Origin of the sequence: Streptomyces sp. NPDC015139 (assembly GCF_043079785.1) — a bacterium.
GTDB lineage: Bacteria > Actinomycetota > Actinomycetes > Streptomycetales > Streptomycetaceae > Streptomyces > Streptomyces albidocamelliae.
This window is the reverse complement of sequence record NZ_JBIBUW010000002.1, coordinates 57108-458158: the sequence shown is the minus strand read 5'-3', so window position 1 is coordinate 458158 and position 401051 is coordinate 57108. Positions and strand designations below refer to the sequence as shown.

At 72.6% G+C, this 401051-nt stretch carries 374 protein-coding genes, 3 tRNA genes, 1 pseudogene and 1 riboswitch (1 of these 379 only partly in view); of the genes and pseudogenes, 225 read left to right on the top strand and 153 right to left on the bottom strand.

Annotated features, from left to right (window positions below; translation table 11 throughout):
* Nucleotides 1-174 precede the first annotated feature (174 nt).
* The gene (locus tag ACF08B_RS06615) at nucleotides 175-2514 is read right to left on the bottom strand and encodes a transglycosylase domain-containing protein (RefSeq protein ID WP_392316376.1); all 2340 of its coding nucleotides are present in this window, start codon (nucleotides 2512-2514) and stop codon (nucleotides 175-177) included.
* Between the two features lie 541 nt (nucleotides 2515-3055).
* Between ACF08B_RS06615 and wblA the strand changes: the two genes are divergently transcribed.
* Nucleotides 3056-3394, top strand: coding sequence for a transcriptional regulator WblA (gene wblA, locus ACF08B_RS06610; protein WP_392316375.1), 339 nt, complete (start codon nucleotides 3056-3058; stop codon nucleotides 3392-3394).
* Between the two features lie 454 nt (nucleotides 3395-3848).
* Here wblA and ACF08B_RS06605 read toward each other — a convergent pair whose 3' ends face one another.
* Nucleotides 3849-5216 (bottom strand): ArsA family ATPase, encoded by a 1368-nt coding sequence (locus tag ACF08B_RS06605; protein ID WP_392316374.1) that lies wholly within the window; start codon nucleotides 5214-5216, stop codon nucleotides 3849-3851.
* The gene (locus ACF08B_RS06600) at nucleotides 5213-6190 is read right to left on the bottom strand and encodes an ArsA family ATPase (RefSeq protein ID WP_392316373.1); all 978 of its coding nucleotides are present in this window, start codon (nucleotides 6188-6190) and stop codon (nucleotides 5213-5215) included. The genes ACF08B_RS06605 and ACF08B_RS06600 overlap by 4 nt, the downstream gene beginning before the upstream one ends.
* A gap of 601 nt (nucleotides 6191-6791) precedes the next feature.
* On the opposite strand from ACF08B_RS06600, the gene ACF08B_RS06595 reads away from it, so the two are divergent.
* From ACF08B_RS06595 to ACF08B_RS06575, 5 genes are all read left to right on the top strand, one after another.
* A complete protein-coding gene (locus tag ACF08B_RS06595; protein WP_392316372.1) occupies nucleotides 6792-8021 on the top strand; it encodes an IS110 family transposase in 1230 nt (409 codons plus the stop codon).
* A 264-nt stretch (nucleotides 8022-8285) separates the two neighbouring features.
* Nucleotides 8286-8444: a DUF4177 domain-containing protein gene (locus ACF08B_RS06590; RefSeq protein ID WP_009189813.1), complete on the top strand. Its 159-nt coding sequence runs from the start codon at nucleotides 8286-8288 to the stop codon at nucleotides 8442-8444.
* Complete coding sequence (locus tag ACF08B_RS06585) at nucleotides 8441-8905, top strand: RidA family protein (protein WP_093475967.1); 465 nt, start codon at nucleotides 8441-8443, stop codon at nucleotides 8903-8905. Before ACF08B_RS06590 ends, ACF08B_RS06585 begins: the two co-directional genes overlap by 4 nt.
* Nucleotides 8906-8971: 66 nt before the next feature.
* Nucleotides 8972-9901 carry an NUDIX hydrolase gene (locus ACF08B_RS06580; RefSeq protein ID WP_093475965.1) on the top strand — a complete coding sequence of 310 codons (930 nt, stop codon included), beginning with the start codon at nucleotides 8972-8974 and terminating at the stop codon, nucleotides 9899-9901.
* Complete coding sequence (locus ACF08B_RS06575; protein WP_093475964.1) at nucleotides 9898-10728, top strand: MBL fold metallo-hydrolase; 831 nt, start codon at nucleotides 9898-9900, stop codon at nucleotides 10726-10728. Before ACF08B_RS06580 ends, ACF08B_RS06575 begins: the two co-directional genes overlap by 4 nt.
* 34 nt (nucleotides 10729-10762) lie before the next feature.
* Here the strand turns inward: ACF08B_RS06575 and ACF08B_RS06570 are convergent, their stop codons facing one another.
* From ACF08B_RS06570 to ACF08B_RS06560, 3 genes are all read right to left on the bottom strand, one after another.
* Entirely contained in the window at nucleotides 10763-11584 is an 822-nt protein-coding gene (locus tag ACF08B_RS06570; RefSeq protein ID WP_392316371.1) for a nucleotidyltransferase, read from the bottom strand.
* A gap of 180 nt (nucleotides 11585-11764) precedes the next feature.
* Nucleotides 11765-12439 (bottom strand): Crp/Fnr family transcriptional regulator, encoded by a 675-nt coding sequence (locus tag ACF08B_RS06565; RefSeq protein WP_073887802.1) that lies wholly within the window; start codon nucleotides 12437-12439, stop codon nucleotides 11765-11767.
* 364 nt (nucleotides 12440-12803) lie between these two features.
* Entirely contained in the window at nucleotides 12804-13673 is an 870-nt protein-coding gene (locus tag ACF08B_RS06560) for an NmrA/HSCARG family protein (RefSeq protein WP_392316370.1), read from the bottom strand.
* A gap of 104 nt (nucleotides 13674-13777) precedes the next feature.
* Between ACF08B_RS06560 and ACF08B_RS06555 the strand changes: the two genes are divergently transcribed.
* The gene (locus ACF08B_RS06555) at nucleotides 13778-14257 is read left to right on the top strand and encodes a MarR family winged helix-turn-helix transcriptional regulator (RefSeq protein WP_263278421.1); all 480 of its coding nucleotides are present in this window, start codon (nucleotides 13778-13780) and stop codon (nucleotides 14255-14257) included.
* A gap of 6 nt (nucleotides 14258-14263) precedes the next feature.
* On the opposite strand, the gene ACF08B_RS06550 is transcribed toward ACF08B_RS06555, so the two are convergent.
* From ACF08B_RS06550 to ACF08B_RS06525, 6 genes are all read right to left on the bottom strand, one after another.
* The gene (locus ACF08B_RS06550) at nucleotides 14264-15796 is read right to left on the bottom strand and encodes an ATP-binding protein (protein WP_392316369.1); all 1533 of its coding nucleotides are present in this window, start codon (nucleotides 15794-15796) and stop codon (nucleotides 14264-14266) included.
* Nucleotides 15793-16527 carry a response regulator transcription factor gene (locus tag ACF08B_RS06545; RefSeq protein WP_073887834.1) on the bottom strand — a complete coding sequence of 245 codons (735 nt, stop codon included), beginning with the start codon at nucleotides 16525-16527 and terminating at the stop codon, nucleotides 15793-15795. Before ACF08B_RS06545 ends, ACF08B_RS06550 begins: the two co-directional genes overlap by 4 nt.
* 90 nt (nucleotides 16528-16617) lie before the next feature.
* Entirely contained in the window at nucleotides 16618-16860 is a 243-nt protein-coding gene (locus ACF08B_RS06540) for a hypothetical protein (protein WP_073887836.1), read from the bottom strand.
* A gap of 16 nt (nucleotides 16861-16876) precedes the next feature.
* On the bottom strand, nucleotides 16877-17962 hold the full coding sequence (locus ACF08B_RS06535) for a S1C family serine protease (protein ID WP_392316368.1): 1086 nt from the start codon (nucleotides 17960-17962) through the stop codon (nucleotides 16877-16879).
* Nucleotides 17963-18082: 120 nt separating this feature from the next.
* Nucleotides 18083-19108, bottom strand: a complete 1026-nt coding sequence (locus ACF08B_RS06530; protein WP_073887838.1) for a LacI family DNA-binding transcriptional regulator — start codon at nucleotides 19106-19108, stop codon at nucleotides 18083-18085.
* Between the two features lie 106 nt (nucleotides 19109-19214).
* Nucleotides 19215-19994 (bottom strand): winged-helix domain-containing protein, encoded by a 780-nt coding sequence (locus tag ACF08B_RS06525; protein WP_392316367.1) that lies wholly within the window; start codon nucleotides 19992-19994, stop codon nucleotides 19215-19217.
* A 180-nt stretch (nucleotides 19995-20174) separates the two neighbouring features.
* Between ACF08B_RS06525 and ACF08B_RS06520 the strand changes: the two genes are divergently transcribed.
* The 3 genes from ACF08B_RS06520 to ACF08B_RS06510 are packed head-to-tail and all read left to right on the top strand — an operon-like array spanning nucleotide 20175 to nucleotide 22533.
* The gene (locus tag ACF08B_RS06520) at nucleotides 20175-21026 is read left to right on the top strand and encodes an alpha/beta hydrolase (protein WP_392316366.1); all 852 of its coding nucleotides are present in this window, start codon (nucleotides 20175-20177) and stop codon (nucleotides 21024-21026) included.
* Between the two features lie 51 nt (nucleotides 21027-21077).
* Complete coding sequence (locus ACF08B_RS06515) at nucleotides 21078-21332, top strand: MoaD/ThiS family protein (RefSeq protein ID WP_093475950.1); 255 nt, start codon at nucleotides 21078-21080, stop codon at nucleotides 21330-21332.
* Nucleotides 21333-21336: 4 nt separating this feature from the next.
* Nucleotides 21337-22533: a hypothetical protein gene (locus tag ACF08B_RS06510; protein ID WP_392316365.1), complete on the top strand. Its 1197-nt coding sequence runs from the start codon at nucleotides 21337-21339 to the stop codon at nucleotides 22531-22533.
* 88 nt (nucleotides 22534-22621) lie between these two features.
* Here ACF08B_RS06510 and ACF08B_RS06505 read toward each other — a convergent pair whose 3' ends face one another.
* The 4 genes from ACF08B_RS06505 to ACF08B_RS06490 all read right to left on the bottom strand — a co-directional run bounded on the left by ACF08B_RS06505 (nucleotide 22622) and on the right by ACF08B_RS06490 (nucleotide 24961).
* Nucleotides 22622-22909, bottom strand: a complete 288-nt coding sequence (locus ACF08B_RS06505) for a DUF1416 domain-containing protein (protein ID WP_073887848.1) — start codon at nucleotides 22907-22909, stop codon at nucleotides 22622-22624.
* A gap of 55 nt (nucleotides 22910-22964) precedes the next feature.
* Complete coding sequence (locus ACF08B_RS06500; RefSeq protein WP_392316364.1) at nucleotides 22965-23810, bottom strand: sulfurtransferase; 846 nt, start codon at nucleotides 23808-23810, stop codon at nucleotides 22965-22967.
* 126 nt (nucleotides 23811-23936) lie between these two features.
* Nucleotides 23937-24017 carry an Ms5788A family Cys-rich leader peptide gene (locus tag ACF08B_RS06495; RefSeq protein WP_350751515.1) on the bottom strand — a complete coding sequence of 27 codons (81 nt, stop codon included), beginning with the start codon at nucleotides 24015-24017 and terminating at the stop codon, nucleotides 23937-23939.
* Nucleotides 24018-24214: 197 nt separating this feature from the next.
* On the bottom strand, nucleotides 24215-24961 hold the full coding sequence (locus ACF08B_RS06490; protein WP_392316363.1) for a DUF2993 domain-containing protein: 747 nt from the start codon (nucleotides 24959-24961) through the stop codon (nucleotides 24215-24217).
* A 132-nt stretch (nucleotides 24962-25093) separates the two neighbouring features.
* On the opposite strand from ACF08B_RS06490, the gene ACF08B_RS06485 reads away from it, so the two are divergent.
* Complete coding sequence (locus tag ACF08B_RS06485) at nucleotides 25094-25357, top strand: DUF3099 domain-containing protein (RefSeq protein WP_073887854.1); 264 nt, start codon at nucleotides 25094-25096, stop codon at nucleotides 25355-25357.
* Nucleotides 25358-25373: 16 nt separating this feature from the next.
* On the opposite strand, the gene ACF08B_RS06480 is transcribed toward ACF08B_RS06485, so the two are convergent.
* Nucleotides 25374-25736 carry a DsrE family protein gene (locus tag ACF08B_RS06480; protein ID WP_093475943.1) on the bottom strand — a complete coding sequence of 121 codons (363 nt, stop codon included), beginning with the start codon at nucleotides 25734-25736 and terminating at the stop codon, nucleotides 25374-25376.
* 280 nt (nucleotides 25737-26016) lie between these two features.
* Between ACF08B_RS06480 and ACF08B_RS06475 the strand changes: the two genes are divergently transcribed.
* From ACF08B_RS06475 to ACF08B_RS06465, 3 genes are read left to right on the top strand one after another with little or no spacing between them, the layout of a single operon-like run.
* Nucleotides 26017-26592, top strand: a complete 576-nt coding sequence (locus ACF08B_RS06475; RefSeq protein ID WP_073887858.1) for an FABP family protein — start codon at nucleotides 26017-26019, stop codon at nucleotides 26590-26592.
* A gap of 15 nt (nucleotides 26593-26607) precedes the next feature.
* Nucleotides 26608-27045: a Fur family transcriptional regulator gene (locus tag ACF08B_RS06470; protein ID WP_073887860.1), complete on the top strand. Its 438-nt coding sequence runs from the start codon at nucleotides 26608-26610 to the stop codon at nucleotides 27043-27045.
* Between the two features lie 9 nt (nucleotides 27046-27054).
* Nucleotides 27055-28020 carry a YgfZ/GcvT domain-containing protein gene (locus ACF08B_RS06465; protein ID WP_392316362.1) on the top strand — a complete coding sequence of 322 codons (966 nt, stop codon included), beginning with the start codon at nucleotides 27055-27057 and terminating at the stop codon, nucleotides 28018-28020.
* A 69-nt stretch (nucleotides 28021-28089) separates the two neighbouring features.
* On the opposite strand, the gene dtd is transcribed toward ACF08B_RS06465, so the two are convergent.
* Nucleotides 28090-28515: a D-aminoacyl-tRNA deacylase gene (gene dtd / locus ACF08B_RS06460; RefSeq protein WP_392316361.1), complete on the bottom strand. Its 426-nt coding sequence runs from the start codon at nucleotides 28513-28515 to the stop codon at nucleotides 28090-28092.
* A 160-nt stretch (nucleotides 28516-28675) separates the two neighbouring features.
* On the opposite strand from dtd, the gene ACF08B_RS06455 reads away from it, so the two are divergent.
* The 3 genes from ACF08B_RS06455 to ACF08B_RS06445 all read left to right on the top strand — a co-directional run bounded on the left by ACF08B_RS06455 (nucleotide 28676) and on the right by ACF08B_RS06445 (nucleotide 31830).
* Entirely contained in the window at nucleotides 28676-29278 is a 603-nt protein-coding gene (locus tag ACF08B_RS06455; RefSeq protein WP_392316360.1) for an aerial mycelium formation protein, read from the top strand.
* A gap of 62 nt (nucleotides 29279-29340) precedes the next feature.
* Complete coding sequence (locus ACF08B_RS06450) at nucleotides 29341-30573, top strand: GNAT family N-acetyltransferase (RefSeq protein ID WP_392316359.1); 1233 nt, start codon at nucleotides 29341-29343, stop codon at nucleotides 30571-30573.
* 342 nt (nucleotides 30574-30915) lie between these two features.
* The gene (locus ACF08B_RS06445) at nucleotides 30916-31830 is read left to right on the top strand and encodes a winged helix-turn-helix domain-containing protein (RefSeq protein WP_392316358.1); all 915 of its coding nucleotides are present in this window, start codon (nucleotides 30916-30918) and stop codon (nucleotides 31828-31830) included.
* On the opposite strand, the gene ACF08B_RS06440 is transcribed toward ACF08B_RS06445, so the two are convergent.
* Nucleotides 31825-32013 carry a hypothetical protein gene (locus tag ACF08B_RS06440; RefSeq protein ID WP_093475936.1) on the bottom strand — a complete coding sequence of 63 codons (189 nt, stop codon included), beginning with the start codon at nucleotides 32011-32013 and terminating at the stop codon, nucleotides 31825-31827. The two genes, ACF08B_RS06445 and ACF08B_RS06440, sit on opposite strands and share 6 nt — an antisense overlap.
* 160 nt (nucleotides 32014-32173) lie before the next feature.
* On the opposite strand from ACF08B_RS06440, the gene ACF08B_RS06435 reads away from it, so the two are divergent.
* The 6 genes from ACF08B_RS06435 to ACF08B_RS06410 all read left to right on the top strand — a co-directional run bounded on the left by ACF08B_RS06435 (nucleotide 32174) and on the right by ACF08B_RS06410 (nucleotide 39510).
* On the top strand, nucleotides 32174-33052 hold the full coding sequence (locus ACF08B_RS06435; protein ID WP_176985641.1) for a FadR/GntR family transcriptional regulator: 879 nt from the start codon (nucleotides 32174-32176) through the stop codon (nucleotides 33050-33052).
* A gap of 83 nt (nucleotides 33053-33135) precedes the next feature.
* A complete protein-coding gene (locus ACF08B_RS06430) occupies nucleotides 33136-33801 on the top strand; it encodes an HAD family hydrolase (RefSeq protein WP_392316357.1) in 666 nt (221 codons plus the stop codon).
* A gap of 221 nt (nucleotides 33802-34022) precedes the next feature.
* Nucleotides 34023-36254 (top strand): phosphotransferase family protein, encoded by a 2232-nt coding sequence (locus tag ACF08B_RS06425; RefSeq protein ID WP_392316690.1) that lies wholly within the window; start codon nucleotides 34023-34025, stop codon nucleotides 36252-36254.
* A 10-nt stretch (nucleotides 36255-36264) separates the two neighbouring features.
* Entirely contained in the window at nucleotides 36265-36888 is a 624-nt protein-coding gene (locus ACF08B_RS06420) for a TetR family transcriptional regulator (protein ID WP_392316356.1), read from the top strand.
* A 59-nt stretch (nucleotides 36889-36947) separates the two neighbouring features.
* Complete coding sequence (locus ACF08B_RS06415; protein WP_392316355.1) at nucleotides 36948-38978, top strand: HelD family protein; 2031 nt, start codon at nucleotides 36948-36950, stop codon at nucleotides 38976-38978.
* A 46-nt stretch (nucleotides 38979-39024) separates the two neighbouring features.
* Nucleotides 39025-39510, top strand: coding sequence for an HAD domain-containing protein (locus ACF08B_RS06410; protein ID WP_392316354.1), 486 nt, complete (start codon nucleotides 39025-39027; stop codon nucleotides 39508-39510).
* 25 nt (nucleotides 39511-39535) lie between these two features.
* Here the strand turns inward: ACF08B_RS06410 and ACF08B_RS06405 are convergent, their stop codons facing one another.
* A complete protein-coding gene (locus ACF08B_RS06405; RefSeq protein WP_392316353.1) occupies nucleotides 39536-41935 on the bottom strand; it encodes an ATP-binding cassette domain-containing protein in 2400 nt (799 codons plus the stop codon).
* Nucleotides 41936-42095: 160 nt separating this feature from the next.
* On the opposite strand from ACF08B_RS06405, the gene ACF08B_RS06400 reads away from it, so the two are divergent.
* From ACF08B_RS06400 to ACF08B_RS06390, 3 genes are all read left to right on the top strand, one after another.
* Entirely contained in the window at nucleotides 42096-42581 is a 486-nt protein-coding gene (locus ACF08B_RS06400) for a helix-turn-helix domain-containing protein (protein WP_093475929.1), read from the top strand.
* Nucleotides 42582-42655: 74 nt separating this feature from the next.
* Complete coding sequence (locus tag ACF08B_RS06395; protein ID WP_392316352.1) at nucleotides 42656-43258, top strand: hypothetical protein; 603 nt, start codon at nucleotides 42656-42658, stop codon at nucleotides 43256-43258.
* 108 nt (nucleotides 43259-43366) lie between these two features.
* On the top strand, nucleotides 43367-43705 hold the full coding sequence (locus ACF08B_RS06390) for a DUF2516 family protein (RefSeq protein WP_371127860.1): 339 nt from the start codon (nucleotides 43367-43369) through the stop codon (nucleotides 43703-43705).
* A gap of 88 nt (nucleotides 43706-43793) precedes the next feature.
* Here the strand turns inward: ACF08B_RS06390 and ACF08B_RS06385 are convergent, their stop codons facing one another.
* The 3 genes from ACF08B_RS06385 to ACF08B_RS06375 form a co-directional block, all read right to left on the bottom strand.
* Nucleotides 43794-45095, bottom strand: coding sequence for a PP2C family protein-serine/threonine phosphatase (locus ACF08B_RS06385; protein ID WP_392316351.1), 1302 nt, complete (start codon nucleotides 45093-45095; stop codon nucleotides 43794-43796).
* 304 nt (nucleotides 45096-45399) lie between these two features.
* A complete protein-coding gene (locus ACF08B_RS06380; protein WP_392316350.1) occupies nucleotides 45400-46494 on the bottom strand; it encodes an NlpC/P60 family protein in 1095 nt (364 codons plus the stop codon).
* A gap of 225 nt (nucleotides 46495-46719) precedes the next feature.
* A complete protein-coding gene (locus tag ACF08B_RS06375; protein WP_392316349.1) occupies nucleotides 46720-47568 on the bottom strand; it encodes a class I SAM-dependent methyltransferase in 849 nt (282 codons plus the stop codon).
* 213 nt (nucleotides 47569-47781) lie between these two features.
* Between ACF08B_RS06375 and mshA the strand changes: the two genes are divergently transcribed.
* From mshA to ACF08B_RS06360, 3 genes are all read left to right on the top strand, one after another.
* Nucleotides 47782-49119, top strand: coding sequence for a D-inositol-3-phosphate glycosyltransferase (gene mshA / locus ACF08B_RS06370; protein WP_392316348.1), 1338 nt, complete (start codon nucleotides 47782-47784; stop codon nucleotides 49117-49119).
* The gene (locus ACF08B_RS06365; protein ID WP_392316347.1) at nucleotides 49112-49612 is read left to right on the top strand and encodes a YbjN domain-containing protein; all 501 of its coding nucleotides are present in this window, start codon (nucleotides 49112-49114) and stop codon (nucleotides 49610-49612) included. The genes mshA and ACF08B_RS06365 overlap by 8 nt, the downstream gene beginning before the upstream one ends.
* 128 nt (nucleotides 49613-49740) lie before the next feature.
* Entirely contained in the window at nucleotides 49741-51387 is a 1647-nt protein-coding gene (locus ACF08B_RS06360; protein WP_392316346.1) for a glycosyl hydrolase family 28-related protein, read from the top strand.
* On the opposite strand, the gene ACF08B_RS06355 is transcribed toward ACF08B_RS06360, so the two are convergent.
* A complete protein-coding gene (locus ACF08B_RS06355) occupies nucleotides 51369-52163 on the bottom strand; it encodes an AraC family transcriptional regulator (RefSeq protein ID WP_392316345.1) in 795 nt (264 codons plus the stop codon). The two genes, ACF08B_RS06360 and ACF08B_RS06355, sit on opposite strands and share 19 nt — an antisense overlap.
* A 49-nt stretch (nucleotides 52164-52212) precedes the next feature.
* Between ACF08B_RS06355 and ACF08B_RS06350 the strand changes: the two genes are divergently transcribed.
* Nucleotides 52213-52638: a DUF2000 family protein gene (locus ACF08B_RS06350; protein ID WP_392316344.1), complete on the top strand. Its 426-nt coding sequence runs from the start codon at nucleotides 52213-52215 to the stop codon at nucleotides 52636-52638.
* A gap of 27 nt (nucleotides 52639-52665) precedes the next feature.
* Here ACF08B_RS06350 and ACF08B_RS06345 read toward each other — a convergent pair whose 3' ends face one another.
* The 4 genes from ACF08B_RS06345 to ACF08B_RS06330 form a co-directional block, all read right to left on the bottom strand.
* The gene (locus ACF08B_RS06345) at nucleotides 52666-53139 is read right to left on the bottom strand and encodes a carboxymuconolactone decarboxylase family protein (protein WP_073887899.1); all 474 of its coding nucleotides are present in this window, start codon (nucleotides 53137-53139) and stop codon (nucleotides 52666-52668) included.
* An 85-nt stretch (nucleotides 53140-53224) separates the two neighbouring features.
* Nucleotides 53225-54481, bottom strand: coding sequence for an MDR family MFS transporter (locus ACF08B_RS06340; protein WP_392316343.1), 1257 nt, complete (start codon nucleotides 54479-54481; stop codon nucleotides 53225-53227).
* A gap of 90 nt (nucleotides 54482-54571) precedes the next feature.
* Nucleotides 54572-56428: a stealth conserved region 3 domain-containing protein gene (locus ACF08B_RS06335; RefSeq protein WP_392316342.1), complete on the bottom strand. Its 1857-nt coding sequence runs from the start codon at nucleotides 56426-56428 to the stop codon at nucleotides 54572-54574.
* Nucleotides 56429-56441: 13 nt separating this feature from the next.
* Nucleotides 56442-58166, bottom strand: a complete 1725-nt coding sequence (locus tag ACF08B_RS06330; RefSeq protein ID WP_392316341.1) for a stealth family protein — start codon at nucleotides 58164-58166, stop codon at nucleotides 56442-56444.
* 202 nt (nucleotides 58167-58368) lie between these two features.
* On the opposite strand from ACF08B_RS06330, the gene ACF08B_RS06325 reads away from it, so the two are divergent.
* Nucleotides 58369-59130 carry a phosphoglyceromutase gene (locus tag ACF08B_RS06325; RefSeq protein ID WP_093475909.1) on the top strand — a complete coding sequence of 254 codons (762 nt, stop codon included), beginning with the start codon at nucleotides 58369-58371 and terminating at the stop codon, nucleotides 59128-59130.
* A 132-nt stretch (nucleotides 59131-59262) separates the two neighbouring features.
* Here the strand turns inward: ACF08B_RS06325 and ACF08B_RS06320 are convergent, their stop codons facing one another.
* Nucleotides 59263-59478 (bottom strand): hypothetical protein, encoded by a 216-nt coding sequence (locus ACF08B_RS06320; protein WP_392316340.1) that lies wholly within the window; start codon nucleotides 59476-59478, stop codon nucleotides 59263-59265.
* A 448-nt stretch (nucleotides 59479-59926) separates the two neighbouring features.
* On the opposite strand from ACF08B_RS06320, the gene ACF08B_RS06315 reads away from it, so the two are divergent.
* The 3 genes from ACF08B_RS06315 to ACF08B_RS06305 are packed head-to-tail and all read left to right on the top strand — an operon-like array spanning nucleotide 59927 to nucleotide 61676.
* The gene (locus tag ACF08B_RS06315) at nucleotides 59927-60454 is read left to right on the top strand and encodes an HAD family hydrolase (RefSeq protein WP_392316339.1); all 528 of its coding nucleotides are present in this window, start codon (nucleotides 59927-59929) and stop codon (nucleotides 60452-60454) included.
* Nucleotides 60455-60456: 2 nt separating this feature from the next.
* Entirely contained in the window at nucleotides 60457-61062 is a 606-nt protein-coding gene (locus tag ACF08B_RS06310) for a hypothetical protein (RefSeq protein WP_392316338.1), read from the top strand.
* Nucleotides 61059-61676, top strand: a complete 618-nt coding sequence (locus ACF08B_RS06305; protein ID WP_392316337.1) for a class I SAM-dependent methyltransferase — start codon at nucleotides 61059-61061, stop codon at nucleotides 61674-61676. Before ACF08B_RS06310 ends, ACF08B_RS06305 begins: the two co-directional genes overlap by 4 nt.
* 18 nt (nucleotides 61677-61694) lie before the next feature.
* Here the strand turns inward: ACF08B_RS06305 and ACF08B_RS06300 are convergent, their stop codons facing one another.
* Entirely contained in the window at nucleotides 61695-62498 is an 804-nt protein-coding gene (locus ACF08B_RS06300; RefSeq protein WP_392316336.1) for a metallophosphoesterase, read from the bottom strand.
* A 132-nt stretch (nucleotides 62499-62630) separates the two neighbouring features.
* A complete protein-coding gene (locus ACF08B_RS06295; RefSeq protein ID WP_392316335.1) occupies nucleotides 62631-63347 on the bottom strand; it encodes an FG-GAP repeat domain-containing protein in 717 nt (238 codons plus the stop codon).
* A 228-nt stretch (nucleotides 63348-63575) separates the two neighbouring features.
* Here ACF08B_RS06295 and ACF08B_RS06290 point away from each other — a divergent pair, with 228 nt between their 5' ends.
* The 4 genes from ACF08B_RS06290 (at nucleotide 63576) to ACF08B_RS06275 (ending at nucleotide 67036) form a co-directional block, all read left to right on the top strand.
* The gene (locus ACF08B_RS06290) at nucleotides 63576-64583 is read left to right on the top strand and encodes a GAF and ANTAR domain-containing protein (protein WP_392316334.1); all 1008 of its coding nucleotides are present in this window, start codon (nucleotides 63576-63578) and stop codon (nucleotides 64581-64583) included.
* Nucleotides 64583-65320, top strand: a complete 738-nt coding sequence (locus tag ACF08B_RS06285; RefSeq protein WP_392316333.1) for a GAF domain-containing protein — start codon at nucleotides 64583-64585, stop codon at nucleotides 65318-65320. The genes ACF08B_RS06290 and ACF08B_RS06285 overlap by 1 nt, the downstream gene beginning before the upstream one ends.
* 153 nt (nucleotides 65321-65473) lie before the next feature.
* Entirely contained in the window at nucleotides 65474-66673 is a 1200-nt protein-coding gene (locus ACF08B_RS06280) for an STAS domain-containing protein (RefSeq protein WP_392316332.1), read from the top strand.
* A gap of 207 nt (nucleotides 66674-66880) precedes the next feature.
* Nucleotides 66881-67036 carry a hypothetical protein gene (locus ACF08B_RS06275; RefSeq protein WP_392316331.1) on the top strand — a complete coding sequence of 52 codons (156 nt, stop codon included), beginning with the start codon at nucleotides 66881-66883 and terminating at the stop codon, nucleotides 67034-67036.
* 107 nt (nucleotides 67037-67143) lie between these two features.
* On the opposite strand, the gene phoU is transcribed toward ACF08B_RS06275, so the two are convergent.
* Nucleotides 67144-67833, bottom strand: a complete 690-nt coding sequence (phoU, locus tag ACF08B_RS06270) for a phosphate signaling complex protein PhoU (protein ID WP_392165630.1) — start codon at nucleotides 67831-67833, stop codon at nucleotides 67144-67146.
* Between the two features lie 242 nt (nucleotides 67834-68075).
* Between phoU and ACF08B_RS06265 the strand changes: the two genes are divergently transcribed.
* Nucleotides 68076-69326: a cell wall metabolism sensor histidine kinase WalK gene (locus ACF08B_RS06265; RefSeq protein WP_093475884.1), complete on the top strand. Its 1251-nt coding sequence runs from the start codon at nucleotides 68076-68078 to the stop codon at nucleotides 69324-69326.
* A complete protein-coding gene (locus ACF08B_RS06260) occupies nucleotides 69323-70003 on the top strand; it encodes a response regulator transcription factor (protein WP_030342036.1) in 681 nt (226 codons plus the stop codon). The genes ACF08B_RS06265 and ACF08B_RS06260 overlap by 4 nt, the downstream gene beginning before the upstream one ends.
* A gap of 103 nt (nucleotides 70004-70106) precedes the next feature.
* Here the strand turns inward: ACF08B_RS06260 and ACF08B_RS06255 are convergent, their stop codons facing one another.
* The gene (locus ACF08B_RS06255; RefSeq protein WP_392316330.1) at nucleotides 70107-70772 is read right to left on the bottom strand and encodes a DUF461 domain-containing protein; all 666 of its coding nucleotides are present in this window, start codon (nucleotides 70770-70772) and stop codon (nucleotides 70107-70109) included.
* A gap of 638 nt (nucleotides 70773-71410) precedes the next feature.
* Between ACF08B_RS06255 and ACF08B_RS06250 the strand changes: the two genes are divergently transcribed.
* From ACF08B_RS06250 to ACF08B_RS06220, 7 genes are all read left to right on the top strand, one after another.
* Complete coding sequence (locus ACF08B_RS06250; protein WP_003953493.1) at nucleotides 71411-71893, top strand: CarD family transcriptional regulator; 483 nt, start codon at nucleotides 71411-71413, stop codon at nucleotides 71891-71893.
* A 321-nt stretch (nucleotides 71894-72214) separates the two neighbouring features.
* A complete protein-coding gene (gene ispD / locus ACF08B_RS06245; protein ID WP_073887941.1) occupies nucleotides 72215-72967 on the top strand; it encodes a 2-C-methyl-D-erythritol 4-phosphate cytidylyltransferase in 753 nt (250 codons plus the stop codon).
* Nucleotides 72957-73451, top strand: coding sequence for a 2-C-methyl-D-erythritol 2,4-cyclodiphosphate synthase (gene ispF, locus ACF08B_RS06240; protein WP_392165622.1), 495 nt, complete (start codon nucleotides 72957-72959; stop codon nucleotides 73449-73451). The genes ispD and ispF overlap by 11 nt, the downstream gene beginning before the upstream one ends.
* Nucleotides 73452-73570: 119 nt before the next feature.
* The gene (locus ACF08B_RS06235; protein WP_392316329.1) at nucleotides 73571-73975 is read left to right on the top strand and encodes a PPOX class F420-dependent oxidoreductase; all 405 of its coding nucleotides are present in this window, start codon (nucleotides 73571-73573) and stop codon (nucleotides 73973-73975) included.
* A 60-nt stretch (nucleotides 73976-74035) separates the two neighbouring features.
* A complete protein-coding gene (gene cysS, locus ACF08B_RS06230; RefSeq protein ID WP_392316328.1) occupies nucleotides 74036-75436 on the top strand; it encodes a cysteine--tRNA ligase in 1401 nt (466 codons plus the stop codon).
* Between the two features lie 99 nt (nucleotides 75437-75535).
* Entirely contained in the window at nucleotides 75536-76477 is a 942-nt protein-coding gene (gene rlmB, locus ACF08B_RS06225; protein ID WP_392316327.1) for a 23S rRNA (guanosine(2251)-2'-O)-methyltransferase RlmB, read from the top strand.
* A gap of 128 nt (nucleotides 76478-76605) precedes the next feature.
* Nucleotides 76606-78345, top strand: coding sequence for a DoxX family protein (locus ACF08B_RS06220; RefSeq protein ID WP_392316326.1), 1740 nt, complete (start codon nucleotides 76606-76608; stop codon nucleotides 78343-78345).
* A 76-nt stretch (nucleotides 78346-78421) separates the two neighbouring features.
* Here ACF08B_RS06220 and ACF08B_RS06215 read toward each other — a convergent pair whose 3' ends face one another.
* From ACF08B_RS06215 to ACF08B_RS06205, 3 genes are all read right to left on the bottom strand, one after another.
* Entirely contained in the window at nucleotides 78422-79153 is a 732-nt protein-coding gene (locus tag ACF08B_RS06215; protein ID WP_073887951.1) for a nucleotidyltransferase family protein, read from the bottom strand.
* A gap of 119 nt (nucleotides 79154-79272) precedes the next feature.
* Nucleotides 79273-79731 (bottom strand): hypothetical protein, encoded by a 459-nt coding sequence (locus ACF08B_RS06210; protein ID WP_093475872.1) that lies wholly within the window; start codon nucleotides 79729-79731, stop codon nucleotides 79273-79275.
* Nucleotides 79732-79937: 206 nt separating this feature from the next.
* Nucleotides 79938-81074 (bottom strand): ABC transporter ATP-binding protein, encoded by a 1137-nt coding sequence (locus tag ACF08B_RS06205; RefSeq protein WP_392316325.1) that lies wholly within the window; start codon nucleotides 81072-81074, stop codon nucleotides 79938-79940.
* A gap of 218 nt (nucleotides 81075-81292) precedes the next feature.
* On the opposite strand from ACF08B_RS06205, the gene ACF08B_RS06200 reads away from it, so the two are divergent.
* The 3 genes from ACF08B_RS06200 (at nucleotide 81293) to ACF08B_RS06190 (ending at nucleotide 83555) form a co-directional block, all read left to right on the top strand.
* Nucleotides 81293-81369: transfer RNA gene (locus ACF08B_RS06200), tRNA-Thr, on the top strand.
* A gap of 115 nt (nucleotides 81370-81484) precedes the next feature.
* Nucleotides 81485-82138 carry a rhomboid-like protein gene (locus ACF08B_RS06195; protein WP_392316324.1) on the top strand — a complete coding sequence of 218 codons (654 nt, stop codon included), beginning with the start codon at nucleotides 81485-81487 and terminating at the stop codon, nucleotides 82136-82138.
* A 10-nt stretch (nucleotides 82139-82148) separates the two neighbouring features.
* Nucleotides 82149-83555: an NAD(P)/FAD-dependent oxidoreductase gene (locus tag ACF08B_RS06190; RefSeq protein WP_392316323.1), complete on the top strand. Its 1407-nt coding sequence runs from the start codon at nucleotides 82149-82151 to the stop codon at nucleotides 83553-83555.
* A gap of 40 nt (nucleotides 83556-83595) precedes the next feature.
* Here the strand turns inward: ACF08B_RS06190 and ACF08B_RS06185 are convergent, their stop codons facing one another.
* Together ACF08B_RS06185 and ACF08B_RS06180 are read right to left on the bottom strand one after the other, a co-directional pair.
* Nucleotides 83596-85113, bottom strand: a complete 1518-nt coding sequence (locus tag ACF08B_RS06185) for an MFS transporter (protein WP_392316322.1) — start codon at nucleotides 85111-85113, stop codon at nucleotides 83596-83598.
* Between the two features lie 83 nt (nucleotides 85114-85196).
* Nucleotides 85197-86168, bottom strand: coding sequence for a zinc-binding dehydrogenase (locus tag ACF08B_RS06180; RefSeq protein WP_392316321.1), 972 nt, complete (start codon nucleotides 86166-86168; stop codon nucleotides 85197-85199).
* Nucleotides 86169-86279: 111 nt separating this feature from the next.
* Between ACF08B_RS06180 and ACF08B_RS06175 the strand changes: the two genes are divergently transcribed.
* A complete protein-coding gene (locus tag ACF08B_RS06175; RefSeq protein ID WP_093475858.1) occupies nucleotides 86280-86969 on the top strand; it encodes a pentapeptide repeat-containing protein in 690 nt (229 codons plus the stop codon).
* 14 nt (nucleotides 86970-86983) lie between these two features.
* Here the strand turns inward: ACF08B_RS06175 and ACF08B_RS06170 are convergent, their stop codons facing one another.
* On the bottom strand, nucleotides 86984-87484 hold the full coding sequence (locus tag ACF08B_RS06170) for a hypothetical protein (RefSeq protein WP_392316320.1): 501 nt from the start codon (nucleotides 87482-87484) through the stop codon (nucleotides 86984-86986).
* A gap of 70 nt (nucleotides 87485-87554) precedes the next feature.
* On the opposite strand from ACF08B_RS06170, the gene ACF08B_RS06165 reads away from it, so the two are divergent.
* Nucleotides 87555-88946: a M1 family metallopeptidase gene (locus tag ACF08B_RS06165; RefSeq protein ID WP_392316319.1), complete on the top strand. Its 1392-nt coding sequence runs from the start codon at nucleotides 87555-87557 to the stop codon at nucleotides 88944-88946.
* Between the two features lie 39 nt (nucleotides 88947-88985).
* On the opposite strand, the gene ACF08B_RS06160 is transcribed toward ACF08B_RS06165, so the two are convergent.
* The 3 genes from ACF08B_RS06160 to ACF08B_RS06150 all read right to left on the bottom strand — a co-directional run bounded on the left by ACF08B_RS06160 (nucleotide 88986) and on the right by ACF08B_RS06150 (nucleotide 92554).
* Entirely contained in the window at nucleotides 88986-90545 is a 1560-nt protein-coding gene (locus ACF08B_RS06160) for a M4 family metallopeptidase (RefSeq protein WP_392316689.1), read from the bottom strand.
* A 332-nt stretch (nucleotides 90546-90877) separates the two neighbouring features.
* On the bottom strand, nucleotides 90878-91822 hold the full coding sequence (locus tag ACF08B_RS06155; RefSeq protein WP_392316318.1) for a GNAT family N-acetyltransferase: 945 nt from the start codon (nucleotides 91820-91822) through the stop codon (nucleotides 90878-90880).
* A 156-nt stretch (nucleotides 91823-91978) separates the two neighbouring features.
* Nucleotides 91979-92554: a TerD family protein gene (locus tag ACF08B_RS06150; RefSeq protein ID WP_392316317.1), complete on the bottom strand. Its 576-nt coding sequence runs from the start codon at nucleotides 92552-92554 to the stop codon at nucleotides 91979-91981.
* Nucleotides 92555-92714: 160 nt separating this feature from the next.
* On the opposite strand from ACF08B_RS06150, the gene arfB reads away from it, so the two are divergent.
* On the top strand, nucleotides 92715-93152 hold the full coding sequence (arfB, locus tag ACF08B_RS06145) for an alternative ribosome rescue aminoacyl-tRNA hydrolase ArfB (protein WP_093475853.1): 438 nt from the start codon (nucleotides 92715-92717) through the stop codon (nucleotides 93150-93152).
* 109 nt (nucleotides 93153-93261) lie between these two features.
* Nucleotides 93262-94155 (top strand): sigma-70 family RNA polymerase sigma factor, encoded by an 894-nt coding sequence (locus ACF08B_RS06140; protein ID WP_392316316.1) that lies wholly within the window; start codon nucleotides 93262-93264, stop codon nucleotides 94153-94155.
* A gap of 426 nt (nucleotides 94156-94581) precedes the next feature.
* Here the strand turns inward: ACF08B_RS06140 and ACF08B_RS06135 are convergent, their stop codons facing one another.
* Nucleotides 94582-95049, bottom strand: coding sequence for a GNAT family N-acetyltransferase (locus ACF08B_RS06135; protein WP_392316315.1), 468 nt, complete (start codon nucleotides 95047-95049; stop codon nucleotides 94582-94584).
* A 48-nt stretch (nucleotides 95050-95097) separates the two neighbouring features.
* Nucleotides 95098-95670, bottom strand: a complete 573-nt coding sequence (locus ACF08B_RS06130; protein WP_392316314.1) for a flavin reductase family protein — start codon at nucleotides 95668-95670, stop codon at nucleotides 95098-95100.
* A 338-nt stretch (nucleotides 95671-96008) separates the two neighbouring features.
* On the opposite strand from ACF08B_RS06130, the gene cdgB reads away from it, so the two are divergent.
* A complete protein-coding gene (gene cdgB, locus ACF08B_RS06125; RefSeq protein WP_392316313.1) occupies nucleotides 96009-97670 on the top strand; it encodes a diguanylate cyclase CdgB in 1662 nt (553 codons plus the stop codon).
* A gap of 118 nt (nucleotides 97671-97788) precedes the next feature.
* On the top strand, nucleotides 97789-98697 hold the full coding sequence (locus ACF08B_RS06120) for a carbohydrate-binding protein (RefSeq protein WP_392316312.1): 909 nt from the start codon (nucleotides 97789-97791) through the stop codon (nucleotides 98695-98697).
* Between the two features lie 57 nt (nucleotides 98698-98754).
* On the opposite strand, the gene ACF08B_RS06115 is transcribed toward ACF08B_RS06120, so the two are convergent.
* The 4 genes from ACF08B_RS06115 to ACF08B_RS06100 form a co-directional block, all read right to left on the bottom strand.
* Nucleotides 98755-99111 carry a peptidase inhibitor family I36 protein gene (locus ACF08B_RS06115; RefSeq protein WP_392316311.1) on the bottom strand — a complete coding sequence of 119 codons (357 nt, stop codon included), beginning with the start codon at nucleotides 99109-99111 and terminating at the stop codon, nucleotides 98755-98757.
* Between the two features lie 106 nt (nucleotides 99112-99217).
* On the bottom strand, nucleotides 99218-100135 hold the full coding sequence (locus tag ACF08B_RS06110) for a 1-phosphofructokinase family hexose kinase (protein ID WP_392316310.1): 918 nt from the start codon (nucleotides 100133-100135) through the stop codon (nucleotides 99218-99220).
* 122 nt (nucleotides 100136-100257) lie between these two features.
* Complete coding sequence (gene nagA, locus ACF08B_RS06105; RefSeq protein ID WP_392316309.1) at nucleotides 100258-101490, bottom strand: N-acetylglucosamine-6-phosphate deacetylase; 1233 nt, start codon at nucleotides 101488-101490, stop codon at nucleotides 100258-100260.
* A complete protein-coding gene (locus ACF08B_RS06100; RefSeq protein WP_392316688.1) occupies nucleotides 101490-102431 on the bottom strand; it encodes an ROK family protein in 942 nt (313 codons plus the stop codon). Before ACF08B_RS06100 ends, nagA begins: the two co-directional genes overlap by 1 nt.
* A gap of 160 nt (nucleotides 102432-102591) precedes the next feature.
* Here ACF08B_RS06100 and ACF08B_RS06095 point away from each other — a divergent pair, with 160 nt between their 5' ends.
* The 3 genes from ACF08B_RS06095 to otsB are packed head-to-tail and all read left to right on the top strand — an operon-like array spanning nucleotide 102592 to nucleotide 104999.
* On the top strand, nucleotides 102592-103827 hold the full coding sequence (locus ACF08B_RS06095; protein WP_392316308.1) for an extracellular solute-binding protein: 1236 nt from the start codon (nucleotides 102592-102594) through the stop codon (nucleotides 103825-103827).
* Between the two features lie 35 nt (nucleotides 103828-103862).
* Entirely contained in the window at nucleotides 103863-104087 is a 225-nt protein-coding gene (locus ACF08B_RS06090; protein WP_093480756.1) for a DUF3263 domain-containing protein, read from the top strand.
* Between the two features lie 36 nt (nucleotides 104088-104123).
* On the top strand, nucleotides 104124-104999 hold the full coding sequence (gene otsB, locus ACF08B_RS06085; RefSeq protein ID WP_392316307.1) for a trehalose-phosphatase: 876 nt from the start codon (nucleotides 104124-104126) through the stop codon (nucleotides 104997-104999).
* On the opposite strand, the gene ACF08B_RS06080 is transcribed toward otsB, so the two are convergent.
* Nucleotides 104987-106420 (bottom strand): trehalose-6-phosphate synthase, encoded by a 1434-nt coding sequence (locus ACF08B_RS06080; protein ID WP_392316306.1) that lies wholly within the window; start codon nucleotides 106418-106420, stop codon nucleotides 104987-104989. The two genes, otsB and ACF08B_RS06080, sit on opposite strands and share 13 nt — an antisense overlap.
* A 104-nt stretch (nucleotides 106421-106524) precedes the next feature.
* Nucleotides 106525-107469 (bottom strand): glucosyl-3-phosphoglycerate synthase, encoded by a 945-nt coding sequence (locus tag ACF08B_RS06075; RefSeq protein WP_392316305.1) that lies wholly within the window; start codon nucleotides 107467-107469, stop codon nucleotides 106525-106527.
* A 129-nt stretch (nucleotides 107470-107598) separates the two neighbouring features.
* A riboswitch (SAM riboswitch) is annotated at nucleotides 107599-107755 on the top strand.
* 17 nt (nucleotides 107756-107772) lie between these two features.
* Here ACF08B_RS06075 and thrC point away from each other — a divergent pair.
* The 5 genes from thrC (at nucleotide 107773) to ACF08B_RS06050 (ending at nucleotide 113234) form a co-directional block, all read left to right on the top strand.
* Nucleotides 107773-109056 (top strand): threonine synthase, encoded by a 1284-nt coding sequence (gene thrC, locus ACF08B_RS06070; protein WP_093475835.1) that lies wholly within the window; start codon nucleotides 107773-107775, stop codon nucleotides 109054-109056.
* Nucleotides 109053-109331, top strand: a complete 279-nt coding sequence (locus tag ACF08B_RS06065) for a MoaD/ThiS family protein (protein ID WP_392316304.1) — start codon at nucleotides 109053-109055, stop codon at nucleotides 109329-109331. Before thrC ends, ACF08B_RS06065 begins: the two co-directional genes overlap by 4 nt.
* A gap of 442 nt (nucleotides 109332-109773) precedes the next feature.
* Complete coding sequence (locus tag ACF08B_RS06060; RefSeq protein WP_004929928.1) at nucleotides 109774-109977, top strand: cold-shock protein; 204 nt, start codon at nucleotides 109774-109776, stop codon at nucleotides 109975-109977.
* A 299-nt stretch (nucleotides 109978-110276) separates the two neighbouring features.
* Nucleotides 110277-111899, top strand: coding sequence for a chaperonin GroEL (groL, locus tag ACF08B_RS06055; RefSeq protein WP_392316303.1), 1623 nt, complete (start codon nucleotides 110277-110279; stop codon nucleotides 111897-111899).
* Nucleotides 111900-112109: 210 nt separating this feature from the next.
* Nucleotides 112110-113234: an NADH:flavin oxidoreductase gene (locus ACF08B_RS06050; protein WP_392316302.1), complete on the top strand. Its 1125-nt coding sequence runs from the start codon at nucleotides 112110-112112 to the stop codon at nucleotides 113232-113234.
* Nucleotides 113235-113255: 21 nt separating this feature from the next.
* Here ACF08B_RS06050 and ACF08B_RS06045 read toward each other — a convergent pair whose 3' ends face one another.
* The 4 genes from ACF08B_RS06045 to ACF08B_RS06030 all read right to left on the bottom strand — a co-directional run bounded on the left by ACF08B_RS06045 (nucleotide 113256) and on the right by ACF08B_RS06030 (nucleotide 117290).
* Nucleotides 113256-113825, bottom strand: coding sequence for a hypothetical protein (locus ACF08B_RS06045; RefSeq protein WP_392316301.1), 570 nt, complete (start codon nucleotides 113823-113825; stop codon nucleotides 113256-113258).
* Nucleotide 113826: 1 nt separating this feature from the next.
* On the bottom strand, nucleotides 113827-115311 hold the full coding sequence (locus ACF08B_RS06040; RefSeq protein WP_392316300.1) for a PTS transporter subunit EIIC: 1485 nt from the start codon (nucleotides 115309-115311) through the stop codon (nucleotides 113827-113829).
* Between the two features lie 16 nt (nucleotides 115312-115327).
* Nucleotides 115328-116251 (bottom strand): N-acetylmuramic acid 6-phosphate etherase, encoded by a 924-nt coding sequence (gene murQ / locus ACF08B_RS06035; protein ID WP_093475827.1) that lies wholly within the window; start codon nucleotides 116249-116251, stop codon nucleotides 115328-115330.
* 133 nt (nucleotides 116252-116384) lie between these two features.
* The gene (locus ACF08B_RS06030; protein WP_392316299.1) at nucleotides 116385-117290 is read right to left on the bottom strand and encodes a MurR/RpiR family transcriptional regulator; all 906 of its coding nucleotides are present in this window, start codon (nucleotides 117288-117290) and stop codon (nucleotides 116385-116387) included.
* A gap of 56 nt (nucleotides 117291-117346) precedes the next feature.
* On the opposite strand from ACF08B_RS06030, the gene ACF08B_RS06025 reads away from it, so the two are divergent.
* Both ACF08B_RS06025 and ACF08B_RS06020 read left to right on the top strand, forming a co-directional pair.
* On the top strand, nucleotides 117347-117730 hold the full coding sequence (locus tag ACF08B_RS06025; protein ID WP_392316298.1) for a hypothetical protein: 384 nt from the start codon (nucleotides 117347-117349) through the stop codon (nucleotides 117728-117730).
* Between the two features lie 7 nt (nucleotides 117731-117737).
* Nucleotides 117738-118013, top strand: coding sequence for a DUF4031 domain-containing protein (locus ACF08B_RS06020; RefSeq protein WP_392316297.1), 276 nt, complete (start codon nucleotides 117738-117740; stop codon nucleotides 118011-118013).
* Here the strand turns inward: ACF08B_RS06020 and ACF08B_RS06015 are convergent.
* Nucleotides 117995-119074, bottom strand: coding sequence for a GNAT family N-acetyltransferase (locus ACF08B_RS06015; RefSeq protein WP_392316296.1), 1080 nt, complete (start codon nucleotides 119072-119074; stop codon nucleotides 117995-117997). The two genes, ACF08B_RS06020 and ACF08B_RS06015, sit on opposite strands and share 19 nt — an antisense overlap.
* Before the next feature lie 50 nt (nucleotides 119075-119124).
* Nucleotides 119125-119769: a hypothetical protein gene (locus ACF08B_RS06010; protein ID WP_392316295.1), complete on the bottom strand. Its 645-nt coding sequence runs from the start codon at nucleotides 119767-119769 to the stop codon at nucleotides 119125-119127.
* A 189-nt stretch (nucleotides 119770-119958) separates the two neighbouring features.
* Here ACF08B_RS06010 and ACF08B_RS06005 point away from each other — a divergent pair, with 189 nt between their 5' ends.
* Nucleotides 119959-120663 carry a copper homeostasis protein CutC gene (locus ACF08B_RS06005; RefSeq protein WP_392316294.1) on the top strand — a complete coding sequence of 235 codons (705 nt, stop codon included), beginning with the start codon at nucleotides 119959-119961 and terminating at the stop codon, nucleotides 120661-120663.
* Between the two features lie 29 nt (nucleotides 120664-120692).
* Here ACF08B_RS06005 and ACF08B_RS06000 read toward each other — a convergent pair whose 3' ends face one another.
* The gene (locus tag ACF08B_RS06000; protein ID WP_392316293.1) at nucleotides 120693-122765 is read right to left on the bottom strand and encodes a HelD family protein; all 2073 of its coding nucleotides are present in this window, start codon (nucleotides 122763-122765) and stop codon (nucleotides 120693-120695) included.
* Between the two features lie 277 nt (nucleotides 122766-123042).
* On the opposite strand from ACF08B_RS06000, the gene ACF08B_RS05995 reads away from it, so the two are divergent.
* The 3 genes from ACF08B_RS05995 to ACF08B_RS05985 are packed head-to-tail and all read left to right on the top strand — an operon-like array spanning nucleotide 123043 to nucleotide 124712.
* Nucleotides 123043-123225: a hypothetical protein gene (locus ACF08B_RS05995; RefSeq protein ID WP_073888062.1), complete on the top strand. Its 183-nt coding sequence runs from the start codon at nucleotides 123043-123045 to the stop codon at nucleotides 123223-123225.
* 18 nt (nucleotides 123226-123243) lie between these two features.
* Nucleotides 123244-124413 carry a glycosyltransferase 87 family protein gene (locus ACF08B_RS05990; RefSeq protein WP_392316292.1) on the top strand — a complete coding sequence of 390 codons (1170 nt, stop codon included), beginning with the start codon at nucleotides 123244-123246 and terminating at the stop codon, nucleotides 124411-124413.
* A complete protein-coding gene (locus tag ACF08B_RS05985; protein WP_392165568.1) occupies nucleotides 124377-124712 on the top strand; it encodes a hypothetical protein in 336 nt (111 codons plus the stop codon). Before ACF08B_RS05990 ends, ACF08B_RS05985 begins: the two co-directional genes overlap by 37 nt.
* Nucleotides 124713-124764: 52 nt before the next feature.
* Here ACF08B_RS05985 and ACF08B_RS05980 read toward each other — a convergent pair whose 3' ends face one another.
* Nucleotides 124765-126408 carry a DNA repair helicase XPB gene (locus ACF08B_RS05980; protein WP_392316291.1) on the bottom strand — a complete coding sequence of 548 codons (1644 nt, stop codon included), beginning with the start codon at nucleotides 126406-126408 and terminating at the stop codon, nucleotides 124765-124767.
* Between the two features lie 151 nt (nucleotides 126409-126559).
* Between ACF08B_RS05980 and ACF08B_RS05975 the strand changes: the two genes are divergently transcribed.
* Complete coding sequence (locus ACF08B_RS05975) at nucleotides 126560-127093, top strand: hypothetical protein (RefSeq protein WP_392316290.1); 534 nt, start codon at nucleotides 126560-126562, stop codon at nucleotides 127091-127093.
* A 7-nt stretch (nucleotides 127094-127100) separates the two neighbouring features.
* On the opposite strand, the gene ACF08B_RS05970 is transcribed toward ACF08B_RS05975, so the two are convergent.
* Nucleotides 127101-129659: a helicase-associated domain-containing protein gene (locus tag ACF08B_RS05970; RefSeq protein ID WP_392316289.1), complete on the bottom strand. Its 2559-nt coding sequence runs from the start codon at nucleotides 129657-129659 to the stop codon at nucleotides 127101-127103.
* A gap of 142 nt (nucleotides 129660-129801) precedes the next feature.
* On the opposite strand from ACF08B_RS05970, the gene ACF08B_RS05965 reads away from it, so the two are divergent.
* Both ACF08B_RS05965 and ACF08B_RS05960 read left to right on the top strand, forming a co-directional pair.
* Complete coding sequence (locus ACF08B_RS05965) at nucleotides 129802-130857, top strand: hypothetical protein (protein ID WP_392316288.1); 1056 nt, start codon at nucleotides 129802-129804, stop codon at nucleotides 130855-130857.
* A 229-nt stretch (nucleotides 130858-131086) separates the two neighbouring features.
* Entirely contained in the window at nucleotides 131087-131713 is a 627-nt protein-coding gene (locus ACF08B_RS05960) for an HAD family hydrolase (protein ID WP_392316287.1), read from the top strand.
* Here ACF08B_RS05960 and ACF08B_RS05955 read toward each other — a convergent pair.
* On the bottom strand, nucleotides 131689-131940 hold the full coding sequence (locus ACF08B_RS05955) for a hypothetical protein (protein WP_392316286.1): 252 nt from the start codon (nucleotides 131938-131940) through the stop codon (nucleotides 131689-131691). The two genes, ACF08B_RS05960 and ACF08B_RS05955, sit on opposite strands and share 25 nt — an antisense overlap.
* A 175-nt stretch (nucleotides 131941-132115) precedes the next feature.
* Here ACF08B_RS05955 and ACF08B_RS05950 point away from each other — a divergent pair, with 175 nt between their 5' ends.
* On the top strand, nucleotides 132116-132499 hold the full coding sequence (locus ACF08B_RS05950) for a cold-shock protein (protein WP_067009872.1): 384 nt from the start codon (nucleotides 132116-132118) through the stop codon (nucleotides 132497-132499).
* Nucleotides 132500-132579: 80 nt separating this feature from the next.
* Here ACF08B_RS05950 and ACF08B_RS05945 read toward each other — a convergent pair whose 3' ends face one another.
* From ACF08B_RS05945 to ACF08B_RS05930, 4 genes are all read right to left on the bottom strand, one after another.
* The gene (locus ACF08B_RS05945; protein WP_392316285.1) at nucleotides 132580-133437 is read right to left on the bottom strand and encodes a 1,4-dihydroxy-6-naphthoate synthase; all 858 of its coding nucleotides are present in this window, start codon (nucleotides 133435-133437) and stop codon (nucleotides 132580-132582) included.
* Nucleotides 133424-134128, bottom strand: a complete 705-nt coding sequence (locus ACF08B_RS05940) for a futalosine hydrolase (protein WP_093475807.1) — start codon at nucleotides 134126-134128, stop codon at nucleotides 133424-133426. Before ACF08B_RS05940 ends, ACF08B_RS05945 begins: the two co-directional genes overlap by 14 nt.
* Before the next feature lie 17 nt (nucleotides 134129-134145).
* Entirely contained in the window at nucleotides 134146-134610 is a 465-nt protein-coding gene (locus ACF08B_RS05935; protein WP_392316284.1) for a DUF2771 domain-containing protein, read from the bottom strand.
* Nucleotides 134611-134715: 105 nt separating this feature from the next.
* Nucleotides 134716-136116, bottom strand: a complete 1401-nt coding sequence (locus ACF08B_RS05930; RefSeq protein WP_392316283.1) for an MFS transporter — start codon at nucleotides 136114-136116, stop codon at nucleotides 134716-134718.
* Nucleotides 136117-136461: 345 nt separating this feature from the next.
* On the opposite strand from ACF08B_RS05930, the gene ACF08B_RS05925 reads away from it, so the two are divergent.
* The gene (locus tag ACF08B_RS05925; RefSeq protein ID WP_392316282.1) at nucleotides 136462-137388 is read left to right on the top strand and encodes a DUF3027 domain-containing protein; all 927 of its coding nucleotides are present in this window, start codon (nucleotides 136462-136464) and stop codon (nucleotides 137386-137388) included.
* 9 nt (nucleotides 137389-137397) lie between these two features.
* Here ACF08B_RS05925 and ACF08B_RS05920 read toward each other — a convergent pair whose 3' ends face one another.
* On the bottom strand, nucleotides 137398-137829 hold the full coding sequence (locus ACF08B_RS05920) for an ATP-binding protein (RefSeq protein ID WP_392316281.1): 432 nt from the start codon (nucleotides 137827-137829) through the stop codon (nucleotides 137398-137400).
* A gap of 111 nt (nucleotides 137830-137940) precedes the next feature.
* On the opposite strand from ACF08B_RS05920, the gene ACF08B_RS05915 reads away from it, so the two are divergent.
* The 5 genes from ACF08B_RS05915 (at nucleotide 137941) to ACF08B_RS05895 (ending at nucleotide 144052) form a co-directional block, all read left to right on the top strand.
* Complete coding sequence (locus tag ACF08B_RS05915) at nucleotides 137941-138786, top strand: helix-turn-helix transcriptional regulator (RefSeq protein ID WP_392316280.1); 846 nt, start codon at nucleotides 137941-137943, stop codon at nucleotides 138784-138786.
* Complete coding sequence (locus ACF08B_RS05910) at nucleotides 138783-138974, top strand: DUF397 domain-containing protein (protein WP_392316279.1); 192 nt, start codon at nucleotides 138783-138785, stop codon at nucleotides 138972-138974. Before ACF08B_RS05915 ends, ACF08B_RS05910 begins: the two co-directional genes overlap by 4 nt.
* A gap of 49 nt (nucleotides 138975-139023) precedes the next feature.
* Nucleotides 139024-142170, top strand: a complete 3147-nt coding sequence (locus ACF08B_RS05905) for a sacsin N-terminal ATP-binding-like domain-containing protein (protein WP_392316278.1) — start codon at nucleotides 139024-139026, stop codon at nucleotides 142168-142170.
* A 122-nt stretch (nucleotides 142171-142292) separates the two neighbouring features.
* Nucleotides 142293-143051: a calcium-binding protein gene (locus ACF08B_RS05900; protein ID WP_392316277.1), complete on the top strand. Its 759-nt coding sequence runs from the start codon at nucleotides 142293-142295 to the stop codon at nucleotides 143049-143051.
* 218 nt (nucleotides 143052-143269) lie between these two features.
* Nucleotides 143270-144052: a hypothetical protein gene (locus ACF08B_RS05895; protein WP_392316276.1), complete on the top strand. Its 783-nt coding sequence runs from the start codon at nucleotides 143270-143272 to the stop codon at nucleotides 144050-144052.
* Between the two features lie 19 nt (nucleotides 144053-144071).
* Here ACF08B_RS05895 and ACF08B_RS05890 read toward each other — a convergent pair whose 3' ends face one another.
* On the bottom strand, nucleotides 144072-146468 hold the full coding sequence (locus ACF08B_RS05890) for an HAD-IC family P-type ATPase (RefSeq protein WP_392316275.1): 2397 nt from the start codon (nucleotides 146466-146468) through the stop codon (nucleotides 144072-144074).
* A 53-nt stretch (nucleotides 146469-146521) separates the two neighbouring features.
* Nucleotides 146522-146788 (bottom strand): DUF2530 domain-containing protein, encoded by a 267-nt coding sequence (locus tag ACF08B_RS05885; RefSeq protein ID WP_392316274.1) that lies wholly within the window; start codon nucleotides 146786-146788, stop codon nucleotides 146522-146524.
* A gap of 150 nt (nucleotides 146789-146938) precedes the next feature.
* On the opposite strand from ACF08B_RS05885, the gene ACF08B_RS05880 reads away from it, so the two are divergent.
* Nucleotides 146939-148390: an NCS2 family permease gene (locus tag ACF08B_RS05880; protein ID WP_392316273.1), complete on the top strand. Its 1452-nt coding sequence runs from the start codon at nucleotides 146939-146941 to the stop codon at nucleotides 148388-148390.
* A 16-nt stretch (nucleotides 148391-148406) separates the two neighbouring features.
* On the opposite strand, the gene ACF08B_RS05875 is transcribed toward ACF08B_RS05880, so the two are convergent.
* On the bottom strand, nucleotides 148407-148589 hold the full coding sequence (locus tag ACF08B_RS05875; protein WP_093480751.1) for a ribbon-helix-helix protein, CopG family: 183 nt from the start codon (nucleotides 148587-148589) through the stop codon (nucleotides 148407-148409).
* 154 nt (nucleotides 148590-148743) lie between these two features.
* Here ACF08B_RS05875 and ACF08B_RS05870 point away from each other — a divergent pair, with 154 nt between their 5' ends.
* Entirely contained in the window at nucleotides 148744-149181 is a 438-nt protein-coding gene (locus tag ACF08B_RS05870; RefSeq protein WP_392316272.1) for a MarR family winged helix-turn-helix transcriptional regulator, read from the top strand.
* 101 nt (nucleotides 149182-149282) lie between these two features.
* Nucleotides 149283-150554, top strand: coding sequence for an MFS transporter (locus ACF08B_RS05865; protein ID WP_392316271.1), 1272 nt, complete (start codon nucleotides 149283-149285; stop codon nucleotides 150552-150554).
* 28 nt (nucleotides 150555-150582) lie between these two features.
* Here ACF08B_RS05865 and ACF08B_RS05860 read toward each other — a convergent pair whose 3' ends face one another.
* Nucleotides 150583-151098, bottom strand: a complete 516-nt coding sequence (locus ACF08B_RS05860) for a GNAT family N-acetyltransferase (RefSeq protein ID WP_392316270.1) — start codon at nucleotides 151096-151098, stop codon at nucleotides 150583-150585.
* A 39-nt stretch (nucleotides 151099-151137) separates the two neighbouring features.
* On the opposite strand from ACF08B_RS05860, the gene thpR reads away from it, so the two are divergent.
* Together thpR and ACF08B_RS05850 are read left to right on the top strand one after the other, a co-directional pair.
* On the top strand, nucleotides 151138-151710 hold the full coding sequence (thpR, locus tag ACF08B_RS05855) for an RNA 2',3'-cyclic phosphodiesterase (protein ID WP_392316269.1): 573 nt from the start codon (nucleotides 151138-151140) through the stop codon (nucleotides 151708-151710).
* A gap of 173 nt (nucleotides 151711-151883) precedes the next feature.
* Entirely contained in the window at nucleotides 151884-152870 is a 987-nt protein-coding gene (locus ACF08B_RS05850; protein WP_392316268.1) for an aldo/keto reductase, read from the top strand.
* A gap of 74 nt (nucleotides 152871-152944) precedes the next feature.
* Here the strand turns inward: ACF08B_RS05850 and ACF08B_RS05845 are convergent, their stop codons facing one another.
* Complete coding sequence (locus ACF08B_RS05845; RefSeq protein ID WP_392316267.1) at nucleotides 152945-153658, bottom strand: SGNH/GDSL hydrolase family protein; 714 nt, start codon at nucleotides 153656-153658, stop codon at nucleotides 152945-152947.
* A gap of 89 nt (nucleotides 153659-153747) precedes the next feature.
* Between ACF08B_RS05845 and ACF08B_RS05840 the strand changes: the two genes are divergently transcribed.
* Nucleotides 153748-154725, top strand: coding sequence for a WD40 repeat domain-containing protein (locus ACF08B_RS05840; RefSeq protein WP_392316266.1), 978 nt, complete (start codon nucleotides 153748-153750; stop codon nucleotides 154723-154725).
* A 56-nt stretch (nucleotides 154726-154781) separates the two neighbouring features.
* On the opposite strand, the gene serC is transcribed toward ACF08B_RS05840, so the two are convergent.
* Nucleotides 154782-155900: a phosphoserine transaminase gene (gene serC / locus ACF08B_RS05835; RefSeq protein ID WP_093475782.1), complete on the bottom strand. Its 1119-nt coding sequence runs from the start codon at nucleotides 155898-155900 to the stop codon at nucleotides 154782-154784.
* Nucleotides 155901-156056: 156 nt separating this feature from the next.
* Between serC and ACF08B_RS05830 the strand changes: the two genes are divergently transcribed.
* The 4 genes from ACF08B_RS05830 (at nucleotide 156057) to ACF08B_RS05815 (ending at nucleotide 161997) form a co-directional block, all read left to right on the top strand.
* On the top strand, nucleotides 156057-158963 hold the full coding sequence (locus ACF08B_RS05830) for an FAD-binding and (Fe-S)-binding domain-containing protein (RefSeq protein ID WP_392316265.1): 2907 nt from the start codon (nucleotides 156057-156059) through the stop codon (nucleotides 158961-158963).
* Nucleotides 158960-159727, top strand: coding sequence for a metallophosphoesterase family protein (locus ACF08B_RS05825; protein WP_392316264.1), 768 nt, complete (start codon nucleotides 158960-158962; stop codon nucleotides 159725-159727). The genes ACF08B_RS05830 and ACF08B_RS05825 overlap by 4 nt, the downstream gene beginning before the upstream one ends.
* A gap of 54 nt (nucleotides 159728-159781) precedes the next feature.
* Nucleotides 159782-160903, top strand: a complete 1122-nt coding sequence (locus tag ACF08B_RS05820) for a lipid II:glycine glycyltransferase FemX (protein WP_392316263.1) — start codon at nucleotides 159782-159784, stop codon at nucleotides 160901-160903.
* Between the two features lie 152 nt (nucleotides 160904-161055).
* A complete protein-coding gene (locus ACF08B_RS05815) occupies nucleotides 161056-161997 on the top strand; it encodes a DMT family transporter (protein ID WP_392316262.1) in 942 nt (313 codons plus the stop codon).
* Between the two features lie 21 nt (nucleotides 161998-162018).
* Here the strand turns inward: ACF08B_RS05815 and ACF08B_RS05810 are convergent, their stop codons facing one another.
* The 3 genes from ACF08B_RS05810 to ACF08B_RS05800 all read right to left on the bottom strand — a co-directional run bounded on the left by ACF08B_RS05810 (nucleotide 162019) and on the right by ACF08B_RS05800 (nucleotide 163823).
* Nucleotides 162019-162762: a class I SAM-dependent methyltransferase gene (locus ACF08B_RS05810; protein ID WP_392316261.1), complete on the bottom strand. Its 744-nt coding sequence runs from the start codon at nucleotides 162760-162762 to the stop codon at nucleotides 162019-162021.
* A gap of 64 nt (nucleotides 162763-162826) precedes the next feature.
* The gene (locus ACF08B_RS05805) at nucleotides 162827-163018 is read right to left on the bottom strand and encodes a DUF397 domain-containing protein (protein ID WP_392316260.1); all 192 of its coding nucleotides are present in this window, start codon (nucleotides 163016-163018) and stop codon (nucleotides 162827-162829) included.
* Nucleotides 162978-163823, bottom strand: coding sequence for a Scr1 family TA system antitoxin-like transcriptional regulator (locus tag ACF08B_RS05800; RefSeq protein WP_392316259.1), 846 nt, complete (start codon nucleotides 163821-163823; stop codon nucleotides 162978-162980). The genes ACF08B_RS05805 and ACF08B_RS05800 overlap by 41 nt, the downstream gene beginning before the upstream one ends.
* A gap of 132 nt (nucleotides 163824-163955) precedes the next feature.
* Between ACF08B_RS05800 and ACF08B_RS05795 the strand changes: the two genes are divergently transcribed.
* The 10 genes from ACF08B_RS05795 to ACF08B_RS05750 all read left to right on the top strand — a co-directional run bounded on the left by ACF08B_RS05795 (nucleotide 163956) and on the right by ACF08B_RS05750 (nucleotide 177093).
* The gene (locus ACF08B_RS05795) at nucleotides 163956-165665 is read left to right on the top strand and encodes an NAD-dependent malic enzyme (RefSeq protein ID WP_392316258.1); all 1710 of its coding nucleotides are present in this window, start codon (nucleotides 163956-163958) and stop codon (nucleotides 165663-165665) included.
* A 114-nt stretch (nucleotides 165666-165779) separates the two neighbouring features.
* Complete coding sequence (locus tag ACF08B_RS05790; protein WP_392316257.1) at nucleotides 165780-166574, top strand: TIGR03084 family metal-binding protein; 795 nt, start codon at nucleotides 165780-165782, stop codon at nucleotides 166572-166574.
* Nucleotides 166571-168247: an acyclic terpene utilization AtuA family protein gene (locus tag ACF08B_RS05785; RefSeq protein ID WP_392316256.1), complete on the top strand. Its 1677-nt coding sequence runs from the start codon at nucleotides 166571-166573 to the stop codon at nucleotides 168245-168247. The genes ACF08B_RS05790 and ACF08B_RS05785 overlap by 4 nt, the downstream gene beginning before the upstream one ends.
* Nucleotides 168244-169842, top strand: coding sequence for an acyl-CoA carboxylase subunit beta (locus ACF08B_RS05780; protein ID WP_392316255.1), 1599 nt, complete (start codon nucleotides 168244-168246; stop codon nucleotides 169840-169842). The genes ACF08B_RS05785 and ACF08B_RS05780 overlap by 4 nt, the downstream gene beginning before the upstream one ends.
* Before the next feature lie 8 nt (nucleotides 169843-169850).
* Nucleotides 169851-171704: an acetyl/propionyl/methylcrotonyl-CoA carboxylase subunit alpha gene (locus ACF08B_RS05775; RefSeq protein WP_392316254.1), complete on the top strand. Its 1854-nt coding sequence runs from the start codon at nucleotides 169851-169853 to the stop codon at nucleotides 171702-171704.
* 7 nt (nucleotides 171705-171711) lie between these two features.
* Nucleotides 171712-172872, top strand: a complete 1161-nt coding sequence (locus ACF08B_RS05770) for an acyl-CoA dehydrogenase family protein (protein ID WP_392316253.1) — start codon at nucleotides 171712-171714, stop codon at nucleotides 172870-172872.
* A gap of 24 nt (nucleotides 172873-172896) precedes the next feature.
* Complete coding sequence (locus tag ACF08B_RS05765) at nucleotides 172897-174465, top strand: 4-coumarate--CoA ligase family protein (RefSeq protein WP_392316252.1); 1569 nt, start codon at nucleotides 172897-172899, stop codon at nucleotides 174463-174465.
* A complete protein-coding gene (locus ACF08B_RS05760; protein ID WP_093697103.1) occupies nucleotides 174462-175199 on the top strand; it encodes an enoyl-CoA hydratase family protein in 738 nt (245 codons plus the stop codon). Before ACF08B_RS05765 ends, ACF08B_RS05760 begins: the two co-directional genes overlap by 4 nt.
* Nucleotides 175200-175203: 4 nt before the next feature.
* Nucleotides 175204-175839: a TetR/AcrR family transcriptional regulator gene (locus tag ACF08B_RS05755; protein WP_392316251.1), complete on the top strand. Its 636-nt coding sequence runs from the start codon at nucleotides 175204-175206 to the stop codon at nucleotides 175837-175839.
* Between the two features lie 222 nt (nucleotides 175840-176061).
* Complete coding sequence (locus ACF08B_RS05750) at nucleotides 176062-177093, top strand: isopenicillin N synthase family dioxygenase (RefSeq protein ID WP_392316250.1); 1032 nt, start codon at nucleotides 176062-176064, stop codon at nucleotides 177091-177093.
* Nucleotides 177094-177148: 55 nt separating this feature from the next.
* Here ACF08B_RS05750 and ACF08B_RS05745 read toward each other — a convergent pair whose 3' ends face one another.
* Nucleotides 177149-178249, bottom strand: coding sequence for a citrate synthase 2 (locus ACF08B_RS05745; protein WP_392316249.1), 1101 nt, complete (start codon nucleotides 178247-178249; stop codon nucleotides 177149-177151).
* Nucleotides 178250-178425: 176 nt separating this feature from the next.
* On the opposite strand from ACF08B_RS05745, the gene pdxH reads away from it, so the two are divergent.
* The 3 genes from pdxH (at nucleotide 178426) to ACF08B_RS05730 (ending at nucleotide 181370) form a co-directional block, all read left to right on the top strand.
* Nucleotides 178426-179112 carry a pyridoxamine 5'-phosphate oxidase gene (gene pdxH / locus ACF08B_RS05740; RefSeq protein ID WP_392316248.1) on the top strand — a complete coding sequence of 229 codons (687 nt, stop codon included), beginning with the start codon at nucleotides 178426-178428 and terminating at the stop codon, nucleotides 179110-179112.
* A gap of 275 nt (nucleotides 179113-179387) precedes the next feature.
* On the top strand, nucleotides 179388-179840 hold the full coding sequence (locus ACF08B_RS05735; RefSeq protein WP_392316247.1) for a GNAT family N-acetyltransferase: 453 nt from the start codon (nucleotides 179388-179390) through the stop codon (nucleotides 179838-179840).
* 111 nt (nucleotides 179841-179951) lie between these two features.
* Complete coding sequence (locus ACF08B_RS05730; protein ID WP_392316687.1) at nucleotides 179952-181370, top strand: PAS domain-containing protein; 1419 nt, start codon at nucleotides 179952-179954, stop codon at nucleotides 181368-181370.
* Between the two features lie 49 nt (nucleotides 181371-181419).
* On the opposite strand, the gene ACF08B_RS05725 is transcribed toward ACF08B_RS05730, so the two are convergent.
* Nucleotides 181420-182175, bottom strand: coding sequence for an SIS domain-containing protein (locus ACF08B_RS05725; RefSeq protein ID WP_093475754.1), 756 nt, complete (start codon nucleotides 182173-182175; stop codon nucleotides 181420-181422).
* A gap of 286 nt (nucleotides 182176-182461) precedes the next feature.
* Here ACF08B_RS05725 and ACF08B_RS05720 point away from each other — a divergent pair, with 286 nt between their 5' ends.
* Together ACF08B_RS05720 and ACF08B_RS05715 are read left to right on the top strand one after the other, a co-directional pair.
* Entirely contained in the window at nucleotides 182462-183154 is a 693-nt protein-coding gene (locus tag ACF08B_RS05720; RefSeq protein WP_093475752.1) for a metal-dependent transcriptional regulator, read from the top strand.
* Between the two features lie 287 nt (nucleotides 183155-183441).
* Nucleotides 183442-184332: an alpha/beta fold hydrolase gene (locus ACF08B_RS05715; RefSeq protein WP_392316246.1), complete on the top strand. Its 891-nt coding sequence runs from the start codon at nucleotides 183442-183444 to the stop codon at nucleotides 184330-184332.
* 61 nt (nucleotides 184333-184393) lie between these two features.
* Here ACF08B_RS05715 and ACF08B_RS05710 read toward each other — a convergent pair whose 3' ends face one another.
* Genes ACF08B_RS05710 through ACF08B_RS05700 form a run of 3 tightly spaced genes read right to left on the bottom strand, consistent with a single transcriptional unit; the run spans nucleotide 184394 to nucleotide 187480 of the window.
* A complete protein-coding gene (locus tag ACF08B_RS05710; RefSeq protein WP_392316245.1) occupies nucleotides 184394-185983 on the bottom strand; it encodes a transporter in 1590 nt (529 codons plus the stop codon).
* The gene (locus tag ACF08B_RS05705; protein ID WP_333763985.1) at nucleotides 185980-186756 is read right to left on the bottom strand and encodes an ABC transporter ATP-binding protein; all 777 of its coding nucleotides are present in this window, start codon (nucleotides 186754-186756) and stop codon (nucleotides 185980-185982) included. The genes ACF08B_RS05710 and ACF08B_RS05705 overlap by 4 nt, the downstream gene beginning before the upstream one ends.
* 58 nt (nucleotides 186757-186814) lie before the next feature.
* Entirely contained in the window at nucleotides 186815-187480 is a 666-nt protein-coding gene (locus ACF08B_RS05700; protein WP_392316244.1) for a bifunctional DNA primase/polymerase, read from the bottom strand.
* Between the two features lie 258 nt (nucleotides 187481-187738).
* Between ACF08B_RS05700 and ACF08B_RS05695 the strand changes: the two genes are divergently transcribed.
* Together ACF08B_RS05695 and ACF08B_RS05690 are read left to right on the top strand one after the other, a co-directional pair.
* Entirely contained in the window at nucleotides 187739-189124 is a 1386-nt protein-coding gene (locus ACF08B_RS05695; protein ID WP_093697110.1) for a transcriptional regulator, read from the top strand.
* Nucleotides 189125-189326: 202 nt separating this feature from the next.
* A complete protein-coding gene (locus ACF08B_RS05690; protein ID WP_392316243.1) occupies nucleotides 189327-191006 on the top strand; it encodes a hypothetical protein in 1680 nt (559 codons plus the stop codon).
* 57 nt (nucleotides 191007-191063) lie between these two features.
* Here ACF08B_RS05690 and ACF08B_RS05685 read toward each other — a convergent pair whose 3' ends face one another.
* The gene (locus tag ACF08B_RS05685) at nucleotides 191064-192389 is read right to left on the bottom strand and encodes an ABC transporter substrate-binding protein (protein ID WP_392316686.1); all 1326 of its coding nucleotides are present in this window, start codon (nucleotides 192387-192389) and stop codon (nucleotides 191064-191066) included.
* Nucleotides 192390-192506: 117 nt separating this feature from the next.
* Between ACF08B_RS05685 and ACF08B_RS05680 the strand changes: the two genes are divergently transcribed.
* The 3 genes from ACF08B_RS05680 to ACF08B_RS05670 all read left to right on the top strand — a co-directional run bounded on the left by ACF08B_RS05680 (nucleotide 192507) and on the right by ACF08B_RS05670 (nucleotide 194606).
* Complete coding sequence (locus ACF08B_RS05680) at nucleotides 192507-193007, top strand: hypothetical protein (RefSeq protein ID WP_392316242.1); 501 nt, start codon at nucleotides 192507-192509, stop codon at nucleotides 193005-193007.
* A 66-nt stretch (nucleotides 193008-193073) separates the two neighbouring features.
* On the top strand, nucleotides 193074-193952 hold the full coding sequence (purU, locus tag ACF08B_RS05675) for a formyltetrahydrofolate deformylase (protein WP_392316241.1): 879 nt from the start codon (nucleotides 193074-193076) through the stop codon (nucleotides 193950-193952).
* A 210-nt stretch (nucleotides 193953-194162) separates the two neighbouring features.
* On the top strand, nucleotides 194163-194606 hold the full coding sequence (locus tag ACF08B_RS05670) for a VOC family protein (protein WP_392316240.1): 444 nt from the start codon (nucleotides 194163-194165) through the stop codon (nucleotides 194604-194606).
* Between the two features lie 27 nt (nucleotides 194607-194633).
* Here the strand turns inward: ACF08B_RS05670 and ACF08B_RS05665 are convergent, their stop codons facing one another.
* A complete protein-coding gene (locus ACF08B_RS05665) occupies nucleotides 194634-196070 on the bottom strand; it encodes a maleylpyruvate isomerase N-terminal domain-containing protein (RefSeq protein ID WP_392316239.1) in 1437 nt (478 codons plus the stop codon).
* Complete coding sequence (locus tag ACF08B_RS05660; RefSeq protein ID WP_392316238.1) at nucleotides 196067-196639, bottom strand: RNA polymerase sigma factor; 573 nt, start codon at nucleotides 196637-196639, stop codon at nucleotides 196067-196069. Before ACF08B_RS05660 ends, ACF08B_RS05665 begins: the two co-directional genes overlap by 4 nt.
* 337 nt (nucleotides 196640-196976) lie before the next feature.
* Here ACF08B_RS05660 and ACF08B_RS05655 point away from each other — a divergent pair, with 337 nt between their 5' ends.
* Nucleotides 196977-197357, top strand: a complete 381-nt coding sequence (locus ACF08B_RS05655; protein ID WP_392316685.1) for an STAS domain-containing protein — start codon at nucleotides 196977-196979, stop codon at nucleotides 197355-197357.
* 183 nt (nucleotides 197358-197540) lie between these two features.
* Nucleotides 197541-198053 (top strand): EF-hand domain-containing protein, encoded by a 513-nt coding sequence (locus tag ACF08B_RS05650; RefSeq protein WP_392316237.1) that lies wholly within the window; start codon nucleotides 197541-197543, stop codon nucleotides 198051-198053.
* Here the strand turns inward: ACF08B_RS05650 and ACF08B_RS05645 are convergent.
* Nucleotides 198032-199579, bottom strand: a complete 1548-nt coding sequence (locus tag ACF08B_RS05645) for a class I adenylate-forming enzyme family protein (RefSeq protein ID WP_392316236.1) — start codon at nucleotides 199577-199579, stop codon at nucleotides 198032-198034. The two genes, ACF08B_RS05650 and ACF08B_RS05645, sit on opposite strands and share 22 nt — an antisense overlap.
* A gap of 47 nt (nucleotides 199580-199626) precedes the next feature.
* Here ACF08B_RS05645 and ACF08B_RS05640 point away from each other — a divergent pair, with 47 nt between their 5' ends.
* From ACF08B_RS05640 to ACF08B_RS05625, 4 genes are all read left to right on the top strand, one after another.
* Complete coding sequence (locus ACF08B_RS05640) at nucleotides 199627-200823, top strand: amidohydrolase family protein (RefSeq protein WP_123437112.1); 1197 nt, start codon at nucleotides 199627-199629, stop codon at nucleotides 200821-200823.
* Nucleotides 200823-201956: an acyl-CoA dehydrogenase family protein gene (locus tag ACF08B_RS05635; RefSeq protein ID WP_392316235.1), complete on the top strand. Its 1134-nt coding sequence runs from the start codon at nucleotides 200823-200825 to the stop codon at nucleotides 201954-201956. Before ACF08B_RS05640 ends, ACF08B_RS05635 begins: the two co-directional genes overlap by 1 nt.
* 2 nt (nucleotides 201957-201958) lie before the next feature.
* A complete protein-coding gene (locus tag ACF08B_RS05630) occupies nucleotides 201959-202846 on the top strand; it encodes an acyl-CoA dehydrogenase family protein (RefSeq protein WP_392316234.1) in 888 nt (295 codons plus the stop codon).
* A gap of 554 nt (nucleotides 202847-203400) precedes the next feature.
* The gene (locus ACF08B_RS05625) at nucleotides 203401-203874 is read left to right on the top strand and encodes an ATP-binding protein (RefSeq protein WP_392316684.1); all 474 of its coding nucleotides are present in this window, start codon (nucleotides 203401-203403) and stop codon (nucleotides 203872-203874) included.
* Nucleotides 203875-204175: 301 nt separating this feature from the next.
* Here ACF08B_RS05625 and ACF08B_RS05620 read toward each other — a convergent pair whose 3' ends face one another.
* Nucleotides 204176-205102 carry a cyclase family protein gene (locus ACF08B_RS05620; protein WP_392316233.1) on the bottom strand — a complete coding sequence of 309 codons (927 nt, stop codon included), beginning with the start codon at nucleotides 205100-205102 and terminating at the stop codon, nucleotides 204176-204178.
* Nucleotides 205103-205188: 86 nt separating this feature from the next.
* On the opposite strand from ACF08B_RS05620, the gene ACF08B_RS05615 reads away from it, so the two are divergent.
* The 3 genes from ACF08B_RS05615 to ACF08B_RS05605 all read left to right on the top strand — a co-directional run bounded on the left by ACF08B_RS05615 (nucleotide 205189) and on the right by ACF08B_RS05605 (nucleotide 208405).
* Nucleotides 205189-206100 (top strand): SDR family NAD(P)-dependent oxidoreductase, encoded by a 912-nt coding sequence (locus ACF08B_RS05615; RefSeq protein ID WP_392316232.1) that lies wholly within the window; start codon nucleotides 205189-205191, stop codon nucleotides 206098-206100.
* Between the two features lie 107 nt (nucleotides 206101-206207).
* On the top strand, nucleotides 206208-207356 hold the full coding sequence (locus ACF08B_RS05610) for an acyl-CoA dehydrogenase family protein (protein ID WP_392316231.1): 1149 nt from the start codon (nucleotides 206208-206210) through the stop codon (nucleotides 207354-207356).
* A complete protein-coding gene (locus ACF08B_RS05605) occupies nucleotides 207356-208405 on the top strand; it encodes a Zn-dependent alcohol dehydrogenase (RefSeq protein WP_392316230.1) in 1050 nt (349 codons plus the stop codon). The genes ACF08B_RS05610 and ACF08B_RS05605 overlap by 1 nt, the downstream gene beginning before the upstream one ends.
* A gap of 19 nt (nucleotides 208406-208424) precedes the next feature.
* Here ACF08B_RS05605 and ACF08B_RS05600 read toward each other — a convergent pair whose 3' ends face one another.
* Nucleotides 208425-209423 (bottom strand): GlxA family transcriptional regulator, encoded by a 999-nt coding sequence (locus ACF08B_RS05600; protein ID WP_392316229.1) that lies wholly within the window; start codon nucleotides 209421-209423, stop codon nucleotides 208425-208427.
* A gap of 71 nt (nucleotides 209424-209494) precedes the next feature.
* Here ACF08B_RS05600 and ACF08B_RS05595 point away from each other — a divergent pair, with 71 nt between their 5' ends.
* A complete protein-coding gene (locus ACF08B_RS05595; RefSeq protein ID WP_392316228.1) occupies nucleotides 209495-210802 on the top strand; it encodes an MFS transporter in 1308 nt (435 codons plus the stop codon).
* Nucleotides 210803-210816: 14 nt separating this feature from the next.
* Here ACF08B_RS05595 and ACF08B_RS05590 read toward each other — a convergent pair whose 3' ends face one another.
* The 4 genes from ACF08B_RS05590 to ACF08B_RS05575 all read right to left on the bottom strand — a co-directional run bounded on the left by ACF08B_RS05590 (nucleotide 210817) and on the right by ACF08B_RS05575 (nucleotide 215775).
* A complete protein-coding gene (locus ACF08B_RS05590) occupies nucleotides 210817-211413 on the bottom strand; it encodes a flavin reductase family protein (RefSeq protein ID WP_392316683.1) in 597 nt (198 codons plus the stop codon).
* Nucleotides 211414-211477: 64 nt separating this feature from the next.
* On the bottom strand, nucleotides 211478-212272 hold the full coding sequence (locus ACF08B_RS05585) for an enoyl-CoA hydratase/isomerase family protein (RefSeq protein WP_392316227.1): 795 nt from the start codon (nucleotides 212270-212272) through the stop codon (nucleotides 211478-211480).
* Nucleotides 212263-214491, bottom strand: a complete 2229-nt coding sequence (locus ACF08B_RS05580; RefSeq protein WP_392316226.1) for an acetate--CoA ligase family protein — start codon at nucleotides 214489-214491, stop codon at nucleotides 212263-212265. The genes ACF08B_RS05585 and ACF08B_RS05580 overlap by 10 nt, the downstream gene beginning before the upstream one ends.
* 105 nt (nucleotides 214492-214596) lie before the next feature.
* Complete coding sequence (locus tag ACF08B_RS05575; protein WP_392316225.1) at nucleotides 214597-215775, bottom strand: flavin-containing monooxygenase; 1179 nt, start codon at nucleotides 215773-215775, stop codon at nucleotides 214597-214599.
* A gap of 166 nt (nucleotides 215776-215941) precedes the next feature.
* Between ACF08B_RS05575 and ACF08B_RS05570 the strand changes: the two genes are divergently transcribed.
* The 4 genes from ACF08B_RS05570 to ACF08B_RS05555 all read left to right on the top strand — a co-directional run bounded on the left by ACF08B_RS05570 (nucleotide 215942) and on the right by ACF08B_RS05555 (nucleotide 218203).
* Nucleotides 215942-216391: a DoxX family protein gene (locus ACF08B_RS05570; protein ID WP_392316224.1), complete on the top strand. Its 450-nt coding sequence runs from the start codon at nucleotides 215942-215944 to the stop codon at nucleotides 216389-216391.
* Entirely contained in the window at nucleotides 216391-216798 is a 408-nt protein-coding gene (locus ACF08B_RS05565; protein ID WP_392316223.1) for a Zn-ribbon domain-containing OB-fold protein, read from the top strand. The genes ACF08B_RS05570 and ACF08B_RS05565 overlap by 1 nt, the downstream gene beginning before the upstream one ends.
* 4 nt (nucleotides 216799-216802) lie before the next feature.
* Nucleotides 216803-217660 (top strand): GNAT family N-acetyltransferase, encoded by an 858-nt coding sequence (locus tag ACF08B_RS05560; protein WP_392316222.1) that lies wholly within the window; start codon nucleotides 216803-216805, stop codon nucleotides 217658-217660.
* 81 nt (nucleotides 217661-217741) lie between these two features.
* Nucleotides 217742-218203: an NUDIX hydrolase gene (locus ACF08B_RS05555; protein ID WP_392316221.1), complete on the top strand. Its 462-nt coding sequence runs from the start codon at nucleotides 217742-217744 to the stop codon at nucleotides 218201-218203.
* 25 nt (nucleotides 218204-218228) lie between these two features.
* Here the strand turns inward: ACF08B_RS05555 and ACF08B_RS05550 are convergent, their stop codons facing one another.
* Nucleotides 218229-218897 carry a pyridoxal 5'-phosphate synthase gene (locus ACF08B_RS05550; protein WP_392316220.1) on the bottom strand — a complete coding sequence of 223 codons (669 nt, stop codon included), beginning with the start codon at nucleotides 218895-218897 and terminating at the stop codon, nucleotides 218229-218231.
* Between the two features lie 120 nt (nucleotides 218898-219017).
* Complete coding sequence (locus ACF08B_RS05545) at nucleotides 219018-220190, bottom strand: acetyl-CoA acetyltransferase (RefSeq protein WP_392316219.1); 1173 nt, start codon at nucleotides 220188-220190, stop codon at nucleotides 219018-219020.
* Nucleotides 220191-220303: 113 nt separating this feature from the next.
* Here ACF08B_RS05545 and ACF08B_RS05540 point away from each other — a divergent pair, with 113 nt between their 5' ends.
* Entirely contained in the window at nucleotides 220304-221488 is a 1185-nt protein-coding gene (locus tag ACF08B_RS05540) for an acyl-CoA dehydrogenase family protein (protein WP_392316218.1), read from the top strand.
* Nucleotides 221488-221970, top strand: coding sequence for a nitroreductase family deazaflavin-dependent oxidoreductase (locus ACF08B_RS05535; protein ID WP_392316217.1), 483 nt, complete (start codon nucleotides 221488-221490; stop codon nucleotides 221968-221970). Before ACF08B_RS05540 ends, ACF08B_RS05535 begins: the two co-directional genes overlap by 1 nt.
* 33 nt (nucleotides 221971-222003) lie before the next feature.
* On the opposite strand, the gene ACF08B_RS05530 is transcribed toward ACF08B_RS05535, so the two are convergent.
* Nucleotides 222004-222621 carry a LysE family translocator gene (locus tag ACF08B_RS05530; RefSeq protein WP_392316216.1) on the bottom strand — a complete coding sequence of 206 codons (618 nt, stop codon included), beginning with the start codon at nucleotides 222619-222621 and terminating at the stop codon, nucleotides 222004-222006.
* Nucleotides 222622-222703: 82 nt separating this feature from the next.
* Between ACF08B_RS05530 and ACF08B_RS05525 the strand changes: the two genes are divergently transcribed.
* Nucleotides 222704-223156: an Lrp/AsnC family transcriptional regulator gene (locus ACF08B_RS05525; RefSeq protein WP_073888324.1), complete on the top strand. Its 453-nt coding sequence runs from the start codon at nucleotides 222704-222706 to the stop codon at nucleotides 223154-223156.
* 90 nt (nucleotides 223157-223246) lie between these two features.
* Here the strand turns inward: ACF08B_RS05525 and ACF08B_RS05520 are convergent, their stop codons facing one another.
* Entirely contained in the window at nucleotides 223247-223882 is a 636-nt protein-coding gene (locus ACF08B_RS05520; RefSeq protein WP_073888325.1) for a TetR family transcriptional regulator, read from the bottom strand.
* Nucleotides 223883-224016: 134 nt separating this feature from the next.
* Between ACF08B_RS05520 and ACF08B_RS05515 the strand changes: the two genes are divergently transcribed.
* The 3 genes from ACF08B_RS05515 to ACF08B_RS05505 all read left to right on the top strand — a co-directional run bounded on the left by ACF08B_RS05515 (nucleotide 224017) and on the right by ACF08B_RS05505 (nucleotide 228018).
* Complete coding sequence (locus tag ACF08B_RS05515) at nucleotides 224017-224751, top strand: VOC family protein (protein WP_392316215.1); 735 nt, start codon at nucleotides 224017-224019, stop codon at nucleotides 224749-224751.
* Between the two features lie 169 nt (nucleotides 224752-224920).
* A complete protein-coding gene (locus ACF08B_RS05510) occupies nucleotides 224921-227266 on the top strand; it encodes a PQQ-binding-like beta-propeller repeat protein (protein ID WP_392316214.1) in 2346 nt (781 codons plus the stop codon).
* 134 nt (nucleotides 227267-227400) lie between these two features.
* On the top strand, nucleotides 227401-228018 hold the full coding sequence (locus tag ACF08B_RS05505) for a hypothetical protein (RefSeq protein WP_392316213.1): 618 nt from the start codon (nucleotides 227401-227403) through the stop codon (nucleotides 228016-228018).
* On the opposite strand, the gene ACF08B_RS05500 is transcribed toward ACF08B_RS05505, so the two are convergent.
* From ACF08B_RS05500 to ACF08B_RS05490, 3 genes are read right to left on the bottom strand one after another with little or no spacing between them, the layout of a single operon-like run.
* Nucleotides 228015-228788 (bottom strand): enoyl-CoA hydratase/isomerase family protein, encoded by a 774-nt coding sequence (locus ACF08B_RS05500; protein ID WP_392316212.1) that lies wholly within the window; start codon nucleotides 228786-228788, stop codon nucleotides 228015-228017. The genes ACF08B_RS05505 and ACF08B_RS05500 overlap by 4 nt on opposite strands.
* Nucleotides 228785-229192, bottom strand: coding sequence for a Zn-ribbon domain-containing OB-fold protein (locus ACF08B_RS05495; RefSeq protein WP_392316211.1), 408 nt, complete (start codon nucleotides 229190-229192; stop codon nucleotides 228785-228787). The genes ACF08B_RS05500 and ACF08B_RS05495 overlap by 4 nt, the downstream gene beginning before the upstream one ends.
* 6 nt (nucleotides 229193-229198) lie before the next feature.
* The gene (locus ACF08B_RS05490; RefSeq protein ID WP_392316210.1) at nucleotides 229199-230353 is read right to left on the bottom strand and encodes a lipid-transfer protein; all 1155 of its coding nucleotides are present in this window, start codon (nucleotides 230351-230353) and stop codon (nucleotides 229199-229201) included.
* 84 nt (nucleotides 230354-230437) lie between these two features.
* On the opposite strand from ACF08B_RS05490, the gene ACF08B_RS05485 reads away from it, so the two are divergent.
* Nucleotides 230438-232048: a FadD3 family acyl-CoA ligase gene (locus ACF08B_RS05485; RefSeq protein WP_392316209.1), complete on the top strand. Its 1611-nt coding sequence runs from the start codon at nucleotides 230438-230440 to the stop codon at nucleotides 232046-232048.
* A gap of 99 nt (nucleotides 232049-232147) precedes the next feature.
* Here the strand turns inward: ACF08B_RS05485 and ACF08B_RS05480 are convergent, their stop codons facing one another.
* Both ACF08B_RS05480 and ACF08B_RS05475 read right to left on the bottom strand, forming a co-directional pair.
* Nucleotides 232148-232333: a hypothetical protein gene (locus ACF08B_RS05480; protein ID WP_392316208.1), complete on the bottom strand. Its 186-nt coding sequence runs from the start codon at nucleotides 232331-232333 to the stop codon at nucleotides 232148-232150.
* Between the two features lie 207 nt (nucleotides 232334-232540).
* A complete protein-coding gene (locus ACF08B_RS05475; RefSeq protein WP_392316207.1) occupies nucleotides 232541-235522 on the bottom strand; it encodes a BTAD domain-containing putative transcriptional regulator in 2982 nt (993 codons plus the stop codon).
* A 189-nt stretch (nucleotides 235523-235711) separates the two neighbouring features.
* Here ACF08B_RS05475 and ACF08B_RS05470 point away from each other — a divergent pair, with 189 nt between their 5' ends.
* From ACF08B_RS05470 to ACF08B_RS05445, 6 genes are all read left to right on the top strand, one after another.
* Nucleotides 235712-236944, top strand: a complete 1233-nt coding sequence (locus ACF08B_RS05470) for an amidohydrolase family protein (protein ID WP_392316206.1) — start codon at nucleotides 235712-235714, stop codon at nucleotides 236942-236944.
* Complete coding sequence (locus ACF08B_RS05465) at nucleotides 236941-237864, top strand: LLM class F420-dependent oxidoreductase (protein ID WP_392316205.1); 924 nt, start codon at nucleotides 236941-236943, stop codon at nucleotides 237862-237864. Before ACF08B_RS05470 ends, ACF08B_RS05465 begins: the two co-directional genes overlap by 4 nt.
* A 15-nt stretch (nucleotides 237865-237879) precedes the next feature.
* Nucleotides 237880-238650, top strand: coding sequence for an SDR family NAD(P)-dependent oxidoreductase (locus ACF08B_RS05460; RefSeq protein ID WP_093475688.1), 771 nt, complete (start codon nucleotides 237880-237882; stop codon nucleotides 238648-238650).
* Between the two features lie 98 nt (nucleotides 238651-238748).
* On the top strand, nucleotides 238749-239867 hold the full coding sequence (locus ACF08B_RS05455) for an LLM class flavin-dependent oxidoreductase (protein WP_392316204.1): 1119 nt from the start codon (nucleotides 238749-238751) through the stop codon (nucleotides 239865-239867).
* A gap of 32 nt (nucleotides 239868-239899) precedes the next feature.
* Nucleotides 239900-241630 (top strand): amidohydrolase family protein, encoded by a 1731-nt coding sequence (locus ACF08B_RS05450; protein ID WP_392316203.1) that lies wholly within the window; start codon nucleotides 239900-239902, stop codon nucleotides 241628-241630.
* Nucleotides 241627-243078 (top strand): aldehyde dehydrogenase family protein, encoded by a 1452-nt coding sequence (locus ACF08B_RS05445; protein ID WP_392316202.1) that lies wholly within the window; start codon nucleotides 241627-241629, stop codon nucleotides 243076-243078. Before ACF08B_RS05450 ends, ACF08B_RS05445 begins: the two co-directional genes overlap by 4 nt.
* Nucleotides 243079-243081: 3 nt before the next feature.
* Here ACF08B_RS05445 and ACF08B_RS05440 read toward each other — a convergent pair whose 3' ends face one another.
* A complete protein-coding gene (locus tag ACF08B_RS05440; RefSeq protein WP_392316201.1) occupies nucleotides 243082-243477 on the bottom strand; it encodes a nitroreductase/quinone reductase family protein in 396 nt (131 codons plus the stop codon).
* A 136-nt stretch (nucleotides 243478-243613) separates the two neighbouring features.
* Between ACF08B_RS05440 and ACF08B_RS05435 the strand changes: the two genes are divergently transcribed.
* The 4 genes from ACF08B_RS05435 to ACF08B_RS05420 all read left to right on the top strand — a co-directional run bounded on the left by ACF08B_RS05435 (nucleotide 243614) and on the right by ACF08B_RS05420 (nucleotide 246713).
* Nucleotides 243614-244021, top strand: coding sequence for a hypothetical protein (locus ACF08B_RS05435; protein WP_392316200.1), 408 nt, complete (start codon nucleotides 243614-243616; stop codon nucleotides 244019-244021).
* Nucleotides 244022-244031: 10 nt separating this feature from the next.
* Nucleotides 244032-245648: a peptidoglycan-binding protein gene (locus ACF08B_RS05430; protein WP_392316199.1), complete on the top strand. Its 1617-nt coding sequence runs from the start codon at nucleotides 244032-244034 to the stop codon at nucleotides 245646-245648.
* Nucleotides 245649-245715: 67 nt separating this feature from the next.
* Nucleotides 245716-246294, top strand: coding sequence for a hypothetical protein (locus ACF08B_RS05425; protein WP_392316198.1), 579 nt, complete (start codon nucleotides 245716-245718; stop codon nucleotides 246292-246294).
* Nucleotides 246295-246317: 23 nt separating this feature from the next.
* Nucleotides 246318-246713: a hypothetical protein gene (locus ACF08B_RS05420; RefSeq protein WP_392316197.1), complete on the top strand. Its 396-nt coding sequence runs from the start codon at nucleotides 246318-246320 to the stop codon at nucleotides 246711-246713.
* Here the strand turns inward: ACF08B_RS05420 and ACF08B_RS05415 are convergent.
* Nucleotides 246710-248023 carry a carotenoid oxygenase family protein gene (locus ACF08B_RS05415; protein ID WP_392316196.1) on the bottom strand — a complete coding sequence of 438 codons (1314 nt, stop codon included), beginning with the start codon at nucleotides 248021-248023 and terminating at the stop codon, nucleotides 246710-246712. The genes ACF08B_RS05420 and ACF08B_RS05415 overlap by 4 nt on opposite strands.
* Nucleotides 248020-248589 (bottom strand): hypothetical protein, encoded by a 570-nt coding sequence (locus ACF08B_RS05410; protein ID WP_392316195.1) that lies wholly within the window; start codon nucleotides 248587-248589, stop codon nucleotides 248020-248022. Before ACF08B_RS05410 ends, ACF08B_RS05415 begins: the two co-directional genes overlap by 4 nt.
* Nucleotides 248590-248715: 126 nt before the next feature.
* Here ACF08B_RS05410 and ACF08B_RS05405 point away from each other — a divergent pair, with 126 nt between their 5' ends.
* Entirely contained in the window at nucleotides 248716-249234 is a 519-nt protein-coding gene (locus ACF08B_RS05405) for a PadR family transcriptional regulator (protein ID WP_392316194.1), read from the top strand.
* On the opposite strand, the pseudogene ACF08B_RS05400 reads toward ACF08B_RS05405, so the two are convergent.
* A pseudogene (locus ACF08B_RS05400) lies at nucleotides 249221-250715 on the bottom strand (CehA/McbA family metallohydrolase). The gene ACF08B_RS05405 and the pseudogene ACF08B_RS05400 overlap by 14 nt on opposite strands.
* Here ACF08B_RS05400 and ACF08B_RS05395 point away from each other — a divergent pair.
* The 3 genes from ACF08B_RS05395 to ACF08B_RS05385 all read left to right on the top strand — a co-directional run bounded on the left by ACF08B_RS05395 (nucleotide 250714) and on the right by ACF08B_RS05385 (nucleotide 254877).
* Entirely contained in the window at nucleotides 250714-251559 is an 846-nt protein-coding gene (locus ACF08B_RS05395; protein ID WP_392316193.1) for an LLM class F420-dependent oxidoreductase, read from the top strand. The pseudogene ACF08B_RS05400 and the gene ACF08B_RS05395 overlap by 2 nt on opposite strands.
* Before the next feature lie 106 nt (nucleotides 251560-251665).
* Nucleotides 251666-254251 carry a bifunctional FO biosynthesis protein CofGH gene (locus tag ACF08B_RS05390; protein WP_392316192.1) on the top strand — a complete coding sequence of 862 codons (2586 nt, stop codon included), beginning with the start codon at nucleotides 251666-251668 and terminating at the stop codon, nucleotides 254249-254251.
* A gap of 59 nt (nucleotides 254252-254310) precedes the next feature.
* A complete protein-coding gene (locus ACF08B_RS05385; RefSeq protein WP_093475666.1) occupies nucleotides 254311-254877 on the top strand; it encodes a hypothetical protein in 567 nt (188 codons plus the stop codon).
* Here ACF08B_RS05385 and ACF08B_RS05380 read toward each other — a convergent pair.
* The gene (locus tag ACF08B_RS05380) at nucleotides 254870-255406 is read right to left on the bottom strand and encodes a DUF2165 domain-containing protein (protein ID WP_392316191.1); all 537 of its coding nucleotides are present in this window, start codon (nucleotides 255404-255406) and stop codon (nucleotides 254870-254872) included. The two genes, ACF08B_RS05385 and ACF08B_RS05380, sit on opposite strands and share 8 nt — an antisense overlap.
* Nucleotides 255407-255613: 207 nt before the next feature.
* On the opposite strand from ACF08B_RS05380, the gene ACF08B_RS05375 reads away from it, so the two are divergent.
* Nucleotides 255614-256729 carry an ADP-ribosylglycohydrolase family protein gene (locus tag ACF08B_RS05375; RefSeq protein ID WP_093475663.1) on the top strand — a complete coding sequence of 372 codons (1116 nt, stop codon included), beginning with the start codon at nucleotides 255614-255616 and terminating at the stop codon, nucleotides 256727-256729.
* Between the two features lie 514 nt (nucleotides 256730-257243).
* Here ACF08B_RS05375 and ACF08B_RS05370 read toward each other — a convergent pair.
* Both ACF08B_RS05370 and ACF08B_RS05365 read right to left on the bottom strand, forming a co-directional pair.
* Complete coding sequence (locus tag ACF08B_RS05370; RefSeq protein ID WP_392316190.1) at nucleotides 257244-258797, bottom strand: sodium:solute symporter family protein; 1554 nt, start codon at nucleotides 258795-258797, stop codon at nucleotides 257244-257246.
* A gap of 160 nt (nucleotides 258798-258957) precedes the next feature.
* Nucleotides 258958-259746: an SDR family oxidoreductase gene (locus tag ACF08B_RS05365; protein ID WP_392316189.1), complete on the bottom strand. Its 789-nt coding sequence runs from the start codon at nucleotides 259744-259746 to the stop codon at nucleotides 258958-258960.
* Nucleotides 259747-259826: 80 nt separating this feature from the next.
* Here ACF08B_RS05365 and ACF08B_RS05360 point away from each other — a divergent pair, with 80 nt between their 5' ends.
* Nucleotides 259827-260675, top strand: a complete 849-nt coding sequence (locus ACF08B_RS05360; RefSeq protein ID WP_392316188.1) for a hypothetical protein — start codon at nucleotides 259827-259829, stop codon at nucleotides 260673-260675.
* Here ACF08B_RS05360 and ACF08B_RS05355 read toward each other — a convergent pair whose 3' ends face one another.
* Both ACF08B_RS05355 and ACF08B_RS05350 read right to left on the bottom strand, forming a co-directional pair.
* Nucleotides 260676-262562 carry an MFS transporter gene (locus ACF08B_RS05355; RefSeq protein ID WP_392316187.1) on the bottom strand — a complete coding sequence of 629 codons (1887 nt, stop codon included), beginning with the start codon at nucleotides 262560-262562 and terminating at the stop codon, nucleotides 260676-260678. It abuts the gene before it with no gap.
* Between the two features lie 193 nt (nucleotides 262563-262755).
* Nucleotides 262756-265503, bottom strand: coding sequence for a D-alanyl-D-alanine carboxypeptidase (locus ACF08B_RS05350; RefSeq protein ID WP_392316186.1), 2748 nt, complete (start codon nucleotides 265501-265503; stop codon nucleotides 262756-262758).
* A gap of 181 nt (nucleotides 265504-265684) precedes the next feature.
* Between ACF08B_RS05350 and ACF08B_RS05345 the strand changes: the two genes are divergently transcribed.
* The 3 genes from ACF08B_RS05345 (at nucleotide 265685) to ACF08B_RS05335 (ending at nucleotide 267929) form a co-directional block, all read left to right on the top strand.
* A complete protein-coding gene (locus ACF08B_RS05345) occupies nucleotides 265685-266437 on the top strand; it encodes a GPP34 family phosphoprotein (RefSeq protein ID WP_392316185.1) in 753 nt (250 codons plus the stop codon).
* A gap of 253 nt (nucleotides 266438-266690) precedes the next feature.
* The gene (locus ACF08B_RS05340; RefSeq protein WP_093475655.1) at nucleotides 266691-267548 is read left to right on the top strand and encodes a helix-turn-helix transcriptional regulator; all 858 of its coding nucleotides are present in this window, start codon (nucleotides 266691-266693) and stop codon (nucleotides 267546-267548) included.
* A 189-nt stretch (nucleotides 267549-267737) separates the two neighbouring features.
* Nucleotides 267738-267929, top strand: coding sequence for a DUF397 domain-containing protein (locus tag ACF08B_RS05335; protein WP_392316184.1), 192 nt, complete (start codon nucleotides 267738-267740; stop codon nucleotides 267927-267929).
* A gap of 145 nt (nucleotides 267930-268074) precedes the next feature.
* Here the strand turns inward: ACF08B_RS05335 and ACF08B_RS05330 are convergent, their stop codons facing one another.
* From ACF08B_RS05330 to ACF08B_RS05320, 3 genes are all read right to left on the bottom strand, one after another.
* Nucleotides 268075-268944: a MerR family transcriptional regulator gene (locus ACF08B_RS05330; RefSeq protein ID WP_392316183.1), complete on the bottom strand. Its 870-nt coding sequence runs from the start codon at nucleotides 268942-268944 to the stop codon at nucleotides 268075-268077.
* Between the two features lie 120 nt (nucleotides 268945-269064).
* Nucleotides 269065-269571 carry a glutathione peroxidase gene (locus ACF08B_RS05325; protein ID WP_392316182.1) on the bottom strand — a complete coding sequence of 169 codons (507 nt, stop codon included), beginning with the start codon at nucleotides 269569-269571 and terminating at the stop codon, nucleotides 269065-269067.
* Between the two features lie 10 nt (nucleotides 269572-269581).
* On the bottom strand, nucleotides 269582-270607 hold the full coding sequence (locus ACF08B_RS05320; RefSeq protein ID WP_392316181.1) for an ArsR family transcriptional regulator: 1026 nt from the start codon (nucleotides 270605-270607) through the stop codon (nucleotides 269582-269584).
* A gap of 86 nt (nucleotides 270608-270693) precedes the next feature.
* Here ACF08B_RS05320 and ACF08B_RS05315 point away from each other — a divergent pair, with 86 nt between their 5' ends.
* Nucleotides 270694-271926: an MFS transporter gene (locus ACF08B_RS05315; protein WP_392316180.1), complete on the top strand. Its 1233-nt coding sequence runs from the start codon at nucleotides 270694-270696 to the stop codon at nucleotides 271924-271926.
* Here the strand turns inward: ACF08B_RS05315 and ACF08B_RS05310 are convergent.
* The 4 genes from ACF08B_RS05310 to ACF08B_RS05295 form a co-directional block, all read right to left on the bottom strand.
* A complete protein-coding gene (locus ACF08B_RS05310) occupies nucleotides 271829-272695 on the bottom strand; it encodes a slipin family protein (protein WP_392316179.1) in 867 nt (288 codons plus the stop codon). The two genes, ACF08B_RS05315 and ACF08B_RS05310, sit on opposite strands and share 98 nt — an antisense overlap.
* Nucleotides 272696-272856: 161 nt before the next feature.
* Nucleotides 272857-273057, bottom strand: a complete 201-nt coding sequence (locus tag ACF08B_RS05305) for a hypothetical protein (RefSeq protein WP_392316178.1) — start codon at nucleotides 273055-273057, stop codon at nucleotides 272857-272859.
* An 82-nt stretch (nucleotides 273058-273139) separates the two neighbouring features.
* On the bottom strand, nucleotides 273140-273577 hold the full coding sequence (locus tag ACF08B_RS05300; RefSeq protein ID WP_392316177.1) for a DUF6233 domain-containing protein: 438 nt from the start codon (nucleotides 273575-273577) through the stop codon (nucleotides 273140-273142).
* A 51-nt stretch (nucleotides 273578-273628) separates the two neighbouring features.
* Entirely contained in the window at nucleotides 273629-273835 is a 207-nt protein-coding gene (locus tag ACF08B_RS05295; protein ID WP_392316176.1) for a hypothetical protein, read from the bottom strand.
* A gap of 231 nt (nucleotides 273836-274066) precedes the next feature.
* On the opposite strand from ACF08B_RS05295, the gene ACF08B_RS05290 reads away from it, so the two are divergent.
* The 3 genes from ACF08B_RS05290 to ACF08B_RS05280 all read left to right on the top strand — a co-directional run bounded on the left by ACF08B_RS05290 (nucleotide 274067) and on the right by ACF08B_RS05280 (nucleotide 276439).
* Entirely contained in the window at nucleotides 274067-275524 is a 1458-nt protein-coding gene (locus ACF08B_RS05290; protein ID WP_392316682.1) for a protein kinase, read from the top strand.
* Nucleotides 275525-275570: 46 nt separating this feature from the next.
* Nucleotides 275571-275981 carry a hypothetical protein gene (locus ACF08B_RS05285; protein WP_392316175.1) on the top strand — a complete coding sequence of 137 codons (411 nt, stop codon included), beginning with the start codon at nucleotides 275571-275573 and terminating at the stop codon, nucleotides 275979-275981.
* A gap of 113 nt (nucleotides 275982-276094) precedes the next feature.
* The gene (locus tag ACF08B_RS05280) at nucleotides 276095-276439 is read left to right on the top strand and encodes an ANTAR domain-containing protein (protein ID WP_392316174.1); all 345 of its coding nucleotides are present in this window, start codon (nucleotides 276095-276097) and stop codon (nucleotides 276437-276439) included.
* On the opposite strand, the gene ACF08B_RS05275 is transcribed toward ACF08B_RS05280, so the two are convergent.
* On the bottom strand, nucleotides 276436-276759 hold the full coding sequence (locus ACF08B_RS05275) for an STAS domain-containing protein (protein WP_392316173.1): 324 nt from the start codon (nucleotides 276757-276759) through the stop codon (nucleotides 276436-276438). The genes ACF08B_RS05280 and ACF08B_RS05275 overlap by 4 nt on opposite strands.
* A 376-nt stretch (nucleotides 276760-277135) precedes the next feature.
* On the opposite strand from ACF08B_RS05275, the gene ACF08B_RS05270 reads away from it, so the two are divergent.
* Nucleotides 277136-277510 carry a hypothetical protein gene (locus ACF08B_RS05270; protein ID WP_392316172.1) on the top strand — a complete coding sequence of 125 codons (375 nt, stop codon included), beginning with the start codon at nucleotides 277136-277138 and terminating at the stop codon, nucleotides 277508-277510.
* Between the two features lie 94 nt (nucleotides 277511-277604).
* On the opposite strand, the gene ACF08B_RS05265 is transcribed toward ACF08B_RS05270, so the two are convergent.
* The 3 genes from ACF08B_RS05265 to ACF08B_RS05255 all read right to left on the bottom strand — a co-directional run bounded on the left by ACF08B_RS05265 (nucleotide 277605) and on the right by ACF08B_RS05255 (nucleotide 280670).
* A complete protein-coding gene (locus ACF08B_RS05265; RefSeq protein WP_392316171.1) occupies nucleotides 277605-278789 on the bottom strand; it encodes a flotillin family protein in 1185 nt (394 codons plus the stop codon).
* Between the two features lie 11 nt (nucleotides 278790-278800).
* Nucleotides 278801-279052, bottom strand: coding sequence for a hypothetical protein (locus ACF08B_RS05260; RefSeq protein WP_093475638.1), 252 nt, complete (start codon nucleotides 279050-279052; stop codon nucleotides 278801-278803).
* A gap of 118 nt (nucleotides 279053-279170) precedes the next feature.
* Nucleotides 279171-280670: a helix-turn-helix domain-containing protein gene (locus ACF08B_RS05255; protein ID WP_392316170.1), complete on the bottom strand. Its 1500-nt coding sequence runs from the start codon at nucleotides 280668-280670 to the stop codon at nucleotides 279171-279173.
* Nucleotides 280671-280844: 174 nt separating this feature from the next.
* Between ACF08B_RS05255 and ACF08B_RS05250 the strand changes: the two genes are divergently transcribed.
* The 7 genes from ACF08B_RS05250 (at nucleotide 280845) to ACF08B_RS05220 (ending at nucleotide 285246) form a co-directional block, all read left to right on the top strand.
* On the top strand, nucleotides 280845-281468 hold the full coding sequence (locus tag ACF08B_RS05250; protein ID WP_392316169.1) for a hypothetical protein: 624 nt from the start codon (nucleotides 280845-280847) through the stop codon (nucleotides 281466-281468).
* Nucleotides 281469-281577: 109 nt separating this feature from the next.
* On the top strand, nucleotides 281578-282039 hold the full coding sequence (locus ACF08B_RS05245) for a hypothetical protein (protein WP_392316168.1): 462 nt from the start codon (nucleotides 281578-281580) through the stop codon (nucleotides 282037-282039).
* A gap of 218 nt (nucleotides 282040-282257) precedes the next feature.
* Nucleotides 282258-282536 (top strand): hypothetical protein, encoded by a 279-nt coding sequence (locus ACF08B_RS05240; protein ID WP_392316167.1) that lies wholly within the window; start codon nucleotides 282258-282260, stop codon nucleotides 282534-282536.
* Nucleotides 282537-282670: 134 nt separating this feature from the next.
* On the top strand, nucleotides 282671-282991 hold the full coding sequence (locus tag ACF08B_RS05235; protein ID WP_392316166.1) for a putative quinol monooxygenase: 321 nt from the start codon (nucleotides 282671-282673) through the stop codon (nucleotides 282989-282991).
* A 296-nt stretch (nucleotides 282992-283287) separates the two neighbouring features.
* A complete protein-coding gene (locus ACF08B_RS05230; RefSeq protein ID WP_392316165.1) occupies nucleotides 283288-283791 on the top strand; it encodes a lactococcin 972 family bacteriocin in 504 nt (167 codons plus the stop codon).
* A 400-nt stretch (nucleotides 283792-284191) separates the two neighbouring features.
* Nucleotides 284192-284434: a hypothetical protein gene (locus ACF08B_RS05225; protein ID WP_392316164.1), complete on the top strand. Its 243-nt coding sequence runs from the start codon at nucleotides 284192-284194 to the stop codon at nucleotides 284432-284434.
* Between the two features lie 275 nt (nucleotides 284435-284709).
* Nucleotides 284710-285246: a hypothetical protein gene (locus tag ACF08B_RS05220; RefSeq protein ID WP_392316163.1), complete on the top strand. Its 537-nt coding sequence runs from the start codon at nucleotides 284710-284712 to the stop codon at nucleotides 285244-285246.
* A gap of 492 nt (nucleotides 285247-285738) precedes the next feature.
* On the opposite strand, the gene ACF08B_RS05215 is transcribed toward ACF08B_RS05220, so the two are convergent.
* The 6 genes from ACF08B_RS05215 to ACF08B_RS05190 all read right to left on the bottom strand — a co-directional run bounded on the left by ACF08B_RS05215 (nucleotide 285739) and on the right by ACF08B_RS05190 (nucleotide 291273).
* Nucleotides 285739-285924 (bottom strand): hypothetical protein, encoded by a 186-nt coding sequence (locus ACF08B_RS05215; protein ID WP_392316162.1) that lies wholly within the window; start codon nucleotides 285922-285924, stop codon nucleotides 285739-285741.
* A gap of 1020 nt (nucleotides 285925-286944) precedes the next feature.
* Nucleotides 286945-287017: transfer RNA gene (locus ACF08B_RS05210), tRNA-Arg, on the bottom strand.
* Between the two features lie 420 nt (nucleotides 287018-287437).
* Nucleotides 287438-288718, bottom strand: a complete 1281-nt coding sequence (locus tag ACF08B_RS05205) for a cation:proton antiporter (RefSeq protein ID WP_392316161.1) — start codon at nucleotides 288716-288718, stop codon at nucleotides 287438-287440.
* Between the two features lie 92 nt (nucleotides 288719-288810).
* Complete coding sequence (locus ACF08B_RS05200; RefSeq protein WP_176985619.1) at nucleotides 288811-288996, bottom strand: hypothetical protein; 186 nt, start codon at nucleotides 288994-288996, stop codon at nucleotides 288811-288813.
* Between the two features lie 37 nt (nucleotides 288997-289033).
* Nucleotides 289034-289933, bottom strand: coding sequence for a methyltransferase domain-containing protein (locus tag ACF08B_RS05195; protein WP_392316160.1), 900 nt, complete (start codon nucleotides 289931-289933; stop codon nucleotides 289034-289036).
* Nucleotides 289930-291273, bottom strand: a complete 1344-nt coding sequence (locus ACF08B_RS05190) for a cytochrome P450 (protein ID WP_392316159.1) — start codon at nucleotides 291271-291273, stop codon at nucleotides 289930-289932. The genes ACF08B_RS05195 and ACF08B_RS05190 overlap by 4 nt, the downstream gene beginning before the upstream one ends.
* Nucleotides 291274-291687: 414 nt before the next feature.
* On the opposite strand from ACF08B_RS05190, the gene ACF08B_RS05185 reads away from it, so the two are divergent.
* The 9 genes from ACF08B_RS05185 (at nucleotide 291688) to ACF08B_RS05145 (ending at nucleotide 301826) form a co-directional block, all read left to right on the top strand.
* Nucleotides 291688-292056, top strand: coding sequence for a hypothetical protein (locus ACF08B_RS05185; RefSeq protein WP_392316158.1), 369 nt, complete (start codon nucleotides 291688-291690; stop codon nucleotides 292054-292056).
* A gap of 42 nt (nucleotides 292057-292098) precedes the next feature.
* On the top strand, nucleotides 292099-293043 hold the full coding sequence (locus ACF08B_RS05180) for an ABC transporter ATP-binding protein (protein WP_392316157.1): 945 nt from the start codon (nucleotides 292099-292101) through the stop codon (nucleotides 293041-293043).
* The gene (locus ACF08B_RS05175; RefSeq protein WP_392316156.1) at nucleotides 293034-293900 is read left to right on the top strand and encodes an ABC transporter permease; all 867 of its coding nucleotides are present in this window, start codon (nucleotides 293034-293036) and stop codon (nucleotides 293898-293900) included. The genes ACF08B_RS05180 and ACF08B_RS05175 overlap by 10 nt, the downstream gene beginning before the upstream one ends.
* A gap of 173 nt (nucleotides 293901-294073) precedes the next feature.
* Nucleotides 294074-295381, top strand: coding sequence for a cytochrome P450 (locus ACF08B_RS05170; protein WP_392316155.1), 1308 nt, complete (start codon nucleotides 294074-294076; stop codon nucleotides 295379-295381).
* Nucleotides 295374-296642 carry a flavin monoamine oxidase family protein gene (locus tag ACF08B_RS05165; RefSeq protein ID WP_392316154.1) on the top strand — a complete coding sequence of 423 codons (1269 nt, stop codon included), beginning with the start codon at nucleotides 295374-295376 and terminating at the stop codon, nucleotides 296640-296642. Before ACF08B_RS05170 ends, ACF08B_RS05165 begins: the two co-directional genes overlap by 8 nt.
* Nucleotides 296639-297583 carry a Rieske 2Fe-2S domain-containing protein gene (locus ACF08B_RS05160; protein WP_392316153.1) on the top strand — a complete coding sequence of 315 codons (945 nt, stop codon included), beginning with the start codon at nucleotides 296639-296641 and terminating at the stop codon, nucleotides 297581-297583. The genes ACF08B_RS05165 and ACF08B_RS05160 overlap by 4 nt, the downstream gene beginning before the upstream one ends.
* A complete protein-coding gene (locus tag ACF08B_RS05155; RefSeq protein ID WP_392316152.1) occupies nucleotides 297580-298494 on the top strand; it encodes an alpha/beta fold hydrolase in 915 nt (304 codons plus the stop codon). Before ACF08B_RS05160 ends, ACF08B_RS05155 begins: the two co-directional genes overlap by 4 nt.
* A gap of 872 nt (nucleotides 298495-299366) precedes the next feature.
* Nucleotides 299367-300182, top strand: a complete 816-nt coding sequence (locus ACF08B_RS05150; protein WP_392316151.1) for a VOC family protein — start codon at nucleotides 299367-299369, stop codon at nucleotides 300180-300182.
* 237 nt (nucleotides 300183-300419) lie between these two features.
* Nucleotides 300420-301826: an NAD(P)/FAD-dependent oxidoreductase gene (locus ACF08B_RS05145; protein WP_392316150.1), complete on the top strand. Its 1407-nt coding sequence runs from the start codon at nucleotides 300420-300422 to the stop codon at nucleotides 301824-301826.
* Nucleotides 301827-302003: 177 nt separating this feature from the next.
* Here the strand turns inward: ACF08B_RS05145 and ACF08B_RS05140 are convergent, their stop codons facing one another.
* Complete coding sequence (locus ACF08B_RS05140) at nucleotides 302004-304586, bottom strand: AAA family ATPase (protein WP_392316149.1); 2583 nt, start codon at nucleotides 304584-304586, stop codon at nucleotides 302004-302006.
* A 254-nt stretch (nucleotides 304587-304840) separates the two neighbouring features.
* On the opposite strand from ACF08B_RS05140, the gene ACF08B_RS05135 reads away from it, so the two are divergent.
* The 6 genes from ACF08B_RS05135 (at nucleotide 304841) to ACF08B_RS05110 (ending at nucleotide 315090) form a co-directional block, all read left to right on the top strand.
* The gene (locus ACF08B_RS05135; protein WP_392316148.1) at nucleotides 304841-307093 is read left to right on the top strand and encodes a TOMM precursor leader peptide-binding protein; all 2253 of its coding nucleotides are present in this window, start codon (nucleotides 304841-304843) and stop codon (nucleotides 307091-307093) included.
* A gap of 62 nt (nucleotides 307094-307155) precedes the next feature.
* Entirely contained in the window at nucleotides 307156-308577 is a 1422-nt protein-coding gene (locus ACF08B_RS05130) for a SagB family peptide dehydrogenase (RefSeq protein ID WP_392316147.1), read from the top strand.
* A gap of 22 nt (nucleotides 308578-308599) precedes the next feature.
* On the top strand, nucleotides 308600-309412 hold the full coding sequence (locus ACF08B_RS05125; protein WP_392316146.1) for an HlyD family efflux transporter periplasmic adaptor subunit: 813 nt from the start codon (nucleotides 308600-308602) through the stop codon (nucleotides 309410-309412).
* An 85-nt stretch (nucleotides 309413-309497) separates the two neighbouring features.
* The gene (locus ACF08B_RS05120) at nucleotides 309498-311795 is read left to right on the top strand and encodes an NHLP family bacteriocin export ABC transporter peptidase/permease/ATPase subunit (protein WP_392316145.1); all 2298 of its coding nucleotides are present in this window, start codon (nucleotides 309498-309500) and stop codon (nucleotides 311793-311795) included.
* On the top strand, nucleotides 311792-314767 hold the full coding sequence (locus ACF08B_RS05115) for an NHLP bacteriocin export ABC transporter permease/ATPase subunit (protein ID WP_392316144.1): 2976 nt from the start codon (nucleotides 311792-311794) through the stop codon (nucleotides 314765-314767). Before ACF08B_RS05120 ends, ACF08B_RS05115 begins: the two co-directional genes overlap by 4 nt.
* Nucleotides 314768-314907: 140 nt before the next feature.
* Nucleotides 314908-315090 carry a hypothetical protein gene (locus ACF08B_RS05110; protein WP_392316143.1) on the top strand — a complete coding sequence of 61 codons (183 nt, stop codon included), beginning with the start codon at nucleotides 314908-314910 and terminating at the stop codon, nucleotides 315088-315090.
* Between the two features lie 30 nt (nucleotides 315091-315120).
* Here the strand turns inward: ACF08B_RS05110 and ACF08B_RS05105 are convergent, their stop codons facing one another.
* Entirely contained in the window at nucleotides 315121-316797 is a 1677-nt protein-coding gene (locus ACF08B_RS05105; RefSeq protein ID WP_392316142.1) for an IclR family transcriptional regulator C-terminal domain-containing protein, read from the bottom strand.
* Between the two features lie 107 nt (nucleotides 316798-316904).
* Nucleotides 316905-318182, bottom strand: a complete 1278-nt coding sequence (locus ACF08B_RS05100; RefSeq protein ID WP_392316141.1) for a M6 family metalloprotease domain-containing protein — start codon at nucleotides 318180-318182, stop codon at nucleotides 316905-316907.
* A 323-nt stretch (nucleotides 318183-318505) separates the two neighbouring features.
* On the opposite strand from ACF08B_RS05100, the gene ACF08B_RS05095 reads away from it, so the two are divergent.
* Together ACF08B_RS05095 and ACF08B_RS05090 are read left to right on the top strand one after the other, a co-directional pair.
* Nucleotides 318506-319156 (top strand): TetR/AcrR family transcriptional regulator, encoded by a 651-nt coding sequence (locus ACF08B_RS05095; protein ID WP_392316140.1) that lies wholly within the window; start codon nucleotides 318506-318508, stop codon nucleotides 319154-319156.
* Between the two features lie 197 nt (nucleotides 319157-319353).
* Nucleotides 319354-320892, top strand: a complete 1539-nt coding sequence (locus ACF08B_RS05090; protein WP_392316139.1) for an MFS transporter — start codon at nucleotides 319354-319356, stop codon at nucleotides 320890-320892.
* Between the two features lie 10 nt (nucleotides 320893-320902).
* Here ACF08B_RS05090 and ACF08B_RS05085 read toward each other — a convergent pair whose 3' ends face one another.
* Nucleotides 320903-321412 carry a MarR family winged helix-turn-helix transcriptional regulator gene (locus ACF08B_RS05085; protein ID WP_392316138.1) on the bottom strand — a complete coding sequence of 170 codons (510 nt, stop codon included), beginning with the start codon at nucleotides 321410-321412 and terminating at the stop codon, nucleotides 320903-320905.
* Between the two features lie 102 nt (nucleotides 321413-321514).
* Here ACF08B_RS05085 and ACF08B_RS05080 point away from each other — a divergent pair, with 102 nt between their 5' ends.
* The 3 genes from ACF08B_RS05080 (at nucleotide 321515) to ACF08B_RS05070 (ending at nucleotide 325142) form a co-directional block, all read left to right on the top strand.
* Nucleotides 321515-322303, top strand: a complete 789-nt coding sequence (locus ACF08B_RS05080) for a dioxygenase (protein WP_392316137.1) — start codon at nucleotides 321515-321517, stop codon at nucleotides 322301-322303.
* A 428-nt stretch (nucleotides 322304-322731) separates the two neighbouring features.
* Nucleotides 322732-323730 (top strand): RNA polymerase sigma factor RpoD/SigA, encoded by a 999-nt coding sequence (locus ACF08B_RS05075; protein WP_392316136.1) that lies wholly within the window; start codon nucleotides 322732-322734, stop codon nucleotides 323728-323730.
* Nucleotides 323731-324470: 740 nt separating this feature from the next.
* Nucleotides 324471-325142, top strand: a complete 672-nt coding sequence (locus tag ACF08B_RS05070; RefSeq protein WP_392316681.1) for a TetR/AcrR family transcriptional regulator — start codon at nucleotides 324471-324473, stop codon at nucleotides 325140-325142.
* Between the two features lie 405 nt (nucleotides 325143-325547).
* Here the strand turns inward: ACF08B_RS05070 and ACF08B_RS05065 are convergent, their stop codons facing one another.
* Nucleotides 325548-326510, bottom strand: a complete 963-nt coding sequence (locus tag ACF08B_RS05065; RefSeq protein ID WP_392316135.1) for a helix-turn-helix transcriptional regulator — start codon at nucleotides 326508-326510, stop codon at nucleotides 325548-325550.
* Between the two features lie 62 nt (nucleotides 326511-326572).
* Here ACF08B_RS05065 and ACF08B_RS05060 point away from each other — a divergent pair, with 62 nt between their 5' ends.
* From ACF08B_RS05060 to ACF08B_RS05040, 5 genes are all read left to right on the top strand, one after another.
* A complete protein-coding gene (locus tag ACF08B_RS05060; protein ID WP_392316134.1) occupies nucleotides 326573-328159 on the top strand; it encodes an MFS transporter in 1587 nt (528 codons plus the stop codon).
* Nucleotides 328160-328399: 240 nt separating this feature from the next.
* Entirely contained in the window at nucleotides 328400-329161 is a 762-nt protein-coding gene (locus tag ACF08B_RS05055; RefSeq protein WP_392316133.1) for a DeoR/GlpR family DNA-binding transcription regulator, read from the top strand.
* Nucleotides 329158-330105, top strand: coding sequence for a 1-phosphofructokinase (pfkB, locus tag ACF08B_RS05050; RefSeq protein ID WP_392316132.1), 948 nt, complete (start codon nucleotides 329158-329160; stop codon nucleotides 330103-330105). Before ACF08B_RS05055 ends, pfkB begins: the two co-directional genes overlap by 4 nt.
* A 229-nt stretch (nucleotides 330106-330334) precedes the next feature.
* On the top strand, nucleotides 330335-332491 hold the full coding sequence (locus ACF08B_RS05045) for a fructose-specific PTS transporter subunit EIIC (protein WP_392316131.1): 2157 nt from the start codon (nucleotides 330335-330337) through the stop codon (nucleotides 332489-332491).
* Between the two features lie 109 nt (nucleotides 332492-332600).
* Nucleotides 332601-332852 carry a hypothetical protein gene (locus ACF08B_RS05040; protein WP_093475581.1) on the top strand — a complete coding sequence of 84 codons (252 nt, stop codon included), beginning with the start codon at nucleotides 332601-332603 and terminating at the stop codon, nucleotides 332850-332852.
* A 33-nt stretch (nucleotides 332853-332885) separates the two neighbouring features.
* On the opposite strand, the gene ACF08B_RS05035 is transcribed toward ACF08B_RS05040, so the two are convergent.
* From ACF08B_RS05035 to ACF08B_RS05025, 3 genes are all read right to left on the bottom strand, one after another.
* Nucleotides 332886-333632, bottom strand: coding sequence for a DUF6227 family protein (locus tag ACF08B_RS05035; RefSeq protein WP_392316130.1), 747 nt, complete (start codon nucleotides 333630-333632; stop codon nucleotides 332886-332888).
* A 157-nt stretch (nucleotides 333633-333789) separates the two neighbouring features.
* On the bottom strand, nucleotides 333790-335010 hold the full coding sequence (locus ACF08B_RS05030; RefSeq protein ID WP_392316129.1) for an Ig-like domain-containing protein: 1221 nt from the start codon (nucleotides 335008-335010) through the stop codon (nucleotides 333790-333792).
* Between the two features lie 171 nt (nucleotides 335011-335181).
* On the bottom strand, nucleotides 335182-336207 hold the full coding sequence (locus ACF08B_RS05025; protein WP_392316128.1) for a P1 family peptidase: 1026 nt from the start codon (nucleotides 336205-336207) through the stop codon (nucleotides 335182-335184).
* Nucleotides 336208-336311: 104 nt separating this feature from the next.
* Here ACF08B_RS05025 and ACF08B_RS05020 point away from each other — a divergent pair, with 104 nt between their 5' ends.
* Nucleotides 336312-336488, top strand: a complete 177-nt coding sequence (locus ACF08B_RS05020; RefSeq protein WP_392316127.1) for a hypothetical protein — start codon at nucleotides 336312-336314, stop codon at nucleotides 336486-336488.
* Between the two features lie 41 nt (nucleotides 336489-336529).
* Here ACF08B_RS05020 and mscL read toward each other — a convergent pair whose 3' ends face one another.
* From mscL to ACF08B_RS04990, 6 genes are all read right to left on the bottom strand, one after another.
* Nucleotides 336530-337006, bottom strand: a complete 477-nt coding sequence (gene mscL / locus ACF08B_RS05015; RefSeq protein WP_392316126.1) for a large conductance mechanosensitive channel protein MscL — start codon at nucleotides 337004-337006, stop codon at nucleotides 336530-336532.
* Nucleotides 337007-337144: 138 nt separating this feature from the next.
* A complete protein-coding gene (locus tag ACF08B_RS05010; RefSeq protein WP_392316125.1) occupies nucleotides 337145-337762 on the bottom strand; it encodes a hypothetical protein in 618 nt (205 codons plus the stop codon).
* A gap of 160 nt (nucleotides 337763-337922) precedes the next feature.
* Entirely contained in the window at nucleotides 337923-338756 is an 834-nt protein-coding gene (locus tag ACF08B_RS05005; protein ID WP_392316124.1) for an S-methyl-5'-thioadenosine phosphorylase, read from the bottom strand.
* A gap of 97 nt (nucleotides 338757-338853) precedes the next feature.
* A complete protein-coding gene (locus tag ACF08B_RS05000) occupies nucleotides 338854-339171 on the bottom strand; it encodes an FmdB family zinc ribbon protein (protein WP_392316123.1) in 318 nt (105 codons plus the stop codon).
* A gap of 67 nt (nucleotides 339172-339238) precedes the next feature.
* Nucleotides 339239-340534, bottom strand: a complete 1296-nt coding sequence (locus tag ACF08B_RS04995) for an MFS transporter (protein WP_392316122.1) — start codon at nucleotides 340532-340534, stop codon at nucleotides 339239-339241.
* A gap of 343 nt (nucleotides 340535-340877) precedes the next feature.
* The gene (locus tag ACF08B_RS04990; RefSeq protein ID WP_392316680.1) at nucleotides 340878-342383 is read right to left on the bottom strand and encodes a potassium/proton antiporter; all 1506 of its coding nucleotides are present in this window, start codon (nucleotides 342381-342383) and stop codon (nucleotides 340878-340880) included.
* A gap of 269 nt (nucleotides 342384-342652) precedes the next feature.
* On the opposite strand from ACF08B_RS04990, the gene ACF08B_RS04985 reads away from it, so the two are divergent.
* A complete protein-coding gene (locus tag ACF08B_RS04985; protein ID WP_392316121.1) occupies nucleotides 342653-345457 on the top strand; it encodes a penicillin acylase family protein in 2805 nt (934 codons plus the stop codon).
* 83 nt (nucleotides 345458-345540) lie between these two features.
* On the opposite strand, the gene ACF08B_RS04980 is transcribed toward ACF08B_RS04985, so the two are convergent.
* Complete coding sequence (locus ACF08B_RS04980; protein WP_392316120.1) at nucleotides 345541-346194, bottom strand: 5-formyltetrahydrofolate cyclo-ligase; 654 nt, start codon at nucleotides 346192-346194, stop codon at nucleotides 345541-345543.
* Between the two features lie 62 nt (nucleotides 346195-346256).
* Here ACF08B_RS04980 and galU point away from each other — a divergent pair, with 62 nt between their 5' ends.
* The 7 genes from galU (at nucleotide 346257) to ACF08B_RS04945 (ending at nucleotide 351893) form a co-directional block, all read left to right on the top strand.
* Nucleotides 346257-347168 (top strand): UTP--glucose-1-phosphate uridylyltransferase GalU, encoded by a 912-nt coding sequence (gene galU / locus ACF08B_RS04975; RefSeq protein ID WP_392316119.1) that lies wholly within the window; start codon nucleotides 346257-346259, stop codon nucleotides 347166-347168.
* Complete coding sequence (gene glp, locus ACF08B_RS04970) at nucleotides 347165-348487, top strand: gephyrin-like molybdotransferase Glp (RefSeq protein ID WP_392316118.1); 1323 nt, start codon at nucleotides 347165-347167, stop codon at nucleotides 348485-348487. The genes galU and glp overlap by 4 nt, the downstream gene beginning before the upstream one ends.
* Before the next feature lie 123 nt (nucleotides 348488-348610).
* Nucleotides 348611-349090 (top strand): cyclic pyranopterin monophosphate synthase MoaC, encoded by a 480-nt coding sequence (gene moaC, locus ACF08B_RS04965; RefSeq protein WP_073888465.1) that lies wholly within the window; start codon nucleotides 348611-348613, stop codon nucleotides 349088-349090.
* Nucleotides 349087-349587, top strand: coding sequence for a molybdenum cofactor biosynthesis protein B (locus ACF08B_RS04960; protein WP_392316117.1), 501 nt, complete (start codon nucleotides 349087-349089; stop codon nucleotides 349585-349587). The genes moaC and ACF08B_RS04960 overlap by 4 nt, the downstream gene beginning before the upstream one ends.
* A gap of 20 nt (nucleotides 349588-349607) precedes the next feature.
* Nucleotides 349608-350288 (top strand): GNAT family N-acetyltransferase, encoded by a 681-nt coding sequence (locus ACF08B_RS04955; protein ID WP_392316116.1) that lies wholly within the window; start codon nucleotides 349608-349610, stop codon nucleotides 350286-350288.
* 207 nt (nucleotides 350289-350495) lie between these two features.
* A complete protein-coding gene (glpR, locus tag ACF08B_RS04950) occupies nucleotides 350496-351734 on the top strand; it encodes a gephyrin-like molybdotransferase receptor GlpR (RefSeq protein WP_392316115.1) in 1239 nt (412 codons plus the stop codon).
* A gap of 85 nt (nucleotides 351735-351819) precedes the next feature.
* Nucleotides 351820-351893: transfer RNA gene (locus ACF08B_RS04945), tRNA-Ala, on the top strand.
* A 144-nt stretch (nucleotides 351894-352037) separates the two neighbouring features.
* Here ACF08B_RS04945 and ACF08B_RS04940 read toward each other — a convergent pair.
* Nucleotides 352038-352514, bottom strand: a complete 477-nt coding sequence (locus ACF08B_RS04940) for a GNAT family N-acetyltransferase (protein ID WP_392316114.1) — start codon at nucleotides 352512-352514, stop codon at nucleotides 352038-352040.
* A gap of 81 nt (nucleotides 352515-352595) precedes the next feature.
* Here ACF08B_RS04940 and ACF08B_RS04935 point away from each other — a divergent pair, with 81 nt between their 5' ends.
* A complete protein-coding gene (locus tag ACF08B_RS04935) occupies nucleotides 352596-353399 on the top strand; it encodes an exodeoxyribonuclease III (protein WP_392316113.1) in 804 nt (267 codons plus the stop codon).
* A 15-nt stretch (nucleotides 353400-353414) separates the two neighbouring features.
* Here ACF08B_RS04935 and ACF08B_RS04930 read toward each other — a convergent pair whose 3' ends face one another.
* Nucleotides 353415-354047, bottom strand: a complete 633-nt coding sequence (locus ACF08B_RS04930) for a MerR family transcriptional regulator (protein WP_392316679.1) — start codon at nucleotides 354045-354047, stop codon at nucleotides 353415-353417.
* A gap of 189 nt (nucleotides 354048-354236) precedes the next feature.
* Here ACF08B_RS04930 and ACF08B_RS04925 point away from each other — a divergent pair, with 189 nt between their 5' ends.
* From ACF08B_RS04925 to ACF08B_RS04910, 4 genes are all read left to right on the top strand, one after another.
* A complete protein-coding gene (locus ACF08B_RS04925; RefSeq protein ID WP_392316112.1) occupies nucleotides 354237-355814 on the top strand; it encodes a flavin-containing monooxygenase in 1578 nt (525 codons plus the stop codon).
* Nucleotides 355811-356764: an alpha/beta fold hydrolase gene (locus tag ACF08B_RS04920; RefSeq protein ID WP_392316111.1), complete on the top strand. Its 954-nt coding sequence runs from the start codon at nucleotides 355811-355813 to the stop codon at nucleotides 356762-356764. Before ACF08B_RS04925 ends, ACF08B_RS04920 begins: the two co-directional genes overlap by 4 nt.
* Nucleotides 356761-357645: an SDR family oxidoreductase gene (locus tag ACF08B_RS04915; protein WP_392316110.1), complete on the top strand. Its 885-nt coding sequence runs from the start codon at nucleotides 356761-356763 to the stop codon at nucleotides 357643-357645. Before ACF08B_RS04920 ends, ACF08B_RS04915 begins: the two co-directional genes overlap by 4 nt.
* A gap of 94 nt (nucleotides 357646-357739) precedes the next feature.
* A complete protein-coding gene (locus ACF08B_RS04910; RefSeq protein WP_392316109.1) occupies nucleotides 357740-358012 on the top strand; it encodes a hypothetical protein in 273 nt (90 codons plus the stop codon).
* Nucleotides 358013-358139: 127 nt separating this feature from the next.
* On the opposite strand, the gene ACF08B_RS04905 is transcribed toward ACF08B_RS04910, so the two are convergent.
* Nucleotides 358140-361436 (bottom strand): S41 family peptidase, encoded by a 3297-nt coding sequence (locus ACF08B_RS04905; RefSeq protein ID WP_392316108.1) that lies wholly within the window; start codon nucleotides 361434-361436, stop codon nucleotides 358140-358142.
* A gap of 204 nt (nucleotides 361437-361640) precedes the next feature.
* Here ACF08B_RS04905 and ACF08B_RS04900 point away from each other — a divergent pair, with 204 nt between their 5' ends.
* From ACF08B_RS04900 to ACF08B_RS04875, 6 genes are all read left to right on the top strand, one after another.
* On the top strand, nucleotides 361641-362246 hold the full coding sequence (locus ACF08B_RS04900; protein WP_392316107.1) for a TetR/AcrR family transcriptional regulator: 606 nt from the start codon (nucleotides 361641-361643) through the stop codon (nucleotides 362244-362246).
* Nucleotides 362247-362409: 163 nt separating this feature from the next.
* On the top strand, nucleotides 362410-364623 hold the full coding sequence (locus ACF08B_RS04895; RefSeq protein WP_392316106.1) for an MMPL family transporter: 2214 nt from the start codon (nucleotides 362410-362412) through the stop codon (nucleotides 364621-364623).
* A gap of 148 nt (nucleotides 364624-364771) precedes the next feature.
* A complete protein-coding gene (locus ACF08B_RS04890) occupies nucleotides 364772-365287 on the top strand; it encodes a YbaK/EbsC family protein (RefSeq protein ID WP_093475547.1) in 516 nt (171 codons plus the stop codon).
* On the top strand, nucleotides 365284-366129 hold the full coding sequence (locus ACF08B_RS04885) for an EamA family transporter (protein ID WP_093697193.1): 846 nt from the start codon (nucleotides 365284-365286) through the stop codon (nucleotides 366127-366129). Before ACF08B_RS04890 ends, ACF08B_RS04885 begins: the two co-directional genes overlap by 4 nt.
* A 162-nt stretch (nucleotides 366130-366291) precedes the next feature.
* Entirely contained in the window at nucleotides 366292-367182 is an 891-nt protein-coding gene (locus tag ACF08B_RS04880; protein ID WP_392316105.1) for an NAD(P)-dependent oxidoreductase, read from the top strand.
* 100 nt (nucleotides 367183-367282) lie between these two features.
* Complete coding sequence (locus ACF08B_RS04875; RefSeq protein ID WP_392316104.1) at nucleotides 367283-367558, top strand: DUF1876 domain-containing protein; 276 nt, start codon at nucleotides 367283-367285, stop codon at nucleotides 367556-367558.
* A gap of 30 nt (nucleotides 367559-367588) precedes the next feature.
* On the opposite strand, the gene ACF08B_RS04870 is transcribed toward ACF08B_RS04875, so the two are convergent.
* The 6 genes from ACF08B_RS04870 to ACF08B_RS04845 form a co-directional block, all read right to left on the bottom strand.
* Complete coding sequence (locus ACF08B_RS04870; protein ID WP_392316103.1) at nucleotides 367589-368749, bottom strand: serine hydrolase domain-containing protein; 1161 nt, start codon at nucleotides 368747-368749, stop codon at nucleotides 367589-367591.
* Between the two features lie 119 nt (nucleotides 368750-368868).
* The gene (locus ACF08B_RS04865) at nucleotides 368869-369315 is read right to left on the bottom strand and encodes an organic hydroperoxide resistance protein (protein WP_392316102.1); all 447 of its coding nucleotides are present in this window, start codon (nucleotides 369313-369315) and stop codon (nucleotides 368869-368871) included.
* 122 nt (nucleotides 369316-369437) lie between these two features.
* Nucleotides 369438-369911: a MarR family winged helix-turn-helix transcriptional regulator gene (locus ACF08B_RS04860; RefSeq protein ID WP_392316678.1), complete on the bottom strand. Its 474-nt coding sequence runs from the start codon at nucleotides 369909-369911 to the stop codon at nucleotides 369438-369440.
* A 67-nt stretch (nucleotides 369912-369978) separates the two neighbouring features.
* Complete coding sequence (locus ACF08B_RS04855) at nucleotides 369979-370746, bottom strand: energy-coupling factor ABC transporter ATP-binding protein (RefSeq protein WP_392316101.1); 768 nt, start codon at nucleotides 370744-370746, stop codon at nucleotides 369979-369981.
* Nucleotides 370734-371495 (bottom strand): cobalt ECF transporter T component CbiQ, encoded by a 762-nt coding sequence (gene cbiQ / locus ACF08B_RS04850; protein WP_392316100.1) that lies wholly within the window; start codon nucleotides 371493-371495, stop codon nucleotides 370734-370736. Before cbiQ ends, ACF08B_RS04855 begins: the two co-directional genes overlap by 13 nt.
* A gap of 1 nt (nucleotide 371496) precedes the next feature.
* A complete protein-coding gene (locus ACF08B_RS04845) occupies nucleotides 371497-372549 on the bottom strand; it encodes an energy-coupling factor ABC transporter permease (protein ID WP_392316099.1) in 1053 nt (350 codons plus the stop codon).
* A gap of 183 nt (nucleotides 372550-372732) precedes the next feature.
* On the opposite strand from ACF08B_RS04845, the gene ACF08B_RS04840 reads away from it, so the two are divergent.
* The gene (locus tag ACF08B_RS04840) at nucleotides 372733-373071 is read left to right on the top strand and encodes an SsgA family sporulation/cell division regulator (RefSeq protein WP_392170082.1); all 339 of its coding nucleotides are present in this window, start codon (nucleotides 372733-372735) and stop codon (nucleotides 373069-373071) included.
* 48 nt (nucleotides 373072-373119) lie between these two features.
* On the opposite strand, the gene ACF08B_RS04835 is transcribed toward ACF08B_RS04840, so the two are convergent.
* The 3 genes from ACF08B_RS04835 to ACF08B_RS04825 form a co-directional block, all read right to left on the bottom strand.
* Nucleotides 373120-374787, bottom strand: coding sequence for a penicillin-binding transpeptidase domain-containing protein (locus ACF08B_RS04835; RefSeq protein WP_392316098.1), 1668 nt, complete (start codon nucleotides 374785-374787; stop codon nucleotides 373120-373122).
* A 96-nt stretch (nucleotides 374788-374883) separates the two neighbouring features.
* Nucleotides 374884-376518: a penicillin-binding transpeptidase domain-containing protein gene (locus ACF08B_RS04830; RefSeq protein WP_392316097.1), complete on the bottom strand. Its 1635-nt coding sequence runs from the start codon at nucleotides 376516-376518 to the stop codon at nucleotides 374884-374886.
* A 207-nt stretch (nucleotides 376519-376725) separates the two neighbouring features.
* Nucleotides 376726-378483 carry a dolichyl-phosphate-mannose--protein mannosyltransferase gene (locus ACF08B_RS04825; RefSeq protein WP_392316096.1) on the bottom strand — a complete coding sequence of 586 codons (1758 nt, stop codon included), beginning with the start codon at nucleotides 378481-378483 and terminating at the stop codon, nucleotides 376726-376728.
* 138 nt (nucleotides 378484-378621) lie between these two features.
* Here ACF08B_RS04825 and rsmI point away from each other — a divergent pair, with 138 nt between their 5' ends.
* From rsmI to ACF08B_RS04775, 10 genes are all read left to right on the top strand, one after another.
* Nucleotides 378622-379470: a 16S rRNA (cytidine(1402)-2'-O)-methyltransferase gene (rsmI, locus tag ACF08B_RS04820; RefSeq protein WP_093475527.1), complete on the top strand. Its 849-nt coding sequence runs from the start codon at nucleotides 378622-378624 to the stop codon at nucleotides 379468-379470.
* A 349-nt stretch (nucleotides 379471-379819) separates the two neighbouring features.
* On the top strand, nucleotides 379820-380242 hold the full coding sequence (locus tag ACF08B_RS04815) for a hypothetical protein (protein ID WP_392316095.1): 423 nt from the start codon (nucleotides 379820-379822) through the stop codon (nucleotides 380240-380242).
* Nucleotides 380243-380289: 47 nt separating this feature from the next.
* Nucleotides 380290-381186 (top strand): TatD family hydrolase, encoded by an 897-nt coding sequence (locus ACF08B_RS04810; protein ID WP_392316094.1) that lies wholly within the window; start codon nucleotides 380290-380292, stop codon nucleotides 381184-381186.
* 157 nt (nucleotides 381187-381343) lie between these two features.
* Nucleotides 381344-382813 carry a ubiquitin-like domain-containing protein gene (locus ACF08B_RS04805; RefSeq protein WP_392316093.1) on the top strand — a complete coding sequence of 490 codons (1470 nt, stop codon included), beginning with the start codon at nucleotides 381344-381346 and terminating at the stop codon, nucleotides 382811-382813.
* 120 nt (nucleotides 382814-382933) lie between these two features.
* The gene (gene rsmA, locus ACF08B_RS04800) at nucleotides 382934-383803 is read left to right on the top strand and encodes a 16S rRNA (adenine(1518)-N(6)/adenine(1519)-N(6))-dimethyltransferase RsmA (RefSeq protein WP_073888528.1); all 870 of its coding nucleotides are present in this window, start codon (nucleotides 382934-382936) and stop codon (nucleotides 383801-383803) included.
* 99 nt (nucleotides 383804-383902) lie between these two features.
* Nucleotides 383903-384796, top strand: a complete 894-nt coding sequence (locus ACF08B_RS04795; RefSeq protein WP_392316092.1) for a 4-(cytidine 5'-diphospho)-2-C-methyl-D-erythritol kinase — start codon at nucleotides 383903-383905, stop codon at nucleotides 384794-384796.
* A gap of 142 nt (nucleotides 384797-384938) precedes the next feature.
* Nucleotides 384939-386747, top strand: a complete 1809-nt coding sequence (locus ACF08B_RS04790) for an ABC-F family ATP-binding cassette domain-containing protein (RefSeq protein WP_392316091.1) — start codon at nucleotides 384939-384941, stop codon at nucleotides 386745-386747.
* 234 nt (nucleotides 386748-386981) lie between these two features.
* Nucleotides 386982-388796 carry a PQQ-binding-like beta-propeller repeat protein gene (locus ACF08B_RS04785; RefSeq protein WP_392316090.1) on the top strand — a complete coding sequence of 605 codons (1815 nt, stop codon included), beginning with the start codon at nucleotides 386982-386984 and terminating at the stop codon, nucleotides 388794-388796.
* Between the two features lie 82 nt (nucleotides 388797-388878).
* Nucleotides 388879-390735, top strand: a complete 1857-nt coding sequence (locus tag ACF08B_RS04780) for a PQQ-binding-like beta-propeller repeat protein (RefSeq protein ID WP_392316089.1) — start codon at nucleotides 388879-388881, stop codon at nucleotides 390733-390735.
* Between the two features lie 237 nt (nucleotides 390736-390972).
* Nucleotides 390973-391659, top strand: a complete 687-nt coding sequence (locus ACF08B_RS04775; RefSeq protein WP_073888536.1) for a LuxR C-terminal-related transcriptional regulator — start codon at nucleotides 390973-390975, stop codon at nucleotides 391657-391659.
* 76 nt (nucleotides 391660-391735) lie between these two features.
* Here ACF08B_RS04775 and ACF08B_RS04770 read toward each other — a convergent pair whose 3' ends face one another.
* Both ACF08B_RS04770 and ACF08B_RS04765 read right to left on the bottom strand, forming a co-directional pair.
* Nucleotides 391736-392080 (bottom strand): hypothetical protein, encoded by a 345-nt coding sequence (locus ACF08B_RS04770; RefSeq protein WP_392316088.1) that lies wholly within the window; start codon nucleotides 392078-392080, stop codon nucleotides 391736-391738.
* 21 nt (nucleotides 392081-392101) lie between these two features.
* A complete protein-coding gene (locus ACF08B_RS04765; protein WP_392316087.1) occupies nucleotides 392102-393793 on the bottom strand; it encodes a sodium:solute symporter family protein in 1692 nt (563 codons plus the stop codon).
* 209 nt (nucleotides 393794-394002) lie between these two features.
* Between ACF08B_RS04765 and galT the strand changes: the two genes are divergently transcribed.
* The 7 genes from galT to ACF08B_RS04730 all read left to right on the top strand — a co-directional run.
* Nucleotides 394003-395064 (top strand): galactose-1-phosphate uridylyltransferase, encoded by a 1062-nt coding sequence (galT, locus tag ACF08B_RS04760; RefSeq protein WP_392316086.1) that lies wholly within the window; start codon nucleotides 394003-394005, stop codon nucleotides 395062-395064.
* Nucleotides 395061-396023 (top strand): UDP-glucose 4-epimerase GalE, encoded by a 963-nt coding sequence (gene galE / locus ACF08B_RS04755; protein WP_392316085.1) that lies wholly within the window; start codon nucleotides 395061-395063, stop codon nucleotides 396021-396023. The genes galT and galE overlap by 4 nt, the downstream gene beginning before the upstream one ends.
* Entirely contained in the window at nucleotides 396023-397177 is a 1155-nt protein-coding gene (gene galK / locus ACF08B_RS04750; RefSeq protein WP_392316084.1) for a galactokinase, read from the top strand. The genes galE and galK overlap by 1 nt, the downstream gene beginning before the upstream one ends.
* A gap of 216 nt (nucleotides 397178-397393) precedes the next feature.
* A complete protein-coding gene (locus tag ACF08B_RS04745) occupies nucleotides 397394-397840 on the top strand; it encodes a hypothetical protein (protein ID WP_352062805.1) in 447 nt (148 codons plus the stop codon).
* A 6-nt stretch (nucleotides 397841-397846) separates the two neighbouring features.
* Nucleotides 397847-400027, top strand: a complete 2181-nt coding sequence (locus ACF08B_RS04740; protein ID WP_392316083.1) for a hypothetical protein — start codon at nucleotides 397847-397849, stop codon at nucleotides 400025-400027.
* Between the two features lie 61 nt (nucleotides 400028-400088).
* A complete protein-coding gene (locus ACF08B_RS04735) occupies nucleotides 400089-400679 on the top strand; it encodes a hypothetical protein (protein WP_392316082.1) in 591 nt (196 codons plus the stop codon).
* Nucleotides 400679-401051: the 5' portion of a hypothetical protein gene (locus ACF08B_RS04730; RefSeq protein ID WP_392316081.1), read on the top strand. It continues 98 nt past the right edge of the window; 373 of the gene's 471 nt are visible here — the first part of the coding sequence; it begins with the start codon at nucleotides 400679-400681; the stop codon falls past the right edge of the window. Before ACF08B_RS04735 ends, ACF08B_RS04730 begins: the two co-directional genes overlap by 1 nt.

The window sequence follows — 401051 nt, the reverse complement described above, 5'->3', positions numbered from 1 at the left end:
GGGCGGGGGGGGCGCCCCGCCCCGGCGGGCGCACCCCCCCGGGCGCGGGGAGGGCGCAGGGGGGGGGCCCCCCCCCCCCCCCCCCCCCCCCCCGGGGGGGGGGCCCCCCCCCGGGGGGGGGGGGGCCCCCCCCCGCCGCCGTACGCACGGATTCACCCGGCGTGCCCCGCGGAGCTACCCGCGCCGGCCGCCGTTGCCGTTCCCACGGACGCCCCCGTTGGTCTGGCCCTCGATGAAGTTGTCCGGGAAGGAGAACGTCGGCTTCGGGAGCGGCCCGCCGGTCGTGCCGGCGTTGGCGTCGCCGCCGGTGGTGCCGCCGTCAGTGGCGCCCCCGGTTGTCAGTCCGCCGATCAGTCCGCCGATCACCTGTCCCGCCGTGTTGTTCCCGTTGTTTCCCCCGTCCTCCCCCCTGTCGCCTTTTCCCTGGCCGTCCTCGTCGGTGGCATCGGGGATGTCCACCAGGTTGAAGTCGGGAGCGGGCTTGCCCTCCAGGGCGCCGGCCATCATGTCGCGCCAGATCGGTCCGGGGACCTCACCACCGAAGACCTTGTCGTGCGGGATGCCGCCGATGGTGATGTTGATCATGCGCCGCTTGTGGGTCGGGTCGCCGACCCAGACCGCGCCCGCCATGTTCGGGGTGTAGCCGACGAACCAGGCGGCGAAGCGCTCGTCCGTCGTACCGGTCTTGCCCGCGCTCGCGCGGTCGCCCAGACCGGCCTCCTGGCCGGTACCGTCCTCGACCACGCCCTTCAGCAGCGTGCTCACGGTGTCGGCGGTCTTCTCCGACATCGCGCGCGAGCAGGTCGACTTCGGCACGCTCATGGACTTCTGCTCGCTGCCGATCTTCCGGGTGATCGACTCGATGGCGACCGGCGTGCAGTACATCCCGCGCGAGGCGAAGGTGGCGTACGCGCTCGCCATCGTCAGCGGCGACATCTCCTGGGTGCCGAGCGCGATGGACGGGGCCTGGTCGATCTTGCGGCCGTCGGCGCGCGCCACGCCCATCTTCTTGGCCATGTCGACGACCGGGCAGATGCCGATGTCGCTGATCAGCTGCACGTAGTAGGTGTTGACCGACTTGGCGGTCGCTTCCTTCATGCCGTACGGGCCGTGTTCCGACTCGTTCTCGTTCTGCAGTTTGGCCGGCTTGCGCGGGTCGTTGCGCCAGGTCTTGCCGTCGCACGCGGACACCGAGGTCGGGTACGGCATCTGGTACGGCGACGAGTACTCCTGCGTCGCGGACTTGCCGCCCTCGATGGCGGCCGCGGCCACGATCGGCTTGAACGTCGAACCGGGCTGGTAGCCCGCGCCGCCGCCCATGCCCTGGTTGACGGACAGGTTGATCTGCGTCTCGTTCTTGCCGAAGCCGTACGGCCGGGACTGGCCCATGGCCAGGATCCTGCCGGTGCCGGGCTCGACGATGCTCGCGGCCGTCGCGACACCGTCGCTCTTGTAGACGTGCTCCTTGATGGACTTCTGCATGGACTGCTGCGACTGCGGGTCGAGGGTCGTACGGATCGTCAGACCGCCCTGGTTCCACAGCTTCGCCCGGACCTCCTTGGACTTGCCGAAGGCCGGGTCGGTCAGGAAGACCTCGCGCACGTAGTCGCAGAAGAAGCCGGCGCCCTGGACTGCGGTGATGCAGCCGTTCTTCGGCTGGCTCGGGTGGAGCCCGAGCGGCTTCTCCTTGGCCTCGTCGGCCTCCTTCTGGGAGATGTCGCCCAGTTCGGCCATGCGCTGGAGCACGACGTTGCGCCGCTTGGTGGCCTCGGCCTCGTCGTTGACGGGGTCGTAGCGGCTCGGGGACTGCACGATGCCGGCCAGCAGCGCGGACTCCTGCACGTTCAGGTTCTTGGCGTGCTTGGAGAAGTAGCGCTGGGCGGCGGCCTCGACACCGTAGGCCTGCTCACCGAAGAAGGTGATGTTGAGGTAGTTCTCGAGGATCTTCTTCTTGCCGAGCTTGTCCTCGATCTGGATCGCGTACTTCAGCTCGCGGATCTTGCGGCCGAGGGTCTGCTGGGTGGCCTGGGCGACCTTCGTCGGGTCGTCACCGGCCTCCTCGATGAAGTAGTTCTTCACCAGCTGCTGGGTGAGCGTGGAGGCGCCCTGGGCGACACCGCCTTCCTGCGCGTTCTTGTTCACCGCGCGCAGCACGCCCTTGAGGTCGATGGCGCCGTGCTTGTAGAAGCGCGAGTCCTCGATCGCGACGATCGACTTCTGCATGTACGGCGAGATGTCCTTCAGGTCGACCACCGTGCGGTCGCGCGAGTACACCGCGGCGATCTGGTGGCCCTGGTTGTCCAGGATCGTCGTGCGCTGACTCAGCTGGGGACTCTTGAGGTTGGCCGGGATCTCGTCGAAGCTCTTGACCGAGCCCTTGGCCGCGAGGCCCAGCGCGCCGGCCGCGGGCAGCGCGATGCCCGCCATCACGGCTCCCGCGAGCACACTGACACCGAGGAACTTCGCGGCCTGCTGCGTTGCCGACAGACCACCGCCCGAGCGCTTCTTTGGCATGGGGGCAGCCTAATCCCCACCTCTGAGCGTTCCGAGGGACCGGCTCCCTGTCGGGATGTTCGGGTGCCGGATCGTGACGTACCGGCGCGGAGCGGCGGGCGCCGGTGACCCGCGTCACGGCGCGGCACGGCAAAGCCGGGCGCCTACCTTCTCATTTCCCGGACACGCGCGCAGGCCTTGGCCTAAGCTGCTCTCAACTGTCACAGCACCGCGGCCACGTATCAATACGTCCGGCGACCCCGAATCGTTCTGGACGTGCCCCGGATTTCTGAGGGGAACGTGTCCGAATCCGCCTCGTGTGTCACCTGGCGCCCGGTGTGACGCACCACAGCTGTCCCGGTTTGCCGGGATGGTCGCGCATGTCGCCAGCTCACTCCCGCGGGTGATCTGCCGCTTACCCATAGTCCGTTCGGGCCATTCAAGATTGGGCCCGAAGGGGGTGTTGCGCTGTGCCCACCTTCCGTAACGTCCTCAACTGGCGGCGGTGAATATGCCGCTGCCGCCGTGGGGGAGCCTCGATTCGGGAGAGGACGGCGCCGGTATGGGCTGGGTTACCGACTGGAGTGCGCAGGCCGCCTGCCGCACTACCGATCCGGATGAACTGTTCGTGCAGGGAGCAGCGCAGAACAGGGCCAAGGCGGTGTGCACCGGATGCCCGGTACGCACCGAGTGCCTGGCCGACGCGCTGGACAACCGCGTCGAATTCGGCGTGTGGGGAGGAATGACGGAGAGGGAGCGCCGCGCACTGCTGCGCCGCCGGCCCACCGTGACCTCCTGGCGCAGGCTGCTGGAGACGGCCCGCTCGGAGTACGAGCGCGGCATGGGCATCGTGCCCCTCGACAGCGACGAGGTGTACGAGCACTACGCGGCGGTGAGCTGAGGGCAGCCTCCTCCGGCACATCCCCGGGGCATGTGCTCCGGCCCGCGTGCGCCACGTGAAGCGGCATCAGGCGTACGCCGGGACGTACGGGCCGAGCACCCGCGCGGTAAGACGCCGTACGGGCGCACGTCCTCGAACTCACCGGCCGGCCGTACCTCGCCGGCCGGGCACGCCTTACAGGGATCGCCGGCACCTGCCACCGGGCCTGGGAAGCGCCAGGGGGCAGGGCGCGCCTCGGACCGGGACACGGCCGAAGCGCTCGGACGGCGGACGCGTGCCCTGTGCGCCGTGGACGCGCGTCCTGTCGCGGACGCCCGCGCGCGGCGACGCCTTGCGCGCGGAGACCGCCGATCCCGCCCGTGCCCTGGCGGACGCGGTCGGAGCCGGCCGCGCCGGTGCACGCCATGTGCCCGTGCCGGCAACTGTGCGGGTTCTCACAGTCGCCGGACGGGTGTTACGACGGCTGCGCCGGCTCTTCCGTGCCCGCGGCCAGCCGGATGCCGATCTCCCGCAGTCCTGTGAGGTCGTGGACGTCGCCGGGCAGTGCGGGCACGTCGACCACCGCCACCTCCGGGTGGCGCGCGGTGAACCGGTCGCGTGTGCGCCGCTCGCGCGAGAGCAGCTGCATGCGCTCGGCGTGCAGCCTCAGCAGGCCCGCGGTGAGCCGGTCGACGGGGCGCTCCGTTTCGGCGGGGGAGCCTTCCTCGGAAGCAGTGTCACCGGCTGCGGTCCCGGGTGCGGAAGTGTGTGAACTGCCGTACGTGTCGGGAGAGTTACGAAGTCCAGCTTTCCCGTCCCCCTGATCGACAATGCGGGGCTCCTCAAGATTTTCCGCGGCGGCCAGCGCCCGCTCGGCCGACAGCCGGACGGCATCGCTGCCGTGGACCCGGTTCAGCACCAGCCCGACCAGCGGCATGTCCTCCGCGGCCAGCCGCTGCACGAAGTAAGCGGCCTCGCGCAGCGCGTCCCGCTCCGGGGCCGCCACCACCAGGAAGGCCGTACCGGGTGCCTGGAGCAGCTTGTACGTGGCGTCCGCGCGGGTGCGGAAACCGCCGAAGGTGGTGTCCATCGCGGACACGAACGTCTGGACGTCCTTCAGCAGCTGACCGCCCAGCAGCTTGCCCAGCGTGCCGGTCATCATCGACATGCCGACGTTGAGGAAGGCCATCCCGGCCCGGCCGCCCAGTTTGGCGGGCGCGGTCAGGAGGCGGATCAGACGGCCGTCCAGGAAGGAGCCGAGCCGCTTGGGCGCGTCCAGGAAGTCCAGCGCCGACCGGGACGGGGGCGTGTCGACGACGATCAGGTCCCACTCGTCCTTGGCCCGCAGCTGGCCCAGCTTCTCCATCGCCATGTACTCCTGGGTGCCGGCGAAGCCCGCGGAGAGCGACTGGTAGAAGGGGTTCGACAGGATCACGGCCGCCCGGTCGGGGTCCGCGTGCGCCTCCACGACCTCGTCGAAGGTGCGCTTCATGTCGAGCATCATGGCGTGCAGCTCGCCGTCGCCGTCGGTGCCCTTCACCCGGCGCGGCACGTTGTCCAGGGAGTCGATGCCCATCGACTGGGCCAGCCGCCTGGCCGGGTCGATGGTGAGCACGACCACCTTGCGGCCCCGCTCGGCCGCCCGGAGTCCGAGGGCGGCGGCGGTCGTCGTCTTGCCGACGCCGCCCGAGCCGCAGCACACCACGATCCTGGTCCCCGGGTCGTCCAGCAGCCGGTCGATGTCGAGCGCGCGCGTGGGGGACAGACGCCGGGCGGTCTCCTGCGCCTCGGCCGTCTTCCGCCCCGCGGCGGCCTTCTTCGCCTCGGCCGGGTCCGGACTCATGACAACCCCTGCTTCCGCAGCTCGGTGGCGAGTTCGTACAGGCCCGCGAGGTCCATGCCCTCGACGAGCAGCGGCAGTTCGTGCAACGGCAGGTCCAGCTCGCCGAGGACCGCGCGCTGGTCCTGCTCCAGCGCGTACCGCTCGGCGTACTCGGACGCCTGGTCCAGCAGCGGGTCCACCAGCTTCTCGGCGTTCCCACCCCGCCGGGCGCCGCCGAGCCCCGCGGACGAGAGCGCCTGTGCCACCGAGGAACGCTCCACGGTCCGTACGAGTTCCAGGTCCTCGGCGTCCAACACCTGCGGGCGGACCATGTTCACGATGACCCGGCCCACCGGCAGATTCGCCGCGCGGAGTTCGGCGATGCCGTCGGCGGTCTCCTGGACGGGCATCTCCTCCAGCAGCGTGACCAGGTGCACCGCCGTCTCCGGCGACTTCAGCACCCGCATCACCGCCTGCGCCTGATTGTGTATCGGGCCGATCTTCGCGAGACCCGCCACCTCGTCGTTGACGTTCAGGAAGCGGGTGATGCGGCCCGTCGGCGGGGCGTCCATGACGACGTAGTCGTACACGAACCGTCCGCGCTTGTCCTTGCGCCGCACCGCCTCGCACGCCTTGCCGGTCAGCAGGACGTCCCGGATGCCGGGGGCGACGGTGGTGGCGAAGTCGATCGCTCCGAGCTTCTTCAGGGCCCGGCCAGCGCCGCCCAGCTTGTAGAACATCTGGAGGTAGTCCAGAAGGGCCAGTTCGGCGTCTATGGCCAGGGCGTACACCTCCCCGCCGCCCGGTGCCACCGCGATTTTGCGCTCCTCGTACGGCAACGCGTCCGTCTCGAAGAGCTGTGCGATGCCCTGCCGACCCTCGACCTCCACGAGAAGCGTCCGCTTCCCCTCGGTGGCGAGGGCCAGCGCGAGGGCGGCGGCGACCGTCGTCTTTCCGGTCCCGCCCTTGCCGCTGACGACCTGGAGCCTGCTCACGTCTTCGAGCCTAATTCCTTTCCAACGGCTCCGGTGGGTCGGGTCGAGTCACCGGGGTGTTCGAGTGGTGAGGGTCGTTACGCCTACTTCGAGCTGGGCTTGTGAAGCCTCTGGTTAGAGCGTGCGGACGGTCTTCCTGCTCGTGGTCGTGGCGGTTGTGTAGGCGCCGAGCGGATGTCTTCATGCGACTTGGTCGACGAGAGGCCTACCCAGAGAGCGGCGACGTTCGACGTCTTCACGGCAGCCACGACCGATGCGGTGGGTGTTGACGCCCCATGGGCGCCGAGCGGACGTCTTCGCTGGACCTGGCCTCGATGCCTCTAGCCAGAGCGACGACGCTCGGCGCTCGCGAAGCGTCAACACCCACTCGCTTGATCACTCGTTGGAGTTGGTGGTGCGAGCCCTCCGCACGGTGACCTCTTGATACACCCGAGCCAGTTCGAGCTCCCGAGTAGACCGAGGCCCGCGCAGTGCGCTGGTGCCACGAACACGGCTAATGAGGTGTCGGACCAGCCCCGGCGGCTGAGTCCTGGAATTAGGTCGCTGCGTGGCCCGCATGCGCTCGTGACCAGCGCAAACACCAGCACATCGGGAGGGAACCTTGATCTACTGCGGAATCGACTGGGCGGAACGGCACCACGACGTCGCCCTGGTCGACGACACCGGCGAGTTACTCGCCAAGCGCCGCATCACCGACGACGCGACCGGCTACCGACTCCTGCTCGACCTCCTCGCCGAGTACGGCGACACGGAAAACGCCCCGATCCCGGTCGCCATCGAGACCTCCCGAGGCCTGCTGGTCGCCGTGCTGCGCACCGGCAAGCGACAGGTCTTCGCCATCAACCCAATGGCCGCCGCCCGCTACCGCGACCGCCACAGCGTCTCCCGCAAAAAGTCCGACCCGGGCGACGCCCTGGTCCTGGCCAACATCCTGCGCACCGACATGCACGCCCATCGGCCCCTGCCGCAGGACACCGACCTGGCCCGCGCCATCGCCGTCCTGGCCAGGGCCCAGCAGGACGCCACCTGGAATCGGCAGCAGACCTCCAACCAGCTCCGCTCGCTCCTGCGCGAGTATTACCCCTCCGCCCTGGATGCCTTCGCACCCTGGCAGAACGGCCTGTGCCGTCCCGAGGCCCGCGAGCTGCTCAAGCTCGCGCCCACACCGGCCAGGGCCGCGAGGCTGAGCCGCACGCAGATCCAGGCAGCGCTCAAACGCGCCGGCCGCAAGCGGGGCATCGAAGCCGAGGCCGACCGCATCCGTGACGTCTTCCGCGCTGACTGGGCCCACCAGCCAGCACTCGTGGAGGACGCACTCGGCAAGCAGATGCTCGCCCTCCTCATCCAGCTGGAGGCCGCCTGCACCGCGGCCGACGACCTCGCCGGGGCGGTGGGGGAGGCTTTCCCTCAGCACCCGGACGCTGAGATCCTCCTCAGCTTCCCCGGCCTCGGCGTCCAGCTCGGCGCCCGGGTGCTGGCCGAGATCGGGGACGACCGCGGCAGGTTCGCCGACGCCCGCGGAATGAAGGCATACGCCGGCTCCTCACCCATCACCCGGGCCTCCGGCAAGAAGTCGAGCATCACCCGGCGGCGGGTGAAGAACGACCGTCTCAACCACGCGGGCTATCTGTGGGCCTTCGCAGCCCCGAACGGGTCTCCAGGGGCCAAGTCCCACTACCGCCGTCGACGCGACAAGCACGGAGACTGGCACGCGGCCGCCCTGCGGCATCTCTTCAACCGGATGCTCGGCCAGCTCTACCGCTGTCTACGGGAGCGCGAGTTGTTCGACGAGGGGACAGCGTTCCCTGCCCCGATGACCGCTGCAGCTTGACTCTTAGCTTCATGAGGTGTCTAACCAGTCCGGCCGACGGTCACGCGTGAGGCTGTGGATAACGGTGGTCACAGTCGGCCGGCTGTTCGGACACCGCCGAGGTCCGGGCGGGGTCCGGGTCCGGTCCGGGCAGGACTCCGAGGGCCGGTCCGGGAAGCGGTCGAGGGCGGCACGCGGGCGGTCCGGGGACGATCGGCGGGCGGTCCGCGGCAGGGCGGGTGGTCGGCCGCCGGCCGTCGCGGCCGCAGCGGCTACAGTCGGCCCATGACCAAGTGGGAATACGCAACCGTGCCGCTGCTCGTCCATGCCACGAAGCAGATTCTGGACACCTGGGGCGAGGACGGCTGGGAGCTCGTCCAGGTCGTGCCCGGGCCCAACCCCGAACAGCTCGTGGCCTACCTGAAGCGGGAGAAGCAGGCGTGAGCGCGGTCGAGGCCAAGCTGGCCGAACTGGGTCTGACCCTGCCGGCGGTCGTACCGCCGCTGGCCGCGTACCAGCCGGCCGTGCGGTCCGGCGTGTACGTCTACACCGCCGGCCAGCTGCCGATGGTCGAGGGCAAGCTGCCGGTCACCGGCAAGGTGGGCGCCGAGGTCACGCCGGAGGAGGCCAAGGAGCTGGCCCGCACCTGCGCGCTGAACGCGCTGGCCGCCGTGAAGTCCGTCGCGGGCGACCTGGACCGCGTCGCGCGCGTGGTGAAGGTGGTCGGCTTCGTCGCCTCGGCGCCCGACTTCACCGGGCAGCCCGGTGTCCTCAACGGCGCCAGCGAACTGCTCGGCGAGGTCCTCGGCGACAAGGGCGTGCACGCCCGCAGCGCCGTCGGTGTCGCGGTGCTGCCGCTGGACGCGCCGGTCGAGGTCGAGATCCAGGTCGAGCTCGTCCCGTAGTCCCTCCCACCCCGCTGACCTCGGGCACCTCTCGAACATTCGCCCTATACGGGATAGCCTCCGGCCATGGCGAACGGTCAGTGGTACCCCCCGGAGTGGCCCGACCGGATCCGCGCGCTCGCGGACGGCACCCTCACCCCGGTGACCCCCAGACGCGCGGCGACGGTGCTGCTGCTGAAGGACACCCCGGACGGCCCGGCCGTCCACATGCTGCGCAGACGCGCCTCCATGGCCTTCGCCGGAGGCGCGTACGCGTATCCCGGCGGCGGCGTCGACCCGCGGGACGACGACCGTCACGTCCGCTGGGCGGGCCCCGCGCGCGCGTGGTGGGCCGAGCGGCTGGGGACGGACGAGAGCGGTGCCCAGGCGATCGTCTGCGCGGCCGTACGGGAGACGTACGAGGAGGCGGGCGTGCTGCTCGCCGGGCCCGACGCGGAGTCCGTGGTCGGTGACACCACCGGCGACGACTGGGAGGCCGACCGGGCCGCCCTGGTCGCGCGCGAGCTGTCCTTCGCCGAGTTCCTCGACCGGCGCGGCCTGGTGCTGCGCTCGGACCTGCTGGGCGCCTGGACCCGCTGGATCACCCCCGAGTTCGAGGCGCGCCGCTACGACACCTGGTTCTTCGTGGCCGCCCTCCCGGCCGGGCAGCGCACCCGGAACGCCTCCACGGAGGCCGACCGCACGGTGTGGATCCGCCCCGGGGAGGCCGCCGCCGGCTACGACAGGGGCGAGCTGCTGATGATGCCGCCCACCATCGCCACACTGCGCCAGCTGCTTCCGTACGCCACCGCCGCCGAGGCGCTGGCGGGCGCCCCCGCGCGGGACATGACGCCGGTGCTGGCGAGCGCCCGCCTCAGCGACGGGGAGATCGTCCTGTCCTGGCCGGGACACGACGAGTTCACCAAGCACGTCCCGACGTCGGGGATCCCCGCCGGCGGGGCACCCGGTACGGCACGACCGACGTCCGCCCCGAGCGCCGGAGGAGGCTCCGTATGACCGACCCAGCAGCCCTGCCGGGCCGGCCCCGGGGCGGAGTCCTCTCGGGACCCGCCACCGACCGGGCCGTCAACGTCCTCGCGCCGAACGCCTCCGCGATGACCCTGGACGGCACCAACACCTGGATCGTCGCCGAGCCCGACTCCGACCTGGCCGTGGTGATCGACCCGGGCCCGCTCGACGACGGCCATCTGCGTACCGTCGTGGACACCGCGGAGAAGGCCGGCAAGCGCATAGCCCTGACCCTGCTGACCCACGGCCACCCCGACCACGCCGAGGGCGCCGGCCGGTTCGCCGAGCTGACCGGCACGCGCGTGCGAGCCCTCGATCCGGCGCTGCGCCTCGGTGAGGAGGGCCTGGCCGCCGGGGACGTGATCGGCGTCGGCGGCCTGGAGCTGAGGGTCGTGCCGACACCCGGGCACACCGCGGACTCGCTGTGCTTCCATCTCCCGGCCGACCGGGCGGTGCTGACCGGCGACACGGTCCTCGGGCGGGGCACGACGGTCGTGGCGCACCCCGACGGGCGTCTCGGCGACTACCTGGACTCGCTGCGGCGGCTGCGGTCCCTCACGGTGGACGACGGCGTGCACACCGTCCTGCCGGGCCACGGGCCGGTCCTGGAGGACGCCCAGGGCGTCGTCGAGTTCTACCTGGCTCACCGCGCCCACCGACTGGCCCAGGTGGAGACGGCGGTCGAGGACGGCTACCGCACGCCGGCCGAGGTCGTCGCCCATGTGTACGCCGACGTGGACCGCTCGCTGTGGCCGGCCGCGGAACTCTCGGTGCGCGCCCAGATGGAGTACCTGACCGGGCACGGGCTGATCTAGCCCGACGCCCGACGCCCGACGCCCGGATCCCGTCCTAGTCCGGGCGGGGGGTCTTCACGCCGTGCACGCGCGCGTACTCCCCGGCGAGCCAGGGGCCGAGGTCGTCGGTGTACGACCGCAGGATGCGCGGGTCGCCGACGGGTTCGAGGCCGTGCTGCGCCGCCGTACGCAGTTCACCGGCCCGCTCGGGGTGGTACGCGGCGAACACCTCGGCCATCTCCCGCAGGTCGCTCGTCCAGCCCTGCCAGCGGGGCATGACGAGCGTGAAGCCGGTGCGGACCAGATGCCGGGACATGAAGCGCACGAGCGGCCGCCGGGCCTCCTCGGTGTCCGCCGCGCCCTCGATCCGCTCCCGCCAGCGCGGCAGCAGCAGGGCGAGGTCGCCGTTGGTCTCGCGGGCGAGCAGGGAGTCGGGGCGGTAGCGGGGCAGGTACTCGGCGAGGTCGTCACCGAGCAGCGGGGTGCACAGGCAGGCGACGAACCAGCCCAGGTCGTACCGCTCCAGGTCGCTCAGCAGCCGGTCGCGGCCGTACAGCAGCGTGCCGACGCCGTCGATCTGCTCGAACTCCTTGTCGACCGCCTCGCCGAGGGCCCGGGCCGTCTCGTGGTCGGCCTCTGCCGGCGTCGCGGTGAGTGCCACGAACAGGTCCAGGTCGCTGCGGCCCACGCGCGCGGTGCCGCGCGGCACCGAGCCGTAGAGGTAGGCGCTGTGCAGGCGGGCGCCGAAGGCGTCCAGGAGCCGGTCGCGGGCCGAGGCCACGACCGGGCGGAACGCGTCGGGCACGCGCGCGAGGGAGCCTTCGCGGGCGATGCACCCCAGGGCGTCGAGACCTTTGGGGACGGGTGGTTCGGCCATGGGGCCACTGTGCCGCGCGCCCGTCCCCCGGGCAGCCGATTATCGGCGCGAGGCGGCGAGAGGCGCCCGTACGGCGCTCGGGACGCGGTGCCGCCCACCGGAGCGGGTCCGGGGCCGGTCACGGCTGTGGGGCCCGGCTTCCGGGAAGCCGGGCCCCACAGCCGTACGGGCGGGAGAGCGTCAGCGGGACCGCTTGGCCAGACGCTCGACGTCGAGCAGGATCACGGCCCGCGCCTCAAGGCGCAGCCAGCCGCGCTGGGCGAAGTCCGCGAGGGCCTTGTTCACGGTCTCGCGGGAGGCGCCGACCAGCTGGGCCAGCTCCTCCTGGGTGAGGTCGTGGACGACGTGGATGCCCTCCTCGGACTGCACGCCGAAGCGGCGGGAGAGGTCCAGGAGCGCGCGCGCCACACGGCCGGGGACGTCCGAGAAGACCAGGTCGGACATGGCGTCGTTGGTCTTGCGCAGCCGGCGGGCGACGGCGCGCAGCAGGGCGCCGGCCACCTCGGGCCGCACGTTCAGCCAGGGCTGGAGGTCGCCGTGGCCCAGGCCGAGCATCTTGACCTCGGTCAGCGCGCTGGCAGTCGCCGTACGCGGGCCCGGGTCGAACAGCGACAGCTCGCCGATCAGCTCGCCGGGTCCGACGACGGCGAGCATGTTCTCGCGGCCGTCGGGGGAGGTGCGGTGCAGCTTGACCTTGCCCTCCGTGACGACGTACAGCCGGTCGCCGGGGTCCCCCTCATGGAAGAGTGAGTCGCCGCGTGCGAGGGTCACCTCACTCATGGAGGCGCGAAGCTCCGCGGCCTGCTCGTCGTCGAGAGCCGCGAAGAGCGGGTTGCGCCGCAGAACGTCGTCCACGAGTTCTCTCCTTGTCGACCTGCTCAGGGGATCTTGCCCCACGTGCCAGGGGACCGTGTTCCCCGTTTTGCCGGACGGTCCAAACAGTGTGATCTGTCACAAGGATGCCGCACAGGTGTCCGGAGGTAAGCGGCAGGGGTCCAATCGGGGGCCGCCCGGTCGCGTCCGGAGCACCGCGTGGGGCGTGGACGGTGGCCGTCCGAAGGTCCAAATCGCCGGTGGGAGCGGCGCAGTGGCGGCCTGTCCGGGGTGGCCCGGGAGGCGGTGCCGGCTGATTCCGCTGTGGGCGAACAGCAACCCGAATATGTGATGAATCGGGCAAGTCGGGCTAGCGCATCCCGGTGTCCCCCGGCCCCGGCGGTCCTCAGGCGGGGTTCAGCAGGGACTCCCAGTTCTGGGCGGCGGCCCAGTCGGTGAAGGTGTGCCAGCCGACCTCGGGGTACGCGCGGCGCAGTCCCGCGACGTCGACGTCGAGGCCGGTGGTGCCGAAGTACGCGAACATGGCCGCGAGGTCGGCGGACCGGGTGCGCACCTGGTCGAGCGGCACCTCGTGATGGGTGACCGGGCGGCCGGTGGCCGCGGCGAGGACGGCCGCCATGTGTGCCGGGGTGCACGCGTCGGAGGCGATGTCGACGCGGCGGCCGGCGAACTCCCCGCGGCGCTCCAGCGCGAGCGCGGCGAACGCGCCGATGTCGGCGGCCGGGACGAGGGTGAGGGGCCGGTCGGCCGGCATGGGCCAGGCGAAGGCGCCGTCGCGCAGCCCCTCCAGGGTCCAGCCGGAGGTGTAGTTCTCCATGAAGGCCGCCGGGGCGATCACCGTCCAGGTGAGGCCGGACGCGCGCAGGTGCCGCTCGACCGCGTGCTTGCTCTCGTAGTGCGGGATTCCGGTGCCGCGGTCGGCGTGGGCGGCGGAGGTGAGCACGACATGGCCGAGCCGGGCGGCCGCCGCCGCGTCCACGAGGGCCGCGCCCTGCCGGGTCTCGGTACCTGTGTCGGTGCCGAACGGGGTGGTGACGGCGAAGAGCGCGTCGGCGCCGGCGAGGGCCGTGTCCAGGGAGGCGCGGTCGTCGAAGTCGGCGTACCGGACCTCGGCGCCGAGGTCCAGCAGGGTGCGGGCGGGTGGTGCGTCGGGGCGGCGGGTCAGGGCGCGGACGCGGTGGCCCGCGGTGAGCAGGGCACGGGCGGTGGCTCCGCCCTGGGCGCCGGTGGCACCGGTGATGGCGACGGTGAGCATGGTTCTCCCCCGGTCGGTAGAATTGCTGTGTGACGCAATGGCTGCGCCACGCAGGAGAATAGCGCCCATCGCTGCGCCGCGCAGTGAATTTCGAGAGGAGTCACGTGACCGACCCGCGCCGTGCCCGGCTGTACGAGGAGCTGTCGGCGGAGTCCCGCCGCTACCTGGCGGCCTACGTCCTCTTCAATCAGGCCGTCGCCGACCACCTGGGCCTGCACCCGACCGATGTGCAGTGCCTGAGTCTGCTGACCGCCGAGCCGGACCCGCTCACCGTCCGGCAGATCGCCGACATGACGGGGCTCACCACGGGCTCGGCCACCCGCCTGGTGGACCGGCTCGAACGGGGCGGCTACGTGGCCCGCACGCCCGACCCGACGGACCGCCGCCGGGTGCTGGTCACCCCCGTCCCCGAGCGCGTCGCCCGCGTCACCGCGCTCTGGGACGACCTCGGCCGGACCTGGCGGACGATCCTCGACGACCACAGCGAGGACGAGCTGGAGGCGATCATCCGGCACATGCGCCGGGGCAACGAGCTCAGCCACAGCCAGATCGAGCGCCTGCGCTCCCTGCGCAAGCCGGACTGAGTCCGGTCAGCCTGCCGCCGTCGGCGCGGACTCGGACTCGGACTCCCGGTTCTCCGGCGGCCCGGGTGTCTCGGGCGTCCCCGGAGCGCTGGGCGTGTCGGTCGCGTCCGGCGGAGGCGTCGGCGCACCCGGCAGCCGTACGGTCGCCACCGTGCCGCCGCCCTTGGCCGGGGCCAGGGACACCTCGCCGCCCGCCTGCTGGACCGTCCGCGCCACGATGGACAGGCCGAGGCCCGAACCGGGCAGCGCGCGGGCGCTCGGGGAGCGCCAGAAGCGGTCGAAGACGTGCGGGAGTTCGTCCTCGGGAATGCCGGGGCCGTGATCCCGCACCGTCAGCACACCGCCGGTCAGCCGGACCTCCACCGTGCCGCCCTCCGGGCTGAACTTCACCGCGTTGTCCAGGACGTTGACGATCGCCCGTTCCAGGGCGGAGGGCTCCGCCCGCACGAACCAGGGCTCCACGTCCGCCGTGACGGTCAGCTCCGGCCCGCGCAGCCGGGCCCGGCTCAGGGCCGCCTCGACCGTGTCCTGGAGGGAGACGACCTGGACGCGCTCGCCACGCTGCCCCTCCGAACGCGACAGCTCCTGGAGGTCGCCGATCAGGGAGGCGAGTTCGGTCATCTGCGCCTTCACGGACGCGAGCAGCGCCTTGCGGTCCTCCGGGGGGATCGGGCGGCCCGTCTCCTCGCTGCGGGTGAGCAGTTCGATGTTCGTCCGCAGGGAGGTGAGGGGCGTGCGCAGCTCGTGGCCGGCGTCCGCGATCAGCTGCTGCTGGAGGTCGCGGGAGCTGGCCAGGGAGGCGGTCATCGAGTTGAAGGACCGGGAGAGACGGGCCACCTCGTCGTCGCTGTCGTCCTCCACCGGGATGCGGATGGTCAGGTCCTCGGTGCGGGCCACGTGCTCCACGGCGTCGGTGAGCTTGTCGACGGGGCGCAGGCCCGCGCGGGCCACCGCGAGACCCGCGGCGCCCGCTCCGACGACTCCGACGCCGGAGACCAGGAGGAGGATGAGGGCGAGCTGGTCGAGGATGTTCTCGGTGCTCTTCAGGGGGACGGCCACGATCAGCCCGACGTTCGGCCCCGGCTGCCCGGCGTCGGTGGTCGTCGCGCCCAGGGGGCGCGTCAGGACGCGCACCTCGTTGCCCTCGTTGTCGGTGCCGTTGCGGAAGTAGATCTTCTGCAGGTCCGCGTCCTTGATCTCGTCCTTGTCGGCCGAGGTGACCTTGACGGTGCCCACCGAGTTGTCGAAGACGCACGTCTTGCCGCTCTCCGTGACCACCTGGGAGTAGTTGCGGAAGAGGCCCTCGCGCTGCGGGGTCACGGAGCACGTGTGCAGGGCGGTGTTGATCATGTCCATCTGCGCGGAGCCGCGCAGGGCCTTCTTCAGGTCCTCGTCCACCTGCGAGTAGAGCCGCTGCTGGACGATGAACCAGCACGTCACCGAGACCGCCGCGACCGCGAAGGCCACCGCCGCTGCCACCAGCATGGCGAGGCGGGCCCGGATCGGCAGTGCCCGGTACCGGCGTGCCAGCTTCTTCACTCGGCGCCGCCCTGCCGCAGGACGTACCCCACGCCCCGCACCGTGTGGACGAGGCGCGGCTCGCCGCCGGCCTCGGTCTTGCGGCGCAGGTACATGACGTAGACGTCGAGGGAGTTGGACGAGGGCTCGAAGTCGAAGCCCCACACCGCCTTGAGGATCTGCTCCCGGGTGAGCACCTGACGCGGATGGGCCATGAACATCTCCAGCAGGGTGAACTCCGTGCGGGTCAGTTCGACCTGGCGGCCGGCGCGCGTGACCTCCCTGGTGGCGAGGTCCATGCGCAGGTCTCCGAAGGTCAGCGCCTCGTCCTCCTGGGCCTCGGCCGACACGGCGACCGCGTACGAGCTGCGCCGCAGCAGCGCGCGGATACGGGCGAACAGCTCGTCCAGCTCGAAGGGCTTGACCAGGTAGTCGTCGGCGCCGGCGTCCAGCCCGGTCACCCGGTCTCCGACCGTGTCCCGGGCCGTCAGCATCAGGATGGGGGTCGTCTCGCCCGCACCGCGGATGCGCCGGGCCGCCGTCAGGCCGTCCATGCGGGGCATCTGGATGTCCAGGACGACCAGGTCCGGCCGGTAGGCCGTCGCCTTGTCCAGGGCGTCCGCCCCGTCGACGGCCACCTCCGTGTCGTACCCCTCGAAGGCGAGGCTGCGCTGCAGGGCCTCGCGTACGGCCGGCTCGTCGTCGACGATCAGGATGCGCTGGGGGTCACGGTCGCCTTCGGCGGGGCTCATCGGTCGCGGTTCCTCGGGGTGCGGGGTCGTGTGGTCGGGGTCCTCTTCAGCCTCGCACGTTCCCGGGCCGGGAGGCGGGGAGGCGGGGAGTCAGACCCCGAGCGCGGTCAGGCTGCGCATGGTGCTCAGGCGGTTCAGCGGCACCTTCCTGCGGTGCGGACGGGCGGCGGAGGTGCGCAGGCCCATCATCTCGGGGACGGGGGTCGGGGCCACCTCAGGCGCGCGGGGTGTCGTGGTGGGAGCGGACGCGTGCAGCTCGTGGGCGACCGCGAGGGCGAGGGTGAGGCCGGCGGGTCCCCGCTCGGCGTTGCGGTGGGAAACCATCTTGATCATGACGTGCTCCCTGCTGCTAGCTGTTCGAGCCCGCCCGGAGCTTGGCCAGGTCGGACTTGACGGTGTTGACGGGGATGGCGAAGCCGAGGCCGATGCTGCCCGCGTCCGAGGACGAGGAGGCCTGCGAACTCGAGGAGTACATCGCGGAGTTGATCCCGATGACGTTGCCGCTCGCGTCGATGAGCGCGCCGCCGGAGTTGCCCGGGTTGAGGGACGCGTCCGTCTGTATCGCCTTGTACGTGGTGGTCGACGAACCGGTGTCGCCGTTGAACTCGCGGCCGCCGAACTGGAACGGCCACTGTCCGTCGCCGCCCTGGCCCTGTCCCTGGCTCTCCTCGGTGGGGACGGTGACGTCCCGGTCGAGGGCGGAGACGATGCCGCTGGTGACCGTGCCGGTCAGCCCCTCGGGGGAGCCGATCGCGACGACCGTGTCACCGACCTGGACGCCGTCGGAGTCGCCGAGGCCCGCCGCCTTCAGGCCCGAGGCGCCCTCGGCCTTGAGCAGTGCGAGGTCCTTGGAGCTGTCGGTGCCGACGACCTCGGCGGAGTAGCTCTTGCCGTCGCTGGTGCGCACCTTGACCGAGGTGGCGCCGGAGACGACGTGGTTGTTGGTGACGATCTCGCCGCCGGACGTGACGACCACGCCGGAGCCGGTGGAGGAGCCGTTGCCCAGGGTGGCGTTCACCTCGACCACGCTCGGGCTGACCGCGGCGGCGATCGCGGCGACGTCGCCCTTCTTGCCCGTGGGCACCACGTTGGTGGTCGTGCCCGCGGAGGCGGCCGCGTCCTCGCCGGTGAGCGCCTGGAAGCCGTAGGCCGTGCCGCCGCCGACCGCCGCCGCGACGATCGCCACCGCCGCGAGAAGCGGGACCGGGCCCCGGGCGCGCTTCCCGCGCGGTGCGGGGACCACCGCCTCGGGGGCCGCCGCGGTGACCGGCGCCGTCGGGGGCTCGTACGGCGGGGGCGGCCACTCGGGGTTCACGGGAGCGGAGTAGGGGTGCTGCCGGCCGTACGCGTCCTGCTGTGCGTAGGGGGCCGGGTGGGCGTCGTCCTGCGGGGTTCCGTACTCGCTTTCGCCGCTGCGGCGGATGCTCTCGGTCATGACGAAAGAGTCCCCCGCGACGATGAGAGCTTCCTGAGTGCTCCCTGAGAAGCCCGGCAGAACCTCGTTCGCCCGATATAAGGGCCCCGGACGGGAACGCGGGGGACCCGGTCCGGACGGTCAGTCCAGGCAGCCGCAGGAGGCGCGGACCACCAGCCGGGACGGGAACGTCTTCAGCCGCTCCCGCCGGGATCCGGCGATCCGCAGCCCGTCGTCCAGGACGAGGTCCACCGCCGCCCGGGCCATCGCCGAGCGGTCGGAGGCGACCGTGGTCAGCGGCGGGTCGGCGAGCGCGGCTTCCTTGATGTCGTCGAAACCGGCCACCGCCAGCTGGCCGGGCACGTCGATGCGCAGTTCCCGGGCGGCTCGCAGCAGGCCGATCGCCTGGTCGTCGGTGGAGCAGAAGACCGCGGGCGGCCGGTTCGGGCCGGCGAGCACCTCCAGGGCCACGCGGTAGGCGTCGTAGCGGTTGTACGGCGCCTCGAAGAGCCGGCCCTCGGTGGACAGGCCCGCCTCGGCCATGGCCCGCTTCCAGCCCTCGACGTGGTCGGAGACCGGGTCGCCGACGGCCGGGGTGTCCGCCGTACCGCCCATGCAGGCGACGTACTCGTAGCCGTGCTCCAGCAGGTGGCGCACGGCGAGCTGGGCGCCACCGAGGTCGTCCGTGACCACGGCGACGTCGTCGATGGCCTCGGGGCGCTCGTGCAGCAGCACCACCCGGGCGTCCCAGGCGTCGATCTCGGCGGCGGCGAGGTCGTTGAGGGCGTGGCTGACGAGGATCAGTCCGGAGACCCGCATGCCGAGGAAGGCGCGCAGGTAGTGGACCTCGCGTTCGCCGATGTAGTCGGTGTTGCCGACGAGGACCATCTTTCCGCGCTCGGATGCGGCCTGCTCGACCGCGTGCGCCATCTCCCCGAAGAAGGGCTGGCGGGCGTCCGGGATGATCAGCCCTATGAGGTCGGTCCGGCGGGACGCCATGGCCTGGGCGACCCGGTCCGGGCGGTACCCCAGTTCCTTGATCGCGGCGAGGACACGCTCGCGCGTGGCCGGGGCGACCGGCCGGGGTCCGTTGTTGATGACATAACTGACGACGGCGGTGGAGGTCCCAGCCAGCCGTGCCACATCATCCCGAGTCACCTTGGCCACGCGCGGAGTCTACGCGGATTGACCCGCTCCGGGCAGGGCGTATCACCGCTTGGATGGGCGCGCGCGACGGCCGGCGCGAGCGTCCGTCACGCCCGCGCCGGACGATCTACGCGTCCGCGTGGAGTTCGGCCGTGTCCAGGGCGGCGGAGGTGTCCTTCTCGTCCGCTTTCGCCCGGCCCGCCTTGGCCTTGGCCTCCTCGGCCGCCCGGTCGCCCTTCTCGGGCGTAACGAATCGATAACCGACGTTCCGGACGGTTCCGATCAGGGACTCGTGCTCGGGACCGAGCTTGGCGCGCAGCCGCCGTACGTGCACGTCCACGGTGCGGGTGCCGCCGAAGTAGTCGTAGCCCCACACCTCCTGCAGCAGTTGCGCGCGGGTGAAGACCCGGCCCGGGTGCTGGGCGAGGTACTTGAGCAGCTCGAACTCCTTGAAGGTGAGGTCGAGGACCCGGCCCTTGAGCTTCGCGCTGTACGTGGCCTCGTCCACCGAGAGATCGCCGTTGCGGATCTCCATCGGGGAGTCGTCGTTCACGATCTGCTGCCGGCCCATGGCGAGCCGCAGCCGTGCCTCGACCTCCGCGGGGCCGGCGGTGTCGAGCAGGACGTCGTCAATGCCCCAGTCGGCGGTCACGGCGGCGAGGCCGCCCTCGGTGACGACGAGGAGGAGCGGACAGCCGGGGCCGGTGGAGCGCAGCAGCTGGCAGAGGCTGCGCACCTGCGGCAGGTCGCGGCGGCCGTCGACGAGGATGACGTCGGCGCCGGGGGTGTCGACGAGGGCGGGCCCCTCGGCCGGGGCCACCCGCACGTTGTGCAGCAGCAGGCCGAGGGCGGGCAGCACCTCCGTCGACGGCTGGAGGGCGTTGGTCAGGAGCAGCAGAGAACTCATACGTCTGGTTCCTCCTCGGTCCCTGCGAGGACTGTGCGGACGGGCCATGCTCTGCGATCCCGAAGGCCCCGTACACCCGCGGTCACCTTGGGTTTCCCGCTGTGTATACAACGCTTCCGAAAGCACAAAAGGACCCGGGGGCTACGCTGCCCGAGTCCTCTGCCCAGCAGAATAGCCCACATGAGCAACGGTCCGGCAGGTCATGTGGCACGTTCCACCGTTCGTCCGAATTCCGAGACAAGCAGACGCGCCCCTATCCGGACGTTTCTGCACAGCGCAGACGGAATTCCGATCGATTCCGTATACGATCCGGGCGCCGTTGTATACGAATCCCTTCCGGACACCTTCCGGACGGCCTCACGCGACCTGGTGTTCGTGATCGCCCACGGATTCACCGGCGAGGTCGACCGGCCGCATGTCCGAAGGGTGGCGCGCGTGCTGCGCCGCCACGGCGCGGTCGTCACCTTCTCCTTCCGCGGCCACGGCCGCTCCGGCGGACGGTCCACGGTCGGCGACAAGGAGGTGCTGGACCTCGCCGCCGCCGTGGCGTGGGCCCGCGGGTTCGGCCACGCGCGCGTGGTGACCGTCGGTTTCTCCATGGGCGGCTCGGTGGTCCTGCGGCATGCGGCCCTGTACCCGCGCACGGCCGACGCGGTGGTCTCGGTCAGCGCGCCGGCCCGCTGGTACTACCGGGGCACGGCTCCCATGCGCCGCCTGCACTGGCTGGTCACCCGCCCGGCGGGCCGCCTGGTCGGCCGCTACGGCCTGCGCACCCGCATCCACCACCGTGAGTGGGACCCGGTGCCGCTCTCCCCGGCCGAGGCGGTCCCGGGGATCGCCCCGGTCCCGCTGCTGATCGTGCACGGCGACCGCGACGGCTACTTCCCCCTCGACCACCCCCGCATGCTGGCCGAGGCGGCCGGTGAGCACGGAGAACTCTGGATCGAGCCGGGCATGGGCCACGCCGAGAACGCGGCGGACGGCGCCCTGCTGGCGCGGATCGGGGACTGGGCCGCGACCGCGGCGGGCTAGCCTGAGACCATCTGTCTTCGAATCTTTTCCTGCCGTCGACAAAGGAACCAGATGCCCAAGGTCACGGTCCGCTACTGGGCCGCCGCCAAGGCCGCGGCCCAGGTCGCCGAGGAGCCGTACGACGCGGACACGCTCGCCGAAGCGCTGTCCGCCGTGCGCGAGCGGCACCCCGGCGAACTCACGCGTGTGCTGCTGCGGTGCTCCTTCCTCGTCGACGGCGACCCCGTCGGGACCCGCGCGCATGAGACGGTACGGCTGGCCGACGGCGGCACGGTCGAGGTGCTCCCGCCGTTCGCAGGAGGGTGAGGCGATGAGCGACCAGCCGTACCAGGGCGGCCCCTACGAGGGGCACGACCCGTACCAGCAGCATCCCGAGCAGCAGCAGCAGCCCGCCCCGCAGGCGTGGCCCGGTCACGAGCAGTACGGCCGCCAGGCCGGCTACGACCCCCAGTCGACGCAGCAGTGGCAGGGGCAGACCTGGGAGACGCAGACCCACGCGCCGGTGCAGTCGGCGGAGACGGCGTACCTGCCGCCGCTCCAGGAGCAGCAGCAGCCGTACCAGCAGCCCCAGCAGGCGCAGCCGTACGCCGAGCCGTACGCGGAGTCCTACGGGCCGCAGGCACAGCAGCAGCACTACGCCCCTGCCGCCCCCGCTGCGCAGCCCGCTCCGGCACCCGAGGCGGCGGCACCGGAGTCCGCGGCGGCGTCCGGGCCGGCCTACGGGCCCGCCACGCTCGGCGGGAACGCCCGGATCACGGACGCCCAGCGGGCGCGCCTGGAGGGCCGCTCCCCGATCATCGACCCGGGCATGCAGCCGGCGGCGCTCACCGCGCTGCTCGGCCTGCTGCTGGCGGTCGCGGCCCCCGCCGGGTCCTGGGCCCTGCTGGTTCCGCTGGTGCTGCTCCAGGCCGTCACGGCGGCGGGCTGGTTCCGGCTGAACGGCATGTGGCCGGCCCGCCAGGGCATCGCCCTGGCCTTCGCGGGCGGCCTCGCGGCCGACGCCGCGGTCCTGGTCGCCGGCCGCGAGCACGCCCCGGCGGCGATCCTCGGCCCGCTCGGCATCTGGGTCCTGCTCTCGCTGGTCATGCAGCTGCGCTCGCACGCCTCGCCGGACGAGCGGATGTACGGCCTGATGGCGACGGTCACCTCGGCGGCCCTGGCCATCCTCGCCACCGGCTACCTGGGTGCCGACCCGGACGCGGTGTCCGTGGGCGCCGCGGCGGTCGCGGTGGCCGTCCTCGCCCGTGCGCTGCCCCTGCCGACCCTGGCGTCGGTCGTGGTCGCGCTGCTGGCCGCCGCCGGCGCCGGTATCGCCGTGGGCGGCATGACCGGTCTCGGCACGAAGGGCGCCGTCCTGGGGGCCGCGGCGGGCGTCTGCGCGCTGATCGGCCACCGGGTCGCCGCCTACGACTACCCGTCCCGGTTCGTGCACTTCACCGCGGGCGTGGCGCTGCCGCTGTCGGCGGCGGCTCCCGTCGTCTGGATCCTGGGCCGCACGCTGGGCTAGGCACCCCCGTCACGGCACACCGAAGGGCCGTACTCCCACTGGCGTCCAACCCAGGGAGTACGGCCCTTCGGTCCGTCACGGAACCCGATCAGACCGCGATGGCCACCTCGGCCAGACCGCCGTGCTGAGCCACCACCGTGCGGTCGGCCGTGCCGCCGGGCACCAGCGCGCGCACCGTCCACGTGCCCTCGGCCGCGTAGAAACGGAACTGACCCGTGGCGGAGGTGGGCACCTCGGCGGTGAACTCGCCGGTCGAGTCCAGCAGACGGACGTAGCCCGTCACCGGCTCGCCGTCGCGGGTCACCTGACCCTGGATCGTGGTCTCACCGGGCTTGATCGTCGAGGCGTCCGGGCCGCCGGCCTTCGCTCCACACATGCTGTTTCTCCAGAGGGGTCTGACCGGGAGGTCGGTCGGGTGGGTTGGTGAGGGCTTACTTGTTGGCGCCGAGCTCGATCGGCACGCCGACGAGGGAGCCGTACTCGGTCCAGGAGCCGTCGTAGTTCTTGACGTTCTGCACGCCGAGCAGCTCGTGCAGGACGAACCAGGTCAGGGCCGAGCGCTCACCGATGCGGCAGTAGGCGATCGTGTCCTTGGCGAGGTCGACGCTCTCCGCGGCGTAGAGCTCCTTGAGCTCGTCGTCCGACTTGAAGGTGCCGTCGTCGTTGGCGTTCTTCGACCACGGGATGTTCCGGGCGCTCGGGACGTGGCCCGGGCGCTGCGACTGCTCCTGCGGCAGGTGCGCCGGGGCGAGCAGCTTGCCGGAGAACTCGTCGGGCGAGCGGACGTCGACCAGGTTCTGCGCGCCGATCGCGGCGACCACGTCGTCGCGGAAGGCGCGGATCGAGGTGTTCTGCGGCTTGGCCTTGTAGTCCGTCGTGGCGCGCTCGGGCACCTCGGAGCCGTCGACCAGCTCGCGGGCGTCCAGCTCCCACTTCTTGCGGCCGCCGTCGAGGAGCTTGACGTTCTCGTGGCCGTACAGCTTGAAGTACCAGTACGCGTAGGACGCGAACCAGTTGTTGTTGCCGCCGTAGAGGATCACGAGGGTGTCGTTCGCGATGCCCTTCTTCGACAGGAGCTTCTCGAAGCCCTCCTGGTCGATGAAGTCACGACGGACCGGGTCCTGCAGGTCCTTGGTCCAGTCGATGCGGATCGCGTTCTTGATGTGGTTCTTCTCGTAGGCGGACGTGTCCTCGTCCACCTCGACGATCGCGATGTCGGTGTCGTCCAGGTGGTCCTGGACCCAGTCGGCGTCGACGAGGACGTCGCTGCGGCTCATGCTCTTTCTCCTCCGGGGCAGTTACGGCGAGGCGTGCGAGTGCGAGGGGGCGCGCCGGCATGCGGGCGGCGCACGGGTGCCCTACCAGCAGGGCGAGGGTGAGACGCGGAAGTCGGGGACTTTCGCTCAGAAGGGGCGACAGAGCATGGCGGCAACGCGGCACAGGTCGACTGCCCGCCGCTTCGTGAGGTCCGCCTGTCGCTTCATGCGGTCGATCGTAGGGACGTCCGGGCGGGCATGTCACCGGCGTGTCATATCCCGAGACGCGATCGTCCGAATAGTGGGACAGTGAAGCCGTCGAGGCGTACGGCGGACGGCGTCCGGGTGCTCGCGGGCGTCACGCGGCTACGGTACGGACGCGGGCGTCTCGCCAGTCGGACGTCCGGTGTCCACCGGCGGACTTCCTACCCCGCCAGCCTGACGTCCGAACCCCTCACGGTGATCTCCACCCCGTCCGGCGCGGCCTGGACCTTGTCCAGCTCGATGCCGCCGGGCAGCCGGTCCACCGCCTGCCGGAAGTCGGTGATCGAGCGGACGCGGCTCTCGGCGAGCGCCAGGCCGCCGATCACGGGCAGGGAGTCCGCGTGGACCTGCACCCGGTTGTGTTCGACGGTCACCGAGCTGCGCACCGAGACGGTCTTGTCGATGTGCACGGCCCCCGCGATCGCGCCCTGGATCCGGACGGCGACCTTGATCTTGCCGTCGCCGCCGTCGGAGAGGCCCACGAGCTGGGCCTTGACGCCGAGACCGACGTCGGTCGGCGCGGCCTTGGCGGCCCTGAGCAGCTCGGCGTAGGCGATCGTGGCGGTGCCGGTGGCGCTGTCCGCCGTGGCGGAGCTGTAGTCGCCGGAGAACTCGACGCCCTTCATGTCGGCCTTCAGCCGGTCGATGCGGATGGTCCGGCCGGCCTCGCCGGTGGCCGCCTCGTAGTCGTCGATGCCGACCTGGACGTCGTCCAGGGAGCCGCCCGCGAGCTGGGTGAGGAACGGGAAGCCCTTGATGTCCACGTCCGGGGTGGCGGACAGGTTCTCCGTCGCTCTGATCCTGTCCGCCGCCTCGCCCTCGGCGAAGTACACGGCGACCCGGTCCACGACCACGAAGAGCACGCCCAGGATCACGACGAGGATCAGCAGTATTCGCAGGCCGCGCATGTGGTGTCCCCCCGGGTCGGTGACAGGGTGCGGAAATCCGGTACGACCACGCCACCGTAACCCCGCCCGCGGGCACCGGGGCCCGATTGTCGATCACCTGTGACAGCGGGCGGTCGGACCTACTCTGGAACCATGTACGCGCGCCGGCGCCACATCTACTTCGCCATGATGGGGACGTGCATCGGGCTCTTCGTCCTGGCCTGGGGAGTCGTGCGCATCTGGTCGGTGCCCGCGGCCGTCGGCATGTGCGTCGTGGCCATGGTCATCCCGCCGGTCGCCGCGATGATCGCCAACCGGCGGGGCCCCGACGACCGCTGGTGGGACGACCCGTCCGGCGACCCCAAGTCCGACGAGTGGTGGGACGAACTCGACGGCAAGAAGCGCCCGCGCCCCTGAGGCGCGGCCGGCGGCCTCAGTACACGAGCGCCTGGGTGCCGTCCGCCAGGGCCTCCTGCACGAAGACCTGCGCGCCCGCGATCCGGACCCCGTCGAGGACGTCCTTCTCGGAGATCTCCCGGCGGGCGGCGCACTGGGTGCACAGCGTGACGCGGCCGGCCGCGAGGATCGAGTCGATCAGGTCGGGCAGCGGAGCGGCGTGCGGCAGCTCGAACTCGGCGGCCCGGCCCGGCAGCGCGAACCAGGACGACTCCCCGGTCAGCCACAGCGAGACGTCGACCCCACTGGCCACGGCCACCGCCGCCACCGTGAAGGCCTGCGAGCAGCGCTCGGGGGCGTCGGCCCCGGCCGTCACCTTGATCACAAGCTTCTTCGCCATGCCCGCATCGTAGTTCGGCCGCCCGGGGCTCCCCGCGCACTCCGGTCCTCGCGGCGCCCGCGGCCGCGAGCCGCGCACCTCGTCAGGAGGGCCGGAGCCCGGCCGCGTAAGCTGGGCCCCGGCTCTGTCGTACGCCCACCCTCGCTCAAGGAGCACCCGTGGAGATCTTCTTCGAAACCCTGCTGGTCCTGGTCTGCGTCGGCGTTCTCGCCTTCGCCGGTCTGACCGTGAAGAAGCTGTACCAGGGCCAGCGCTGATCCACCCCTAGGAAAGCATCCTCATGATCGAGATCCCGTCCGACCTCCACAAGGACCTGGTCCCGCTCGCCTTCCTGCTCGGCAACTGGGCCGGCGCGGGCGTGCACGACTTCCCCGGCTCGGAGAAGTGCAACTTCGGGCAGGAGGTCAGCTTCACCCACGACGGCCGGGACTTCCTGGAGTACCACTCCCACACCTGGGTCCTGGACAACGACGGCAACAAGGTCCGTCCCCTGGAGTCGGAGTCCGGCTACTGGCGGATCGACGCGAGCCGCAAGGTCGAGGTCACCATGACCCGCGACGACGGCACGGTGGAGATCTGGTACGGCGAGATGGCCGACAAGAAGCCGCAGATCGACCTGGTCACGGACGCCGTCGCGCGCACCGCCGCGGCCCAGCCCTACTCCGGTGGCAAGCGGCTGTACGGCTACGTCAAGAGCGACCTGATGTGGGTCGGCGAGAAGCAGACCCCCGAGGTCGAGCTGCGCCCCTACATGTCGGCGCACCTGAAGAAGGTCGTCACCCCCGAGGACGTCGAGCGCTGGGCGAAGGCCCTGCCGGACGACATGCCCGACGACGGCATCGCCTTTTTCAAGTAGTCCTACACTTTCGGTGTGGTGAGCACCGACTGGAAGAGCGACCTCAGGCAGCGCGGCTACCGGCTGACGCCGCAGCGACAGCTTGTCCTCGAAGCCGTGGACACCCTTGAGCACGCGACCCCCGACGCCATCCTCGTGGAAGTGAGGAAGACGGCGTCGGGGGTCAACATTTCCACCGTCTACCGGACGCTGGAGCTGCTGGAGGAGCTGGGCCTGGTCAGCCACGCCCACCTCGGGCACGGCGCGCCCACCTATCACCTCGCCGACCGCCACCACCATCTGCACCTGGTGTGCCGGGACTGCGAGAACGTCATCGAGGCGGACGTCGAGGTGGCGGCCGACTTCACGGCCAAACTGCGCGCGCAGTTCGGGTTCGACACGGACATGAAGCACTTCGCGATCTTCGGCCGCTGCCGGGACTGTTCGCTGAAGAGTTCAACTACCACATCGTAGGCTTGCCGTATGAAGAGCCCTCTGCTGTCCCTGCCCGGCGCCGTCCCCGCCGAAGGAGCCGACGAAGGCGTCGCCGCCCACTACGGCGACCTGTTCCGCGAGCAGCGCACCCTGGCCGACGGCACCGGTTTCGTCGACCTCTCGCACCGCGGTGTCGTCGCCGTCACCGGCGGGGACCGGCTGAGCTGGCTGCACCTGCTGCTCACCCAGCACGTCAGCGAGCTGCCGGCGGGCGAGGCGACCGAGGCGCTGATCCTCTCCGCGCACGGTCACATCGAGCACGCGCTGTACCTGGTGGACGACGGCACGACGGTCTGGGCGCACGTGGAGCCCGGCACCCAGGAGGCGCTGATCGCGTACCTGGAGTCGATGAAGTTCTTCTACCGGGTCGAGGTCGCCGACCGGACCGAGGACTTCGCGGTCGTCCACCTGCCGGCCGGCTCCATCGCGGAGGTCCCCGAGGACGTCGTCGTACGCGAGACGGCCTACGGACGCGATCTCTTCCTGCCGCGTGCCGGGCTGGAGGAGTTCGCCGCCGCGTACGGCCCGGCCGCCGGGCTCCTCGCCTACGAGGCCCTGCGCGTCGAGCACCACCGGCCGCGCCTCGGCTTCGAGACCGACCACCGCACGATCCCGCACGAGCTGGGCTGGATCGGCACGGCGGTGCACCTGCAGAAGGGCTGCTACCGGGGCCAGGAGACGGTCGCCCGCGTGCAGAACCTGGGCAAGCCGCCCCGCCGGCTGGTCTTCCTGCACCTGGACGGCAGCGAGGTCCACCTGCCCGCGGCCGGCACCGAGCTCCGCCTCGCGGACGAGGGCCCCGACGGCCGCAAGATCGGTTTCGTGACGACCTCGGTGCGCCACTACGAGCTGGGCCCGGTGGCCCTGGCCCTGGTGAAGCGGAACGTGCCCGTCGACGCGCGGCTCCTGGCCGGCGACACGGCGGCCGCGCAGGAGACCGTGGTCGAGCCGTAGCCGGCCCGGGCCGCGGGCCCCCGCCCGCGGCCTGGATCTCCGCCCGCGGCCTGGATCTCCGCCCGCGGCCTAGATCTCCAGCAGCACCGTGAACGGGCCGTCGTTCGTCAGCGACACCCGCATCTGCGCGCCGAATCGGCCCGTCGCCACCGTCGCGCCCAGCCCCCGCAGCCGGGCCACCACCTCGTCCACCAGCGGCTCGGCGACCTCGCCCGGCGCCGCCGCGTTCCAGGTGGGCCGGCGGCCCTTGCGGGCGTCGCCGTAGAGCGTGAACTGGCTGATCACGAGCAGGGGTGCGGCGATGTCGCTGCACGACTTCTCGTCCTGGAGCATCCGGATCGACCACAGCTTGCGGGCCAGCTGGGCGGCCTTCTCCTTGGTGTCCTCATGGGTCACCCCGACGAGGACGCACAGCCCCTCGCCCTCGATCGCGCCCACCGTCTCGCCGTCCACGACGACGCTCGCGCCGTCCACCCTCTGCACCACCGCACGCATGCGGACCATCATGCCGGGTCTCCCGCCGAGCGCCGCGGGGGGCCCATTATGGATCTCTTACCGCCCATCTGGGGCTGTTTCGGGGGCACTCGGTCACATTGTGGCCACTTGGGGTGGCACCATGCTTCCACACGGCGGTCGAGGGGACGGTCAGAAGCACATGAGCACACCGAGCACCAGTGGGCGGCTGGGAACGCAGGGGGCGTACCGACCGCCCGCACAGCGTGGCGACGGCGCCACGGGCCCGGCCCTGCCCGCCGAGCCGCCCGAGCCCGATCTGGCCCTGCCGACCCTGCCCGAACTGCGCGCCCTGCGCCGGGACGCCCAGCGCGACGAGGCGGACCTCAGCTATGTGCGGCGGCTGCTGCAGGGCCGGATCGACATCCTGCGCGCGGAGCTGTGCCGGCGCGGCCGGGCGTCCGTGCCGGCGCCCGCGGACGGCTCCGTGGTCGACCGGCTCCCGGAGATCCTCAAGGACGCCCCGGCCCGGCACCGTTCCTCCGCCCGCCACGTGACGCTGGGCACCCCGCACAACGAGGAGTACCGGCAGCTGGCGGCCGAGATGCTCGGCGAGGTGGAGCTGTCCGACCTCGGCGCGCGCACGGACCTGGAGCTGACCAGCGCCATGGGCCGTCTGGTCCGTTACGAGCAGGAGGTGTCCCGGCGCCGCCAGCGGCTCCAGCGCACGGCCGACGACTGCAGCGGGGAGATCGCGCGCCGGTACCGGATGGGCGAGGCGCAGGTGGACGACCTGCTGACCTGAGCGGGGCGCGAGGCGAGAAGAATTGCGGCGACACCCCGGGGGCGTCCGCCTACCGTGGCCCCATGACCGACGTCCGCACCGTCTCCGACGCCGCATTCGAGGACTGGCAGCGCGCCCTGAGCACGGGGTTCCTGCGGCCGCCGGTCCTGACCCCGGAGCAGGTGGCGGCCCGGCGCCTGCTGCCGGGCCGCAGGCTGGGCGCCTTCGACGGCGACCGGTGCGTGGCCACCTTCCGCTCCTTCGACCAGGAACTGACCGCGGTCGGCGGCGCACCGGTGCCCGCGGACGCGATCTCCAACGTCACCGTCAGCCCGACGCACCGACGCCGTGGCCTGCTGTCCCGGATGATGCGCGCGGACCTCGCGGCGGCGCGGGACCGCGGCGACGTCGTGGCCACCCTGATCTCCGCCGAGTACCCGATCTACGGCCGGTACGGCTTCGGGCCGGCGACCTCGACGACCGAGTGGACCGTCGACGTGCCCCGGGCCGGCCTCGACCCGCGCTGGTCCGGCCCCGCGGACGGCGGCCGGATCGACCTGGTGGACGCCGAGGACGTGCGCAAACTCGGTCCCGAACTGCACGAGCGGTTCCGGCGGGCCCAGCCGGGCGCGGTCGGCCGGCACGAGCTGTGGTGGCAGACGAACACCGGTGCGCTGCGCCTCGACGGCGACTGGACCGAGCCGTTCTTCGCCGTCTACCGGTCGGCCGGCGGCGACGTCGAGGGCCTGGTGAGCTACGAGTCCGACGACAAGTGGCACGGCAAGCAGCCACAGAACACCGCCGACGTCAACTGGCTGCTCACCACCACCCCGGCGGCCGAGCGCGCCCTGTGGCGGTATCTGTGCTCGATCGACTGGATCACGAAGGTCAGGTCCGGCTGGCGCGGGCCCGACGACCTGCTGCCCCTGCACCTGCCCGATCCGCGGGCCGCCCGGGTCACCGAGCACGCGGACTGGCTGTGGGTGCGGATCCTGGACGTCGTACGGGCCCTGGAGGCGCGGACGTACGACCGTGAGGGCGTGCTGGTGCTGGAGGTCGTCGACGAGGGCGGGTTCGGCGGGGGCCGGTTCCGGCTGACGGCCTCTGCCGAGGGGGCGTCGTGCACCCCGGCGGCCGCGGAGGGAGCCGATCTGACGCTGGCGATCGGCGAGTTGGCGCGCCTGTGGCTCGGTGACGAGTCGGCGCTGCGGCTCGCCGCCCTCGGCCTGGTCCAGGAAGAACGAGAGGGCGCCGCCCGGAAGGCCGACGCCCTGTTCCGCTCGCCCGGGCGTCCCTGGTGCCCGGACCTCTTCTGAGGCTCCCTTCTCCCGGCGACACACCGACTGTTCATCCGTAGCGAGCTGTTCGGTTGTGACTGTGCCCTGACGATGTTCGGTTGTGGCTGCGCGTTCAGTTGTGACTGTGCGAGATCTTCAGTTGTGGCTGTGCGGGTCGTGCGCTGTGGCTTGCGCTCCGGTGGCCGCCCCCTGCCCGGGCTCCCGGCTCCCCTCCGGAAGGGAGCCCGTTCGGCCAACCACTGGGAAGCTCGACCATGTTGGGCGAGTTGGCTGCCAACTTCACTGTACTTATCTCCGCTGAGAACCGTCTCATAACCAGCAGTCGACGAACTGCCCCAAGATGGCAAGAAGTTGTAGTGTTTGTTCGTGGACCCGGAGCACGTCTCCGCCAGTGGACGGACGAGGTCACAGCGGCCCCGCCCGTCACACCGCGAGATCGCCGACGAGCTGCGCGGCCGGATCAGGTCCGGCGAGCTGCGGCCGGGCGAGCGCATGCCCACCCAGGCGAGGCTGGCCGACGAGTTCGGTGTCGAACGCGGGGTCGTGCGGCAGGCGCTGCGCGTCCTGGAGGCGGAGCAGCTGCTCACCAACGTTTCCCAGGGCAGACCGGCCACGGTGGCCGCGGTGCCGGGGGCGGGCCGGTCCCCGGCGGGTCCCGGGGCGCCCCCGCAGCCGACGATGGTGGGGCTCGTCCCGCGCGTGGCGGCGGCTTTCGCCGCGCCGCACGTGCGGATCGACGCGCTCTGCCTGACCTCCGTCTCGTTGACCCTGGCCATCGGTGAGCCGCTGCGGCAGATCCACGCCGGCCATGCGAAACCGGCCAAGATCGACGTCCGCGTCCTGCTGCCGAGCCGGGACATCGAGCTGGCCTTCCCGGCGCCGGTGGACGCCGCGGACGGCGGTCTGCTGCACCGGCGCTGGCTGGCCCAGCGCAACGCCCAGGGCATGGTGCTGCGGCAGAACCTGCTGGCCCTGCGCACCACGCACGGCATCGACGTCGAGGTCTGCTTCCGCGCCCTGCCGTTCACCCCGCCGGTCAAGCTGTATCTGCTCAACGGCGCCGAGGCGCTCTTCGCGTACTACACGCTGGGGCGCCGTGAGCGGGAGATCGAGCACGAGCACGTGGAGCTGTACGACGCCGACGGCACCCGGTCGATGCTGTTCGCCTTCGAGCGGCGGGCCGGGCAGCGGGACGCGGCGTTCGTGGAGCAGTCGCGGAAATGGTTCGACGCGCTGTGGGAGACGATCAGTTCGGACCTGGTGCTGGCGTCATAGCGCGGGGCCGGCGAGCAGCAGCGCGAGCAGGACCGCGCCGGCGGAGCTGACCGCGGGGCTCTTGGCCTTGATGCCGACGGAGAGCAGCAGCATGCCGACGATGCCGGCGGCACCGTACTTCCACTGGACGAGTTGTTCGAAGCCGACGATGAACAGGGCGGAGAGGAAGGCGAGGGCAGGCACGGTGATTCCCCCTTCGGGCTGCCGGTGGGACGTACGGGAAGCAAAAGCTCCGCCAACTTGGAAAAGTTGGCAACCAACTTCACTTAAGTTGTCCCCACTTGGTCCATGTGTATAAACAACTTTCCGGCAACTCCCCTTAGATGGATCAAAGTTGTAGCGTTTGGTCGTGACCCAGGAGAACGTGGCAGTGAACGGCAACAGAAGGCTCACGCCCCAGGAGATCGCCGACACCCTGCGCGAACGCATCCGCAGCGGTGTCCTCCGGTCGGGCGAGCGGCTGCCCACGCAGGCCGAACTCGCCGAGGAGTTCGGGGTGGAGCGCGGAGCCGTGCGCCAGGCCCTGCGGACACTGCAACTGGCCGGACTGCTCAGCAACGTCAGCAAGGGCAGCCCGCCGAGGGTCGCCGAGCCGCCGCCGGCCCGCGAGGAGCCCCAGCCGACCATGGTGGCCCTCGCCCCCCGGCTGACGGCGGCCTTCGAGGCGCCGCACGTGCGCATCGACGCGGTCTGCCTGACCGCGCAGAGCCTGATCCCGGCCCTCGGGGAGCCGCTGCGCCTGATCCACGAGGGCCGCATCCGCCCCGAGCGGATCGACGCCCGCGTCCTGCTCCCGTCCCGGCACATCGACCTCGCCTTCCCGGTCTCGGTCGACGCCGGCCGCGACGACGACGCCGTCCACCGGCGCTGGCTGGCGATGCGCAACGCCCAGGGGCAGGTGCTCCAGTACAACCTCCAGGCCCTGCGCGGCACCCACGACATCGACGTCCACGTCACCTTCCGCGCGCTGCCGTTCACCCCGCCGGCGAAGCTGTACCTGCTCAACGGGGTGGAGGCGCTCTACGCGTACTACATGGTCACGCGCCGCGCGGAGCCCACCGAGAGCGGGATGCTGGAGATGTACGACACCCTCGGCTCCGAATCCCTCCTGTTCTCCTTCGAGCAGCGGTCGGGGCAGCGGGACGCGGCGTTCGTGGAGCAATCGCAGAAGTGGTTCGACGCCCTCTGGGAAACCATCACCACGGACCTGACACTCTCCTAGTGACTTCTGATGCGACTTCTGATGCCACGCCTGGTGCGAATGAGATCGGGAAGCTACGGGAACTGATCACATCCGCCCGGGTCGTGCTGTGGGACTTCGACGGGCCCATCTGCCGCCTCTTCGCCGGGCACAAGGCGGAACGGGTGGCCGCGGACCTGGTGGAATGGCTGGCGCGGCAGGGCCTGCACGGCCTGCTCACGGACACCGAACGGGAGACGCTGGACCCGCAGGTGGTGCTGCGCGCCGTGGGCCGCCGGCACCCGGGCAGCGATCTCGTCGCCGCCCTGGAGGAGCGGCTCACCCAGGAGGAGGAGCGGGCCGCCGGCTCCGCGCTGCCGACCGCGTACGCCGACCCGCTGATCCGCACCTGGACCGCCGTCGGCGCCCGGCTCGCCGTCACCACCAACAACTCGCCCCGGGCGGCCCGCACCTACCTCGAGAGCCGCGGCCTCACCGGCTGCTTCACGCCTCACCTGTACGGCCGCACGCAGGCGCTCCAGCATCTCAAGCCGCATCCGCACTGCCTCAACCGCGCCCTGAGCGCGACGGGCGCCGCCCCCGCGGACGCGCTGATGATCGGCGACTCCGCCTCAGACCTGGACGCGGCCCGCGAGGCCGGTGTGCCGTTCCTCGGCTACGCGGGCGGCGAGGACAAGGAGAAACGCCTGCGGGCGGCGGGCGCCGAACACGTCGTACGGTCGCTCGAACCGTTGCTGCATCTGCTCCGGAGCGGGCACGCCGTGCGCTAGCATGCGCCAATCCGGGCCACCGCCCGGACGTGTGCGTGGGGAAGGGCAACGAGCCGGTCCTCGGCCGTCGGCCCGGCACGGTGAGTGGCGGACCACCCGTCGGGCTGCTCGACTGGGCCGGGAGCCGTGACGGCCACCACCTGGGAACAGCGTTCTCCCGGCCGTGTCCGCCGACGCTGTTCCGCCCCTTCCTTTTCGGCGCGATCTACCCGGAGCGGCCCGTGGGCGCACCGCCTGTTCCCCGTGCTGCGGCCGGGGGGCACGCCGGCAGAGTTCGTCGGGACGCCGTCGTCCGGGCCTTCGTGGCCCGTGCGGTCGCGGCCGGGCCGGCGACGGACGGCTTCCACCACCGCAACCACGTCCTGCCGCTCACCGACCCCCTCGCCGGACTGCTGGGCCTGGCCCCCGGCACACCGGTGACCGTCCGGGTGCCGCGGCCGGACGTGGTGCCCGTGGTCGTGCGCACCTGGCCGAGCGAGCCGGAGATCCTGCACGCCCTGCGCGGTGTGCTGCCCGTCCCGCGGTGCCTGGCCGCGGGGGAGGGGTACGCCGTCCACAGCTATGTGGCCGGAGACGTCCTCGCGGACGTCTGCGGCCCGGGCAAACCGGTGTCGGGGCCGCTGCTGACGGACCTCGCGGAGCTGTTCGCCGCGATCGTCCAGGTGCGCGGTCCGGCCCTGCCGCCGCTGCCGGCCGACCGGCCCCGCAACCACACCGACTCCCAGGGGTTCCTGCGCACCCTGGCCCAGCTCGCCGACCGCCAGATCCGGCGGCCCAACTGGCGCCGGTACGGCGGGCTGTTCGTCGCCCTCGGTGTGCCCGAGGACGCCCTGCTCCGGTTCGCCGACCGGGTGCCGGCGCTGACCCGGCGGCCCTACGGCCTGCTCCACGGCGACCTGCACCGCGGCAATCTGGTGCTGCCGTCCGCGGGTGACCCGCCGCTGCACTGCCTGGACTGGGAACTGGCGGGCTTCGGCGACCCGTTGCACGACCTCGCCGTGCACCTGGTGCGGATGCGCTACCCGGACCACCAGTGGCAGGAGGCCGTCGACGCCTGGGCGGGGGCCGTGCACCGGGTGCGGCCCGCCGCGGTGGCCGGCCTCTCCCGGGACCTGCCCCACTACGTCGCCTTCGAGCGGGCCCAGTCGCTGTACGCCGACGTCGTGCGGGCCGTGCGGTCGCTGGAGGACTCCTTCGGCCCGCGGCGGCTGGAGGAGGCCACGGCCGTCGCGCACGGCGCGCTGCAGGCCGCCGCCGAGCCGCTGCGGCTCGGCCGGGTGCCGGGGGAGGGCGAGATCGAGCGGGTGCTGTTCCGCCGCGGCGCGTCCGCCGGTGGCGCGCGGCCGCGCGTCCGGGGCATCGGCTGGACGCCGGACCGGCGCGTCCCGGAGCACCCCGGCTTCCCGCACTCCGCGGTCGCCGACGCGCTGTTCCTGGAGGGCGCGGCCCCCGCCGACCGGGTCTTCAAGGGCGCCGCGCACCTCAACACGGTGCTCCGGGTGCCCGGTACCGGCTTCCCCGTGGTCGTCCGCCGGGAGGCGGGCGTCGTGCTGCGGCGCGAACGCAGCTTCCTCAGCGAGCACGCCGTGCTCGGCGCCATCGCCCGCTCCGGGGTGCCCGTGGCCGCGCCCCGGGTGCTGGCGCTGGGCACGAGCCACGCCACGGACCCCGAGCACCGCTACGGCGGGGACCGCTTCGCCGTCCACACCTACGAGGGCGCCGACGACCTCGGCCGGAGCCCGGAGCACCCCGTGCACGGGCTGCGCCCGCACGAGGCCGACTGCCTGGTCGACCAGCTCGCCGCGCTGACCGCGGTCGACTGCGCCCCGATCGACCCGCTCGCCGGCCGGCCCCGCTTCTACGACTGGCTCAGCGACCAGCTCGTGGCGCTGGTCGCCGGGCTCCCCCGGAAGTCCCAGCAGGTCGCCCGCCTCCTCGGGCTGCCCGACGCCCCCCGGCTGCGCGAGATTCTCGCCCGGCACCGTGTCACCGAGCGCGACAGCGCCCTGCTGCACGGCGATCTGAACCCCTGGAACCTGGTGCGCCGCGAGGACCGCCCCGCGCTCACCCTCATCGACTGGGAGATGGCCCTGGTCGGGGACCCGCTGTACGAACTGGTCCGGCACATGCACCTCACCCCGACCCGGCCGGAGATCCGCGACCGCATGTTCCGCCGCTGGGACGCCGGGCTCGCCGTGCGGTTCACCGAGGGCTGGCAGGAGGACTGGCGGGTCTACCGCTGGATCGAGATCGTCCGCTCCGCCTACGTCGACCTCGACCGTCTGGTCACCGGCACGAGCCTGGACGCCCCCAACGTCCGCCGGGCGCTGGACTCGTACGCCATGACCCTCGCCGCGGCCACGGCCTCGCTGGGCCTGTCGGCGCGCCCGCGCGGCGGCCCCCGGCTCACCCCCGGCCTGGCCTGGCCGACCGGTCCGGGCGGCGCTGCGTAGGCTCCCCCTCATGGAAGAGATGGGCCTGCGCGAGCGCAAGAAGCAGCGGATGTACCAGGACGTGTCGGACACCGCCGTACGGCTGTTCCTGGAGCGGGGCTTCGACGCGGTGTCGGTCGCGGAGGTCGCCGCCGCGGCCGGGATCTCCAAGCCGACCCTCTTCCGGTACTTCCCGGCCAAGGAGGACCTGGTCCTGCACCGGATCGCGGACCACGAGACGGAGGCGGCGCGGGTGGTCGCCGGGTCGGCCGATCCGGTGGACGCGCTGCGCCGGAACTTCCTCGCCGGGCTGGAGCGGCGCGACCCGGTCACGGGGCTGAACGACCATCCCCAGGTGCTCGCCTTCCACACGCTGCTGTACGGCACCCCGTCCCTGGTGGCGCGGGCCCACGGACATCAGGAGCGGTCGGAGGCGGCGCTCGCCGCGGCCCTGGGCGGCGGGCTGGACGCCCGGCTGGCGGCGGGGCAGATCATCGCCGTCCAGCGGATCCTCGCGCAGGACAACTGGCGGCGGATCGCGGCGGGGGAGAGCGTCGAGCGGGTGGCGCCGGAGGCGGTGCGGGCCGCCGAACGGGCCTTCGGGCGGCTGGCGGCCGGGCTGCCGGGGGTGTCCGGGCGGACCCCCGCCGGGTGAGCGTTCTGAGACCAGGTTAAAAACTTAACTCAGTTACATTTTTCTCGTACGCTGGCGCCATGACGTCACTCCACCCCGCCCTCGCCGACACCCTCCATGCCGAGCGCGCCCACCACGACATCTGCCGGGCCGCCCTCGCCGCGATGGTCGAGGGCGCGGCCGAGCAGGTCGTCGTGGGCGAGGACGTGTCCGCCTCCGGCGCCGACGCCGAAGTCCTCGGGTACCGCCTGCGCAGCCGCGCCGCGGAGATGCGCGCACTGCCGCCCGGCCCGCTGTTCTTCGGCCGCCTGGACTTCGCCGACGACGCCCCCGGGCACGGCGGGCAGAGCTACCACGTCGGCCGGCTCCGGATCACCGAGGACCCGGCCGCCCCGCCCCTGGTCGTGGACTGGCGGGCCCCCGTGTCCCGCGCCTTCTACCAGGCGAGCGCCCGCGATCCGCAGGGCGTCGGCACCCGGCGCCGGTTCGGCTGGGCGCCCGGCAGCCGGGGGGACTCCGCCGACCTCACCGGGCTGGAGGACGAGCGCCTGTACCGGGGCGAGTCGCGGGCCGGCGACATCGTCGCCCGCGAGATCGCGCGGCCCCGCGTCGGTCCCATGCGGGACATCGCCGCCACCATCCAGCCCGAACAGGACGACCTCGTACGGGCCGGCCTCGCCGACTCCGTGTGCGTGCAGGGCGCCCCCGGCACCGGCAAGACCGCCGTCGGGCTGCACCGCGCCGCCTACCTGCTCTACACCCACCCCAAGCGGCTCCAGCGCTCCGGCCTGCTCATCCTCGGCCCGAACCGCACCTTCCTCGGCTACATCGCGGAGGTGCTGCCCGCCCTCGGCGAGACGGGCGTACGCCAGTCCACCCTCCTGGAGGAGATCGCCCGCCACCCCGTCACCGGCACCGACCCCGTCGCCACGGCCACCGTCAAGCACGATCCCCGCATGGCCGAGGTGCTGCGCCGGGCGCTCTACGCGCACGTGAGCGTGGAGGGGGTCACCGACCTCGCCGTACCGGACGGCTCGCACCGCTGGCGGGTGCCCGCCGCCGAACTGGCCGCCGTGGTCGAGCAGGTACGGGCCGAGGAGCCGCCGTACTCCGTCGGCCGGGAGCGGGTCCGCACCCGGCTGGTCCGGCGGCTGCGGGAGCAGGCCGAGCGTCGCTCCGGCGTGCTGCCCGCCTCCTGGGTCCGGCGGATCGAGCGGTCCCGGCCGCTCACCGCCCACCTCGACGCCGTCTGGCCCCGCGTCCGCCCCGAAGAGGTCCTCACCGCCCTTCTCACCGACGGCGCGGTGCTGGCCCGCGCCGCCGACGGGCTGCTGGACCCGGAAGAGCGGGCGGCGCTGCTGTGGCCGCGCCCGCCGCGCTCCTGGAAGTCCGCCCGCTGGTCGGCCGCCGACCTCGTCCTCCTCGACGAGCTGTCCGGACTCGCCGAACACCCCGAGGGCTACGGCCATCTCGTCGTCGACGAGGCGCAGGACCTCTCGCCGATGGAGTGCCGGGCGATCGCCCGCCGGGCCGTCTTCGGCTCGCTCACCGTCCTCGGCGACCTCGCCCAGGGCACCACCCCGTGGGCCGCCCGCGACTGGTCCGCGCAGATGCGGCACCTCGGCCGGCCGGACGCCGCCGTGGTGCCGCTCACCACCGGGTTCCGGGTGCCCGCCGCGGTCGTCGAGCTGGCCAACCGGCTGCTCGGCCGGCTCGACGTGGCCGTCCCCGCCGCCCGGTCCCTGCGGGCCGACGGCGAGCTGACCGTGCGCCCGACCGACGACGTCCCCGGCACGACCGTGACCGCCGTACGGGAGGCGCTCGCCCGGGAGGGCTCGGTCGGGGTCGTCGCGGCGGACGCGGACCTGGCCGGCGTACGGGAGGCGCTCGCCGCCGCCGGGATCGCGGCGGCGGGCCCCGGGACCCTCGGCGCCCGGGTGACCCTCGTACCGGCGAGCCTGGTCAAGGGACTGGAGTACGACCACGTCGTCGCGGTGGAACCGGCCGCCGTCGCCGAGGCGGAGGAGCGCGGCGCCCACCGGCTGTACGTCGTGCTGACCCGGGCGGTCTCCCGGCTGGACGTGGTGCACGCCAGGCCCCTGCCGTTCTGAGCCCGGGCCGGGGCGGGTCGGGACACCGCGGGTCCATCCTTGGACCGTGACCCTGCTCTTCCTCGACGTCGACGGTCCGCTCGTCCCGTTCGGGGCGGCGGACCGCCCCTACCCGTCGTACCCGGGGCCGCGGATGCCGGGCCCGGAGTACCCGCTGCTCACCCGCGTCGATCCGGCCCTCGGACCCCGGCTCCTCGCGCTGGGCTGCGAACTGGTGTGGGCCACGACCTGGATGGACGACGCCAACTCCGGCCTCGCGCCCTGGCTGGGCCTGCCCGCGCTGCCGGTCGTGCGGTGGCCGGACGAGGACGAGCCGCCCGGCCTGCTGCACTGGAAGACCCGGCCGCTGGTCGCCTGGGCGGCGGGCCGCTCCTTCATCTGGGTGGACGACGAGATCACCGAGGCCGACCGCGCCTGGGCCGCCGTCCACCACCCCGGCCCGGCACTCCTCCACCGGATCGACCACCGCTACGGCCTGACGGAGGCGGACTTCACCACGCTGGAGGAGTGGCTGGCGGCCGTGCGCCGCTGAGCCGGGGACGGGCCGTCGCGGTGGATCAGGTGCCGACGTAGTCCGCGAGGTGTTCGCCCGTCAGGGTGGAACGGGCGGCGACGAGTTCGGCGGGGGTGCCCTCGAAGACGACACGGCCGCCGTCGTGGCCGGCGCCGGGACCCAGGTCGATGATCCAGTCGGCGTGGGCCATGACCGCCTGGTGGTGCTCGATGACGATCACCGACTTGCCCGCGTCGACCAGCCGGTCCAGCAGGCCGAGCAGCTGCTCCACGTCGGCGAGGTGGAGACCGGTCGTCGGCTCGTCCAGGACGTAGACCCCGCCCTTGTCGGACATGTGCGTGGCCAGCTTCAGCCGCTGCCGCTCGCCGCCGGACAGCGTGGTGAGCGGCTGGCCGAGGGTGAGGTAGCCGAGGCCCACGTCGGCCATGTGCGTGAGGATCCGGTGCGCGGCGGGGGTGCGGGCCTCACCGGCGCCGAAGAACTCCCCGGCCTCGGTCACCGACATCGCCAGCACCTCGCTGATGTCCCGGCCGCCGAGGTGGTACTCCAGCACCGAGGCCTCGAACCGCTTGCCCTCGCACTCCTCGCAGGTGGTGGCGACGCCGGCCATCATCGCGAGGTCGGTGTAGACGACACCCGCGCCGTTGCAGTTCGGGCAGGCGCCCTCGGAGTTGGCGCTGAACAACGCCGGCTTCACGCCGTTGGCCCTGGCGAACGCCTTGCGGATCGGCTCCAGCAGCCCGGTGTACGTCGCCGGGTTGCTGCGGCGCGAGCCGCGGATCGGGGTCTGGTCGATGGAGACCACGTTCTCGCCGGCCGGGATCGAGCCGTGCACGAGGGAGCTCTTGCCGGAGCCGGCGACACCGGTGACGACGGTCAGCACGCCCAGCGGGATGTCCACGTCGACCTCTCGCAGGTTGTGCGTCGAGGCGCCGCGGATCTCCAGGGCGCCGGCCGGCTTGCGCACCGTCTCCTTGAGCCTGGCCCGGTCGTCCAGGTGCCGGCCGGTGAGGGTGCCGCTCGCCCGCAGCTGCTCGACGGTGCCCTCGAAGCAGACCGTCCCGCCCGCCGTACCGGCGCCGGGGCCGAGGTCGACCACGTGGTCGGCGATCGCGATCGCCTCCGGCTTGTGCTCCACGACCAGCACGGTGTTGCCCTTGTCGCGCAGGCGCAGCAGCAGGTCGTTCATCCGCCGGATGTCGTGCGGGTGCAGGCCGATGGTGGGCTCGTCGAAGACGTAGGTGACGTCGGTGAGGGAGGAGCCGAGGTGGCGGATCATCTTCACGCGCTGCGCCTCGCCGCCCGACAGCGTGCCCGCCGGCCGGTCGAGCGAGAGGTAGCCGAGGCCGATCTCCACGAACGAGTCGAGGGTGTCGCCGAGCGCGGTGAGCAGCGGCCCCACCGACGGCTCCGCCAGCCCCCGCACCCACGCGGCGAGGTCGCTGATCTGCATCGCGCAGGCGTCGGCGATGCTGATCCCCCCGATCTTCGAGGACCGGGCCGCCTCGCTCAGCCGGGTGCCCGCGCAGTCGGGACAGGTGGTGAAGGTGACCGCCCGGTCCACGAACTCCCGGATGTGCGGCTGCATCGCCTCCCGGTCCTTGGCGAGCATCGACTTCTGGATCCGCGGGACGAGGCCTTCGTACGTCATGTTGATGCCCGCGATCTTCATCCTGGTGGGCTCGCGGTACAGGAAGTCCTGAAGCTGCCTCTTGGTGAACGCGCGGATCGGGGTGTCCGGGTCGTACAGACCGGACTCGGTGTAGAGGCGGTGGTTCCAGCCGCCGGCCTTGTACCCGGGGACCGTGAGCGCGCCCTCGGAGAGGGACTTGGACTCGTCGAAGAGCTGGGTGAGGTCGATGTCGGTGACCGAGCCCCGGCCCTCGCAGCGCGGGCACATGCCGCCCGTGATGCTGAACTCGCGCCGCTCCTTCACGGTCTGCCCGGCGCGCTGCACGGTGACCGCGCCGGCCCCGCTGATCGAGGCCACGTTGAAGGAGTACGCCTTGGGTGAGCCGATGTGCGGCTCGCCGAGCCGGCTGAAGAGGATGCGCAGCATCGCGTTGGCGTCGGTGGCGGTGCCGACGGTGGAGCGGGGGTCGGCGCCCATGCGCTGCTGGTCGACGATGATCGCGGTGGTCAGCCCGTCCAGGACGTCGACGTCGGGACGCGCCAGCGTCGGCATGAAGCCCTGTACGAAGGCGCTGTAGGTCTCGTTGATCAGCCGCTGCGACTCGGCGGCGACGGTGTCGAACACGAGCGAGCTCTTGCCCGAGCCGGAGACACCGGTGAACACGGTCAGCCGGCGCTTGGGGATCTCGACGCTGACGTCCTTGAGGTTGTTCTCCCGCGCGCCGTGCACCCGGATCAGATCGTGACTGTCGGCGAGGTGCGGCGCGGACGCCGTCGCGTCCGCCGCGTCCGTCATCGGGGGCGTGGTCATCGTGTCTCCGTCCGTCGGGGCCGCCGCCGACACGCTAGCCGCAGCCCGCCCGTCCCGGCTTCTCGATTCCTGACCGACGGACGCCGGCGTGCGACACGCGGGGCGCACTATTGCAAGCGGGTGCTTGCAATTGTTAGCGACGTTGGGGCAAGGTGGAGGCATGGCATCGCTCAACGTCGGCAATCTCGGTGACTACCTGCGCGAGCAGCGGCGCAACGCACAACTGTCGCTGCGGCAGCTCGCCGATGCCGCCGGGGTGTCCAATCCGTACCTGAGCCAGATCGAGCGCGGGCTGCGCAAGCCCAGCGCGGAGGTGCTCCAGCAGGTCGCCAAGGCCCTGCGCATCTCCGCCGAGACGCTGTACGTCCGCGCCGGGATCCTCGACGCGGAGAGGGACCGGGACGAGGTGGAGACGCGCGCCGTCATCCTCGCCGATCCCTCGCTCAACGAGCGGCAGAAGCAGGTGCTGCTCCAGATCTACGAGTCCTTCCGCAAGGAGAACGGATTCGGGATCGCCGAGCCCGCGGTGGTCGAGGACGACGAGGACGGCGCGGGGGTCACGGACCAGGACACCGGCGACACCGCCGTGCGCGGCACCCGCACGGCCGGCGCAGACGATGCGGGCCCGCGGCGGACGGCCGGGTAACCGGACCAGGGCACCGGCTGCCACCGCGGACCACACCAACCTCAGCCGAACGCGAATCCGGGAGGACCCTCACCATGGCGATCAGCGACGACCTGCGCAAGACCCTCAGCGACCCGAAGCCGCTCTACTTCGCCGCCGGCACCGCCGACCTGGCGTTCCAGCAGGCCAAGAAGGTGCCCGGCCTGGTCGAGCAGCTGCGCGCCGAGGCCCCGGCCCGCATCGAGGCCGTCCGCAACACCGACCCGAAGGCCGTGCAGGAGAAGGCGGCCGCCCGGGCCAAGGAGGCGCAGGAGACCCTGCAGACCAGGGTCAACGAGCTGCTGGGCACCATCGACGTCGACCTGAAGAAGCTCGGTGAGACCGCCCAGGACCTCGCCCTGCGCGGGGTCGGCGTCGCCGCCGAGTACGCCGTCAAGGCCCGTGAGGCCTACGAGAAGGTGGCCGAGCACGGCGAGGCGACCGTGAAGACCTGGCGCGGCGAGGCCGCCGAGGAGATCGAGGACCTGGCCATCGCCGTCGAGGGCAAGCCCGAGCCGGTCGACGTCAAGGACGAGCCGAAGCCGGCCGAGGCGCCGGCCGGGGTGGCCGCGGAGCGGAAGCCCGTGGCGAAGAAGGCCCCGGCGCCGCGCAAGAGCACCCCGACCGCCACGAAGAAGACGCCCCCGCCGGCCAAGTGACACCACGGCCGGGACGGGATCGGGCCGGGCACCTTCGCGGTGTCCGGCCCGTTGTATGGGTACGGTGGCTGTACTGACGACTCGACCGGGGTGGTGGGCTCTGTGCTGATGACGGCATTCGGCGGCTTCATGTGGCTGCTCTTCACCGCCATGCTGGCGATGGCGGTGGTGGCCCTGGTGATGGCCGCGTTGTTCCGGGACGACGCCTACCGCGCGGCCGACAAGCAGAACAAGGGCTTCTGGCTGATCATCCTGGGCGTCGTGGTCGCGGTGAACCTCTTCGTCCCGATGCTGTTCCTGCAGCTCGCGGGCCTGGTGGCGACGATCGTCTTCTTCGTGGACGTCCGCCCGGCCCTCGTGCAGGTCTCCGGCGGCCGGGGCTTCGGCCGCCGCCGCGGGGGCAGCAGCAGCGACGGCCCGTACGGGCCGTACAACGGCGGCCGCTAGCGGCATCCCACGGATCCCCGCGCCCCAGGGGCGCGGGGATCCGTGCGTGCGGCCACGGACCACCGGCACCCGCGCCGACGGGCGACGCCTACGGCGCCCGGTCCAGCAGCACCACGGCGACGTCGTCCGTCAGCTCGCCGCCGTTGAGGTCGCGCACCTCGCTCACCGCGGCCCGCAGCAGCTCCTCGCCCCGCAGCCCCTCGGAGAGCTGGCGGCGGATCATCCGCACCATGCCGTCCTGGCCGAGCCGCTCCCCGTCCGCGCCGACCCGGCCCTCGATCAGGCCGTCGGTGTAGAGCATCAGGCTCCATTCGGCGCCCAGCTCCACCTGCATGCGCGGCCAGCGGGCGCCGGGCAGCAGACCGAGGGCGGGGCCGTTGTTGTCGTACGGCAGCAGACGCGCGGACCGGCCGGGGCGGGCGATCAGCGGTGCCGGGTGGCCGGCCAGGCACAGGCCGGCGCGGCGCCCGTCGGGGGCTATGTCCACCGTGCACAGCGTCGCGAAGATCTCCTCGTCCGCGCGCTCGTGCTCCAGTACCTCCTGGAGCGTGCCCAGCAGCTCGTCCCCGCACAGCCCGGCCAGGGTCAGCGCCCGCCAGGCGATGCGCAGCTCCACGCCGAGCGCGGCCTCGTCCGGACCGTGGCCGCAGACGTCACCGATCATGGCGTGCACCGTGCCGTCGGGGGTGCGCACGGCGTCGTAGAAGTCACCGCCGAGCAGGGCCCGGGACCGGCCGGGGCGGTAGCGGGCGGCGAACCGCAGCGAGGAGCCCTCCAGCAGCGGGGTGGGGAGCAGGCCGCGCTCCAGGCGGCGGTTCTCCTGAGCGCGCAGCCTGCCCTCGGCCAGCCGGCGCTCGGCGGTGTCGGACCGCTTGCGCTCCACCGCGTACCGGATGGCGCGGCTGAGCAGACGCCCGTCCAGCTCGTCCCGGAAGAGGTAGTCCTGGGCGCCCACGCGCACGGCCTCCGTGCCGCGCTCGGCGTCGCCGGAGGCGGTCAGCGCGAGCACGGCGTGCCGGGGCGCGAGCTGGAGGACGTGCCTGAGCACGGCCAGCTCGTCGTCCGCGCCGGAGCCTCCCGGGGCCGGGAGCGCGAGGTCCAGCAGGATGCAGTGGACGTCGTCGGTGAGCAGCCGCTCCGCCTCGGTGAGGTTGCGGGCGGTGCGGACGCGCATCGGCTTTCCGGCCGGGTCCAGCAGATCGGGCACGATCGGCGAACCCGCCGGGTCGTCCTCGATCAGCAGCAGGGTGAGAGTGGCGCCGTTGCTGTGCACGGGCGTGGCGTCGCGGTGGGCCTCTTCCTTGAGGGGGCCGCCGATTGCGGAGGCGGCCGGCGCCTGACCACTCTCCACGGCCGGGATCGCTCTCTGCCGCGGTACGGGTACGGGCATCGTCTGGGTTCCTTCCCTCCCCCCGAGGGCACGGTGGCGCCGAGGGGTCTCGGCCCACCGACGGGTGACCATAGCGGCATTGCCCACCCCGATGGAATGGTGTGAGCCGGGTCGCTCCCGTGCAGGCCGCTGTCATATGCCGCGATACGTACCGCAGTTGGACAGGCCGCCGTCCGGGCGGGGATGACGAAGCTCACTCCGGGGCCGAGTTTGGGCGGTGAACGGCCGTGCGGTGGGTCACATGACGTGCGTCACCGCGGACATGGCAGCGGGCCCGTCCGGCCGGTCCGGCCCGTGGTGCGCCTCACGCGTCGGGGCGCACGACGCCCAGGATGGGCATGGAGCCGGCGCCCGCGACCGTCACCGTGCGCCCCGGGCGCGGGGCGTGGATGATCGCGCCGTCGCCGATGTACATCGCGACGTGGCTGGCGTCGTCGAAGTAGATGACGAGGTCGCCGGGGCGCATGTCCTTGACGTCGACGTGCTCGAGCTGCTTCCACTGCTCCTGCGAGGTGCGCGGGACGGGGTGGCCGGCCGCCGCCCAGGCCTGAGAGGTCAGGCCCGAGCAGTCGAAGGAGTCCGGTCCCTCGGCGCCCCACACGTACGGCTTGCCGAGCTGGGCGGTGGCGAACGCGACGGCCTTCTTGCCCCGCGCGGAGGCCTTGCCGTCGACCTCCTTGAGGACGCCGGTGTCCAGCCAGGCGGTCTGGGCCTTGAGGGCGGCCGCCTCCTCCAGCTTGGCGAGCCGCTCCTTCTCCTTCTTCTCCAGCTGCGACTCGAGCTTCTCGGCGGCGTCGATCTGCCGCTCGATCCTCTTCTTCGCGGCGGCCTTGGCCTTGCGGCCCGCCTCCAGCTTCTTCCACTGCGCGGAGGCGTCGTCGGCGTACTCCCGCAACTCCTTCTGGGTGCGGGTGACTTCGCCGAGGAGCTTCTTCGTCGCCGACTGTCCCTGCAGGACCAGTCCGGCGCCGTCCAGGAACTGGCCCGGGTCGTCGCTGAGCAGGAACTGGGCGGTGGGGGGCAGGCCGCCGGTGCGGTACTGGGAGCGGGCGGCCGCGCCCGCCTGGTTCTTGAGCCCCTTCAGCCGCCGCTGTCCCTCGACGATCTTCTTGGCCAGCGCGACGATCTCGGCGGACTGCTTCTCCGCCTTCTCCTCGGCCGCGTTGTAGGCGTCGGTGGCGACGGCCGCATCGTGGTAGAGCCCGTCGAGCTTCTGGCGGACCCGCTCGAGGTCCTTGTCGGGCGGGGGAGTCGGGGCGGTGGGGGAACCGCTCGCCGTGGGGGTGGGCGCGGGTGTCGGGGTGGGAGCCGCGAAGGCCGTGCCGGGTGCCGCGAGGACGGTCACCGCGCAGAGCACGGTCAGGGCGGCCGTGAGCAGACCGCGCTTGCCCGGACCCATACCTGTTCCCCCAAACTGATTTACCGTCAGTAACTTACGGTCGCCTGAGGGATCGTGCCACGGCCGCGTGCAAAGCGACAGAGGTCGTCGGAAGTCGGATTTCCCCCGTCGACCGCCGCGTACGACGATCTCCCCGCCGGTGTGACGTACGACGCCTGCGGTGGGTTCCCGGGGCGGCCGGGGCTCAGTTCGTCCGGTGTGCAGGGTTCCGTCGGCGGGGTGTTGTCAGCCCCGCGGGGCCAACGCCTCCCAGGCCACCGTCACTTCGCCCTGGCGCCAGCGGGCGGGGCGGTCCGTCACCGGCCAGTCGGCCGTCAGGTCCCCCACCGCGCGCAGCCAGCGCTGGCGGGCGCCGTAGGAGGCGTAGGGCGCGGCGGCGGCCCAGGCGCGGTCGAAGTCGCGGAGGAAGGCGTGCACGGGCTCACCGGGGACGTTGCGGTGGATCAGCGCCTTGGGCAGGCGCTCGGCGAGGTCGGAGGGGCGGTCCAGGGAGCCCAGCCGGGTGGCGAAGGTGACCGTGCGGGGGCCCTCGGGGCCGAGCGCCACCCAGACGTGCCGCCGGCCGATCTCGTCGCACGTCCCCTCGACCAGCAGTCCGCCGCGCGAGCCGGCGCCCGCCGGGGCGAGCCGGGCGCACAGCCGCTCCCACACGGCGGCGACCTGGGCCTCGTCGTACTGCCGCAGCACGTTGGCGGCGCGGATGAGCGCCGGCCGACCGGCCACCGGCACCTCGAAGCCGCCGTGCCGGAAGGCCAGGCCCTCCCGCTCGTACGGCCGGGCCGCCGCCACCCGGTCCGGTTCGATCTCGACGCCGACCACACGGGTGCGGGGCGCCGCCGCGCGGAGCCGGGCCAGCAGTTCCACGGCGGTCCAGGGCGCGGCTCCGTAGCCGAGGTCGACGGCGACCGGAGCGCTCGCGCGGCGCAGTTCGGCGCCGTGCACGGCTGCGATCCAGCGGTCCATGCGGCGCAGCCGGTTGGGGTTGGTCGTCCCGCGCGTCACCGTTCCCACGACGGGAGCGCCCCCGCTCGGACGGAGCCGAGAGCGGGGGTGGGCGGCTGCGCGGGCTGTCATACCCACAGGGTAAGTGGGCGCGGCGGGGCGGCGGCGCCGTGCCGCCGCCCGCACGAGACGCCATCGACGTTCGAACGGTTGAACGAGTCAGGGTAATGATTGGGCAAAGCCAGGTGATCGGGAAATGGCGGGGCACCCGTCGGCTGTTGGACCCAGTCGGAGGGCGGGGTCCGCCCCGGTGACCGGCATGCCCACAGCCAGGAGGAACGCCACGTGAGCCAGTACGTCAGCAGGCTCGGGCGACGCTCCCCGGCCGCCGCCTCCCGGCTCCGGCTGTCCCGCAGGCCACGCCGGGTCGCCATGCTCTCGGTGCACACCTCCCCGCTCCACCAGCCCGGCACCGGCGACGCCGGCGGCATGAACGTCTACATCGTGGAGCTGGCCCAGCGGCTGGCCGCGATCAACATCGAGGTCGAGATCTTCACCCGGGCCACGGCCGGCGGCCTCGACCCCACGGTCGAGCTGGCGCCCGGAGTCCTCGTCCGGCACGTGGACGCGGGCCCCTACGAGGGCCTGGCCAAGGAGGACCTCCCGGCCCAGCTGTGCGCCTTCACCCACGGGGTGATGCAGGCCTGGGCCGGCCACCGCCCCGGCCACTACGACCTCGTGCACTCCCACTACTGGCTCTCCGGCCACGTCGGCTGGCTCGCCGCACAGCGCTGGGGCGTCCCCCTGGTGCACGCCATGCACACCATGGCCAAGGTCAAGAACGCCAACCTGGCCGACGGCGACACCCCCGAGCCCGCCGCCCGGGTCATCGGCGAGACGCAGATCGTGGCCGCCTCCGACCGGCTCATCGCCAACACGACGGAGGAGGCCGGCGAACTGGTCCGGCACTACGCGGCCGACCCCGCGGCGGTCGCCGTCGTCCACCCCGGGGTGAACCTCGACCGCTTCCGCCCCGCCGACGGCCGCGCCGCGGCCCGCGCCCGCCTCGGCCTCCCGCAGGACGCGCTGATCCCGCTGTTCGCGGGCCGCATCCAGCCCCTGAAGGCGCCGGACGTCCTGCTGCGGGCGGTGGCCGTCCTGCTCGACGAGCGTCCGGAGCTGCGCTCCCGCATCGTCGTCCCGGTCGTCGGCGGCCCCAGCGGCAGCGGGCTCGCGAAGCCGGAGGGGCTCCAGAAGCTCGCCGCGCGGCTCGGCATCGCGGACGTCGTACGGTTCCATCCGCCGGTCGGCCAGGAGCAGCTCGCCGACTGGTTCCGGGCGGCGTCGCTGCTCGTCATGCCCTCCTACAGCGAGTCCTTCGGCCTGGTGGCCATAGAGGCGCAGGCGGCCGGCACCCCGGTCCTCGCGGCGGCGGTCGGCGGTCTGCCGGTGGCCGTGCGCGACGGCGGCACCGGCTTCCTCGTGGGCGGCCACGACCCGGCCGAATACGCCCGCGTGCTGCGCCGTTTCGCCGACCACCCCACGCTCTGCACCACCATGGGCGAGGCCGCCGCCCGGCACGCCGAGTCCTTCGGCTGGGACACGGCGGCCGCCGCCACCGCCGACGTCTACACGGCCGCGACCCAGTCCCACCGCCGTCGCGTACGCTCCCACCATGGGTGATGTCGAGAAGACCGGACAGGTCCTGGAGGCGTTCTGGAAGGACGCCGAACTGGAGTGGGAGAGCCCCGAGCCCGGCACCTACGTGGTCAGACTGCCCGGCACGCGCAAGCTCTCCACCACGGTCTCCTTCCTCGTCGGCAGGCACTCCCTCTCCCTCAACGCCTTCGTCGTCCGCCACCCCGACGAGAACGAGGCCGGCGTCCACCGCTGGCTCCTGGAGCGCAACCTCAAGCTGTACGGCGTGAGTTACGCCGTCGACCGGCTCGGCGACGTCTACGTCACCGCCCGCCTGCCGCTCGCCTCGGTCACCCCGGAGGAGATCGACCGCCTCCTCGGCCAGATCCTGGAGGCGGCCGACGGCGCCTTCAACACCCTTCTGGAGATGGGCTTCGCCTCCTCCATCCGCAAGGAGTACGCCTGGCGCGTCTCCCGCGGCGAATCGACCCGGAACCTGGACGCGTTCAAGCATCTGATCGAGCGCTCGACCGACTGACGGTCCTTCCCCTTCCGCGCCTTTCTTCCGTACGCCCCCTATCCCGCCCGGCGGGTCCGGTGGCATGCTCACCGCCGACGCATTCCTGAACATCGTTCACATCGATGAATATGAAGGGGCGGGTGGACATGAGCAACGCGCACCTCACCAGACGGACTCTCCTCGCGGGCGCGACGGCGGTGACCCTCGGAGCCGCTACCGGCACCGCCCGGGCGGCCGAAGTGGCCTCGATCTGGGAGGAGTTCCGGCGCACCCCGTTCACCCACCCGCAGATCCCGTACGTGGGCCGGGCCGGGTACCGCGCCGGGACCCGCCGCTTCCCCCGCCCCCGTGTCGTCGCGGACGTCACCGACTTCGGCGCCGTCGCCGACGGCAGCACCGAGTGCGCCCCCGCGATCAACCGTGCCCTCGCCGCCGCCGGAAGGGCCGGCGGGGGCACGGTCACCATCCCGCCCGGCACCTTCCGCATCGACGACGTCATCCGCGTCGGCGCCTCGAACGTCGTCCTGCGCGGCGCCGGCAGCGGCCGTACGACCCTGTACGCCACGAAGAACCTCACCGAACTGATCGGCGCCTACGGCTCACGCTACGGCGGCGACAAGTCCTCCTGGTCCTGGGCGGGAGGCCTCATCTGGCTCGCCCCGAGCGCCCGTTGGGACTCCCTGGTCGCCGCCATCAGGTCCCGCGCCTGGCCCTTCGAGGGCTGGACCGGCAACCGGCGGGACGAGTGGACGACCCTCACCGCCGTCGAACCGGCCCGGCGGGGCGAGTGGACGATCACGGTCGCCGACCCGGCCCCGCTGCGCCCCGGCCGGCTCGTCCTGCTCCGCCTGGCCGACGACCCCGCCCACACCCTGCTCCAGCACATGGCGGGCGGCGGCCCCGGCCCGGCCGCCTACTCCTGGGACGACAAGACGAAACTGACCTCCTACGTCCCCTACGAGTGGCCCGTCCGCGTCACCCGCGTCCACGGCCGCCGCGTCACCCTCGAACGCCCGCTCCCGCTCGACGTGCGCCCGGAGTGGGACCCCCGGCTGACCACCCACGTGACCGAGCTGACCGGCTCCGGCGTCGAGGGCCTGACCCTCCGGGCGGTCGAGACCCCGCAGTCCCCGCACCTCCTCGACAAGGGCCACAACGGTGTCGTCCTGCAGTGCGCCTACGACTGCTGGGTGGACGACGTCACCGTGCGCGACGTCGACAACGGGTTCGGCCTGGTCGCCGCCTCCGCCTGCACCCTGCGCCGCACCCGGGTCGCCGGACGCGGCTCGCACCACCCCTACTTCTGCCGCGAGGGCTCCCACGACAACCTGGTCGAGGACTTCACCGTCGAGGAGCGCACCGTCCCCGCGCCCGCCAACACCCAGCTGCACGGCATCAACGTGGAGGGCCTGTCCTCCCACAACGTCTGGTCGCGCGGCGACATGCGGATGGGCACCTTCGACAGCCACCGCGGACTGCCCTTCGCGAACGTCCGCACCGACATCACCGTGGACAACGACGGCCGCCACGGCGGGGACGCCAGTGCCGGACCGCTCTTCGGCGCCCGCTTCGCGCACTGGAACATCCGGGTCACCAACGGCCGCGCGGGCCTGATGAGGATCGACGGCCTGGCACCGTACTCGGCGACGGTGGGCATCAACGAGGTCACCGAGTTCGACCAGAGAGACGTCCCCGACTTCACCGGCGATCTGAACTCCCGCCTGGAGCTGTACGGCACCACGGACGCCGTGCGCCCGCGCAACCTGTACGAGGCTCAGCGCACGCTTCGGTAGCGCCCCGGCGTCACCCCGACCAGCTTCTTGAAGTGCCGGGTGAGGTGGGCCTGGTCGTAGAAGCCGGCCGCCGGCGCCACCTCGCCCGGCGGCAGCCCGTCCAGCAGCAGCCGCCGGGCCCGGCCGACCCGGCGGGACATCAGGTACCGGTGCGGGGCGATCCCGTACGCGGCGCTGAACGCCCGTACCAGATGCGCGGGATGGGCGTGCAGCAGCAGCGCCGCCTCCGCCAGCGCGACGCCCTCGACGACGCGTGCGTCGAGCAGCTCCCGCAGCCCACGGGCCAGGACCGGGTCCGGGTGCGCGGACGGCCGCTCCGCCCGGCGCCGCAGATGGTCCCGCAGCCGCTCCCCGACGAGGGTCAGCCGGCTCTCCGCCTCCAGCTCGTCGCCGGGGCGGGCGAGCGCGGCGTGCAACTGGCCCACCCGCCGCCGCAGTACCGGATCCCGCAGGTCGGGCCCGTCCACCGCCGCACCGATCAGTTCCTCGCCCAGCCGGCTGCTGTCCAGGTACACCACGCGCTTGCGGAAGCCGTCCGGGGTGGCGGGGGCGCCGTTGTGCGGCACGTGCGGCGGCAGCAGCGTCACGGTGTCGAGCGGGGTGCCGTGCTCGTGCCGGTCGAGGTCGTAGCGGACGGCGCCGTCGTCGACGATGAGCAGCGTCCAGGCGTCGTGGACGTGCATCGGATAGGCGTACTCGGTGAAGTGGGCGTGGAAGACCTCCGTGACACCCGGTACACGGGGGCGCCACGCGGTGACTTCCTGCCGGGCGGCCATGCAAAGAAGGTACAAGACCGGGGCGTACGGCGGTCGGCAGTCTCATTCCATGAGCACTGAACCCATCCGTTTCGACACGAAGATCGCCGTGCTGCTGCGCGAGGACCTGGAGCCCTGGCAGCGCCTGAACGTGACCGCGTTCCTGGTCAGCGGCCTGGCCGCGACGATCCCCGAGGTGGTCGGGGAGCCGTACGAGGACGCGGACGCGGTGGCCTACCTGCCGATGTTCCGGCAGCCGGTGCTGGTCTTCGAGGGCACCAAGGAGACCCTGAAGGCGGCGCACGAGCGGGCCCTGAGCCGCGCGCTGCCCCGCGCCGTCTTCACCGCCGACCTGTTCGCCACGGGCAACGACCGCGACAACCGCGCGGCGGTCCGCGCCGTCACCACGGCAGATCTGGACCTGGTGGGGCTCGCCGTGTACGGCCCGCGCAACGGGGTGGACAAGGTGCTGAAGGGGGCGCGGATGCATCCCTGACGCCCCCCTCGGCCCACCCGGTGCCGCTCAGCCGAACATGCCCGGCACGTAGTCGCCGGCGGGCTGCCGGACGATGACGTTCGCCCGGTTGTAGGCGTTGATCACGGCGATGAGGGCCACCAGGGCGGCCAGCTGCTCCTCGTCGTAGTGCAGGGCGGCGTTCGCCCAGGCCTCGTCGGTGACCCCGCCCGCCGCGTCGGCGATCCGGGTGCCCTGCTCGGTCAGCTCCAGTGCGGCCCGCTCGGCCTCGGTGAACACCGTGGCCTCCCGCCAGGCGGCGACCAGGTGGAGGCGCGTGGCCGTCTCCCCGGCCGCGGTGGCGTCCTTGGTGTGCATGTCGGTGCAGAACGCGCACCCGTTGATCTGGCTGGCGCGGATCTTCACCAGCTCCTGCACGGCCGCCGGCAGGGACGAGTCGGCGACCGCCCGGCCCGCCGCGTTGAAGTGCTTGAAGACCTTGCCGGCCAGCGGGTCGGTGAGAAGGTTCAGTCGAGCGTCCATGGTCTGCTCCCGTGTGGTTGCCGCTGCTTGCACCTCTCTGACGCGGCGGCCCACCGGGATGTGACAGGCCCGGCCGTGAGGCACGTCACACGGCGGGGGCCTCGGCCACCGTGTCCGCCGGGACCGCGGCCGGCACCGGCCGTTCCGGGGGCAGGCGGCGCATGAGCATCCCGTACCCGACGCCGGCCGCCGTGCCCACCGCCGCGCACATCGCCCACAGCCACTCGGCGCCGAACCGGTCGATGACCGCGCCGGACATCAGCGGCGCGATCAGCGCGGCCACGGACCAGGACAGGGTGTACATGCCCTGGTAGCGGCCGCGACCGTGCACCGGGGACAGGCGGACGACCAGTCCGGTCTGGGTCGGGGCGTTGACGATCTCGGCGAGGGTCCACACGCACACCGTGAGCATGAAGACGCCGACCGACCCGGCGAAGGCGGTCAGCCCGAAGCCGTAGCCGGCCAGGACCGAGGAGACGATCAGCAGGGTGCGCGGGTCGCGGTGTTCGATGAGCCGGGTGACCGGGATCTGCAGGGCGACGATCAGGACGCCGTTGACGGCGATGGCGAGGCCGTAGTCGGCGGCCGAGAAACCGGCCCGGCCCATGGCCACCGGCAGGCCCACCGAGCCCTGCTGGAAGACCAGGGCGACGAGGAAGGAGAGGCCGACGACGGCCATGTACCGCCCGTCCCGCAGCACCGTGCCGAGCCGGACGCCGTCCTGCGCCTCCTTGGCGCCCCCGGCGGCCGGCCGGGACTCGGGCACCTTGAGGAAGACGACGAGCGCGCAGGCCAGGGTCATGCCCGCCTCGATCAGGAACCCGGCGAGGTAGCTGAACTCGGCGATGAACCCGGCGGCCGCGGAGGAGACGGCGAACCCGAGGTTGATGGCCCAGTAGTTCAGGGAGAAGGCGCGGACGCGGTCCTCCGGGCGGACGATGTCGGCCATCATCGCCTGCACCGCCGGCCGGGAGGCGTTGGAGGCCATGCCGACGAGGAAGGCGACCCCGGCGATGGCGGCCGGGTCGGTCATGAACCCGAGCAGCGCGACCGAGGCGGCCGTGGCGGTCTGCGCGACGAGGAGGGTCGGCCGCCGGCCCAGCCGGTCCGCCATGACCCCGCCGCCGAGCGCCGAGACGACACCGCCGAGACCGTGCAGCGAGGCCACGAGACCGGCGTACGACGCCGAGTACCCGCGGTCGAGGGTGAGGTAGAGGGCCATGAACGTGGCCACGAACGCGCCGAGCCGGTTGACGAGGGTGCTGGTCCACAGCCACCAGAACTCGCGGGGCAGCCCGGAGACGGTCTCCCGGGCGGCGCGTCTCAGGGTGGCTGGCGACATCGTTTCCCCCCAGGGGTGGTAAGTGGCTCCGGCGGCAGGCACAAGTTACCGACGAAGGTCACCGGAGCACCACTCGATTAGCGGGAAGCGTCAATCGACGCGCCGGGCGTCCTCCAGCGCCGCCTGCCGCCGCGGCCGTACGGCGCGCCGCGGCAGCCCCCGGCCGGCCGGGGCGTGCCGGCCCGTGTGCGCGGCGATCAGGTGCGAGGCGGCACCGGGCACCCGCTCGAAGCGGCTGGGGAAGGGGAACTTGCGCTCCAGGAAGGCGCGCAGGGCGGCCTGCGCCGCGGCCCGGTCCGCCGGGGCGGTGTCCACGTCGTTGAGGCAGAAGAAGTCGACGTCCTCACCGGCCGCGAGGCGCGCCAGCCGCCGCCGCATGTCCGGGGTGCCCAGCTGCACGTAGCGGAAGAGGTAGTCCGCCGGAACGGCCCGGCCCGTCGCGATCGCCCAGTGGTGGTGGAGCGTGGAGGCGGGGGCGACGTCCGAGGTCGAGCGGAAGCGCGAGTACGACGTCCGCTCCAGCTCGTCGATCTCCAGTCGCTCCATCTCCCGCATCACCGACAGCAGTTGGGGGTGCGGGGTGTGCAGCGACTTGTGGGTGATCTGCCGGCCGTGGAAGCGCCGGATCACCTCGCGGGTGTTCTTGCCCGCGGAGTTCGGCGCCGGCTCCAGCGGGTGCGGGTCCCCGACGCCGAGCTTCAGCGGGGACAGCGGGATCCGGGCGATGCCGTTGCCGTGGAAGAAGTGCTCGGCCCGCACCGGGCGGTTGATGAACACGTCGTCGTTGAAGTAGAGGTAGTGCTCCGACAGCCCCGGGATGTGGTGCAGCCGGCTCTCTATCGCGTGCGAGTTGAACACGGGCAGCGCGTCGGCCGGGAGGATGTCCCGGTGGTCCACCACGGTCAGACCCTCCGCCTCCGGGTCCAGCCAGGACGGGACCTGCGAGTCGGTCACCAGGTAGACGTGCCGCACGAACCCGGCGTACATCTCCAGCGACCGCAGCGCGTACCGCAGTTCGTCATGACTGGTGTAGCGGGAGGCGCCGGTCTCGCGCGGGGCGATGGCGCCCGCCGAACGCTCCTGGTGGGCGCGGCGCTTCTCGGCCAGCGCCGGATCGTCCCCGTCGACCCAGGTGTACACGGCGTCGACGGGGAACAGCACCTCGTCGATGCCCACCGCGGCGAACGGGGCGAACGTCGGCACCTTCCGGCCGCTGCCCGCCGCCGTCGCCGGCTGCCGTGCCGACACCGGGAGCACCTCCGCCACCGGGTTGCCGCGCGGGGCGACGAGCGCGCCGGCGAAGACGTCCGGCAGCCGGGTGCCGGGCACGGTCAGCCAGGAGGGGTCCGGGCCCGCGGTGCCGAGGTCCCGGCCGCGGTGCCAGAACTCGATGTCGCAGCCCGCCTCCAGACCGCCGAGCACCTGCCCCGACGGGCCGAGGCGCACCACGCCGGTGCGCAGCACGTCGGCCCGCCGCAGCGCCCGCGGCAGCCTGCCGTCGGCCCACAGCGCCGCGTGGGTCACCGCGCCGTCCGCGCCCACCGCGCCGACGTACCGGGCGGTGCGGGCGAACCGCTGCGCGGCCCGGGCGAGCACCACCTCGCGGTACGTCGCCTCGACACCGATCACCTGCCGCGGCGCGGCGGACCCCTGCTCGGCGGGGACCAGGAAGTACGGCACGCCCGCTGTCTGCAGCAGGGTGCACATCAGCTCCAGGTCCGCGGCGCCCGCGCCCGCCGCCGTGTACCAGGCGACCGTACGGCCGTACAGCCGCAGCGGCCCGGCGGAGATCCGGCGCACCCCGGGGACGGCGGCTCTCAGGCGCCGCCGGGCGGGGGCGGCCCGCAGGGCCCACAGCCGGGCCGACAGCCAGAGCCGCAGGCGCACCACCAGGTCCCGGACGGCCCGCATGCCCGGGGCCGGCGCGAAGCGGTGACGGAGGTCCATGGCCGCGGCCCCGTCAGCTCTGCTTCTCGGCGGGGTTCGCGGACGGCGCGGGCTTCTCGTAGGGGCTCGGGAACGGGAAGTAGTCCTCCAGGAAGTCGTGCATCCGGAAGCTGACCTGCTCCCGCTCCTCCGGCGGCACGTCGACGTCGTTGAGGCAGAAGAAGTCGAAACGGCGGTTGCGGCGCAGGTCGGTCAGGCGCCGCTCGGCGTCCGGGCGGCTGATGTTGACGTAGCGGAAGCTGAACCTGCCCGCCACACCGCTGCCGGTCATCAGCGCGTACTGGTACAGCAGCGGGGCCGTCATGGCGATGTCCGACGGCGAGCGGAACCGGGACGCCGTGGTCCGGCCGATCTCCTCGGCGAACAGCTCCTCCAGCGTCCGCAGCGTCTCGCGCTGCTGCGGCAGCGGGGTGTGCATGAAGTTGTTCGTCGTCATCCGCCCGAACTTCTCCAGCAGCAGCCGCCGTACGTTCTTGCTGGCGGAGTTGGTGGCCGTCTCCTCGGCGTGCGGCTTGCCGACGCCGATCTTCAGCGGGGACACCGGGATCTTCATCAGGCCGCTGCCGTGGAAGAAGTGCTCCGGGGTGATGCGGCGGCCGACGAACACGTCGTCGTTGAAGTACAGGTAGTGGTCCGACAGGCCCGGGATGTGGTGCAGCCGGGTCTCGATCGCGTGCGAGTTGAACACCGGCAGCACGTCCGCCGGGAAGATGTCGCGGTGGTCGACGACCGTGATCCCGGGGGCGGTGTCGTCGAGCCAGTGCGGCTTCTGGCCGTCGGTCACGATGTAGATGTGCCGGACGAAGTCGGCGTACATGGCCAGCGAGCGCAGGGAGTACTTCAGCTCGTCGTGGCTGGTGTAGCGGGAGGCGTTGGTCTCCTTGTCCAGGATCTCCGCCGTGCCGCGCTCCTGGTACCCGGCCCGCTTGGCGCGCATCGCGGGCTCCTCGCCGTCGACCCAGGTGTAGACGACGTCCACGGGGAACGTCACCTGGTTCACCGTCGGCAGGGTGAGCGGGGCGAAGGCCGGCAGCTCCCGCTCGCCCACCCGCACGGTCACCGGCTTCTGCTCGGCCGCGGGCAGCACGTCCGTGACGCCGTTGTTGCGCGGGGCGATCAGGGACTCGGCGAAGACGTCGGCGGACGCCTGCGGCTGCACCTTGGCCAGGCGCCGCGGGCCGTCGGCGGACTCCAGCAGCTGCCCGCCGTCCTCCCAGAACTCCACGTCGCAGGCGAGCTCCGGCCCGGCGAGCAGCTGGCCCGCCGGCCCGAGGTGGTTCTCGCCGATCCGCAGCACGGGGGCGGTGCGCAGCGGGGCCGGCAGCACGCCGTCCAGGAACATCGCCGGGTGCTTGAGCTGTCCGCCGGGCAGCGGCCTGCCGATGAACACCGCCTTCCCCGCGTTCTGCGCCTCCAGGGCGTCGAGGAAGCGCTCCCGGTCGACGACGTTCACGCCGAGGACGTGGCGGGTGCGGGAGGCGACGAGGAAGTACGGCACGCCCTCCTGCTCCAGCGCGGCCACGACCAGGTCGAGGTTGGCGGCGGCGGCCTCCGCGGCGCTGAACCGGTCCACCACCCGCCCGTACAGCTCCTGGCCGCGTACCCGCACCGGGCGCAGCACCGGATCCGTGACCGCGGCCCGGCGACGGCGGCGCATGGTGCGCAGCTGCCAGACCCGCTCGGCGGCCTTCCGCTCTACCCTCGGCCGCATGCGGCGGGCAAAAGAACGCACGGTCACGCTCTGTGCTCCTCTTCCTGAACCCCTCAACCAACCTGGCGATATGCAGACAGATGGTTGTGGCGAAAGGTTGTACGAGAGTTAACCCGGCCGTTGGAAAGTGAGGGGCGCCACAGTCCTCGCCGTGCCTCCTCGCCGTGCCCGGTGTCCACGGAGTGACGGCGAAACACGGCCCCGAAACACCTTGGGTAGGCTCGACGGCATGGCCGACGCACCGTACAAGCTGATCCTCCTCCGCCACGGCGAGAGCGAGTGGAACGCGAAGAACCTGTTCACCGGCTGGGTGGACGTCAACCTGAACGAGAAGGGCGAGAAGGAGGCGGTCCGCGGCGGTGAGCTGCTCAAGGACGCCGGCCTGCTCCCCGACGTGGTCCACACGTCCCTCCAGAAGCGCGCGATCCGCACCGCCCAGCTCGCGCTGGAGGCCGCCGACCGCCACTGGATCCCGGTCCACCGCAGCTGGCGCCTGAACGAGCGCCACTACGGCGCCCTCCAGGGCAAGGACAAGGCGGCGACGCTGGCCGAGTTCGGCGAGGAGCAGTTCATGCTCTGGCGCCGCTCGTACGACACCCCGCCCCCGCCGCTGCCGGACGACTCGGAGTTCTCCCAGTTCGACGACGCGCGCTACGCCACGCTCCCGCCGGAGCTGCGCCCGCGGACGGAGTGCCTCAAGGACGTCGTCATCCGGATGCTCCCGTACTGGTACGACTCGATCGTCCCCGACCTGCTGACCGGCCGCACGGTCCTGGTCGCGGCCCACGGCAACAGCCTGCGCGCACTGGTCAAGCACCTCGACGGCATCTCCGACGCCGACATCGCGGGCCTGAACATCCCGACGGGCATCCCCCTCGCCTACGACCTCGACGCCGACTTCCGCCCGGTCACCCCGGGCGGCAAGTACCTCGACCCGGAGGCGGCCGCGGCAGCGATCGAGGCGGTCAAGAACCAGGGCAAGAAGAAGTAGCTTTCGTGATCATGCCCCCGTTCTGCGCCCTCGGCGCGGATCGGGGGCATTTTCATGAGTCCTCGGGGCCCGCTTCCGGCTGCTCGCGCGGGAGCGCCCCGCGGCGCGTGGCTGCGGGGCGCCTCGTGTGGTTCAGTCGACCTGCTCCCCGTTGTGTGTTCCGCCCTTGCAGTAGTTGCCCATCTCGTTGATCGCGGGCGTTCCGCCGCCGTCTCTGCACTGAGAAGGGGTGACGTAGGACGGAGCACCCTGTGCGGTGGCTGCGGTTGCGGTGGCGGCGCCGGTGAGGCCGAGTCCGGCGAGGGCCGCCGTGGCGAAGACGGCGGCGAGCATTCGTCGCATGACCATGTGGTTCCCCTTTCACGGATTGCCTCGGTGGGGGCACTAGACAGTTTGATCTTCACCCATGTGGGTGGCACTTCATGGTGGGCCATTCGGGTGAATTGCGGTCGGGTGGGGAGTCGCTGACGCGACCCGTCCCCCACGGACGCTTCGGCGCCTGCCGTAGGAACGAAACCCGCGAGCCGACAAGCGCCAAGACAAGACGGGCGTCGAGCCACCGACTGAGGCGTCCCGACAGCGCGTCGGAGCCCAAGCGCCGTCAGGCCGAGCACTCCCACCACACGAATGTCTACGTTCCACATGGGTTACGCCCGACCGTAATGCGCATCAAGATCGTGCGCGACGAGGTTGCCTGAAACGCTAAATGATCAGTTGCGCCTCTGGTACTTTCCCTGCATTGGCGGCCGCCAACAAGAATGGGGACTTGTCTCCGGCCGACTAAGGGGGATGATCGGTGCGCTTTCTTGAACCGGAACTGCCCGTAATCGCGCTGTTCGATCTGGACGATACGCTCGCGTCCACCGGTATATTGTCCAAGCATCGACACAATAAAGTCGCGCTCGATCTGGAGGAAGTTTTCCGCGTCGAGCATCTGTCGGCATACAGCGGCATGGGTGACGCACTCACGTCGCTCGAGCAGTGCATGACTCTGGGGATTGTAACGAATTCGGCCCGCTGGTATGCGGAGCAGTTGCTCAAGAATCTCTTCCCGTACATCGCGTTCGATCCCATCGTGACCTACGACGATGTCAATCACTTGAAACCGGACCCGGAATCCCTGAGCTTGGCCATGCGGCTAGCGAACTGCAGGCCGGAGGGCGCTGTCTTCATCGGCAACTCGCTGTGCGATCACCAGGCTGCCGGCGCAGCCGGAGTGCGCTTCCTTGGTGCAGGTTGGTCGGACGACAGGAGCTACCCCGCGGTCGAAGGGGTCGAAGTGGATACTCCCGCGGCGTTGGTGCATATTTTGGGAGCGTCGTAGGTTTGCTAATCGAGTATGTCGCATATCACGGGACGGTTCCCAGTCGTGTAGAATCCATCCTGGCTTCGGGACTGTGGCCGAGTGTCAACCCGGATGACTGGCTGGGTAAGGGCGCCTATTTCTTCATCGATGGTTTGCGCGATCCCAAGGAGAGCGCAATCGACTGGGTGGCATGCTCCGTCTGGGACAACAAAACTCGGACCTTTCGGGAAGACAAGGTGGCGGTCATCAAGGCCATCATCAGGGTGCCGGCCGATAAGAATTTCGATTTGCGGGAGGCAGCGAAGATAAGAGCCTTCCATCAGTTCAGAAGAGAGTGGATCAAAGGTAGGCACGGTGGTGAACTCCGCGTATCCGGACGTCCGGAGGTTCGCACCTATGACGCCGAGTTGTTCGACGCGATCAAACTTTCTCAGGGTGAATGCGTGATCGTCAGTAACTTTCACATCCAACTGTCGGTCCGAGAGAGATTTCTTCGACTTGATTCACGCATACCCAACGTCGTCGTGCTCTGCATGATCACGGATCCCGATTCTTCGATCGGCTTCGAAATTACAGGAGTGGAAATGTTCGACCTTCCGGAATGGACGTGTGAGGGTAACGGATGACCGAGCATCCAGGCGGTGGCGTGGAGGAAATGCCGTCGGCATTCTACGATCAGCAGTACTCGCGCTCGGCAATGTACTTGAGCCATGCGCGATTCATCAGGGAACACATTCGGGGCAGGCGCGGTGAAGGGCTCAAGCTGATTGAGTTCGGAGGAAGCAACGGATTCATCCGCGACCTCTGTGATGAGCCCGGATACGAGGTCGCTCCTAACGCCCCCGGCGTCGACCTGCACGACTTGAGCCGATACGCAGCCGAATCCTTCGATTTCGTCATACTTGACGAGATCCTTGAACACGTCGAGCGTCCCTGGGAGGCGGTCGACGAAGTACACAGAATTCTCAAGAAGGGTGGCTGCTTCATCACAAGCTCCCCCTTCATGATTGCCGAGCACAAGGTCCCGAATGACTATTGGCGCTTCACCAAAGATGGCCTTCGGGTCCTCCTTCATGAATTCGCCGAGGTTGAAACGCACTCCTGGGGCAACGCTCCATCGGTGACGTACCTGATGAAAGGGATGATGGTGTCCGTGCGGCAGGCGATCGAGGACGGGGTGTTCGACCTGGACAATGTCGAGAAGTATGCGATATCGGTCTGGGCGTACGCCTGGAAATGACGGTCCGTTCGCTCTCGGTCAGTCGGTCGGGGATGGAAGAGTGTTGGTGTCCAATACGTAGGGGGCCTCGGTGCGCTGGAAGTGACCCACGTTGATGCACCGGGTGCGCCCGTACCACAGTCGGCCTGATTCGGGTTGGTGGATGTGCCCGAAGAGCGACATTGCCGGCTTGTGCAGCTCTATTGATTCGAGCAGTCCAGGACCGTACATCTCGAAGCGCTTCGGGACCGTGTCAAATCGGAGTGCGTCGATCTTGGGGGGCACGTGGCTGCACAGGACATCAACGGGACCTACGAGTTCTACCGCATCCCGATAAGCTGTCGGGGTCCTCACGAAAGGCCGCCAGGGAGAGTGCGTCGGGACTTCCTTGTTCGAGCCGCCGGCAACGAAACCGAATTTCCGGCCGTCGATCATCACGGTCTCGCCGTCCAGGCATCGCAGAGGCTCGGGAGCAACGGCGGCCCAGATCTCCTGCATGTCCACATTTCCCAGCGTGACCATTGCTCTGTCACCCAGCAGGCGGATGACTTGTTCGTAACGGCTGGCCACAATCTCGGTGATGGTGCCTACCGGATCCGCAATTTCGGACCACAGTTCGCGGTCGTACTCGTGCATTTCATCGAAGGCTCCCGCTGTGCGCAGGGCGATGAACTTCGCGACTTGGTCGGGACCGAAGACTTCGCCTAACACTCCGCCGGACGAGTCATAATAGTCGACGTAGTCCAGGAAATCGCCCAGAGCGATCACCAGGTCTGCCCCGTCCCCAGCCCGTCCAAGAGCCGACATGTTGCCGTGAATGTCGCTGATTACGTGGATTCGCATACATGGAGACTATGGCTGTACGGCGCTGCGTGGGCGGAAAACGGATGAAAGGCCGCCGGAGAACGCTGTCGTCCTATCGAAAATCGCGGGACGGCCAGTCGGGGCAGGCCGTCACGGTCATGGTCGCCCGTGTCACCCCTCGTCCGTGCTGCCCGTGCTCCCCGTGCAGGTCGGGTAGAAGGTTTTCAGGTCGGCCTTGGGCATGAAGGCGGGGGTTTGCTGGTCGGTCTGGTCGGCTTCCTTCAGGTACTTCCTGGTGGTGTCGTCCGACTTCCGGTCGAGGCCCTGCGCGCTGCCCAGGCGGGCCGTCGTCGCGTAGACGCCGTCGCCCGCGTGGCCGTAGGCCGCGAGGTCCGGGTAGCGGTCGTGGTCGTAGTCGGCTACGGCGGCCGCGCGCGGCTCGGTCAGGTCGACGTGGTGATCGCTCTGCCCCCTCCCGCGTGCCGAGAACGGTCCGAGCCGCAGCTCCGAGACGGAGGGCTCGATCGGGCTGTCGCCGCTGAAGGCGCCCGTGGCGGCGACGAAGAGGTCGTTCCAGCCGTCCTGGTCGAAGTCGGCCACGACCGCCACCACGTCCTCCGCGCCCTCGCCGCGGTCCCCGACCAGGTCCCGGGGCCCTGCCTCGGTGCCCCGCCCGCCCCCGGCGCCGAAGGTGATGGTCAGGTCGGCGCCCGTATAGGAGGAGGAGACGCGGTCGGCCGTGCCGTCCCCGTCCAGGTCGGCCACCAGGATCCCGGACCTGGTCACGCAGCTCTCGATCTCCTGCCCGGCCTTCGGACGCGCGGGCGGATCGCCCCGGCCGTCGCCGCAGCCGGCCAGCAGGGCCAGCGACACGGCGAGTGCCGGCACCCGGCAGGTCCGCCCCGCGGTTCGTCCCGCACCACGCACGATGTGCCCGCCTTTCCCCGGAGCCGGAAGCGAGCAGATCCTATGGGCCGCGTCGACCGTGTACGACGGCGGAACCGCACTGTTAATTTCCGTGGGCTGGGAACTCGGTGTGGGGACGGCCCCGGAACCGGTGGGCCCGACGGGATACTGGTGGATCATGTCTGCTGATCGTGAGCCGCGACGGGGGTGATGACCGTGCCGCCCGAGGAGCCCTTCTCGGCCGGGGGTGGTCTGCCGCCCGAGACGGAGGCCTGGCTCCGGGTCAGCGAGACGCTGGGCGCCGCCGCCCGCGGCGCCGACGACGCCGGGCGGGTGCCGGGCGCCCTGTGCCAGGCGTGCGTCCGGCTGTTGCCGATCACCGGTTCGTCGGTGTCGATCTCCGGCGGCAAGGGCGTACGCATCACCTGGTGTGCCAGTGACCGGGTGGCCGCCCGCCTGGCCGAGCTCCAGTACACCGTGGGCGACGGCCCCTGCCAGACCGCCCTCGAACAGGGCGCCCCGGTCGTCGCGGCCGACCTCACCCAGGGCCCCGACGCCCGCCGCTGGCCGATCTTCGCGCACGAGGCAGTGGGCCTCGGTGTCCGCGCCGTGTTCTCCCTGCCGCTCGGCGTCAGCGGCGCCGCGGTCGGCACACTCGACCTGTACAGCGACCGCGCGGGCGGACTGGTGGAGCAGGATCTGCGGACCGCGCTGTGGGTGCGGGACGCGGTCACCTACGCGCTGATGAGCCTGCAGGCCGCGACGCACGCCGAGGCCGAGGGCGAGGCGGAGGACGAGGTAGCGTCGTGGGTGGCGGCCTCCGAGGCCGACCACACCGAGGTCTACCAGGCGGTCGGCATGGTGATGGTGCAGCTCGACGTGGACCCCGAGCAGGCGCTGGACCGGTTGCGGGCCCGTGCCTTCGCCGACGGACGTACGGTCAGCCAGCTGGCCCGCGAAGTCCTCGCCCGCAAGCTCCGCTTCCGCCCGGAGCCGGACGGCCCGGGCCCGAGCGGGGACGGCGCCGGCGCGCATGGACGGGAGACCGGTTACGGCGGGTGGTACGCCGGTGAGCCGCACCCCGGTGAGGAGAGGCGCGCGGCCGGCGACGGCGGACCGTACGCCGGTGACGAAGGCCGGGAGACCGGCGGTGGCGGGCCGCACGGCGGTGGGAGCGGGCGTGACGGCGAGGACGAGAGAAGGGACGGTGAACGGTGATGGGCCGTGAACAACAGCTCGCGGAGGCGCTCGTAGGACTGGCCGACTCCCTCGCCGACGACATCGACCCGGTGGTGCTCGTCGAGCGCCTCGCATGGAGCTGCGTCGGTCTCACCGGCGCGGACGCGGCCGGCGTCATGGTGGTCTCCGCACGGGGCGACCTGCGACCGTTGGCGGTCACCGAGGACCAGGCCGCCTTCCTGGAGTTCTTCCAGCTCCAGGCCGACGAGGGGCCGTGCGTGGACGCCTTCCGCGAGGGCCGCCGCATCGACGTCCCGGACCTGGAGGACCGCCACGACCGATGGCCGCAGGTCGCCCCGTACGCCGTCCGGCAGGGTTACCGGTCCGTGCACGGGCTGCCCCTGCGCGTCCACCGGCAGACCGTCGGCGCCGTCAACCTCCTGCTCCGCCGGCCCGGCGGGCTGCCCCGGCTCGACCTGGAGGTGGCCCAGGCGCTCGCCGACGTCACGGCCTTCGCCCTGGTCAACTGGAGCGCGGAGCCGCTGCGGCCCTCCGACGTGAGCAACCGCGTCCAGGCCGCTCTCGCCGCGAAGGCGGCCGTCGACATGGCCACCGGCATGCTCGCCGAGTCCGGTGACCTCTCCATGGCCGAGGCGCGCGCCGCGCTGCGCGGCTACGCCGACCGCTACCACCGGCGCCTCGTCGACACCGCGCACTCCGTGGTCCGGCGCGCGCTCCCCGCCGCGGACATCCTGGCCGTCGCCCGCGAGAAGTGACGGCACCGGCCGGGTCCTCCCGGCCCGGGGGGTGGGCCGGACGGCCCGCTCCGAACCCGCCCACCGGGACTACGCTGAGAAGCGCCGGGACGCTGTGCCCGGCCCACCGAGACCCGCCGGATCACGTGGCCTCCCGACGCGGGGAGAGCGGCCATGCAGCACTTCACCTGTGACACCGTGGCCGACCTCGCCGTCCCCGGACTCGCCGGTGGCCGGCTGACGGTCCTGGCGCTCAGCGGCTTCGTGGACGCCGCCTCCCGTGACGGACTCGCCGCCGCGCTCGCCGCCACGGGCCCCGCCCAGCTCGTCGTCGACCTCAGCGGACTGCGTCTGCTGTCGTCCGCCGGTGCCGAGGTCCTCTGCGCTGTCGCGCGGACGGGCGCCGCGCACGGTCGCGCCCTGCGCCTCGCCGGGTGTCCGCCGCAGGCCGCCGCCGTACTCGCCCGCACCGCCGCGGACCGGGCGGCGCCGGAGCAGTACGCGTCGGTGGCCGCGGCACTCGCCGCCGTGATCGCCGCCGCGGTCGCCGCACCCGTCGTGACCGACCCCGACCTCTCCGACCGGTATTTGCGCACCGACGCCCTGAGGCTGCGGCACGCCGTACTCGGCAGGGCCCTGGACGCCCGGGCCGAGGGCGTGCTGACGGAGCGTTACGGCCTGCGGGGCCCCACCCGTGCCCGCGCGCTGCTGCGGTCCGTCGCCCGGGAGCACGGGCTGGCCACCGTCGAACTCGCGGCCGCCCTCACGCACACGCCACCGCCGCGACCCGGCGAGGAGTGGTTCCCCGGCGACGGCCCCGCCGCCCCGCCCGCCGTCCGCTTCGTCAGCGGGCCACGGGACCGGCCGCTGTCGCTGCCCGCGTTCCTCGACGCACTGCGGGACGCGGTCTGCGGGATCACGCACACCGACATGGCCAACGTGCAGTTGCTCGATGTCGACGACCACACCCTGCGGATGGAGTCGCACTGCGGATACTCCGCCGAGTTCGTGCGCTTCTTCGCGGTGATCGACGACACCAGCACCGCCTGCGGTCAGGCGGCCCGCAAGAGCGCGCGGGTGGTGGTGGACGACGTGGCGACCACCTCAGTTTTCGACGAGCCCTCACGCGCCGCTGTGCTCGCCGTCCACAGCCGTTCCGTGCAGTGCACGCCCATCCCGGGCGCCGCCGGCCGTCCGCAGGGTGTGGTGTCCACCCACCACACCCTCCCGGGCCACACCCACACCCCGGGCGAACTCGCCGCGCTGGACGGAGTCGCGCGGGAGGCGGGGGAGTGGCTGGACTGGTACCGCAGGAGCAGCCTGGAGAACGCGCTGGAGGATCTGCACCGGCGTGCGCAGTCGCCGCCGGCCTGACCCGTCGGCCTGACCCGCCGGCCCGACCGCGCCGTCGGTGCCTTCGCCGGCCTCGTCGCCCACCGGGGCGGTCACGGGTGCCGGAGCGTTCGGCGGTGGGGGCTCGAAGGGGAGGGGCGTGGGCGCCTCCGTGCGCCGTTGATGCGCCCAGGGGAGCGGGCATGGAATGAGCGAGGGCATCCCTGCCCCAGCGTCTAGGAGGGACCCATGGCCGAATCCCCCAGCACGAACCCGGACCCCACGCAGGAGCGCGAGACCGAGCAGCCCGCCGAGATCAGGAGCCTGCCGCTGTTCGGCGCGTGCGGCTGCGGCTCGGGTTGCGGCTGCGGGTGCCAGTCGGGCAACCCGTGCCAGTGCGGCTGACCCGAGCGACCGGTACGACCGTCGTCGAGGGGCCGGTGCGAACGTGTTTCGCGCCGGCCCCTCGTCGTGCCCCGTACGGGAGGAGACTCGCCCCGGCTCCCGGAGGGCTAGGCGCCCTCGACGCCCGTCGCCGGCTGGATGTCCGCCTGGAGCTCGTCCGCGTGCTCGCCCGTGACCAGGTAGACGACGCGCTTGGCGACGGCCACGGCGTGGTCGGCGTACCGCTCGTAGTAGCGGCCGAGCAGGGTGACGTCCACGGCCGTCTCGATGCCGTGCTTCCAGCGGTCGTCGATCAGGTGCTGGAAGAGGGTGCGGTGCAGGAGGTCCATCTCGTCGTCGTCCTGCTCCAGCTGGAGCGCGAGGTCGACGTCCTTCGTGATGATCACCTCGGCGGCCTTGGCCATCAGGCGCTGCGCGAGCTGGCCCATCTCCAGGATGGTGGCGTGCAGGTCCTGCGGCACGGCCCGGGCGGGGAAGCGCAGCCGGGCCAGCTTCGCCACGTGCTGGGCGAGGTCGCCGGAGCGCTCCAGGTCGGCGGACATGCGCAGCGACGTGACGACGATACGGAGGTCCGTCGCCACCGGCTGCTGGCGGGCGAGCAGGGCTATCGCCCGCGCCTCCAGGTCGTGGTGGAGTTCGTCGACCTTCTGGTCCGCCTCGATGACGCTCTCGGCGAGCTTGAGGTCGGCGTCGAGGATGGCGGTCGTGGCGCGCCCGATCGCCGACCCGACCAGCCGGGCCATCTCCACCAGTCCGTCGCCGATCGAGTCCAGTTCCTCGTGGTACGCGTCCCGCATCAGGGTTCCCTCTCGTACGTGTGTTCCGGGGTGCCGGGGCCGTGGCACCTCGCGCGCCCGTGCTGAGACCGGCGGTGCGAACCCCCACGATCCCCACGCTCCCACGTTCTGCCCCGGACGCGTCCGTTTCTGCCACCACAAATGAACCGGTACTGGCTCCAAGGTGAACTCTGGGCGACGAGTGTTCGAGGTCGCACTCCCATGGCTGTGGCCATGTCGTACGGCATGCCTAACCTTGAGGCATGGACGTGAACGCGGCGGTCGCCGCAGCGGCAGCGATCGCCGGGGTGCTCACCGGTGTCATCGCCGTGCTGGCGTTCCGCTGGAGCGAACGCGACCAGAAGCGACCCACCAGGACTTCCTTGCACACCGATCCCGTACTCCCGCCCGGCGTGGACACCGTACTGTCCGTGCTCCGCTCCTCGGCCGTCGTCCTCGACGAGGCCGACGCCGTAGTCAAAGCCAGCTCCGCCGCCTACGCCCTCGGGCTGGTCCGCGGCGGCAAGCTCGCCGTGGAGCCCATGCTCCAGATGGCCCGGGACACCAGGCGGGACGGTGAGATACGCCAGGTCGAGCTGGACCTGCCCCGCAGGGGCACCGGCCGCGGCGAGGCCCTCGCCGTCTCCGCCCGCGTGGCCCCGCTCGGCTCCCGCCTGGTCCTGCTGCTGGTCGAGGACCTGACGGAGGCCCGCCGCATCGAGGCGGTACGACGCGACTTCGTCGCGAACGTCAGCCACGAGCTCAAGACCCCGGTCGGCGCCCTCTCCCTGCTCTCCGAGGCCGTCATGGACGCCTCCGACGACCCCGAGGCCGTCCAGCGCTTCGCCGGCCGCATGCAGATCGAGGCGACCCGGCTGACCAACCTGGTCCAGGAGCTCATCGATCTGTCGCGGGTCCAGAACGACGACCCCCTCGAGGACGCCGAGCCCGTCCGCGTGGACGAACTGGTCGCCGAGGCCATCGACCGCTGCCGCCACCAGGCGGGCACCAAGCAGATCACCATGGCCGCCGGGGGCACGGCCGACCTGCATGTCTGGGGGAACCGGGGCCAGCTGGCCGCGGCCCTCGGCAACCTGGTCGAGAACGCCGTGAACTACTCCCCGGCCCGCACCCGCGTCGGCATAGCGGCCCGCCGGGTCACCGCCCGCGGCGGCGACATGATCGAGCTCGCGGTCACCGACCAGGGCATCGGCATCTCCGAGAAGGACAAGGAGCGCGTCTTCGAGCGCTTCTACCGCGTGGACCCGGCCCGCTCCCGGGCCACCGGCGGCACCGGTCTGGGTCTCGCGATCGTCAAGCACGTGGTCGCCTCGCACGGCGGGGAGGTCACGGTCTGGAGCGCCGAGGGCCAGGGCTCCACCTTCACCCTCAAGCTGCCGGAGGCGGGTGCCGCCCGCGACCGTGCTCAGCAGCATCCCGACCTCGACGACGAGGCCGGCACCACCGAGTCATCCCCGTACGAACCGCTTCCCGCCCCGGAGGTCCTTCCGTGACCCGAGTGCTCGTCGTCGAGGACGAGGAGTCCTTCTCCGACGCCCTGTCGTACATGCTCCGCAAGGAGGGCTTCGAGGTCGCCGTCGCGGCCACGGGCCCCGACGGACTCGACGAGTTCGAGCGCAACGGCGCCGACCTCGTCCTCCTCGACCTGATGCTGCCGGGTCTGCCCGGCACCGAGGTGTGCCGTCAGCTGCGCGGCCGCTCCAACGTCCCCGTGATCATGGTGACCGCGAAGGACAGCGAGATCGACAAGGTGGTCGGTCTCGAAATAGGAGCCGACGACTACGTCACCAAGCCCTTCTCCTCCCGCGAGCTGGTCGCCCGCATCCGCGCGGTGCTGCGCCGCCGGGGCGAGCCGGAGGAGGTCACCCCGGCCGCCCTGGAGGCGGGCCCGGTCCGTATGGACGTCGACCGGCACGTGGTGACGGTCGCCGGTTCCAAGGTCGACCTGCCCCTCAAGGAGTTCGACCTGCTGGAGATGCTGCTGCGCAACGCGGGCCGCGTCCTCACCCGCATGCAGCTCATCGACCGGGTCTGGGGCGCCGACTACGTGGGCGACACCAAGACCCTCGACGTCCACGTCAAGCGCCTGCGGGCCAAGATCGAGCCGGACCCGGGTGCCCCGCGCTACCTGGTCACGGTCCGCGGCCTGGGCTACAAGTTCGAGCCGTAGGCCGAGGGCAGGCGCCGGCGCTCCTGAGCCCGCGCGCACGGCCGTACGACGGAGGGCGGCACCCCGGCCGGGGTGCCGCCCTCCGTCGTACGTGTACGGCCGCTCAGTTGCCGGCGGACGACTGGGACGCCGAGTCGCTCGGGGTGACGGCGGTGCCGGTGGCGGAGGACGACGGGGTCGCCTTCCCGCCCTTGCCGGGCTTGCCGCTGCCGGACGCGGTCGCGCCCGGGGCGCCGGCGGTCGCCGAGGCGGACGGGATCTCGCTCGGGCCCCACTTGTCGAAGTAGCTGGTGGCCGGGACCACGAAGGCCTCCAGGCCGACCTCGCCGGTCTTGCTGAGGGTGAAGGTCACCTTCTGGGCGTTGCCGTCCTGCACGGCCTCACGGCCGCTGGGGAGCAGCGCGGAGGCGTTGTCCTTGCCGCCGAGGACCAGCGAGCCGCCGGCCGGGACGGTCAGGCTCTGCCCCTTGGCCGGGGTCAGCTTCACGGTCTCGTTGGAGCCCGGGATCGCGATCGACTCGAGGGTCTGGCTGGTGCTGCCCGAGTTGAACACGGTCGCCGAGATCACGGCCGGACCCGTCGACTTCAGGTCGGGCTGCGTGATGATCGTGGCGTTCTGGATCTTGATGTCGCCGACGCTGGTCGCCGCGTTGTCCGGCTTGATCTCCAGAGTCTGGGCGTCGTTGCCGGCACCGCAGGCGGCGAGCGAGGCGATCGAGAAGACGATGGCGGAGGCGGCGAGGGCGCCGCGTCGAAGGCTGCTGCTCACGGCGGCGGCAACTCCTTGAACGCGCGGGCGGCTTCCTGATAAAGCCACCCTAAGTGTCTGTCAGCGGGCCTTAGGTTACCGAGCCGTTCCGGAGCGACGGCACCCGACCCTCCCCCAAGCACGGGCCTTCCCTCCGGGTGGGGGTACCCCGGACGCCACAACTGACTCTCCAGTCACATTGCGGGCCGCTCGTCCTTCATTCACATAACGCGACGGCGATCTCTCACAAAGGCCCCGCGAGTCGGCTTCCGATCCGGCGCGCAAAAACCGCCGGTGAAGGAATGCGCGACCGCCCCGGAATTGATCACGCGCCACCCGGCCGGCAGCCGTTGATCAATTCTGGATTCGTCTCACATCCACCTCCCGTCACCGAACGGAGTAGCGGAAGTCGCACGCCTGGAACCGGACAAAACGGGATGTTCGGCCACTTGGAGTCGGCTCCCGACGTGTGTAACGTACGCGTTTCGCCCCGCCCGGAGAGCCCCTCCGACCTGCGAATACCCGCTTCCGCAAGGCCCTCGCAGCACGTTCCGGTTGCTGTTGTCAAGCCCCGAGATATGCCCTGACCTGCGAAAACGCCATTCAGAAGACGCCGTATCCGTGTTACCCTGGATAGCCACGGAAGGGGTACCTGTCACATGACGTTCAAGGTTGGCGACACCGTGGTCTATCCCCATCACGGGGCCGCGCTGATCGAGGCCATCGAAACTCGCCAGATCAAAGGCGTGGACAAGACCTACTTGGTGCTGAAGGTCGCCCAGGGTGACCTGACGGTACGTGTGCCAGCGGACAATGCGGAGTTCGTCGGCGTGCGTGATGTGGTCGGTCAGGACGGGCTGGACCGGGTCTTCGAGGTGCTGCGCGCACCGTACGCCGAGGAGCCCACGAACTGGTCCCGTCGCTACAAGGCAAACCTGGAGAAGCTCGCCTCCGGCGATGTCATCAAGGTCGCGGAAGTCGTGCGTGACCTGTGGCGTCGCGAGCGCGAGCGCGGACTCTCCGCCGGTGAGAAGCGCATGCTCGCCAAGGCCCGCCAGATCCTGGTGAGCGAGCTGGCCCTCGCGGAGAACACCAACGAGGACAAGGCCGAGGCCCTGCTCGACGAGGTGCTCGCCTCCTGACGCGCGGCGTCGGCGATCCGTCGCCGGCAGCACGCTCAGCACAGTGAAATGCCGCGGTGCCCGATGACACGGAAATGTCGCCGGGCGCTGCGGCATGTTCGTACCCGGCGCACCGCCTCCCCACCGGGTCCGGCCGGGCACGCCGCACATCCGTGCACCGAGCCGCCGTACACCTCGGGGGAAGTCCCCCGATACTTGACGTGCCGGGCCCGGGCGGACGGCTCGACCAGAGTCACGGAAAGGGTCCGGTCAAGGCCTGGCGCCCGGCACTCCTCCAGGCCATACCCACCTGGGTCGAGCACACAAACCTGACAGGAACCGATGTCTGACGAATCGCGCCCTTCACCCGCGCAGACCGCCGTCGCCGCCGTGATTCCCGCCGCAGGCCGGGGCGTACGCCTCGGTCCGGGCGCCCCCAAGGCGCTGCGTGCCCTGAACGGCACGCCCATGCTCATCCACGCGGTTCGCGCGCTCGCGGCGTCCCGCCACGTCTCCCTGGTGATCGTCGTCGCCCCGCCGGACGGCGCCGCCGAGGTCAAGTCCCTGCTCGACGCGCACGCCCTGCCCGAGCGGACGGACTTCCTGGTCGTCCCCGGCGGGGAGTCCCGCCAGGAGTCGGTCCGGCTCGGCCTGGACGCCCTGCCGCCCGAGTACGGCGTCGTCCTCGTCCACGACGCGGCCCGCCCGCTCGTCCCCGTCGACACCGTCGACGCGGTCGTCGAGGCCGTCCGCGCCGGCGCTCCCGCCGTGGTCCCCGCGCTGCCGCTCGCCGACACCGTGAAGGAGGTGGCGCCCGCGGCCACGGCCGGCGACCCGGAACCCGTGGTCGCGACCCCCGAGCGGGCCCGGCTGCGCGCGGTGCAGACGCCCCAGGGCTTCGACCGGGCGACGCTGCTGCGCGCCCACGAGACCGTCACCGAGGACGTCACCGACGACGCGAGCATGGTGGAGCAGCTCGGGCTGACGGTCGTGGCCGTCCCCGGCCACGAGGAGGCCTTCAAGGTCACCCGCCCGCTCGACCTGGTCCTCGCCGAGGCGGTCCTCGCCCGCAGGAGGCTCAACGATGGCTTCTGACCGGCCGCTCCTGCCGCAGGTCGGCATCGGTACCGACATCCACGCCTTCGAGGAGGGCCGCGAGCTGTGGTGCGCGGGCCTGAAGTGGGAGGGCGAGGGACCGGGGCTGGCCGGCCACTCCGACGCGGACGTCGTCGCCCACGCCGCCTGCAACGCCCTCTTCTCCGCCGCCGGGCTCGGCGACCTGGGACAGCACTTCGGCACCGGCCGCCCCGAGTGGTCCGGCGCGTCGGGGACCACCCTGCTCACCGAGGCGGCTCGGATCGTCCGCGCGGCGGGCTTCACCATCGGCAACGTCGCCGTCCAGGTCGTCGGGCCCCGCCCGAAGATCGGCAGGCGGCGCGACGAGGCGCAGAAGATCCTTTCCGAGGCGGCGGGCGCCCCGGTGTCGGTGTCCGGCGCCACCACGGACGGTCTCGGCTTCCCCGGCCGCGACGAGGGCCTGATGGCGGTGGCGACCGCACTGGTGGTCCGCACCGGCTGACGGCGTCCGGAAGGGGGCGGCCGGCCGGTGCCGGTGGTGCGGGTGAGCCGGGAGCGTGCGAGGGTACCCGGAGAGTCACCGACGAGTCACCGATGACCCGAGGCTTACCGGAGGTACCCATGTCCGCCGCCCTCTCCGACCGGCTCAAGTCCCTGCTCGACGAAAAGGTGTTCATCGTCGTCGGCACCCTCCAGCCCGACGGCAGCCCGCAGATGTCCCCGGTCTGGGTCAAGCGCGACGGTGACGCCCTCCTGTTCTCCACCACGGTCGACCGCCGCAAGAAGAAGAACCTCGACCGCGACCCCCGGGTGACGGTCGTCGTCATGAACCCCGAGCAGCCCTACGAGTACGCCGAGATCCGGGGCACCGCCGAGATGACGACCGAGGGCGGCCAGGCGCTCATCGACGAGCTGAGCCAGAAGTACACGGGCCAGAAGTACGCGGACTTCAATCCGGCGTCGGCCGACGACGCCGAACGCGTGGTCGTCCGCATCACCCCGCGCAAGGTCGTCGGCATGATGTGAGGCGCGGCATTCCGCGGTAGTGGGCACATGGCACGGCCCCGCGCCCACTACCCTGGAGTGGTGACCATTCGCCTGTACGACACCAACGCCCGGCAGATCCGTGACTTCACCCCGCTCAAGCCGGGTTGCGTCTCGATCTACCTCTGTGGTGCCACCGTGCAGGCGGCACCCCACATCGGGCACATCCGCTCGGGCCTCAACTTCGACATCATGCGCCGCTGGTTCGCCCACCGCGGCTACGACGTGACGTTCGTCCGCAACGTCACCGACATCGACGACAAGATCATCAAGAAGGCCCAGGAGCAGAACCGGCCCTGGTGGTCGATCGGCTACGAGAACGAACGCGCCTTCAACGACGGCTACTCCGCCCTCGGCTGCCTCCCGCCCACCTACGAGCCCCGCGCGACCGGCCACATCACCGAGATGACCGAGATGATGCAGGGCCTCATCGAGCGCGGCCACGCCTACGCGGCGGACGGCAACGTCTACTTCGACGTGCGCTCCTTCCCGCGGTACCTGGAGCTGTCCCGGCAGGAACTGGACAACCTGCTCCAGCCGTCCGGCGAGGGCGAGACCGGCAAGCGCGACCCCCGCGACTTCGCCATGTGGAAGTCCGCCAAGCCCGGCGAGCCGACCTGGCCCACCCCGTGGGGTCCCGGCCGCCCCGGCTGGCACCTGGAGTGCTCGGCGATGGCGCACAAGTACCTGGGCAGCGCCTTCGACATCCACGGCGGCGGCCTCGACCTGATCTTCCCGCACCACGAGAACGAGATCGCCCAGGCCAAGGCCTACGGCGACGAGTTCGCGCAGTACTGGGTGCACAACGCGTGGGTCACCATGGCCGGCGACAAGATGTCCAAGTCGCTCGGCAACAGCGTGCTGGTCAGCGAGATGGTCAAGCAGTGGCGCCCCATCGTGCTGCGCTACTACCTCGGCACCCCGCACTACCGCTCGATGATCGAGTACAGCGAGGAGTCGCTGCGCGAGGCCGAGTCGGCGTTCGCGCGCATCGAGGGCTTCGTGCAGCGCGTGGTGGAGAAGGCCGGCGGCGTCGTCGAACCCGCCGCCGAGGTCCCGCCCGCCTTCGCCGAGGCGATGGACGACGACCTGGGCGTCCCGCAGGCGCTCGCCATCGTGCACACCACCGTCCGGCAGGGCAACAGCGCGCTGGCCGCGGACGACAAGGACGCCGCAGTGGCCCGGCTCGCCGAGGTGCGGGCCATGCTCGGCGTCCTCGGACTCGACCCGCTCGACCCGCACTGGGCCGGCGAGGCCGACCGGGGCGAGGACCTGCACGGCGTGGTCGACAGCCTCGTACGCCTCGTCCTCGACCAGCGCGAGTCCGCCCGCGCCCGCAAGGACTGGGCCACCGCCGACGCCATCCGCGACCAGCTCAACCAGTCGGGACTGGTCATCGAGGACGGTCCTCAGGGCCCGCGCTGGAGCCTCGGGCCGCGCTGAGACCGTCGTCGATCCGGTGATCGATTGTGCCGCCCGGACCTCCGGGCGGCACACTGCATAGACGTACACATCCGCACGCACCACAGAGACAGGTAGATCATGGCCGCGAACAACCGTCGCATGTCCGGCAAGAAGGGCGCGCAGGTCGGCAGTGGCGGCCAGCGGCGCAAGGGCCTGGAGGGCAAGGGCCCCACCCCGCCCGCCGAGATGCGCAAGGGACACAAGAAGAACCGCATCGCCAACGCCAAGGCGAAGCAGACCACGCGCCGCCCCGTGGTGCGCGGCCGGGGCGGCAGGTCCGCCTCCGAGCTGGTCGTCGGCCGCAACCCGGTGGTCGAGGCGCTGCGCGAGGGCGTGCCCGCCTCGACGCTCTACGTCCAGCAGTTCATCGACAACGACGAGCGTGTCCGCGAGGCCCTCCAGCTCGCCGCCGAGCGCGGCGGCATCAACCTCATGGAGGCCCCGCGCCCCGAGCTGGACCGCATGACGAACAACCTGAACCACCAGGGCCTGGTCCTGCAGGTCCCGCCGTACGAGTACGCGCACCCCGAGGACCTCGTCGCGGCCGCCTACGACGAGGGCGCCGACCCGCTCGTCGTCGCCCTCGACGGCGTCACCGACCCGCGCAACCTCGGCGCCGTCGTCCGGTCCGTCTCCGCCTTCGGCGGCCACGGCGTCGTCGTCCCCGAGCGCCGCTCGGCCGGCATGACCGCCGGAGCCTGGAAGACCTCCGCGGGTGCGGCCGCCCGTACGCCGGTCGCCCGCGCCACCAACCTCACCCGGGCCCTGGAGGCGTACAAGAAGGCCGGCATCACCGTCGTCGGCCTGGCCGCGGACGGCGAGGTCGAGCTCGGCGACCTCCAGGCCCTGGACGGCCCCGTCGTCATCGTCGTCGGCAGCGAGGGCAAGGGCCTGTCCCGTCTGGTCGGCGAGACCTGCGACCACCGGGTGCGCATCGCGATGCCGGGCGGCGCCGAGTCGCTCAACGCCGGTGTGGCCGCGGGCATCGTGCTGTACGAGGCGGCGCGCAGGCGGAGCTGAACACCCGTCCGGAAGTTCACCTGTGCGGGGTGATTCCGGTGCCCCTGTGGCGTTCGGGACAGCTTTGACGGGGTCCGGACACATCCGGCCGGTCAAAGCAGTGTCCTATCTCCACGTCACTCGGTTAGATGAGTGTGGACACCAGAACACCCCGCACACCCACGGGGGACCGCTCGTCGGGATACGACGACGCTCCCGCGCTGAGCATGGTGAAGGTGCCGAGCGATCCGGCGCAGGTCATCGTCAATCACGCCAGCTTCCGCGTACAGCTGGGCGCATCGGCGAGGCGCAGCCAATCCCCGCGGATCGCCCGGCAACTGAGCGCCACCCAGGACTCCGCCCGGATGCCCGCCATGGGCACGGCGGTCCGGCCCGGCGCCGCCGCCGGCCGCCGCCGCGCCGTCGTGTGGAGCGGCAAGTCCGCCCCCGACGACACCGGCGCCCACCGGCTCCTCCAGGCCGTGCGAGGCAGCAGCGTCCGACACGCCGAGGAACCGGAAGCCGGCGCCACCCAGGTCATCCCGCGCCTCGGAACCGGCTACGCCGACGCCTACGACACCCTCGACCAGACCGTCGAGACGCCCGTCGTCGGCCATCAGCGCACCGCCCCCGACGCCGACGGCACCCGCCTCCTGCCGCACATGCGCACGGTCGGCGGCGCCTACGACCAACCCGCCTACCCGACCGACGACTTCGGGCCCTACGACGGCTACGAGGGCTACGACGACCACGACGGCTACGAGGGGCACGAGCGGTACGAGGGGCACGAGCGGTACGAGGGGTACGACGGCGGGACCGCCTCCTCCGACACCGACACCCCGGCCACCACCAGGCGCCACGGGGACGACCCGGCCCGGCACGCCTACTACCCCGGCCGCCGGCTCAACCTCGGCGTCGTCCTGCTCCCGCTGCGCATCTTCCTCGGCTTCATCTCCATCTACGCCGGCATGGGCAAGCTGTGCGACCCCGTCTACTTCGACGGCGGCAAGCGCGGCTCCATGGTCACCTGGCTCAACACCCTGCATCCCTGGGACGTCGCCGAGCCGCTGCGCCAGTTCGCCCTGCACCACCCGGTCGGCTCCGGGCTGGTGATCGCCTTCCTCCAGGTCGTGGTCGGCGTCCTCACCATCTTCGGCTGCTGGCAGCGCGTGGCCGCGGTGCTCGGCGTCCTGCTCTCCGCCGCCCTGATCGTCACCGTCAGCTGGAAGACGGTCCCGGCGTACGACGCCCCCGACATCATCTACCTCGCCGCCTGGTCGCCGCTGATCATCGCCGGCGCCCCCGTCTACTCCGTGGACGGCCGCCTCGCGGGCAGCGCCTGGCGACGCCTCGGGCCCCGCGCCGACATCTGGGACCTGCGCCGCTTCGTCCTGCGGCGCGGCGCGCTGATCACGGCCGTCACCGTCGGACTCACCCTGCTCCTCGGCTCCCTGCTCGGCGGCGCGGTCCGCGACTCCAGCCGCGTCGTCGTCCCCGGCCCCGGCGAGGCCCCGCGCAACAACCTGCCCGGCTCCACGCTCCCCGAGGAACCCGGCAAGGGGCACAGCAAGGCGCCGTCCGCGTCCAGCTCGCCCACCGGCGGCGCGACGGCCGGTGCCAGCCCCTCGGGCGCGGCGACGACCCCGGGCGCCACCAAGGCCGCCGGCGGCACGACGGCCGCCCCGAGCCAGACCCAGGGCACCACGGGCCAGACCCCGCCGCGCCCCACCTCCCCCACGGGAGGCGTCCCGAGCACCACGGCCGGCCCGACCAGCACCGGCGGCACCAGCACCTCCGGCGGTACCTCCTCGACCGGTGGCGGTACCGGCACCTCCGGCGGCAGCTCCTCCACCGGCCAGCCGGGCCTGGTGGGCGGCCTGCTGGGCTGACCCACCGGAACACGGCGAAGGGCCCCGTACCGGGCAGGTACGGGGCCCTCTTCGACCGCTCTCGGCCCGACCGCTCTCAGCGACCCAGCGCCGCCAGCTCCTTGGCCGCCTCCGTCAGATCCTTCGCCGTGTCGATGGCCCGCCAGTAGGCCCCCTGCGGAAGGGGGAACCCGGCCAGCCGCTGCTCCCGGGCCAGCCGGGGGAACGTCGTCCGCTCGTGATCCCCCCGCTCCGGGAGCAGGGAGGCGAACTCGGGCGAGAACACGTAGACACCGGCGTTGATCTCGAACGTCGACGGCGGTGCCTCGATGAAGTCGGTGATGTGCCCGAACCCGTCGGTCTTCACCGCACCCCAGGGCAGGCGCGGACGGGCCAGCGCCAGGGTGGCCACGGCGTCCCGCTCGGTGTGGAAGTCGGCCATGTCCCGCAGGGAGAAGCGGGTCCAGATGTCGCCGTTGGTGGCGTACCAGGGCCGGTCCGGGTGGGGGAGATGCGCGGCGGCGTACTTGAGGCCGCCGCCGCGGCCGAGGGGCTCGCTCTCCACGACGGTGGTGACGGAGACCGGCAGGTCGGCCGAGTCCAGCCACTTCTGCAGGACCTCGGCGAGGTGGCCGCAGGAGACCACCACGTCCGTCACGCCTTCCTCGGCGAGCCAGGACAGCTGATGGCCGATGATCGGAGTCCCCGTACCGGGGATCTCGACCATCGGCTTGGGCCGGTCGTCGGTGTACGGACGCAGCCGGGAGCCCTGGCCACCGGCCAGGACCACGGCTTGAGTGGGGCGCGACGCGGCGTTCGGATGGGTCATGACCGCACTGTACGTGGCGCCCCACCGCCGTACGCCGGTGGTGACCCGCTCCTCCGGGAGCCGTTACCGACTTCCTACCGGCGCGGGCCCCGAACGGGCGGGCGACGCGGAGCCGGGGCTCAGCTGTGCGCGGTCAGCACACCCGAGGCGAAGGCCGTGTCGCACACCGGGCGGGCGTACGACTGGGCGCGTGAGGCGCCGTAGATGCGCACCGCGGCCTGGCCCAGCGCACGGGCGATGGAGGAGCAGTGCCGGGCGAGGGAGGGGTGTCCGTTGACCGCCTGCTGGAGGTGGGTGAGGACCACCCCCGGGTTCTTGTCCTGGAGTTCGGACATCAGCCGGTCGCGGAGCACGTCCTGCGGGGCGTGGGAGACGGCCTTGACGGGCGCCGCCGCGGAGACGTCCGAGGCGGCCAGCACCGAGCCGGAGGGGCTCCCCGACCAGTTGACCCGGGTGACCGCGAGGGTTCCGGAGAGCACCATGAAGACGGGCAGGACGAGGGCGAGAGTGCGGCCGATCCGGCGGGCAGGGCCGCCCCGGTGGCCGCGTCGCGTCTGAGGGGTGGTGGAGTGCTTCACGCGTGTGAGGGTAGCGCGGGGTAATGATTTGGCGACATTTAGTCACCCCTTCGGGGGATGAGAAGGCGCTTATTTCCGGGTAGGGGGTTGACGCGGCCCGCCCGAAATGATTGCTGCGCCGGGGTTTGTCGCGACCGCGAAGGGGCCCCGCGGTGATCCGCGGGGCCCCTTCGGCCGGTCCCGGCGCCGACGCGCCGCCCGGAGGGTCAGTCGGAGAGGCGCTCGCCCGTGGAGGTCGAGAACACGTGGATCTCGCCCGGCCGCGGCACGACGTGCAGCGTGGAGCCCTTCTCCGGCACCTGACGGCCGTTGACGCGGACGACCAGGTCCTTGACCTCGCCGCCGACCTCGGCGGTGCCGTACACGTAGCCGTCGGCGCCCAGCTCCTCGACGACGTTCACGGAGACGGCGAGACCCGCCGGGGCGTCCGCGGTGTCCTTGGAGAGGGAGGCCGCGACCGCGCCGCCCAGCTCGACCACGTCGAAGTGCTCGGGACGGACGCCGACGGTGACCGTACGGTCGCCCTTGTCGGCGGCGGCCGTCAGCGCCTCGCGGTTCACCGGGACCACGCTGTTGCCGAACTTCACGCCGCCGTCGGTGATCGGGACCTCGACCAGGTTCATGGCCGGGGAGCCGATGAAGCCGGCGACGAACAGGTTCGCGGGCCGGTCGTACATGTTGCGCGGCGAGTCGACCTGCTGGAGCAGACCGTCCTTGAGGACCGCCACGCGGTCGCCCATCGTCATGGCCTCGACCTGGTCGTGGGTGACGTAGACGGTGGTGATGCCGAGCCGGCGCTGGAGCGACGCGATCTGCGTGCGGGTGGAGACACGGAGCTTGGCGTCCAGGTTGGACAGCGGCTCGTCCATGAGGAAGACCTGCGGCTCACGGACGATCGCGCGGCCCATCGCGACACGCTGGCGCTGACCGCCGGAGAGCGCCTTCGGCTTGCGGTCCAGGTACTCGGTGAGGTCGAGGATCTTCGCGGCCTCCTCGACCTTCTGCCGGATCTCCGCCTTGTTGACGCCGGCGATCTTCAGCGCGAAGCCCATGTTGTCCGCGACCGACATGTGCGGGTAGAGCGCGTAGTTCTGGAACACCATGGCGATGTCCCGGTCCTTGGGCGGCAGGTGCGTGACGTCGCGGTCACCGATGCGGATGGCTCCGCCGTTGACGTCCTCGAGCCCCGCGAGCATCCGGAGCGAGGTGGACTTGCCGCAGCCCGACGGGCCGACCAGGACGAGGAACTCGCCGTCCTCGATCGCGATGTCGAGACCGTCGACGGCGGGCTTGGTGGAACCCGGGTAGATCCGGGTCGCCTTGTCGAACGTGACAGTGGCCATGGTGAATGGGCCCCCTTCTACCGGCAGGAACGTGCCGGACGATCCGTTGTAGGAAGGTGGTTGGTGTAGTCCACACGCGTGAACTGGGTCAGGACGGTACCTGCCGCCCACCAGGTCTGTCAGCACCCGCACCCCTGTGAACTTCACGGAAATTTTCCGCCGGGGCCGCGGCGGGACGTGGGTACACTGCACAGGCACGGCCGCTCAGGCGCGTGCGGGCCTCCTTAGCTCAGCTGGTCAGAGCACCGCTCTTGTAAAGCGAAGGTCGTCGGTTCGAATCCGACAGGGGGCTCCAGTGGTCCAGGTGGGACGGGGTCCCACCTGGGCTTTTTTATGGCCGGTGGTGGCCCGCTGGGGCGCCGGGGATGTCAATGACGAGCCGGGCGACACCGGCGTGCGTGAATCGGCTCATGCGAATTCACCGGGGTATGAGCGGGGTGTGGGCCTACGTCCGCAGTGCTCCCGGCACGTACGTGTGGCTGGGGGTCCTGTTCATCACGACGGTCGCGCTGCACCACATGTCGCCGGAGTTCGAGGAGCATTTCCTGCGGCAGCGGTCGACCAACATCCACGAGCTGTCGCGCACCCCCGTGCGGGTGCTGGTGGCGAGCGCGATGTGGATCGACAGCGGGCACTGGATCCCGTACGCGGTGCTGTACACGGTGTTCCACGCGCCGGCCGAACGCTGGCTGGGCACGCCCCGGTGGCTGGCGGTGTGCGCGCTGGCGCACGTGCTGGCGACGCTGATCAGCGAAGGAGTGCTGCTGATGGCGATCCGGGACGGCGTGGCTCCGCGCTCGGCCGTCAACACGCTGGACATCGGGGTGAGTTACGCGCTGGCGGGGGTGATCGCGGTACTCACGTACCGGATTCCCGTGCCCTGGCGGTACGCGTATCTGGCGGCGGTCCTGGTGTTCTTCGGGCTGCCGCTGGCCGCGGAGCCGAGTTTCACGGACTTCGGTCACTTCGTCGCGGTGCTGATCGGGCTGAGCTGCTTTCCGCTGGTCCGGGGGCGGCGGAAAGCACGGAATCCGAAGGAGACACCGGTCGGTCCGACGGGTTAGCGTCCCGGGCATGAGCAGCTCGGCAAGCGGTGTCGTCAACGGCGGGGTCTCCTTCTGGTACGCGGACGACGGTCTTCCGGCGGTGCGGGAGCCGCTGTCCGGGGACGCGTCGGCGGACGTGGTCGTCGTGGGCGGCGGGTACACGGGCCTGTGGACCGCGTACTACCTGAAGAAGGCGGCCCCCTTCCTGCGGATCACGGTGCTGGAGCAGAAGTTCTGCGGGTACGGCGCCTCGGGCCGCAACGGCGGGTGGCTGTACAACGGCATCGCGGGCCGTGACCGGTACGCGCGGCTGCACGGCCGGGACGCGGCCGTGCGGTTGCAGAGGGCGATGAACGACACGGTCGGCGAGGTGGTCGCGGTCGCCGCCGCGGAGGGTGTCGAGGCGGACGTGCACCGGGGTGGTGTGCTCGAAGTGGCCACGACGCCGGCCCAGTTGGCGCGGCTGAAGGAGTTCCACGAGCACGAGCTGTCGTACGGCGAGAAGGACCGGGAGCTGTTCGGCGCGCGGGAGACGGCGGCACGGATCAGGGTGGCGGACGCGGTCGGCTCGTCGTGGACGCCGCACGGTGCGCGGCTGCATCCGGTGAAGCTGGTGAAGGGGCTCGCGTCCGTCGTGGAGGGGCTCGGGGTGACGATCCACGAGTCGACGCCGGTGACCGAGATCCGCCCGCGGCACGCCGTCACCCCGTACGGCACGGTGCGGGCCGCGTACGTGCTGCGCTGCACGGAGGGCTTCACCGCGTCGCTGAAGGGACAGCGGCGGACGTGGCTGCCGATGAACTCGTCGATGATCGCGACCGAGCCGCTGTCCGAGGAGCAGTGGGCGGGGATCGGCTGGGACGGGCGGGAGACGCTGGGGGACATGGCGCACGCCTACATGTACGCCCAGCGCACGGCCGACGGGCGGATCGCGCTCGGTGGGCGCGGGGTGCCGTACCGGTTCGGTTCGCGGACGGACAACGACGGGCGTACGCAGACGGCGACGGTCGAGGCGCTGCGGGAGATCCTGACCCGTTTCTTCCCGTCGCTGGTGGGGGCGCGGGTCGAGCACGCCTGGTCGGGGGTGCTGGGTGTGCCGCGGGACTGGTGCGCCACGGTGACCCTGGACCGCTCGACGGGTCTGGGCTGGGCGGGCGGGTACGTCGGTTCGGGCGTCGCCACGGCGAACCTGGCGGCCCGTACCCTGCGCGACCTGGTGCAGCAGGACTCCGGGCAGGGTGGCCGTACGGAGCTGACGGAGCTGCCGTGGGTGAACCACAAGGTGCGCCGGTGGGAGCCGGAGCCGTTCCGCTGGCTCGGGGTGCACGGCATGTACGCCACGTACCGCACCGCCGACCGGCGGGAGCGGCTGCATCCGGCGGTGGAGTCGTCGCGGCTCGCGAGGGTCGCGGACCGGGTGGCGGGTCGCGGCTGACGGCGCGGCCCCGGAGCGGCGTGTCGGGGCGGCCGGCGGGTCAGGTCACCGATTCGGGGACGGGCGCCTTGGCCGGTGCGCCGTGTCCGGGGGCCCTGGCGGTGACCATCAGGCCCGCGATCAGTCCGGCGAGGAGCATCACGCCGGCCGCCCACCAGATGGCGACGGTGTAGCCGTGCACCACGCCCTCGGGGACGACGGCGGCCCGGTGGGCCGGGTCGTGCAGGTGGGCGGTGATGTAGGCGGCGCTGCTGGTGGTGGCGACGGTGTTCAGCAGGGCGGTGCCGATGGAGCCGCCGACCTGCTGGGAGGTGTTGACGGTCGCGGAGGTGACTCCGGCGTCGCGCGGGGCGACGCCGGCGGTGGCCGTGGCGAAGACCGGCATGAAGGTCAGGCCCATGCCGAGGCCGAGCAGGACGAGGGCGGGGAGGATCTCGCCGGCGTAGGACGAGTGGACGGTCATCCGGGTCAGGAGCAGCAGGCCGGAGGCGGCGAGGAGCTGGCCGGGGACCATCAGCACGCGCGGGGCCACGTGGTTGAGCAGGCGTGCGGAGATCTGGGTGGATCCGGTGATGATGGCGGCCGTGAGCGGCAGGAACGCCAGGCCGGCCTTGACGGGGGAGTAGCCGAGGATGACCTGGAGGTAGTAGGTCATGAACAGGAACAGCCCGAACATGCCGATCACGGCGAGCATCATCGTCAGGAAGCAGCCGGCGCGGTTGCGGTCGCGGATGATGTGCAGCGGCAGGAGGGGGTGGGGGGCCCGTTTCTGCCACCCGACGAAGGCGGCGAGCAGGACGGCGCCGGCCGCGAACAGGGTGAGGACGAGGGGGTCGGTCCAGCCGCGCGGTTCGGCCTCGCTGAAGCCGTAGACGATCGCGACGAGGCCGCCGCAGCCGAGGATCGCGCCGGGTATGTCGAGGCGGGCGTCGGTGTGGCGGGGGCGGTCGTGGAGCATGGCGGAGGCGCCGAGGACGGCGGCGACGGCGATGGGCACGTTGACGTAGAGGCACCAGCGCCAGTTGAGGTATTCGGTGAGCAGGCCGCCGACGATGAAGCCGATCGCCGAGCCGCTGCCGGCGAGGGCGCCGTAGATGCCGAAGGCCTTGCCGCGTTCGCGGGGGTCGGTGAAGGTCGTGGTCAGCAGGCTGAGCGCGGAGGGGGCGAGAACGGCGGCGAAGGCGCCCTGGAGGGCGCGGGCGCCGAAGAGCATGCCGGAGCCGGTGGCGGCGCCGCCGAGTGCGGAGGCGGCGGCGAAGCCGATGAGCCCGATGACGAAGGTGCGTTTGCGTCCGGCGAGGTCGGCGATGCGGCCGCCGAGGAGGAGCAGGCCGCCGAAGGCCAGGGTGTAGGCGGTGATGACCCATTGCCGGTTGCCGTCGGACATGTGCAGGGCGCGCTGGGCGGAGGGGAGTGCGATGTTCACGATCGTCGCGTCGAGGACCACCATCAGCTGGGCGAGGGCGATGACGACGAGGCCCCACCACCGGTGCGGATCGGTTCCGCTCGCCGTGGTCGCGGAGGGGTCTCCGGTCTCACCCGTTCGGCCGATACTCATCCGGCCAGAAGACCACGAATCGGGGCGTATCGCATCCGGGTGGGGGTCGTGGTCCGCGGGGGTGCCGGGTGGGGGTCGGTGCCTCATGGTTCCAGCACCACCTTTCCCGTCGTACGGCGGTTCTCCAGCGCCCGGTGCGCGGCGGCGGCCTCGGCGAGCGGGAACCGGGTGACGGCCGGGCGGAGCCGGCCGCGGGCGGCCTCGTCGAGGGCGCGCAGTTCGAGCGCGCGCAGGCCGCCCGCCCGCTGGAGCATGCGCGGGCCGAGGACGCTCTCGGTCAGGCCGTCGACGACATGGCCCCGGCCGGTACCGACGCCTTCCGCGGACCAGCCGAAGACGAGGTGCCGGCCGTCGGGGCCGAGCAGGGCGACGGCCTCTTCCGCGACGGTGCCGCCGACGCCGTCGTAGACGATGGTGGCCGGCCGCCCGGCGAGGCGGGCGCGGACCTCGGCGGGCCAGCCGGGGGCGGTGTAGTCCACGGCGAGGTCGGCGCCGTTCGCGCGGACGCGGGCGGTCTTCCGTGCCCCGCCCGCGAGGCCGACGACCGTCGCCCCGGCGTTCTTGGCGTGCTGCACCAGCAGCGTGCCGATGCCGCCCGCCGCGGCCGGTACGACCACCACGTCGTCCGGTCCGGGTTCCGCGAACCCCGTGATCCCCAGGGCCGTACGCCCGGTGCCGATCATGGCCACGGCGGCGGCGGGGTCCAGGCCCGCCGGGATCTCGTGGAGGCGGTCGGCCCCGGTGACGGCGAGTTCCGCGTAGCCCCCGGGGACGGTGCCCAGGTGGGCCACCACCCGCCGGCCCAGCCAGGTGGCGTCGGTGCCGTCGCCGAGCGCGTCCACGGTGCCCGCGACCTCGCGGCCGGGCACGGTCGGCAGGACGGGCGGCGCGGGCAGCGGACCCGGGCGGCCCTCCCGCAGGGCCGCGTCCAGCAGGTGCACTCCGGCCGCGGCGACCGCGACGCGTACCTGCCCGGGGCCGGGGACGGGGTCCGCGACCTCTTCGTAGGTCAGGTTCTCGGCCGGGCCGAAGGCGTGGAGACGGACGGCGTGCATGGGGACCCCCGTGAGGTGGCTGCGTTTCCACCGGCCACCCTCCGACCTCAAGCGCGCTTGAGGTCAAGGGCGGGCCCGGGCGTTGTCAGTGGCGGGGTGCAGCATGGGGGCATGGCGAGGAGAGCGACGGGTGGCGGGCCGGCGGCCCGGGCAGGGGTGAAGGGTGCGCGGCGGCCGGAGCTGAGGCTGCCGCCCCTTCGGCCGTGGGCGGGGGGCGGGCTGGAGCCCGACGGTGACTACGACGGGCTGGAGTTCCGTGAGGCGGACCTGGCCGGGCACGACGGGGTGGGCGCGCGGTTCATGGACTGCGCGCTGACCGGGTGCGTGGTGGACGAGACGGCGCTGGGCCGGGCCCGGGTGCTGGACTCGGTGCTGACCGGGCTGCGGGGGGTCGGTACGCATCTCGCCGAGTCCACGTTCCGTGATGTCGAGCTGGTCGACGCGCGTCTCGGCGGGACGCAGTTGCACGGGGCGGTGCTGGAGCGGGTCGTGGTCCGGGGCGGCAAGCTGGACTACCTCAACCTGCGCGAGGCCCGTCTGCGGGACGTCGTCTTCGACTCCTGCGTGCTGGTCGAGCCGGACTTCGCGGGCGCGAGCCTGGAGCGGGTGGAGTTCGTCGACTGCGCCCTGAAGGGGGCCGACTTCGGTGGCGCGGCGCTGACGGACGTGGATCTGCGCGGGGCCGTCCCGCTGGAGATCGTGCGCGGTCTGGACCGGCTGTCCGGGGCGGTGATCAGTACCGGGCAGCTGCTCGACCTGGCTCCGTTCCTGGCGGCCGAGCTGGGGATCCGGGTGGAGTGATGGACGGGCCGCGCTCACTTCACCCGGGGGAAGCGGGCCTGGAGGGTCCAGATCGCCGGGTTCTCCGCGAGGTCGTCGTGGAGGTCGGTGAGGTCCGCGACGAGGTCCTGGAGGAAGTCGCGTGCCTCACGGCGGAGTTCGGTGTGGGCGAAGGACAGGGGGGACTCCTCGGCCGGACTCCAGTCGGAGGTGATGTCGACCCAGCCGAAGCGGCGCTCGAAGAGCATGCGGTCGCTGGACTCGGTGAAGTCCAGCTCCGCCCGTTGCGGCCGGGCGGCGCGGGAGCCCATCGGGTCCCGGTCCAGCTGCTCCGCGATGTCGCACAGCGCCCACGCGAAGTCGAGCACCGGCACCCATCCCCAGGCTGTGGACAGCTCCCGGTCGGTCTTGGTGTCCGCGAGGTAGACGTCTCCGCAGAACAGGTCGTGCCGCAGCGCGTGGACGTCCGCGCGGCGGTAGTCGGTCTGCGGCGGGTCGGGGAACCGGTTGGAGAGGGCGTAGCCGATGTCGAGCACGACAGAGATGGTGTCACGCCCGCCACCGCAGCCTCCGGTCCGGTGCACGCGGGTCTATAGGATCACTGACATGTCCAGATCCTTACGCCTTGTCCCGGCCGTCTCGGCGCTGCTGGCCCTCGCCCTCACCGGCACGGCGTGCGACGGCGGCGTGCACGGCACCCCGGGCGGCTCCGGCGTACGCGATCCGTACTTCCCGAAGGCGGGCAACGGCGGTTACGACGTCGGCCACTACGCCCTCACCCTGGACTACACCCCCGCGGGCCGCCACCTCACCGGTACGGCCGTCATCACCGCCCGTGCCACCAAGGACCTGTCCGCCTTCGACCTCGATCTCGTGGGACTGCGCGTCGACTCGGTCACCGTCGAGGGCAGGAAGGCCCGCTTCAGCCGTGCCGGGCAGGAACTCACCGTCCGGCCCCACGACGACCTCCGCGAGGGCGAGACCTTCAGCACGACCGTGCGCTACTCGGGCACCCCACGCACCCTCACCGACCCCGACGGCTCCGAGGAGGGCTGGCTGCCCACCGCCGACGGCGCCCTCGGCCTCGGTGAACCCGTCGGCTCCATGGCCTGGTTCCCCGGCGACGACCATCCGTCCGACAAGGCGACCTACGACATCACGGTCACCGTCCCGAAGGGCCTCCAGGCGGTGTCCAACGGCGAGTTGACGAGCCGGAGCACCAAGGGGGGCCGTACGACGTACGCCTGGCACATGGCGCAGCCGATGGCGAGCTATCTCGCGACCGTCGCCGTCGGGCACTTCACGATGACCCGGACCGAGGGCCCGCACGGGCTGCCGGTCCTCACGGCCGTGGACCCGACCCAGGCGAAGGCGAGCGAGAAGGTGCTCGCGAAGATTCCCGAGATCGTCAAGTGGGAGGAGTACAACTTCGGGCCGTACCCGTTCTCCTCCACCGGTGCGGTCGTCGACCGCCCGGAGGACGTGAAGTACGCCCTGGAGGCCCAGACCCGTCCGGTCTTCCCGGGCGCTCCCGACACCTCCACCCTCGTCCATGAACTCGCCCACCAGTGGTACGGCGACTCGGTCACCCCGAAGAGCTGGCGGGACATGTGGCTCAACGAGGGCTTCGCGACCTACGCGGAGTGGCTGTACCGGGAGGACTTCGGCGGCAAGAGCGCCCAGGAGACCTTCGACGAGTACTACGAGGGGGACCACGAGGAAGTCTGGGCGTTCCCGCCGGCGAAGCCGTCCAGCGCCGCGCACATCTCCGACAGCCCCGTCTACCAGCGCGGGGCCATGGTCCTGCAGAAGATCCGGCAGAAGATAGGTGACGAGGCCTTCTGGGACCTCCTCAAGGGCTGGGCGGCCGCCCACCGCCACGGCAGCGCGAGCACCGCCGAGTTCACCGCGTACGTGGAGAAGCGGGCGCCGGACCACGACTTCCGTGGGATCTGGCGGGACTGGCTGTACGGGGACGGCAAGCCGGCCCACCCGTGAGGAGCGGCCCGGCTCGCCGTACCCGGCCCGTGGTTGCGGTTACTTGACGTTCACGGCCGTCCAGGCGGCCGCCACCGCGTTGTACTCGGCGCTGCCCGACCCGTACAGGTCGGCCGCCGCCCGGAGGGTGCCGGTGCGGGCGCCCGCGTAGTCGGTCGACGAGGTGAAGTAGGTGCTGAGCGCCTTGTACCAGATCTGGTACGCCTTGGTCCGGCCGATGCCGGTCACGGCCGAGCCGTCGTAGGTCGGGGAGTCGTAGGCGACCCCGTTGACCGTCTTCGCGCCGCTGCCCTCGCTCAGCAGGTAGAAGAAGTGGTTGGCGACGCCCGAGGAGTAGTGGACGTCGAGACGGCCGACCGACTTGGACCAGTAGTCGGCGGAGCCGCCGTCCTTGCTGGGCCTGTCCATGTAGCGCAGCGGGGTGCCGTCGCCGTTGATGTCGATCTTCTCGCCGATGAGGTAGTCCCCGGGGTCGGCGCTGTTGTTCGCGAAGAACTCCACCGACGTGCCGAGGATGTCGGACGTGGCCTCGTTCAGGCCGCCCGACTCCCGGCTGTACTTCAGCCCGGCGGTGGCCGCGGTCAGGCCGTGGCTCATCTCGTGGCCGGCGACGTCCAGCGACGTCAGCGGGTTGACGTTGCCCTGGCCGTCGCCGTACGTCATGCAGAAGCAGCTGTCGTTCCAGAAGGCGTTGACGTAGGCGTTGCCGTAGTGGACCCGGGAGTAGGCGGCCCTGCCGTCGCCCGCGATGCCGTTGCGGTTGAACGCCGACTTGTAGAAGTCCCAGGTGACGGCCGCACCGTAGGCGGCGTCGACGGCGGCGGTCTGGCGGTTGGCCACGGTGCCGTCGCCCCAGGCGTCGTCCGCGTCGTGGAAGAGCGTGCCCGTGCCGTTCGTGGCGCCGTTCAGGTCGTACGTTTTGTGGCCGCCGCGGCCACCGTCGGTCAGGTCGTAGCCGCCGCCCGCGGAGGCGGTGGTGCCCAGCGGGACCGTGCCGCTGTACCGGCTGGTGCCCGTGCCGGTGTCGATGGCCTCGTAGGAGTAGATCTCCTTGCCGGTCGTGGCGTCGGATATGACGTGCCGCTCGCTCGGGGTGCCGTCGTGCCGGACGCCCTTGACGACGGACTCGTAGGCGAGGACCGGCTTGGTGCCCGCGGCCCAGACGACCTTGCGGGAGGCGGAGGCGGTGGCCTCGGCGACGCCGGCTGCCTTCAGGGCGGTCTTCCGCGCGCCGGCCGGGGGCACGGCGGCGGTGATGGACGGCACGGATATCCGCGCCCCGGTCGCCTTGCTGACGCCCTTGAGTGTGCCGCTCTTCGCCACGTGGGTGACCAGGTCGCCGCCGAGCACGGGCAGCCCGGCGTAGGTGCGCTCGTAGCGGGTGTGCACGGTGCCGTCCGCGTCCTCGACCACGTCGCGGGCGACGAGCTTCTCCTTGGCGCCGAGGCCGAGTGCGTGCGCCGCCGTGCCGGCGTGGTCCTGGGCGGACTCCAGGGCGGCCGCGCGGGCCGGGGCGCTCAGGGCGACCGCGCGAGCGCCTGAGGGGTGTGCGGCGGGGGCGGCGTTCGCGGCGCCGTTCTGCAGTGCGAGGACGACCATCGCGGCCGAGCCGATCAGGGCGGCGGCGCGCACGGCCGTCCGGCGGGGAGTGGGGGAGGCACCGATGACGTGGGGCTGCTGTCTCACTCGATCTCCTTCGGACTGGTCCCGTGGGGTGGGGACGCAGGCGGAATGCAGGGGATGTACAGCGCTGCGGCGGCGAGGAGAGAGTGACACCGGCAACCCAATGTTTGACAGGTTGCTGACAAAACTTTACGTGTTCGTGTCCGGAAGGCGGGCGGCGAGAACCGCAATCCGGACGTCGGGTGTGTCGGTCAACTTACGTGTGGTACAGCGCACTTGAGGCGTGCGGTGTCACAGCGGGCGGCGGGTCACGCCTCCCACTCGTCCAGCAGCCGGGCGAGGTCCGGCGGCCAGACCGGCTCCCGCTCCTCCGCCAGTTCCCGCCTGCTCCACCAGCGCCATTCGAGGATGAGGTCGGTGGCGTGCGCGGCGGCGACCTCGGGTCCGGCCGGGGCGCGGCGCGGGCCGCGGGTGACGTAGACGTGCTCGTGCTGACGGACGGGAACTCCCGTGTGCGTGAAGTCGTGTTCCCAGGTGCACAGCAGCGGGCCGGGCTCCAGATCGCTCCAGCCCGCCTCCTCGGCCAGCTCGCGCAGGGCGCCCTCGCGCGGGGTCTCGCCGGGCTCCAGGCCTCCGCCGGGCAGCGCCCAGTGGACGCCGACCTCGGTGTTGTCGTACCGCAGCAGCAGGACCGCGCCCTCCGGGTCCACGACGGCGATCCGGGCCGCCCGCCGGGGGGTGCGGTGCAGCACCTTGCGCAGGACGGCGCAGGGGCGGCCGAGGGCCCGGTCGGGGCGGTGGGCGATCACCCGGTAGCCGAGCGAGGTCCAGAAGGCCAGGGCACCGGGGTCGCCGTCGAGGACGGCGAGGCGTACGGCGGCGCGGCCCTCCGCACGGAAGCGTTTCTCGAGGAGCTCCGCGAGGGTGCGGCCGTGGCCCTTGCCGTGCTCCGCCGCGTCCACCATGAGCAGCCCGATCCACGGGTCCGGGTCGGCGGGGTCGGGGTGGTGGGCCAGCGTGATCGCGATCCCGACGGGCCGCCCGTCCCCGGCACGGGCCACCAGCACCTCGGCGCCCGGCACGGCCAGTTCCCCGGCCAGGGCGTCCGCCACCTGCCCCGGGCGGATGTCGTCCGGGTCGGGGAAGTCGCCGCTGAGCCGCTGGTACGCGCGGTTGGACGCGTACAGCGCGGTGAGCTCGCCGAGCAGCGGGACCGGGATGTCCTGGCCGGAGACCAGGGGCTCGAGCATCATGCCCGGCAACCTATCGCCGGGCGTCCGCGCAACCCCAAGGCTTTTCGCGGGGGCGCCGGGGCGGCCGGGAACGCCGGGAGCCCCGGCCGTGGAACTCGTGGCCGGGGCTTCCGTCGGTGCCGGGGGTGCCCCCCTCGGCGAAGAGCCGGGTGGGGCTCAGACGTTCACGCCGAAGTCCTGGGCGATGCCGACCAGGCCCGAGGCGTAGCCCTGGCCCACCGCGCGGAACTTCCACTCCGCGCCGTTGCGGTACAGCTCGCCGAAGACCATGGCCGTCTCGGTCGCGGCGTCCTCGGAGAGGTCGTACCGCGCGATCTCGGCGCCGCCGGCCTGGTTGACGATGCGGATGTAGGCGTTGCGGACCTGGCCGAAGTTCTGGCCGCGGTTCTCGGCGTCGTAGATGGAGACCGGGAAGACGATCTTGTCGATGTCGGCCGGGAGCGCGGCCAGGTTGACGTTGATCGCCTCGTCGTCGCCCGCGCCTTCACCCGTGCGGTTGTCACCGGTGTGGACGATGGAGCTGTCCGGGGTCTGCTTGTTGTTGAAGAAGACGAAGTGCGCGTCCGAGTAGACCTTGCCCTGCGTGTTCACCGCGATGGCGGACGCGTCCAGGTCGAAGTCCGTGCCGGTGGTGGTGCGGACGTCCCAGCCGAGGCCCACGGTGACGGCGGTCAGGCCCGGAGCCTCCTTGGTGAGCGAGACGTTGCCACCCTTGGACAGGCTTACAGCCATGTTGGGAGTCCCTTCCTTAGATGTCCCTGCACATGTGTGCCGACGAAGCTACCGTCACCGGGAACAACGTCGAGGGGGGTACCCGTGGTTCCGGGTCCCTTTACCTTTTTTACCCGCACCGGCGAAAACCGGGTGACGTGGGGCGGGCGGGCCCGGGAACATGGGACACATGTCCGGGCCCTATCTCATCCGCGGCTCGGTCTCGCTTCCCGAGGCCGAGCTGATCTGGCGTTTCTCGCGGTCGTCCGGGCCCGGCGGGCAGCACGTCAACACCAGTGACTCCCAGGTGGAGCTCCGTTTCGACCTCGCGCGCACCGAAGCGCTCCCCGAGGTGTGGAAGGAGCGGGCGCTCCAGCGGCTGGCCGGGCGGCTCGTCGACGGCGTGGTGTCCGTACGGGCCTCCGAGCACCGCTCCCAGTGGCGCAACCGCGAGACCGCCGCCGTACGCCTCGCCTCCCTGCTCGCGGAGGCCACCGCGCCGCCGCCCAAGCCCCGCAAGCCCACCCGGATCCCGCGCGGCATCAACGAACGCCGGCTGCGGGAGAAGAAGCAGCGGGCGCAGACGAAGCGGGGCCGCTCCGGGCAGGACTGGGGCTGACCGGCCCGGCCGGTCCCCGCCCCGCCCGGGTGCGCTGTCACATTCCCGGGCCGCGGCGCGTCATGCGAGTGAGGAGCATGGAACGCGACGGAGAGGCCGGGACCAGCCGATGAGCGACCAGGGCAGCGACCAGTACGGCGAACGGCACGACGAGGGGGACCGGCGCGCCGACCGCGACTTCCTCGCCGACCGGTTCGAGGGATACCGGGGGCATCTGCGGTCCGTGGCCTACCGGATGCTGGGCTCGGCGGCGGAGGCCGAGGACGCGGTCCAGGAGGCGTGGTTCCGGCTGCACCGGTCCGACACGCGTGAGGTGGAGAACCTCGGGGGCTGGCTGACGACCGTCGTGGGCCGGGTCTGCCTCGACATGCTGCGCTCACGGCGCACCCGGGGCGAGGAGCCCCTGGACACCTGGCGTCCGGCACCGTCGGCCGAGCCGGACCCCGCGCAGGACGCCGTGCTCGCCGACTCGGTCGGGGTGGCGCTCCTGGTCGTCCTCGACACGTTGTCGCCGGCCGAGCGGCTGGCGTTCGTGCTGCACGACTTGTTCGGGGTGCCCTTCGAGGAGATCGGCGGCATCCTCGGGCGCAGCCCGGCGGCGGCGCGGCAGCTCGCGAGCCGGGCCCGGCGCCGGGTGCGGGGCGCCGACGCGCCGGAGACGGACCTGGCCCGGCAGCGGGAGGTGGTCGACGCCTTCCTGGCCGCCGCCCGGGACGGGGACTTCGACGGGCTGCTCGCGGTGCTCGACCCGGACGTGGTGGCGCGCAGCGAGGCCGGTGTGACCAGTGGAGCGGCGGGCGTCGCCGCCGGGGCGGCGAGCTTCGCCCGTCTGGCGCGGATCGCGCGTCCGGCGCTGGTGGACGGGGCGACCGGACTGGCCGTCCTCGTCGACGGCCGTCCGGAACGCGTGCTGACCTTCGCCTTCGCGGCCGACCGCATCACGGTCGTCGACATCGTGACCGACCCGGCGCGCCTGGCGGAACTGACCGTAGAGGCGGTCTGAGCGGAAGCGGCCGGTCGGGGCGGTCTGAGGGGGAGCGGCCGGTCGGGGAGGGCTGAGCTGAGGGGGAGCGGCCGGTCGGGGTGGTCTGAGGGGGAGCGGCCGGTCGGGGAGGGCTGAGCTGAGGGGGAGCGGCCGGTCGAGGAGGTCCGAGCGGAAGCGGGCCGTCGGGGCGGCCTCAGGGGGAGCAGCCCGGTCGGGGCGGTTCTGCGCCCGAGCGGCCGGTTGAAGCGGCCTGAGCCCGAGCGAATCGTCGAGGCGGTCTGAGCCCGAGCCGGCCGTCCGGGCGGCCCGGACGGCCCGGCTGGGGCAGGCAGGCCGGACTCATGCGGGCTGGACTCAGCTCGGCCGGGCGCTGGCGGGCCGGATCCAGCCCGGCTGGGCTCAGGTCGGCCGGGCTCTGGTGAGCCGGACTCAGACCGGCCGGGCTCAGGCGGGCAGCCCCAGCTCCAGCACGCCGACCGTTTGCCCCCCGCTCGTCTCCCCGTTCTTCCGGAAGCCCAGGCGGAGGTAGAACTCCTCGGGACCGTCCGGACCGGGATGCCAGGTGACGTACAGCTGTGTGCCGCCCCGGCGGCGCACCTCGGCTGCCACGGATTCGACGGCGAAACGGCCGTAGCCCCTGCCCTGTTCCCCGGCGGCGATGTTGAGCCGCCACAGCGCGGAACGGCGCACGGTGCCGTCCTCGTACCAGTCGATGTCGAGCGCGGCCATCAGGAAGCCGACCGGGCGGTCGCCGTCCACGACGAGCCGGGGCCAGGCGACGGCGGGGTGCACGTAGGCCTCGGCGAGGGACTTCACGACCGGGGCGACCGCGTGTTCCTGACGGGGGTGCACACGGACGGCGAGGGCGGCGTCGAGGTTGGCGGGGGTCACTTCTTGCAGGTGGAGCGTCATCGGCGCACCCTAGGCCGGGCGGTCGCCGTGCGGCCACGGAAATACGGCTCAGCCCAACTGGCGGTACCTGCCGCGGAAGTAGAGCAGTGCGCCGCCCTCCGCGCTCGGTACCCGCGCGGTCAGGACGCGGCCGATGACCAGGGTGTGGTCGCCGGCGGCCACCCGCTCCTCGGTACGGCACTCCAGGGTGGCCAGCGCGCCGCCCACCAGCGGGGCGCCACTGGCCTCGCCAGGGGTGTGGGCGATGTCCTCGAAGAGCAGCCGGTCGCTGATGCGGCCCTTCATGGCGAAGCGGCCCGCGATGTGCCGCTGGCTCTCGGCGAGGACCGACACCGCCCACAACGGCTGTTCGTCGAGCAGGTCGTCCATGCGGGAGCCCTCGCGCAGGCTGACCAGCACCAGCGGCGGGTCCAGGGAGACCGACATGAACGCCGTGGCGGTCATGCCGACGCTCTCGACGGCCGGTGCCCCGGGGTCGTCCGGGTCCAGCGGCGGTTCCTGCGCGGTCACCAGCACCACACCCGCGGCCAGCCGGGACATCGCGGCCCGGAACTCGTCGTTGCTCACCCCCTCAGCATGCCCGGAAGCGGCGAGAGCGGTGGATGAGGGAGTCTTCAGCACGCCGGAAACGCTAGTCTCCGCTCTCCGGAGGCCGCATCGGGCCTCCGGCCGAGGCTGGTCCTAGGACCAGCGGACGACCCGTGTGAGCAGCATGTGCGCACATCCGCATGGATTACGGTCAGGAATCACACAGACCAAACGCATAAACTCCACTCAATTGTTCAGGTTCTCCTGTGACTTGAGTCACAAGGGGCAGGAATTGTTGACCCTGTGTACCGAGTGCGGAGCGCGCTGTGATTCAGTGGCGGGGAAGTCACGAAGAGCACCGGAAGAGCCACGCCTAAGAAGCGCCGACGACAACCCTTGATTCGCTGCGAGGTCTCGGGGGGAGGGCGAGCATGGAGACCGAGTCGGAGCCGTATGTCCGCCTTGCGTCCCTGCGACAGCTGCACCAGGTCATGGCCGACATGAACACGGCACGCAGCCTGGCGGACACACTGCAGACAGTCGCCGACGGCGCCGTCCACGCCCTCGGGTACGAGATGGCGTGCGTGAACCTGGTGCGCCCCGACGGCGACGGCGACCTCGTGGTCGCCGCGTTCTCCGGGAACTCCGCCGCCGAGGCCCTCATCACCGGCCGGGCCGGCTCCCGCGAGTCCTGGGACCGACGGCTGAACATGGGCGAACGCTGGGGCGACCTCGTCTTCATACCGCACACCGAGGGCTGGGTCCTCGACGACGACGACGTCCCGCAGTGGTACACCGACGGGCCCGCGCCGCGCTTCGAGGACGAGTGGCACCCCTCCGACCGCCTCTTCGCGCCGATGTTCACCCCCGGCGTGCAGGGCGGCTCCTCCGGCGAACTGCTCGGCGTCATATCCGTCGACCGCCCGCGCAACGGCCGGCGCCCCGGTGCCTGGGGCCGCGAGGCCCTCCAGATGTACGCCTTCCAGGCCGCCATCGCGATCAGCAACGCGCGTCTACGTGCGAACATGCAGCGCGCCCTGGTCAGGCTGGAGCGCGAGCAGCAGGCCCTGCGCGCCAGCGAGGAATCCTTCCGGCAGGCCTTCGAGTACGCCCCCTCCGGCATGGCCATCGCCGAGATGGGCGGCGACCAGCACGGCCGCATACTGCGCACCAACGACGCCCTGTGCCGGCTGCTGGGCCGGCCCGCCTCCGCGATGCGCCGCTACTCCTTCTCCGACCTCGTCCACCCCGAGGACATCAGCACCCTGCTGCGCACCTCGGCGGAGGGCGGCCGGGCCGAGCTGCGGCTGGGCCGCCGGGACGGCAGCTACGTCTGGGTGTCCCTGCGCAACAGCGTGGTCGCGGACGCCGCCGACGGCCCGCGCTTCCTGCTCACGCACGTCGAGGACATAGAGGAGCGCAAGCGCCGCGAGCTCCAGCTCGCCCACCGCGCCTCCCACGACTCGCTGACCGGGCTGCCCAACTCCGCCGAGCTGCGCTCCCGGCTGTCGGCCAGGCTGTGCCAGCGGCCCACGCACACCGGTGTGGTGGAGTCCCTGGACGCGGCCTACGGCCACCCCGCCTTCGACATGCCCGCCGGGCACGGCTTCGACTTCACGCCGGGCGCGCAGGCGTTCGACGCCTTCGACCACCATGTGCACACGGCGGCTCCCGAGGACGACCGGGACGACGGGGCCAAGGGGCTCGCGGTGCTCTTCTGCGACCTCGACGGCTTCAAGTCGATCAACGACCGCTTCGGGCACAACGCGGGTGACGCGGTTCTCATCGAGGTGGCCCGCAGGCTGTCCCGCCAGGTCCGGGACGGCGACACGGTGGCCCGGCTCGGCGGCGACGAGTTCGTGATCCTCGCCGACGGCCTCGGCCGGGCCGACGCCCAGGACCTCGCCGTACGGCTGCGAGGCGAGATCATCCAGCCGATCCGGGCCGAGGGGCGGGCCGTCCGGGTGGGCGCGAGCTTCGGCATCGGATGGGCACACTGCGGCATGACCGCGGACGAAGTGTTGAAGTCCGCCGACGAGCGGATGTACGTAGAGAAACGATCTCGTCCCAAACAGCACCGACGCGCCGGGTGAGCCGCAGGTCAGTGGGCTGATGCGGTCTGAGTCACCCGTTTGGGCCAGCCGGAGCGGGTAGGCTCGCCATTCCAGACCTGTACCGCATCCACCCGCACCCGCTGAGGAGTACCAAGGGATGACGCCCGGCGACAACGGCGCGAGCACGCCCGAGGACGACGACCCGTTCGGCTATCTGTACGCAGACGGCCAGGCCCGGGGAGCGCAGCCGCCGTCCGGCGGTTACGGCTATCCGAACTCGGTCAGCAGGGTGCGGACCGTCGGCGAGCGCCAGTACGGTCAGCAGTCGACCGTTCCGCAGCAGCAGGGTGCCTACGGCCAGCCGAACGCCCACTACCAGGCCCCGGAGACGCTGCCCGGCGGTGCTACGACGAGCCGGCAGCCGGCCCTGTCCGGCGGTGACGGCGGCCGTCGCGGCCCCAACACCAAGGGCCTGCTGATCGGCGCGATCGCGGTGGTCGCGGCGGTCGTCATCGGCATCAGCGTGGCGATGATCAACGGCAACGCGGACGACGACAAGTCCGGCAACGAGGCGGGCTCCACCCCGACCCACTCCCAGAGCCACGAGCCGAGCCCGACGAACACCAAGTCGACCCCGGCCGGCGCACTGCCGAAGGCGGACGCCGCGACGGACGGCTCCGTTCAGCTTGCCGGTGGCGCCGCCCGGGCGTCGGACGTCAAGGGGGCGAAAGCGGACGGCGGGGCCTATGTGGCAGGGCTCAACACTGCCGGTGCCTCCATCACGTGGACCGTCAAGGACATCCAGAAGGCCGGCTCGTACCGGCTGTACGTGCGTTATGGCATCCCCGGTGAGGACGCTGACGCGACGCTGTCGGTCAACGGCAAACCCAACCAGCAGCCGCTGGGCATGAAGAACTTCATCGGCTCACCGAAGGGTGACTTCGAGAAGGGCTGGCAGACCACCTGGGCTCCCGTGACGTTGACCAAGGGCCCCAACACGCTGACGATCTCCTGTGGTCAGGGGAACCAGTGCAACGCCCTCATCGACCAGCTGTGGGTGCAGTAGGGCTCAGACAGAGGAACGGTCCGCCGGTGGCTGGCGGACCGTCATGAGGCGGCGGTACTACCTCCCCCAGACTGCGATCCCCGTGGCGGTGCCGTGGACGTTGTCCGAGTAGGTGTGTGGCTGCAGAGTGACCAGCCGGGAGCCGACGCCGCAGCCGGTGCCGGGGGTGATGTGCCAGAACTCGATGCGATAGGACGTCTGGTTCGAGACGGATCGGGCGCCGGTGAAGATCTCGCAGCCGGGCGTCACGGAGAGGACGGTCCTGTGGCCCGTCCTGTTCGTCCCCGACCAACCGCAGACCTTGCCGCTCGGGCAGGTCTTGGAATCGGCCGCCGCGGCGGGGGTGGCGAAGGCGCCGCCCAGGAGTGCGCCGGTGACGGCCACCGTCGTCAGGCTCTTCTTGAGCATGCTCATATGAGGTTCCCCCTGTGTCGTTCGCTGCTGGTCAAGGCAGCGAATAGGTGATCACTCGATTATCAGTGCGACATCGGAGGGAGGGGCGATTCTCGGCCAAGGGCGTTCACGCCGCTGTCACCGACACCCGCTCCAGGAGTTTCTCGTAGACAGCCCGGTCGAAGTCGCCCGCCGTGGGCGACCGTACGGTGGCCGCCGACAGGGCGACCGTGCGGGCGAGGCGATCCGGCCAGGGGAGCCGGTCCAGCAGGCCGGAGAGGAGACCGGCGACGGCCGAGTCGCCCGCGCCGGTGGGATTGCCGAACTCGGGGGCGGGCGGCACCGCGCGCCAGCGGCCCTCCGGGGTGTGGGCCAGGAGGCCCTCGGCGCCCAGTGAGGCGACCACCGTGTGGGCACCGCGGCGGCGGGCGTCCTGGGTGGCGCGCAACGGCTCGTGCGAGCCGGTGAGTTCCGCCAGTTCGTCGGCGTTCGGCTTGATGATGTCGGGGCGCGCCGCCACCCCGCGGCGCAGCGGTTCCCCGCTGGTGTCCAGCAGTACGGGCACGCCGACCGTCCGGGCCGCGCGTATCAGGCCCGCGTACGCTCCCACCGGCACCCCCGGCGGCAGGCTGCCGCACAGCGCCACCGCCGAGGCGGAGGGCAGGAGTTCGTCGTAACGGTCCAGGAAGACGCCCCACTCGGTGGGCGTGATGTGCGGGCCCGGTTCGTTCAACTGGGTCGTGTCACCGGAGAGTTCGTCTACCACGGCGATCGTGCGCCGGGTCGGCCCGCCGACGGGCACCAGCGCGTCCGTCACCCCGGCCACGGTGGACAGCCGCTCGCGCAGCACCTCGCCGGTCGCGCCTCCCGCGAATCCGGCGACCGTCACCTCGTGGCCCAGCGCCGCGAGCACCCGCGCGACGTTCACGCCCTTGCCGCCCGGCCGTTCCCCGACGTCCGTGACCCGGTGCGAGGTGTGGGGCCGCAGCGACCGCACCCGATAGGTGATGTCGAGAGCGGTGTTCAGCGTGACCGTGAGGATCACCCGGTCCGACCTCCCTCGAAGTCCCTGTGCCCGTCATCGGTTTCCGGGGGCACGATCATGCCAAAGAGACGGCGGCCGGCCCAGTCACGGGTCGGCCGCCGTCGCGGGAAAAGAGGGACGGATCAGGCCAGTTGGGGAGCGACCACCCACTCGCCCCGGCGCATCACGCCCTTGATGCCGAAGTCCGCGTCGAGCAGCACGAGGTCGGCGTCCTTGCCGGGCTCCAGGGACCCGACGCGGTCGGACAGGCCCAGCAGCCGGGCCGGGTTGGCCGACAGCGCCGTCACGGTGTCCTCCACCGACAGCCCGTCGACGGTCACCGCCCGCTTGAACGCCCGGTCCAGCGTGAGCGTGGAGCCCGCGATCGAGCCGCCCTCCACCAGCCGGGCCACCCCCTCGCTGACCTCGACCTCCAGCGGGCCGAGCATGTAGCGGCCGTCACCGATGCCGGCCGCGTCCATCGCGTCGGTGATGAACGCGACCCGGTCCGCGCCCGCGTGGTGGAAGGCGAGCTCCAGCGCGGCCGGATGCAGATGCGTCCCGTCGTTGATCAGCTCGACCGTGACCCGCTCGTCCTCCAGCAGGGCCGCGATCGGGCCGGGTGCGCGGTGGCCGAGACCCGGCATGGCGTTGAAGAGGTGGGTGGCGACCGTGGCGCCGGCGTCGATGGCCTCGACCGTCTGCTCGTAACTGGCGTCCGTGTGACCGATCGCCGCGATCACCCCGTGCTCGGCGAGCAGCCGTACGGAGTCGATGCCGCCCGGCAGCTCGGTCGCGAGCGTCACCATCTTCGCCTTGCCGCGCGCCGCGTCGATCAGCTTGCGCACCTCCGCCGGATCGGGGTCGCGCAGCAGCGCCTCGGAGTGCGCGCCCTTGCGGCACGGCGAGATGAACGGCCCCTCGAAGTGGATGCCGGCGATCTCCCCCTGCTCCGCGAGCTCGCTCAGCAGCCCGGCCTGCCGCACCAGCAGGTCCATCTCGTCGGTGACGGTGGAGGCGACCAGGGTGGTGGTGCCGTGCAGGCGGTGCGTGCGGATCGCGGTGAGGATCTGCTCGGGGGTGCCGGCGAAGGAGGCGCCGCCACCGCCGTGGTTGTGGATGTCGACGAAGCCGGGCACCAGCCAGTGGTTCCGTACGTCCACGACCCGCGCGTTCTCGGGGGCCGTGCCGGTGATGCGGGTGCCGTCGACGATCACCCGGCCCTCCTCGACGGTTCCGGTGGGGAGGACCACGCTGGCGCCGGACAGTACGAGGGGGGTCGCGGCCGCGGCGGGCTGCGGGTGGGTCGTGGCCGGTCGCGCCCACGCGGCGGAGCCGCGTGTCGAGGCGTCCCGCGCCCCTGGGTCGGCTGCCATCAGGGGGTTACCTCCGTACGGTCGGTGTGGTTGAGGAGATCCCGGGCGAGCAGTCCCGCGCCCAGGCAGCCCGCCGTGTCCCCCAGCGCCGCGGGAACGATGGCCGGCAGTTTCTGGAAGGTGACCCGCTGCCGGACGGCGGTCCGCAGCGGCTGGAACAACACTTCCCCCGCCTCGGCCAGGCCGCCACCGATGATCAGCGTCCGCGGGTCCAGCAGGGTGAGCGCGGTGACCAGCCCGTCGGCGAGCGCGTCCACCCCGTCCTGCCAGACCCGGACGGCGTTCGGGTCACCGGACGCGACGGCCTCGGCACAGTCGGCCGCGTCCGCTTCCGGGTCCCCGCCGGCGGCCGCCCACGCCTCGCTGACGGCGGACGCGGAGGCGTACCGCTCCAGACAGCCGCGCTGCCCGCACGGGCAGGGCGTACCGCCGGGCCGTACGACGATGTGGCCGATCTCGCCGGCGAAGCCGTGCGCGCCGGCCTCGACCCGGCCGTCCAGGCCGATGGCGCTGGCGATGCCGGTGCCCAGTGGCACGAACAGGAACCGGTCGGCGCCCCGGCCCGCGCCGATGCGGCCCTCGGCGAGCCCGCCGGTGCGCACGTCGTGGCCGAGGGCGACGGGCATCCCGAGCCGTTCGGCGAGCAGGGCGCGCAGCGGGACGTCCCGCCAGCCGAGGTTGGCCGCGTAGGCGGCGACGCCCCGCTCCTCGTCGACGATCCCGGGGACCGCGATGCCGGCCGCGGCGGCGGCCTCGCCGTACTGCTCCACTCCGTACGCGCGCAGCCGGGCGGCGAAGTCGAGGATCTCCGCGACCACCGCGTCGGGGCCGCGCTCGCGCCCGGTGGCGCGGCGGGCGCGATGCAGCAGCGCGCCGTCGTCGCCGACGAGTGCGGCCTTCATCCCGGTACCGCCCACGTCCAGGGCGATGACATGTCTCACCACGGGGCCTAGTGTGGCCCCCGCACCCGGGAGAGGTCTAGTCCACTCGCGTGGTGTAGACCTTATGCGTCCACATATTGAACGGTCAGACAGCAGGGTTGGGGCTTTGAGGGTGCGTCGGCTTACGGCAGGAACGATCGCGGTGGTATCCGCTCTGGGCATGACGGCGGTTCTCGGCGGCTGCGGGAGCACCGGCTCCTCCGACGTGACGCTCAGACTGGTCGCCGCCGACTACGGCGACTCGGCCGCCAACAGCTCCGAGAAGTACTGGAAGGCCCTGGCCGAGACGTACGAGTCGGCGCACCCCGGCGTGAAGATCGAGGTCAGCGTCTACTCCTGGAACGACGTCGACGCCAAGGTCAAGGAGATGGTCGACGCCGGACACGCGCCCGACCTGGCGCAGATCGGCGCCTACGCCGACTACGCGGCCGCCGGCAAGCTCTACCCGGCCTCGGACGTCCTCTCCATCCGCACCCAGGCCGACCTGCTGTCGCAGCTCTCCGACGCGGGCCAGTGGAAGCACACCCAGTACGGCATACCCTTCGCCGCCTCCACCCGCGTCCTCTTCTACAACAAGACCCTCTTCGCCAAGGCCGGCATCACCCCGCCGACCACCTGGGACGAGCTGGCCGCCGACGCCGAGGCGCTCAAGAGCAAGGGGGTGAAGTACCCCTACGCCCTGCCCCTCGGACCCGAGGAGGCCCAGGCCGAGACCATGCAGTGGCTGCTCAGCGGCGACAACGGCGGCAGCGGCTACACCGACGACATCGGCACCTACACGATCGACTCCACGCAGAACGTCGGCACCCTCACCTGGCTCAAGGACGAACTGGTCGGCAAGGACCTGACCGGACCCGTCGCCCCCGGCAGGCTCAACCGCGCGACCGCCTTCGCCGCCTTCGCCGACGGGCAGGTCGGCATGCTCAACGGTCACCCCACGCTGATGCAGCAGGCGGCCAAGAAGGGCGTGAAGTTCGGCATGGTGCCCATGCCGGGCCGCACCGGCAAGGCCAGGGCGTCGATGGGTGTGGCCGACTGGATGATGGCCTTCAAGCAGAACGGCAACGCCGACCGGATCGGCGACTTCCTCGACTTCGCCTACAGCGAGAAGAACGTCCTCGCCTTCTCCCGCGAGTACGGGCTGCTGCCGGTCACCAGCTCCGCCTCCGACACCATGAGCGCGTCGGACAAGGCCACCGACAAGGCGCTGCGCCCCTTCCTCGCCCAGCTGCCCACCTCCGAGCTGTACCCCGTCGGCAAGACGTCCTGGGCGGCGGTCAGCGCCTCCGTGAAGAAGGACATCGGCCAGGCGGTCGCCCCGGGCGGCAGCCCCTCCGGCGTCCTCACCCGCCTCCAGACGGCGGCCACGGCGGCCGACAGCAGCGACGCCGGCTGAGCCCGCTGTCGGTACCCGGCGCTACCGTGGCCGGCATGGAACTGGGCCACCGCGAACAAGCCATCCTCGCGCTGGAGCGCCGCGGGTTCACCGGCCCCGGCGCGAAGGAACGGGCGATACGCGAGGAGCTGGACCTGTCGCCCGTGCGCTACTACCAGCTGCTCAACGCCCTGCTCGACGACGAGCGGGCCCTGGCCCACGACCCGGTGACGGTCAACCGGCTGCGCCGGGTGCGGGAGGCCCGCCGGTCCGAGCGCTGAGGAGTGGACCCGGCGTTCCGCGGATAGTGTCGCCGTATGGGCACCCATACGACGGACTCACCCGACCCGACCCACGGCACGGCCCCCCTGCCGACCCCGGCCACCCAGGCCGGCCGGGACGGCCTGGCCGCCCTCCTGGCCGATCCCCGCAGCGCGGTGGTCGGACTCGACTTCGACGGCACCCTGGCCCCGATCGTCGCCGACCCCGAGCAGGCCCGCGCCCATCCCGAGGCGGTGTCCGCGATCGCCGCCCTCGCCCCCAAGGTGGCCTCCGTGGCCGTCATCACCGGCCGCCCCGCGGGCGTCGCCGTCCGGTACGGCGGCTTCGCCGGCGTGCCCGGCCTGGAGCACCTCACCGTCCTCGGCCACTACGGCGCCGAACGCTGGGACGCGGTCACCGGCACGGTCACCGCGCCCGCCCCGCACCCCGGGGTGGCGGCGGTCCGCGCGGAGCTGCCCGGCGTGCTGGAACGGGTCGGCGCCTGGCAGGGCACCTGGATCGAGGAGAAGGGCCGGGCGGTCGCCGTCCACACCCGCCGCGCCCAGGACCCGCAGGCCGCCTTCGAGGCCCTGCGGGAGCCGCTCACCGACCTCGCCACCCGGCACGGCCTGATCGTGGAACCCGGCCGGATGGTGCTGGAGCTGCGCCCGCCCGGCATGGACAAGGGCGTCGCGCTCGCCGAGTACGTCCGGGCGACCGGCGCCGGGTCGGTCGTCTACGCCGGCGACGACCTGGGCGACCTGCCCGCGTACGCGGCCGTGGACAAGCTCCGCTCCGACGGCGTCCCCGGCCTCCTGGTGTGCAGCGGCAGCGCCGAGGTCACGGAACTCGCCGAACGGGCCGACCTGGTGGTGGACGGCCCGGAGGGCGTCGTGGCACTGCTGCGGGGGATCGCCGCTCAGCTGGACTGATCGTCCAGGGCGTGCAACTGGTCCAGGAACCACCGCGCCGGCGGAAGCGCGGTCGCGGCGGCGGCCAGCCGCTTCGACCGCTCCGCCCGCTCCTCGCGCGGCAGGCTCAGCGCCTCGTGCAGCGCGTCCGCCGTGCCCGTGACGTCGTACGGGTTCACCACGATCGCGTCCTCGCCCAGCTCCTCGTACGCCCCCGCCTCGCGTGACAGCACCAGCGCGCAGCCCTCGTCGGACAGCAGCGGGATCTCCTTGGCGACCAGGTTCATACCGTCCCTGATGGGGTTGACCAGCGCCACGTCGGCGAGTCGGTAGGCGGCCAGCGAGCGCGCGAAGTCGTCCTTCACGTGCAGCTCGACCGGGGTCCAGCCGGGCGTGCCGTAGCGCGCGTTGATGTCCTCGGCCACCCGCTGCACCTCGGCCGTGTAGTCCCGGTACACGGCGAGGTCCTGCCGGGAGGGATAGGCGAACGCCACGTGGACGACCTTCTCGCGCCACTCGGGGTGGTCGTCGAGCAGCTGCCGGTACGCCAGCAGGCCGCGCACGATGTTCTTGGACAGCTCGGTGCGGTCCACGCGGACGATGGTCCGGCGTCCCTCGCCGATCTCCTGGCGCAGCGCCGCCATCCGCTCGGCCACGTCCGGCTCGTGGGCCCGCTTGCGCAGGAAGTCGCCGTCCGCGCCGAGCCCGTGCACGCCGATCCGCGTGCCCGAGGGGATGCCGGGCCCGAGCACCGCGTGACAGCAGTCCTTGAACGCGTCGGCCCAGCGCTGCGTGAGGAACGCCGCCCGGTCCGCGCCCAGGATGCCACTCAGCAGCTCGGCCGCGATGTCGTCGGGCAGCAGGCGGAAGTAGTCCGGCGGGGCCCACGGGGTGTGCGAGAAATGGCCGATGCGCAGGTCGGGACGGAGCCGGCGGAGCATCCGGGGGGCGAGGGCCAGGTGGTAGTCCTGGATCAGCACCGCCGCGCCGTCGGCCGCCTCCTCGGCCAGCGCCTCGGCGAACGCCCGGTTGTACGCCTCGTAGGCCGCCCACTGCCGCCGGAAAGAGGCGTCGAAGACCGGCTCCAGCGGGGTCTGGTAGAGCATGTGGTGGACGAACCAGAGCACCGAGTTGGCGATGCCGTTGTAGGCGTCCGCGTGCACCTGGGCGTCGATGTCGAGCATCCGCACCCGCTGGCCGCCGGTGTCCTCGGTGGGCAGGAGTCCGCCGTCCGCGCGGCGTACGGCCTCCCGGTCGCCGTCGCCGAGCGCGGCGCACACCCACACCGCGTTCGTGTCCGGCCCGATGGCCGACAGCCCGGAGACCAGCCCGCCGCCGCCGCGCCTGGCGCGCAGCGACCCGCCCGAGTCGTCGTCCACCGTGTACGAAACCGGGCCGCGATTGGACGCGACCAGCACCTCAGCGCCGTGCGTGGAAGCCATACGCCTCAACCTAGCCCGGCCCGGAAACGCTCAAACGTACGCTCCGCCCCGGAAGGGGGCCGTATACGGCCGTTCTTCCGGCGTGCCCGCACGGCCGGCCCCGCTCAGGCCACCCGGCGTGCCGTGTACTCGGCGACCTCCACCATCGGGGGCCGTTCCTCGGTGTCCACCGAATAGGTGCGCGGCTGGAAACCGTCCTCGCCCCGCTCGAACTGGGTCAGGGAGGGCCGCACCAGGTGCCCCCGGGCCAGCCGGAGCTGGGCGGTGCGGTAGATGGCGGCGGCCATGCGGCCCAGTGCCTGGCCGTCCTGGTGGCGGTGCTTGCGCACCCCGACGTCCACCTGGGCCAGCGCGTCCAGACCCACCAGGTGCAGGGCGTCCACCAGCATCCCCAGCTCCACGCCGTAGCCGACGGGGAACGGCAGCCGCTCCAGCAGCGAGCGGCGGGCCGCGTACTCGCCGCCGAGCGGCTGCACGAAGCCCGCCAGCTGCGGCCAGTGCATGTTCAGCAGCGGGCGGGCCATCAGCTCGGTGACCCGGCCGCCCTGCCCGGCGGCGCCCCCGAGCGGGCGGTCGTACATGCCCTTGACGAGATCCACCCCGGGGTCGGTGAGCAGCGGGCCGACGATCCCGGAGACGAAGTCGGAGGAGAACTCGCGCAGGTCCGCGTCGATGAAGCAGAGGATGTCCCCGCCGGTCACCAGCAGCGAGCGCCACAGCACCTCGCCCTTGCCGGGGACGGCCGGCAGGCGGGGCAGGATGTCGTCGCGGTGGACGACCCGGGCGCCCGCCGCCGCGGCGACCTCGGAGGTGCGGTCGGTGGAGCCGGAGTCGACCACGACGATCTCGTCGACGAGCGGTACCTGCTCGACGAGGTCGTGACGGATCACCGCGACGATGTCGCCGACCGTCTCCTCCTCGTCGAGCGCGGGCAGCACGACGCTGACCGTCTGACCCGTCCGCTGCTTGGCGGCCAGGATCCGGTGGAGCGGGCGGTCGGCCACGGACCAGGAGCGGGTGGCCAGCCAGCGCTCGACTTCTTCCAGCACGGTCTGCGGCTCCTCACGTTGTCTCGCGCTTCGGACGACTATCTCAACTGTCCTGGCCTTCGGTTACAGTCTTGAGCAACGCCGATGACCATCGCATGTCGGGGGTCACCGGCGTCGACAACCACATACCGCTCATCCAGAGGGGCAGAGGGAAACGGCCCGATGAAGCCCCGGCAACCCTCCAGTCGGTACTCGTAGATCAGTTCTGATCGTCTCCGCGAGGCTCCCGGCTAGGGAAGGTGCCAAATCCGTCTCACGGCGAAGTGCGTCGTGAGGAAGATGAGGAGAAAGGGCCTCGCCTCCATGGCTGTGCAGACTGTCGCAAGCACCAGCAATCCCGCCGTCGACCTCGGTCCCGCCGCTGCCCTCAGCTGTCGCGAATGCGGACACCGGGTACCCCTCGGGCCGGTCTTCGCCTGCGAGGAGTGTTTCGGCCCGCTGGAGATCGCCTACGACTTCTCCGCGTACGACACCGAGGAACTGCGCCGGCGCATCGAAGCGGGCCCCGCGAACATCTGGCGTTACGCGCCGCTGCTGCCCGTCCCCGCCGACGTGGCCGACAAGCCGAACCTCAACCCGGGCTGGACGAAGCTCGTCAAGGCCGACAACCTCGCCCGCGAGCTCGGCGTCACCGGCGGCCTGTTCGTGAAGGACGACTCCGGCAACCCGACGCACTCCTTCAAGGACCGGGTCGTCGCCCAGGCCCTGGAGGCCGCCCGCGCGTTCGGCTTCACCACGCTCTCCTGCTCCTCCACGGGCAACCTGGCCGGCGCCGTCGGCGCCGCCGCCGCCCGGGCCGGCTTCCGCTCCTGCGTGTTCATCCCGCACGACCTGGAGCAGGGCAAGGTCGTGATGGCCGCGGTGTACGGCGGTGAGCTCGTCGGCATCGAGGGCAACTACGACGACGTGAACCGCTTCTGCTCCGAGCTGATCGGCGACCCGGCCGGCGAGGGCTGGGGCTTCGTCAACGTCAACCTGCGGCCGTACTACGCGGAGGGCTCCAAGACCCTCGCCTACGAGATCTGCGAGCAGCTCGGCTGGCGCCTCCCGGACCAGATCGTGGTCCCGATCGCCTCGGGCTCCCAGCTCACGAAGATCGACAAGGGTCTCCAGGAGCTGATCAAGCTCGGTCTGGTCGAGGACAGGCCGTACAGGATCTTCGGCGCACAGGCCGAGGGCTGCTCCCCGGTGTCCACCGCCTTCAAGGCCGGCCACGACGTGGTCCGCCCGCAGAAGCCGAACACCATCGCCAAGTCGCTGGCCATCGGCAACCCGGCCGACGGCCCCTACGTCCTCGACATCGCGCGCCGCACCGGCGGCGCCGTGGAGGACGTGACGGACGCCGAGGTCGTCGACGCCATCAAGCTGCTCGCCCGCACCGAGGGCATCTTCGCGGAGACGGCGGGCGGCGTGACCGTCGGCGTCACCCGCAAGCTGCTCAAGGACGGCCTGCTGGACCCGGCGAAGACCACGGTCGTCCTCAACACCGGCGACGGCCTGAAGACCCTCGACGCGGTGGCCGGCACCGGCCTCAGCGCCACCATCCGCCCGACCCTGGACTCCTTCCGAGAGGCTGGCCTCGCATGAGCGTGACCGTTCGCATCCCGACCATCCTGCGCACCTACACCGGCGGCCAGGCCGAGGTCAGCGCCGAGGGGGTGACCCTCGCCGAGGTCATCGAGAGCCTGGAGAAGAACCACACCGGAATCGCCGCCCGGGTGCTGGACGACCAGGGCAGGCTGCGCCGTTTCGTGAACGTCTACGTCAACGACGACGACGTGCGTTTCGAGCAGGGCCTGCAGACGGCCACGCCCGACGGCGCGGGTGTCTCGATCATTCCCGCGGTGGCCGGCGGCTGCTGACCGGATGACCGATCATTACCTTCGGTAACAGCGGTAACGCATTGTTCATCGGATTGCCCCCTCCGTGAGAGAAGCGGAGGGGGCAATTCTGCGTGATTGAGCGCGGTACAGTTGGGGAACACGGTCGTGGCCTTCGGGTCACGAGCCCTGCATTCATGCCGCAGGCCCGACAAGAAGTAGCCAAACTACGCGGGCTTTATGCGGCTTTTGCTCCTTTTATGGGGCCCGACTTGCCCTGAATTCGGGCGAATTCTCGGCAGATTCCGGACCGTCCCCGTCCAGAATTCTCGTCCGATTGACCTGTTGCAGACGGCAGTTGGACAGATACATTCAGCCGCGGTCGACGCGTTCCGGCGCACGCCCCCGTCCCATGGGGGGTGAGGTCTGACCCGGGTCCGCGAAGTGTGGATCTGTGCAAGGGCCAGTAATAGGGGAGTTAGGCATGGCTCAGGGCACCGTCAAGTGGTTCAACGCGGAGAAGGGGTACGGCTTCATCGCGGTCGACGGTGGTGCGGACGTATTCGTCCATTACAGCGCCATTCAGATGGACGGCTACCGCACCCTGGAAGAGGGCCAGCGGGTGGAGTTCGAGATCTCGCAGGGCCAGAAAGGCCCGCAGGCCGACATGGTTCGCCTCAGCGCCTGAACGTTTCTTGCACGAAGGGCCCGCACCTCGCACAGGGTGCGGGCCCTTCGTCATGCCCCGGCCCCGCCGCTCGCGGGTGGCCGACGGGGCGGGTCCCACCCCCGAAGGCGCTTGCACTCGACCATGCCGAGTGCTAATCATTGCGTTAGCACTCTGAAGGTGAGAGTGACAACGAAGGACCGGGTCGGTGAGGCCCGCAGGCCAAGTGGGGCAAGGAACCACGCGGCCGGCGAGCCGTCCGTCGCGGGCGCGGGCGCGGTCCGAAGGAATCACCCCCAGTCCTGGAGGGACCACTTCACATGGCCAAGATCATCGCGTTCGACGAGGAGGCGCGGCGCGGCCTCGAGCGCGGCATGAACCAGCTCGCGGACGCCGTCAAGGTGACGCTCGGCCCCAAGGGCCGCAACGTCGTCCTCGAGAAGAAGTGGGGCGCCCCCACGATCACCAACGATGGTGTCTCCATCGCCAAGGAGATCGAGCTCGAGGACCCGTACGAGAAGATCGGCGCCGAGCTGGTCAAGGAAGTCGCCAAGAAGACGGACGACGTCGCCGGTGACGGTACGACCACCGCGACCGTGCTCGCCCAGGCCCTGGTCAAGGAAGGCCTGCGCAACGTCGCCGCCGGCGCCAACCCGATGGCTCTGAAGCGCGGTATCGAGAAGGCCGTCGAGGCCGTCTCCGCCGCCCTGCTGGAGCAGGCGAAGGACGTCGAGACCAAGGAGCAGATCGCCTCCACCGCGTCCATCTCCGCCGCCGACACCCAGATCGGCGAGCTCATCGCCGAGGCCATGGACAAGGTCGGCAAGGAAGGCGTCATCACCGTCGAGGAGAGCAACACCTTCGGTCTGGAGCTCGAGCTCACCGAGGGCATGCGCTTCGACAAGGGCTACATCTCCGCCTACTTCGCGACCGACATGGAGCGCATGGAGGCGTCGCTCGAGGACCCGTACATCCTCATCGCCAACTCCAAGATCGCCTCGGTCAAGGACCTGCTCCCGCTGCTGGAGAAGGTCATGCAGTCGGGCAAGCCGCTGCTGATCATCGCCGAGGACGTCGAGGGCGAGGCCCTGTCGACCCTGGTCGTCAACAAGATCCGCGGCACCTTCAAGTCCGTCGCCGTCAAGGCCCCGGGCTTCGGCGACCGCCGCAAGGCCATGCTCGGCGACATCGCCATCCTCACGGGCGGCGAGGTCATCTCCGAGGAGGTCGGCCTCAAGCTGGAGAACGCGACCCTGGACCTCCTGGGCCGCGCCCGCAAGGTCGTCATCACCAAGGACGAGACCACCATCGTCGACGGTGCCGGCTCCTCGGAGCAGGTCGGCGGCCGGGTCAACCAGATCCGCGCCGAGATCGAGAACAGCGACTCGGACTACGACCGCGAGAAGCTGCAGGAGCGCCTGGCGAAGCTCGCCGGCGGTGTCGCGGTCATCAAGGCCGGTGCCGCCACCGAGGTGGAGCTCAAGGAGCGCAAGCACCGCATCGAGGACGCCGTCCGCAACGCGAAGGCCGCCGTCGAGGAGGGCATCGTCGCCGGTGGTGGCGTGGCCCTGCTGCAGGCCTCCCAGGTCTTCGAGAAGCTGGAGCTCGAGGGTGACGAGGCGACCGGCGCCAACGCCGTGCGCATCGCCCTGGAGGCCCCGCTCAAGCAGATCGCCGTCAACGCCGGCCTCGAGGGCGGTGTCGTGGTGGAGAAGGTGCGCAACCTGACCCCGGGCCACGGCCTGAACGCCGCGACCGGCGAGTACGTCGACCTGGTCGCCGAGGGCATCATCGACCCGGCGAAGGTGACCCGCTCTGCCCTGCAGAACGCCGCCTCCATCGCCGCGCTGTTCCTCACCACCGAGGCCGTCATCGCCGACAAGCCGGAGAAGGCCGCCGCGCCGGCCGGCGGCGGCATGCCGGGCGGTGACATGGACTTCTGATCCCTCCGGGATCGGTACCAGTCCTTTCGTACGAGGGCGGTACGCCCTGCCACTGGCAGGGGGTACCGCCCTCGGGCGTGTTCCGGATCACGTGCGGGATCGGGGCGGTGGGGAATGTGGGGGAGCGCATAGGCGCTTGCTTAAGATGCTGCAACAATGCGCGCGCACATACCGTTCGGTTAACAACGCACTTCACGAGGAGCCCCCCACGTGACCGTCACCCTGCCCGCCTCCCGCGCGGCCCAGATCCTCTCCCGCCCGATCGCGCTGAACGGCCTCACCGTCCCGAACCGGATCGTGATGGCCCCGATGACCCGCATGTTCTCCCCGGGCGGTGTTCCCGGCGAGGACGTGCGCTCCTACTACGCGCGCCGTGCCGGGGCCGGTGTCGGCCTGATCGTCACCGAGGGCACCTACGTCGGCCACGACTCGGCCGGCCAGAGCGACCGCGTGCCGCGGTTCCACGGTGAGGAGCAGCTCGCCGGCTGGGCCCGCGTCGCCGAGGACGTGCACGCGGCGGGCGGCACGATCGTCCCGCAGCTGTGGCACATCGGCATGGTCCGCAAGCAGGGCGAGCCGCCCTTCGCGGACGCCCCCGCCGTCGGCCCGTCCGGTCTGGTCACCGAGGGCGCCGAGGCCACCGGCCGGGCGATGAGCCGGAAGGACCTGGACGACGTCGTCGCCGCGTTCGCGCAGGCCGCCGCGGACGCCGAGCGCATCGGCTTCGACGGTGTGGAGATCCACGGCGCCCACGGCTACCTCGTCGACCAGTTCCTGTGGGCGGGCACCAACCGCCGCACGGACGCGTACGGCGGCGACCCGGTGGCCCGCACCAGGTTCGGCGCGGAGATCGTCGCCGCGGTCCGCGAGCGGGTGTCCGCCGAGTTCCCGGTCATCTTCCGCTTCTCGCAGTGGAAGCAGCAGGACTACACCGCCCGCCTCGCCGAGACCCCGGAGGAGCTGGACGCGATCCTCGCCCCGCTGGCCGCGGCCGGCGTCGACGCCTTCCACGCGTCCACGCGCCGCTACTGGCTGCCGGAGTTCGAGGGCTCGGACCTGAACCTGGCCGGCTGGACGAAGAAGCTCACCGGCAAGCCGGTCATCACCGTCGGCTCGGTCGGTCTCGACGGCGACTTCATCAACGCCTTCCAGGGCGAGGGCTCCCCGGTCAAGGGCATCGACAACCTCCTGGACCGCCTGGAGGCGGACGAGTTCGACATGGTCGCCGTCGGCCGGGCCCTGCTCCAGGACCCGGAGTGGGCCGCCAAGGTCCTCTCCGACCGCTTCGACGACCTGAAGCCGTACGACGCGGCGGCGCTGAAGACCCTCAGCTGACCGCCCCCGCGGGACCGCCGGCTACAGGTTGCCCATGGGTTCGATGTCGACGCGCACCGGCGTCCCCCACACCCGCAGCACCTCGTAGTCGGTGAACTCGTGCACGAGCCGGTACGCCATGGCGGGCCGGGACCCGCGCCGCTGGGCGGCGAGGTAGGCCTCGGCCTCGCGCCGGTCCCGCCTGGGCGTCCCGCACAGCTGCCACTCCTGGCCGTTCCACAGCTCCGGCAGCCATCGCTGCTGGGGCTGTGGACGCTCGCCGCGCACGCCGTAGCGGGAGGGGGCCTGGGCGGCCGGCTCCTCCGCGCGGGGCCTGCCCTGGTACTCCGAGCGCCGGGCGGCCCGCCGCCGGGTCTCGCAGAGCAGGCAGAGGTCGGGTGCGCTCTCGTCGACCGGTCCCTGCGGATGCTCCGGGCACCGGGTGCTCGGCGCGGCGCCGGTGACGCTCTCCTCGGTGAGGTCGAGCGCCCGGCGCAGATCGTCCTTGATCTCGTGCAGCCGTGCGTCGGGCGTGTCGGCCCCGAGGGCCTCGCCGTGTTCCCCGAGCAGCCGGAGCGCCCGCCCCAGGGCGGTGAGCTGGGCATGATTCATGTCAGTCCGTCGCCTCCTCGCCTCCATGGTGCACCGGGGCCGTGACGACCCCTCTCCCGGCCCGGCCGCCGGCTCCCGCCACACCCTCGGCGACGGGGGGCCGGAAGGTCGTCCAGGTCGCGAGGAAGCCGACGAGGTAGCCGGTGAGGAGACCGCCCGCGTAGACCGCCGCCGTCATCGCCGGGCTGCGGTTCCCCGCCAGCAGCGGGAACAGGGCCCAGCCCGACGGGCCGATGGCCGTGGCGCCCACCTTGGTGCCGGACATGGCGAAGAAGCCGACGAAGCCCCCGCCCGCCGCGCCGCCCGCGCAGGCGGTCAGGAACGGCCGGCCGAGCGGCAGGGAGACGCCGTAGATGAGGGGTTCGCCGACGCCGAGCAGACCGGCCGGGAGGGCGGAGCGGATCGTCGTGCGCAGCGAGACGTCGTGGCGCAGGCGGACGTACACCGCGAGGGCCGCGCCGACCTGGCCCGCGCCCGCCATGGCCAGCAGCGGGAGCAGGACGGTGTAGCCCTGCTGTTCGATGAGGGTGGTGTGGATGGGGATCAGGGCCTGGTGCAGGCCCAGCATGACCAGCGGGAGGAAGAGCCCGCCCAGCACCAGCCCGGCCACGGCGCCCGCGGTCGCGAGGAGCCGGTCGGCCACGACGCCGATCGCGGAGGCCACCGCACCGGCCGCGTACATCAGGCCGTACAGCGTGACGAGCCCGGAGACGAGCACGGTGACCGTGGGGGTGAGCAGGACGTCCAGCGCGCCCGGCACCCGGCCCCGGCACCACTTCTCCACCCGGGTCGCCAGCAGTGCCGCCAGGAGCGCGCCGAGCACCCCGCCCTGCCCGGGGGCCAGGTGCACGCCGAACGCGGTCACCTTCGCCACGCCCGGGTAGACGACGACGGCCGCCACCGCGCCGCCCAGCACGGGCGTGCCGCCGAACTCCTTCGCGGTGTTGACCCCGACGAACACCGCGATCAGCGCCATGAAGGCGGAGGCGATCGCGGACAGGGCGGGGGTGAGCCCGGGCAGCAGGTGGGCGTTGAGCAGCAGCCCGTTGAGCCCGGCCAGGATGCCGCAGCCGATCAGGGCGGGGATGAGCGGGACGAAGACGCCCGCGACGCGCCGCAGGCCGTTCTTGACGGGCGTGGCGTTGCGCCGCCGCAGGCCCTCCTTGATCCGGGCGCCCTCGTCGGCGAGGTGCCCGGCGCCGGACCGCTCCGGGGCGGTGCCGCTCGGCGCCCGCGCCACCAGGTCCTCCACCGCCGCGGTGACCTCGTCGACGACACCGGGGCCGAGCACGATCTGCCAGACGCCCCCGCCGTCGACCACCCCGAGGACACCGGGCAGGGACCGCAGGGCTTCCTCGTCCGCCGCCGACGGATCGGCGAGTCCCAGCCGGAGCCGGGTCATGCAGTGGGCGACGGAGGTGACGTTGGCCGGACCGCCGACCCGGATGAGGACGGCGGCCGCGGTGGAGACGGGGTCGTTGCGCACGCCCCGAGCGTGCGGGTCAGCCCGCCGCGTGCGCCAGCGCGGCGCGCAGATGGCCGCCGGACTCCTCCAGAAGGCGGGCGGCCGTAGGGCCGTCGATGTCGGCGAGAAGGGTGAGGATGGCGTTCTTCACCTCGCCGCCGGACTCGGTCAGGGCCCGCTCGATCTCCTCGTCGGCCGCGCCGGTGGCCAGCGACACGATCCGGCGGGAACGGGCCCGGAGCTTGTCGTTGGAGGCGCGCACGTCGACCATCAGGTTCCCGTAGGTCTTGCCGAGCCGGATCATCGTGATGGTCGAGAGCATGTTCAGGACCAGCTTCTGGGCCGTGCCCGCCTTCAGCCGGGTGGAGCCGGTGAGCAGTTCCGGGCCCACGACGACCTCGATGCCGTGCTCGGCGGCCGCCGCGAGCGCGCTGTGCGCGTTGCAGGACAGGCCGACGGTCAGGGCCCCGAGGCCGCGGGCGTGCTCGACGGCGCCCACGGCGTACGGGGTGCGGCCGGAGGCGGAGACGCCGACCACCGCGTCGTCCGCGGTGAGCCCGAGCGAGTCGAGGTCCTTGCGGGCCAGCTCCGGGGAGTCCTCGGCGCCCTCGACGGAGCTGACCATGGCCTCGGGGCCGCCCGCGATCAGGCCGACGACCCGTCCGGGATCGGTGTTGAAGGTGGGCGGGCACTCGGAGGCGTCCAGCACGCCGAGCCGGCCGGCGGTACCGGCGCCGGCGTAGACCAGGCGTCCGCCGCGGGCCATCCGTTCGGCGACGGCGTCGACGGCGGCGGCGATCCGCGGCAGCTGGGCGGCGACGGCGGAGGCCACACCGGCGTCCTCGCCGTTCATCAGGCGGGCGATGTCGAGGGTGGGCAGCCGGTCGATCTCGGCGAGCTCGGGCCGGAACGCCTCGGTGGTCAGGGAGGCCAACTGGCTGCGCAGGTCGGGGGAGGTCATCGGGGCGGCTCTCTCCGGTCACTTTCCGTCGGGGGGGTTGGTGAACCTACCTGGGGGCGCGGGAAACGGCGCGACCAGCCACGTCGGACCCGCCGGTCCCTCCCACGGTCGGTCCTGTCTTCGGTCCTGCGGTCTAGCGCGAGGAGGCCCGGTGGCGATGGGCCAGCGCCTCGTACGACGCGGCCAGAGCGGGCGCGGCCGTCTCGTACGTCCGCTGCGCCACTCCGACGAACAGACAGTCCACCACGAGCAGTTGACTGGTCCGCGAGGACATCGCCGCCGGCCGCAGCTCGGTCTCCCGGGACGTGGAGGTGGTCAGCACGTGGTCGGCGTACTGCGTCACCGGCGAGTCGGGCCGCCCGGTGATGGCGACGGTGGCCGCCCCGCGTTCGAAGGCGACCCGCAGCGGCTCGATGACGTCCCCCGTCGAGCCGGAGTGCGTGATCGCGATCGCCACGTCGCCCGCGCGGAGCTGCACCGCGTTGGTCACCGCGAGGTGCGGGTCGCTGTGCGCGTGGGCTATGAGCCCTATCCGCAGCAGCTTCTGCGTGAGGTCCTGGGCGACGAGCCCGGACGCGCCGATGCCGTACACGTCGGTCCGGCGCGCCCCGGCGAGTGCGGCGACGGCCGCGCCCAGCTGGACGGTGTCCAGGCCGGCGGCGGTGTCGGCGAGGGTCTGCTGTTCCTCGTAGGCCAGTTTCGTGACGACGTCGGCGATGGGGTCGTCCACCGCGATGTCGGTGGTGATGGCGGGCGCCCGGCCGGACTGCTGCTGCGCGGCCAGCCCGGCGAGGGCGAGGCGCAGGTCGCGGTAGCCGGGGTAGCCGAGGAGGCGGGCGGTGCGGACGACCGTCGCCTCACTGGTGCCGGTGAGTTCGGCGAGGCCGGTGACCGTGAGGGCGGCGCAGCCTGCCGGATCGCCCGCCACGGCCTCGGCGACGCGCTGCATGGACCGGGTCATGGAGGGGGCGAGGGTGCGCACCTTGGCGGCGAGCGACCCGCCCGGCTGCCCGAAAATTTCCTTCACTTCCTGGGTCACAGGTGAAAGATATTTTCGGTTCGGTCCTGTGGTCAAGAGTGCGCACAATGGGTTCCATGGAACCCGTCACTCCCCTCGAGCAGGCCCTGCATGCCGCGCGCGCCCTGGTGATCGCCGATCTGGTGGCGCGTGAGGTCGCCGAGGCGGACGTGGTCTCGCTGGTGGAGGACTCCGTCGCCCAGCGCCGCTGGTGGGTGGAGCAGTGGCCGCAGGGCGCGCCGTTCGTCGCCGGTCTGGTCGCCCAGGACGTGCAGGACGCGCTGCTGGAGCGGTACGGCCGCTGGCCGCTGTGCCCGGTGTGCGGCTCGGGCGATCCGCACGCGCTGGACGTGGAGCCGGAACTGGGCCCGGACCCGCACTGGGTGTGCCACAAGGCGGGTGTGAAGGTCGCGGCGGTCGGCTCGCTGGGATCGGCCGCGGGCGGGCCGGTGTCCTCGTGAGGCGCCCGTGACCGTCTACGTGGACCCGCCGGCCTGGCCCGGCCACGGCCGCATGTGGTCGCACCTGGTGAGCGACGTGTCGTACGACGAACTGCACTCCTTCGCCGAGCGGTTGGGCGTGCCCCGGCGGGCCTTCGAGCGCGACCACTACGACGTGCCCTCGCACCGGTACGCGGAGGTGGTGGCCGCGGGCGCGGTGGAGGTCAGCAGCCGCGAGGTGGTGCGGCTGCTGCACGCGTCGGGTCTGCGGCGGCGCAAGCGCGGTCAGGCCCGGCGGACGTAGAGCAGGAGCCCGCCGTCCATGCCGTGCTCCTCGCGGGCCGTGCGCTCCTCCTCCACGGTGGCCCGGGTGAACCCCGCCCGGGTGATCACGTGCTGCGAGGGCACGTTGTCCGCCTCGATGGTGGCGATGACCAGGGCGACGTCGGGACGGGCCAGCGCCCACGCGGCCAGCGCGTCCACGGCCTCGGTGGCGTAGCCCCGGCCGCGCGCTCCCTCGACGAGGTCGTAGCCGATCTCGACCGTGCCCTCCTCGTCCGGGGCGCCGTGGAAGCCGATGCCGCCGACCGCCAGGCCGTCCTCCCGGCGTACGAGGGCGAAGACCCCGAACTCCGGCCGGTGCACGCCCGCTTCGTACGCCTTCACCAGGAAGCCGGCGGCCTCCCGGGTGCCCTCGTACGGCCCGCCGTCGGCCCAGGTGAGGCCGCCGTCGCCGCCGAGGCGCAGGTCGCGGGCGGCGGCCGGGCGGATGCCGGTCAGGCTGAGGCGCCCGGTGGGCAGGACGAGGTTGTTGCGCCAGTGCCACTCGGTGACCGGGGCGCGGCCGGGCAGTTCGCCGCGGCCGGTGGCCCACAGCAGCGTCGGCCAGGGCGCGGTGCCGGGCTGGACGTGCGGGAAGAGCCAGGCCAGGACGGACTCCGCCAGGTCCTCGTCCGGCTCGTACGCGATGCCTAGGCCCTCGGCGATGTCGTGGGTGTGCAGCAGCACCTCGGCGATGCCCATCGCGGCGAAGCCCTCGCGGTCCGCGTTGCCGAAGGGGTACGGGTGGAAGGCGCGGACGTCGGGCGGGGTGGTGGCGACGGTGGTGGCGAACAGCACGCCGGTCGTGTCGATCACGTGCAGCAGGCCCGCGCTGTCGGTGCCCTCGTCCAAGGTGATGCCGAAGGGTGCGTACGCCTCCTGGGCGCGGCCCGCCAACTGCCCGGCGTACGCGAGGAGATCGCTCGCGACGTGCTCGGCCGTCCGTCGGCAGTCCCACTCCAGCCGGCCGGCGCGGGTGCCCGCCCAGTCGCGGTCCACCACCGTCCGCAGCGTCCCCAGACAGCCCGCCACGGCCCTGCTCACGTCATCCCCGTTTATCGGTCGCATGGGCGCACCCTAGGTGGGCCGGCCGTTCAGGTCGACAGCAATTCCAGCTCCGAGGCGAGGTTGTGGCGCGCGGTCGCCTCCCAGTGCTCCTGCCCGTACGGCGTGCGGAACAGGCTGGGCAGGCCGAGGAGTTGGCGGAGCACGGCGGCCCGTCCGGCCCGGAAGGCGTCGTTGGGGACGAAGTGGTACTCCGCGCGGACCTCCGCGGTGTAGGCGGCGTACGCCGACGGGTGCGCGGCGAGGATCGCGAGGTCCGCGTCGCACAGCACCCGACCGTCGCGGTCGTCGTCGGCCGGGTCGTGCGTGACGGTGAGCCGGACCAGCCGGGCCACCTCGGCGGTCCGCGCCTGCGGCACGCCCGCCTCCGCGAGGGCCCGCTCGGCGAGCCGGGCGGAGCGCTCCTCGTTCTCGGACCGGTCGGGGAGGTAGACGGCGTCGTGGAACCAGGCGGCCAGCCGTACCGCGTCCGGGTCGGCCGCGTACCCGGCCAGCAGGTCGATGTGGTCGAGCATCGCGCCGAGGTGGGCGAGCGTGTGGTAGTGGCGCTGCGGCTCCTGCCAGCGGGCGAGCAGGTTGTCGGCGTACGGCGCGGGGTCGGGGCCGCCGCCGGGAGCGCGGGCTGCTTCGAGCGCGCGGACGAAACGGGGGCGCAGGGCGTCGGGATCGGCCATGCCCGTCATTCTTCCGTCCCCGTGCGGCCCGTGGCGATTCCTGTTTCCCGTGGGCGGGGCGGGGAACGGGCCGGCGGGTACGCGGGAGGGGGAACGAACGTCTTCGGGTGAACGGCGCCCGGGGGCGGGCGTACCCTTTGAATTGGACTAGACCTGTAGTCGCCCGATGAATCCGATGAATGGGGTGCCATGAGCAAGCGTGCGGTCCTGGAGGTGATCGCCCTCGACGTCGAGGACGCGGTCGCCGCCCAGGCAGGAGGCGCGGACCGGCTGGAGCTGGTCACGGAGATGGCGGCCGACGGACTCACCCCGTCCCCGGCCACCGTGGCCGGGATCCGCGCCGCCGTCGACATCGACCTGCGCGTGATGCTCCGGCTGACGGACGGCTTCGCGGCCGGCGACGCGGAGGGCCTGGTCCGGGCGGCGGACGAGCTGCGCGGGGCCGGCGCCGACCAGTTCGTGCTCGGGTTCCTCGACGCCGGCGGCGCGGTCGACCTGGACACCGTGGAGCGGGTCGTCGCGGCGCTGGACGGCTGCCGCTGGACCTTCCACCGGGCGATCGACCGGGCCGCCGACCGCGACGCCCTGCGCAAGCAGCTCGCCGACCTGCCCGGTCTGGACACCTACCTCACGGCAGGGTCCGCCACCGGCGTGGACGCCGGGCTGCCGACGCTGCTCGCGGAGGCGGCGCACGGCGGCGAGCCCGGGTACGAGCAGCAGATCCTGGTGGGCGGCGGACTGCGCCTCGACCACGTGCCGCGGCTGCGGACCGGCGGGATCGACGCCTTCCACATCGGCGGCGCGGCCCGGCCCGGCGGCTGGGCGGGGCCGGTCTGCGCCGACGCGGTCGCCCGGTGGCGGGCGATCCTCGACGGCGGGACCGGCGAGGGCTAGCCGCCGGTGCCGCGTCGCGAGCGGCCGCCTCAGGCCAGCTGTGCGGGCAGCGGCGCCGAGTGGGCCACGACCAGGCCGGACACCGCCCGGGTCAGCGCCACGTACAGCCGCCGCAGCCCCGTCCGCTCGTCCGGCTCCCCGTCCACCACGGCCCGCGGTTCGTCCAGGACGACGTAGTCGTACTCCAGACCCTTGGCGAGGGAGGCCGGCACGAGGGTGAGGCGGGTCTCGCGGGTGGTCTCCTCACCGGGCGCCAGATACGTGATCCCGGCCGCCGTCAGCGCCTCGGCGAGCGCGGGCACGCGGGCGTCCGCGGCGATCAGGCCCGTCGACCCCTCGTTGCGCAGCAACTCCTCGCACGCGGCGACGATCTCGCCCGTCCCCGCGGCCGTGCGGACCTCGAAGAAGCCCGGGTTCTCCCGGACCGAGGCGACCGGGGTGAGGCCGGGCGCGATGTGCGGGAGCAGGCGGGAGGCGTAGGCGATGACGTCCGTCGGGACACGGAAGCCCGCGGTCAGCTCCTCGATGTGCCCCTCCTGCTTGCCGAGGTGGGCGAGGGCCTGGTCCCAGCTCCGGGTCGCCCACGGGGTCGTGCCCTGCGCCAGGTCGCCGAGGACGGTCGCGCTGCCCGTGGTGCAGCGGCGGCCGACCGCGCGGTACTGCATCGGGGACAGATCCTGCGCCTCGTCCAGGACCACGTGGCCGAGCGAGTGGGTGCGCTGGATCAGGTCGGCCGTCTCGTCGATCAGCACCGCGTCCGCCGCCGACCACCGGGCCGCCTTCACGCTGCGCACGGGCTTCGCCCACAGGATCGTCTTCTGCTCGTCCTCGTCCAGGATCCCCTCGGCGTGCCCGGCCAGGAAGTCGGCGTCGGTCAGCAGCCGCAGGACCAGCTTCGCCGGGTCGACGGCGGGCCAGACCTCCTTCACGGCCGCCTTCACCGCGCCGTTGCGGGCGACGGCGTCCTGGACCCGGTCGTCCGGGGCCTCCCCGGACCGCTCCATCTGCACCAGCACCGCGTGCGCGATCCGCTGCGGCAGGGCCTCGCGCGCGGCCCCGTAGCGGATGTCCCGCTCCAGCAACTCGCGTACCAGCTCCTCCAGTTCGTACGCCGGTACGCGCCAGCGCCGTGAGCCGCGCACCACGACCACCGGCTCGGTGGGCATGCTCACGTGCGCGTACAGGGCCCGGCGCAGCACCTGGGCCATCCGGGCGTCGCCCTTGACGACGGCCGCGGCGGCCTCGTCCGTGCCGCGCACCTCCACGTGCGCCACCAGGTCGTCCACGGTGGCCTGCTGCACGGTCAGCTCGCCGAGGGCCGGCAGGACCTGCTCGATGTAGTGCAGGAAGGACCTGTTCGGCCCGATGACGAGGGTGCCGGTGCGGGCGAGCCGTTCCCGGTGGGCGTAGAGCAGATACGCGACCCGGTGCAGACCCACGGCCGTCTTCCCGGTGCCGGGGCCGCCCTGGACGCAGACGGTGCCGCCGAGCCCGCTGCGGACGATCTCGTCCTGCTCGGGCTGGATGGTGGCGACGATGTCCCGCATCGGTCCGACGCGCGGCCGCTCGATCTCCTGCTGGAGCAGCTTGCTGGTGGTGGCCGTCTCCTGCGGGTCGGACAGGTGCTCGTCCTCGTAGGCGGTCAGGTCGCCGCCGGTGTAGCCGAAGCGGCGGCGCAGCCCGACGTCCAGGGGGTCCTTCTTGGACGCCCGGTAGAACGGCTGCGAGACCGGGGCACGCCAGTCGATGACCATGGGGTCGCCGTCGGCGTCGTGCACATGCCGCCGCCCGATGTAGAACCGCTCCCCCTCGGCGCCCTCCGCCCGGTCCGCGCCCGGGGCGTGCAGGTAGTCGAGCCGGCCGAAGAACAGCGGGGTGTCGCTGAGGTCGGCCAGCGCCTTGATGCGCTCGTCGATCTGCCGGGCGAGCACCTCGGCGTTGACCCAGTTCGCGGTGACGTCCCGGATGTCCAGCGCCTCCACGTCCTCGCGCATGGCGCGCAGGGCGGAGCGGGAGTGGGCGAGGTGGGAGCGTTCGCGGGCCAGCGGGTCGTCGGCCCGGCTGCCTGGGCCGTCGAGCGGGTCGTGGACGGGCGTGGACAAGGGAGTGCCTCCGGATCTGCTCTTCCTGGCCTGTGGCTGGGGCATGAGGGGGCCGTCCGGTTTCCGTCCGGGCGGCGGCACTCCATGAGAGGAGGCGGGCAAGAGCGGAGATTTTAGACGACGGGTGAGGGCGGAGACCAATGGATTTTCCCTCCCCCTAGAGGTCCGCCCGCCCTGAGACGGGGGCCGCCGTCCCTCCGGGGACCTACGCGGAGATCGCCGGAATTCGGTCCCGAGACCGACGCCCAACTTACGGCCGAAGTTCCACCATGGAGACATGAGCGCAGCAACCGTCTCCCCAGCCCCCGTCCGGCCGCCGGCCGGTGCCACGGCCGTGGCGGGCACCCACCACCACCGCCTGGGCGATGCCCTGCGCGCGGTCAGGGTGTACGTGTCCGCCGCGTTCCGGGTCGCCGTCCTCGGCGAGTACGGCGAGGAAGCGGGCGTACGCCGCAGGTGACGGCATAGGGTCGCATCCGTGCGGAAACGGACGGCCTTATTCCTCCTCGCCCTCTCCCTCGCCTCCTTCACCACCCTGTGCGTCCTGCGCGGCGCCCCCATGGCCGACCTCCTCGTCTACCGGGCCGAGGGCGCGGCCGTCGTCCACGGCACCGATCTCTACGGCTTCACGGTCACCCGGTGGGGGCTGCCCGCGACCTATCCGCCCTTCGCGGCGATCCTCTTCGTCCCGGCGGTCGGGCTCCCCCTGACCGCCCTGAAGGCGGTCTTCCTGGCCGGCAACGTGCTCCTGCTCGCCGGTCTGGTCGCCCTCTCCGCCCGCCTGGCGTCCCGCTCCCCGGGCCCCGCGGCGCTGTGCGCGGCCACGGGCGCCGCGCTCTGGCTGGAGCCGGTCTTCCAGACGCTGCTGTTCGGCCAGATCAACCTGGCGGTCGCCTGCCTGACCCTGTGGGACCTCACCCGGCCGCCCGGCGCCCGCGCCCGCGGCCTGGCCCTCGGTGTCGCGGCCGGCATCAAGCTCACCCCGGCCGTCTTCGTGGTGCACCTGTTCCTGCGCGGCCGCAGACGGGAGGCGGCCACGGCGGCGGCGGCCTTCGCCTGCACGGTCCTCGCGGGCTTCCTGCTGCTGCCCGTGGCGAGCGCCGACTTCTGGACCCGGCGCCTGTACGAGACCGGCCGGGTGGGCAAGGGCTGGATCGTGGACAACCAGTCGCTGCAAGGGCTGATCGCGCGGGTGCTGCACGACCCGGCGCCGGGCCCCGCCTGGGCGCTCCCGGCCGCACTGGTGGCGGTGGCGGGCCTGGCGCTGGCCGCGCGGGCCCGCCGGGAGAGCCACGCCGTCCTGCTGACCGCCTTCACGGCTCTGCTGATCTGCCCGATCAGCTGGACCCACCACTGGGTGTGGTGCGTCCCGCTGCTGGCCGTGCTGTGGGCGGAGGGCCACGCCCGGACGGCCGCGCTGGTGGCCCTCGTCTTCACCGCCCGCACCATGTGGCTGGTGCCCCACGAGGGCGACCTCGACCTGGAACTGCCGTACTGGCAGCAGCCGTTGGCGGCCGCCTACCCCGTCCTGGTGCTCGGCCTGAGCGTCGCGTATGACAGCATGATCAACCGTCGTCCGACCCTTTCGACCGAGCAAACGGGGAACACCGCATGTCCTTCTCGACCCTTCGGATCCGCAAGGCGGTGAGCGGTCTGACCGCCGCCACCGCGCTCGCCCTCGGCGCCACCGTCCTGGCCGCGCCCAGCGCCTCGGCCGTGGACTCCTCCGGCTGCACCAAGAACATCAAGGACCAGACCCTCCAGGTCGTGCAGTGGGACCACGCCGACATGCACACCGGGCCGGGCTACTCGTACAAGGTCAAGAAGTCCGTGTTCGCGGGCAGCAACGTGCGCGTGTACTGCACCGCGTACAAGAAGGGCACCACCTGGTACTACGGCAAGTCCGGGAAGACCAAGGGCTGGATGGACACCCACGCGTTCTTCTAGGCCGGACGGCGCCCGACCGGCGGGCCGGAGCGCCCGGCCCGCCCCCGCCCGCCTAGCCCTCCGCCAGGATCTCGTCCGCGTCCACGATCCGGTACGCGTACCCCTGCTCCGCCAGGAAGCGCTGGCGGTGGGCGGCGAAGTCCTGGTCGATGGTGTCGCGGGCGACGACCGAGTAGAAGTGGGCCTGGTGGCCGTCGGCCTTGGGCCGCAGCACGCGCCCCAGCCGCTGGGCCTCCTCCTGCCGGGAGCCGAAGGTGCCGGACACCTGGATGGCGACGGTGGCCTCGGGCAGGTCGATGGAGAAGTTGGCGACCTTCGAGACCACCAGCACGCTGATCTCGCCCTCGCGGAAGGCGTCGAAGAGCTTCTCGCGCTGGGCGTTGGACGTCTCGCCCTTGATCACCGGGGCGTTCAGGTGCTCGCCCAGCTCGTCCAGCTGGTCGATGTACTGGCCGATGACGAGGATCTGCTGCCCGGCGAACCGGCGGACGATGGCCTCCGTGACCTTCCGCTTGGTGGCGGTGGTCGCGCAGAACCGGTACTTCTCCTCCGTCTCGGCGGTGGCGTACGCCAGCCGCTCGGAGTCGGTGAGGTTGACGCGGACCTCGACGCAGTCGGCGGGCGCGATGTAGCCCTGCGCCTCGATCTCCTTCCAGGGCGCGTCGAACCGCTTCGGCCCGATCAGCGAGAACACGTCCGACTCACGGCCGTCCTCACGGACCAGGGTGGCCGTCAGGCCGAGCCGCCGCCGCGCCTGGAGGTCGGCGGTGAACTTGAAGACCGGGGCCGGCAGCAGATGCACCTCGTCGTAGACGATCAGGCCCCAGTCGCGGGAGTCGAACAGTTCCAGGTGCGGGTAGACGCCCTTCCGCCGGGTGGTCAGCACCTGGTAGGTGGCGATGGTGACGGGCCGGATCTCCTTCCGCGTCCCGCTGTACTCGCCGATCTCGTCCTCGGTGAGCGAGGTCCGCTTCACCAGCTCGTGCTTCCACTGCCGGGCGGAGACGGTGTTGGTGACGAGGATCAGCGTGGTCGACTTCGCCTGCGCCATGGACCCGGCGCCGACCAGCGTCTTGCCCGCGCCGCAGGGCAGCACCACGACACCGCTGCCGCCGTGCCAGAAGTTCTCCACGGCCTGCTTCTGGTACGGCCGCAGGTTCCAGCCGTCCTCCAGCAGCTCGATCGGATGCGCCTCGCCGTCCACGTACCCGGCGAGGTCCTCGGCGGGCCAGCCCAGCTTCAGCAGCACCTGCTTGATCTGGCCGCGCTCGGAGGGGTGCACCACGACGGTGTCCGCGTCGAGGCGGGCGCCGACCAGCGGGGCGATCCGCTTGGACTTCAGCACCTCCTCCAGCACCGGCCGGTCGGTGCAGGTGAGCACGAGCCCGTGCGCGGGGTGCTTGGACAGGGTGAGGCGGCCGTAACGGTCCATCGTCTCGGCGATGTCGACGAGCAGCGCGTGCGGCACCGGGTAGCGGCTGTACTCCACGAGGGCGTCGACGACCTGCTCGGCGTCGTGCCCGGCGGCACGCGCGTTCCACAGGCCGAGCGGAGTGACCCGGTAGGTGTGGATGTGCTCGGGCGCCCGCTCCAGTTCGGCGAAGGGCGCGATCGCCCGGCGGCAGTCGTCGGCGCGCTCGTGGTCGACCTCCAGGAGCAGCGTCTTGTCCGACTGGACGATCAGTGGACCATTCACGCGCGGCACACCCTTTCCACAACAGCCAAACGTCCAGTGTGCCCTACCGGCGGACGATCACGGCGGGGCCGCTGCAACCTTGTGCCGCCCACGCGGGTCTTGACCTGCGAAAGCGCGCGGTGGCGCGCCCCGGGGGCAGGAGGCGGGGACCATGTCGGCAGGCAGGTGGGGGACAGGGCTGGCCGCGACGGTGGTGCTGGTCGCGACGGGGGTGTGGGCGGCGGGGCCGGGCGGCGTCGACGACCACCTGTGGGGCCGGGTGCGGCCGGTGATCGAGGCCCGGCTGGTGGCCGACTCGCGGGGCAGCGGCTCCGGGGAGGCGGAGCCGGCGCTGCACGCGCGGTGGTTCTGCCGGGCCGACGCACGGGACCTCGACGAGCACGAGGGCGTCGTACGGGCGGGCGTGACGACGCTGTGCCTGGAGTACGGGGTGCGGGCGGGCACGCTGGAGGAGTGCGGTGGCGCCGCCGGCCCGCAGGTGGTGCGGCTGGAGCGGGACGGGCGCGGCGGCTACCGCGTGGTGACGCGGGAGGAGCCGCCGGACGGCGAGGGGTACGGGCGCTGGGTGGCGGACCACTTCGGTCCGCTCGCCGAGCCCGGCCCGGCTGAGCCGTCCGCGGCGCTGGCGGCCGCGGCCCGCACGCACTTCGGGCTGCCCGCGGACGCGCCGGTCGGGGACTGCTGAGACGGCCTCAGTCGTCCGCCAGCTCGGCGACCCCGGTGATCCGGTGCAGCGGGTACGTGCGGACCTCGTCCGCCGTGTGGTCGTACGCCGTCACGAAGCCGCCCTCGACCCGGATGGGGGCGATGACGCGCTGACTGGCGGTGCCCTCGGCGTTGACGTAGCCGATCCACAGGGACTCGCCGGTGAGGACGGCGGCCTGCACGGTGGCGAGGGTCTCGGCGGAGGACGTGCGGGGCAGCTCGCCGCCGGTCAGGGGCGTACCCGTGGTCTTGCGCGGGGCGGTCGCGGCCATGTCGCCCGCCCGGATCGCGCGGATCGCCGCCGTCAGGAGCGTGCCGTCGGGCGGCGGCGGCCCGTCCGGGACCGGCTCGGGCGCGGTGCGCGGCGGCGTCCGGTGGGCGTGGGCGCGGGTGATCACGACGTCGCCCTCGGCGGACTCCGCGGCCGGTGCGTACCCCATCGCGCGCAGGCCCTCCAGCAGTGCCGCCGGGTCGGACTGGGAGGCGAGCACGGTCGGGGCGAGCCGGCGCAGGCGCAGGGCGGCGCCGCGCTTGTCGGCGAGGATCTCGCCCAGCAGCGTGTCGTCGTCGCAGCGCACGTACGCCGAGGCCGCGCCCACCCGCAGATGGCCGTGCTTGCGGGCCACGTCGTCGATCAGGTACGCGAGCGGCTGCGGGACCGGCGTACGGGAGTGCCGGCCGAGGAAGGCGTGCAGGTCGGCGGCGGCCCGGCCGGCGTCCAGGGCGCGGCGGACCGAGGCCGGGGTGAACCGGTAGACCGTGGCCCCGCCCTTGGACTCCACCTCGGCGAGCACGCCGAGCATGTCCGCGAGCGGGCGCTGGAGCGGGCCCGGGGCCACCGCCGTCAGGTCGGCCTGGAGCAGCACGTGGTCCAGGGGTTCGGGGAGGAGCGGGGCGAGCAGCCGGGCGGCGGCCGTCGTGGCGAGAGCCTGCTCGGCGGGGGAGAGCGGCGCACGGGCCGCCGGCGGACGGTGGTGGTGCACCGGGAGCTTGTCACCGGGGCCGGAGGAGACCGCGGCGGCCTCGGCGGAGCCCGGGGCGTGCGCGCCGGCCGCGGCCGGCGCGCCGAGGAGTGCGCGACCGTGCGCGGACAGCGCGCCGCGGCCGGTCACGCCCAGCTGCTCGGCCTCCGCGAGGGTCCAGCGCGCCAGCCGGGTGCGCAGATCGTCCTCGCCGCCGTCCCGCTGCGGGCCCCGCAGCGGCCGCTCCCAGCGCAGCCGGGCCAGCACCGACCCGGCGTCCGGGGCGCCACCCCGCGGCAGCGCCGCCAGCAGGCTCAGCACCCGGTGCCGCACCTCGACGGCGGCCGAGCGGTCGAGGCCCGGGCCGAGCGCGGAGAGCGTGCGGTCCTTCGCGTCCCGGCCGCCGACCAGCCCCGGCGTCCGGGTGGCGGACAGCCATGCCTCCGCCAGCCGGGACCAGCGCTCGGCGGGGGGCCGCTCCAGCCACTCGTCGTAGGCGGGGGTGGCCGCGTACCGCTCGTCGGCCTCGCCGTCGGAGGCGAGCAGACCGGCGGCGTAGGCCAGTTCCACCCAGAAGGCGGCGACCGGTTCGGAGACGTCCAGGGCGACGGCGGTCCGCTTGAGGTCCCGCACGCTCAGGCCCCCGGCGCGCAGCACGGCCGGACCGCCCTCGTCCCAGTCCTTCAGCAGCTCCTCGACGGTGGCGAGCGCGGTGTACGCCTGCCCGGCCGCCGTCGCGTCCACCACCTGTGGACCGTGCGTCGCGGCCGGCTCCACGACGGGCGGCAGCGGCTCGGGCGCCCGGTGCGCCCGGCCCGCGCGCAGATGCAGGGCGACCTCCCGGGGCAGCACGACCGTGCCGGGCGCGGTCGGCAGCAGCAGGCCCCGGTCGAGCAGCCAGCGCAGATGCGCGGCCGGTTCGGGGGTGACCTGCCCGTACGGCGGGCCCCACACCAGCCGGGACAGCACCTCCAAGCCGCCCTCCGGCGCCCCGGCGAGCAGCCGCGCCATCTTCCTGCGGTGCGTGAACAGCCCGGACAGCGCGGCGACGGCCGACACCGAGTCATGGGTCGAGGGCAGCCCGGCCGTCGTCACGATCTCCTGGATCCGGCCCGGCGACATGCCCGAGGTGGCCTCCTGCACGGACGGCCCGAGACCCGTCGGGGAGGGGTGCTGCGGGGACGGCGCGAGCAGTTCCCGCGCGGTGCGGACGAGCCGCAGCCGCCGGTCGTCGCCCCACACCAGCGCCTGCTCGCGCAGGGTGGCGACGGCGTGCGGCAGCGCACCGGCGACGGCCTCGTCCCCCGCGTCCCCGGCCATCAGCCCGAGCAGGGTGTCGTACGACGCCGGGTCCGGGGCCACGGCCAGCGCCTCGGCGGTCTGGAGTGCGAACCGGTCCAGCCGTTCCAGGGCGCGCAGCACCGAGGCGCGGGTACCGGCCCGGGTGGCCAGCTGGGTGAGATCGGTCGGTACGGGGGTGATGAGATCCGGCCTGCTGCGCAGGAGGGCGCCCAGGGAGGCATCGTCCCTGGCACGGAGCGCTTCCGCGAGGGAGCGAGGGGCTGAGGAGGCCTCGGGGCTCATCCGGCCAACGGTAGCGGACAACCCGGTGGGGCCGGACCCCGGAAGCGGGGGGCGAGGGCCGGTCGTACGAATCCCGGGCGCCCGGGGTCAAGCGGTACCGTCCTCACCGGGGTTACCAGTCGGCGCACCCCGGAGGGGTTCCGTGGGGATCGAGAGCGACCAGGTCGTCTACGAGTATCTGAGCCGTGTCGGGGACGTCGCCCACCAGCGGCAGCTTCCGTCGGCCACGCGCATGCGCCTCGTGTCGGAGCTGCGCGACGAGATCGACCGGCGCCGGGCCCGGGCGGCCGTGGACTCACCGGCCGCCGTCCGCCGCATCCTGGACCACCTGGGCAGTCCGGTCGACGTCGTGGAGGCCGCGGGCGGTTCGGCGGCCACCGGGCCCGGTCCGCGGCCGCCCGCCGCCGTGCCCGTCCAGCCGGCGCCCGGGGACCGGAGGCCGGAGGGGCACGAGGGGGCGGGGAAGGAGCGGCCGAAGGGGTTGCGCCGGGTCGTGCCGCGCCCGCGTCCCGCCGTGCCGGAGAACCCCGCCCCGCGGGACGCCGTGTCCCCGCCGCACCTCGCCGCCGCGCACGAACTGGGGGACGGCGTGGCCCCGCCGGACTGGTGGCGCGTGGGATCCGGGCCCTTCGGCGGCCCCGCCGGCGGTCCGCTCGCGGAGGCGGACGCGGTACCGGGGTTCGTCGGCGGTGTGGAGATCCCCGAACTGCTGAAACGGCCGCCGAAGGAGACGGAGCCGGTGACGGAGGCCGCGCCGGAGGCGGACGCCGTCGCCGCGCCCGCGCCGCGCCGCCGCCTGTTCTCCCGCCGGACCCCGGACGCGGAGGCGCCCGCCCGCCGGCTCCTGCCCGGCCCGGCCGCCGGCTGGTCCAACCCCCTCCTGCTGCTGGCCGCCGCCGCGCTGGTCGCCGGAGCGGTGCTCGGGAACTGGTTCGCCCTGCTGCTCGGCTGGGTGATCGCGTACGGCTCGAGGAGGCTGAGCGCGGCCGAGACGAAGACGGCCGTGATGGTCATCCCCGGCACCGCCGTCGCGGGCGGTCTGGTGTGGCTGTGGGGCAGGCAGAACGGCCGCTGGGGCGAGCCGATCGTCCAGGACCACATGGCGGAAGCGGTCTCCGGCACCTGGCCCTGGGTGGTCCGAGGAGCGGCCCTCACCTCAGCCCTCTATTTGGCCTGGCGCTCACAACGAACCAGGTGACTGCCTGCGAGTCGCTGCAACACCGGTGCCACACGGTCCCGCCCAGCCGTCCCCACCCAGGGGCGCGGGGAACTGCGCGACCGGCCACAACGCACCCGCACCCTCCAGGCAGGCCCCAGCCACTCCGACCCTGGGGCGCGGGGAACTGCGCGACCGGCCACGACACACCCGCACCCGAAGGCGCACCGCACCCGAACCACCCGCTGAACCGGCGGAGCCACCCGGCACAATGGCGCCCATGGCTCTCACCATCGGCTTCGACCTCGACATGACCCTCATAGACTCCCGGCCGGGCATCCGTGCCTGCTATCTGGCGCTGTCGGAGCGGACAGGTGCGTACATCGACGCCGATCTCGCGGTGACCAGGCTCGGGCCGCCGCTCGCGGAGGAGCTCGTCAACTGGTTCCCGGCCGAGCAGGTGCCCGCCATGGCCGACCTGTACCGGGAGATGTACCCGTCGATCGCCGTCGCCGCGAGCCCCGCGATGGCCGGCGCCCGCGAGGCGATGGACGCGGTCCGGGCGGCCGGCGGCCGCACGATGGTGGTCACCGCGAAGTACGAGCCGAACGCCAAGCTGCACCTGGCCCACCTGGGCATCGAGCCGGACGTGGTCGTCGGCGACCTGTGGGCGGAACGGAAGGCACAGGCACTGCGCGAGTACGGCGCGAGCGTCTACGTCGGCGACCACACCGGTGACGTGCGCGGAGCCCGCACGGCGGGAGCCCTGTCGGTGGCCGTGGCGACCGGCCCCTGCCCCGCCGACGAACTGCGCGCCGCCGGCGCGGACGTGGTGCTGGACGACCTCGCCGCGTTCCCGGCCTGGCTGGCCGGTTACCGGGACGCGGCCCGCGCCTGACGCCGGCCCGCGGCGATCGACCGCAGGACGCCCGCGCCGGCGACGAGAAAACCGACGGCCATGAGCATGCTCAGACCGAACATGTAGGTCGGAAAAGGCTTCGCCCCGAAGAACAGCGGGGCCACCGTGACGAGGGTGGCCAAGGCTCCGAGGAAGAAGACGACGGCGCCGGCACGGATCAGTCCGTCTCCGGGCGCGGCGGAATTCGTTGGGGTTTTGTCACGCACCGGACCAGGGTAGTTCCCTGCGCGAGAGAACAACCGGGGGACGTCTTGTCACCCGCCCGAAGACCATTAGCCTTGGTAGCGCTTGGTTTCGGCGGGTCATGGTGGACCCGCCCCAGTGCTGTCAAGAGCCGTTTCCGAAGTAGTTTTCCCGACGAGTACGAGGACGAGGACAGACGTGCCTACCGGCAAGGTCAAGTGGTTCAACAGTGAGAAGGGCTTCGGCTTTCTCTCCCGCGACGACGGCGGTGACGTCTTCGTCCATTCCTCGGTTCTCCCCGCCGGCGTCGATGCGCTCAAGCCGGGACAGCGCGTGGAGTTCGGCGTCGTCGCCGGTCAGCGCGGCGACCAGGCGCTCTCGGTGACCGTGCTCGACCCGACGCCCTCGGTGGCCGCCGCCCAGCGCAAGAAGCCGGACGAGCTGGCCTCGATCGTGCAGGACCTGACGACCCTTCTCGAGAACATCACGCCGATGCTGGAGAAGGGCCGCTACCCCGAGAAGACCTCGGGCAAGAAGATCGCCGGCCTGCTCCGCGCGGTCGCCGACCAGTTGGACGTCTGAGCCCGCATCGGGACATCGGAGAGCGCATCCCGGCCGAGGGGCGGTGAGAGCCCCTCGGCCGACGTCTGTCCGCACCCCTCTCAGGGGAACGCGAGCGCCTGCGGGCCGAGCGCCGGGACGAGTCCCTCGGCCGCCGCGCGGGTGAGCAGGCCGCGGATCGCCGCGTAGCCGTCCTCGCCGAGGGCGGCGGTGAACTCGTTGACGTACAGGCCGATGTGCTGGTCGGCGACGGCCGGGTCCATCTCCTGCGCGTGCGCCATGACGTACGGCCGGGACGCCTCCGGGTCGTCCCAGGCGGCCCGCACGGAGTCGCGGACGGAGTCGGCGAGCCGGCGCAGCGCGTCCGCGCCCAGCGACCGCTTGGCGATGATCGCGCCCAGCGGGATCGGCAGCCCGGTGGTGAGCTCCCAGTGCTCGCCCATGTCCGCGAGCTTGTGCAGCCCGTAGTTCTGGTAGGTGAACCGGGCCTCGTGGATGACCAGTCCGGCGTCCACCTTGCCGTCCCGCACGGCCGGCATGATCTCGTGGAAGGGCATGACGACGATCTCGCCGACCCCGCCCGGCAGCGTGTCCGCGGCCCAGAGGCGGAACAGCAGATAGGCGGTCGACTTCTCGCTCGGCACGGCGACCCGGCACCCGGTGAGGTCCGCGGCCGGCTCCCGGGTGAGCACCAGCGGCCCGCAGCCGCGGCCCAGCGCCCCGCCGCACGGCAGCAGCGCGTACTCGTCGAGGACGTACGGCAGGACGGCGTACGACACCTTCAGCACGTCGAACTCGCCGCGTTCGGCCATGCCGTTGGTGAGGTCGATGTCGGCGAACGTCACGTCCAGCGCCGGGCCGCCGTCGACCCGGCCGTGGGCGAGGGCGTCGAAGACGAAGGTGTCGTTCGGGCAGGGGGAGTACGCGATCCGCAGCGGCTGCTGCTCACTGGTCGTCATGCGGGTTCCAACTCTCGAACACGGGGGCGAGCTTCCCGAAGGCCTCGGCGAGGGCGGTGAGGGCGTCGCCGATGCGCCAGGCGGCGCGGTCGCGCGGGCCGACCGGGTTGGAGACCGCGCGGATCTCCAGCACGGGCACCCCGTGCGCGGCGGCGGCCTCCGCCACGCCGAAGCCCTCCATGCCCTCGGCGAGCGCCCGGGGGTGCCGGGCCCGCAGTTCGGCGGCGCGGGCGGCGGTGCCGGTGACGGTGGAGACGGTCAGGACGGTCCCGGCCGGGGCGCCGAGTGCCCCGGACACGACTCGTACGAGTGATTCCGGTGGCCGGTGGGTCACGGTCCCGAAGCCGAGCTCGGTGACCGGGAGGAAGCCGTCGGCGGTCTCGGCGCCCAGATCGGCCGCGGTGATCGCGTCGGCGACGACGAGCGAGCCGAGGGGCGCCGCGGGCGGGAAACCGCCGCCGATCCCGGCCGAGACGACCAGGCCGTACGGTCTCCCGTCCAGTGCGGCGGCGGTGAGGGCGCCGGCGGTGGAGGCGGCGGCGAGGGCCGGTCCGACGCCGGCGGCGAGCAGGTCACAGCGCGCGCCCGTGCGGCGGAGCAGGGCGCCCGGCAGCCGCACGTCCTCGGCAGGCCCGGGAAACGCCCGTGCCACCGCGTCCCGTTCGGCGGGAACCGCGGTGGCCACGAGCATGCGTACGGACGTGGGGATCAGGCCTTCTTCAGCTTGAAGGACCACAGACCCTTCTCGCCCTGCTGGATCGAGACGGTGTTGGTGGTGCCCTGGGTGCCGTACTGCGCGTTGAAGAACGCGCTGCCCGGGATGGTGCGGTAGGTCTTCTTGCTGGTGTCGGTGAACTGGCGGCCGTTCACCAGGATCGTCCAGCCACCGTCCGCGATCTTCGGGTCGACCCCGAAGCGGACCGTGTCGTCGGTGTCCACCTTGATCGTCTCGACGTCGCCGGCCTTCTTGGCGCACTCCGCCAGCGACTTGGCGTCCAGCGTCTTGCCGTCGTTGTAGCAGAGGGCCTCCGAGCTGACCGAACTCCGCCCGACGGTGACCGTCGCGACGGGCGTCGGCTTGTCGCAGGCCGACAGAACGAGCAGTCCGGCGGAAACGGCGCCGGCGGCGGCGACGGCGCGGCGGCGTCGCACAACGGATTGCAGCGTGGTCATGGCCGAAGGCTATCGGGCGCCCACAGCCGACCGCCCACGTGGGGTGCGGCGTGCCCGGTTCGTTACGCCAGGCGTGCCCGTAACGGGCGGAACACGGCCGGTTCGTTACGCCACCCGGGCCCGGGCCCGGCCGCCGTGCCGGGCCGAGGCGAGCAGCCCCTTCAGGGTGGTCAGCCAGCCGACGGCCACGAACGCGGCGCCGGTCAGCAGCCCGACGGTGCCGTTGAGAGGCATCACGATGCCGACCGCACCGCCGAACACCCAGGCCATCTGGAGCAGCGTCTCCGAGCGGGCGAACGCCGAGGTGCGCACCAGTTCCGGCACGTCCCGCTGGATCAGCGCGTCCAGTGCCAGCTTGGCCAGCGCCTGCGCGAACCCGGCGACCGCCGCGAGGCAGGCCACCAGCAGCGCCCCGAAGAACAGGGCGGCCACGACCGCCGTCCCCAGCACCACCGCGACGACCGTCACGATGATGACCTCCGGGGCCCGCGACCGCAGCCACGCGCCCACCGCCGTGCCCAGCGCGTTCCCCGCACCGGCCGAGACGCCGACTATCCCCAGCGAGACCGCCGCGCTCTCCCCGGTCAGCGGGTGCTCCCGCAGCAGGAAGGCGAGGAAGAAGATCAGGAAGCCGGACAGGCAGCGCAGGGACGCGTTGGCGCCGAGCGCGTGGGTGACCGCCGGCCCCACGGTCCGCAGCCCCGGGCGCTTGGTCCGCCTGCGGTCCGGCCCGTGCAGATGCTGCTCGTCGGCCGCGAGCAGCGCCACGTCCTCGCCCTTGGCCGAGTCCACCTTCGGCGGCAGGGTGAACGACAGGAACGTGCCGGCGACGAAGATCACGAAGGCGCCGTACAGCGGCCAGGGATCGCCGAGGGCGTGCAGCCCCGCGGCGATCGGCGCGGCGGCGCCGGTGGCCAGCAGCCCGGCCAGCGTCACCCGGGAGTTCGCCTTCACCAGCGAGAACGTGGGCGGCAGCAGCCGCGGCACCACGGCGCTGCGGACCACCCCGTAGGCCTTGGACGCGACGAGCACGCCCAGCGCGGCGGGATACAGCTCCAGGCTTCCGGTGGCCACGGCCCCCGAGATGATCAGCGCGAGCAGCGCCCGCGCCAGCATCGCCCCGGCCATGGCGGCGCGCCGCCCGTGCGGCAGCCGGTCCAGGAGGGGGCCGATGACGGGGGCGAGGACGGTGAAGGGGGCCATCGTGATGGCCAGGTAGAGCGCGACGCGCCCGCGGGCCTCGTCGGTCGGCACGGAGAAGAACACCGTGGACGCGAGCGCCACGGTGACCATCACGTCCCCCGCGCCGTTCACCGCGTGCAACTCGATCAGCTTGCCCAGCCCCGACTCGCCGGCGCCGTGGGCGTGGGTGGCCTTGCGGATCCCCCGGGCGGCACCGGTGACGGGAAAGTGCAGGGCACGGCCGACCGAGCGGACGGCACCACCCACCCGGCCCGCACCGCCGCCACGATCACTCGCCTTGTCCGCGGCTGCCACGACGTTCATAGTGCCCCGAGAATGCGGCGGATAGTGCCGTTACGTCAGGCGTGGCGGCGAACCGGGCCCATGGTCCGGCCTGTTCCGGGGCCCGCCGGGCGGACCGGAGCGGGCGCCGCGCGGCCGCGCGCGTCGGCCGGGGCGGCGGCCGATCGCTCCGAAAACCTGCCGCGTAGCGGTAACGAATCTCGTTCGGTGTAGCGTGCGTATCTCAGCCATAACGCAGAATGGGTGGCAGAGGTGCGCCCGAGTGCGCGGAAGCAGACGTCGATGCGGTCCCCAGGTCCGCTCCGTCGGCCAACCCGCCGGAGGCAGCCGCACTCGACGAGACGGCGTAGGAGAGAAGCGATACCTGTGAGCGCAGCGACCACGCGAAGCCGCACCCCCGACCGCCTGTGCGCCGAGGCCGTCGACCTCGCACGCGCCGCCGCCGAGGAGGCCGCCGCACCCGGCGTGGTCGGCGAGCACTCCGGACTGGTGTCGGAGGGTGACCGCGTCGTCACGCACTTCTTCGAGTGCAAGGAAATGGGCTACCGGGGCTGGCGCTGGGCGGTGACGGTCGCCCGCGCCTCCCGCGCGAAGATCGTCACGCTCGACGAGGTCGTCCTGCTGCCCGGCCCCGACGCGCTCCTCGCCCCCGAGTGGGTGCCGTGGAGCGAGCGGCTGCGCCCCGGTGACCTCGGCCCCGGCGACCTGCTCCCCACCGACCAGGACGACCTGCGCCTGGAGCCGGGCTACACGGGCGAGGACGAGCCGCAGCCGAACGCGGTGGTGTCCGAGGAGATGGCGGAGCTGGCCGAGGCGGAGGACGCCGACGTCACGCCGGGCACCCCAGCCGTCCAGCCCACGACGCCCACCCGTGGCTCGATCGCCTCGGTGGCCGAGGAACTCGGCATGCGCCGCGCGCGGGTCCTCTCCCGCTACGGCCTGCACACCGCCGCGGACCGCTGGGACGAGTCGTTCGGTGCGCAGACCCCGATGGCGCAGGCGGCCCCGGCCACCTGCGTGAGCTGTGGCTTCCTCACCCCGATCGGCGGCACCCTGGGCCAGGCCTTCGGTGTCTGCGCGAACGAGTTCTCCCCGGCCGACGGCCGGGTGGTCTCCCTGGCCTACGGCTGCGGCGGCCACTCCGAGGCGGCCGTCATGCCCAAGCCGCCGCAGCCGGCCGCGCCGGTCATCGACGAGACGAGGGTCGACCCCTTCCCCCTCCGCCCCGCGCGCGACTCGGGTTCCGTCCCCGAGGTCGGCGACGAGGAGACGGCGGAGCTCGGGCACTCCTAGCCCGTCCCGTCACCGAGGGGCGTCGCCCCGGGGCACCGGGGCGCAGCTCACCTCCGCCCACACCGTCTTGCGCGGCGGCGGCCCCGGCGCGGTGCCCCAGCGGTCGGCGAGCGCCTCCACGAGCAGCAGACCCCGGCCGCCCTCGGCGTCCGGCGCGGGGAGCGCCGGGCGGGGGAGCCGGTCGCCGCGGGTGTCGGTCACCTCGATACGGAGGGTGCCGGCGACGGCGTAGAGCGTCAGGCGGAAGTCCCGGCCCGAGACCCGGCCGTGCACGACCGCGTTGGCGGCGAGCTCGGCCACGACGAGTGCCGCCGGGTCCGGCGGCAGCCCCCAGGTCCGCAGTCGCTCCGTGGCCAGCAGCCGGGCGAGACGCGCGCCGAGGGGCGTGGGGGACAGCCGCACCGTGAAGTTCGGTACGCGGGTGGAGATTTCCTGATTCACATCACTCAGCGTGGCCGCGGCTGCCTACCGTGACCAGTGACAAGACGGTTGCGTACGGTGACTGTCCGGGGTCTGTCCGGCCGTGTCCGGGCTGTCGGCAGGGGGTGCGGTGTGGACGGGGAAGAGGAGCCGGGCTGGGAGGTCGACCCGGACGACGACTGGGGTGTGGCCGTCGTCGCCACGGTGGGGCGCCAGCTGAGGCTGCGCCGTGAGGCGTCCGGGATGCGTGCGGCCGACTTCGGCAGGGCCGTCGGCTACGGCGAGGACATGGTCTACAAGGTGGAGTCCGGCAAACGGATCCCGCGGCCCGAGTACCTGGACAAGGCGGACAGGGTGCTCGACGCGGGCGGGCTGCTGGCCGCGATGAAGGAGGACGTGGAGAAGGTCCGCTATCCGAAGAAGGTCCGGGCCCTGGCCGAGGCGGAGTCCCAGGCCGTCGAGATCGGGGTCTACGTCTGCAACAGCGTCAGCGGTCTGCTGCAGACCCCGGAGCACGCCCGCGCCGCCTTCGAGTCACGTCAGCCTCCGTACGCGCGGGCCGAGGTGGAGCGTCTGGTCGCCGCACGGATGGCCCGGCAGTCGATCTTCGAGCGGGATCCGGCGCCCGCGCTCAGTTTCGTGCTGGAAGAAGCGCTGGTACGACGTCCCCTCGGGGGGACAATGGTGTGGCGACGCCAGCTCGAACGCCTCCGGGAGGTGGGGCAGTTGCGCAACGTCACGCTTCAGGTGATGCCGACGCACAGCGAGGTGCATCCCGGCCTGGACGGCAGGATCGAGGTGCTGAAGTTCGAGGACGGAACGGCCACGGCACGCTCGGACGGAGCGTTCAACGGCCGCCCGGTCTCCGACCTGAGGCAGGTGCGCATCCTGGAACTGCGCTATGGCACGATCCGGGCCCAGGCCCTTCCCCCGAGGGAGTCGCTGTCCTTCATCGAGCAACTGCTGGGAGAAACATGATCCGCTGGTTCAAGAGCAGCTACAGCGACGGCAATGAGGGCGACTCCTGCGTGGAAGTGGCCCTGGACTGGGAGGCCGCCGCCCCCGCCACCGTCCGCGTCCGCGACTCCAAGCAGACCGACGGTCCCCGCCTCGCCGTCGCCCCGGACGCCTGGACCGCGTTCCTCGGCCACGCCTCCCGCGGTTGACGCCCGTCGGTCTCCTCCCCCGGCCGGGCGGTACCTTCTCCTCACGTCGATGAGGAGAGTGAACGTGAGCAGCAAGTTCGTGCGGCCGGCGGCCGAGGGCGCCGACCCCTTCGGCACCGCCCGTCTGCGCCGCGGTGTCCTCGACGCCTGGGTCACGAGCCCCGCCCGGTTCCGTGAGGACGCCAACGCCGAGGAGGACCTGGTCCTCGGCGGCTACCGGGACCGCCTCGTGGTGGAGCTCGCCCAGAACGCGGCCGACGCCGCCGCGCGGGCGAAGGTGCCGGGACGGTTGCGGCTCACCCTCCGTGACGGCGTGCTGGTCGCCGCGAACACCGGTGCCCCGCTGGACGCGACCGGTGTCGAGTCGCTGTCCACGCTGCGCGCCTCCGCCAAACGGGACGCGGAGACCACGCAGGGCGCCGTCGGCCGGTTCGGTGTCGGTTTCGCCGCCGTACTCTCCGTCACCGACGAACCCGCGATCGTCGGCCGTCACGGCGGGGTCCGCTGGTCCCTGGCCGAGGGGCGGGAGCTGGCCGCCGGAACCGCCCGGCACAGCCCCGGCCTCGGTGACGAGATCCGCCGCCGCGACGGCCATGTCCCGCTGCTGCGGCTGCCCTTCCCGGCCGAGGGGTCGGCTCCGGAGCCGTACGACACCGCCGTCATCCTGCCGCTGCGGGACACGGCCGCCGCCGACCTCGCCGAGCGGCTGCTCGACACCGTCGACGACGCCCTGCTCCTCGCCCTGCCCGGCCTGACGGAGGTCGTCGTAGAGGTCGGCGACACGGCGCCGCGCACCCTCCGGCGGCACACCGAGGGCGCCGTCACCGTCGTGGCGGACTCACGGGACGGGACCACCCGGTGGCGTACCGCCCTCGCGCACGGCCCGCTCACCCCGGACCTGCTCGCCGACCGGCCGGTGGAGGAACGCCTGCGCCCGCACTGGTCGGTGACCTGGGCCGTACCGGAGGACGAGGCCGGGCGGCCGGTGCGGCCGCGTACCACCCCCGTGGTGCACGCGCCCACGCCCAGCGACGAGCCCCTCGGCGTCCCCGCCCTGCTCATCGCGTCCTTCCCCCTCGACACCACCCGCCGGCACGCGGCGCCCGGCCCGCTCACCGACTTCCTGGTGCAGCGCGCGGCCGACGCCTACGCCGAACTGCTCGCCGGCTGGCGGCCGGTGACGGACGGCGCCATCGACCTGGTGCCCGGACCGCTCGGCAAGGGCGAGCTGGACGGGGCGCTGCGGCAGGCGGTCCTGGAGCGGCTGCCGCGCACCGCCTTCCTGCCGCCCGCCATCGAGGCCGGGGACGAGGAGGAGTTGCCGGAGGCGCTGCGGCCGAGGGACGCCGAGGTCGTGGAGGGCGCCGGCGCGGCCACCGTACGGGTGCTCGCCGAGGTGCTGCCCACGCTGCTGCCCGCCGGGCTGGAGCGGCGGGTGGAGCTGCGCACCCTCGGTGTCGCCCGGCTGCCGCTCGCGGACGCCGTCGACCGGCTCGCCGGTCTGGAGAAGGACCCCGACTGGTGGTGGCGCCTCTACGACAGCCTCGCCGGGGTCGACCCCGACCGGCTGTCCGGGCTTCCGGTGCCCCTCGCCGACGGCCGCACCACGATCGGGCCCCGGCAGGTGCTGCTGCCCACCCCGGACGGCGCCCGCATCGACCCGGACGTCCTCGGACGGCTCGGGCTGAAGGTCGCCCACCCGGACGCCGCGCACCCGCTGCTGGAGAAGCTGGGCGCGCTGCCCGCGACGCCGCGCGCGGTGCTGACCACCCCGCAGGTGCGGGCCGCCGTCGCCGCCTCCCTGGACGACGAGGGCGGCATCGCCTGGGAGGAGGACGCGCCGGACGCCGAGGAACTGGCCGACACCGTCCTCGGGCTGGTGCGGGACGCGGCCCTCGAACCCGGTGAGGAGCCCTGGCTGGGCGCCCTGGCCCTGCCCGACGAGGACGGCGAACTCGCCCCCGCCGGTGAACTGGTCTACCCCGGCAGTCCCTTCGCCCGCGTGATCCGCGAGGGCGAACTGGCCGCGGTGGACGCCGAACTGGCCGAGAAGTGGGGCGAGCAGCCGCTGACCGCGTGCGGGGTGCTCGCCGACTTCGCCCTCGTGCGGTCCACCGACGTCGTCCTCGACCCGGACGAACTGGAGCCCCGCGAGGGCGACTTCGCCGAGCCGGACGACGCGGGCCTGCTGGACGCCGTCGACGTGTGGTCCGAGGACGTCCTCGACCGGTTCCCGGAGAGCCCGGTGCCCCCGGTCGCCACGGAACTCGTCGCGGTCCGCGACCTGGACCTGGTGGACGACGACCACTGGCCCGAGGCCCTGTCGCTGCTCGCCCGGCCGCCGCTGCGCGACGCCCTCACCCAGCCGGTGCGCATCCTGCTGCACGACGGCACCCACGACACCGTGCGGCCGTACACCGCGTGGTGGCTGCGCGGGCACCCGGTGCTGGACGGCCGGCGCCCGGCCGGTCTGCTCGCCGCCGGCGGGGACCCGCTGCTGCGCGGGCTGTACGACGAGGCCGACGCCACCGGGTTCGAGGACGAGCAGGTGCTGCGGGCGCTCGGCGTGCGGACCTCCGTGAGCTCGCTGCTGGACGAGCCCGGGGGCGCCGCCGAGCTGCTGGACCGGCTCGCCGATCCGGACCGGCCGGTCGGCCCCGCCCAACTGCACGGTCTCTACGGCGCGCTGGCCGAGCTGGACCCCGACCAGGTGACGCTGCCGGACGAGCTGCGGGCCGTGGTGGACGGACGGGTGGAGGTCGTGGACGCGGCCGACGCGGTCGTGGTCGACTCGCCCGATCTGCTGCCCTTCACCGCCGGGGTGCCGCTGCTGCCGGTCCGCCCGGCGCGCGCCGCCGAGCTGGCGGAGCTGTTCCAGGTGCGGCGGCTGAGCGAGTCCGTCACCGGCGAGGTGACGTCCGAGGGCACGGAGCACGACGTACCGGATCCGGTACGGGTGCTGCTCGGCCCGCGTACCCCCGGGACGTACGTCGAGCACGAGGAACTGGTCGTGGACGGCGTCGAGATCGACTGGCGGCTGACCGACGACGGGGTGCTGCACGCGGCCACGCTGGAGGGCGTTGCCGCGGGCCTGGCCTGGGCGGCGGGCCAGTGGCCCCGCCGCTTCGAGGTCGCCGCATTGCTGGAGGACCCCTCCCGCACGGAGGAACTGGCCCGGGACAGGTGGTTCGACTGAGGACCGGATCTCCCGAACTCCTCCACTGAATCTTCAACTTCCGTACAACCCTTCCCCTGCGTGCGCGGTCTCCTCACGGGGAGTCAGCCGGCTCCCCTCTCACTTCGCACGCGGGGGAACACATGCGCATCCGAGCCTCTGTCGCCGTCGTCAGCGGCGCTCTGGCCCTGTCCGCCCTGGCCGTACCGGCCGCCCAGGCCGACGGCGGCGACGGTGACACCAAGATCACCAAGGTCGTCGTGGACGGCGACAACAAGGTGTCCATCGGCACGTCCAGCGCGGTGACCGTCAAGGTCAGCGTGACGGCCACCGACGACTCCGGCATCAAGGGCGCCCAGTCGTTCGACCTCTTCGGTCCCGACAACGGCATCGAGTCGACCGGCAAGCCCTCCTGCACCGCCGTCAACGCCACCACCTCCACCTGCACCGCCTCGGTGAAGATCGACCCGAAGGTCGACTACCTCACCAACAAGAACGCCGGCACCTGGTACGTCTCCGCCTGGATCGACGCCAAGGACGACAACTACGTCTGGAAGGAGAAGGCCGGCTCCTTCTGGTTCCAGCGCGCCGCCAAGCTCACGGCCAACGCCGCGCCCGAGCCGGTGAAGAAGGGCAAGACGCTCACCGTCACCGGTGCGCTCACCCGGGCCAACTGGGAGTCCCTCAAGTACGGCGGCTACGGCTCGCAGTCGGTGAAGCTCCAGTACCGCAAGAAGAGCTCCAGCACCTACACGACGCTGAAGACCGTCAAGGCCGACTCCAAGGGCAACCTCAGGACCACCACCACCGCGACGGCGGACGGCTACTACCGCTTCTCCTTCGCGGGCAACTCGACGACCGCGGCGGTCAGCGCCACCGGTGACTTCGTCGACGTGAAGTAAGCCTGGTCCCGGCCCCGGAGGCACCCCCCGCCTCCGGGGCCGGAACGTTTCTTCTCAGTTGTGCCACGGGCTCGCCCGGACCGCGCAATGGAAGGGCAATCCGCCGACAAAATCTGGCCGGGAACGGCTCTTGACGTACAACCGGTGCCGGGTGCCGCGGATCTGATCGCGTGAGTCGACCGACTCCTCGATCACTTCTCCCTCCAAGGGAACGCAACATGCGCATACGTGCCACCGTGGCCGCCGTCTCCGGCGCCCTGGCCCTCTCCGCCTTCGCCGTGCCCGCCGCCCACGCGGCCACCGCGGCGCCGAACGTCACCTTCTCGAAGATGAAGGTGAACAGCGGCAAGGCGATCACGATCGGGGCGACCTCCACGGTCAAGGTCAAGGCGACCTACACCGTGACGCATCCCTCGACCGTCTCCATGACGAACATCCTGACCGGCCCCGTGCTCTACCGCGGCACCTCGGCCAAGGACGCGGACACCCAGGTCGTCAGCGACGACCCGGGCACCTGCACCAAGGTGGACTCCACCACCCTGAACTGCACCGCCACGATCAGCCTCCCGGCGAATGAGCTGTACAACTCGGACGCCGGGACGTGGAAGGAGGGCGGTCTCGCGGTCGACGCCAAGACCGAGGGCACCAAGTGGCAGAACGACCTCGGCACCCTCCCCGTCCGCCGCACCGCCAAGCTCACCGCCGACGCCACGCCCGAGCCCGTGAAGAAGGGCGGGACCCTCACCGTCACCGGCAGGCTGACCCGCGCCGACTGGCAGCACGGCACCTACGTCGGCTTCGGCGGCCAGTCCGTCAAGCTCCAGTTCCGCAAGGCCGGCACCACCACGTACACCACCGTCAAGACCGTCACGTCGTCCTCCACGGGCGCCCTGAAGACCACGGTCACGGCCGGCTCCGACGGTTACTACCGCTACAGCTTCGCCGGCACCTCCACCACGTCGTCCGTCAGCGCCACGGGCGACTACGTCGACGTGCAGTAGTGCCTCACCCGCACCACTCCTAGCCGGGAAAGCGGCGGTCGACCCACTTCCACAGGAACTCCAGGGCGGCCGCCGCCACCACCGCCACCCCCACCGCGGTCCACGGCATCCGCACGCCGATCAGGTCGAGCGCGAAGAAGCTCCGCAGGGCCGGCACGGCGAGGACGAGCAGGAACGCGGCGCCCATCGCGGCCACCAGGACCACCCGCCACCAGGTGTAGGGGCGGGCGATGATCGCCAGGACCCACATGGAGACCAGGAACAGGGTCAGGGTGGCCGCGCTGGTCTCCGCCTCCAGGGCGCCCGGCCCGGTGTAGTGGTGGCGGGCGAGCAGGTACGTCAGGAAGGTCGCCGCCCCGGCCACCACCCCGCCGGGGATCGCGTACCGCATCACCCGGCGCACGAAGTGGGGTCTGGCCCGCTCCTTGTTGGGGGCGAGGGCCAGGAAGAACGCCGGGACGCCGATGGTCAGGGTGGACAGCAGGGTCAGGTGCCGGGGCAGGAACGGGTACTCCACCTGCCAGCACACCACGAGCAGCGCCAGCAGCACCGAGTAGACGGTCTTCACCAGGAACAGGGTCGCCACGCGCGTGATGTTGCCGATCACCCGGCGGCCCTCGCCGACCACCGACGGCAGGCTCGCGAAGCTGTTGTCCAGCAGGACGATCTGCGCCACCGCGCGGGTCGCCTCCGAGCCCGAGCCCATGGCCACCCCGATGTCGGCGTCCTTGAGGGCGAGCACGTCGTTCACCCCGTCGCCGGTCATCGCGACGGTGTGCCCGTTCGACTGGAGCGCGCCGACCATGTCCCGCTTCTGCTGCGGGGTGACCCGCCCGAACACGGTGCCCGCGTCCAGCGCCTTCGCCATCCCGGCCCGGTCGTCGGGCATCCGCCGCGCGTCCACCGCCGTACCGTCCAGCCCCAGCTTGGCGGCGACCGCGCCCACCGACACCGCGTTGTCCCCGGAGATCACCTTCGCCCGGACGCTCTGGTCCGCGAAGTAGCGCAGGGTCTTCGAGGCGTCGGGCCGCAGCCGCTGCTCCAGGACGACGAGGGCGGTGGGGCGGGCGCCCCGGGACGGCTCGGGATCGTCCAGGTCGCGGCGCGCGCGGGCCAGCAGCAGGACCCGCAGACCCTGCTCGTTGAGGCGCTCGGTCTCGGACAGGGCCGGGTCCTCGGGCGTGAGGAGGACGTCGGGGGCGCCCAGCAGCCAGGTGCTGGTCTCCCCGTCGCCCTCGCTGAACGCGGCCCCGCTGTACTTGCGGGCGGAGGAGAAGGGCAGCGACTCCACGCACCGCCAGTCGTCGCTGTCCGGGTAGGCGTCGATGATCGCCTGGAGGGAGGCGTTGGGCCGGGGGTCGGACTCGCCCAGGGCGCCCAGCACCCGCCGTACGTACGTCTCGTCGGCCCCGTCCAGCGGCCTGAGGCCGGTGACGTCCATGCCGCCCTCGGTGAGCGTGCCGGTCTTGTCCAGGCAGACGGTGTCGATCCGGGCGAGCCCTTCGATCGCCGGCAGCTCCTGCACCAGGCACTGCTTGCGGCCCAGCCGGATGACGCCGATGGCGAAGGCGACGGAGGTGAGGAGCACCAGCCCCTCGGGGACCATCGGCACGATCCCGCCGATGGTGCGGGCGACGGCGTCCTTCAGCTCGTTGTCCTTGACCACGAGCTGCGTGACGACCAGGCCGATCGCGGCCGGGACCATCATCCAGGTGACGTACTTGAGGATCGTGGAGATGCCGGTGCGCAGCTCGGAGTGGACGAGGGTGAACCGGGAGGCCTCCTCGGCCAGCTGGGCCGCGTAGGCCTCGCGGCCGACCTTGGTGGCCGTGAAGGCGCCGCCGCCCGCGACCACGAAACTGCCGGACATGACCGGGTCGCCGGGACGTTTGACGACGGGGTCGGCCTCGCCGGTGAGCAGCGACTCGTCGATCTCCAGCCCGTCGGCCTCCGCGCACACCCCGTCGACGACGACCTTGTCCCCGGGGCCGATCTCGATGAGGTCGTCGAGGACGATCTCGTCGGTGGGGATCTCGGTGGCGACCCCGTCCCGCCGTACCGTCGGCCGGGCCTCCCCGATCACGGCCAGCGAGTCGAGGGTCTGCTTGGCGCGCCACTCCTGGACGATGCCGATGCCGGTGTTGGCGATGATCACGAAGCCGAAGAGGCTGTCCTGGATCGGCGCGACGAACAGCGTGATCAGCCAGAGCACGCCGATGATCGCGTTGAACCGGGTGAAGACGTTGGCGCGGACGATCTCGCCCAGCGACCGGCTGCTGCGCACCGGCACGTCGTTGACCTGCCCCCGTGAGCGCCGCTGAGCCACCTCCGACGCGGTCAGCCCCTCCGGCCGGCTCTCGGGCAGGGCCACCGGGTGCACGGGGTCCAGCTCCGCGCCCGCGTCTATGTGGGTCATGTTCTCGACGGTACGTGCGGATGTGCCCGGCCACCTGCCGAGCGGCGGTACGGCTACTTCGCGGAGACCGCCGTCGGCTCGGCGGACCGCTTGATCGCCGCGTCCCTCCGTCGGACGTACCAGATGCCGATCAGCCCGAGACCGCCACCGGCCAGGCAGGTCCACAGCCACCACAGGTGCCCGTGGTCGTCGAACCAGCCGTAGAAGGGCAGCTGCACCAGGAAGAGGACGAACCACACGATCGTGCCGCCGGTGATGGTGGCGACCACGGGCCCCTCCAGGGGCTCCGGCGCCTCGTGCTTGGGGGTCCACTTAGCCATGGGCACAGCTTAAGGGCCGCCGTGGTCTACGCGCGGAGATAGCGATCTCGGACTCATACGTTCATACTGAAACCGTTTGTCTTTGACCACTTCTGTTCGTATGAAAGTCCAACGAGGCTCGGGGGAACCCCGTTGGTGATGAGGTCTCGCATGTCCACCTCGGCACCTGCCAAGGTCCCCACCCCCGAGATGCCGGGCGGTACGCCGGGCTTCGGCGCCCTCGACCGCTTCTTCAAGATCTCCGAGCGCGGCAGCTCCGTCGCCCGGGAGATCCGGGGCGGTCTCGCCACCTTCTTCGCGATGGCGTACATCATCGTGCTGAACCCGATCATCCTGAGCAGCGCGAAGGACATGTACGGGCACCACCTGGACAACGCCCAGCTGGTGACGGCGACGGCGGTGACGGCCGCGTTCACCACGCTGCTGATGGGCGTCATCGGCAACGTGCCGATCGCGCTCGCCGCCGGCCTCGGCGTCAACTCGGTCGTCGCGCTCCAGCTCGCGCCCCGTATGAGCTGGCCGGACGCCATGGGCATGGTCGTGCTGGCCGGTTTCGTGGTGATGCTGCTGGTCGCCACGGGCCTGCGGGAGCGGGTGATGAACGCCGTGCCGTTCGGCCTGCGCAAGGCCATCTCGATCGGTATCGGCCTGTTCATCATGCTGATCGGCCTCGTCGACTCCGGGTTCGTCACCCGGATGCCGGACGCCGCCCAGACCACGGTCCCGCTCCAGCTCGGCGTCGGCGGTCACCTCACCGGCTGGCCCGTGCTGATCTTCATCCTGGGCGCGCTGCTCACCTTCGCGCTGATCGTCCGCAAGGTGCCGGGCGCGATCCTGATCTCGATCGTCGGCATGACCGTCCTCGCGGTGATCATCAACGCGGTCGCCACCATCCCGTCCTGGGGCCTGACCGTCCCGAAGTGGCCCGGCAACCCGGTCGCCACCCCCGACTTCGGCCTGATCGGCCAGGTCAGCCTGTTCGGCGGCTTCTCCAAGGTCGGCGTGCTGACCGGCGTCCTCTTCGTCTTCACCGTCCTGCTGTCGTGCTTCTTCGACGCCATGGGCACGATCATGGGCGTCAGCGACGAGGCCAAGCTGACCGACGCCCAGGGCTACATGCCCGGCATCAACAAGGTCCTGTTCGTCGACGGCCTCGCGGTCGCGGCGGGCGGTGCCAGCTCCTCCTCGGCCACCACCGCGTTCGTGGAGTCCACGGCCGGGGTCGGCGAGGGCGCCCGCACGGGTCTCGCCAACGTCGTCACCGGCGGTCTCTTCGCGGTCGCGCTGTTCCTCACGCCGATCGCCACGATGGTGCCGTCCCAGGCGGCCACCCCGGCGCTGATCGCGGTCGGCTTCCTGATCCTGTCGAACTCCGTCAAGGAGATCGACTGGGCGGACTACACGATCGCCATCCCGGCCTTCGTGACGATGCTGATGATGCCGTTCACCTACTCGATCACCAACGGCATCGGCATGGGCTTCATCACCTTCACCGTGCTGCGCCTGGCCGCCGGCCGGGCCCGGGAGATCCCGGCCGCGATGTACGTCGTCTCGGCGGTGTTCGCCTTCTACTACCTGATGCCGGCCCTCGGCCTCACCTGACGGGGGTCCTACGGCGTCACGTGACGCCGTAGAACTTCTCCGTCTCCTCGACGGCGGACTGGAAGCGTTCGTCGAAGTCGTCCCGGATGAGCGTGCGGACCACATAGTCCTGCACGCTCATCCCCCTTTTTGCCGCGTGGTGCCGGAGCCTTTCGAGCAGCTCCCCGTCCATCCGCAGGCTGAGCACACTGGTCCCCATGGCTACGAGGGTCGCCACATCCGGCCACCCCATGCGTCACTTTCCGATATCGACTCACCCGTACGGGTGATCCGAGGGTTCAGTGGCCAGAGTCACGGGCACCGCGTGCGTGTCGAGTGGTCTTTAGCGAGAGTAATGAGTTACGCTAAAGAACATGCCGGACCTTACCCATGGCGACGACGCTGCCGCCGTGAACGCCCTCCGCTCCGCCGTGATGCGGCTGTCCCGTCGGCTCAAGCACCAGCGGGTCGACGAGTCGCTGAGCCCCACCGAGATGTCGGTGCTCGGCACCCTCGCGCGCTGCGGCAGTGCCACCCCGGGCGAGCTCGCCCGCAAGGAGCACGTCCAGCCGCCCTCGATGACCCGCATCGTCGCGCTGCTCGAAGCCAAGGGCCTGGTCCGGCTGGAGCCGCATCCGGAGGACCGGCGCCAGAAGGTCGTCACCCAGACCGAGCAGGCCGAGACCATGCTCGAGGAGAGCCGCCGCAAGCGCAACGCGTTCCTGGCGGGCCTCGTCGAGGGCCTCGACGAGGACGAGTGGGCCAAACTGCGCGCCGCCGCCCCCGTGCTGGAGAAGCTCGCACACCTTTAAGCACGCCATTCGAGGAGGCGACCCTTTTGAGTTCGGGATCCGGAGCACCTTCCGCCCCCGCACCGAGCACCCCTACCACCCCCGTTCCCCGCAAGTCCTCGATGTTCAGCTCGCTGAAGATCCGGAACTACCGCCTCTTCTTCCTGGGCCAGGTCGTCTCGAACACCGGCACCTGGATGCAGCGCATCGCACAGGACTGGCTCGTCCTCAGCCTCACCGGCTCCTCGGCGGCCGTGGGCATCACCACGGCCCTGCAGTTCCTGCCGATGCTGCTCTTCGGCCTCTACGGCGGCGTCCTCGTGGACCGCCTGCCCAAGCGGCCGACGCTCCTGGTCACCCAGGCGTCGATGGCCCTCACCGGCCTCGCCCTGGCCTTCCTGACCCTCTCCGGGCACGTCCAGGTGTGGCACGTGTACGTCGCCGCCTTCGCCGTCGGCCTCGCCACCGTGCTCGACAACCCGGCCCGGCAGTCGTTCGTCTCCGAGATGGTCGGCCCCGAGCAGCTGCAGAACGCGGTCAGCCTGAACTCCGCGAACTTCCAGTCGGCCCGCCTGGTCGGCCCCGCCGTCGCCGGTCTGATGATCACCGGCGTGGGCACCGGCTGGGCGTTCCTCGCCAACGGCCTGTCCTTCGCCGCGCCCATCGCGGGCCTGCTGCTGATGCGCGCCCGCGACCTGCACGTGGTCGAACGCGCGCCCCGCGGCAAGGGCCAGCTACGGGAGGGCCTGGACTACGTCGCCAGGCGGCCGGAGCTGATCTGGCCGATCGTCCTGGTCGGCTTCATCGGCACCTTCGGCTTCAACTTCCCGGTGTGGCTGTCGGCCTACGCGGACGACGTGTTCCGCTCCGGCGCCGGCTCCTACAGCCTCTTCAACACCCTGATGGCCGTCGGCTCCCTGATCGGCGCCCTGCTCGCCGCCCGGCGCGGCACGGCCCGGCTGCGGGTCCTGATCGCCGCCGCGGTGGCCTTCGGCACCCTGGAGACGGTGGCCGCCGTGGCGCCGTCGTACTGGCTGTTCGCGCTGCTCATGGTGCCCATCGGGATCTTCGGGCTCACGGTGAACGTCACCGCGAACACCGCCGTGCAGATGGCCACCGACCCGGCCATGCGCGGCCGGGTCATGGCCCTGTTCATGATGGTGTTCATGGGCGGGACGCCGCTGGGCGCACCCGTGGTCGGCTGGATCACCGACACCTACGGCGCCCGGGCCGGCTTCGCCCTCGGCGGTGTCGTCTCCGCCGTCGCCGCGGCCGGCATCGGCCTGGTCCTCACCCGCATCGGGGGCCTGCGCCTCGCGGTGGGCTGGCACCGGGGCCATCCGCGGGTCCGCTTCGTCCCGCGCGAGCGGGAACAGCTGGCGACGGCGGCCTGAACCCGCCGCGCCCGCGCCGGAGGGTCCGCTACAGGACCCTCCGGGCCAGCACCTGGCCGGGCCAGGCGTTCGCCCCGTGGGTGAAGGGCTCGGTCCGGATGAATCCGTTCCCCTCGTAGTAGGCGACCAGCTTGCCGTCGTCGCCCGCGTAGCAGTCCACCCGCAGCAGGGAGATCCCCGCCCGCCGGGTCACCTGGGCCGCGTGGGCGAGCAGCGCGGCACCGGCGCCCCGCCCCTTGAACCGGCGGTCGGAGGCGAGCAGGTGGATGTAGCGCTCGGGCTCGTCGGCGGGCTCCAGATAGGGGCCCGGGCCCTCGCTGAGGGTCAGCGTGGCCGCCGGGACGCCGTCTATCTCGGCGAAGTACGGCGTGCCCGTGGTGGCGTACCGGCGCACCAGGTCCACCGCCCGGGGGTCGTCCGACCAGGGCTCGGTCCCCCACTGCCCGGTCCGGCCCTGTGAGACCAGCCACTCCACCGAGCTGTCCAGCATGCCGAGGATCAGGGGAGCGTCGTCGGGGCCGCCTTCGCGGATGATGATCGTCATCGGCCCATCATGCCCACGTCGGTCTGGGAAGGTGAAGGCATGAGACTCTTCGCGGCGGTGCTCCCGCCGGAGCACGCCGTCCAGGAACTCGCCGCCGAGGTCGCCGAGTTGCGGCGGCTTCCCGGCGCGGAGCGGCTGCGCTGGACCCACCGCCCGGGCTGGCACTTCACCCTCGCCTTCTACGGCGAGGTCGCCGACGATCTCGTACCGGAGCTGTCGGAGCGCCTCGCGAGCGCGGCCCGCCGTACGGCGCCGTTCGAGCTGGCCCTGTCCGGCGGCGGTCAGTTCGGTCACGGCAGGGCCCTGTGGACGGGGGCCGCGGGGGACGTGGAGGCGCTGCGGCTGCTGGCCGACCGGGCGGAGGCGGCGGCCCGGAAGGCGGGCGTGCCGATGGGCGAGCACCGGCGGTACAAGGCCCACCTGACGGTGGCGCGCAGCCGGGACTCCCTCGACGTCCGGCCGTACACCGAGCTGCTGCACGGCTTCGCCGGCCGGCCCTGGACGGTGGGCGAGCTGGTGCTGGTGCGCAGCAGTCTGCCGCGGTCCGGGGTGCCGGGGGAGCAGCCGCGGTACGAGGCGGTTGCCCGCCGGCCACTCGGCGGCGTTGGTTAGGCTCGGGGGCGTGGACCCGAAGACGCGGAACCGGATCATGGCCGGTGTGCTTGTGCTGATGTTCGCTGTGGTCGCCGTCGCGGCGGCCGTCAGGTAGTTCCCCGCGCGTGCCGTGCGAAGGGAGAGAGCCGCTCCTTGCCTGGAGCGGACTCGAAGCAGTTGGCTGGTGACCCATGAAGTACACGCAGCTCGGACGTACCGGACTCAAGGTCAGCCGACTCGTTCTCGGCACGATGAACTTCGGTCCGCAGACAGACGAATCAACCAGCCACGGCATCATGGACGCCGCTCTCGACGCAGGTCTGAACTTCGTGGACACGGCCAACGTCTACGGGTGGGGCGAGAACAAGGGCCGCACCGAGGAGATCATCGGTGCCTGGTTCGCCCAGGGCGGGCGGCGCGACAGGACGGTCCTCGCCACCAAGGTGTACGGGAACATGTCGGGCGACGGGGACGTCTGGCCCAACCACGACAAGCTCTCCGCGGTGAACATCCGCCGGGCCGTCGACGCCTCCCTCAAGCGGCTGCAGACGGACTACATCGACCTCTACCAGTTCCATCACATCGACCGGTCGACCCCGTTCGAGGAGATCTGGCAGGCGATCGACGTCCTGATCCAGCAGGGCAAGATCCTCTACGCGGGTTCGTCCAACTTCCCCGGCTACAAGATCGCCCAGGCCAACGAGACCGCCGCCCGGCAGGGCCGTATGGGCCTGGTCAGCGAGCAGTGCCTCTACAACCTCGCCGAGCGCCGCGCCGAGATGGAGGTCATCCCCGCCGCGGAGGACTACGGGCTCGGTGTCATCCCCTGGTCACCGCTGCACGGAGGACTGCTCGGCGGCGTCCTCAAGAAGGAGGCCGCCCAGGGGCGCCGGGCGAGCGGCCGCGCCGCCGACGCGCTCAAGGACAGCAGGACCCGCGAGCAGATCCAGGCGTACGAGGACCTCCTCGACAAGCACGGCCTGGAGCCCGGTGAGGCGGCGCTGGCCTGGCTGCTGACCCGTCCCGGCGTCACCGGCCCGATCGTGGGCCCGCGCACGCGGGAGCAGCTGGACTCGGCGCTGCGCGCCCTGGAGCTGGAGCTGAGCGAGGACCTGCTGTCGTCCCTGGATGAGATCTTCCCCGGTCCGGGTCCGTCTCCCGAAGCCTTCGCATGGTGAGGTAGCGGGTCCGGGTGAGGGGCCGTCGCCTTCCGCTCGCGTCGAAGCGAGTGGGAGCCGACGGCTCCGCCGATTCACCCGGGGGCCGCGCTGCCGGGCCGGGGTCGGTCCGGGACGGGTGCGTAGCGTCCGCCGATGTCCCACGCCTCCCGCATCGCCGTGGCGAACGCCTCCGCGATGCGGTGCTCGCCGTTCGCGTTCGGGTGCGTGCCGTCGTAGGTGTCGGTGTGGATGTCCCACGACTCGGGCGTCGAGGCCAGCAGGACCGGTGCGCGGGGCTCGTCCACGTCGGCCACCGTCTTGGCGAGCAGCACGTTGAAGGCGTCCACCTCGGCGGCGAAGGACGCGTCCGCGTCGGCCCGGACGTTCGGGATCACGGGGAGCAGCACCATGCGGATGCGCGGGCGGACCGCGCGGGCCTCGGCGACGAACGCCCGCACGTTCTCGGCCGTCTGCTCGGCGTTCGTGTAGAAGCCCAGGTCGATCAGGCCCAGGGAGACCAGCAGGACGTCGGGCCGGTGCGCACGGACCGCGTCGCCGATCAGCGGGGCCATGTGCAGCCAGCCCTCGCCCCAGCCCGCCAGGTGGGCGCGCGGGAAGCCGGGATCGGCGTAGGCGAGGGACGTCGGCGCGTCGGCGCCCTTGTCGTACAGCTCCTCGCGCGGGCCGACGAGGGTGAACGGGCCGCCGTACGTCGTGCACAGGTGCCGCCACAGCCGGTGACGCCACGTGTGTTCGCCCGCGCTCCCGATCGTCATCGAGTCGCCTACGGGCATGATCCTGAGCATCCGCTCATGATGGACGGTCCCGGCCGCCCGTGGGGTGTGAGGCCCACCACGCCCCGCGAACCACCCGCGGTGATGGCAGGCTTGGGGGCATGCGTCGATCGTCCGCCCTCCTCGCCGGGGTGCTGCTCACCGGTGTCTGTGCGCTGCCCGCCTCCGCCTCCGCCGCCGGCGGTGACGGCGACCAGGGGTTCACCGTCAAGGACCCCAGGATCACCGAGTCCAGCGGGCTGGCCGCCTCCCGGCTGCACCCCGGGATCTACTGGACGCACAACGACAGCGACGACGGGCCCTACCTGTACGCCGTGGACAGCCGGACCGGGAAGACCGTCGCCCGGCTGACCCTGCGCGGCATCGGCGCCCCGCGCGACGTCGAGGCCATCTCCATCGGACCGCACGACGAGATCTACGTCGGCGACATCGGCGACAACCTCGGCGGCAAGTGGCCGTACGTGTGGATCTACCGGCTGCCCGAGCCCAAGGTGCTGAAGGACGAGACGGTCACCGCCACGCAGTACGTCGTGAAGTACGAGAACGGGCCGCGCGACGCCGAGTCGCTGCTCGTCCACCCGAAGACCGGGCGGGTGTACATCATCGACAAGAAGGAGGACGGCGGGCACCTGTACGAGGGCCCGGCCACCCTCTCCACCTCCGGCGCGAACGTCTTCCGGCCGGTCGCCCCGGTCGACCTGTGGGCCACCGACGCCGCGTTCTCCCCGGACGGCGGACAGCTCGCCGTGCGCGGCTACTTCGGCGGGATCCTCTACGGCTTCGACGGCGGCCGGATCAAGCGCGAGGGCCGCCTGGAGGTGCCGTGGCAGGGGCAGGGCGAGTCCCTCACCTACTCCGCCGACGGAACGAAGCTGATGTACGGCAGCGAGGGGGCGGAAAGCTCCGTCCAGGCCAAGGACGCCCCCGCGCGCGCGGACGGCAAGGCGCCCTCGGCGAACGGCAGTTCCGGATCCGGGGAGGACGAGGCCGGCAGTACGGGCCTCCAGGTCGGTGCCGTCGTCGCGGCCGTCGGCGTGGTGGCCCTCCTCGGCCTGCGCCGACTGCGCCGCCGCGACTGACAAGGGGCGCCCGGTTGTCCGCCGGGCGCCCCTTCTCGTCGTACGTCAGGTGACGGTTACAGCTTCTCGATCACGTGGTCGACGCACTTCGTCAGGGCCTCGACGTCCGCCGGGTCGATCGCCGGGAACATCGCGACGCGCAGCTGGTTGCGGCCCAGCTTGCGGTACGGCTCGGTGTCCACGACGCCGTTGGCGCGCAGCACCTTGGCGACGGCGGCCGCGTCGATCTCGTCGGAGAAGTCGATGGTGCCGATGACCTGCGAGCGCTTGGCCGGGTCCGCCACGAACGGGGTCGCGTACTTGGACTCCTCCGCCCAGGAGTACAGGCGGGTCGAGGAGTCCTTGGTGCGGGCCGTGGACCAGGCGAGACCGCCCTGGCCGTTGAGCCACTCCAACTGCTCGTTCAGCAGGAAGAGGGTGGCGAGGGCCGGGGTGTTGTAGGTCTGGTTCTTGCGGGAGTTGTCGATCGCCGTGGGCAGCGAGAAGAACTCCGGCACGTGCCGGCCGGACGCGTGCACCCGCTCGGCGCGCTCGATCGCGGCCGGGGAGAAGACGCCGATCCACAGGCCGCCGTCGGAGGCGAAGGACTTCTGCGGGGCGAAGTAGTAGACGTCGGTCTCGGCGATGTCGACCGGGAGGCCGCCCGCGCCGGAGGTGGCGTCCACCAGCACGAGCGCGCCCTCGTCGGCGCCGGCCACGCGCTTGATCGGCATGGCCACACCGGTGGAGGTCTCGTTGTGCGTGAAGGCGTACACGTCGACGCCCGCCTCCGCGCGCGCCTCCGGGTGGGTGCCCGGGTCGGCGGAGACGACGGTCGGCTCGGCCAGCCAGGGGGCGAGCTTGGCGGCCTTGGCGAACTTCGAGGAGAACTCGCCGAAGGTGAGGTGCTGGGACTTGGACTCGATCAAACCGTGGGTGGCGATGTCCCAGAAGGCGGTGGAGCCGCCGTTGCCGAGGACCACCTCGTAGCCCTCGGGCAGGGAGAACAGCTCGGAGATGCCCTCGCGGACCTTGCCGACCAGGTTCTTCACGGGCGCCTGGCGGTGGGAGGTGCCGAGGAGGGAGGTACCGGTGGCGGCGAGGGCGTCCAGCGCCTCGGTGCGCACCTTGGAGGGACCCGCGCCGAAGCGTCCGTCGGCGGGCTTGATGTCAGAGGGGATCTGGATGTCGGCCACGGAAGGAGGTTAACCGCTGGTGGATCGCCGGGTGGAGACGTGTCCGTTCGATGAGACGAGATCACCGGGACGTGGACTTGTGATGTCGTACGACAATTACGGCGGGGCTGTGGACAACTCGCGGTGACCGTGCGTGTCCGGATGCATGCTGGACGCATGACAGATCTCGCGGCCGCGCTGCGCAAGGCCGTCCGGGGTGAGGTCGGCTTCGACGTCACCGACCGGGCGCTCGTCACCATGGACGCGTCCAACTACCGGCGCGTTCCGCTGGGTGTGGTCGCGCCGAGAGACGCCGACGACGTGGCCGCCGCGCTGGAGGTGTGCCGGGCGCGCGGAGTGCCGGTGGTGGCGCGCGGCGGTGGCACGTCGATCGCCGGGCAGGCGACGGGCACGGGTGTGGTGCTGGACTTCACCCGGCACATGACCGGCCTGCTGGAGCTGGACCCGGGCAGCCGCACGGCCGTCGTGCAGCCCGGACTGGTCCTGGACCGGCTCCAGGAGGCCGCCGCCCCGCACGGGCTGCGGTTCGGCCCGGACCCCTCCACGCACAGCCGGTGCACGCTCGGCGGGATGATCGGCAACAACTCGTGCGGCTCCCACTCGGTCGCCTGGGGCACCACCGCGGACAGTGTCCGCGAGCTGTCCGTCGTCACCGCGCGCGGCCGTCGGCTGCGGCTCGGCCGGGACTGGGCCGGGGCACCGGACGGCCTGCGCGAGCTGGTGGAAGGTGACCTGGCCCGTCTGCGCACGGGTTTCCCGGACCTGCCCCGCCGCATCTCCGGGTACGCGCTGGACGCGCTGCTGCCCGAGAAGGGCGCCGACGTCGCCCGTTCCTTCTGCGGCTCCGAGGGCACCCTCGGCATCCTCACCGAGGCCGTCGTGGACCTGGTGGAGGCCCCTCGCGCCCGCGCCCTGGCGGTGCTGGGGTACGGCGACGAGAGCGCCGCCGCCGAGGCCGCGGCGGGACTGCTGCCCCATGGGCCGCTGACCGTCGAGGGGATGGCGGCCGACCTGGTGCGCGAACCGGCAGGGCTGCCCCGGGGCGGTGCCTGGCTGTTCGTCGAGACCGGCGGGGAGTCGACGGCCGGGGCACGCGCGCGTGCCGAGGAGATCGTGCGGGCGGCCGGCACCGCGGACGCGCTGGTCGTCACCGACCCGTCCGCCCAGCGGGTGCTGTGGCGCATCCGCGAGGACGCCAGCGGCACGGCCACCCGGATGCCGGACGGCAGCGAGGCGTGGCCCGGCTGGGAGGACTGCGCGGTGCCGCCCGCGCGGCTCGGCGCCTATCTGCGCGACTTCCGCGCGCTGCTGGCGGACCACGGCCTGCGCGGCACGCCGTACGGCCACTTCGGTGACGGCTGCATCCACGTCCGCATCGACTTCGACCTGCTCACCGAGGCGGGCGTCGGCCGTTTCCGCGGCTTCTCCGAGGACCTGGCCGACCTGGTGGTGGCCCACGGCGGCTCACTGTCCGGGGAGCACGGCGACGGGCAGGCCCGCGCGGAGCTGCTGCCGCGGATGTACGGCGCGGAGACGGTCCGCCTCTTCGAGCGGGCCAAGGCCCTGTGGGACCCGGACGACCTGCTCAACCCCGGCATGCTGGTCCGCCCCGCGCCCCTCGACTCCAACCTCCGTTTCTCCGTCCTCCCGAGCCGCCCGGTCGACGTGGAGTTCGGGTACCCGGCCGACGGCGGCGACTTCGGCGCGGCCGTCCGCCGCTGCGTGGGCGTCGCCAAGTGCCGTACGGCCACGGCGGGCGGCGCCGCGGTGATGTGCCCCTCCTTCCGGGCGACCGGCGAGGAGGAGCACTCCACCCGCGGCCGGGCCCGGTTGCTGCACGAGATGCTCGCGGGTGAACTGGTCACCGACGGCTGGCGGTCCACGGAGGTGCGGGACGCCCTGGACCTGTGCCTGTCCTGCAAGGGCTGCCGCTCGGACTGCCCCGTGGGCGTCGACATGGCCACCTACAAGGCCGAGTTCCTCCACCATCACTACGCGGGCCGCCGCCGCCCCGCCGCCCACCGCAGCATGGGCAGGCTGCCGGAGTGGCTGCGCCTGGCCGCCGCCACACGGACGGCCCCGCTGCTCAACGCGCTCGCCGCAGGCGGTCCGTCGGCGCGGCTCGCCAAACGCCTGGGCGGCATCGCTGACGAGCGGCGGCTCCCCCGCCTGGCGACGCGGACGTTCACCGCCTGGTGGCGCCGGAGGAAACCCGTCCCCGACCACTTCGGTGCACTGGTCGTGCTCTGGCCGGACACGTTCACCGAGCATCTGTCGCCGTCCGTCGGCCGGGCCGCCGTCAGGGTGCTGGAGGCCGCCGGGCTGCGGGTGGCGCTGCCACCGACGCTGGTCCCGCGCCGGGGTGCCGTCGGGGACGGCAGGACCAGGGCGGCGACCGCGCTGCTCGCCGCCCGCCGGGGCCGGGTCTGCTGCGGCCTCACCTATGTCTCCACCGGCCAACTCGACCGCGCCCGCACGGTCATGCGCCGTACGCTGGACCTGATGGAACCGGTGCTGCGGGCCGGTGTTCCCGTCGTCGTCCTGGAACCGAGCTGCGCGGCGGCCCTGCGCACCGACCTGCCCGAGCTGCTGCACGACGACCCGCGCGCCGCCCGGCTGGCCGCGTCCGTCGTCACCTTCGCGGAGGTGCTGCTCCGGCACGCCCCCGGCTGGACACCGCCCGCCGTCGACCGCCCGGTCGCCGGTCAGACCCACTGCCACCAGCACGCGGTCCTCGGCGACGACCCCGACCGCAGGCTGCGCGAGTCCGCGGGCCTCACCGGCGAGCTGAGCGGAGGCTGCTGCGGCCTCGCGGGCAACTTCGGCTTCGAGAAGGGCCACTTCGAGGTGTCCCGGGCCTGCGCGGAGGAGCAGCTCCTGCCGGCGGTGCGCGCGGCCCCGGCGGACACGGTGATCCTCGCGGACGGCTTCTCCTGCCGGACCCAGCTGGAGCAGCTGGCGGGCGTGCGCGGCCGGCACCTGGCGGAGGTGCTGGCGGAGGCGCTGGACGAGGGGCCGGCCGACGTGCCGGACCGGCGGACGCGAGGCGGAGGAGCCGGATGAGGGAGGAGTACGGCAGGCTGGCCGTCCTGTCCGACGTCCACGGTGTGCTGCCCGCCCTGGAAGCCGTGCTGGCGGAGCCCGAGGTGGCCGCCGCCGACCGGATCGTCCTCACCGGGGACATCACGGCGGGCCCGCAGCCGGGCGCCGTGCTGGACCTGCTGCGGGCGCAGGGCGAGCGGGTGCTGTGGGTCGGCGGGAACGCGGACCGGGAGCTGGTGGAGTACCGGCGGGGCGAGCGGACGGAGATCCCCGACCCCATCGGCCCCTTCGCGGCACGGGAACTCACCGAGGAGCAGGTGGACTTCCTCGCGGCCCTGCCCCGCACGCTCACCCTGCGCGTCCGCGGTCTGGGCACCGTCCTGTTCTGTCACGCCACTCCCCGCGACGACGAGGAGGTCGTGCTCGTCGACTCCCGCCCCGCACGCTGGGCCGAGGTCCTCACCGGCCTGGACGCGGACATCGGCACGGTGGTCTGCGGCCACACCCACATGCCCTACGTCCGCCTCGCCCACGGCCGGCTGGTGGTCAACCCCGGCAGCGTCGGCATGCCGTACGGCCGGCCGGGTGCCCACTGGTGCCTCCTCGGGCCCGGCACCGACCTGCGCGTCACGCCGTACGACGTACCGGCGGCCGTGGCCCGGCTGGTCCGGGAGTGCGCCTACCCGGACATCGCCGAGTGGGCCGGCTACTTCCTGCACGCGCGCGCGACCGACACGGAGGTGCTGGCGGCCTGGGGGCCGAGGGACGGCAGGGCCGATTCGTAGGGTGGGACGACCGCGATCTTCCCGGTGATCCCTGAATTCCAAGGAGCCCCGCGCATGAGTCCCACCGTCCGGCCGATCAGCCGTGCCGAGCATCTCGCCTTCGTGGACGCGCGTCCCTCGGCCAGTCACATGCAGGTGCCGTCGTGGGGCGACGTGAAGGCCGACTGGCAGGCGGAGAGCCTGGGCTGGTTCGAGCCGGACGGCAGGCTCTCCGGGGTGGGGCTGGTGCTGCTGCGCCCCCTGCCCAAGGTGAGGCGCTACCTGGCCTATCTGCCCGAGGGGCCGGTCATCGACTGGGCGGCGCCCGATCTGGAGCGCCGGCTGGAGCCGATGGTGGCGTACCTCAAGAGCAGGGGCGCCTTCTCGGTGAAGATGGGGCCGCCGGTGGTGGCGCGGCGCTGGAGCCCGGAAGCGGTCAAGGCCGCGATCGCGGAGCCGGCCGCGCACCGGCTGGCGGACGTGCCGCCCACGTCGTACGAACAGGGCGCCGTCGACCTGGCCGCCCGGCTGCGCAGGATGGGCTGGCGGCAGAGCGAGGCGGGCGGGGAGGAGGGCTTCGCCGCCGGGCAGCCCCGGTACGTGTGCCAGGTGCCGTTCGCCGGGCGGTCGCTCGAGGACGTCCAGCGGGGGCTCAACCAGCAGTGGCGGCGCAACGTCCGCAAGGCCGAGAAGGCGGGCGTGAAGGTCGTCCGCGGGGGCCTCGACGACCTGCCGGTCTTCTACGACCTCTACACCGAGACCGCCGAACGGGACCGGTTCATCCCCCGCCCGCTGCCGTACTTCCAGCGGATGTGGACCGCGCTCACCGCCGAACATCCCGACCGGATGCGGCTGTACCTCGCCCACCACGAGGGTGAGGTCCTCGCCGCGGCCACGATGCTGGTCGTGGGCGGGCACGTCTGGTACTCCTACGGCGCCTCCACCAGCCGCAGGCGCGAGGTGCAGCCCAACAACGCGATGCAGTGGCGCATGATGTGCGACGCCCATGAGCTGGGTGCGCACGTCTACGACTTCCGGGGCATCACCGACACCCTGGAGGAGTCGAACCACCTGCTCGGTCTGCTCCGCTTCAAGGTGGGCGCGGGCGGCGAGGCGGTGGAGTACGTGGGGGAGTGGGACCTCCCGCTGAACCGCCTGCTGCACAAGGCGCTCGACGTCTACATGACCCGGCGCTGAGAACGGTCCGGTTCGGCATCCGAGAGGCGGTCATCTCACTATCCAGGACAGTTACATAAGCGCTTCACACTCCTGACAGGGGTCTACTACCCTGGACTCGGCAGTACATCAAGGTGAACAAGATCCGCTTCCGAGTCAGCCAGGACCGCCACGTGAGCACCCGCAGCGCCACCGCGCCCCCGACGCACCACGCACCCGCATCCCCGGGCGGTGGCGCCCCGGGCCGCCTCGGCTCCCTCGGCCCGGTCGGACTCGTGCTCGCGGGCGGTATCTCGGTGCAGTTCGGCGGCGCCCTCGCGGTGACGCTGATGCCCCGCGCCGGCGCCCTCGGGGTCGTGACCCTGCGGCTGCTCGTCGCGGCCGTGGTCCTGCTCGTCGTGTGCCGGCCCCGGCTGCGCGGGCACTCCCGCACCGACTGGGGCACGGTGATCGTGTTCGGCATCGCCATGGGCGCGATGAACGGCCTCTTCTACTCGGCGGTCGCCCGTATCCCGCTCGGCCCGGCGGTCACCCTGGAAGTCCTCGGCCCGCTGGCCCTGTCCGTGCTGGCCTCCCGCCGGGCGGTGAACGCGGTCTGGGCCGGCCTCGCGCTCGCGGGCGTCTTCCTGCTGGGCGGCGGAGGCTTCGGCGGGCTCGATCCCGTCGGTGTCGCCCTCGCCCTCGGGGCCGGCGCCATGTGGGCGGCGTACATCGTCTTCAGTGCGCGCACGGGCCGCCGCTTCCCGCAGGCGGACGGCCTCGCCCTCGCCATGGCGGTCGCGGCCCTGCTCTTCCTGCCCCTCGGCATCGCCGAGTCGGGCGGCCGCCTGCTGAACCCGACCACCGTCGCCCTCGGCTCGGCGGTCGCCCTGCTCTCCTCCGTGCTGCCCTACACCCTCGAACTCCTCGCCCTGCGCCGCCTGCCCGCCTCCACGTTCGCGATCCTCATGAGCCTGGAGCCGGCCCTCGCGGCGACGGCGGGCTTCCTGATCCTCGACCAGGCCCTGTCCGCCATGGAGGCCGCGGCGATCGCCCTGGTCATCGCGGCGAGCATCGGCGCGGTGCGGACCCAGGTGGGCCGGGGGAAGCCGCTGCCGAAGGTTCCGGAGGCGTGACGCGTCCCGCCGCCGGAGCTTTCAGGCGGCGGGCTTCTCCCACACCGACACGTGCTGCCGGCTGTCTCCGGTGAAGGGCTCCCGGGTCCAGCCGTCCCACCGCTCGCGCAGCCGCAGCCCCGCGATCCGGGCCATCAGGTCCAGTTCGGCGGGCCACACGTAGCGGAACGGGATCTCCAGATACCGGCCGCGCCCGTCCACGACCTCCACGTGGTGCGAGCTCATCGACTGTGTCGCCACGTCGTACCGGTCGAAGCCGAGCCGGCCCTGCTCCACCCGGAACGGCACCGCTTCCTGCCCGGGCGGCAGCCGGCGCAGATCCGGCACCCCGACCTCGACGACGAAGCAGCCGCCGGGCACCAGATGCTCCGCCGCGTTGCGGAAGCAGTCCACCTGGGCGTCCTGGGAGGTCAGGTTCATGATCGTGTTGTAGACGAGGTAGGCGACGGAGAAGCGGCCGTCCGCCTTCGCGGTCGCGAAATCCCCGACCGTCACACCGATCGCGTCACCGCCCGGCTTGTCCCGCAGCCGCCGCACCATCGCCCGGGACAGCTCGATCCCGTGCACCTCGAGACCGCGCCGCGCCAACGGCAGCGCGATCCGCCCGGTCCCGACCCCGAACTCCAGCGCCCGCCCACCGTCTCCGGCGAGCCTCGCGAGAAACCCGGCGACCGGCTCCACGACGTCGTCCGCGAACATCTCCGCGGACGACTCGTCGTACCCCGCCGCGACCACTTCCCCGAAGTAACCGTCGTCTTCTGTCACCGGGGGACGGTACTGCTCGTCGCGTCCGCGGGGCCGCCGATTATTTCCGGCCGGGGGCGGCGGCTCAGCCCTTCACCGACTCCACGAACGCCGACCACGCCGTGGGCGGGAACAGGAGGGTGGGGGCGGGGGCCTTGGAGTCGCGGACGGCGGTGTGGGCGGGGAGGGCGGCCACTTCGACGCACTGGCCGCCGGTGTCACCGCTGTAGGAGGACTTACGCCAGGTCGCGCCCGTCAGGTGTCGGTTCGTTTCCATAACGCTCCTTCATCACGCGCGTGATCAGCGCCGCCGAGTCCTCAGCGGAGAGCGCCGCAGCCTGAAGTTGATCGTAACGGACCGAACCTTCCTTGACGGCTTGCGGATTGGCCGTCATGTGGCCTTGTACGAAGTCCTCGCTGTAGACGATGTCGGGGTCCTTCTCGAAGCGCAGGAGAGCGAACGACCCCATCAGGCCGGCATGGGCGCCGACCGAGAACGGCAGCACCTGAACGGTCACCCAGGCGCGGTGCTGCATGGTCAGCAGGTGTGCGAGTTGTTCCCGCATGACGTGCCGGTCGCCGATCTCCTGATGCAGTACGGCCTCGCCGAGCACCGCCCAGGTCGCCGGGGGCTCGTCACGGCCCAGGATCCGCTGCCGCTCCAGTCGGGCGGCCACCCGCGAGTCGAGGTCCGCACGATCCCGTAGACCCAGCACAGTGCGTGCGTACGCCTCGGTCTGCAGAAGACCGTCCACCAACTGCGCCTGAAACGTGGAGATGTACACCGCCCGAGCCTCCAGCTCCGCGTACGGCTGGAACCAACTCGGCAGCTGGCTGCGCAACACCAGCCCGACCAGCCGCGAGAACAACCCCCCCGTCCCCAGCGCAGCGTCCAACCGCTCGGAGAAGTCCCGTTGCGGCACCCTCGCCGCCGTTTCGATCTGGCCGATCAGCGACCCCGTGCAGAAGACGACCGCGCCGAGCTGCGCCAGCGTCAGCCCCGCCGACTCTCTCGCCCGCCGCAGCTCGTAGCCGTAGTAGTCCAGCGGCGACGCGCTCGGGTCCAGTTCACGGCTGCGCACACCACCACCTCCCCTCACCGAGAGTAGCGAGCGGCATGCGCCGTGGAGTCGACAACGCGTGAACGTCACCCTGCGGATCCTCCTGCCCTCCGTCACCCTGGAAAGGAGAATCGGAACCGGAGAGGTGATCCAGTGACCGGGAACAGCGGCTCCCCCCGACCCCTCAGGATCACCGCCCGCGGCCGGGCCGTGCTCGCCGATCCCCGGATCAACCGCGGTACGGCGTTCACCGTGGAGCAGCGCCGGGCGCTGGACCTGGTCGGGCTGATCCCGCCGCGCGTGCTCACCCAGGACGAGCAGGCCGAGCGCGCCTACGAGCAGTTCCGGGACCAGGCCGGCGACCTCGCGAAGAGCGTGTACCTGACCGCCCTGCACGACCGCAACGAGGTGATGTTCTACCGGCTCGTCGGCGACCACCTGGAAGAGATGCTGCCCATCGTCTACACCCCGACGGTCGGCACGGCGATCCGCCGCTACAGCACCGAGTACCGCCGCCCCCGCGGCGTCTACCTCTCCGTGGACGCCCCCGAGGACGTCGAACGCTCCCTGCGCGCGAGCGGCCTCGGTGCCGACGACGTCGACCTGATCGTGGCCACGGACGGCGAGGGCATCCTCGGCATCGGCGACTGGGGTGTCGGCGGCATCGACATCGCGGTCGGCAAGCTGGCCGTCTACACGGCCGCCGCCGGCATCGACCCGCGCCGCACCCTGCCCGTCATGCTCGACGTCGGCACCAACCGCCGGGAACTCCTCGACAACCCCCTCTACCTGGGCAACCGGCACCCGCGCGCCGACCGCGACACCTACGACGCCTTCATCGACGCCTACGTCACCACCGCGGCCAGGCTCTTCCCGAACGCCCTGCTGCACTGGGAGGACTTCGGCCCCGCCAACGCCCGCCGCGTCCTCGACCGCTACCGCGACCAGGTCTGCACCTTCAACGACGACATTCAGGGCACCGGCGCGGTCAACCTGGCCGCCGTCCTCTCCGGTGTCCGCGCCACCGGTGTGCCGCTGCCCGAGCACCGGATCGTGGTCTTCGGCGCGGGTACCGCCGGTATCGGGGTCGCCGACCAGTTGCGGGACGCCCTCGTCGGGGAGGGTCTGTCCGTCGAGCAGGCCACCGACCGCTTCTGGTGCGTCGACCGCTACGGCCTGCTCACCGTCGACCAGGGTGAGGCGCTGCGCGACTTCCAGCTGCCGTACGCCCGCCCGGTGAACGGGACCGACGGCTGGCGGCGCGACGAGAACCTGCCCGGGATCCCGCTCGGCGAGGTCGTCCGCCAGGTCCGCCCGACCGTCCTGATCGGCACCTCCGGTCAGGGCGGCGCCTTCACCGAGGACATCGTCCGCGAGATGGCCGCCCACACCGGACGGCCGATCATCCTGGCCATGTCCAACCCCACCGAACTGGCCGAGGCCACCCCCGCCGACCTGCTCGACTGGACCGACGGCAAGGCCCTGGTCGCCACGGGCAGCCCCTTCGCCCCGGTCGAGCGGGCCGGGACGACGTACGAGATCGGGCAGGCCAACAACGCCCTGGTCTTCCCCGGGTTGGGACTCGGGGTGATCGCCGTGCGGGCGTCCCGGATCACCGACCGGATGCTGCGCGCGGCGGCGGACGCGGTGGCCCGCCGGACCGGTGACGCGGACGTCGCCCGGCTGGACGCGCCGGTCCTCCCGCCGATCCGGGAACTGCGCGGCACCTCCGAGGCGGTCGCCGTGGCCGTGGCCCGGACGGCCGTCGAGGAGGGTGTCGCCCGGACCGTCCCGGACGACGTCGAGGCGGCCGTGCGCGCGGCGCGGTGGGAGCCGGTGTACCCGCCGGTGGAGGCCGTCTGACCGACGGCGACCGGCCAGGTCCCGGCCGCCCTGTCTTCCGTGGACCGGGCAGCCCGCCGTAAATTCATGCAAGCACGCTTGATTGTTTCTGGGCCCGCTGCCATGCTCCCTCCCATGGCCGACCCGACGCCCGTCATCGACGACCTGCGTGCCGAGAGCGACGAACTCGACCTGCTCGTAGCTGAGTTGAGCACCGAGCAGTGGACGCTTCCGACTCCCGCGCCCGGCTGGACCGTCGCCCACCAGATCGCGCACCTCGCCTGGACCGACCACTCGGCGCTGCTGGCCGTCACCGACGCCGACGCCTTCCGCACGCTGGTCGAGAAGGCCCTCACCCGCCCCGGCTCGTTCGTCGACGAGGGCGCGGAGGACGGCGCCCGGCTCCCGGTCGCGGAGCTGCTGTCGTCGTGGCGCGTGGGCCGCACCGCCCTGGACGCGGCCCTGCGCGAGGCACCACCCGGCGGCCGATTCCCCTGGTACGGGCCACCCATGTCCGCCGCGTCCATGGCCACCGCCCGGCTGATGGAGACCTGGGCGCACGCGCTGGACGTCGCCGACGCCCTGGGCGTGGTGCGCCCGCCCACCGGGCGGCTCCGGCACGTGGCGCGGCTCGGGGTGCGGACCCGCGACTTCGCCTTCGGGGTGCACGGACTCACCCCGCCCGCCGGGGAGTTCCGGGTGGAACTGACCGCGCCCGACGGCGGAACGTGGGCGTACGGCCCCGAGGACGCCCCGCAGCGCGTCACCGGACCCGCCCTCGACTTCTGCCTCCTGGTCACCCAGCGCGCCCACCGCGGCGACCTCGCGCTGACCGCCGAGGGCCCCGACGCCGACCGCTGGCTGGACATCGCCCAGGCCTTCGCGGGCCCGCCCGGCACCGGCCGCCCGCCCAGGGAGGGCGCCGAGTGAACCCGCTGCGCATCGGCAACTTCTCCGGCTTCTACGGCGACCGCTCCGACGCCCTGCGCGAGATGCTCACCGGCGGTGAACTCGACGTCCTCACCGGCGACTACCTCGCCGAGCTGACCATGCTGATCCTCGCCCGCGACCGGCTGAAGGACCCGTCCGCCGGGTACGCCCGCACCTTCCTGCGCCAACTGGAGGACTGCCTCGGCCTCGCCCACGAGCGCGGGGTGCGGATCGTCACCAACGCGGGCGGCCTCAACCCGGCCGGACTCGCCGACGCCGTCCGGCAGCTGGCGGGCCGGCTCGGCATCCCGGCGAAGGTCGCGCACGTCGAGGGCGACGACCTCACCGCCGCGCACCCCGGCACCCTCGCCGCCCACGCCTACCTCGGCGGGTTCGGCATCGCCGAGTGCCTGCGGGCCGGTGCGGACGTGGTGGTCACCGGCCGGGTCACCGACGCGGCCCTGGTCACCGGACCCGCCGCCGCCCACTTCGGCTGGCGGCCGGGGGACCACGACCGCCTCGCCGGCGCGGTCGTCGCCGGGCACGTCCTGGAGTGCGGGACGCAGGCCACCGGCGGCAACTACGCGTTCTTCCGGGAGGGTGACGCACGCCGTCCCGGCTTCCCGCTCGCCGAGATACACGCCGACGGCAGCAGCGTCGTCACCAAGCACCCCGGCACCGGCGGCTTCGTCGACGTCGGCACGGTCACCGCCCAGCTGCTGTACGAGACCGGGGGCGGCCGGTACGCGGGACCCGACGTCACCGCCCGGCTGGACACCGTACGGCTGAGCCAGGACGGACCGGACCGGGTGCGGATCGAGGGAGTGCGCGGAGAGGCGCCACCGCCGACGCTCAAGGTGGGGCGCAACCGGCTGGGCGGCTTCCGCAACGAGGTCGTCTTCGTCCTCACCGGGCTCGACATCGAGGCCAAGGCGGACCTGGTCCGCGAGCAGCTGTCCGACGCGCTCGCCAAGTCACCGCCCGCCGAGACCCGTTGGGAGCTGGTCCGCACCGACCGGGCCGACGCCGGCACCGAGGAGACCGCCAGCGCCCTGCTGCGGCTCGTCGTACGGGACCCGGACCAGAGGGCCGTCGGGCGGGCGCTGAGCGGGGCCGCCGTCGAACTGGCGCTGGCCAGCTACCCGGGCTTCCACGTGCTGGCCCCACCCGGAAAGGGCGCCCCCTACGGGGTCTTCGAGGACGTGTACGTCCCCCAGGACACCGTCGACCACGAGGCGGTCCTGCACGACGGACGCCGGGTCCCCGTCCGGCCGCCCCGCGAGACACGCGCCCTGGACGACGTACCGCCACCGCCGCCGCCCGGGCCCCCGCCACCCGGACCGACCCGGCGCGCCCCCCTCGGCCTGGTCGCCGGAGCCCGCAGCGGCGACAAGGGCGGGAACGCCAACGTCGGTGTGTGGGCACGGTCGGACGCGGCCTGGCGATGGCTCGCCCACGAACTCACCACCGACCGCTTCCGGCAGCTGATCCCCGAGAGCGACGGCCTCCGCGTCACCCGGCACCCGCTCCCCAACCTGCGCGCCCTCAACTTCGTCGTCGAAGGCATCCTCGGCGCGGGCGTCGCCGCCCAGCACCGCTTCGACCCGCAGGCCAAGGCCCTCGGCGAATGGCTGCGCTCCCGCCACCTGGACATCCCGGAGACCCTCCTGTGACGGTTCTCAGCACCTCCCTGGACCCCGCGAGCGCCGACCACCGGGCGGCCCGCGCGACCATGCTCGCCAAGCTCGCCGACCTGGACACCGAGCACGCCAAGGCGCTCGCCGGCGGCGGCGACAAGTACGTCGCCCGGCACCGGGCGCGCGGCAAGCTGCTCGCCCGCGAACGCATCGAGCTGCTCCTCGACCCCGACACCCCCTTCCTGGAGCTGTCCCCGCTCGCCGCCTGGGGCAGCGACTACACCGTCGGCGCCTCCCTGGTCACCGGCATCGGCGTGGTCGAGGGCGTGGAGTGCCTGATCACCGCCAACGACCCGACCGTGCGCGGCGGCGCCAGCAACCCCTGGAGCCTGAAGAAGGCCCTGCGCGCCAACGACATCGCCCTCGCCAACCGGCTGCCCTGCATCAGCCTCGTGGAGTCCGGCGGCGCCGACCTGCCCTCGCAGAAGGAGATCTTCATCCCCGGCGGGGCCATCTTCCGCGACCTCACCCGGCTCTCCGCCGCCGGCATCCCGACCGTCGCCGTCGTCTTCGGCAACTCCACCGCCGGGGGCGCCTACGTCCCCGGCATGTCCGACCACGTGATCATGGTCAAGGAACGCGCCAAGGTGTTCCTCGGCGGGCCGCCGCTGGTGAAGATGGCCACCGGCGAGGAGAGCGACGACGAGTCCCTCGGCGGCGCCGAGATGCACGCGCGTGTCTCCGGCCTCGCCGACTACTTCGCCGTGGACGAGCCCGACGCCCTGCGGCAGGCCCGCCGCGTCGTCGCCCGCCTCAACCACCGCAAGGCGCACCCGGACCCCGGCCCGGCCGCACCGCCGCAGTACGACCCGGAGGAACTCCTCGGCATCGTCCCCGGCGACCTGAAGACCCCCTTCGACCCGCGCGAGGTCATCGCCCGGATCGTCGACGCCTCCGACTTCGACGAGTTCAAGCCGCTGTACGGCACGAGCCTCGCCACCGGCTGGGCGAGCCTGCACGGCTACCCCGTCGGCATCCTCGCCAACGCCCAGGGCGTCCTGTTCAGCGAGGAGTCCCAGAAGGCCGCCCAGTTCATCCAGCTCGCCAACCAGCGCGACATCCCGCTGCTCTTCCTGCACAACACCACCGGCTACATGGTCGGCAAGGAGTACGAGCAGGGCGGCATCATCAAACACGGCGCGATGATGATCAACGCGGTCAGCAACAGCCGGGTCCCCCACCTGTCCGTGCTCATGGGCGCCTCCTACGGCGCCGGGCACTACGGCATGTGCGGCCGCGCCTACGACCCCCGCTTCCTGTTCGCCTGGCCCAGCGCCAAGTCCGCCGTCATGGGCCCGCAGCAGCTCGCGGGCGTCCTCTCGATCGTCGCCCGGCAGTCGGCGGCGGCCAAGGGACAGCCCTACGACGACGACGCGGACGCCGCCCTGCGCGCGATGGTGGAGCAGCAGATCGAGTCCGAGTCGCTGCCCATGTTCCTGTCCGGGCGGCTCTACGACGACGGCGTCATCGACCCGCGCGACACCCGCACCGTCCTCGGCCTGTGCCTGTCCGCCCTCCACACCGCCCCCTACGAGGGCGCGCGCGGCGGCTTCGGCGTCTTCCGGATGTGAGGAACCCAGTGATCACTTCTGTCCTCGTCGCCAACCGCGGCGAGATCGCCTGCCGCATCTTCCGCACCTGCGCGGAACTCGGCATCCGCACCGTCGCCGTGCACTCCGACGCCGACGCCGACGCGCTGCACACCCGCACGGCCGACACGGCGGTACGGCTGCCCGGCGCCGCCCCCGCGGACACCTACCTGCGCGGCGACCTCGTCGTGAAGGCCGCCCTGGCCGCCGGCGCGGACGCCGTCCACCCCGGCTACGGCTTCCTCTCCGAGAACCCCGACTTCGCCCGCGCCGTCATCGACGCCGGCCTGACCTGGATCGGCCCGCCCCCGGGGGCCATCGAGGCCATGGCGTCCAAGACCCGTGCCAAGGAACTCATGGGCCTCGCCCCCCTCGCGGCGGCCGACGTCACCGAGGACGACCTGCCGCTCCTGGTGAAGGCCGCCGCGGGCGGCGGAGGCCGCGGCATGCGCGTCGTGCGCCGCCTCCACGAACTGCCCGACGCACTGGACGGCGCACGCGCCGAGGCCGCGAGCGCCTTCGGCGACGGCGAGGTCTTCGTGGAGCCGTACATCGAGCACGGCCGCCACGTCGAGGTGCAGATCCTCGCCGACACCCACGGCACCGTCCGGCCCCTCGGCACCCGCGACTGCTCCCTCCAGCGCCGCCACCAGAAGGTCGTCGAGGAGGCCCCGGCACCCGGACTGCCGGACGCGCTCACCGAGGAGCTGTACACCCTCGCCGTGCGCGCCGCACGCGCCGTCTCCTACGTCGGCGCCGGCACGGTCGAGTTCCTGGTCGCCGACGGCCGCGCGCATTTCCTGGAGATGAACACCCGCCTCCAGGTCGAACACCCCGTCACCGAGGCGGTGTTCGGCATCGACCTGGTCGCGGAACAGATCCGCGTCGCCGAGGGCCACCCGCTGTCCGCCGACCCGCCCACCGCGCACGGCCACGCCGTCGAGGCCCGCCTGTACGCCGAGGACCCCGCCCGCGACTGGGCCCCCCAGACCGGCACCCTCCACCACCTCGCCGTACCGGCGGGCGTCCGCCTGGACACCGGCTACACCGGCGGCGACGAGATCGGCGTCCACTACGACCCGATGCTCGCCAAGATCGTCGCCCATGCCCCCACCCGCGCGGAGGCGATCCGCAAGCTGGCCGGCGCACTCGAACGCACCGCCCTGCACGGCCCGGTCACCAACCGCGACCTGCTCCTGCGCTCCCTGCGGCACGACGAGTTCACCGCCGCCCGCATGGACACCGGCTTCTACGACCGCCACCTAGGCGACCTCACCGGGCCCGCCCCCGACCCCCTCGCCCCGCTGGCCGCCGCCCTCGCCGACGCCCACGGCCGCTCCCGTTTCGGCGGCTGGCGCAACGTCCCCGCACAGCCCCAGACCAAACGGTACGAGCTGGCGGGCGAGGAGATCGAGGTCAGCTACCGGCACACCCGGGACGGACTCGCCGCCGACGGCGTCCGCGTCGTCCACAGCGACGCGCACACCGCCGTACTCGAAGCCGACGGCGTCCGGCACCGGTTCGAGATCGCCCGGTACGGCGACCAGGTGTACGTCAACGCCACCCGCCTCACCGCCCTGCCCCGCTTCCCCGACCCCACCGCCCAGCTCGCCCCCGGCTCCCTGCTCGCACCGATGCCGGGCACGGTCGTCCGCATCGCCGAAGACCTGCGGGAAGGCACGACCGTGCAGGCCGGCCAGCCCCTGATCTGGCTGGAGGCGATGAAGATGCAGCACCGGATCACCGCACCCGTCACCGGCACGCTCAGCGCCCTGCACGCCAAGGCCGGCCAGCAGGTCGAGCCGGGCATGCTGCTCGCCGTCGTACAGGAAACCTCGTCCTAGGAGCCCCATGACTCCCGTCATCGAGTCCGAAGAGCACAAGGCCCTCCGATCCGCCGTCGCCGCCCTCGGCAAGCGCTACGGCCGCGACTACCTCACCCGCACCATCGCCGAGGGCAAGCACCTCACCGAACTCTGGTCCGAAGCGGGCAAACTCGGCTACCTCGGCGTCAACCTCCCCGAGGAGTACGGCGGAGGCGGCGGCGGCATCACCGACCTCTCCATCGTCCTCGAAGAACTCGGCGCCGCCGGCTCCCCGCTCCTCATGCTCGTCGTGTCCCCGGCCATCTGCGGCACCGTCATCTCCCGCTTCGGCACCGAGGAACAGAAGCGCACCTGGCTCCCCGGACTCGCCGACGGCACCCGCATCATGGCCTTCGGCATCACCGAACCCGACGCCGGCTCCAACAGCCACCGCATCACCACCACCGCCCGCAAGGACGGCGCGGACTGGCTCCTCACCGGCCGCAAGGTCTTCATCTCCGGCGTCGACATGGCCGACGCCGTCCTGATCGTCGGCCGCACCGAGGACGCCCGCACCGGACGCCTCAAGCCCTGCCTGTTCATCGTCCCCACCGACGCCGAGGGCTTCCACAAGAACCCCATCGACATGGAACTCAAAGCGGCCGAGAAGCAGTTCGAGCTCGTCCTCGACGACGTACGGCTCCCCGCCGACGCACTCGTGGGCGACGAGGACGCCGGACTGCTGCAACTGTTCGCCGGACTCAACCCGGAACGGATCATGACCGCCGCGTTCGCGATCGGCATGGGCCGCCACGCCCTCGGCAAGGCCGTCGAGTACGCCCGCGACCGCACCGTCTGGAAGGCCCCCATCGGCGCCCACCAGGCCATCGCCCACCCCCTCGCCCAGGCCCACATCGACCTGGAACTGGCCCGGCTGATGATGCAGAAGGCGGCCCACCTCTACGACGCCGGCGACGACATCGGCGCGGGCGAGGCCGCCAACATGGCCAAGTACGCCGCCGGAGAAGCCTGCGTGAAAGCCGTCGACCAGGCCGTGCACACCCTCGGCGGCAACGGACTCACCCGCGAATTCGGCCTCGCCTCGTTGATAACCGCCGCACGCGTGGCTCGTATTGCTCCGGTGAGCCGGGAGATGATTCTCAACTACGTCTCCCACCAGACCCTGGGCCTGCCCAAGTCGTACTGACCGACCTGAGCGCGAGGAGGAACCGTGTTCCGCAGCGAGTACGCAGACGTTCCGCCCGTAGAACTCCCCATCCACGAAGCCGTCCTCGGCGGGGCCGCCGCATTCGGCGACCGGCCCGCCCTCATCGACGGCACGGACGGCACCACCCTCACGTACGAGCAGGTGGACCGGTTCCACCGGCGCCTCGCCGCCGCCCTCGCCGACGCCGGCGTCCGCAAGGGCGACGTCCTCGCCCTGCACAGCCCCAACACCATCGCCTTCCCGACCGCCTTCTACGCGGCCACCCGCGCGGGCGCCTCCGTCACCACCGTCCACCCGCTCGCCACACCCGAGGAGTTCGCCAAACAGCTCGCCGACAGCGGCGCCCGCTGGATCATCACCGTCTCCCCGCTGCTGGCCGCCGCCCGCCGCGCCGCCGAACTCGCCGGTGGCATACGGGAGATATTCGTGTGCGACCAGGCATCCGGACACCGCTCCCTCATCGACCTGCTCGCCACCACCGCACCCGAACCACGCATCGACATCGACCCGGCCGAGGACATCGCCGCACTGCCGTACTCCTCCGGCACCACCGGCACCCCCAAAGGCGTGATGCTCACGCACCGCCAGATCGCCACCAACCTCGCCCAGCTCGAACCCGCCGTCCCCGCGGGCCCCGGCGACCGCATCCTCGCCGTCCTGCCGTTCTTCCACATCTACGGCCTGACCGCCCTCATGAACGCGCCCCTGCGCCACGGCGCCACCGTCGTCGTCCTGCCCCGCTTCGACCTCGAAACCTTCCTCGCCGCGATCCAGACCCACCGCATCACCGGCCTCTACGTCGCCCCGCCGATCGTCCTCGCCCTCGCCAAACACCCCGCGGTCACCCACTACGACCTGTCCTCGCTGCGCTACGTCATCAGCGCCGCCGCCCCCCTCGACGCCCAGCTCGCCCGCGCCTGCGCCGAACGCCTCGGCCTGCCCCCCATCGGCCAGGCCTACGGCATGACCGAGCTGTCCCCCGGCACCCACGTCGTCCCGCTCGACCGCCTCCACCAGGCCCCCGCCGGCACCGTCGGCCGGCTCATCGCCGGCACCGAGATGCGCATCGTCTCCCTCGACGACCCCGGCAAGGACCTCGGCACCGGCGAACCCGGCGAGATCCTCATCCGCGGCCCCCAGATCATGAAGGGCTACCTCGGCCGCCCCGACGCCACCGACGCCATGATCGACACCGACGGCTGGCTGCACACCGGCGACGTCGGCCACGTCGACACCGACGGCTGGCTCTTCGTCGTCGACCGCGTCAAGGAACTCATCAAGTACAAGGGCTTCCAGGTGGCCCCCGCCGAACTGGAAGCCCTGCTGCTCACCCACCCCGGCATCGCCGACGCCGCCGTCATCGGCGCCTACAACGAGGACGGCAACGAAGTCCCGCACGCCTTCGTCGTCCGCCAGCCCACCGCCGACGACCTGAACGAGAACGAGGTCATGCTGTACGTCGCCGAACACGTCGCCCCCTACAAACGGGTCCGCCGGGTCACCTTTCTCGACGCCGTACCCCGCGCCGCCTCCGGGAAGATCCTGCGCCGGGAACTCAGGGAGCACGCATGACCCCGCCCATCGGCCGCACCCGCGACCGCGCCGTCGAAACCCTCAGCCTCGACGCCGTCGACACCCGCAACGCGCTCTCCGCGACCCTCGTCGACGCCCTCGCCGCCGCCCTCACCGACTGCGCCGCCGACGACGACGTACGCGCCGTCGTCCTCACCCACACCGGCAACACCTTCTGCGCCGGCGCCGACCTCCGCGACCCGCCCCACCCCGACGCCCTCGTCGGCCTGCTCCGGCAGATCGTCGCCCTGCCCAAACCCGTCGCCGCCCGGATCACCGGCCACGTCCGCGCCGGGGGCCTCGGCCTGCTCGCCGCCTGCGACCTGGCCGCCGCCTCCCACACCGCCACCTTCGCCTTCACCGAGGTCCGCATCGGCGTCGCCCCCGCGGTGATCTCCCTGCCCCTGCTGCCCCGCGCCGACCCCCGCACCCTCGCCCGCTACTACCTCACCGGCGAACGCTTCGGCCCGCCGGAAGCCCTCCGCCTGGGCCTGCTCTCGGCCACCGCCGACGACGCCGACGAAGCCCTCGCCCCCCTCCTCGACGGCCTGCGCCGCTCCTCACCCCAGGCCCTCGCGGAGACGAAACGGCTGCTCACGGCTAGGGTGCTGGAGACATTCGACCGGGACGCGGCCCACCTCACCGCACTCTCGGCCCGGCTGTTCTCCTCCGACCAGGCCCGGGAGGGGATGACGGCCTTCCTGGAACGACGGGACGCGGCATGGGTGGTGTGAGCACGTGAGCACGACGGCGGAACACGGACGCCCGCCCGGACCGGACCCCAAACCCGACCGCAGCCCCAAACAGGACCGCAGCCGCGCCACCCGGCAACGACTCCTCGAAGCCGCCGTCGCCTGCCTCGCCGAACACGGCTGGGCAGGCTCCACGGTGTCCGTCGTCGCCGAACGCGCCGGCGTCTCCCGAGGCGCCGCCCAGCACCACTTCCCCACCCGCGAGGACCTGTTCACCGCGGCCGTCGAATACGTCGCCGAAGAACGCTCCACCGCCCTGCGCGCCCTCTTCCCGCACGGCACCACCGGAGACACCCGCGCCGTCGTCACCGCCGTCGTCGACCTCTACACCGGCCCTCTCTTCCGCGCCGCCCTCCACCTGTGGGTCGCCGCCTCCAACGAGGACCAGCTGCGCGCACGCGTCACCGAACTCGAGGCCCGCGTCGGCCGCGAGACCCACCGCATCGCCGTCGACCTCCTCGACGCCGACGAATCCCGCCCCGGCGTCCGCGAAACCGTCCAGGGCTTCCTCGACATGGCCCGCGGCCTCGGCCTCGCCAACCTCCTCACCGACGACACCACGCGCCGCGAACGCGTCGTCGCCCAGTGGGCCGCCCTCCTGGAGCACGCACTCGCCCAGTGAGCCGCGTCACAGGCGTATCCGACGGCACGCAGTACCCTTGCCCCATGCTTCCGATGCTCGTCCGACGCCGCCACGTGGACTACGTGCGCGTCACGAGCATGGGCTGTCGGCGCTTCTCCGCCTGACCCAGCCCCCTGCCTTCTTCTCTTTCTCCCTTTTTCCGGCACCCGGGGCCGCCCACCCCCGCGGCCACCCGTGCCCCGTACACCCTGCGGACGCATCATGACCCAGCACACCGCGACGACCCCGTCGTACGACCAGCTCCCGATCATCGACCTGTCGGCCGCCGACCGCGACCCCCGGGCCCGTGCCCTGCTCCACGCCCAGCTGCACAGCGCCGCCCACGACGTCGGCTTCTTCCAGCTCGTCGGACACGGCGTGACCCGCGCCGAGACCGACGCCCTGCTCACCGCGATGCGCGCCTTCTTCACCCTCCCCGAAGCCGACCGCCTCGCCATCGACAACGTCAACTCCCCCCACTTCCGCGGCTACACCCGCACCGGCGACGAACGCACCGCCGGCGCCCGCGACTGGCGCGACCAGCTCGACATAGGCGCCGAACGCCCCGCCCGCGCACCCGGCCCCGGCGAACCCCCCTACTGGTGGCTCCAGGGCCCCAACCAGTGGCCCGCCGCCCTCCCCGGACTGCGCACCGCCGCCCTCACCTGGATCGACAGGCTCCGCGCCGTCGCCCAGCGCCTCCTGCACGAACTGCTCACCGCCATCGGCGCCCCCGCCGGCTTCTACGACCCGATCTTCGGCGAGCGTGCCCACCCGCACCTCAAGCTCGTCCGCTATCCCGGCAGCGCCGGCGACGGCACCGACCAGGGCGTCGGCGCCCACAAGGACTACGGCTTCCTCACCCTGCTCCTCCAGGACACCGTCGGCGGCCTCCAGGTCCAGCGCGAGGACGGCCGCTTCCACGAAGTCCCGCCCATCGAGAACGCCTTCGTCGTCAACCTCGGCGAACTCCTCGAAGTCGCCACCAACGGCTACCTGCTGGCCACCAACCACCGAGTGGTCAGCCCGCCCGGCGCCACCGAGCGCTTCTCCGTCCCGTTCTTCTACAACCCCCGCCTGGACGCCCGGATCGAACCCCTGCCCTTCCCGCACGCGTCCACCGCCCCCGGTATCACCGACGACCCCACCAACCCCCTGTACGCCGAGTACGGCTACAACGAACTCAAGGGCAAGCTGAGGGCACACCCGCTGGTGGCCGAGAGGCACCACACCGGCCTTCTCACCCCGGCATGAGCGAGGAGCGCGAGGGGGCGCGGGCGGCAGCCGCCACGCGCCCCGGCCGCCTCCCCTAGTGGGCGATGTCCGCGTACCCCGAGACGTCCTCCGGCCGACGGGCCCCCGGCCCCACATAGCGGGCCGACGGCCGCACCAGCCGCCCCGTCCGCTTCTGCTCCAGAATGTGCGCCGACCACCCCGCGGTCCGCGCACACGTGAACATCGACGTGAACATGTGCGCCGGCACCTCCGCGAAGTCCAGCATGATCGCCGCCCAGAACTCCACGTTCGTCGCCAGCACCCGGTCCGGCCGGCGATTGTGCAACTCCTCCAGCGCGGCCTTCTCCAGCGCCTCCGCGATCTCGAACCTCGGCGCCCCCAGCTCCCGCGCCGTACGCCGCAGCACCCGCGCCCGCGGATCCTCCGCCCGGTACACCCGGTGCCCGAACCCCATCAGCCGCTCACCCCGGTCCAGAGCCTGCTTGACGTAGGCCTGCGCGTCCCCGGTCCGCTCGATCTCCTCGATCATCCCCAGCACCCGCGACGGCGCCCCGCCGTGCAGCGGCCCCGACATCGCACCGACCGCCCCCGACAGCGCGGCGGCCACGTCCGCACCGGTGGAGGCGATGACCCGCGCCGTGAACGTCGACGCGTTCATCCCGTGCTCGGCGGCCGACGTCCAGTACGCGTCCACGGCGGCCACGTGCTTCGGGTCCGGCTCACCCCGCCAGCGGATCATGAACCGCTCCACGACCGAGCCCGCCTTGTCGATCTCCCGCTGCGGCACCATCGGCAGACCCTGCCCCCGCGCGGACTGGGCGACGTACGACAGCGCCATCACCGCGGCCCGGGCCAGATCGGCGCGCGCCTGCTCCTCGTCGATGTCCAGCAGCGGCTTCAGACCCCACACCGGTGCGAGCATGGCCAGCGCGGACTGCACGTCCACCCGGATGTCACCGGAGTGCACCGGGATCGGGAACGGCTCCGCGGGCGGCAGACCCGGGTTGAAGGCCCCGTCGACCAGCAGCCCCCACACGTTGCCGAAGGAGACGTGCCCGACCAGGTCCTCGATGTCGACGCCCCGGTAGCGCAGGGCACCGCCCTCCTTGTCGGGTTCGGCGATCTCCGTCTCGAACGCGACGACTCCTTCGAGCCCGGGTACGAAATCGGACATCAGGCGGCTCCTAGTGATGTGTCGGCGGCGGTCACCCCGGTGATGCCCCGATCGGCCGGTGGTCACCCGTGGTCACCCATACCGCAAGGGAACCAGCACGATAACCCCCGGTGCCGCACTTGGGGAGACCACTCGACACCCGGTGCCACGGCCGTCCGATACGGCAGGATGACCGCGTGACCGACCGCGAACCCCTCCTGGACCCCGTCCTCGACCCCGCCGCCATGCGCAAGCAGTACCGGGCCGAGGGCCTCGCCGAACAGGACCTGGCCACGCACCCCATGGACCAGTTCGCCCGCTGGTTCGAGGACGCCGCCCGCGCGGCCCTCCACGGCACGGTCTACGAACCCAACGCGATGATCGTCTCCACCGCGGACGCCGCCGGCCGCCCCAGCACTCGCACGGTCCTGATGAAGCAGTTCGACACCGACGGCTTCGTCTTCTACACCAACTACAACTCGCGCAAGGCCCGCGACCTCGCGGAGAACCCGCACATCTCGCTGCTCTTCCCCTGGCACCCGCTGGCCCGCCAGGTCATCGTCACCGGCACCGCCCACCGCACCGGCCGCGACGAGACCGCCGCCTACTTCCGCACCCGCCCGCACGGCTCCCAGCTGGGCGCCTGGGCCAGCGCCCAGTCCACGGTCATCGCCTCCCGCGCGGAACTCCAGGCCGCCTACGACGACCTCGCATCCCGCTACCCCGAGGGCGAACAGGTCCCGGTCCCCCCGCACTGGGGCGGCTACCGCATCACCCCGGACACGATCGAGTTCTGGCAGGGCCGCGAGAACCGCCTCCACGACCGCCTGCGCTACACCGCCACCCCGGACGGAACCTGGCGGACGGAACGCCTGAGCCCCTGAGAACGCAGACGACCCGCGGGCTGGGTTCCTCAGTGAGGAGCCGGCCGGACGTACCGGCAGCCCGCGGGTCGGGTGACTGCGTTGGATTGGGCCGGCCGCGTGTTTCGCACACACGCTGGTCCGGCACCGCACAAAGTGTGGTGGCGGGCCGCTAGCCCGCAGCCACCTCGCGCGTCCGGGTTTCACTCATGTACCCGATCACCTCCTCTCTTCGCTCCGCCAAGCCTAAGAAGGACGCCGGTCCGCCTCAACTGTTTTTCGGTACGGTCCCGTGCATGACCGGACCCCGGCTCGCCACCGTAGAAGGCGACCTCATGCTCGAACAGTGGCGGCACGTGCACAACGTCGTGGTGCCGGTCGCTGCCATGTCGGTGGCGGACGCCCGGGAGCGGGTGGGGCGGTACCGGCTGGAGAACGCCTACGTGGGGGACGTGCTCGTCGGGTGTTCCACCGTGCGGCCGCCGGTGGACGGGGTGGCCACCGTGATCGCGCGTGTGCTGCCGGGGTACCGGGGGCAGGGGTTCGGTACGGCGCTGTACGAGAACGGGCTGGCGCGAGCGCGTGAGCTGGGTGCCGGGGTGATCGAGACGTGTGTGCTGGCGGCGAACGCGGACGGGCTGCGGTTCGCCGTGCGGCGCGGGTTCGCGGAGATCGAACGCTATGTGCTGGACGGGGAGCGGGACGAGTGGGTGGACCTGCGGCTCGCACCGGAAGCCGACCGGCATTGATTCGGCAATCTTGCGGGAACAGGATGTGGGCTGTGTCACGTTCGAGTTGAATGAAGGCCAGTGAGCGAACCGAGCGCCGACGTGCGCCGACGCAGCCTCCAGGGGGTCCAGGTGAGTGCTTCCCGGCGAAGTGGGACCACGGACGAGCTGGGGCCGGACGAGCCCGGTGAGCCCGGCGGTTCCGACCTGCTCGCCGCGCTGCTGGACGGCATGGACGCGGCGCTGTGCGCCTTCGACGCCGACGGGGTCGTGACCCACTGGAACCGGGAGGCGGAGCGGATCCTCGGGTGGACCGCCGCCGAGGCCGTCGGGCGGCACGGGTTCGCCGGGTGGGCGGTGCGCAGCGCGGACGCCGAGGAGGTGCAGGCCCGGCTGATGTCGGCCATGCACGCGCCGGGGCGGCAGGTGCACGAGTTCGCGCTGGTCACGAAGGACGGCGGCCGGGTGCTCGTGCGGACGCAGTCCGCTGCGGTGCGGGGGCCGGAGGGCAAGCCCGCGGGTGTGTACTGCGCGTTCAGCGAGGTGCACGCGCAGATCGATCTGGAGCGGTCGATCGCGTTGAGCGAGGCGCTGTTCGAGGACGCGGCGTGGGGTGTGGTCCTCGTGGACGCCGATCTGCGGCCGGCCGTGGTGAACGCGCATGCGGCGCGCTCGCTGGGTATCGGGCGTACGTCCGCGCTGGGCCGGCCGCTCGGTGAGCTGCTCGCGCAGGGCGTGGAGGAGCTGGAGGCCGCGCTCACGCATGTGCTGGCCGAGGGTGCGCCGCCCGCGCCGGCCGAGATGTGGGTGGCCGTGCGCACGCCGGAGGGTGAGAAGCGGCGGTGCTGGCGGAGCGGGTTCCTGCGGCTGGCGTCGCCGCTGGCGGAGGAGCCGGTGCCGCTGGGGGTCGGCTGGCTTTTCCAGGACGTGACGGAGGCAAGGCAGGCCGAACAGGAGGCGGCTCTGCTGCGGTTCCGTACGAACCAGTCGCATCGCGCGGCCCGTGCGGCGGCCGAGTGCGAGGACCCGGTGGAGGCGGCGACGGTCCACCTGGACTTCGCGCTCGCCGGTTTCGCCGATCACGCGCTGGTCGACCGGCTGGCGGGTGCGCGGCCCGCGGCTGGTCAGGACGCGAGTGGTGAGGACGCGGCTCCGGTGCGGCTGGTGCGGCTCGCGGCCACGCCCGCGGGGGCGCCGGGCCCGAGTGTGCCGACCGGTGCGGCCGGGCTGCCCGTGCGGTACGAGGCGGGGCATCCGGCGTTGAGTTGCGTGGAGCGGGCCGGGACGGTGCGTGCGGACGCGGGGTCGGTCCCGGCGGAGCGGGCGCGTGCGTGGGCGCTGGAGCGGCAGTGGCCCGGGGACGCGGTGCACGGGTTGTGCGCGGTGCTGCGGAGCCGGGGGCGGACGCTGGGTGTGGTGACGTTCCTGCGTGGGGCGGGCCGCAGCCGGTTCGAGCGGTCCGACACGGCCTACGCGGAGGATGTGGCGGGGCGCATCGCGGCGGCGCTGGACCTGGCGGAGGCGGTTCGCCGGGGTGCGGCGGGGGAGTAGGGCGGTCCCTGTCCCCCTGATGTGCCCCGGGTGACGGCGGTGCCGGTGTTCAGTGGCGGTAGAAGATCCGGTCGCCGTACTCGCGCATGACGCGGCCGTTCCATTCGTGGCCGCCGTCGACGTTGCCGGAGCGCAGGAGCGGGGGTTCGATGCCGCGGTCGGCCAGGGTGGCGGCGGCGGTGGCCATGACGGCCTGCATGAGGGCCGCGGTGACGACGGTGGAGGCGGGGGCGAAGGGCGCCGGGATGGTGTCGAGGGTGAGTTCCGCGTCGCCGACCGCGATCTTCGAGTCGAGGACGACGTCGCAGTGGTCCTTGAGGAAGGTGCCGGAGGCGTGCCGGGAGGTGGTCTCCGAGGCGTAGGCGACGGAGGTGACGCCGATGACCTTCACGCCTCGTGTGCGGGCGCTCATGGCCATCTCGACGGGGAGGGCGTTGCGGCCGGAGAGGGAGATGATCAGGAGGGCGTCGCCGGCGCGGACCGGTGAGGTGTCGAGGACGGCGCTCGCGAGGCCGTCGACGCGTTCGAGGGCGGAGCCGAGGGTGGCCGGGGTGACGTCGACGCCGACGACGCCGGGTACGGCGAGCAGGTTCATCAGGGCGAGGCCGCCGGCGCGGTAGACGACGTCCTGGGCGGCGAGTGAGGAGTGTCCGGCGCCGAAGGCGAACAGGCGGCCGCCGGCGGCGACGGTGTCGGCGAGCAGGGTGCCGGCGGTGGCGATCGTCCCGGCCTCCTCCTCGCGGACCCGTTGCAGCAGGTTGATGGCGGCGTCGAAGAACAGGTCGGCAGGCGTGCCGTCGCTCATGCGGTGCCCCTTCGCAGCGTCTGTGTCGTGGATCACCGTGAGGTCTGGACCAGTGTGGTGTCAATACGGCCGGGGTTCTCGTGTGCCGGTGCCCGGGGGGCGCCCGGTGCGGTGCTGGTCAGGGGTGCGGGAGCCGTACGGCCGGTCGCGCGGGCCGGTGCCGGCGCGGCGGGTTCCCGGCTCGCGTTTCGCCGGTCCTCCCCGCTTGTCAGTGGGATCCGGCAGAATTGGGTGCAGGGCCAGCGCACGCGGCCGGGCTGCCGGCCGAGGTTATCGAGGGGCACGTATGTCCGGACTGATCGACACCACGGAGATGTACCTCCGCACCATCCTCGAGCTCGAAGAGGAAGGCGTCGTTCCCATGCGCGCCCGCATCGCGGAGCGGCTCGACCAGAGCGGGCCGACCGTGAGTCAGACGGTGGCGCGGATGGAGCGCGACGGCCTGGTGGCCGTCGCGAGCGACCGTCATCTGGAGCTCACGGACGAGGGCCGCCGGCTGGCGACGCGCGTGATGCGCAAGCACCGGCTGGCGGAGTGTCTGCTGGTCGACGTGATCGGCCTGGAGTGGGAGCAGGTGCACGCGGAGGCGTGCCGCTGGGAGCACGTGATGAGCGAGGCCGTGGAGCGGCGCGTGCTGGAGCTGCTGCGGCATCCGACCGAGTCTCCGTACGGCAACCCGATCCCGGGTCTGGAGGAGCTGGGCGAGAAGGACGGCGCCGATCCGTTCCTGGACGAGGGCATGGTCTCGCTGGCGGACCTGGATCCGGGGACGGACGGGAAGACGGTCGTGGTCCGCCGTATCGGCGAGCCGATCCAGACGGACGCGCAGCTGATGTACACGCTGCGGCGGGCGGGTGTGCAGCCCGGTTCGGTGGTGAGCGTGACGGAGTCGGCCGGCGGGGTGCTGGTGGGCAGCGGCGGTGAGGCGGCCGAGCTGGAGGCGGACGTCGCCTCGCACGTGTTCGTCGCCAAGCGCTGAGCAAGGGAGGGCCCCGGCGCCGTGTGGCGCCGGGGCCTGTCCTCCCCTGTTCCGACCCGGAGCCCCGAGCTCCCAGGGTCGTCCCCTCGGACCGCTTTTCCCCGAGTGGTCCGCCTCCCGCCTGAAAGATCCCCTCGGCGGCGGCGATCATTCCTTGAGGGGTGTCACTCGAACGAGGGGTGTTGTCCGCGCAGACAGATTCTTCGAATGGGTATTCGATAGTCTGCGGCGGCAGTACGACGGCAGAACACCGGTGCGAGGCAGGCTAGCTGGGGGGTACCAGGCCCATGGCACGGCGTATCGACGTGACGGGAGCGGGCGGCGTGCGGCTGGCCGCCTGGGATTTCGCCGAACCGCCCAAGGCGGAGCCGCACGAGGCGGGCCGGGATCCGGCCGGTCCGGGGCACGGCACTCCGGGTGTCCTGTTACTCCACGGCCTGATGGGCCGGGCCTCCCACTGGGCGGCGGTCGCCCGCCGGCTCGCCGGACGCCACCGCGCGGTCGCTCTCGACCAGCGCGGCCACGGCCGGAGCGACAAGCCCCCACAGGCCGCCTACACCCGCGAGGCCTACGTCGAGGACGCCGAGGCCGCCGTGGAACAGCTGGGCCTCGCCCCCGCCGTCCTCATCGGCCACGCCATGGGCGCGCTGACCGCCTGGCAGCTCGCCGCCAAGCGCCCCGATCTCGTGCGCGGTGTGATCATCTTCGACATGCGGGCCTCCGCGCTCGGCGCGGCCTCGCAGCGCGACTGGGCCGACTGGTTCCGGGCCTGGCCCGTCCCCTTCGCCACCCTCGCCGACGTCCGCAAGTGGTTCGGCGAGGACGACCCCTGGGTGGAGCGCCCCAACCCGGCCCGCGGCGCCTTCTACGCCGAGGTCATGCACGAGCGCGAGGACGGCTGGCGCCCCGTCTTCGACCCGGAGCGGATGCTGCGGTCCCGGGAGACGTGGGTCTACGACGCGCACTGGGAGGAGCTGGCGCAGGTGCGGTGCCCCGCGCTCGTCGTCCGCGCTCTCGACGGCGAGCTGGGGCGCGCGGAGGCGCAGGAGATGGTGCGGGTGCTGCCGCGCGGTGAGTACGCGGAGGTGGTGGACGCGGGGCACCTCGCCCACTACGACCATCCGGAGGGGTGGCGCTCGGTCGTCGAGCCGTTCCTCGATTCGCTGGCCGGCCACTGAGCGCCTGAGCGCCTGATCGTCCGCGGTCGTCGGTGCTTCCGGCGGCCGCGGGTGCGTCCGGTCAGCCCTTGCTCACCGCCGTGAGGATCTCCGGGAGGCGGGACGACGTGCGGGGGGCGGCCAGACGCAGGCCCAGTACCGTGAGGGCCGCTCCGTAGCCCGTGCCGGCCGGCAGCAGCAGCCACGTCCAGTCGGCGCCGTCGGCCGTCACGTGGAGCCAGATGGTGAGGGCGATGACGGGGGAGCAGAGGAGGGCCGCCGCGACCATGCCGCCGAAGATCGCGATCCAGGCGAGGCCCGCCTGTCCGGGGGCGACGTTCTTGTGGCCCTCCTGCGGGATGGAGTACGGGAAGCGGGCCGAGGTCCACGCACCGGTCGCCAGCATCGCGCCGAGCAGCGCGAAGGACAGTCCCAGGCCCTCCGGGAGCCGGGCCCAGGCGTCCAGCAGCGAGGTCGTCAGCACGGTCACGAGGACGGCGTACGGAAGGGTGACCAGCAGCAGGGCCAGCGCCCGGCCGCGCAGCTCGGCGTAGGCGTCCCGGGCGGAGGACACGGTCATGGCGACCATCCAGAACGCGGAGGTGTCCTGCCCGAACTGGTTGTACATCTGGATGCCGAGCATCCCGGCGGCGAAGCAGGCGAAGTAGATCGACCCGGTGCCCTGCACGGCGTTGAACACCGGCACGATCAGTCCGATCGCCAGGGAGGTCACCCACGCGGCCTTGGTCTTCGGGTCGCGCCAGATGTAGCGCAGGCTGCGTTCCATGACCGTGCCCGTGCGTCCGCCCGGCAGCAGCCGGGCCGGTCCGGCGGTGCCGGAGCGGTCCCGGGCCGGGGCGTCGAGGGGCTGGAGGGTGGACCCGTCGGGCGCCGTCATCAGCCGGGTCAGGCTCCGCGCCCAGGCCGCCAGCAGCAGCGCCAGACCGGCGAGCGAGACGGCCAGTCGGGCGGCCGCGAGGCCGTACGAGCCCTCGCTCGCGGACCGTACCGCCCCGACCGCCGAGGCCGGCGGCACCCAGGACAGGACGGCCCCGACCGGCCGCAGCGGTTCCAGTCCGGCCGAACCGAGGCGCTGCGCACCGAAGTTGACGAGCTGCGCGCCGATCGCGATCACCAGCCCGCTCAGCACGGCCAGGTCGCGGCCCCGCCTGCTGGTCAGCAGCCGTACGTTGGCGGCGGCGACGGCCCGTGCGAGGGCCACGCAGACCAGCAGGGCGAGCGCCACGGCGGCGACCGCGACGGCGTACCCGGCGGGGCCGTGGGCGAGGGCGAGCGCGCAGCCGGTGAGGACCAGCAGCGTGAACAGGGGGCCGATACCGACCAGCGAGGCCGCGAGCAGGGCCCGTACCAGCGGCCGGGGGTGCAGCGGCAGCAGGACCAGCCTGGTCGGGTCGAGGGTCTCGTCGCCGGTCGGGAAGAACAGCGGCAGCACCGCCCAGCCGAGTGCCAGGACGGCCGTGCCGACCACGGCGACGACATCGGCGTGCGGCTGCCCGCGCAGCAGGAGCAGCCCGGCGAGCTGGGACAGCGCGAACAGGAGGGCGACGGCGGCGGAGGCGACGAACGCGGCCCGCCGGCCCCCGGACTGCCGCAGTCCGTTGCGCAGCAGGGCGAGTTTCAGTCGTACGACGGTGGCGGTCGGGCTCGTCATCGGGCCGCACCGCCGCCCAGCCAGTCCAGGTCGGAGCCGGTGTGCCGGCCGCTCGCCCCGACCAGTTCGAGGAACGCCCCCTGGAGGGTGGGGTGCGTGCCGCGCACCTCGGCCAGGGGGCCCGTGGCGCGGATGCGTCCGGCGGCCATGACGGCCACCCAGTCGCACAGCGACTCGACCAGCTCCATCACGTGCGAGGAGAACACCACGGTGGCCCCGGAGGCGGTGTAGCGCTCCAGCACGCCGCGGATGATCTGCGCGGACACCGGGTCGACACCCTCGAACGGCTCGTCCAGGAACAGCACTTCGGGGTTGTGGAGGAGAGCGGCGGCGAGCCCGATCTTCTTGCGCATGCCGGTCGAGTAGTCGACGACCAGCTTGTGCTGGGAGCCCGCCAGGTCGAGGACGTCCAGCAGTTGTGTGGCCCGCTTGTCGACCTCGTCGCCGGGCAGCCCGCGCAGTCGCCCCGAGTAGGCGAGGAGTTCCCGCCCGGAGAGCCGCTCGAACAGCCGCAGTCCCTCGGGCAGCACGCCGATCCGTGCCTTGACGGCCACCGGGTCGCGCCACACGTCGTGGCCGACGATCTCCACGGTTCCGTCGTCGGGCCGCAGCAGCCCGGTGACCATGGAGAGGGTGGTCGTCTTCCCGGCGCCGTTCGGCCCGACCAGCCCGACGAACTTCCCGGCCGGCAGCTCCAGATCGATTCCCCCGACAGCCACCTGCTGCCCGAACCGCTTCCAGAGCCCCCGCACACGTACTGCAGCTTCGGTCATGCATGAAGGCTAGCCACGGCCGCCGTGCCGGGCGCGGGGGTGCGGGGAACGGGGGCCGTCAGCGGTCCCGTCCGCACGCGTAGGCCAGCGGGGAGATCAACTCCTCGGCGTCCGGCAGCCATCGGTTCGCGGGCGTGGGCCGGCACGCCCACTGCACCGCGCCACGGGACCCGAACCGGGTGGGCGGAGCGGCCACGTACGCCCCCTCGCCCAGCGCGACCAGGTCCAGTGACGTGAGCGACCAGCCCAGGGTGCGCACCAGGTCCGGCACCTTCGCGGACGCCCCCGGCAGCACGAAGAAGTGCATCCGGCGGTCGGGGGAGAGGGTGACCGGGCCCAGCGTCAGCTCCATGCGTTCCATCCGGGCCAGCGCGAGGAAGCCGGCGCTCTCCGGGACCGACAGCGCGTCGAAGGTCCGTCCCGTCGGCAGCAGGATCGACGCCGTGGGCTGCTTCTGCCACATCCTGCGGGCGACGGTCGCGCTGCCGGTCGCCTGGGTCGCCCAGTCGGGGCGCGCGGGGTGCGCACCCGGCGCGGGGCAGTCGGTCTCACCGCACGAGCAGCGCTGTGTTCCGTCGACGGGCTCCAGCCAGGTGCCCGGGAACACGTCCCAGTGCCGTTCCTCGGCGTAGCGTACGGCGGTCTCCAGCAGCGATTCCCCGCGCTGCTGCGGAATCTGACCGGTCATCTGAGTGTTCTGGGCGCCCGCGATCGTCTCTTCCACGCTCCACTCAACTCCCGCACCCACCTGGAGTTACGGCTGGAGCGCGCGCGGGGGAGGAGCACCGGCCCGGCAGTCGGGGCGCATGGGTGCACGGGTGGGGGCGCGCGGGAGGAAGCAGGGCGTGGGAAGGGTAGCCAGAGGTGGGGGTGGCATCCGCCGTTACCCCGGCAAACCGCACATGTCACGCATTGACGGTATGTCAGCTGGGCAGTGATCGTCCCGAACAGTCACGCTCCAGGGGTTCGCAGGGGGTAGCACATGGCCGCAAGGCCTCTCGTGGCACGGCAGCCGAACGAACGGCTGCAGGCACTCATCCAGGAAGCGGGGTGCTCCAACGCCGGGCTCGCCCGGCGGGTCAACATGTGCGGCGCCGAGCACGGACTCGACCTGCGCTACGACAAGACGTCCGTGGCCCGCTGGCTGCGCGGCCAGCAGCCGCGGGGCCGGGCCCCGGCGATCATCGCCGAGGCGCTCGGGCGCAAGCTCGGCCGTACGGTCACGATCGACGAGATCGGCATGGCCAACGGCAAGAACCTCGCCTCGGGGGTCGGTCTCCAGTTCTCGCCGACGGTACTGGGGGCCATCGAGCAGGTCTGCGAGCTGTGGCGCAGCGACGTGGGGCGCCGGGACTTCCTGTCCGGCTCCTCCGTCGCCGCCTCCGCGCTGGTCGAGCCCAGCCGCGACTGGCTGATCTCGTCGCCGGACGCCCAGGTGGCCCGGCAGGCGGGCCCGCGGGTCGGCCAGGCCGACGTGGCGGCCGTCCGGTCGATGACCCAGGCACTGGTGGACCTCGACCACCAGTACGGCAGCGGGCACGTCCGCCCGGTCGTCGTGCACTACCTCAACAGCGTCGTCTCCGGGCTGCTCGCCGGGTCGTACCGGGAGGCGGTGGGGCGTGAACTCTTCGCCTCGGTCGCCCGGTTGACCGAGCTCGCCGGGTACATGGCTGTGGACACCGGGCAACCGGGCCTGGCCCAGCGGTACTACATCCAGTCGCTGCGGCTCGCCCAGGCGGCCGGGGACCGCGGCTACGGGGGGTACGTCCTCGCCGCGTCCATGAGCCATCTCGCCGCGCAGCTCGGGAACCCGCGGGAGATCGCCCAGTTGGCGCGGGCGGCGCAGGAGGGCGCGCGCGGGCACGTGTCGCCGCGCGTGGAGGCGATGTTCCACGCGGCGGAGGCGCGGGGCCACGCCCTGCTGGGCGACGTGCGCGCGGCGCAGGCGGCCGGCGGGCGTGCGGTGACGGCGATGGAGGGCGCGGACGCGTCCCGCGGCGACGACCCGGTGTGGATCGCGCACTTCGACGAGGCCTATCTCGCCGACGAGTTGGCGCACTGCCACCGTGACCTGGGGCAGCCCGAGGCGGCGGCCCGGTACGCGGAGCAGTCGCTGGCGGGGCACCCCGAGTCCCGGGCCCGCCGGCGCGCCATCGGATATGTGCTGCTCGCCACGGCCCAGGTGCAGCAGCGCGAGATCGAACAGGCCTGCAGCACCGGCCTGAAGGCCGTCGAACTGCTGGAGACGCTCCGCTCCAACCGGGGCGCCGAGTACCTGGAGGACCTTCAGCAACGGCTGGAGCCCTTCCGGGACGAGGCGGTGGTACGCGAGTTCGGGGCCCGCCTCGACCTCCAGCAGGCCGCCTGAACGCCGGGTCCGCAGTTGCGTGAACGTGAGGGAAACGGCACCCGGGTGTGCGCCGGGTGCCGTTGACCAGCGCTTCGCGGGCCTGTTCTGTTACTGCCGTCACAGGGAAGAAGATCGCGTCCTGAGCTGCGTGGCACCCGGCTCGGGGGACCCGGTAGCGTGAGCCGACGATTCACAAGGTCCCCCATTAGTAGGAGTCCCGGTGACGCAGAGTGGACAGGGCGAGGAGCCCTCGGCGCGGCCCGCGCGCGAAGGCATCGTGCTGCCCTCCGACGGAGGCGAGCCCCTGCTGCCGGGCGCGGCGGGCGGGCAGGCCCCGGCCGCCCCCGCCGCCCCGGCGGGCGGGCAGGCGTGGGGCGGTTCCTGGGGCCCGGGGCAGCAGAACCCCCAGCCGGGTGAGGGCTGGCCCCCGGCGGGTGCCCCGCAGTGGGACGCCTCCGGCGCTCAGCCCCCGGCCGCCGCGGGCCCCGGCCCGCTGCCCCCCGAGGGGGCTCCGGCCGCGCCCTACGGGGGTCAGGCTCCGTCCTACGGCGCCGGCGGCCAGGAGCCGCAGTACGGCGGCCAGGCGCCCGCGCACGGCGCCGGTGACGGGCAGGCGCAGTACGGCGGCGGTCAGCAGCCCGGGTACGGCGCGTCCGACCCGTACGCGCAGCAGTACCAGCAGCCCCAGCAGCACCAGTACCAGGCACCGGCCGCGCCGCTGCCGCCCGCCGTACCGGGGGCGTACCCGGCCGCGGGCCCGCTGCCGCCGACGGCCGACGGCGCCACGCAGTACATCCCGCCCGTCCCGGCGGCGGACGACGCGACCCGGTACATACCGCCCGCGCAGGCGGCCGCCGCCGACGGGGCGACGCAGTACATCCCGCCCGTGCAGGCCGCCGCGGCCGACGGCGCGACCCAGTACATCCCGCCGGTGACGCCGGGGGCGCTGCCGCCGGAGTCCGCCGGTGAGGAGACGCGCTACCTGGGCCGCGCGCAGCAGCAGGCGGCGCCCGCGCACTCCGACGCGGACGCCACGCAGTTCATCCCGCCGTACGCCGCCCAGGCGCAGGGCGGCGACCGGCAGCCGCCCGCCGAGTTCGAGAACCTCTTCCGCGGTGGCCCCGCGCACGGGGACGCCCCGGCCGGGTCCACCCAGCAGCTCCCGCGCGTCCAGCAGGACGCCTACCCGCGCCCGGCGCAGTCGTCGTACGGCCCGGCACGGGACTCCTACGGGGCGATGCACGACGACGGCGACGACGACCGGCGCAGCGGCCGGTCACGGGTGCCGCTGATCGCCGCCGTCGGGATCGGTATCGTCCTCGTCGGAGTGGGCGCCGGCGCGCTGCTCAGCAGCGGGGGCGGCAAGGACCAGGGCACCGACGACAAGCCGGTCGCCGCCGCGTCCCCGGCCACCCAGGACTCCGCCTCGCCCACCGCCGACCCCGCCCGGCAGCAGGCCGTCGCGCTGGACAAGCTGCTCGCCGACAGCGGCAGCAGCCGCGCCTCGGTGATCAAGGCGGTGGGCGACGTCAGGCAGTGTGCCAACCTCGACCAGTCCGCCACCAACCTGCGCGACGCGGCCAGGCAGCGCAACGCCCTGGTCACCCGGCTCGGGCAGCTGTCCGTGGACAAGCTGCCCGGCAACGGCGAGCTGACCGCGGCCCTGACCAAGGCCTGGCAGGCGTCCGCCGCGGCCGACAACCACTACGCGGCCTGGGCCGGCCAGGTCAAGGGCGGCCACAAGGGCTGCAAGAAGGGCCACGCCCGCACCACCGGGGAGACCGCGGCCGGCAACCGGGAGAGCGGCACCGCCAGCGCGCAGAAGACCAAGGCGGCCGCGCTCTGGAACGCCATCGCGCGGACGTACGGCCTGACCCAGCGCCAGCCCACCCAGCTGTGAGGCCCGCGGTGTGAGGCACGTCCGAGGCGGGCGCGGCCGGGGCATCCCCGGCCGGGCTCACTGCACGTCCGCGTTCTCCAGCGTCCTCGTCATGTCGGCGATGCCGTTGCTGCCGCCGATGCCCTTGCGGGCCGCGACCAGCCTGCCGCCCTGGACCACCTGAAGGGTCACGTTCGCGTTGACCAGTCGGGGGAACCCGACCCCGGCGAGCTTGCTCTCGTAGGGCCAGTGCAGCGTCGGGGTGAGGCCTCCGGTGGAGACCCGCAGATCGGCGTTGAGGGTCCGGCGCACCGTGTCGGCGCTGACCTCGCCCTCGCCGATCTTCTCCAGGACGGCCTTGAGCACCGTGTAGGCGATCCAGGTGGTCTGCACTCCGGCGTCCGCGGGGTCGATGCGGTTGTCGCCGAAGGCCTCCTTGTTGATCACGTTCTTCATCTGGGCCCACCGCGCGTCCGACGCCGGCGGGTACCAGCCGGTGATGTAGGCGCCCTCGTACGGGCTGGACGCGCCGCCCGTGGCGTTGATCACCGTCTGGTCGACACTGCCGAGCACGGTCGCCATGCGCACGTCGGGGAAGTCCTCCCGAGCCCGCCGGAAGGAGTCCATGAAGGTGTCGGTGCGGTCCCCGAGCGCGGGCACCACACAGCCCTTCTTCAGGACGTCCTCGGTGGCGTCGCGCAGCGCCCGGTCGGCCTGGCCGCCGTACTCGGTGGCGTCCTCGGCGGCCAGCTGGTCGTCCGCGTTCGCGTGCCCGCCCGCCTTCAGCCCCGAGTCGAGCATCGTGGGCAGCTCGTCGCCCGCGATGCTGTCGGGGCGGACCAGCGAGACGTTGCCGCACGTCCCGGCGAGGGCCCGGCCGAGACCGGCGAGGAGGGCCGGCTGACCGCCGTTGACCGGGTACGACATGGGGCCGGTGAACTCGTCGTTGGTGACGCCGTAGCCGCCTATGTAGGGGATGCCGGCGCCCTCCAGCGGGGCGAGGTAGGAGTCGCCGAACTGGCTGTAGGACCCGACGACCGCGACGACGTCCTCCTTCGCCGCGCGGCGGGCGCACTTCGCGGCGCCCACGCTGTCGTTGTGGTCGTTGCAGGTCAGGACCTCGAGCTTCCGGCCGTCGAGGCCGCCCTGTGCGTTGATCCACTTGGCGTAGGCGCGGGCCATGGCGGGCATGCCGGGCTTGTTCGTGGCGTCGGTGTCCTGCGGCGCCCAGGTCATCACCTTGATCGGGTCATCCCCGGAGCCCCCCGTGGCACCAGGGATGACCCCGCATCCGGCGGTGAACGACGCACAGAGGGCCATCGCGCCCAGGTACAGGGCGCCGGCTCTGCCGGGGCGGGACAAGGAGTGGAGGAAAGTACTAGGGGTGCGTCGCCTGCCGGTCATGGACACGCACGATTCCCTCACATCGCTAACCCGAGAGTGACCCTCAGTCAACTAAAAGTGACATCGAGGTGAATTACAGGGGCCGGTGGGACTGGTGTGACGGGGAACGTACGATCGATGACCGTGCAAGGTTCGGAGAACTCTTCCCGTCGCGGCCGTCGCTCCTCCACCATGGGTGGCATGCCCCTGAACGACATGCCGTGGTGGCGCTGGCGCAGCAACGTGCGCTCGGCGCTGCACATGCTTTCCGACCCGGTGTTCCAGCGGGACGTCTGGCTGGCCGGTGTGGACGGGTACGGCGACGTCACCGACGCCGTGTACCGGCTGGTGGAGGACACCTGGCTGGACAACTGGTCGGCGGAGAAATACGTCGGCACCATATTCCGCGACTCGCAGGAGGCGGCGCTCGTCGACACCGCCGTGCTGCGGGTCCTGCGGATCATGCACCAGGCCGGGCCGGACGCCCCCGTCGCCACGTACGTGGAGCACCCCGGCTGGCCGGAGGCGGTGCGGGCGGCGCGGGACGCGCACGTGCGGATGGCGGCGAGCGACGGCGACGATCCGGACGTGGCGCCGAAGACGCTGGACGTGCTGCGGATCCTCACCCGGTCCGCCTAGCGGACGGCGGGTCCGCGTGGCGGACGGCGGCGGCCGGTACGGGGCCGGTGTGGGACCCTGTAGTGCATGAACGAGCAGTCCGCGAGCCCCGCCCCGGCCGATCAGTACGTCCTCACGCTGTCCTGCCCGGACAAGCAGGGCATCGTGCACGCCGTGTCCAGCTATCTCTTCATGACCGGCTGCAACATCGAGGACAGCCAGCAGTTCGGCGACCACGACACGGGTCTGTTCTTCATGCGCGTGCACTTCTCGGCCGACGCGCCCGTGACGGTGGACAAGCTGCGGGCGAGCTTCGCCGCGATCGGCGACTCCTTCCACATGGACTGGCAGATCAACCGGGCCGACGCGAAGATGCGCATCGTCCTGATGGTCAGCAAGTTCGGGCACTGCCTGAACGACCTGCTGTTCCGGGCCCGGATCGGCGCGCTGCCCGTGGAGATCGTGGGCGTGGTCTCCAACCACACGGACTTCGAGGAGCTGGTGGGCTCCTACAACATCCCCTTCCACCACCTCCCGGTGACGAAGGACACCAAGGCGGAGTCCGAGACGCGGCTGCTGGAGATCGTGCGCGAGGAGAAGGTCGAACTGGTCGTCCTCGCCCGCTACATGCAGGTCCTCTCGGACGACCTGTGCAAGAAGCTCAGCGGCCGGATCATCAACATCCACCACTCCTTCCTGCCGAGCTTCAAGGGCGCGAAGCCGTACCACCAGGCCCACACGCGGGGCGTGAAGCTGATCGGCGCGACGGCGCACTACGTCACGGCCGACCTCGACGAGGGCCCGATCATCGAGCAGGAGGTGGAGCGCGTCGCCCACGACGTGACTCCGGACCAGCTGGTGGCCATCGGCCGCGACGTGGAGTGCCAGGCGCTGGCGCGGGCGGTGAAGTGGCACGCGGAGCGCCGCATCCTGCTCAACGGCCGCCGTACGGTCGTATTCGCCTGAGATCCCAGGGAGTTCGGGGGCCCGGACTCCGGGCCGCCCGCGGGCCCGCACGGCGCGGCGTCAGAAGTGGCGCCGTCGCGGTGACGCAGTATCGTGAAGGGGTCTTTTCCCTCGCCCACCGCATGGCAGGCCGGCCCGGCGCCGCCTGAGCGCGGGACACGTGGCGACCGGTGACGCGTACAGCTGCCGTGCGGGCAGGAGGACTCCACCGTGGACATGAAACTCGAAGTCGTAGTGATCCCCGTCGCCGATGCCGACCGGTCGAAGGACTTCTACGCGGGTCTGGGATGGCGGCTGGACGCCGATGTCTCCGGTGACGACGGCTTCCGGGTGGTGCAGGTGACGCCGCCGGGGTCCGGTTGCTCGGTGATCTTCGGCAGCGAGGTGAGTTCGGCCGCGCCGGGGTCCGTCGAGGGTCTTCACCTCGTCGTCCCGGACGTCGAGGCGGCACGTGCGGAGCTGGCCGGCAAGGGCGTCGACGTGAGCGAGGTGTTCCACGACGCGGGCGGAGTCTTCCATCACGCGGGCACCAAGCACCAGGTGCCCGGCCCGGACCCCGACCGGACCAGCTACGGGTCGTTCGCGTCGTTCACCGACCCGGACGGCAACGCCTGGACACTCCAGGAGATCACCGAACGCCTCCCGGGCCGCTGACCCGAGGGATTAGGTCCGTGGCCGGCCCTACATCCTGCTGAGCCCGGCGGCCGCGTACAGCACGTCCTTGATCGCCTGGCGGTCGCCGTCCTGGCCGGCCGCCGCTTCCTCCGGTGACAGGTGACCGGCCGCCAGCTTGCAGAACTCGACACCGTCCAGGGCGACATGGGCCACCTCGCGGTCCGCCGAGCCCACCGCCGCCGGTGAGTCCAGGGGGATCAGCCACTCGCCGCCCGCGGCGCCCTCGATCTCCAGCCGCAGCGTGCGCCCCGGCGTTCCCGCGGGGACGAGGTGCGCGGTGGGCCCCGGCGTGGAGAGCCCCGCCCGCCGCCGCTCCGCGAGCGCGACCGGCAGCATCCGTGCCGCCAGGTCGATCATCTTGTTCAAGTGCCGGGGCGCCGGCGGCTCGTAGGGGTAGTCCACCGCCTCCGCGATGTCCTCCGCGTGCACCCAGCACTCGAAGGCGCGGTCCAGCATCGCGTCGTGCAGCGGCAGTTCGAAGTCGCCGTACGACACCGCGAGCCCGCCCGCGTGGCTGCCGGTGAAGGCCACCGTCCGCACCAGGCCGTGGCTCTGCTCCCGCCAGGGCGCCCGTACGGAGCGGGTCGGCGGGAAGTGGGAGGCCTGCCAGAACGCCTCGGTCCGCCCGGCCGGGCCGGTCCGGCCCCGAGCGGGTGCGGGGACGCCGGCCAGCGGGTCCTCCAGGCCGATCGCGGCCGCGATCAGCCCGTCCACCGACAGCAGGTGCGCGATCACCCCGGCGACGGTCGTACGGCGGCTGGTGGCGCCGTCGGCCTCGAACCAGCGCAGCCGCACCGGCGCGTGCCACTCCGCGTCCCCGAAGTCCTGGAGCAGCGCGTCCAGTCGGGCGGTCTCCGCGTCGTAGGGCGCCGCCCACTCGGGCAGCGGGATACGCGGCGGCCGGCGGTCCAGGCAGGTCTCCAGGACGCGGGTGCGCAGCGCCGGATCGAGGTCGAGGCTCTCCGGCTGGTGCAGCAGTCCGACCGCCTCGCGCAGCCGGCGGGCCTCGTCGGCGCAGCTTCCGCAGTCGCCCAGGTGCACCTCGACGGCGGCCGTCTCGGCCGCCGAGCAGGCGGCCAGCGCCCAGGCGCCGAGGAGCGATTTCAGGACGTCGTGGGACAGGTCGAGCGGTACGGGCAGGAGGTCCCCCAGGTCGGCGAGGTCGGGCAGCGGGCGCCCGCTGTCCTCGACGGAGGCGCGGGGCATCGGGATGCGCGGGGGCCGCGCGGGATCGGGTCCGCCCGGTCCGCCGGGGCCGTGCGGCACGTCGCCCGAGCCGGAGCCCGCGCCGTCGCCGGTGTGTTCCCGCTCACCCCGGCCGGAGGCGGCCTCGAACCCCTCGTGCTCCTCGCGCCGGCCCGCCTCCCCGAAGCCGTCGCGGCCGTCGTGGTCGTCGTGCCCGCCGGGCTCCTCGTGGGCCTCGAACCGTCCCGTCCCGCTCACACCGCACCCCCGTATCCCGGGGGTTTCCCGGCGTCGTGCGCGGTGGAGAGCAGTTGCAGGCCGAGGCGCAGCCGGCGGCGGGCCTCGTCCTCGGTGACACCGAGGTCGGTGGCGGTCTGGCGGTAGTCGCGCCGCTGGAAGTAGGCCAGTTCCAGCGCGGCGCGCAGCGGGGCGGGCATGGAGTGGACGATGTAGTCGGCGCGGGCGGCGACGGAGGCGCGGCGCACCTTCAGCTCCAGCTCCTCCGGGGAGCCCCCGCCCTGGCGGGGGAGCGCGGCGGTCTCGCTGTCGCGCAGCCGCCGCACCGCGAGCCGGTGGGCCACGGCGGCGACCCAGGAGCGCAGCGGGCCCTGCTTGGGGTCGTAGCTCTCCGGGTGCTCCCAGACGTGGGCGAAGACCTCACGGGTGACGGCGTCGGCGGCCTTCTCGTCGCCGAGGACGCGGTGGGCGAGGTTGTGCACGAGCGAGGCGAAACGGTCGTACAGCTCGCCGAGGGCCGCCGCCTCACCGCGGGCGAGCCGCTGCTGCATCTTGCGGTCCCAGCGGGGTGGTGCGTCCTTCCCGGCCATGCGGTCCCCTCCCCTCGTCCGTGTCCCGGCCCGTCCAGCGTGTCTGCGCTGCCCTCTCGAATGTAGTCGGCACGTCCGACAACGCACGCCCCTTTGTGTCAATGTGCGCCCCCCGAAGCACCGCAGGTGATAGTGCCCTCTTCACACAACCTTCACGCAAAGCGTGTGCATCTCCGATCGAACAGGATCGATAGTGACCGAAACAAGCCCCTTGTCGACCTCTGTCGGTTTGTCGCTCCACGTTTCAGGGAACGGCCGCTGGGCAGCTGCGCGAAATGAAGCGTAGGAACTGCTTCCGTTTCCGGGCGGTTCCGGGAGATCCGGCGAGCGGAGGGGCATTGCCGTGACATTCAAGGTGACCGGCGTCGAACAGGGCGAGTGGGCCGTGCTCCGGGTGTCCGGGGAACTGGACCTGATGACCTCGCCGGTACTGCGGCAACACGTGCACGACGTCGTGGCGGAGGGGAACCACGACCTCGTCGTGGACCTCTCCGACGTGTTCTTCTGCGACTCCAGCGGGGTCGGCGTGCTCGTCGCCGCCCGCCGGCTGCTCCGCTCCTGCCAGGGCCGGCTGCGGCTGATCCTGCCGGACCGGGGCGCCGACGACGGCTCGCACGTCAACCGGGTCCTCGGCGCGCTCGGTGTCCGCCGGCTCTTCGACGTCCACCCCGACCTCGACTCCGCGACCACGGACGAGGCCGGCCCCCTCTCGGCCTGATCCGCACCCGCCCGGGGCCGGCCCGGCGGAGACGTACCGGCGTCTTCGCGACAAGGCCACACCGGTGTCGCGGAATTCCCCCGGTCTTGGCACAACCGTCGGTTTCCCGCCGCCCGACGGCCCCCCGCGTCGTACGCTCCCTGGCAGATCACCCCACGCACAGGTAAGGCGGCCCGAACAGACATGGTCAGCTCCGAGTACGAACACAGGATCGCCGCCCGCTTCGCCACCTTCGACCAGGACGGCAACGGCACCATCGACCGCGAGGACTTCAGTGCGGCGGCCAAGGCGCTGCTCACCGAGTTCGGCGTGACGGCCCGCTCCGACAAGGGTCAGGCGCTGTACGCCGGAGCGGAGGCCTTCTGGCAGGGCATGGCCGGCATCGCGGACCGGGACGGCGACCAGCGGATCACCCGTGAGGAGTTCGTCACGGGCGCGGTCAAGCGGCTGCGCGACAACCCCGAGCGCTTCGGCGAGATCGCCCGCCCCTTCCTGCACGCCGCGCTCGCGGTCGCGGACACGGACGACGACGGCCGCCTGTCCGTCGCGGACACCGCGCGCGTGCTGCGCGTGCTGCACGTGCCGGAGGACGTCGCCGGGGTCACCGCCGCCGGGCTCGACACCGACGGCGACGGCAGCGTCGGCGAGCCGGACGTCATCCCGGCGTTCGCCCGCTACTTCACGGTGCCCGAGTAGCGCTCCCGCAGCCGGTACTTGAGCACCTTGCGCAGGGTGTCGTTGCGCGGCAGGGCGGCCACCACCTCCAGCCGCTCCGGCAGCTTGTGCACGGACAGGCCCCGCTCCCGCAGGTGGGAGACGACGTCCGGCAGCGTCAGCCCGGCCGCGCCGGAGCGGAGTTCCACCACGGCGCACACCAGCTCCCCGCGCTCCGCGTCCGGCAGGCCGACCACCGCCGCGTCCCCCACCGACGGATGCGCCGCCAGCAGGTCCTCGATCTCCTTGGCGGAGATGTTCTCGCCCTTGCGGATGATCACGTCCTTCAGCCTGCCGGTGAGCACGAGATGCCCCGAGCCGGTCAGCCGCCCCAGGTCGCCGGTGCGCAGGAAGCCCTCCCCGTCGAAGGCCTCCGCGGTCTGGGCGGGGTCCAGGTAGCCCCGGCAGACGGCCTCGCCGCGCAGCCGCACCTCGCCGTCGACGATCCGGATCTCCATGCCCGCGGGCGGTCGGCCCTCGGTCGTGGCGAGGTTCTCGGGGGTGTCCTCCGGGTCGCCCATGGTGATCATCGGCACCTCGGTCATGCCGTAGCCGTGGGTGAGCTGGACGTCCATCTCGCGCACCACCGAGTGGTACAGCTCGGGCGGCTTGGGGGCGCCGCCGCCCGCGAGGAGCCGCAGCGACGGGATCACCTTCATGCCCGGCCGCTTGCGCTGCTCGGCGAGGAACATGGAGTAGAAGGCGGTGGAGCCGCCGGCCACCGTCACACCGTGCCGCCGGTACTCCGCCAGCGCGTCCGGCAGTGCGAAGTGCTCGAACATCACCGCCGGGAAGCCGTACAGCAGCAGCATCACCGTGTAGTCGGGGCCGGCTATGTGGGCGTAGGGGAAGGCCATCGAGCCGACGTCCGCCCCGGTCAGCCGCAGCGCGTGGGCGAGGCACGAGCCGCCCGCGATCAGGGAGCGGTCGGTGTGCAGCACGCCCTTGGGGTCGGAGGTGGTGCCCGAGGTCCAGTAGATCCAGCGGACCGAGGTGCCGTCGGCCGGCGGGGGCGGGAGGACGGACGGGTCGCCGTCGGGCAGGTCGTCGTACGCCTCGAAGACGCCCTCGGCGCCCAGCCGCCGGGCCATCTGCGTGTGGTCGTGGCCCCGCCACACGCCGGGGACCGCGAAGAACTCCGCCCGTGACGCGCGCAGCGCGAATGCGACCTCGCGGTCCCGGTAGAAGGGGATGACGGGGGACTGCACCGCGCCGAGGCGGGCCAGCGCGAAGGAGAGCAGGGCGGTCTCGATCCGGGTGGGCAGCTGCCAGGCGACCACCGTGCCGGGCCGTACGCCCATCCCGTACAGGCCCGCCGCGACGCGCTCGGCGCGCGTGCGCAGTTCACCGAAGGTCAGCCGGCGCTCGCCCTGGAGGAGAACGGGCAGGCCGGGGGTGAGGGCGGCACGGCGGACGACCAGGTCCCACAGTGTGCGGGCGGAACTCAGGGAGTGCGGGGTCTCGTTCACGTCTGCCCCCTCCTTGGCTGACGACTCGTCAGGTGCCATGCTATCTGACGGACCATCAGATAAGTACCGTCCGGCGGAGGGGACCCATGGCGACCGAACTGCCCCGCATCATCAGCGTCGACGACCACGTGATCGAGCCCGCCCATCTCTTCGAGACCTGGCTGCCCGCCCGGTACCGCGACCGCGGACCCAGGCCGCTGACCGCCGGGATCGGGGAGCTGGCCTACGTCGGCGGGAAGTACCGGATCACCATGGACCCCGAGGGCCAGCAGACGGACTGGTGGATCTACGAGGACCTGAAGTTCCCGTACAAGCGCAACATCGCCGCCGTCGGCTTCGACCGCGACGAGATGACCCTCGAGGGCATCACCCGCGAGCAGATGCGGCGCGGCTGCTGGGACCCGAAGGCGCGCCTCGCGGACATGGACCTCAACCATGTCGAGGCCAGCCTCTGCTTCCCGACCTTCCCGCGCTTCTGCGGCCAGACCTTCGCCGAGGCGCACGACAAGGAGGTCGCCCTCGCCTGCGTCCGCGCCTACAACGACTGGATGGTGGAGGAGTGGTGCGGGGACAGCGGCGGCCGGCTCATCCCGCTGTGCCTGATCCCGCTGTGGGACGTGGACCTGGCCGTCGCGGAGATCCGGCGCAACGCCGCGCGCGGGGTGCGGGCCGTCACCTTCTCCGAGATCCCCACCCACCTCGGACTGCCGTCCATCCACTCCGGGTACTGGGACCCCTTCTTCGCCGTCTGCCAGGACACCGGCACGGTCGTCAACATGCACATCGGCAGCAGCTCGCAGATGCCCGCCGCCTCCCCGGACGCGCCGCCCGCCGTACAGGCCTCGCTCAGCTTCAACAACGCGATGGCCTCGATGATGGACTACCTCTTCAGCGGGGTCCTGGTGAAGTTCCCGCGGCTCACCCTCGCCTACTCGGAGGGGCAGATGGGCTGGGTCCCGTACGCCCTGGAGCGCGCCGACGACGTGTGGGAGGAGCACCGCGCCTGGGGCGGGGTGCGCGATCTCGTCCCCGAGCCGCCGTCGACGTACTACTACCGGCAGATCTACTGCTGCTTCTTCCGCGACAAGCACGGCGTCGCCTCGATCGACGCCGTCGGCCGGGACAACGCCACCTTCGAGACCGACTACCCGCACGTCGACTCGACCTTCCCGCACACCAAGGAGGTCGCCCTCGACCATGTGAAGGGCCTCGACGACGAGACCGTCCACAAGCTGATGCGGGGCAACGCCATCCGCATGCTGGGCCTGGACCTCGACCGCTGATGGACCTCTCCTGCACGCCCGAGGAGGAGGGGTTCCGGGCCCGGCTGCGGGAATGGCTCACCAAGGTGCTGCCCACCCTGCCGGCCGCGCCCACGCCCGACGACTGGCCCGGCCGCCGCGCCTACGACCTCGGCTGGCAGCGGATGCTGTACGACGCCGGGTACGCCGACGTCCACTGGGACGCCTCCCCGACCACCCGGCTGATCTTCCTGGAGGAGACCGAGCGGGCCGGGGCCCCCTACGTCGGTGCCGGGTTCGTCGGACTGCTCCACGCGGGCCCGACCATCGCCGCCGAGGGCACGCCCGCGCAGCGGGAGCGCTGGCTGCCGCCGATCCTGCGCGGCGAGGAGGTGTGGTGCCAGGGGTTCAGCGAACCGGGCGCCGGTTCCGACCTCGCGGCGCTGCGCACCCGGGCGCGGCGGGACGGCGACCACTACGTGGTGACCGGGTCCAAGATCTGGACCTCGCACGCCGAGGTCGCCGACTGGTGCGAACTGCTGGTGCGCACCGACCCGGACGCGCCCCGCCACCGGGGCATCACCTGGCTCGCCCTGCCCATGGACGCCGAGGGCGTCACCGTACGGCCGCTGCGCACGCTCGCCGGGTCGGCGGAGTTCGCCGAGGTGTTCCTCGACGAGGTGCGGGTGCCGGCAGCCAACCGGGTGGGCGCGGAGAACGACGGCTGGCGCGTGACCATGGTGACCCTCTCCTTCGAGCGCGGCACGGCCTTCGTCGGCGAGGTCGTCGCCTGCCGCCGCGTCCTCGACGAACTCGCCCGCGCGGCCCGGCGGAACGGCACCTGGGACGACCCGGCGCTGCGCCGGCGGCTCGGACGGCTCGACGCGGAGTTCCGGGCGCTGTGGCGGCTGACCCAGTGGAAGGTGAGCGAGGCGGAGGCCGGCGGCGGGGTGCCGGGTGTCGGCGGTTCGGTCTTCAAGCTCCGGTACTCGCACGCCCGGCAGGACCTGTACGACACCGCCGCCGACGTGCTCGGTCCGGACTGCCTCGACCTGGACCGCCCGTGGGTCCTCGACCGGCTCTCCTCGCTGTCGTACACCATCGCCGCCGGTACCTCGCAGATCCAGCGCAACATCGTCGCCGAGCGCATCCTCGGCCTGCCCAGGGGGAGATGAGCGTGCGCTTCCGACTCACCGACGACCAGCGGGCGCTGCGGACGGGCGTACGGGACCTGCTGGGACGGCAGTTCGGGCGGGAGGAACTGCGCGCGGCCGTCGACACGCCGGGCCGTGTCGACCGGGAGCTGTGGCGGGCACTGGGGCGGGCGGGCTTCTTCGCGCTGCGGCTGCCGGAGGCGGACGGCGGGGTCGGAGCGGGCCTGCCCGAGGCGGTGCTGGCCTTCGAGGAGGCCGGGCGCGCCCTGCTGCCCGGGCCGCTCGTGGCCACGCACCTCGCGGCCGGGTCGGTACCCGGCGCGGCCACCGGGGAGACGGTCGTGGCCGCCGTGGACGGGGTGCTGGTGGAGTGGCTGGACGCGGCCGACGTCGTACGGGGGGAGGCCGCCGGGGCCGTACCGATGCGGTCGGTCGACCCGCTCACCCCGCTGCACCGGCTGCCCGCGGACGGCGGCCGCGCGTCCGCCGCCGGGGCCCCGGATCCGGTGGCCGCCCTCCTCACCGCGGCCGAGCAGCTGGGCACCGCCACACAGGTGTGCGAGCTGGCCGTGCAACACGCCCGGACGCGAGAGCAGTTCGGGCGGCCGGTCGGGGCCTTCCAGGCCGTCCAGCACCTGTGCGCGGACCTGCTGGTGCGGGCCGAGACCGCGCGGGCGGCCGTCTACGCGGCCGCCGTGACCGCCGATCCCGCCGACATCGCGGCCGCCCGGCTGCTCGCCGACGAGGCCGCCGTACGCGGGGCCCGGGACTGTCTCCAGGTGCACGGCGGGATGGGGTTCACCTGGGAGGCGGACGTCCACCTGCACCTGAAGCGGGCCTGGGTGCGGGCCCGTCGCGGCGGGGGGAGCGTCTGGAGCGAGGAACTCCTCGCGGCGCGGCTCGGAATCTGAGCGGGCGGCGGCGTCCCGGGCGGCGCCACCGGCGAAGCCTTGGCCCAAGATGTCGCGGATCGTGGCACCGCGGAATCACTGAGCGTCGATACCGGGTTGTGTCCTTCCCGGGACTCGTCACGTCCCGGAGTCGGCTGTCCGCTCGGGTACCTTGTGTGGGATGCGAGTGGCTGCGAGCACGAGCCGTGCCGGTGGTGCCCCTGGGGTGGTGCCGGTCAGCGCGGTGCGCGCCGCTGTTCGCGGGGCGGTCGGAGTGCCGGCCGCCGTCTGTTCGACTCCCCGGCACGAGCGTCGCACAGTATGCCCTACGCGTACTCCTTCGCGCTGGAATATGCCCGAAGCGCTTGTTGGGGTGACTGTACGTCAACCATGCTGCCGTGCAAGGGAATCACGGTCCGTGACCCTTGCTCTGGCCCGTTGTCCTGGCCATGCAGAAAATGGCTACGATCGTGGCCCTCGTCGTGCCGATCGCCGCGGTTCGCACCGCGGCGTCCGGCCGGCGTCGGTTCATGTGTCCGCCGGTTCGGATGGTGTGAGCGGTGCAGGTGCTTGAAGTGCAGCTGGAGATCCGGCCCGACCCCGCGGAGGTGGGACGGGCCAGGAAGTGGGCCCGCTCGCGACTCGCCGGGTCGGGCATAGGGGTCGACGAGCCGTTGGCCGAGACTCTGATCCTGCTCGTCTCCGAGCTGGTGACCAACGCCGTGGTGCACACCGGCCGTCCGGCCGTGCTGCGGCTCTCCCTGCCGGTCCCGCTGGCGGAGCCCCCGCCCTCCGCCACGGTCCGGGTGGAGGTGGCCGACAGCAGCTCCCGCGCCCCCGTGCCGCGGTGCGCCGCCGACGACGCGACCGGCGGCCGGGGCCTGGCGCTCGTGGACTGCCTGGCCGATCGCTGGGGCTGGAGCCCGGACGGCGCCGGCAAGAGCATCTGGTGCGAACTGGACCGCTGTTCGGGGCCCCGTCGAAGCGCGGCGATGGCGTACGGGAGCGGCCTGTCCGCCTACGAGGACCTCGCCTTCGAAGCCGTGTAGCCCCCCGGCGCCGGGATGCGCCGGGGGTGCACCCGTGCGCGGGTCTCGTGAACCGGACGTAGGCGACAAATCGCCGTTGCGGCGTTGACTGCCCCTGGCCGACTGATCACGCTGGTGGGCGTCGATTCGCCGCGAGGGGACGGCGAGGGCCGCGGCAGGGCGGTCCTCGCCGAGTGTGGGTCGCACCGGCCGGCGGCGTGCGCGCGACTCCGGGGGGAGACGCGCCGCCGGCCGGGCATGTCGCGTCACGTCCGCGGACGCCGGTGTCCCGGCGCCGGACCCCTCACCCTCGCTCTCACTCTCACAGGATCGCCACCGGTGCCACCGGGGTCCCCGTCGCGCCCACGAACGGCTCGGGCATCGCCGACAGAAGGAACGCGTACCGCCGCTCTTGTCCACAGGCTGTGGACAACTCTTCGAGATTCCAGTTCTGTCCCTGGAGCATCCCCATCTCCACCAGGTCCAGGGCGTGCACCGGCAACCAGAGATTGTCGATCTCGGGAGGAAAGATTTCAAAAGTGAGCGTGTCGTTCGCGACGGCCGCCACGTCGCGCGCGTGGAACCACTCCGGGCAGCGCACCGACAGACCCGGCGACGGATAGCCGTATCCGTGCTTGTCCCCGGCCAGGTACACCTGCACCTGCCCGGTACGGACGAGCACGACGTCCCCGGCCCGGACGCGGACGGCGCCGAACTCCTCCGCCGCCGCCAGGTCCTCCGGCGTGACCGCGTGATCCCCCGCCAGCCGGTCCACGCCCCGTGCGCGGGCCACGTCCAGCAGCACCCCGCGCGAGACGACGTGCCGCACCTTGTCGATGCCGCTGAACTCGGCACCGGCGTGCGCGGTGACCGTGTGCGCCGGACGGCCGTTGTAGAGCCGGCCGGAGTGCGAGACGTGCGTGAGCGCGTCCCAGTGGGTGCCCGCCTGTAGCCCCATGGTCACGACGTCGTCGCTGCACGCCACCGTCCCCGGGCCGAACAGCTCCTGGTTGGTCTGCACCATCGCGTGCAGCGGATTGACCCGGCCCGGGATCATCCCGGTCTGCACGCCGTCCTGCCGCAGCGGCAGTGCGAGCGGGACGCGGCGGCCGGTGCGGACCTCGGCGGCGGCCTGCCGCACCACCTCGTCGGTGACGAGGTTCAGCGTGCCGAGCTCGTCGCCGGCGCCCCAGCGCCCCCAGTTGTTCACCCGCCTCGCGATCTCGTGGAACTCCTCCGGCAGTGCCATCCGGTGCCTCCCCGGGGCTTGTGTCCGCGCGTCCGACGCGCCATAAAATCTAACGGACCGTCAGAAACCGCGGGAAGGGGCCGGACGTGGGGAACTTCTTGGCAGGCAAGGTGGTCGCCGTGACCGGCGCCGGACGCGGCATCGGGCGTGCCGTCGCCCTCGCCGCGGCGGCCGAGGGCGCGAAGGTCGTCGTCAACGACTACGGGGTCGCCGCCGACGGCACCGAACCGGCCAGCGAGGTCGCCGCGGCCGTCGTCAAGGAGATCGAGGCGGCGGGCGGCGAGGCGGTGGCGGTCGCCGACGACATCGCCACCATGGCCGGCGGGCAGCGGGTCGTGGACACGGCCCTGGCCTCCTACGGCCGCCTCGACGGGGTCGTCTGCGTGGCGGGCATCCTGCGCGAGCGGATGTTGTTCAACATGACCGAGGAGGAGTGGGACCCCGTCGTCGCCACCCACCTCAAGGGCACCTTCACCGTCTTCCGGGCGGCCTCCGCCGTGATGCGCGCCCAGAGGTCCGGCACGCTCATCGGATTCACCAGCGGGAACCACCAGGGCTCGGTCTCCCAGGCCAACTACAGCGCGGCCAAGGGCGGGATCATCTCGCTGGTCCGCAGTGCCGCGCTGGGCCTGCACAAGTACGGGGTGACCGCCAACGCGGTGGCCCCGGTGGCGCGTACGAGGATGTCGGCGAACGTGCCGATGGAGCTGGCGGAGATCGGTGAGCCGGAGGACGTCGCCGCTCTCGTGGTCTACCTGCTGTCCGACGGCGCGAAGGAGCACGGCGTCACCGGGCAGGTGTACACGATCGCCGGGCCGAAGATCGCGGTGTGGGCCCAGCCGCGCGAGCTGCGGGCCGCGTTCGCCTCCGGCGGATGGACGCCCGAACGCATCGCGCAGTTCCTGCCCGGCTCCGTGGGGGTGGACCCGATGCCGATGCTCGCGCGGGTGGCCGCGATGGAGGAGGCGGCGCGCAGCGGTACCCGGCCCAACGCCTAGGGCCTGCCGGCACCGTGAGCCGGGCCGGCCCGATCCGAACGACAGGCTCCGGCGCCCGACGCGCTCGCGGCCATCCAGCTCCGGACACTCGACGCAAGGCGGTCCACATGGATTTCGGGTTCAGTCAGGAAGACGAGACGTTCCGCGCCGAGGTCCGGGACTGGCTCGCCGCCCACGCCGGCGCCGGCACGGACCGGCGGACCTGGGAGCGGACCCTCGGCAAGGCCGGCTGGATCGGGCTCGGCTGGCCCGAGCAGGGGTACGGCAACCGCGCCGCCACCCTCACCCAGCAGGTCGCCTGGGCCGAGGAGTACGCCCGGTCGGGGGCGCCGCCGCGCTCGGGGCACATCGGGGAGAACCTGCTCGCGCCCACCCTCCTCCTCCACGGCACCGACGAGCAGAAGGCCCGGTTCCTGCCCCCGGTCGCCGCGGGCGAGGAACTGTGGTGCCAGGGCTACAGCGAACCCGGCGCCGGCTCCGATCTGGCCGGCGTCCGTACCGCGGCCGTACGGGAGGGGCCGCACTACCGGATCACCGGCCAGAAGATCTGGACCTCCCTCGCCCACGAGGCCGACTGGTGCTTCGTGCTCGCCCGCACCGATCCCGGCTCCCGCCGCCATCACGGACTGAGCTTCCTGCTCGTCCCGATGGACCAGCCGGGCCGCGTCGAGGTGCGGCCCATCCGCCAGATGACCGGCACCAGCGAGTTCAACGAGGTCTTCTTCGACGGGGCGCACGCGCGCGCGGAGCACGTCGTCGGGGCGGAGGGGCGGGGCTGGCAGGTCGCGATGAGCCTCCTCGGCTTCGAACGCGGGGTGTCCACCCTGGCCCAGCAGATCGGCTTCGCCGAGGAGCTGGCCAAGGTCGTGGCCACCGCCGCCGAGACCGGGGGCCTCGACGATCCCGTCCTGCGGGAGCGGCTCGTACGGCAGTGGGCCGAGCTGCGCACCATGCGCTGGAACGCGCTGCGCACCCTCGGCGGCTCCGGCGACCCGGGCGCGCCCAGCGTGGCCAAGCTGCTGTGGGCCACCTGGCACCAGCGGCTCGGGGAGCTGGCCGTCCGGGTCCGGGGGGCGACGGCGGCGGCGGGCCCCACCGCCTGGTCGCCGGCCGCGCCGTACGAACTCGACGCGGCGCAGCACCTGTTCCTCTTCTCCCGGGCCGACACCATCTACGGCGGCTCGGACCAGGTCCAGCGCACGATCATCGCCGAGCGGGTGCTCGGTCTGCCCAGAGAGCCCAAGGGGGCCGTGTGATGCGTGGTGTGGTGTTCGACGGCAGCCGGGTCCGCGTGGTCGACGACCTGGCGGTGCGCGAGCCGGGGCCCGGTGAGGTGCTGGTGGCGGTCTCGGCGGCGGGGCTGTGCCACAGCGACCTGTCCGTGGTGGACGGCACCATCCCCTTCCCGGTGCCGGTGGTGCTGGGCCACGAGGGCGCCGGGGTGGTCGAGGCGGTCGGTGCCGGGGTCACGCACGTCGCGCCCGGCGACCACGTGGCGCTGTCCACGCTCGCCAACTGCGGGACGTGCGCGGAGTGCGACCGGGGCCGGCCGACGATGTGCCGGCAGGCGATCGGGCGCCCGGGAAGGCCGTTCACCCGGGGCACGGACCCGGTGTACCAGTTCGCGTCCAACTCGGCCTTCGCCGAGCGCACGGTCGTCAAGGCCGTCCAGGCGGTGCGGATCCCGAAGGACATCCCGCCCGCCTCGGCCGCGCTGATCGGGTGCGGGGTGCTCACGGGGGTGGGCGCGGTGCTGAACCGGGCCCGGGTGGACCGCGGGGACAGCGTCGTCGTCATCGGCACGGGCGGGATCGGGCTCAACGTGCTGCAGGGCGCACGGCTGGCGGGCGCCCTTCGGATCGTGGCCGTGGACGCCAACCCGGCCAAGGAGGAGGCGGCCCGGCGGTTCGGCGCGACCGACTTCCTGACGTCCGTCGAGGGGGTCCGTGAGCTCCTGCCGACGGGTGCCGACCACGCCTTCGAGTGCGTCGGCCGCGTGGAGCTGATCCGTGCCGCCATCGACCTCCTCGACCGGCACGGCCAGGCGGTCCTCCTCGGTGTGCCGCCGGCCACGGCCGAGGCGTCCTTCCTCGTCTCCTCGCTGTACCTGGACAAGTCCGTGCTGGGCTGCCGCTACGGCTCCTCGCGCCCCCAGCGGGACATCGCCCTCTACGCCGACCTGTACCGCGAGGGCCGCCTGCTGCTCGACGAACTGGTGACGGCGACCTACCCGGTGGAGGACTTCGAGAAGGCCCGCGCGGACGCGGAGGCGGGGCGGGTGGCACGGGCGGTGCTCACCTTCTAGGCCGCTTCCCGGACCCGTCCTAGACCGCGTTCACCGCCGCCCGGAACGTGCGCCGGTAAGCCGTCGGGGTCACCCCCAGGGCCTGCTGGAGGTGCTGGCGCATCGACTGGGCCGTGCCGAACCCGGCCTCGTGGGCCACCTGGTCCATCGACAGCTCGGTGGACTCCAGCAGGTGGCGGGCGCGCTCCACCCGTTGCCGGGTGAGCCACTGGCCGGGGCTGACGCCCACCTCCTCGCGGAACCGGCGGGTGAAGGTGCGGACCGACATCGACTCCTGCCCGGCCATGTCGCGCAGCTGGATCGGTTCGTGGAGGCGGCCCAGCGCCCAGGCGCGGGCGGCGGTCGTGGTCGACAGCTGCGGGTCGGGCACCGGGCGCTCGATGTACTGCGCCTGGCCGCCGTCGCGGTGCGGCGGTACGACCGTGCGGCGGGCCACGTCGTTGGCGACGGCGGTGCCGAAGTCGCGGCGCACCATGTGCAGGCACAGGTCGATGCCGGCGGCCACCCCGGCCGAGGTCAGCACGTCCCCGTCGTCGATGAACAGCACGTCCGGGTCGACCCTGATCTTCGGGAACAGCCGCTGGAAGCGCTCGGCGTCGGCCCAGTGCGTGGTCGCCGGGCGGCCGTCCAGGTAGCCGGCGGCCGCGAGGACGTACACGCCGGTGCAGATGGAGGCGAGCCGGGTGCCGGGACGCACGCGGGCCAGGGCCGCGGCCAGCTCGTCGGTCAACCGGCCCTCCTCGAAGACCGGGCCCAGTTCGTAGGAGGCCGGGACGATCACCGTGTCGGCGCTCGCCAGGGCCTCGGGTCCGTGGGGGACGTGCACGGCGAAGTCGGCGTCGGTCTCCACCGGGCCGGGCGGCCGTACCGAGCACGTCACGACGTCGTACAGAAGCCGCCCTCGCCCGTCCGTGGGGCGGCCGAAGATGCGGTGCGGGATGCCCAGCTCGAAGGGCAGCAGCCCGTCCAGGGCGAGGACGGCGACCCGGTGCGGACGGAACTCCTCGTCGACAGTCATGGCCCGATCCTAGCGAACACTGTCCTTCGGGCCACTCGTTGCGCGGGGCCGCGGACCGGAAGCTCTATGACGTGACTCAGACAAGCCCAGCCGCAGCCCCCGTCGAGGTCCCGCCCGCCGGGCGGCCCAGCCGCGTGCACCGCGCCTGGTTCGTCGCCGCCGTCACCTTCGTCACGATCATCGGCGCGGCGGCCTTCCGCTCCCTGCCCGGTCTGCTCATCGACCCGCTGAACGAGGACTTCGGCTGGTCGCGCGGCACGGTCGGCGCGGCCGTCTCCATCAACCTCGCGCTGTACGGCCTCACCGCCCCCTTCGCCGCCGCGCTGATGGACCGCTTCGGCATCCGCCGGGTCGTCGCCGTCGCACTGACCGTGATCGCGGCCGGCTCGGGCCTGACCGTGTGGATGACGGCGGCCTGGCAGCTGTTGCTGTGCTGGGGCCTGATGGTCGGACTCGGCACCGGCGCGATGGCCCTCGCCTTCGCGGCGACCGTCACCAACCGCTGGTTCACCGAGCGGCGCGGGCTGGTCAGCGGCATCCTCACCGCCGCCTCGGCCTCCGGGCAGCTGATCTTCCTGCCGCTGCTGTCCTGGATCGTCGACCGCCACGGCTGGCGCCCCGCGTCCGTCACGGTCGCCCTGGCCGCGCTCGCCGTCGTCCCCTTCGTCTGGCTGCTGCTGCGCGACCATCCGGCCGACGTCGGCCAGAAGCCGTACGGCGCCACGGAGTTCGTGCCCAAGCCGCCTCCGGTCACCGGGGCGGCCCGCCGTACGGTCTCGGTCCTGTCGGGCGCCGTGCGCACCGGCACCTTCTGGCTGCTCGCCGGCACGTTCGCGATCTGCGGGGCGTCCACCAACGGCCTGGTGCAGACCCACTTCGTGCCCGCCGAGCACGACCACGGCATGCCCATCACGACGGCGGCCTCGCTGCTCGCGGTGATCGGGGTGTTCGACGTGGTCGGCACGATCGCCTCCGGCTGGTTCACCGACCGCTACGAACCGCGCCGGCTGCTCGCCGTCTACTACGCCCTGCGCGGCATCTCCCTGGTGTTCCTGCCGATGCTGCTGGGCCCGGCCGTGCATCCGCCGATGCTCTTCTTCATCGTCTTCTACGGCCTCGACTGGGTGGCCACCGTGCCGCCCACCCTCGCCCTGTGCCGTGAGCAGTTCGGCGAGGACAGCGCCATCGTCTTCGGCTGGGTCCTCGCCTCCCACCAGGTGGGAGCGGCGCTCGTCGCCTACCTCGGGGGCGTCGCCCGTGACGTCTTCGGCTCCTACGACCTGGTCTGGTACGCCTCCGGCACCCTGTGCGCGGCGGCGGCCCTGATGTCCCTGGTGATCCGCCGCAGCCCGGCGCCGCGGCTGTCCGTCGCGGCCTGACGCGGGCCGGTGCCTCAGCCGCCGTCCAGCCGGGCGAACCGGCCGCGGTGGAAGAGCAGCGGTTCGCCCGGCCCCTCCGCCCCGAGGGCGTCCACCCGGCCCACGACGATCAGGTGGTCGCCCCCGGTGTGCACGGCGTGCACGGCGCAGTCGATCCAGGCGGCCACGCCGGCGAGCCGGGGGGCGCCGGAGACGGGCGCGGTGTCGTACGCGACCCCCGCGAACTTGTCCGCGCCGCTCACCGCGAAACCGCGGCACAGCTCCTCCTGGCCGGCGCCGAGCACGTTGACGCAGAAGACGCCGGCGCGGGCGATGCGCGGCCAGGTCGTGGACGAGCGGCCCACCATGAAGCAGACGAGGGGCGGTTCGAGGGAGAGGGAGGAGAAGGACTGGCAGGCGAACCCGGCGGGGCCCCCGGAGGCGTCCCCGGCCGGCGCGGTGATCACCGTGACGCCGGACGCGAAGGCCCCCAGCACCCGCCGGAACTCGCCCGGCTCCACGGGCGCCCGCTCGTCCTGACGCACACACCGCAACTCCGGCCGTGGCAACGCCTCCACGGGCCTGGGCCCCAGATACCGGACGGCGGCGGCCGCCGCCCCTGCGTGTCCCATCATCCTTCCATTGAAGCTGACGGCATGTCAGAAAGGAAGGGCGGAACCGGCTCTGAGCGGGACGTCACCGCCCCCGGAACTCCGCCGCCCGGCGTTCCGTGAAGGCCTGGAGGCCCTCGGCGGCGTCCCGGGTGGTCAGGTTGAGTTCCTGGGCGGTGGCCTCCGCGGCGAAGGCGGTGGTGCGGTCGGTGTCGAGGGACGCGTTGACCAGGGCCTTGGTCAGGGCCAGGGTCCGGGTGGGGCCCGTGGCCAGGCGGGCCGCCCACTCGCGCGCCGTCTTCTCCAGCTCGCCGTCCGGGACGACCCGGTTGACGAGGCCGATCCGCTCCGCCTCCGCGGCCGGGACCGCGTCGCCGAGGAACATCAGCTCCTTCGCCCGCTGCGGGCCGATCAGCCGGGGGAGGAGATGGGCGCCGCCGCCGTCCGGGACCAGGCCGCGGCGGACGAACACCTCGATGAAACGGGCCGACTCCGCCGCCAGGACCAGGTCGCAGGCGAAAGCCAGGTGCGCGCCGAGCCCGGCCGCCGTGCCGTTCACGGCCGCCAGCACCGGCTTCTCGCAGTCCAGCACCGACGCGATCAGGCGCTGCGCGCCCAGGCGCAGGGTGCGCGACACGTCCCCGGTGACGCGTTCGCCGGAGACGGACGCACCGCCCCGCAGGTCCGCGCCCGCGCAGAAGCCGCGTCCGGTGCCGGTGAGGACCACCGCCCGGACCTCCGGGTCCGCGGAGGCCGCCGCCAGCAGGTCGACGAGCCGGTCCCGCATCGCGGGCGTGAGCGCGTTGAGGGCTTCGGGGCGGGTCAGCGTGATGTGGGAGACCTGCTCACGGACCTCGTGGGCGACCCCGGTCACCGGCACACCACCAGCGCGTCCAGTGCCACCGCGCCCTGCCCCCGGGGCAGCACCAGCAGCGGGTTGATGTCCAGCTCGGCGATGTGGCCGTCGAGTTCCAGGGCCATGCGCTGCACCCGCAGGACCACCTCCACCAAGGCGTCCCGGTCGGCCGGCGGCCGGCCCCGGACCCCGTCGAGCAGCGCCCGGCACCGCAGCCCGGCGAGCATGTCCCGGGCCTGCTCCTCGCCGAACGGCGGGACCCCGACCGCCGCGTCGCGCAGCACCTCCACCAGCACGCCGCCGAGCCCCACGGTCACCGTCGGCCCGAACAGCTCGTCGTGCGTGACCCCGACGACCATCTCCACGCCCTGCTCCACCATCTGGCACACCAGCACGCCGTCCAGCGCGACGCCCTCGTAGCGGGCGATGTCGGTCAGCTCGCGGTAGGCGTCCCGGACCTGGCTCGCCGAGGTCAGCCCGATCTTCACCAGGCCGAGCTCGGTCTTGTGGGCGATCTGGCCGCCGGAGGCCTTCATCACCACGGGGTAGCCGACCTGCCCGGCGGCGCGGACGGCACCCGCCGCACTGGTCACCAGCTGCTCCCGAGGCACCCGGATGCCGTAGGCGCGCAGCAGCTGCTTGGCCGCGTGCTCGCTGAGCTGCCGGCCCGGTTGCATCAGGGCCTCGGCCTTGCGGAAGGAGGGCGACAGGGTGCGCGGGGCCTCGTCGAAGGGGGAGCGGTAGCCGCTCACGAAGCGATGGTGGTCCAGCCAGGCCCGGACGGCGGACAGGCAGTTGCCGACGGTCCGGAAGGTGGCCACGCGGGAGGAGCCGAGCAGGACCTCCCGGTACGCGGGCTCGGTGCCGACCGGTGAGCCCCACACCACGCACACCAGCTTGTCGGTCTCCTCGGCGGCCTCGACCAGATCCCGTACGAGCCGGTCGCTGAGCGGGGGGAAGGGACCGGTGACGGGGCAGACCAGCACCCCGACCGCGGGGTCGGCGAGGATCGCGTCGATGATCTTCCGGCCGCGCTCGTCGCCGACCGGGTGGCCGCCGTTGTCCACCGGGTTGGCGACGCTCAGGTACTCCGGTATCCACTGGTGCAGTTCGGCCTGCTTGGCCTCGGACAGCCGGGGCAGGCGCAGGCCGGCCGCGGTGGCGAGGTCGGCCACGTGGGCGCCGGTGCCGCCGGAGATGGAGCAGACGGCGACCCCGTCGGCCCGGGGCGTCCGGGCCCGGGCCAGCAGGGCGGCGGTGTCCTGGAGTTCGTCCAGGCCGTCGACGCGGATCACGCCGTACTGCCGCATCGCCGCGTCCACCACGTCGTCGGCGCCGGTCAGCTTGCCGGTGTGGGAGGCGGCCGTAAGGGCCCCGGTCTCGGTCCGGCCCACCTTCACGGCGACCACGGGCACCTTGCGGCGGGCGGCACGGTCCGCCGCCAGCAGGAAGGCGCGGCCGTCCTTCAGCCCCTCGACGTAGGCGGCGATGACGCCGACCTCGGGCTGCTCGGCGAACCAGGAGACGAAGTCCGACGTCTCCAGGTCGGCCTCGTTGCCGGTCGGCGCCCAGTGCGAGAGGCGGATGCCGAGTTCCTGGAGGGCGAAGACGGGCCGGCCCTGGTGCCCGGACTGGGTGATCAGCGCGATGGCGGGTCCCGTCAGGTCCTCCCGGAAGCGCTCGAAGGCGTTGAGGTTGGTGTTCGGGCCGAGCAGCCGCAGTCCCGAGCGGCGCACGGTGTCCGCGAGGAGCCGCTGGGCCTCGGCGCCCGCCTCGCCGGTCTCCGCGAATCCGGAGGCGAAGGCGACCGCGAACCGCACCTTGGCCTCGGCCAGTTCCCCGACCAGCGGGAGGGGGTCGGCGACCAGCAGGACGGCCAGGTCGACCTGCTCGGGCAGCTCGGCGACGGAGGCCACGCAGGGCAGGCCGAACACGGCCTGCCTGCTCGGATGCACCGGATGCACCCGGGCGCCGACCCGCTCGGCCCAGGCCAGCAGCTGCCGGGTGATCCCGGTGTTCGGCCGGCCCTCGGCGTCCGAGGCGCCGACCACGGCGACGGACTCGGGCCGGAAGAACCGCGCGAGATCGGGCACGTCCGCGTACAGCGGGCGTCCGCTGACGTCGAGATCGGCCGGATCGTCGGTACGGCCGTGGACGGCGGGGCCGGGCCGCTGCTCACCGCAGGCGATGACCCGGGCCCGGCGGGAGTCGGTGGTGAGGGTGCCGTGGGTTGATCCAAGCATCGTTCCGCCCGCTCCTGTGAGACAGCCAACAAAACTGACGCATTGTCAGATTACTGAACTGACGACTCGTCAGGAACGGGTCGGAACGGCAAAGTTGTCGCGCGGCTACCTCAGTGTCTTCGCCACCGATTTGGCGATCCGTCCGGCGTCGAGGGCCATCTCCCGGAACATTCCGCTGATGGGGTTGGTGAAACCGGTGAAGTACAGACCGGTGGCCTGTCCCGGTGTGCGCCCGCCGTGCACCACCGGCCTGCCGCGCTCGTCCAGTACGCCCAGGTGCCCGACGAGCCCGTCCAGGGCCCGCGTGTACCCGGTGGCCGCGATCACCGCGTCCGGCGAGAGACGGCTGCCGTCGGCGAGGACCACCTTGCCGTCCTCGAAGGCCTCGACGGCGGCCACGACCTCCACCTTCCCCCGGCGCACGGCGTCGATCAGACCGACGTCCTGGACCGGGATGGCGCCCTGCTTCACCCGGGTGTAGAGGCCGGTGTCCGGGCGGGGCAGCCCCTGGGCGGACAGGTCGGGGGTGCTGATGCGGCCCACCGGGCCCGCGAGCCGGTCGACGAGCCCCACCGGCAGCCGCCGTACCAGCACGCCGGTGTACTGGGCGGCCCACCCGAGGGTCGACCGGCGCAGGATGTGCGGAGCGGTGCGCACCGCCAGCCGCACCCGGGCGGCCCCGCCCTCCGCCAGGTCCACGGCGATCTCGGCGCCGGTGTTGCCGACACCGACGACGAGCACGTCACGGCCGGCGTACGGCTCGGCGTCGCGGTACTCGCCGGCGTGCCGGACGTCGCCGTCGTACCCCTCCCGCCCGGGCCAGTCGGGGATGCGCGGGGTGTGGTTGAAGCCGGTGGCGACGACGACCGCGCTGCCGGTCAGCTCCCGTCCGCCGGAGGCGTGCAGCAGCCAGCCCGTGCCGTCCCCGGTCCGCTCCACGCGGTGCACCTCGACGCCGGTGACGATCTCCAGCTCGTGGTGCTCGGCGTACTTCTCCAGGTACCGCACCACGTTGTCGCGGGAGACCCAGCGCCCGAACCGGCGGGGCATCGCCAGGCCCGGCAGTCCGGACAGCCGGCGGGTGGTGTGCAGATGGAGCCGGTCGTAGTGCCCGCGCCAGGAGGCGCCCACCCGGTCGGCCTTCTCCAGCACCACCGCCCGTATGCCCCGGGCCCGCAGCGCGTACGCGGCGGCCAGGCCGCCCGGACCGGCGCCTATGACGTAGACCGGGCGGTCCGCCGGGGTCGGGGAGAGGTGTGCGGGAGCGGGACGGGAGGCTGCCATGAGCGGGAGCGTAATCACACGTCCGCTTGATGGGTCTCGGTCAAGACCGGAATTGGTTGCGGATTGATCACGTGTGTGGAGATGTGACCGCCGCTCGTGACGCAGCCCACACGAACCCCCGGCGGAGGACTCGGCAAGGTGACCCACCTGACGTACCGTCAGATCCATGGACTCGATATGGCTGGACGGCGCTCAGTGGCTGGCGGTGCTGCGTATCGGCCTCGGCCTGTGGTGGCTGGAGAGCTGGCGGCACAAGGACAAGAAGGCCTGGTTCGAGCGCGGGAGCGGGATCGCCTGGGCGGCGGACGTGGCGGCGAAGCACCGGTGGGCCCCGGTCCGGGCGGGCTTCGACACGGTGGTCAAGCCGTACCCGAAACTCATGGCGTACGTCGTGGCCTACGCCGAACTGTCCCTCGGCCTCGGACTGATCGCCGGATTCCTGACGCCCGTCGCCCTGCTCGGCGGCCTGCTGCTGAACGCGATCTACTTCGTCCTCATGATCCACGACTGGGCGGAGCAGGGCCAGAACTCGATGATGGCGCTGATCTCCCTGGCCGGCTTCTTCGGGATGGCCTGGCAGACCTGGTCGGTGGACGCCTGGCTGGGCTGGTTCTGATGGGGGCGGCGCGCTACGACCTTCCCGAACCCGACGCCTTCACGCGCCCCTACTGGGCGGCGGCGGCCGAGGGCCGGCTGCTGATCCGGCGCTGCGCGGAGTGCGGCCGGGCCCACCACTACCCCCGCGAGTTCTGCCCGTACTGCTGGAGCGAGGAGGTCGGATGGGAGGAGGCGAGCGGCCGGGCCACCCTCTACACCTGGTCCACGGTCCACCGCAACGACCTGCCTCCCTTCGGCGAACGCACCCCGTACACGGCGGCCGTGGTCGACCTGGCGGAGGGGCCGAGGATGATGACGCAGGTGGTGGCGTGCGCCGAGGCGGAACTGGCGGCCGGAATGCCGCTGCGGGTGGCGTTCCGCGAGGGAAATCCGGTGTTCGGCCCGGAGGGGGAGAGCCGATCATGACCGGATGCACCCCGACGACTGGCACCTGACCGAAGACCTGGACGAACTCCTCGACCGCGCGGGCGACTTCCTGCGCTCCGAACCGGCCCTGCACACGGTTCCGCTGACGGTGACGGACGCGCTCCGCCGCCGCGGCCCGCACGTCTACGGCGGCGAACCGCCCCTGTTCGGCGTGCTGGAGACGGCGGGCGGGGTCCGGGCCGTGCTGCTGCACACACCGCCCTTCCCCCTCCACGTCACCCCGCTCACCCCGGACGGGGCCGGCGCCCTGGCGGCGCGGCTGGCGGACACCGGGCACCCGGTGCCGGGGGTCTGCGGTGAACGGGAGACGGCGGCGGCCCTCGCGGCGGCCTGGCGGCGGCGCACCGGCGCGGAGGCTGCCGTCCACCAGCGGCAACGGCTGTACCGGCTGGCCGGGCTGACCTTGCCCGGACCGGAGCCGGAAGGCCGGGCGCGGATCGCGGGCCCGGGCGACCGTGACCTGCTGATCCGCTGGTACGGGGAGTTCACAAAGGCGGTGGGAGCGGAGCCCCAGGACCCCGCCGAATGGGCCGACGCCCGTATCGCCCGCGGTGGGGCCACCCTGTGGGAGACGCCGGACGGCACCCCGGTCTCGATGGCCGGAGCGACCCCGGAGATCGCCGGCCAGGTCCGGGTAGCCCCCGTCTACACCCCGGCCGCCCTGCGCGGACGCGGCTACGCGGGCGCGGTCACGGCGGAGGTGAGCCGGGCCGCGCGGGACTCCGGCGTACCGGAGATCCTCCTCTACACGGACCTGGCCAACCCGACGAGCAACGCCCTCTACCAGCGGATCGGGTACCGGCCGGTCGCGGACTTCGCGGTGTGGCGGTTCGGCGGCTGAGGCCGCCGGCGGAGGCGGCCTCGCGCCGGGTTCACGCGGGCGGTCTCGGCAGCGGGCCGCGGAGCGCATGGCGTCGGGCCGGTGGAGACTTCACACCGGCCCGCCGCACGGGTCATCTGCCTGGACCCCGCCGACCGCCTGCTGCTCCTGCGCTGGCGCGACCCGTTCGACGGGTCGTGGCTCTGGGAGCCACCCGGCGGCGGCATCGAACCCGGCGAGACCCCGCTGGAGGCGGCGCGGCGCGAGCTGGCCGAGGAGACCGGACTCGACCCGGCCGCGGTCCTCGACCATTCGGTGCCGGTCGACCGGGACCTGTGGTGGAACGGCGGACGGCACGTCGGGACGGAGCGGTTCTTCGTCGCGCGGTTCGGCACGGAACGGCCTCCGCTCGTGCGGACCGGCCTGCTCCCCGACGAGCGGGCGAACCTGGACACCCACGCCTGGGTCGCGTGGTCCGAGCTGGGCCGGCTGCCGGACCCCGTCGAGCCGCCCCGGCTGACGGCCGTACTGCGCGCCCTGGTGCCGGACGGGCCCTGGAGCTAGCCGGAACCCGCCCGCGTCGGCCGGCTCACGGCCACAGCAGCCCCCTGCTCCAGCCGAACCCGGTGCTCCGGTACTCCAGCCGTACGTGCCGCCTGTCCGCGTCGCCCTGGAAGAACTCCACCGTCTCGGGGCGCAGCCGGTACAGGGTCCAGGTGGGGGAGGGCTCCGACGGGTTCTCGCGGGCCTTCTCCCAGGCCGCCTCCGACGCCCGGCCCAGCTCCTCCAGCGAGTCCAGCTCCTCGCTCTGCCGGCCGGTGAGCGCGGCGGCCAGCGCCCCCGTGGTCCGTGCGTGCAGATCGGCCTGGCTCTCCTCGGACGGCGCCGCGGTGACCGCCCCCCGCACCCGCACCTGGCGCCCGAGCACCGGCCAGTAGAAGGCCAGGGCGGCGTCCGGGTGGGCGCGCAGGGCCCGGCCCTTGCGGCTGGTGGCGTGCGTGGCGAAGGACCAGCCGTCGACGTCCGCGCCGTGCAGCATCACGATCCGGACGTCCGGCTTCCCGTCCTCGTCCACCGTCGCCAGCGACATCGTGTGCGGCTCGGGCTGCCCCGCCGCGACCGCCTCCGCGAACCAGTGCGTGAACAACGTCAGCGGTGTGGGAGGAGCGGTGGCCGGGTCGAAGGGCCGCAGCTGCGTCGTCCCGGGGGCCCAGACCCGCTGCGACCGGAGCAGTTCGTGGAGATCCTGTTGTGCCATGGGGCGAGTATCGCCCGGCGGGGCGGCCACGATCGGCCGGGGCGCGCACGGCCCCGGCCACCCGTGCGGGGGACCCCGGCCGCCCGGCCGGCGGGGGCCGGGCGGTCGCCGAGGGCCCGCTCACTCCCGGCCCAGCACCACCGTCCCCGAGGAGCAGAACCAGCCTCCCGTCCCCGACGCCACCCCGAGCCGCGGCGGCATCCCGTCCCGCGTGCGCACCTGCCGCTCGCCGGCCTCCCCGCGCAGCTGCCGTACCGCCTCCACCAGCAGGAAGAGTCCCCGCATACCGGGATGCTGGGCCGAGAGCCCGCCCCCGTCCGTGTTCACCGGCAGGTCCCCGCCCCGCACCAGCAGGCGGCCCTTCTCGACGAACGCCCCGCCCTCGCCCTTGGCGCAGAAGCCCAGGTCCTCCAGGGTCACCAGGGTCATGTAGGTGAAGGCGTCGTAGATCTCGGCGAAGTCGATCTCGGACGGGCGGACACCGGCGCGCTCGAAGGCCAGGGCGCCGCTCACCGCGGCCGGGGAGACGGTGAAGTCCGGCCACTCGGACATGGTGGCGTGGGAGACGTGCTCGCCGGTGCCGAGGACCCAGACGGGGGCCGTACGGCAGTCCCGCACGTACTCCTCGGCCGCCAGCAGCACCGCCGCGCCGCCGTCCGACCGCAGACAGCAGTGCAGCCTGGTGAAGGGGTCGGCGATCAGCGGGCCCGCCGCCACCTCGTCGACGGTGACCGGGTCCCGGAACATCGCCTCCGGGTTCAGGGCGGCGTTCGCCCGTGCCTGCACCGCGACCTGCGCCAGCTGCTCGATCGTCGTGCCGTACTCGATCATGTGGCGCCGGGCCGCCATCGCGTACTTGGCGATCAGGGTGTGGCCGTAGGGCACCTCGAACTGCAGCGGGCCGCGGGCGCCGAAGGACAGGTCGCCCGTTCTGCGGCCCGCCCTGATGTCCGCCCGCGCCGTCGAGCCGTAGACCAGCAGGACGGCGTTCGCGTGGCCCGCCGCTATCGCGTCCGCCGCGTGGGCCGCCATGACCTCCCAGGTCGAGCCGCCGACGGAGGTGGAGTCCACCCAGGTGGGCCGCAGACCCAGGTACTCGGCGACCTCCACCGGGGCCAGCGTGCCCAGGCCCGCCGAGGCGAAGCCGTCCACCCGGGCGCGGTCCAGCCCGGCGTCCGCCAGGGCGCGGCGGGCCGCCTGGGCGTGCAGGGAGTACGGGGTCGCGTCGTCCACGCGGCCGCAGTCGGCGAGGGCCGCACCCACCACGGCGACTTTCCTGGTCCCTGGCGTCATAAATCTGACGGTACATCAGATACCGGTGCGGGCGGCAGGGTCCGGTCTCTGGGCATCCCCGCCGTGGCGACCTAATATGACGCACCGTCAGACACGGTCCGGAGGGATCAGCCATGGACACGCGCCTCACCGCAGAGCAGGACGAGATCCGCCGAACCCTGCGCGAGCTGCTGCACCGACGCTGCGGCCCGCGGGAGCTGCGGACGGCCGTGGACACCCCGGACGGGTACGACCCCCTCCTGTGGTCGGCCCTCGCCGACCGGCTCGGCCTGCCGGGCCTCGCCCTGCCCGAGCGGTACGGCGGCGTCGGCTGCTCGGTCACCGAACTGGCCCTCGCCTGCGAGGAGACGGGACGCGCCCTCGCCCCCTCGCCGCTGCTCGCCACGTCCGTCCTCGCCGCCCCGCTGATCCTCGCCCTGGGCACGGAGGCCCAGCGGGCCGGCCTGCTGCCCCGGCTCGCCGCGGGCGGCCTCACCGCCGCCCTCGCCGTCCCGGGCCCCGACCTCGCCACCGCCCTCGCCCTGACCGGCCGGAACGACGGGTACCGCGCGGGCGGGGGACGGGCCGGCGGGGTGCAGGCCCGGCGGACCCCCGACGGGTGGACCCTGTACGGACAGGCCGACCAGGTGCTGGACGGGCACAGTGCCGGACTGCTGCTGGTCGCCGCGCACACCGGCGGCTTCGCCCGGTCCCGGACGCGGCTGTTCCTGGTGGCCGGGGACGCCGCGGGACTCGTACGGACCCGGCAGACCGCCCTGGACGCCACCCGGCCGCAGGGGCAGGTGCAACTGCGCGATGTGACCGCCGAGTTGCTGGGCGACGACGACGCCGGCGTCCTGCCGGCGCTCGCCGCGCTCGGGGACACGGTCGCCGCCGTGCTCGCCGCCGAGGCCGCCGGAGCGGCCGGCCGGGCCCTGGAACGGACCGTCGAGTACGTCGGCCAGCGGGTGCAGTTCGGGCGGCCGGTCGGCTCCTTCCAGGCGGTCAAGCACCGGCTGGCGGACGTGTACGTGGCGGTGCAGGCCGCCCGGTCGGCCGCCTGCTACGCCGCCTGGGCCGCCGCCCACGGCGAGGAGGTGGGCCGGCTCGCGCTCGCGCAGGCGCTGGAGGCGCTGCAGGCGGCCGCCGCCGAGGGCATCCAGCTGCACGGCGGGATCGGGTTCACGTGGGAGCACGACGCCCACCTGTACTTCAAACGGGCGGCCGGCGACGAGCTGCTCTTCGGGCCGGTGCACCGGCTGCGCGACCGGGCCGCCGAGACCGCCGGGCTCTTCGCGCACGGGGAGGCGGCGGTCTGATGGCCCGCGCCGCCGGCGTCCGGCTCGTGCAGAAGGTGTCGTCCACCCGGCTGTTCGCCAGGGTCGCCCCGCAGGTGATCCCGGCCCTGGACCGCGGGGTGCACCGGCTCACCCGGGGGCGGGTGCTGCTCAGCGCCCAGCTGCTGCCCGGCGTGATCCTGACCTCCACCGGCGCCCGCAGCGGGCTGCCCCGCCGGACCCCGCTCGCGTGCATGCCGCAGGAGGACGGCCGCGGCTGGCTCCTCGCGGGCTCCAACTTCGGCCGGACCGGCCACCCCGCCTGGACCCACAACCTCCTCGCCCACCCGGACGCCTCGATCAGCGTCGAGGGGCGGGACGTCCCGGTCACCGCCCGGCTGCTCACGGGGGAGGAGCGCGCCGCGGCCTGGCGGGCCCTGCTGGTGTTCTGGCCGCCGTACGCCACCTACCAGGCCCGGGTGACCAGGGAGATCCGGCTCTTCCGGCTCACCGCGGCTCCCTGAGGGGCGGGACGGCGCTCCCGGCCGGACGCGCGGCTAGAGCGTCGCCAGCCGCTCCACCAGCAGGAACGCGCCGATTCCCAGCATTGCCGCGCCCGAGGTGCGGGTCACCGCTCGGGCCGCCGCCGGGCGGGCGGACAGCAGGGCGCGGGCGAGGACGCCGACGGCGAGGTAGACGGCCGCGCAGCACGCCATGTGCAGCAGGCCCAGCGCCGCGGTCTGCGCGGCCACGGGGAGATGCGTGCCGTCGAGGGTGAGGAACTGCGGGAGCACGGAGAGGTAGAGCAGCAGGCCCTTGGGGTTCGCGCCGCTGATCGTCGCACCGCGGAGGAAGAGCCGGCCGGCGGGCGCGGGCGCGTCCGCCGCCCCGGGGACGGCCGGGCGGCGCAGCACCGACCAGCCCAGCCACAGCAGGTACCCCGCTCCCGCCACCGTCAGGGCCGTCAGCAGCCGCGGCGAGCCCGCCACCAGCACCGCCAGGCCCGCCGTCGCCAGGACGGTGTGCAGGGCGTATCCGCAGACCAGGCCCGCCACCGCGCGCGTCACCGAGCTGCCGCGCAGGGCGGTCGCGATGACGTACGCCCAGTCGGCGCCCGGTACGCACACCAGCAGCAGGTCGACGGCGAGGAAGGAGAAGAGCAGTCCCGAGTCCATGCTGGGGACATTAGGCGCGATTGGCCCGAAAGTGTTCCTGAAGTTTGCCCATGATCGCGGAAACTGGGCAAATATCTGTCTCATGGACGACGTGGACCGCAAAATCCTTGCCGAGCTGCAGCAGGACGGGCGGCTGACCGTGACCGAGCTGGCCGCCCGCGTGCGCCTGAGCGTCTCGCCCTGTCACCGGCGGCTGCGCGAGCTGGAGCGCTCCGGAGCCATCCAGGGATACCGGGCGGTCGTGGACGCGGCGGCGCTCGGGCTGACCTTCGAGGCGCTGGTCTTCGTGTCCATGCGGCAGGAGGACCGCGACACGGTCGCCGAGTTCGAGCGGGCCGTCAGCGAACTGGATCATGTGCTGGACGCCCAGCGGCTGTTCGGCGAACCCGACTACCTGCTCCGGGTCGCCACCGCCGACCTCGCGGCCTTCCAGCGGCTGTACGACGAGCGGCTCGCGACCCTGCCGGGGGTGCAGCGCCTGACGTCGACCCTGGTGATGAAGCACGTGGTCCAGGACCGGCCGCTGCCCGCCTGACGCCCCCGGCAGCACGGCGGGCGGCGGCTCACGTCATGTGAACCACCGCCCGCGAGACAGGACTCGGCGCCGGAAAAAGAAAGGGGTGCGCTACCGCGTGGGCTTCTTGCCCGTCACGCCCAGGTGCACCAACAGTGCCAGGTTCGGCTTGAGTTCGGCCTGCTTCACGCCCCAGGACGAGAAGCCCTTCTGGTGGGACGCCACCGCCGCGAGCATCGCGACCAGCGAGCCGGCCACCGCCGCCGGGTTCACGTCCTTGTCGACCCTGCCCTTGGCCTGCAGCTCCGTGATGGAGTCCGCGAGGGAGTTGTTGACCGAGTTCAGGATCTTCATGCGGAGCTTGTAGAACCGTTTGTCCCCCTCGGCCGCGCCGAGGTCGACCACGCGCAGGATCGCGTCGTTCTTCCGCCAGAACTCCAGGAAGCCGTCCACGAGTTCCTGCGCGGTCGCCCACCCCGCCTTGCCGGCCCAGGTGCGCCCTTCGAGCAGTTCGGTCAACCCGGCGCCCTCGGCCGCCATTTGCTCGGCGATCTCCAGGACGGCGCCTTCGACGTCCGGGAAGTACTGGTAGAAGGTCGCGGGTGAAGTCCCCGCCTTCCGGGCGACATCGATGACCTTGACGTCCCGGTAGGGGGAGGAGCTGAGCATCTCGCTGAGGCAGTCGAGCAGCTTCTGCCGGGTCGCCTGCCCACGCCGGCCGGCCACGCGGCCGTCGACGGTACGCACTTGTCCTGTCATGCCGTCAGCTTACCGAGGGGTGATCGGAGCGCGATTCGGCCGACTGCAAATGGGGTGCACGGGTGCTCTGGGGGTGGTGTGCCTGGTCTGCGCGGTGCGCGCGACCCGGTTACTTTGACGGCATGGCCGAAAACAGGGCATCCGTGCACGAAGAGGCGTACCCCGAGGGCGTCCCCTGCTGGGTGGACGCCGAGCTGCCGGACGTCGAGGCGGGAAAGCGCTTCTACGGTGAGCTCTTCGGGTGGTCCTTCGAGGAGGCGTACGGCTCCTCCGTGTGGGCCCGGCTGGCCGGCGACCTCGTCGCCTCGCTGGCCCCCAAACGGGACGGCCGTATGCCCACCGTCTGGACGGTCTCCTTCGCGACCTCGGACGCGACGGCCCTCGGCCGCAGGATCGCGGCGGCGGGCGGGCAGGTGGTCATGGCGCCGTTCCCGGTGGGCGACCTCGGCGTCGCCGCCCTCGCCGCCGACCCGGATGGCGCGATCTTCGGTCTGTGGCAGCCCGGCACCCACCCCGGCTTCGAGCGGCGGCACGAGCCCGGCACGTTCGTCTGGGCCGAGCTCTACACCCGCGACACCGCCGCCGCCAACGCCTTCTACGGCGACCTCTTCCACGCGGCCCTGTTCGGCGGCGGTGCCGAGCCCGACTTCGGCCGCGCCGACGTCACCGAGATCTTCGCCGCCGAGATGCCCCCGCACTTCGTCACCCACTTCCGGGTCGCGGACCTGGACGACGCGCTCGGGACGGTCGTACGGCTGGGCGGGCGGGTGCAGGCGCCACCCTTCGAGACGTCGTACGGACGAGTGGCCGTCGTCACCGACAATCAGGGAGCGTCCTTCGCGCTGCTCCAGCGGTGAAACACCCGCTTTGACGGAAGACACCCCGAATTGTCACCTGGTTCGCAACCAGGGGCGCGGACAGGAAGAATCGGGGTGCGTGCCGCCGAGGCGGTGCGGTGGTGAGACGCTGCACTTCGGTCGCGTACATATGTGGGTGGCGCGGCTCGTACGGGGAGGTGGCAGGCAAGTGGTGGATCAGCTGACGCAGCACGATCCGCGGCGGATCGGGCCGTTCGAGGTGCTGGGCCGGCTGGGTGCCGGCGGCATGGGGCTGGTCTATCTCGCGCGCTCGGCGTCCGGCCGGCGCGTGGCGATCAAGACGGTGCGCACCGAACTGGCCGAGGACCAGCTGTTCCGGGTGCGCTTCACCCGTGAGGTGGAGGCGGCCCGCGCGGTCTCCGGGTTCTACACGGCGGCCGTCGTGGACGCCGACCCGCGCGCCGCCGTGCCCTGGCTGGCCACCGCCTACGTGCCCGCGCCCTCGCTCGAGGAGATAGTGAACGAGTGCGGGCCCCTCCCGGCCCAGGCCGTGCGCTGGCTCGCGGCGGGCGTCGCGGAGGCCCTGCAGTCCATCCACGGCGCCGGACTGGTGCACCGCGACCTCAAGCCGTCCAACGTGCTCGTGGTCGAGGACGGCCCCCGGGTGATCGACTTCGGTATCGCCTCCGGCGTCTCGAACACCCGTCTCACCATGACCAACGTGGCCGTCGGCACCCCCGCCTACATGTCACCCGAGCAGGCCAAGGACTCCCGCAGCGTCACCGGCGCCAGCGACGTCTTCTCGCTGGGCTCGATGCTGGTCTTCGCCGCCACCGGCCACCCGCCCTTCCACGGCGCCAACCCGGTCGAGACCGTCTTCATGCTGCTCCGCGAGGGCCCGGACCTCACCGGCCTGCCGGACGAGCTGCGCCCCCTGATCGAGTCCTGCATGCAGATGGAGGCCACCGGCCGGCCCAACCCCGCCGACCTCCAGGCGCAGCTCGCCCCGCACCTCTTCGGCTCCGGCTCCGACGACAGCGGCACCGCGTCCGCCTGGCTGCCCGAGAAGGCCGTCGGCCTCATCGAGTCCCGCCGCGGCGGCCGTCCGGCGATCAAGCCCGCCCCGGCCACCGCGCCCGGCCCCCGCAGCGGCGGCCGCGCGGCCGTGCCCCCGCCGCCCCCGTACGACCCCCCGGGCCCGGCCCCCGTGCCGGTCGGCGCCCCCGGTACCGGCCCGGTGCAACTGGCCGGCGCCAAGGTGCCCATCGGCCCCGGGCCCCGGGTCGCCGACGCGCGCGCCGCCGCCGTCAAGGCGCCCCCGCCGGAGGCCGGCCTGGTCGCCAGCTGGTCCCGTCCGCGCCCCGGCGTGGCCGGCGCCGACCCCGCCGTACCGCCCGCCCCGCCCATGCCCCCGGAGACGGCGAGCGGCTGGCGGCCCTGGCGGTTCCGCATGTCCAACGACGTCTGGGGCACTCCCGCCGTCGACGGCGACCTCGTCTACGTCACCTCCTTCGAGGTGCACGCCCTGGACGTGGGCACCGGCCGCCGCCGCTTCAAGACGCGGGACGTGGCCTGGTCGATGGCGGTGGCGGACGGCCGTATCCACGCGTCCGACGGCCCGACCCTGTTCGCCCTGGACGCCCGCGAGGGCGCCGACCTGTGGCGGCTGTCCACGGACGCCTGGGTGTACTCCCTGACGGCCGACCGCGGCACGGTCGTCACCGGCACCCGCGGCGGCGGCGTCCAGGCCTGGGACGCCACGGGCGGGCAGAAGCTGTGGGAGATCAGCGGCTGCCAGACCGACTTCGAGTCCCCCGAGGCGGGCCCGCTCGTCCACGACGGCACGGTCTACGTCTGGCAGGACGCCCGGCTGCGCGCCCTGGACGCCCGCACCGGCGAGGAGCGCTGGTCGTACCCCATCGGTGACGCGGCCTCCTGCGGCGGCGTCCCGGTACGCCTGAACCCGGCCGACGACGGCTACGTCTACATCTCCGCCGGCACCCGCGTCCTCGCCATCGAGGCGGCCGGCGGCATGGTGCGCTGGCACTTCGAGGCCCCCGCGGTCTTCCTCAGCCCGCCGGCCTTCGCCCCCGGCCCGGCCGTCACCGGCGGCGGGGTCTACCTCGCCGACTACCTCGGCACGGTCTACGCCCTCGACGCCGCCGACGGCCGCGACCGCTGGCGCATCGCCACCGAGTCCCGCTCCTCCGTCGAACCGGTCCTGGTGGCCGGCGGGCACGTGCACGTCGGCAGCGGCAAGGGCCTCTACACCCTGGACGCGGTCACCGGCACGCCCAAGTGGCGCTTCCAGGCCGGCGGCGACGTCGTGGGCGCGCCGGCGGTGGCCGAAGGCCGCATCCACTTCGGTTCCACCGACCACCTGCTGTACACCCTGAAGGCCGACGACGGCCGGCTGCGCTGGAAGCTGGCGACGGGGGGCGAGATCACCGGCTCCCCGGTGGTCAAGGACGGTGTGGTGTACGCGTGCAGCAAGGACCGGTGCGTCTACGCGCTGGACGCGGAGAAGGGCACGGGCACGGCACGGACCGGCTGAGGCGAGCGTGACGGCCGCCGTACCGGTCGCACGGAAGGGCTCCGGACGGCGGCCGTCGCAGGGCCGACGCTACCTTTGGTGACCGTTCCCCGCCAGGCGGTACACGGCCGGCCGCCGCTGGCTATGGTGATGGCATGCACCTGCAAACACGGACGCGCGCGCTCAGGTACACGGCCGTACTGACCCTCGTGGTCCTCAGTCTCAGCGGATTCTCGCGGGGCCACCACGGCCGCCACGGAGGCGGCGGGGGCGGTTGCAGCAGCTCCCACCAGGACCACGACAGCTCGTCCTCGTCCACCTCGGGCGGCGGGACGTACGACGACGACTCGGACGACGGCTCCTACGGCAGCGGCGGTACGACCGCCGGAAGCAGCGCGACGGGCGGCTCCGGGACGACTGGAAGCACCGGCGGGAGGAACTACGGCCGGCGCCCCACCCACCGGGCCACCGCCACCTCCTCCGCGACGAGCGGCAGGGCGCTGAAGGACGGGACGGCGAAGCTGGTCGCCTGCGCGACCGCGAAGAAGCCGTACGCCACGGTCGAGATCTCGAACCCGAACGGCCGCGAGGCCGAGTTCCAGGCCCACGTCCTCTTCTACGACGACCAGGGCACCCAGATCCTGAACAACTCCTCCTACACCGTCGAGGTGCCCGCCAGGGGCACGGCGACCACCCGGGTGCCGGTCGGCGACCGCCTCCGGCTGAAGGTCGACCACTGCGAGGCGGAACCGGAGGCGGACGTCAGCTCCTAACGCACCTCGAACGCGGGTCGGCGGGCGGCGAACAGCTCGGCCTGCCGCTCGGGCGGCAGGTTGCCCAGCGCGATCAGATGCGGCGCCTGCGCGAACGCCTGCGCACGCGCCGCCTCCTCGGCCGCCCACAGCGCCCGCACGGTCCCCTGCACCCCCTCGGGGGGGTGCGAGGCGATGACGGCGGCACAGCGCACCGCCTCCGCCAGGGCCTCGCCCTCCGCGGTGAGCTGCGAGACCAGCCCGATGTCGTGGGCCCGCCGCGCGGAGATCCGCTCGGCCGTCCCCATCAGCACCATCCGCGCGACCTCCCCGTACGGCATCCGCTGCGCCATGAGCACCGACTCGTAGGCGCTGACCATCCCGTACGTCGTGTGCGGGTCGAAGAACGTGGCCGTGGTGTCGGCGACGACGAACTCGCTCTCGCCGAGGAGATAGAACGCGCCCCCGCACGCCATCCCGCGCACGGCGGCCACGACCGGCTTCCACAGGCCGTTCGCCTTCGGCCCCAGCCCCAGCAGCGGATCGTCCTGCATGTACGGCGACGACGGCTGCGGTACCACCGCGTCCCGGTCGATGCCCGTGCAGAACGCGCGCTCCCCGGCCCCGGTCAGCACCACCGCCCGCACCGAGTCGTCGAACCGCAACTTCCGCCACACGTCCGTCAGTTCCGCCACCATCTCCAGGTCGACGGCGTTCAGCCGCGCGGGCCGGTCCAGCGTGACGACGGCGACCGCGCTGTCCTCGTCGACGTCGAGGCGCACGGTGTTCACGCGAGCACCCACTGCGGCAGTCCGCCGGAGAACACCACCTGCACCCGGGCGCCGATCCGGATCCGGCCCGGGGCGAGGGAGCCGAGCGGCGCCCCCGGCCCGGTGACCAGGTTGCCGGCCAGCCGGATCCGCGGGGCCTCCTCCAGCTCCACGAGGACCACGTTGTACGGCGCCTGCGCCGCGTAGTCGGGCAGCAGCGGCGGATGCGGCACCACGTACGACCACACCCGCCCGCGCCCCGACACCGGCCGCCACTCGCTCGCGAAGGACTGGCAGTGGGGGCAGCAGGGCCGGGGCGGGAACCGGAGCTCGCCGCAGTCGGCGCAGGCCTGGACGCGCAGTTCGCCCCGGGCCGCGTACTCCCAGAAGGGGGCGCCGTCGGCGTCGGTGACCGGAGTGAGCATGGCGGGTCAACTCCTCAACAGAAGCGCGGAGGTGGGCACGCCCTCGCCCGCCGTGACCAGGCAGGTGGCGGCGCCGGGGACCTGCGCGGTGCTGGTGCCGCGCAGCTGCTTCACCCCTTCGTTGATGAGGTTGAAGCCGTGCACGTAGGCCTCGCTGAGCCCGCCGCCCCCGGTGTTCACCGGCAGCCGCCCGCCGATCTCCAGGGCGCCCTGCTCGGTGAAGGCGCCTCCCTCCCCGCGCGCGCAGAAGCCGTAGCCCTCCAGGGAGAGCGGGATCAGCGCGGTGAACGCGTCGTAGATCTGCGCCACGTCCACGTCGTCCGGGGTGAGGTCCGCCTGCTTCCACAGGTGCCGGGCGGCGGTCCAGGCGGGACCGGTGAGCGGGTCGTCGTTCCAGTAGTTGACCATGCCGTGGTGCTGGGCGGGCAGGCCCTGGGCGACGGAGTGCACGTACACCGGCCGCTGCCGGCAGTCCCGCGCCCGCTCCTTGGAGACCACCACGCAGGCGAGGGCCCCGTCGGTCTCCAGGCAGTTGTCGAACAGGCACAGCGGCTCGCTGATCCACCGGGACGTCATGTACATCTCGCGGGTCAGGGGCCGTTCGTACATGACGGCCGCCGGGTTCTGGTTGGCCCGGTTGCGACAGGCCAGGGCGACGTTGAACAGGTGGTCGCGGGTGGCGCCGTACTCGTGCATGTACCGGCGGGCCAGCATGGCGATCTCGTCCGCCGGCCGCAGCAGCCCGAAGGGCCGTGTCCACTGCGCCGGTGTGGGCAGCTGGACGGCCGTACTGGTCCACGGCCGGGGCCCGCTGCCCCGTTTGCGGGACCGCCAGGCCACGCCCACCGTGGCCTGCCCGGCGGCGATGGCGGCGGCCAGATGGGCGACGGTGGCGCAGGAGCCGCCGCCGCCGTACCCCACCTTGCCGAAGTAGGTCAGATCGCCGAAGCCGACCGCCTTCGCCAGCTCCACCTCGTCGGTCTCCTCCATGGTGTAGGAGGCCAGGGCGTCGACCTCGCCGGGTGCGATCCCGGCGTCGTCGAGCGCGGCGAGCACCGCCCGGCAGGCGAGCGTCCGCTCGTCCTCCGGAAGATGCTTGGCGAAGGCGGTCTGTCCTATGCCGACGACGGCGGTGGCGTCCTTGAGTCCCGTTCCTGCCATGCGAGGCCCCCTCTCCTGACAGTGCGTCAGGTTACCGCTAATCTGACGGTCAGTCAGCTACGTGGGGCCACGGGGAGGTCTGCTGTGAGTGACTGGGGCACCGTCCCGCGACTGGTGCGGTCCGCGGCCGAGCGGTACGCGGACGCCGAGGCCGTGGTCGAGGGCCGGACGAGGATCACGTACGCCGAACTCGGCGCCCGGATCGAACGCGCCGCGGCGGCCTGCCTGGCCCGCGGGGTGGCCAGGGGCGACCGCGTGGCCGTGTGGGCGCCCAATTCCCTCGACTGGATCGTGGCCGCGCTCGGCGCCGTGTCGGCGGGCGCGGTGCTGGTGCCGCTGAACACCCGCTTCAAGGGCACCGAGGCCGCCGACGTGCTGCGCCGCAGCGGGACCCGGCTGCTGTTCGTCACGGGCACGTTCCTCGGTACGTCGTACGTGGCCTCGCTGCGGAGGGCGGCCGGCGAGGGGGTGCCCGACGGCCGGGGCCCGCTGCCCGGCCTGCCGGACCTCGAACAGGTGGTGGTCCTCTCCGGCGACGCACCGCCGGACTTCCGCACCTGGAAGGACTTCCTGGCGGCGGGCGAGGAGGTGACGGCGGCCGAAGTCCGCTCTCGGGAGGCGGAGTTGTGCGGCACGGACCTCTCGGACATGGTCTTCACCTCGGGTACGACGGGCCGCCCCAAGGGTGCGATGATCACCCACGCCCAGACCCTGCGCGCGTACGAGATCTGGGCCGAGCTCGCCGGCCTGCGCGCCACCGACCGCTACCTGATCGTGAACCCCTTCTTCCACACCTTCGGCTACAAGGCCGGTGTGATCGCCTGTCTGATGCGCGGGGCGGCGATGATCCCGCAGCCGGTGTTCAACGTGGACACGGCACTGGCGAACATCGAGGCGGAGCGGATATCGGTCCTGCCGGGCCCGCCGACCCTCCACCAGTCCCTCCTGGACCACCCGGCCCGCGGCGCCCACGACCTCTCGGCCCTCCGGCTGGTCGTCACCGGAGCGGCCGTGGTCCCCCTCCGCCTGGTGGAACGCCTGCGCGGCGAACTCGGCATCGGCACGGTCCTCACCGCCTACGGCCTCTCCGAGGCGAGCGGCATCGTCACGATGTGCCGGCGCGGCGACGACCCCTCGGTGATCGCCTCGACGTCCGGCCGGGCGATCCCCGGCACGGAGGTGCGGGTCGCCGACGCCCGGGGCGGCCGGGTGCCGCCCGGCACACCCGGCGAGGTGCTGGTGCGCGGCTTCAACGTCATGCGCGGCTACTGGGCCGACCCGGCCGCCACCGCGGAGGCGGTCACCGCCGACGGCTGGCTGCGCACGGGCGACGTCGGCGTCCTCGACGCCGAGGGCAACCTGCGCATCACCGACCGCATCAAGGACATGTTCATCGTCGGCGGCTTCAACGCCTACCCCGCCGAGATCGAGCAACTGCTCGGCCTGCACCCCGACGTGGCCGACGTGGCGGTGATCGGCGTCCCGGACGCCCGCCTCGGAGAGGTCGGCAAGGCCTTCGTGGTCCGCAGACCCGACGCCTCCCTCACCGCCGACGACCTGATCGCCTGGTCCCGCCGGGAGATGGCCAACTACAAGGTCCCGAGAGCGGTGGAGTTCGTCCCCGAACTCCCCCGGAACGCGAGCGGGAAGGTCGTGAAGGGGGTACTGCGGGGGAGCGGGTCACGGGCACGCTGAGGCCGGGACCGGCGGAACGGTCCCCCGGCCCCGGACACACCTCGGCCGCGACGGCTCCCCCTCCGCGCCGCCGCGGCCGATCCCCGTCGGGGTGGTGGCTTACTTGCGATCGAGGTCCAGGGCCGGCGGGGCCGGCATGTGGTTGTCCATCGTCTTGATGGCATCAGCCGACGGCTCGGAAGGCATGTGGTTGTCGAGCGTGGTGACGGTCTCGTCGGTGGCCGGCTCGCTGGGCATGTGGTTGTCCAGCGGCTTCGCTGCGGCGTCCTTCTTGGTGTCGCTCATCTTGCTTCCTTCGCTGTGGTGACGAGTCGTGAACGCCCGCCCGGAAGCTCCCCCGAGGGCTGCCGGACGGGCGTATCGGAGCCGCACACTACCGGCCGGCCCCGGCGGACCATCTGCCCCCCGACGCGATGGTCTGACTGATAAGAGCGTGCCTTGCGCGGATAAACGAATGCTGAACGCCCTCGAGCGGCCCGGCCGGAGAGCCGCCTATGCCGCAGTGGCCGGAGAGAGCAGCGCGCGCACGTCCTCCGCTTCCGCCGCGCCCTGCTGTTCGTAGAGGTTAAGGGCCTCCCGCCAACAGGCCTGCGCACGGTCGACCTGCCCCAAGGCGGAGAGGGCCCGGCCCAGGAGCGTCAGAACGTTGCCGCGCATCCGGTCACCGCCGATGCACCCCAGCGCAAGGGCCTGTTCGGCATGCTGGGCTGCCTGGGGCGCGTAATGGGTGGCCATGTGCACCTCGGCGATGCGGAAGTTGGTCGTCCCCTCCCACAGCCGCTGACGGTGATCGCTGAAAATGGCCTGCGCCTCGGCGTACTGGGAAAGCGCCTCGTCGTGCCGCCCGGCGTGGGACAGCGCCACGCCCACGGCGAAGTGCCCGTTGGCCAGCCGCATGGTCCGGCCGAGGCTGAGGTACACGCCCAGCCCGCGCATGGCGATCTCGACCGCCTCGGCGGTGTCGCCCGCGCCCAAGTGCGCCCGCGACAGATTGGACAGGGCGGAGGCCTCCCCGGGGCGGTTGCCAGCGGCCCTGAAACCCTCGATGGCCTGGTCGAAGTACGCCCTACCGTCCGTGTACCGCCGCTGGTAGAGGCAGATCAGCCCTCGGTTGTTCGCCACCCAACTGGCAGCCGTCGAGTCACCCTCGCCCTCCGCCAGGCGCATCGCGGTCCGCGCTTCGTCCTCCGCCGGCTGGATGCGCCCCGACACCAGCAGGACGTCGGTCAGAACGGTGCGCGCCCGGCCCTCGGCACGAGCGTCCCCCACCGTCCGGGTGGCCTCACACATCGACCTGGCCGTCATCTCGTACTGGCGGGAGTACGCACCGGACTCGGTCAGGTCCTTTGCCGCCCACAGCAGGTCGACGCCGCGCCGCAGCCGCTCCGTCCCTGCCGACTGCCGCACGCAGGCCAGAAGGGGTGCCGCTTCGGTGTACAGCCAGTCGAGTGCTGCCGTCGCCTCCGCGAAGCGCAGGCCCGGGTGCCTGGTCGGCTCCAGGTCGTTCACCAGGCGATCCCCGGGCCGCTCGATCGCGTAGACATCGGCCGTCGTCGCCAGATAGAAGTCCAGCAGGCGCGACATCGCCGCGCCCCGTTCGCTGGGGGGCTGTTCGTCGCGGTCGGCGCAGGATCGCGCGTAGAGGCGGACCAGGTCGTGGAAGCGGTAGCGGCTGGGGGCCGCCGATTCCAGGAGGGACGTGTCGACCAGGGACTCCAGCAGGTCCTCCGTGTCCTCCGCCGGCAGGTCGAGGGCCGCGGCCGCGGCGGCCAGGGAGATGTCCGGGCCGTCGGCGAGGCCGAGCAGCCGGAACGCGCGCGCCTGGGCCGGTTCGAGCTGGCCGTAGCCCAGCTCGAACGTGGCCTTCACGGCCAGGTCGCCCGCCTGGAGCTCGTCCAGCCGGCGGCGCTCGTCCGCGAGCTTGGCCGCGAGGACGGAGACCGTCCAGGTGCGGCGGGCCGCGAGGCGCGACGCCGCGATACGGATCGCCAGGGGCAGGAAGCCGCAGGCCGCCACCACGTCCAGAGCGGCCTCGCGCTCCGCCGCCACCCGTTCCTCGCCCACGATCTTCGTGAACAGCGCCAGCGCCTCGTCGGGGGACATCACGTCCAGGTCGACCAGGTGCGCGCCGGCCAGGTCGAGCATCCGCACCCGGGAGGTGACCAGGGCCGCGCAGCCCTCCGTGCCGGGCAGCAGGGGCCGTACCTGGGCCGCGTCCTTCGCGTTGTCGAGCAGGACCAGGACCCGGCGGCCGTCCAGCACCGAGCGGTACAGGGCCGCCCGCTCCTCCAGCGAGTCCGGTACGGCCGAGTCGGCCGTACCGAGGGCGCGGAGGAAGGAGCCGAGGACCGTCTCCGGTTCGGCGGGGCGCGGGCCCGCGCCCTGGAGGTCGACGTACAGCTGGCCGTCGGGGAAGGCGGTGCGGGCCCGGTGGGCCACGTGCACCGCGAGCGTCGTCTTGCCGACGCCGCCGATGCCGGCCAGTGCCGAGACGGCCATCACCCGGCCCTCGGTCTCGGAGGCGGAGGACAGCACCTCGCTCAGTTCGTTCACGAAGGCCGCACGGCCCGTGAAGTCCGGAACGGAAGCGGGGAGTTGTGCCGGGCGCACGGGAGCCGCCGCGGGCTCCGCCGCCGGGGCGGAGGGCTCGAGCAGCACCGGGTCCGCCTGGAGGATGCGCTGCTGGAGTTCGCTGAGGCCCGGGCGCGGGTCCACGCCGAGCTCCTCGGCGAGGAGGCGGCGGGTGTCGGCGTACACCGCCAGCGCCTCCGCCTGCCGCCCGCCGCGGTACAGGGCCAGCATGAGCAGTTCGCGCAGGCGCTCACGGAGCGGGTGGGCGGCGGTCAGTGCCGTCAGCTCCGACACCGCCTCCGCGTGGCAGCCCTGTTCCAGGTCCATGTCCAGGCGGGACTCCAGCAGGCCCAGGCGCCATTCCTCCAGCCGGGCCCGCTGCGCCTCCGCGTACGGTCCGGGCACGCCCGCGAGCGGTTCGCCGTCCCACAGGTCCAGGGCGCGGCCGAGGGCCTCACGGGCGTGCCGGAGGTCCCCGGCGCCGCGTGCCTTCTCCGCCTCCGTGGCCAGCTCCTGGGCCGCGGCCAGGTCGAGGGCGCCCTCGCGCAGCCGGCGTACGGCGTAGCCGCCGGACTCGCTGACCAGGACGCCGGGGTCCAGCACCTTGCGCAGCCGGGAGGCGTACGTGCGGAGCGCGGCCAGCGCCTGGGACGGCGGCTCGGTGCCCCACAGCGCGTCGATCAGCTCCGCCGCCGTCGCCGTACGGCCCTCGCGCAGCAGCAGGGCGGCCAGCAGGGCGCGCTGCTGGGGGGAGCCGGTGTTCAGCGCCTCCGCGCCGCGCCAGGCCCGCACCGGACCGAGCACGCTGAAGCGCAGCGCGTCCGGCTCCGTGGCGGCGCCGGCTTCGGCCCCGGCCACGGAGCCGGTACGCCGCTGCTCAGGTACTCGCGGCCCACCGTCCATGCGTTCGCCCCCCTCGGCATCATGAACAACCCCGTCAGTTTGCCTTGTTCCGGGCAGTTGCGTCAGCCGTGGGAGACGCCGATCACAGGCCGGTATGCATCGGTGCACAAGGCGTTCACACCCTCTTCGCATCCGTCGGCCGTTCGTCATTAGCTGACGGGTCGTCAGATCGGCGCTACCGTGAACGGCATGGAGACCACACAGTTCCCGCTGATCATCTCCGTCGACGACCACACCGTGGAGCCCGCCACCGTCTGGCAGGACCGGCTGCCGAAGAAGTACCTGGACGTCGGGCCCCGGATCGTGCGCGCCCCGCTGAAGGAGATGACCTTCCTGGGCGGGCGCTTCAAGCCCGTCATGGGCGATCCCGGCAGCACCGACGGCCCCGTCGGCGACTGGTGGGTCTACGAGGACCTGCACCGCCCGCTCACCCGTCTGGACACCGCCGTCGGCTACGACCGGGAGGAGATCCGTCTGGAGGTCATCACCTACCAGCAGATGCGCGCGGGTTCGTACGACGTGGCCGCCCGGCTCGCCGACATGGACGTCAACCACGTCCAGTCCGCCCTGTGCTTCCCGACCTTCCCCCGCTTCTGCGGGCAGACCTTCACCGAGGCGCGGGACCGTGAACTCGCCCTGCTCTGCGTGCGCGCCTACAACGACTGGATGGTCGAGGAGTGGTGCGGTCCGAAGGCGCGCGGGCGACTCGTGCCGCTCACCCTCATACCCCTGTGGGACGCCCGGCTGGCGGCCGAGGAGGTGCGGCGCAACGCCGCGCGCGGCGTCCGGGCCGTCGCCTTCTCCGAGATACCCCCCCACCTCGGCCTGCCCTCCGTCCACACCGACGACTGGGACCCGTTCCTCGCCGCCTGCGCCGAGACCGGCACGGTCGTCGCCATGCACATCGGCTCCAGCAGCCGGATGCCCTCCACCTCCGCGGACGCCCCGCCCGCCGTGGGGTCCACCATCACCTTCGCCAACTGCTGCTTCTCGATGGTCGACTGGCTGATGAGCGGCAAGTTCGAGCGCTTCCCGGGGCTGCGGGTGATGTACGCCGAGGGGCAGATCGGCTGGATCCCGTACATCCTCGAACGCGCCGACGTCGTGTGGGAGGAGAACCGGGCCTGGGGCGGGGTCGCCGACAAGGTCCGCCGGCCGCCGTCCGAGCTGTTCGCCGAGCACGTGTACGGCTGCTTCTTCGACGACGCCTTCGGGCTGCGGAACCTGGACTCCATCGGCGTCCGGAACGTCCTGTACGAGACCGACTACCCGCACTCCGACTCCACCTGGCCCAAGTCCCGCGAGGTCGGCGAGGCGCAGATGGGCCACCTGCCGGCCGACGTGGTCGAGCGGATCGTCCGGGGCAACGCCATCGAGCTGCTGGGGCTGACCGAGGACGGGCTCTGGAAGGGGTCGGCGTGACGCTCGCCTACGGCATCCAGCTGCCCGTCCAGTCGCAGAGCACCCTGTACACGGAGGCGTGGGAGGCCGCGGCCGGGCCGGCGGACCTGGTCGCGGTCGCCCGGGCCGTGGAGGACGCCGGGTTCGACTACCTGGCCGTCTGCGACCACGTGGGCGTACCGCGCCGGCTGGCCGAGGCGATGAGCACGGTCTGGTACGACCCGGTCGCCACCCTCGCCCATCTCGCCGCCGTGACCGCACGCGTCCGGCTGCTCAGCCATGTGGCCGTGGTCGGGCTGCGCCACCCGCTGCTCTCCGCCAAGCAGTACGCCACCCTCGACCATCTCTCCGGCGGGCGGCTGGTCCTGGGCGTCGGCGCCGGGCACGTGCGGGAGGAGTTCGAGGCGCTGGGGGTGGACTTCGCGCGGCGGGGTGCCGTGCTCGACGAGAGCATCGACGCCCTGCGCGCCGCCCTCGGCCCCGAGGAGTTCCCCGAGCACCACGGCAAGTTCCACGACTTCTCCGGCCTCGGCCAGCGGCCCCGCCCCACGCAGCCGTCCGTGCCCGTGTGGGTGGGCGGCTCGTCGCCCGCCGCCGTCCGCCGGGCGGCGCTCAAGGGCGACGGATGGCTGCCGCAGGGGAACCCGCGGGAGCGGCTGCCCGCGCAGATCGCGCGGATCCGGGCGCTGCGGGCCGAGCACGGCGTCGAGGGGCCCTTCACCGTGGGCGCCCTCGCCGAACCGCTGTACGTCGGCCGGGCCGGCTGGGACGTCGGAAGGCGCACCCTCACCGGCACCCCGGAGGAGATCGCCGAGTCGCTGCGGGCGTACCGGGCGATGGGCGTGGACCAGATCCAGGTGCGGTTCCGCAGCCGGAGCCGGGCCGAACTGATCGAGCAGATCGGCGTGTTCGGGGCCGAGGTCGCGCCCCGGCTGGACTGAGCAGGAGGAGCCGGCATGGGCAAGCTGGACGGGCGGGTCGTCATCGTCACCGGGGCGGCGCGCGGGCAGGGCGAGCAGGAGGCGCGGCTCTTCCGGGCGGAGGGTGCCCGGGTGGTCGTCGCCGACGTGCTGGACGAGCAGGGGGAGGCGCTGGCCGGGGAGATAGACGCGCTGTACGTGCACCTCGACGTGGGCACGGAGGAGGGCTGGCGGGACGCCGTGCGGGCCGCCAAGCGCGAGTACGGGCGGCTCGACGGGCTGGTCAACAACGCGGGCATCCTGCGGTTCAACGCCCTGGTGGACACCCCGCTGGACGAGTTCATGCAGGTCGTGCAGGTCAACCAGGTCGGCTGCTTCCTGGGCATGAAGACGGTGGCGCCCGAGCTCGACGACGGCGGCACGATCGTGAACACCGCGTCGTACACGGCCCTGACGGGCATGGCCGCCGTGGGGACGTACGCGGCGACCAAGCACGCGGTGCTCGGGCTGACGCGGGTGGCCGCGCTGGAGCTGGCCGCCCGCAGGATCCGGGTCAACGCCATCTGCCCCGGCGCCATCGACACCGCCATGTCCAACCCGGCACGGCTGGACCCGGACGCCGACCCGGAGGAGATGAGCCGGGCCCTGGACCAGCTGTACCGCAAGCTCGTGCCGCTGGGCCGGGTCGGACAGCCGGAGGAGGTGGCCCGGCTCGCCCTCTTCCTCACCTCGGACGACTCCTCGTACATCACCGGCCAGCCGTTCGTGATCGACGGCGGCTGGCTCGCCGGGGTCAGCGTTATCTGACTGACCGTCAGCTATTGACGGTCGCGGCGGCCGGTGCGACAGTCGGCCGACAGCCAAGAACTGACGGAGCGTCAGAAAAACTGGGACGGTGAACCGCCGTGGAATTCGGGCTCTTTGTACAGGGATACGTGGGCAAGCGTGCCGAGACCGACCCGCTCGCCGAGCACAAGGCGCTGATGGAGGAGACCGAGTACGTCATCCAGGCGGACAAGTCCGGCTTCAAGTACGCCTGGGCCTCCGAGCACCACTTCCTGGAGGAGTACTCGCACCTGTCCGCCAACGACGTCTTCCTCGGCTACCTCGCCCACGCGACCGAGCGGATCCACCTGGGGTCGGGCATCTTCAACCCGCTCGCCCAGGTCAACCACCCCGTGAAGGTGGCCGAGAAGGTCGCCATGCTCGACCACCTCAGCGAGGGCCGCTTCGAGTTCGGCAGCGGCCGGGGCGCGGGCAGCCACGAGATCCTCGGCTTCCTGCCGGGCATCACCGACATGAACCACACCAAGGAGATCTGGGAGGAGACCGTCGCCGAGTTCCCCAAGATGTGGCTCCAGGACGAGTACGAGGGCTTCCAGGGCAAGCACTGGCAGCTTCCGCCGCGCAAGGTGCTCCCGAAGCCGTACGGGAAGTCGCACCCGGCGATGTGGTACGCGGCCGGTTCGCCGCCCTCCTACGCGATGGCCGCGAAGAAGGGGCTCGGCGTGCTCGGCTTCAGCATCCAGAAGGTCTCCGACATGGAGTGGGTGCTGGAGCAGTACAAGACGGCGGTCGTGGACGCGGAGCCGATCGGCGACTTCGTCAACGACAACGTGATGGTGACGACGACCGCGATCTGTGCGCCGACGCACGCGGAGGCGATCGAGATCGCCGTCAACGGCGGGCTGCACTACCTGCCCTCGCTGGTCTTCCGGTACCACGACACGTTCCCGCGGCCCGAGGGGTTCCCGGTGTGGCCGGAGACGCTGCCCCCGTACACCCCCGAGTTCGTGGAGCTGCTCATCGAGGAGGAGCTGCTGATCTGCGGGGACCCGGACGAGGTCGTGCGCCAGTGCAAGCGCTGGGAGCAGGCCGGCGCCGACCAGCTGAGCTTCGGGCTGCCGGTCGGGGTGCCGAAGGAGGAGACGCTGCAGACGATCCGGCTGATCGGGGAGCACGTGATTCCCCGGATCGACACCGACCCCGTGCACCGGACCTCGCGGTTCCGGGCCGCCGTGTGAGCGCCGCCGGTCCCGGCCGGGAAGGAGGCCCCATGTTCGATCACGTCATCAAGGGCGCGACGGTCGTCGACGGCACCGGCGCCCCCGCCCGCACCGCCGACGTCGGCATCCGCGACGGCCGGATCGCCGCCGTCGGCCGGATCACCGGGGAGGCCCGCACCACCGAGGACGCGCACGGCCTCGTCCTCACCCCCGGCTTCGTCGACCCGCACACCCACTACGACGCCCAGCTGTTCTGGGACCCGTACGCCACCCCCTCCCTCAACCACGGCGTGACCACCGTCGCCGCCGGCAACTGCGGCTTCACCCTCGCGCCCCTGCACCCCGACCGCCCCGAGGACGCCGACTACACCCGCCGGATGATGTCCAAGGTGGAGGGCATGTCCCTGGTGGCCCTGGAGGAGGGCGCGCCGTGGAGCTGGCACGGGTTCGGGGAGTACCTGGACGCCCTCGACGGGCGGATCGCGGTCAACGCCGGTTTCATGGTGGGGCACTGCGCGCTCCGGCGGTACGTCATGGGCCCGGACGCCGTCGGGGGGCAGCCGAGCCGGCGGCAGCTGGAGGCCATGGTCGCGCTGCTGCACGAGGCCATGGACGCCGGTGCCTGGGGACTCTCCACCACGCAGTCCAGCACCCACGCGGACGGGGACGGGCGGCCCGTGGCGTCCCGGTACGCCGAACCGGCGGAGCTGCTGGCGCTCGCGCGGGCCGTCGGGGAGCACGAGGGCACGCAGATCGAGGCGATCGTCGCCGGCTGCCTCGACCAGTTCAGCGACGCCGAGATCGATCTCCTCGTGGAGATGAGCGCGGCCGCCGGACGGCCGCTGAACTGGAACGTCCTGACCGTCGACGCGGCCGTCCCGGAGCGCGTGCCCCGGCAGCTCGGCGCGAGCGAACGGGCACGGAAGGCCCACGGTCGCATCGTGGCCCTGACCATGCCGATCCTCACCCCGATGAACATGTCCCTCGGCACCTTCTGCGCCCTGAACCTGATCCCCGGCTGGGGGCCGGTCCTCGGGCTGCCCGTGCCCGAACGGATCGCGAGGCTGCGGGACGCGGAGGTCCGGGCGGAGCTGCTGCGGCGGGCCCGGTCCAAGGAGGCGGGTGTCTTCCGGCGGCTCGCGGACTTCGGCCGGTACGTCATCGGGGACACCTACAGCGAGGCCAACCACGGTCTGACCGGCCGGGTCGTGCGGGACGTCGCCGCCGAGCGCGGGCAGGACCCGTTCCAGTGCCTGGTGGAGATCTGCGCCGAGGACGAACTGCGCACGGTGCTGTGGCCGATGCCGAGCGACAACGACCCCGCCTCCTGGAAGCTGCGCGCGGAGACCTGGCAGCACGAGGACGTGCTGCTGGGCGGCTCCGACGCGGGCGCCCACCTGGACCGGATGTGCGGGGCGCCGTACACCACCCGGTTCCTCGGGGACTGTCTGCGCGGCCGGAAGCTGGTCGGTCTGGAACAGGCCGTGAAGATGCTGACCGACGACCCGGCGCGGCTGTTCGGGCTGCGCGAGCGGGGGCGGGTGCGGGAGGGCTGGCACGCGGACCTCGTGCTCCTCGACCCCGAGCGGATCGACGCGGGGCAGGCCCGGCTGGTGCACGACCTGCCGGGCGACAGCCCTCGGCTGGACTCCCGGGCGATCGGGGTGCGCGCGGTGTGGGTCAACGGAGTCGAGGCGATCCGGGACGACGTGGTGACCGGTGCCGTACCGGGCCGGGTGCTGCGGTCCGGACGGGACACGCGGACGGTGAGCACCCGGTGAGCGAGGGGCAGCGGCTGTTCGTCGGCGGGGAGTGGACCGAACCGGACGGCGGGCACTACCCGGTGACCGATCCGGCCACCGAGGGGACCGTCGGCTGGGCGCCGGAGGCCTCACCGGAGCAGGTGCGGGCGGCCTGCGCGGCGGCCCGCGAGGCGTTCGGGCCGTGGTCGCGGACCCGGCCGGAGGAACGGGCGGCGGTGCTGGCCCGGGCGGCGGGCATCATCCGGGACTCCCTGGAGCCGTACGCCGACCTCGCCCGGGCGGAGACCGGCGCGACGGCCGGGACCGCCCGCGCGATGCAGGTCGGGGTGGCCGCGGCCCGCTTCCGCCGGTACGCCGCGGTGGAGCCCGCCGAGTGGGCCGTGGTCCCGCAGATCAACGAGGCGGGGCCGATGGGCAGGGCCGGTGTGATGGGCGCCCTGGCGGTGCGGCAGCCCGTCGGCGTGGTCACGTGCGTCACCTCGTACAACAACCCGTGGGCCAATCCGGCGGGCAAGGTCGCCCCGGCCCTGGCCATGGGCAACACGGTGGTGGTCAAGCCCGCTCCGCAGGACCCCCTCTCGGTCTACCGGATGGCCGAGGCGCTGGAGGCGGCCGGGGTGCCGCCGGGCGTGGTGAACGTCGTCTCCGGCCGGGACACTGCGGTGGGCGAGGCGGCGGTGGCCTGCGACGACGTCGACATGGTCAGCTTCACCGGTTCCACGTCCGTCGGCCGGCGCATCGCCGAGGTGTGCGGACGGGACATGAAACGCCAGTTGATGGAGCTGGGCGGCAAGGGGGCGGCGCTCGTCTTCGACGACGCCGACCTCGGCTCGGCCGTCGCCGGCATCGGCACCACGTTCTCCTTCTACAGCGGGCAGATCTGCACCGCGCCCACCCGGGTGCTGGCCCAGCGCGGGGTGTACGACCGGCTGGTGGAGCGACTGGCCGGGTACGCCGCCCGGTTGAAGGTCGGTGATCCGGGGGAGCCGGACACCGTCGTGGGGCCGGTGATCTCCGCCGAGCACCGGGCCCGCGTGGAGTCGTACGTCGAACTCGGCCGCAAGGAAGGGGCGGTCGTCGTCACCGGCGGTGAACGTCCGTCCCTGGAACGGGGGTTCTATGTCGCTCCCACCCTCCTCGCCGACTGCGGCAACGACATGCGGGTGGCCCGGGAGGAGATCTTCGGGCCCGTCGTCGTGGTGATCCCCTTCGACGACGAGGAGGAGGGGGTGGCCCTCGCCAACGACTCCGACTACGGACTCGTCGACTACGTCTGGTCCGGTGACGTGGCCAGGGCCTTCCGGGTGGCGCGGCGGCTGCGGGCCGGCGGTGTCGGCGTCAACACCGTCGGCCGCAACATGGAGGCGCCGTTCGGCGGGTTCAAGAAGAGCGGGGTCGGCCGGGACGTCGGCGTGTACGCCCTGCACGCCTACAGCGAGGTGCAGGCCCTCGTGTGGCCGGGCTGACGCTCAGTCCGCCAGGTCCACCCGTACCGTCAGCAGGTCCGTGCCGAACGCCCGTACCGCCGCGCTGTTGAACCGGGGCAGGGCGCGCAGCCGGGCCCGGGCGTCGTCCTCGGGCAGGAGGTGGGCGGTGCCCCGGTGCCAGCGGCCGGCGATACGGACGCGCACCTCCGGGTCGGCCATGATGTTGCGCACGTACTGCGACTTCGGGCCGAACTCCGACACCAGCCAGAAGGAGTCGCCGACCCGGCGCCCGCCGACCGGGGTCCGCCGGGGCAGCCCGGAGGTGCGGCCGGTGGTCTCCAGGAGCGTCTGGAACGGCAGGCGCCGGTTGACCGGGTTGGCGAGGTACCGCTGGAAGCGGGTCACGATGCGGTGCTTGAGCTCGGCACGGCCTGGCATGTCGGTGACTCCCCTGCTCTCTCCGGGCGCGGATGCTGTGTCGGCCCGGTGCGGGGCCTGTGATACGTGGACGTTCGTACGAAAGACGCGTGTTAGCCTCCCCCGCAGCCATGATCTATCGCAACGGGGGAGCGTGATGGGCGCGTCTTCGGACGGCTACACGGTCAGGTCCGGCATGTCCGGGCAGGCGAAGGAACTGGACGGGGCCGGGGACGACGCGGGACACATCCGCGCGGCGGTCAGCCCCGCCATGTGCTACACCGAGGACGCGCTGGGCGGCTCCGAGTCGGCGGCGGCGTTCAACGCCTTCGCCGCGGCCTGGGAGACCGACGCGGCCACGCTGGAGTCGGCGCTGCACGAACTCGCGGGCAAGGTGCGCCTCGCCAAGGGCGCGTACACGGGCGGCGACCACGCCGTCGGCACCCGGGCCGAGGCGGTGCGGGTGGGCGCCGAGGGACTCACGACGATGCCGGCGCCCGCCGGGAACGACGTCACCACGATGCCGGCGCACGCCGGCCGGCCGTCGGCCCTGTCGCGGTACTGAGGACGGATCGATGACCGGATTCTTCGGGCTGCCCCTGCTGCCCACGGACACCCCCGCCGGCCGCCGCTCCTGGCTGGCCGGGCTGTGCGAGAGCATTCCCAAGGCCGGGTCCAAGAACGATCTGCTCGACCAGATCGACGGCGCGCTGTTCGCCTGCGCGCCGGTGGGCGACACGGCGACGCTGGAATCGCTGGGCAAGCGCTACCGGGGCCAGGTCGACAAGGCCGGGGACGTGCACGACCGCGTGCACAAGGTGGCCCGCAAGGGGCTGCCGGAGGTGTGGGTGGGTGACACCAGCGTCCTCGCCTCCGACGCGGTGGGTGCCGCGGGCCGGGCGGCGACGAAGATGGCCGAGGCGTTCGAGGGCGGCGCCAAGGCGCTGATCGCGCTGGCCGACGCGCTCGCGGACGCGCAGAAGCAGGACACCGAGGGCCGCTCCCGGATGCGGCAGGCGCAGCAGCAGCTCGGTGGCAAGGACGGTTTCCTCGACCGGATGATCGAGACGGACGAGGAGAAGAAGGCCCTCGCGTCGGCCCGGTCCGTCGCCGCCGCCGGGGTCGACCTGATGCACAAGGCGGCCGTCGCCGCGGACGACGCCGTCCGTGCGGCGACCCGCGATCTGAACAAGTGGGCGGCCGAGGCCCGCGCCGGGAAGATGCACACCGGTGAACTGTCCGCGGTGGACCGGCTGATGCTCGCCGACTCCAGTGGCCCGGCCGGTGCCGCCGACTACAACGAGATCCTCACCGCGGGCGACCTGGAACGCTCGGGCCGGGCCATGGACAGGCTCTCGGCGGCCGACCGGACCCGGATGGAGACCCTGCTGGCGCACGCGTCGTCCCCGCAGGAGAAGGCGTACCTGATGAAGGCCCTCGCCGCGGGCCACGGCGTCGACGACATCGCGGCGTTCGACGGGAAGATCCACGGCAAGGACCCGGCGTGGCTGCAGCAGCACCTGTCGCCGCTCGTCACCAAGGGGGACAGCCTCAAGGACGAGGGCACCGACCCGGGCAACGGCGCCAACGTCAACACCGACCTGCAGAGTTTCGGCACACAGCAGTGGTCCCAGGGCGGCGACGGCAGTGAGGGCACCTGTGTCGCCTCGTCCACCGTCACCGCCCGCGCCATGGTCGACCCGGTGTACGCCCTCTCGCTCACCGGCGGGCCGACGGGCCAGGAGAACGACCCGGCCGCCTTCCGGCGCCGCATGGTGGACGAGCAGCACCGGGTGCACGAGGAGGGCCACGGCGGCGCCAACTACAACGGCATGGGCCAGGACGGCAAGACCGAGGTCGTCAACAAGGAGATCAGCCCCGAGACCGGGAGCTCCTACGAACTGCACGAGGTCCGGGACGCGGACGCCCGGCGCAACGTCCTGCCGGACATCGAGAAGGCGGTGGCGGAGGGCAGGCCGGTGCCGATCGGCGTCGAGGGCTACGACGCCAAGGGCGAGCGCTCCGGCCACGCCATGATGATCGTCGGCCAGGAGGGCGACAAGCTGGAGATCTACAACCCGTGGGGCCAGACCACATGGGTCAGCGAGGACGACTTCGTCAACGGCGGCATGGCGAAGGCCAGCGACAGCCGGCTGCCCGACGCGTACGCCGTCCACCTGCCCCAGGACTGACGGACCAGGACCGACGGACCAGGACCGAGAGACCCAGGACCGAGAGACCCAGGAACACCGATCGACCATGACCGCACGCCCTTCCCTTCTCGGCTCCGCCGCCCTCGTCTGCCTGCTCGCCCTCACCGGCTGCGGCGGCGGAGGCGGGAACGGCACGCCCGCCGCGAGCACCCCTGCCACCAGCACCCCCGCCCCCACGACGCCGGCCACGGGCACCCCGTCCACGGGCACCCCCGCCACCCGGTACGGCCCGCGGGACCGGACCATCACCGCCGCGCCGGGGGAGGCGATCACCCTGACCGTCCCGTCCGCCGCGACCCTCGGCCAGAACTGGTACCTCGCCGACCCCCGGCCGGACACGGCCGTGCTGAGATTCCGGGGCGAGGGGAGTTCCGGGGACGGCGGTGACGCCGACGGCGGCACGGGCGGCAGCCAGTCCTTCGAGTTCTCCGCGGTCGCCGAGGGCAGGACGACCGTACGGCTGCTCTACTGCCCCCTGCACACGTGCACCGGACCCGGCCCCGACGACCGGTCCACCCTGGGGCCCACGCCCGACGGCACGGCGTCCCCGTCGCCGTACCCGACCGCCACCGGCACCCCGGACTCCCGCGCCGCCTACTACGTCTTCACGATCACCGTCCGCTGACCCGGACCGGAACCGAGGCCCTCATGTCCCCAGCTCCCGAAAGCCGCAGCGACGACGAGGTGCTGGCCGGCACGGACGTCACCATGCTGCTCCGTTACGGCCTGACCGAGGAGGCGTTCCGGACGGCCCTGTTCGGCGACGGCGCGATCGCCGCCGCGGTCACCCTCGACCGGCTCGGCGTGCTGCCCCGCTCGCTGGTCTTCGTCGCGGAGATCGTCCGCTCCGGCGGCCTCGCCTACGCCGCCGGGCTGCCCGAGCCGCTGCCGTCCCCCGAGCCGGCGGCCGTGCTGCGCGACTGGCTGAGCGGTGCGGCGCAGACCGCCACCGGCCCGGAGGCCGAGACGCGGGCCGCCCGCTGGCTGGAGGCGGTCGCCGAGCTCGTCGCCCTGCGCCGGTCGGCCCGGGGCGGCACCGCCTAGGCGTCCGCGTCGGCCAGCCAGTTGCCGTGGAAGCCGAACGGCACCCGGGCCGGCAGGTGGACCGTGGCGACCGGGGGCGCCGCGAGATCACCGGCGTCCAGGACCACCAGGTCGCTGCGGTCGGTGGCGGCGTCGTGCACGTACGTCAGCAGCCAGCCGGGTCCGCCGGGCGTCCCGTCGGCTGGGGCGAACGCCGCCTCCCCGGGGGTGCGGCCGGGACCGAAGCCGTGGGCGGTGGCGGCCCCGGTGGCCAGGTCGTAGCGGACCAGTGCGGTGCCGCTCGTCATGTGACCGTGGCCGGAGTCGAGCCCGGTGAGCCGGTCGTCGACGCGCGGGAACTCGCCGGGCCGGTCGTCGACCTGCTCCTCGCGGACCGTGCCGCGGGCCGGGTCGACGGTCCACTTCCACAGCACTGCCTGCTGCGGGCCGGTACGGCCGTCGGCGGTGCGCCGCCACATCTCCGGGTAGCGCATCACGTGCAGGACGAGAGTGCCGTCCGGGACGTCGTGGGCGTTGAGGACGTGGAAGACGTAGCAGGGGTCGACGGGGAACCAGCGGACCTCGCCGTGGGGGTCGTCGCGGCGCAGCACGCCGAGCCGGGCGCCGTACCCGTCGTCCCAGCTGTACGGCATCGTCCCGCCGGTCAGGGCGAGTTCGACGTCGAAGACGACCGGCAGGTCCATGAAGACGACGTGCCCGGCGGTGAGGGCGAAGTCGTGCAGCATGGTCGGCCCCGGCACCTCGACGGGCCGGCTGACGGTCAGCTCGCCCGCCGCGTCGGCCCGGTGGTAGGTCAGGTGGGTGGGCTCGACCATGCCGTAACCGAAGAAGTGCAGCTCGCCGGTGGCGGGGCAGGTCTTGGGGTGGGCGGTCATCGCGGTCGACAGCCGCCCGTCGAAGTCGTACGGGCCCACGGTGTCGAGGCCGTGGGTCAGCTCGTAGGGCAGAGCGGTCTCGACCAGGGCGAGGGTGCGGCCGGCGTGCCGGACGACGTGGGTGTTGGCCGGGCCGGCCGTGAGGTCCCGGCGGCCCTGGCCGTCGTACATCCGGGCGTCGTCGGTGAAGCGGGTGGTGCGCACCCAGCGGTTGCGGTACGAGACGGCCCGGCCGCCCTCCAGGCGCACGCCGTGGACCATGCCGTCACCGAAGAACCAGTGGCCGGAGGCGGCGTCCGCCGGGTTCGGGCCGTTGCGCAGGTACCAGCCGGCCAGCTCGGGCGGGACCGTGCCGGTCACCGGCAGGTCGTGCGCGGTGAGTTCCTCGGTGACCGGGGCGTAGTTGCCGGAGAGGTGCTTCGGGGCGGCGGTCACCGGGCCACCTGCCCGGCGGCCCGGGCCTTCGCCTGGACGTGGGCGACGTAGCGGACGGTGAAGACCATCGGGACGGCGAAGCCGGCGATCTGCACGAGGGTGGCCGGCGTGGAGTGGGCGTCCCCGGCGTGGGCCAGCAGCGCGAGGACGGCGGCGGTCAGGGCGAACGCGGCGGTCCACACGGCGGTGATGACCGTGTTGGTCCGGATGAACGGCTTCAGGCCCCAGTACTCGCGCGGAGTGGTGCGCTTGGCGATGCCCAGGGTGAACGGCCGGCCGATGGCCAGGGAGACACCGGCGATGACGGCGAGCGAGCCCGAGGAGAGGGCGGCCGAGTAGCCGTGCACACCCGAGTGCGGGTCGGCGAACGCGACGGCGGCGAGGACGGCGAAGAAGACCGCCGAACCCGTCTCGATGATCAGCGCGTCGAAGCCGGCACCGGACCGCTTCTCCACGGCGATGAGCGCGACGGCGGCCACCAGGGCGGCCAGGGCGCCCCACTGCCAGTCCCGCGAGGGGACGACGGCGAAGACGATCCACGGCAAGAACGTGCGCAGGTACGACATGAGATCCCCCGGACGGTCGGAAGCGGTCGGTGTTCCGGTCTGCGGTGTGACTGTATTCCTTGTTCGACATGTCAAAAGTAGAAGGTCAGGTCTCGACATGTCAACAGTGGAAGGTAAAGTGGAGGTATGAGCCTCAGACACGCACTGCTCGGCCTGCTCTCGGAACGTCCCGCCAGCGGCTACGACCTGCTGAAGACGTTCGAGACGTCGCTGGCCAACGTCTGGCCGGCGACCCAGAGCCAGATCTACACCGAGCTGACCAGACTGGCGGGCTCCGGGCTGATCACGGTGGCCGCCGAAGGCCCGCGCGGCCGCAAGGAGTACCGGATCACCGACGAGGGCATGGCGGAACTGCGCCACTGGCTCACCGAGGTCGCGCCCCAGCGCAACACCCGCAGCGACATCCTGCTGCGCGTCTTCTTCCTCGGCGTGCTCCGGCCCGACCAGGCGCACGCGTACCTCACCGAGCTGATCGCGATGTCCGAGGAGGGCCACGAGCGGCTGCGGCAGCTCCACGACTCCATCGACTGGGACGACGACAACCTCTCGGTCTACGGCCGGATCGCCCTGGAGTACGGGCTGCGCTTCAACGCGATGCGGCGCGATTGGGCCGAGTGGGCGGCGGACCAGATCAAGCAGGTTTAAGGAACACGGGGTTGGTGAACGCCGCCATCGCCCCCGGCAGCGGACCCGCCGCCGCCTCGTGCCGCAACTCCGCCCGCACGTAGGCGGCGTGGGCCGTGGTGGTGCGCCACTCGACCACACCGGCGCCGGAGACGGGCAGCGGGTCGCCGGTGAGCACCACGCCCTGGTCGGTCACCAGCCGCACGGAGCAGCGCGGGGCGCCGTGGGCCTCCAGCCGTACCGTCACCGGGGCGCCGGCGGGGGCCGTCAGCCGCTCGCCGATCCCCGCGCGTCCGCCCCCCTCGGCGGTCACGGTGAAGGCCAGGGAGACGGCCCGCGACTCGGCCACGTACGACCGCCCGGCCCGCAGGCCCTCGAGGATCGCCTCCCGGGTCAGATCCTCGGCCAGGACCACCGTCTGGGGGTGTCCGACCACGTCCGGGTCGCGATGGGCGTCACTGTCCCCCATGGCCGGCAGCCACGACCGGCCGGCGCGCGCCGAGGAGACCAGCCGGGCGTCCCAGGCGGCCAGGGTCACCTCGTCGTCGGGCGTCCACAGCCCGTTCCACACCTCGACGGCGTCCGCCTCCGCGAACCCGAACTTCCAGGCGCAGCCGACACAGTCGCCGTGCGGATGGGCCGGTACGGCCAGGCCGCCGGCGCGGCGGATCTCCCGGGCGAAGCGGGCCCAGCGGTGGTCCCGGGCCCGGTGGCGCCAGTCGACGAAGGTGCCCGGGTCGGTGCCGAGGGCCAGGACGTGACCGTTCCTGGTGGTGACCTCCTCGCCGAGCAGCACCAGCAGGTCGTCCCCGGCCGCGTCGGCCCAGTGGGCGTGCGCGGCCGTGGTGTTGTGGTCGGAGCTGTTGATGAAGTCCAGGCCGGCGGCGCGGGCCAGCGCCGCGATCTCGGCCGGGGTGCGGCGGCCGTCGGAGTGCCAGGAGTGCAGGTGGCAGTCGCCCCGGTACCAGTCGCGTCCCCGGCCGGCGGCCCGGGCGGGCGGATACGAGGGCGTCGGCGTCCGGCCGGGCTCGCCCTCGGTGAGCGTGACCGTCACCTCGTAGCGCAGCCCCTGGGGCGCGACCGTGTACGGGCCGAGGGCGATGTGCCAGGTGCCGGGGTTCAGCGGGCCGGGCAGATAGCCGGGCGTCGCCTCGTCGGCCCGCACCCGGAACTCCGTCCGGGCGCCGCCGGACCAGCCGCGGAAGCCGCGCCCGCCCAGCTCGGTGCCGCGTTGGTCGAAGAGCCCGATGTCGAGCGCGTTGCCGTTGGGTGCCCGGCGGGACGGCGGGCCTGTCGTAGGTGTAGGAGACCTTCAACTCGGCTGTTCCGGGCGGGACTTCGAAGGGGAGGTAGACGTAGTCCGGTGCGCCGGGTGCGAGGGTGCCGCGCAGGGTGGTCACCGGTCCACGGTAGGCGCCCCGGTGACGGACGGGACAGGCCGACACCGAATGCCGACCAGTCGGTATGGACAGTTCCGGCCGCACCCGGTACAGATGGCCCATGCGTATCGCCGTCACGATCTTCCTCACGGACGAGACCATCACCCCCACCGCGCTCGCCCGCGAGCTCGAACAGCGCGGTTACGCCGGGCTCTACCTGCCCGAGCACACCCACATCCCCGTCGAACGGGCCACCCCCTACCCGGCCGGGGGCGAACTGCCGCCCGAGTACGGCCGTACCCTCGACCCCTTCGTGGCGCTCGGCCAGGCCGCGGCCGTCACCGAGCGCCTCGGCCTCGGCACCGGCGTCACCCTGGTCGCGCAGCACGACCCGATCGACCTCGCCAAGCAGGTCGCCACCCTCGACCACCTGTCCGGCGGGCGCTTCACCCTCGGCCTCGGATTCGGCTGGAACGTGGAGGAGGCCGCCGACCACGGAGTGCGGTGGCGCACCCGGCGCGAGCTGGTCCGGGACCGGATGGCGCTGATGCGCGCGCTGTGGTCCGAGGAACCCCTCGCCCACGACGGCGAGTTCGCGAGCGTGCGGGCCAGCTTCGCCCACCCCAAACCCGCACAGAAGCCGCGCGGCCCGGTCGTCGGGCCGCGCACGCTCGTCGGCGGAGCCGCCGGGCCCACGCTGTTCGCGCACATCGGCGAGTACGCCGACGGCTGGCTGCCGATCGGCGGCCGCGGACTGTCCGAATCGCTGCCGGTCCTGCGCGCGGCATGGACCGACGCGGGCCGCGACCCGGCCGCCCTCCAGGTCGTCCCGTACGCCGTCCTGCCCACCCCGGGCAAGCTCGCGCACTACGCCGGGCTGGGCATCGAGGAGGTCGTCCTCCAACTGCCCTCCGCCGGTGAGGCGGAGGTCCTGCGGGTGCTGGACGCGTACGCGGCCTTCCTGTGACCGGGCCGGCCGGGACGGGCCGGGCGCGTGCCCTCGCGCGCCCCGCCCGTCCCGGCAGCACCCCCGACCTCGCTGAACAGCCCTTCCCCCTACGTATGCTCGAGAGATGACGACTTCCGCGACCTCCGGAACCGGCCCGACCGAGAACTCCATGCGTCGCGCCCTCAAACGTGCCCGGGAAGGCGTCGCCCTCGACGTCGCCGAGGCCGCGGTGCTGCTCCAGGCGCGCGGCGAGGCCCTGACCGATCTCACCGCGTCCGCCGCCCGGGTGCGGGACGCGGGACTCGACGCGGCGGGCAGGCCGGGCGTCATCACCTACTCGAAGAGCGTCTTCGTCCCCCTCACCCGGCTGTGCCGGGACAAGTGCCACTACTGCACCTTCGTCACCGTCCCCGGCAAGCTGCGCCGGGCGGGGAACGGGATGTTCATGTCCCCCGACGAGGTCCTCGACATCGCCCGCAAGGGTGCCGCGCTCGGCTGCAAGGAAGCCCTGATCACCCTCGGGGACAAGCCCGAGGACCGCTGGCCCGAGGCGCGCGAGTGGCTGGACGCGCACGGCTACGACGACACCATCGCCTACGTCCGCGCGATCTCCATCCGCGTCCTGGAGGAGACGGGCCTGCTGCCCCACCTCAACCCGGGCGTGCTGACCTGGACGGACTTCCAGCGTCTGAAGCCGGTGGCCCCCTCGATGGGCATGATGCTGGAGACGACCGCGACCCGGCTCTGGTCCGAGCCCGGCGGCCCGCACCACGGCTCCCCGGACAAGGAGCCGGCCGTGCGCCTGCGGGTGCTGGAGGACGCCGGCCGCTCCTCCGTCCCCTTCACCTCCGGTCTCCTCATCGGCATCGGGGAGACCTACGAGGAGCGCGCGGAGTCCGTGTTCGCGCTGCGGAAGGTGGCGCGGGCCCACCACGGCATCCAGGAACTGATCATCCAGAACTTCCGCGCCAAGCCGGACACGGCGATGCGCGGCATGCCGGACGCCGAACTCGACGACCTGGTCGCCACGGTGGCCGTCGCCCGGCACATCATGGGCCCGGGCGCCTGCCTCCAGGCCCCGCCGAACCTCGTGGCCGGCGAGTACGAGCGACTGATCGGCGCCGGCATCGACGACTGGGGCGGGGTCTCCCCGCTCACCATCGACCACGTCAACCCCGAGCGCCCCTGGCCACAGATCGAGGAACTGGCCGCGAAGTCGGCGGCCGCGGGCTTCGAGCTGCGCGAACGCCTCTGCGTGTACCCGGAGTTCGTCCGCCGCGGCGAGCCCTGGCTGGACCCGCGGGTACGCCCGCACGTGGCCGCACTCGCCGACCCCGAGACCGGGCTGGCACTGCCCGGCGCCCTCCCGCGGGGTCTGCCGTGGCAGGAGCCGGAGGAGGCCTTCGTGCCGGCCGGCCGCACGGACCTGCACCGCACCATCGACACCGAGGGCCGCACCCGCGACCGGCGCGAGGACTTCGACGAGGTGTACGGCGACTGGGAGGCCCTGCGCGAGGCGGCGGTCCCCGGCATGGCACCGGAGCGCATCGACACGGACGTACGGCAGGCGCTGCGCACGGCGGCCGACGACCCGACCCGGTTGACCGACGCCGAGGCCCTGGCCCTGCTGCACGCGGACGGCCCGGCGCTGGACGCGCTGTGCCGGGTGGCGGACGACGTGCGCAGGTCGGCGGTCGGCGACGACGTGACGTACATCGTCACGCGCAACATCAACTTCACCAACGTCTGCTACACCGGCTGCCGTTTCTGCGCCTTCGCCCAGCGCCGCACCGACGCGGACGCCTACACCCTGTCGCTGGAGCAGGTGGCGGACCGCGCCCGGCAGGCGTGGGACGTGGGCGCGGTCGAGGTCTGCATGCAGGGCGGCATCCACCCCGACCTGCCCGGCACGGCCTATTTCGACATCGCCAGGGCGGTCAAGGAGCGCGTCCCCGGCATGCACGTGCACGCCTTCTCGCCGATGGAGGTGGTGAACGGCGCGACCAGGACGGGGCTGTCCGTCCGCGAGTGGCTGACCGCCGCCAAGGAGGCCGGCCTGGACTCCGTGCCCGGCACGGCGGCGGAGATCCTGGACGACGAGGTCCGCTGGGTGCTGACCAAGGGCAAGCTGCCGGCGGCCACCTGGATCGAGGTGATCACGACGGCGCACGAACTGGGCATCCGCTCGTCGTCGACGATGATGTACGGCCACGTGGACCAGCCCCGCCACTGGCTCGGCCACCTGCGCACGCTCGCCGGGATCCAGCAGCGGACGGGCGGCTTCACGGAGTTCGTCACCCTCCCCTTCATCCACACCAACGCGCCGGTGTACCTGGCGGGCATCGCGCGCCCCGGCCCCTCGATGCGGGACAACCGCGCGGTGACCGCGATGGCCCGGCTGCTGCTGCACCCCTGGATCCCCAACATCCAGACGAGCTGGGTGAAACTGGGCACGGAGGGTGCGGCGGAGATGCTCCGCTCCGGCGCGAACGACGTCGGCGGGACCCTGATGGAGGAGACGATCTCCCGCATGGCGGGCTCCTCCTACGGCTCGTACAAGTCGGTCCGCGAGCTCGTCGCGGTCGCCGAGGCGGCCGGCCGGCCCGCCAGGCCGCGCACCACCCTCTACGGAGAGGTCCCCGAGGAGCGGCGGCGGGCGGCCGAGGCGTCCGACGGGCACCTGCCCGATCTGCTGCCCGTCCTGGACTGAGTACGATGATCCGACCCCCGATCCCATGGGGGGACCCGTAGCGGAGGAGATGCGTACCCGTGGCTGCCCGACTGCCCTCGTGGGCCTGGGTCACCGGTCTGACGGCGGGAGCGACCGCGGCCGTGATCGCCCTTGCCGTCCAGGCGGACCACGGGCCGCATCCCACGGCCTCCTCGACGCCCAGGCCCAGCGCCACGGCGTCGGCGGGCGCCCACCCGTCCGCGAAGCCGAAGGCGCCGGCCGTACCCGCCCTGCCGGCCGGGTCCGGCACGGGCCGCCGGATCGTCTACTCGCTCGGCGAGAAGCGGGTGTGGCTGGTCGACGCGGGCGGCAAGGTCGCCCGCAGCTTCCCGGTGTGGCCGGGCACGGTGGCCCCGCGGCCCGGCAGCTACTCGATCACCCTGCGCACGCAGTCGCTCACCGGCTCGGACGGCATCGCGGTCGAGCACATCATGTACTTCAACAAGGTGTCGGGCGTGTCCATAGCCTTCTCCAACGCCCTCGACGGCGCCTCGCCGCCGCCCGCGAACGGCAAGAAGCTGGGCGCCGTCCGGCTGAACAAGCGCAACGGGTCCGCGCTGTGGGACTTCGGTGCCAAGGGCACGACGGTGGCGGTGGTCAGCTAGCGTCCCGGCGCACGGCGCCCGGCAGCTGGTTGACGATCAGCGCGACCCCGCTGAGCAGGAACACCCGGGTCGCCGCGTCCAGCCCGTTCCAGGTCTTCGACTGCCACATGGCGAACCACTCCCCGCCGACGGCGATGAACCCGGCGCCGAACAGCAGCACGAGCATCAGCAGACCGTAGGTGGACAGGCGCCGTGCGCGGTCGTGGTCCCGCCGCGCCCAGAACCAGGTGCCCCCGACGAGAACCAGCGCGGCCACGGTCTCCCACACGATGATCAGGACGTAGGCGGTGTCCTGGAGAGCGGTGCTCGTGACGGCCCGCCACATCAGGTCGTCGTCCTTGAACGTGGTGTCCATCGCGAGCACGTGCCGCACGAACTGCTGGTTCGTCCCGAAGTCGGTGATGTTCCCGAGGGCGACCAGGGCGATGTAGAGGGCGAGTATGCCGGTGAGGACGCCCGCGGCCAGCGGAAGGGCGGTACCGGAGGTACGGCCGGTGGGGGTGGTGGCGGTGGTGGGGGTGGTGGTCATGGCTGGATTCTCCCCGACGAACACCCGCTTCTCCCACGCGCATTGAGCCACAATCGGGCCGGTCCGGCCCGGCCGCGTGCGGGGCCGGAGCGGTCACGGCCGGTCGGGAATGACCCGTCGGTGACGGTTCGCCCCGCTGAACGGACCGTTCCCGGTCGATTACAGTGCCTAGCGTCGTACGGGCGGGCGGTGTCGTGAGGAGATCTGGTGAGTGCGACGTCCGGCGCCGTCTGGGGCCGTGCCGAACAGCAGGACTTCCGCAGCAGGGTGCGTGGCACCCTGCTCGGGGTCGCCGTCGGTGATGCGCTGGGCGGTCCCGCCGACGCGCTGTCCCTGGAGGAGATCCGCTCGGCCTACGGTCCGGAGGGCCTGCTCGACCTCGCCTTCGGGCACGGGCGGCGCGGTACGGTCACCCATCACACCCAGCTCACCCTGTTCACCGTGGACGGGCTGATCCGCGCGCAGGTGCGCCGCGACACCGGCGCCTGGCACCCGCCGACCGATCTGCACCGGGCGTACCTGCGCTGGGCGGCCACCCAGCGGGACTGGGGACCCGACGAGCGCCGCAAGGACGACGGCTGGCTGGCGCGGGAGGAGTGGCTGTACGCCCGGCGTGAGCCGAGCCGTGCGCTGCTCATCGGTCTCGGCGACGAGACGATGGGCACGCTGGAGCAGCCCAAGAACCCCACGGAGCTCGGCCCGGAGGCCGTCGCCCGCTCGGGGCCCTTCGGTCTGCTGGTCGGCTGGGAGCCGCAGCTCGTCGTCCAGCTGGCCGTGGAGTGCGCGGCCCAGACCCACGGGCATCCCATCGCCAACCTGTCGGCGGGCGCGTACGCCGTGATCGTGCACGCGCTGGCCCGCGGCGAGAGCCTGGACGGTGCCGTGCAGCGGGCCCTCGCCCTGCTCGCCGTCCGCCCCGGGCACCAGCCCGTCTCCGACGCCCTCCAGCACGCCCTCGGCGCGGTGCGGCAGGGCATGCCCACCCCGACCCGGGTGGAGGAGCTGGCCGGGGACGGCACGGCGGACGGTCTGCTGGCCGCGTCCGTGTACTGCGCGCTGGTGGGGGAGGACGTACGGCACGGGCTGTGCCTCGCGGTGAACCAGAGCGGTCCCTCGGCCGCGGCCGGCGCCCTCACCGGCGGCCTGCTCGGCGCCCTGCACGGCGAGACGGCCCTCCCGCCGGCCTGGCTGGCCGAGCTGGAGGGCCGTCCGACCGTCCTGGAACTCGCCGACGACTTCGCGATGGAGATGACCCAGGGCCCGGCCCTGCACGGCCCGGCCGGCTCCTCCCCGGCCTGGCTGACCCGCTACCCCCGAGCCTGACCCCAAAGTCACGCCCGCCCCTCGACCGACGGCCCGGAGACCCCCACAGGGGCGCGGGACTGCGCGACCGGCCCCGACGCACCCGCACGGTCGATGCGTCGGCAGGTGCGAGCGGCCCCCCTTGGCCGACGGCCCGGCGATTCCCCCAGGGGCGCGGGGATTTGCGCGACCGGCCATGGCGTGCCCGCACGGTCGATGCGTCGGCAGGTGCGAGCGGCCCCCCCCGGTCGACGGCCCGGCGGCTCCCCGAGGGGCGCGGGGAACTGCGCGACCGGCCCCGACGTGCCCGCACGGTCGATGCGTCGGCAGGTGCGAGCGGCCCCCCTCGGCCGACGGCCCGGCGATTCCCCCAGGGGCGCGGGGAACTGCGCGACCGGCCATGGCGTGCCCGCACGGTCGATGCGTCGGCAGGTGCGAGCGGCACCCCTCGGCCGACGGCCCGGCGGCTCCCCGAGGGGCGCGGGGAACTGCGCGACCGGCCCCGACGCGCCCGCGTCCCGCGAACCCACACCCCCTACGGCGCCCCGACCACGTCGTCCCCGGCAGGCACCGGCAAGGCCAGCGCAGCGCCCCCGTCGGTGTTGACCGTCTCGATGACGGCCAGGCGCTCCGGGGTGTCCTCCGGCTTGAGGTAGCCGATAAGGACGTACAGGACCAGCGAGACCGCGAGCGGCACCGAGACCTGGTACTGGAGCGGCACCCCGCCGTCGACGGCCCAGTTGATCGGGTAGTTGACCAGCCAGAAGGCCAGCAGTCCCGCCGCCCAGCTGGTCAGCGCCGCCGTGGGGCCGGAGCGGCGGAACGGGCGGAGCAGACCCAGCATCATCGGGATCGCGATCGGCCCCATGAGACCGGCCACCCACTTGATGACGACCGTGATGATGTCCTTGAACGCGGGCGAGTTCACCTGCGTGGCCACCGCCATGGACAGCCCGAGGAAGACGACCGTGGTCACCCGGGCCGCGACCAGACCCGAACGCTCGCCCCACGCACGCGCCCTCGCCGACAGCACCGGCGCCACGTCACGGGTGAACACCGCGGCGATCGCGTTGGCGTCGGAGGAGCACATGGCCATGGTGTGCGAGAAGAAGCCGACGATGACCAGGCCCAGCAGGCCGTGCGGCAGCAACTGCTCGGTCATCAGTGCGTAGGAGTCCGAGCCGTCCGGCTTCTGCGCGTGGACCAGGAGCGGGGACATCCACATGGGGAAGAAGAGGACCACCGGCCAGACCAGCCACAGGATCGCCGACAGCCGCGCCGAGCGCTCGGCCTGGTGCGCGCTGCCCGTCGCCATGTAGCGCTGCGCCTGGTTGAGCATGCCGCCGTTGTACTCGAAGAGCTTGATGAAGAGGAACGCCAGCAGGAACACCGTCCCGTACGGCCCGACGAGCGGCTTGCCGTGGCCGTGCAGGGCGGGCTCGTCCCAGGCGCCGAAGAAGCCGATGTCCTTGTCGCTCAGCTTCAGCACGACCGCGACGAACATGGAGATGCCGGCCAGCAACTGGATGACGAACTGCCCGAGTTCGGTCAGCGCGTCCGCCCACAGACCGCCGATCGTGCAGTAGACGGCGGTGATCGCGCCGGTGATGACGATGCCCTGGTTCAGGGACACCCCGGTGAACACCGACAACAGGGTCGCGATCGCCGCCCACTTGGCGCCCACGTCGACGATCTTCAGCAGCATGCCGGACCAGGCGAGCGCCTGCTGCGTGGGCAGGTTGTAGCGGTTCTTCAGGTACTCCAGTGGAGAGGCCACGTGCAGCCGGGAGCGCAGCCGGTTGATCCGCGGCGCGAACAGCTTCGAGCCGATGGCGATGCCGAGCGCGATCGGGAACGACCAGGTGATGAAGGACGTGACGCCGTACGTGTAGGCGATGCCCGCGTACCCGGTGAACATCACCGCGCTGTAGCCCGACATGTGGTGCGAGATGCCGGAAAGCCACCACGGCATCTTGCCGCCGGCCGTGAAGAAGTCGGAGACGTTGTCCACGCGCTTGTGCGACCAGACGCCGATCGCGACCATCACTCCGAAGTAGCCGATGAGCACGGCCCAGTCGAGACCGTTCATGTGTCCCCTTCCAGGGTTCGCAGCCAGGGTCAGGCATGTGAACTCTGGTTTCGAACATGGACACTGGGCAAGGAAGGGGAAGGTCAAGAGCGCGTAAAATTGTTCGCCTTGATGACCTCAATTCATCCATATGAACAGGGAACCGGCCCGCCCGGGCCCCTCAGCGCATCAGCTCACCCGCGTTGACCAGCAGCGACTGTCCCGTGATGGACCGCGCCCGGTCCGAGGCCAGGAACACCGCCGCGTCGGCCACGTCCCCGTCCGTCGCCAGCTCCGGCAGCGCCATCCGCTCCGTCAGCCGCGCCAGCACCTCGTCCTCCGGCACCCCCTCCGACTGGGCGGCGAACCGCACGTACGCCTGCACCGGCGGCCCCCACATCCACCCCGGCAGCACCGTGTTGACCCGGATCCGCTGCGGCCCCAGCTCCCGTGCCAGCGAGTACATCGCGCTGGTCAGCGCCCCCTTCGAGGCGGCGTACGCGGCCTGCTTCACCTGCGAGGGCGCGGCGACGGCCGACTGCGTCCCGATGAACACCACCGACCCGCCCCCGCCCGCCCTGAACGCCGGCAGACACGCCCGCGTCATCCGCAGCGTCCCCAGCAGGTTCACGTCGATGACCGACCGCCAGGTCGCGAAGTCCGCGTCCTCGACCCCGCCGAAGTAGGAGTCCCAGGCGGCCACGTGCACCACGGCGTCGATCGAGCCGAACCGCTCCCGGGCCAGCGCGGCCAGCGCCTCGCACTGCCCCTCGTCGGTGATGTCGGTCGTCCGGTACGCCGTGCGGCCGCCGTCCGGATCGATGTCGGCCGCGCTCTTGGCGAGGTTCGCCTCGGTGCGGGCGCCGAGCACCGCGTTGCCGCCGTCCCGTACGACGGCCGCGGCGACCTGGTGGCCGAGCCCGGCCCCCACGCCCGAGACGACGACGGTCTTGCCGGTGAGCAGGGACATCGGTGCCTCCCGGGGTATGGCGTTCTATCTGACGGAGCGTCAGAGTATGGGCGACCGCGGGAGGACGGAAGGGGAACCGCATGAGCGAGGACACCCGAAGCGAGCTGTACGGAGAACTGGCCGCCGTGGGCCCGTACGGCGTCCGCCCGGGCCACGCCCTGATCACCATGGTCGAACCGCATCCCGGCCACGAGTACGCCTACAACCGCTGGTACGAGGACGACCACTACTACGCCGGCGCGATGGCCATGCCGTGGATGTACGCCGGCCGCCGCTGGGTCGCGACCCGGGAGCTGCAACTGCTGCGCTACCCGGAGAAGTCCGCGGTCGCCCAGCCGGTCACCGCCGGCTGCTACCTCTCCACCTACTGGATCACCGCCGGCCGCTACGCCGACCACATGAAGTGGACGGTCGCCGTCAACCGGCGCCTCAACCGCGACGCCCGGGTCTACCACGACCGCACCCACGTCTTCACGGCCTTCCAGGACCACGCGACGACCGTCTACCGGGACGGCGCCGCGGGGCCCAGGGACGTCCACGCCCTCGACCACCCGTACCCCGGGCTGGTGCTCCAGGTCGTCGACGCCGACTCCCCGCGGCAGCGGGCCGAGCTGCTGGAGTGGCTGGCCGCCCGGCACCTGCCGCGCCGGCTCGCGGGGTCAGCGTCCGCCATGGTCACCGTGTTCCGGCCGACACCGCTGCCGGGCGACCGCATGACCTATGTGAAGCAGGTGGAGGGCGTGGACACCCGCCTGACCCTGCTGTGGTTCCTGGAGAAGGACCCGCGGGAGTGCTGGACGGACCACTTCACGGGCCTGGACGCGGACGTCGCGGGCTCGGGACTGGGGCGGGTGGAGCTGGTGGCCCCCTTCGTCCCGACGGTGCCGGGCACGGACCGCTACGTGACGGAGCTGCGCGGCACGGACTAGCTACTTCAGCTCGTCGGGGCAGGGGGTGCCGCGGGGCAGCTGGTAGGGCGCCGCCAGGTGGTAGGTGCCGGCCCGCGGGGCGAGCAGCGCCGTCCACTTGTCCCCGTTGGCGTCCTCCGGCGTCTCCATCAGACACCCGTTGACGTTGTCGTACGTCTTCGGCATGCCCTGCTCCCGGTGCTTGGACGACTCCGTCTCCTGGGGCGGCTTCAGGCTCTTGCCCTGCTCGTCGACGACGCTCAGCCACGGCGAGTAGGGGATCCGGATCAGGATCCGCCCGGCCTTGCGCACCTCCAGCGTCATCTCCCCCTGCTCCGCCCGGTCGACCACGGCGTTGGGCTCGGCGAGCGGCGCCGGGTCGGTCACCTGGAACAGCTGCCAGTTGGCGTCGCCCCACACCTGCTTCAGGTACGGCATCCCCCGCTGCAGCAGCTGCACCTCGCGCACACCGCCGTCGCCGTCGGGGTTGTCCTTGGGAAGCACCACGTAGTGGACGGCCCAGCGCTGGAGCCACTCGTGGTAGTTCGCCGAGTTGAGGGTGTCGTCGTAGAAGAGCGGGTTGCGCTCCATGTCGGCCTGACGGTTCCAGCCGCGGGCCAGGTTGACGTACGGCGCGAGCGCGGAGGCCTCGCGGTGCGAGCGCGCCGGGACCACCTCGACGCGGCCCTTCTCGGCGCCGTTCTTCTGGAGCTCGTTGACCAGCGGGGCCAGCTCGCGGGCCCAGGAGGCGGCCGGGGTGGTGTGGATGATGTCGTCGACCGTCTTGAAGCCGATCCAGCCGACGAAGCCCAGGAACGCCAGCACGGTCACGTACCACTTGCGGGACTTCGGCACGGTGTACGGCAGTGCCGCGATCAGTGCCGCCCCCGCGAAGAGCATCGGCAGCCGCGAGATGTTCGACCCGATCTGCGAGCTGATCAGCCACACCAGGACGACACCGAGGCTGTAGACGGCGGCCGTCAGCCGGACGGTCAGCCACTCCCTGGGCACCAGGAACAGGCAGAGCAGGCCGTAGAGCAGCGGCAGGATCACCGAGCCGAACGTCATCGGCTGGGTGCCGGAGAAGGGGAACAGCCAGGCCGAGACGCCGACCACGGCCGCCGGCGCGAGACCCAGCGCCCAGGCGCCCGGCCGCCGCTTCTGCAGGAACAGCGCGACCGCGACCAGACCCACGAACAGCCCCGCGACCGGCGACGCCATCGTGGCGAGCCCGGCCAGCGGGGCGGCGACCAGCGCCTTCGCCCAGCGTTTGTACCGCCACCGGTACGGCCAGCAGTGCACGGCGGCGACCGCGCCGAGCGCGAACATCGTGCCGAGCCCGAAGGTCACGCGCCCGGATATCGCGTTGCACAGGAACGCGAAGACCCCGGCGAACGAGACCCACAGCGGGTTCCGCACCGCCCGGCTGCGTATCAGGATCAGCGTCAGCAGGCCCGCCGACACGGTCCCGGCGAGCATCATCGTCGTACGGACGCCGAGGACCGACATCAGGTACGGCGAGACCACGCTGTAGGACACCGGATGCATGCCCCCGTACCAGGCGAGGTTGTACGCCGAGTCCGGGTGCCGGCCGACGAACTCGGCCCAGGCGTCCTGGGCCGCGAGGTCGCCGCCGCTGTTGGCGAAGGTGAAGAACCAGACGATGTGCAGCACGCCCGCGAGTGCGGTGACGGAGAGCACGGGGTGCAGCAGCAGTCGCTGCCGAAGGGGTTCCAGGGAGGCGAGAAGACGTGCGCGTCCGCCGGGCCGGTGCGCTGCCGCACGGTCGTCGTGATGACCGTGCGTGCTGCCCGCGCTGTCCCGGTCAGGTGTGGACACGCGTATTCGCGGGCCGGCTGCTGGGCCCGGATCGGCGTCGTCGGCGCGTGTCGGCTCCGCTGTGGCCACCTGAAGGCTCCCCGTTCCCGTCTTCTTTTCTCGGCCGTGTCCCTCAGTGTTCCCGGCCGCTTCTCGTCCAGTTCCCGGCCTTGTCCCCCTGACCGGCCGGCTGCCCCGATTCGTGACGCTAGCACGCACCCCGCCGACCGGCTCCCGGGTGGGCGCCGTCGACGGGGTGCGCGGGCGGGCGGAGGTGGTGCGGTCAGCCCAGACGGGTCAGCTTGGCGCCGAGACCGGGCTCGGCCAGATCCTTGGCCAGGGCCACCGGGACCTTCACCGCACCGGCCGAGCCGTCACCCACCGTGAGCGTGCCGACCTGGGTGCCGGCCTTCGCGGTGTGCGGCACCTCGTCGGCGGCGAAGTCCAGCTCGACCTTCAGACCGGACCAGCCGGCCGCCTTGACGTCCTTGGTGGCCACGACCGGGGTACGGCCCCCGAGGCCGTCGTCCACGTAGCCGACGACGTCGCCCTTCTTCAGGATCGTCGCGGACTTCAGCGCACCCTGCGCGGCCCGGATCAGCTTGTCGCTGTGGTCCAGGGCGGCGCTGAGGATGGTGTTCTCCGGGCCGCCCGCGGGCTGGCGCAGCACGGCACCCACGATGGTCCGCGTCTCGCCGCCGACGTCCTTCTTCGCCGCGAAGACGAGGTTGCCGAGGGCGGAGGTGGTGGTGCCGGTCTTGATGCCGACCACGTTGTTCCTGCCGACCAGGTGGTTCCAGTTGGAGTGGTTCACGCCCTTGTAGTCGTCGTACGACATCATCGCCGCGACCTCGCGGAAGGCGGGCTCGGTCATGGCGGCCTTGGCCAGCTTCACCTGGTCCACGGCCGTGCTGACGGTGGAGTCCGTCAGACCGGAGGGGTCGGTGTACGTGCTGTTCGTCATGCCGAGGTCCTTGGCGGTGGCGTTCATCTTCGCCACGAACGCCTTCTCCGAACCGGCGTCCCAGCGGGCGAGCAGACGGGCCACGTTGTTCGCGGAGGCGATCAGGATGCTCTCCAGCGCCTCGCGCTGGGAGATCGAGTCACCGGCGGTGACGTGGACCGTGGACTCCTGGCCCGCGTTCGACTGCTGCTCGGCGGTCTTGTCGATCTTGATCTTGGGGCCGTCGGCACCGCTCTTGAGCCGGTGGTCGCGCAGGATGATGTACGCGGTCATCACCTTCGCGACGCTCGCGATCGGCACGGGCTTCTGCGTGCCCGAGGAGCCGAAACTGCCGATGCCCTGGACGTCCAGCGCGGCCTGGCCGTCGGCCGGCCACGGGATGCCGGCCTTCGCGTCGGAGCCGCCGAAGGTGTAGCTGTCCTTCGCGGTGAGGTCGAGGGTGGGCTGGGGGAGCGGGCGGAAGTTCTGCACGACCGCGAGGACGATCGCCAGGAGCAGGACCAGCGGGGTCCAGATCTTGACGCGGCGCACGGCGGTGCGGACCGGGGTCTCCGGGGGCGGCGGGGTGTTCGTCAGCTCCGCCAGCAGGTCCAGCGGGGGCTTGGGCGGCAGCGGCTGCTGGGTGGTGCGCTCGGGGCCGACCTGGGGGACGGCGGTGGTGACGTCCGGCTTGGCGGCCGCCGGCGCGGCGGCCGCGGGCTTGTCGCCGGCCGGCTTGCCGGTGCCGGGGGCGGCGGTGCCGGGCTTCGCGGGCGCGGGCCCCAGATCGTTCTTCAGCGCGACGAACTTGCTGGTGCGCTCGCTCTCGGGCGCGGGCGTCCGGGGCTTGCCGCCGAGCTTGAGCATGGTGGTCGGCTGGTCGACCTGCGGCGCCTTGGGACGTACGGCCTTGAAGACGGCGGTGGCCTGATCGACCCGCGGCCCGTCCCCACCGTCACGGTCCTCGGGCTTCGCGTCCTCCTCGGCGTCGGCTCCGTCATCGGTGCCGGCATCGGGCTTCGCGTCGACGGGGGCCGCGTCGGTCCTGGCGTCGGCGGCGTCCGTGGGCTTCGCGTTCGTGGGCTTCGCGTCGCTCTTCGCGTTCGTGGGCTTCGCGTCGCTCTTCGCGTCGGTTCCGGACTTCGGCTTCGCGTCCGCCTCGGAGCCGGTGCCGGTCTCGGGAGCCGCGTCCGCCTTCGGGTCGGCGTCGGCGGGGGAGTGGGTGTCGGCCCCGGCGTCGCCGCCGGACTTCCGCTTGGAGGCGGTCCCGGTGTCCCGGGCGGCGTCGGCCTTCGCGCCGGAGCCGGCGTCCGCCTCCGGCGCGGCGTCAGAGCGCGTCTCCGCCTTGGTGTTCGCGCCACCGTGCGCCGCCTTCACGCGAGCGGCGGCCGCCACGCGGGCGTCGGACCTCACCGCCGCGTCCGCCTTCTCGGCGGCGCCTGCCTTCGCCTTGCCCTCGGCGTCCTTGTCGGTCTCGTCGCCGTCGGTCTTGGAACCGGTGCCGGTCTCGCCGGCCTCCCCGGACTCGGACCCGGACCGGGACGCGGACTCGGCGTCCGTGTCGGCGTCGGCGTCGGCGTCGGCGGCGGAACTCGCCCCCGCCTCCGTGTCGGTACCGGCCTCGGCACCGTCGGCGGACTCCGCCTCCGCCTCGGCATCCGTGTCGGCCCCGGACTCCCGTCGCTCAGCGGTGTTTGCAGGTGCGTCGGCCTTCGCCTCCCGCTTGCCCACGCCCGCCCCGCGCACCCACGCCGAGACGGCGTCGCGGAGCGCGCTGTCCTCGTCGGGGGCGGCGTCGGCCGACGCCTCGGCGTCGGCGCCCTCGGAGCCCGCGGACTCCTCCGCCTCCGCCGGCTTCTCCGCCTCCGCCGGCTTCTCCGCCTCCGCCGGTGTCTTCACGTCCCGGACCGACAGGATCTTCGTCGCGGTGTCCCTGCCACCACCCGAGGAATCCTTTTCGCGGGCGACCGCGAGACGCGGATCACGCGCCTCGGGAACCGAACCCCCGCTCCCCGACGTCGGTTCCGCCGACGACTCGCGCTGCTTCGACCTGTCGGGGGACTCGCCCGCCACCGATGCCTCCTCCATGCGCCGCACGCCTGCACGCGCGCCCTGTCCGAACCATGTACCAGTGTCCTGTGTGAGGGCTTGGCCCCTGTGGTAGACGAGAACGACATACCTACCGGTTCCCTCACGAACCGGTCACGCACCCTCGACAGACCAATGTGAGAGGGGTCACCCTGTCATTCATCCACGCGGGGAGGCATGGATGGGCAGGAGCCGCAGAACACTTCCGGAGGAGCTTCTGCTGCTGGCATTGGACCCGACCACGGGTACCACTGCACAGCCGCAGTCGCTCGACCTCGGTCTGGCCGGAGCACAGCTAGTGGAGCTGGCGCTGGCCGGACGGATAGCCCCAGACGGGGATCGTATCGCCGTGGTGGCACCACGGCCGACTGGAGATCCGACTCTGGACTGCGCGTTGGAGTTGCTGCGAAGGCGTGGCGCTCCGGTACGTGCCGTCCATTGGATCGGCGGACCCCGGCTGGGGCTCCGTCAGACCTACCTCTCGCACCTGGAGCGGTGCGGCATGGTGCATGCCGTGGCGGGCCAGATGTGCGGGGTGCTGCCGACGACGCGCTATCAGGCGACGGACAACGAGATCAGCCGGGAGATCCGAGCCCGGCTGGATTCCGCGATCCGCACCGGTGTACCGCCGGACCCGCGGACCGCGGCGCTCGCCGCCCTGGCGCACGCCGTCGGGCTCGGCAAACATCTCTACCCCGGCAACGAGGGGCGTTCGTCCAGGTCCCGGCTGCGGGACCTGATCCGGCACGACCCGATGGGCGGGCTCGTCGCGCACGCCGTGATGGACGTGCAGAACGGCGCGGCCGCCCAGCCGCGCCGTGGCCCGGCCTCACCGGGCCGGCCGGGCGGGCCCGGCAGGCCGACGGCGGAACCCGCGCGCGGGGTTCCGATGCAGCCGCACCGCGGGTCCATGGCACGCGCCGTGGCCCACTGAGCCGCAACCCCGGTCCCCACAGACCCGGTTCGGGAGCCGCTGGTCCGAGCGGGGCGGAGAGATCCTGTGATCTCTCCGCCCCGCTCGACTGCGTCCCCGCCGACCTCGGGTTTTCGGATCTGTGCCCGAACTGACGCGTACGCGCCGCATATCCACCGTTTCCCAGCGGTAGAAAGCACCTTGGTGGCAGTCTGCTGAACAGCAGATACGGAAAGTGTCAAGAAACAGGCAGGCAGCCGGAGGTGCACGTCCCGTGGCGTCCAATGTGAATCCCACCGTCAGGCGGCGCCGGCTGGGTCAGGAGCTGCGCAGGCTCCGTGAGCTCAAGGGCATGACGGCCGAAGAGGTAGCGGAGCGGCTGCTCGTGTCGCAGTCGAAGATCAGCCGGCTGGAGAACGGCCGCAGAAGCATCAGCCAGCGCGACGTGCGCGACCTGTGCGGCGTGTACGAGGTCGACGACCAGCGGATCGTCGACTCGCTGATGGAGATGGCCCGGGACTCGCGGCAGCAGGGCTGGTGGCACACCTTCGGGGACATCCCCTACAGCGTGTACATCGGCCTGGAGACCGACGCCGAGTCCCTGCGGGTCTACGAACCCCAGCTGGTCACCGGCCTCCTGCAGACCCGTGCCTACGCGGAGGCCCTGGTGCAGGGCGCGTTGCCGGAGACGTCGACGGCCGAGATCGAGAAGCGCGTACAGGTGCGCATGCGGCGACAGGAACGTATCACCGCCGAGGGGAACCCCCTGCGGTTGTGGGTGGTGCTGGACGAGGCGGCGCTGCGCCGGGTCGTCGGCAGCAAGCTGGTGATGCGCGAGCAGCTCGAGCATCTGATCGAGTTGTCCCAGCTGCCGCACGTCACCGTGCAGGTGCTGCCCTTCGAGGTGGGCGCGCACCCGGGCCTCAACGGCCAGTACGCGATCCTGGAGTTCACCGACGCGGCCGACTCCAGCGTGGTGTACCTGGAGGGCGTCACCAGCGACCTGTACCTGGAGAAGGCGCAGGACGTGCAGAAGTACGCCGTGATGTACGAGCATCTGCGGGCACAGTCCCTCAATGTGGAGCAATCGCGACAGTTCATTGCGGAACGGGCCAAAGACTACGCGGAATGAGCTGCTGTCACAGAGGGCGCCGGATCGTACACCGTCGGTCCACTCCATTGGAAGGCTCACCTGGAATATGCCATCCGGTTGAGTGAACGACTACTCCCGCGGGGGCAGTTGCCCGGTAGCGTCGATCACGCCAATCAGTCGACAAGGTTGGCGTGAACCGCACTATCGCAACTCGCAACAGGAGTGGACATGGCACTGATTCAGGGCGCTTCGGAGACGTGGATGAAGTCTTCCTATTCCGCGGGCAACGGCGCCTGCGTCGAGGTCAAGTCGCCCACCACCGCCGAACTCGCCGTCCGCGACTCCAAGGTCCTCCAGGGCCCGGTCCTGGCCTTCCCGACCGACGCGTGGAACGCCTTCGTGGCCTCGGTGAAGGCGTAGGCAGACCTTCCCTGACCCCGGTCCGCGGACGCGCCGGACGCTCCGGTCCGGCCCCCACAACCGCACAGGCACCACCGGGAGCGCCCTCTCGACCAGACGCCGTCCTTGCCGAGAGGGCCCACCTGTCTCCGCGGGCCCGGTGCGCCTACTCCGCGGTCACCGCGGACCGGTGCACCGGGAACGCCACGTCGCACACGGGGTCACCGGGCCCGGCCGCGTCCCAGTCGGCGAAGTAGATCTCCCGGCAGGGCCCCGCGATCGACAGGCCTTCCCCGGCCGTCCACTGCTCCACCGCCTCGAAGGCGGCCAGGATCTGCGGATGGGCCACCTGCGCCTTGGTGATCCGGGTGCAGGCCAGCCGCGCCGCCGGCTCCACCCGCACCGCCGTCTCCCGGGCCCGTCCCTGCCGTCCGGCCCACGCGCGGGCCGCGGCCTCGTCCGCCACCGGTACACAGGACTCGGCCGGCCCGTCGCTCTCCATCGAGACCTCGGAGTGGTAGACGACGAACGGCGCGCCCGTCACGCCCCCGCACTCCCGCGCGCCCGCCTCCAGCCGCCCCAGGGACGCGCCGATCCAGGTCGGCAACTCGTCCGCGAGCGTGTGCCGCGACTCGGTGATCACCACCTGCGCCGGCACGTCGATGATTTCGATCGCAAATTTCTCGTACATCTCGGAGTTCCTCCCCGACAGTCGTCCACGGAGGTACTCGACGAGGGTCCGCTGCCCGGCCACCCGGGCCTCCACGTCCGCCCAGTAGGCGGCGAGCCGCTCGGCCGCCTCGGCGCCCCCGGCCCCGGTCACCTCGGCGATCCGGGCAAGCGGCATGTCGAGCTGCCGCAGCAGGGCCACCAGACGAGCGTGCTCGACCTGGTCCGCGCGGTAGTAGCGGTAACCACTGGTGGCGTCGACGTGCGCCGGCGCCAGCAGGCCCAGCCGGTCGTACAGCCGCAGGGCCTTGGCCGAGAGCCGGGCCCGCGCGGCGAACGCGCCGATGGTGAGCAGCTCCTCGTTCACGGTGTCCGTCCCTCGTGCCGAGCGGACCGCCCTGTGGCCGTCTCGCTCCTCCGTCACCGGGCGGCCTCTCCGCCCGGTGACGGGAACGCTCGTCCCTGCCCCAGGGGCAGGGTCAACCGCCTAGGCCAGCTGGCCCTCGATGGCGGCCACGACCTCCGCCGAGTCCGGCTCGGTCTGCGGCGAGAAGCGCGCGACGACCCGGCCGTCCCGGCCGACGAGGAACTTCTCGAAGTTCCAGCGGATGTCGCCGGTGTGCCCCTCGGCGTCGGCGAAGCCCACGAGCCGCTCGTACAGCGGGTGCCGGCCCTCGCCGTTCACCTCCACCTTCTCGGTCAGCGGGAAGGACACGCCGTACGTCGCGGAGCAGAACTCCGCGATCTCCTCGGCGGTCCCGGGCTCCTGCCCGAGGAACTGGTTGCAGGGCACGCCCAGCACGGTGAAGCCCTGCTCGGCGTACCGCTCCTGCAGCTTCTCCAGGCCCGTGTACTGCGGGGTCAGCCCGCACTTCGAGGCCACGTTCACGATCAGTACGGCCTTGCCGGTGAACTGCGGCAGGTCCGCGGAGCCGCCCTTGAGGGCCCCGATCTCGGTGTCCAGCACGGAACCGTTGTGGTCAGTAGTCGTCATGCCCCGGATGCTAGCCCCGCCCGTGCACGCCCCCGGCGCGCGGCCCCGTCGCCCCGCCCGCATCCGAGGCCGGGCCCGCCGCCTCCACCAGGACCTCGCCCGCCTCCGTCCGCGTGTAGAGCACCGAACGGGCCGCCCGGCGGCGGCTCACCAGCCCCGCCTCCCGCAGCACCTTCAGATGCCGGCCGACCGAGCCCAGCCCCTGGCCGGTCACCGCGGTCAGCTGGCTCGTGCTCATGGGGGAGTCCAGCAGCACCAGCACCCCGGCGCGGGCCGCCCCGAGCAGCGCGCCGAGGCTCGCGGGCACGGCACGGTCCCCGGCGTCGGCGAGGACTCCGGCGCACGGGTAGATCACCGCGTACCGTTCGCCGTCCTCCCAGGCCACCCAGCCGTGCCGCTGCGGGGTCACCGGCACGAAGAGCAGCTCGGCCCCGGAGATCTCGCGCGGCGGATACTCGTGCAGATTGATCTGGAGCCGGTTCTCCCCGAGCCACCGGGTGCGCCCCGGCCGCAGCGAGTCCAGCGCGTTCGCCCAGCCGCCCCGGCTCACCTGCGCGGTCCGTGCCACCACGTCCGCCTCCAGCACGCGCCGGCGCCGCTCCCAGTACGGCCGTACCGTCTCCCGCCACACCCACTCCAGCAGTACGGCCGCCCGCTCGGGCAGGTCGTCCCGGTCGAGGGCGTCCGGGAGCGGACCGGCGAGGGCGGTGCGCAGCTGGGCGCGGGCCGCGGCGGGCGCCACCGACCGCACCCGGGCGACCTCGTCCTCGAACGTCTCCCCTCCGCGGGGCGTGGGCGTCAGGAAGTCGGCGATCCACTCCCGGCCGAGCCCGGCCCGCACCAGCAGCGCCGTGACCGGGTCGGCGGCCGCCCGCGCCCGGTAGCCGGGCAGGTGGGCGCGCAGCCAGTCCCGCTCTCCGGGATGCGCTCCCTCACCGGCGTGCAGCAGCTTCAGACAGGCGAAGGTCTCCGCGAGCGGCGAGAGGACGAACCGGCTGCGGGCCACGGTGTCGGCGTTCAGCTGCCACCACCCCAACGGACCCGCCCCCTCCGGCCTCAGGACCTTTCGCGCTGCCGCGAAACGATAACCGCCCCGGACCGGACCGCCCGAGACTCCCGGGCATGCCCCGCTACCGATCCCTGGTCCGCACCCCCGAGTTCACCCCGCTCTTCCTCGGCTCCGCCGCCCAGACCGCCGCCCAGACCGTCGGCGGTCTCGCCCTCGGCACGCTCGTGTACCGGGCGACCGGCTCCCCGCTGCTGTCGGCGGTGAGCATGTTCGGCCCCTCCCTCGCCCAGGTGCTGGGCGCGACCGTGCTGCTCTCGGGCGCCGACCGGCTGCCCCCGCGTACGGCCCTGTCGGCGATCGCGCTGGCCTTCGCGGCCGGTACGGCGGTGCAGGCCCTGCCCGGCCTGCCCGTCGGCGCGGTCTTCGCCGTCCTCCTCGCGCTGGGCCTGGTGGCCTCCCTCGGCGGAGGCGTCCGCTGGGGCCTGCTGAACGAGATCCTCACCAAGGACGGTTACCTGCCGGGGCGTTCGCTGTTCAACATGATGAACGGACTCATGCAGGTGGCCGGGTTCGCCACCGGCGGCGCCCTGCTCGCGTCCCTGTCCCCGCGGGCCTGCCTGCTGCTGTCGGCGGCCCTCCATCTGACGGCCGCGCTCGTCCTGCGGCTGGGCCTGTCCGCCCGCCGGCCCCGGACCACGGGCCGCCCCTCCCCGTCGGCGACCTGGCGCGCCAACGCCCTGCTGTGGTCCGCCCGCCCGCGCCGCCTCACCTACCTGGGCCTGTGGCTGCCGAACGGCCTGGTCGTCGGCTGCGAGTCCCTCTACGTGCCGTACGCCCCGCACGCGGCCGGCACCCTGTTCGCCTGCGGGGCGCTCGGCATGTTCGCCGGGGACGTGACGGTCGGCCGCCTGCTGCGGCCCGAGGTACGGCGCCGGCTGGCCACCCCGCTCCTGCTGCTGCTCGCGGTGCCGTTCCTGGTGTTCTGCGCCCGCCCGCCGCTGCTCGTGGCCGCGGTGTGCGTGACGGTCGCCTCGGCCGGCTTCGGCGCGAGTCTCGTGCAGCAGGAGCGGCTGATGGAGCTGACCCCCGGCGAACTCGCCGGTCAGGCCCTCGGGTTGCACTCGGCCGGCATGCTCACCCTCCAGGGTGTCGGCGCGGCGCTGGCCGGGGCGGTGGCCCAGTTCACCTCGCCCGCCGTCGCGATGACCGGGACGGCGGCGGGCTCGGTGTGCGTGACGCTGGCGCTGGCTACGGCCGCTCGGCGGACTCCGGGCCGCCGGTCTCCTGCTCCACCGGCCCAGGCTGTGCCTCCGCCCGCGTCTGCGCCGGAACGCTCGCCGTCCTGAGGTCGGCGTCGATCCGCGCCGTGGCCCGGTCGAAGTACCGCAGCAGCTCCACCGGGAACGGCATCACGAGCGTGGAGTTCTTCTCGGCGGCCACCTCGACGACGGTCTGGAGGAGCCGCAGCTGCATCGCCTCGGGCGTGTCCGACATGATCCGCGAGGCGTTGGCGAGCTGCTGCGCGGCCTGGAACTCACCGTCCGCGGTGATGACCCGGGCCCGCCGCTCCCGCTCCGCCTCCGCCTGCCGCGACATGGACCGCTTCAGCGACTCCGGCAGCTGTACGTCCTTGATCTCGACGCGGTCGATGTGGATGCCCCACCCGGCCGCCGGGCTGTCGATCATCAGGGCGAGCCCCTCGTGCAGCCGCTCCCGGTCGCTCAGCAGGTCGTCCAGGTCGCTCTTGCCGATGATGGACCGCAGGGAGGACTGGGCGACCTGGCCGACGGCGAAGCTGTAGTCCTGCACCTCGATGGCCGCGCGGACCGGGTCGGTCACCCTGAAGTAGACGACCGCGTCGACCTTCACGGACACGTTGTCCCGGGTGATGCCCTCCTGCGTGGGCACCGGCATGGTCACGACCTGCACGTTCACCTTGCGCATCCGGTCGGCGAACGGGACGAGGAAGGTGATGCCGGGCTGCCGGTGGCTCGGCAGCGCCTTCCCGAACCGGAACACGACCCCGCGCTCCACCTGGTTGACGACGCGCATCCCGCTCCTGAGGACGAGCAGAAGCAGGCCGACGACCACCACTGCGACGACGGTGCCTTCCATGGCACTCCCCTCTCCGACATGACTCCCGCCAGTTGCGGACAACGGGGAGGACACCGCCACGGGACCGATGGATGCGGTGGGGGCGTCAGGGAACGGTAAAGAAACCGCCTCGGGCGGCGCACGCGGCGGTCGCCCGGCCGCCGTGGGCCGACCGCGGGGAGTCAGCCGGCCCCGGACGCCGCTCGCCCGGCCTCCTCGGCCGCCCGGCAGGCCGTACAGATGATCTGCGCACCGCGGCCGTAGCGGCGGGTGAGCCCCTGGCAGCGGGGGCAGTAGCCGACCTCGTCCGGCGCGCAGCCCAGCATGCGCGCCGCGGCGGTCCGGTCCGTCGAGGGCTCGATGCGCTGCGGCATCCCGTCCATGCGTCCGACGGTACGTACGGCCGCCCCGCACGGCAGCTCGTGGACGGCCACCGGGCTCACGGCGGTCCCCCGGCCGGCCGGCTCACGCCAGGTCCGGGCCCAGCTCCGTGTCGGGCCGGCAGAACGGGCACGGCTCGCCGTTCGGGTCGGTGAGCGCGGCCCGCGCCTCGTCGGCCCGGATGTGGCGCGGGGTGCCGTCGATCATCGTGCACAGGGCCCGGTGGACGACGGCGGGCTCGCGCCCGTGCGGGGTGCGCTTCCGCTCGACGACGTACCCGCTCCTCGGCGCCGACGCGGCAGGGCCGGGCGGCGGCCCGCCGCTCTCCCCGCCGCTGTCGCCCCCGCGCCTCGACCGCCGCCGCGCGGGGCGTCCGCCCCCCTCGGTGCGGGCGAGCGCGGCGAGTACGGCCTCCCGCTGGAGCCGGAGGTAGACGGCGACGGTCTCGTTCTGGGCGAGCCGCTCGTCGAGGTGGGCGAGGATCGCCCGGAGCCGGCGCGGATCAGGCGGCAGCAGGGACACGGCACGCACCATCCCCGCGGCCCGTCACGGCGCACCGGACGCGGCCGTACATCACCGGCTCCTTCCACCCCGCCCCGAGACGGACAACGCCGACCGGGCGGCCGTACCGCGCCCCTGCCAGTACGGGTGGAACAGCACCTGGGACGACAGGCGGATCAGCCGCCGCCGCAGCGCGGTGCGCGGGTGCACGGCGAGCTGCCGGTAGGTGGCGTGCCACTCCTCTTGCGCGTGGGCGAGGTCGTCGGGAATCGGTCGCATGGCTGAATTCAAGCATGTGTTCGATTTCTGGCGCGAGCCGTGACAGGAGCGGGGTGGCGAGGCCGGCGTGACGGAGGGGGGAGGGGCTCCGCCAGGTCGCCGGGAGGTCCGGTTCCGGTCGCGGCGCCGACTTCGCCCGGGTACCTGACACGGCCCGGGGTACCCGCTTCGCAGTACGCCCCCGGCCCAGCCCGAATGCGGTGACAGCAGGTGACAGCAACGGAGAAGCAGATGAAGGCCCGCCGATCAGCAGCCCTGCCGGCTCCCGCGCCGGTCCCCGCGGACCCGGAGTCCGCCCAAGTCCTCTGCGATCGCTACCGGTTGGGCTCGAGAATCGGTTCCGGAGGGATGGCCGACGTCTACGAAGGCGTCGACACGCGTCTGCGCCGGCCCGTGGCCGTCAAGGTCTTCCGGCCGGGCTCCGATCCGCAGACCGAGGACCGCCTCGCCGCGGAGGCCGTCTTCCTCGCCCGTCTGCAGCATCCCGGACTGGTCACCGTCTACGACGCCGGCCGCCACGACGACCGCGCCTACCTGGTCATGCAACTCGTCGACGGCCCCACCCTGCGCGGTCTGTTGACGTGCGGGGCACTGCCGCGGCGGCGCGTGACCGAGCTGGGCACCGCCCTCGCACGGGCGCTCGCCCATGTGCACCGGGCCGGCATCGTGCACCGCGACGTCAAACCGTCGAACGTCCTGCTCGACACGACCGGCGACCCCTATCTGGCGGACTTCGGCATCGCCCGCCTGGCGAACGCCACCCGCCACACGGCACCTGACGTACTGACAGGGACCGCCGCCTACCTGGCGCCCGAACAGGTCGAGGGCGGACGCGTCGGACCGGCCGCGGACGTCTACGCGCTCGGGCTGGTCCTCCTGGAGTGCCTGAAAGGGGACTTGGAGTACCACGGCACCCCGCTGGAGGCCGCGGTGGCCCGTCTCCACCGTCCGCCCACGGTCCCCGCCTGGCTCTCCCCGGACCTGGCCGCCCTGATACGGGCCATGACCGACCGGGACCCGGAGGCACGTCCGGACGCCGAGCAGTGCGCGCGGGCGCTCTCCACCCTGACGTCCGGGCCCGACCGGCGCGGGCCGTCCCCGTCCGCCGCCGCGGTCCGCCTGCCGCTGCCCCGCGCGGCTCACCCCGACGAGAACGAGCCCGTGCGCACGGAGGAGTTGGCGGTCACCGGGCGGTCCGGCCCGCCGCGTGGCCCACGAGGCGTCCGGCACGGCCGCCGCCTGGCCGTGGGGACCGTCCTGGCCGCGGTCTCCGTGGCCCTGGGGACGACCCTCGCGGTCGCCCCGAGCACGAGCGGCAGCGGCGACGACCGCGCCGACGCGGCCTCGACGGCCACGCACCCGCCGTCCGGCACGGCGACACCGGGCGGCCGGCCGAGTGCGGCCCCGTCGAGCGACTCCCACGGCGCTCGGCCCGCGGCCGGAAGCGCGTCGGCCCCGGCGTCCGCGACGACCGGCGCCCGCGTCGAGCCGGTCTCCATGAGCCGGGGCTCCTCCGACCGGGCAGCCCCGGCGGGCCGCCACCACGGCGCCGACCCGCACAAGCCGAACTCGCCCCGCTCCCGGGACGATCACCCCCGCCACCAGCCGCACGGGCACCACGGCTCCCCCGCGAAGGCCGGCAAGTCCCCGCGGTCCGGGACGACGCACGAGAAGAACGAGCACGACTGAGCGGTACGGGGAACCGCGGGCACGGTGATCGATGTCGTGCTGTGTCGTGGACACAGCCAAGCCGGGATCCGGCTCCTTTCTCCCCTGGGCGGGCTCCGCGCTCTTCGGGGCCGCCATGGGCTGCGCCGCCTGGTCGCTGGCCGTGTGGGCACGGGCGTACTGCGACGCGGGGTACGACGCCGGCGGCCGCTTCGAACTCAACTTCCTGCTCCCCGTGGTCGTGGCGGCCGAAGCAGCCGTCGGGCTCGCGGCGCGGGCCGTCGGCCGGCGGCTGGCGCTCGGGGCACCGGCGGCCGTCCGCGCGTCACTGCCGGCGCTGCTGGTGATCGTCGCGACGGTGTGGGCGGCGTGGTGGCTCTTCGCGACCCGGGGGACGCTGGAGGGCTATCCCGGCGACTCCGGCCTCTGCCCCGCGAGCAATGTCCCGCCCCCGTGGCCGGCCTGGATCCCCGCCTGACCGGCCGGCGGGCACCTGCGGTACGGCCACGGCCTCCGCCATGTGTGAACCCGGGCCCACCTGGCTACCCGCAGGCACAGGGGAGGACCGTCCGGTTCCCAGGAGATGATCCCGTGAAGTCGCCGTTCAAGACCGGGCCCGACCCGGTCACGGGGCGCCCTCGCCGACTGCTCGACGACTCGCGCGACATGACCGTGGGCCTGCGGGAGCAGGTCGACCGGCTGGAGCGGGCGGTCGTCTCGCGCACCGTCGTCGACCAGGCGATCGGGGTGGTCATGGCTCTGGAGGGACTGCGGCCCGAGCAGGCCCTCGGGATCCTGACGGAGGTCTCCCGGACGGCCGACGTCAGGCTGCGGACGGTCGCGGAGCAGGTCCTCGCAGCGGTGCAGGGCACGAGCCTCCCGGAGGAGACCGGCCGGGCCCTGCTCACCGCGCGGGCACGGGCCGCGGCGGGTTAGGAGGCCGCGGCCTCCTCGACCGAGTCGCGGACGTCCAGCACGGAGTCCGCCCCGGTGAGCCGCAGCAGCCGCCGCAGCTGCGGCGCAGGCTCGGCCACGCGAAGTTTGGTCGTGGGGTTGACTCTGAGCAGCAGGTTCAGGAACGTCGAGTCCGCGAAGGTGAGCCGAGAGGCGTCCACCACCACCTTGGAGTACTTCCCGGACGCGATCTCCAGGGCCTCGGCCAGGGACGCGACGCATCCGGCGTCGTACTCGCCGTACGCGACGATCACCCACGCGGCGTCCCACTCGTACTGGATGACCGCAGCCGCCCTCGGCACAGGCCTCCCGACCTGCTCCCTGGCCCCGCCCTCACCCGTGCGAGCCGCACTCACACCCTCAGTATGACCCCTGAGCAGGAGAGAAGATGATCAAGCGAGCGGGCTTCACGGGGAAGTCCGGCAACTCCCTCCCGGCGCCGGGTCCCTCGTCACCGACGGAACCCGGCTGTGGCCGGCCGAACTGGCGCACTATGTCCGCCGGCACCACGTCCCGCTGCCCGCCGACTTCGTCGCGCACATCAGGGACAACGGCTACGTCTGCCCCGCCCTGCCCGAGGAACGGGCCCGTGCGATCTTCGACGAGCACTTCGGCCGGGACGGCGCGACCGGTGCCGACGCGCGGGACGCCACTGCGGAACCGTTCTTCCTCCGGTACGTGCCGACGCTGACGCGGGCCGCGGGTCGCACGTTGATCAAGCAGCTCGGCGCCGCGGGACTGTCCGTCGTACATCCGCTCACGGACGCCCTCTTCGGCTCCCGCGAGACGTCGGACGGCGGGCGAGCCCCGCTGCTCGGCGGTCCCGACGTGCTGGCGGACTCCCTGGCCGACGACCGGTACCACGAGGTCGAGTTCCCGTGCTGGATGGGGTACGACCGGCCCGTCACGGCACGGGTCCGGCGCCTCGCCCCGTCCGTGCAGAGGGTCACGGTCCAGACCGCCGGCGTCCCTGAATCCGAGCGGGAGGAGGTCGTCGCCGCACTGGTGCGCGCGCTCGACCCGTACGGCCCCCTCGCGGTGTTCCACCGGTGATCACCGGCACGCGGCGATGCCGCAAGCGGACGGCGAAGGCCCCCGACCGGCACCGGTCGAGGGCCTCCGCGCTCAGTGCACTCGGCGGGCGCCGCTAGTCGACGTCCACCGGACCGTCGTTCGACTTCCTGCCCTTGCTGGTGGGCAGCTGGAGGAGGCTGTTGCCCTCGCCCTCCGTGGAGCGGTGACCGTCGGCGTCCGGGCCGTTCAGGTTCTGCCGGACCGAGTCGAGGATCGTCAGGCCCTGGGACACCAGGCCGGCGGCGATCTCGCCCAGACCGTCCGCACCGTTGAGGACGTTGACGTTGGCGCCCGCCAGACCGCCCGCGGCCTCCTTGACGATCTGCGGGAGCTGGTCGATCAGCATCCGGTCGAGCGCGACCCGGTCGTACGAGGCGGCGGCCTCCGCCTGGATCTTCATCCGCTGCGCCTCGGCGGCCGCGAGGATCCTGACCCGCTCGGCCTCGGCCTCGGCGGGCTTCACGACCTCGGCCACCAGCTGCTGCTGGCGCAGCTTGGCCTGGCGCTCGGCCAGCTCCGTCTGGGCGGCGAGCACCTCCTGCTGGGCGTGTGCCTGCGCCAGCGGTCCGGCCTGTCCGGCCTGCGCCTGCGCACGGTCCACCTCGGCCGAGTACTCGGCCTTGACGATGGCGGTCTGCCGGGCGTACTCGGCCTGCTTGCGGGCCGCGGCCTGCTCCGCCTCGACCGCGGCCTGGGTGGCCTGCGCCTGGGCGATCTGCGCCTGCCGCTGGATGGCCGCCTTGTGCGGGGCGGACATCGCGTCGATGTAACCGGTGTCGCCGTCGTCGATCGACTGGATCTGCAGCGAGTCGACGATCAGACCGATCTTCGCCATCTCGGTCTTGGAGGTGTCCAGGACCTCGGCGGCGAGCTTCTGCCGCTCCGTGACGATCTCCTCGACCGTCATCGAGCCGACGATGGCCCGCAGGTGACCGGCGAAGATCCGGCCGGTGAGCACCGACATCTGCTCCTGGTCGGAGAGGAACCGCTGGCCGGCGTTGATGATGCTCTCGTGGTCGTTGCCGACCTTGAAGGCGATGACGGCGCGGACGTGCAACGCGATGCCCTGCCTGGTCACGCAGGTCTCGGTGACCTCCGCCTCGCACATGGAGAGAGTGAGGAACCGGACCTTCCTGAACACCGGCAGCACGAACTTCCCGTGCCCGGTGACCACTCGGAACGGCGCGCCCCCCAATCCCCGCCTGCCCCCCGAGATCAACATCGCCTCGTCGGGAGCGGGGACGCGGTATCCGAACATGCACGTACTCCTCAGTCGGCGCCGGCGGTGTCCCCGCCCAGCGCGTCCAATGGATCCACCCACTCGATGACGCCGACCTCGCGGCATCCTCGTGATTCGATCACGAGCACGGTCGTGCCCACGGCCAGGGGGGTTTCCGACCAGGCGAGGAAGGTCTCCGAACCGCCTCTGACCCGCACCAGGACCTCGCCGGGCCCTGTGGAACCGCGCGTTCCGATGAGTACCTTCCCCGTGCAGCCGATCACGGCCTCGTCCTGCGGCATCACCGGCCGTCCTCCTCTTCCTGGCCCCATGATTCCGACGATAGACCCAGTCCGGCCGGGACCCAACGGGCCGGAGGACCGGCCCCGCGCCCCCGGACGCCGGCGCCTCTCGCGCACGCTAGGAGTCGGCCGGCACCCACTGGCGCACCCCGTGATCGTTCGTGCCGTACCAGTAGCGGGGCAGGCCCTTGATGCCGCTGGTGCGGAACGGCCGGCCGTGGTCGTCGACGCGGACCGTACCGGTGCGGCCCTGGGCGGACCAGTCCAGCTCCAGGTACCAGTCGCAGTCGTGGGCCTCGGTCGTCGCGGTGACCAGCAGCACCTCCGGGTCCTCGGCGGAGACGCGGTAGGGGAACCGCACCGCGGGGATGGGCCTGCCGGTGTCGTTGCCGGGACGCGCGTGGGCGATCGGCCGGTCGACGTCCAGGTTCACCGAGAACTCACGGGGCGTCAGGTCACCGCCGCAGCCCTGCTCCATGTCGTACGCGGTACCGGGGAGCGGGGTGCCGCGGCTGACGACCCGGACCCGGAGGGCCGTGAGGACCACGGCCGTGGACGACTTCCCCTGCACCGAGATCTGCACCATCGTCTGCCGCCCGTGCACCGCGCCCTGTGTCGCCGCCCACGCCCCGGCGTCCTGCTGCACCGGCGGCGGGGGCACCTGGTCGGGCTTCTTGTCGATCACGTAGTCGTGCCCGCAACCGCCCTGCCAGACCTGCGAGTCGGCGGTCCAGGCGAGCGGCACGCCGGCCGGCACGGGGGCGTCGCTCCTCGCACCCGCCGACGGTCCGCCCTTCACCTCGGAACGCCCCGAGGCCCGTACCTTCGCGGAGGGCGGTGCCGACGAACGGCTGCTGGGGGAGGGGCTGGTCGAGGCGGCCGAGGGACGAACTGACGTACCGGTTCCCGTCGTACGGGACCGAACGGGGGTCTTGGCCGCCGGGTCGCCGTCGGACCCGCCGGTGGACAGCGCGGGGAGACTGCCCAGCGTCGCCAGCAGGACGGTCGCCACGGCGGCGCCGACGACGGTACGGCGACGGCGGTACCAGGGCCGTCCGTGGGAGCGGCGGTCCGCATCCGCATCCGCATCCGCATGAAGCGTCGGCCCGGGACTGCCCGGCCGGGGTGCGTCGGAGGCGGACGGCCCGGTGCCGGGCGCGCTGCCGTTGTCGCTGTCGCTGTCGCCGGGCCTGCCCCCCGGTGCCTCCCGGCGGTCCGGACCCGGAGCCCGCTCGCCCCCTGCCGGCTCCGGCACTACCTCGGCCCCGACCTCCTCCTCCGCCGCCGCGTCACCGGCCTTCGGCCGCTGGCGCGCCGTCACCTGCCGTGCCGTCAGTGCGAGCAGCCACAGGCGGTGCAGTTCGAGGCGTTCCTCAGGTGTCGCCCCGCAGAAGGCGGCCAGGCGCTCCACCGGGGCGTAGTCCTGCGGGACCGCCTCGCCGGCGCAGTAGCGGTGCAGCGTGGAGGTGTTCATGTTGACGCGCCGGGCCAGGGAGCCGTAGCTCCGGTCCGTGCGGTCCTTCAGCCGGCGCAGCAGCGCCGCGAACTGCTCGACGTCGTCCCCGGTCGACACCGCTGCCCCCGTCTCCCCCGTGTCCCCGCATCCCAGGCGGCCCATATACCTGCACGTCAGATGGGCTGGGATGGTTCCACCGTCGCCGGACGGGCTTCCGGCGTTGCGCCGGGCCGCCCCGACGGCCAATGCTCTTGGTGTCGCACCGATCAGGGCCCGACCGACCAGCAGGCGGCGAGCGACAGACGACACCCATGCACTCATCCACGGGGGACACCCATGCCCAAGAGCACCCGAGCAGGCGCGCTTCTCGCTCTCGCCGTCACGGGCCTCGCCCTCGGCGCGACGCTCGCCACACCGGCGAACGCCGCCGCGGCCAAGGCGCCCGGCTTCCTCAAGGCGGCCGATCTCCCGCCGCACCCGAGCTCGACCTGGACGGCCGGCAAGGTGACCGCCGGCGTACCGGAGGCGGTGGAACAGGACCGCTGCCTGAGCATGGCACTGGGCGGCGGCTCGAACACCTGGTACCGGGAGTTCCGTACCGACCTCGACACGAGCGCCCGTCAGGTCAGCGTGCGGTCGTCCACGACGGCTGCGGCGAAGGGCCGCTTCTCGCGGCTGAACAAGGACATCAAGTCCTGTGCGGCACGCATCGAGAAGGCCGACCCGGAGACCGAGGCGACGCTGCGGGACTACGGCACGCTCCCGGTCGAGGAGGGCGCCCATGTCTACGGCCTGCACACGGTGACCTCCTGGGGCGCCTCCGACATCCGACTGCTCTCCGTCGGCCGGGACGGCAGGACCGTCACGGTCGTGGACTGGGGGCAGCTGGGCGACTTCAGGGGCGCGCCGGTGAAGGCCTTCAAGAAGACGACCGTCACGGCCGTGAACAAGCTCAACTGACCGAACGACCGGGGCCGCTCTCCGCCACGGGGGTGGGGAGAACGGCCCACCGACCACCGCCGGCGCCGTTCGACGCGATCCGGCACGACTCCGAAAACGGGGAACTCACATGAACAGCAAGACCCGCACCGTCCTGACCGCCGGCGTCCTCGCCGCCGCCCTCGGCCTCGGCGCCACCGCCCAGGCCTCCGCGGGCGCCCCGCGCAGCGTCAGCGGCAAGACGAGCGACAACATCACGCGCATCGCCAACTTCTACGGCACCTACATCGACGCGGTGCTCGACGAGGACAGCGGCAAGCTCGGCAAGGACCTGCGCAGCCACTACCTCACCCCCGCCTTCCAGAAGGAGCTGGCGGCCTGGGAGAACCGGGAGCACGCCGACGGCGTCCTGCGCGCCCAGAACGTCCCGCTGGCCTGGAAGGTCACCGAGAGCGGCTCCACCCGCACCAAGACGGAGGCCGTGGTCACCCTCACCTGGAGCCGGGGCAGCACGACCAAGCTGGTCGTCGACATGAGCCGCAGCAGCCACAAGATCGTCCACATCGGCGAGAAGGGCGCGGCCCGCAAGTAGTCACCGGGACTCGCCTCGCACGTACGCCGACCCGTACGCCGAGGGGCCACCTACGGACACCCGTAGGTGGCCTTCTCGCGAGCCCGCCCGTTCCGGCACGGGTCTGTAGAGGGCGGCTCGCGGCACGTACGGTGCCTACGAAGGCGCAGGGGTCGCGAGGCGGGCAAGTCGGCCTCCGTATGGGCGCCTTGCGGAAGATGCCGAGGGGGACGGGCCAGGTGCTGATGTTGGCTGTTGTGGTCGGCGACGTGATGGCGCTGATGACGGCCGTCGCAGGTGTGCTGGCCGTCGCGACCGGGCGCATGATGTTTCCCTGGCTGCGCGGGAAGGTGGGACGACCGGGCGTATGGGGTGCCGGCGCCCTGCTGCTGGCGGCGACACTGGCGACGGCGCCCTTCGTGTCCTTCGGAGTCCGGACCGCCGTCGGGCTGAGTGGCCTTGCGCTGCTCGGGCTGGGGTATGCCCGGGGGCGCCGCGCGACGCCGCCGACGGAGTGACGGACCCGTGATCAGTCGCCCTCGGACGGACACGGCCTCGGCGGCCGGCATCCGTCGGATGCGCTCTACGCGAACTCCGCCGGGTTCGTGAGGCCCGCTGGAATCCTGGCGACAGCGACCTACGGAGGATCACCATGATCGTGGAATACATCCGCTACCGCATCGCCGAACCCGAACGTCGTGCCGACTTCGAGAAGGCCTACGCGGCCGCCGCCCAGCAGCTGGACCTCGCCCCCCAGTGCCTCGGATACGAGCTCTCCCACGGCATCGAGGAACCCGACCGCTACATCCTGCGGATCGAATGGACCTCCGTCGAGGACCACGAGAAGGGCTTCCGCGGCGGCCCGCACTTCCCCCCGTTCCTCGCCGAGATCCGCTCCTACATCGGCGACATCGAGGAGATGAAGCACTACACGAGGACGTCCGTGGCATCCACCGCGGGAGGAACGGCATGACCGAGCGCGCCGAGAACGTTTACGCCGGCTGCCGGCCGAAGGCACTCCACTAGAGGGCGAGGACTTGGAGGGGGCGGTGTGGGCGCGTCGGGCGAAGGGCGGGACGAAGGGGTGTGAGGGGCCCTGACAACTTGCCTGCCGTGGCGGCGCGTTCACGCCCCCGCCGGTGAACACCCCCGCCCGACAACGATTTCAGGCCGTGCCGGGGCCGCAAATCGGCCACGCCTTGACCGCTACAGCGCCCTCGTACAAGATCCCTGTTGGCCCCCGATAGTGGGGGCGGAAATGGGGGAAACATGAATAAGTTTGGAAAGTCGATACTTTTCGGCATTTCGGGCGCCGCGCTTGCGGTCTCCGGCTTTGCCACGCCGGCAGCGGCCAACAGCCTTCAGGGCGCAACCGGTCACGCCGACACCGTAGTTACGGCCGGCGGCGGCCTCAAGGTCGGTCAGCCCGTCATCCACAAGAGGGGCGACGGCGTCAGGCCGCCGGCGGAGCTGGGTAACCCCGCCGAGTGGGGCGTGGTAAAGCTGGAAATCAAGCCTTCGGCCGTTCGGGCGCTGGACAATACCTGCGAGAACGTGACCCATGGCAAGTGGTGCTATGGGTCCGAATCGCTGTCGGCCGGCACCAAGAAGAAGTGCTACTCGAACTACATCGCGGACGTGAAGCACAAGTCGACGGTCAGGGTCGTCAACATCGACCACTCGAGTGGCTGGGTGGCGAAGGGGGATACTTCCTACGCCAACCACACGCAGGGTGCGGCATATACCTGCTATGCATACTACGACAACGCGTAAATGTGTCCGGCGTGATGAGGGTTGACCTCCCTCGGGTGCGGCATTACTCCGGGCACACGGGGCCGGAGTAATGCCGCACCAGGCGCTGAGCAGCTGTCGGTGTCGCGGCCTACTACTTGACTGAGGGAAGTCTGGCCTCGCTGTGTGGACTGGATTTCTCCGACAGGCGACTGCCGTCAACTGGTGCCTCCAAAACGGCCCGGACCATGATCGGTCCGGGCCGTTTTGCCTGGTGCCCCCCAGAAGGATTCGAACCTGCGACACCCGCCTGAGGAGCGAGTTGGACGACCACGGTCGTGACCAGCGGGGCACGGCGGAGGGGTTCCGTGGTCGGCTGCTCAACTCAGTTGACCGGGGGAGCCGCGGTTGCTCTACTGCGATGCCGAACCGGGGAGGACGTGTGGCAGAACTGCCGGAGAGCGTAGATCGCGCCATTCTGGAGGGGTGCACCATCCTCGCGGTGAAGGCGATTCGTGAGGCACAAGGATGCCCGCTCCGCGAAGCGGTTGATCTTTACCATCAGCGCTACCAAGAGCTTCATCCTGAGCCGATCTCATCCCAGGAAGCTCCCCGGCCCCGCGTGCTGCGGTTCGAGCAGGATGGCTCTTTGGTTGTGCTTGAGGGGCTGCAAGACGGTCAGTAGCCGAAGAAGTGACGCCCCCGGTTCCCTGACCTCCGAGCCAATCGCTCGGCACTCTCCTGAACTGCGGGGGACCGGTCAGCGGTTGCCATCGTTGTGCACCCCTGACCACCCTCGCACGGCCCGGGGCGGCCCCATCGGTCACCCAACGCCTTGTGCTGGCACGACCAGACGCTGGTGTCAGCCCGAGCAACCGCTCTTGACAGATGCGCACCCTGCATTCCCCACACTCTCGCGGGGCGGCCTAAGATGCCGAGCGGTCAGGGGAGGGCGAACCTATGGGTGAGAGCCTACGCAAGGTCTTGCTGTGGGGCCGGGCCTTGCAAGAGTGGTGGTCGGGCCGTCTGGGCAAGGAGATCGTCTCCCTATGGGCGGCAGGCATCGTTCTGGGCGTTCCCGTCTGGATCGTCATCGAGATTCTCTGGCACCCGGACTCGATCCTCGGTGACGGCGGGCTCGCGGCCTTCGGCCTGCTTGTCATCCTGGCTGTCGCAACGCTCTTCGCATGGATGGGCGTCATGATCGTCCGCGAGACGATCGCTGAGTCCCGCGTGACTACAACTCGAGCCCGGCGCAGGTTGCTCACGATTCAGGTACTCATGGCCGGGGCGGCCGGGTGGGTCGCCCTGCGGGCGATCTTGGTCTTCGGTAATCACGTGTCGATGACCGTAGGCCTGATCTCGGCGATCCCGCTGGCGGTTCCGTACTCACTCGCGTTCCTGGCACTCGTCATGCGCGAGGACGTCCGGTGGCGCGTGGTACGCGCTGTGCTACCCGCGCCGATCGCCCTGGTGGTGCTGCTCCGGTTCGTGTGACTCGCTGCGTGGCGCCTGGGTTCATCTGCCACGGTGGCATCCACCTTCCTCGACCCACCACTTACCCCAGGCTAGGTTCATGGCGTCCAGGTGGAGCGCGCCACTGTACGAACGACCTGGACGCCATGGGCCGCGTCTGCTCGGCTCTGCCGGTCGACGGCGGACGGGATAGAGCACCCCGCGCACGCCACTACGTGCCGGCGGTCGGCGACGGCGCCCTCCTCCATCCCGGTGCCGCCCGATCCCCCGCCGGAGGCATCGCCTTTGCCTCGCCGAGAAGCAATTGACGCGTCTATGCACCCGAACCCAGGTGACTACCTGGCCTTACGCAACTAAGATTGCGACACGTCAAGAGTGTCCGCACTGGCGTGCGGATAACCGCGAGGCCTCGATATCCACTGTCACACGGTTCGAGGCCCCGCGTGGGAGTTATCCCGCAACAAGCCGCGGTCCTAGGTGTCGCCACACCTGGGACCGCAGCGCTTCACGGCCTCAAAGGCCGATCAGCTTCGCAAGCGCGTCTCCGACTAACTGCCCAATCGCGGCGCCTGCTACGGCGACCGCCATCCGAGCTGATGCTTCGATGACCTTCTTACGAGTACTGCGGTCCTCCCGGTACTGCTGGGGATCGTCCGGTTCATCACCATCGGGTAACCCCTCGCTGGCACCGGTTGACATGCACAGCTCCTGTCCAGCCTGGCCGCCGTGTTTCTTCCAGAGCGACCGCCACAGCGACGGCCGCCCAAGGCGGACGCTCTGTAAGCCACACGGCAGACGGACAGACGATCAACACGCCACAGGACACTGCACTCACAGGCCCACACGCTGCCACTATGCAGTTTTTCGAGGATTTCCTGCATATATCTAGCGTAGGCAGTATGGCCCACTGGGCGCGACGGCATCAACTAGACAGAGCCAACTCACCAAATGGGAGCAGTGATTGAGCAGAAAGCGACCGCAACTACCCGCGGAACCTGCGCCTCATCGTGGCGCGCTTCGAGACACATGAGTGCTGGGAGGTGCGCTGACGCCGCTCGCGATGGCTCGCCACCGGGTGCGGTCGTCCGGCCTGCAGAAGCCATGGTTGACCCCAACGTCGTGCCCTGCCTGAAGTAGCTGCTCCGGCCTCGACCGCCGCAGTTTCGCGCCCCGTTACCGCACTGCGTGTACTCCTGGCGGCCTTCACCACTCTGCGGTTCGGGGGGCGCACTGCGGCGCCGGGACGTCGACCTGGACGGGCTGACTGTTACCGTGCGCCGAACTCAGGCCGAGCTGCAGGAGTGCCGGCTCTTCGGCAAGGCGCCGAAATCTGCGGCCGCGGTGCGCTCTGTCTCCTTCTCGGTTGAACTCCTCGAGGCCCGGAAGACTGCGGGCGTCACGGCTGAGCTGCACTTCCACGATCTCCGACACACGGGCAGTACCGCGGCCTCCGCGGCTGGGGCCGGCAGGCGGGAGCTGATGCCGCGGAGGAGGGCACAGCAGTTCCCGGGCCGCGCTGGTCTACCAGCACGTGACCAGCGACCGGGACCGGGCCATCGCCGACCGGCTTGAAGTCATGGTTCGCGCGGGTGAGGGAGGAGCCGCCAGCTAGGAGGTGTGGCATCCGCGTGGCATCAGTGGCACGGGTGTGGGACGACCCCGAACAGGACGAAGGGCCAGCCTGGGAGGAAAACGCTCCTGAGCTGGCCCTTCTCTCTGTGCCCCCGGCAGGATTCGAACCTGCGACACCCGCTTTAGGAGAGCGGTGCTCTATCCCCTGAGCTACGAAGGCGGGGCTGGCAATCCCTGCTGAGAGCCCGGGTAGGGCTTCCGGCGGGGATTCGTGTGCCGGCGGTGCCTCGTCTCGCCTCCGGGGCGGGGGTCCGGGGGCGATGGTCGTCCCCGGCCTCCTCCCAGGGGTGGGAGAGGTACCGGGGACAGCCTAGCGGACGGGGGCGGGACTTCGCTGGGGTGATCAGGTCGGAGCGAGATCAGGACTCCGCCGGGGGTGGTCCGGGCGGGGCGGGACCAGGGCTCCACCGGGGGTGATCCGGTGCGGGCGAGATCAGGGCCCCGCCGGGGGTGGTCCGGGCGGGGCGGGACCAGGGCTCCACCGGGGGTGATCCGGTGCGGGCGAGATCAGGGCCCCGCCGGACGTGATCCGGGCGAGGCGGACTCAGGGCTCTGCCGGTGTTGATCCGGGCGAGACGGATCACGCGCGTACCCGGGGCTCCCCCGGTGCCGTGGGGATCGGGTTCGTCGGTTCCGGGGGTGGCAGGGTGCGGGTCAGTTTGAGGAGGGGGGCTGTCATCAGGGTCGTCATCAGGGCGACCACCGTGAGCAGGGCGAACATGCGGTCGTCGATGATGTGGGCCTCGTGGCCGATCTGGAGGACGACCAGTTCGGTCAGGCCTCGCGTGTTCATCAGGATGCCGACGGCGAGGGACTCGGTCCACGGCAGGCCGGCGTACCGGGCGCCCAGGCCGGTGCCGCCGATCTTCGTGACGACGGCCGCGGCCAGCAGGGCGGCCGGGACCAGGCCCGCGCCCGCGGACAGGCGCAGGGCGCCCAGGTCCACCCCGAGGCCGTAGCCCATGAAGAAGAAGGGGAGCAGGACGGTCTTGGCCGTGGCGGTCAGGGGGGCCGCCGCCGCGGCGGCCCGGCGGTTTCCGGCCGGCCAGATCAGGCCCACCAGAAGCGCGCCGATCAGCTGGTGCAGTCCCAGGGCCGCCGTCGTGGCCGCCGAGACGCCGATCGCCACGACCAGGGCGACGGTGAGGGTGGTGGGGTTGGTGCGGTCCGCCCTGCGATCGAACCAGGCGGTCACGAGCCGGCGTACCGGGCCGAGGCACACGGCGATCACCGCGACCGGGATCAGCGCCCCTGCGACCGCGTCCATCGGGCCGGAACCGTGGGCCAGGGCCAGGACGGCCGAGAGGGCCAGCCAGCTGCCGCCGTCGCCGACGGCGGAGGCGAACAGGCTCAGCCGGCCCGGCCGGGTCCGGGAGATGCCGAGGTCCTCCAGCATGCGCGCGAGGACGGGGAACGCGGTGATGCTGACCGCGCAGCCGACGAAGAGGACGAAGGCCAGCGGGGAGGTGCCGGCGGGGGCGTAGTCGCCGGTCAGGGGCAGGGCGACGAGGGCACCGGCCGCGAAGGGCAGCAGCAGGGACGCATGGCTGATCGTCAGGCTTTGCCGGGTGGCCCCGCGCACGCGGGTCGAGGCGAGTTCCTGTCCGGTGCCGAACATGAACAGGGCGAGCCCGATCTGCGCGAGTCCGTTGAGCATCGGCAGGATCGCCGGCGGGAACAGCCAGGCGCCGGTCTGCGGGCTGAGGGCGCCCAGGACGGAGGGCCCGAGGGTGATGCCCGCGGCGATCTCGCCCATGACGCGCGGCTGGCCCAGCCGCACCGCCAGGACCCCGGCCAGGTGGGACAGCGCGAGCACGGCGGCCGCGCCGAGGAAGAAGTGTCCGGTCGTGTCGAGAAGCATGGTGGGCTCCGTGGACGGAGGAGGGGCCGCGCTCGGTGGAGCCCGGCCCCTCGCACTGCGGTTGGACGTGTCCTGCCGCCGGAGGCGGGCGGTCAGTGGCGGGGGCGGCGGCCCAGTGCCATGCCGGCGAACAGGAAGACGACGCCGAGGACGCCCGCGACGACCGCCGCGGTCGTCTGGGCCGGCTTCTGGCTGGCGTTGACGACGGCCGTCACGACGCCCATCACGCCGCTGATGTAGCAGAAGATCGTCACGAAGATCTTGAGGTTCGGGTTCATGGAGGGTCTGGTCCTATCCGGTTGTCCTGGTGGGGAATCAGCGGGGTGCGGTGCCCGCGGCGGTGAAGCCGAGCAGCATCACGTGGGCGTCCGGGTCGGCCCGGAAGCGGTTCCAGCAGTCCGCCGCCAGCGCGAACTCGCGCAGCGTCAGGACGCCCGCCGCCAACAGGGGCTGGAGGCGGCCCGGTCCCAGATGCGGGGCGAAGTCCTCGGTGGGGCGGTCGTCGTTGGTGGTCGCGAACGGGCGCATGGCCACGTCCTCGAAGCCGGCGGCGCGCAGCAGTCGGGTCAGGCGCCGGGCGATGGTGCGGTCTCCGCCCGCCGACGCCTGGGCCTGCGCCAGCTTGCCGTGCACCGCGGCCAGTTCGGGGAACGCCGGGTCGGCGACTCCCCAGCAGGAGGCGTCCACCTCGGTCACCACGATGCGTCCGCCGGGCCGCAGGACGCGCAGCGCCTCCGCGAGTACGGGCCCCGGGTCCGTCAGGTGCTGGAGTACGTAGCGCAGCAGGACGTAACCGGCGGAGGAGTCGGCCAGTGGCAGCGCGGCGCCGTCCGCGACGACCAGGCCGGCACCGCAGCCCGCCGCGTGGGCGAGCAGGTCTTCGTCGATGTCCACCGCGGTGACGGCGAGATCCGGCAGGGCGGTACGCAGTCTGCGGGTGACCGCGCCCGAACCCGCCCCGATCTCGACCAGCGGGCCGGCCTGCGCCGCGAGGCCCAGTTCGCGCAGGATGCGCAGTTCCGCGTCGAAGGAGAGGGCGGCCTGCGCCTCCAGCCGGGCCAGTTCACCGCCGAGCCCCCCGGCGGTGGTGGCCGAGGGATCGTACGAGCCGCCGACGGGCCCGGTGCGGGAGGGGGGCGGGGCGTCGGACCGCGCCCGGAACGGGGTGGTACGGGTGGGGCCGGCCGGGGCCGGCGGGGAAGGGGGCGTCGTCACCGCTGCCTCGCAGTCATCCGCATGCCGTGCTTGGGGCGCAGGGTCACGAGGGCCTCCGGTTCCACCGGGAAGCCGGGCTCCAGTTCCAGGCGTGCCGCGCGCATCAGGACCGCCAGGACGAGGGTCGCCTCGACCAGGGCCAGGTGGCGGCCGATGCAGGTGCGCTCGCCTCCGCCGAAGGGCAGGTAGAGGTGGCTCGGCGGTGGTGCGTCGGCGAACCGGTCGGGTACGTACGCATCGGGCCGATCCCAGTGGTCGGGGTGGCGGTGCAGTACCCACTGGCTGACGCAGACGAGCGCGCCGGCCGGGATGTCGTACCCGCCGATGGTGTCCGGGCCGGTCGCCCGGCGGGAGATCAGCCACACCGGCGGGTAGAGCCGCATGGCCTCCTCGACGGCGCGGCGGCAGTGCACGAGGGAGGGCAGGTCCGCGGCGGTGGGGGTGCGGCCGCCGAGGACGTCTTCGATCTCGGCCCGTACCCGGTCGGCCTCTTCCGGGTGGCGGTCGAGGAGGTAGAGCGTCCAGGTGAGGGCCTTGGCGGTGGTCTCGTGTCCCGCCATGACCAGGGTGAGCACCTGGTCACGCAGCGCCTCGTCGTCCAGTTCGCCGATCATCGCGTCCAGCAGCGATCCGGTGTCGTGCGCCGGGGGCTGCCCGGTGCCCGCGGCCCGCCGGGACGCGATGACGGTACGGGCGATCAGCTGGAGGAAGTTCCGGGCCTGTACGTAGCCGCGGCGGCGCAGGGCCGTGTCCTCGGGGTCCGGGTCCGGGTCGGGTACGTAGTGGCCCATGAACCGGTTCACGGCGTCGACCGCGCGGCCGAAGCCCTCGCCCGCAGCGCCGAGGTCCACGCCGAGCACGGCACGGGTGAGGATGGCCAGGGTCAGCGAGGTGAGGTGGTGTTCGACGGGCAGCGGGGTGCCGTCGCGCATGGCCGGCCGCCAGCGGTCCAGGAGCGCCTCGGTCTCCTCGGTGATGATGCCGTCGAAGGTGCTGACCTCGGTGCGCCGGAAGGCGGGGGCGCACAGCCTGCGCTGCCGGGCCCACTCCTCGCCGTTGCTGGTGAGCAGCCCGTTGCCGAGGAGCGGGCGCAGCATCGCGTCGTCCGGGGTGTGCGCCTTGGTGTAGTTGCCGACGTTGTCCTTGAGTACGTGCCGCACCAGGTCGGGCCGGTGCAGCATGAACACCCGCTCGCCGTCGCCGAGATGGCTGGTGATGTCGCCGTAGCGGCGGTTCATCCAGGTCACGAAGGAGAGCGGGTCGGCGCGCATCCGGGCCATGTCCACGGGGGCTTCGGGCCCCGGCGGGACGGTGCCCGCCGGTGCGGTGGTGGCTGTCACGTGAACCTCCGTGGCTGACGGGACCCGGGTACGTAAGCCCCGTACGTAACGGCGGGCTTCGGATACGTACCGGGTGTCGGTAATTCCGTAATCGGTGCGCGAATTCGGATGGTGGCCCGCCGGCCGTGCCCCTGATGGTGCCCGACATGAGAGCATGCAGGGCGCGGGCGGGTACAACCGGTCTGCGGGCGTGGGCGATTGGCAACATTATCCCCCGGCCGCCGGTCGGCTCAATGCTTATCCGCAGAGGTGGGAGTACTCAGCTCGAAGAGGGGGAGTACTCAGCTTTCGGCGGTCTCCGGATTACGTTCCTTTGCGACTTGGCGGCGCCGTTGTGGCCGTGTGAATGTTTTCTCGTCGCCGGCACAACGACCGAATCGAAATCCTGGAAAACGCTAGGAAGGGAGAGTTCACATGGCACTCGATCCGCAGCAGCGGGCGGAGTTCGTGAACGCCTACACCCGCGTGCTCATCAGCTCGTGGTCCGACGAGGCGTACGCCACCCGGCTCCACTCCGAGCCGCGCGAGGCGCTCGCCGAGGCCGGCATCGAACTCCCGGCCGACGCCCAGGTCGTCATCGTCACGGAGGCGCCCGAGGGCCACGAGGAGGGCAACCTGGACGTCCAGGTCGCGCTCTGGGAGACCGGTCTGGAGACCGGCCGCTACGAGTTCCACATCCCCGCCACGCCGACGGTCGACGCCGCCGAGCTGAGCGAGGGTGACCTGTCGGACGTCGCCGCGGGCTGCAACTACTGCTGCTGCCCCTGCTGCTGCTGCACCTGACAGGCGCAGACGCACCCATTCCCACTTCGCTGGAGCGTTTTCATGCCCACTGCGCAGACGGCACATCCCGTTTCCGTCCGCGGACTCTCCAAGCAGTACGGTGAAGTCCATGCCGTGCGGGATCTCAGTCTGGAAATTCACCAGGGCGAGGTGTTCGCACTGCTCGGGCCGAACGGCGCGGGAAAGACCACGACCGTCGACATTCTGACGGGAGTGCAGCGGCGCACCGGTGGAGAAGTGCGGGTCCTCGGCCGTGATCCGGCCGAGGACCCGCGGGAATGGCGGGCGAAAATCGGCGTGGTGCCCCAGACGGCGGGCGCGTACGCGGATCTGACCGTGAAAGAGATCGTTACGCATTTCGCCGCCATGTATCCGGCGCCGCTGCCGGTGGGCGAGGTGCTCGACATGGTGGGACTCGGCGGCCAGCACGCCAAGCAGGCCACCGCGCTCTCCGGCGGGCAGCAGCGCCGCCTGGACGTCGCGGTGGGCGTCATCGGCGACCCCGAGCTGATCTTCCTGGACGAGCCGACGACGGGCCTCGACCCGGTGGCCCGGCGTGAAGCCTGGGAACTGGTCCGCTACTTCGCCGGCCGCGGCCGTACGACCCTGCTGACCACGCACTACCTGGACGAGGCGGAGGAGCTGGCCCAGCGGGCCGGCGTCGTCATCGGCGGACGGCTCGTCGAGTGCGGGCCGCTCGCCTCGCTGGGCGGCCGCGACACGACCCCCGCGAACGTCACGTTCCGCCGCTGCGCGGTGCTGGCGGAGCGCTCCCTGCCCGCCCTGCCGCCGGGCACCGAGGTGGTGCCGGGCGTCGCGGGCACCGTGACGCTGCGGACTCCCGTGCCCTCGCAGGTCCTCGGTGTCCTGCTGCCCTGGGCGCGCGAGGCGGGGGTGAGCGAGCTGGCCGAGCTGCGCGTGCACCGGCCCACGCTCGAAGAGATCTACCTGAACCTCATCGACAGGGAGACCGTCGCATGCCCCTGACCGAGGCCGCCGGCGTCCGGCCGGCCGTCGTCGCTCCCGCACGCCCGGCCGCGCACGGCGCGCGGGGCCTGGGGAGAGCGTGCGCGGCGCGCTCGTCCGTCGAACTGAAGGCGTTCTTCCGCAACAAGCAGTCGCTGGTCTTCACGCTGTTCTTCCCGGTGCTGCTGCTCGTCGTCTTCGGCTCGATCTTCTCCGGCAAGGTCGAGGGCACCGACACCGACTTCCGGCAGGTCTTCATGGCCGGGGTGATCGCCGCCGGCGTGATGAGCACCGCGTTCTCCGGGCTGGCCATCAACGTGGCGATCGAGCGGGACACCGGGACCGTGCGCCGGCTCGCGCTCACGCCGATGCCGAAGTCGGCCTACTTCGTGGGCAAGCTGGTCCGCGTGGTGGTGACCACCGTGCTGGAGACGGCGCTGCTCATGGGCATCGCCGTCACCGCGTTCGGGCTGCCGCTGCCGGGGACCGCGCAGCGGTGGGCCACGCTCGGCTGGTGCCTCGCGCTGGGTACGGCCGCCTGCGCGCTCGCCGGGATCGCCTACAGCGCCCTCATCCCCAACAGCCGTTCCGCGGCGGCGGTGGTGACGCCCGTCTTCATGGTCCTCCAGTTCATCTCCGGCGTGTTCTACCCGTTCGACAAGCTGCCGCTGTGGATGCAGAACACGGCGGCGCTGTTCCCCGTCAAGTGGATGGCGCAGGGCTTCCGTTCGGTCTTCCTGCCGGACTCGTTCACGGCCGTGGAACCGGCGGGGTCCTGGGAGCTGGGCCGTATCGCGCTGGTCCTCGCCGCGTGGGCGGTGGGCGGCCTGCTGGCCACGATGCTGACGTTCGGCTGGCGCGGACCGCGGGTGCGCTGAGACCGCGCCGCGCCCTCGGGGTGCGTGCGGACACGATCCGCGCCGGGACCGCGGGCCGGCGGCGCGTGCCCGTGCGAGCCGCGCCGAGACCCCGCCCCCGCGGTGCGCGCACGTGTGCGGCGCGCCGGAACCGCGGGCCCGCAGTGAGCCGCGCCGATAAGGAGAACGCCTACATGACCAAGCCGCCCGGGCTGCCCGCCCAGCTGGCGCACCCCTTCAGCCCGGCCGGGCGCGTCGATCCGTACCCGGCCTACGACTGGCTGCGCGCCCACGACCCCGTGCACCGCGACCCGATGACCGGCATGTGGCTGGTCACCGGGTACGAGGACTGCGTGGCGCTGCTCAAGGACCCGGCCCTCTCCGCGGCCGCGGGGCAGCGCGCGCGGTCCCGGGACGACGACCTGCCGGTGTCCATGCTGACCACCGACGGCGTCGACCACGCGCGGCTGCGCGCGCCCGGCTCGCTGCTGCTGGGCACGGCCGCGCTGGCGTCCGTGGCCGACGGGATCGCCGCCGACACCGACGCGCTGCTGGACCGGGCGGCCGAGCGCGGGGTGCTCGCCGACGCCGTGGAGGAACTCGGCGCGCCGCTGGCCACCGCCGTACTGGCGCGGCTGTTCGGCCTGGGCGCGGACCGGCACGCGACGCTGGCGGAGCTGGCCCGCGCGGCCTCCGTCAACCTCGATCCGCTCGCCCCGCCGCACGTCGCCCGCCTGGGCCGGGCCGCGATGGGCGAGCTGACCCGCTTCCTCGACGCCCACGCCGACACCCTCGGTGTCCCCGGGCCGGGCGGCGTGCGGGAGGCGGGCGGCGCCCACGAGAGCCCGCTCGCGCGGCTCGCCGCCGATCCCCGGCTGACCCGGCGCGAGATGCTCGGCATCCTGGGGCTCGCCGTGGTCGGGGGCTGGCAGCCGCTCGCCGAGGCCGTCGGCAACGCCCTGTACTGGCTGCTGCCCCGCCCCGGCGTCCGCGCGGCCCTGCGCGCCGCCGGCCGGGAGGGTGCCGAGACGGCCATGGACGAACTGCTGCGCCTCGAAGCACCCATCCCGTTCACCGCGCGCGTCACCGTGCGGGACGTCCGGCTGCCGGGCGGGCACGTCCCCGCCGGGCAGCGGGTCCTGGCGGTGCTCGCCGCCGCCAACCGCGACCCGGCCGTCTTCGCCGACCCCGGTGCCCTCGTGTGGGACCGCAGTCCCAACCCGCACCTCGCGTTCGGCGGCGGCCCGCACTTCTGCCTCGCCGCCCGCCTCGTGAAGCAGTCCGGCGCGCTGCTGCTCGAACGGCTCGTGCGGCGCTTCCCCGAGGCGGCCCTCAGCGGGGCCGAACCGCGCTGGGCCGCGACCCTGATCCCGCGCCGCCTCACCGGGCTCGGCGTCGACCTGGGCCCGTGCGTGCCGGACCGGGCCGCGAGCGGACCGGCGGAGCAGCCGGCCGCACCCGGCGGGGAGGCCTGTACGGCGGCGGAGGCCGCGCATGCCTGAGGTGATCGTGGTCGGCGCGGGCATCGCGGGCCTGGCGTGTGCCGCTCGTCTCGCGGAGGCGGGCGTCGACACGCTCGTCCTGGAGGCCCGCTCCCGCGTCGGCGGCCGTATCCGCACCTTCCGCCCGGCCGACGGCGGCCCGGCCCTCGAACTCGGCGCACAGATCGTGCACGGCGACCGCAACCCGGCGCACACCGTGCTGGGCCCGCAGCCCCCCGCTCCGCGGCCGGAGGCGGCGTACGTCGTGACCGGCCGGGTCGCCCGCCCCATGGCCCTGCTGGCCCGTGGCGGCCACCCGCCGTGGCTGCTGGAGTCCCGGCTCGCCGCCCTCACCGCGGACCGCGGGCCGAGCCCGGCCGACGGCCCGGGCCCGGCCGCCCCGCAGGGTCCGACCGTCGGGACCTGGCTGGCCGGCAGCGGGGCCACGTCCGCCGAGGTGGCCGTGGCCCGCGAGTGGGTGCGGCAGACCTGGGCGGCCGATCCCGACCGGCTGTCCGCCGCCGCCGTGGCCGAAGCCGTACGCCAGGACCCGGGCGGGCGCGGCGAGTTCTGCGTGCCCGGCGGCCTGGACCTGCTTCCGGCGCGGCTCGCCGCAGGGCTGCGAGTGCGGACCGGCACGCCCGTCCGCCGGATCGAAACCGTCGCGGACGGCACCGGCGTACGGCTGCTCACCGACGACGGGGAACCGACCGCGGACCGTGTCGTCGTCGCCGTACCGCCCGCCGTCGTGCACCGGGGGCTGCTGACCGTCGACGGACTCGGTCCCGAGCGGGCCGCCGCCGTCCGGGCGCTCGCCCCCGGGGACGGCTTCTGCGCCGTGGTCACCCTGGCCGGGACCGCCCCGCGCACCGCCTCCGTCTTCGACGCCGACGGCGTCGGCGGGTTCGTCTCCTGCCGGCGCGGCCGGCCCGAGGCGCTGCTCGTCGCCAAGGACGCGGCGGCAGCGTGCGTACGCGAGGCGGCCGGATCCGCAGCGCACCTCGGGGCGCTGCTGGCCGTGGCGCTGCCGTGGACCGCGGGGACGGAGATCACCGGGGTCGAGACGGCCGACTGGGCGGCCGATCCCTGGAGCGCGGGGGCGTTCTGCGCCCCGCGGCCCGGATCGGCCGGAGCCGCCCGGGAGTGGGCACGACCGCTGCACGGGCGGGTGTTCTTCGCGGGTGAGGCCGCGGTGATCGGCCGGGCGCTGCCCTGGCTGCAAGGGGCGTACGCCGACGGGCGGCGCGCCGCCGAAGAGGTTCTGGAGGCGGGGAAGCAGTGACAGTGAACGTCCACTCGGGGTGGTACCTGGCCGCCTTCGCGTCCGAACTGGACGGCGAGGCCGTCCCGTTGGACATCGGTACGCGCCGGCTGGTGGCCGTGCGCGGTGAGGGCGGCGGCCTGCGGGTGTATGACGCCGACTGCCCGCACCGCGGCGCGCACCTCGGGCAGGGCGGCCGGGTGGAGCGCGGCTGCCTGGTCTGCCCGTTCCACGGGCGGCGCATCGGGCTCGGGGAGCCGGAGGGGGAGGGCAGCCGGCCCTGGGTGCGGGAGCACGAGGTCGTCGTGTGCGGCGACGCCGTGTTCGTACGCCTGACCGACGGGCCCGACGACGACCGCGGGCTGCGCGCGACGCTCAAGGAACTGGCCGCGGCCAAGCCGCTGGTGAAGGCCGTGGAGCGGCCGGTCGCGGCGGCCGCCGACCTGATCGTCGAAAACGCCTTCGACACCGACCACTTCACCGCGCTGCACAAGGTGTACCGGGTGCGCGGCATGCACCACCACACCGGCGCGCACGGCGAGCTGGTGATGGACGGCGAGTTCCCGATGCCCGCCTCGCCGTGGCGCGGCAGCGGCGCCGGGCCGTCCCCGGCCGCCGCGCGGGCGTACGTACCGCGTTTCCACGCCCGTGCGTTCAGCCCCGGCGTGGTGGTCACCGAGTTCGGGCCGCGGCACGAGGTGCACGTCATCGTCACGGGCGCCGTGCCCGACGGACGCGGCGGCTGTGTCGCACGTGTCGCCGTCGGTGTGGGCGAGGGTCGCGAGAACCAGCTGCCGATGCTGATCGCCGGCAGCGAGCGTGCGCTGGCCGAGGACATCGCCGTCTGGGAGCACCTGAACCCGCGGGTGACGCCCCGCTACGACACGGCGGACGCGGCCGTCGTCGCCTACCGGGAGTTCTGCGCGGGCTTCACCGACCTCGACCCCCTGGAGGCACCGTGAGCGAGGCCGTGACGACCGCCCCTCCCGACGCCGGCGGCGAGCCGTTGCCCGGCGAGCGGGAGAGCACCCACGCCGGTCTGCACACGTACACGTACGGCAGCGGCCCCGCCGTGCTGTGGGTGCACGGGTACACCATGGACTCCACGCTCTGGCGGCCGCTGTGGCGCCTGCTGCCCGGGTTCCGGCACATCGGTGTCGACCTGCCCGGACACGGGCGCTCCGAGCCGCTGGCACCGGGCACGACCCTGCCCCGGCTGGCCGCCCGGGTGCTGGACCTGGCCCGCGCCGAGGACGCCCGGCGGTGGGTCGGACTGTCCTTCGGCTCCACCGTGGTGCTGGAGATGGCCATCGGCGACCCGGGGGCGGTGGACCGGCTCGTCGTCGGCGCGCCCACCCCGGCCGGGGGGCCGCCCGATCCGGCCGCGCGCAAGCGGTACATCGAGATGCTGATGCTGCGCCGGCTGCGGGGCGCGGCGGCCGCCGGCCTGCTCGCCGACCTGTGGATGACGGCGCCGCCGGACATCTTCCGCGGCACGGAGAACCATCCCGAGGTCCGGGCCCGGCTGCGCACGGTCGTCGCCGGGCACTCCTGGGCCGAGCTGGACAACGGCGCGATGGCCGCGCTCAGCGCCCGGGTGCACACCGCCGGGGAACTGTCCCGGATCACGGCCGACACGCTCGCCCTGACCGGCGACGCCGACATGCCCGTCTTCCACGAGAACGCCGCCCTGCTGGCACGGGTCCTGCCCCGCTGCCGCGGCGAGGTGGTCGCCGGGGCCGGTCATCTGCCCTTCCTGGAGCTGCCCCGGACCACGGCGGCTTCCCTGGCGGACCACCTGGGTGTGAAATTCCCGAACGGAACAGCCGACGACCAAGGAGTTTCCGGGGCCGCGCGCGCCCGTATAAAATGATCAAGGCAGGAATCGGGGGGGCTGGGGGACATGCCGATATTCGTGCTGGAGTTTTTCGGGACGATTCACCAAGTGATGGGGGCGGTGGACAGCGCCGACCTCGCTTTCTTCTTCGGACCGCACCTGCTGGGGGAGCGGGCGGTTCTGGAACGGAGCGCGCTGAGCCTGCACTTCGCACCGCGCGGGGCCGGCCGCAGGGACCGTGAGGTGCGGGTCCTCGACGGGGAGGGGCGGCTGCTGCGCCGCTGGAACTACCACGGCATCGGCGGTATACCGCCGATTCTGCCGCCGTTCGCCGTCATGAACCAGCGGTACGCGCTCGTCCAGGCGGCCGTGCTGGCCAAGCAGGACAGCGTGGTCGCGCTCATCGGCGGGGTGGGGTCCCCGCGCAACTCGGTGGCGCTCGCGCTGGGCGGCCGCGGCTGGCGGATGGTCTCCGGGCGCTACCTGGTCGTGGACCGCGCCACCGGGCGCACCCTGCCGTACCAGCTGCCGCTGGAACTGCGCGGGCCCGCCCTGGACAGCGCGCGGGCGGCCGGCCTCACCGACGGGCCGTCGGACGATCTGCGCCCGGTCTTCTCGCCGCTGACGGGCTCCTCCGTCCAGGTCCGTCCGGAGCGGCTGCTCGCCACCGCGGCCGTCGACGAGACGCTGCCGCCGGCCACGCTGGTCCGGCTGTGCACCGCCGGGGTCTACGGATGCCGGCTGGAGGACTGGGACTTCGCTCCGTCGGTGTGGCCGTCCGAGGCCGCACCGGACCTGGCCCCCGCACCCCGGATGCGGCTGCTGCTGCCCGAGTCGGGCGGCGCCGAGGAGGCCGCCGACCTGCTGGACGAACGACTGACCGCGCCCGCCGCGAAGGGAGCCGTACCGTGCCCCGCCGTACCGCCTACACCGAGGGAACACCCTGCTGGATCGGCTACGCGGGGGTCGACCCCACCGGGGCGAAGGACTTCTACGCGCCCCTCTTCGGCTGGGAGTTCCGATCCGAGGGCGGCCGCGGCCATCACCTGATCCTGCCCGGTGGTGGTGGCGGTGGCGACGGTGACGGCCTCGTGCGCGGTGACGGCCGTGACGGCGGTGACGGCGGTGAGGACATCGGCGGCGACCGCGACGGCACCGGCGTCCAGGGTGACGGCGACGGCACCGGCTCCGGCACCGATGACGCCCGCGCCGGCATCGTGGGCGGTCTCGGGCCGAGCCCGGCAGGTCCCCGGTTCGGCTCCTCCTGGACCGTCTACCTCGCGGCGAAGGACCTCGGCGCGGCCCACCGGCGCGCCGAGGAGCGGGGCGCCCGCGTCCTCGTCCGCGGGGTCCCGGCCGGCGCGGACGGCCGGCTGAGCCTCGCCGTGGACCCGCTGGGCGCGTCCTTCGGGCTGTGGCACGGGGCGCACGACGAGGGCGTGGTCCTCGTCGACGAGCCCGGCGCGCTGACGGCGGCCGTGCTGCGGACACCGCACCCGGACGCGTCCGCGACGTTCTACCGGGAGGTGTGCGGCACCGAGGCGGCCACCGATGAGGCGGAGAGGGCGGGTTGGGTGCCGTACTTCGGGGTCGTGGACGTCGCGGCCTTCGAGGACCGCGCGCGGGCGGCCGGCGCGCGGCTGCTCGCCCCGGGCCTGCTGCGCGACCCCTGGGGCGCGGTGTTCGGCGTCACCGCCCGGTACGGAGCGGCCCGGGCCGCGTGAGGGCCGCCCCACTACGCAATGCGCGCCACGCGTCACGGCGATACGTAAACCGCGCAGTGCGCATCGCATTCCGTTCAGCCGGGCTTCCCGTACGTGCGAGGGTTCCTTCCGAGAAACGACCGGCAAACGGTCGGAGAACGAAAAGCACCCGCTGCGGAATTCCGTCGAACGCCTTGATGTCACACGGAATTCGGGCGGAGATGCCACCGGGGGGCTCAGGTGGGGAAGGGGAATGCGATGGCACCCGAGATCGTGGTCGTCGGCGGGGGGCCCGCCGGCTCGACAGCGGCGGCACTGCTGGCCCGGCAGGGGGCGCGCGTGCAACTCCTGGAACGGGCGCATTTCCCGCGCTACCACGTCGGGGAATCCGTGGCGACGTCCTGCCGGTCCATCATCGAACTGGCCGGTGCCCTCGAAAAGGTCGCCGAACGCGGCTACACGGTCAAGGAGGGCCTGCTGCTGCGCTGGGGCGCCGAGCGCGACTGGGTGGTCGACTGGCCGGAGATCTTCGGCACCGAGGCCCAGAGCGCCTGGCAGGTGGACCGCGCGGACTTCGACGACGTCCTGCTGCGGCACGCCGCCTCCCAGGGCGTCGAGGTGATCGAGGGCGCCCAGGCCCGCAAGGTGCTCTTCGAGGACGGGCGCGCCGCCGGTGTCGAGTGGACGCACGAGGGCCGGGAGCGCACCACGCGCGCCGACTTCGTCATCGACGCCTCCGGCCGTGCCGGGCTGCTGTCCGTGCGCCACCTGGGCAACCGCACACCGCACGACGTGTTCCGCAACATCGCCGTCTGGGGCTACTACCAGGGGGGCGGCCTGCTGCCGCGTACGCCGCGGGGAGGCATCAACGTCATCTCCGCGCCCGAGGGCTGGTACTGGGTCATCCCGCTGAAGGACGACGTCTACAGCGTGGGCTTCGTGACCCACCAGGACCACTTCCTGAAGCGCAAGCAGAAGTACACCGACATGGAGTCCCTCTTCCTGGACGCCGTGCAGGAGTCCGAGACCGTACGGGACCTGGTCGCGGACGGGGTGTTCCAGCACCACGTCCGGGTCGAGCAGGACTTCTCGTACACGGCGGACAGCTTCTGCGGCCCCGGCTACTTCCTCGCCGGCGACTCCGCCTGCTTCCTCGACCCGCTGCTGTCCACCGGCGTCCACCTGGCCATGTACAGCGGGATGCTCGCGGCCGCGTCGATCCTCGCGCAGGACGCGGGCGAGGTGACCGAGGACGAGGCGCTGTCGTTCTACGAGTCCCTGTACCGCAACGCGTACGCGCGCATGTTCTCGATGGTGGCCGGCTTCTACGAGCAGTACCGCGGCAAGGCCACGTACTTCTGGCTCGCGCAGCGCCTGGCCCGGGGACGCCACCCCGAGCTGATGAACCGGCGTCCCGCTCCCGAGCCGGTGCGGTCCGCGCCGGACAGCGAGGCGTTCGCCGCGCTCACCGCCGGCGTCCTCGACCTCGACGACGCGGCGCGGGCGGGCGGCGCCCAGCCGCTGCCACACGAGGCGCTGGCGGCGCGGATGTCCCGGCAGCACGAACTGAACAGCCACGACGCGGCCACCGGGCTGTACCTGAGGACCACTCCGCGGCTGGGCATCGGCCGGGCCGGCCGGGCCGCGGAGACGGCGCACGCCTGACCCCCCTCGGGTGGTGCGCCGGTGGGCGGGGCCGACGGCCCCGCCCACCGTTGTCGTTCCGGGCGCGCAGCCGGAGCGGCCGACGCGCAGGGAAGTTGCCCGGAGCGGCCGCGCGGAGAAGATGCTCGGAGCGGACGCTCGAAGCAAAAGCCCGTGGCGGCCGCTCGAAGCGAGAACTCAGAGCGGAAGCCCGGCGCCGAGCGCGCCGGTCAGCTCGTGCCGGCTGTGGATGCCCAGCTTGCGGTAGATCCGGCCCAGGTGGGTGTCGACGGTGCGCTTGCTGAGAAAGAGCTTCTCGGCCACCTCCTGGCTGGAGTGCCCGCGCATCACCAGCTCCACGACCCTCGTCTCCGCAGGGCTCAGCAGCGCCCGCTCGCCCTGTGCCACCTGTGCCACGGGCCGACCGGTGGTGGCCCGCTGCTCCTGCGGCGCACCGGCGAGGATGGTGGCCGCGGCCGCCTCCTCGCCGAGGGCCAGATAGGACTGGGCGGCCTGCGTCCGCCACGGCAGACAGGCCGGGTTGGTGATGCCGCGCTGGGCGAGCCGGTGCCCGCAGTCCAGGAACAGCCCGGCGGCGGCCGCGTGTTCGCCCCGCGCCGCCGCGACCGTGCCGCGTCCCTGGAGGAACAGCGCCTTGATGAACGGGTGCGCGTCACCGGCCACTTGCTCGCCGTCCAGGAGGGCGGCCGCCTCGGCGCTGTGCCCCAGGCCGGTCAGGGCGCGCGCCGCGCAGGCAAGTGCCGCGCCGGTCAGCGCAGGGGCGTTGAGCCGCCGGGCGAGCCGCAGCGCGATCCCGGCCTCCGTGTGCGCGGCGGCGTGGTCCCCCAGCCGGTGGGCGGTGTCGCTGCACACGAGGTGGGCGAGCAGGGCGGTGGCCAGGTCGTCCGCGGCGCGGGCGGCACCGGCCAGCCGGGTGGCCAGCGACTTGCCGCCCTCGACGTCCCCGGTCCAGGTCAGCGCCAGGGCTGCGCCCACGAGACCGGCGGCCGCGGCCGGTGCCATGGCCTCCGGCTCGCGGCCCGCCGCGGCGACGACCCGCGCGGCCATCCGCCGTGCGGTGCTCAGCCGGCCGCCGGCCGCCGCGGCCGCGGCGAGGGCACCGGCGAACGTGCACGCCGCCGCGTCCGTGGGCGCGGCGGCCGCGAGCCGGGCGGCCCGGCGCAGGCCGGAGCGGTGCCCGGTGAGCAGGGTCTGGGCGGTGAGCCGCAGCAGGTGCTCCCGCGGCGGGGCCGGCAGTGCCGCCAGCTCCCCGCATGCCCGGACGAAGGGCTGGGCCGCCTCGACGGTGGCGACGAGGGCGGGCGAGGCCATGCGGACCAGCGCCTCGGCACGCCGGGCCGGGCCGGTCGCGGCGTCCGCGGCGGCGACGGCGTGCCGTGCGCAGGCGTCCAGGTCGCGGTGGAGTTCGACGGCGCCCAGCCGCACGGTGAGGTCGAGAAACGATTCGCCGCTGTCCTCGTCGCCCCGGTCGTCCTGCTCGGCGCTCCCGTCGGTGCTGTCCAGCAGGGCCAGCGCGCGCCGCAGAAAGCGGGCCGCGGCCTCGTGGTCGCCGGCCGCCGCGGCCTGCGTGCCGGCCGCGCGCAGCACGTCGAGTCCCCAGTCGCAGCCGCCCTTGAGCAGGTGCTCCGCCGTCTGCCGGGCCGGAGCGCCGAGCCGTGCGAGGACGGCGGCGGCCCGCCCGTGCAGCGCCAGCCGCTCGGGCGCCGGCACCCGGGCGAGCACGGCGGGCCGGACCGCGGGGTGCGGGAACCGGGCGGGCGGGCCGGGCTCCAGCAGGCCCGCGCGGACGAGCGTCTCGCGGGCGTGCTGCTCGTGCACCTCGCCGCGCCGCGAGAGCGCCCCGCACACGGCCGGGTCCGTCTCGGGGCCCAGGACGGCCAGCAGGGCCAGCAGTTCACCGGCGGCCGGGTCGTCCTCGTCGAGCCAGGCCAGCACGGTCTCCGACAGGGCCTGGGCGCCGATCGGCAGCACCTGCTCCGGGTCGGGCGAGCCGGGTGCCATGGGGGTGCGCCGCAGCCGGGTCACCAGGTCGTGCAGTACCAGCGGGTTGCCGTGCGCGAGCGAGTGGCACAGGGCCGCCAGCTCCTGGTCGACGGGGCTGTCGAAAGCGCGGTCCACCAGCTCCGTCGTACACGTCGGGCACAGCGGTTCCGGCCACAGGCTCAGCAGGTACGGCAGCGGGCCCAGGTCCTCGGTCACCTGCGCCGCGGCCTTCGAGGGCAGCGTCGCGACCATCAGGACCGGCAGGTCGTCCAGCCGTCGCGCGATGTAGGAGAACCAGCGCAGCGACGGCTCGTCCGCCTGTGTCAGGTCGTCGACCAGGATGGCGACCGGCCGCTCCACCGCGAGGGCGCGCGTCGTGCGCAGCAGGCCCAGCAGCGCCTCGTGGGTGGGCCTGGTGCCGGGCCACGCCTCCTCCCCGGCGAGCCCGGTGCCCTCGGCCGCGCCGGGCGGGACGGCGGCGGCACGGCCGGCACCGGCCGCCTCGCTCCCGGCGCGCCCGCCGAGGACCGGGTCGAAGAGCTGGCGCACCATGCTGTACGGGAACTGGCTCTCGCTGGGATGGCAGCGGGCCCGCAGGACGAGGGCGTCGGCGGGCAGCAGCCGGGGTATCGCGCCCAGCAGTGCGGACTTCCCGATGCCGCGTGGTCCGTGCACGGTGGCCACGGTCGGTCGGCCCAGTGCGAGTGCGTCGATGGCCTCCTGTAGGAGGGATATCTCATGCTCTCTGTGGTACAGATCCCCGTTCGGTGCATGCATCAGGCCAATGTTGCATTCTCCACGGGGCAGTTCAAGCCAACATCGTTGTCGCAGAAGCGGATTAGGCGCCGGACGCCCGCGTTTCGGGAGTTCACCCTCCACGCGCTCTCGCGTTACGTATGTGCCACCCGTGCGGGGATACGTATGAAAGGGCCCGGTGCGTAGCCGATGAAGCATTTACCCGCAGCTGTCCCCGTGTTTGGGTTGCCGACGTGACGCCACGTCAGGGCTGATCCGTACGACAAGGGGGACCGATGGAAAAGCCGCGTCTCAAGGCGCATTTCCACGTCGATGTGGTGGAGGGCGAACGGGTCTTCCTCTACGCGGAGGGCCAGGACTACCTGGTGCCCGGCAGGGCCGCCGCGGCGGTGGTGCCGTACCTCGACGGCCGTCGCACCGTCACGGAGATCGTGCAGGCCCTCGCCGGCACGCTGCCCATACCCGCCGTGTTCCAGGCGCTCACCCGCTTCAAGGCCGCCGGGCACCTGGCCGAGGGCCGGCCCGACCTGCCGGAGAGCACCCTCGCCTACTGGGACGCCCTCGGCATCGACCCCGCCGCCACCCTCGGCACGGCCCCGGTCACCGTCTCCGCGGCCCCCGGCGTCGAGCCGGAGCCGGTCCTCGAAGCGCTGCGCGCGCTCGGACTGACCGCCCGCACCGGGCCGTTCGACGAGGTGCCCGAGGACGGCGTGGCCATCGTCCTCGTCGACGACTACCTCGAACCGGCGCTGGAGAAGCGCAACGAGCGCCAGCTGGCCGCCGGGCGGCCCTGGCTGCTGGCCCGCACCGGCGGTGTCGCCCCGTGGATCGGCCCCTTCCTGGACCCGGACCACACCGGCTGCTGGACCTGCCTGGCCCAGCGGCTGTCCGGCAACCGCCAGCTGGAGCGCTACCTCGCCGGCAAGCGCGGCGAGTCCGTGCCCCGCCACCCGGTGCGCGCCGGCATCGCGGCCGGCCCGCTGGCCGCCGCGGGCCTCATCGCCGCGGAGGCCGCGCGGATCGCCGCCACCGGCGAACCCGGTGCCCTGTGCGGCCAGATGGTCACCCTCGACCTCGCCACCCTGCGCACCGAGACCCACCCGCTGGTCCGCCAGCCGCAGTGCCCCTCCTGCGGCGACCCGGCCCTGGTCACCGAGCGCAGCCCCAAGATCGTGCTGCACGCGGAGGAGGCCCGCCACACCAGCGACGGCGGCTACCGCGTCACCAGCCCCGAGGCCACCCTCGCCCGTCTGGAGCGGCACATCAGCCCGCATCTGGGCGCCATCACCAAGCTGGTGTCGCACACCCCCGAGAACAACACCCTGACCTACAGCTTCGCGGCCGGCCACAACTTCGCGATGGTCAACGACAGCATGGACCTGCTGCGCCGCAACCTGCGCGGGCAGAGCGGCGGCAAGGGCCGCTCCGAGGTCCAGGCCAAGGTCAGCGCCGTCTGCGAGGCCATCGAGCGCTACGTCGGCGTCTGGCGCGGCGACGAGCCCGTCCTGCGCTCGTCCTACCGCGACCTCGACCCCCGCACGGCCGTCCACCCCCGTGCCCTGCTGCACTTCTCCGAGACGCAGCTCGCCGGGCGCGAGACGTGGAACCAGGACCCGGCCAACCGGCTGCACAAGGTCCCCGACCCGTTCCCCGAGGACGCCCCGGTCGACTGGACCCGCGGCTGGTCGCTCACCCACGACGAGGAGCGGCTGATCCCGGCCGCGTACGCCTGGTACGGCCACCCGGACCTCAAGGACCACTTCTTCTGCATCGCCGACTCCAACGGCAGCGCCGCCGGCAACACCCTGGAGGAGGCGATCCTCCAGGGCCTGTGCGAGCTGACCGAGCGCGACGCCGTCGCCCTGTGGTGGTACAACCGGCTGCGCCGCCCGGCCTTCGACATGGACTCGCTCGACGACCCGTACGTCGACCGGCTGCGCGCCTTCTACGACGCCCAGGACCGCGACCTGTGGATGCTCGACATCAGCTTCGATCTCGGGATGCCGGTGTACGTGGCCGCCTCGCGGCGCCGCCACAGCGTCGAGGACGTCATGGTCGGCTTCGGCGCCCACCCCGACCCGCGCGTCGCCGCGTTCCGGGCACTCACCGAGCTGAACCAGTTCCTGCCGATGATCGAGAACCGCGACGCCGACGGGAACACCGCCTACCTCGTCGACGACCTGGAGACGCTGACCTGGCTGAAGGAGGCCACGGTCGAGAAGGAGCCCTGGCTGCTGCCCGACCCCGCGCTGCCGGCCACCGAGGTCGGCCCGCGGGCCGGGTTCGACCTCGCCGCCCGCATCCGCGACCAGGTCGCCCGGATCCAGGAGGCCGGCTCCGAGGTGATCGTCATCGACCAGACCCGCCCCGACCTGGAACTCAACGTCGTCAAGGTGATCGCTCCGGGTCTGCGCCACTTCTGGCGCCGGCTGGGCCCGGGCCGGCTCTACGACGCGCCGGTCCGCCTCGGACTGCGACCCGAGCCCACCGCCGAGGCGGACCTGAACAGCTGGAACGTCTTCTTCTGATCGCGTGTCACACCGCGGGCCACGACGCCTTCGTGGCCCGCGCCTCATCAGGCGGGGGAGCCATGACCACCACGACCACACATCCGGGCGCGACGTCCGCCATCTGCACGGAGGCCACCCGGCTCGTCCGGGGCGCCACGTTCGGGGACGGGCAGCTCACCACCCGGTTCGGCACCCTGCGCCTGAAGTCCCTGCCGCCGGGCGCCGAAGCCGCGCTGCGCGCCCTCGCCGACGGCGACCGGGCCGACGCGGACATCACCGGCCTCGTCGTGGCGGGGGACGGCGAGGCGGGCCTGCTGCGCTGGCAGATGCTGCGCGGCCGGCTCGACGCCATGGGCCTGCTCGAACACACGGTGACCGGTCCGGACGGCACCCCCCTCGCCCGCCTCGTCGCCGTCGGCCGGGGCAGCACCGCCCTGCGGGCCGCCCCCCGCGGTCCGGTACGCCTCTCCCGGCACGCGCTGCTGCTGCCCGCCGACGGCGTCCTCACCCTGCGCGCGCCCGGCAGCCCCCTGGCCGTCGAACTGGGCGCCGCTGCCATGGAGTTCCTGACCGCGCTGACCGCCCGGACCGAGCGGACACCGGCCCCCCTGCTGCGGCTGCTGGCGACCGCCGGTGCGCTCGAACCCGGCGGCCCGGACACCGACGCCGAGGCCTGCCGCGGCAGCATCCAGTGGGACCCGGTCGACCTCGCCTTCCACACCCGTACCCGCACCCCCGCCGCCGCCCCCGGCTACGGCGGCACCTACCCGCACGCGGACCGGTTCCCGCCCGAGCCCGCCGCCGCACCCGCCGCCGACGGCCCCGCCGTACCGCTCCCCGTGCCGGACCTGGACGCGATCGCCGCACGGGAGCCCTCCCTCACCGAGGTCCTCGAAGGACGCACCTCCACCCGCGCCCACGACCCCGAGGCGCCCCTGACCCTGGACCAACTCGGCGAACTCCTCTACCGGACCGTGCGGATCCGCTCCACGTTCACCGGCAGCGATGGCCAGGAACTCGCCGACCGCCCGCTGCCCAGCGGCGGCGCCGTGCACGAGCTGGAGGTCTATCCGCTGGTGACGAACTGCGCGGGCCTGGAGCCGGGGCTGTACCGCTACGCGCCCGACCGCCACGAGCTCCAGCTGGTCGGCGCACCGGGCCCGGCCACCGCACCCCTGGTCAAGGAGGCCCGCGACGCCGCGATGATGACCGGCGACCCACAGGTCGTGCTGCTGGTCGCGGCCCGCTTCGGCCGGGTCATGTGGAAGTACGAGACGGTCGCCTACCCGCTGATCCTCAAGCACGTCGGCGTGCTCTACCAGACCGTCTACCTGGTGGCCACCGCCATGGGGCTCGCGGTGTGCGCGCTCGGCGGCGGCGACACCACCGCGTTCGCCGCGGCGACCGGCCGCGACCCGCTGCTGGAGGGCTCCGTGGGCGAACTCGTCCTGGGCAGCCGCCCGCCGGCGCGCCCCGAACCGTCCGCCGCCGCGGGCGACTGACCACCGAAGGGGGGCAGACACCGTGCAGTTCCGCTACCAGGCGCTTCAGCGCAAGCGGGAGCCGGACGAGCTGGACGCACCCGTCCTGCTCGCCGCCCCCCGCGGCTGGATCGCCGTCTTCGTCGTGATGATCGTCATCGCGGGCGCCTGCGTGTGGGCGCTGGTCGCGAGGCTGGAGGTCACCGTCGCCGCACCGGGCGTCCTCACCCACCCCGGCGGCACCAGCCAGGTCCAGAGCCCCTACACCGGGCTGGCCCGCGAACTCCTCGTACGGCCCGCCGAGCAGGTGCGGGCCGGCCAGCCCGTCGCCCGGCTCACCGACGGGACGGGGCACGCCCGCACCATCACCAGCCCCTTCTCGGGCAAGGTCATCAGCGCGGCGCTCACCACCGGGCAGTTCGTCCGCGCCGGCGCGACCGTCGCCACCGTGGAACGCACCGACCTGCCCGACGACCGGCTCGTCGCCCTGGTCTTCGTGCCCGCGGACCAGGCCGCCCGGCTCGCGCCCGGCCGCCCCGTCGACCTGTCCGTGTCGACGGCGCCCCCGGCCGCCTTCGGCCTGCTGCGCGGGAGGGTGACCGCCGTCGACCCCTACCCCCTCACCCGCGAGGGCCTCGCCGCGATCGCCGGCGGCGACCTGGCGGCGGAGACCTTCCACCGGGGGCAGGCGCCGCGCCTGGTCACCGTCGACCTGATCCCCGACCCCGGCTCCGCGTCCGGCTACGCGTGGAGCACCGCGAAGACCCCTCCCGTGCGGCTCGGGTCCCAGACTGCCGTCTCCGCCTCGATCGAGCTGCGCAGCCAGTCGCCGTTCGACCTGGTGCTGGGGCGCTGAACAGGCCCGGGGCCCCCGGCGCCCCGCCGAGGCGGGGATGCCGGCGGACGGCCCCGGGCGCCGAAGGAGCTGAGGAAACGGCACCATGAGCGACACCGAGACCACACCCCGCGCCTCCTCCCGGCGGGCCGCCCGGCGCGGCTCGCGCCGCACGCGGCGCACCGCCGCACGCACCCGGCGCTGGGCCCGCCGCCGCGCACACCGCGTCCCCACCGTCCTCCAGATGGAGTCGGTCGAGTGCGGCGCCGCCAGCCTGGCGATGATCCTCGCGCACCACGGCCGCCATGTGCCGCTGGAGGAACTGCGCGCCCTGTGCGGTGTCTCCCGGGACGGGGCCAAGGCCAGCTCCGTGATGGCCGCGGCCCGCTCGTTCGGCCTGGAGGCCCGCGGCTTCCAGGCCGAGACGGAGCTGCTGCTGGAGAAGATCCGCACCGGCCCGGTCATCATCTTCTGGGCGTTCCAGCACTTCCTGGTGGTGGAGGGCATCACCACCCGGTTCGGCCGCACCCAGGTCGCCGTCAACGACCCGGCCGGCGGGCCCCGGCTGATGGAGTGGTCGGAGTTCGACTCCGGGTTCACCGGCATCGTGCTCACCTTCACGCCGGGCCCCGACTTCCGGCCCGGCGGCCGGCGGACCAGCACGGCCGCGGCCCTCCTCGACCGCCGCCTGCCGTCGGGCCGCGCCCTGCCGCTGGTCCTCCTCGCCAGCCTGCTCCTGGTCGTGCCGGGCATCGTCGGAGCCGCCTACTCACGGGTGTTCGTCGACCGGGTGCTCGGCTCGGAGTCGCCTACCGCGGTCCTGCCGCTCGCCGTCGCGATGGCCGTCACCGCGCTGATGGTGTTCGTCCTGACCTCCGTGCAGCAGCACTACCTGCTGCGCATGGAGATCCGCACCGGGCTGGTCGCCTCGGCCCGCTTCTTCCGCCATCTGCTGCGGCTGCCCATCGAGTTCTTCCTCCAGCGCAGGCCGGCCGAGGTCGCCAAGCGGGTGGCGAGCAACGACACCGTCGCGATGATCCTGTCCCGCGACGTCGCCGCCACCACCATCAATCTCGCCCTGGTGCTCTTCTACGGCGCCCTGATGATCCGCTACGACGTGCTGCTGGGCGTCCTCGGGCTCACCACCGCCGGCCTCAACGTGCTGGTGCTGCAACTCGTCGCCCGCTCCCGCAAGGACGCGGTGGCCGCGCTGCGCGCCGACCGCGGCAACCTCGTCGGCACCACCTTCGCGACGCTGTCCACCATCGAGTCCGTCAAGGCGACCGGCGCCGAGCCGGACGCCTTCACCCGCTGGGCCGGCTTCCTGGCCAAGGTGACCGCCGCCCAGCAGCGGCTGGGCCAGACCACGGCCGTGCTGACCGTCCTGCCGCCGCTGCTGGCCGTCGCCAACATCGGCGTGCTGCTGCTGGTCGGCGGGCTGCGGGTGGTCGACGGCACGCTCAGCGTCGGCCTGCTCGTCACCTTCCAGACGCTGCTCGCCGCCCTCAGCCGTCCCGTCACCCAGCTGACCAACCTGGGCACCCGGCTCCAGGACATGAACGCCGACCTCAAACGCATCCACGACGTGGAGAAGTACCCGCAGGCCCGCTGCTTCGAGCCCGGCCGGGACGACTCCGCGCCGGACGCCCCCGCGGGCCGGCTGGACGGCGAACTCAGCCTGGTCGACGTCACGTTCGGGTACGGGCCGCTGGCCGAACCCGTCGTCACCGGCCTCGGCCTGACCGTCGCCCCCGGCTCGCGCACCGCGATCGTCGGTGGCTCCGGCAGCGGCAAGTCCACCGTGGGCCGCCTCGTCACCGGCCTGTACGAGCCGCGCTCCGGCCAGGTCCTGATCAGCGGACGGCCCCGCGAGGAGATACCGCGCACGGTGCTCGCCGCGTCCATGGCCTACGTCGACCAGGACGTCGCCCTGTTCGCCGGCACCGTACGGGACAACCTCACGCTGTGGGACGCCACCGTGCCCGACGAGGTGGTCCTCGCCGCACTCCAGGACGCCGCCGTCTTCGACGAGGTCATGTCCCGGCCCGGCGGCCTCAACGCCCGGGTGTGGGAACAGGGCGGCAACTTCAGCGGCGGCCAGCGCCAGCGCCTCGAACTCGCCCGCGCGCTCGCCGCCCGGCCGACCCTGCTGGTCCTCGACGAGGCCACCAGCGCCCTCGACCCCGCGACCGAGCGCACCGTGATGGACAACCTGCGCCGCCGCGGCTGCGCCTGCCTGATCATCGCCCACCGGCTGTCCACCGTGCGCGACGCCGACGAGATCATCGTGCTCGACCGGGGCACCGTCGCCGAACGCGGCACGCACGACGCACTCCTCGCCGTCGGCGGCCTGTACGCCCGGCTGTTCGAGTCCAGCCGCGCCGAGGAGAGGGACACGCTGTGAGCACCCGCGCCACGACGACCGCACCGGCTCGCACGGTGTGCCTCGACGACCCCACCACACTGCTGTACGTGGAGGCCGGCAGCGCCGACCTGTTCGCGGTGGACTGCGGGTCCGGCGAGGACGGACCGGACCGCGGCCGCCGGTACTTCCTGTGCCGCGCCGAGGCCGGCATGCTGCTGGCCTGCGGGACCGGCCGGGACAGCCGCCACACCGTCGTCGCCCGGCCCGTCCTCGACGCCCGCCTCACCGTGCTGCCGCTGTCCGTGCTCGACGAGGTCCGCCTGGGCCGGGCCACCCTGCCGCGGCCCGCCACGGGCCGTGCGCCCGAGGTGGACCACGCCCGGGTCCTCGACGGGCTGACGGCGGGCTTCACCGCCCTCGCCGAGGCGCTGCCCGGCACACTGCCGCCCCGCCAGTTCACCTCCCTGAGCACCACCGGCGGCACCGAACTCGCCGCGCGGGGCGTGGCCCGCTCCGTGGACGGCGTGCGGTTCGTGCGGGTGGAGTCCGGGGTCCTCGAACCGGGCGACCCGGCCACCGAGGCGCTCCCCGCCGGCGCCGGCGGCGACGGCCCCGGGCGGTACCGGGGCGCACTGGAGCCCGTCGGACCCGGGGACGAGCTGGTCCTGACGGAACGGGACTGGCTGCGCGCCCGTGACCCCGCCCGGCTCGTCACCGCGTCACTCCTCGACGTCTACCGGCAGGGCCGGCTGACGGAGGCACTGACCGGGTACGCCGCCCGGCTGCGGGCCACCGTCGACCACCGGATCGCGGTGGCGAGGGCCCGCGAGCACGCCGAACTCGCCGCCCGGCACGTGCAGGACGGCAAGGTCCTCGCCACGGCCGTCCGCAGCTTCGACGCCGTGCTGCACGACACCGACACCCGGGTGCGGCTCGCCGACGTCGCCGCCGACCCGCCGCTGCTCGCCGCCGTCCGGCTCGTCGCGTCCCGGCAGGGCTTCGCCGTACGGCCGCCCGTGCGGGGCAGCGGCGGCGGCCGCGCGCAGGACGACCTGCGGGCCATCGCCCTCGCCTCCGGGGCGCGCACGCGCACCGTCCGGCTGGAGGACCGCTGGTGGACGCGGGACCTGGGGCCGATGCTGGGCCACCGCACCACCGGGCGGCCCGTCGCGCTGCTGCCCCTCGGCCGCGGCTACGTCATGGTCGACGACGGCGAGGTGGTCCCGGTCACCGCGAAGGCCGCGGCCCGGCTGAGCAACACGGCCGTCGTCCTCTACCGGCCGCTGCCCGCGCGGGTGCGGGACGTCCCCGGGCTGCTGCGGTTCGGTTTCTCACCCTCTCTGGGGCACGGTCGCGACCTGGTCCGGTTCGCCGTCACCGGGGTCCTGGTCGCCCTGCTGGGGCTGATCATTCCCGTGATGACCGGCAAGGTCCTCGGCACGTACGTGGCCGCCGCCGACCGGAGCCTGATCGTGCAGGGGGCGCTGTTCGTCATCGGCTCGGGCCTGGTGACGGCCGCGCTGTCCGTCGTTCAGAACATCGCGGTGCTCCGGGTGGAGAGCCGCACCGGTGCCGCCATGCAGGCCGGGCTGTGGAACAGGCTGCTGTCCCTGCCCGCCTCGTTCTTCACCCGCTACTCCACGGGTGAACTCGGCACCACCGTCCTCGGCGTCACCGCCGCCCAGGAGCTGCTGTCCGGCATGCTCACCACGGCGACGCTCGCCCTGCTGACCGGCCTGGCCAACCTCGTCCTGGTCTTCTGCTACGACCTGACCCTGGCGCTGACCGCCGCCGCCCTCACCGCGTCCGGCGTCGCCTTCGCCGCGGTGGCGGGCCGGATCCAGCTGCGCTGGGCGCGCCGGGAGTACGTCCACGAGCAGGCGATGTCCTCGATGGTGTTCCAGATGCTCACCGCCATGCCGAAACTGCGGGTGGCCGCCGCCGAGGAGCGGGCGTTCGCCGAGTGGAGCCGGCTGGCCGCGGGCGGCCACTCGCTGTCCGCCCGGGTGCGGCGCGTGCAGAACGCGGTCACCACCTTCAACGCAGGTTTCCCGCTGGTGTGTTCGGCGGTCGTGTTCGCCGTGACGGCGGGCCCCCTGCACGGGGAGGTGCCCCTCGCGACGTTCCTGCCGTTCTTCGCCGCGTTCAACCTTCTGCTCTCCGCGGGGCTTCAGTTCACGGCCGCCGCGGTCACCGCCGTCGGCACCGTCCCGATGCTGGAGCGGCTCCGGCCGATCCTGGAGGCGGCGCCGGAGAACGACGGCACCAAGGCCGACCCCGGAGACCTGTCCGGCCGGGTCACCGTCTCCCATCTGTCCTTCCGCTACGGCCAGGACGGGCCGCTCGTCCTCGACGACGTCAGCCTCACCGTGCAGCCGGGGGAGTTCGTCGCGGTCGTCGGCGCCTCGGGCAGCGGCAAGTCCACCCTGCTGCGGCTGCTGCTCGGCTTCGAGGCCCCGCTGGCCGGCAGCGTCCTCTACGACGGGCAGGACCTCGCCGAACTCGACATCTCCGCCGTGCGTCGGCAGTGCGGCGTGGTGCTCCAGAACGGCGCGCTCCAGGCGGGCGACGTCCTCGCCAACATCGTCGGCACGAGCGGTTACACGCTCGACGAGGCGTGGACGGCGGCCGAGATGGCGGGGCTGGCGGACGACATCCGCGCCATGCCGATGGGCATGAACACCATGCTCTCGGAAGGCACCAACACCCTGTCCGGCGGCCAGCGCCAGCGCCTGATGATCGCCCGCGCCCTGGTGGCCCGGCCGCGGCTGGTCTTCTTCGACGAGGCGACGAGCGCCCTGGACAACCCCACGCAGGGCCTGGTGGCCGAGAGCACGCGTCGGCTGAACGCCACGAGGCTCGTCATCGCACACCGTCTGTCCACCGTGGTCGACGCCGACCGGATCGTCGTCATGGACCGCGGCCGGGTCGTCCAGCAGGGCACCTACGAGGAGCTACTGGCGGACACCGAGGGCCTGTTCGCGCGCCTGGCGGGCCCTCAGCTGTCCTGAGCGCATCCTCGGCGAACCGGTTCCGGCAGCGTGGCCGGGATGACATGATCAGGCCGTACGGCCACAGTCCACGCCGGACGCCTCCCACCGCCCGTCCGACCTCCGGCGGGGAGCGCAGACACGAGAAAGCAGGGGGAACCATGGAGCAGACCTCGCGAGCGGGCCTCAACCTGAGCTGGCTGCTGCCCGCCGTCTACGGGGTTGCCGTCGCGCTCACCGCCGTCTTCGGATCGGGTAAGGCCGTCACCGCCGTCGCCGTGATCGGCGGCGTGGTCATCGGTTTCTACTACGCCTTCGGCCGCCGCCGGAACACCTCCGGCTGACGCCCGCCCGCGGCCGGACATCGCCGGCGGTCACAGGAGCGGCACCGGGGTGAAGCGGGAGGCGGTGCGCAGGTCGTCCTGGACGCGGTCGGCGGTGGCGCGCAGCTCGGGGAGCAGGTCGCGCACGCAGTCCTCCAGCGTGCGGCGGGCCGCGTGCGTGGAGACGTTCAGCGCGGCGACGGCCCGGCCGGTCCGGTCCCGTACCGGTACGGCGATCGACCGCAGCCCGGACTCCAGTTCCTCGTCGACGAGCGCGTACCCCTGCTCGCGGACCGCCGCCAGGCCGGGGGACGCCGGCCGGGCGGTGTCGGCCAGCAGGACGCGGCCGAGCGAGGTGGCGGCGGCGGGCAGCCGGGTGCCGACGGCGATGTGCACGGTCAGCACGCGGCCCGCGCCCGCCCCGGCCGTGTACTGGATCTCCGTGCCCTCGCCCGTCAGCACCGCGAGCGCCGTCGGCTCGTGCAAGCGGTCGGCGAGCGCCCGCAGATGGGGCTCGGCGAGCCGGGGCAGCGTGCTGCGTGACAGCGGCGGGAAGCCCAGGTCCAGCACGCGTGGGGTGAGGGCGAAGGTGTGGTCGGGGCGCGCGGTCACCAGGCCCAGGTGTTCGTGGGTGATCAGGGCCCGGCGCGCGGTGGCGCGGGATAGCCCGGTCGCCCGTGCCACCTCGGCGAGCGGCAGCGCGGGCCGGCCCTCGCCGAACGCGGTGAGCACGGTCAGACCCCGGGCCAGGGACTCCACGAAGTCCCGGCCCAGTTCGAGCTTGGACGCCCCCGTCCAGGCCGCCAGTTCCGAGGGCGGCGGCCCGGGCTCGGGGGCCGGCGCGGTGCGCAGTTCGGCCTCCATCGCCGTCACCGTCGTCCGCAGCCGGGGGAGCAGGGCGGTGCGCAGGCCGGCCGCCGTGTGCCGGCTGGTGTGGCTGACCACGCTCGCCACGCACGCGATGCGGCCGGTGTCCGGTGCGCGCACCGGCACGGACACCGCGACCAGTCCCGGCTCGACCAGTTGGTCGTCCAGTGCCCAGCCGTCCCGGCGGGCCCGCTCCACCCGGGCCGCGAAGTCGCCGGCGGCGGACGGGGACCGGGGCGGCACGGCGGGGAAGAGGGCGTCCGACGGATCCTCGGCGTGCCGGGCGTGCCACCGCCGCCAGTCCGACGGATCCCACTCGGTCGCGAACAGCGCCCCGGGGGCGGTGCGTTCGGCCGGCAGCAGGTCGCCGATGCGGAAGCTCACGGACATCGCGCGGCGGCGGGTCGCCTGGTGGATGAAGCGGATGCCGTCGAGGTCGGCCACCGCCAGGGACACCGACTCGTCCAGTTCGTCGGCGAGGGCGTCGGCGTGCGCGCCGAGCAGCGCGGGCAGGCGCAGGGCGGCCAGGTAGGCGTTGCCCAGCTCCATCACGCGCGGGGTGAGGACGACGTCCCGGCCGTCGAGGCGGACGTGTCCCATGCGGGCCAGGGTCGCGGTGATCCGGTCGACGGTGGACCGGGCGAGTCCGGTGGCCCGTTCGAGCGCGCTCGGGCTCATCGTGCCGCCCGCCTCGGTGAGCCGCCGCAGTACCGCGACCCCGCGCAGCAGCGGCCCGACCGCCTCCGCGGGCGGCCCGTCCGCCCCCGCCCCCGCCTCGACCGTCCGCGCCGGCCCGTCCGTCCCCGCCGGGGGCCGGGTCTCGGCACGGCTGCCGGAATCCTGGGCGGTCTGCGCGGGCATCGTCTCTCCGGTACGGCGTGCGTCGGACGCCTACCGTAAACCCGGTGTTCGGCGTGCGTCGGACGCCTACGGTAAACCCCGTCCGGTGGCCCGCCGCGCCCGCGCGGCTAGCCGCGCGTGATCCGCACCCGGTAGTTCCCGTCCGCGTCCGTGCCGACCACGTGGACCGCGATGGCGTGCTTGGGGTCCTTGAAGGTCTCGCCGGGGGCGAAGGGTGCGTCGGAGAGCTCCGTGTGGACGTTGGGGCTGCGGGTGCAGCCGCCGCTTCCCCGCGTGCTGTCGTAGACGGTGACCGGTCCGCGCCCGGTGTCGACGGTCGCGTCGACCTTGTAGATGAGGAGGCCCGGCCGGCACACCACCTCGTCGTTGCCGCCCTGCACGCGCACCTCCAGCGCGTAGGCGGTCCGCACGTCGACGGGTACGAGGATCAGCTTGCCGCCGCCCGGCTTGTACAGCGGGGACAGCGTGTACTCGACGCTCCCGTCGGCCGTCGCGCAGCCGACCTGACCGCCGTCGAGCCAGCCCAGCTTCCACTTGTGCCAGCCGAGCAGGTCGTTGTTGGCACCCCAGTCCTCGCTCATGATGTCCCAGTGCCCGACCGTGCCCCCGCCCTCCTGCGTGTACAGGTCGGGCAGGCCGAAGGTGTGGCCGTTCTCGTGGGGCAGGACGCGGTAGCCGGTGCGGTCGTAGGAGCCGGAACCGTCGTCCTGGCGGGAGTAGACGAAGGAGGCGTTGGCGACGGGCACCCCGTCGGCGACCGGGGCCTCCCCGTTCCCGGCGAACGTCACGGACAGCACGGTGTCCAGAGCGGACGGTCCGGCGTTCGGGGTGACGAGCACGTTCAGCAGGTCGTACGAGCGGAAGTCCACGGTGGGGTCGGCCGCGGCCACTATGTCCTGCACCAGCTGCCGGTAGCCGGGGTCGAAGGGGGCGCCGCGCTCTATGCCGTACTCGCGGAACGACTTCGGCATCCGCAGCCAGCCGGTGACGGGGGTCTCGGGCCGGTAGTCGAGGCGGCCGTAGGAGGCGGTGCGGAACCATTCCTGGGTCTGCGGGAAGAACTCGTGGAAGCGGTCCATGGCGCTGCCCTGGCCGGGTGCGTCGGAGAAGTCGACCATGAGGGTCAGGGCGTGGACCGTGCCCGTGGAGCGGGAGTAGCCGTGCGGGGTGGGGACGCCCTCGGTCATCTGCACGTCGAGGCCGCCGTGGATCAGGCAGGGGGAGAGGGCGGCGGAGCGGTCCAGGCCGACGGGCCCGGCGGTGGTGGGCGCCGGCAGATGCCCGGTCCCGGCCGAGGTGCCGACCGCCATGGTCAGCACGGTCACGAGAGCCAGGGCGGCCACGCGGCGCGGGCGTATGTGACGGCGGGGCGGCTGCGGCGGCATGCACGGGCCCTTCGCTCCACGGCAGCCGCCGGTCGCCGGCTGCACCCTTGCGATCACCCTGGGTCGACGGGGTGGCGGGCGCGCGCTGGGGGAGACCGATCGTGGGAAAGCGGGGCCGCACGAGGGTGAATCCCGGCGGACGTTGAGTGTGGCTCAGGTCACAGCGATTCTTTTCCGGTACCGGGAAATAACCGGGGACCCTCTCCCCGTTTAGCCCTGTGTCCGAGCGAAACGGGGATCGCCTCCCCGGATCGCCCTCACCGCGAACCGGATCGTTCTCCCCACCCGAACCGGATCGTCCTCAACACCTGAAGGAGTACGCCGTGCCGACCGCGACCGCATCCCCCGCGCAGCGCAAGGTGCCCCGGCCCCGTGCCGACGCCGTGCGCAACCGGGAGCGGATCGTCACCGCCGCCCGGGACATGTTCGTCGAGCACGGTCCGGACGTGCCGCTCGACGAGATCGCCCGCCGCGCCGGCGTCGGCAACGCCACGGTGTACCGCAACTTCCCCGACCGCGAGGCCCTCGTGCGCGAGGTCGTCTGCTCCGTCATGGACCGTACGGCCGAGGCGGCCGAGGCGGCCCTCAGGGAGACCGGGGACGCCTTCGCCGCGCTGGAGCGCTTCGTGCACACCTCCGCGGACGAGCGGCTCAGCGCGCTGTGCCCGATGATGTCCGACACCTTCGACAAGCACCATCCCGACCTGGAGGCCTCGCGGGAGCGCGTCGAGCAGCTCGTCGAGGAGGTCATGGGCCGGGCGAAGGCGGCCGGGCAGCTCCGCCCCGACGTCGGCGTCGGCGACCTGATGATCGTCGCGGCCCAGCTCGGCCGGCCCCCGGCCGGTACGGACTGCATGCGCGGCGACCGCTTCGTCCACCGCCATCTCCAGCTGTTCCTCGACGGCCTGCGGGCGCCCGCCCGCTCCGCCCTGCCGGGCACGGCCGTCACGATCGAGGAGCTGCGCTCACCCTGACCGACCGGCCCGGCTCCGCCGAGTCCGGCCCCCGATCACCGTCCACCTGACACGGCGGCCCTCCCGGCCGCCGCGTTCCCGCCCTGCTCCGTTTTCTCGCGATTCATCGCCGTTTCCCGGCTCTTCCTCGCTCTTTTTCAGATCTTCCCTGTTTTTCCGCGCTTTTTCCGTCACGAAGTCCCGAAGTGGGTATCCCCATGTCCGAAACAGCCCTCAAGGCTCCCGGCGCCGCCGCACCGAGCGGTGACGCCAACCGCTGGAAGGCGCTCGTCTTCATCGCGCTCGCCCAGCTGATGGTCGTCCTCGACGCCACCATCGTGAACATCGCCCTTCCCTCCGCCCAGGTGGACCTCGGGATATCCGACGGCAACCGGCAGTGGGTCGTCACGGCCTACGCCCTCGCCTTCGGTGGTCTGCTGCTCTTCGGCGGCCGCATCGCCGACCTGTGGGGCCGCAAGCGCGCGTTCGTGCTCGGACTGGCCGGCTTCGCCGCCGCCTCCGCGCTCGGCGGCGCCGCCACCACCGGCGCGATGATGTTCGGCGCCCGCGCCCTCCAGGGTGTGTTCGGCGCCCTGCTCGCCCCGGCCGCGCTCTCGCTGCTGGCCGTGATGTTCACCGACGCCAAGGAGCGCGCCAAGGCGTTCGGCATCTACGGCGCGATCGCGGGCGGCGGCGGTGCCGTCGGCCTGATCCTCGGCGGCTTCCTCACCGAGTACCTGGACTGGCGCTGGACCTTCTTCGTCAACGTCCCGTTCGCCGTCGTCGCCGCGGCCGGCGCCTACTTCGTCGTCCGTGAGCCCGAGGGCGGCCGCAACCGCTCCCCGCTCGACGTCCCCGGCGTGATCCTGTCCACCCTCGGCCTGGTCTCCCTCGTCTACGGCTTCACGCGTGCCGAGTCCGACGGCTGGGGCGACGCCGTGACCGTCTCGATGTTCGTCGCGTCCGGCGTGCTGCTGCTCGCCTTCGCGCTGGTCGAGTCCCGGGTCAAGGCCCCGCTGCTGCCGCTGCGCGTGGTGACCGACCGCAACCGCGGCGGCATCTACCTCTCCCTGGGTCTCGCGATCATCGGCATGTTCGGCCTGTTCCTCTTCCTGACCTACTACCTCCAGGTCGTGAAGGGCTACTCCCCGGTCAAGACCGGCTTCGCCTTCCTGCCGATGGTGGTCGGCATGATCACCGGCTCCACCCAGATCGGCACCCGGCTGATGACCCGGGTCCCGGCCCGCTTCCTGATGGGCCCCGGCTTCCTCGTCGCCGCGCTCGGCATGCTGCTGCTGACGCAGCTGGAGACCGACTCCTCGTACGGCGCCCTGCTGCTGCCGGCGATGGTGCTGCTGGGCCTCGGCATGGGCACCGCGTTCATGCCGGCCATGTCGCTGGCCACGCAGGGCGTCGAGCCCCGGGACGCCGGTGTCGCCTCCGCGATGGTCAACACCTCGCAGCAGGTGGGCGGCGCGATCGGCACCGCCCTGCTGAACACCATCGCCGCGTCCGCGACCACCTCGTACATCAAGGACCACATCGCCGGTGCCACCGCCAAGCCGCAGGCGGAGCTGGTGAAGCTCCAGGGCATGGTGCACGGCTACACCAGCGCGATCTGGTTCGCCGTCGGCATCCTGGCGCTCGCCTCCCTGATCGCCTTCACCTTCGTCAACGCGGGCCGTCCGGGCAGCACCACGGTGGCCTCCGGCGAGGGTGTCGAGGACGAGCTGCCGGTGCCGGTGGTGGCCCACTGACCCGGGGCCGCTAGCGGAGCCAGGGCAGGTCCGCACCCGCTTCGTTGGGCTGGAGGCCCTCGGCGACGATCTCCATGATCTCGCCGAGGGCCTTCTGCTGTTCCGGCGTGAGCCGGTCGAACAGCGCCTGCCGTACGGCGGTCACATGGCCCGGCGCGGTGCGCCGCAGCACCTCCACACCCTCGTCGGTGAGCACCGCGAACTGGCCGCGCTTGTCGGAGGGGCAGTCCTCGCGGCGCACCCAGCCGTTCTTCTCCAGGCGGGCGACGGCGTGCGACAGCCGGGAGCGGGTGATCTTCGCCTGCATCGCCAGCTCGGTCATCCGCAGCCGGCGGCGCGGCGCCTCGGCGAGACCGACGAGCAGGCCGTAGTAGATGTGCGGCATGCCCGCGTCACGCTGCAACTGGCGGTCGAGGTGGTCCTCCAGCAGGGTGGAGGCGTGCAGGTAGGCGCGCCACACGCGCTGTTCCTCGTCGGTGAGCCAGCGGTGCCCCGCCGCGGAGTCCGGTGCCGTGTTCATGGGTCCCACTGTACGAGGCAGCTCCTTGAAACTTGAACAAGTCGGCCGTATTCTGAAGGAGAACTTGAGAGTTAAAGCAACAGGATGTTGGGAGCCGCGACCATGTCCGTCACCGCCCAGGAGCGCATGCCCGCCCTGTACCTCAGCCATGGCGCCCCGCCGCTCGCGGACGACCCGGTCTGGCCCGGCCAGCTCGCCGCCTGGTCCGCCGGACTGCCCCGGCCGAAGGCGATCCTGATGGTCTCCGCCCACTGGGAGGAGGCCCCGCTCGCGCTCGGCGCGGTGGAGACCGTCCCGCTCGTCTACGACTTCTGGGGCTTCCCCGAGCACTACTACCGGGTCCGGTACGCCGCCCCCGGCGCCCCCGCGCTCGCCGAGTCCGTCCGCAAGCTGCTGCGCGCCCCCGGCACCCCCGTCCAGGACATCCCCGACCGCGGCCTCGACCACGGCGCCTACGTCCCCCTCGTCGAGATGTTCGCGGCCGCCGACATACCCGTCCTGCAGGTCTCGCTGCCCACCCTCGACCCGGTCCGCCTGATGGACATCGGCCGCAGGCTCGCCCCGCTGCGCGACGAGGGTGTCCTCATCGTCGGCTCCGGCTTCTTCACCCACAACCTCGCCGCGCTCCGGCACGCCGGGGGCGTCCCGAGCTGGTCCTCCGAGTTCGACGACTGGGGCCGGCGCGCCCTGGAGGCCCGCGACTGGGACGCCCTGCTCGACTTCCTGGACAAGGCCCCGGCCGGCCGGTACGCCCACCCGCGCACCGAACACTTCGCCCCGCTGTTCGTCACCATGGGCGCGGCGGAGGCGGGCGGCGAGCTCGACGCGCAGAAGTCGGTGATCGACGGCTTCTGGATGGGAATGGCGAAGCGCTCCGTGCAGTTCGGCTGACCCGGAGGGGACGCTCGCCCCGAATTTCCCGCGCGTGCGCGTCCGTGGCAACCATCGGCCGGTGCGGGCCGTCTTCCGGGTGGGAGGGCGGTCGAAGGCGGCGCTCTTCCGCAGTGAGGGCCGGCCGTGTCGGAACGTGACGACCGTCTCACGCGCGCGGTGGTGGCAGAGGGCCGTGAGGGCTTCGAGGGTTTCCTCGACTCCGGGTCTGACCTGCGTCTCTGTGCGTGTCGGCGCCGTCCTGCGCCCGAAGTGGCCGACAGGGTACTGCATGATCAGAAAATTCGGGGTGCGGGTTGGGAATTCTGTCCTGATTCCAGTCGTTGTTCCCCTCGGATGCAGGGCACTCGGAAAGAGTCCCGGAGACACAGCCCGAAGTGCCCGGCGTTCACGACCACCCGCCAGCCCACCATCGCAAGGGAGCACGCATGGCAACCCGTGCCGTCGCCCGTCGTCAGTCCGCCACCGGCGAGACGGTCGACTCGGCAAGCAGTGTTCGCGCCCATGGCGGCGAGATCGCCGACCGCGACCTGGTCGGCATGTACCTCGACGAGATCGCGCGCACGCCGCTGCTCGACGCCGCGAAGGAAGTCGAGCTGTCGCAGACCATCGAGGCGGGTGTGTTCGCGCGGCAGGTCCTCGACGGATACGAGGAGAGCACGTCGGACGCCAGCCGCGAGGAGCTGGAGGCGCTCGTCGCCGCCGGTGACCGGGCCAAGGACGTCTTCATCCGCTCCAACCTCCGTCTGGTCGTCGCGGTGGCCCGGCGCTACCCGCGCAGCGGCCTGCCCCTGCTCGACCTGATCCAGGAGGGCAACGCCGGCCTGGTGCGCGCCGTGGAGAAGTTCGACTACCGCAAGGGCTTCAAGTTCTCGACGTACGCGACCTGGTGGATCCGTCAGGCCATCACCCGCTCCATCGCCGACCAGTCCCGCACGATCCGGCTCCCCGTCCACCTGGTGGAGGAGCTGGGCCGCATCCGCCGCGTCCAGCGCGAGTTCAACCGCGAGAACGGCCGCGACCCGGAGCCGGCGGAGATCGCCACGGAGCTCGGCTCCACGCCGGAGCGTGTCACCGACGTCCTCGACTGGGCCCGCGACCCGGTCTCGCTGAACATGTCGGTGGACGACGAGGGCGAGACCCAGTTCGGCGACCTGCTGGAGGACACCTCCGCGGTCTCCCCGGAGCAGTCGGTCCTGACCCTGCTGCGCAGCGAGGAACTGGACGACCTGATCGGCCGCCTGGACCAGCGCACGGCCTCCATCATCAAGATGCGGTACGGCATCGACGACGGCCGCGAGCGCACCCTGACCGAGGTCGGCAAGGAGCACGGACTGACCCGCGAGCGCATCCGCCAGATCGAGAAGCACGCCCTGCTCGAACTGAAGAAGCTGGCTCGCGACACCGGCTTCGACGCGGCTGCCTGACGGGTGCGAGGGGGGGAGTGAGCCCGGTTCCGGGACGGTGGTGTGACCGGCGTGCGCAATGCTCGCCACGCGCACGCCCGGTGGCGAAAGACGGCGCAAACACGACGTCTTCCCGTCGCTTCAACTGCGGGGCCCGAGGGAAAAACCCTTCCGGGCCCGGGATCGAGGCCCCGGGAACCGCGACCGCACTCCCCAGCGCACCACGCCACGCACTCGCACGGCCCACCCCCACACCGGCCGACCCCACCGGCCGAGCCCTTCGGGCGGCGTCCGGCCCCTCGCGGTCGGGTCCACCCGAGCACGACACCGAAGACTCCACCGCACCACCAGCCGACACCACATGAGCCAGGTCCCGACGCTATCCCCCCCCGGCGCCGGGATCTTCCCAGCCGGGCTTCGGCGCCTATCCCCCCCAGGCGCCGGGGCCCGGCTCTCCTTGTGCCCGGGCCGGCGAGGTGGGGAGCTCGCGACTCGGGCGGGGGTTCGGAGTCCCGGGTGCGGGCCCGGCCGGTGGGCATCCGTCCTCGTCAGGGGGGCCGCCGCGGCACCCTCGTACGGTGGGGAGCGCGTGGGAACGGCGGCCCACCCCGTACCTGAACCCCGGGGTGGACCGCCGGATGGCAGATTCTGTCACATGGGCATAGCCTGCCGAGATGAGCACCACCCGCAACACCGGCCACCAGCCGTTTTCCGCCTCCGCGCCGCTTTCCCTCACCGAGCGGCGCAAGGCCGAGACCCGGATGGAGATCGCCCGGGCGGCGGCCCGCCTCTTCGTCCACCAGGGCCTGCGGGCCACCCGCGCGGAGGACATCGCCCACGCCGCGGGCATCGCCCCGCGGACCTTCTACCGCTATTTCGCCACCAAGGAAGAGTCGGTCGCCCCCCTCTACGCCGCGGGTGCCCGACGCTGGGCGGAAGCGGTCCACGCGGCCCCGGCCCATCTCAGCGTCCCCGAGGCGCTGGAACACGCCGTCCGCGAGACCTTCACCCCGGGAGCCGGCGTCTCCCCGGCGTCCTGGGAATGGGCCCGCACCCTGATCCGCCTGGCCGACGCGAGCCCCGCCCTGCGCAAGGTGTGGGCGGAGGTGTGCCAGGCATCGGAGACGACGCTGGCGGAGATCTTCGCTGCACGGACCGGCTCGGCGGATGGCGAGGAAACCGAGGCCGCCGAGCCGGGCGAGGAGAAGCCGGCCGGCGACGACAACGTTGCCGACGACTCCCCGCCGTCCGGCCCCGCCCCGCTCACGCCCGGCCTCCGTTTCGCCGCGGCCGTGGCCGGAGCCGCCGTCCGGGTGGCCGTGGAGTCCTGGGCCGTCACGGGTGCCCAGCCCACCGGCCCCGAGGGCCCCGCGGCCCTGGCACTGCGCAACCTGCGGGCGCTGCGCGGCTTCGACTGGAACGCGGAGGGCTAGCCGCCCCGACGTCGGTCCCTGGCCGGCCGCACCGAGAGGATGCCCCACGCTGCCGCCGGCGCCTTCGGGGTGGTCCCGGGGATCTGTGCGCTCCGACCCTCGGGGGGCTCTACGGGGCGACGCGGCGTCCGCGGGTCGGCTGCGCCCCGGCCCGGGTGGGAGGCGGGCGCCCCGGCACAGAGGACGGGTGGCGGCCGGCCGCACCGAGAGGATGCCCCACGCTGCCGCCGGCGCCTTCGGGGGGCGGGGACCTGTGCGCCCCGGCCCGGGGTGGACCCCTGCGGGGCGACTCGGCGTGCGCGGGCCGGCCGCCCCGGCCCGGGCGGGGGCCGGGTGGCCCCGGTGGGAGCCGCGTGTCCCGGTGGGCGCCGGGCCGGCCCGGCGGGTGCCGGGCCGGCCGGCCGGTCAGGCTCCGGCGCGGGTCAGGCGGCCGCCCAACTCTCTGACGCACGACACCAGTTCGGATGGTTCGAGCACCGTGAACTCGTAGCCCGCCATCACCAGCCGTACCGCCAGCCACTCCACGGGATCGCCGGTGGCGCCGCGCAGGAGGCAGCCGCCGCGCCCGTCGTCCTCCGGCGCCCCGACCCAGGCCGGCAGCCGCGTGGCGACCCGCTCGGCCGGTGCGGCGAACCGCACCGCGAACTCGTACGTCTCCTGCCGCCGGTGGATGGACCGGCGCAGGTACTCGGCCGCGTTGCCGGTCGGCAACTCCCGTGGCGTGAACCGGACTCCGGTCGGGAAGGGCGCGCTCACCCGGTCCACCCGGAAGGTGCGCCAGTCCGCGCGGTCGAGGTCGTAGGCGACCAGGTACCACCGCCGTCCGGTCGAGACCAGCCGGTGCGGCTCGGTCAGCCGCCGCGACTCGCCGCCGTCCTTGTCGCGGTAGGCGAACCGCAGCCTCTCCCGCCCGGCCACCGTGGAGGCCATCACCGTCAGCGTCTCGGGGGCGATGCTCGGCCCGTCCCCGCTCGTCAGCGGTGTCGTGGCGGCCTGCAACGTGGCCACCCGGTGCCGCAGCCTGGCCGGCAGCACCTGCTCCAGCTTCGCCAGGGCCCGCACCGACGCCTCGTCCACGCCCTCCAGGGCGTGCCCGGCGCCGGCCCGCAGCCCGACCGCGATCGCCACCGCCTCCTCGTCGTCCAGCACCAGTGGCGGCATCGCCTTGCCCGCGACCAGCCGGTACCCGCCGTCCGCGCCCTTGGTGGCCTGCACCGGATAGCCCAGCTCCCGCAGCCGGTCGATGTCCCGCCGCACGGTGCGCCGGGACACCCCGAGCCGGTCGGACAGCTCCCCGCCCGGCCACTCGCGGGGCGTCTGGAGGAGCGAGAGGAGCTGGAGAAGCCGTGCCGGAGTGTCCGTCGTCATGCCTATGAGAATGCCGGAGAACTAGGACATGATCTGACCTAATCGGGTCCTATCTTCTTCTCATGACCGACAACGACCGCACGACCCTGAAGGGGCGCGGGGAACTGCGCGACGAGCCGCGACGGACGGACGGCGCGGCCGCCGTGTCCGCCCCCACGGCGCTCCCCGCCACAACCGACCGAACGCGCTGGTTCGCGCTCGCGATCGTCATGACCGCCGCCTTCATGGACCTGGTCGACGTCACGATCGTCAACATCGCCATCCCGTCGATCGAGCGCACCGCCCACGCCTCGGTCAGCCAGATCCAGTGGATAACCGCCGGCTACGCCCTCGCCTTCGCCGCCGGCCTGATCACCGGTGGCCGGCTGGGCGACATCCACGGCCGCAGGCGGGTGTTCCTGATCGGCATCGGCGGCTTCACCGTCGCCTCCGCGCTGTGCGGCTTCGCCGCGAACCCGGAGATGCTGGTCGCCTCGCGCCTGCTGCAGGGCGGCATGGCGGCGATGATGGTGCCGCAGGTGCTGTCGATCGTGCACGCCACCTTCCCGGCCCACGAACGCGGCAAGGTCTTCGGCCTGTTCGGCGCGATCATCGGTCTGGGCGCGGTCTCCGGCCCGTTGCTCGGCGCGCTGCTGACGGAGTGGAACCTGTTCGGCCTGGAGTGGCGGCCCATCTTCCTCATCAACCTGCCGGTCGGCGTCGTCGCCTGGCTGCTCGGCCGCCGCTTCATCACCGAGTCCCGCGCACCGAAGGCGCTCAAGCTGGACCTCGTCGGCGTCGCCCTGGTCACGCTGGGCCTGCTGATGCTGCTCTACCCGCTGACCCGCGGCCGCGAACTGGGCTGGCCGCTGTGGGGCCATGTGTCGATGGTGGGCGCGTTCGGCGTCTTCGCGGCGCTGGTGGCGTACGAGCGGCGCAAGGCCGCCCGGGACGGCTCCCCCCTGGTGGAGCTGTCGCTGTTCCGGGTGAAGAGCTTCGCGGCGGGCATCGCCGTGCAGACCGTCTTCGGTGTGGCCCTCGGCATCTTCTTCCTGGTCTGGACGCTGTACATGCAGATCGGTCTCGGCTGGAGCCCGCTGCGGGCCGGTCTGACCGGGGTGCCGTTCTCGCTCGCGGTGTCCACGGCGGCGGGCCTGTCCGTGCAGAAGCTGGTCCCGCGGTTCGGCCGCAAGGTGCTCCAGGCGGGCGCGCTGATCATGGGCGCGGGCGTGCTGATCTACCTGTGGGAGGCGAACCGCTACGGCCTCTCCATCGCCTCCTGGCAGATGGCCCTGCCGCTGGTCGTGATGGGCGTCGGCATGGGGCTGATCGTCGCCCCGCTGACCGACGCGGTGCTCTCGGAGGTGCCGCGCGAGCACGCCGGTTCCGCGTCCGGGCTGATCAACACCGTGCAGCAGATGGGCAACGCGCTGGGGCTGGGACTCGTCTCGGTGGTCTTCTTCGGGGAGATCGGCGACCGGCTGACCCTCGGCCAGGTCGGCCCCGCCTTCGTGCACGCCTTCCAGCACGCGCTGTGGTGGGTCGCCGGGATCATGGGCGCGATCTTCCTGCTGATGTCCGCCCTGCCGAAGCGGCCGGCGGTGCACGTCGAGGGCGCCGCGGCGGCGGAGCCGACGGAGCCGGCGAAGGAGCCCGAGCTGGTGTCCTGACCGGACGCGACCGGAGAACCCGAGCGAATCCGAGAGCGGACCCGAGAGCCCGGCACCGAGCAGGTGCCGGGCTCTTCCGCGCCCGGAGGCGCACTGGAGACCCCCTGGAAAGTCCGTTCATGCCCGATTGTAGTCCGAACCTGTTTACTTTCCGGATGCGCGGGCGTAGCCTCGCCAGTGAAACCACACGTTCGGGCATGAGTCGGAACGGGTCGGACATCCAGGCGGAGGCGAGCGGACATGTACGCACCGGAACGGCAGCAGGAGATCCTCCGGATCGCCCGTGACGGCGGCCGGGTGGACGTGCTGTCGCTGGCCGAGGAGTTCCAGGTCACGGCGGAGACGATCCGCCGCGACCTGAAGGCCCTCGACCGGGCCGGCCTGGTCCGCCGCGTGCACGGCGGTGCCATCCCGGTCGGCCGCCTGGACTTCGAGCCCGACCTCACCGAGCGCGAGTCCACCGCCGCCGACGAGAAGGACCGCATCGCCAAGGCGGCCCTGGCCGAACTGCCGGCCGAGGGCACGACGATCCTCGACGCCGGTACGACGATCGCCCGGGTCGCCGCCGCCATCCCGCTGGAGTCGGCCCTCACCGTCGTCACCCACAGCCTGCCCATCGCGGCCCGTCTCGCCGACCACCCGGGCATCCAGCTCCACCTGGTCGGAGGGCGCGTTCGGCACCGCACACGCGCCGCCGTGGACGCCTGGGCGCTGCGCGCCTACGGCGAGATCCGCGCCGACGTCCTGTTCGTCGCCGCCAACGGCTTCTCCGCCGAGCACGGTCTGACCACCCCCGACCTCGCCGAGGCCGCGGTCAAGCGGGCAGCGGTCGCCGCCGCCCGCCGGGTCGTCCTCCTCGCCGACTCCAGCAAGCACGGCCAGGAGCACTTCGCCCGCTTCGGCGACCTGAGCGACGTGGACCTGCTGATCACCGACAGCGGGCTGAGCCCCGAAGACGCCGCCGTCATCGAGCGCGGCGGCACGGAAGTAGTGCGCGCATGATCCTCACCGTCACCCCCAACCCGTCCCTCGACCGCAGCTACGAGGTCCTCGCGCTGAAGCGCGGCGAGGTCATCCGCGCCGAGACCGAGCGCACGGACCCCGGCGGCAAGGGCGCGAACGTCTCGCGGGCCGTCGCGGCCGCCGGGTGGCGCACGGTCGCCGTCCTCCCGCTGGGCGGTGCGCCGGGCGCGCTCGTGGCCGAACTCCTCGACGCACAGGGCATCGAGGTCGCGCCGGTCCCGATCGCCGGAGCCACCCGCTCCAACATCGCGCTCGCGGAGTCCGACGGGGTGCTGACGAAGATCAACGCACCCGGGCCCGACCTGTCGGCGGCTGAGCAGGAACTGCTCCTGGAGACGGTGCGCGAGCAGTCGCGCGACGCCGACTGGATCGCCTGCTGCGGCAGCCTGCCCGGCGGCCTCGCGCCCTCCTGGTACGCCGACGTCGTCCTGCGGGCACACGCCGGGGGCGCACGCATCGCCCTGGACACCTCGGGGCGGGCGCTGCTGGAAGCGCTGCGCGCCCGGCCCGACGTGGTCAAGCCCAACGCCGAGGAACTCGCGCGGGCCGTGGGACGCCCCCTGGCGACCGTGGGCGACGCGCTCAAGGCGGCCGAGGAACTGCGCACGATGGGCGCGGGCGCCGTGCTCGCGAGTCTCGGCGCCGACGGCCAGCTCCTCGTGGAGGAGACCGGTGCCTGGTTCGGCAACGCTCGCGTGGCCGCCGTCCGCAGCAACGTGGGTGCGGGCGACTCCTCCCTCGCCGGCTTCCTCGTCGCGGGCGGCACCGGCCCCGAGGCCCTCGCCTCCGCCGTCGCCCACGGCGCGGCCGCGGTCCAGCTCCCCGGCAGCGTGATGCCGACACCCGCCGACCTCGATCCGGCCGCGGTGACGGTCACCGCGGAGATCCCGCTCGACCGCGAACTGACGGAGCCGGCGTCATGAACGCCCCGGTCCGCCGCCGTAGCAACCCGGCCCGAATCGCCGGGCCTACGGACTCGATCGTCAGGCGTGCGGCCCCGGTCCGCCGTCCTGCGACCGCTCCCCACCGGCCGCGGCGGGACCCCCCGTCACCCACCACGTCGGCCGCACCCACCGCCTCCCCGTACCGCACCCCCGTCCCCCCTCCCGCCCACCTCTCCCCCCGGGCGATACGCGCGCATAGGAGCCCGCGATGAGCGACATGATCACCGCGGACCTGGTCGACCTCGACCTGTCCGCCGACACCAAGGAAGCGGCGGCGCGCGCCCTCGCCGAACGCATGGTGGCCCAGGGCCGGGTGACCGACCTGGAGGGCTTCCTCGCCGACGTCGCCGCCCGCGAGGCCCAGATGCCGACCGGCCTCGACGGCGGCATCGGCATCCCGCACTGCCGCAGCACCCATGTCACCGAGCCGACCCTCGCCTTCGGGCGCAGCGGCCCCGGCATCGATTTCGGCGCCGCGGACGGACCGGCCGACCTGATCTTCCTGATCGCGGCTCCCGCGGGCGCCGACGACGCCCACCTGACGATCCTCTCCTCCCTGGCCCGCCAGCTGATGAACGCCGACTTCACCTCCGCGCTGCGGGCGGCGGACGACGCGGCGGCCACGGCGGCACTGATCCGTGGCGAGGAGCCGGCACCGGCGGAGAGCGCGCGGGCCACCGCGAGCGCCGGTGGCGAACCGGGCGCCGAAGCCGCGAGCGGCGCCTCCCAGGACACCGCCGCGACGCCGGTGGCGGCCTCCGCCGGCGCCGCGGCGGGCAGTACGGCGCCCCCGTCGGACGCCTCCGTCCCGGCCCCGTCGGCCCCCGCGGGCGCGGGCACCGGTGCCGCTGCCGAAGAGCGCCCCTTCCGTCTGATCGCCGTCACCTCCTGCCCGACCGGCATCGCCCACACCTACATGGCGGCCGAGTCCCTGGAGAACGCGGGCCGCGAGGCGGGCGTCGAGGTGTTCGTCGAGACCCAGGGATCCGCCGGCTTCACCCGGCTGGACCCGGCGGTGATCGCGGGCGCGGACGGCGTGATCTTCGCGCACGACGTCTCCGTACGCGACAAGGACCGCTTCGCGGGCAAGCCCACCGTCGACGTCGGGGTGAAGGCCGGCATCAACCGGCCCGCCGAACTCATCGCCGAGGTCCGCGAAAAGGCGGCGCGCGGCGAGATGAGCGCCCCGGCGGCCGCGGGCGGTACGCCCGTCGAGCGCGCGGGCGACTCCACCGAGGGCTACGGCACCAAGCTCCGCAAGTGGCTGATGTCCGGCGTCAGCTACATGGTGCCGTTCGTCGCCGCGGGCGGCCTGCTCATCGCCCTGGGCTTCGCGATCGGCGGCTGGCAGGTCAACAAGGCACCGTCGGTCATGGACCACTTCATCTGGACGCAGACCGACAGCTGGGGCGCCCTGCTCTTCCAGATCGGCGGCGTGGCCTTCAAGTTCCTCGTCCCCGTCCTGGCCGGCTACATCGCCTACGGCATGGCCGACCGCCCCGGCCTCGTGCCCGGATTCGTCGGCGGCGCGATCGCCCTCGACATCAACGCGGGCTTCCTCGGCGGACTGGTGGCCGGTCTGATCGCCGGCGGCGTGGTGATGGCGATCCAGAAGGTGAACATCCCGACGTCTCTGCGCGGCATCATGCCGGTGGTGGTGATCCCGCTGATCTCCTCGGCGATCGTCGGATTCCTGATGCTCGTCGTCGTCGGCAAGCCCATCGCCACCGCCCAGAAGGGCCTCACCGACTGGCTGAACAGCCTCACCGGCGCCAACGCCGTCCTGCTCGGCGCGCTGCTCGGGCTGATGATGTGCTTCGACCTCGGCGGGCCGGTCAACAAGGTCGCCTACACCTTCGCCACCGCCGGCATCGCGGTCTCCGACCCCAGCGACTCCGCCATGAAGATCATGGCGGCGGTGATGGCGGCCGGCATGGTCCCGCCGCTGGCGATGGCCCTGGCCACCACGGTCCGCGGCCGGCTCTTCACCCGGACCGAGCGGGAGAACGGCAAGGCCGCCTGGGTGCTGGGCGCCTCCTTCATCTCCGAGGGCGCGATCCCCTTCGCGGCGGCGGACCCGCTGCGGGTCATCCCGTCCGCCATGGTGGGCGGCGCGCTCACCGGCGCCCTCTCGATGGTCTTCGGGGCCACCCTGCGCGCCCCGCACGGCGGCGTCTTCGTGGTGCCGCTGATCGGCAACCCGCTGCTCTACCTGGTCGCCATCGCGGCCGGGGTGTGCGCCACCACGGCCCTGGTGATCGTGCTCAAGGGCCTGCGCAAGCAGGCCCCGGAGAGCACGGCCACCGACCCCGCCGCCGGCGCGGCCGGTTCCCCGAAGGAGACGAAGCAGCCGGTGGCGGCCTGATCACCCCGCCACCCTTGTCCCTTAAGTTCGCTGTGAGTTGTTCACGGCACCTGCGAGATACGTCACGGTCCGGGGCCAAAGTCCCGGACCGTGGTGTGTACTGGAACGCATGCCTGAGCACGTCTCGACTCTCCAGTGGACCGGCGCGGTCGTCCTCACCCTGGCCGGTGTGGCCTGGGCGATCGTCGTCCTGCGCCTGCTGCGCCGCTTCCGCGCGCAGGCCCTGCGGGAGATCCCGACGGTCCGGCTCCCGGTCCTCCCGCCGCAGCGGCAGGCCGGCCCCGCCCTGGAGAAGGTGGAACTGACCGCCGCCGAGCGCGACGCCTTCGCCGGACTGGTACGGCAACTCGGCGGCCGCTGACCGGACGGACGCCCCCCGGCACGGGGTCCGGGACTACCCCCGGCGTGCCGCGCGCTGCTCCATGGCGCCCCGCGCCGCGTCCTCCGACATGTACACCTCGCACATGTGCCGTCCGTCGGGGGTCGCCGTGTGCTCGACCTCCCACAGGGACACCTCGTCGCCGTCCGGCAGCAGGAACGCGTGCTCGTAGAGCGCGTAGCTCAGTCCCGCGCGGCCGGCCCGCCCGGGGCGGCCGAACGCCTGCGTGATCTCGTGCGCGGTCGCCGTCGCCAGCAGCGCCGCCGTCTCCGCGTCCGGCCGGTCCGGGTTCTCCGCGCGGCGCAGCAGCCGCCGCGCGTGATCCGCCGAGTCCTGCGAGGCGAAGACGTGCCGGGGCGCGGGGACCGACCACAGCCGCATCAGCGCGGGCAGCTCGAAGTCCGGGGTGTCCTGCGGCAGCCCGAGCCGTCCCGTGGCCGTCTGCAGCTCCTCCTCGTCGGCGAACACCTCGTGCTCCGCGGGGCCGCCCGGCACCGTGTTGTGGACGAGCTCCCACAGCGTGACGGCCGCGCCGTCGGCGAGGAGCCACGTGTGCCGGTACGTCTCCCGGTGCAGCCCCGCGCAGTGGTGCGCCGAGTGCAGCGAACTGTCGTGCGCGAGCGCGCTGTCGAGCCGCCGTATCACCTCGTCGGGCAGCTCGAAGGAGTTCAGGGCACGGCCGAGGAGCCGCGCGAGGTGCTCCTCCGGAGACTCGGGCGACTCGGCTGGTTCGTACGCTGCCGTCTCGTACGGAACGCTCAAGGCATCTCCCGGCGTTGCTGCATGTCACCTAGTGGGTGCATACCGTAGCCCCTCGGTCGGACATCATGTCCGCGAACCGAGAAAACGTCTGCCCGGAAAACGCGCGGGCCGCGCGAGAAGTTCCCGCGCGGCCCCGAGTTCCGTCAAGAGCCGCCGCTCAGACGGCACTTCCCGCGGTCCAGGCACTCCAGGACATGTTCCAGCCGTTGAGGCCGTTGTCCGGGGCCACGGTCGTGTCCGGGGAGTTCTTCACGATCACGACGTCGCCGACGAGCGAGTTGTCGAAGAACCACTTGGCCGTCGTGTCGCCCTGCGCGCCCTGCACGTCCGCGAGGCCGACGCAGCCGTGGCTGGTGCCCTGCCGTCCGAACGGCGGGTTGCCCTTGTCGTACCAGTAGTTGCCGTGGATGAACGTGCCCGACGACGTCAGCCGCATCGCGTGCGGCACGTCAGGGATGTCGTACTCCCCGCCGAAACCGACCGTCGAGCCGTTCATCCGGGTCTGCGTGAACTTCTCGGAGATCACCATCCGGCCGTTGTACGTGGTGTGCTCCGCGCTGCCCGCGGAGATCGGCACCGACTTGACCGTCCTGCCGTCCCGCACCACCGTCATCGTCTGCGTGCGGACGTCGACCGTGGAGACCTGCGACCGTCCCACGGTGAAGGAGACGGTCTTCTTCTGCGCCCCGTAGACGCCCTTCGCGCCCTGCACCCCGTCCAGGTCGATCTTCATCGTGACCTTGGAGCCGGCCTTCCAGTAGTCCTGCGGCCGGAAGTCCAGCCGCTGGTCCCCGAACCAGTGCCCGGCCACCTGCTGACCGCTGCTGGAGCTGACCGTGATGTGCGACTGGACGGCCTTCTTGTCGGTGATCGACCTGTCGAAGGTGAACGACACCGGCATGCCCGCGCCGACCGTCGCGCCGTTGTCCGGCGTGTAGGTGCCGATGAAGCTGTTCGCCTTCGAGACGGTCGTGAAGATGGAGTTGGCCGCGGCCGTACGCCCGTCGGCGTCCTTCGCGGTCGCGTTTATCTCGTACTTCGTCCCGCGCTCCAGCTGCTGCTTCGGCTTCCAGCTGCCGCCGTCCGCCGAGATCGACCCCGGCACGGCCTGGCCCGACCCCGCCACGGTCATCTTCACGTCGGTCAGCCTGCCGCCGCTGGCCTTCACCCCGGTCGCGTTGATGGACGCGCCGGTCGAACCGTCCTTGGCCGATATCGCGACCTTCGCCGTCGACGTGTCGGCGGAACCCTTGCCGCCCTTGCCGTCGTTGCTCTCGGCGCTGGCGTCGCCTCCGCAGGCGGTCAGGGTGAGGGCGCCGACCACCAGGGCGGCACAGGCCCCCAGTACGCGCCGCGCTCGAATGTCCGGCGTTGCCACGGGCTGCTCCATGTTCGTGTGATGTGCGTGATCCGTTCCAGTGCGTGGGGAAAGAGGGCACCGGCGCACGGTGGGGTTCCCTCCGTGCCTCCTGAACGCCATCACGTGACAGAACCGCGACAATCCGCACCCGTCGGCGACCCGCGGCCGGGTCCGGCACCGCCCGGACCGCTACGCCGTGCCGTACAACTCCCCGTACGACGGCCACACTCCGCCCGGCCCGTCGACCGACCCGGCGGCGCGGACGGCCCGCACGATCGCACGCGTCACGAGGTCCGCGCCGGCCGCCAGGACCTCGTTGAGCGCCAACGGGTGCGCGTCGAGCGGGCGGGTGCCGGTCGCCAGCGCGAACACCGTGTCCCCGTCGTGCAGCAGGTGCACCGGCCGCACGGCGCGCGCGATCCCGTCGTGTGCCGTGCCGGCGAGCTTCTGCGCCTGCGCCTTGGAGAGGTCCGCGTCGGTCGCGACCACCGCGAGCGTCGTGTTGAGCGGCGGCGGCGCGTTGTCCGCGGCCGCCTCCGCGAGCCGCCGGCGCGCGGCCTCGTGCACCCGCTCCCGCGGATACTCCACCCGTCCCTGGTACAACTCCCCGTACAGCACCCCCGTTTCGGGGTCCAGCGCCGACCCCGCGGCGTTCGCGACCACCAGGGCGGCCACGGTGATCCCCGAGCCGAGTACCGTGCTCGCGGTGCCCACCCCGCCCTTGAGGCCGCCGGCCACGGCGCCCGTCCCGGCGCCCACGTCTCCCTCGGGCACCCGGGTGCCCGGCTCACTCGCCGCCGCGGCCTCCACCGCCGCACGGCCCATGGCCGCGTCGGGCCTCGCACGGAAGTCGCCGCCGCGTCCCAGATCGAAGACGCACGCCGCGGGCACCACCGGCACGACGTGCGCCGGGTCGGTCCCCACCGGCACCCCGCGCCCCCGCTCCTCCAGCCACGCCATCACACCGGAGGCGGCGTCGAGCCCGTAGGCGCTGCCTCCGGTGAGGACGACGGCGTCGACCGTCCGCACCACGTTGCGCGGGTCGAGCGCGTCCGTCTCCTTGGTGCCGGGCCCACCGCCGCGCACGTCCACCGCGGCGACGGCACCGCCCTCCGGGGCGAGGACGACCGTGGTGCCGGTGAGCCAGCCGTCTCCGCTGCGGGAGGCGTGCCCCACCCGCAGCCCGGCGACGTCCGTCAATGCGTCAACTGTCATGGGGCCCAGTGTGTCCCCGGCCGCCCCGGGACCGGCCCGTCCCCGCCCGGGAAGCCCACGGAGGCCCGCCGGTCCGCCCCGGGGCCGGGCCGTACCCTTGAGGCATGAGCACCGCCCCCGAACCCGAGCAGCGCGACCCCGAGCCGGCACTGGTCTTCGACGACCCGCTGGACCAGCAGTCCTCGGACGACACCGACCGCGGGTGGGGCGAGCGCCCGGCCGGCGACAGCGCCGCCGACCTCAAGCGCTTCCTCGACGAGAAGCCGCCCCACCACATCTGAACCGCCCGCAGAGGCTCCCGCGCCGCCCGCAGGGGAACTCGCTAGCGCTCGTCGTGCCCGGATCCCCGCTGGGCGACCAGGGCGTCGCGGATCTCCTTGAGCACCTCCAGCTCGGTCACCTCCAGGACCTCCTTCGTGCCCTCGCGCGCCGCCCTGCGGGCCGCCTGCCGGGCCAGGTACTTCGCCATCGGCAGGACCATCAGGAAGTACACGACCGCCGCGGTGATCACGAAGGTGAGAGTCGCCCCGAGGACCGAGCCCCACAGGATCGGCACCCCGCTCTTGACCGTACCGTCCGGGGCCACTTGGCACGGGGCCTTCAGACACGAGCTGTAGTGGTCGAGGTTCTGCGTGCCGATCGCGCCGACCAGCGGGCTGATGATCCCCTTCACCACCGAGTTGACGATGTTCGTGAAGGCCGCGCCGATGACCACCGCGACTGCCAGATCGACGACGTTTCCGCGCATCAGGAAGGCCTTGAAGCCGTGCCAGACGCTCGGTTCCTTCTTCGCGCTCACCTAGGGGACTCTCCTCGCGTGCACAGGCTGTGGAACGAAACGCTCCGCAACCTACGGCACGGTGTGGCCGTCCTGTCCAGTCCTGTTGCCCGATCGTGTGACTTGACGGCCCGCCGCCAAGAAGACGGAGCAGCCGGTTCAGCACAGCGTCACCGCCAGCCGTGCCGTGGCACTGGCGCCGACCAGCCTCGCCGCCGTGGCACGCGGCACGGACAGCACGACCAGCGCCCCGCCCTCCGCCGCGCCGCCCAGGGGCTCCGGCACCTTCGTCACCCGTACACCCCGCGCGAGCACGCGGACCGCGCCGCCGGTCGAGGCGTCCTCGGCGGCGACGACGTCGACCCGGTCACCGGCGCGCAGGAGCCGGACCGTGGCGGCGTCGGCGATCCGCACCGGCGCGGTCACGACGCCGGCCGCCGGGTGCCGCCGTACCGGCTCCGCGGCCGGGTGCCCACGGGCCCGCTCCGCCCGGTGCGGTTCCGTCGCGGCACGCGGTACCGCGGCCACCAGGGCGGCGGCGGTCAACGCGAGACCGGCGGCCACGGCCCGCCTGCGGTGCCGTAGGAGCCGCTGCAGCTGGTACCGCCCGCCCCGCACGCGCACCGGAGCGAACTGCGGGACCGCACAGGTCGCGGGGGCGTCCGTGCCCAGGGGACGCGGGACACGCAGGGGCGGCGGGAAGGGGGAACGGGCCGGCGGGCGGCCGGGGAGGAAGGGGGACGGATCGGGGGACGACGAGGAAACGGGCACGGACACGGGAATCACCGCCTGTGACGAGGAAGGGGGCCTGCGACACCCACGATGAGGTCTCGCGCCGCATCCCGTCGGAGCCGGTGGACGGCGGACGGACTGTGGACAACCCGCCCACCCGAACGAGGAATTCCGCCCACCGATCCCCAGGTGGGTCCCGGCCGGGCTACGGCAGTTCGAAGCCCGGGTCCATGCCGCCGAGCGCGTCCACGCAGAGACAGTCCCGCGCGCCGGTCTCCGGCAGCGCCGCCACCGCGTCGAACAGCACGCCCCGCATCCGGTCCACGTTGGCCGCGAACACGCGCAGCACCTCCTCGTGGGAGACGCCCTCGCCGCTCTCGGCGCCCGCGTCCAGGTCGGTGACCAGGGTCATCGACGTGTAGCACAGCTCCAGTTCCCGGGCGAGCGCCGCCTCCGGGTGGCCGGTCATGCCCACGACCGACCAGCCCTGTGCCTGGTGCCACAGCGATTCGGCGCGGGTGGAGAAACGCGGGCCCTCGACGACGACCAGCGTGCCGCCGTCCACCGGCTCCCAGTCCCGCCCGCGCGCCGCCTTCAGCGCGGCGGACCGGCCGGTGGGGCAGTAGGGGTCGGCCACGGACACGTGCACGACGTTCGGCACGGTGCCGTCGGGCAGCGGCAGTCCGTCGAAGTAGGTCTGCATCCGGGACTTCGTACGGTCGACGAACTGGTCGGGCACCAGCAGCGTGCCGGGTCCGTACTCGGGGCGCAGGCCGCCCACCGCGCACGGGCCGAGTACCTGGCGGACCCCGACCGAGCGCAGTGCCCACAGGTTGGCGCGGTAGTTGATGCGGTGCGGCGGCAGGTGGTGGCCGCGGCCGTGCCGGGGCAGGAAGGCGACCCGCCGGCCGGCGATCTCGCCGAGGAAGAGGGAGTCGCTGGGCGGCCCGTAGGGGGTGTCCACCTCGACCTCGGTCACGTCGTCGAGGAACGAGTAGAAGCCCGAGCCGCCGATTACGCCGATCTCTGCGTTCGCCATGACCAGCACACTAGCTGGCCGCCGAACCGTGCGGCAGCGGGCCTCGGGCATACCGAAGGCCCCGCCGTCGTCGACGGCAGGGCCGGGGTGTGAGGTCTCAGGCGGCCGGGCTGCTGGCGGAGCTCGACGACGAGGACGAGGAGGACGACGACGTCGAGGACGAGGACGTCGACGAGGCCGGCTTCGCGTCGGAGGACGACGAGCTCGGCTTCGACGCCGGGCTGCTGCTCGAGGTGGAGCCGCGCGAATCGTTGCGGTAGAAGCCGGAGCCCTTGAAGACGATGCCGACGGCAGAGAACACCTTCTTCAGGCGACCGCTGCAGTTGGGGCACTCGGTCAGGGCGTCGTCGGTGAACTTCTGCACCGCCTCGAGGCCCTCGCCGCACTCGGTGCACTGGTACTGGTACGTCGGCACTGTCTTCCTCCTGGCACTCTCACTCGATGAGTGCTAACGACGGTCCATAGTGACGTATTCCCGGGGATCAGTCCACCGTCACCGGCACGCGGTGACCGACGCCACGTGCGACGGTGCGGTTCCGGTGCGGGGCGGCCAGCCGGGAGCGCAGCGCCACCAGAGTGACCAGGGCGAGCACCGTGCCGGCCATGGGCACCAGGAATCCCGCGCCGTCCCACAGCCGGTCCTCCAGCTGTCCGGCGACGGTGACGGCGGCCGCCTGGCCGAGCGCCACCGCACCGGTCAGCCAGGTGAAGGCCTCGGTCCGGGCACCGGCCGGGACCAGGCTGTCGACCAGCGTGTAGCCGGTGATCAGCGACGGCGCGATGCACATGCCGACCAGCAGGCCGAGCGCCGCGAGCAGCAGCACCGAGTGCGCGGTCCACAGGGCGGACGCGCTCAGTGCGAGGGCCGCGTAGCCGAGGACCAGGCGCCGCTGCGGGGCGACCTTCCAGGCGATCGCGCCGCAGGCGACGCCGGACAGCATGTTGCCCGCGGCGAAGACGCCGTACAGGACGCCGTTCAGACCCGGTTCGCCGATCGACTCGGTGAACGCGGCCAGCGACACCTGCATGCCGCCGAAGACGGAGCCGATGCCGAGGAAGGTGACGATCAGTACCCGCACGCCGGGGACGCGCAGGGCGGAGGCGTGCCCCACGCGCGCGTGCTCACCGTTGGCGTCCACCGCCGGCTGCGTGCTCTTCTGCGCGGCGAACAGCAGGCCGCCGACGAGGGTCAGGGCCGCCTCGGTGACCAGGCCGGCCGACGGGGTCACGGCGGTGCACAGGGCGGTCGCGAGCAGCGGGCCGACGACGAAGGTCAGCTCGTCGGTGACCGACTCGAAGGCCGCGGCGGTGGTCATCAGGGGCGATCCCTGGAGCTTCACGCCCCAGCGCGCGCGGACCATCGGGCCGACCTGCGGCACGGAGGCGCCGGTCGGGACGGCCGCGAGGAACAGCGCCCACAGGGGGGCGTGCGCCAGCGCGAGCGCGGTGAGGGTCAGTCCCGCCAGGGTGTGCACGAGGACGCCGGGGAGCAGCACCGCACGCTGTCCGTAGCGGTCGGCCAGGCGTCCGCTGTACGGCGCGAACAGCGCCATGGAGACGCCGGTGGCGGCCGCGGCGGCACCGGCGGCGCCGTACGAGCCGGTGGTGTGCTGCACGAGCAGCACGATCGAGATCGTGAGCATGGCGAACGGCTGGCGTGCCGCGAAGCCGGGGAGCAGGAACGTCCAGGCGCCGCGGGTGCGCAGCAGCTGTCCGTATCCGGGGCGCGACGGTGCCGCCGGGTTCCGCGACGGCTCGGTGGTGACCGTGGATTCCACGGCCGTGCCTTTCTGCCGCCTGGTAGCGCGCCCGTGCGGGGGCGCCGAGAGCTGTCCTCTTGCGCTGAACTGCGGTAGATACCGGTGCCACGGTGGTGGGCGTGCCGGCCGCCATACGGTCGCGCCAGCTCTGCATCAGGCAGAGTTGGTTCGATCAGGGGTGCCTTGATACTACAGGGATCAACGCCTTGTACCCCTGTGAAAACGAGCACCACAGCGCCCGTTCACCTGTGATTGGCGCGGGTGTGAATCGCCCGAAACGCACCCGTACCGTACGGCGCCGCAGCTCGCAGGGGTCACCGTCCGCCTCGCGCGCCCCGCGGGTGCGGTAGGCGCCCGCGGTTCACCGCCCCGCGTCGGCCCCGTCGGTGCCCAGCCAGCCCGCCAGCTTGCCGCCGTGGGCCACCGCGCGCAGGCGCCGTTCCGCCGCGTCGCGGACCGGGTCGGTGGCGACCACCAGGAGCTCGTCGCCCCGCCTGAGGACGGTGGAGGGCAGGGGCACGAACGACTTCTCCTCGCGCACGACGAGCGTGACGGCGGCGCCCGGCGGCAGCCTCAGCTCGCCGACCTCCACGCCGTGCATCCGCGAGCCCTCGGGGATCGCGATGGACAGCAGATGGCCGCGCAGCCGCTCCAGGGGTGCCGACTCGATGCCCAGGTCGGAGGCCTCGCCCTTCTCGCCGAGCCGCAGCATGCGCGCCAGCCAGGGCAGCGTCGGCCCCTGCACCAGGGTGTAGACGACGACCAGGACGAAGACGATGTTGAAGATCCGGCGGCTGCCGGCGACACCGTTCACCATGGGGATGGTGGCCAGGATGATGGGCACGGCGCCGCGCAGTCCCGCCCACGACATCAGGACCTGCTCCTGCCACGGCACCCGGAACGGGGCGAGGCTGAGGACCACGCTCAGGGGGCGGGCGACCATGGTCAGGACCAGCCCGATGACCAGCGCGGGCAGGACGTCGTCGCCCAGCTCGTGCGGGGTGACCAGCAGGCCGAGCACGACGAACATGCCGATCTGCGCGATCCAGCCGAGCCCCTCGGCGAAACCGCGCGTGGCCGGCCAGTGGGGCAGCTTGGCGTTGCCGAGCACCATCGAGGCCAGATAGACGGCGAGGAAGCCGCTGCCGTGCGCCAGGGCGCCGTCGGCGTACGCGGTGACGGCGATCGCCATCACGGCGATGGGGTACAGGCCCGAGGCGGGCAGGGCCACGTGCCGCAGGCCCCAGGCCCCGATCAGGCCCACCGCCAGTCCGATCGCCGCCCCGATGGCCAGTTCCAGCGCTATCTCGCCGACCAGGCTGTACCAGTGCTCGACCGGGCCGGCCTGGGAGAAGGCGACGACCAGGATGACCACCGGTGCGTCGTTGAAGCCGGACTCCGCCTCCAGCGTGCCCGTCACGCGCGCGGGGAGGGGAATTCTGCGCAGTACGGAGAAGACCGCCGCCGCGTCCGTGGACGACACCACCGCGCCGATGATGAGCGCCTGCCGCCACTCCAGCCCGACCAGGTAGTGCGCGCCCGCCGCGGTGACGCCGACGCTGATCGCGACGCCCGCCGTCGCGAGGACGGAGGCGGACTTCAGGACCGGCCGGACCTCCTTCCACTTCGTGCCCAGGCCGCCCTCGGCGAGGATCACGACCAGGGCCGCGTATCCCATGACCTGGGTCACTTCGGCGCTGTTGAAGTGGATGTCACCGATGCCGTCCTGTCCCATGAGGACGCCGATGCCCAGGTAGACGAGCAGGCTGGGGAGCCCGCTGCGGGAGGAGACCCGGACGGCCGCGACGGCGACGAGCAGGACGACGGAGCAGACGAGCAGGAGCTGGTTGAGGTGGTGGACAGTCAGCGGCGGTTCCCTTCCTTGGCCCGCGCGCGGGGGCGCGCGGACGCACGTACAGCAGACCCGAGGCTGCGGCGCACCGCATCCAAGTACTTCGTTACCTTACCTAACTCTTGACGCTTTCTTGACGCTCGACGGGGCAAGATCGAACGCTCGTACGCGCCGGTTCCCGACTCCGCGTCAAGCGGGGAAGGACCCTGCGCCTATGGTTGCTCCAGCGCTCATTCAAAGTCACAGCCCGACCTGCCGCTCGCGTTAGGACAGCAAGGACAGCGATGCCCCCCAACACCACCGCCACAACGGGTGACACCGCCACAACCGGTGCCACGCCCGTCAAGTCCGGCAGGAAGAAGGGGCGCAAAGCCCGACTCGTCGTGCTGGTCCTGGTCCTGGCCATCATCGGAGGCGTCGCCTACGGGGCGTACTGGTCGATCAGCACGGTCCGCGCCTCCTTCCCGCAGACCAAGGGCTCGATCACGCTCCAGGGTCTGTCGGGACCGGTCGACGTGAAGCGGGACGGCTACGGCATCCCGCAGATCTACGCCTCCTCCGACGCGGACCTGTTCATGGCGCAGGGCTTCGTCCAGGCGCAGGACCGCTTCTACGAGATGGACGTGCGCCGGCACATGACGTCCGGGCGCCTGTCGGAGATGTTCGGCAAGGGCCAGGTCGACAACGACGCCTTCCTGCGCACCCTCGGCTGGGACCGCGTCGCGAAGGAGGAGTACGACACCAAGCTGTCGGCCTCCACGAAGAAGTACCTCCAGGCGTACGCCAAGGGGGTCAACGCCTACCTCCAGGGCAAGGACGGCGAGGACATCTCCCTGGAGTACGCGGCCCTGGCTCTCACCAACGACTACAAGCCGGAGAAGTGGACCCCGGTCGACTCCGTCGCGTGGCTCAAGGCGATGGCCTGGGACCTGCGCGGCAACATGCAGGACGAGATCGACCGCGCCCTGATGACCAGCCGCCTGGGCCCGCAGCAGATCCAGGACCTTTATCCGGAGTACCCCTACAGCCGCAACAAGCCGATCGTGCAGGAAGGCCAGTACGACAAGCTGACCGAGACGTTCCGGCAGAGCGGCTCCACGGGCACCACCGGCAGCACCCAGGGCGCCACCGGCACCTCGCAGGGCGCCGCGGGCTCCGCCGGCTCCACCACCTCGGGCGCGACCGGATCGGGCCTCACAAGCCAGCTGGCGGGCCTGTACAAGGTGCTCGACGACGTCCCCACGGCCGTCGGCGTGAACGGCCAGGGCATCGGCTCCAACTCCTGGGTCGTGTCCGGGAAGTACACCATCACCCACAAGCCGCTGCTGGCCAACGACCCGCACCTGTCGGCGTCGCTGCCGTCCGTCTGGTACCAGATGGGCCTGCACTGCCGGGCCGTGTCCGCCAAGTGCCAGTACGACGTCACGGGCTACACCTTCGCCGGGATGCCCGGTGTGATCATCGGGCACAACGCGAAGATCGCCTGGGGCATGACCAACTCCGGTGTCGACGTCACCGACCTGTACCTGGAGAAGGTGACCGCGGGCGGCTACCTCTACGACGGCAAGATCCGCCCCTTCAAGACCCGCGAGGAGACCATCAAGGTCGCCGGCGGGAAGTCCAAGACCATCGTGGTCCGGCAGACCCGGGACGGGATGCCGCTGCTGTCCGACCGCGACGACGAACTGGTGCAGGTCGGCAAGAAGGCGTCCGTCACCACCGCCGCCCCCGACCGCGGCGACGGCTACGGCATCGCCCTGCGGTGGACCGCGCTCGACGCGGGCACCTCCATGGACGCCGTGTTCGCCCTCGACAGGGCGGCGGACTGGGACGGCTTCCGCGCGGCCGCCGGCCTGTTCGACGTGCCCTCGCAGAACCTGATCTACGCGGACGGCGAGCACATCGGCTACACCCTGCCCGGCAAGATCCCCACCCGTTCCTCCGTGGACGACGGCGCCATCCCGGCACCGGGCTGGGAGTCGAAGTACAAGTGGACCGGCTTCATCAAGAAGGACGAGCTGCCCTACGAGTACGACCCCGAACGCGGCTACATCGTGACCGCCAACCAGGCCGTGGTCGACAAGGACAAGTACCCGTACACGCTCACCACCGACTGGGGCTACGGCACCCGCAGCCAGCGCATCACCGACCTGATCGAGTCCAAGATCAAGGACGGCGGCCGGATCTCCACGGACGACATGCGCCAGATGCAGCTGGACAACAGCAGCGAGATCGCCAAGCTCCTCGTGCCCAAGCTGCTGAAGATCAACCTGGACGACCCGGACGTCCGCCAGGCGCAGAAGCTCCTGGAGGGCTGGGACTACACCCAGGACGCCGACTCCGCGGCGGCCGCGTACTTCAACGCCGTCTGGCGCAACATCCTCAAGCTCGGCTTCGGCAACAAGCTGCCCAGGGAGGTGCGCGTCAAGGGACAGTGCCTGTGGGTCGACAAGATCGACAGCACCGGCCCGGTGGACGACGACACCAAGGTGCGCGAGTGCGGTGAGCGCGACGCCGACCAGGCGCAGCCGGACGGCGGCGACCGCTGGTTCGAGGTCGTGCGCACCCTGATGGACAAGCCCGGCAGCGACTGGTGGAAGACGCCCGCCTCGGGCACCCGCCCGAAGGCCGAGAACCGCGACCAGCTGTTCGCCCGCGCCATGATCGACGCCCGCTGGGAGCTGACCGCCAAGCTCGGCAAGGACATCGACACCTGGAGCTGGGGCCGGCTGCACCGCCTGTTCCTGAAGAACCAGACGCTCGGCACCGAGGGCCCCAAGTTCCTGCAGTACGTGCTGAACCGCGGTCCCTGGAAGCTCAGCGGCGGCGAGTCCACGGTCAACGCGAGCGGCTGGAACGCGGCCGGCGGCTACAACGTCGTCTGGGTGCCGTCGATGCGGATGGTGGTCAACCTCGCCGACCTCGACAAGTCCAAGTGGATCAACCTGACGGGCGCCTCCGGGCACGCCTTCAGCGCGCACTACACGGACCAGACGGGCATGTGGGCCAAGGGTGAGCTGCTGCCCTGGTCGTTCTCGGACAAGGCGGTCGGCAAGAGTACGAGCGACACCCTGGTGCTCAAGCCGTGAGCCGCTGAGGCACTCGGCCACAACGGCCCTCCACGCGCGCGTGGAGGGCCGTTCCCCGTTCGGGGACAGGGCGGCGGAGCGGGTCAGCCGCTCGCGAAACGGCGGGTGCCGGAGGGCGTCACCACCGCGTGCACCGGCTGGTCGTGCTCCTCCGCCGGGACGTGCGCGACGACCTCCGCGTCGTACAGCAGCACCACGAGCCGGGGACGGGCGCCCGCGCGCTCCAGACGGGCCAGCACGCGGTCGTACGAGCCGCCGCCGCGTCCCAGGCGCATCCCGCGCGCGTCCACCGCGACTCCGGGCAGCAGGACGACGTCCGCCTCCGTCACGGCGTCCGGGCCGAGGCGTGGGCCTGAGGGCTCGAATAGCGCCATTCTCCCGCCGTGTTGGACACGCGCGAGGGAGTCCGGGCCGGTGTACTCGCCCCAGTCCAGGTCGTTGTCGGGCAGGAGCGCGGGCAGCAGGACCCGCGCCCCACGCGCGCGCAGGGCGTCCAGCAGCGCGGCCGTTCCCGGCTCGCCGCCGACGGAGACGTACGCCGCCACCGTCCTCGCCCGCGCCAGTTCCGGCAGCTCCAGTGCGCGCTCGGCCAGCGCCAGGCCCGCCGCGCGGACGTCATCGCCCGTCAACCTGTTCCTCACCGCGAGGAACTCCCGCCGCAACGTTCGCTTGTCAGGGTCGCCCTCAGGTCCGGCATGTTCCACTGGTCGTTCCCGCACCCTTCGTAATGCAGTCATATGAGGGGCAATCGAACCTGAGCCACAGATTCCCATCTAAGGCAACGGATAAGGTTGCGGGCATGACTCAGTCGCACCCCAGGATCAGCAAGGCTGTCATTCCCGCGGCAGGCCTCGGTACCCGGTTCCTGCCGGCCACCAAGGCCACTCCCAAGGAGATGCTGCCGGTCGTCGACAAGCCGGCGATCCAGTACGTGGTCGAGGAGGCCGTGTCGGCGGGGCTCGACGACGTGCTCATGATCACCGGACGCAACAAGCGTCCTCTCGAGGACCACTTCGACCGCAACTACGAGCTCGAATCGGCGCTCGAGAAGAAGGGCGACGCCGAACGGCTCGCCAAGGTGCAGGAGTCCAGCGACCTGGCCACCATGCACTACGTCCGCCAGGGCGACCCCCGGGGTCTCGGCCACGCGGTGCTGTGCGCCGCCCCGCACGTCGGCCACGAGCCCTTCGCGGTCCTCCTCGGCGACGACCTGATCGACCCGCGCGACCCGCTGCTCCAGCGCATGATCGAGATCCAGGAACGGCACGGCGGCAGCGTGATCGCCCTCATGGAGGTCGCGCCCGAGCAGATCCACCTGTACGGCTCCGCCGCCGTGGAGGCCACCGCCGACGGGGACGTCGTGAAGGTGACCGGACTGGTCGAGAAGCCGGACCCGGTGGACGCCCCGTCGAACTACGCGATCATCGGCCGGTACGTCCTCGATCCGCACATCTTCGACATACTCCGCAAGACCGAGCCCGGCCGCGGTGGCGAGATCCAGCTCACCGACGCCCTCCAGCAGCTCGCCCAGGACGAGAAGGTCGGCGGGCCGGTGCACGGCGTCGTCTTCAAGGGCCGCCGCTACGACACCGGCGACCGCGGCGACTATCTGCGTGCCATTGTCAGACTCGCGTGCGAACGTGAAGACCTGGGCCCGGACTTCCGGACCTGGCTCCGCAGTTACGTAGCCGAGGAGATGCAGCAATCTTGAGCAGCGCCGCGACCCGCTCCGCCGACTCGGACCACCTCTGGTCGGTGGACGAGCACCTGGAGGACATCCTCTCGACGGTCCGCCCCCTCGAACCCATCGAGCTGCAACTGCTCGACGCCCAGGGCTGCGTCCTGGTCGACGACGTCACGGTGCCGGTGTCACTGCCGCCGTTCGACAACAGCTCCATGGACGGGTACGCGGTGCGGGTCGCGGACGTCGCGGGCGCGAGCGAGGAGTTCCCGGCCGTCCTGGACGTCGTCGGGGACGTCGCGGCGGGCGCGGCCGACCCGGTGCGGGTCGGCCCCGGCCAGGCCGCCCGCATCATGACCGGCGCCCCGCTGCCACCCGGGGCGGAGGCCGTCGTGCCCGTCGAGTGGACCGACGGCGGGCTCGGCGAGGGGCCCGTCAGCGGCATGCGGGCACGCAGCCTGGCCCCCGAGGGCGCCGCGGGGCACGTGCGCGTGCACCGCCCCGCCGAGGCACGCGCGCACGTGCGGGACAAGGGCAGCGACGTACGCGCCGGAGACCTCGCCCTGGAGGCCGGCACGATCCTCGGCCCGCCGCAGATCGCGCTGCTGGCCGCGATCGGCCGCGGCACGGTACGGGTGCGCCCGCGCCCGCGCGTGGTCGTGCTCTCCACCGGCAGCGAACTCGTCCAGCCCGGCGAGCAGCTGGGCCCGGGCCGGATCTACGACTCCAACAGCTTCGCCCTCACCGCCGCCGCCCGCGACGCCGGCGCGATCGCCTACCGGGTGGGCGCCGTCGCCGACGACGCGGAGACCCTCCGCTCCACCATCGAGGACCAGCTCATCCGCGCCGACCTGCTGGTCACCACCGGCGGGGTCAGCGTCGGCGCGTACGACGTCGTCAAGGAGGCGCTGGAGTCCGTCGGCGACGAGGACGTGGCCGGCGCCGGTGTCGAGTTCCGCAAGCTGGCCATGCAGCCCGGCAAGCCCCAGGGCTTCGGCTCCATCGGCCCCGACCACACGCCCCTGCTGGCCCTGCCCGGCAACCCCGTGTCGTCGTACGTCTCCTTCGAGCTGTTCGTCCGCCCCGCCGTCCGCGCCCTCATGGGCCTCACGGACCTCCACCGGCCCCGCGCGCGGGCCGTCCTGAAGGGTGACGAGGCGCTCCGCTCGCCCAAGGGCCGGCGCCAGTTCCTGCGGGGCGCGTACACCGACGGCGAGGTGACTCCCGTGGGCGGTGCGGGTTCCCACCTGATCGCGGCGCTGGCGCAGGCCGACGCGCTGATCGTCGTACCCGAGGACGCGGAATCCGTCGAGCCCGGCGCCGAGGTGGAGGTCGTGCTGCTCGGCTGAGGGTGCCCGCGCCGCCCGCGGGCCGGTCCTGGTCCGCTGCGCGCCCCGCCTTGGGGGTACCGTGTCGCGCACAACAGGCCCGTGCACCGCACTGCGACGGGCCCGGACCGGGAGCGCCACACCATGAGTACGCAGGAACGGCTGACGCACATCGACGAGGCGGGCGCGGCCCGCATGGTCGACGTATCGGGGAAGGACGTGACCGCGCGCACGGCCCGGGCCAGCGGGCGGGTCCTCGTCTCACCGCGGGTGGTCGAGCTGCTGCGCGGCGAGGGGGTCCCCAAGGGTGACGCCCTCGCCACCGCGCGGATCGCGGGCATCATGGGGGCCAAGCGCACCCCCGACCTGATCCCGCTGTGCCACCCGTTGTCGGTGTCCGGTGTGAAACTGGATCTGTCGGTCGCGGACGACGCCGTGGAGATCCAGGCCACCGTGAAGACGACGGACCGGACGGGCGTCGAGATGGAGGCCCTCACCGCCGTGACGGTCGCCGCGCTCACCGTGATCGACATGGTCAAGGCGGTCGACAAGGGAGCGGTCATCACGGACGTGCGGGTGGAGGAGAAGACGGGCGGCAAGTCGGGCGACTGGAGCCGGGCATGACCATGCGCGCTCTGGTGATCACCGCCTCCAACCGGGCTGCCTCGGGTGTCTACGAGGACAGGGGCGGCCCGCTGGTCGCCGACGGCCTGCGGAGCCTCGGCTTCGCCGTCGAGGGCCCGCAGATCGTCCCCGACGGCGACCCCGTCGAGGCGGCGCTGCGCGCGGCCGTCGACGCCGGGTACGACGCCGTCGTCACCACCGGCGGCACCGGCGTCTCGCCGACCGACCGCACGCCCGAGGCGACCCGTGCCGTGATCGAATACGAGGTCCCGGGCATCGCGGAGGCGATCCGCGCCTTCGGCCGGGAGAAGGTGCCGACGGCGGCGCTGTCCCGGGGCCTGGCCGGTGTCGCCGGGCGGACCCTGATCGTCAACCTGCCGGGCTCCACGGGCGGGGTGAAGGACGGCCTCGCGGTGCTGGAACCGCTGCTGGCGCACGCGGTCGACCAGATCCGCGGCGGCGACCACCCCAGACCCGAGAGCGGGGGTGCGAGCTGAACAGCCCGTCCTGGCCCGTGGTGCTGGTGGACGGAGATGTCGTCCTCCGGCCCATAAAGCTGCGCGACCAGGCGGCCTGGCGCGAGGTGAACCGGCGCAACCGCGACTGGCTGCGCCCCTGGGAGGCGACCATCCCGCCGCCCACGCCGAGCGGGCCGATCACGCACCGGCCCACCTACCGGCAGATGGTCCGACACCTGCGCTCCGAGGCCGGCGCGGGCCGGATGCTGCCCTTCGTCATCGAGTACCAGGGGCGGCTCGTCGGCCAGTTGACGGTCGCCGGGATCACCTGGGGATCGATGTGCTCGGGGCACGTCGGCTACTGGGTGGACGAGGCGGTGGCCGGACGCGGCGTGATGCCGACGGCGGTCGCGCTCGCGGTGGACCACTGTTTCCGTGCCGTCGGGCTGCACCGCATCGAGGTGTGCATTCGCCCCGAGAACCGGCCGAGCCGCCGTGTCGTGGAGAAACTCGGATTCCGCGAGGAAGGGATCCGGCCGCGTTATCTGCACATCGACGGAGCCTGGCGTGACCACATGGTCTTCGCGCTCACCGCGGAAGAGGTGCCCGAAGGGCTGCTCGCACGCTGGCGGCGGGAGCGCACGCGGGACGCGCAGCGCGCCGACCGCCGGGCCGGCGGTACGGGCCCGGCGGGTTCCCAGGACACCTCGGGCACGCCCGGCCGGCCGTGGAATCCGTAGAACACACCAGGGAATCCCGCCCGTCCGCGAAATTGAATACATGTTCGAAATTGGTCGGGAGTTGACCGTCTCGGCGCATTGAATTCCGGACGTTGGTGGTCCGCTGATCGCATCGGTCGCGAAAAAAGCTGGAAATATCAGCCGGATCGTGCGACACACCGGCCCAATTGGCCGATGCCCCCGTGCAAACCCCTCTACGGTGTGAGAGTGAGCAGCAGCGGCCTCATCTACGCAGTCATTGTCGGGGCCTGGGCCGCCTACTTGGTGCCGATGTGGCTCCGTAGGCAGGACGAGCTGAACGAGGCCCGTCCGACGGAACGCTTCAGCACCGCCATCCGGCTGCTGTCCGGACGGGCGGGCATGGAGCGCCGATACGCCAAGGACCTGCGGGCGCGCTCCACCGAGGAGGGGGAGCCCGACGCCGGCGTTCCGGACGCGGTCACCGACTCGGTGGACGTCCGGTCCTTCGCCGTGCCTCCGATCCGCCGTCAGGCCCGTGGGGAGGCCGAGCCCGAGGCGCCCTCCGGCACGCAGCCGGCCCCCCGCCCCGACGACGCACCGGCACCCAGGTCCGCCTCCGTGCCCGCGCACCACTCCACGGGCGCACCCGCGCACGTCGGCGCGTCCGTACCCGCGCAGAAGCGGGTGCCGACCGCGCGGCAAACCCCCTCGGCGCAGGCGGCGGCGGCACGCGCTCAGCGCACGAAGGTGCTCGCCCGCCGACGGCGCACCACCGTGATGCTCTTCCTCGCCTTCACCCTCGGCGCGATCGTGGCAGCCGTCGGCGGACTCGCCTTCCTGTGGGCGCCCGCCGCGCCCGCCGTCCTGCTCAGCGCCTACATCGCCTACCTGCGCTCCCAGGAGCGCCGGCGGTTCGCCTACCAGATGGACCGCCGCAGCGCCGAGGCGGCGGCCCAGCGGCTGCGCGAGCGGGAGCGGCAGCCGCGGCGGCGTGCCCCGCTCGACGCCCCCGTCGCCGACGAACCGGAGGAGGCCCCGGCGACCGACACGGACACCGGTCTCTCCGCGCTCGCCGCTGACCGGCGCGCCCTCGTCGAGCAGACCGACCACGCCGAGTGGGTCGACCAGCAGCGTGAGCGCGAGCGGCGTCCGGGCCAGGGGGACAGCTGGGACCCGGTGCCGGTCCCGCTGCCGACGTACGTGACCGCGCCCGTCGCGCCGCGCGCCTCCTCCGACGTGGACCTGGGCGCGCCCGACACCTGGAGCGCGGCGCGCTCCAGCCCCGTCCTGCCGGAGCAGGAGACGGGCCGGGCGCAGGAGGCGGTGGCGGCGGACGGGACGGCGCCCGCGTCCGCGGGCAAGCCCGCGGGCGGTCGCAGCGACGCGCGTCGCGCGGCCTCCGCCCGCCGGTCCCGCGAGCGCGGCCACACCCCGCTCTTCGACCAGTACGAGGACGGCGACCGGCCGCGTGCCGCCAACGAGTGAGCCCTGCGGAAACTCCCGCTCCGACCGGTCCGTGAGCGGATTTCCGGGCAGCCCGATCGGGATGCTAAAGTTTCACTCGTTGCAAGGGCCTGTGGCGCAGTCCGGTAGCGCACCTCGTTCGCATCGAGGGGGCCAGGGGTTCAAATCCCCTCAGGTCCACGCAGCATGGAGCCCCAGTCGATTCACTTCGGCTGGGGCTCCATCGTTTATGTCGGACGCCGGGACGGGGCAGAGGGCGGGCCCGCCGGAAGGCCTCGTGGCTCCAAGCGGGCCCCCTGTGATCCGAGTTACAGGAAAAGCGTCTCAGAGCGTCTTCGCGAAGCAGCGGCTCTCGTCGTAGTGGCGGTAGTAACCGAACTTGGCGCACGGCTCGTACCCGCTGGACGCGTACAGGGCGAGGGCCTCCGGCTGCTTGCTGCCGGTCTCCAGGACCATACGGACCCGGCCGGCCATGCGGGCGTCCTCCTCCAGGGCCGCGAGCATGCGGCGGGCGAGGCCCCGGCCGCGCATCGTCTCGACCACGAACATCCGCTTGAGCTCGGCGTCGCCGTCCTCGTTGCCCTCGTCGTTGGTGTCCTGGCTGCGCCAGCCGCCGGTGGCCACGGGGCGGTCGTACTCGTCGTACGCGATCAGATAGACGCCCCGCGGCGGGTCGAAGTCCGTGGGGTCGAGGAGAGTGGCGTCGCCGCCGTCGCCGTAGCGCACGTGGTACTCGGCCTGGACCTCGTCGTTGAGCTTGACGGCGTCGGGGTGATCGAAGCGAACGGGGCGAATATTCATGCGGGATATCGTACTTCTATGCAGGTGGCCGGTGGCCTCGGGCGGTGCGGACTCCGACCAGTGTGCCGGTATCGTGCCCGGGTGCTGACTGTGACCTCGGTGAACGTGAACGGGCTGCGAGCCGCCGCCAAGAAGGGTTTCGTGGAGTGGCTCGCCCAGACCTCCGCGGACGTCGTCTGCCTGCAGGAGGTGCGCGCCGAGCAGCACCAGCTCCCCGACGGGGTCGGGCGGCCCGAGGGCTGGCACGTCGTCCACGCCCCGGCCGCCGCCAAGGGCCGTGCCGGTGTCTCCCTGTACACGCGGCGCGAGCCGGACCGGGTGCGGATCGGGTTCGGCTCGGCCGAGTTCGACGACAGCGGGCGCTACGTCGAGGCCGACCTGCCCGGTGTGACGGTCGCCTCCCTGTATCTGCCCTCCGGTGAGGTCGGCACCGAGCGGCAGGACGAGAAGGTCCGCTTCATGGACGAGTTCCTCGCGTACCTCAAGGATCTGCGCGAGCGGGCCGCCGCCGACGGGCGCGAGGTCGTCGTCTGCGGCGACTGGAACATCGCCCACCAGCGGGCCGACCTCAAGAACTGGCGCGGCAACACCAAGAGCTCCGGCTTCCTGCCGGAGGAACGGGCCTGGCTCGGCCAGGTGTTCGCCCCCGAGGACGGCGGCTACGTCGACGTCGTCCGCACCCTGCACCCCGATGTCGAGGGGCCGTACACCTGGTGGTCGTACCGCGGGCGGGCCTTCGACAACGACACGGGGTGGCGCATCGATCTCGCCGTGGCCACGCCCCGGCTCGCCGGCAGGGCCGTCAAGGGCTTCGTCGAGCGGGCGGCCACGCACGCCGAGCGGTGGTCCGACCATGCGCCCGTGACCGTCGTCTACGACCTGTAGGGGCGGCCCGCGCCCTCAGGCGGCGCCGCCCGTTCCCTTGGTGACGCGGCGGTCGAGGGCCAGGGAGAGTTCCGCCTCCACCACGCTGCCGGCCAGGGGACGCAGCCGGTGGAGGTCCTCCTCGGGGGCGTGGCGCAGGATCAGGGAGGCGAAGAGTTCGGCCAGGGCGTCGGCGTGCTCGCGGACGCGGGCGGCGGCCGTGAGGACGTCGGCGAGCGGGATGCCCTCGCGGACCAGCGCGGAGGAGACGTCCAGCAGCCGGCGGCTGATGTGGACGATCTCGTCGCCGTCGGTGCCGAGATAGCCGAGGTCCATGGCGGCGGCCAGGTTCTCGGGGGTGACCTCGCCCTCGAAGCGGGCGGCGAGTTCCTCGGGGGTGAGGCGGACCGGTTCCTCCTCGGTGGGGGTGCCGACGCCGAGGAGGTCGGCGACGTCACGGCCGTGGTCGAAGGCCTCGGCCAGTTCCGCGATGCCGTTCAGGGTGTGGCCGCGCTCCAGCAGGGCGGCGATGGTGCGCAGACGGGCCAGGTGGTGGTCGTCGTACCAGGCGATACGCCCCTCGCGGCGGGGCGCCGGGAGCAGCTTGCGCTCCCGGTAGAAGCGCAGCGTGCGTACGGTGATGCCGGCCAGGCGGGCCAGTTCCTCCATGCGGTACTCGCGCCGGTCCTGGGGGTGTGCCGCCGGGTGTTCTGCGTCTCCTGCCACCCCCGAAGCCTATGTTGTACCGCCGGTAACTTTCCTTCCCGCGCCCCCTACCGCTCGGTACGGAGCTGCTCTACAGTCCCATTGCGCCAGTGTTCACTGGCAGAGTCCAAGGTGACGCGTGGAGGCTCCGGGATGACCGAGCACGAGCATGTACGGGTGGCGGTGATCGGGTCCGGCTTCGGCGGTCTGGGGGCCGCCGTGCGGCTGCGCCGCGAGGGGATCACCGACTTCGTCGTCCTGGAGCGGGCCGACGAGGTCGGCGGCACCTGGCGGGACAACAGCTACCCCGGGTGCGCCTGCGACGTGCCCTCCCACCTGTACTCGTTCTCGTTCGCGCCCAACCCGGAGTGGCCGCGCACCTTCTCCGGCCAGCGGCACATCCGCGCCTACCTGGAGCACGTCACCGACCTCTTCGGCCTGCGCCCGCACCTGCGCCTCGGCTCCGAGGTCGAGCTGATGACCTGGGACGCCGAGAACCTGCGCTGGGTGATCGAGACCGCGCGCGGCACCCTGACCGCCGATGTCGTCGTCTCCGCCACCGGGCCGCTGTCCGACCCGAAGATCCCGGGCATCCCCGGTCTTGAGTCCTTCCCCGGCAAGGTCTTCCACTCCGCACGCTGGGACCACGACTACGACCTGCGCGGCAAGCGCGTCGCCATGGTGGGCACCGGCGCCTCCGCGATCCAGATCGTGCCCGCCATCCAGCCGCAGGTCGGCCGGCTCACCCTCTTCCAGCGCACCCCGCCCTGGGTGATGCCCCGCCTCGACCGCCCCATCACCGGCGCGGAGCGCCTGCTGCACCGGGTCGTCCCCTTCACCGCCCAGCTGCGCCGCGGGGTGTTGTGGGGCGTCAGGGAGCTGCAGGTCCAGGCGTTCACCAAGCGCCCCGAGGAACTCGGCCTCGTCGAGCGCCTCGCCAAGCGGAACATGGCCCGCGCCGTCAAGGACCCGGCCCTGCGCGCCAAGCTGACCCCGGACTACCGCATCGGCTGCAAGCGCATCCTGCTGTCCAACACGTACTACCCGGCGCTCGCCCGGCCCAACGTGGACGTCGTCGCGTCCGGGCTCGCCGAGGTCCGCGGTTCCACCGTCGTCGCGGCCGACGGCACCGAGACCGAGGTCGACGCGATCGTCTTCGGTACGGGCTTCCACGTCACGGACATGCCCATCGCCGAGCGGGTGGTCGGCGCGGACGGTGTCACGCTCGCCGAGTCCTGGAAGGGCGGCATGCAGGCGCTGCGCGGAGCCTCGGCCGCGGGCTTCCCGAACTGGATGACGATCATCGGGCCCAACACCGGCCTCGGGAACTCCTCCATGATCCTCATGATCGAGTCCCAGCTGAACTACATGGCCGACTACCTGCGCCAGCTCGACGTGCTCGGCGGCCGTACCGCCCTCGACGCGCGGCCCGCCGCCGTCGACGCCTGGAACGACACGGTCCAGGAGCGCATGAAGCGGACCGTGTGGAACACCGGCGGCTGCACGAGCTGGTACCTGGACCCGAGCGGCCGCAACACCACCATCTGGCCGGGTACGACCACCGAGTTCCGGCGCGCGACCCGGCGGGTGGACCTTGCCGAGTACGAGGTCCTGCGCACACCCGCCGGGAAGCGGAGGCCCGCCGGGAGGCAGAGGGCGGACGAGGAACAGCGGCCGGCATCCGTGAAGGCGGCGCGGGCCGCCACGGAGAAGAGCGAGAGCGCCGCATGAGCCGCCTCGCCCACGTGACCTCCGGTCCCTACGCCCCGCCCGTCCCCTCCCGTTCGCTCACCGTCGTCTCCGCCGACGGCGCGCGGCTGCACGTCGAGGTGCACGGACCCGACGACGCCCCCGCGGTCGTCCTCGCGCACGGCTGGACCTGCTCCACCGCCTTCTGGGCCGCGCAGGTGCGGGACCTCTGCGCCGACCACCGGGTGATCACCTACGACCAGCGGGGGCACGGGCGCAGTCCCGCGAGCTCCGCCTGCACCACCGAGGCGCTGGCCGACGACCTGGAAGCGGTGCTCGAAGCGACCCTCGCGCCCGGGCAGAAGGCGTTGATCGCCGGCCATTCCATGGGCGGCATGACCGTCATGGCCGCCGCCACGCGCCCCCGCTTCCGGGAGCACGCCGCCGCCGTCCTGCTGTGCAGCACCGGCAGTTCGCGGCTGGTCGCGGAGGCCCGCGTGGTGCCGTGGCGCGCCGGGCGGGCCCGCACCTGGCTGACCGGGCGCGTCCTCGGTTCGCGCGCGCCGCTGGGTCCGGTCACGCCGGTCGCCAAGAGCATCCTCAAGTACGCGACCATGGGCGCCGGTTCGGCTCCGCACATGGTCGAGGCGTGCGCGCGGATCGTGCACGCCTGCCCGCGGGCCGCGCGCCACGCCTGGGCGGCCGTCCTGGAGGCGCTCGACCTCGACCACGGCGTACGGGAGTTGCACGTGCCCACCGCGGTGCTGCACGGCGCGTCCGACCGGCTCACGCCTCCCGTGCACGCCCGCGCCCTGGTCGCCGCGCTGCCGAACTGCGTCGGTCTCACCGATCTGCCCGGCGTCGGCCACATGACTCCGATCGAGGCTCCCGAACTGGTCGGCGGCAGAATGCGGGAGCTCGTCACCACGTACGTCAAGGGGGCGGCCCCGGAACACGGTTCCACCCCTGAGCAGATCAAGGAGGGCGCATGAGCAGGGTCAGCCTCGAGGGGCAGGTCGCGGTCGTCACCGGAGCGGCGCGCGGCGTCGGAGAGCTGCTGGCACGCAAGCTCTCCGCGCGCGGAGCGAAGGTGGCACTGGTCGGGCTGGAGGAGGAGGCGCTCAAGGAGGTCTCCGGACGGCTGCACAGCGAGAGCGCGTACTGGTACGCCGACGTCACCGACCACGAGGCCATGAGCCGGGTCGCGGGGGAGGTGAAGGAGCGGTTCGGGAAGGTCGACATCGTGGTCGCCAACGCCGGTGTGGCGACGGGCGGTCCGTTCGTCGACTCCGATCCGCAGGCGTGGCGGCGCGTGATCGAGGTGAATCTGATCGGTTCGGCGGTGACCGCCCGCGCGTTCCTGCCGGTGCTCGTCGAGAGCCGCGGCTACCTGCTCCAGATCGCCTCCCTCGCCGCGATCACCCCGGCGCCGATGATGACGGCGTACTGCGCGTCGAAGTCGGGTGTGGAGGCGTACGCGCACAGCCTGCGCGCCGAGGTCGGCCACCAGGGCGTGCGGGTCGGGGTCGGCTACCTGTCCTGGACCGACACCGACATGGTGCGCGGCGCCGACCAGGACGACGTCATGCGGGAACTGCGCCGGCGGCTGCCGTGGCCGTCGAACAAGACCTATCCGCTGGGCCCCGCCGTGGACCGGCTGGTCGCGGGTGTCGAGCGGCGCTCGGCGCACGTGTACGGGCAGTGGTGGCTGCGGGGCATGCAGGGCGTGCGCGGCTATCTGCCGGCGCTCATCGGGACCGTCGGCCAGCGCGAGATGAAGCGGTTCGCCCCCCGGCTCCAGGGGATGCGCTCGGGACTCGTCGGCGCAGGTGGGGAGGCCGACGAGGCGGCCCGTGCTACGCACCGTAACTGATCGACATGCGGGGCGTGTTCGCCCGTGTGAATCTGGTCGAGGCCCCACCGAGGGGCCGACTCCCCACCCTCACTCACCACAGGAGTGAACCCACATGGGTATGAAGGACCAGATGCAGGACAAGGCCAACGAGTGGCAGAACCAGGCCAAGGACAAGGCGGGCCAGGGCCGCGAGCGTGCCGAGCGTGGCACGCAGCAGCCGCAGCGCGGTGGCCAGCAGCCCCAGCGCGGTGAGCGTGGCGGCCAGCACCAGCCGCAGCGCGGTGGCCAGCAGCCGCAGTCCGAGCGTGGTCGCCAGAACATGCGCGACACCGACGAGACGGAGCGGGAGATGGACGACCGCTTCGACCGCGACTACGACGCGTAGCCGCTGCGCTCGGCCTTGGCCGTACGACGTGGGGCACCCCTCCTGGTGAGGGGTGCCCTGCGCCCGTGTCCGCGGTCATGTCCGCGCCGATGTCGCGCAGTTCCCCGCGCCCCTTCGGGGCGCGTTCCTACTGTCTCGGGGGGAGTTTCGGGCGGGAGCGGTCCGGGACGTCGCGGTAGTCGGGCGGGACGGCCGGCGGGTTGGTCTCCAGGAGTTCCAGGGCGAGTCGGACGGCGTCGTCGAGCTGGGCGTGCCTGCCCTCGGCCCAGTCCAGCGGGGTGCGCAGGATCTCCAGGTCGGGGGCGACGCCGTGGTTCTCCACGGACCAGCCGTAGGCGTCGAACCAGGCCGCGTTCATCGGCACGGTGATGACCGTGCCGTCGCCGAGCCGGTGCCGGCCCGTCATGCCGACCACGCCGCCCCAGGTGCGCTGGCCGACGACCGGGCCGAGCCCGAGGAGTTTGACGGCGGCGGTGATCATGTCGCCGTCCGAGGAGGTCGCCTCGTCGGCGAGGGCGACCACCGGGCCACGGGGCGCGTTGGAGGTGTACGACACCGGCTGGGCGTTCCGGGTCAGGTCCCAGCCCAGGATCGTGCGGGTCAGCTTCTCGATGACCAGCTCGCTGATGTGGCCGCCCGCGTTGCCGCGCACGTCCACGATCAGCGCGGGCCGGGACACCTCCATGCGCAGGTCGCGGTTGAACTGCGCCCAGCCGGAGCCGCCCATGTCGGGGATGTGCAGGTAGCCGCATCGGCCGCCGCTCAACTCGCGCACGACCGCGCGGCGTTTGGCCACCCAGTCCTGGTAGCGCAGGGGGCGTTCGTCGACGAGCGGGACGACGGCGACCCGGCGGGGGCGGGCGGTCCCGCCTTCGGCCGGCGTGAACGTCAGTTCCACGGTCGTACCGCCCGAGCCGGCGAGCAGGGGGTAGGGGCCGGTGACCGGGTCGACCGGGCGGCCGTCGACATGGGTGAGGACGGCGCCCTCGCGGATGCCCGTGCCGGCCAGCGGTGAGCGTGCCTTGGAGTCGGAGGACTCGCCGGGCAGGATGCGCTTGACCGTCCAGTGGCCGTCGCGGCGGACGAAGTTGGCGCCGAGCAGGCCCTGCCAGCGCTGGTAGTGGGGCGGCCCCTCGTTGCGGCGGGCGGCGGTGACGTAGGCGTGGGAGGTGCCCAGTTCGCCGAGGACCTCGCGCATCAGGTCGGCGAACTCGTCGGGGGAGTCGACGCGGTCCACCAGCGGCCGGTACTGGGCGAGCACCGCGTCCCAGTCGATGCCGCACATGCCGGGGTCCCAGTAGTAGGCGCGGATGAGGCGCCCGGCCTCCGCGTACGACTGCCGCCACTCGGCGGGCGGGTCGACCTCGTGCAGGATGCGGCGCAGGTCGATCCAGACGGTCGTGTCGCCGTCACCGGGCTCGGCCGACGGCACGGCCCGCAGGTCGCCCTCGTCGACGACGACCAGCCGGGTGCCGTCGCCGCTGACCGCGAACCAGTCCAGGTGGCCGACGAGTTCGGACTTCTTGGCCTTGGTGATGTTGAAGTACTCCAGGGTCGGGCGGCCGGTGGTGTCGTCGGGGCTGGCGAAGGTCTCGCCGAGCGCGCCGGAGATCGGCCAGCGCAGCCAGACGAGTCCGCCGCCGGCGACCGGGTACAGCGCGGAGTACTTGGAGGCGATGACCGGGAACGGCGTGACCCTGCTCGGCAGGCCCTCCACCTCGACGGTGACCGTGCCGCCCTCACCGGTCTCCTCCTCCTCCAGCGGGTCCAGGCCGCCGGCGGCCGGGCGGCCCTCCGGGTTCAGGGCGAAGGGGGAGGGGGTCGCCGAGGACAGCGGGACGAGGTAGGGGCGGCAGCCGAGCGGGAAGGACAGGTCGCCGGTGTGCACGTCGTACACGGGGTCGAAGCCGCGCCAGGAGAGGAAGGCGAGGTAGCGGCCGTCCCGGGTGAAGACGGGACTCTCGTCCTCGAAGCGGCCGTTCGTCACGTCGACGATGAGCCGGTCCTTGATCCGGCCCAGCTTGATCATGCGCAGCGAGCGGCCGATGCCCGGGTGGGACCAGGTGAGCCAGGAGCCGTCGGGGGAGAAGGCGAGGTCGCGCACGGGTCCGTTGCCGGAGTGGATCAGCTCGACGACCGTGCCGCCCGCACCGGCCTCCGCCTCGTCCCCGGTCCCCTCGCCCGCTTCGTCCCCGGCCTCCTCCGGCACGTCCAGCAGGAGCAGGCGTCCGTCGTGCGAGGCGATGGCCAGGCGCTCGCCGAGCGGGTCGGAGACCAGCTCCAGGACCCGGCCCAGCTCGCCGGAGGCCAGCCGGCGCGTCGGGCGGTCGCCGGACGCGCGGGGGAGCCGGGCGATCTCGACGGCGTCCTCGCCCTCCGCGTCGGTCACGTAGGCCACCTGCCCGGTGGAGCCCAGCATCTCCGGCAGCCGCACCCGGACGCCGGCCGTCTCGGTGATCGTGCGGGCCGGGCCGTCGCGGTGGGTGAGCCAGTACAGGCTGCCGCGTACGACGACGGCGCTGGCCCGCCCCGTCTCGTCGACGGAGATGCCGTCCACGTTCTGCGCGGCCGGCACCTGGTAGCGGCGGCGGCCGGTGGCCGCTCCGGCGAGCTTGATGTCGAGCCGGTGCGGCGTGCCGCCCGGGGAGAAGTCGTCCGCCAGCCACAGGTCGCCCGCGCACTGGTAGACCACCCGGGTGCCGTCGGTCGCGGCGTTGCGGGCGTAGAAGGCGTCGTGGTCGGTGTGGCGGCGCAGGTCGGTGCCGTCCGGGGCGCAGGAGTAGAGGTTGCCGACGCCTTCGTGGTCGGAGAGGAAGGCGATCCGGCCGGCGACGAACATGGGGCTGGCCAGGTGGCCGCCGATGTCCGGCAGGAGACGCCGTCCGTGCAGCCAGAGGCGGCCCGTCGCGCCGCCCCGGTAGCGCTTCCAGGAGGCCGGTTCGTGCGGCGGGGTGCCGGTGAGCAGCAGGGTCCGGTGCTCGCCGTCGACGTCGGCGACCTGGATGTCGGAGACCGGGCCCCAGGGCAGGCGCCCGCCCGGGTCGCCGTCGGTGGGCACCTTGTAGGCCCAGGTGAAGTAGGAGAAGGGCTCCCCGTGGGAGGCGACGGCCAGGATGTCGGTGTGGCCCTCCTCGTCCTCGGGTGTCCAGCCGCAGACCTGGGTGTCGACGCTGCCCCAGTACGTCAGCTGCCGTGAGGGACCGCCGTCCACGGCGACGAGGTGGATCTCCGGGACCAGGCTGCGCCACGTCGTGAAGGCGATCCGGCTGCCGTCGGGTGAGAAGCGGGGGTGGCCGGACTTCGTGCGGTCCGCGGTGAGCCGCCAGGCGCGGCCCGGGGAGCCCAGGGGGGCCAGCCAGAGGTCGTCCTCGGACACGAAGCACAGCAGGTCGCCGTTGAGGTGGGGAAAGCGCAGATAGCTCACCTCCCCATGCTTTTCCGGGCAAAGGGCCCGGGCAACTCGTGGACAGGGGGTTTTCGGTGCCGCGCACGGGCCCGGTTCGGGGGGTTTCCGGCGGGCGTGACCCACCACACGTACGAAACGGTTTCGTTTCGCTTGCGGGAGGGGTATCTTCGGAGTCGTACGAAGCAGGAAGCCGACAGGCTCCGGAGCGGGAAGGTGACAGGCATGACCGAGGTCGTCGCAACGGCGCGTCGCAGTCGGATCACGCCCGAGCGCGAGGCCGAGTTGTACGAGGCCGTGCTCGACCTGCTCCGGGAAGTCGGCTACGACGCCCTCACCATGGACGCCGTGGCCGCCCGTACGCGCTCGAGCAAGGCCACGCTCTACCGCCAGTGGGGCGGCAAGGCCGAGCTGGTGGCGAAGGCGGTGCGGCACAGCAAGCCCGGCGCCTCCGCCGACGACATCGACACCGGGTCGCTCAAGGGCGATCTGCACGCGCTCACCATGCGTGCGGACGACTGCGAGATGGAACAGAACTCCGCGCTGATGCGGGGCCTGGCCATGGCGACCCACTCCAACCCGGACCTCCTGAAGGCGTTCCGGGAACACCTCATCGAGCCGGAGATGGCGGAGTTCCACCGTGTGCTCCAGCGCGCGATCGACCGGGGCGAAGTCCGTGCGGACAACCCGGCGATCGACTTCGTGATGCACATGATGATCGGCGGGTTCGCCGCCCGCACGATGATCGACGAGCAGCCGCCGACGCAGTCCTTCCTCCTCTCGTACATCGACGCCGTGGTCCTCCCCGCCCTCGGCGCTCGCACCACCTGACCGGCCGGACCACCCCGGTCCGCCGGCCCGCCTGATCGCGGTTCCTGATCAGGTACCGCGCGATCCTCCCCGCAAGCCCAGCAACCTGACGTCACCGCTCACGTCGTCGGGCTGATCACCCCTGCCCAGATTCACCCCACGACCTGACCGGGAGTACGCCTCCATGGCCACGTTCCTCTACCGACTCGGCCGCCTCGCCTTCCGGCGACGGCACTTCGTCGCCCTCATATGGGTCGCGCTGCTCACCCTCGCGGGGGTGGGCGCCGCCTCCGCGCCGGCCGCCGGCAACACGTCCTTCTCCATCCCCGGCACCGAGGCCCAGAAGGCCTTCGACCTGCTGGAACAGCGCTTCCCCGGGATGAGCGCCGACGGCGCCACCGCCCGGGTCGTCTTCAAGGCGCCGGCCGGCGAGAAGATGACGGACGCCGGCAACAAGGCGACCGTCAAGAAGACCGTCAAGGAACTCGCGAGCGGTTCCGAGGTCACCTCCGTCGCCGACCCCTACCTCGCGCACGCCGTCAGCAAGAACGGCACCGTCGCGTACGCCTCGGTGAAGTACGAGGTCTCCGGCATGGAGCTGGAGGACTCCTCCCGCGACGCGCTGAAGGAGGCCGCGAAGGACGCGCGGGACGCGGGCCTCACCGTGGAGGTCGGCGGTGACGCGCTGACGGCCACGCCGGAGACCGGCTCCAGCGAGGTCATCGGCATCGCGATCGCCGCGGTCGTCCTCGTCATCACCTTCGGCTCGCTCCTCGCGGCCGGATTCCCGCTGCTGACCGCGATCATCGGCGTCGGCATCGGCGTCTCCACGATCGCCGCGCTCGCCAGCGCCCTGGACCTGGGCTCGACCACGTCCACCCTGGCCTCGATGATCGGCCTCGCCGTCGGCATCGACTACGCCCTCTTCATCGTCTCCCGCTACCGCGCCGAACTGGCCGAGGGCCGCGAGCGCGAGGAGGCGGCCGGACGGGCCGTCGGCACGGCCGGCTCCGCGGTCGTCTTCGCCGGCCTGACCGTCGTCATCGCCCTCGTCGGCCTCTCCGTGGTCAACATCCCGATGCTGACCAAGATGGGCGTCGCCGCCGCGGGCACGGTCGCCATCGCCGTCCTCATCGCCCTCACCCTCATCCCCGCGCTGCTCGGCTACGCCGGCCGCAGGATCAAGCCGGCCGGCCAGAAGAGCAAGCTGCTCGGCGGCGGCCGCACGCCGAAGAAGCCGGGCCGCCCCAACATGGGCACCCGCTGGGCCAGCTTCGTCGTCCGGCGCCCGGTGGCCGTCCTCCTGCTCGGCGTGCTCGGCCTCGGCGCGGCGGCCATCCCGGCCGCCTCCCTCGAACTCGGCCTCCCCGACGACGGCTCCCAGCCGGTCTCCACCACCCAGCGCCGCGCCTACGACCTCCTCTCCGAGGGCTTCGGGCCGGGCTTCAACGGCCCGCTGATGGTCGTCGTCGACGCCAAGGACAGCGCCCACCCCAAGAAGGTCTTCACCGAGGTCGGCGACCGGATCGAGGGCCTGAAGGACGTCGTCACGGTCACCCCGGCCGCGCCCAACAAGGCCGGTGACACCGCGACGATCACCGTGGTGCCGAAGTCCAAGCCGTCCTCGAAGACCACCGAGGACCTGGTGCACAGCATCCGTGACGAGGGCACGGAGGTCGGGCAGAAGACCGACTCCGAGATCCTGGTGACCGGCTCGACGGCGATGAACATCGACGTCTCGCAGAAGCTGAACGACGCCCTGCTGCCCTACCTCGCCCTGGTCGTCGGCCTCGCCTTCCTGCTGCTGATCGTGGTCTTCCGCTCGGTCCTGGTCCCGCTGAAGGCGGCCCTCGGCTTCCTGCTCAGCGTGCTGGCCGCGCTCGGCGCCGTCGTCGCGGTCTTCCAGTGGGGCTGGCTGTCCGGCCTGATGAACGTCGAGCAGACCGGCCCGGTCATGTCGATGATGCCGATCTTCATGGTGGGCGTCGTCTTCGGACTCGCCATGGACTACGAGGTCTTCCTCGTGACCCGGATGCGCGAGGCGTACGTCCACGGCGAGAAGCCGAGCCAGGCGGTGGTGACCGGCTTCCGGCACGGCGCCCGGGTCGTGACGGCCGCCGCGGTCATCATGATCGCCGTCTTCTCCGGCTTCATCGGCTCCAGCGAGTCGATGGTCAAGATGATCGGCTTCGGCCTCGCGGTCGCCGTCTTCTTCGACGCGTTCATCGTCCGCATGGCCATCGTCCCGGCGGTGCTCGCGCTGCTCGGCAAGCGGGCCTGGTGGCTGCCGAAGTGGCTGGACCGCGCACTGCCCAACGTCGACGTCGAGGGCGAGGGCCTGCGCGCCGCGGACCGCGACGCCGACCCCGACGGGGAGCGGGAGCTGGTACGCGCCTGACGTACCGCCGCACAAGGACCGCCGGTGAGGGTGCCCGTGGGGACGGGGCTGCACCCTCACCGGCTTTTCGCGTGTCCGGCGCGGGCGGGCGGGGGCGCACGCGTAAACCCCGTGAGCGCTGCTCCGGTGATGCCGTAGCGTGCCGTCCATGACGACCACAGCCGCCACCGACGCCGACGGGTCCGGAGCCCACCCCCGCTTCGCCGAGGCGCTGCGGGCCCTCGGTCTGGACGACGTGCTCGCCCGTACCCGACGGTTCCCGGAGGGCACCCGGACCGCCGTCGAGGCCGCCGCGGCGGTCGGCTGCGAGCTGAGCCAGATCTGCAAGTCGCTGATCTTCGCCGCCGACGGCGTCCCGGTGCTGGTCCTGATGGACGGGGCCTCGCGCGTGGACCTGGAACGGGTGCGCGGCGAGCTGGGCGCCGCGAAGGTCACCCGTGCCGACGCCGGCGTCGTCCGCGAGACCACCGGGTACGCCATCGGCGGCGTACCGCCCTTCGGGCACCGGACGCGCACGCGTGTCCTCGCCGACCGCTCGCTGCTCGCGCACGACGTGGTGTGGGCGGCGGCCGGGACCCCGCACGCCGTCTTCCCGATCCAGCCGAAGGACCTCGTCGCCCACGCCGGCGCCGACCTGGTGGACGTGCGCGAGCAGACCGCGTGACGCCGCTGGTCACCGCGGCGGTCCTGCTCGCCGCGGTCACCCACGCGAGCTGGAACGCCATCGCGCACCGCATCACCGACAAGCTGGTCGGGTTCACCCTGATCTCCGGCGGCGGCGTGCTCATCGGGCTGGCCGTGGCACCGTTCGTGGCCCGCCCGGCCGCGGCCGCCTGGCCGTTCCTGCTGGCCTCGGCGGTCGTGCACATCGCCTACTACGCCCTGCTGATGACCTCCTTCCGGCTCGGCGACTTCGGGCAGGCGTACCCCATCGCGCGCGGCAGCGCGCCCCTCGTGGTCACCGTGCTCGCCGCCGTCTTCGCGCACGAGCTGCCCTCCGGCTGGGCGGCGGCCGGCATCGCCGTGTCCTGCCTCGGACTCACCGGAGTCAGCCTGTGGGGCCTGCGCGGGAGACGGCCCGACTGGGCGGCGATCGGCGCGGCCCTCGCGACCGGCCTGACGATCGCCGCGTACACGGTGCTCGACGGCCTCGGGGTGCGCGCGGCCCATTCGCCGCTCGGGTACATCGCCTGGCTCATGGCCATCCAGGGCGTCGTCATCCCCGCCTGCATGTACGTCCGCAGACGGGGCGACACCGTACGGCTGCTCCGGCCCCACGCCGGTCTCGGCCTCCTCGGCTCCGTTCTGTCCGTCGCCGCCTACGCCCTGGTCCTGTGGGCGCAGACCCGCGCCGACCTGGCGCCCGTCGCGGCCCTGCGGGAGTCGTCCATCATCGTCGGGGCGGCCATCGGCGCGCTGTTCTTCAAGGAGCGCTTCGGAGCCCCGCGCATCGCGGCGGCGGGACTGCTGGTGGTCGGCATAGGCCTGATGCTGCACGCCGGGTAGGGACCGCGGGGCAAGCGGGTGGCGGGCAGACCGCGGGGCACCCGGTGCGCATCCGCCGTACCGGCGCGGCCCGTACCGCGATCCGTACCGCGACCGGTGCCGTGATCCGTACGAGGATGACGTCGGAGCACGAGGCAGCAACCGGACGACAGGGAGCCGTCAATGACCGACAAGCCGACCGTCAGTGTCCTGGGCACCGGCATCATGGGGGCCGCGATGGCCCGGAACCTGTGCCGCGCGGGGTTCGCCGTCCGCGTCTGGAACCGTACCCGGGAGAAGGCCGAGCCGCTGGCAGATGACGGCGCGCAGGTCGCCGGGACGCCCGCCGAGGCCGTCGAGGGCGCGGACGTCGTCCTGACGATGCTCCACGACGGCAACACCGTCCTGGACGTCATGCGCGAGGCCGCGCCGGGTCTGCGCCCCGGGGCGGTGTGGGCGCAGTGCACCACGGCCGGCATCGACCTGGCCGCCGACCTGGCCGCGTTCGCCGCCGGACGCGGGCTGGTCCTCTACGACGCCCCGGTCCTCGGCACCCGCCAGCCCGCGGAGGCCGGACAGCTGACGGTGCTGGCCGCCGGGCCCGAGGAGGGCCGGGAGAAGGTGACCCCGGTCTTCGACGCGGTGGGCGCGAAGACCCTGTGGACCGGGGACGACCCGGGCGCCGGCAGCGCCAGCCGGCTCAAGCTGGTCGCCAACAGCTGGGTGCTCGCGGCGACCGCGGCGACGGGCGAGGTCCTGGCGCTCGCGAAGGCCCTCGGCGTGGATCCGCACACGTTCTTCGACCTCATCGAGGGCGGACCGCTCGACATGGGGTACCTGCGTGCCAAGGCCGCGCTGGTGCTGGACGGCAAGCTGTCGCCGGCGTCCTTCGCGGTGGCGACCGCGGAGAAGGACGCCCGGCTCATCGTCGAGGCGGGCGAGGGCAACGGTGTACGCCTCGACGTCGCCGCCGCGACCGCCGAGCGGTTCGCGCGCGCCGCCGCCCAGGGGCACGCGGACGAGGACATGGCCGCCGCGTACTTCGCCAGCTTCGACGAGAAGCCGCGCGGCTGAGCACGGGCCGCGACCCGGTCCGGTCTCCACGAGCCCCAGGAGTGCGCGCCGGGATGCCCGGGCGCACCCTGGAAGCAGGAATTCTCGGAGGTGGTCCGACATGATGCACACCACTGTGGGATGGCACGTCGAGCTGGAGTTCATGGAGGACGATCAGCACACGCGCGCGGCGGCCATGGTGCGTCTGCCCGACGGCACGGAGGTACGGGCGCACGGCCGGGCCAGCCGGCACAGCATCGATTCCAACCAGCCGAGGGTCGGCGAGGAGATCGCCGGCGCCCGCGCCCTGAACGAACTGGCCATGCAGCTGCTGGGGAAGGCGCACGGGGAGATCGACGCGGACTCCGGACGGATCTCGCATCCGATCAACGTGTGACGGCGGCGGGCCCCGCGCCGGTCCCGCGTCCTACGCGAGCGCCGAGCGCAGGGCCCGCAGCAGTGCCTGTGCCCTCGGGTCCGCCGTCACGCTCTGCCGGAAGCCGTTGGTGACGTAGCCGAGGGAGACACCCCTCTCCGGGTCGGCGAGCCCCAGGGCGCCGCCGCGGCCGGGGTGGCCGAAGGAGGTGGGGGAGAGCAGCGGGGACGCGCTGCCGTGCAGCATGTGGCCGAGGCCGAAGCGGGTGCCGACGACCAGGACCCGGTCGGCCCCGGCGGACTGCTCGGTGCGGGCCAGTTCCGTCGTCTGCGGGGTGAACAGGCGGGTGCCGCCGTCCACCTCGCCGATCAGCGCCGCGTAGAAGCGGGCCAGTCCGTCGGCGGTGGCGATGCCGTTGGAGGCGGCCAGGGCGGCCGCGCGGTAGGAGGGCGCGTTCTCGTCGGGCAGCGGGGTGATCGCCGCGAACGCGCGGCGGGTCAGCGACTCCGGGTCGGCGTAGGCCTCCGTCACCGCGCGCTTGGGCCGGGTCTTCAGGGCGCCCGCGGACTGCGGTCCCTCGACGGGGCCGACGCGCCCCACGCGCGCCTGCTCCGATTCCGGCAGGCCGAGCCAGAGGTCCGCGCCGACCGGGCCGGTCATCTCCTCCGCGATCCACTCGCCGATCGGGCGGCCGGTGACGCGCCGGACCAGTTCGCCGGTCAGCCAGCTGTAGGTCTGGGCGTGGTAGCCGTGGTCCGTGCCCGGCTCCCACGCCGGGGGCTGCGCGGCGACGGCCGCGGCGCCCAGGTCGGGGTCGGCGGCCTCGGCGGGGGTCAGCGGGCGGTCCAGCACGGGCACGCCGGCTCGGTGCGCGAGCAGGTGCCGGACCCGGGTGTGCTCCTTGCCTGCCGCTTTGTACTCCGGCCAGTACGCGCCGACGGGGGCGTCCAGGTCCAGCTCGCCGCGCTGGTGCAGGAGCAGCAGCGCGGCCGCGGCGACGCCCTTGGTCGCGGAACGCACGATCTGCGCGGTCCCGGACTCCCAGGGGGTGTCGCCGTCCACGTCCCTGGTGCCGGCCCACAGGTCCACGACCCGGTGTCCGTCGCGGTACACGGCGACGGCCGCGCCCCGCTCCCCGAGCAGCGCGAAGTTCGCTGCGAACGCGTCCCTGACCGGCTCGAAGCCCTCGGCCACAGTGCCGTTCACGTCCACGCCCCGCCGTCCCTTCCGATCGCCTGCGACAGTGGCTGCAACATCGGCCGCGCGCCTGCGATTCCTCGGTGGGAGGGGGGTGGACGTGAGGTGCCTCTCAGCCGTGCCCGGCCGGTCGCTCAGCCGAGCAGGATCGTCACGTCGATGTTGCCGCGGGTCGCGTTCGAGTACGGGCACACCTCGTGCGCCTCGTCCACCAGACGGGCCGCGAGTTCGGCGTCCAGTACCGGGAGCGAGACGCTGAGCGCGACCGCGAGGCCGTAGCCACGGGTCCTGTTCGGTCCGAGGCCGACCTTGGCGGCCACCGTGGAGCCGGCCAGGTCGTAGCCCGCGCGGTTGCCGACCAGGATCAGGGCGTTGTGGAAGCAGGCGCTGTACCCGGCCGCGAACAGCTGCTCCGGGTTGGTGCCGTTGCCGTCGCCGCCCAGCTCCGGGGGCATGGCGACCTTCAGCTCGATCTGGCCGTCCTGGCTGGTGACATAGCCGTCCCGGCCGCCGTGGGCGGTGGCCTCGGCGACGTACACGATCTTCGTCGGACGGGTGTCGACGGCGGTGCCCTCGGTCATGGCCGGCCTCCCCCAGAACAAGTGGCGCACAAGTACATTGCGCACAAGGTACTGGCTGGTAGGTCAGCGGGCACCGGCAGGGTGGCGTTCCGCGGGCGGCCGCCGGTACAGGTTGCCGTGGATCAGTGCCGGTCCGCCGCCGTGGCCGCGCGCTCGGTGAGTCTCCACAGCTCCTCGCGCAGCCGTGCGATCTCCTGCGCCGCGAGCCCCGTGGAGGTGAGCAGCGCGCCGGGCACGCGCACCGCACGCTCCCGGAGCTGCTCACCTCGCCCGGTGCACGCGACGAGCACCGAGCGCTCGTCGTCCGCCGCACGCTCCTTGCGCACCAGACCCGCCGCCTCCAGCCGCTTCAGCAGCGGCGAGACGGTGCCGTAGTCCAGCCGGAGCGCACACGCCAGCTCCTTCACGCTGGTCTCGCCCCGCTCCCACAGCACGAGGAGCACGAGGTACTGCGGATAGGTGAGCCCGAGGTCGTCCAGCAGCGGGCGGTACGCCGCGGTCACCGCGCGCTGGGCCGCGTACAGCGCGAAGCACAGCTGGTCCTCCAGCAGCAGCGACCCGGTGGCCCCCGGCTCGTCCCGGTCCTCTCGACGCATCACGCGCCCATTGTCGGGGAAGCACCGCACGCGGCGCCGCCGGACGGTCACAAAGGCGCGGCGGGTGTCACGCCCGGCCCGGCGCGGGCGCCGCCGCGCGCGGATCGAAGCCGAAGGGCAGCTCCAGGCGGTGCGCCCGCATGACCGCGTCGTCGGAGAGCAGCTCGCCGGTCGGGCCGTCGGCCGCGATCACGCCGTCGCTGAGGATCAGCGAGCGCGGGCACAGCTCCAGGGCGTACGGCAGATCGTGGGTGACCATGAGGACCGTGACGTCCAGGGAGCGCAGGATGTCGGCGAGTTCGCGGCGCGAGGCCGGGTCCAGGTTGGACGACGGCTCGTCCAGGACCAGGATCTCCGGTTCCATGGCGAGCACCGTGGCCACCGCGACACGCCTGCGCTGGCCGAAGGACAGGTGGTGCGGCGGCCGGTCGGCGAAGTCCTGCATGCCGACCCGCTCCAGCGCGCGCCGCACCCGTTCTTCCAGCTCCGCGCCCTTGAGCCCGGCGGCGGCCGGCCCGAACGCCACGTCCTCCCGCACGGACGGCATGAACAGCTGGTCGTCCGGGTCCTGGAAGACGATGCCGACCTTCTGCCGGATGGCGGCCATGTGCTGCTTGGAGACGGGAAGCCCGGCCACGGTCACCGTGCCGGTGCCGCCGCCCAGGATGCCGTTCAGATGCAGCACCAGGGTGGTCTTGCCGGCGCCGTTGGGGCCGAGCAGCGCGACGCGTTCGCCGCGCGCGACGGTGAAGTCGACGCCGAACAGCGCCTGATGGCCGTCCGGGTAGGCGAAGGCCAGTCCGGCCACTTCCAGCGTAGGTGTCACAGGACCCATCCCAGCAGACAGACGGCGAGGGCGGCGAAGGGGAGGGCGAGGGCGTACGACCACTGCGCCCGGGACGCGGTCACCTCGTCGATCACCGGCATCGAGCCGGCGTACCCCCGGCTCACCATGGCCAGGTGCACGCGCTCCCCGCGCTCGTAGGAGCGGATGAACAGCGCGCCGGCCGACTTGGCGAGCACGCCCCAGTGCCGCACGCCCCTCGCCTCGAAGCCGCGCGACTCGCGTGCGATCCGCATCCGGCGCATCTCGTCGGTGATGACGTCGCCGTAGCGGATCATGAAGGAAGCGATCTGCACGAGCAGCGGCGGCAGCTTCAGCCGCTGCAGGCCGAGCAGCAGTTCCCGCAGCTCGGTGGTGGCGGCCAGCAGCACGGACGCGGCGACGCCGAGGGTGCCCTTGGCGAGCACGTTCCAGGCGCCCCACAGTCCGCCGACGCTCAGCGACATCCCGAGGACGTGCACCCGTTCGCCCTCGGCGACGAACGGCATGAGGACCGCGAACGCCACGAACGGCACCTCGATCAGCAGCCGCTTCAGCAGGAAACCGCCGGGCACGCGCGCCTGGTACGCGACGCAGCCGAGCAGGACCGCGTACCCGGCGAACGCCCACATCGCCTCCCGCGGGGTCGACACCACGACGACCACGAAGAGGAAGACGGCCGCCAGTTTGGTGTGCGGCGGCAGGGCGTGCACGGGCGAGTGCCCGTGCCGGTAGAGCCGGTGCGCGTGTCCCGCCCCCATGTCAGGCGCCCGTGCTCGCCGTGGAGGCGGGCGAGACGTCCGCGTCGCGGCGCCGGCGCACCGCCCAGAAGACCGCGCTGCCCGCGACGACGGTGACGCCGACGCCGATCACCCCGGCGAGGCCGCCGGACAGCCGGGCGTCGGAGACGTCCTTGACGCCGTAGTCGGCGAGCGGGGAGTCGGACGCGGCGTGCGCCTCGGCCTTCTTGTCGATGCCCTTGTCGTGCGCGACCTTCTCCAGCCCGTCCGGGTCGGCGGAGGCGTAGAAGCTGACGAAGCCGGCGAGGACGAGGGAGGTGACGAGGCCGGTCACCCACAGTGTCCGCCGGGAGGTGCGGGCCGCCACGGGCGCCGTGGGCGCGGGCGCGTCCACCAGCGAGCCGTTCACCCGGAGCTGGAGCCGCTGCCGCAGACCGCGCGCGCCGTGCACCAGGTCGGGGCGTACGGCGACGACGGCACCGACCGTGAGGGCGGTGATCACCGCCTCGCCGATGCCGATCAGCACGTGCACACCGATCATCGCGGTCGCGACCTTGCCGATGGAGATGTCGGTGGTGCCGCCGATCGCGTAGATCAGCGTGAAGGCCACGGCGGCGGCCGGCACGGACACCAGCGCGGCGACGAAGGAGGCGGCCGTCACCGAGCGCCGCCCTCGCGGCAGCACGGCGAGCAGTCCGCGGAAGAGGGCGTAGGAGACGACGGTCGTGACGAGCGCCATGTCGGTGATGTTCACGCCGAGCGCGGTCAGCCCGCCGTCGGCGAACAGCACACCCTGCATGAGCAGCACGACCGACACGCACAGCACGCCTGTGTAGGGGCCGACGAGTATCGCGGCCAGCGCGCCACCGAGGAGGTGGCCGCTTGTTCCGGCCGCGACGGGGAAGTTGAGCATCTGTACGGCGAAGATGAACGCCGCCACCAGACCGGCCAGTGGTGCGGTTCGCTCGTCGAGTTCGCGGCGGGCGCCGCGCAGGCTCACGGCGAGGGCGCCGGCGGCGACCACACCGGTGACCGCGGAGGTGGGGGCGTCGATGAATCCGTCAGGTACGTGCACCGTTTGATTTTAAAGGGTTGTTGCGAAGGGTTTGCAAGTACCAGTCGGTCGTCCGCCGACCGCGCCCGCCGGCCCCGCGAGATCCGCGGTCTCCGGGAAGCGCGAACGGGAAAATGTGCGACATTGGAGGAGAAGCGGATGCACAGCTTTCACCTAGGTCACTCAGCGTGAGAGGGCGGTCCGATGTCTGTGGTCGAACAGTACGCGCGCGCCCATATCGTCACGGACGAGGAGGACCCTGGGGCCGTACCCGTGGTGCTGCGGTACGACCCCGACAGTGATCCGCGCTCGGTGCGGGTCGGACTGCCGGGCCCCCACGAGTGGACGTTCTCCCGTGCGCTGCTGGAACGCGGACTGCGGGTCCCCGCCGAGAGCGGTGACGTGCGCGTGTGGCCGTGCGGACGGGTCCAGGCGATCATGGAACTGCACACGGACAACGGTGTCGCCGTGGTGCAGTTCGAGTCCAAGGCGCTGGTGAGGTTCCTGCGCCGGACCTACACGGTGGAGCCGGTGCGGACCTGACCGCCCGCCGGTCGCGGCCGAGCCGCGGACGCCGTCGGCCGCCCGACTTCAGCCGCCCGACTTCAGCAGGGTCGCCACGATCGGGCCCGCCGTGTCGCCGCCGTGGCCGCCCGCCTGCACCACACCCGCCGCGGCCAGGTCGCCGCGGTAGGCGGTGAACCAGCCGTTCGGCTTCTTCTGCCCGTCGACCTCCGCCGAGCCGGTCTTCGCGCCGTAGTCCGGGCCGAGCCCCGACATGGCCTCGGCGGCGGTGCCGTAGGCGGCCGTGTACTGCATCAGCTCACGCAGCTCGGACAGCGTCTTGGCGGACAGCTTCCTGGACGCCGCGGCGAGCTTGCGGTGATCGACGGACGGCGACACCAGGTAGGGCTGGTGGAAGCTGCCCGACTTCACCGTCGCCGCCACCGACGCCATGTTCAGCGGGTTCATGCGCACCCCGCCCTGCCCGATCAGCGAGGCCGCCATCTGCGCCTGCGACTGCACCGGCACCGCGCCGTCGAAGGTGGGCACGCCGATCGCCCAGTTGTTCATGGACAGACCGAAGACCTGCTGCGCCTGCTTGGTCAGGTCGTCGTCCTTCAGCTTCTTCGCCTGGCTGATGAAGGCGGTGTTGCAGGAGCGCGCGAAGCTCGCCTTGAACGTGCCGTCCTTGATCTGGAAGTCGTCGTCGTTGTGGAACTTCCAGCCGCCGTAGGTGACCGTCTTGGGACAGGGGTGCTCCTTGTCCGCCGAGGCCAGGCCCTTGTCGATCAGCAGCGACGAGGTGATGACCTTCATCGTGGAGCCGGGCGCCAGCGAGCCCTGGAAGGCGGTGTTGAAACCGTGCCCGCTGTTGGCGACCGCGAGGATCTCGCCGGTCGAGGGCCGCAGGGCGACCACGGAGGCGCGCGTGCGCTTGGCGACCTGCCGTTCGGCCGCGGCCTGGAGGGACGGGTTCAGCGTCGTCCGCACCGTGCCCGGTGTGCCCTTGCTCAGCTCGACGAGCGTCTTGTCGGACAGCTTGTCCGCCCTGGCCGCCTTGCCGCGCACCACGCGCAGCTCGACGCCCGCCCTGCCGCCCGCCGTCTTGCCGTACTTCTCGCGCAGGCCGTCCAGCACCACGCCCAGGGACGGGTACTCCGTGTCCGTCAGCTTCCCGCCGTCGCGGTCCAGCGCCGTCACCGGCGGGGTCCCGGACTCGCCGGTGACCAGCTTGTCGCCGTCCTTCAGGTCCGGGTGGACGACCGAGGAGTGCCACTGGACCATCGGCCCGCCGTCGCTCTTGCGGCGTACGACGGTGAGAGCGCTGTCGTAGGCGAGCGGCTTGCTGAGCTTGTCGTATGACACCGTCGCCTTCACGGAGAACGGCACCTCGGCGCCCCTGGCCCTGCCGGCGGTGAGCGTGAGGTCCTTCAGGTGGGCGTCCTTGGTGAGGCCGGTGAGGAGGGGGCCGGCGGCGGACGGGTCGTCGGTGGCGGCCGCCGCGTCGGTGACGCTGCCCTTCTGCCAGGCGGTGAGGAAGTGCGTCGAGGCGGTGCGGACCTCGGCCGTCGTGAGCGGGCCCGTCCTGACGGTCTTGTGGCCGTCCTGCGCGGACGTGCCCTCGTCGGCCGCGGCGCCGCCGCCGTAGAGGGCGTAGGCGCCGATGCCGGCGCCGCCGACGACCACGGCGATCATCCCGCCGAGTACGGCGGGCGGGGTCTTCCGTCGCTCGGCGACGCGCCTTCTCTTGCCCACAGCCTCAGTTCCTCCGCGCCTTCCTCAGGGTCCCCGCAGACCTCACAATCCCCAACGACGTCCCTCACCCTAAGGTCCCGACCTCGGCGGGTGATGTCAGCCGGCGTTCCGTAGCACGCTTGCGACAATAGGACCGGCCGCGTCGATGCCGTGTCCGCCGTCCTGCACCAGCGCGGCGGCGGCGACGTCACCCCGGTAACCGGCGAACCAGCTGTCGGACTTGGCCAGCCCGGCGGCCTCCGCGGAGCCGGTCTTGGCGCCGATGTCCCCGCTCATCCCGGCCATCACGCCCGCCGCGGTGCCGCTGCGCGCGGTGCGGTTCATCATGCCGCGCAGCTGCGCCACCGTGCTCGACGGCAGCCCGCGCGCGTGGGCCGGCTCCCGCCCGTCCAGCTTCAGCGGCACGAGCACCGGCTGCCGGAAGGTGCCGGTCATCGCGGTCGCCGTCACCGAGGCCATGTTCAGCGGGCTCATCTGGACCTGCCCCTGGCCGATGAGGCCGGCGGCCTTGTCGGAGCCGCCGGCCGCGGGCACCCGGCCGTCGAAGGAGGGCACGCCGATCTGCCAGTCGTTCCGCCCGAGCCCGAACCGCTCCTCGGCCTCCTTGGTGAGGGTGTCCGGCCGGACCTCGTCGGCGAACTTCACGAACGCGGTGTTGCAGGAGCGGGCGAAGCTGTCGGAGAGGGTGGCGTGCTCGTCCGGCGGCAGGTCCTTGAGGTTGTGGAAGGTCTGGCTCAGGGAGACGGCGGTGGCCGGGCAGGGAGCCGGGCCGTTCGCGGTGGTCAGACCGTTGTCGATGAGGGCCGCGGCGCTGACGATCTTCATGGTGGAGCCAGGTGCGCGCTCGCCGAGCAGGGCCGCGTCGAAACCGTCGGAGCGGTGGTTGGCGACGGCCAGGATCTCGCCGGTACTCGGCTTCACGGCCACGACGGAGGCGTCGGTGTACTTCCGTACGGCCGTCTCGGCGGCGGCCTGGGCGCTCGCGCTGAGGGTCGTGGTGAGCTTGCCCGCGCGGCCCTCGGCGAGAGTCAGCAAGGGCGTGTCGGCGGCCTGCCCGCCGTCCGCGCCGGCCTCGTGGCGCACGGCCAGCTCCACACCGGCCCGGCCGCCGGCCTTGTCGCCGTACCGCTTGCGAAGCTCGTCCAGGACCGGGCCGAGGGAGGGGTACTTCTCCTTGGTCAGTACGGTGCCCTCGCGGCCCACGGCCTCGATCGGCGGGGCCGCCGCCTCACCGGTGACGAGCGTGTCCCCCTTGCGCAGCCGCGGATGGACGACCGAGGGCTGCCAGTCGACCAGAGGACGGTGCGAGTTGGCGCCGCGTACGACGGTCAGGCTGCCGCGGTACTTCAGGGGCTCGCTCCTGCCGCGGTACGACACCGTCGCGCCGACCGAGAACGGCACGGTCCTGCCGTCGGCCGTGCCGGGCGTGATGTGCACCTTCGTGATGTGCGCGTCGTGGCCGTAGGCGGTCAGCAACCGGCGCGCCGCCTCCGGGTAGTTCGTGTACGACGCCGCCGTCGCCGCGTCCCCCTTCTCCCAGGCGGCGAAGAACCTGCCGGCCACGTCCTTCACCTCGGCACCGTCGGGCGGCCCGGACTTCACGGACGCGGCGACGCCGGTCCCCCCGTCGTCGCTCAGCGCGTGCAGGAAGTTGTAGGTCCCGTACCCGGCACCCCCCAGCAGCACCGCACAGACGCCGCCCACGACCGCACCCTTGACCCCGCTGCGCATCCGCGCACCCCTCCCCGTTTCCCCGTCACCCGCCACGCGTTTCCTGAACGCGTTCAAAACAGGTTGCGTGAGCACTGTAAGCGGTACGCGGGGCCCGCGCGCCCCCAGTTGCCGAAACCGTGACGCAGATCCCGTGCATCACCCAACTATGTGAACGGACAACGAGGGCACGGCCGTTGGCCGTGCCCTCGTTCGGTGTCCGCCCGGCTAGACCCAGGTGTCCAGCCACATCCGCGATCTCCACGAGTCGATCGGGATCGCCTGGCCCGTGTACAGCGGCCAGAAGTAGATGAAATTCCAGGCGATCAGCAGGACCAGGACGCCCGCTGCCGAGGCGCCGATCACGCGGCGGGTGTCCGTGGAGCCGGGTGGGCCGACGATCGCGCCGATCATCATCGCCACCGCCAGGCACAGGAACGGCAGGAAGACGACCGCGTAGAACAGGAAGATCGTGCGTTCCTGGTACATGAACCAGGGGAGGTAGCCCGCCGCCACGCCGCAGGCGATCGCGCCGGCCCGCCAGTCGCGGCGGAACGCCCACCGCCACAGCACGTACAGGAGCGCGAAGCAGGCCGCCCACCACAGCGCCGGCGTGCCGATCGCCAGCACCTCCCGGGCGCACTTCTGGCCCGCGTCCGCCGGGCAGCCGTCGGCGCCGGGGGAGGGGGACTCGTAGAAGTACGACACCGGGCGGCCCAGCACGATCCAGCTCCACGGATTGGACTGGTACGTGTGCGGCGACGACAGGTGGACGTGGAAGTTGTAGACCTCGTGCTCGTAGTGCCACAGACTGCGCAGCCAGTCGGGCAGGAAGGTCCAGCTGCCCCCCTGGCCGTCGGTGGCCGCCCAGTTGCGGTAGTACCCGCCGCGGCCGTCGGCCGGAGAAAGGATCCAGCCGGTCCAGGACGCCAGGTACACGACGAGCGCCACCGGCACCGTCGCCAGGAAGGTGATGCCGGTGTCGTACTTCAGGGCGGCGGCGTACGGGTGACGGGCGCCGGCCACCTTGCGGGCGCCGACGTCCCACAGCACCGTCATCACGCAGAACGCGGCCAGCACGTACAGCCCGTTCCACTTCGTGCCGATCGCCAGGCCGAGCATCACCCCGGCACCCCAGCGCCAGGGGCGCAGCCCGAAGCGGAAGGTGTCGGCGAGCTCCGCGTCGGGGCGCGCCCGGCCGTCCGGGCCGACGGGCAGGGCGGCGGCCAGTCTCTCCCGCGACCGGTCCCGGTCGACGATCAGGCAGCCGAACGCGGCGACCACGAAGAACATCAGCACGCCGTCGAGCAGCGAGGTCCGGCTCATCACGAAGTGCAGGCCGTCCACCGCCATCAGCGCGCCCGCCAGACAGCCGAGGAACGTCGAGCGGAACATCCGGCGCCCGATCCGGCACAGCAGCAGCACGCTCAGCGTGCCGAGCACCGCCGTCATGAACCGCCAGCCGAACGGGTCGAACCCGAACATCAGCTCGCCCAGTCCGATGACGTACTTGCCCACCGGCGGGTGCACGACGTACGCCGGGTCCGTCGGGACCGCCAGATGGCCGTGCGAGGACAGGACCAGGTCGTTGGCGCTCTTGCCGTACTTGTCCCAGTTCACCTCGAAACCGTGGTGGACGAGCGCCCAGGCGTCCTTGGCGTAGTACGTCTCGTCGAATATCACCGCGCGCGGGCTGCCCAGGTTCCAGAACCGCATCAGGCCCGCCATGAGCGTCACCAGCAGCGGACCGCCCCAGCCGGACCAGCGCACCAGACGCTCGGCGAGGACCGGTGACATGCCGAGCACCTGCCACAGCCGGGTGCTCGGCTCGGCGTACGGGGGCACCAGCCGGTCGCGTACGTCGCCCTCGGGCGCGTCCTTCGCCGGTGCGTACCCGAATCGGCGCAGCCGCTGCTGCCAGGACGGCCGCCGGTCGTGCGGCGTCTGGCCCTGCCGGAGGTCCATGGAGGACGCGGTACTGGTCACCGCGCCATCGTAGGGAACCGTTCTGTGCGAGTCCCGTGCATGTGCGGTACCGGTCGGGAAGCGATGCATTTCCTGTGGCCCAAGGGGCGGTCCCGACCGCCACCCGTGTGTCCCCCGCGCGCCTGGGAGGATGGGGGCGTGACTGGAACCCTTGTCCTCGCAGGTACCCCCATCGGCGACATCGCGGACGCGCCGCCCCGGCTGGCCGAGGAGCTGGCCGGCGCCGACGTGGTCGCCGCCGAGGACACCCGGCGGCTGCGCCGGCTCACCCAGGCGCTGGGTGTGACGCCCAGGGGCCGGGTGGTGTCGTACTTCGAGGGCAACGAGACCGCCCGTACGCCGGAACTGGTCGAGGAACTGCTCGGCGGCGCGCGCGTGCTGCTGGTGACCGACGCCGGTATGCCGTCCGTGTCGGACCCGGGGTACCGGCTGGTCGCGGCGGCCGTGGAGAAGGACGTCCGGGTCACCGCCGTGCCCGGACCGTCCGCCGTGCTCACCGCGCTCGCCCTGTCCGGGCTGCCCGTCGACCGGTTCTGCTTCGAGGGCTTCCTGCCGCGCAAGGCGGGCGAGCGGCTGTCCCGGCTGCGGGACGTCGCCGGGGAGCGGCGCACCCTCGTCTACTTCGAGGCCCCGCACCGGCTCGACGACACCCTCGCCGCCATGGCCGAGGTCTTCGGCGCCGAGCGGCGCGCCGCCGTGTGCCGCGAGCTGACCAAGACGTACGAGGAGGTACGGCGCGGCCCGCTGGCCGAACTGGCACGGTGGGCCGCGGAGGGCGTCCGGGGTGAGATCACCGTCGTCGTCGAGGGCGCTCCCGAGACCGGGCCCGAGGAACTCGACGCCGCCGAACTGGTCCGCCGGGTGCGGGTGCGCGAGGAGGCCGGCGAGCGCCGCAAGGAGGCCATCGCGGCGGTGGCCGTGGAGGCGGGGCTGCCCAAGCGGGTGGTGTTCGACGCGGTCGTCGCGGCCAAGACCGCCGGCGCCTGAGCGGCCGCGGGCCCGCGGCCGCGCGGGCCGAGCGCGCCGCTCATCGCGCCCCCCTGACCGCCCGTGCGCCCCTGGCCTGCGCAAACGCTCCCTCTGAGCAGGTCTGTCCTCGGGTGAGCGAACGCCCCATGGGCGGGCAAAAGACTGTCGCCGAAAGCAAAGCCCGCGGGCCCTGAAGAGGGTGGTTTCTGCAAGGAACGACCAAATCGCCTCCAACACTCGACAGGCCTGCTGCATTCACGCCGACGGAGGCGTCCACTGGTCGAAGGGACGCACCCGTCCCTCGCCCCAGGGGTTCCGGGGGGAATCCCGAGCCGGGGCGCTTGTCCAGCGGACAAGAGGAGCTGGCATGAGTGAGATCGCAGGGCAGACCGGCCTCCACGGCACGGCCACCGCCGTCGTTCACGAGTCGTATGCGTTCGCCTGCATGCGCTGTGGGCACGGCTGGGAACAGTCGTACGCGATAGAGCACCACACGGACGCCGACGGACAGCAGATCGTGCGGTACGTGGCCGACGGCCGCGTCGTGCCCTCACCGCTGAGCCGGCCGAGCTGCCAGAACTGCGACGGCCACGTCCTGCGGATCATGCGCGCGGGCCAGGTCTCGTCGGTGCGGAGCGCGGCGCAGGGCCACCCGCACCGGGTGCCCCCGGCGGGTCCCGTCGAGGTGCCGGACGTGCCCGGCGCCCCCGAGATGCCCGCGCGGCCCAGGGAGCCGCACCACTGGCACCTGTCCGATCTCCTCCACCCGTTCCAGCGCAAGGCCGGCTGAACGGATCACCGGCCCCCGGGCGCATGCCCCTTTCGTAGGATCGGGGCATGCCTTCGAACACCGGCCGGAACACCCGGGACGACAAGAACGCGGCGCCGCCGCTCCCGGCACCCCTCAGGGTGCCCGTCGCCGACTCCCACACCCACCTCGACATGCAGTCCGGCACGGTCGCGGAAGGTCTTGCGAAGGCGGCGTCGGTGGGAGTCACGACCGTCGTCCAGGTCGGCTGCGACATCGCCGGCTCGCGCTGGGCCGCCGAGACGGCGGCGGAGCACGAGAACGTCCACGCGACCGTCGCCCTCCACCCCAACGAGGCACCGCGCATCGTCCACGGCGACCCCGACGGCTGGTCCCGGCAGGGCGCCCGCGAGCCGGGCGGCGACGCGGCCCTGGACGAGGCCCTGGCCGAGATCGACCGGCTGGCCGCGCTGCCCCGGGTGAAGGGCGTCGGCGAGACCGGCCTCGATCACTTCCGCACCGGCCCCGAGGGCAAGGCGGCGCAGGAGCGGTCCTTCCGCGCCCACATCGAGATCGCCAAGCGGCACGGCAAGGCGCTCGTCATCCACGACCGCGACGCCCACGCCGACGTCCTGCGCGTGCTGAAGGAGGAGGGCGCCCCCGAGCGGACCGTCTTCCACTGCTACTCCGGCGACGCCGACATGGCCGAGATCTGCGCCCGCGAGGGCTACTTCATGTCCTTCGCCGGCAACGTCACCTTCAAGAACGCCCAGAACCTGCGGGACGCGCTCGCCGTCGCCCCGCTGGAACTGGTCCTCGTGGAGACCGACGCGCCCTTCCTCACCCCGGCGCCGTACCGCGGACGGCCCAACGCCCCGTATCTCATTCCGGTCACGGTCCGCGCGATGGCCGCCGTGCGCGGCCTCGACGAGGACGCGCTGGCGACGGCCCTGGGCGCGAACACCGCCCGCGCCTTCGGTTACTGACCGTACGCGAAACATCACCGGCCGGTAACGGATCCGCGGCTCGGGCTTGGGTTCGAGCGCCACGTTGCGTAGTCGTGCCGCTTTGGAGAGTGACCGGTGCTCCGCTAGGTTCTGGGCCCGATTTCCGGACCCGTCTGGCCCTCTGGAGCGTGTCGGCGTGAGCAAGTCGCAGTACGAGACCTACGAGGCGTACGGCCCCTACAGCGCGCCGGCCGGCCCGCCCGGCGCTCCCTGGCCCGGCCTGCACGAGGCCGAGACCGTGCCGAACGGGGTGCCGTACGAGGACACGTACCGGCCCGCGTACGAGGCCGGGGCGCGGGCCTCGGCGTCCACACCCGCGCACGAGCTCGCGACCGAACCGCTGCTGCCGCGCCAGAGCGGCGACACCCTGGTCGAGCACACCCACGCGCCCGACGAGGACACGCTCGTACAGATCAAGGACACCGACGACCAGGACACCCTCGTACAGGACGGGTACGGCGACGGCAGCGGGCGGGCGGCGCGCCGGCGCAGGGCGCGCTCCACCGAGCGCCCGGAGTCCGCGGTGCGCCGCCTGCTGCCGCAGGCGCTGGTCGTGGCCTTCCTGGCGGGCGGCACCACCGCCTTCGTCGCCCAGGACAAGGCGGTCGAGCTCAGCGTCGACGGCAGGCAGCGCAGCCTGCACACCTTCGCCGACGACGTCGGCGAACTGCTCGCCGAGGAGGGCGTGCACGTCGGCGCCCACGACATGGTCGCGCCCGCCCCCGGCACCGCCCTCGCCGGCGGCGACCGGATCGCCGTGCGCTACGGACGCCCCGTACGGCTCACCCTGGACGGCCGCCGGCACGAGGTGTGGACGACCGCCGGCACCGTCGAGGGAGCCCTGCACGAACTGGGCGTGCGCGCCGAGGGTGCCTACCTGTCCGCCTCGCGCTCCCAGAGCATCGGACGCGCCGGACTCGCCCTCGACGTGCGCACCGAGCGGGCCGTCACGATCATGGCGGACGGCCGCGCGCGCACCGTCCGCACCAACGCCGCCACCGTCGGCGAGGCGATCGAGGACGCCGGGATCACCCTGCGCGGCCAGGACACCCTCTCCGTCCCCGCGGACAGCTTCCCGCGCGACGGGCAGACGGTGACCGTGCTGCGGGTGACCGGCAGCCGCGAGATCCGCGAGGAGCAGATCCCCTTCGGGGTCCGGCGCACCGAGGACCCCTCCCTGTTCAAGGGCACCGAGGTCGTCTCCGAACCCGGGCAGGCCGGACTGCGGCGGACCACCTTCCTCGTGCGCACCGTCAACGGGGTCCGGCAGAAACCGCGCCGGGAGAAGACCGAGGTGGTGCGCCGGCCGCGCCGCCAGGTGGTCAGGGTCGGCACCAAGCCGCTGCCGCCCTCCGTGCACGGCGCGGACCACCTGAACTGGCGCGCCCTCGCCGCCTGCGAGTCCGGCGGCCGGCCGCACGCCGTCGACGCCTCGGGCACGTACGGCGGGCTCTACCAGTTCGACACGCACACCTGGCACAGCCTCGGCGGCCGCGGCCGCCCGCAGGACGCCCCGGCCGAGGAGCAGACCTTCCGGGCGAAGAAGCTGTACGTGAGCCGGGGCGCGACGCCCTGGCCGGCCTGCGGGAGACAGCTGCACGGGTAGCCACCGGCGATCACGCGGCGCGGGGGCGGCGGACGCCGATCCACGAGGTCCGGCCGCGTGGTTCCCCCTCGCACCGGACACCTGGCGATCCGGCCCACCGCGCCCCCGTACCCTTGTCCCGTGAGCAGCCCCACCCCCGACGCCCTCCTCGGTCCGGCCGACATCCGCGAACTCGCGGCAGCCCTCGGTGTCCGTCCCACCAAGCAGCGCGGCCAGAACTTCGTGATCGACGCCAACACGGTCCGGCGTATCGTCCGGACCGCCGAGGTCCGTCCCGACGACGTCGCGGTGGAGGTCGGCCCGGGGCTCGGCTCCCTCACCCTCGCGCTGCTGGAGGCCGCCGACCGGGTCACCGCCGTCGAGATCGACGACGTCCTCGCCGCCGCTCTGCCCGCGACCGTCGCGGCGCGCATGCCCGAGCGCGCCGACCGCTTCGCGCTGGTCCACTCCGACGCGATGCACGTCACCGAGCTGCCCGGCCCCGCGCCCACCGCCCTGGTGGCGAACCTGCCCTACAACGTCGCCGTGCCCGTGCTGCTGCACATGCTCGAGACCTTCCCCACCATCGAGCGGACCCTGGTGATGGTGCAGGCCGAGGTCGCCGACCGGCTCGCCGCCGCGCCGGGCTCCAAGGTGTACGGCGTGCCGTCGGTCAAGGCCAACTGGTACGCCGAGGTGAAGCGGGCCGGCGCCATCGGCCGCAACGTCTTCTGGCCCGCGCCCAACGTCGACAGCGGACTGGTCTCCCTCGTCCGCCGGACCGAGCCGATCAGGACGACGGCCTCCCGCAAGCAGGTCTTCGCGGTGATCGACGCGGCCTTCGCGCAGCGCCGCAAGACCCTGCGCGCGGCACTCGCCGGCTGGGCCGGATCCGCCGCCGCCGCGGAGGCCGCCCTGGTCGCGGCCGGGGTCTCACCGCAGGCGCGCGGGGAGTCCCTCACGGTCGAGGAGTTCGCCCGCATCGCCGAGAACGCCCAGCCCGCCGCCTAGCCGCAGGCCCCGGACGGCACCCGGCACCGGCGGAGCGGCCGGTGCCCGCCCCGCCGGGCCATGTCCACCACGCCCGCCCAGCAAGGAGCCCGGTCAGCAGTGAGCGTCACGGTCCGCGTCCCCGCCAAGGTCAACGTCCAGCTCGCGGTCGGCGCCGCCCGCCCCGACGGGTTCCACGACCTCGCCAACGTCTTCCTCGCCGTCGGCCTGTACGACGAGGTCACCGTCACCCCCGCCGACGAACTGCGCGTCACCTGCGAGGGCCCGGACGCCCACCAGGTCCCGCTGGACCGCACCAACCTCGCCGCGCGCGCCGCCGTCGAGCTCGCCGCCCGGCGGGGCATCGAACCGGCCGTGCACATCCACATCGCCAAGGACATCCCCGTCGCCGGCGGCATGGCGGGCGGCAGCGCGGACGGCGCGGGCGCGCTGCTCGCCTGCGACACGCTCTGGGGCACGGGCGCCTCCCGCGCGGAGCTCCTCGCGCTCTGCGCCGAACTGGGCAGCGACGTCCCGTTCAGCCTGGTCGGCGGGGCCGCCCTCGGTGTCGGGCGCGGCGAGCGGCTGACCGCGCTCGAACTCGGCGGCACCTTCCACTGGGTGTTCGCGATGGCCGGGCGCGGACTGTCCACGCCGGCGGTGTTCCGCGAGTTCGACCGGCTCGCCGAGGGCCGCGAGATCCCCGAGCCGGTCGCCTCCCCCGGCCTGATGGAGGCGCTCGCCAAGGGCGACCCGGACGCGCTGGCGTCGGCGGTCTCCAACGACCTCCAGCCGGCGGCCCTGTCCCTCTTCCCCGAACTGGCCGACACCCTGGCCGCCGGACGGGCCGCGGGCGCCCTGACCGCGCTCGTCTCCGGCTCCGGACCCACGACGGCCTTCCTCACACGCGACGCCGGCTCGGCGGAGAAGGTGGCCGAGGCGCTGCGCGCGTCCGGCACCTGCCGGTCGGTGCGGACGGCCGCGGGCCCGGTGGCCGGGGCGACCGTGATCTGAGGACCGCCGGAACGGCGCCCGCCGGGACCGGATCCGGGGAGCACCCCGCCCGCGCCGCCGCCCCCCCGCGCAGGCCCTACGCTAGAAGGCTGACCCCCGCGGCGGAGCCGCATGTCGATACCGCCCCGCGCACAGGAGTGAAATGGCCGTCAACCTGGTCAATGTCGAGAACGTCAGCAAGGTGTACGGCACCCGTGCCCTGCTCGACGGCGTCTCGCTCGGTGTGTCGGAAGGGGACCGGATCGGGGTCGTCGGCCGCAACGGCGACGGCAAGACCACCCTCATCCGGATGCTCGCCAAGCTGGAGGAGGCCGACACCGGACGGGTCACCCACTCCGGCGGGCTGCGCCTCGGCGTGCTCACCCAGCACGACTCCCTCGACCCGTCCGCCACCGTCCGCCACGAGGTCATCGGCGACATGGCCGACCACGAGTGGGCCGGCAACGCCAAGGTCCGGGACGTGCTGACCGGACTGTTCGGCGGCCTGGACCTGCCCGGCTTCCCCAAGGGCCTCGACACGGTCATCGGACCGCTCTCCGGTGGCGAGCGGCGCCGTATCGCGCTCGCCAAGCTGCTCATCGAGGAGCAGGACCTGGTCGTCCTCGACGAGCCCACCAACCACCTCGACGTCGAGGGCATCGCCTGGCTCGCCCGGCACCTGCAGACCCGGCGCTCGGCGCTCGTCTGCGTCACCCACGACCGGTGGTTCCTGGACCAGGTCTGCACCCGCATGTGGGACGTGCAGCGCGGCGACGTCTTCGAGTACGAGGGCGGCTACTCCGACTACGTCTTCGCCCGCGCCGAGCGCGAGCGCATCGCCGCCACGGAGGAGGCCAAGCGGCAGAACCTGGTCCGCAAGGAGCTGGCCTGGCTGCGGCGCGGCGCCCCCGCGCGTACCTCCAAGCCGCGGTTCCGCGTGGAAGCGGCCAACGAGCTGATCGCGGACGTGCCGCCGCCCCGGGACAGCGCCGAGCTGATGAAGTTCGCCTCCTCGCGGCTGGGCAGGACCGTCTTCGACCTGGAAGACGTCACCGTGCAGGCCGGCCCGAAGGTGCTGCTGCAGCACGTCACCTGGCAGCTCGGCCCCGGCGACCGGATCGGTCTCGTCGGCGTCAACGGCGCCGGCAAGACCTCCCTGCTGCGCGCCATGGCCGAAGCGGCCCGCACGGAGGGCGAGGCGCAGCCCGTGGGCGGGCGCGTCGCCGTCGGAAAGACCGTCAAGCTCGCCTACCTCTCCCAGGAGGTCGCCGAACTAGACCCCGCCCTGCGGGTCCTGGAGGCCGTGCAGCAGGTCCGCGAGCGCGTCGACCTCGGCAAGGGCCGCGAGATGACCGCCGGTCAGCTGTGCGAGACGTTCGGCTTCAGCAAGGAGAAGCAGTGGACGCCGGTCGGGGACCTCTCCGGCGGTGAGCGCCGCCGGCTCCAGCTGCTGCGCCTCCTCATGGACGAGCCCAACGTCCTCTTCCTCGACGAGCCCACCAACGACCTCGACATCGAGACCCTCACCCAGCTCGAGGACGTCCTCGACGGCTGGCCCGGCTCGATGATCGTGATCTCCCACGACCGGTTCTTCGTCGAGCGCACCACCGACCGGGTCTTCGCCCTCCTCGGCGACGGCGCGCTGCGGATGCTGCCGCGCGGTATCGACGAGTACCTGGAGCGGCGCCGGCGCATGGAGGAGGCGGTCGCCGCGCAGTCCCCGGCCGCGGCGCCCAAGCCGGCCGGCACCGAGAGGAGCGCGGCCGACCAGCGGGCGGCGAAGAAGGAACTCCAGAAGATCGAGCGCCAGTTGGACAAGGTCTCCGAGAAGGAGACCAGGCTGCACGCGCAGATCGCCGAGAACGCCACCGACTTCGGGAAGGTCGCCGAACTGGACGCCCAGCTGCGGGATCTCGCCGGGGAGCGCGAGGAACTGGAGCTGCGCTGGCTGGAACTCGCGGAGGACGCGTAAGCAGAGGTGGGGCGCGCGATGCTGGTGCGTGCGCCGCGTGAAGGGGGCGTGAAGGCGCGTAACGGCGGCATCACAGGCCGGTTCTCCCTTGGGAACAGCGGGCTGTCCAGGGCCGTGCGCTGTCGGTGCCGGGTGATAGAAAGGGCCGTCTGAGAACTTTCTGAGTACGACCTTGGGTCCATCGCGAACCTCAGGGCGTGGCTAAAAATCAGTGAACGAGGGGGAAGAGCGCTGATGACTCAGCCGCCCAACCAGCCGCCGCAGGACGGTTTCGGAGCGCCGCAGGGGAAGTCGCCGCAGGAGCAGCCGCCCCAGGGCGGCGGATTCGGGCCCCCGCAGACACCCCCGGCCCAGCCCGGCTTCGGCGCACCCGCCACGCCACCTCCGCCGCAGCAGCCGCCCGCGGGCCCCCCGCAGCCCCAGCCCGGCTACGGCTACCCGCAGCAGCCGGGCCCGTACGGCGCCCCGCCCGCACCGGGCACCCCGGGCCCGTACGGCGCACCCACCGCACCCGGCACCCCCGGCCCCTACGGTCACCCGCAGCAGCAGGCGGGCCCCTACGGCGCCGTGCCGCAGCCCGGGTACGGCTACCCGCAGCAGCCGCCGTACCCCGGCGCGCCCCAGGGCGGCGGGCCGGGATCCAGCAAGAAGCCGCTGCTGATCATCGGTGCCGCGGTGGCCGCGCTGCTCGTCGTCGGAGGCACCGTCTACGCGTTCAGCGGCGACGACGGCGGGAAGAAGCCCGTCGCCCAGCAGAGCGACGACCCCAAGCACTCCGCCTCGGCGGAGCCCACCCAGTCCGCCGACGGCCCCGGCGGAGACGACCCGGAGAACCTCAACGAAGGCCGCCGGGCGGGCGAGGCGAAGGTGCTCTGGTACAAGTCCGCGCCCGACGCCCCCGGTTCCGGGGCCGACGCACCCGGCATGTGGGTCACCGGCGACACCGCGGTGAAGGCGGCCTACAAGCAGGTCTTCGCCTTCGGCGCGGCCGACGGCAAGGCCGCCTGGGGTCCGATCGACTTCCCGCAGAAGATCTGCGCGGCCACCCCCCAGGCGGCCGGCGGCAAGGTCGTCGTGGCGTACATGAACGGCTCGGGCGACCGGGCCAAGTGCAACCAGCTCCAGCAGATCGACCTGGCGACGGGCAAGAAGGGCTGGAGCGGCGAGGTCGCCGACGGCGGCCTGTTCGACAGCTCGCTCTCCGTCGAACTGACCGTGAGCGGCAGGACGCTGATGGTCGGCCGCTCGCAGTCGGGCACGGCGTACGACATCACCAGCGGCAAGAAGCTGTACGACAAGAAGAAGTACGGCGCGGCCTGCTTCCCGACCGCGTTCGCGGGCGGCACCGGCCGGCTGGTCCAGGTGGCCTCCTGCGCGGCCGGCACCGACAAGGAGCACGACGAGATCCAGGAGCTGGATCCGGCCACCGGCAAGGTGCGGTGGACCCAGCCGGTCAAGAAGGGCTGGCGGGTCACCAGGACGTACTCCGTCGACCCGCTCGTGGTCTACCTGACCAACCAGGACAAGAAGGCGTGGAACATCTCCACCTTCACCAAGGACGGCAAGTTCCGCTCCGAGGTCAAGGTCAACGAGAAGTTCGCGCCCCGCTGCGGCTGGGCGATCCTCGAACGCGACCTCCAGGGCTGCCAGGGCGTCGCGGTCGACGCCGACACCCTGTACCTGCCCACGGACTCCCTCAGCAGCGCCAACGAGATCGTCGCGATCGGCCTCGCCGACGGCAAGGAGAAGTGGCGGACCAAGTCCCCGGCCGAGGAGCCGATGGCCCCGCTGAAGATCGACGGCGGCAAGCTCATCGCGTACGTGCAGCCGTCGTACGACGCGGGCGGCCAGGTGGTGTCGATCCCGGTCGCGGGCTCCTCCCACAAGCCCACCAGGCTGCTGCAGAATCCGCAGGGCGCGGCCGACGTCGAGGACACCTTCTACAACGGCGTCGTCGACTGGGTGGACGGGCGGTTCTTCATCTCCTCCGGCCGGCTGTCCGGAAGCGACCAGTCCAAGGAGAAGCTGATGATGGCCTTCGGCAACTGACCCCGGCGCACATCCCTTCGCACCCCGTCCCGAGTCCCCTCCGCCGTCCGGCCTTCAGCGTTTCACCGAGGTATCCGCTCCCATGACCCAGCCGCCCCCTCCGCCGCCCAACCAGCCCCCGCAGCAGCCCGGTTCGGGCTCCCCGCAGGACCAGCCGCCCGCGCCCCCGGCCGGGCCGCCGGCGACCCCGCCCGCGCAGCCGCAGCCTCCGCAGCCCGGTTACGGCTACCCGCAGGCCGCCCCGGCCCCGCAGCCTCCGCAGCCCCAGCCGGGCTACGGCTACCCCGGCGGGCAGCCGAACCCGTACGCCCAGCAGCCCCCGGCCTACGGTCAGCAGCCCCCGGCCTACGGTCAGCAGCCCCCCGCCTACGGCGCCCACCCGCAGAACCCCTACGCGCAGCCCACCCAGCCGATGCACCCGGCGCAGCCGGGGTACGGCTATCCGGGGCAGCCGTCGACCATGCCGATGCAGCAGCCGGGACAGGGCGGCGGCGGCCGGAACAACACCGCCCTGTACATCGTCGTCGCGGCGGTCGTCGCCATCGCGCTGATCGTCGGCGGCGGCATCTGGTACGCCAAGTCCTCCGGGGACGACGGCAAGAAGCACGACACCGCGTCCTCCGACGGCGACACCGGCGGCGGCGAGGACAAGGGCTCCGGGGGCACCACCGGCGGCGGCAAGGAGAAGGCGCCGTCCGACCCCTCGGCGAAGCCCCTCTTCAACGTCGCGATGCCCACGACCAAGGAGCTGACGAGCACCACCGGCTCCTGGCTGACCGAGAAGGTGTACGCCAAGAGCGGTGTGGCCGAGATCGTCGGCTACGACCCCGTCAAGGGCACCGAGAGCTGGACGATCAAGCTGCCCGGCCCGGTCTGCGCGACCACCGGTCACGTCAACTCGGAGAACCGGACGGCGATCGCCTTCCGGCCGAAGATGTCCCAGAAGGACGCCACCTCGGGATGCAGCCTGATCTCCGGGATCGACCTCGACACGGGCAAGCGGCTGTGGACGAAGTCGGTCAAGTCCGGTGACTACCCGGTGAGTTTCCAGAACCTGACGGTCTCCCAGCACACCGTCGCGGTCGGCAGCACCGGCGGCGGGGCCGCGTTCGACCTGGACTCCGGCAAGCTGCTGTGGCAGCCGAAGGCGGGCGACACCTGCTACGACGCCGGCTACGGCGGCGGCGCGAAGCTGGTGGCGGTGCGCAAGTGCGGCGACTACGGCAACCGGCAGCTGCACATCCAGAACATCGACCCCAAGACGGGGAAGGTGATCGCCGAGTACAAGATGCCCGCGGGCGTCGAGTACGCCGCCGTCGTCTCCACCGACCCGCTGGTGGTCGCCGCCGACGTCGGCGACAGCGCCGGTGACGGCAGCGGCATCTCGGACTACTTCTCCATCGACGCCAAGACCGGCAGCCTGCTCGCCCGGATCTCCGCGCCCGGCAAGACCTACAGCGGCCGCTGCGACGGGATCACCCGCGTCGAGGACTGCCACCAGATCGTCGCGGGCAACGGCCGGCTGTACCTGCCGACCGAGGAGCACGACGGCTCGGCCGCCTACAAGGACACCAACGAGATCGTCTCCTTCGACCTCGACACGGGCAAGCAGACCGGCCAGCGCGCCGAGGCCGGCGACGGCTGCACGCTCTCCCCGCTGCGCATGGACGGCGCCAACCTGATCGCCTACAAGCGGACGCCGTACGACCAGGGCGGCCAGGTCGTCAGCATCGACGGCGGCAGCTTCAAGGAGACCAAGCTGCTGCAGAACCCGGCCACCGGTATCGCGCAGGAGGCGGAGAGCAGCATGCTGCCGGACTACTCCGAGATCCTGTTCGGCGAGGGGCGGCTGTACATGTCCAAGGTCTTCACCGAGACGAAGAGCTCGGGCACGGGCAGCAAGCAGTACCTGGTCGTGGCGTTCGGCACGGACGGCTGACCGGCCGGCGGCGCCGGGATTCCCGCGTGCCGCTCCCGCCCGAAAGGGTGACTTACCGAGAAGTGCCCCGGATTTCATCGATCCGGGGCACTTCTCATCAGTAGGGGCAGCGCGACGTCGAACAAGCGTGTAGCTTCCGGGGGCAGAGAGGGGCGGGGTGCCGGGGGGCCCTCTGTCCTTGCGGACCCGTGGGCGTCCATAGTGGGGCATCCATGGGGGGGACTGGGGGGTTGCTCTATGGGAGTGCGGCTCATGGTCGTCGACGACCATCGCCTGCTCGCGGAGGCGCTGGCGTCCGCGCTCAAGCTGCGCGGGCACCGGGTGCTCGCCGCGGCGGCGCCGGCCGCGGGCGCCGCGGATCTGGTGATCGCGCGGGCGCCGGAGGTGTGCCTGCTGGGTACGGCGGCTCCGGCCGAGCCGGGCGTCTTCGACCCGGTGGTGAAGATCAAGCGGGAGCGGCCGCAGGTGGCGATGCTGGTGCTGGGACCGGTGCCGTCACCGCGGGGCATCGCGGCGGCCTTCGCGGCGGGCGCGTCGGGGTACGTACGGCACGACGAGCGGATCGAGGGGGTCGAGCGGGCCATCATGAAGGCCCGCGCGGGGGAGGCGGCGGTGGCTCCGCAGCTGCTCCAGGGGGCGTTCGGGGAGCTGCTCAACCCGGCCGCCCAGCCCGACGACGAGGCTCAGCGGCTGCTGGAGATGCTCACGCCGCGGGAGGTCGAGGTGCTGGTACGGGTGGCCGACGGCGAGGACACCCGGCTGATCGCGGCCGGGATGGGGATCGCGCCGAGCACCGCGCGTACGCATGTGCAGCGGGTGCTGATGAAGCTCGGGGTCGGGTCGCGGCTGGAGGCGGCGGCACTCGCCGCGCGGACGGGACTGCTGGACCGCGCCGGTTCCCTGCGGGAGTCCGGGCCGCAGTAGCCGCCCGGTGCACCGAGGGGGCGCGGGGAACCGCACGATCGGCTCCCGCGCGCCCCGGTCCGGGGCCGGCGGGCGGTTACCGCTTCCCCGCCGGCTCCTCGGGCAGGCCCTCCGGGGGAAGCGGCGGCGGAGTGGGCCGGAGCTTCAGCCAGGCCAGGAAGAAGACACCCAGCAGGAGCATGCCGATCCCGGTCCACAGGTTGATGTTGACGCCCTGGGCCTTGTCGATGGCGGACTGGGAGTCGGTGATGCCGGTGATCGTGACGATGACGCCGTAGACGACGAACAGTCCGCCGATGATGCGGCGCAGGTCGAACAGCCGGGCCGCGGTCTCGGACTTGCCCTCCAGCTCGGTGACTTCCCGCTGGACGTCGTCCTCGGAGTAGTGGAACCGCTCGGGGCGGTCGGGGTTCTCGGTCATGGTTTCCTCGGTCCTCCCGCGTCAGAACGAGAACGGGATGTAGCAGGCGGCGGCCAGCACGATCGCGCCCCAGCCCAGCAGGGCGGGCTTGCGGTACCAGGCGTCGTCGCCCTTGGCGGGCGGTTCGGACATGCCGGGGGAGCGGGTGCCGTAGACCAGGCCCTGCAGCTCGTTCGCCGGCTTCGGCTTCGTGAACAGGGAGACGGCGAACATCACGACCGCGCCGGCGACGAAGCCGGCGATGGCGGAGACGAAGTTGGCGCCCTGGTCGGTGGGGATGGAGATGATCCCCTTCTTGTAGAGGACGAAGTAGTTGACCATCGCGGTCACGGTGCCGGCGAGCAGGCCCCAGAAGCCGGACTTGGCGGACGCGCGCTTCCAGAACATGCCGACGATGAAGACGACGAACATCGGCACGTTGAAGAAGGAGAACAGCGTCTGCAGGTAGGACATGATGTTCGAGAACGACGAGGCGAGGAACGCGGTGCCGACGGAGGCGCAGACGCCGATCGCGGTGATCAGGCGGCCGAACCGCACGTAGTACCCGTCCTCGCGGCCCCGCACCACGTACTTCGCCCAGATGTCGGTGGTGAACACCGTGTTGAAGGACGACACGTTCGCCGCCATGCCCGCCATGAAGGCCGCCAGCAGACCGGTGACCGCGATGCCGAGCACGCCGTTGGGCAGCAGCTCCTGCATCAGGTAGGGGATGGCGTCGTTGTACTGGTAGCCGGAGCCGGTGGTGCCGAACTTCGGGACGATCGCGGCGGCGACCAGGCCGGGGATCATCACCAGGAAGACGATGAAGATCTTCGGGTAGGCGGCGATCAGCGGGGTGCGCTGCCCCGCGGAGAGGTTCTTCGCGGACAGGGCGCGCTGCACCTCGGCGAAGTTGGTGGTCCAGTAGCCGAAGGACAGCACGAAGCCGAGTCCGAGGACGATGGTCAGCCAGTTGGCGCCCAGCGGGTTGGCCGAGCCGATGCCGGTGCCGCCCCAGGCCGTGGTGAAGTCGGCGCCGTGGGTGGTGGTGAGCTTGTCCGTCAGACCGCCCCAGCCGCCGACCTTCTTCAGGCCGAGCACGGTGATCGGGATGAGGGCGGCCAGGATCACGAAGAACTGCAGCACCTCGTTGTAGATCGCCGAGGACAGGCCGCCCAGCGTGATGTACGCGAGCACGAAGGCACCGGCGACCACGATGGCGACCCACTGCGGCCAGCCGAGCAGGGCCTCGACGACGATCGCGAGGGCGTAGAGGTTGACGCCCGCGATCAGGATGGCGGCGAACGCGAACAGGATCGAACTGAGCAGGTGGGCGGCCCGGTCGAAGCGCAGCAGCAGGAACTCGGGGACCGAGCGGACCTTGCTGCCGTAGTAGAAGGGCATCATCACCAGGCCCAGGAAGACCATGGCGGGGATGGCGCCGATCCAGTACCAGTGCACGGTGTAGGCGCCGTACTGGGCGCTGTTCGCGGCCATGCCGAGGATCTCGGTGGCGGCCAGGTTCGCGGAGATGAAGGCCAGGCCGGTGATCCAGGCGGGCAGCGAGCGTCCGGAGAGGAAGAAGTCCAGGCTGGTCTTCACCGAGCGGCGGGCCGCGAAGCCGATGCCGAGGACGACGACGAAGTAGATCGCCAGGATCGTGTAGTCCAGCCAGTTCGTGGGGAGCCGTAGCTCCGCCGCCAGGACGGCGGGTGCTTCTGTGGGGGTTTGCATGAGTACTCGCTTCGTTGCGCGAACTGATCCAGAGCGGAACCTACGCCGACGTGTTCAGTATTTGAACACTTCCGGTGGTGTTCTTTGTTTGATTGTGATCGACCGAGGTGTTGTCGAGTTGTGGTTTGTTATGTTTGGTTGTGTTGAGTGAGTGGGCGCTGACCAGCCTCCACGGATGTCCCCGCGGGGTGTCGACCAAGGAGCCAGGCGTGAAGAAGACCTCGACCCGGCTTGCCGACGGTCGTGAGCTGATCTACTACGACCTTCGGGACGACACCGTGCGGGACGCCGAGGACCGGCGCCCGCTGGACCCCACCGTCACCACGTCCGAGGTCCGCCGTGACCCGCTGCTCGGCGACGCGGTCGCCGTCGCCTCCCACCGCCAGGGCCGCACCTACCACCCGCCCGCCGACGAGTGCCCCCTGTGCCCCACCCGGGGCGAGCGGCTGAGCGAGATCCCCGACTCCTCCTACGACGTCGTCGTCTTCGAGAACCGCTTCCCGTCGCTGGCCGGCGACTCCGGCCGCTGCGAGGTCGTCTGCTTCACCTCCGACCACGACGCCTCCTTCGCCGACCTCGGCCCGGAGCAGGCCCGACTGGTGCTGGAGGCGTGGACCGACCGCACGTCGGAGCTGTCGCATCTGCCCTCCGTCGAGCAGGTGTTCTGTTTCGAGAACCGCGGTGCCGAGATCGGTGTGACCCTGGGTCACCCGCACGGACAGATCTACGCCTACCCCTTCACCACCCCGCGCACCGCGCTGATGCTCCGCTCGCTCGCCGCCCACAGGGAGGCCACCGGCGGGGAGAACCTGTTCGACACGGTGCTGGAGCGCGAACTCGCCGGTGAGCGGGTCGTCCTTGCGGGTGAACACTGGGTGGCCTTCGTGCCGTACGCGGCGCACTGGCCGTACGAGGTCCACCTGTACCCGAGGCGCCGCGTGCCCGACTTGCCGGCGCTCGACGAGGCGGCGCGCACAGAATTCCCCCAGATCTATCTGGAACTCTTGAGGCGCTTCGACCGGATCTTCGGGGACGGAGAGCCTCCGACGCCCTACATCGCGGCCTGGCACCAGGCCCCGTTCGGCCCGCTGGAGGGGTTCGACGGTGTCACGCGCCACGACTTCGCGCTCCACCTCGAGCTTTTCACCATCCGCCGCACTTCCGGCAAGCTGAAGTTTCTCGCGGGTTCCGAGTCCGGCATGAGCGTGTTCATCAACGACGTGCCGCCGGAGCGCGCGGCCGAGCGACTGCGAGAGGTAGCGAGTTCATGAAGTACCTGGTGACGGGTGGCGCGGGATACGTCGGCAGTGTCGTGGCCCAGCATCTGCTGGAGGCCGGCCACGAGGTCACCGTCCTCGACAACCTCTCCACCGGCTTCCGCGAGGGCGTCCCGGCCGGCGCCGCGTTCGTCGAGGGCGACATCCGCGACGCCGCCAAGTGGCTCGACGCCTCCTACGAGGGCGTCCTGCACTTCGCCGCGTCCTCGCAGGTCGGCGAGTCGGTGGCGAAGCCCGAGAAGTACTGGGAGAACAACGTCGCCGGCTCCCTGGCGCTCCTCGGCGCCATGCGGGACGCGGGCGTGCGCACGCTGGTCTTCTCCTCCACGGCGGCCACCTACGGCGAGCCCGAGCAGGTCCCGATCACCGAGACCGCCCCCACCCGGCCGACCAACCCCTACGGCGCCACCAAGCTGGCCGTCGACCACATGATCACCAGCGAGGCGAACGCCCACGGCCTGGCCGCGGTGTCCCTGCGCTACTTCAACGTCGCCGGAGCCTACGGCGCCCACGGCGAGCGCCACGACCCCGAGTCGCACCTGATCCCGCTGGTCCTCCAGGTCGCCCAGGGCCGCCGCGACGCCATCTCGGTCTACGGTGACGACTACGCCACCCCCGACGGGACCTGCGTCCGCGACTACATCCACGTGGCGGACCTGGCCGAGGCCCACCTGCTCGCCCTGCGGGCCGCCCGGCCGGGCACGCACCTGATCTGCAACCTCGGCAACGGCAGCGGCTTCTCCGTCCGCCAGGTCATCGAGACCGTCCGCGAGGTCACCGGCCACCCGATCCCCGAGGTGGTCGCCCCGCGCCGCGGCGGCGACCCGGCGGTCCTGGTCGCCGCCGCGGACACCGCCCGCGAGAAGCTGGGCTGGCACCCGACCCGCGCGGACCTCGCCGGAATCGTCGCGGACGCGTGGGAGTTCGCGCAGAGCATCACAGAGGAGCACTAGTGGGGGCACAGCAGGTCGCCGAGCGCTTCACCGAGCTGTACGGGACGGCACCCGAAGGCGTGTGGGCGGCGCCGGGCCGGGTCAACCTGATCGGCGAGCACACCGACTACAACGACGGCTTCGTCATGCCGTTCGCACTGCCGCACCAGGCGGTCGCGGCCGTCTCCCGCCGGGACGACGGGCTGCTGCGCCTGCACTCGGCGGACGTCGCGGGAGGCGTGGCCGAACTGCGCCTGGACGGCCTCGCCCCCGGGTCCGACAGCGCGTGGACGGCCTACCCGGCCGGCGTGGTCTGGGCGCTGCGCGAGGCCGGCCACGAGGTGACCGGCGCGGACGTCCACCTGTCCTCGACGGTCCCCACCGGCGCCGGTCTGTCCTCGTCCGCCGCGCTGGAGGTCGTGATCGCCCTGGCGCTCGACGACCTGTACGGACTCGGTCTCCAGCGATGGCAGCTCGCCCGGCTGTGCCAGCGCGCGGAGAACGTCTACGTCGGCGCGCCGACCGGCATCATGGACCAGACGGCGTCCGCCTGCTGCACGTCGGGGCACGCCCTGTTCCTCGACACCCGGGACCTGTCCCAGCGGCAGATCCCCTTCGACCTGGCGGCCGACGGCCTGCGCCTGCTCGTCGTGGACACCCAGGTCAAGCACGCCCACAGCGGCGGCGAGTACGGCAAGCGCCGGGCCGGCTGCGAGAAGGGTGCGGCCCTGCTGGGCGTCGACGCCCTCCGGGACGTCCCGTACGACGGCCTGGAGGCGGCCCTCGCCCGGCTCGGCGACGAGGAGGAGGTGGTCCGTCTCGTCCGGCACATCGTCACCGAGAACCACCGCGTCGAACGCGTCGTCGACCTGCTGCGCGCCGGACGGATCCACGCGATCGGCCCCGTCCTCACCGAGGGACACGCCTCGCTGCGCGACGACTTCCGCATCTCCTGCCCGGAACTGGACCTGGTCGTCGACACCGCCCTCGCGGGCGGCGCGCTCGGCGCCCGGATGACCGGCGGCGGCTTCGGCGGCTCGGCGATCGTGCTGACGCAGGCGACGGACGTCGACACCCTCACCAAGTCGGTCGAGAAGGCCTTCGCCGCGGCCGGCTTCGCACCCCCGCGCGTCTTCGAGGCGACCCCGTCGGCGGGAGCCCACCGCCTGATCTGACACCCGCCCCGCACCGGCCCGCCGCACCCGACAGGAGCGCGGCGGGCCGGCCCGTTCCCCGACGTAACCCGCCTGGTTCCCGCCGAAGTCCCCTGCGCCCAAGGTCACTTACCGATGGCCCGGTAATGTACATGCCGCTCAGTGAGGCGCTGCGCTGCGTGCCTGTCCCGCCCGCCCGGGCCGGAACCGGACCGCAAGACACGGGGGAGACCACACATGGCGTGGGAGGAGTGGGAGCAGCTGAAGGCCCAGGCGGCCGATCGGCATTCCACACGGATGCAGCTCAATCAGTACCCGGCTGACCAGGGAGGTGGCAGCACTCAAGGGGACCTCGTCGTCGGCCACAAAGACCTGGAGCAGGTCGGTCAGGCAGCCCATGATCTCTTCGGCCACTTCACGACCTACAGCGGCCACGCGCGTGTGGCGTCCGAGGCGGCCGCGGGCGGGCTCAAGGGCGAGGGCTTCGCCCTGGGAGGGGCGCTGGAGCATGTGACGGAGCGCTGGAGCGAGCAGACGAAGAGTTTGCTGGACGCCTGCGCCCACATCTCCAACCACCTGCGGTACACAAAGAACCAGCACGCCGCCGACGACTCCTACATCGCCGGTGCGGTGAGCAGCATCGCGACGCTCGACAAGGGCTTCGACGACCGGAAGGGCCACTGAGCGCCGATGCACCTCGACACACTGCGCCACGGCAATTTCGCCAAACTCGGCGATGCGGTCACCGACTGGGAGCAGATGACGAAGAAGCTGGCCGAGCTGAAGGAGGACGCCGAGGGCAAGCTCAAGGCGAAGGCCGACGCCGCCAAGTGGAAGGGCGTCAACGCCACCGTCAGCCGCGAGTTCATCGATCGCACGGCCGCCGAGTTCGCCGACGCGCACACCCAGGCCGACTCCATCACCAAGATCCTCAGCGACACCCGGGGCGAGCTCATCGGCTACCGCACCCAGGTGAACGACGCGATCAAGCGGGCCAACGACCAGAATCTGACCGTGGTCGACAACCACGACGGCACGTTCTCCGTCATGGGCAACACCCGACCCGACTGGTCGTCGGACCGCAGCGGGAAGACCGGCGCGACCGACCAGAAGACCGTGGACGCCTTCGTCACGGAGATCCAGAGCATCCTGACCAAGGCGACACAGAGCGACGACACCGCCGCGGAAGCCCTCAGGCTCCTTGTCGACCAGGCCAAGTACGGTTTCTCCGACGCCTCCTACGCGAACCGGGACGAGGCCGCCGCAGCGGTCGCAGCAGCCGAGAAACTGGCCAAGATGGCCAAGAAGCCATCGGACATGTCCCTGGAAGACATCAAGGCCTTCAACCGCGAGATGGCGAAGTACCACGACGACCCGCTGTTCGCCGAGAAGTTCGCGAGGGGTCTGGGCGCCAAGGGGACGCTCCAGTTCTGGACCGAGATGACCTACGCCCACGCCGGCGCCAAGGGGCCGGAACTCGAGTCGATGAAGGACCTGCAGAACAACCTGAGCCTGACTCTGGCCACGGCCTCCTTCTCGGACTCGGATGCGATGCAGGGGTGGAAGAAGAACCTGCTCGACGAGACCACCACGAACTTCCGCGCGCCCAATTCCCCGAACCCGATCGGCGCCCTCGGCTACCAGGTCATGAGCAGCCTCATGCGCAACGGCCAGTACGACACCGAGTTCCTCGACGCCTATCGCAAGGACGTGTTCAAGGCGGACAGGGGTGCGGGAGAGTCGAACACCGACGACCGGTGGGTCAAGGGTTACAACGGCCTGGATCTCGTCTTCGGCGACGGCGACGGCCGGGACCCGCTGGAGGGACTCTTCGACGGCCTCTCCCACAACCCCGAGGCGGCGGAGCACGCCTTCGCATCCAAGGCGGACCTGGATCACATGCTCGGTACCACCAGGTTCACCGACCGGGGTGAGTCGTTGGGACGGGCTCTGCAAAGTGCGGTCACCGGAGTGGGTGTCGGTGACTTCACCTCGTCGGCTCCTCCTCACAGCACCGCTCAGGTGGCAATCATGGCCAACATCATGTCCGCCGTGGCACACCCAGAAGGAGGCGCGGACCTGGTGAGCAAGGGAATGGGTGACAGCTTCGGCAACATGGCGGCTTCCTACATGCCGGAAATCAGCAGGTCACTCGCAAGCTCCAATGCCGTCGTGTTCCTTACGAACAGCGACAAGCCGGAAGGGCTGGAGACGGCGGACGTCACGCGATTCCTGTCGGCGGTGTCTGCGGATCCCGCAGGCCGAGCAGGAATCATCGTCGGCGAAGGTGTGTACACCAGTGGTCTTCTGGACGCACACCTCTCGGACCCATCGCTCTTCGACGGCTCCCGTCAGCAGGTGCTGGACGACATCGGCCGGAACGCGGGGACGATCGAGGGGATCGTCGCCCACTCGGTCGCAGACGAGAAGGTGCAAGCCGTCGTCGCGGGAGAGAAGGACTACAACGACGCACTTGAAAAGAAGGGTGATTTCGTCAAGACCTGGCTCGGGACCGGTGTCGGGTACGGATCCGTGTCGCTCTTCCCCGAGAGTCCCGCCGGTGCGGCCACCGGTGCTGCCGTCGGCGGTTTCGCAGGCGGGGTCATCGGATTGGCCGTGGACCGTCTGATGGAGGGCCAGGAAATGGACGGTGCCCGCGACGGCGCCCTCTATGCCAGCGCCAAGGACCTGTACGCGACCCGGGACTCGGTGAACCAGCAGACGCAATCCTCCGTCGCGGACGCCTTGGAGCAGCATCATGTGGATCTCCCCAAGGACGGCACCAACGACACTGTCCGTCGTGCGGTCAACGAAGGCTGGGACGACGCAAGTGAGTTCTTGAGCAACACGAAGGAGCGTCCGCGTGGATGATCGGACCGGTAGCGGAAAACGCGGGCCCAGGGAGTACAGCGCGAAGAAATTCATTGCCTGCGTGGTGGGTCTTCTTCTCGTCGGCACAGGCACCTGGTTCGCCCTCACGACGGGGCTCGAGCGGCTGCCGTCCAAAGTGTGCGACGGTGCTGTCGAGCGCGACCTGGTGATCCGGACGCTCCCGCGTACGCGGACGGCGGAGGAAGGGGCCGAGCGTCGGCGCGAAGGTGCCGACCTGCGCTTCTCCTGCCACGTGTACACGAGTGCGGATTCCATCCTCTCGGGTGTGGCGCGGGTGGACGACGCCTCCCCGCAGACCTGGTTCAGCCACTACGCCGGCTCCTCCGACCGCCGTACGGTCCGGGTGTCCTCCGGTGGGATCGAAGCCCTGGCAGAGATACACGGTGACCGCGCCAGCTCCTCCGTCTATGTCCCCTGCACCCCCCGCGGCGTCCGGGCGGGCGACGCCGACCAGTCCTACGCCGTCGTCGCCGAGGCATATGTGGTCGGAAAGGCCAGGATCTCCGGCACGGAACTGGGCCAGGCCCTGACCGACTTCGCCTACCGGCTCACCGAGCGCGCCTACAAGCTGGCCGAGTGCGACAAACCCCGTGACTTCCCCGACGAACTGCCCAGGTACGAGGACCGCTGATGGACGACGGCGAGATCCGGGCCCGGTTCGACGGGCGGGGGGTGGTCGAGCTCCGTGGCGGGGTGTCGCTGAAGGAACGGGCCGAGAGGGTCGCGTACGTGCTCGGCTACGAGCTGGTCTCCACCGAGCAGACCCGTGGCCCCGGCCCCGTGCTGGGTCTTCCGCGGCCTCCGGCCACCGTAGGGCTCGTCTTCCGGCGCGACGACGACCCCCGGGCCCGGCGCCGGGCCGAGCGGACCGTCGAGCGGCTGCGGGCCGGCGGGCCCCTGCTCGCGGACGACGAGGCGCTGCTGCCCCCGCCGCCTCCGCCCGCCCCGGCACCGCCCTTCGTCCCCCGGCCGCCGGCGCCCCGTCCGCGCCGGTCGATGGAGC

What these genes read in the sequence shown, in the direction of transcription:
- ACF08B_RS06615 (WP_392316376.1), bottom strand. Translation starts at nt 2,514, where the DNA reads ATGCCAAAGAAGCGCTCGGGCGGTGGTCTGTCGGCAACGCAGCAGGCC.
- wblA (WP_392316375.1), top strand. Translation starts at nt 3,056, where the DNA reads ATGGGCTGGGTTACCGACTGGAGTGCGCAGGCCGCCTGCCGCACTACC.
- ACF08B_RS06605 (WP_392316374.1), bottom strand. Translation starts at nt 5,216, where the DNA reads ATGAGTCCGGACCCGGCCGAGGCGAAGAAGGCCGCCGCGGGGCGGAAG.
- ACF08B_RS06590 (WP_009189813.1), top strand. Translation starts at nt 8,286, where the DNA reads ATGACCAAGTGGGAATACGCAACCGTGCCGCTGCTCGTCCATGCCACG.
- ACF08B_RS06580 (WP_093475965.1), top strand. Translation starts at nt 8,972, where the DNA reads ATGGCGAACGGTCAGTGGTACCCCCCGGAGTGGCCCGACCGGATCCGC.
- ACF08B_RS06575 (WP_093475964.1), top strand. Translation starts at nt 9,898, where the DNA reads ATGACCGACCCAGCAGCCCTGCCGGGCCGGCCCCGGGGCGGAGTCCTC.
- ACF08B_RS06570 (WP_392316371.1), bottom strand. Translation starts at nt 11,584, where the DNA reads ATGGCCGAACCACCCGTCCCCAAAGGTCTCGACGCCCTGGGGTGCATC.
- ACF08B_RS06560 (WP_392316370.1), bottom strand. Translation starts at nt 13,673, where the DNA reads ATGCTCACCGTCGCCATCACCGGTGCCACCGGCGCCCAGGGCGGAGCC.
- ACF08B_RS06545 (WP_073887834.1), bottom strand. Translation starts at nt 16,527, where the DNA reads ATGAGCCCCGCCGAAGGCGACCGTGACCCCCAGCGCATCCTGATCGTC.
- ACF08B_RS06540 (WP_073887836.1), bottom strand. Translation starts at nt 16,860, where the DNA reads ATGATCAAGATGGTTTCCCACCGCAACGCCGAGCGGGGACCCGCCGGC.
- ACF08B_RS06535 (WP_392316368.1), bottom strand. Translation starts at nt 17,962, where the DNA reads ATGACCGAGAGCATCCGCCGCAGCGGCGAAAGCGAGTACGGAACCCCG.
- ACF08B_RS06525 (WP_392316367.1), bottom strand. Translation starts at nt 19,994, where the DNA reads ATGAGTTCTCTGCTGCTCCTGACCAACGCCCTCCAGCCGTCGACGGAG.
- ACF08B_RS06520 (WP_392316366.1), top strand. Translation starts at nt 20,175, where the DNA reads ATGAGCAACGGTCCGGCAGGTCATGTGGCACGTTCCACCGTTCGTCCG.
- ACF08B_RS06515 (WP_093475950.1), top strand. Translation starts at nt 21,078, where the DNA reads ATGCCCAAGGTCACGGTCCGCTACTGGGCCGCCGCCAAGGCCGCGGCC.
- ACF08B_RS06510 (WP_392316365.1), top strand. Translation starts at nt 21,337, where the DNA reads ATGAGCGACCAGCCGTACCAGGGCGGCCCCTACGAGGGGCACGACCCG.
- ACF08B_RS06505 (WP_073887848.1), bottom strand. Translation starts at nt 22,909, where the DNA reads ATGTGTGGAGCGAAGGCCGGCGGCCCGGACGCCTCGACGATCAAGCCC.
- ACF08B_RS06500 (WP_392316364.1), bottom strand. Translation starts at nt 23,810, where the DNA reads ATGAGCCGCAGCGACGTCCTCGTCGACGCCGACTGGGTCCAGGACCAC.
- ACF08B_RS06495 (WP_350751515.1), bottom strand. Translation starts at nt 24,017, where the DNA reads ATGAAGCGACAGGCGGACCTCACGAAGCGGCGGGCAGTCGACCTGTGC.
- ACF08B_RS06490 (WP_392316363.1), bottom strand. Translation starts at nt 24,961, where the DNA reads ATGCGCGGCCTGCGAATACTGCTGATCCTCGTCGTGATCCTGGGCGTG.
- ACF08B_RS06485 (WP_073887854.1), top strand. Translation starts at nt 25,094, where the DNA reads ATGTACGCGCGCCGGCGCCACATCTACTTCGCCATGATGGGGACGTGC.
- ACF08B_RS06480 (WP_093475943.1), bottom strand. Translation starts at nt 25,736, where the DNA reads ATGGCGAAGAAGCTTGTGATCAAGGTGACGGCCGGGGCCGACGCCCCC.
- ACF08B_RS06475 (WP_073887858.1), top strand. Translation starts at nt 26,017, where the DNA reads ATGATCGAGATCCCGTCCGACCTCCACAAGGACCTGGTCCCGCTCGCC.
- ACF08B_RS06465 (WP_392316362.1), top strand. Translation starts at nt 27,055, where the DNA reads ATGAAGAGCCCTCTGCTGTCCCTGCCCGGCGCCGTCCCCGCCGAAGGA.
- dtd (WP_392316361.1), bottom strand. Translation starts at nt 28,515, where the DNA reads ATGCGTGCGGTGGTGCAGAGGGTGGACGGCGCGAGCGTCGTCGTGGAC.
- ACF08B_RS06455 (WP_392316360.1), top strand. Translation starts at nt 28,676, where the DNA reads ATGAGCACACCGAGCACCAGTGGGCGGCTGGGAACGCAGGGGGCGTAC.
- ACF08B_RS06450 (WP_392316359.1), top strand. Translation starts at nt 29,341, where the DNA reads ATGACCGACGTCCGCACCGTCTCCGACGCCGCATTCGAGGACTGGCAG.
- ACF08B_RS06420 (WP_392316356.1), top strand. Translation starts at nt 36,265, where the DNA reads ATGGAAGAGATGGGCCTGCGCGAGCGCAAGAAGCAGCGGATGTACCAG.
- ACF08B_RS06415 (WP_392316355.1), top strand. Translation starts at nt 36,948, where the DNA reads ATGACGTCACTCCACCCCGCCCTCGCCGACACCCTCCATGCCGAGCGC.
- ACF08B_RS06405 (WP_392316353.1), bottom strand. Translation starts at nt 41,935, where the DNA reads ATGACCACGCCCCCGATGACGGACGCGGCGGACGCGACGGCGTCCGCG.
- ACF08B_RS06400 (WP_093475929.1), top strand. Translation starts at nt 42,096, where the DNA reads ATGGCATCGCTCAACGTCGGCAATCTCGGTGACTACCTGCGCGAGCAG.
- ACF08B_RS06395 (WP_392316352.1), top strand. Translation starts at nt 42,656, where the DNA reads ATGGCGATCAGCGACGACCTGCGCAAGACCCTCAGCGACCCGAAGCCG.
- ACF08B_RS06390 (WP_371127860.1), top strand. Translation starts at nt 43,367, where the DNA reads ATGACGGCATTCGGCGGCTTCATGTGGCTGCTCTTCACCGCCATGCTG.
- ACF08B_RS06385 (WP_392316351.1), bottom strand. Translation starts at nt 45,095, where the DNA reads ATGCCCGTACCCGTACCGCGGCAGAGAGCGATCCCGGCCGTGGAGAGT.
- ACF08B_RS06380 (WP_392316350.1), bottom strand. Translation starts at nt 46,494, where the DNA reads ATGGGTCCGGGCAAGCGCGGTCTGCTCACGGCCGCCCTGACCGTGCTC.
- ACF08B_RS06375 (WP_392316349.1), bottom strand. Translation starts at nt 47,568, where the DNA reads ATGACAGCCCGCGCAGCCGCCCACCCCCGCTCTCGGCTCCGTCCGAGC.
- ACF08B_RS06365 (WP_392316347.1), top strand. Translation starts at nt 49,112, where the DNA reads ATGGGTGATGTCGAGAAGACCGGACAGGTCCTGGAGGCGTTCTGGAAG.
- ACF08B_RS06360 (WP_392316346.1), top strand. Translation starts at nt 49,741, where the DNA reads ATGAGCAACGCGCACCTCACCAGACGGACTCTCCTCGCGGGCGCGACG.
- ACF08B_RS06355 (WP_392316345.1), bottom strand. Translation starts at nt 52,163, where the DNA reads ATGGCCGCCCGGCAGGAAGTCACCGCGTGGCGCCCCCGTGTACCGGGT.
- ACF08B_RS06350 (WP_392316344.1), top strand. Translation starts at nt 52,213, where the DNA reads ATGAGCACTGAACCCATCCGTTTCGACACGAAGATCGCCGTGCTGCTG.
- ACF08B_RS06345 (WP_073887899.1), bottom strand. Translation starts at nt 53,139, where the DNA reads ATGGACGCTCGACTGAACCTTCTCACCGACCCGCTGGCCGGCAAGGTC.
- ACF08B_RS06340 (WP_392316343.1), bottom strand. Translation starts at nt 54,481, where the DNA reads ATGTCGCCAGCCACCCTGAGACGCGCCGCCCGGGAGACCGTCTCCGGG.
- ACF08B_RS06335 (WP_392316342.1), bottom strand. Translation starts at nt 56,428, where the DNA reads ATGGACCTCCGTCACCGCTTCGCGCCGGCCCCGGGCATGCGGGCCGTC.
- ACF08B_RS06325 (WP_093475909.1), top strand. Translation starts at nt 58,369, where the DNA reads ATGGCCGACGCACCGTACAAGCTGATCCTCCTCCGCCACGGCGAGAGC.
- ACF08B_RS06320 (WP_392316340.1), bottom strand. Translation starts at nt 59,478, where the DNA reads ATGGTCATGCGACGAATGCTCGCCGCCGTCTTCGCCACGGCGGCCCTC.
- ACF08B_RS06305 (WP_392316337.1), top strand. Translation starts at nt 61,059, where the DNA reads ATGACCGAGCATCCAGGCGGTGGCGTGGAGGAAATGCCGTCGGCATTC.
- ACF08B_RS06300 (WP_392316336.1), bottom strand. Translation starts at nt 62,498, where the DNA reads ATGCGAATCCACGTAATCAGCGACATTCACGGCAACATGTCGGCTCTT.
- ACF08B_RS06290 (WP_392316334.1), top strand. Translation starts at nt 63,576, where the DNA reads ATGACCGTGCCGCCCGAGGAGCCCTTCTCGGCCGGGGGTGGTCTGCCG.
- ACF08B_RS06285 (WP_392316333.1), top strand. Translation starts at nt 64,583, where the DNA reads ATGGGCCGTGAACAACAGCTCGCGGAGGCGCTCGTAGGACTGGCCGAC.
- ACF08B_RS06280 (WP_392316332.1), top strand. Translation starts at nt 65,474, where the DNA reads ATGCAGCACTTCACCTGTGACACCGTGGCCGACCTCGCCGTCCCCGGA.
- ACF08B_RS06275 (WP_392316331.1), top strand. Translation starts at nt 66,881, where the DNA reads ATGGCCGAATCCCCCAGCACGAACCCGGACCCCACGCAGGAGCGCGAG.
- phoU (WP_392165630.1), bottom strand. Translation starts at nt 67,833, where the DNA reads ATGCGGGACGCGTACCACGAGGAACTGGACTCGATCGGCGACGGACTG.
- ACF08B_RS06265 (WP_093475884.1), top strand. Translation starts at nt 68,076, where the DNA reads ATGGACGTGAACGCGGCGGTCGCCGCAGCGGCAGCGATCGCCGGGGTG.
- ACF08B_RS06250 (WP_003953493.1), top strand. Translation starts at nt 71,411, where the DNA reads ATGACGTTCAAGGTTGGCGACACCGTGGTCTATCCCCATCACGGGGCC.
- ispD (WP_073887941.1), top strand. Translation starts at nt 72,215, where the DNA reads ATGTCTGACGAATCGCGCCCTTCACCCGCGCAGACCGCCGTCGCCGCC.
- ispF (WP_392165622.1), top strand. Translation starts at nt 72,957, where the DNA reads ATGGCTTCTGACCGGCCGCTCCTGCCGCAGGTCGGCATCGGTACCGAC.
- ACF08B_RS06235 (WP_392316329.1), top strand. Translation starts at nt 73,571, where the DNA reads ATGTCCGCCGCCCTCTCCGACCGGCTCAAGTCCCTGCTCGACGAAAAG.
- rlmB (WP_392316327.1), top strand. Translation starts at nt 75,536, where the DNA reads ATGGCCGCGAACAACCGTCGCATGTCCGGCAAGAAGGGCGCGCAGGTC.
- ACF08B_RS06220 (WP_392316326.1), top strand. Translation starts at nt 76,606, where the DNA reads ATGAGTGTGGACACCAGAACACCCCGCACACCCACGGGGGACCGCTCG.
- ACF08B_RS06215 (WP_073887951.1), bottom strand. Translation starts at nt 79,153, where the DNA reads ATGACCCATCCGAACGCCGCGTCGCGCCCCACTCAAGCCGTGGTCCTG.
- ACF08B_RS06205 (WP_392316325.1), bottom strand. Translation starts at nt 81,074, where the DNA reads ATGGCCACTGTCACGTTCGACAAGGCGACCCGGATCTACCCGGGTTCC.
- ACF08B_RS06195 (WP_392316324.1), top strand. Translation starts at nt 81,485, where the DNA reads ATGCGAATTCACCGGGGTATGAGCGGGGTGTGGGCCTACGTCCGCAGT.
- ACF08B_RS06190 (WP_392316323.1), top strand. Translation starts at nt 82,149, where the DNA reads ATGAGCAGCTCGGCAAGCGGTGTCGTCAACGGCGGGGTCTCCTTCTGG.
- ACF08B_RS06185 (WP_392316322.1), bottom strand. Translation starts at nt 85,113, where the DNA reads ATGAGTATCGGCCGAACGGGTGAGACCGGAGACCCCTCCGCGACCACG.
- ACF08B_RS06180 (WP_392316321.1), bottom strand. Translation starts at nt 86,168, where the DNA reads ATGCACGCCGTCCGTCTCCACGCCTTCGGCCCGGCCGAGAACCTGACC.
- ACF08B_RS06175 (WP_093475858.1), top strand. Translation starts at nt 86,280, where the DNA reads ATGGCGAGGAGAGCGACGGGTGGCGGGCCGGCGGCCCGGGCAGGGGTG.
- ACF08B_RS06165 (WP_392316319.1), top strand. Translation starts at nt 87,555, where the DNA reads ATGTCCAGATCCTTACGCCTTGTCCCGGCCGTCTCGGCGCTGCTGGCC.
- ACF08B_RS06160 (WP_392316689.1), bottom strand. Translation starts at nt 90,545, where the DNA reads ATGGTCGTCCTCGCACTGCAGAACGGCGCCGCGAACGCCGCCCCCGCC.
- ACF08B_RS06155 (WP_392316318.1), bottom strand. Translation starts at nt 91,822, where the DNA reads ATGATGCTCGAGCCCCTGGTCTCCGGCCAGGACATCCCGGTCCCGCTG.
- ACF08B_RS06150 (WP_392316317.1), bottom strand. Translation starts at nt 92,554, where the DNA reads ATGGCTGTAAGCCTGTCCAAGGGTGGCAACGTCTCGCTCACCAAGGAG.
- arfB (WP_093475853.1), top strand. Translation starts at nt 92,715, where the DNA reads ATGGGACACATGTCCGGGCCCTATCTCATCCGCGGCTCGGTCTCGCTT.
- ACF08B_RS06140 (WP_392316316.1), top strand. Translation starts at nt 93,262, where the DNA reads ATGAGCGACCAGGGCAGCGACCAGTACGGCGAACGGCACGACGAGGGG.
- ACF08B_RS06135 (WP_392316315.1), bottom strand. Translation starts at nt 95,049, where the DNA reads ATGACGCTCCACCTGCAAGAAGTGACCCCCGCCAACCTCGACGCCGCC.
- cdgB (WP_392316313.1), top strand. Translation starts at nt 96,009, where the DNA reads ATGGAGACCGAGTCGGAGCCGTATGTCCGCCTTGCGTCCCTGCGACAG.
- ACF08B_RS06120 (WP_392316312.1), top strand. Translation starts at nt 97,789, where the DNA reads ATGACGCCCGGCGACAACGGCGCGAGCACGCCCGAGGACGACGACCCG.
- ACF08B_RS06115 (WP_392316311.1), bottom strand. Translation starts at nt 99,111, where the DNA reads ATGAGCATGCTCAAGAAGAGCCTGACGACGGTGGCCGTCACCGGCGCA.
- nagA (WP_392316309.1), bottom strand. Translation starts at nt 101,490, where the DNA reads ATGGCAGCCGACCCAGGGGCGCGGGACGCCTCGACACGCGGCTCCGCC.
- ACF08B_RS06095 (WP_392316308.1), top strand. Translation starts at nt 102,592, where the DNA reads ATGACGGCGGTTCTCGGCGGCTGCGGGAGCACCGGCTCCTCCGACGTG.
- ACF08B_RS06090 (WP_093480756.1), top strand. Translation starts at nt 103,863, where the DNA reads ATGGAACTGGGCCACCGCGAACAAGCCATCCTCGCGCTGGAGCGCCGC.
- otsB (WP_392316307.1), top strand. Translation starts at nt 104,124, where the DNA reads ATGGGCACCCATACGACGGACTCACCCGACCCGACCCACGGCACGGCC.
- ACF08B_RS06080 (WP_392316306.1), bottom strand. Translation starts at nt 106,420, where the DNA reads ATGGCTTCCACGCACGGCGCTGAGGTGCTGGTCGCGTCCAATCGCGGC.
- thrC (WP_093475835.1), top strand. Translation starts at nt 107,773, where the DNA reads ATGGCTGTGCAGACTGTCGCAAGCACCAGCAATCCCGCCGTCGACCTC.
- ACF08B_RS06065 (WP_392316304.1), top strand. Translation starts at nt 109,053, where the DNA reads ATGAGCGTGACCGTTCGCATCCCGACCATCCTGCGCACCTACACCGGC.
- ACF08B_RS06060 (WP_004929928.1), top strand. Translation starts at nt 109,774, where the DNA reads ATGGCTCAGGGCACCGTCAAGTGGTTCAACGCGGAGAAGGGGTACGGC.
- groL (WP_392316303.1), top strand. Translation starts at nt 110,277, where the DNA reads ATGGCCAAGATCATCGCGTTCGACGAGGAGGCGCGGCGCGGCCTCGAG.
- ACF08B_RS06045 (WP_392316301.1), bottom strand. Translation starts at nt 113,825, where the DNA reads ATGAATCATGCCCAGCTCACCGCCCTGGGGCGGGCGCTCCGGCTGCTC.
- murQ (WP_093475827.1), bottom strand. Translation starts at nt 116,251, where the DNA reads ATGACCTCCCCCGACCTGCGCAGCCAGTTGGCCTCCCTGACCACCGAG.
- ACF08B_RS06025 (WP_392316298.1), top strand. Translation starts at nt 117,347, where the DNA reads ATGGAACCCGTCACTCCCCTCGAGCAGGCCCTGCATGCCGCGCGCGCC.
- ACF08B_RS06010 (WP_392316295.1), bottom strand. Translation starts at nt 119,769, where the DNA reads ATGGCCGATCCCGACGCCCTGCGCCCCCGTTTCGTCCGCGCGCTCGAA.
- ACF08B_RS06005 (WP_392316294.1), top strand. Translation starts at nt 119,959, where the DNA reads ATGAGCAAGCGTGCGGTCCTGGAGGTGATCGCCCTCGACGTCGAGGAC.
- ACF08B_RS05995 (WP_073888062.1), top strand. Translation starts at nt 123,043, where the DNA reads ATGAGCGCAGCAACCGTCTCCCCAGCCCCCGTCCGGCCGCCGGCCGGT.
- ACF08B_RS05985 (WP_392165568.1), top strand. Translation starts at nt 124,377, where the DNA reads ATGTCCTTCTCGACCCTTCGGATCCGCAAGGCGGTGAGCGGTCTGACC.
- ACF08B_RS05975 (WP_392316290.1), top strand. Translation starts at nt 126,560, where the DNA reads ATGTCGGCAGGCAGGTGGGGGACAGGGCTGGCCGCGACGGTGGTGCTG.
- ACF08B_RS05970 (WP_392316289.1), bottom strand. Translation starts at nt 129,659, where the DNA reads ATGAGCCCCGAGGCCTCCTCAGCCCCTCGCTCCCTCGCGGAAGCGCTC.
- ACF08B_RS05960 (WP_392316287.1), top strand. Translation starts at nt 131,087, where the DNA reads ATGGCGCCCATGGCTCTCACCATCGGCTTCGACCTCGACATGACCCTC.
- ACF08B_RS05945 (WP_392316285.1), bottom strand. Translation starts at nt 133,437, where the DNA reads ATGACGACCAGTGAGCAGCAGCCGCTGCGGATCGCGTACTCCCCCTGC.
- ACF08B_RS05940 (WP_093475807.1), bottom strand. Translation starts at nt 134,128, where the DNA reads ATGCTCGTGGCCACCGCGGTTCCCGCCGAACGGGACGCGGTGGCACGG.
- ACF08B_RS05935 (WP_392316284.1), bottom strand. Translation starts at nt 134,610, where the DNA reads ATGACCACGCTGCAATCCGTTGTGCGACGCCGCCGCGCCGTCGCCGCC.
- ACF08B_RS05930 (WP_392316283.1), bottom strand. Translation starts at nt 136,116, where the DNA reads ATGAACGTCGTGGCAGCCGCGGACAAGGCGAGTGATCGTGGCGGCGGT.
- ACF08B_RS05910 (WP_392316279.1), top strand. Translation starts at nt 138,783, where the DNA reads ATGATCCGCTGGTTCAAGAGCAGCTACAGCGACGGCAATGAGGGCGAC.
- ACF08B_RS05905 (WP_392316278.1), top strand. Translation starts at nt 139,024, where the DNA reads ATGAGGAGAGTGAACGTGAGCAGCAAGTTCGTGCGGCCGGCGGCCGAG.
- ACF08B_RS05900 (WP_392316277.1), top strand. Translation starts at nt 142,293, where the DNA reads ATGCGCATCCGAGCCTCTGTCGCCGTCGTCAGCGGCGCTCTGGCCCTG.
- ACF08B_RS05895 (WP_392316276.1), top strand. Translation starts at nt 143,270, where the DNA reads ATGCGCATACGTGCCACCGTGGCCGCCGTCTCCGGCGCCCTGGCCCTC.
- ACF08B_RS05890 (WP_392316275.1), bottom strand. Translation starts at nt 146,468, where the DNA reads ATGACCCACATAGACGCGGGCGCGGAGCTGGACCCCGTGCACCCGGTG.
- ACF08B_RS05885 (WP_392316274.1), bottom strand. Translation starts at nt 146,788, where the DNA reads ATGGCTAAGTGGACCCCCAAGCACGAGGCGCCGGAGCCCCTGGAGGGG.
- ACF08B_RS05880 (WP_392316273.1), top strand. Translation starts at nt 146,939, where the DNA reads ATGTCCACCTCGGCACCTGCCAAGGTCCCCACCCCCGAGATGCCGGGC.
- ACF08B_RS05875 (WP_093480751.1), bottom strand. Translation starts at nt 148,589, where the DNA reads ATGGGGACCAGTGTGCTCAGCCTGCGGATGGACGGGGAGCTGCTCGAA.
- ACF08B_RS05870 (WP_392316272.1), top strand. Translation starts at nt 148,744, where the DNA reads ATGCCGGACCTTACCCATGGCGACGACGCTGCCGCCGTGAACGCCCTC.
- ACF08B_RS05865 (WP_392316271.1), top strand. Translation starts at nt 149,283, where the DNA reads ATGTTCAGCTCGCTGAAGATCCGGAACTACCGCCTCTTCTTCCTGGGC.
- ACF08B_RS05860 (WP_392316270.1), bottom strand. Translation starts at nt 151,098, where the DNA reads ATGACGATCATCATCCGCGAAGGCGGCCCCGACGACGCTCCCCTGATC.
- thpR (WP_392316269.1), top strand. Translation starts at nt 151,138, where the DNA reads ATGAGACTCTTCGCGGCGGTGCTCCCGCCGGAGCACGCCGTCCAGGAA.
- ACF08B_RS05850 (WP_392316268.1), top strand. Translation starts at nt 151,884, where the DNA reads ATGAAGTACACGCAGCTCGGACGTACCGGACTCAAGGTCAGCCGACTC.
- ACF08B_RS05845 (WP_392316267.1), bottom strand. Translation starts at nt 153,658, where the DNA reads ATGCTCAGGATCATGCCCGTAGGCGACTCGATGACGATCGGGAGCGCG.
- ACF08B_RS05840 (WP_392316266.1), top strand. Translation starts at nt 153,748, where the DNA reads ATGCGTCGATCGTCCGCCCTCCTCGCCGGGGTGCTGCTCACCGGTGTC.
- ACF08B_RS05830 (WP_392316265.1), top strand. Translation starts at nt 156,057, where the DNA reads ATGACAGATCTCGCGGCCGCGCTGCGCAAGGCCGTCCGGGGTGAGGTC.
- ACF08B_RS05825 (WP_392316264.1), top strand. Translation starts at nt 158,960, where the DNA reads ATGAGGGAGGAGTACGGCAGGCTGGCCGTCCTGTCCGACGTCCACGGT.
- ACF08B_RS05820 (WP_392316263.1), top strand. Translation starts at nt 159,782, where the DNA reads ATGAGTCCCACCGTCCGGCCGATCAGCCGTGCCGAGCATCTCGCCTTC.
- ACF08B_RS05805 (WP_392316260.1), bottom strand. Translation starts at nt 163,018, where the DNA reads ATGGAAACGAACCGACACCTGACGGGCGCGACCTGGCGTAAGTCCTCC.
- ACF08B_RS05790 (WP_392316257.1), top strand. Translation starts at nt 165,780, where the DNA reads ATGGCCGACCCGACGCCCGTCATCGACGACCTGCGTGCCGAGAGCGAC.
- ACF08B_RS05770 (WP_392316253.1), top strand. Translation starts at nt 171,712, where the DNA reads ATGACTCCCGTCATCGAGTCCGAAGAGCACAAGGCCCTCCGATCCGCC.
- ACF08B_RS05760 (WP_093697103.1), top strand. Translation starts at nt 174,462, where the DNA reads ATGACCCCGCCCATCGGCCGCACCCGCGACCGCGCCGTCGAAACCCTC.
- ACF08B_RS05750 (WP_392316250.1), top strand. Translation starts at nt 176,062, where the DNA reads ATGACCCAGCACACCGCGACGACCCCGTCGTACGACCAGCTCCCGATC.
- ACF08B_RS05745 (WP_392316249.1), bottom strand. Translation starts at nt 178,249, where the DNA reads ATGTCCGATTTCGTACCCGGGCTCGAAGGAGTCGTCGCGTTCGAGACG.
- ACF08B_RS05735 (WP_392316247.1), top strand. Translation starts at nt 179,388, where the DNA reads ATGACCGGACCCCGGCTCGCCACCGTAGAAGGCGACCTCATGCTCGAA.
- ACF08B_RS05725 (WP_093475754.1), bottom strand. Translation starts at nt 182,175, where the DNA reads ATGAGCGACGGCACGCCTGCCGACCTGTTCTTCGACGCCGCCATCAAC.
- ACF08B_RS05720 (WP_093475752.1), top strand. Translation starts at nt 182,462, where the DNA reads ATGTCCGGACTGATCGACACCACGGAGATGTACCTCCGCACCATCCTC.
- ACF08B_RS05715 (WP_392316246.1), top strand. Translation starts at nt 183,442, where the DNA reads ATGGCACGGCGTATCGACGTGACGGGAGCGGGCGGCGTGCGGCTGGCC.
- ACF08B_RS05710 (WP_392316245.1), bottom strand. Translation starts at nt 185,983, where the DNA reads ATGACGAGCCCGACCGCCACCGTCGTACGACTGAAACTCGCCCTGCTG.
- ACF08B_RS05705 (WP_333763985.1), bottom strand. Translation starts at nt 186,756, where the DNA reads ATGACCGAAGCTGCAGTACGTGTGCGGGGGCTCTGGAAGCGGTTCGGG.
- ACF08B_RS05695 (WP_093697110.1), top strand. Translation starts at nt 187,739, where the DNA reads ATGGCCGCAAGGCCTCTCGTGGCACGGCAGCCGAACGAACGGCTGCAG.
- ACF08B_RS05685 (WP_392316686.1), bottom strand. Translation starts at nt 192,389, where the DNA reads ATGACCGGCAGGCGACGCACCCCTAGTACTTTCCTCCACTCCTTGTCC.
- ACF08B_RS05680 (WP_392316242.1), top strand. Translation starts at nt 192,507, where the DNA reads ATGACCGTGCAAGGTTCGGAGAACTCTTCCCGTCGCGGCCGTCGCTCC.
- purU (WP_392316241.1), top strand. Translation starts at nt 193,074, where the DNA reads ATGAACGAGCAGTCCGCGAGCCCCGCCCCGGCCGATCAGTACGTCCTC.
- ACF08B_RS05660 (WP_392316238.1), bottom strand. Translation starts at nt 196,639, where the DNA reads ATGGCCGGGAAGGACGCACCACCCCGCTGGGACCGCAAGATGCAGCAG.
- ACF08B_RS05650 (WP_392316237.1), top strand. Translation starts at nt 197,541, where the DNA reads ATGGTCAGCTCCGAGTACGAACACAGGATCGCCGCCCGCTTCGCCACC.
- ACF08B_RS05645 (WP_392316236.1), bottom strand. Translation starts at nt 199,579, where the DNA reads ATGGCACCTGACGAGTCGTCAGCCAAGGAGGGGGCAGACGTGAACGAG.
- ACF08B_RS05640 (WP_123437112.1), top strand. Translation starts at nt 199,627, where the DNA reads ATGGCGACCGAACTGCCCCGCATCATCAGCGTCGACGACCACGTGATC.
- ACF08B_RS05635 (WP_392316235.1), top strand. Translation starts at nt 200,823, where the DNA reads ATGGACCTCTCCTGCACGCCCGAGGAGGAGGGGTTCCGGGCCCGGCTG.
- ACF08B_RS05620 (WP_392316233.1), bottom strand. Translation starts at nt 205,102, where the DNA reads ATGGCACTGCCGGAGGAGTTCCACGAGATCGCGAGGCGGGTGAACAAC.
- ACF08B_RS05610 (WP_392316231.1), top strand. Translation starts at nt 206,208, where the DNA reads ATGGATTTCGGGTTCAGTCAGGAAGACGAGACGTTCCGCGCCGAGGTC.
- ACF08B_RS05605 (WP_392316230.1), top strand. Translation starts at nt 207,356, where the DNA reads ATGCGTGGTGTGGTGTTCGACGGCAGCCGGGTCCGCGTGGTCGACGAC.
- ACF08B_RS05600 (WP_392316229.1), bottom strand. Translation starts at nt 209,423, where the DNA reads ATGACTGTCGACGAGGAGTTCCGTCCGCACCGGGTCGCCGTCCTCGCC.
- ACF08B_RS05590 (WP_392316683.1), bottom strand. Translation starts at nt 211,413, where the DNA reads ATGGGACACGCAGGGGCGGCGGCCGCCGCCGTCCGGTATCTGGGGCCC.
- ACF08B_RS05580 (WP_392316226.1), bottom strand. Translation starts at nt 214,491, where the DNA reads ATGCTTGGATCAACCCACGGCACCCTCACCACCGACTCCCGCCGGGCC.
- ACF08B_RS05575 (WP_392316225.1), bottom strand. Translation starts at nt 215,775, where the DNA reads ATGGCAGCCTCCCGTCCCGCTCCCGCACACCTCTCCCCGACCCCGGCG.
- ACF08B_RS05570 (WP_392316224.1), top strand. Translation starts at nt 215,942, where the DNA reads ATGGACTCGATATGGCTGGACGGCGCTCAGTGGCTGGCGGTGCTGCGT.
- ACF08B_RS05565 (WP_392316223.1), top strand. Translation starts at nt 216,391, where the DNA reads ATGGGGGCGGCGCGCTACGACCTTCCCGAACCCGACGCCTTCACGCGC.
- ACF08B_RS05560 (WP_392316222.1), top strand. Translation starts at nt 216,803, where the DNA reads ATGCACCCCGACGACTGGCACCTGACCGAAGACCTGGACGAACTCCTC.
- ACF08B_RS05550 (WP_392316220.1), bottom strand. Translation starts at nt 218,897, where the DNA reads ATGGCACAACAGGATCTCCACGAACTGCTCCGGTCGCAGCGGGTCTGG.
- ACF08B_RS05545 (WP_392316219.1), bottom strand. Translation starts at nt 220,190, where the DNA reads ATGACGCCAGGGACCAGGAAAGTCGCCGTGGTGGGTGCGGCCCTCGCC.
- ACF08B_RS05540 (WP_392316218.1), top strand. Translation starts at nt 220,304, where the DNA reads ATGGACACGCGCCTCACCGCAGAGCAGGACGAGATCCGCCGAACCCTG.
- ACF08B_RS05535 (WP_392316217.1), top strand. Translation starts at nt 221,488, where the DNA reads ATGGCCCGCGCCGCCGGCGTCCGGCTCGTGCAGAAGGTGTCGTCCACC.
- ACF08B_RS05530 (WP_392316216.1), bottom strand. Translation starts at nt 222,621, where the DNA reads ATGGACTCGGGACTGCTCTTCTCCTTCCTCGCCGTCGACCTGCTGCTG.
- ACF08B_RS05525 (WP_073888324.1), top strand. Translation starts at nt 222,704, where the DNA reads ATGGACGACGTGGACCGCAAAATCCTTGCCGAGCTGCAGCAGGACGGG.
- ACF08B_RS05515 (WP_392316215.1), top strand. Translation starts at nt 224,017, where the DNA reads ATGGCCGAAAACAGGGCATCCGTGCACGAAGAGGCGTACCCCGAGGGC.
- ACF08B_RS05505 (WP_392316213.1), top strand. Translation starts at nt 227,401, where the DNA reads ATGCACCTGCAAACACGGACGCGCGCGCTCAGGTACACGGCCGTACTG.
- ACF08B_RS05495 (WP_392316211.1), bottom strand. Translation starts at nt 229,192, where the DNA reads ATGCTCACTCCGGTCACCGACGCCGACGGCGCCCCCTTCTGGGAGTAC.
- ACF08B_RS05490 (WP_392316210.1), bottom strand. Translation starts at nt 230,353, where the DNA reads ATGGCAGGAACGGGACTCAAGGACGCCACCGCCGTCGTCGGCATAGGA.
- ACF08B_RS05480 (WP_392316208.1), bottom strand. Translation starts at nt 232,333, where the DNA reads ATGAGCGACACCAAGAAGGACGCCGCAGCGAAGCCGCTGGACAACCAC.
- ACF08B_RS05475 (WP_392316207.1), bottom strand. Translation starts at nt 235,522, where the DNA reads ATGGACGGTGGGCCGCGAGTACCTGAGCAGCGGCGTACCGGCTCCGTG.
- ACF08B_RS05470 (WP_392316206.1), top strand. Translation starts at nt 235,712, where the DNA reads ATGGAGACCACACAGTTCCCGCTGATCATCTCCGTCGACGACCACACC.
- ACF08B_RS05460 (WP_093475688.1), top strand. Translation starts at nt 237,880, where the DNA reads ATGGGCAAGCTGGACGGGCGGGTCGTCATCGTCACCGGGGCGGCGCGC.
- ACF08B_RS05450 (WP_392316203.1), top strand. Translation starts at nt 239,900, where the DNA reads ATGTTCGATCACGTCATCAAGGGCGCGACGGTCGTCGACGGCACCGGC.
- ACF08B_RS05440 (WP_392316201.1), bottom strand. Translation starts at nt 243,477, where the DNA reads ATGCCAGGCCGTGCCGAGCTCAAGCACCGCATCGTGACCCGCTTCCAG.
- ACF08B_RS05435 (WP_392316200.1), top strand. Translation starts at nt 243,614, where the DNA reads ATGGGCGCGTCTTCGGACGGCTACACGGTCAGGTCCGGCATGTCCGGG.
- ACF08B_RS05430 (WP_392316199.1), top strand. Translation starts at nt 244,032, where the DNA reads ATGACCGGATTCTTCGGGCTGCCCCTGCTGCCCACGGACACCCCCGCC.
- ACF08B_RS05425 (WP_392316198.1), top strand. Translation starts at nt 245,716, where the DNA reads ATGACCGCACGCCCTTCCCTTCTCGGCTCCGCCGCCCTCGTCTGCCTG.
- ACF08B_RS05420 (WP_392316197.1), top strand. Translation starts at nt 246,318, where the DNA reads ATGTCCCCAGCTCCCGAAAGCCGCAGCGACGACGAGGTGCTGGCCGGC.
- ACF08B_RS05410 (WP_392316195.1), bottom strand. Translation starts at nt 248,589, where the DNA reads ATGTCGTACCTGCGCACGTTCTTGCCGTGGATCGTCTTCGCCGTCGTC.
- ACF08B_RS05405 (WP_392316194.1), top strand. Translation starts at nt 248,716, where the DNA reads ATGAGCCTCAGACACGCACTGCTCGGCCTGCTCTCGGAACGTCCCGCC.
- ACF08B_RS05395 (WP_392316193.1), top strand. Translation starts at nt 250,714, where the DNA reads ATGCGTATCGCCGTCACGATCTTCCTCACGGACGAGACCATCACCCCC.
- ACF08B_RS05390 (WP_392316192.1), top strand. Translation starts at nt 251,666, where the DNA reads ATGACGACTTCCGCGACCTCCGGAACCGGCCCGACCGAGAACTCCATG.
- ACF08B_RS05380 (WP_392316191.1), bottom strand. Translation starts at nt 255,406, where the DNA reads ATGACCACCACCCCCACCACCGCCACCACCCCCACCGGCCGTACCTCC.
- ACF08B_RS05370 (WP_392316190.1), bottom strand. Translation starts at nt 258,797, where the DNA reads ATGAACGGTCTCGACTGGGCCGTGCTCATCGGCTACTTCGGAGTGATG.
- ACF08B_RS05365 (WP_392316189.1), bottom strand. Translation starts at nt 259,746, where the DNA reads ATGTCCCTGCTCACCGGCAAGACCGTCGTCGTCTCGGGCGTGGGGGCC.
- ACF08B_RS05360 (WP_392316188.1), top strand. Translation starts at nt 259,827, where the DNA reads ATGAGCGAGGACACCCGAAGCGAGCTGTACGGAGAACTGGCCGCCGTG.
- ACF08B_RS05350 (WP_392316186.1), bottom strand. Translation starts at nt 265,503, where the DNA reads ATGGAGGAGGCATCGGTGGCGGGCGAGTCCCCCGACAGGTCGAAGCAG.
- ACF08B_RS05345 (WP_392316185.1), top strand. Translation starts at nt 265,685, where the DNA reads ATGGGCAGGAGCCGCAGAACACTTCCGGAGGAGCTTCTGCTGCTGGCA.
- ACF08B_RS05335 (WP_392316184.1), top strand. Translation starts at nt 267,738, where the DNA reads ATGGCACTGATTCAGGGCGCTTCGGAGACGTGGATGAAGTCTTCCTAT.
- ACF08B_RS05325 (WP_392316182.1), bottom strand. Translation starts at nt 269,571, where the DNA reads ATGACGACTACTGACCACAACGGTTCCGTGCTGGACACCGAGATCGGG.
- ACF08B_RS05315 (WP_392316180.1), top strand. Translation starts at nt 270,694, where the DNA reads ATGCCCCGCTACCGATCCCTGGTCCGCACCCCCGAGTTCACCCCGCTC.
- ACF08B_RS05310 (WP_392316179.1), bottom strand. Translation starts at nt 272,695, where the DNA reads ATGGAAGGCACCGTCGTCGCAGTGGTGGTCGTCGGCCTGCTTCTGCTC.
- ACF08B_RS05305 (WP_392316178.1), bottom strand. Translation starts at nt 273,057, where the DNA reads ATGGACGGGATGCCGCAGCGCATCGAGCCCTCGACGGACCGGACCGCC.
- ACF08B_RS05295 (WP_392316176.1), bottom strand. Translation starts at nt 273,835, where the DNA reads ATGCGACCGATTCCCGACGACCTCGCCCACGCGCAAGAGGAGTGGCAC.
- ACF08B_RS05290 (WP_392316682.1), top strand. Translation starts at nt 274,067, where the DNA reads ATGAAGGCCCGCCGATCAGCAGCCCTGCCGGCTCCCGCGCCGGTCCCC.
- ACF08B_RS05265 (WP_392316171.1), bottom strand. Translation starts at nt 278,789, where the DNA reads ATGTTCGGATACCGCGTCCCCGCTCCCGACGAGGCGATGTTGATCTCG.
- ACF08B_RS05260 (WP_093475638.1), bottom strand. Translation starts at nt 279,052, where the DNA reads ATGCCGCAGGACGAGGCCGTGATCGGCTGCACGGGGAAGGTACTCATC.
- ACF08B_RS05255 (WP_392316170.1), bottom strand. Translation starts at nt 280,670, where the DNA reads ATGGGCCGCCTGGGATGCGGGGACACGGGGGAGACGGGGGCAGCGGTG.
- ACF08B_RS05250 (WP_392316169.1), top strand. Translation starts at nt 280,845, where the DNA reads ATGCCCAAGAGCACCCGAGCAGGCGCGCTTCTCGCTCTCGCCGTCACG.
- ACF08B_RS05245 (WP_392316168.1), top strand. Translation starts at nt 281,578, where the DNA reads ATGAACAGCAAGACCCGCACCGTCCTGACCGCCGGCGTCCTCGCCGCC.
- ACF08B_RS05235 (WP_392316166.1), top strand. Translation starts at nt 282,671, where the DNA reads ATGATCGTGGAATACATCCGCTACCGCATCGCCGAACCCGAACGTCGT.
- ACF08B_RS05230 (WP_392316165.1), top strand. Translation starts at nt 283,288, where the DNA reads ATGAATAAGTTTGGAAAGTCGATACTTTTCGGCATTTCGGGCGCCGCG.
- ACF08B_RS05220 (WP_392316163.1), top strand. Translation starts at nt 284,710, where the DNA reads ATGGGTGAGAGCCTACGCAAGGTCTTGCTGTGGGGCCGGGCCTTGCAA.
- ACF08B_RS05215 (WP_392316162.1), bottom strand. Translation starts at nt 285,924, where the DNA reads ATGTCAACCGGTGCCAGCGAGGGGTTACCCGATGGTGATGAACCGGAC.
- ACF08B_RS05205 (WP_392316161.1), bottom strand. Translation starts at nt 288,718, where the DNA reads ATGCTTCTCGACACGACCGGACACTTCTTCCTCGGCGCGGCCGCCGTG.
- ACF08B_RS05200 (WP_176985619.1), bottom strand. Translation starts at nt 288,996, where the DNA reads ATGAACCCGAACCTCAAGATCTTCGTGACGATCTTCTGCTACATCAGC.
- ACF08B_RS05185 (WP_392316158.1), top strand. Translation starts at nt 291,688, where the DNA reads ATGGCACTCGATCCGCAGCAGCGGGCGGAGTTCGTGAACGCCTACACC.
- ACF08B_RS05180 (WP_392316157.1), top strand. Translation starts at nt 292,099, where the DNA reads ATGCCCACTGCGCAGACGGCACATCCCGTTTCCGTCCGCGGACTCTCC.
- ACF08B_RS05175 (WP_392316156.1), top strand. Translation starts at nt 293,034, where the DNA reads ATGCCCCTGACCGAGGCCGCCGGCGTCCGGCCGGCCGTCGTCGCTCCC.
- ACF08B_RS05170 (WP_392316155.1), top strand. Translation starts at nt 294,074, where the DNA reads ATGACCAAGCCGCCCGGGCTGCCCGCCCAGCTGGCGCACCCCTTCAGC.
- ACF08B_RS05165 (WP_392316154.1), top strand. Translation starts at nt 295,374, where the DNA reads ATGCCTGAGGTGATCGTGGTCGGCGCGGGCATCGCGGGCCTGGCGTGT.
- ACF08B_RS05145 (WP_392316150.1), top strand. Translation starts at nt 300,420, where the DNA reads ATGGCACCCGAGATCGTGGTCGTCGGCGGGGGGCCCGCCGGCTCGACA.
- ACF08B_RS05140 (WP_392316149.1), bottom strand. Translation starts at nt 304,586, where the DNA reads ATGCATGCACCGAACGGGGATCTGTACCACAGAGAGCATGAGATATCC.
- ACF08B_RS05135 (WP_392316148.1), top strand. Translation starts at nt 304,841, where the DNA reads ATGGAAAAGCCGCGTCTCAAGGCGCATTTCCACGTCGATGTGGTGGAG.
- ACF08B_RS05130 (WP_392316147.1), top strand. Translation starts at nt 307,156, where the DNA reads ATGACCACCACGACCACACATCCGGGCGCGACGTCCGCCATCTGCACG.
- ACF08B_RS05120 (WP_392316145.1), top strand. Translation starts at nt 309,498, where the DNA reads ATGAGCGACACCGAGACCACACCCCGCGCCTCCTCCCGGCGGGCCGCC.
- ACF08B_RS05110 (WP_392316143.1), top strand. Translation starts at nt 314,908, where the DNA reads ATGGAGCAGACCTCGCGAGCGGGCCTCAACCTGAGCTGGCTGCTGCCC.
- ACF08B_RS05105 (WP_392316142.1), bottom strand. Translation starts at nt 316,797, where the DNA reads ATGCCCGCGCAGACCGCCCAGGATTCCGGCAGCCGTGCCGAGACCCGG.
- ACF08B_RS05100 (WP_392316141.1), bottom strand. Translation starts at nt 318,182, where the DNA reads ATGCCGCCGCAGCCGCCCCGCCGTCACATACGCCCGCGCCGCGTGGCC.
- ACF08B_RS05090 (WP_392316139.1), top strand. Translation starts at nt 319,354, where the DNA reads ATGTCCGAAACAGCCCTCAAGGCTCCCGGCGCCGCCGCACCGAGCGGT.
- ACF08B_RS05085 (WP_392316138.1), bottom strand. Translation starts at nt 321,412, where the DNA reads ATGAACACGGCACCGGACTCCGCGGCGGGGCACCGCTGGCTCACCGAC.
- ACF08B_RS05080 (WP_392316137.1), top strand. Translation starts at nt 321,515, where the DNA reads ATGTCCGTCACCGCCCAGGAGCGCATGCCCGCCCTGTACCTCAGCCAT.
- ACF08B_RS05075 (WP_392316136.1), top strand. Translation starts at nt 322,732, where the DNA reads ATGGCAACCCGTGCCGTCGCCCGTCGTCAGTCCGCCACCGGCGAGACG.
- ACF08B_RS05070 (WP_392316681.1), top strand. Translation starts at nt 324,471, where the DNA reads ATGGAGATCGCCCGGGCGGCGGCCCGCCTCTTCGTCCACCAGGGCCTG.
- ACF08B_RS05065 (WP_392316135.1), bottom strand. Translation starts at nt 326,510, where the DNA reads ATGACGACGGACACTCCGGCACGGCTTCTCCAGCTCCTCTCGCTCCTC.
- ACF08B_RS05060 (WP_392316134.1), top strand. Translation starts at nt 326,573, where the DNA reads ATGACCGACAACGACCGCACGACCCTGAAGGGGCGCGGGGAACTGCGC.
- ACF08B_RS05055 (WP_392316133.1), top strand. Translation starts at nt 328,400, where the DNA reads ATGTACGCACCGGAACGGCAGCAGGAGATCCTCCGGATCGCCCGTGAC.
- pfkB (WP_392316132.1), top strand. Translation starts at nt 329,158, where the DNA reads ATGATCCTCACCGTCACCCCCAACCCGTCCCTCGACCGCAGCTACGAG.
- ACF08B_RS05045 (WP_392316131.1), top strand. Translation starts at nt 330,335, where the DNA reads ATGAGCGACATGATCACCGCGGACCTGGTCGACCTCGACCTGTCCGCC.
- ACF08B_RS05040 (WP_093475581.1), top strand. Translation starts at nt 332,601, where the DNA reads ATGCCTGAGCACGTCTCGACTCTCCAGTGGACCGGCGCGGTCGTCCTC.
- ACF08B_RS05025 (WP_392316128.1), bottom strand. Translation starts at nt 336,207, where the DNA reads ATGACAGTTGACGCATTGACGGACGTCGCCGGGCTGCGGGTGGGGCAC.
- ACF08B_RS05020 (WP_392316127.1), top strand. Translation starts at nt 336,312, where the DNA reads ATGAGCACCGCCCCCGAACCCGAGCAGCGCGACCCCGAGCCGGCACTG.
- ACF08B_RS05005 (WP_392316124.1), bottom strand. Translation starts at nt 338,756, where the DNA reads ATGGCGAACGCAGAGATCGGCGTAATCGGCGGCTCGGGCTTCTACTCG.
- ACF08B_RS04985 (WP_392316121.1), top strand. Translation starts at nt 342,653, where the DNA reads ATGCCCCCCAACACCACCGCCACAACGGGTGACACCGCCACAACCGGT.
- ACF08B_RS04980 (WP_392316120.1), bottom strand. Translation starts at nt 346,194, where the DNA reads ATGACTGCATTACGAAGGGTGCGGGAACGACCAGTGGAACATGCCGGA.
- galU (WP_392316119.1), top strand. Translation starts at nt 346,257, where the DNA reads ATGACTCAGTCGCACCCCAGGATCAGCAAGGCTGTCATTCCCGCGGCA.
- moaC (WP_073888465.1), top strand. Translation starts at nt 348,611, where the DNA reads ATGAGTACGCAGGAACGGCTGACGCACATCGACGAGGCGGGCGCGGCC.
- ACF08B_RS04960 (WP_392316117.1), top strand. Translation starts at nt 349,087, where the DNA reads ATGACCATGCGCGCTCTGGTGATCACCGCCTCCAACCGGGCTGCCTCG.
- ACF08B_RS04940 (WP_392316114.1), bottom strand. Translation starts at nt 352,514, where the DNA reads ATGAATATTCGCCCCGTTCGCTTCGATCACCCCGACGCCGTCAAGCTC.
- ACF08B_RS04930 (WP_392316679.1), bottom strand. Translation starts at nt 354,047, where the DNA reads ATGGAGGAACTGGCCCGCCTGGCCGGCATCACCGTACGCACGCTGCGC.
- ACF08B_RS04925 (WP_392316112.1), top strand. Translation starts at nt 354,237, where the DNA reads ATGACCGAGCACGAGCATGTACGGGTGGCGGTGATCGGGTCCGGCTTC.
- ACF08B_RS04920 (WP_392316111.1), top strand. Translation starts at nt 355,811, where the DNA reads ATGAGCCGCCTCGCCCACGTGACCTCCGGTCCCTACGCCCCGCCCGTC.
- ACF08B_RS04915 (WP_392316110.1), top strand. Translation starts at nt 356,761, where the DNA reads ATGAGCAGGGTCAGCCTCGAGGGGCAGGTCGCGGTCGTCACCGGAGCG.
- ACF08B_RS04910 (WP_392316109.1), top strand. Translation starts at nt 357,740, where the DNA reads ATGGGTATGAAGGACCAGATGCAGGACAAGGCCAACGAGTGGCAGAAC.
- ACF08B_RS04900 (WP_392316107.1), top strand. Translation starts at nt 361,641, where the DNA reads ATGACCGAGGTCGTCGCAACGGCGCGTCGCAGTCGGATCACGCCCGAG.
- ACF08B_RS04895 (WP_392316106.1), top strand. Translation starts at nt 362,410, where the DNA reads ATGGCCACGTTCCTCTACCGACTCGGCCGCCTCGCCTTCCGGCGACGG.
- ACF08B_RS04890 (WP_093475547.1), top strand. Translation starts at nt 364,772, where the DNA reads ATGACGACCACAGCCGCCACCGACGCCGACGGGTCCGGAGCCCACCCC.
- ACF08B_RS04880 (WP_392316105.1), top strand. Translation starts at nt 366,292, where the DNA reads ATGACCGACAAGCCGACCGTCAGTGTCCTGGGCACCGGCATCATGGGG.
- ACF08B_RS04875 (WP_392316104.1), top strand. Translation starts at nt 367,283, where the DNA reads ATGATGCACACCACTGTGGGATGGCACGTCGAGCTGGAGTTCATGGAG.
- ACF08B_RS04865 (WP_392316102.1), bottom strand. Translation starts at nt 369,315, where the DNA reads ATGACCGAGGGCACCGCCGTCGACACCCGTCCGACGAAGATCGTGTAC.
- ACF08B_RS04860 (WP_392316678.1), bottom strand. Translation starts at nt 369,911, where the DNA reads ATGCGTCGAGAGGACCGGGACGAGCCGGGGGCCACCGGGTCGCTGCTG.
- ACF08B_RS04855 (WP_392316101.1), bottom strand. Translation starts at nt 370,746, where the DNA reads ATGGGTCCTGTGACACCTACGCTGGAAGTGGCCGGACTGGCCTTCGCC.
- cbiQ (WP_392316100.1), bottom strand. Translation starts at nt 371,495, where the DNA reads ATGGGGGCGGGACACGCGCACCGGCTCTACCGGCACGGGCACTCGCCC.
- ACF08B_RS04840 (WP_392170082.1), top strand. Translation starts at nt 372,733, where the DNA reads ATGTCTGTGGTCGAACAGTACGCGCGCGCCCATATCGTCACGGACGAG.
- ACF08B_RS04830 (WP_392316097.1), bottom strand. Translation starts at nt 376,518, where the DNA reads ATGCGCAGCGGGGTCAAGGGTGCGGTCGTGGGCGGCGTCTGTGCGGTG.
- ACF08B_RS04815 (WP_392316095.1), top strand. Translation starts at nt 379,820, where the DNA reads ATGAGTGAGATCGCAGGGCAGACCGGCCTCCACGGCACGGCCACCGCC.
- ACF08B_RS04810 (WP_392316094.1), top strand. Translation starts at nt 380,290, where the DNA reads ATGCCTTCGAACACCGGCCGGAACACCCGGGACGACAAGAACGCGGCG.
- ACF08B_RS04790 (WP_392316091.1), top strand. Translation starts at nt 384,939, where the DNA reads ATGGCCGTCAACCTGGTCAATGTCGAGAACGTCAGCAAGGTGTACGGC.
- ACF08B_RS04785 (WP_392316090.1), top strand. Translation starts at nt 386,982, where the DNA reads ATGACTCAGCCGCCCAACCAGCCGCCGCAGGACGGTTTCGGAGCGCCG.
- ACF08B_RS04780 (WP_392316089.1), top strand. Translation starts at nt 388,879, where the DNA reads ATGACCCAGCCGCCCCCTCCGCCGCCCAACCAGCCCCCGCAGCAGCCC.
- ACF08B_RS04775 (WP_073888536.1), top strand. Translation starts at nt 390,973, where the DNA reads ATGGGAGTGCGGCTCATGGTCGTCGACGACCATCGCCTGCTCGCGGAG.
- ACF08B_RS04770 (WP_392316088.1), bottom strand. Translation starts at nt 392,080, where the DNA reads ATGACCGAGAACCCCGACCGCCCCGAGCGGTTCCACTACTCCGAGGAC.
- ACF08B_RS04765 (WP_392316087.1), bottom strand. Translation starts at nt 393,793, where the DNA reads ATGCAAACCCCCACAGAAGCACCCGCCGTCCTGGCGGCGGAGCTACGG.
- galE (WP_392316085.1), top strand. Translation starts at nt 395,061, where the DNA reads ATGAAGTACCTGGTGACGGGTGGCGCGGGATACGTCGGCAGTGTCGTG.
- ACF08B_RS04745 (WP_352062805.1), top strand. Translation starts at nt 397,394, where the DNA reads ATGGCGTGGGAGGAGTGGGAGCAGCTGAAGGCCCAGGCGGCCGATCGG.
- ACF08B_RS04740 (WP_392316083.1), top strand. Translation starts at nt 397,847, where the DNA reads ATGCACCTCGACACACTGCGCCACGGCAATTTCGCCAAACTCGGCGAT.